The organism is Streptomyces sp. NPDC002676, assembly GCF_053592455.1.
Genome location: NZ_JBSFVT010000003.1, coordinates 283,169 through 660,395 on the forward strand (window position 1 = coordinate 283,169; position 377,227 = coordinate 660,395).

Genomic DNA, 377,227 nt, shown 5'->3' on the forward strand with positions numbered 1-377,227 from the left:
CGCCGTCGGCCAGCGTGGCCGCGCCTGCGCGGTAGCGCTCGACCGGGCGCAGGGCGGCGCGGGCGGTGCGGTAGCCGACGTACGAGGCCGCGATCAGGGTCAGGCCCGAGGCGAGACCCAGCTGGGCGAGGAGTTCGCGCAGCGCCTCGTCGCGGTGACCGCGCCGTACGGCGACGACCACGACGCGCGGCTGCCCCGCGGCCGTGACCCGCTTCGCCTGGAGCCGCAGCGTGTCCGGCGTGATGGGCAGCAGCGAGCCGATGTCCCGCCGGACGGTCGCGCCCTTGGCGGCGGCGGCGAGTTCCGCCGGGGCCAGCAGCGTCTCGTGGCCGACGGCCGCGCTGGACGTCAGCACCCGGCCCCGCGCGTCGAGCACCTGGTGCAGGCTGCCGTCGGGGCCGGGCGGCAGCGCGGTGCCCGCGCGGACGGCGTGGTCGAGACTGCGCTGGTACGTCGCCAGGTCACCGTTGAGCCGGCCGTCCAGCGCGGCCTGCACCCGCCAGTACACCAGCCCCGCCGCGCCCGCCAGCACCAGCGACATCGTCACGGCGACCGCCAGCACCAGCCGGGTCACCACGGTCAGCCGCCCGACCCAGGCCGGCAGCCGGCGGAGCAGGCTCACGGGGTCGGCTCCAGGCGGTAGCCGCGGCCCCGCAGGGTCGTGATCGTCGTACGGTCGAACGCCCGGTCCACCTTCGCGCGCACCTTGGACACGTGCACGTCGATGGCGTTGCTGCGCAGGTCGACCTCGCCGTCCCACACCTCCTCCAGCAGCTGGACCCGGGACACCACCCGGCCCGCGTTCTCCATCAGCACGCGCAGGACGGCGAACTCGCGCCGGGACAGCTCCAGCTCCGTGTCCGCCCGCCAGGCGCGCTGCTGCTCGGGGTCCAGGACCAGGTCGCCGACCTGGAGCCGGCCGGCCGGGTCGGGGCGGCGCCGGGATATCGCCCGCAGCCGGGCCAGCAGCTCCTCCATGGCGAACGGCTTCACGACGTAGTCGTCGGCGCCGGCGTCCAGCCCGGCCACGCGCTCGTTGATCGCACCGCGGGCGGTGAGCAGGATCACGGGCACGTCGATGCCTTCACCGCGCAGCGTCCGGCACACCTCGAGCCCGTCCAGGCCGGGCAGCATGACGTCCAGGAGTACGGCGTCCAGGCGCGGGTCACGGGCGGCGGCGAGCCCGGAGGGCCCGTCGTAGCGGCCCTCGGCGGTGTGGCCGGACTCGGTCAGGTAGCGGACGACAAGATCGGTCAGGCGGGTCTCGTCGTCGACGACCAGGCAGTGCATACCGGAGAGGCTAATCGGACGGACGCACGCCACGGCCCGGCCGGAAGCCTTCATGGTCTGTTCATGTGACTTCCCTACCTTTCTTCAGGTCGCGGTGCTCCGCGGGCCGCGACCGGTCCGCCGTCGCCATGCCGTGACGGAAGGGACAGCCATGCACACAGCGGTACTGGTGCTCGCCGCCAAGGGCATCACCGCCCACATCACGCCGTCGGCCCTCGTCACGCGCGGCAGTCTCGACGTCGTCGCCCTGCTCGTCCTGGTCGGCTGGCTCTACCGGCGCCGCCCCAGCGCACCGGCGATGCCGCTGGTCCTGACCGCGCTGAACATCGGGCTCTTCGCCGCGATGAGCATGATCAGCGCGGGCAAGTTCCCGGCCGGGGTCGGCTTCGGCCTCTTCGGCATCCTCTCGCTGGTCCGGCTGCGCAGCGCGGCGTTCACGCTGCGCGACGTCGCCTACACGTTCGTCACGCTGGTCATCGCCCTGTGCAACGGGCTCCCGCACCGCGACAACTGGCTCGTCGTGGCCCTGAACGCGGTCGTCCTGGTGGCGGTGCTGCTGGTGGACGACCCCCGCTCGTACGAGCCGCCGACGCGGATCGTGAAGCTGACCCTGGACCGGATCTACCCGGACCCCGCGGTGATCGCCCAGGACGTGGCCCTGCGCTTCGGTCAGGCCCCGCTCTCGGTCGTCGTGGACGAGGTCGACTACGTCCGCGAGACCACCCGGGTCTCCGCCCGCTACCCCGCCGAAGCGCCGGCCGAGCCGATGATCACCCCCGACCGGGAGCCGGAGCCCCGCGAGCGGGTGACGGTGGCATGACCCCGGCCTCCGCCCTCACGGCCACCCCGGCACCGGCCCTCGCCGTCACCTCCGCGCCCGGTCTCCCCTCCGCCCCCGCCCTCTCCACCGCGCTCGGCCTGTCCGCGCTGCGCGGTGCCACGCTCGCCGAGGTCGACGCCGCCGCGGCCCTCCAGCACCGCACCGACCGCAAGTACCTGCTGCCCCTCGACCGCGCCCACGCCTTCGTGGCCGCCCTCGCCGACAGCCACCGGGTCCTCGACCTGGCGGGACGCCGTACGACGAGCTACCTCAGCACGTACTTCGACACCCCGGAGCTGGCCGCCTGGCACGCGCACGTCCAGGGGCGGCGGCGCCGCTGGAAGGTCCGCACCCGCCTGTACGCGGAGGACGGACTGTGCCGGGTGGAGGTGAAGACGAAGGACGGCCGCGGGGCGACGGTCAAGCACGCCCTCAAGGCCCCCGCCCACGCCTACGGCCAACTCGACGCCCATGCAGAGGAGTTCATCGACGACGTCCTGCGCACCGCGGGCATCCCCCACACCGCCGCCGCCCTGTCCGCCGCCGCCGAGATCCGCTACGTCCGCGCCGCCCTCGCCGACCTCGACCACGGCACCCGCGTCACGCTCGACGGCCACCTCACCTGCCACCACGCCGGCCGCACCGCCGCCCTCGACCCCGGTCACGTGCTCGTGGAGACCAAGGGCGGCCCCAGGCCCGCCCCCGCCGACCGGCTGCTGCTGAGCCTGGGCGGCCGGCCCGTGTCCCTGAGCAAGTACATCGTCGGCCAGTCGCTGCTCACCCCCGGGCTGCCCGACAACGACGTACGCCGCCTGGCCCGCAGGCACTTCACCACCGAGGCGTATGCCGTACCGCACCGCGAAAGGACCCCCGCCGCATGAACGCCCTGCGCAACATCAAATGGCCCTACGCCGTGATCGCGCTGCTCGCGGTCGCCGCCGCCACCTTCGGCCTGCTGCGCCCGCAGACGGAACCGGCAGGCAGCGCCACCGCGGCGAAGAAGCCCGGGGCGACGAAGCGGGTCCAGCAGAACCCGCCGCCGAAGCTCTTCACCGCCGCCCAGATCGCGCCGATCGGCAAGGAGGCCGCCGCGCAGCGGGGGCAGGCCGACGCCCTGTTCGCCAAGTGGACGGCCGCGCACGGCACCACCCGCGACGACAAGGCCTTCGCCGCCTGGGCCGCGCAGCAGATCCCCGCGCCGCCGACCGCGAAGAAGCGCGCCGCCGAACTCCGTCAGGTGCAGCAGCTCGCCAAGTCCCGTACGGCCGCCGGGAAGAAGGCGGCCGGCTGGCTGGAGCTGTACGGCAAGAAGGACATCTGGAAGCTCTACCTGCACGACCAGCGCGAACTGGTCCCCGCCGCGCAGGGCACGGCTGAGAAGGCCCAGCTGAAGGCGGCCCTGAAGCTGGCCAAGACCATCAGCGACCAGGTGGCCGCCAAGGACAAGCAGCCCGCGCCCTTCGTGCTCGACCCGAGCCTGCGCCCCGAGAAGCACATCAAGCCCGGTGCCAAGGGTCCGTACTCCTACCCCTCCCGGCACGCCGCCCGCGCCGCCGCGGCCGTCACCTTCCTCAGCGCGCTCGCCCCGCAGCGCGTCTCGGAGTACACGTGGATGCAGGACGAGGTCCTCTACTCCCGCCTCTACATGGCCGGCCACGTCACCTCCGACCTCACCTCCGGCAGCCTCCTCGGCTACCTGATCGGCGACTACGAACTCGCGGTGAACGGCCACAGCGCCGCGCACTGAGCCGTCGTGGATGCCGCCTTCCGAAGCCGACCAGTCAGTTTTCCAGACGGACAGGCATCAGAATCGAAAAGGTGTCCTCGGCGTCGGTCCGGCGGATCGCCAGGGGCGCCGTAGGGGCGCCGACCTCCAGAATCAGCTGGTCCCGGGCCCCGGCGGCGAGGGCATGCAGCAAGAACTCGCGATTGACGGCGATGTTGCCCTGGCCGTCGTCACCGTCTTCGCAGACGCACACCGTGCCGTCGCCCGCCACCTTGAGCACGCTGAGGTCATAGGACACGCCGTCCTGCTCGCGCACCTCGCTGACGCGGACCGGGCCGTTTTCCACCGCCGCCCGGAAAGCCGGGACATCGACGAGGGCACGGTGCCCTGCCGGCAGGCGGATGAGGCGACGGTAATCAGGGAAGTCGTGATCGAGACACTGGCCGGCCGCCTGACGGTCCCCTGCCTCCAGGACCACGCGGTCACCGTCCACAGCGAGCTGGACGGATGCGTCGTCACTCAGCAGCGCCCGCATCGCGTCTACGAGCGGGGACGGCACGATGACCTGGATACGAGGCCCGTCATGCCCGGTGGTACCGGCTTGTGCGACTGCCATCCGGTACCGGTCGGTTGCCACGACATGGAGCGTGTCACCCTCGATGTCGAACAGGACACCGCCGAGCATCGGCAGCTCCGGGTCGGTACTGGCGGCGAAGCGGACCGCGTCCAACGCCGCGGCCAGCGCAGGCGCGGAGACAGCCAACCGGGCGGTGCCGGCGGTGCGGAGCAAAGTCATGGGATTCTCCCTGCATTCGAGTAGCGCTCGGACCGCGGAGAACTCGATGCGGGCATCGGACAGCCCCAGTTCAAGACGACGCAGATGTGCCTGAAGCAGCTGCCGCACCAGGTCGGTGTCCTCACTGGACCAGCCGGCCAGCACCAGCCGAATGTCCGCCAACGGCATGCCGGCCCGGCGCAGCCGGGCCAGCAACCGGGCCTCTTCAAGCTGCTCGGGGCCGTACCAGCGGTAGCCGCTCACCGGATCCACCCAAGTCGGGACCAGCACGCCGGCAGCGTCGTAGAACCGCAGGGCGCTCACGCTCAGCCCACTGTCCCGGGCCATCTCACCAATACTGCGCATCTCGCTCTCCACACCCAGAACCCTGAGCCCTCCACCAAGTCGAGGGTCAACTCCAGCCGGCCGACTCCAATATGAACGGCATCCGGGCACAGGCCCTGCACCCTGGCAAGATCTTGGGGCCGTCGGACAGGCGGCCTCGGACTACGGGGAGTTGATGCATGGGAACGGTGACGGCGCTGCGCCGGTACCCGGTGAAGTCCATGCTCGGTGAGGATCTGGACTCGGTGCGGGTCACGGACGGCGGGCTGTACGGAGACCGGGCTTACGCGGTGCTCGATGAGGCGGGCGCGGTCGGCAGTGCGAAGCACCCGCGCAAGTGGGGGCCGTTGCTGCGGTGCCGGAGTCGGCTGACGGGGACCGGCGTGCCTCACGTCGAGCTGCCGGACGGCACCTCCCTCGCGGTCGATGATCCAGAACTCGACGTAAGGCTCTCGGAGTTGCTGGACCGCAAGGTGTCCCTCGCGACCGCTACGCCGGGGGAGCGGGGCCGGCTGGAGCGCGCGGTGCCCGAGTACGAGGGTGGCGTGCCGGACGCGCTGCGGGAGACGGCGGTCGTGGACGGCTCCGGTGAGCTGATCACCGTGGGCGGGGTCGCGGCCGGCACGTTCTTCGACTTCGGGCGGGTTCACCTCGTCACCACGTCCGCGCTGGCGCGGCTGCGCGAGGTGTACCCCGCCGGCGACTTCGACGCGCGCCGGTTCCGGCCGAACCTGGTCGTGGAGACCGGCCAGGGTCCTGGCTTCCCCGAGGACACCTGGCCGGGAGCGAGGCTGCGCGTGGGCGAGGTTCTCTTCCGCGTCGTGGTCCCCACGCCCCGCTGTGTGATCCCCACCCTCGGCCACGACGAGCTGCCGCCCGACCCGCGCATCATGCGTACCGTGGCCCGCGAACACCGCGTACCCGTGCTCACTCTGGGGCGGTTGTCGTGTGTCGGCATCTACCTCGACGTCCTCGAACCGGGCACGCTGCGCGTGGGGGACCCGGTCACCGTGCAGCGGCAGCCCGGTTCGTGACCGTGGGTGGGAAGGACGGGCCGGTCAGTCGGGAAGCCGGTCCAGGAGCCAGTAGCCCAGTTCCTCCGTGATGGCGGTGTGTGCCGTCGTGGTGGAGGAGCAGATGAAGTCGTCGACCTCGCTCTCGTCCGGGTTGAGGTTGTCGATGTTCGCGTACAGGTCCTTCTGCTGGTCGATGTCCCGGATCGCGACCGCGCTGACCGAGGGGACGAAGCAGACCTCCTCGTGCCGCAGGTCGACCTGGGCGCCGAACTTCTTCAGCATGTCGGCGAGGATCCCGTACGAGCGGAGGGTGCCGCCGGGGGCGCCGTCCAGCTCCGGGAAGCCGGACGTCTTGATGGTCTTCTCGGCCTTGGGGAACCGCCGCTTCAGCTCGGCGACGATGACGTCCCTGCCCTGGGCCTGGGTGTAGAAGGTGGTGCCGGGGTAGATCCGGTCGACCTTCAGCGCGGTCTCGCCCGGCGGGACGGCGGGACCCGTACCGTCGCCGCGGCCGTTGGCGAGGGCGAGGAGGCGGGGGATGCGCGGCCAGTAGCCGACCTGCTCCAGCTGCGCGAGGAACTGCATGCGTTCCGGTGCGATCCCGTTCTCGCCGGTCTTGGGGTCGTAGTGCCGCCAGAGCATCTGCCGGGCGGCGGGGCTGTCCATCTGCCGGGCGAAGGGGTTGGAGACCGGGATGAAGTGGGAGAACGCCTGGAGGCCGATCGGGATGACGGCGCCGCGGTGCGGGGTGTCGTAGGAGAAGTACACCCCGGTGCGGTGGTCCATGCGCTGCGTCTCCATCTTGGCGAGCGCGTACCGCGTGATCAGGCCGCCCATGCTGAAGCCGCCCACCATCAGCCTCGTGTCGCCCAGTTGCTCGGCGAGGGTGCGCATGATGGCGGCGGTCGCGGTTTCGGCGTTGGCCAGGACGGAGGCGGAGCGCTCCTCGAAGCCCAGCAGGATGACGGTTCGGCCCCGGCGGCGCATCTCGCTGATGAGGGGGTAGTCGCTGTCGAGCCCGGCGTAGAGCCACTTGAGGTCGCTCCTGCCGAGGTTGAAGCCGTCCGCCATGATCACCGGCCGGACGACGCCCTGGTGGCCCTCGCCGTAGAAGACGTGTGCGAAGCCGCCCGGCAGTGGCCACTGCTCGTCCGGTTCCGGTACCGCGTAGGGGATCTTGGCCGGGGGCGTGGAGCTGAGCGGACCGGCGAGCGTGAACTCTCCGACGCTCTGCTCCGCCTTCTCATCCTGCTCGGACAAGGCCGTCTCCTTCCGAATCCGCGCATGGCACAGCAGCCCGACGGACGCGGGCTGGAGGACTGTGGACGACGCGAAGACCTGACCATGATCAGCACACCGCCCGTTGCCGCGGCTGGTGCATCGCCCGACCGGTCACCCGTACGCAGGCAAGACAGGCGGCCGGAGTTCAGGCCGAAAACGTCACTCGTCCGGGGGTTGGCCGGCACCCCGATGGAGCAACGTACGGGGATGGAATGGATCAATCTCGCAAGTACGGCACTGGGCGCCCTCGTCGGTCTGACCGCGACTTTCATCCTGGACCGGTCGCGTTGGCGGCGGGAGAGCGAGCAGCGCAGGAGAGACGACCGAAGAGCCGTGTACACGTCCTTCCTCGCCGCCACCGCGGAGGCGAGCGAGATACTCATCAACATCGCCCGCGGCCACGACAGCGACGAGTCGGCGGCGAACCGCGCCCAGACCGTCATCCGCGACAGCAGAGTGCTCTCACGGCGTCTGGAACTCTCCCTCGTCGCGGAACCGGCCGTCATGCGGGAGGCGAACTGCCTCGTGGACCGCCTGCGTGACTACCGCGCGGTCGTCGGGCAGGGGCTGGCCGACGACGCGGAAGCGGTCGATGAGGCACGCGTCGCGTACAACGAGCAGCGGGACCAGCTCGTCGAGACGATGCGCAAGACGCTTTGAACCCTCGCCAACTCAGCTGTTGTGGAACTGCCAGGTGGCGGGAGCGAATTGGATTCGTAGTAGTCCGGCGGGTCCGGTGAGATCGATGCCCAGGGTGCCGGCGAGGTGTTCGAGCCGGCGGGCGACGGTGCTGTGGTGCAGATGGAGACGGCCGGCGGCCCGGCGGAGCGAGCCGGTGGCGCCGTAGGCGTCCAGGGTCTCCCAGTCATCCGGACTGCAAGCGACTTGGGAGATCGCGGCCACGTCGGCGTTGTCCCGTACCGCCTCCGGAGGTACCTCGGCGAGCAGCGCCAGCGCGCCCAGACCGGAGTTCGTCCAGACCGTCCACTCCCGCCGCTCGCATCGCTCGCACCGCTCAAGCGAGGAGGCGGCGCAGGACGAACCGCCCGCCTCCAGGAGAAGGGTCGAACTGGAGGCCCTGGAGGCGGAGTTGTACTCCCTGGTCAAGGAGTTGCAGCGCCTCGACGAGGAGCTGCGCCAGGCCCACGCCCGCGAGCGCGAGGTCGCCGTCACCCTGCAGGAGGCGATGCTCACCTCCCCGGACCTGGTCCGCCACCCGCCCTGGAGGTGCTGTGCCGGTACGTCCTCAGCGTGGAGGGGGCGCTCATCACCACCGCGGTCAACGCGGTGATCCACCCGGGTGAACACCTGATCGACTACAGCTGCGCCGGCCATCCGCCCCCGGTCCTGCTGCACACCGACGGCAGCAGTGACCTGCTCGACCAGGCCACCGACCCGCCGCTCGGCGCACACCCCGAACACGCTCCCCGGGCCGAGGCGCAGGTGCCGTACGCCGTGGGCGACACCCTCGTCCTCTACAGCGACGGGCTCATCGAGCGCCGGGGCGAGGACATCGACGCGGGTCTGCACCGCCTGCGCGACACCCTTTTCCACTACGCCCACCTCGGCCCCGAGCGCCTCACCGACGCGCTGCTGGCCCGTTTCGGGGTCAGCGGAGCGCGCGCTCCGGCATCGCGCTGATCGCCGTCCGCCTCCAGGTCCGGGCTTCGCAGGTCACCCGATCGTGAACATCGACAAGTCGGGTTCGATCGCCTGGCGGGCGGCGACGACGCGCCGCGCGGGATTTCCGCCACTGGGGTGTTTCCGCGGGCGACGCGCTGCTGCTCGTTCAGCAGATGAGCACGAGTGATCGGTCCGCAGGGCCATGATGTGCGTGCCGCTCTCGCGGTCGGCTTCCCCGGGCCGCCGTATGCGCTGGATCATGACGTGCCACTGGCGGCTGCCCGGCAGGCTTCCTCTACGCCGCAACACAAGGACCTCTATATGGGCTCACGCCTCAGGCGCGGTTTGGCGATCACCGCGCTCACCACTCTCACCAGCACATTGATTTCCGCAATGCCGGCCCACGCAGCCCTTCCGTCGCCGGTCGCGCATGCGTACGTCGCATCGTCCGACGCGATCGGCTCGATCGTCGCCGTGGCACCCGTGCCGGTCTCGGACTATCCGCCCGGCGGTACGACGACCCAAGTGGGCCTCAACGCCGGGCCGTTCCTCACCAGTGCGACCTTGACCGCGATCACCGCCGGGAACCCTGCGACGGGGACGTCCAGTGCCTCGGCCACGGTGCAGACCATCGACGCCAACTTCGGCCCGATCGGCTCCCTGGGCCTCACGGGTGTCCGCTCCAGCTGCAGTGCGACCCCCAGCGGGGCGACAGGCTCAGGCGTGATCGCCTCGGGCCGGGCCCAGGTCGACTCGCTGCCACCGGTCGCCCTCCAGGCGAACGCGGCACCCAACACCGTCGTGAACCTGGTCGGCCTCGGCACGCTCACGCTCAACGAGCAGGTGACGGACGCGGACGGTGTCATCACGGTCAACGCGGTGCATCTGAAGCTGCTGCCGCAGTTCAACGCGGCCGATGTCATCGTCGGCCACGTCCAGTGCGGAGGTGCGGCCCCTGCGCCGACGATCACCAAGACGGCTCAGGAGGACTCATTCGTCCTGGGACAGACACTCCACTACGCGTTCACCGTACGGAACAACGGCACAGAGCCCCTGACCAACCTCCAGGTGACCGACAACGGCCCCGGCTCGCCGACGGTGAGCTGTCCCGCCGGGCCGCTGGTTCCCGGCGCCACAGTGCAGTGCACCGCGACGTACACCGCGACCGCCGCGGACGTGGCCGCGGGGCGGATCGTCGACGCCGGAACAGTGACGGCCACTCTTCCGGGCGGCGGGGTCGTGACCGCCACCAGCTCCCGGCTGGTCGTCCCGCTCAGAGCGCTGTCCATCACGAAGAAGGCGACCGACGCGAACTTCGAGGCCCCCGGTGAGACGGTCCACTACACCTACACCGTCACCAACACCGGCCAGGCGCAACTCCATGACGTGACCGTGACCGACCTGACCCCCGGCGTCGACGTCTCCGGCTGCGGCACCAACCAACTGGCGCCGGGCGAGAGCACCACCTGCCAGGCCACCTACACGACGACGGCGGCCGACGTCGAGGCCGGCACGATCACCGACCGGGGCAGGGCCAGCGCCACCACCCCGGGCGGCGCGACGGTGACTGCGACCAGCAACAGCGTGACCACACCGCTGGCGGCGCTGACGGTGGTGACGGCTGCCGATCGGGCCCAGTTCACCGGAGCCGGGCAAGCGATCCACTACACGTACACGGTGACCAACAACGGTGAGCAGACCGTGACGGGCATCAGCGTTCAGGACAAGGGGCCGGGGTCGCCAACGGTCACCTGCCCCGACACGACACTGAACCCCGGTGAGGCGACGCAGTGCACGGCCGACTACACAACCACCCGCGCCGATGTGGCCCGCGGAGAGGTCGTCAACGAAGCGACGGTGTCCGGCAGGACGTCGTCCGGAAGGATCCTCAGTGCCGAGAGCAACAGCGTCACGGTGTCGCTGGTCCGTCTCAAGGCCGAACTGGGCGTCTCCGAGCCTGCGTTCACCGGCGCGGGCCAGCGCCTGCACCTCAACCTTCGGGTCACCAACATCGGTGGGCGGCCTCTCAGTTCCCTCCGGGCAGCCATCGGCTCACTGCACTTGACGTGTCCGAAGACCACGCTGGCGCCTGGCGAGTCCGTGACGTGCACCGCCACCCGCACAACCACTCGTGCTGACGCCAGGGCCGCAAAGATCGCCTTCGTCGCCAAGGCAACCGGCACAGCTCCCGACGGGGCCACCGTGACCGCCACCAGCAACAAGGTGATCGTCTTCCGGTATCCGCCGTGTGACGACCACACCCGTGGCGGTAAGTGCGAGGACGGCAAGCGCTCCGGCAAGGAACTCGGGAAGGAGCGAGGCAAGGGCCACCACGAGCGCCTCGGTGAGACCGGCAAAGCCAAGCGCTAGGCGACCGGATGGGTAGCGGCGGCCCACTGGACAGGACTCAGTTGCAGGTCCCGGACAGTTGATGTCCCACCGCCTCCGCCGGCCGACAGGTGAACCGAACGGAGGGGGTGTCCCGCCCTGAGGGACACCCCCTCCGCGTTCCCGTCCTCTGGACCCGTCCTTCGTACATGGGGTTTCAGGTGTCCAGCCAGTGGGGGCGGGTTTCGTCGATGCCGAGAAGTTCGAGGAGGTGGGCTTGAACAGCGCGGGTGACCAGGATGGTTGGCGGGTCGGTGCTCGTTGCGGCCCGAACCCTCAGGTCGGCGAGCTGGTAGAGAATCATGCGCCCGGTTGGGCGGACGGTCCGGTTGTCGGGGTAGAGCGCGCGCATGGTCTGATCGTCGCCCAGGGCCTGGCGGACCCGGCGTTCGATGAGGCAGAACACCAGCAGGGCCAGGCAGATGACGGTGACCAGGGCGGCGATGCGCCGGGCTCGGGCGCGACGGCGTCCAGGGCCCGGGCGATCCGGTCGTCGTCGAGCAGGTCCGCTTCTATCCCGAAGACCTCCTCATCGGCCCACTCGCGGGCCCAGTCGCCGACCCGTACCAGCGGCGCGGGCGCGGGCAGTCGATTGGCCACCAGAACCTCGATGGTCTGCCCGTGGGCCAGATGCGCGACCTTCCGCACCGGGCACGGCTCGTCGGTGATCCCGGCCACGTCCAGTCGGCGCAGAAACTCGGCAGAGGCAGGCAGAGCGCCCTCTGTACCTCCAGGGGCGCCCTCGGTAATCGAACACTCTCGGCCTATCCCGGCATGCCACCCCCCGGAGCGGCGCCGATCCTGCTGAAGGGGCGTGCGGTGTCCGAACCCGTACGAGCCGACAACAACCCGAGGTGCGCCTTGACCCAGATGACCGAGCAAGCCCTCGCCACCCTCCCTCACCCCGACCTCCTCGCCCATTCCACCGCCCTGCACGACGGACTCGGACCCAGGACGTTCGCCGACCTGGCGGCCCTGCGCCGTGCGACGCCGGTGGAGAAGGTCCGCAAGAGCGAGAAGGACCTCACCGATGCCGAGCGGACCCGGCTGATCGACGCGTTCAACGCGATCAACCAGTCCGGCGAGCTGGGCAAATTCGTCGCCATCCACGCCGACATGCACCACCACCAGCACTCCATGCCCGGAATGGGGATGCCGGGCATGCCCGATCTCGGAGCCCAGCGCTTCCTGCCCTGGCACCGGGTCTTCCTGGACCGGGTGGAGTCGGCACTGCGCCGGGTCCACGGCGACGTCACCATCCCCTACTGGGACTGGACCGCCGACCAGCAGGTCCCGCAGTGGATGACCGACGTACTGCCCACCGTGGTGGTGCCCGGTCCGACGGGCCGGATCATCCGGGTCAAGCGCTCGCCCGGTGACCAGCAGGCGCTGCAGCACATCACGTCCCGCATCGACCATGTGATGCAGGCCGGCACCTTCAACACGTTCGTGGAAGGACTGGAGTCCGTCCACGACGACGTGCACGTGTGGGTGGGTGCCACGATGGCGGACATCGCGACCGCCGCGGCGGACCCACTCTTCTTCATGCACCACGCGAACGTCGACCGTCTCTGGTGGGCCTGGCACCCGACGCACCAGAACGAGAACCCGACGCTCTCCGGCGACGACGCGGTGATGGACCCCTGGCGGGTCACCGAGCCGACCACCCGCAACATCGCCAACTTCCACTACTCCTACCGCTGACGGGTACAGGAGCGATCGATCGGGGCAACTCCGCACAAGGGGCTGCCCCGATCGACTGTCTGCTCACCGGCCGCGCTTCCCGCTGCCATGGCCGTCGCCGGCCTGGCCGGTCCCGGCCGTGTGGTCCTGGTCCGTGCCGCCCGGCGTGCCGCCCGGCGTGCTGCCGGACGTGCCGTTGCCGGAGGCACCGGTGTTGCCCGCCGTGCCGCTGCCGCCGTCTTCGGCGCCCTCGCCCGGCCTGCCCGTGCCGGCGGCCCTGCTCGGCGTGGCCTTCGCCCGCGCCAGCTGCTCGGAGCAGTATGCGGCGACCTCGGACTTGCCGCCGGCAGCCGCGACGAGGCGCTGCCAGACCTTCGAGTCGAGCGCCTTGCCGCGGCCCTTGACCTGCTCGTAGGCGCGGCAGTGGGCTTCGGTGTCCCGGGCGGTGGCCGGTCCGTCCGTCGGGCGGGGGCTTCCCGAGGGCGCCGACGGGGCCGCCCCGCCCGGCTCGTGCGGGGCGACCGCCGACGGGTGCGCGGTGCCCCGGCCGGCACCCGCACCCTCGGTGGAGGAGCCGGCGGAACCGATGGCCGCGACCGCGACACCACCCAGGGTGAGGCTGGCGAACACCACGCCGAGCGTCATCCTCACCGGGCGCCGCGCATGCCGCTCCGCCCGGGGGCGCCAGTCGTCCCGGCGCCGGGTACGTGCCCGGTGCGGCCCCGCGGCGCGGGCGGCCCGGAAGGCGGCCACGGCCCGCTGCTCGGCCTCGGGGTCGAGAGCGGCGGGGCGCAGGACGGCGGCCAGGACCGCTTCCAGCGCGGCCGCGTCATGCACGTCTCGAGGGTCGGACAGGATGCCGCCGGGCCGCACACGCCGACGGCCCCGAACTCCGCCGCCGTTCACCCGTTCATCCATGTCCGCTTCCGTTCCTGTTCGATTCACCGGGTTCATTTCGCCCCCAGCGCGCGGGAAGTCCCGTCCGGCACGCCCTTCTCCGCCTCGCCGCCGATGCCCAGCTGGCGTGCGAGGCGTTTCAGGCCCCGGTGGGAGGCCGTGCGCACCGCCCCCGGGCGCTTGCCGAGGACGCGTGCGGCGGCGGGACCGTCCAGGCCGACGACGACCCGCAGGAGCACGGCCTCGGCCTGGTCCTGGGGCAGCGCGCGGACCAGCTCCAGGGCCCGCTCGGTGGAGAGGGACTCCAGGGCCTGTTCATGGGTGCTGTGCGGACTGGGCAGGTCGATGACGTCCTGCTCGGTCCCGCCCGCCCGGGGCCGTACGCGCTGGCGACGCAGGTGGTCCAGCGCCCGGTGCCGGGCGATGGCCGCGGTCCAGCCGCGGAAGCCGGCGCCGTCGCCCTTGAAGCGTCCGAGGTCGCGGGCTATCTCCAGCCAGGCCTCGGACGCGACGTCCTCCGCGTCCTCGCCGACCAGGCGGTGCAGGTAGCCGAGCAGGCCCGGCTGCACGATCCGGTAGGCGACCGCGAAGGCGGTTTCGTCGCCGTCCTGGGCCCGCTCGACCGCAGCGCCCAGTTCCCCGTCGTACGCCTGTACGCGCCGGGGTTGCCGTACCTGGCCCAAGATTGCCCTCGTTTGCACCGGTCCATAGCGAGTCCGTGCCGTCCGCCGCGCTCCGGTCGCATCGACGGCCCGTATCGACGGCCCATGGTGATCTGCGTCTGTCGTCACGGAAATGTCACAAGCAACAGGCATCCCTCACATCCCCGCAGGTCCCGGGCGCCCGGCCCGTGCGGCCCGCCGCCCGGTCCGAAACGTGTGCCGGGGTGGCCGGAACCCCGTGCAGTGGTCGGGGCGCCGGCCACCCCTTTCTCTCCGTGCCGCTCACGGGGGGAGACAAGAACGGCACGGAGAGAGGCCGGGGGTGGGTTGCGGCCCCGGCGCCGAGGGGCGGTCGCCCTCGGTGTGCGCGGTTCCGAACCCGGCACTCGTCCAGCGCACGGCCTGCGTGAAACGTCACCCGGCGGGGGCGGCCGGGAGCGCGTCGACGCCGGGCCGAGGTGTAACAGATCTGGCCGGTTGTGCTCTTTCCATTCGGAGGACCATGCCGGTCGGCCAGGACAGAGGGGCACAACTCGTGCAGTGGACGGACGGAAGCGGCACAGCGTACGGCGGGGATCCGTACGGCGGGGCTCCGTACGGCGCGGATCCGTACCGCGGGGATCCGTACGGCGCGGATCCGCACGGCGGCTTCGGGGACGCGCATGGCTACGGCCACGCTCCCCACGGTGACGTCCTCACCGTGCCGCTGCCCCCGGTGGCGCCCCCGGAGTTCGACACATCCCGCCATCCCGCACCAGATCCGGCCATTCCGGAGAAGGAGTCGGTGCGGCCGGTCTTCGTGGACGCCTCGGGGCGCCGTCGGCGCCGCGTGCACCGCGCCGCCCGGCTGCTGCTGATCCCCGCCGGCGGCTACGTCGCCCTGCTGATCAGCACGGTGCTGGGCGGCCCCGGCGTCAGTTCCCCGTTCGTCCCGCAGTCGGACACCACGCACCCGCCGACGCCCGGCGTGTCCGCCCCCGATTCCCCGTCCGGTGCCGGCCACTCCGCGGGGAGCGCAGGTTCCGCCGCGGCGCACGAGAACTCCCGTTCCGCGGCACCGAGGACCTCCGGTCCGCCCCGCTCGCCGGCAACCTCGCCCGCCCCCGCGGTCACGGCGCCCGCCAGGACCACCTCCCCGACCCCCGTCGGCAACCCCAACCGCAAGGGGCGCGCCAACGGCTCCTCCCACAATCCCGTGAAGTGATCCCAGGCCCTGACGTGACCGATCGCCGCCGCAACGCCCCCTCCCACCGCCGCAGCCGTACCCGCCAGATCACCCCCCGCACCCACTGGCTGCTGCTGTGCGTGTTCGTCGTGACCCTGTCGATGACTCTTCTGGTGCAGGGCTACACCCACCACATGTTCGGGATCACCTCGGACGACGTGACCCGTGCCCGTGGCCGGACCGACGCGGTGCCCAGCCAGGTCACCCACGGCGGCCCCGTGATCGCGGACGCCGACGCCTCCGCGCACACCGCCCGGGTGAAGGCCCGCACCGTCGCACTCACCTTCGACGACGGCCCCGACCCCGTCTGGACGCCGCGCATCCTGGACGTGCTGCGCCGCGACCATGTGCACGCGACCTTCTTCGTCGTCGGAACCCAGGTCGTGGCCCACCCGGAACTGGTCCGCCGGATGGTCGCCGACGGCCACCAGATCGGCATCCACACCTTCACCCATCCCGACCTGTCCCGTCTCGCCCCCTGGCAGCGCTCCCTGGAACTGCGCGAGACGCAGCTCGCGGTGGCCGGTGCGGCCGGGGTCACCACCGCGCTGCTGAGGCCGCCGTACTCCTCGGGGAACGACGCGCTGGACGACGCCGACTGGTCCGTCCTGAAGCAGGCCGGCGCGGCCGGCTATGTCACGGCGCTCTCCACCCAGGACGCCGGGGACTGGCAGCGTCCCGGCAGGGACCGCATCCTCGCCCGTGCCACACCGCACGGCCGTGCCGGGCAGATCGTGCTGATGCACGACGGCGGCGGTGACCGGTCCCAGACCGTCGCCGCGCTGAGTGCTCTGATCCCCCGGCTCAAGGCCCAGGGCTTCCGGTTCGCGACGGTCGGCGCCGCGGTCGGGATGGCCGGGCCCGTCCGGCACGCCGGACCGGGCGACCACCTGTTGGGTCTGGCCCTCATCAAGCTGCTGCAGGCCGGTGACTGGGCCGTATGGCTGCTGGGCGTGCTGATGTACGCGGCCGGAGCGATCAGCGTGCTGCGCGCGGCGGTCGTGCTGGTCGCGGCCCGCCGGCACCGGCGGCTGCGGACGGGGCGCCGGGACAGGCTCTGGGGGCCTGCGGTCACCGAACCGGTCAGCGTCATCGTCCCCGCGTACAACGAGAGCGCCGGAATCGAGGCGGCCGTACGCTCCCTGCTCGCCTCGGACCATCCGGTGGAGATCATCGTGGTGGACGACGGTTCCACCGACGGCACTGCCGACCTGGTGGAGTCGCTCCGGCTGCCGGGGGTGCGGGTGATCCGGCAAGAGAACGCGGGCAAGCCCGCCGCACTCAACACCGGGCTCGCCGCCGCCTCCTGCGAGCTGGTGGTCATGGTCGACGGCGACACGGTCTTCGAACCCGACGCCGTCCGCACGCTCGTGCAGCCCTTCGCCGACCCCCGCGTGGGTGCCGTCTCGGGCAACGCCAAGGTCGTCAACCGCGGCGGCCTGCTGGGCCGCTGGCAGCACATCGAGTACGTGGTCGGCTTCAACCTCGACCGCCGCCTGTTCGACCTCGCCGAGTGCATGCCGACCGTGCCGGGAGCGGTCGGCGCGTTCCGCCGCCGGGCGCTGCTCGGCCTCGGCGGCGTCAGCGACGTCACCCTCGCCGAGGACACCGACCTCACCATGGCGCTGTGCCGCGGCGGCTGGCGCGTGGTGTACGAGGAGGGCGCGGTGGCCTGGACCGAGGCGCCCGCGTCCCTGAACGCCCTGTGGCGGCAGCGGTACCGCTGGTGCTACGGCACCCTGCAGGCGATGTGGAAGCACCGCGGCGCACTGGTCCAGCGCGGTGCCGCCGGGAAGCTGGGCCGCCGGGGCCTGGTCTACCTCCTCCTCTTCCAGGTCCTGCTGCCCCTGCTCGCCCCGGTCGTGGACGTCTTCGCCCTGTACGGCCTGGTCTTCCTCGACCCGGTCCGGATCATCGCCCTGTGGCTCGCCTTCCTCCTCCTGCAACTGTTGATGGGCCTGTACGCGTTCCGCCTGGACGGGGAGCGCCCCGGCCCGCTGTGGACCCTGCCGCTGCAGCAGTTCGTCTACCGCCAGTTGATGTACCTGGTGGTGATCCAGTCCCTCTTCACGGCACTCTCGGGCACACGGCTGCGCTGGCAGCGCATGGAGAGATACGGCAGCCTGCAGCAGCCGGCCGCCGGACAGCCCCCACAGGCACGGCCGGGCCATTCGGCTGCGCCGTGATGGCGCCTGCCGCGGCCGGCCCGCAGGCTGGGTAGGGACGCGCCGCCGCACACCGGGTGCCGGCAAGGCTCTGGGAGGACCGCGTGACCGCTCCGTCGCCCGCCACCGACGCACCGCCGGCCCGCTACGACGACCTGCGCGCCCTGGTGATCAACTGCACCCTCAAACGCTCGCCGGGGACCAGCAACACCCAGGGGCTGATCGACCGGAGCACCGCCATCATGGCCGCTCAGGGAGTGCACGTCGACGTCCTGCGAGCCGTGGACCACGACATCGCTACGGGCGTGTGGCCCGACATGACGGAGCACGGCTGGGAGACGGACGCCTGGCCGGACCTGTACCGGCAGGTCATGGCGGCCGACATCCTCGTACTGGCCGGCCCCATCTGGCTGGGCGACAACAGCTCGGTGATGAAGCGGGTGATCGAACGCCTCTACGCCTGCTCCAGCCTGCTCAACGACTCCGGCCAGTACGCCTATTACGGCCGTGTCGGCGGCTGCCTGATCACCGGCAACGAGGACGGCGTCAAGCACTGTGCCATGAACGTGCTCTACAGCCTCCAGCACCTCGGGTACACCATCCCTCCCCAGGCGGACGCCGGCTGGATCGGCGAGGCGGGCCCCGGCCCCTCCTACCTCGACCCCGGCTCGGGTGGCCCCGAGAACGACTTCACCAACCGCAACACCACCTTCATGACCTGGAACCTCCTGCACCTGGCCCGCGCACTGAAGGACCTCGGCGGCATCCCCGCGTACGGCAACCAGCGCACCGCCTGGGACGCCGGCTGCCGCCACGACTACGAGAACCCCGAGCACCGGTAGACACAGAACCGTCCCCGGCCCGGCAACTCAGCGGTTCTGCCCGGCATGGTCGACACCCCTGTGCGCGGAGACGTCATGCGGCGCAACGGTGGCAGGTTCTTCGACTGTTGGGTGCTTCGCTCATGGATCCTTGTTGATGCTGCGGGCCGTACCCCGGCGGGTGTGGCGGGCGCCACAGGAACTCGCCGGGGCGTGCGGGGAGTTACGAGTGTGAGCCATACAGAACCAGCAGAGTCGTTGCGTGCGCGCATCCGGGCAGGGGACCGTGCCGCCTTCGCCGACCTGTACGACCAGTACGCACGGGCGGTCTACAACCATGCTCTGCGGTTGACCGGCAACTGGTCGGAGGCCGAGGAAGCCATGTCCGAGACCTTCCTCGCCGCCTGGCGTACCCGGGAGACGGTGGAGCGGGAGGGCGGCTCGCTCAGACCCTGGCTGCTCGGCATCGCCACGCACAAGGCGCACAACGCCAACCGTGGTCTGCGCCGGCGGCTCTCCTTCCTGTCCCGGTACCCGGCCCCGGCGCCGGTCGAGGACTTCGCCGACGAGACGGCGGGCCGGATCGACGACGCCCGTCGCCTCGCGATGGTCCACGACGCGCTGCGCCGACTGCGGCGCCAGGACCGTGAGGTGATCGCCCTGTGCGTGGCGGCCGGACTGGACTACCGGCAGGCCGCCGAGGCCCTCGGCATCCCGGTGGGCACCGTGCGCTCGCGGCTGTCGCGCGCCCGTGCACGACTGGCCCGGCTCAGCGCCGCACACCCCGGCCAGGGAAAGACGGAACCGCCAAGCTCTCACGGAGAGATGGAGAGTGAGGCCGCGTTCGCGGCCCTGTTTCTGCAGGAGGAAACCCGATGAACGCCGACAACCTGCCCCACGCCGGAACGCCCCGGAGTCAGGCCGAGGAGTTGCTGGCGTCGTCCGAATGGGACCTCTCGCCGAGCCGCCATCTCCAGCACAAGGAAGTTCTGATGCAGCAGATCGACCGCGACCGCGACCGAGACCGTTCCCGCGACCGCGAGCACACCCTCGGCACCCTGCCGTCCCCCGCATCCCCCCGCCGCCGACTGCCGCGCCCGGCCCTGGTGTTGCCCCTCGCGTCGATGGCAGTGGCCGGAGCCCTCGTCGTCACGCTCTCCGGCGGCGGCCACGGCCCCGCCCCCGCGACCGCGGCCCCCGGCGCGAACGCCGGGCGGACCGATGCGTCCGTCACCCTCGACCGGATTGCCGCAGCGGCCATGACAACCGACCAGGTGCCGGTGAAGGACGGCCAGTTCGTTTACGTGAGGAGCCTGATCCGCGAGAACAAGGGCACGTTCGGCGGCCCCGTACGGCTGGGTGCCCTGCACAGCGATGAGTTCTGGATGTCACAGAACCCGGCCCCCGTCGCCCGGACGGGGTGGATGCGCGAGACCGGCAAGGACGCCGTCACGCCCGGTGAGGTCATCCCCGTCGAATCCACCACCCCGGTCCCGGTGGGCATCGACCGGCCCACGTACAAGTGGCTGGCCTCGCTGCCCACCGACCCCGACGCTCTGCTCAAGCTGCTCTACTCCCACACCAGGGTGGAGAAGGGTGACTCGAAGGACCAGGCCGTCTTCGAGAGGATCGGCGAGCTGCTGAACACGACGATCATGCCGCCCGCGAACGCCTCCGCTCTCTACAAGGCGGTCGAGAGGATCCCCGGCGTGACCGGCATCCCCGACGCCGTCGATGCCGCGGGCCGGCACGGCATCGGCATCACGCGCGAGGACGCCGGCTCCGCGACACGCAGTGAGTGGATCTTCGACAAGCACACGCTCACCTACCTCGGTTCGCGTGCGTACATGACCAAGAACAAGGTCGAGGGAGCCGAGGCCGACACGCTGTACGGCACGGACGCCGTCATGGAGCGCGCGGTCGTCGACCAGCACGGCAAGCAGCCTGCCAAGACCCACGGCTGACGGACGAGGCGCTGTCCGGGGGGCAGACACTCGACGTGTAGGTCCCCCTCCCTCACGACGTCGTCTTTTACACTTTCGATGTCGCACAGAGTGAGGGTCAATGTGAGAAGCGTGATCGAAGCGCTGCGTAGCCCGCGGCGCCCCCTAGTGCTCGGGGCGGTTCTGACTGCCGCGCTCGTCGTGCAGTCGGCTGTGCTCATCGCCCAGGATATGCAGATCGACGATTTGCAGACGCAGCCCGTCGACGGACAGGGGCATCTCGAGTCCGGTCCTCCCGGTCCGTCCGGTCCCCCCGGTCCTCGCGGCCCGGCCGGCCCCATCGGCCCGCAAGGCAAGGACGGTACCGACGGGAAGGACGGTAAGGACGGGACCAACGGGAAGGACGGGAAGGACGGAGCCCCCGGGAAGGACGCTGTCGCCCCCCCGCCGCCGCCGTCGTCGAGCTAGCCCCTCGGTGTCCGTCACACAGCGTGAGGAAGCATGTGAGTAGCGTAAACGAGGCGTTGCGAGGCCCGCGGCGCCGCCTTGTGCTCGGCGCAGTGATGACCGTCGCGCTCGTCGCGCAGTCAGCTCTGCTCGTTGCCCACCAGCAGCAGATCGACGAACTCCAACTACGGCGCATCGAACTCCAGGGGAAGGGCAACGAAGGGGCTCCGCCCGGCCCGCCCGGCCCCTCCGGTCCCTCTGGTGCGGCCGGCCCGACCGGCCCGACAGGTCAACCGGGGCGGCACGGGAAAGACGGTCATCACGGCAGGAGGGGTCACAACGGCAGGAGGGGGAGGCGCGGCAGGGACGGGCGGGTCATCTACGCCGTTCCGCCGGCGGTCAAGCCGGATCCGGCAAAAAGCCCGGATGAGCCGGACGATGCCGAGTAGAAGAGAACGCGCGCCAGTTGACCAGCGGTGGTGAGCCGCGCCGGAAGGGTTCACGATGGAGGTGGTGCGCCGAGGAAGATCGTGCCGAGGAAGTTCGTGATGACTACAGAGACTGAACTGCTCAAGACCGACGATCAGCGGCTTGAGGAGCTGTTTCGCGGGAGTCCGGCCGGTGAGATCCCCAAAGGCCCGATGGAGGGCCGGGCGATTTTTTCCGATGCAGGGCCTTGGGGTGCGAGGCTGCTCGCAGGCCTGGTGCATCTGTTCGCGTGGCGCGGCAAGGTCTTCAGCCCGGACGGCTACCTCAGCAACCGGCTCACACCGATGGACATTCTGTCCATTGTCGCCATGGTCGCTCCCGGCCCGAGCCTTCTGGACGGCCAGGAGTGCATCGTCATCGACTACTCCCACACGTCCCTGGTGTTCGGGGGCGTGCGCGATGAGATCCGCCAAGTCGGCCCGCATCTGTACCTGGGTCTGATCTGGCTGTCCGGCCGCAAGATCGGATGGTTCACGCTGCGTGACCCGGACAGCGGCAACGCATAGGGCGGAGCGCCCGCCGTCGGCAGCGCGGCTCCCGGCACGACGAAAGGCCCGATCGTGCGTCCCCTCCTCATTCCCGTCCCCATACCCCGCCCCATCCGCCTCCCCGTTCGCCTCCGCAGAGCAACACGGCGATCCTCGCGCGGCGTTGGAAGGACGGAGTTCTCCCGGCACCGCTCAGGCATCGCCCTCACCGCATCGGGCACCATGGCACTGGCCCTGACGGGACTTCCCGCAGCCACGCCCCCCGCCACGCCGGCCCCGTTGCGCGGAACGGTCACCAGCGCGGGACAGCCGCTGTCCCACGCCGACGTCACACTCTTCGCAGGAGACCGGCAGGGCGTCCGGACACTGGGGCGCGCCACGACAGACGCCGACGGAGCCTTCCAGATCCGGCCCGGCCGGCGCTCGGGCTCTGTGCTGTACGTCGAGGCCACGCCCACGCGCGACCGGTCGTTGCGTCTGCGCTCCGTCGTGGGGTTCGGCCCCGGGGGCGCAGTCGCCCAGCGCGCCGAGTTTGCTGTCACGGTCAACGAATTCACCACCGTCGCCGCCACGTACGCACTGGCCCAGTTCACCGGCCGGCACGGCATCACCGGGCCGAGCCCCGGCCTGGAGAACGCCGCGGCCACGTCCTACAACCTTGCCGACCCGGCTTCGGGAATGCCCGGCAAAGTCGTCGCCGACCAGAACAACGGCAGCAAGAACGACACCCTGGCCACGCTCGGCACCCTGGCGAACCTCGTCTCGCTCTGCGCGCCGGGAGCGGACACCGGGCGATGCCAGGACATGCTCCGCCAGGCGACACCGCCGCGCGGCAGGGCTCCCGGTGACACGGTGCAGGCGGTGCTCAACCTCGCCCGCAACCCGAGACTGGCCACCGGAAAGCTGTACGCCCTCGCCGCACAGGCACACACGTACACCCCCACGCTCACCGCAGCACCCGCGGCCTGGGTCCTGGCCCTGCACTACACCGCGCCCCAGGTCTACGCCCCCGGCCGGATCGCCATGGACGCCAAAGGCAACATCTGGGCCACCAACAACTGGCTGCCCGGCACACGAAACCCCAGCCCCTACGTCACCGTGCAGGACCCGGTGGGCACCCCCACCCTGAACAGCCCCATCAGCGGCGGCGGCATGAAGGCGGGTGCCTGGGGCATCGCCATCGACCACCAGGGCTCCGTCTGGGCGCCCAGCTACGCGGGCGCAGCCATGTCGAAGTACTCGTCGGCCGGTGAACCGCTGTCACCCAGCACGGGATTCAAGAACGGCGACCTCAATCACCCCCAGGGCACCGCCGTCGACCAGAAGGGCAACATCTGGATCGCCAACTTCTACGGCCTCAAGGGCAACCGCGGTAAGGGAAGCGTGATCGTCTACCCCCACGGCGACCCCTCGAAGGCGATCACCATCACCGGCGGCGGCCTCGACCATCCGTTCTCGCTCCAGATCGACGGCTACGGCCGGGCCTGGGTCTCCAACGCCCGCTTCAACGGGGCGAAGCTCATGGACGCACGCCCGCTCACGGGCCACGCGGGCGGCAGTGTCACCGTCATCGGCCCCGACTTCAAGCCGACCTCGTTCTCCCCGATCAAGGACGCCTCGCTCGACTGGCCGCTCGGACTCGCCGTCGACTCCAAGAACAACGTCTGGGTGCCCGACTTCCTCAGTAACTCGGTCACCGAACTCGGGTCCGACGGAAGGGTCACGGGCGTACACAAACTGCCCACGACCATCGCTCCCTGGTCCGTGGCCATCGACGGGTCCGACCGCGTGTGGGTCGCCGGCTTCGGCGCCCCCTCCGTCTCCGTCCTGTGCGGCGTGAACACCAGCGCGTGCCCGCCCGGCTCTTCCACCGGCTCTGTGCTGTCACCGCCCGACGGCTACCGCAGCAACTCCATCCAGCACCTCACCGCCGTCCAGCTCGACCAGTCCGGAAACGTCTGGCTGGCCAACAACTGGTCCAAGCTCGTCCCACCCACCGGCGGCAACGGCTTGGTCGAACTCATCGGAGTCGCCACGCCCGTCTGCACACCCTTGCAGCCTCTACCGGCCCGCCCGGCATCCACCAGCACGACCGCCTGCCCGATCCAGACCAGCACCCAGCCCTGACCAGGCGTCACCAACCAAGCGCATCCTCGTCGGCTCGCGCGTCCCGGGCCGGCATGACCGGGCGTGCGTCGTGGCAGGTGAAGCCGAGGCGGTTCAGTGCCCGGCGCATCTCACTCGTCGTGAAGTCCCGGCGGTTCAGCCTGGTGATCACTTCCCCGACCTGCATCACGGGGTAGACGCGGCGGTCGATGGTCACGGACACGCCGGTGACGGGTTCGGGCGTGATGCCACTCATCGACTGCTCGACCTCACTCTTGATCAGGTCGAAGGGGAATCTGGCGATGACACAGCGCATGGATGCCTCCACAGGGGCGGGGACGAACTCCTCGACCCGTGCTCCTTGGCCGTTCTTTCGGCCGGTGCCCGGCGAGGACCTCCTCGATGCGGCGTATCGAGGAATTCTCTTCGGCGGCCGGGGTCGCACGAGGATTCGCAAGAATGGGCCGAAGATAATGCGAAAAGCCGGGCTTCTCGGTGCTGAAGCCGGGGTGCGAGTCATCCGGGAAATCCGGGACTGGGGAAAGCAATGAGCTGGGGCCCGCACCCCAAGAGCGCGGGCCCCAGCCACATGGTTCGCGTCAGTGTCAGGCGGGAACGATGTTCTCGGCCTGCGGGCCCTTCTGGCCCTGCGTGACGTCGAAGGTAACCTTCTGGCCTTCCTGAAGCTCGCGGAAGCCCTGGGTGGCGATGTTCGAGTAGTGGGCGAACACGTCAGCGCCGCCGCCGTCCTGCTCGATGAAGCCGAAGCCCTTTTCCGCGTTGAACCACTTCACGGTGCCAGATGCCATATTGAATCTCCCTCGGGGGGCAGTACCGGATCTCCGCACTTTACGGAGCCGAGTCGCCGCGATGATCACCCCTCCGGAAAGATCCGGAAAGCTCTGCAAAGAAAATATCTCTGGCAACCAAAACTGCAACTGCTATCACGTTAACACAGGTCGGGTCGAAGTGGGCCTGTGTTTTCGGAAGTGTCCGGTAATCCTCATCCGGCTGGAGTCCGGATTTCTGTCACGGCGGGACTAGATATTCGTACCCTGCTCGTCCAGCTTCCGGCGTATGTCCCGGTTCAGGCGAAGGGCGTCGTCGAGCTGGTTCTCCAGAGAGATGATGCGGCACGCGGCCTCGACAGGGGTGCCCTGGTCGACCAGCTCGCGGGCGCGGGCGGCGATGCGCAACTGGCGGCGGGAGTACCGGCGGTGGCCGCCTTCCGACCGCAGGGGAGTGATCAGCTCGGCTTCACCGACGGCCCGGAGGAAGGCGGGGGTGGTACCGAGAACGTCGGCGGCGCGCCCCATGGTGTAGGCGGGATAGTCGTCGTCGTCGAGGTTGCCGGTGACTGGGGCTTTCTCGGCGGGCATAGCACCTTCGTTTCGGGGGACACGGAGAGGGGCCCGGGCGTGCGCGGCACCCGCACTCGGAAGAATTCAGCGCCATCTGCCCCGTGCGGCAAGCCTAACTCCGGCAGGCACGGACATGTGGTCTCGCCATGGCAGATGTGCCAGGAACGACGTGCGTCGCCGGACGGGACGAATCAGCGCAATCAGCCTGCGAAGTGACCCTGCTTCGGTGTCAGCCCGACCGCGGACATGAGCGAGGCGGCGGCCCGCTCGGACGCCTCCGGTGGCACGACCAGCAGATCCCGGGGGCCCTCGGTACGGTCAGGTAGACGCAGGCGGGCGGAGAGGTCCTGGTCGGGCAGGCGTGGTTCCCCGCGGGATCCGGCACGCCGATGGCACGCCCGGTCCGCCGGCCTTGCCCCACTCGGGGAGATACGCACATCAGAGGTAGGTTTGGATCAAGGTCGGCAGTGATCTGCCGAGGACATGGATGCCGGGCTGGAGCACGGGGGAGTCTGACCAACTCGCTCGTCGGGCCACGGCTCGCGGAACGGGGGACTCATGACCAGGCACCAGTGCGGGCCCGCTGCGGCGGGCGCGGTTGCCGTCGGCGGCGCGCTTCGATCACGACGGATCGTATGACCGGGGAATCAAGCTCTCCCTGAAGAAACGACTGGAACGGCGCAGTCGTGGAGTTCGGCGTGTGCCGAGCCGACTGGGCCGCCCGTGAGGGACCACCAGCATGCCAAGAGCTCCACACATGTTGAGGAAACGTGCGCATAACTCGCATACATAAGCTACTGATGTCAGCCGGTGCGCTCGTCCTGGCGACCGCCACGCCCGCCATCGCAGACACCCCTCGCCCGATCGCACCCTCCATCAGCCCCGCACCCTCCACAACACCCTCTACGCCCGCACCCTCCGCCGACGATGGCGATGCGGCCGAAGACGACCAGTGGACGAGCGAAGCGGCCGAGGACTTCTGGACACCCCAGCGGATGGCCGCGGCCACACCGGACTCCCCCCGCCCCGAGGCGCCCGCAGGCTGGAAGCCCGCCGCACGCCTGTCGGCTGCGGCAGCCGCCAAGGACGGCTACTACTTCGGAGGCGTCCCCACCGTCGGTACCTTCTTCCACTACACACGGAACCCCGCCACCGACCGGCTGGAAGGGCGTTTCTGCTCGGCCAGTGTCATCGACAGCCCGCAGGGCAACGTCATCCTGACCGCCGCACACTGCTCGGGCGGAAGCAAGGGCATGTTCGTGCCCCGCTACGACGGCGCGGCGAGGAACCCCGCCCCCTACGGCCGGTTCCCGGTGCAGAAGTGGATCCGCGATTCCCGCTGGTACACGGTGGGCGGCAACCCCACCCGTGACGCCTACTCCGACCTGGACTACGCCTTCGCCCGGGTAGGCACCAACAGCAGCAACCACAGCCTGCAGAAGGCTGTCGGCGCCGCTCTCAAGCTCGGCCAGGTGAACGGCGACTACAGCCAGACCGTGACCGTGGTCGGCTACCCGGGAAGCCACAACCCGAAGAACCGGCCGATCATCTGCCCCGGCGTCACAACCCGGCAGCTTCCCGGCTACCGGCAGATGCGCATGGAGTGCGGCGGCTTCTACGGAGGCACCTCCGGAAGCCCCTGGATCACCGGTCTGAACACCACGACCGGCAGCGGAACCGTGATCGGCAACCTCGGCGGCTACTACGGAGGCGGCCTGGAGAACGACAGCGACCGCATCTCCTTCGCCGTCACCTACGACAAGCGTGCCCTGGAGATCTACGCCGCCGCGAAGAACAACACCGAACCGCAGCAATACCCGCGTGGCTACAGCATGTACCCCACCGGCGGCGGCCTGTGGACCAACGCCAAGAAGTTGGCCTCCGGTGACTACAACGGCGACGGCAGGACCGACATGATCGTGGTCTGGACGGACGGCGAGGTCACCCTCTACGCCGGTGACGGCAAGGGCGGCTTCTCCGGCGAGAAGAGGATCACCAAGTCCGACACCTGGAAGGACGCCAAGGTCATCGCCGGAGGCGACTTCACGGGCAGCGACTCCTCCGACCTCGTCGTCGTCTGGGTGGACGGCGAAGTCACCCTCTACACCGGCGACGGCAGGGGCGGATTCGCCAAGGAGACGCAGCTCCACAAGCCCGACGACACCTGGCGGAACGCCATCCAGATCACGGCCGGACGCTACAGCGACAACAAGTGGACCGACGACCTCATGGTCCGTTGGGCGGACGGGGAACTCTCCCTCTACACCGACGTCGACGGCCGGGGCCTCCTCCACGAGCACAAGCTCAGGGACCCCAACGACACCTGGAAGCACGCCACGATCCTCACCGCCGGCAACTTCACCGGCGGCTCCAACTGGGACGTGATAGTGCGCTGGTCGGACGGCGAGCTCTCGCTCTACCGCGACGCGGGCCCCTCCAGTGTGGGAACGGAAGTCCGGATGTTGTCCTCTAACCGGCTGTGGACCCACGCCTCTGTCATGACCGCGGGCGCCTACACACAGGGCGAACCCGACGACCTGCTCGTGCGTTGGTCGGACGGTGAGACCACCCTCTACACCGACACCTCCACCACCCTCGGCCGTGAACACATGCTCGTGCCGCCCAAGGCCGGCTGACCCCCCTCTCAGGAAGGCGAGGTACGCGCGATGTACCTGCGCACTGCAGCAACTGCTCTCACCGCGGCCGTCATCGGCTTCACGGGCTCTCACACAGCCTCGGCGGCGGACGGTCCGGGCCTGAGCGTCAGCATCCGCGGAAACGACAGCGACAGCACCGCAGACGGCCCCCTTCAGCAGGGTGCGCCCGTCGTGGTCACGTCCGACGTCGACCTGACCTCCCTGGCCGCGGACGGCAACGGCAGCTTCACCGTGAAGTCTCCGGCGTTCACCAAGGACGTGACCGTGGAGCTGCGGAAGAACAGCTTCGGGGAGGGCAACGGCACCATCAGCTGCGACATCGGGCCGGGAAGCTACCCGGTCGACATCGCCGGGCAGCACGAGAAGTCCGCAGCGATCGGCGACCGGGGCCACCTGACCATCACGGTCAAGGACGACAACGGCCGGTACTGCGAGCAGTCGGCCGGTTCCTTCAGCCGCACCGGCACCGTTGCCGCAGTCGGCGGCGGCGCGCTGCTCCTCACCGCCGTCGGCTACACCGCCGTGCGCCGCCGAAGGACCAGGAACACCTGACCCCGGACGAGAATCGCGATCCGGCAGGACTGCGGGTCCGACCGCGGCAGCGGCATGGACTGGTCACTGGGTCTTGCAGCCGCCGGCGTTGCTGCGGGCCGCGAGCGCCGAAGGGCGATGGCCGCAGCACTTCGCCCCGCCGGATGGCCGACGGGGCGAAGTGGACGGGACCGGAACCGGCCGGCGGCGGCCGTTGGTGTCGGCTCAGGCCCCGTGCGTGAACTCGGACCATCGATGACTGTGCGGACGGCCGCACTCTTGGTGGCCCTGAGCAGTGGGCCGTCCTGTGCGTCTACTTGGTGAAGGCCGCGACACCGTTCGGGGTACCCAGGCCCGTCGGACCGTCGAACCCCTTGCCCGCCTTGCACAGGTAGTCGCTGCAGGACCCGTTGGAGCCGTCGGTGACGTCGTTCAGCTTGTCAGGGTGGGCGTAGGGGTACGAGGCCGGAACGTCATCGGAGCCCGGGGTGCCCGCGAGGGCGTAGACACCGGCGACGAACGGCGCGGAGGCGCTGGTGCCGCCGTACACGTTCCAGCCGTTGGCCTGGTAGCTGTCGTAGACGGCGAGACCGGTCGCCGGGTCGGCGACGGCCGCGACGTCGGCGACGGCGCGCTTGGTGCAGCCGGTGTCCTTCTGCCAGGACGGCTTGGCGTCGTACTGCGAGCAGCCCGAGCCCGCTCCGTCGCCGCCGGCGGACGTGCCCCAGACGGACTCGGAGTAGCCGCGGGTGCTGCTGTCCTTCTTGAGCGAGGTGCCCCCGACGGCCGTCACGTACTGCGAGGCGGCCGGGTACTCGACGCCGTAGCCGCTGTCGCCGGAACTGACGGTGATGGCGACGCCGGGGTGCTTGAAGTACTGGTCGTCCGCGGAGGTGTCGGCGGCTTCCTCGTTGCCGCCGTAGCTGTTGGAGACGTACTTGGCGCCCTGCTTGACGGCCTGGTTCACGGCCGCGCCGAGGTCCTCCATGCTGGCGGACTTGGCCTCGACGAGCAGGATGTGGCACTGGGGGCAGGCCGCGCTGACCATGTCGACGTCGAGCGAGATCTCGCCCGCCCAACCCGCGTCGGGCGCCGGGTAGTTCGTGCCGCCGTCCTGGTCGATCTTCTTGAAGCAGCCGTTGCTCGTGCTGCACTCCGGCAGGCCGTACTGGGACCGGTAGGTCGCCAGGTCCTTCTCGGCGTTCGGGTCGTCGTTCGCGTCGACGATCGCGACGGTGGCGCCCTTGCCGCCGTCCTTGGGGAGGTTGTAGGCGGCCTGCAGGTCGGCCGGTCCGAAGCCCTTGGGGGTGTCGTGGCGGCCGAGGGACTTCTGCGCCTTGAGGTCGCTACGGACGACCGCCTCACACGCCATGTAGCCGGGCTTGCTCGGCTCCGAACAGAGGCGGTGGGTGTGCACCGTGGAGGTGGACGCGGAGGTCGTGGGCGATGCCGTGGCCGTCGTCGCGAAGGCCGCCGACTGTGAGGCGACGGTCAGGCCGCCGGTTATCAGAGCCGCTGCAGACAGGAGTGCGGGTGCGCCGCGACGTATCAGGTTCCTTCTGCGGTGAGAACGCAATGAACTGCCCTCCGTGGGGGGATGGGTGGCTCCACTACGACGGCCGGAAGCATGTCATGTCACGTGCATGACAAACGCTTTCCGTTGGGGGTGGCCGAGTGGGGCCGACTTTCGGGCATGGTGCTGGTTACTGCCACCCCGGTCAGTGGTGGCTACAGACGAGGCTATGGATTGTTTGCTGAAGAGAACAGGGCCAGTTGGTAAAACCTTTCCCTCAACTCCCTGGCATCGGCAGGTACCTTGTGCACCCATGGAGCTGGAAGTTGGAACCATCAACGACCTGATGTCGCTGGGCCTGGCCCGGTACGAGGCACGGGTCTACCTGACACTCATCAGGCGTGGTTCTTACACGGCCGCCGAGGTGGCCCGGGAAGCCGATGTGCCGCGCCAGCGCGTGTACGACGTGCTGGACGCGCTCGTACGGCGGCAGCTGGCCACCACCCACCCCGGGCGAGTGGCCACGTACTCCGCCGTCACGCCCGAGTTGGCCCTCGCCCGGCTGATGGCTGTGCAACGGGAGTCCGTCGACCGGCTGGAGCGGGTCTCACAGGGCTTGGCCGGCGTCCTGCAGCCGCTGTGGTCCCAGGGGCGGGAGCACACCGATCCGCTGGACTACATCGAGATTCTGCGCGACCCGAAGGCGATCTCCGAGCGCTTCGCCGACATCCAGCGGCAGGCGCGACACGAACTTCTCACCTTCTGCAAACCGCCGTTCGTCGCACCCGCCGAGAACGCGGAGGGCATAGCTGTGGTCCATCGACTCCACCGGGCCGGCGGCACCGTCCGGGCGATCTACCTCGACGACGCCCTGGACGATCCTGAGACGGTGGAGCACGTGCGGCGCTTCGCCGCCGCAGGAGAGGAAGCCCGCTTCGCCCCCGAACTGCCCCTGAAGCTCGTCGTCGCCGATGCCTCCCTCGTCCTGTGCGACATGCCCGACCCGGTGGCCGGTGCCGGCTCCACCACCACACTCTTCATCGAGCACCCGGCCCTCGCGAGCTGCCTGCGACTGGCCTTCCACACCGTGTGGACGGCCGCTGCGCCCAGGCCGGAGCCCGGCCTGACGCCGTGAGGAGCATGTATTCGGCACCGGCGGCCCCTTCGGCGTCTCATCGCGGTCCGGGGCCGGCTGGACGGCCGCGCTCGGGTCCGCCGCGGCCGTCTGGAATCCGGCCGCCCTGCGACTCGTCGGTTTCGCCTTACGGGCAGACAGCCCGCGGATAGCTGTCGAAACCACCTCTAGGCAGCCTTGGGCCGCACCGCACGCGTGCCCGGGACGGGCTCCTGTGCATCCTCGGACCAGAAGCTCTCGTCTTCTCCGAAGTCCGGGGCCTGGAAGGGTTGTGTCGTCGGAGGCGGCGATACTGCAGTGGAACGGCGGGGTTGCCCTTCCAGGGCGGAGAACAGCGACGTCGGGTCGATGAGAGGTCTGCCTTTCGTTACAGGTCCCTGACGGGGCCTGGCGTGCCGTGACCGGGCACAGCGGTCCTACAGCTTGGTCATCTTGGCGTACGGGCTCAAGATCCGCATTTGCGCAGAGCCGAAATCCACGAGCGCCGCGATTCCGTCCTCGATGCCGACTACCCGGCCGAGGCCGTACACGTCATGTGTGACCTGGTCGCCCATGGCGAAGTACTTGGGAGCCGGGGTGACCGGGGCCTTGAAGGGGCTGGTGGGCAAATGACGCTTCGGCGCCGCAGGCTTTGTCATAGCTCAGTATGAGCCTACGTGCATCCCGCTCGCTGTGGCCGTCGGCAAACTCCAGCAGCTCCCAACCCCCAGCGGGTGCACGAGACGACGCCGGCTGCGTGCGGCGTTCGGCACCCCGTCTCGCCGTTTCCCCTCTTCCGCGGGTCAGGGGCGTGTTTCTGTCCGTCCAGGCCCTCAGTCGGAGAAGTCCTGGGTGAGCCAGACGGTGCCGCCGGGATCCCGGTGGACCGCGATGCCGATGTGGGTGAAGGTGCTGCTCAGGATGTTCCGGCGGTGGCCGTCGTCGGGTGGTTGCTCGTTCAGCATGGCCTGGGTCAGGTTGACGGCGGCCCGGGTGATCTGCTGGGCCTCTGGGCCTGAAGAGGCTCTCCCGATGTTCTCGCCCGCGAATCCCCAGTCGACGCCCTGGGCTCTTTCCCTGGCACCCAACGGGGCTTCGCCTGGGCACTGATGGGACAGACCGCACCCGTCGTCCATCGCGGTGTTGTGCCCCTGCGCGCTGTAGGTGAGCCCGTCGGTGACGGTGTAGGGCGGCAGGCCGTGGGCGGCTCGCGCCTGGTTGATCACAGTGAGGACCTGCGCGACCGCGCCGGGTTCGGCGGCCGGCTGCGGAGTCGGGGCGGTTGAGGGGGTGAGCGTGGGGTGGGGCGGGGACGTCGTGGCCGGTCGCGCCGCGACGGCCGGCGTCCGGCTCGGCGAGGCCGTAGGCCGACGGGTGACCGGGTGCGGAGGGAGGTGAGGTGCAGGGCGGGACATCGGCACCGGCTTGGTGGCCGCGACCCTGGGGTCGGCCTTCTGGGTACCGTGCGGTGAGCCGAGGGCTACGGATATCGCGGTGGCTGCGACCGTCACCGCGGCTCCTCCGGCCCATACGTGCGCACCCCGGGGCCGGAGTCGGGGCCGTGGCCGGCGGTGGCCGGCCGGCCGGCGGGCACCCAGACCGTTCGGGCAGTGCTCTGCGTGCCCCGCCCCCGGCCGGGCCACGGCGCCGGAGTTGCCGCCGCTCGCATCGCTCAGCTTGGCGGCGGCGGAGCTGAAGCCCACCGTGCCGCCGCCCACTTGGGCCGTGTCCCGGAGGAGGCCCGCGGCCGGCGGCACGAGGGCGACGCCGACAAGGAGGGCCTGCGCCGGTATCAGTCCGCTGCGTCGATCCGAGCAGGCCCTGCAGCCGCGGACGTGACGGGATATGCGCTTGCGCCACAGCCCGGACGGAACGCCGTCCCAACGTGCCACGACGGGCTCCAGCCGCGGGCAACGAGACGCCGCCGACAGCGCGTGTACCACCGCCCGGGCAATTTCCAGTTGTGTCTTCATCCGCTGCACCCGTACCGCTACGTACCGGGCGGGCAGTTTCAAGGCGCCGGCCACTTCCGAGCGGGTCAGCTCGCCCGCGGCCTCCAGCCACCACAACGACAGCAGGGCGTGATCGTCCTCGTCCAGCCATCGGGTCGCCTCGGCGACCTCCCGGCGTTGACCCGAAAGCCCCAGCCGGATGATGGTCAGGTCGACGAAGTCGGCCCCCGGGTCGGCCAGTTCGGCTACTTCGTCCACCCTGGCATCGGCGACCGATGCCTGTTTACTGCGCCAGTCCCGGCGTATCTCGTTCATCGTGACGGCCACCAGCCACGAGCGGAACCGGTCGGGTCTGCGCAGGTCGGCCAGCCCCTCCAGCGCGCGAAGCATGGTCTCCTGCACCACGTCGTCGACGTCCGCGTGGCCGCGCAGTGCACGTCCGACGATGTTGTAGACCAGCGGCAGGTACTCGGCGATCAGTTCGTTCCGCGCGCGCTCGTCCCCTGCCTGGGCGTTCGCGACGACCGCTGCTTCGTTCTCCAACGTCATGTCCGTCCTCGCTTCCCCTCAACGTCAACGTATCTGCATGCCTTCGATACCTGGGAGACCCCGCCGGAGCGGGCGGATAACAGAAATTCGGAGATTTTTTTCGACGCCACATTGACGCCGATGTAGGCAAATTTGGGACATCCGAAGGATTTGCCGTGTCATCGGGGATGACGTCGCTCGACAAGCGCCGTATCGCGGCGCCGAGTTCGTCGATGGATGAACCCGCATCCTGGCTGTGGCCTGCGGCGTTCGCCGGGCCGTTGAGGTTCCTGATGACCCCTGTCCCGACAACAGCTTTGTGATCAGTGCCACTTGGCACTTGCTTTGAGGCGCGTGGTGCGACTAGTTTCCTCTGCTCGTTGGACATGCCTTCGAAAGCGTCCACTTCAAGAGATCTGTGGCAGCCCTGAAATCCATGAAGGGCCCTGCCCAAGGTTTCCGAACTTCTGGTTTTCAAGCGCGAGTCATTTGCCCCTTCGGGCGGGCGAGATCGCGTTTGTGGCGTGACTGGCGGGCCGCGGCACCCGCACCGGACACCCCTCCTGATCGGCTCACCCGAGCAGACGTTGTCAGGGGCCTGACAGTCATCACGCCGTTCACATCCATCACTGGAGGACATCCATGAGTCGTGCTTCCCACAAGTGGAAGGCCATCAGCGGCAGGTCGCGCACCGTCATCGCGCTCGTGACGGGGGGAACGATCGCAGCCGTGACCGTCGGCGTCTCCTCGGCGAGCACCGACGTACCCGATCACGAGTCGGCCACCGTCCAGGCATCGCAGACGGGCCACGGCAAGCTGCCCCATGGCCTGGGCGCTCTGCCGTCCCGGTCGAAGTGGCGCGAGTCCGTGCTGCGCCATTCGGTCGAGTCCCGGCTGGTGGCCGCCGCCCCCCGTGTGGTGGGCGCCGGCACATCGCCGGAGACGCTCCGCACCGCCCTTCCCGCCAGTGTCGACCTCACCAAGTACGCCGCCACGCCCGGCAATCAGGGCCAGGTCGGCTCATGTGCCGCGTGGGCCATCGACTACACGGCCTACACCATCCTGGAGAGGGAGCAGAAGATCTCCGCCTACCCCCGGGCGCCCATGTACACCTACGCCCAGATCTCCAAGGGGCACGACGGCGGCAGCTCGCCGCAGCAGCACTTCAACATAGCCATGTCACAGGGCATCGACTCCAGGCCCCACTACTGGCAGGGAGACTTCGACTACACGACCCAGCCGACCGCGAAGGAGAGAGCCAACGCCGCGCACTGGAAGCTGTCCGGCTACACCCCGCTGCACACCGGCAGCCAGATCAAGGACGACGTGAAAGCCGCGCTGGCCAAGGGTGAGCCGGTCCAGATCTCGATCAAGGTTTACGACAGCTTCTTCTACCTCACGCCCCAGAAGGCCGCCTCCTACACGTACTACCCGGCCGCCGGAGAGAACTACGCGGGCGGCCACGGGGTCACCATCGTCGGCTACAACAGCCAGGGGGTGCGGGTCGAGAACTCCTGGGGCACCGGCTGGGGCGACCACGGATTCGTCAACCTGTCCTGGAAGTACCTGGCCAGCAACCAGCTGATGGAGGCCAACGCCGTCGGCAAGCTCATCCACAAGCCGTAAAGCCCCCGACAGAGCCGACGAGCCCTGACCGGCCGGCTGTCTCAGACGGTTGCCGGCAGGTGCTCGGGCACCCAGCAGCCGTGCTCGTCGAGCATGGAGTCAAAGCGGTTGGCGAGCATCAGCAGGTAGCCGTCGCCTTCGGGGGCCCGTCGCGCCGGGGGACGAAGATGGCCTCCTGCGCGGTCGGTGTGGGGCCGAGCCGGGGCCCCGGCGCGGCGTGATCCGGGGCTGCTCGGCGGCCCGGCCCGCCGCTCACCCCGGTCGACGTACAGAGAGGGAAGGCTGGGCCGCTTCCCCGGCACCGCCCTCCACGTCACTTCCCGCGCCACCTTCCGACCCGCCCCCCGTGGCAGCCCCCCAGATCCTCGCCGCCACGTTCCGCGCGAACTCGGTCGGCGACGGCTCGTTCGGCAGCTGCGCGGGCACCGTCGTGCCTTTCCTGCTGCCTGCCCGGTCGGCGAACAACGCGACGGTCAGGGCGAGCCGGCCGTCGTAACCGGTGGTCCACACGGTGCGCCGGGTGATGCCACCCCCTGCCCCGTAGGTGGCGAACACCTTCGGCTCCGCCGGGCCGGCGGCGACGGGCGCCGGCCCGGCCCCCGTTCGTACGCCCGCCAGGATCGCCTCCTTCTCGCCCAGCACGCGCCGCACGTCGGGACGCGCCCGGTAGACGGTGCGGCCCTCCCGGGTGATGCGCGCGACGGTGTACGGGGTGGCGTACCTGCCGTTCGCCGCCACCGTCGCGTACGCCGAGGCCAGGTTCAGCGGGGTCGGCGCCGCCGTGTTCAGCAGTCCGCGCAGCGGCTCGCCCACCCGCTTCACCTTGCTGAACGGCTTGAGGGCCGTCCCCGCCTCCACCGCCCCGCTCACCGCGTCGTTGAACGGCTGCCGCGCGTAGTCCGAGCCCCCGTACAGCAGCCGCACCGCTCCGTCGCCGGGCACCATCCCCACGACGGCGGTGTGCAGCCGGACGCCCTTGCCCCCGGGATGGTCCTGGACCAGTTGTGTGGTGCTGTCCTGCAGCGCCAGGTCGAAGGTGGTCGTCACGCTGTAGCCGCCACTCGCGAGCTGGTCCTCGGTGATGCCGAGCCGGTCGGCGGCCTCCTTCGCGGCGATGTCGATCAGATACTGCCGCTGCCCCTCGGTCTCGCCCGGCGGATAGAACCGGAACGCCGGGAAGCGCGCGGCGGCCCGCTGCTTCGCCGTGATGCTCCCGCTCGCCGCCATCGCGTCGAGCACCCACTCCCAGCGGTTCTCCAGCTTCGCGGTCACCTTCGGATCCGAGCCCGCTTTCTCGTAGTACGAGGGGATGTTGATGATGGACGCCAGCGCCGCGCCCTGCGCGACCGTCAGGCTCTTCGCGTCCACGCCGAAGTAGTTGCGCGCGGCCGACTGGATCCCGGCGGCGCCCCGGCCGAAGTACACGGTGTTCAGATAGCCCTCAAGGATCTCGTCCTTGGAGCGGGTGCGGTCCAGCTTGATCGCGATGAGCGCCTCGCGCACCTTGCGGGACAGCGAATGCTCCGGGCTCAGCAGCGCGTTCTTCACATACTGCTGGGTGATGGTGGAGCCGCCCTGTGGGTCGCCGCCCGTCAGCGTCGCCAGCATGGCCCGCGCGATGGCCCGCGGTGAGATCCCGTTGTCCGTACGGAAGGAGCGGTTCTCCGCGGCGATCACCGCGTCCTGCACATACCGGGGGACCGCGGACAGCGGGACGTCCTGCCGGTCGACCGGTCCGCGCCGGCCCAGGTAGGCGCCGTCCGAGTCGAGGAACACGGTGCTCTGGGTGACGGTCTCGGGGTGCGGCTTCGGAATGGGCGTCAGGTGGTACGCCACGACGGCCGCCGCACACAGCATCGCGATCAGCGTGAGGAAGGCGTAGAACAGGCGGCGAAGTCGCCGGCCCCGGGTGCGCCGGAACCGGATCCGCAGCGGCGCGCGCTCACGGGGCCGGGGCATCGACAGCGTCCCCTTCCTCAGCAACCGTGCCGCGCCGCGAGCCGGTCGCGGCCGGTCTGCCCCGTTTCCGTCTTTTTCGTTCCCGTTCCCGTCCCCGTTCATATCCGCCACCACTCGCTGTCCGATCGTGCGGCGACCTTGCCCGAGGCGTCGTACACCGTGACGATCGGCTCGTCCCCGCCCGCGGAGAACAGCATCCCCATGTCCTTCCTGGGCAGCGGCGCGCTCGCGTACCAGACGCCCCAGCCCGGGCTGCCCGCCAGGACGAGGACCTTCGCGGTGACCTTGCCGTCGCCGGTTCTCACCTCGACGCGACCCGGCTCGCTGCTCAGGCCGTGGAAGAGGCCTGACAGGAAGAACCCGCCTTTCACGCCGTCCACCCGCAGGGAGACGCCCGGTTCGCCGTGCGGCACGTGGTTGTCGTCCCCTGGGACGGCCACGGGCCCCGACCAGTGCCCACCGTCGGCCGTCAGCCACACCCGTACCCCCGGCCCGGCTGTCACCCGCTCGCCCGGCGCCACGACCCGGATCGGGCTCGTCGCCGGGCGGGCGCCGCCCTCTGCCCGGGCTCCGGAGGTCCCGTTCCGAGCACCGCCGCTCCCGAAAAGGTCGGCGGTGAGAAGGGCGACGGGCATGAGCAGCGCCGCGCAGGCGGCCGAGGCCACGGCGAGGCGTCGTCGCCGCCGGATGCGGCCCCGTGCCTGGAGTTCGGCCAGCGGCACCCCGGGCGGGACGAGGTCCTCGACGGCACGGGCGTAGACCTCACGGAGCCGTCCGGGGTCGGTGCCCGCCGCTTTCAGACCGTGTCTGGCATGGGCACGCACCGCGCCCACCGAACAGCCCAGCAGCTGGGCTATCTCCACGTCCGCCAGCCCCTCCCAGACCCACAGCACCAGAACGGCCCGCCGTCGCGCCGCCCGCCGTCCGTGCAGCCGGCGCACATGGCCCTGCACCAGACAGCGCCGCACATAGAAGTCCACGTCGTCGCGCGGAACGCCTCGCCACCGCGCGCACATCCGCACCAGCGTTCTCCGTGCCAGTTCCTCCGCCGCACCGGGGTCGTCGGTGAGCAGCCGAGCGGTCACGACCAGCCGGGACCAGTGCGTCCGGGCGTACGTGGCGAAGTCGTGGTCGGCGGGGAACGCGTCGGGGGTCAAAGGCACGTGGGCGGTCCTTCGGCTCGGGAACTCGGTCGTGGCCGAACGCGCAGGCGTCCGTCCTGGTCGGGCAACTGTTCGGCCGTGCGGGTAGATTGAGCAGCCGACGAGCCAACACCGCCGAGGGAAAGGGAGCCTGGAACCCGTGTGCGCCGTCTTCCCGGTGGGCTTGCGTTTCGCTGGATCCGACTACGCGGCCTGCGCGACCTACGGGACCTGTACGCACGGCGGAGGCGGGCGGGTTGCAAGGAAAGGGCACGGATTCCGGTAGGGGCATGACCGAGGAAGAGTTCGACGCTTTCTACGCGACCGCGTTCCCCCGGCTGACCGGACAGCTCTACGCCTTCACCGGAGACCATGGCGAGGCCCAGGACGTCGTTCAGGAAGCGTTCGTACGGGCCTGGGACCGGCGGCAGCAGTTCCTGGCGGACGGTGCTCCCGAGGCGTGGATCCGTACGGTGGCGATGCGGCTGGCGGTGAGCCGCTGGCGGCGGGCGAGGCGCTGGCTGGAACTGGTGCGGCGCACTCCGCCGCCCGACTCCACCCCGGGGCCGGGCCCTGAGTACACCGTGCTCGTGGCCGCCCTGCGTGAACTGCCCGAGGCTCAACGGATGGCGGTCGTACTGCACCATCTGTGCGACCTGAGTGTGGAGCAGGTAGCCTCCGAGACCGGTGCGCCCGTGGGGACGGTCAAGGCGAGGCTGTCTCGAGGACGGGCGGCGCTGGCGAAGCGTCTTGCGGGGGACGAGGCCGACGGTCTGGTCCGGAAGGAGAGCGGCAGTGTCCGATGAACTCTCTGCCGCACTGCGCGAGTTGGCCGCCACCCACGCGGCTGCGCCGGTCGTCGGCGGCGCTGAGATACGTGACCGGGCGATGCGCCGCAGGCGCCGCCGCCGTGCGGTCGCCACCCTCGGCGCGGGCGCCGCGGCCCTCGCGCTCCTGGGCTTCGCTCTCACCCTGCACCTTGGCGGGAACACGGACCACTCGGCCGATCGCCGGACCCCGGCCGTGACCCGTCCCGGTTCCGCCCCGCCGTCCGCGGCCACCCCGGCGCCCGTCTCCGGCACGCTCGACCTGCCCCGACGCACCCTCACGTTCGGCGGCCACGTGATGCCGATCCTCTCGAAACTCGACGTCCCGCTCGAGTTCACGAGCCCGATGACGGTGGTCGCGAAGCCGGTCCGGGGAGAGCTGACATCCGACGCGCTCTCCAACGGCCGCGCCGTGGTGAACGTCCCGTATGCGGTCGAGCTGCGCGCCGGGGCGGACCAGCCGCTCTATGTCGGCACCTTCAGTCCGCAGCTCAAGGCCCTGAGCGACGGCTGGATCGGCCTCGCTCCCGAGGACGCCTCATGGTTCTTCGCTCGGGTCCGCCTCGGCGACACCATCTCGGTGACGACCGGTGCGAAACCGACTACCGCGCCCTCGGGCGCCGCCGCAGGATCCGGCGCCGCGGCACCCGGCGGCACAGCGCCCCGCGCCACAGCACCCGTGTCCGGCGAGGCGCAGGTCACACCCACCCCCAGTGCCTCGACGCCCGTCAGAGAAGGAGTGGGTTAGGGCCTCTCCGGCGGATCCTGCCGGTCTGGACAACAAACCACCCCCGGGTCAATGACCTGGGGGTTTCTCATGGAGCGGGTGACGGGAATCGAACTCGCGCTCTCAGCTCGGGAAGCGACGGCGCTTGGGGAGCCGGCCGACGGTCGTGGCTTCCTCGGAGCGGCGGACGCGTACCCCTGGTTCATTTGCCGGTTTCGGGGCCGTATCACTGGAGAGCCTGGCCGGTGACGGCGGCGATGCACTCGAAGTCCCGGTCGCGATGCAGCAGAGTGAGACCCTGCAACTCGGCGGTGGCGGCTACCACGAGGTCGACGGCTCCGGCGCTGCGGTGCTGTCCGCGCTGGGTGAGGATCTCCTGGACCCTGGTGGCGGCCGGCACTACAAAACCGGCTGAATGCTTCACCGACCGCCCCTTCGCCGAGTACCGGGCCATGGACCCGGCAGCCAACTGGTCAGATCTCTCGGAACACGGCTTCGACGGCCCGCGACCGCCGTCCGACGCCACCGGTTCCTGAACCCCGACCGGACGTTGACCGGCCGGCCCGGACGGCCCCAGGACCGGTGGCAGCACCCCCGCGAACAGCTCCCGGAACCGCCCGGACCAGATCAGTCGGCGAGCCGGTTGATGGCACCGGCGGTGATGCCCTTCATGTATCCGGAGTCGTTGCTGGGCTGACCGGTCAGTTCGACGATGCCGAACCTGTGGCCGCTGCGGATCACCGCGACGCCGCCGGCAACCTTGCTGTCGCCGTTGAAGGCGGGGTACCACCTGCCCTCGCCGGCCTTGACGGTGATCGCGTGCCCCTTGCCGTAGTACCAGTGACCATGCGGCTCGTCCTGGCAGTCGCGCACCAGCTTGTCGAGCTGCTTCTCGTACGAGGCCGCCGATGTGGCGGTGGTACCGTCCGCGACGGATTCGGTCAGCGAGGTGCCTTTGGTGTCGAAGGTCCAGGTCACGTCGGCATAGGCGGCGGCCTTCCCCTTGGTCAGCTCTCGCATCGTCTCCTCGCCGGAGCATGCCGAGAGAGCCTGCTTCCCGGTCAGGTCCACCGTCGCTCGGACCGGGGTCAGGCCCTGCTGGAAGAAGTCGTCACTCTGCAACAGGCCGGCGGAGCCGAGGCCGGGTTCGGCATGAGCGGCGGCAAGGGCGGTTGCCGACCGGCTCGCAGAACTCGTGTCCGCGCCGGCGGCGGGAAGCGCGCCGATGCCGACCACTATCAGGGCGGCACCGACGGAGGCGGCTATTCCTGCGGCACGACCGCGACGCGCGAAGTTCCTGCGGGCTGCCTGGTTGTCGGACATCTCTTCTCCTGTCTGGTCGCGACGCGGTTGGCGTCGTCGTACATCTGGGAGATGCCGGAGGTAGGGGAGATGTTGGATGGCGATCCGTCACGATCGACGTGATCCATGTCACGTTCCTGGTGGTGCGGGGATGGTCTCAGAGCCGTGTCACGGCCGCACGGACGATCCGCGTCATCCCAGCCGTGTCCAGGCAGGCATCGATCTCCAGGACCCCGTAGTGCGAGCCGTTGCGGAGTATGGCGACGCCTCCACACGGCTCCTTGCCTCGTGGTGCGGTCCCTGCGGTGTTCAGGTCGCCGCCGTACACACCCATCCAACTCGCGGTGATGTCCACAGCGACGTCAATCGTGTGCGTCGGCCCGTAGACCCAGTGGGTGGCGGGCTCGCTCTGGCACGGCACTTCCTCCAGCAGCAGGCGTTCCGCGTAGTTCTGAGCCAGTGCGCGGCTTCCGGCGTCGTCGGCGACTTCGCGTGCGACCTGATCGTCGATGTCCGCCGCCTCGGTAGGGTCGCCGTGGCCTGTGTCCTTGCTCGTCACCAGCCCGCGGAAGTGCGCGCCGTACGCTCCCAGCGTCTCGCCGAGGGTCTTCTCGCCGGTGCAGGTCGCGTTGGCGTAGTTGCCGTCTCCGACGCGATCCCGCACGTAGATGCGCTTGGAGAGACCAACCTTCCTGAACTCGGCCGCTGTCAACAAGTGCCGGTTCGTCATGGGTCCGCTCGCGGGCCTCGGCGTCGGAGAGCCGTTGCCCGGCGAGGACGCCGCAGCGCCTGGCGTCACCGTCGGGGTGGCCGGTGCAGATGGCGCGGGCAGGACGAACCGGCCGGTCAACAGGCCGAGTGCGATGGCTACCGCCAGGATGACGACGATCGTCCGAGCACGCACGGCAGCACCTCCCGGCCCGCGGTCGAGCTGATGCCAGGTGGGAGCGGGAAGCCGGGGCGTCTCAGAGGCCACCGCCGAGGCGGTCCCGCATGAAGCGACGGGCCTGATGGATGCGGTCCTTGACCGTGCCCAAAGGAGCGTCGGTGGTCTCGGCGACCTGAAGATAGGTCAGGTCTCCGAGGTCGCGGAGCACGAAGGACTCCACCAGGGCCGGGTGCCGCTCCTCCAGTGCGGCCAGCGCCTCCATCAGGTCCAGGCGGGTTCCCGCGATGACGCTCGTCGTCCGTGGGTCGACACCGTCGGGAACGACGGCATGACTGTCCTCCGCCCGTCGGCGCATCGAGCGGTACGTGGACCTGGCGGCGTTCGAGGCGATCACTGTCACCCAGCCGAGGAACGAGCCTCGCCCGGTGTACTCGTGCAGATGTGTGCTGATGGACAACAGGGCGTCCTGCGCGGCCTCTTCGGCGTCGGCGTGGTGCGGAAGGAACCGGGAGCAGCGGCGCATCACGGTGGGCCGAAGCCTGACGAGGAGGCGGTCCAGGGACGCCCGGTCACCTGCCTGGGCAGACGCCACGAGGTGCGTCAGCTCATCCTCCTCGAGCACCCTGCTGTCCCCCCGCTATCGTCCGACCTGGACCCCACTGGGTCGCACGGAAGTGCCCGACCACAGCCGGCCACATCCGCCACCTCGCCCCAAGAAAAATGTTGCCACATGCAGAAGCTAGGTCGTTATCTCCTTGAGGACAGGCTGGGAGCCGGTTCCTTCGCCACCGTCTGGAAGGCATACGACCCCGAGCTCGACACCGATGTCGCGGTCAAGGTGCTGGCCGACAACTGGGCGTCGAACGCCGATGTACGACAGCGCTTCCTGGCGGAGGCGAGGCTGCTCCGCAGGATCTCCAGCCCACGTGTCGTGCGCGTTCACGACGTCGGCGTCGAGGACGACCGGCCGTACTTCGTCATGGACTACGTCCGAGGCGGCACGCTGGCCGAGAAGGCGGGGCACTGCCGGCCTGCGGAGGCGCTCCGGCTCGCGGCCGAGGCCGGGTACGCAGTTCAGGTGCTCCATGACGCGGGCGTCATCCACCGCGACATCAAGCCGTCGAACCTCCTGCTCGACGCCGGCCGCACGCCTGCCGCCGTACTTGTCGCGGACCTCGGCAGCGCGAAGCAACTGGCCGATGCGTCGGGGCTGACAGTCACCACCGGCACTCCCGCGTACATGGCGCCCGAACAGGCCTTCCAGACAGGCGGGTTCGACGGTCGAGCCGATGTGTACGCCCTCGGTGTCGTCGCGTTCGAGTTGTTGACCGGACGCAAGCCGTTCGGGTCGGGCGGTCGCACAACTCTTGTGACGCAGCAGGCGTCGACGACGTCGTTGCCGTCCCTTCCCAGAGAGCTGGGGGTTCCGGACGGCATCGAAACTCTGCTTCGCGCTGCGCTGTCCGTTGAACCTGACGAACGACCGCAGACCGCGCAGGTGTTCGCGGATGCGCTGCTGTCACGGGAGGAAGAGGAGTGGGCGTCGGTCGGGTCTTCGGGGCCGACGCGCCTGACGGTCTGGCTTGCGGCGGTCGTCGTGTTCCTGATGACAACGGTGCTGACCTGGTCGTTCCGCTGAACTTGCGGGTACCGCGTCTCACTGCCCAGGCTTCGAGGAAGCTGCGCGAAACGTTTCCGTGGACGGCGCCCGGCCAGGCCGGCGGGCACGGTCTCGGCAATCCTCCGGTTCGGGTCCTGAAGCGGAGCCCTTACTGCTGGCGTACGACCGTGTCGTATGCCCTTGCCTTTCGCCCGGTTCTTCGCGGTGATCTTTCCGTCCCGTGCGGTCGTCTCAGGGCGTCGCCGTCAGGCAACCGGGCCACTGACCCCGGCCACGGCGGGCGCCGCACCCGACGGTGCCCGCCACCGATGTTCTCCCGGGACCAGGGCCTGGAAAGGGGCTCGGGTTCCGGGAGCGGGGGTCATCCGGCGGTCAGAGTGGTCCACTTCTGGTTGGAGCCGCCGTTGCAGTCCCAGAGCACGAGTTGCGTGCCGTCGGTGGTGGAGGAGCCCGGATCGTCGAGGCAGCGGCCGGAGGCGGGGTTGCGGTAGCCGCCGTTGTACGGCTGCCAGACCTGGTTGGCGCCGCCGTGGCAGGCCCAGATCTGCACCTTGGTGCCGTTGGCGGTGGCCCCGCCGGCGGCGTCGAGGCACTTGCCCATGGAGCGCAGGGTGCCGTCGGTGGAGAGCGACCAGAGCTGGTTGGCTGCGCCGTTGCAGCTCCAGATCTGGACGGCGGTCCCGTCGGCGGTGTTGGCGCCGTTGACGTCCATGCACTTGCCGGCGATGCCGGACTGCACGGGTGCGGGGGCGGAGGCGGGGTTCTTCAGCCACCCGGCGCTGTCCGCGGACTGGATGCCGCGGTGCCAGGCGTCGGCCATCTTCTGGTAGCCCGCGTCGTTGGGATGCAGTTGGTCGGACAGGTCGGCCGGGGTCAGGCTGCTCATGTCGACGTAGGCGACGTGCTTGCCCACGGCCTGGGCGTCGCTCACGATCTGGGGGATGGCCTGGTTGTACGTGCCCCGCCACTGCTCCTCCGAGCTGTTGGTGGACACGATCAGGGAGGCGACGAGGACGGTTGCGTCGGGGACGTCGGCGGTGATCTGGTTGACCAGCGACTTCAGCTCGGTGATGGCGGCGTTGGGCCCGGAGGCGCCTATGAGGTCGTTGGTGCCGATGTGCAGCGTCACGACGTTGGGCCGGTAGCGGGTCAGTGAGGCGTCGGCGAGTGCGGCGATCTCGTTGATGCGGTACCCGGGGTGGCCTTCGTTGTCGGGGTCGGACATCGAACCGTTCCGCACCGTGCCGACGAAGTCCAGCGGATGGCCGTCCGCCGCGAGCTCGTTCCACAGCGGACCCCGGTAGCCGTTGCCCGTACTGCTGCCCACACCCCAGGTGATCGAGTCACCCAACGGCATGACCCGTAAAGGGGTGTTGGAAACGGCGGAGGCGGGGGCCACACCTGCCGCCGTCACCCCGAGCGTGGCAGCGACCAGCGTGATCAGGGGGAGAAACCAAGGTCTTTTCATGCAGTGACCTCTTCTGCGAGTGAGTGCTGAATCAACGGGGCTGATCGCCGTTCGTGTCAGCAACTCGGCCGTCGTGCCGTCCCGTCGGCATCGGCGGCCTCCTGATGTGCTGGCAGAACGGCGTGGGTGGGAGCCTCTTGCGCTGCGAGCGGACCGGCCTCACTGGTGCATCGGTAGAGATACCACGCTGATCCCCCTCCGGGACATCCCATGAATGCCAGAAATTTAAGATCGGTGCCGCAAGGGCGAACTCTGCGTCGTTTCGTCCCGTCCGCGCTGCTCCTATGGCCTGTTCACCGCTCTCTACCTCTCCGGTGTTTGCCCGTGTACATCCCATGTCTGGTTGCCGGTGCTCGACCCGCTGGCCGCTCAGGCGCAGGAAACCATCGAACACGAGCCCCTAATGACGCGTAATCCAACATGGTCAAACATTGGATCCGACAAAAGTCTTGACGCTCGCAACTCGTGATTCATACGCTCGGCCCGCCTCCAGCACTTCGAGCCATCCGGATCGCACCGGCCACCCCGTCCAACCGCGCGATCACCCTTCACCCGCCCACGTCGTGGCCGCCCGCCGTTCCACCGGCGGTCGGCCGCGGCAGAGCACCGTGACGGAGGAAATCGTGGTCGTCGCGAACAGCCCGCTCGTCACCGGGAACACCTGAAACCGCGTCAGTGGCGACCTACTGATCCGCGACTGCTCCGGAAAAGCCCATCGCGTTCGGCGCTGATCACGTCTTCACACGGACGTCCTCGGGTCAGCTGACGGTGTACTCCGGTGCCGGTCAGCTGTGCCTGGACACGCACAGAACCAGGCCCCCGGGCGCGAAAGCTCACTGCAACGGCGACAGCAACCAGCAATGGCAACTCGGCTGACACTCACACCTCCTGGAAGGTTGCGATGCGACTGACCCCACCATCGTTCCTGCGACGCGCGGACCGGCACAGACGCGGCAGGCTGCGCTCGGTGCTCCTGGCCTGCGCTCTGGCCCTGCCCGTCGCTCCGCTGGCCGTGGCCGTCGCCGCGACGCCGGCCGCGGCGCTGGACAACGGCGTGGCCAAGACCCCGCCGATGGGCTGGAACAACTACAACGCCTACGGCAACAACCCCACCGAGGCGCTGATCAAGCAAACAGCGCTGGAGATGCACAACAACGGCATGCAGGCGGCCGGATACGAGTACGTCAACATCGACGACGCGTGGATGGCGTCGAGCCGGGACGCAGGCGGCAACCTGGTGCCCGACCCGGTGAGGTTCCCCAACGGCATCAAGGCCGTCGCCGACTACGTGCACTCCCTCGGCATGAAGCTCGGTATCTACGAGGACGCCGGCACCCAGACCTGTGCCGGCCTGCCCGGCAGCCTCGGGCACGAGACGCAGGACGCCAACCTGTTCGCCTCCTGGGGTGTCGACCTGCTCAAGTACGACAACTGCTTCAACAACAACATCAGTTCCCAGACCCGGTACACCACGATGAGCAACGCGCTCAAGGCCACCGGGCGCCCGATCCTGTTCAGCATCTGCAACTGGGGCACGGACAACGTATGGACCTGGGGTTCGAACGTCGGCAACATGTGGCGCACCACCGGTGACGTCGCCGACACCTACGCCAGCTTCCTGTCGAACTTCCACAGCAACGTGAACCTGGCCGCGTACGCCGGGCCCGGGGGCTGGAACGACCCCGACATGCTGGAGACCGGCAACGGTGGCATGACCACGACCGAGTACCGGAGCCAGTTCAGCCTGTGGGCCCAGATGGCCGCCCCCCTGGTCTCCGGCAGCAAGATCATCGGTGCGAGCCCGGAGACCCTGTCGATCCTGACCAACAAGGCGGTCATCGCCGTCGACCAGGACTCCCTCGGCAAGCAGGGCACCATGGTCTCCTCCTCGGGCGGCCTGGACGTGCTGTCCAAGCCGCTCGCGGGCGGCGACGTGTCGGTCGTGCTGTTCAACGAGACCAACTCCACCGCGACCATCACCACCAGCGCTTCGGCCGTCGGCAAGACAGGCGCCTCCAGCTACACGCTCACCGACCTGTGGACCGGCGCGACGTCCGCCACCACCGGCACCATCAGCGCGAGTGTGCCGGCGCACGGCACGGTGATGTACCGGGTCGCGGGCGGTACCAGCACCGGCACCACCACAGGTCCGGTCCACGCCATCGGTTCGGGCAAGTGCCTTGACGTGCCCGGCCTTTCGCAGACCAACGGCACCCAGACGCAGATCTGGGACTGCAACGGCGGCCCGAACCAGACCTGGACCGGCACGTCGACCAAGCAGCTCACCGTCTACGGCGGTGCGAAGTGCCTCGACGCGACCGGCACCACGGCCGGCGCCAAAGTCGCGATATGGGACTGCAACGGCGGCACCAACCAGCAATGGAACCTCAACTCCAACGGCACCATCACCGGCGTCCAGTCGGGCCTGTGCCTGGACGTGACCGGCGCCTCCACCGCCAGCGGCGCAGCGGTCGAACTGTGGGACTGCAACGGCGGCAGCAACCAGCAGTGGCACCTCGGCTGACACCACCGCCCCGGGCCGTATTACGTCCGCCGGTGCCGGCCTATGCACCGAGTTCAACCCCGCCGAAGGCATCTGGTTGACGACATCGCAGCACTGACGTCAGGAGGGCACGCCACCCCAAAATTGGACTAGACAATACACAAACCCCAGGCCACTGGCCTGGGGTTTCATATGGAGCGGGTGACGAGAATCGAACTCGCGCTCTCAGCTTGGGAAGCTGATGTTCTACCATTAAACTACACCCGCGTAAGTTCGGAGGGTCGGCCGCGTGGGTCGATCTCCGGACGCTCGCTCACTGTACATCATTGCAGACCCCTGGTGCCTGGACCCCGGGGGTCTGGGTCTGTTTCGGGGGTGGGATCCGGCTGCGGGGGGCCGGAGTTGGGGCGTACGGTGGGGGTGTGGGAGAGGGTCCGGGCAGGGCCGGAGTGCCGCCTGGAGAGTCGTCTCTTTGATCCCGTAATGTGGCTTTTGGCGTCAGGCAAGCAGTAGCCCGACGCGGCTCTTGGGGAAGGGACTTCAGGACTTGATGGAACGCACCGTCGTCCGTTGTGCCGATGGGCACGTGTTCAGCACCGCTTCGTTCCCGATGCAGCAGGCCGAGCGGCTCGGCCCCGGCCGGCTCGTCCGGTGTCCACGGTGTGCCCGGCTCCGCAGTGTGGTGCCGGTCGCACTCGAGAAGCACTAGCCGGGCGGCAGGCAGGCGGTAAGCAGGCGGTCACACAGGCGCGCGGACTCGTCACGATTGTCACGGCTCCGCGCGCCTTGCGTATCCTCGGGGCGTGCTTCTCTCAGACAAGGACATCCGGGCCGAGATCGACGCCGGGCGGGTACGGATCGATCCCTATGACGATTCCATGGTGCAGCCGTCGAGCATCGACGTGCGGCTGGACCGGTACTTCCGGGTGTTCGAGAACCACCGGTACCCCCACATCGACCCCTCCATCGAGCAGGCCGACCTGACGCGGCTGGTCGAGCCCGAGGGCGACGAGCCGTTCATCCTGCACCCCGGGGAGTTCGTGCTGGCGAGCACGTACGAGGTCATCACGCTGCCCGACGATCTTGCCTCGCGGCTTGAGGGCAAGAGCTCGCTCGGGCGGCTCGGGCTCGTCACGCACTCCACCGCCGGGTTCATCGACCCCGGGTTCAGCGGGCACGTCACGCTTGAGCTGTCGAACCTCGCCACCCTGCCGATCAAGCTCTGGCCGGGGATGAAGATCGGCCAGCTGTGCATGTTCCGGCTCAGCTCGCCCGCCGAGTTCCCGTACGGCAGTGAGCGCTACGGCTCCCGGTACCAGGGGCAGCGCGGGCCGACCGCCTCGCGGTCCTTCGTCAATTTCCATCGGACCCAGGTGTGAGGGCGGCCACGACATGAGTGACGTACGCGAGAATCTGACCTACGAGCGCTTCGGCGCCGCCATCCGTGAGCTGGCGCAGACCATCGCCGACGACGGGTACGAGCCCGACATCGTGCTCAGCATCGCCCGGGGTGGAGTGTTCGTGGCAGGTGGGCTTGCTTACGCCCTCGACTGCAAGAACATCCATCTCGTCAACGTCGAGTTCTACACCGGCGTCGGGACCACGCTCGAGATGCCCGTCATGCTCGCGCCCGTCCCGAACGTGATCGACTTCTCCGACAAGAAGGTCCTGATCACCGACGACGTCGCCGACACCGGCAAGACGCTGAAGCTCGTGCGCGACTTCTGCCTCGACACCGTCGCCGAGGTCCGCTCCGCCGTGATCTACGAGAAGTCCCACTCCCTCGTGAAGTGCGAGTACGTGTGGAAGCGCACCGATGAGTGGATCAACTTCCCGTGGAGCGTCGAGCCGCCCGTGGTGAAGCGGGCCGGACAGGTGCTCGACGCCTAGGCCCAGGCGCGTGCGAATGAGGCTCTGATCACGCCACCCGGTGGGAACGGTGCCCGGCGTCTAAGGTCTCCTTCCGTGTGTCGAACGCGGTCTGTGAACCGTGGTCTGCGAACCGCGGACTGCCGACGGTCGGCACGTACGAGGACGTGGACGGCCGTTGGGGGGAACGCGGTGGAGCACAGGACGCTGGGGCAGCGCTACGAGCTGGTGGAGCAGCTCGGCCACGGTGGGATGGGCACGGTGTACCAGGCCGTCGACCACCGCCTGCGCCGTACCGTCGCGGTCAAGACGCTCTCCGCCGAGCTGGTGCAGCAGCCGCAGTTCCTCGCCCGGTTCCAGCGCGAGGCCCACGCGGCCGCCGCGCTCAACCACCCCGGCGTGGCGACCGTGTACGACGTGGGCGAGGACGCCGCGGACGGCTTCGCCGTGCCGTACCTGGTCATGGAGTACGTCGAGGGGCGGACCCTCGCCCAGGCGCTGGGGGGCGGGCCGCTGCCGGCCGAGCAGACGGTGGACGTGGTGGGGCAGGTGCTGGAGGCCCTGCGGCACAGCCACGGCCACGGCATAGTGCACCGTGACATCAAGCCGGCGAACGTCATGCTCACCCGGGCCGGGACGGCCAAGATCCTCGACTTCGGCATCGCGAAGGCGCTCAGCGAGGTGGCGACCCGACTGACCGGGACGGGCGTCGCGGTCGGTACGCCCGCCTACCTGGCGCCGGAGCAGATCGAAGGCCGCGACACGGACCACCGGACGGACCTGTACGCGGTGGGCTGCCTGCTGTACGAGCTGCTGACCGGGTGCCCTCCGTACACCGGGGACTCGCCGTTCTCGGTGATGCACCAGCACTTGGTCCAGGAGCCTGTGCCGCCGTCACGGCTGCGCCCGGGGCTGCCGCCAGGCATGGACGCGGTCGTGCTGCGGGCGCTGCACAAGCGCAAGGAGGACCGGTTCGCCGACGCGGCGGAGATGAAGGCCGAACTGGATCGGGCCGCGCAGATACCCGCGGCGCCCCTGATACCGACCCCGACCGCCGTCGATCCCCGTGCGCAGGCCGTCCAGCCCCAGCCGGCGAAGGCTCCGCCACACGACCGGGCGGCGAAGGCACCGGGCCGGGTCCGGTCCCTGGGCCGGGTGGCGTTCAGGCCCACGCCGGAGGGGATGGTCGCGCTCCTCGGCAGCACCCTTGCGGTGGCGGTGTCGCGGTCCGAGATGATCACCGAGGAGCACTTCCCTCTGGTCGCGCTGCTGAGTGGCCTCGCGGGGTGCGTACTGCTGCTGTGGTCGGCGCGCCTGGCGTGCGCTGTGGCCTGGGCTCCGGTGGCGGAGGCCGTGGCGGTGTGGTCGGAGTTCTCCCGCGGCAATGTGGGCTGGGAGACGCGGTACGTCGTCATCGCGCTGCTGCTGGGGCTCGTCGCCGGGTCGTGCCTGACCGCCGGCTACCGGGACGAGCGCTCGGGCGGGTTCGCGTTGGTGGCGTTCTGGTTCACGGGGCTGACGTCGGAGTGGTTCTTCCTCGACGACCTGCGCAAGATCGGCGTGTTCTACGTCCTGCTGCTCGGGGTCTGCCTCGCCCTCGGCGCCCAGACCCTCAAGACCCGTCTCACCGAGTCCCACCGCCCCGCCGTCTAGGCCCCGGAGCGGGCAGCCAGGCGTGCAGCCGGCGTGCAGCTCCCAGCGGAAGCATGTGAAAGGCCCCCGGCCGGTGCGCCGGGGGCCTTTGCTGTGCCGGTGTGTGCCTAGAACGTGCCCAGCTTCACGATCGACAGCAGGGCGATCAGCTGGATCGCCGACGCCGCCAGCGCCTTCGGCCAGGGCAGGTCGTGCGAGCGGGAGACCATCAGGGTCAGCAGGGCGCCCGCCCCGACCCAGGTGGCCCAGCCGAGCAGCTGGACGAAGCCGGCGTCGCCGCCGAAGAACATGGCGACGACCAGGCGGGGGGCGTCCGTGAGGGACATGATCAGCATGGACAGGCCGACCGTGGGCTGCCAGGCGCCGTCACCGCCGAGCTGGCGGGCCAGGGTGTGGGTGACCACGCCCAGGACGAGGGCGCTGATCACCATCGCGACCGCCGTCACCAGGACGATCGGCACCGCGTTGGAGAGCGTGGCGTCGATCACGTCCTTGCGGGCGCCGTCGAAGCCGAAGACGGCGAGCAGGCCGTAGAGGAAGGTGACGATGAGGGCGGGGCCCCACATCGTGTAGTCCCGCATGCGCAGGAAGGTCTGGGCGGGGGAGAAGACGATTCCCCTCAGCAGCTCCTTCCAGTGCAGGGGCGGGCCCAGCGGGGCGGCGGGTGCGGCGGCCGAGCCCGCGTGGTAGGTCGCGCCCTGGGTGTAGCCGGCGGCCTCGTCGATGGAGAACGCCTGGGTGTGGCCCGGGTTGTTGGCCGCGTACGGGTCGTGTCCGCCGCCGTGGCCATGACCCTGGCCCGCGTAGCCGCCGTCGCCGAAGTACTCCGGTCCGTCGTCCGGCTGCGGCTGCCACTGCCCGCCGCCGGGGCCGTACGCGGGCCTCTGCTGCGGGTACGGCTGCGGCGCCGACGGGTAGCCGTACGACGGCCCCTGCGGACCCTGCTGTCCCTGCGGGGGGCGGTTGTCCCGGCCCCCGCGTCCGTTCCTGAATCCAGCCACGTCATCGAACGTACCTGGTCCCGGAGAGTGACGTGCCGGGCCCGGGTGTTCAGGCCCGGCTTTGCTGCCGACCTGTGACATCCCCTAAGGGGAGCGACGGGATGGCCGGTCGGTGTGCGTCACCAGGGTCGTTTGCCCTGCCGTCATGGGGTGCCTCCCCCGATTCAAGTGTGCGAGTCCCTATCTTCGGCTGCACACACAGGGAACAGAACATCGCATTTCGGGTGGTTCCCTCGATCTATGATGGGGTGCAGTTTGGATCTCCGTGGATTCTTGAAGGCTCTTTCCAGACGCTGGCCGACCGTCGCGGTCTGTCTGGTGCTCGCGATCGGGGCAGCGCTCGGCGTGACGTGCTTGAGCACCCCGGTCTACGAGGCCAGGACCGAGCTCTTCGTCGCCACCCGCTCCGGTGACGACACGGCCCAGCTGAACCAGGGGCAGAGCTTCTCGCAGGCGCGCGTGCAGTCGTACGCCGAGATCGTGACCACCCGTCAGGTGACCGCGCCCGTGGTGAAACAGCTGGGGCTGCGCACCACGCCGGAGCGGCTGGCGTCCCAGATCACTGCCGTTGCCCCGCTCAACACCGTGCTCATCGACATCAGTGTCAGGGACGCCGAGCCGGGGCGGGCGGCACGCATCGCCAATGCCGTGGCGCAGCGGTTCAGCGCGGTCGTCGAGCGCCTGGAGACGCCCAGACAAGCCTCTGCACCGCAGCGGCCGGGAAAGCACCCCAAGGGCGACACCACCTCGCCCGTCTCCCTCGGCATCATCCAGGATGCCGTGGCCCCCACCGGTCCGGTCTCGCCCCGCCCCCTGTTGAACCTGGCCGCGGGAGCGCTCGGCGGCCTGCTGCTGGGTGCCGGACTCGTCGCCCTGCGCGAGACCCTCGACACCACGTTCAAGGCGAGCCAGGCGCTGGGTGAGTTCATCGGGCTGCCGGGTCTTGGCGCCATCCCGTACGACAGGAACGCCCCCAAGCAGCCGCTCGTCACGGCCGAGGGTCACTCCAAGCGCGCCGAGGCCTTCCGCAAGCTGCGCACCAACCTGCAGTTCTCCCAGGTCGACGACCCGCCCCGGATCATCGTGGTGACGAGTTCGGTGCCGGGCGAGGGCAAGACCAACACCGCGGCGAACCTCGCCCTCTCGCTCGCCGAGGCAGGCGTCTCCACCTGCCTGGTGGACGCCGACCTGCGCCGCCCGTGCGTGGCTCCGACCTTCGGCCTCGTCCAGGACGCCGGCCTGACGACGGTGCTCATCGGACAGGCCCGCATCCAGGACGTGATGCAACAGGTCGCCGGCGGGCTCTCGGTGCTCGCCAGCGGTGCCGTACCGCCGAACCCCACGGAGCTGCTCGCCTCGGCGCGCATGAATGAGGTGCTGCGTGAACTCGCGGACACCTATGAGGTCGTGATCGTCGACACGGCGCCGCTGCTGCCGGTCGCCGACACCATCGGGCTCGCCTCGCTCGTCCAGGGCGCGCTGCTCGTCGTCCGCGCCGCCAAGACCCGCAGGGAGCAGGTCCGCACCGCAGCGGAATCGCTCGAGCGCGTGGGCGTCCGCGTACTCGGCACCGTCTTCAGCATGACTCCGGTCCCCAAGGGCAGCCGCTACGGCCAGTACGGCTACTACGGGCAGTACGGCGAGTTGCCCACTCCGCGTACGTCAGCGGCCGTTGAGGGGACTGCCGAACCCGCGACGATGCGTCCATCGGGCGGGAAATGAACCACACATCACACGGTCGGGTCATGGCCCATGCGTCCTCCGGACGGTCCATGACCCGGGTCCTCTTCGTCTGCACCGGCAACGTGCACCGTTCGGTGCTCGCTGAGCGGCTGCTGGCCGCCAGGCTTCCGCCCGGCTCGGCAGTACGGCCGGAGAGCGCCGGTACGGAGGGGTGGCACCGCTCGGGCATGGACGGCTCCACCAGGGCGGTGCTGGAGCAACTGGGCGGTGACGGCCGCGGCTTCACGGCCCGCCCGCTCACCGAGGGGCTCGTCGCGGAAGCGGCGCTGGTCCTCGGGCTCGCGCGCGAGCACCGGGAGGCGGCCGTGCGCCTCGCGCCGTCGGCGATGCGGCGCTGTTTCACCCTGAAGGAGTTCGTGCGGCTCGCCGCCGGGGTACCGGGCGGGGAAGGCCTGGCGGCCGAGGGCGGTTTCGACGCAATGGTGGCGGCCGTGGCCGCCCGTCGGGGTGCCGCAACTGCGCTCCCGGCGGCCGAGGACGACATCGCGGACCCAGTGGGCATGCCCCGCGAAATCCTGGATGCGTGCGCCCGCGAGATCGACGGGACAGTGCGCAGGCTCGCCCGGTTGCTGAACCAGGCCGACACGGAACTTGAAGCGCTTCATTACCGTGAATCGAGGAGCCCGGAGGCAGAATGATTATATGACTGTTCTGCATCGAGCCCGCACGGCAGCCCAGTACCTCGGAATCGACGTAAGGCGGTTCCCCGAGTGTGTTCTCGAGTACCGACTCGCGCAATTGCTGTCCTTCTTCCGCGTCGATGTGGTGGTCGATGTCGGGGCGAACCGTGGGCAGTACGGTGCGATGTTGCGGCGATTCGGATACCGGGGACGGATCATTTCCTTCGAGCCGTTGAGCGGACCTCTTGAGATACTGCGCCGTCGGGCAGCCATGGATCCCCTGTGGACGGCGTTTCCGTACGCGCTCGGCGATGAGGATGCCACCGTCACCATCAACGTGTCCGGGAACGACGGGGCGAGCAGTTCCATTCTTCCGATGCTGCCGAAGCATCTCGATGCGTGCCCGGAATCCGGTTATGTGGACCGGCAGGAGGTCGCACAGCTTCGACTCGAAACACTGTGGCCTCAACTGGCATGCCCGAAAGACCGGGTCTTCCTCAAACTCGATGTCCAGGGATACGAGGGAGCCGTCCTGCGCGGAGCCGGGGATCGAATCCAGGACTGCGTGGGACTCCAGATGGAGGTCTCGTGTGTATCGCTGTACGAGGGAGGCCTGAAGTGGGATCAGGCACTCGACCTCGCCCAGAGCCGATACGGCCTCACGCTGATGGGTGTGTTGCCCGGCTTCACCGATCAAAGAACGGGCCAGATGCTGCAGTGTGACGCGGTGTTCTTCCGTGAGGGAGTTCATTCGGCTTCTCCTGAGGTGGAACACGTCCCGGAGGTCACTCACTGAATGGGGAGAACACGCCTCCCCTCATCCCGATTTGCCCGTTTGTCCACGTATTCTGGTGCTATGCCACCAACGTCAACTTCTCTCATCCGGAAGATCGCCGCCAGTCCGCTCGCCCTCCTGGCCGCGTTTCCCCTGCGCGCGATCATCGTCGCTCGTCATGACACCCGTGTGCTCAAGCAGTCGGCCTCATGGCTGCTGCGCTCCCGCGAGCTGTCGTCCTTCACCTACGATCTCGAACCGCTCAGCCTGGAACACCTCGCCTGGTTCATCGGGGCAGTGACCGGGATTCCGGTGAAGGAGGCCCGTGGCTATCTCCGCGAGGTCGAGGAGGACACCGACCTGCGCCGCACCCTGCGGGAAGGCATGGTCCAAAGCCCCCGGCGCCGGACGTGCGACCACGACGTGCGCTACGGCCGCCGGCTCCTCTACTACGCGCTCGTGCGGGCCCTCTCGCCCCGGCACGTGGTCGAGACCGGAACGTACCGCGGCCTTTCCAGCTGTCTGATCGCCGCGGCGCTGCTGCGCAACGGCCACGGTCGGCTCACCACCATCGACATCGATCCCACGGCCGGGGAACTGATCCGCGGGCCGTACGCCGACGTGGTCGACCTGGTGATCGGCGACTCGACGCGAGCGCTGGCCGCTCCGGAGGTCCAGGAGCGCGGAATCGACCTTCTCGCCTCGGAGACTCATTTCACGCCGGAGCACGAACGCGCCGAACTCGCGGCAGCCGCCTCGGCCCTGACGGACCGCGCCGTCATCGTGTCCACCAGGAGCCACACCTCACCGGTACTGGCCCGCTGGTCCGAGGAACGACACCGCGGCTTCCTGCACTTCCGCGACATGCCACACCATCACTGGTACGTGAGCGGAGGCCTCGGCGTCTCCTTCCCCACCGTCCCGGCCGCCCGGGAACCGCACCAGGTGGACGTGGTCAACCCCTGATCTCACCCACCAGCCTCACCAGGCCCTCGGTGAACCGTCGGCTCATCTCCTCGACGGTGTAGCGGCATGCGTCCTCGCCACAGTGCCGCTGCAGGGCGGCCAGCCGCTCCTGATCAGTCAGCTGAGCGACCACCGTACGGGCGTAGGCCAACGGGTCATTCGGAGCCACGACGGCATTGCGGCCGTCTCCCAGATACTCGAATTCCGGACCGTGGAACGGCCAGGGCGTGGTGACGATCGGCGTCTGCAGAGCGAAGGAGTCCACCGCGCACAGCCCTACAGGCCCTGGCATGAGCATCAGCTCGGAGGCAGCGCCGAGCAGCGCCTTGCGGGCGCCGTACGCCTGTCCGACCGGAATGACTGCCGTCGAACGCTCGGCCGCTGCCTTCACTCGCTCCAGTTCTTCGCCCAGCCCGGCGATCAGCAGACGGAAGTCCGGCAGCAGCCGGGCGGCGTACTCCGCCGCCTCCAGGAGGAACGGGATCCGCTTGGTGGTGCTCAACGCCCCTACATACAGCACTGTGCGACCCGGAGTCAGGTCGAATTCAGCTCTGAACCGGGACAGCTGATCCGGCGACACCGACCGGTAGTTCTCGCGAAGGACGACGGTGTCGGTGGAATTCTGGACCACAGTGACCCGGTCCCGGGGGAATCCGTGCTGTACCACGCTTCGCGCCCCGCCTTCGGTGTAGGCGAAGAACCACCGGGCCTGCCGGGTGAGGGCGTACTTGACCGATTCCTCGATCCGTGATTGGCGAATGGCGTAGGTCCTGCCGTGGTCCCACATGGACACGGCCGGCCCACGGCTCCTGCGCTGACGGGCCAGTTGTGGATACAACTCCAGATTGTGCAGCGCCTGGTCGAGCACCAGCACATCGGACGACTGGAGCAGTGGCCCGAGCCGCTTGTAGACCAACGGACGGCCCATGACCCATGTGCTGTATTGCGGAAGTCGCATGGCGCCGTCGATGGCGATCGCGTCGGAGCGTGCGCTCATCCCCCTGCTGTAGGGGGCCCCGTGGGCAATCGTGAGCCCGATTCCGTGCGAGCGCAGATCATCACCCAAGCGACGGAAGAACGACTGGCGATATTCCGTCAAGAATGGCTGAACAATGGTCACATGAGAGTTTTTACGATGTCTCACGTGTTTGCGTGGCCTGATTCCCATGCTGTGCTAGCTTGCCAGAGAATTGAGTGAATCCATGGATACGCGCAAAGGGCTTCTCAGAGAAAACGCAGGGGAACCAGCCATGCAGCAGATCCACAGGGGGCCGACGTGAATGTCGAGGTCCGCGCCCGGTTGACCAGGTGGTACATGCGCTACGAGCGGTGGGAGGGGCGGGATCCCGTGCTCCGCCGGTCACCCGTCCAGGCCTGGTTCCGGCGGCGCGCGGTGAACCGGCTGGCCGTGCTGGGCTATCACGCGATCGAGGACTCCGAGGCCTTCGCGGGGCAGTTGGACCGACTGCTGGAGACGTCGGTCCCGGTCTCGCTGCAACAGGTCGAGGAGGCGGTGCACGGCGGCCGACCGCTTCCGCCGTACAGCGTGCTGGTCACGTTCGACGACGGCGACCTCAGTGTGCACACCCACGCTCGGCCGCTGATGGCAGCCCGCAACATCCCAGGGGTGTGCTTCGTGATCGCCGGGCTGGTGGACACCGACACCGCCTTCTGGTGGGACGAGATCGAACACCTGGTCCGTCACGGGGGCACGACCGGGCGGGTGCCTGCCGCACCGCCCGAGATCACTGCCCACACCGTCAAGACACTGCCCGAGCACGAGCGGCGGCAGGCGCTGGAGGAGCTGCGGGAGACCGCGTCCGTGCCCGCCCCTCGCCGGCGTCAGCTCACCGGTGAAGAACTGCGCGAACTGGAGGCGGACCAGATCGTCGTCGGCAGTCACACTCTCACCCATCCGTGCCTCGACCAGTGCGATGACGGGCAGGTGCGGACAGAGGTGCTGCAGGCCCACGAGCAGCTGACCGGACTGCTGGGGCATCCGCCGACGACGTTCGCCTATCCCAACGGGAACTTCGACTCGCGGGCCCACCGGTTCCTCATGGGGGCCGGGTACCGCAGCGGCTTCCTCTATGACCACCGACTGGCCGCGCCGGGCGCGCAGCACCCGCTGCGGATCAGCCGGTTGCGCGTTTCCACCCGCACCGGTCCGGACCGGTTCGACACGATCCTGTCCGGACTGCACTCCGCCCTCTACCGGGCCGAGCGCGGCACAGGGCGAGGCCTGGCACACGCCGCTCAGCTGGTCCGGGCGGTGCCCGGACGCCGTCCGGAGGAAACCGCGAAGATCTGATGCGCACCTCCTATTGGGTCGATTCGTCCAATTTAGCCAAATGTGCTCAGTTTTCGGGACTTTGGTCTGATAGGTTCAAATCTGCGAGGCTGAATACTCGTCAGCTTTTTGTGGCCGCCCCAAGATGGTTTTGAGTCGGGAGTCCGTATGGCTGCACCGCGCATCGCCGTGCTGATGGCCTGTCACAATCGACAGCGCAAGACCCTTGCGGCACTGGAGTCATTGGAGCGGCAGCGCGATCTGCCACCCGGCACGTCCGTTCGTGCGCACGTCGTGGACGCGGCCAGTACCGACGGCACCCCCCAACGAATCGCTGAGCGATTCCCGGACGTCGAGGTCACCGCGGTAGGCCCGGACGTCTTCTGGGGCGAGGCCATGCGCATCGCCGGCCACCGCAGCCTCCACTCCAGCCTGCCACGGTGGACCCACCAGCTGTGGCTCAACGACGACGTGGAACTGGCGGACGACGCACTCACGACGCTGCTCGGCACCGCCCACGAGGTCGGCCCGGAAGCCGTGGTGGTCGGTGCGGTGCGCTCCGTCGACGGCAGTCGCACGACGTACGGCGGGCTACGGCGCGGCGGCCTGCCGTGGTGGCACCCGCGCGGACGTGGCCTGCTGCTCGTCGAGCCGACGGGCCGACCCGAGCCCTGTGACACGTACAACGGCAATGTCGTCCTCGTACCGCGGTCGGTGTGGGATCGCATCGGCGGCATCGACCGGCGGTTCCGGCACGGCATGGGCGACTACGACCACGGACTCCGGGCCCGGAAGGCCGGCATCGGCGCCTTCTTGGCGCCTCGTCACGTCGGAACCTGTGACAGGAACCCTCTGCTGACCGGCTCCAGGGAACCCGGCATCGGAGTGCGCGAAGCGCTGCGCCGGGTCACCTCGCGACGTGAGCTGCCCTTCGACTCCTGGCGGGTCTACTGCACCCGGCATCTGTGGCCCTGGGCGCCGTTGCTGATGTGCTCTCCGTATCTGAAGACCGCTGCACGTGCGTGGCGGCGGTGACCGGCGTGCCCATCCCACTCCAACCGTCGTCCCTGCTGCTGGCGTGCACCGTGCTGGTGACCCTCGGCATGCTGGTGGCCGTGTTCGTCCGCTGTCCGGGGACCGGTATCGGGCTGCTCTCGGCCGCAGAGGCATGGGAAGTCGTCAGCCGTGAATCTCTGCCGATTCTGTCCTCGGGCATCAACGTCAGCCCGCTGGACGTTCTGGTGGTGTGTGCCGTACTGGCCGCCGGCATCACTTTGCTGAAGGGCGGCTCCACGCGCTTCCACCTCGCCCGGCTCGCACTCGGGGCACTGTCCCTGCTGGTTCTGGTATCGCTTGTGTCCGGGGTGGAGCTGTACGGAATCCGATCCGCCGGCAACGACGCACGGGCGTACTTCCTGTACGTGCTCGGCGCAGCCTGCTATGTCGCCGTCGTGTGCCCCGGCCGGGACCTGCTGGCCCCCGTCATGCGAGTGTGGATCACGCTTGCCGGTGGCTACTCCCTGTCTTCGCTCCTGTGGTGGTCCCGGTTCGGTGTCCATGCAGCCTCCTCCGCGGTGGTGCTGGACGGCAAAGTGTTCGACGGACGCCCCGTGCCCTCCGCCGCGGCTCTCGTCGTTGCCCAAGCCGCAGTGATGCTGCTCTGTCTGCGTCAGCGCCGCGGTCCGGCGCTCGCCGTCCCACTGCTGATCGTGGTCGTCCTGCTCCAGCACCGCACCGTGTGGATCGCAACCACCACGATGTTCGCCGGCTGGCTGCTACTACGCCCTGGCCGGGCGGCGAGCAAGGTGGTCACCCTGGGCGCCACGGCACTCGCCGCGACGAGCGCAGCACTCCTGATGCTGCTGCTGCCGGACGACCAGCTGACCGGGAACCTTGCCGAGTCGGCCTCGAACGAGGGCACCCTCGACTGGCGGATCCAAGGGTGGACCCAGCTGCTCGGCCGACTGCGCGGAGCGGGTCACTGGCTGTTCGGTCTGCCCTTCGGTTCCGGCTACGAGCGGTTGTCGTCCGCGGGCGTCGTGGAGGTGTCACCGCACAACTACTACCTCCACCTGCTGCTGCGCGTGGGCCTGGTCGGCCTGATGGCACTGGCGGTGGCCATCGTCGTCTCCCTGCGTGCAGCCGGACGTGACACGTCCGCTGGAGTGCTGTTCTGGCTGCTGGCCGCCGGCGAGGCGTGCTACTGCCTGGCCTACGCCCCAGTGCTCTCGGACGGCCTGCTGCTCGGACTGCTCATCAGACAGGCCTCGCGGACGCCGCAACCAGAGGAAACCGCAGGGCACAAGTACGAAGGCGCGCCTCGCCGGGCTCGGCAGGACCGAGCGGGCTATCAACTGGCGCACCGTCAAATCTGACGTTCTGACAGGAATCGGCTACTTAACTCTTCAAGTCGGATCGGGGTCCGGTCGTGTCATCGAAAACCGCATTGATCACCGGCGTCACCGGCCAGGACGGCTCGTATCTCGCCGAGCTGCTGCTTGCGAAGGGGTACAGCGTCCACGGGCTGATGCGCCGCTCGTCCACCTTCAACACCCAGCGGATCGACCACCTCTATCAAGACCCGCATGATCCGGACGCCCGGCTCTTCCTGCACCATGGCGACCTCTCCGACGGCAGCCGCATCGCCTGCCTGCTGGAGCAGGTGCAACCGGACGAGGTCTATCACCTGGCCGCCCAGTCACACGTCCGGGTCTCCTTCGACGAGCCGGAATTCACCAGCTCCACAACGGGTCTCGGGACCGTCCGCCTCCTGGAGGCGATCCGGATGACCGGACTGCCCTGCCGCTTCTACCAGGCGTCCAGCTCCGAGATGTTCGGCATGAGCCCGCCGCCCCAGTCGGAGACCACGCCGTTCCATCCGCGCTCCCCGTATGCCGTCGCGAAGGTCTACGCATACTGGATCACCCGCAACTACCGTGAGGCGTACGGGATGTTCGCGGTCAACGGGATCCTCTTCAACCACGAGTCACCACGCCGCGGCGAGACCTTCGTGACCCGCAAGATCGCGCGCGCCGCTGCGCGGATTGCCCGGGGCGAGCAGCAGCACCTCTACCTCGGCAATCTCGAAGCCCGCCGCGACTGGGGCTACGCCCCCGAGTACGTCGACGCCATGTGGCGGATGCTCCAGTGCGACCGGCCCGACGATTACGTCGTCGCCACCGGCACGAGCCACAGCGTCCGCGAGTTCCTCGGCTTCTGCTTCGAGCACGTCGGCCTCGACCCGGAACAGCACATCCGATTCGACGAGCGCTATCTGCGCCCCTCCGAGGTGCCCGACCTGATCGGCGACGCCTCGAAAGCCGAACGCGAGCTGGCCTGGCGGCCGACCGTACACGCCCCCGAGCTCGCCCGGATCATGGTCGACGCCGAGCTGGCCGCTCTGTCCGGGCCGGAGGCCCTCAGCGCCCTCGCCCCTTGACTCGCATGGAGCACACCATGTCGCCACCTGTTGTGTTGCACATCAACAACGAACCGGTCCCCATCGGCACGGGCACCCGCTTCTTCCTGCCGTTCCGACGACTTGCCGGGGAAGGCCTGCTCGTCCACCGGCCCGTCGCACCCAGCGCCGTCCGACGGGAACACGGCGTGGAGGCTGCCTTCCGGGCCGTTCGTGCCGTGGTCGGCGACGCACGGCCCGATCTGGTGTTCGTCCAGTCTCCGCATGCCTTTCCCTGGACTGCCGAGGCGGTGGGCGCACTGCTCCGGGACTTCGGCGGTCCACCCGTCGTCTTCTGGGAGGGCGACCTCTGGGGCGGGCGCAAGCGGATGCTTGACAGCAGCCGAGCCTGGCTGGCCCATGCCGATGCCGTCTTCAGCGTCGGCATGGGCCGGCAGGCCGCGCTGCTGCGGGGGCTGACCCGGGCACCTGTGCGGTACGTGCCGCATGCCCTGCCCGTGCGGTTCTGCGCTGACCCGGGAGAGTCCGTACCGCGGCCGGAGACCGCCACGGACGACATCGCCGTGGTAGGCAACTGCCTTGCCCGGTTCGGCCTCATCGGCGGTCTCGACGGCAGTCTGCGGCGGGCGCGCATGGTGCGCGGGCTGCGCCGCATCACCGCTTGCGACCTCGCCGTGTACGGGACCGGCTGGCACGGGAAGGGGGCGCGTGGACCGGTGCCGTACGGGGAACAGGTCAACGTCATGCGCAGGGCCCGCCTGACCGCTGGATGGGACCACTACAACAGCCGTACCGCCTACTTCTCCGACCGGCTGCCCATCGCCCTGTACGCTGGGCGTCCGCACGTGACCTCACGCCAGCCAGGGCTCGACTGGCTGCCGGGTCCCGACCACGGGCTGTACCTGGCGGACACTCCCTCCCAGGCCGTAGCGATTCTCCGCAGACTGCTCCGGCACGGCGACCACGAGGAACTGCACACCGCGGCCGTGCGCGGACACCACTGGACAGCCGCCAACCTGACCGAACTCCACGCACTGCGATACATGCTCAGCGGCCTTCTTCCCGTGCCCGCCCCGCAGGGCGGTCCTTGGCCCGACATCCGCGCCCTCTCCCCGTCCGAACCGGTCCCGGTGTGAGCGGGCTGCGCACCCTCGGGCCACGTCTGGCCGCGCGTCGCCCGCCCAGCTCGCGGGCCGCGTTCACGGCGCTGGCCTGGAACTACTCCTGTGCCATCGCTGCCACCGTCCTCCAGCTCTGCTACACCGCATGCACCGCCCGCCTGGTACTGCCGCACGCCTATGGGACCTACGCCACCTCCTCCACGGCCCTCACGCTCTTCGGGTATTTCGCCGGCGCAGGGCTCGCCACCTATCTCCTGCGTGCCGAACGGCTGACCCGGCAGGCGCTGCGCACCGCGTGGACCGTCTCAGGAGTGAGCGGCACGCTGTGCTGTGTGGCGGTGCAGGTGGCAGCCCCCCTGTGCACCGTCGTCTGGCGGATGCCGGAGGCCGGCTCGATGCTGCGGCTGGCCGGGTTGCAGTTCCTGGTCCAGCCGGCGGCGGCGGTCGCGATCGCGGCGCTGCGCCGCCTGGGCCACAGCCGGTCCTCGGCTCTCATCGAGCTTTTTGCGCAGGTTGTGGGCATGGCCGGCGGGACGCTGCTGCTCGCCGTGGGCTGGAATCCTTATGGCCTGGCGGCTGCTCCGGTCCTGACCGCCGTGTGCACCCTGACGGTGAGCGGCCTGCGCCTGATGGCGTCGACGTTCGAGGCCGGCCCCCCGGTGCCGGCCCGCTCCCTGATCGGGCTGTCCAGCGCGTTCGCCGGTTACGGCCTTCTGCAGTCACTCACCAACAGCACTCCGATGTGGGCGGTGGCCCGCGTCATGGGTCCGGCCGCGGCTGGACAGTTCTCCAGGGCCTCCCTCGCGGTGGGCCTGCCGGTCACCTTGTTCTGCCAGAGCCTGCATCGCGCCGTGGTACCGCCCCTGGCCCGTATCAACGGCGACGGACGGCCGCTCCGTCCTGCTGTCCATGATCTGCTCAGCGCTGCTTCCGCACTGGCGTTCGTGTCGTTCGGTGCGATGGCCGGGGTGGGGCCCGTCGCTCTGCGACTGCTGCTGGGACCCGGCTGGGACGAGGCGAGCAAGCTTGTGCCCGTCCTCGCCGTCGGCGGTGCGTGCTCGGTTCTGTACGCGATCGGCTATGCCGTGGACGAGGTCCGCAAAGTCATCCGTCGACTGCTGTGGCTTCAGCTGACCGTCGGTGCGGTCACTCTGACCGCTGTCGCGGCCTCGGCCGCCGCGGGTGGCCTGCTCCTCATCGCCGTCGCGGCGACCGCCGCTACCGGGTTCGGCCATGTGCTGCAGCTCCTGCGCTGGCACCAGGAACAGCTGTGCCGGCTGCCCTCGTTGGCCCGGATCTATCTCGTGCACGCGGCAGTCGGCACAGCGCTGTACGCCTGCGGCCGAGCAGGGGCATCCTTCGCAGCGGCACCCGGTATCGCCCTGGGATCCGGTCTGCTCGGTATGGCTCCCGTTGCCCTCGTCTGTGTTGCCCTGCGCCGACGGATGCCGCTGTATGCCACGGCCGCGGCTCGCGGTCTCGTCTCCTGAGACAGGAGTCACCGCGCACGGTCGGCGTGATGCTCCAGGTACCACTCATAGGTCTCCTTGACCCCCTCCTCCAGGCCGATCCCGGCCGACCAGCCCAGTGCACGCAGTCGCGAGACATCCAGCAGCTTGCGCGGCGTGCCGTCCGGCCGGGACGTGTCCCAGGCGATCTCCCCCCTGTAGCCGACCGCTTGAGCCACCAACTCGGCGAGGTCGGCCAGGGCGATGTCCTCTCCTGTGCCGACGTTGAGCGGCGCGTCCCCGTCGTAGTGCTCCAGCAGGTGCAGACAGGCCCGGGCGAGATCGTCGACGTGCAGGAACTCCCGGCGCGGGGTGCCGGTACCCCAGTGGGTCAGCCTGCTCGCTCCGCTTCGATGGGCCTCGTGGGTACGGCGGATGAGGGCGGGCAGGACGTGTGAGGTGTACGGGTCGAAGTTGTCCCCCGGCCCGTAGAGGTTGGTCGGCATGGCGCAGATGTAGTGGCGGCCGTACTGGCGGCGCAGCGCCTGGACATGGTGGATACCCGCGATCTTCGCGATGGCGTAGGCGTCGTTGGTGGGTTCCAGCGGGCCGGTGAGCAGCGCGCTCTCTGTGATCGGCTGGGGGGCGTGCTTGGGGTAGATGCAGCTGGAGCCGAGGAACAGCAGCCGCTCGACACCGTGTTCGTGGGCAGCGTCGAGGACGTTGAGCTGGATTCGGAGGTTGTCGGAGAGGAACTCGACCGGCTGGGCCGCGTTGGCGCCGATGCCGCCGACGCGGGCGGCGGCCAGTACCACGACGTCAGGGCCGGTCTCGGCGAAGAACGCACGGACGGCGGCCCGCTCCCGCAGATCGAGTTCGCTGCGGGAGCGTACGACCAGATCGGTGAACCCCTCGGCGCGCAGATGACGGTGGACGGCGGAGCCGACGAGCCCGCGATGGCCCGCGACGAAGATCCGGGCGGTGCGGGGCAGCGGTGTACCGGTCCGTCCTCCGGCTACGCCGTAGGCCGTGCTTCCTGCCTGCTCCATCGTGCCTCCTCGTAGACCCGCCGGATGCGGGTGACCCAGACCTGCTCGCAATAGTGTTCGGCGAAGACCTGACGGCAGTGCGCGCGCAGTGCGGGGAAGTGCTGTCCGGCCCGCGCCAGTGCAGGCCCCAGTGGCTCTTCCCAGCCCACGACGTGCCCTGTGCCTTGCGCCTGCACGATGCGCGGCACCGAGGAACCCTCGAGGGCGAACACCGGCAGCCCGGCGGCGAGCGCCTCCAGGTAGACCAGCGGTACGGCGCCCTCCATGCACCTGCTCGGGAAGACCAGTCCCCGCCACGACGGCAGCCTGCGGCGTAGCCCGGCCCGATCGAACACGCCGAGGAAGCGTACGGACGAGGGCGCGACCGCCCGGCACTCGGACTCCGACTCTCCGCTGCCGATGACGTCGAGGGGCTCGTCCGCAGGCCAGCGGCGCAGGAGTTCGGCGATGCCCTTCTCGGGGCTGAGCCGTCCGACGTAGACCCACGGTCCGCTGCCGTCGCCCTCTCCTGCCACGTCCCGCACGAAGTTGCGGACCAACGCGAGCCGTCGCGGCGGCATCCCGGCCCGTACGTAGATGTCACGGCTCGACTCGGACAGGACGACCACTCGGTCGGCACGGCGCAGCACCGGGTCGCCCGCCGCACCTCTGCGTCCGGCCCAGGCGAGCGGCAGGGTCGCGGCCCGTGAGCCGCGGTAGCAGCCGTACCGCAGCCCGGCCCAGCGGTCTCCGTCCGGGCAGCGGGTGCACTCCGAGCCCTCCCGGTACAGGGTCGCCGCGGCGCACAGCGGCCGGAAGTTGTGCAGGGTGGCCACGAGCGGACCGTCCCACTCCCGGGCCCACGCCCGCCCGAAGTTGGGGAAGAGGTTGTGGACATGGACCACATCGGGGGAGAAGGCGCGCAGCCGTCGCAGTGGTGACCGGCCGTGGCCGCCGGCGACGGTGAGAGCGGAGAACAGTGCGTACGACGGGGCACGTTGCAGCTCGTCCGTACGGGCCGCGATGAGCTCGACCTCGTGCCCGGCCCGGCGCAGCGCATCGGCCTGTTCGGACACCGTCTCGTTCTCACCGCTGGGCGCACCGGAGCCGTAGAAGCTGTGGACGAGCGCGATCCTGAGGGCGGAAGGGCGGGTGTCCCGCGGTGTTCGGGGCGTCACGGGCCGCAAGATATCGAGGCTGGGGCGCACGGGCACGGTGCACTCGCCGACACTTTGCATGCTATGTCCCAAATCATCATAAATCTCAGCTGCGTCGATATAGTCGCCATTTGTTCCAGCCCGTGAATATCGAGGAGGCGATGGCGTGACCGTCGCGGTGGTGACCGGCTCGGCCGGCTTGATCGGTTCGGAGGCCGTACGACGGTTCGCCCGTCTGGGACTGGATGTCGTGGGCATCGACAACGACATGCGGTCCCGGTTCTTCGGACCGGAGGCGTCGACTGCCTGGAACGTCCGCCGCCTGTCCGCCGATCTGGGAGGCGCCTACACGCACCACGACGCGGACGTCCGCGACCGGGACGCGATGGCAGCGCTCTTCCGGCGGTACGGACGCGACGTCGCCGTCGTCATCCACACCGCCGCGCAGCCCTCGCACGACTGGGCAGTGCGCGACCCGTACACGGACTTCGACGTCAACGCGGTCGGCACCCTCAACCTGCTGCAGAACGTCCGTGAGCACTGCATCGACGCGCCGTTCGTCCACTGCTCCACCAACAAGGTCTACGGCGACCGGCCCAACTCTCTCCCGCTCGTCGAGCAGGAGACACGGTGGGAGATCGACCCAGGGCACCCGTACGCCGCCGGTATCCGCGAGGACATGCCGATCGACAACAGCCTGCACTCGGTCTTCGGCGCCTCGAAGCTGGCCGCCGACATCATGGTGCAGGAGTACGGCCGCTACTTCGGCATGAAGACCGCCTGCTTCCGCGGCGGCACTCTGACCGGCCCCGCCCACTCCGCAACCGAACTCCACGGCTTCCTGGGGTATGTGATGCGGTGCGCGATGGAGCGGCGCACGTACAGCCTCTTCGGGTACAAGGGCAAGCAAGTGCGTGATGCGATCCACAGCCATGACGTCGTCGCCGCCTTCGAGGCCTTCTTCCGAAACCCGCGCAGCGGCGAGGTGTACAACCTGGGCGGCGGGCGGCATTCGAACGCCTCCGTTCTGGAAGCGATCGCACTGGCCGAGAAGATCTCCGGCAACGCGATGACCGTCGAGTACACGGAGACGAACCGGATCGGCGACCACATCTGGTGGATCGGCTCCAACGCGCGTTTCGAGGAGCACTATCCGCAGTGGCAGCTGACCTACGACATCCCCTTGATCATGAACGAAATCCATGAGGCCAACGTGGACAGATGGGTACCGGTCCGATGAAGGGCAACGTGCTGGGTGTGCTCGTCGACGCGACGACCTACCAGGAAGCGGCGGACGCGGTGCTCGCCGCGGCGCACGAGGGGCGCCCGTTCGCGCTGACCGCCCTGGCCGTCCATGGCGTGATGACGGGCGTACTGGACAGGGCGCACGGCGCCCGGCTCAACTCCTTCGACCTGGTGACCCCGGATGGCCAGCCCGTGCGCTGGGCGCTGAACCTGCTGCACGGCGCCGGCCTCACCGACCGGGTCTACGGACCGCTGCTGACCCTCCATGTCCTGCGCAGAGCGGCCGACGAAGGACTTCCGGTCTATTTGTACGGCTCGACCGACGCAACGTTGGACCGGCTGGTGTCAAAGTTGCAGGAGATGCTTCCCGCGCTGAAGATCGCCGGGCGGGAGGCCTCCAAGTTCCGCTCCGTACAGGGCGGTGAAGACGCGGAGATCGCCGCCCGGATCACCGGCTCCGGGGCCCGGATCGTTCTTGTCGGGCTGGGCTGCCCGCGCCAAGAGGCCTTCGTACACGCCATGCGCCCGCTGCTGCCCATGCCGCTGCTCGCCGTCGGTGCCGCCTTCGACTACCACGCCGGACAACTGCGCAGGCCGCCCGCATGGATGCAGCGGGCCGGGCTGGAGTGGCTGTGGCGCCTGGGCCTGGAACCGGGCCGGCTGTGGAGGAGGTACCTCATCCTCAACCCGGCCTACGTGGTTCGACTGGCAGCACAGAAAACCCGGCTGTGGGATGCCCCCCCACCGGCCCCCACCACCGAGCGCACGCCCTCATTCCCGGTCTGACCGGCCCGAGTACCCGATCACACGGACTCCCTGCGCTCCTCCCGTGCCGGCTGGGGCAGTCGTGAGCCGGCTGCGACGCTGTGCGCGGGCGTGGCGGGGTGGGGTACGCGCTCGGCGCTCTCGCCGAAGCTCAGGCGGCGGCGGAAGTCCGTGATGGTTTCGCAGAGTCCCTGTTCCACCGGGGTCATGGGCTCCCAGTCCAACAGCCTGCGAGCCGCGGTGATGTCCGGGCGCCGCTTCTCCGGGTCGTCCTCGGGCCGCGGGACGAGCGTGATCTCGGAGGTCGATCTGGTGAGCTTGATGATCCAATGGGCAAGCTCGAGCATGGAGACCTCGTGCGGGTTGCCCAGGTTGACCGGTCCTGCCTGATCGCCGGCCATCATCCGCACCAACCCGTCGACCAAGTCGTCGACGTAGCACAGGGACCGGGTCTGGCCGCCGTCTCCGGCGACCGTGATCGGCTCTTGCTGCAGTGCCTGGCGAATGAAGTTGGGGATGGCTCGCCCGTCATTCAGGCGCATCCGTGGTCCGAAGGTGTTGAAGATGCGCACGATCTTGGCGTCCACACCGCAACTCCTGCGGTACGCCATCGTCAGCGCCTCGGAGAAGCGCTTGGCCTCGTCGTAGACCGAACGCGGGCCCACCGGGTTGACGCGGCCCCAGTAGCTCTCCGGTTGCGGGTGGACCTCCGGGTCTCCGTACGACTCGGAGGTGGAGGCCAGCAGGAAGCGGGCACCCTTGGCGGCAGCCAGGTCCAGCGCGTGCCAGGTGCCGGCCGATCCCACGCGCAGCGTCTCCAGCGGCAGTCTCAGATAGTCCACGGGCGAGGCGGGTGAGGCCAGGTGGAACACGGCGTCCACGGGTCCGGACACGTCCAGGCTCTGAGTGATGTCCCGGTTGTCCAACCGGAACTGCGGATGCCCCATCAGGTGCTCGATGTTGTTCATGCTGGACGTCAGGAAGTTGTCCACGCAGACCACGACGTGGTCCATGGCGAGCAGGCGCTCGCAGAGGTGGGAGCCGATGAATCCGGCTCCACCTGTCACTACTGCACGCATAAAGCGTCCTCTCAGTGGCCCTGACGCAGCCCGGACGGGGCAACTTGAATTGCCGATGGCGGGTTCTCTGTCTGAACCGGCCCCGGGTTCGGTAGAGATCGTGTTTGTATTCGTGTACCAGTTGCGAACCGGCTGCGACGTGAGAAGCGTTGGCGTGGCTCCAGAGTGTTTTCCCTTTCCCTCATTCGGCGCAGAAAGGGGCGTGGAATGACTGTCCACTCCATGGAAACGAACCAACATTGCCCAACTCGGCGCCGGAAACCGCGACGTGCGGACCGGGCTGTCATAAGGGTGGTCGACTTCGTTGGGGCTGCCGTTCTTCTCCTGCTGTTTGCGCCAGTGCTCCTCGTGGCGGCCATCGCGGTGAAGATGGACAGCCCAGGGCCCGTGTTGTTCCGTCAGAGACGCACGGGCTGGTACGGCAGGGAGTTTCACGTACTCAAGCTGCGCACCATGCGGCTCGGGGCCGAGGGGGCGCGGGCGGTGCTGACCGACTGCAATGAAGCCGGCGGGCACCTTTTCAAGATTCGCGAGGACCCTCGCGTCACCGCCGTCGGGCGCCACCTGCGCCGCTACTCCGTGGATGAGCTGCCGCAGCTGGTCAATGTGCTGATGGGGCAGATGTCACTGGTCGGGCCCCGTCCACTCCCGGTCGAGGACTCCGCGTTCACCGGAGTCGCCCGCCGCCGCCTGCTGGTCCGTCCGGGTGTCACCGGACTGTGGCAGGTCAGCGGCCGGTCCAATCTCACATGGGAGGACGCCTTGCGGCTGGACCTGCAATACGTGGACAGCCGGTCGATCGGGCTGGACCTGGCCATTCTCGTCCGGACGCTGCCCGCCGTATTGCGCGGTGACGGTGCCTACTGATTCCCGTGATTCCCGATGCGGCTGTCAACGCCTGACTCGTGACTGACTGCAGCCGCCCCTGCGGCCCTCCGCCAGCAAGAAATGACTCATTCCGCAATGGACTCCGTCCGCAGCTGCCTGCATGGAGAAAACGCATGAGCACCGACACCACACCTGACATGGCCGCGCTCCAACAGGCTGAGCACGCCAGCGGGCACGACTACGCAAAGGGCTCGCCACATCTGTTGCACCACACGATCAGGGACCGCATCGTGCGCCGCATCCACGGGCTGGTCGGCGAGGTCATCGACCGGCAGGGCGCCTGCCGGGTCGTCGAGGTCGGTGCCGGGCACGGCGCGTTCACCGACCATCTGCTGGCAGCCGGCGCCGAGGTGGAGGTCACCGAGATGAGCGCGCCGAGCGCCGAGTTCCTCGCCCACCGCTACCGGCACAGCCCACGGGTACGGGTCGTGCATGACGTGACGGGCGAGGCGGCCCACGACGGCGAGCCGGTGGACGCGGTGGTATGCATCTCGGTCCTCCACCACATCCCCGACTACCTCGACAGCGTTGCCCGGTTGACGGGCCGCATCGCACAGGGCGGGTTCTTCCTCAGCTTCCAGGATCCGCTCTGGTACCCGCGCCGCTCGGTGCTCTCCCTCGGAGCCGATCGGGCCGCCTACTTCTGGTGGCGCGTCGGCCAGGGCGAACTGCGGCGGGGCCTGGCCACCCGTATGCGACGGTTGCGCGGCGTCCATGACCCCTCGAATCCGGCCGACATGGTCGAATACCACGTCGTACGCAAGGGCGTGGACGAGGAGGCCCTGCGCAGGCTGCTGGTGAGGTCCTTCGCGAGCGTGGAGACGGAAGAGTACTGGTCGACCCAGTCCTCCACGCTCCAGGCCATCGGCGAGCGGTACGGTCCCCGCACCAGTTTCGGCATCGTCGCCCGGGACCATGTGCCACCGAGCGCGTCAGCGCGTCCGTGACGTGGGCCGGATGCCCGCCGCCGAGAGCCCGGAGTCCCGGGGCCGGCTCGGCGAGCATCCGGCGCGCTTCCGTTGCCTGGGGAGGACCGCTGTGACCTCACGCCCGCTGTTCGGGGGCGTGGTCCAGGAACGTAGCGCGAGACTCCGTCTGTGTCGGCACCATGGTGAGGTCCGTTCGACCGTCCGGATGCACAGCCACGACGTTGTCGGTCACGCCACAGCGGTGGTCGGGGCTTTCCACGAGACGCAACTCTCCGCGATCCGTGAAGCGGTGCATTCGGTAGCCGTGGGCTGCCAGGAGGTCCCAGGCCGTTCGATCCGGCGCGGCAGCCCCGGGCTTCCGCCACACGAGTTCGAAGATCACGACAGGGCGGTCCCGCGTGAGGATCTGCTCGGCCCCCTGAAGGGCTTGAGCCTCATAGCCCTCGATGTCCATCTTGATGAGGGCGATGCGGCGTCCGGGCGGTGTCACGTCGTCGAGCCGCACCACCTCCACCGGCTGGGTCTCCGGCCTGTTTCCGTTTGCCGCGTGCAGCGAAGCACGTGACCGGTCGTCGTGCATGTGGAGGGTGGCGTGTCCGGCTTGTGCGCCGGCAGCCACAGGGAGGACCTGCACGTTGCGCAGATCGTTCATCCGGATGTTCCGCTGGAGAACGGAACGCGCCTGGGCAAACGGATCCAGTGCCAGCACGAGCCCGCGCGTACCGACCAGCCCGGCGAGAGGCAGCGTGTAGCTGCCGTAATGCGCGCCCACGTCCATGACCACGTCACCAGGGCGGACCCAGCGGTGGAGTTGGGTCACTTCGATTTCGTAGTCGTCGCGCCACACATACGCGATCTTGGCATTGCCGCGCCACTCGGGAGGGCACCAGAATTCCATGCGTGGGCCGGGGAGCGTCACGGTGGCGCCCATGTGCAGGGCGGTGCGCGCCCGCCAAACCGCCAGTCGGGTCAGCATTGTCGCCGTGGAAGTGTGAGGCGCAGGATGATGTAGCGCCCACCGAGCCTTGCCGAGGAAGGTCATGTTTCACCGCTCTGCGTGAGTTGGGCATTGTGGAGGGATGGGAGCCTCTGTCGGGGCTCGTCCGGGGCCGTCTGCAGCCGAAGTGGTGGCAGATGGTCTGTCGACGGGAAGGATGGCGCGATAAAGTTCTTCGGCGATTTCCGCTTTCGCCACCCATGTGTGTTTCCGCGCCCACGCCAGCGCCGCGTGTTCCATGCAGCGGCGTGTTTGTTCATCGCTGAGCACACCACTGAGCGCGGATGCGAGACGCTGTGGCAGATCGGCCGGGTCGCCCAGTGGCACGGATACTGCTCCACCCGGTGCCGAGAAATCACCGATTCCCTGGTGGCCGATATGCACCACGGGTACGCCTCTGGCGCACGCCTCCAGCGATTGCATACTGGAGGAATCCCGGAGGCTGGTCATCAGAAGCGCATCAGCGTCGTCGTAGACAGTGAGAACCTGCTTCCACGGCAATCGGCCACGGAACTCGACGAACTCGTTCACTCCCAGGCGCAGCGCGAGTTGTTCCAGGGTGTGCCGCAGAGGCCCGTCGCCGATCATCACGAGGCGCGCGTCCGGGATTTCCGACCGTAGGTGTGCGAACGTCCGCAGTGCCAGCTCGGGAGCCTTGATCGCGATCAGACCGCCCACCCACAGAACAGTGGGAGGACCGGCCGGCCGGGCGCGCTCACCCTCCGACGGCTTTCGGAGCAAGGACTCCTGGACGCCGTCGGCAAGCACCAGGCGGGTATCGGTGCGGCCCAGACGACGAGCCAGTCGTTCTGTGTCCCGGTTGGTGGCGAGTACGACCGCCGCCTCGCTGACTGTCGTACGGCACAACGGTCGGCGGCTGAGACAGCGAACCCGCAAGGTCCGCACCGCTTCCTGCCAGTACGCGGCGCCCAGGTAGCGCCGGTGACTGTGCGGTGCGGTCTGGCCGCCGCCGACGGGGCCGAACACCAAGGGCGGTCCCAGGCGGTGCAGGGCACAGCCGCCTTGCAGGGATCCGTACGAGACGTGATGCACGAGGTCGGCCGCATCGAGTCCGTGGCTGCGGGCGTAAGCCAAAGCCTGGCGCTGCCAGCCGTCATAGCGCAGGAAATCCGTAGCCATGTCGCTCAGCCAGCCGGGCAGCATTCCAGTCCAGGAAGGAGTGGGTGGGGCCGGGATGGCGTGCAGTTTGATCCGTTCTCCCACATCCTTCATTTCTGCTACTCGCTCTATAATATGCTTTACGTTGTCGGAGTAGGGGTAAGTCAGCAGTTCTACGGTGTGTCCGCGCCTCGCAAGCGTTTCGGCCCAAGCCCATCCCCCGGCTGGTTCACTGCCACAGGTCGGATCGCACGCAAACGCGACCAGTACGATACGCAGTCCGGATGTATTTTCTGTTTCTCCTGCCGCCGAGGAGATATCGAGGGGTCCCGATTTATTCAACCTCTGGTGGTGCATGTGTCCGATAATAAAGTCTGTTCCGGCAGGGGAAATCGGTTGTCGCGGTATTTCGTGGGCCGTTCCCCCGATCGGAACTACTTATCTACTCGGCCACTGCTCAGACACGGCACGGACCCGCAGACTTCACCGTGGCCCGCAGCGGGGTCACCAGGGCCTGCCGCAGAATCGTGGGGGCGCGGTCGGACTGGGGCTCTCGGAGGTGCAGCACCAGCGTGCGGCTGGACTGCCGGGGCAGCTCCAGGTCGAGGGTGTACACCGGATGGCCGCGTTCGGCCCCGGGGATCAGCTCGACCCGGCGGCCGTCCAAGGTGGCCCGTGTCAGGTCCGCCCCCTCACTGGCGTAGTAGGACACCAGCAGCCGGTTGTCGCCCGGGCGGGTGCGGTAGGCCGGGGCGTCCACCCGTTGGGTGACGTAGGAAGGGAGCCCCGAGGCGGGCGCCCTGTTGGTGAGCGTCACGGTCACGGTGACCGACCGGCCGTCGTCCGTGCAGGAACCGGGCGCCCAGACCAGGCTCCGGTCGAGGTAGTAGTCCAGCTTGGTGCCCGCCGCGTTGTTCACCACAAGTCCCGCGAAGGGGCCGCGCGTGTTCGGCAGCGCGCCGCCGAACGGCCGTGACTCCAGCAGCCGTTCCTCGGCCCCGTGCGCGCTCCACACCTGCAGACGGCCCTCCCGCTGCACGTCGTGCACGGCCCGCAGCAGCGCGGGGAGCAGGCCCGGGTCGTCGGCCGCGTGCATCAACCGCTTGGCCGCGGCGCTCGCGGCGTCGGCGAAGAACGCCTTGCGCTCCAGGACGTTCTCGTACGCCGCGTAGCTGGTCCGCTCGGTGAGGTCCACGGCGTTGCCGGCGGTGAGCATGGTGCCGTCGGCCAGCCGGGCGGGCCCGGTGGCGCCCAGCAGCAGGCCGAGCGCACCGGGGTCGATGGCCATCGCGCCGTCCAGGCGCTGCCCGGTGTGCGCCCGCCAGTACGCCGTCCAGAGGCGGGCCGCGGACGGGAAGTGCGGGCTCATGTTGGAGTTCTCCCAGACGCTGCCGGGTTCGCTGTTGCCGTACTGGGCGGCGAACTCGGCTCCGAGGTTCACGTCGGCATGGACACCGCCCATCTCGATGTCGTTGCCGAAGTGCTCGAAGGACAGCCGGCCCCGGTCGGCCCGGATCACGGCGAAGGCTCCGGGGAGGCCGCCGGTGCCCCGGGCTTCGGCCGTGTTCTGGAAGGAGAGGAAGTAGCGCCGGGGCGCGCGCGCTCCGAGCATGGGCGGCACGACACGGGCCGCGACGGCGATGTCCCGCGTCTGCGGGACGAGACGGTCGAGCTGATCCGACAGCTGCGCACGACCGCGGTCCACCGCCGGCAGCCAGGTGGAGCCGTGCAGCGCGCGGATGTCGTCCCGGACCTCGGCCGCGACCCGCGCGGCCCGGCCGAACGCGGGCGCCTGGTCCTCGAGTTGGGCGAGCACACGCGGGATTCCACCCGCGTGAGCGCCGGCCGACAACTGGGGGACGGCCCGCACCAGCGGCGACAGCACCTCGCCGGCCAGCCGGTCCGAGCCGTCCGCGATGCCGCGCACGGTCCGCAGGGGGCCGCCGGCGAACGGCACGTGGGCGGCGAGATACCAGGCCGGTCCCGTGGTGAGCCAGTGCGCCCGGGCGGCGTGCGCGGCTGCGGAACGCAGCAGGCGCTCCTGACCGGACTCCGCCGGGGCACCCGCGGCGGCGGGCGCGGCCGGGCTGGTCGCCGCCGATGCCGCCACCGACTGCCGGAGCGCGCCGAGGTCGTGCTGTGCGGCGAGGAGTTCGGCGCGGGCGAGCCAGCCCGTGCCTCCGATCCAGGCGGCCGCCGCCAGGGGAAGGGTGGCGACGGCCAGCAGCGAGTTCCTGGCCAGAGGGCCGAGGGCGCGCCTGGGGAAGGGCATGCGTACCTTGGGCACCGTCATGAGCTGCGGCGACGGCGCGCGACCAGCATGATGCCGGCGCCCGCTGCGACCAGACCGGCCGCCACACCACCCAGGATCAACTTCGTCCTGTCGTTCTCACCGGTGTTGGCGAGGCGCGGCGAGCCGTGGCCGTGCTCTCCATTCTCCCCGTGCTCCCCGTGCTCCCCGTGCTCCCCGTGCTCCCCGTGCTCTCCATTCTCCTCGTGCTCTCCGTGCTCCCCGTGTTCCCCGTGCTCCTCGTGCTCCGGGTGGTGCGGCTTCGGCGGCTTGGGCGGGTAGGCGGGCTTCGTCGGGTGCGGGTAGGGGTGGGGGTCCTGGGCGTAGGCGGTCCCCGAGCTCGCCAGTGGGGCTGCGGCGAGCGCTGCGGCCGTGGCGGCTGAGGCCAGAACAGACCGCCATCTCGGCGACTTCATCATGGGTTCCACTCTCCTCGACTTGATCAGGGCGGCAGGCCGGGCAGTACCAAGAACTGGATAGTGGAACGAATAGGGAACAAGTGGCATAAATCGCTACGTAGCGGCCACAAGCCACCGGATGGTGTAGCGCGAGACGCCGAAACAGTCCGGTCGGACGGAGCGGCCGGCCGGGTGTTGGGCCAGGATGGGGCCATGAGCGTAGTCAAGATCAACGTACTGACCGTGCCCGCCGAGCAGCGCGAGGTGCTGGAGAAGCGGTTCGCCTCCCGGGCCCACGCCGTGGAGAACTCCGACGGCTTCGAGTGGTTCGAGCTGCTGCGCCCCGTCGAGGGCACGGACACCTACCTTGTGTACACGCGCTGGCGTGACGAGGAGTCGTTCCAGGCCTGGCTGGAGGGGCCGATGAAGGCCGCGCACCAGGGCGGCGGAGAGGGCGGGGAACGCCCGAAGCCCGCGGCCACCGGCTCGACCCTGTGGTCCTTCGAGGTCGTGCAGCAGGCCGGGCCGAAGGGCGCCTAGCCCGCTCGCGCATACGACGGCGCCCCCTGCCTGTGCGGGTCAGGGGGCGCCGTCGGGCTTTTCAGCTGCCGGTTGCTCGGCCGGTTACTTCACCGGCTCCGGCTCCGGCTCGCTCGCGGCCTCCGTCTCGCCCGCCGGGTCGACCGGCGTCTTGACGGACTCCAGGAGGAGCTGGGCGACGTCCACGACCTGGATGGACTCCTTGGCCTTGCCTTCGTTCTTCTTGCCGTTGACCGAGTCGGTCAGCATGACGAGGCAGAACGGGCAGGCGGTGGAGACGATGTCCGGGTTGAGGGACAGGGCCTCGTCCACGCGCTCGTTGTTGATCCGCTTGCCGATGCGCTCTTCCATCCACATGCGGGCGCCGCCGGCGCCGCAGCAGAAGCCGCGTTCCTTGTGGCGGTGCATCTCCTCGTTCCGCAGGCCCGGAACGTTCGCGATGATCTCGCGCGGGGGCGTGTAGATCTTGTTGTGGCGGCCCAGGTAGCAGGGGTCGTGGTAGGTGATGATGCCCTCGACCGGGGTCACCGGGATCAGCTTGCCCTCGTCGACGAGGTGCTGGAGCAGCTGGGTGTGGTGGATGACCTCGTAGTCGCCGCCGAGCTGCGGGTACTCGTTGCCGAGCGTGTTGAGGCAGTGCGGGCAGGTCGCGACGATCTTCTTCGCCGACTTCGGCTTCTTCGTCGACTCGTCCACCTCGCCCTCCTCGTTGAGGGACTCGCCGAAGGCCATGTTCAGCGCGGCGACGTTCTCCATGCCGAGCTCCTGGAACAGGGGCTCGTTGCCCAGGCGGCGGGCGGAGTCGCCGGTGCACTTCTCGTCGCCGCCCATGATCGCGAACTTGACGCCCGCGATGTGGAGGAGTTCGGCGAAGGCCTTGGTGGTCTTCTTCGCGCGGTCCTCCAGGGCGCCGGCGCAGCCGACCCAGTACAGGTAGTCGACCTCGGAGAGGTCCTCGATGTCGCGGCCGACGACCGGGATGTCGAAGTCGACTTCCTTGGTCCACTCGAGGCGCTGCTTCTTGGCCAGGCCCCAGGGGTTGCCCTTCTTCTCCAGGTTCTTGAGCATCGTGCCCGCCTCGGACGGGAACGCGGACTCGATCATGACCTGGTAGCGGCGCATGTCGACGATGTGGTCGATGTGCTCGATGTCGACGGGGCACTGCTCGACGCAGGCGCCGCAGGTGGTGCAGGACCACAGGACGTCCGGGTCGATGACGCCGTTCTCCTCGGCGGTGCCGATCAGCGGGCGCTCGGCCTCGGCGAGAGCGGACGCGGGAACGTCCTTCAGCTGCTCCTCGGAGGCCTTCTCCTCGCCCTCCATGGTCTTGCCGCCGCCGGCCAGCAGGTAGGGCGCCTTGGCGTGGGCGTTGTCCCGGAGGGACATGATCAGGAGCTTGGGGGACAGCGGCTTGCCGGTGTTCCAGGCCGGGCACTGGGACTGGCAGCGTCCGCACTCGGTGCAGGTGGAGAAGTCCAGCAGGCCCTTCCAGGAGAACTGCTCGACCTGGGAGACACCGAAGACGTCGTCCTCACCCGGGTCGGCGAAGTCGATCGCCTTGCCGCCCGAGGTCATCGGCTGCAGCGCACCCAGCGCGGTGGAACCGTCCGCGTTCCGCTTGAACCAGATGTTCGGGAAGCCCAGGAACCGGTGCCACGCCACACCCATGTCGGTCTTCAGCGAGACCACGATCATCCAGGTGAAGGACGTCGCGATCTTGAGCCCCGCGAAGAAGTAGCTCAGCTGCTGCAGGGTGGAGGCGTCCATCCCCCGGAACCAGGCGACCAGCGGGTACGTCAGGAAGTACGAGGCCTGGTAGCTGTCCACGTGGTGCTGGGCGCCCTCCAGGGCGTGCAGCGTCACGATGCAGGTGCCGACGATGGTGATGACGGTCTCGACGAAGTAGGCCTGGCCGGTGTTGGAGCCCGCGAACCGGGACTTGCGCAGCGCCCGGCCCGGCCTCGACAGCTGGCGGATCACGACCAGCGTCAGGATGCCGACCGTGGTCATCACGCTGAGGAACTCGACGAACATGTTGTACGGCGTCCACTCACCGATGATCGGCAGCAGCCAGTCGCTCTTGAAGAGCTGGCCGAACGCGTTGACGATCGTCAGCAGCAGCGTGTAGAAGCCGATCGCGACGAACCAGTGGGCGAAACCGATGACACCCCAGCGGTTCATCCGGGTGTGGCCCAGGAACTCCCGCACCAGGGTCACACTGCGCTGATACGGGTTGTCGGTCCGGGATCCGGCCGGCACGGGCTGGCCGAGTCGCATGAACTTGTAGATCTGGAGGGTGGCGCGGCAGAACAGCGCCACGCCGACCACCGTCAGCGTCACCGACACGATGATCGCGGCAAGTTGCATGGGCGCTCCTGGGGCGGGGCCTAGATATTACTAAGCGGTAACTTACTCAGTCCGTACGAGATTACCTCTATCTTCCATCGGGGTGCAGTGCGGTGCGGCGTGATCTGGGTCGCTGAGAGCCCCTGAAGGCGGGGGTGGCTCGCGGTCCGGACACGGTCGACAGGCAATCGGATCGTGTTATTCGTACCGAATTGCTACATTCACCCCTACCTTAGAGCCCGTGCTCTACGGGATCGCCGCCGCCATCGCAGCCCTCGTCCTCACCGCCGTGCTCGCGGCGCTGCTCCGCCTGCCTGCCCTGCGTGCGGGCATCGTCGACCGGCGGCGGCAGCGGCCCCTGCCCGTGCTCGGTGGGCCCGCCGTCGTGGCCGTCACCTGTCTGATCGCCTGGACGGGGGAGTGGACGCGGGTCGCCCCGCTCGGTGAGGGGGTCGGGCGGCTGCTCGTCGCCGCCGCCGGGGTCGCCGCGCTGGGCCTGGTCGCCGACGTGTGGCGGCTGCGGGCGCGGGTGCTCGTCGCCGGTACGGCCGTCGCGGCGGCCTGCGTGGTGCCGTACGACGAGACGGGTCTTGCGGGCGGGATCCTGGCCGTCGGCTGGATCGTCTTCGCCGCCCTCGCCTTCAAGGGGCTCGACCATGCCGACGGGCTGGCCGGGACCGTCGGGGTGGTCACCGCCTTCGGCGCGGGCGCCTGTGCCGCCGCCGAGATGATGGACGGGCTCGCCGTGCTGCTCAGCGTGTTCGCCGCCGCCCTCACCGGCTTCCTGATGCACAACTGGCATCCCGCGCGGATGGGGCTCGGGGTGTGCGGCTCGCTGTTCGCGGGGTTCCTGCTGTCCTCTTCCGTCGTCTTCACCCGCGCGGGGTACGGGCTCGGGCCGAGCGCCGGGGTGCTGTTCTGCCTCGGGGCCGTCGCCGCCGCCGACGCCCTGCTGGTGATGCTCGCGCGGCTGCTGGGCCGGCGCCCGCTGCTGCGGCGCGGGCCCGACCATCTCGCGCACCGGCTGCGGCGGCTCGGGCTGACCCCGCAGGGGGCGGTCGTGCTCGTGGGGGCCGGCACCTTCTCCTCGGTGCTCGTGGGGGTGCTCGTGCACGCCGGGTGGACGGGGGAGGCGGCCGCGCTGTGGGTGGCGGGAGGAGCGGTTGTCGCCGTACTCGTACTCCTTCGGATCCCTCTCCGTATGTCACGGCGGGTTGCGAATACGCAGGTCACAGGGCAGTTGCGTGTAAGGAACGGATAAGAGTTGAGCCTGGCTGACTCAGGTCTGTTGACCCGGCGGACCTGCTCGTGCACACTTGAGCCTGTTCCACTCAAGTCAGCTGGAGGAATCAACCATGGCACGTGCGGTCGGCATCGACCTGGGCACGACTAACTCCGTCGTCAGCGTTCTGGAAGGCGGCGAGCCCACCGTCATCACCAACGCCGAGGGCGCCAGGACCACGCCGTCCGTCGTCGCCTTCGCGAAGAACGGTGAGGTGCTCGTCGGCGAGGTCGCCAAGCGCCAGGCGGTCACGAACGTGGACCGGACCATCCGCTCGGTGAAGCGCCACATGGGCACCGACTGGAAGATCGAGCTCGACGGCAAGGTCTTCAACCCGCAGCAGATGTCCGCGTTCATCCTTCAGAAGCTGAAGCGCGACGCCGAGGCCTACCTGGGCGAGAAGGTCACGGACGCGGTCATCACCGTCCCGGCCTACTTCAACGACTCCGAGCGCCAGGCCACCAAGGAGGCCGGCGAGATCGCGGGCCTGAACGTCCTGCGCATCGTCAACGAGCCGACCGCCGCCGCGCTGGCCTACGGCCTCGACAAGGACGACCAGACGATCCTCGTCTTCGACCTCGGTGGCGGCACCTTCGACGTCTCGCTGCTGGAGATCGGCGACGGCGTCGTCGAGGTGAAGGCCACCAACGGTGACAACCACCTCGGTGGTGACGACTGGGACCAGCGTGTCGTCGACTACCTGGTCAAGCAGTTCCAGTCCGGCCACGGTGTGGACCTGTCCAAGGACAAGATGGCCCTCCAGCGCCTGCGTGAGGCCGCCGAGAAGGCCAAGATCGAGCTGTCCTCCTCCACCGAGACCTCGATCAACCTGCCGTACATCACCGCGTCCGCCGAGGGCCCGCTGCACCTGGACGAGAAGCTCACCCGGGCTCAGTTCCAGCAGCTGACGGCCGACCTGCTGGAGCGCTGCAAGACGCCGTTCCACAACGTCATCAAGGACGCCGGTATCTCCATCAACGAGATCGACCACGTCGTCCTCGTCGGTGGCTCCACCCGTATGCCCGCCGTCGCCGAGCTCGTCAAGGAGCTGACCGGCGGCAACGAGGCCAACAAGGGTGTGAACCCGGACGAGGTCGTCGCCATCGGCGCCGCGCTCCAGGCCGGTGTCCTCAAGGGTGAGGTCAAGGACGTCCTGCTCCTCGACGTGACCCCGCTGTCCCTCGGTATCGAGACCAAGGGCGGCATCATGACCAAGCTGATCGAGCGCAACACCACGATCCCGACGAAGCGCTCCGAGATCTTCACGACGGCCGAGGACAACCAGCCGTCCGTGCAGATCCAGGTCTACCAGGGCGAGCGCGAGATCGCGGCCTACAACAAGAAGCTCGGCATGTTCGAGCTGACCGGTCTGCCGCCGGCGCCGCGTGGCGTCCCGCAGATCGAGGTCGCCTTCGACATCGACGCCAACGGCATCATGCACGTCACGGCCAAGGACCTCGGCACGGGCAAGGAGCAGAAGATGACCGTCACCGGCGGCTCCTCGCTGCCGAAGGACGAGGTCGACCGGATGCGCCAGGAGGCCGAGAAGTACGCGGAGGAGGACCACGCCCGCCGCGAGGCCGCCGAGACCCGCAACCAGGGCGAGCAGCTCGTCTACCAGACCGAGAAGTTCCTCAAGGACAACGAGGACAAGGTCCCCGGCGAGGTCAAGACCGAGGTCGAGGCCGCCGTCGAGGAGCTGAAGACCGCGCTCAAGGGCGAGGACAGCGCCGCGATCCGTACGGCCACCGAGAAGGTCGCCGCCGTTTCGCAGAAGGTGGGCCAGGCCATGTACGCCGACGCCCAGGGCGCCCAGGCCGCCGGTGGCCCGGAAGGCGCCACCCAGGGCGGCAAGGCCGCTGACGACGATGTCGTCGACGCCGAAATCGTCGACGACGAGCGCAAGGACGGTGCCGCGTGACGGAGGAGACCCCGGGCTTCGAGGAGAAGTCCGACGTCCCCTCCGGCGCGACCCCTGACGACGCCGAGCCGAAGGCCGCCCCCGATGAGGGGGCGGCCCCGGCCGGGGACGGAGCAGCAGACGCGGGCCTGGTGGCCCAGCTGGACCAGGTGCGTACGGCGCTCGGCGAGCGCACGACGGACCTCCAGCGCCTCCAGGCCGAGTACCAGAACTACCGCCGCCGGGTGGAGCGGGACCGGGTAGCCGTCCGGGAGATCGCCATCGCGAACCTCCTGACCGAGCTGCTGCCCGTGCTCGACGACATCGGGCGGGCACGGGAACACGGCGAACTGGTCGGCGGGTTCAAGTCCGTCGCCGAGTCGCTGGAGACCGTCGCGGCCAAGCTGGGCCTCCAGCAGTTCGGCAAGGAGGGCGAGCCCTTCGACCCGACGATCCACGAGGCCCTGATGCACAGCTACGCGCCGGACGTCACCGAGACGACCTGCGTGGCGATCCTGCAGCCCGGGTATCGCATCGGCGAGCGCACCATCCGCCCCGCGCGGGTGGCCGTGGCCGAACCGCAGCCCGGCGCGCAGGCCGGCAAGGGCGAGGGCGCCGAGGAGAACGCGGCGGCCGACGACAAGGAGAGCGGTGGCCCGGACGAGGGCTGACGTACGGACCGAGGCGAACCACGGAAAGGGGGAACGTCGGGGATGAGCACCAAGGACTTCATCGAGAAGGACTTCTACAAGGTCCTCGGCGTCCCCAAGGACGCCACCGAGGCCGAGATCAAGAAGGCGTACCGGAAGCTCGCCCGCGAGTTCCACCCGGACGCCAACAAGGGCAACGCCAAGGCCGAGGAGCGCTTCAAGGAGATCTCCGAGGCGAACGACGTCCTCGGCGACCCGAAGAAGCGCAAGGAGTACGACGAGGCACGCGCCCTGTTCGGCAACGGCGGCTTCCGCCCCGGGCCGGGCGCCGGCGGCTCCTTCAACTTCGACCTCGGCGACCTCTTCGGAGGCGGCGGGGGCGGGGGCGCCCAGGGCGGCGGCTTCGGCGGCGGAATCGGTGACGTCTTCGGGGGACTGTTCAACCGGGGCGGTGCCACCGGCACCCGTACCCAGCCGCGGCGCGGCCAGGACATCGAGTCCGAGGTCACGCTGAGCTTCACGGAGGCCATCGAGGGCGCCACGGTGCCTCTCAGGATGTCCTCCCAGGCCCCGTGCAAGGCCTGTTCCGGCACCGGCGACAAGAACGGCACACCGCGCGTGTGCCCGACCTGCGTCGGCACCGGGCAGGTCGCCCGGGGCTCGGGCGGCGGTTTCTCGCTCACCGACCCCTGCCCCGACTGCAAGGGCCGCGGTCTGATGGCCGAGCACCCCTGCCTGGAGTGCAAGGGCAGCGGGCGCGCCAAGTCGTCGCGGACCATGCAGGTCCGCATCCCTGCCGGGGTGACCGACGGCCAGCGCATCCGGCTGCGCGGCAAGGGCGCGCCCGGCGAGCGGGGCGGCCCGGCGGGCGACCTGTACGTGGTCGTCCACGTCGGCGCGCACCCGGTGTTCGGCCGCAAGGAGGACAACCTCACCGTCACCGTCCCGGTGACGTTCGACGAGGCTGCCCTCGGCGGCGAGGTGCGGGTGCCGACCCTCGGCGGCCCCGCCGTCACTCTGAAGCTTCCTCCTGGCACGCCCAACGGCCGCACCATGCGGGCGCGGGGCAAGGGCGCGGTCCGCAAGGACGGCACCCGCGGCGACCTTCTGGTCACCGTCGAGGTGAGTGTCCCCAAGGACCTGTCGGGGAAGGCTCGTGATGCGCTGGAGGCGTATCGCGAGGCGACCGCGGGTGAGGACCCGCGTGCGGAGCTGTTCGAGGCCGCGAAGGGAGACTGAGAGTGATGGACGGCCGTCGGCGTAACCCGTACGAACTGACCGAGGAGACCCCGGTCTACGTCATCTCGGTGGCTGCCCAGCTCTCCGGACTCCACCCGCAGACGCTGCGCCAGTACGACCGCCTGGGTCTGGTCTCCCCGGACCGGACCGCCGGGCGGGGCCGCCGCTACTCGGCCCGCGACATCGAACTGCTCCGCCAGGTGCAGCAGTTGTCGCAGGACGAGGGCATCAACCTGGCCGGCATCAAGCGCATCATCGAACTGGAGAACCAGGTCGCCGCGCTCCAGTCCCGCGTCGCGGAGATGGAAGCGGCCCTGGACGGCGCGGCGGCGACGATGCGCCAGCGCGAGGCCGCCGTCCACGCCTCCTACCGCCGCGACCTGGTCCCGTACCAGGAGGTCCAGCAGACCAGCGCGCTGGTCGTGTGGCGGCCGAAGCGGCAGCAGTCCTCGGACTGACCCGCATGCCCAGCTGAGAGGGGCCCGGATTCCGGGCCCCTTTCGCGTGCTCGGGGTTTCACCTGCTCACGGCAGGAGGACGGCGTAGTCGTTGATCGTTCTCGTTCTCGTTCTCGCTCGAACGGGTGAACTGGAGTTGATTCCCCTGGTCAGCCGTACTGCTGTTCCAACCGTGATCCCGTTGCTTGTGCCCCGAGCACACCCAGCCCACACTTTGAGGAGGTGATGCCGCCATGACCGCTCTTGCGCACGAGAGGCCCGAGACCATGCCTGAGACCAGGACGGAGCCCGTGTCCTCGGCCGGCAACGGCCCCGAGCTGGACGAGGTCCTGTGGCAGGCGTGGAAGGCCATGGAACTCCCCGAGGGCTACCGTGCCGAGATCATCGAGGGAGCCATCGAGGTGTCGCCCACCCGTCGCCTGTCCCATGCGCAAATCGTCAACCGCCTGCGCAACGCACTGGTGCGGTTCCTCGGGGAGGGAGAGTACGCGGCGTTTCAGGACACCAACGTCATCCACCAGCGCAAGGGATGGATTCCTGATGTCCTTGTCGCCCCCGAAGACCTGGAGCCGCACGGCGACGAGGAGGAGCTGGGCGTGGCTGCGTCCGCTGTCTCCCTCATCGTCGAGGTCGTCTCGCCCGGCAAGCGCAACCAGGAGCGTGACCGCATCCGTAAGCGCCGCGAATACGCCCGCGCCGGTATCCCCGTTTACGTCATCATCGACGACCACGACAGCCACGGCACCGTCACCGTTCTCACCGAACCCGAGCCCGACAAGGCCGACTGGGTCGGAGTCCACCGCGTTCCTTACGGCACCGAAGTCACCATCCCCGAAGGTCCCGCCAAGGGTTTCGTGATCGGTGAGGCGATCACCGGTCCGAAGCGGGGCTGAAGCGGGGGCATACGGAGGCGAACGCGTTCCAGGTCACCCTGACACCCGGAAAGGTGTTAGTTGTACCGATCTTTGCCGCCCCATGGACTCCCCTTGAACGGAGGGCCCGTAAAGGGCGTTTGGATGGGGTTTCGCATCCCCTTCACAGGTGCAGCGGTGTGTGCTGTTGCGTACTCGTTAAGTAGTTCTCCTTGACGCCGCATGTGCCCCCCGCGTTGTCTTTTCAGACACCTGGGTCGCTTAAAGCCACCCACGTCCGCAACACACCTGAAGTGAGCCCCCGCATGCGTCGTATCGCCCTGACCGTGGCTGCATCCACGATGACCCTCTCCCTGGCCGGCTGCGGCATGCTCGACGCCTCGGGGGACGGCGCGAGCGCAAGCCCGTCGAAGGGGAACGACCTCACGCTGGGGCTGCTGCTGCCGGAGAAGGCGAACACCCGCTACGACAAGTTCGACTACCCCATCATCAGGGACAAGGTGGCCGAACTCACCCACAAGCAGGGCAAGGTGGAATACGAGAACGCGAACGCGGACGCCACCCGGCAGGCCGGCCAGCTGCAGCAGATGATCGACGACAAGGTCGACGCCATCCTGCTCGACGCGGTCGACTCGCACGCGATCGCCGGCGAGGTGAAGAAGGCGAAGGACGCGGGTATCCCGGTCATCGCCTACGACCGGCTCGCCGAGGGGCCGATCTCCGCGTACATCTCCTTCGACAACGAACTCGTCGGCGAGGTGCAGGCCCGCACCCTGCTGGAGGGGATGGGCCCGAACCACGACACCTCCGACAAGATCGTCATGGTGAACGGCTCGCCCACCGACCCGAACGCCAAGCAGTTCAAGCAGGGCGCGCTCTCCGAGCTGACCGGCAAGGTGCAGATCGCGAAGAGCTACGACACCGAGGAGTGGAAGCCGGAGAACGCCGAGGCCGAGATGACCGAGGCGATCGGCCTGATCGGCAAGAGCAACATCGCCGGCGTCTACGCCGCCAACGACGGCATGGCGGGCGGTGTCATCAAGGCCCTGAAGGCGGCCGGCGTCACCCACCTGCCCCCGATCACCGGCCAGGACGCCGAACTGGACGCGGTCCAGCGGGTCGTCGCCGGTGAGCAGTACATGAGCGTGTACAAGTCCTACCCGGACGAGGCCGAGGCCGCCGCCGAGATCGCCGTCGCCAAGGTCCAGGGCAAGGACATCAAGTTCGACGCCCTCACCCAGGACAGGGTCAACAGCCCGACCACCAAGAGCGTCCCGTCCAAGCTGGTCCAGGTGAACGCCCTGACCAAGAGCAAGATCAAGGAGACGGTGATCGCGGACGAGATCTACACCGTGAACCAGATCTGCACGGCGGCGTACAAGGCGGCCTGCGCGGCGATCGGGCTGAAGTAGCCGGGACCGCCGGAGGTTTGTCCCCGGCGGCGTACGGCGGGTCCCGGCCGGGCGGGGGATGCCCGGCCGGAACCGCCCCGGGTGTTCTGACCACCCGGGGGAAGCGGTAACAACGATGCCTCGGCGACGCTCGCCGCACCACCGTCATCTTGTTGCAGTGCGAGGTGCGGAGGCCGGACGATAACCGGACATAACCTTCGATTGTCGAGCCCCTGGCGTGGTGAGCCGTGTTGCGGACCCGGTCGGCGCCGCGCATAGTTGCGCTGCGGAAGTGGCAGCACACCGGGGGTGAAATGGGCGATGGCCGGGCACGGGGCGAAGCATCCACATGGTGCCGACCGACTGTGCGAGGCCGGGGATCGTGTGTATTCCCGGGCCGTTCGCCGCGGGCGCGTGCCGCGCACCGACGCCGATCCGGTGCCCTGTCTCCTTGAACTGGCGCTGCTGCACCCCGACCCCGACGACATGGACTGGCTGGTGCCGACCTCCCCGCAGGAGGTCATGACCCGGCTCCTGCGCGGGGTCTACGACGACGTCAGGGAGAGCCAGCGGCGGGTGGGCTCGGCCGTCGCCGCCTTCGAGTGGTACGCCGCGCTCGGGCAGCACCTGCAGACGCCGGCGGCGCCGGGCGGGGGCGCCGCGATCCGGGTCCTGGACGGACTCTCCCGTATCCAGGCGGCGATGGACGAGGCGACGCAGGCGTGCACCACGGAGGTGCTGACCGTGCAGCCCGGCGGCATCCGGCGGGAGGCCGAGCTGACCGAGGGCCTGCACCGGGCGCTGGCGCTGCGCGGCCGGGGCGTGCGCATGCGCGACCTGTACACGCATGTGGCGCGCCACGGCCAGGGTCTGCTCAACTACCTTGACCTGATGGGCGACGCGGTCGAGGCCCGCACCCTGGACGAGGTCATCGACCGCCTCATCCTCTTCGACCGCACGGTGGCCTTCATCCCGGCCAACGCCGAACGCTCGATGGCCCTGGAACTACGCCACCCGGCCCTGGTGGAGTACCTGGTCACGGTCTTCGAACGCCTCTGGCGCCTCGCGATCCCTCTCACCGCCGCGCTGCCCGACACCGGCATCGAGGGCATCTCACACCGCGAGCAGTCCATCGCCGCGCTGCTCGCCGAGGGCCACCAGGACGCGGTCATCGCCGAACGCCTGGGCATCAGCGTCCGCACCTGCCGCGCGCACATCGCCCGCCTGTCGGAAACCCTGGGCGCGGCGAGCCGTACGCAACTGGGGGTCCGCATAGCCCAGGTGGGCCTGGACGGCGCGGCCCGCTCCTCCGGCCCGAACGTGTTCGGCATCCCGGACCAGGGGTCCCCGAGCGTCCACTGACCGGCCCTACGTCTGCTCCTCCACGTCGAGGATCCCTGACTGCCCGATGAGGTACCCGAGTTGGGCGCGGCTCTCGCTGCCGAGGGTTTCGGCGAGTTTGGCGATGTGGACGCGGGCGGTGCGGATGTTCATGCCGAGGCGGTCGGCTATGACGGCGTCGGTGTGGCCTTCGATGAGGAGGGCGGCGATGGCTCTTTGGCGAGGGGTGATGCCGTTCGACGACGGCGGCGTCACCGCTATGGGGAACATGGGGGTGGCCAGGCGCCACAGCCGGTCGAAGGTTGTGACGAAGTACGTGATCAGCGCCGGATGCCGGACCTCCAAGGCCTGGGTGCCGTCGTCGTTCGCGGGGATGAGAGCGAGCCGGCGGTCGATGATGATGAGGCGGTGGGGCACCTCGTCAAGGCTGCGGGCCGCGATGTCACCCCTGAGCTGTTCGAACGAGGTGTACACCGTCGGCAGGTGCCGCAGAGTGTGCGGGTAGAGGGCACGAAGGCGGACACCGCGGTCGAGCAGCGCCTGGTCGCGGACGGAGGCGATGTCACGGGCGATGGCGCCGCGTCGGCCGGTGAGCCCGTTACGCGGCTGGATGGTCAGTACTTCCTGACTCGCCTCGTCCGTGGCTTCGGTGAGGGCCAGGTTGATGCGCTCGGTTCCGCTGAGGAGCCGCAGCATCGGGGTGTCCGTGCCGGCGACGGGGTCCGCTTCGATGTGCAGGAGTGGTTCGAACTGTTCCACCAGCTGGTCCTCGCGCCGGCGTTCGTCCGCGATGCGGGCGGCTGATGTGCGCAGCAGCCGATGCAGGGCGGCTGCGGGGGCGACCGGTTCGAGTCGGTCGGGGTCATGGAGCGCCGGGTGTAACAGGCCGAAGTCGATCAGGCAGCGGGCCTCGTCGGCGTCCGCGGAGCTTAAGTGTCCTTCCCGCAGAGCGCGTTCGTACAACTTCGTCCCCGAGGCGCAGAGTTCCTCGACGCCGTGCTCGGGGTGCGGTCTGGCCGCGGAAGTCACCCCGCGGCCCCCTGCTCCGGGACTGTGGTGTCCTTGTCGAGGATTCCGGACTGGGCGATGAGATAGCCGAGCTGGGCGCGGCTGCCGCTGCCCAGGGCCTGGGCCAGTTTGGCGATGTGGGCGCGGCAGGTGCGGACGTTCATGCCCAGGCGGCGGGCGATGGCCTCGTCGACGTGGCCTTCGACCAGGAGCTTGGCGATGGAGTGCTGGATTTCTGTGATGCCGTCGGAGGCGACTTCGTAGGGGCCGCCCATGCTGAGCGGAACTGCACGGCTCCACATGAACTCGAAGACCTTGATCAGATATCGGACCAGGCCTGGCTGGCGCAGTTCCAGGGCGACCTGCTGATCCTCGCGAATGGGGATGAAGGCCACGGCCTCGTCGCAAATGATGAGCCGCTCCACGAGTTCGTCGATGGTTCGGTACTCAGCCTTGCCGTCGGCGAGGTGTGCGGCGTATGCCAGCTTCTCCGGGCTGTACCGGGCGGTGTGCTGGTACAGGGTGCGGATGCGGACGCCGCGTTCGATGAGCGGCCTGTCCCGCTCCAGGCCCCGCTGCACGCTGCGTTCGGAGAGGCGATCGCTCGGCTGGATCGTGAGCACCTCGGTCTGGCACTGCTCGGTGGCGAGATTGAGTGCGGCGTTGATGCGGTCGCCGCCCTCCAGGATGGTGATCGAGTCGCTGCCCGCCATCGCCTGTGCGCCGAGTGTCATGAAAGGCTCGAAGGTGTCGGCGAGTTGGATCGACAGGCGCCGGCGCTCCGTGATCTCGCGCTCGATCGGGCTGAGTCGATGGGTCAAGGCGATTGCCGGGGGGACGGGACGCAGCCAGTCGGGGTCGTCCGGATCCGGCTGGAGCAGGGCAAACTCCATCAGGCAGGGAGCTTCCGTTGCATCGGAGCGGGCGATGCGTCCGGCGCGCAGAGCGGCGGCGTAGAGACTGCGGCCTTCCTCGCACAGCTCCGTCACCGCGTGGGGATGCGCCGCTTTCGCCCGGTTTGTTACCAAAACTCCACCCCCCAGGGTCCTGAACATGCAGGAACATGATGCACCGATTGTGTGGCCATGACGTGCCCGAATGAGCCATCGTCGTACCTGACGGGGGAATAGGGGACCTTCAAGTAAGGACGAAGCCGAACATGCGTAACAGAGTGCTTCGCTCGGTGCTTGCAGCCGCCTTCCCCGTCATGGCGATTGTCGGTGCGTGGAGCGGCTTTACCGAGGCGAAGGGTGACGTCCGTGCGAACACCTCGTGGCCGATCGTGACGACTGCTGCGAGCGAGGGCAACACCAATGGGCCTGTCTCGATGACCGATGGAGCCGGGAGTTGACGTGACCACTCCACCCGACGACCGCACCTTCCGACGCGAAATGGCCACCGCCTACCGCTCAGGCTGGCACTTCATCGACCTGGTCACCGCGATCCCCCACTCCGGTGACTCGTTGATGGTGACCGTGTTCGGCGAGCCGGTCGTCGTGACGCGGGACGAGGACGAGGACGTGCGGGCCTACCGGTGCCTGCGTAAGCCCCGTGGCGCGCCCCAGCCGGTGCGCTGTGCCGTTCGGTACGGCATGATCTTTGTGAACCTGGACCAACGGGACCACCGGATGGCAGAACCGGATGTCTCCGACGTAAGGACTATTTCGGCCACCCCCCGCAGTGCCTGACGCGATTCCCCCGTCGTAAAACATCGCTCAGGTGCTTCCCCCCGCAGCGGCGTCACCGTGACCTGAACACGGTGACGCCGCTGTCGTTTGCGGGGACATTTCAGGGTATGGGCGCGCTTTTACAGTGGCCGAAATCAGCCAGGTGTCGATTCCCGCTCAACCTCGCCCCAGTGCCCGCTCCACCGTGATCTCGATCACGACCCGTGAGGGATTCGGCGACGGCGTCCGCTCGTACCTTTCGGCGTACCGGCGCTCCGCCTCGGCCACCCGTTCCGGCTCGGTGCGGACCGCCGCCCGGCCCTCCAGCGTCGCCCAGCGCCGGCCGTCCACCTGGCATACGGCCACCCGGGCGCCCTCGGGGCCGGCCCCGGCCGCCAGCACATGGGCCACCTTCGCGCTCGACTTGTTCGTGATCACCCGGGCCAGCCGCGCCTCGGGGTCGTACGTCACCCCGACCGGCACCACGTGCGGGCTGCCGTCGGGACGGAGCGTCGTCAGCGTGCAGAGGTGACGCTCCCGCCAGAACGCGACATAGGCGTCGTCCGGGGCTGCTGGGTCTACCGCGTGCTTTGAGGACATGAGGGAAACCTAGCCCTCCACCGGCGTCGATCCAGCCTTGAGCGGAATAGGCTCAACTTTGTGTATGTTGGATATGGCAGTAGTGGACAGTGGGAGACGTGGCCGAGTAGGAGAGCGCGAACGTGGACGCCGAGCTGACCAACAGGAGCCGGGAAGCGATCAACGCGGCTAGCAGCCGGGCCGTGACCGAGGGGCACCCCGATCTCACGCCTGCCCATCTGCTCCTCGCCCTGCTCGCGGGGCAGGAGAACGAGAACATCACCGACCTGCTCGCCGCCGTCGACGCCGACCAGGCCGCCGTACGCTCCGGGGCGGAGAAGATCCTTGCCTCGCTGCCCAGCGTGACCGGGTCCACCGTCGCGCCGCCGCAGGCCAACCGCGATCTGCTCGCCGTCATCGCCGACGCCGGTGAACGCGCCAAGGACCTCGGTGATGAATATTTGTCCACCGAGCATCTCCTCATCGGCATCGCCGCCAAGGGCGGTCGCGCCGCCGAGGTGCTCCGGGCGCAGGGCGCCGACGCGAAGAAGTTGCAGGAGGCCTTCGACAAGGCCAGGGGAGGACGCCGCGTGACCACCGCCGACCCCGAGGGCCAGTACAAGGCCCTGGAGAAGTTCGGCACCGACTTCACCGCCGCCGCCCGTGAGGGCAGGCTCGACCCGGTCATCGGGCGGGATCAGGAGATTCGGCGGGTTGTGCAGGTGCTGAGCCGGAGGACGAAGAACAATCCCGTCCTCATCGGTGAGCCCGGCGTCGGCAAGACCGCCGTTGTCGAAGGGCTTGCCCAGCGGATCGTCAAAGGTGACGTGCCGGAGTCCCTCAAGAACAAGCGGCTCGTCGCGCTCGACCTCGGAGCCATGGTCGCCGGTGCCAAGTACCGCGGTGAGTTCGAGGAGCGGCTGAAGGCCGTGCTCGCCGAGATCAAGGAATCCGACGGGCAGATCATCACCTTCATCGACGAGCTGCACACCGTCGTGGGGGCCGGGGCCGGCGGCGACTCCGCCATGGATGCCGGGAACATGCTCAAGCCCATGCTCGCCCGTGGTGAGCTGCGTATGGTCGGTGCGACCACACTCGACGAGTACCGGGAGCGGATCGAGAAGGATCCCGCCCTGGAGCGGCGGTTCCAGCAGGTGCTGGTCGCCGAGCCCTCCGTCGAGGACACCGTCGCCATCCTGCGCGGGCTCAAGGGGCGGTACGAGGCCCACCACAAGGTCCAGATCGCCGACAGCGCGCTGGTCGCTGCCGCCACCCTCTCCGACCGGTACATCACCTCCCGCTTCCTGCCGGACAAGGCCATCGACCTCGTCGACGAAGCCGCCTCGCGGCTGCGCATGGAGATCGACTCCTCCCCCGTCGAGATCGACGAACTCCAGCGTGCCGTCGACCGCCTACGGATGGAGGAGCTGGCGATCGGCAAGGAGACCGACCCGGCCTCGCGCGAGCGGCTGGAGAAGCTGCGCCGCGACCTCGCCGACAAGGAGGAGGAACTGCGCGGGCTCACCGCCCGCTGGGAGAAGGAGAAGCAGTCCCTCAACCGGGTCGGCGAGCTGAAGGAGAAGCTGGACGAGCTGCGCGGGCAGGCCGAACGTGCCCAGCGCGACGGCGACTTCGACACCGCCGCCAAGCTGCTGTACGGCGAGATCCCCGGCGTGGAGAAGATGCTGGAAGTCGCCTCCGAGGCCGAGGAGGAGGTCGCCAGGGACACCATGGTCAAGGACGAGGTCGGTTCCGACGACATCGCCGACGTCGTCGGAGCCTGGACCGGCATCCCCGCCGGCCGCCTCCTGGAGGGCGAGACGCAGAAGCTGCTGCGGATGGAGGGGGAGATCGGCAAGCGGCTGATCGGGCAGAGCGAGGCCGTGCGGGCCGTCAGCGATGCCGTGCGGCGGTCCCGGGCCGGCATCGCCGACCCCGACCGGCCCACCGGGTCCTTCCTCTTCCTCGGGCCGACCGGCGTCGGCAAGACCGAACTCGCCAAGGCGCTCGCCGACTTCCTCTTCGACGACGAGCGGGCCATGGTCCGCATCGACATGTCGGAGTACGGCGAGAAGCACAGCGTGGCCCGGCTGGTCGGCGCGCCCCCCGGGTACGTCGGCTACGAGGAGGGCGGCCAGCTGACCGAGGCCGTACGGCGGCGGCCGTACAGCGTCGTCCTGCTGGACGAAGTCGAAAAGGCGCATCCCGAGGTCTTCGACATCCTCCTGCAGGTGCTGGACGACGGGCGGCTGACGGACGGGCAGGGGCGTACCGTCGACTTCCGCAACACCATCCTGGTGCTCACCTCCAACCTCGGCAGCCAGTTCCTGGTCGAGCCGACGACCACCGAGCACGAGAAGAAGGAGCAGGTCCTGGAGGTCGTACGGGCCTCCTTCAAGCCGGAGTTCCTCAACCGGCTCGACGACCTGGTGGTCTTCTCGGCCCTGAACAAGGACGAGCTGGCCCGGATCGCCCGGCTGCAGATCGACCGGCTGGCCAAGCGGCTGGCCGAACGCCGGCTCACCCTGGACGTCACCCCCGAGGCCCTGGCCTGGCTGGCGGACGAGGGCAACGATCCGGCCTATGGCGCCCGGCCTCTGCGCCGCCTCGTCCAGACGGCCATCGGTGACCGCCTCGCCAAGGAGATCCTCTCCGGCGAGGTCAAGGACGGCGACACGGTCCGCGTGGACCGCTTCGGGGAGGGGCTGATCGTGGGGGCGGCCACCGGGAAGACGCTGTAGACCCGCGGGAGCACTCGGCGAACGGGCTGGAACAGGGATTCTGGTACTCGCGTCGATGATCGGCCACCCAGCGGAGGCCGTCGGCTGAGCCGCTTGCCGGGGGTGGGGCAAGAGAGAGAGGGTGGGATGTACGTCTGGTCTCGCGAGAACCGGACGAGCCAGACGACCGCAGGAGTGTCCAAGTATGTCCATCGACCCGTCCTCGATTCCGAACTTCGGGGGCCAGCCCGAACCGCAGCCCCAGGGACCGGCCGGCCCCGTCGTCCCGGATCAGGACCTCGTGAAGCAGCTCCTCGACCAGATGGAGCTGAAGTACGTCGTCGACGAGGAGGGTGACCTCGCCGCGCCGTGGGAGCAGTTCCGCACGTACTTCATGTTCCGCGGGGAGGCCGAACAGGCGGTCTTCTCGGTGCGGACCTTCTACGACCGTCCCCACCCGATCAGCGCCAAGCCCGCGCTGCTGGAGGCCATCGACGACTGGAACCGGCGCACGCTGTGGCCGAAGATGTACACGCACACCCACGACGACGGCACCGTCCGCCTCATCGGTGAGGCGCAGATGCTGATCGGCACCGGTGTCGCGCTGGAGCACTTCGTCTCCTCCACGGTCAGCTGGGTGCGGGCCGCGATCGAGTTCGACAAGTGGCTCGTGGAGCAGCTCGGCCTGGAGGAGGAAGTCGACGACGCGGAGAAGCCCGAGGACGACGAAGAGTAAGCGCGTCCGGCCGGATCCGGGGGCGGCGGCCCCCGGACCGTGCTCGGCTGCGCCGCTTTTCTCAGCTGCGCCGCAGTCGTTCCGCCGCCTCCCGCAGGACCTCCTCCTTCTTGCAGAACGCGAACCGCACGAACGGCGCCCCGGCCTCCCGGTCGTCGTAGAACACCGCGTTCGGAATGGCCACCACGCCCGCGCGCTCCGGCAGGGCGCGGCAGAAGGCGAAGCCGTCCTTCTCGCCCAGGGGGCGGATGTCGGTGGTGATGAAGTAGGTGCCGGACGGCCGGAACACCTCGAAGCCCGCCTCGGTCAGGCCCTCGGCCAGGATGTCCCGGCGGGTGCGCATGTCCCGGCGGAACGTGTCGAAGTAGGCGTCGGGGAGGGCCAGCGCCTCGGCCACCGCGTACTGGAACGGGCCCGAGGAGACGTACGTCAGGAACTGCTTCGCCGAGCGGACCGCCGTCACCAGGCCCGGTGCGGCCGTCACCCAGCCGACCTTCCAGCCGGTGAAGGAGAAGGTCTTGCCGGCCGAGCCGATGGTCACCGTGCGTTCCCGCATCCCGGGGAAGGTGGCGAGCGGCACGTGCTCGGCGTCGTCGAAGACCAGGTGCTCGTAGACCTCGTCGGTGACCACCAGCAGGTCCCGTTCGACGGCCAGTTCCGCGATCGCGGCCAGCTCCGCGCGGGTGAGGACCGTGCCGGTGGGGTTGTGCGGGGTGTTGATCAGCAGCAGGCGGGTGCGGTCGGTGACCGCCGCGCGCAGCTCGTCCAGGTCGAGGCGGAAGCCGGCGCCGTTCCCGTCGGTGTGCGGGCGGAGCGTGACCGGTACGCGCCGGCCGCCCGCCATCGCGATGCTCGCCGCGTAGGAGTCGTAGTACGGCTCCAGCGCGATCACCTCGTCGCCGGGTTCGAGGAGGGCCAGCAGGGAGGCCGCGATCGCCTCCGTGGCGCCCGCCGTGACCAGGACCTCGGTGCCGGGGTCGTAGGAGAGGCCGTAGCGGCGCAGCTGGTGCTCCGCGATCGCGGTGCGCAGCTCGGGGATGCCCGGTCCCGGCGGGTACTGGTTGCCGCGCCCGTCGCGCAGCGCTCGTACGGCCGCCTCGCGGACCTCTTCGGGGCCGTCCGTGTCGGGGAAGCCCTGGCCCAGGTTGATCGACCCGGTCCGGACGGCGAGGGCGGACATCTCGGCGAAGATCGTCGTCCCGAACTCGGCGAGCCGGCGGTTGAGGTAGGGGCGCGCGGTGGAGGTCATGCGGGTCATCCTGCGCCCAAGCTCTGGACTTCCTCAACTGTGCTTTGCCCGCCGGACCGGCCGGGCATCTCCCGGTCACCAGCGGCAGGCGACTGGCGCGAGGCGCCCACGGGGGGCCGCTTCGGGGGAACGGAAAGAAGGTGACGCCATGGGCATCGTGCTGAGTGGGGCGGCGTTCTTGATCGTGTGCGCGGGGGCCATGGCCATCTCGGTGCGGCGCGACAAGCGCGCCAAGTGGCGGCGGTCGGCCCGGGGCGGGTACGGGTCGTCCGACGGGGGCGGCAGCTGGTGGGCCGCCACCGGCGACGGCGGCTCGTCGTCCGGGGGCCACCACTCCGGCGGGCACCACTCCGGCGGTCACCACTCCGGTGGCGGGCACTCGTGTGGCGGCCATTCGTCCTGTGGATCCTCGTGTGGCGGATCTTCGTGCGGCGGATCCTCGTGTGGCGGGGGCGGCTGCGGAGGCGGCAGTTGAGGGGCGCTCGGCGGCTTCCGCCCCGCGCCAGGCGTACGCCGTAGTTGAACAGTTGAGCTGTGGGGCCCTCTGAGGGATGGAAACCCGGCGAAGTTGGGTAAAAACGCTGTGGCGGCGCCACTGTTCATGATTCCCTCTAAGCCACTAAGCAGCCCTCGGACGCCCCGCAGACACCCCGTCCCGCCCGGGCCGGCTCGGCAGACCGGGCCGACATGGCACTTGCCCGGTGTCGACCGAGGTGCGCCGGACCACACCCCTCCTTGCGTGTTAGCGGAGCCGATCCATGCTCACGACCCTGAACACCTCCTACACCGATACGCGCGCTGCCGATCTGGCCTGGGCCCTCGGGCGCGAGCCGCTCCCCGCGCTGGCCACCCTCGACCTGGAACTGACCGGTGCCAAGCTGCAGTTGAGACTGCTCGGCGCATCCCACCAGGTCCTGCTGGACGAGGAGCGGGGCGGCTGTTCGGAGACGGTCGCGTGCATCCCCGGCTCCAGCACCCCGCTGCCGCTCGGCGTCGCCAAGCGCGTCGGGGACTGGGAGTACGAGTTCGCCGCCCGGGTGGAACTGCTCACGCCCGGCTGCTTCGCGGGCCGTGCCCAGGAGTTGCTGGCCCTCGTCTCCGACCACCCGCAAGGCCTCGCCGGGGTCTTCCCGGGCAGCCCGCACGCGTTCACGGCCATGCTGGCCCAGCGGCACGACGGCCAGGTGCAGTGGCGCACCTGGCACGCCTACCCGCAGGACGGCCAGTTGGTCGCGACCCGCACCCGGGTCGGCGTGCGCGTGGCGGTGGGTCAGGCGGGCTAGCGGAGCCTGTCCGGTTGATCACTCGCGGGCGGCATAAACCCAGAGACGTCAACTGCCGCTATTTCCACACGTGTGGGTGACCAAGCGTACTGCGCCTGTGACGTAACGTCGCAACGTGATCGAACCGCACGCCCCCGCGCCCCCGGGCGCCCCGCCCTGGACAGGCCCCGCCCGGCTGCCTGTCCGGCCCGGCACCGGGCGGTTCCTGGTCCTCGTGTGCGTCTTCGTCGTCGCGGCCTGCGGGCTCGTCTACGAACTCGAACTCGTCGCGTTCGCCTCGTACTTGATCGGCGACTCGGTCACCCAGTCCTCGGTCGTGCTGTCCGTGATGGTGTTCGCGATGGGCATCGGCTCGCTCGGCGCCAAGCGGCTGCGCTGGCACGCGGCGGCCGGATTCGGCGCGGTCGAGGCCGCCTTGGCGCTGGTCGGCGGATGCAGCGCGATGGCCCTGTACGCCGTCTTCGCCTGGACCGGCGGCTGGGGCGGGGTGTGGGCCGAGGGGCCGCGCTTCCTGCTGGTCGCCTTCTCCCTCGCCATCGGCCTGCTCATCGGCGCCGAAGTCCCCTTGCTGATGGAGCTGATCCAGCGCATCCGCCGCCAGGACGCGGGCGGCGCGGTCGCCGACCTGTTCGCCGCGGACTACGTTGGCGCGCTCGTCGGCGGCCTCGCCTTCCCCTTCCTGCTCCTGCCCGTCCTCGGCCAGTTGACCGGCGCGCTGCTCACCGGAGCGGTCAACGTCGTCGCCGGGGGCGCCCTGGTCCTCGGCCTGTTCCGGCGCGACCTGTCCCGCCGCGCCACCTGGACCCTGCTGCTCGTCGGCCTCACGGTCCTCGGCGTCCTCGCCTCCGCCGCCGCCCTCGCCGACGAGTTCGAGCGCGCCGCCCGGCACGCGGTCTACGGCAAGGACGTCCGCGTGGCCGTGCAGACCGGCGTCCAGGAGGTCGTCCTCACCGGCGGCACCGACGGCAAGCCGCTCGACCTGTTCCTGGACGGCCGGCTGCGCGTCGGCGGCCGGGACGAGCGCCGCTACCACGAGGGCCTGGTCCACCCGGCCCTGTCCGGCGGCCCGCACGCCCGCGTGCTGATCCTCGGCGGCGGAGACGGCCTCGCCGCCCGCGAGGTCCTGCGCCGCCCGGACGTGCGCCGCGTCGACGTCGTGGAACTCGACGCCGGCCTGATCCGCCTGGCCCGCCGCGACCCCGGCCTGTCCGCCCTCAACGGGCATGCGTACGACGACACGCGCGTCCACGTCACCACTGCGGACGCCCTCGGCCGGCTGCGGGGCGCGCCCGTGCGGTCGTACGACGTCGTGATCGCTGACCTCCCCGACCCCGGCATCACCGCCAGCACCAAGCTGTACTCCCAGGAGTTCTACGGCCTGGCCCGCCGCGTGCTCGCCCCCGGTGGCCGGCTGGTGGTGCACGCCGGGCCCCTCTCCACCCGGCCCCGGGTCTTCTGGACGGTCGACGCGACCCTCCGCGCGGCCGGCTTCGCCACGTCCCCGTACCGCGTCCTCGGCCAGGACTCCGGCTTCGCCCCGGGCCCCGACCGCTCCGCGGCCCCCACCCGCGCCCCCCACGACTGGGGCTTCCTCCTGGCCGCCCCGGGCCACACCCCGCCACCCCTGCGGCTCGACCCCCGGGGCCCGCGCCCGTACACGCTCACCCAGTCCGCGCTGACGGCGGACGGACTGGCGGCGCAGGGCACGCGGATCGGCGGGCTGGCGGCGTCGACGCTGGTGCATCCGCGGTACTGACGAGTCAGGACAGATCACCTGTTCACGTGAGGGTACGTTCGGGCCCCAGGTGGGTAGGGTCAGTCGACATGGAGCACCAGGTCTTCGTTCCGGTTTCCGGTGAGCGGCTCAGGGAGGCGCTGGCCGACCCCGTGCGCGTCGCCCGGGCGATCCCCGGGTTCCAGCAGGACGCGGGTGGCGAACCCGGCGCCGGGCGGCTGAAGTTGCGGGTCGGCGGGAACTCCGTCACCTACCGGGGCGCGGTGCGCGTCGCCGCCCGGGAGGACGGCACGTACGCCGTCGAGGGCGACGGGACCGAGGCCCGCGGCGCCGGCTCGGTCAAGCTCGCCCTGACCCTGCGCATCGACGAGGCCGAGGGCGGCTCCACCGTCACCGTCGAAGGCACGGCGGACGCGGACGGGCGCCTCGCGGAACTGCCGACGGAGGCGGTGACCTCGGCGGCGACCCGGCTGCTGAACCGCTTCGTGGAGGGGCTGGCGGACGGACCGAAGGAGTCGCACGACGCGCCCGAGCCCGAGTCCGCACCCGACCACGTCTCCGTCTTCGACACCGAGATCCCCCCGTCCTCCCTGGAACCCGACGCCGACACCGACGCCGACGACCGTCGCTCCGGCAACTTCGCCGACGCCGATGAACCCCCCGCCGAGGCCGCGCACGCGCGCCGCACGATGATCGGCCGCAGCGCGGAGGAGGTGGACCACGCCCCGCCGCGTGGCCGCTACGCCCCCGTACCGGCCCCCCAGACGGTCGGCACGAACCCGGCCCTGCGCTGGGCGGCCCCGGCGGCGCTGGCCCTGGCATCGGCGATCGTCGTCGCACGGGCGCTGCGCAAACGGCGTTAGCGATCGCCTGTACTGCGGACGCCCTCCTGATCACCCCAGTAGGGTCGTCCCGTGAGCAACGAAGACATCACGCTGACCGCGGGCGACGCGGAGGTGAGCGTGCGCCCCGGCAACGGCGGCCGTATCGGTGGGCTGCGGATCGGCGGAGTGGAGCTGCTGCGGCAGGGGGAGCGCTACGGCTGTTTCCCGATGGTTCCCTGGTGCGGCCGGATCCGGGACGGCCGGTTCCTGGACGGCGGCACGATCCGCCAGATGCCCGTCAACTCCCCGCCGCACGCCATCCACGGCACCGCCCGTGACGGCGCCTGGCGCACCGCGCGCGTCGCGGAGAACGAGGCGGTGATCACGTACGACCTGGTCGACCCCTGGCCGCACCCCGGCCGCATCACCCAGGTCGTCACGCTCACCGAGGACAGCCTGACGCTGACCATGTCCGTGGAGGCACAGGACGACTCCTTCCCGGCGCAGATCGGCTGGCACCCGTGGTTCAACCGGAACCTCGGCGGCGAGGACGTACGGCTGGACTTCGAGCCCGGCTGGCAGGAGGAGCGCGGGGACGACCATCTGCCGACCGGCAAGCGCATCGACCCCCGGCCCGGCCCCTGGGACGACTGCTTCGGCATGCCCGGCGGGGTCGACGTCACCCTCACCTGGCCCGGCCAGCTGGAGCTGAAGGTGGCGAGCCGCGAGGAGTGGGTGGTCGTCTACGACGAGCAGGCCGAGGCCGTCTGCGTGGAGCCGCAGACCGGGCCGCCCAACGGGCTGAACACCCTTCCGCGCCTGGTCACACCGCTGGACCCGCTGGAGGCGACGACGACCTGGAGCTGGCGGCGCAACTAAGCTGTTCGGCATGACGGACGTACGCGGCGCGCTGCTGCAGCAGATCAAGGACAAGGCCGTGGTGCACGGCAAGGTGACCCTGTCGTCGGGCAAGGAAGCCGACTACTACATCGACCTTCGCCGGATCACGCTGGACGGCGAGGCCGCGCCGCTGGTCGGTCAGGTCATGCTCGACCTGACCGACGAGCTGGACTTCGAGGCCGTCGGCGGCCTCACCCTGGGCGCCGACCCGGTGGCCACCGCGATGCTGCACGCCTCCGCCGCGCGCGGGAAGACGCTGGACGCCTTCGTGGTCCGCAAGGCGGGCAAGGCGCACGGCCTGCAGCGCCGGATCGAGGGCGCCGAGGTCAAGGGCCGCCGGGTGCTGGCGGTCGAGGACACCTCCACCACCGGCGGCTCCGTGCTGACCGCCGTGGAGGCGCTGCGCGAGGCCGGCGCGGAGGTCGTCGCCGTCGCCACGATCGTGGACCGGGCGACCGGCGCGGCCGAGGCGATCGCCGAGCAGGCGGGCGTGCCGTACGTGTTCGCCTTCTCGAAGGATGAACTGGGTCTGGACTGACACGCCGGTTTGACCTGGACTTGGCCGGGGGGTCGACCATCACCCCATATCTGGAAAGATGGCGGCGACGATGACGTCACCCCCCAGGTCCAGGTGACGATGACGTCATCCTCAGGTCTAGGTCAGGGCCGTAAAGCAGTAATCCGACCCCGCACACTCAAGGAGCGGACAGATGCCCATCGCAACCCCCGAGGTCTACAACGAGATGCTCGACCGGGCGAAGGCAGGCAAGTTCGCCTACCCGGCCATCAACGTCACCTCGTCCCAGACCCTGAACGCGGCACTGCGCGGCTTCGCCGAGGCGGAGAGCGACGGCATCGTCCAGATCTCCACGGGTGGTGCGGAGTTCCTCGGCGGCCAGTACAGCAAGGACATGGTGACCGGCGCGGTCGCGCTCGCGGAGTACGCGCACATCCTCGCCGAGAAGTACCCGGTCAACATCGCGCTGCACACCGACCACTGCCCGAAGGACAAGCTCGACGGGTACGTACGCCCGCTGCTCGCGCTGTCCGAGGAGCGCGTGAAGGCCGGCCGCAACCCGCTGTTCCAGTCGCACATGTGGGACGGCTCCGCCGAGACCCTCGCCGACAACCTGGCCATCGCCCAGGAGCTGCTGGAGCAGGCCCGCCGCGCCAACATCATCCTCGAGGTCGAGATCACCCCGACCGGCGGCGAGGAGGACGGCGTCACCCACGAGATCAACGACGAGCTGTACACCACGGTCGAGGACGCGATCCGCACCGCCGAGGCCCTCGGCCTGGGCGAGAAGGGCCGCTACCTGCTGGCCGCCTCCTTCGGCAACGTGCACGGCGTGTACAAGCCGGGCAACGTCGTGCTCCGCCCCGACCTGCTGAAGGAGCTGAACGACGGCGTCGCCGCCAAGTTCGGCAAGCAGTCCCCGTTCGACTTCGTCTTCCACGGCGGCTCCGGCTCCACCGAGCAGGAGATCCTGACCGCGCTGGAGAACGGCGTCGTGAAGATGAACCTCGACACGGACACCCAGTACGCGTTCACCCGCCCGGTCGCCGCGCACATGTTCCAGAACTACGACGGCGTCCTGAAGGTCGACGGCGAGGTCGGCAACAAGAAGGCCTACGACCCGCGCACCTGGGGCAAGCTGGCCGAGGCGAGCATGGCCGCGCGTGTCGTCGAGGCCACGAAGAACCTGCGCTCGGCGGGTAACAAGATCAAGTAAGGCGTCGTACGACGTCTCGCGGGCCCGGTGACTGTCGACGTCGCCGGGCCCGCTGTATACCTGGAGCCATGCCCGACATGCCTGGAGCCATGCCCGACGTCCGGCTGGCCTCCCCCCAGGGCAAGTGGATCCTGCTGACCACGGTCCTCGGGTCCAGCATGGCGATGCTGGACTCGACCGTCGTCAACGTGGCGCTCCCGCACATCGGCCGCGACCTGGGCGCGAGCCTGACCGCCCTCCAGTGGACGGTCAACGCGTACATGGTCACGCTGGCCGGGCTGATCCTGCTGGGCGGTTCGCTGGGGGACCGCTACGGGCGGCGCAGGATCTTCGTGCTGGGCGTCGTCTGGTTCGCCGCCGCGTCGCTGCTCTGCGGCCTGGCCCCGACCTCCGGCGTCCTCATCGCCGCCCGCGCGCTCCAGGGCATCGGCGGTGCGCTGCTCACCCCCGGCTCCCTCGCGCTCATCCAGGCCTCCTTCCACCCCGACGACCGGAGCCGGGCGGTCGGCCTGTGGTCCGGCTTCGGCGGCATCGGGGCGGCCGTCGGCCCGTTCCTGGGCGGCTGGCTGGTGGACGGCCCCGGCTGGCGCTGGGTGTTCCTGCTGAACGTGCCGCTGGCCGTACTGTGCGTGCCGGTCGCCCTGCGGCACGTCCCCGAGTCCGCCGACCCCCGCGCCCACGGCCGTTTCGACGTGCTCGGCGCCGCCCTCGGCGCCCTGGCGCTCGCCCTGCTGACGTACGCCCTGATCGAGGCCCGCGGCGGCTCCCTGGCGGTCGCGGTGACCGCGCTGGCGGGCCTGGCCGCGGCGGTGGCGTTCGTCGTCGTCGAGCGGCGCCGCCCGGATCCGATGCTGCCGCCGGACATCTTCGCCTCGCGCCAGTTCACCGCGGTCAACCTGGTCACGCTGTGCGTGTACGCGGCCTTCGGCGGCTTCTTCTTCCTCACCGCGCTCCAGCTCCAGGTGGTGGCGGGCTACTCGGCCCTGGCCGCCGGTACGGCCCTGCTGCCGACCACGGCCCTGATGCTGCTGTTCTCCTCCCGCTCGGGCGCCCTGGCCGACCGGACCGGCCCTCGCCTGCCGCTCACCGTCGGCCCACTGCTGTGCGCCGTGGCGCTGCTCTTGATGCTCCGCGTGGGGCCGCACGCGCACTACCTGGCGGACGTCCTGCCCGCCCTGCTGGTGATGGGCGCGGGCATGGTCATCCTGGTCGCGCCCCTGACGGCGACGGTCCTCGCCTCGGTGGACACCGCCCGCGCGGGCCTGGCCAGCGGCATCAACAACGCGGCGGCGCGGGCGGCGGGCCTGATCGCGGTCGCCGCGCTGCCGCTGCTGGCGGGCATGGGCCCGGAGGCGTACCGCTCGCCGGGCGCCTTCGACGCGGCGTTCCGGCGGGCGATGCCGATCTGCGCGGGCGTGCTGGTGGTGGGGGCGGCGCTGGCCTTCACTCTGGTCCGCCGCCCGGGTCCGGGCTGCCGCAAGCCCGAGTGCCAGAGGCACGGCTGCGTGACGCACCCACCGCTGGAGGGGACCACGCCGGCGGAGGCGACCACGGCTTCCAGCGCTGGTCGAGCCGAGTGACGTGCCGTGGCCGTGGAGCTGGACGCCGACGCCGTTCCAGCCGGTGCCGCAGGTGCCGCGACCGTTACCGATCAAGCGCAATGCAGCAGACTGGTGCCATGACGATGCACGAGAACCTTCTCGGGGGCCCGCCCCCGACCCACCTCCCCGACGACCCGGAGCCCCGCGAGCTGCTCGCGGGCGGTACGGCACCGGCCGATGTGGCCGCCAAGTACCCCACGTCGTCCCTCGCCTGGGCCCAGCTGGCCGACGACGCGTTCGAGCGGGGCGCGGTCGTGGAGTCGTACGCGTACGCCCGTACGGGCTACCACCGCGGCCTGGACGCCCTGCGGCGCAACGGCTGGAAGGGGCACGGCCCGGTGCCCTGGGAGCACGAGCCCAACCGTGGCTTCCTGCGCGCCCTGCACGCCCTCGCCCGCGCCGCGCAGGCGATCGGCGAGCAGGAGGAGTACGAGCGCTGCACGCAGTTCCTGAAGGACTCCTCGCAGACGGCGGCCCAGACCCTGGGCTGACCCCTGCGGGAGCCGTACGGGATTCACCGGTGTGGCCCGTCTGGCACCAGACGGGCCTTGCCGCGCGGGGGGTGATCGCGGAGGATGCGATTGGGGACCGGGGCCCCCGTGCCGGCATCGGCAGGGGCGGACCGCTACCCGGAGCAACAGCAGGAGACAGCGATGTCCCAACAGGCTCATAGGTCCTTGGAGACTCAGGAGCCCGAGACCCCGCATCTCGACTTCGCGGGTACGACGCCGTACGAGGACTACGTCAAGGCGGACGTGCTCACCCACCTCCAGCACACCCTCTCCGACGACCCCGGAGAGATGGTCTTCCTGGTGACGACCCAGGTCATGGAGCTGTGGTTCACGGTCATCGTGCACGAGTGGGAGACCGCGGCACGCGCCCTGCGCGAGGAGCGGGTGCCGGTGGCGATCGACGCGCTGAAGCGTTCCGTACGGGAGCTGGAGGCGCTGAACGCCTCCTGGAAGCCGCTCGGCCAGCTGACCCCGGCGCAGTTCAACGCGTACCGCTCCGCCCTCGGCGAGGGCTCCGGCTTCCAGTCGGCGATGTACCGGCGCCTGGAGTTCCTGCTCGGCGAGAAGTCCGCGTCCATGCTCGTCCCGCACCGCGGTGCCCCCCGCGTCCACGCGGAACTGGAGAAGGCGCTGCACGAGCCGAGCCTGTACGACGAGGTCGTACGGCTCCTCGCCCGGCGCGGGCACGCGATCCCCGCGGACGTGCTGAACCGGGACCTGACCCAGCGCTACGAGCCCTCCGACGCCGTCGAGGCGGCCTGGGCGGAGATCTACTCCGGCGACCAGAACGCCGAACTCGCCCGTCTCGGCGAAGCGTTGTCGGACGTGGCCGAACTGGTGTGGCGCTGGCGCAACGACCACCTGGTCGCCACCCGCCGCGCGATGGGCGCCAAGCCCGGCACGGGCGGCTCGGCGGGCGTGGCCTGGCTGGAGAAGCGCGCCCGCAAGAACGTGTTCCCGGAGCTGTGGACGGCGAGGTCGCATGTCTGAGTTCGCGTTGCGTGCGGAGAAGCTGGACGCGGCGGACGAACTGGCCCCGCTGCGCTCCCGTTTCGTCCTGGACACCGTGTCCGGTCATGCGGCCGGCTCCGCGGGCGTCTACCTGGACGGGAACTCGCTCGGCGCCCTGCCGGCGAACGTGCCGGGCCGGGTCGAGGACGTCGTCCGCAGACAGTGGGGCGAACTGCGCATCCGCTCCTGGGAGGAGAGCGGCTGGTGGACGGCGCCGGAGCGGATCGGCGACCGGATCGCCCCGCTGGTCGGCGCGGCACCGGGCCAGATCGTTGTCGGCGACTCCACGAGTGTCAATGTGTTCAAGGCGGTTGTGGCAGCCGTTCGCATGGCGGGCGAGGGCCGGGACGAGATCCTGGTGGACGCGACGACGTTCCCCACGGACGGCTACATCGCCGAGTCGGCCGCCCGCCTGACCGGCCGCACGCTGCGCGCGGTCACCCCGGCGCAGGTGCCGGACGCGCTCAGCGGGCGCACGGCGGCGGTGCTGCTCAACCACGTCGACTACCGCACCGGCCGCCTGCACGACCTGCCGTCCCTGACGGCCGCGGTGCACGCGGCGGGCGCGTACGCCGTCTGGGACCTGTGCCACAGCGCGGGCGCCCTGCCGGTGGGGCTGGACGAGCACGGGGTCGACCTGGCGGTCGGCTGCACCTACAAGTACCTGAACGGCGGCCCCGGTTCGCCGGCGTACCTGTACGTGCGGCACGAGCTGCAGGACCGCTTCGACTCCCCGCTGCCCGGCTGGAACTCGCACACCGACCCGTTCGGCATGAGCCCGTCGTACGCCCCGGCACCGGGCGCCCTGCGCGGCCGGGTCGGTACCCCGGACATCCTCTCCATGCTGGCCCTGGAGGCGGCCCTGGAGGTCTGGGACGAGGTCTCGGTCGCCGCGGTCCGGGCGAAGTCCCTGGCCCTGACCGACTTCTTCCTGGAGTGCGTGGCGGCGTACACCGAGCCCGGCCGGGTCGAGTCGGTCACCCCGGAGCGCCACGAGGAACGCGGCAGCCAGGTCGCGCTGCGCTGCCCGGACGCCGGTGAGGTGATGAAACGCCTGATCGCGAGGGGTGTGGTGGGCGACTTCCGCCACCCGGACGTGCTCCGCTTCGGGTTCACGCCGCTGTACGTGAGCTTTGGGGACGTGGAGCGGGCGGCGCGGGTGCTGGGAGAGGTGCTGGGCTAGGCCGACAGGGCCTGGCGGAGAGGCTGGGGCTGGGCGGGGCGGCGACGGCTCCTGCCCGGCCCCTGCCGCACAACGGGCCACAGAACCGTTTCCCCTCACCCTGCGTGACATCCCCATGTTGCCGCACGTCACCGGCCTGATACCGTCCCCGCCAACGGTCGACGAAGAATCGCCAAACCCGTTCCATCGCTGAGAGGTTGGAGCATGCCGGACGACGCCGCAGCAGCCCGCGCCGCCGCCGAGGAGGAGTCTGCCTTCTCGCACCCCCCGGTAGACCCCGACGTCAGCGCCACGTACGGCGACCACCCCGACCAGGTGATCGACTTCTACGCCCCCCGCACCGGCCCGGACTCCCCGCTCGCCCCCGATTCCCTCGCCCCGCTGGTCGTGCTCCTGCACGGCGGCGCCTGGCGCGCCCGCTACGACCGCCGCCACATCACCCCGTTCGCGGACTACCTGTCCCACAGGGGCTTCGCGGTGGCCAACATGGAGTACCGGCGGGGCGGCGGCCCCATCCCGGAGCAGAGCAAGGGGGCCGAAGGGGACGAGGGCACCCCGCTCGCGGGCCGCTGGCCGGACACCTTCGACGACGTCGCCGCCGCCCTGGACGCCCTGCCCGGCCTGGTCCGCGAGGCGCTCCCGCAGGCCGACCCGCGCCGCACGGTGCTCACCGGCCACTCGGCGGGCGGCCACCTGGCCCTGTGGGCGGCGGCCCGGCACGTCCTGCCCGCCGACGCCCCCTGGCGCACCGACCGTCCGACCCCGCTGCGGGGCGTGGTCGCGCTGGCGCCGATCGCGGACTTCGAGGTGGCGGAGAAGCTGGACGTCTGCGGCAACGCCGCACTGCAACTCCTGGGCGGAAAAGGGCACTTCGCCGAACGCCGGCCGTACGCGGACCCGGTCCTCCTGCTCCCCACGGGCATCGCCACGACGCTGGTCCAGGGCCGCTGCGACCTGGTGGTGCCGCAGGCGGTGGCCGAGGCGTACGCGGACGCGGCGGCGAAGGCGGGGGAGCTGGCGGGCCTGACCCTGCTGCAGGACGTGGGCCACTTCCCGCTGATCGACCCGGCGGCGGACGCGTGCGCGGTGGTGGCGGAGGAGATCGCGCAACTGGCGTGGTGAGGGCCGGGGTTCGCCCCTTCCGGGGCGGCCCCGGTCATACCCGTAGTACCTGAGAGCTACGCGCCAGAACAGCTCCCTGGTGGGACGCGAACGACACGCCCCGATTTCTAACTTCCTTGTCAGTGCAGCCCGATGGCCGGGCGAACTGAGAGGAAGCCGACCATGGGGCTCACCACCGCCACGCGGTACGACCCGCAGCCGCCGACGACGAGCCGGCCCCACGAGAGCCACCCGCACAAGAGAACGCAGCGCAGCTCCCGACTCCGCCGCGCTCTCCTCACCACCCTCCTCACCACCGCCATCGTCGCTCCCCTCTCCGCCGCGGCACGCCCGGAAATCCCTGCTCCACCTCCGGCCACCCTCGCCTCCCCTCTCACCCCGGCCACCCTCACCGCCGCCTACGAGGCGAACCGGGCCGACGCGACCGAAGCCGCCCGCATGGCCGCCGCCGACGGCGATCCGCACCGCGCCGCAGCCGACCGTGTGCTGGCCGCCCCGTCCCGCCACCTCCTCGCGTACGACGGCCATGGCGCCGGCCGTGCGACGGAGGTCCTGGGCGATCTCTCCCACGCGACCAGCATCGCGGTCCTGGTCCCGGGCTCCGACACATCCCTCGACACCTACGCCCGTTTCCACAAGGGCGCGTCGGCCCTCTACTCCGACCTCACGCACCGGGCCCCCGCCGCCACCCGTACCCGCGTGGCCGTGATCGCCTGGCTCGGCTACACGACCCCGGCCACGGTCAGCACGACGGTGACGACCACCACCCGGGCCGACGAAGCGGCGCCCCACCTGCGCGACTTCGTCCGCGACCTCCACCGGATCGCCCCGCCGAGGGCCCGCGTCTCCCTCCTCTGCCACTCCTACGGCTCGGTCGTCTGCGGCCGTGCCGCCCAGGGGCTGGACGCGGACGACATAGCCCTGGTCGGCAGCCCCGGCACGGGTGCGGACTCAGTGGCCGCCCTGCACACCCGGGCCCGGGTCTGGGCGGCCCGAGGCAGCGCCGACTGGATCGCACACGTGCCACACGTCAGCGCCCAACTCTTCGGCACCACCATCGGCTTCGGCGCCGACCCGGCCTCCCGCGCCTTCGGCGCCCGGGTCTTCGATGCCGCCGGCGCCGGCCACAGCGGCTACTTCACCCCGGGCTCGGCCTCCCTCGCCAACCTGGCCCGGATCACCCTCGGCGAGACCTCGGAGGTGACCCGTGCCTGAACAGTCCGCACGCCACCAGCGCCACCCGCTCCGCACCTTCCGCCAGGCTGTCCACCGGGTCGACAGGGCCACCCCCACCTCCCGGGACCGCGCGGTCGACGCACTCCGCGCCTACGCGATCCTCGGTGTGGTCCTGGGCCACTGGCTGGTCACGGCACTGGTCGCCGGGGACGGCGAACTGCACACGGCAAGCCCGCTGCAGCACATGCCCTGGCTGGCCCCGATCTCCTGGCTCTTCCAGACCCTGGCCGTGTTCTTCCTGGTCGGCGGCCATGTGGCTACTCGAAGTCACGCCTCGGCCGTCGCCAGGGGCGAGACCTACGGCCAGTGGCTGCGCGCCCGCCTGACTCGTCTGCTCCGCCCGGTGGTGGCCCTCCTGGCCCTCTGGACGGTGGTGGCAACGGCCCTCGTGCTCGTCGGCACCCCCTTCGCCACGATCCACACACTTCTCAAACTCGCCCTGTCCCCCCTCTGGTTCCTCCTGGTCTTCGCGGCGTTGACGGCCGCGACCCCGCTCCTCACCCGCCTCAACCCGCTCTGGCCTCTGGCCGTGGTCCTGCACGTGGACGTCCTGCGCTTCGGCCTGCACCTCGGCCCGTCCTGGCTCGCCTGGGCGAACGTGGCGGCGGGCTGGCTGGTCCCGTACACCCTCGGCGCCGCCTGGACCCGGGGCGAGCTGGACAGCCGCCGAGCGGGCTGGGTCCTCTTCCTCGGCGGTACGGCGGCCACGGCGGCCCTCATCATCTGCGCGGGGTACCCGGCGTCCATGGTCGGCGTCCCCGGCGCAAAGGTCTCCAACCTCGACCCGCCGACCCTGGCGGCCGTCACGTTCGGCCTGGCCCAGTGCGGCCTGGCCCTCCTGCTCCGCGACCGCCTGCGCCGCGCGATGTCCCGCCCGTTGGCCTGGTCGGCGACGGCCCTGGTCAACCTCTCCGCAATGACGATCTACCTCTGGCACCAGACGGCTCTGATGGCCACCACGGCAGCCACCCTCCCCGCCGCCCGCCTGCCCGGCCTGCACACCTCACCGGACGACCTGACCTGGGTCGCGGCCCGCCTGGCCTGGCTCCCGGTCTTCGCTCTCGTCCTGGCCGTCTGCTGGACGACGTTCCGCTCCTACGAACAGGGCCCCCGCCGCGTCCGGAACCGTCCCTCCCGCGTGCTCCACCGCCACCTGCCTCCGACAAAGACCCCGCACAATGCCTAACCTTGATCAAGTGAAAGCCGCGGACCCCAACACCGAGAGCCGCACATCCGCACTCACAGGAACCCGCCGAACCCGCCTTCTCACCTGGCTGGGAGAAAACCCCTCCCCGAACTCACCCCCCTTCTCCCGCCACCGCTGGCTCCGCCTCCTCACCTACCTGATCACCTGCTACGTAGCCCTGGGCATAGCCCTGGGCGGCGGCTCCGAACTGACCGACAGCTACCGCTTCACGACCCCGGTCGCCCTCCTGACCGGCCTCATCCAGGGCACCGCCGTCGTCCTGGCCCTCTGGCGCCCCGTTCCCGCCTGGGTCCTGTCCCTGACCGGTGCCACGGTCGCCGCCCTGCTCGTCCGGCACAGCCTGGAGTTGTCCCCGATCCACAACGGCCCCAACTGGCCCTGGAGCACTCCGGCCCTGCTGGCCCAGATGGCCGTGTTCGTGCTGCTCGCCCTGCGTGTCGAGATCCGCGGTACTCTCGGCGCCCTCGGCACGACCGCCCTGACGACGTACTTCCTGGAAGGCGTCATGGGCGCCCAGCGCTACTCGGCGACCGGCGTCGTGGCGGTGGCCCTGTTCGCGGTCGCCGCCCTCGTCGGCACGGTCCTGCGCAGCCGGAGCGAGGCCCGTACCCAACTGGTCCGGCAGACGACGATCACCGCGGAGGAGCGCGCCCGCCGCACCCTGCTGGAGGAGCGCAGCCGTATCGCCCGAGAGTTGCACGACGTGGTCGCCCACCACATGTCGGTGATCTCCATCCAGGCCCAGGTGGCGCCCCACCTGGTGGAGAACCCGTCACAGGAGCTGAAGGAGAACCTCGCCGGGATCCGCGACAACGCCCTGGAGGCGCTGACCGAACTGCGCCGCGTTCTCGGTGTCCTGCGCTCCGAGACGCCCGGCGACCCCGGCGCACCGGGCGAACCGGCCCCGGACGCCCCGCAGCCGGACCTCTCCCGGCTGGACGCGTTGCTGGAGAACACCAGGGCGGCCGGCCTTGAGGTCGGTATCGAGGTGCACGGCAAGCCCCGCTCCTATTCACCCGGCGTGGAGCTGTCGGCGTACCGGATCGTGCAGGAGGCGCTGAGCAACGCCCTGCGGCACGCCCCGGGTTCGACGGTCCGCGTGGAGGTCAGCCATTTCCCCCACGGCATCTTCCTGGGCGTCATGAACTCCCGCCCCCGCCATCCGGTCCAGCCGTCCCCGGGCACCGGTCACGGCCTGCTGGGCATGCGGGAACGCGCGGCGATGCTCGGCGGGAACGTGACCGCGAAGCGCACCCTGAGCGGCGGTTTCACGGTGACGGCGTTCCTCCCGCAGGGCAGTTCCTCCGACGGGTCCCCGTGCCCGTACCCGCCTCCGTACCCACTCCCGACAGGAGATCAGAGCCCATGACGAGCGGCGCCGGCCCCATCCGTGTACTCATCGTCGACGACCAGCAGATGGTCCGGCAGGGTTTCACCGTGTTGCTCAACACCCAGCCCGACATCGAGGTGGTCGGGCAGGCTGTGGACGGCATGGACGCGATCGTCAAGGTCGCCGAACTGACGCCGGACGTGGTCCTGATGGACATCCGGATGCCCGAGATGGGCGGCATCGAGGCGACCAGCCGCATCACCGCGGGCAACCCGGCGATCAGAGTGCTCGTGCTGACCACCTTCGACCTGGACGAGCATGTGTACGACGCGCTGCGCGCCGGTGCCTCCGGCTTCCTCCTCAAGGACGCCTCCGCCGACCAACTCGCCGAGGCGGTGCGGGTGGTTGCCGCGGGCGACGCCCTGCTCGCGCCCGGCATCACGCGTCGGCTCATCAACGAGTTCTCCCGCCTGGACGGCAGCCACCGGGCCCCGCTCAAGCACCGCGTCGGGGATCTGACCGAGCGGGAGACGGAGGTGCTGGCGCTGATCGCGCAGGGCTTCTCGAACGCGGAGATCGCCGAGCGGCTGGTGGTGGCCGAGCAGACCGTGAAGACGCACGTGGGCCGGATCCTGGTGAAACTGGGGCTGCGCGACCGCACCCAGGCGGCGATCTTCGCCTACGAGTCCGGTGTGGTCCGCCCCGGTGCCCGCTGACCCCGACGCCTCCTACGGCCCCCGACGGGTACGGCCCGCCCGGTACCCGTAGTACCTGAGAGGGACTCCCGAGAACCCCCCTCCATGGGGACGACCGTGACACCCGCCCGGCCCTACCGTTCTGCATGTGACCGAGACGACGCACATGCAGACGACCCCGCCGGGGCCGGCCGGCCGGCCGCGCAGCCCCGAGTACCGGCTGGCGTTGGACGCCCTGAGCGGGCTGCGCCAGGACCTGTTCCACGAGGCCTTCGCCTATCGTCCGCTGTCCCGGCTGGACTCCGACAGCCCGCTCGTGCGCCGCCGGTCCGGCCGGCTGAAGGAGTACGCGACCTGGACCCCGCACACGGTGGTGGTCGCCCTCGGCCTGGTGGCGATGCTGCTCGGCCTGGCGGGTACCGAGGACTCGGGGGTGCCGTCCCTGCTGTGCGGGCTGCTGGCCCTGGCCCCGGTCCTGCTGACCCTGGTGCGTCCGGCCGGTGCGTTCTGGCTGTCGCTCGCCGCTTCCACGGCCGCCATGGTCGTAGGCGGGAACGAGCGGATCGACTGGCCGTGGCAGCCGGGCAGCTTCTTCTCCCACCTGGTGGTGCTCGCGGTCGTCGCGATACGCACCCGCCCACGCACCGCGGCCTGGATCTGGGTGCTGACCGGCGTCTACGGCTTCTTCGCCGAGAGCTTCTTCGCCGCGCCCTACAACACCAACGTGGCTCCGATGATGGTCGTTTCCGCGCTGATCCTGCTGGTCGTCACGGTCTGGCACATACGCAGGGACGCGGCGCAGGAGGTGACGGCGCAGCAGACGGTGACCGCGGTCGAGCGTTCGCGGCGCACCCTGCTGGAGGAACGCACGACGATCGCCCGGGAACTGCACGACGTGGTCGCGCACCACATGTCGGTGGTCGCCATCCAGGCGGAGGCCGCGCCCTACCGGGTGGAGAACCCGCCGCCGGAGCTGGAGAAGGCGTTCGTCACCATCCGGGAGAACGCGGTGGCGGCCCTGACCGAGCTGCGCCGGGTCCTCGGGGTCGTCCGCGCGGAGGACTACGAGGCCCCGGACGCCCCGCAGCCCGCCCTCGCCGACCTGGACGCGCTGCTCGCCAATGTGCGCGAGGCCGGGCTGGAGGTGGAGAAGGTGGTGACCGGCGCGGTGCGTGAGCTGCCGCAGGGCGTGGAGCTGTCGGCGTACCGGATCGTGCAGGAGGCGCTGAGCAACACGCTGCGGCACGCGCCCGGGGCGGGCGCGCGGGTCGAGATCGGGTACGTCCTGGGAGGCCTGGGCCTGCGGGTCGTCAATGGCCCGCCCCCGGCCCCGTCCCTGATAAAGCCTTCGCCCGGTGCGGGGCACGGCATCACGGGAATGCGGGAGCGGGTCTCGATGCTGAACGGCGAGATGACGGCGGTCCCGACGGCGGACGGGGGGTACGAGGTGACGGTGTTCCTGCCGGTGCCGGCCACCGCCACCGACACAGCCACCGAGGTTGAGGCATGACCATCCGCGTACTGATCGCGGACGACCAGATGATGGTCCGTGAGGGGTTCTCCGTCCTGCTGAACGCGATGCCGGACATCGAGGTCGTCGGCGAGGCCGTCAACGGCCGGCAGGCCGTGGAGCGCGTCCGTGAACTCTCCCCGGACGTGGTGCTGATGGACATCCGTATGCCGGAGCTGAACGGCATCGACGCGACCCGGGAGATCGTCGCGGCGGACGGCGCGGCGAAGGTGCTGGTGCTGACCACGTTCGACCTGGACGAGTACGTGTACCAGGCGCTGCGCGCGGGAGCCTCCGGCTTCCTGCTGAAGGACGCCTCGGCGCGCCAACTGGCCGAGGGGGTGCGGGTGGTGGCGTCCGGGGAGGCCCTGCTGGCGCCCTCGGTGACGAAACGTCTGATCACGGAGTTCTCGCGGCTGTCGGACGTGCCGCGCATGATGCCGACGGCGCAGGCGGCGTACGGGGAGCTGACGGAACGGGAGACGGAGGTACTGGTACTGATCGCGCAGGGCCTGTCGAACGCGGAGATCGCCGAGCGGCTGGTGGTGGCGGAGTCGACGATCAAGACGCATGTGAGCCGGATCCTGGTGAAGCTCGGGCTGCGGGACCGTACGCAGGCGGCGGTGTTCGCGTACGAGGCGAGGCTGGTCACGCCGGGGTGAACCGGGCTAGCGTCCGTTCATGGCAGCTGTTGCGGACGGTTCGGACCTCGCCTTCGACCCCTGGGACCCGGCGTTCCTCGCCGACCCGTACCCGGCCTACGCCGAGCTGCGGGCGCGCGGCCGGGTGATCCGGTACGAACCGACCGATCAGTGGCTGGTGCCGCACCATGCGGACGTCGCGGCGCTGCTGCGCGACCGCCGCCTGGGCCGCACCTACCAGCACCGTTTCTCGCACGAGGACTTCGGCCGGACCCCGCCCCCGCCGGAGCACGAGCCGTTCCACGCGCTCAACGACCACGGCATGCTCGACCTGGAGCCGCCGGACCACACCCGGATCCGGCGCCTGGTGTCGAAGGCGTTCACCCCGCGCACGGTGGAGCGGCTGCGGCCGTACGTGCGGAACCTGGCGGAGGAGCTGGTGTCGGCCCTGGTGTCGGCGGGCGGTGGCGACCTGCTGAGAGATGTCGCCGAGCCGCTGCCGGTCGCGGTGATCGCCGAGATGCTGGGCATCCCGGAGCCGGACCGGGCCTGGCTGCGGCCCTGGTCGGCGGACATCTGCGGGATGTACGAGCTGAACCCGTCGGAGGAGACGGCGGCGAAGGCGGTGCGGGCGTCGCTGGAGTTCTCGGACTACCTGCGCGAGCTGATCGCGGCCCGCCGCAGGGAGCCGGGCGAGGACCTGATCTCCGGCCTGATCGCGGCGCACGACGAGGGCGACCGGCTGACGGAACAGGAAATGATCTCCACGGCGGTCCTGCTCCTCAACGCGGGCCACGAGGCCACGGTGAACGCGACGGTGAACGGCTGGTGGGCCCTGTTCCGCAACCCGGACCAGCTGTCCGCCCTCCGCGCCGACCACTGCCTGATCCCGTCCGCGATCGAGGAGCTGATGCGCTACGACACTCCGCTGCAGCTCTTCGAGCGCTGGGTCCTGGACGACATCGAGATCGCCGGCACGACGATCCCACGCGGCTCGGAGATAGCCATGCTCTTCGGCTCCGCCAACCACGACCCGCAGACTTTCGACAACCCCGACCACCTGGACCTCACCCGCCAGGACAACCCCCACATCTCCTTCAGCGCAGGCATCCACTACTGCATCGGCGCCCCCCTGGCCCGCATCGAACTGGCCGCCTCCATGACGGCACTACTGGATCAGGCCCCGACGCTGCGCCTGGCGGCGGAGCCGAAGAGAAAGCCGAACTTCGTGATCCGGGGACTGGAGGGGCTGAGCGTCGAGGTGGGGTGATCACCCGTTCCCGTTCCCGTTCCGTCGTCGGTTCGCCAGGGCCCAGGACGCCGGGGACAGGCGGGGGAGGAAGCACGGCCAGGCCGGCCGTGACAGCAGGGCCAGGACGGCGCCCGCGAGCGCGGCCGTCAGCAGGGCCGCCGTCAGCGGGGCCCGGCGGCCGACCGCGCCCGAGGGCAGCAGCTCCTGACGGCCCGACTCCTCCTCGTCCCGGGTGTGCCGGACCACCACGAGCAGGCTCCTCGCCGCCGCCGGCGAGATCGCGGCCATGATGGAGCGCCGGCGGGTGCACCGCGACAAGACCTTCGGTCAGGGCTGAACCCTCAAAGGGCTAGCGTTCCTGCGTCTCCTCCAGCACCGTCCGCCCCAGCAGCGAGTACCGCTCCGGCGCGTAGCGCTTGAGGTACTGCGCGTACCCGAGCCCGGCAGCCGCGACCAGCGCCACCAGCCACGGCGTCGCCTTCAGCACCAGCGAACCGGACTCCGGCCCGGCCGCCGCGCTCATGTTGGACACCAGCAGGACGACCACGGCGAGCATCGCGATGCCGCCGAGCAGCGGCGCGGTGAACGTCCGGAACCAGTGGCGGCTCTCGGGGTGGTGGGAGCGGAAGTACACCAGCACCGCGAAGGAGCACACGGCCTGTACGACGAGGATGGCCATGGTGCCGAGGATGGCGAGCAGGACGTAGGTGCCGGTGTACGGGTCCTTGGCGGCGATCCAGAACGCGCCGATCAGGACGGCGGAGACGACCGTCTGCACCAGCCCCGAGATGTGCGGGGAGCCGTGCCGGGCGTGGGTGCGGCCGATGGTGTTCTTCAGCGAGGGCACGACGCCTTCGCGGCCCAGGGCGTACAGATAGCGGGCGGCGCAGTTGTGGAAGGCCATGCCGCAGGCCAGCGAGCCGGTGATCATCAGCCACTGCATGACGTCGACCGCCCAGTGGCCGACGTAGCGCTCGGTGGGCAGGAAGAACAGGTCCAGCGGGTTGGCGGAGGACGCCGCACGTACGGCCTCCCGCTCGCCGTTGCCGGTGATGGCCATCCAGGAGACGAGGACGTAGAAGACGCCGACGCCGAGGACGGAGATCATCGTCGCCTTGGGGATGATCTTCTTCGGGTCGCGGGACTCCTCGCCGTACATCGCGGTCGACTCGAAGCCGACCCAGGACCAGAAGGCGAAGAAGAGCCCGAGCCCGGCGGACGTGCCCTTGAAGGCGTTGACCGGGTCGACCGGCGCGAAGGTGAAGCCGTGCGGGCCGCCGCCGTGGAGGGCGACCGAGACGGCCATGGCCGCGAGCACGGTCACCTCCGTCGCGAGCAGTGCCACCAGCAGTTTCTCGGCGACGTCAATGCCGAACCAGGTGCCGGTCGCGTTGATCGCGAGCATGAGCAGCGCGAAGAGCCACCACGGCACGTGGAGCCCGGTCTGGTCCTTCAGGGTCGTCGTCGCGAAGGTGGAGAAGATCCCTATGAGGGCGGGTTCGAAGACGACGTAGGCGAAGGTCGCCAGCAGCCCGGAGGCGAGTCCGGCGGTGCGGCCGAGGCCGAAGGAGATGAAGCCGTAGAAGGCGCCCGTGGACGTGATGTGCTTCGCCATCGATGTGAAACCCACGGAAAAGATTGCCAGGACAACCATTGCGACGAGATAGCTCGCCGGTGCCCCGATGCCGTTGCCGGCCGACACCATGAAGGGCACGTTGCCCGTCATCGCGGTGATCGGCGCGGCCGTGGCGACGGCCATGAAGACCACGCCCAGCAGCCCCACAGCATTGGGTTTCAGCCGGTGAACCGTTCCGTCGCCGTCCGTCTCCGCCGCCGGGGCGACGCCCTCGTCCACTGCCATCGGGTGGCCCCTCTCCTGACGCCATGCGCGGTCGAGCCGCGCCTTGATGGAGCAGGATGGTGGAGGAGGAACCCCTCTCTCAAGGGGTCGGAGCGGTTAAATATTTGTCACCAGACCTTTAGCCTGGGGTGAGGGCGGGAGAAACGGGGCTTATCAGGCCGGGAGGGTGAGGCCCCACGCCCCCGGCAGCACCCGCCAGGTCCGCCGTCGTACCGGCCCCGCCACCGCCGCGTCCGCGCGGTAGCGGAAGTCCGCGCCCGTGACCGTCAGCATGTGCCCCGAGGTCCGTATCGGGGTTGTCTCCGCACCCGCCGGCAGCGGGCGGATCTCGACCTCGGCCAGCCCGGAGGCGCCCGGGGCCACCGACACGGCCTCCAGGGGCTGGTCCAGGTCCACGACCGTCAGCCCGTCGACCTCCACCCGGAGCCGGGCAAAGTCGCAGTGGGGCCCGGCTGGGGCGGTGGCGGTCCGGGCGGGACGCGGGGCCAGGGTGCGGACCAGGGAGCGGTACGTCGTACGCAGCCAGGGGCGGCCGGAGGGGACGGGCACCAGCTGGGCGGGGGCCGGCGGCACCGCCGGGATGTCCAGCGCGGCCAGGACCACTCCGTCGCTGTCGTCCACGAGCAGGTCCAGGCGGCGCTCCACGCCGTCCAGGACCGCCCGCGCCGCCGCCACCGCCCCGGCGGGCACCCCCAGCGACTCCGCGAGCCCGGCGCCGCCGACCGGCACCACCGACAGTCCGCATCCGGCCAGCTCCCGCTGCCGGTGCAGCAGGGTCACGGCCCGGACCAGGGCGCGGTCGTCGCCGATCACGACCGGTCGCCGCGACCCCCTTCGGCCCAGTGCGCGGGCGAACTCCTCCGGTCCGTCGGGCAGGCACACCTTGGCCGTCGCGCCCGCGCTGAGCACGTCTTTCGCGATCCGCACGGACTCTCCGTCCGTATGCCGTGCCGCCGGATCGATGATCACCAGCAGCTGATCGGACGTCGCGAAAGTCGCCACCTCGGTCCTGCCTCGCTTCCTCGGGTAGCATCTTTGTGCAAGAGCCCCTTGCGCTATTGCGCCAGGGGCTTCGTCTATTCCGGGGCATCCGGTCCGACGGTTGTGCGACCAATGGCGGTCGCGGTGGTACGCGGCGGGAACCCTACGCCCACGCCCCTGACCTTGGACATGCCCCGCCCGGAAGGGGTGTACGCGCGTGCCCGCACTTGTGCTGCTCGGTGCTCAGTGGGGTGACGAAGGCAAGGGGAAGGCCACCGACCTGCTCGGTGGCTCGGTGGACTATGTCGTCCGATACCAGGGCGGCAACAACGCCGGCCACACGGTGGTCGTCGGCGACCAGAAGTATGCTCTCCACCTCCTCCCTTCCGGAATCCTCTCGCCCGGCTGTACGCCGGTCATCGGTAACGGTGTCGTTGTCGACCCCTCGGTCCTGCTCTCCGAGCTGAGCGGTCTGAACGAGCGCGGCGTCGACACGTCAAAGCTCCTGATCAGCGGTAACGCGCACATCATCACGCCGTACAACGTGACCGTCGACAAGGTGACGGAACGCTTCCTCGGGAAGAGGAAGATCGGTACGACGGGGCGCGGAATCGGCCCGACCTACGCGGACAAGATCAACCGCGTCGGCATCCGGGTCCAGGACCTGTACGACGAGTCGATCCTGACGCAGAAGGTCGAGGCGGCCCTCGACGTCAAGAACCAGCTGCTCACCAAGCTGTACAACCGGCGTGCCATCGCCGTCGACCAGGTGGTCGAGGAGCTGCTGGGCTACGCCGAGCAGATCAAGCCGTACGTCACCGACACCGTGCTGGTCCTCAACCAGGCGCTGGAGGACGACAAGGTCGTCCTGTTCGAGGGCGGTCAGGGCACCCTCCTCGACATCGACCACGGCACGTACCCCTTCGTCACCTCCTCCAACCCGACCGCCGGTGGTGCCTGCACCGGCGCCGGTGTGGGCCCGACGAAGATCAGCCGCGTCATCGGCATCCTGAAGGCGTACACGACCCGCGTCGGCGCCGGCCCGTTCCCGACGGAGCTGTTCGACGAGGACGGCGAGGCGCTGCGCCGCATCGGCGGCGAGCGGGGCGTGACCACCGGCCGTGACCGCCGCTGCGGCTGGTTCGACGCGGTGATCGCCCGCTACGCGACCCGCGTGAACGGTCTGACGGACTTCTTCCTCACCAAGCTCGACGTCCTCACCGGCTGGGAGCAGATCCCGGTCTGCGTGGCCTACGAGATCGACGGCAAGCGCGTCGAGGAGCTGCCCTACTCGCAGACCGACTTCCACCACGCGAAGCCCGTCTACGAGATGCTGCCGGGCTGGTCCGAGGACATCACCAAGGCGAAGTCCTTCTCCGACCTGCCGAAGAACGCGCAGGGCTACGTCAAGGCGCTGGAGGAGATGTCCGGCGCCCCGATCTCCGCGATCGGCGTGGGCCCGGGCCGGGACGAGACGATCGAGATCAACTCGTTCCTGTAGACCGCCCCTGCTCGGTGCGCTTTCGGTCCCCGTCGGATGAATTCCGGCGGGGACCATTTATGTCGGCATTCGGAGTATTTCTGGATGTATTGGGGTGTATGTGCGGTATGACTCTGACGTCCTCTCAGGGGGATGACACAGTCGACCATACGAAGTGGAGACGCACGTGCGTCGAGTCCTCAGGCTTCTCGCCATGACGCTGATGGCCCTCGGTATCGGGGTGACGCCCGCGCTGGCGGCCAACCCGCACTTCATCGGGGAGCCCACCTGCACCAAGACGATCAGCAACAACCGTGCGACTGCCGAGTGCAGCGGCAAGGCCGCTGGACTTGGCACCGGTCCCGCGAGGGTCTTCCTGACGGCGGACCAGGTCGAGACCCAGTACGTCTGCACCAACCCCGGAAACGGCAGGGTGGTCAACGGTCACCCCGCGTTCTTCCAGTTCCTTCAGGGCCCGACCCAGGACATCACCCCGCACGCGGGCCAGATCACGTTCACGACCTCGCTCCAGTCGCCGCCCAACCCCTCCTCGCGTGACGTCTGCCCGAACGGCAACTGGAGGGTGCACCTGATCTCGGCGACCTTCCACAACCTCACCCTGCACATCCAGCAGCCGACCGGTACGGACGTCCTCATCTGGAACTTCGGCGACGTCGACCCGCGCTGATCCCGCGCCGACCGCAAGGACGTACTCCCCTCCACGGGCGCCTCGACCGCCCGCCGCTCCGCCTCCGGGCGCGACCGGCGGGCGGTTCCGCGTTCCGTGCGGGCTGTTTGCGTCCCAGACGGCAACCAACTCCGGCGGTACAGCTGTTGAGGGCTTGGTGAATCCGCCCAGGGCCGGTCATGGACATGAAATTCCTTGACCTTCCCTTGGGTTTCTCGTGGTTCCGGAGAGAACAAGGCGAGGCAAGCATCTACGCGGGTAGCCCCCGTACGGCACTCGCACGGAACCTCCGCAAATCCAGCCCTCCCAGGAGCCTCGTATGCCCGTCAGTCCCATGAACCGCCGGGAGTTCGTGAAGAAGTCGGCCGTCACCGGCGCGGCCGTCGCCGCCGCGGGGACCGTCGCGGCGACCCCCGCCCACGCGGACGACCAGCAGAACGAAAAGGCGCCGCGCACCTATTCGTTCTCCATCCTGGGCACCACCGACCTGCACAGCCATGTCTTCGACTGGGACTACTACAAGGACCAGCCCTACACCGACAAGGCCGGCAACTCCTGTGGCGTGGCCCGGGTCGCCACCCTCATCAAGCAGCAGCGCGAGGCGAAGGGCGAGGAGCGGGTCCTGCTCGTCGACGCCGGCGACATCATCCAGGGCACCTCCCTGGCCTACTACTTCGCCCGCGTCGACCCGATCACGGGCACCGACGGCGAGGACGGCCCCAAGCACCCGATGGCCGTCGCCATGAACCACATGCGCTACGACGCCGCCGCCCTCGGCAACCACGAGTTCAACTACGGCATCGACACCCTGCGCAAGTTCGAGCGCCAGTGCCGCTTCCCGCTCCTCGGTGCCAACGCGCTCGACGCGAAGACGCTGCGCCCCGCCTTCCGGCCGTACACCGTGAAGCGCATCTGCGTGCCGGACGCCCCCGACATCACGGTCGGCATCCTCGGCCTCACCAACCCCGGCATCGCCCTGTGGGACAAGGACAACGTCAGCGGGAAGCTGGTGTTCCCGGGCCTGGTGGAGCAGGCGAAGAAGTACGTCCCGCGCCTGCGCGCCCTCGGCTGTGACGTCGTCTTCCTCACCGACCACTCCGGCATGGACGGCTCCTCGTCCTGGGGCGACTCGCTCCCCTACGTGGAGAACGCCTCCAACCTCGTCGCCGAGCAGGTCCCGGGCATCGACGCGATCCTCGTCGGCCACACCCATGTCGAAGTCCCGTCCTACACCGTCAAGAACGCGCAGACGGGCCAGGACGTGCTCCTCTCCGAGCCGTACTGCTGGGGCTTCCGCCTGAGCGTCTTCGACTTCGAGCTCGAACTCCACCACGGGCAGTGGAAGGTCACCAGCAAGAAGGCCCAGACCCTCAACCCGAAGGACGTGGAAGAGGACGCGGAGATCAAGAAGCTCCTGGAGGCCGACCACGAGCTGGTCGTGAAGTACGTCAACACGGCGGTCGGCACCTGCACGCAGGACCTCTCGGCGGCGGACTCCTGCTGGAAGGACGTGCCGATCATGGACTTCATCCACAAGGTGCAGATGGAGAGCGTGAAGTCGGGCCTCTCGACGGCCGACGCGGCCCTCCCGCTCATCTCGGTCGCGGCCCCCTTCAGCCGCACGGCCGACATCCCGCAGGGCAGCGTCACCATCAAGGACATCGCCGGCCTCTACATCTACGACAACACCCTGTACGGCAAGAAGCTGACGGGCGCCCAGCTCAAGGACTACCTGGAGTACGCGGCGAAGTACTACCACCAGGTCCCGTCCGGCACGAAGGTCGACACCGCGACCCTCACGAACGCCAACAAGTTCTGGGACTACATGTACGACACGGCGGCGGGCGTCGACTACGAGATCGACATCGCCCAGCCGGAGGGTTCGCGGATCAAGAACCTCACGTACAACGGTGCCCCGATCTCCGACAGCCAGGTCTTCGTGGTGGCCGTCAACAACTACCGGGCGAACGGCGGTTCGGGCTACCCGCACATCGCCACGGCCGACATCGCCTACAGCTCCACCAACGAGATCCGCCAGCTGATGATCGACTACGTCACGGCGAAGAAGACGCTGGACCCGGCCGACTTCGCGGACTCCAACTGGAAGCTGACGCAGGACGGTACGCCGGTCTTCTGACCGGTCGGCGGGGGGCGGTCACGCATCGGCCGCCCCTCGCGCCGTCCTGCCGGACATCCAGGCTCAGCTGAACACGATCATCGAGCCCTGGGCCAGCGAGCGGGTAGCTGCCGCGTGCAGGCCGAGCCACACGTGGCGTTCACGGGAGAAGGGGCTGGGGTCGTACGGCGCCGGGACGGCCGGTTCCTCGAGTTCCGTGGGGGCCGTCGGCGGGGCCGGGGCGGCCGGCGGGTTGGCCGGGTCGATGCCGATCGAGGGGGCGACGTACTCCAGCTCGCGCAGGAGCGCCTGGGACGAGCCCAAGGGGCCGCCGCCCGCGAGGAGTTCGTCGTTCGAGAGCGGGTGCGGGAAGTCGACCGGGACGTACGCGCCCGCGTGGTCGTAGTGCCAGACCAGATGGGACTGCTGGGCCGTGGACTCGAACATCTCCAGCAACTGCTCGTAGTCGCCGCCCAGTTCGTCCACCGGCGTCACCGGCAGGCCGCAGACCTGGAGCAGGTAGGCCCGGCGCAGGAAGTGCAGCGCGTCGTAGTCGAAGCCGGCCACGGGCGCGACCTCGCCGGACAGGCCCGGCATGTACTGGTACACGGGCACCGGTGGGAGCCCGGCTGCTGCCAGCGCCTCGTTGTAGTGCGCGAGTTCCTCGGCGAACGGGTTGTCCGGGGTGTGGCACAAGACGTCGACGAGCGGTACCAGCCACAGGTCACAGGCCAAAGGGGGCTCCTCACACACAGAAGGTGGTCAGGGAAGGGTAATCGGTGCGGAGCCGGAGCAACTCCCCTCGTGCGGGCCGTATCGGTCGGCTACTTTCCGGTCAGGCGTTCCAGCAGCGCCAGGGAGTGGGCGTTGGCGGCGGCGACGACCGCACGGGCCTCCTCCGCGTCGCGGCGGGCCAGCGCGTCGACCAGCTCGGTGTGCCCGGACCACAGGTGTCCGCGCAGGTCGGGCAGGCGGAGCAGGTGCTGGACCGCGCAGACCCAGGACTGGACGCGCAGCCGGTGCAGGAAGTCGCCGAGGTAGGGGTTGCCGAACAGGGCGCTCAGCTCGCGCCAGAAGCGCAGGTCGTAGCCGATGAGGACGGTGAGGTCGCCGGCCGCGGCGGCCCGCGCGGCCTCCTCCCCGCGGCGGCGCACGGTGGCCAGGGAAGCGGCCGTGCGCGGGTCCTCGGGCGGGGTGCGGAAGGCCGGGTGGCCGGCGGTGAGCGCCTGGAACATGCCGTCGGTGACCAGGCTGCGGGCCTCGATCATGTTTCGGTAGTCGGAGAGCGAGTACTCCGGGATGCTGAAGCCGCGGTGCTGGTCGGCCTCCAGGATGCCCTGCGCGGACAGGTCGACCAGCGCCTCACGGACAGGGGTGGCGGAGACGCCGTACTGCTCGGCGATCTCCTTCACGGTGAACGCCCGGCCCGGTCGCAGCCGCCCCGCCAGCACCTCGTCGCGGAGCGCGTCCGCGATCTGCTGGCGCAGGGTGCTGCGCGTCACGGCGCCGTTGCCGGGCATGGTCGGAGTCTCTCCTCGCGCGTAGATGGCGTACTCGCGTATCTCTTTCGAGATCTCTTACGAGCACGCCACCTTACGCGTTCGAGCCTCCGGCGGCAGCGGTGGTTCCGTTACGCCGTGTACTCGTCGGCCACGGTGAGCGCGGCGTCCAGCGCGGCCAGGCCCTCCTTCAGCTCGGCCTCGGTCACGTTGCACGGAGGCACGACGTGCGTGCGGTTCATGTTCACGAAGGGCCACAGGCCGTGCTGCTTGGCGGTGGCGGTGAAGCGGGCCATGGGGGTGTTCGCCTCGCCGGCCGCGTTGTACGGCACCAGCGGCTCGCGGGTCTCCTTGTTCTTCACCAGGTCCAGCGCCCAGAACATGCCGGTGCCGCGGACCTCGCCGACGCTCGGGTGCCGCTCGGCCAGCTCGGCGAGGGCGGGGGCGAGGACGGTCCCGCCGAGGCGCTTGGCGTTCTCGACGACGCCCTCCTGCGCCATCACGTTGATCGTGGCGACGGCGGCGGCGCAGGCCAGCGGGTGGCCGGAGTAGGTGAGGCCGCCGGGGTACGGCCGCTTGCCGAAGGTCTCGGCGATCTTCTGGGAGATCGCGACACCGCCGAGCGGAACGTAACCGCTGTTCACGCCCTTGGCGAAGGTCATCAGGTCCGGGACGACCCCGAAGAGGTCGGCGGCGAACCACTCACCCGTGCGGCCGAACCCGGCCATGACCTCGTCCAGGACGAACACGATCCCGTACTTGTCGCAGAGCTCCCGGACCCCGGCCAGGTAGCCCGGCGGCGGGACCATGATCCCGGCCGTGCCGGGGACGGTCTCCAGGATGATCGCGGCGATGGTGCCCGGCCCCTCGAAGGCGATCGTCGTCTCCAGGTGCTCCAGGGCCCGCGCGGTCTCCTGCTCCTCGGTCTCGGCGTAGAAGCGGGAGCGGTAGAGGAAGGGCGCCCAGAAGTGGACGACACCGGCGGTGCCGCTGTCGGAGGGCCAGCGGCGCGGGTCGCCGGTGATGTTCACGGCCTGCTGGGTGCCGCCGTGGTACGAGCGGTAGGCCGAGAGCACCTTCGGGCGGCCCGTGTGCAGCCGGGCCATGCGCACCGCGTGCTCGACGGCGTCGGCGCCGCCGTTGGTGAAGAAGATCTTGTCCAGGTCGCCGGGGGTCCGCTCGGCGATCAGCCGGGCCGCCTCCGAGCGCGCCTCGACGGCGAACGCGGGCGCGAAGGTCGTCATCTTCGCCGCCTGCTCCTGGATCGCGGCGACGACCTTGGGGTGCTGGTAGCCGATGTTCGTGAAGACGAGCCCGCTGGTGAAGTCCAGGTACCGGTTGCCGTCGTAGTCCCAGAAGTACGACCCCTCGGCGCCGGCGACGGCGAGCGGGTCGATGAGGTCCTGGGCGGACCAGGAGTGGAAGACGTGCGCACGGTCCGCGGCCTTCACTGCGGCGCCGGCTTCGGGATTGGGCTGAGGGGTCATGCGGGCGAGCGTAAATGTCCGCGATGCGGAATGGATATCGGCGTCCTGTCTGTGGACAGAGACTTTCTGCGACAGGTTGTCGTACGGCTCGGATGGCCGAGACCTGAATCGGGGCATTTCCGTACTCTTGGATCAGGCCCTCGGGTGAGGGCGGTATCGGAGGGTGCTGCATGCCGTTCCGCATCGTCAGCCCGGAGATGTCGCAGTACATGAGCACGGGGCGGTGCCCGCACTGCCGGCAGCCGATCCTTAGCCTCGCGCTCCTGGGGCTCGGCGGGACGACGAGGCTCCCGGCTGCGGGCAGCGGTCTGACCGTCTTCGAGCGGCTGCGGCTCGCCCCGTCGAGCGCGCCGGTGACCTTCACCCACCCCAACACGCTCACCTGCCACTTCTGCAGCAAGAGCTGGAATGTGCGCGTACAAGCGAAGTTGAAAGTGGAGCTGCCCGCGGCGCCGAGGGCTCTCACCCCGGACAAGTTCCGCTTCGCCGGTGTCACGGAGGGTCGCCCCGTCGAGGTCGTCAGCCGCTCCGAGCGGAAGGTGCTGCGCAACGACAGCACGGCCACCGTGACCGACACGGAGGAGTTCTCGTGGTCCGTGGACCGCACGGTCACCGTCGAGGACCGGAAGGCCACGATCCAGGGCACGGACGGGAGGCTGACCTTCGCCGGGCTCGCCGCCCTCGGCAGGACGCTCACCACCGAGGTCAGCAGCATGTACGCGGTGACGACGCGCACCAAGCTCTCCCGCACGAAGTCCGTGGCGGCCGAGGTGCCACCGCGCTCGTCGATCGAGATCAAGCTGACCTGGAAGGTCATCCGGCAGCCCGGTGTCGGGGTGTTCTCCGGTACCGGGGGACGGCGCATCGAGATGCCGTACGAGGTGGACGTGGATCTACAGGTCGAGTGGGTCACGCGGGACCTCTGACCGCTGTTACCGAACCGTAGAGACACGCCCACCCGACGCCCCGTACGGCCGCACTATTCTCGGTGCGTTGTACAGGCGTGGGGGAGGGCGGGGCTGCGATGGAGAAGCTGCGAACGGGGGACCCGCAGCGGATCGGGGGGTACCGGCTGCTGGCGCGGCTGGGTGCGGGCGGTATGGGGCAGGTGTACGTCGCCCGGTCGGACCGGGGTCGTACCGTCGCCGTGAAACTGGTCCGCGAGGAGCTGGCCCAGCAGGAGGAGTTCCGGGCGCGGTTCCGGCAGGAGGTGGAGGCCGCGCGGCGGGTCGGGGGGCACTGGACCGCGCCCGTGCTGGATGCGGACACCGAGGCGGCCGTGCCGTGGGTGGCGACCGGGTACGTGGCCGGGCCGAGCCTGCAACAGGTCGTGGGCCATGACCACGGGGCGCTGCCCGAGCGGTCGGTACGGATCCTCGCGGCCGGGCTCGCGCACGCGCTCCAGGACATCCATGCGGCCGGGATCGTCCACCGGGACCTCAAGCCGTCCAACGTGCTCGTGACCATCGACGGGCCGCGCGTCATCGACTTCGGGATCGCGCGGGCGATGGAGACGCTGGCCGGGGACGGGCTCACGCGTACCGGGTCGCTGGTCGGGTCGCCGGGGTTCATGGCGCCGGAACAGGTGCGGGGGGACCGGATCACGCCCGCGTGCGACGTCTTCTGCCTGGGGTCCGTGCTGGCCTACGCGGCCACCGGTGCGATGCCCTTCGGGGATGCCGACAGCGGGGCGCACGCGCTGATGTTCCGGATCGCACAGGAGGAGCCGGACCTGTCGGGGGTGCCCGAGGGGATCGCCGACCTGGTGCGGGGATGCCTGCGGAAGGATCCGGCGGCGCGGCCGGGCCTGGCGACGATCCTGGAGCGGACCGGGGCGGAGGACACGGTGGCCGAGGGCCGCTCCCGGGATCCCTGGCTGCCGGGGGCGCTGGTCGCGCAGCTGGGCCGGCATGCGGTGCAACTGCTGGACGCGGAGGATCCGGAGTCCGGACCCCGGCCTTCGGCCGGGTCCGGTCTCCCGCCCGCACCACCTGTGCAGCTTCCGTCGCCGGGCGTGGATGCGGGCGCGGGTGTGGGTGGCCCCGGCGGGCCTGGCGCCGGTGGGCCCGGTGTCGGCTCCGGCGAGCATGCCGCTGTGGGGGACGGGGTTTCCGGGCCTCCTGTTGCTGATCATGTGCCGACCGTGGTTTCCGGGCCCGCGCAGCCGCCCGGACCCCCTTCGATGCCGCCGCCGCCCGCGTACGGTGCGCCCGGCGGGGCGTACGGGTATCCGCAGCAGTCGTTCGGGGCGCCGGCGTACGGGTATCCACAGCAGCACCCGCAGCACCCGCAGCACCCGCAGCAGTTGTACGGAATGCCGTCCTACGGGCCGTCCCCCGTCGAAGCTCCGCAGGAACCCGCGCGGCGGAGTGGGCGGTCCACCGTGCTGCTCGTCGTCGTCGCGCTGATCGTCGCGCTCGGCGCCGGGGGCTCGGTTTACGCGCTGATGAACAAGGGCGGCGGCGATGACAAGGGGGGTGGTGCCGCCGGCCCCGCGCCCACCGCCGTCACCACGGGCGCGCCACCGCCCTCGGCGACCACGTCCGGCGCGCCCAGCCCGTCCGCCTCGGCGCCGTCCCCCTCCGCCTCCGCGGACGGGGTGATCCCGGAGGGGTACCTGGGCACGTGGCGCACTTCCATCGACACCTCCAGCGGCTCCAGCAGCCGCGAACTCACCATCCGCCAGGGCAAGGTGGGCGACACCGTGCTGGACCTCGTCGCCGACGGGCCCACCGACACCGGCGGCACCTATCACTGTGTCTTCGAGGCCACGCTCACCGAAGAACCCGGCACCGACGGGCCGTTGGAGCTGGGGCCGTCCACGGTCACCAGTGGCGAGCCGGTCTCGTCCTGCAACCCGGGCGAGGCCACCGAGGTCACGCTGCTGCCGGACGGGCGGCTCAAGCGCGCGAAGAGGAGCGGCGGGGAGAGCCTGACCTACAGCAAGGAATAGGCCGGATGAGGCGTGAACTTGCCCGGCCTGCGGGGTAGTTGAACGCGGTCAGCGGACGACGTCGAAGACCTGCTTCTGCAGGCCGTTGGCGTAGGCCTCGTGCTCGACCAGCTTCAGCTTCTGGGCGTCCTTGTCGGTGGCGCTGAACAGACGCTTGCCGGCGCCGAGCAGGAGCGGGAAGACGAGCAGGTGGTAGCGGTCGATCAGGCCGGCGTCCGAGAGGGCCTGGTTCAGGCAGGCGCTGCCGTGGACGATGATCGGGCCGCCCTCGGTCTCCTTGAGCGCGGCGACCTCGTCGAGGGAGCGCAGGATCGTGGTCTCGCCCCAGTTGGACACCAGGTCGTCCTCGGTGAGGGTGGTGGAGACGACGTACTTCGGCATCACCTTGTAGTCGGCGAACTCCGGCATGTCCGGCCACACCGGGCTGAACGCCTCGTAGCTGACCCTGCCCATCAGTATCGCGGTGGCTTCCTTCTGCTCCCGGCCCTTGATCTCGAACGCCTCGGGGAGGAACTCGACGTCCTTGAAGGTCCACCCGGAGTTGCGGTAACCGGGCTCGCCGCCCGGGGCCTCCACGACGCCGTCGAGCGAGATGAAGGCGGTGCTGATCAGAGTGCGCATCGGGGGCTCCTCGGGGTTCCGTGCCTGGTCTCGGTGTCTTGTGCCTAGCTTGCGGGATCTTTGACCGGGGGCGCCGGAAAAACTCATCGGCCGTTGCCCGCCGGAATCCTCAGCGCGGCTCCGGAGGGCGCTGGCGGGGCATGTTCGGGCGGGTGCCGTTCGGCGGGGGGAGGGGGAATCTGCCGACCGCGCTCGCGGACTCGGCCCGGGCGCCGGAGGCCACCGCCGTCTGGATGCCGAGGGGGGTCGGGCCGGTGCGGAACTCCACCATCCAGTCGGCCGTCTCCGTGCGGACCAGGTCCGTGACGTCCTCCGAGAAGCGGCGCAGTACGGCCAGACAGCGCTCGGTGGCCTCGCTGGCCGTGCCCTCCGTCGGGCCCAGCACCTCCCGGACGCTCTCCGACGCCCAGTCGAACTGGAGCGCCTGGAGCCGCCGGTGCACGGCCTGCGCGGTGGCCACGTCCCTTATCCAGCCCGAGGTGACGCCGAAGAAGCGGTCCGCGCCGATGCAGGAGACCGCGAGCAGCAGAGCCAGATAGCCCCAGGGGGCCACGCCGCCCAGCATCCCGGTCAGGTCCAGGAGGGGGAGGGCGGCGCCGGTCACCGCGCCCGTGGCGGCCCCGACGCGCAGCGCCCGTGCCCCGCGCCGTTTCCACACCCGGTCCGCCAGATACCAGGCCGCCGTGTCCAGCGCCCCGCGCTCCACCCAGCGGTACAGCTCGTCCAGCCGTTCCGCCGGCTCCCCCCAGTCCCCGAGCGGGAACTCCCGCCCGGTCAGATCGCCCGGCCGCAGTCCGGCCGCACCCTCGCCCCGCCCGTCCTGAGGCGGACCCTCGGGCTGCATCTCCGGCTGACCCACCCGGCACTCCTTATGAACGGTTACATTGCGTGACATTGCACGCTGTCACACGGTCCCCTTCCTACCGCCCAATGGGTAACGAAGAGGTGGCTTTCCCACCTTTTCCGCCCAGAAGAGCGTCGTGATCAGGTATAGGGCGCGCCTTGTTCTCACTCGAAAGAGTGGCGGGGCGATGGCCGCGTGGACCACGTAGGCTCGTGCACAACGGAGGAAACGACGAATCCAGGAGCTGATCGTGATTCCCGGTGGTGGCCAGCCCAACATGCAGCAGTTGCTCCAGCAGGCCCAGAAGATGCAGCAGGACCTCCAGCGGGCGCAGGAGGAACTGGCGAACACGGAGGTCGACGGGCAGGCGGGCGGCGGGCTGGTGAAGGCGACCGTGACCGGCGCGGGTGAGCTGCGCGCGCTGAAGATCGACCCGAAGGCGGTCGACCCCGAGGACACGGAGACCCTCGCCGACCTGATCGTGGCGGCCGTACAGGCGGCCAACGAGAACGCGCAGGCCCTCCAGCAGCAGAAGCTCGGCCCGCTGGCGCAGGGCCTGGGCGGCGGCAGCGGCATCCCCGGTCTGCCGTTCTGATCCGCTGACCGTTCTGATCCGCTGACCGTTCTGGTGTTCGCCACGCGGGCGACACCCGTACCGCCTTCCTAGGACAGGCGGCAGCCAACTACCGTACGTACCGAAAGGTCTCCAGGAGGGCAGTCCGTTGTACGAAGGCGTGGTCCAGGACCTCATCGACGAGCTGGGGCGGCTGCCCGGCGTCGGTCCCAAGAGCGCGCAGCGGATCGCCTTCCACATCCTGCAGGCCGAGCCGACGGACGTGAAGCGGCTCGCGCAGGCGCTGCTGGAGGTCAAGGCGAAGGTCCGCTTCTGCGCGACCTGCGGCAATGTCGCACAGGAGGAGCTGTGCAACATCTGCCGTGACGCCCGGCGCGACCCCTCGGTCATCTGTGTCGTGGAGGAGCCGAAGGACGTCGTCGCCATCGAGCGCACCCGGGAGTTCCGCGGGCGCTACCACGTCCTCGGCGGCGCGATCAGCCCGATCGAGGGCGTGGGCCCCGACGATCTGCGGATACGAGAACTTCTCGCGAGGCTGGCCGACGGAACGGTCACGGAGCTGATCCTGGCCACGGACCCGAATCTGGAAGGCGAGGCGACGGCGACGTACCTCGCCCGCATGATCAAGCCCATGGGCCTGAAGGTCACCCGCCTGGCCAGCGGCCTCCCGGTGGGTGGCGACCTGGAATACGCGGACGAGGTCACCCTCGGCCGCGCCTTCGAGGGGAGACGACTCCTAGATGTCTGACGCCACGCTGCACGCCACCGCGCAGAACCCGGACGACTTCGCGGTCCAGATCGCGGACCAGATCGAGAGCTTCCTGGTGGCGGTCACCGAGGTCGCGAGGGGCGACGAGCCCGACTCGGCGGTGCCCTTCCTCCTCCTGGAGGTCTCCCAGCTGCTGCTGGCCGGCGGCCGTCTCGGCGCGCACGAGGACATCGTTCCCGACGAGCGCTACGAGCCCGACCTCGGCCCGGAGCAGGACGTGGACCAGCTCCGCGAGAACCTCGCCCGCCTCCTGGACCCCGTGGACGTCTACTCCGAGGTCTTCGACCCCTACGAGCCCCGCAAGGCGCCCGTCCCGGCCCGGATCTCCGACGACCTCGCCGATGTCGTCACCGACCTGCGCCACGGCATGGCCCACTACCGCGCGGGCCGCACCGTCGAGGCCCTGTGGTGGTGGCAGTTCTCCTACTTCTCCAACTGGGGCGGCACCGCCTCCGCCGCCCTGCGCGCCCTCCAGTCCCTGGTCGCCCACGTCCGCCTGAACCAGCCCCTGGAGGAACTGGACGGCCTCGACACCGACCAGTCCGACATGGGTGACGAGACCCTGGAGTTCGAGGCGGGCCGCGTCATGGCCGAGGAGATCGGCGGCCCGCTGGGTCTGCGCCCGGCCAAGTAGCCGGCGGGCGGCTTCGGGGGCGCTCAGTCGTGCCCGTACAGCAGCCACAGCACGAGCGCCAGCGGGAACATCACCAGGTACAGCACGGCCTTGGTGTACAGGAACGTCAGCACGGCACCGCTGATCGCGAGCCACAGGCGCCGGCTCTGCCGCAGCGTGCGTCTCCAGGAGGCGGCCACCACGCCCAGCGGTATCACCACGTACAGGCCCCAGCCCGGGGGGAGCGGGGTGGTCCGCTGGCCCCACAGCGCCAGCAGGAGGGCGAGCGGGGTGAAGAGGGCCGGGACGGTCCACCACGGGGCCGTCCGGCTCTCCCGTGGCGTCTGGCTCGTCGGTGTCGCGTTCATGCCCCGAGTCCATCGCGCCGGGCGGGGCGGACGGCAGCGTGCGGGTACTCAGGTTCCGCATGGCGTGATACTCAGGTCCGGCACTGTGACCCGGGGCACTTTCCGCGTGTTCCGGCTTCGGCCGGGCATGAGGCCGTACGGACGTCGTGCGGACGACATGGATGTCCGCGCGGCGCGCGTCCGACGTCTCACCATGCGGGAGCAGGGAAGCGGAATTCGGACGCTCGATAGACTTAGCCGACACAAACGAACCGAGCGAGGAGCGCACGTGGGCCTTGTCGTGCAGAAGTACGGAGGCTCCTCCGTAGCCGATGCCGAAGGCATCAAGCGCGTCGCCAAGCGGATCGTGGAAGCCAAGAGGAACGGCAACCAGGTGGTTGTCGTCGTTTCCGCGATGGGCGACACGACGGACGAGCTGATCGATCTCGCCGAGCAGGTATCGCCGATGCCTGCCGGGCGTGAGTTCGACATGCTGCTGACCGCCGGAGAGCGTATCTCCATGGCCCTGCTGGCCATGGCGATCAAAAACCTGGGCCACGAGGCCCAGTCGTTCACCGGCAGCCAGGCAGGCGTCATCACCGACTCGGTCCACAACAAGGCCCGGATCATCGACGTCACGCCGGGCCGGATCCGGGAGTCGCTGGACAAGGGCAACATCGCCATCGTCGCCGGGTTCCAGGGCGTCAGCGCCGACAAGAAGGACATCACCACGCTCGGTCGTGGCGGTTCCGACACGACGGCCGTGGCGCTTGCCGCCGCGCTCGACGCCGAGGTCTGCGAGATCTACACCGACGTCGACGGCGTGTTCACCGCCGACCCGCGCGTGGTGAAGAAGGCGAAGAAGATCGACTGGATCTCCTTCGAGGACATGCTGGAGCTCGCGGCCTCCGGCTCCAAGGTGCTGCTCCACCGCTGTGTGGAGTACGCCCGCCGCTACAACATCCCGATCCACGTCCGGTCCAGCTTCAGCGGGCTGCAGGGCACGTGGGTCAGCAGTGAGCCGATTGGGGACCAGAAGGTGGAGCAGGCCATCATCTCCGGTGTCGCGCACGACACCTCCGAGGCCAAGATCACGGTCGTCGGCGTTCCGGACAAGCCGGGTGAGGCCGCCGCGATCTTCCGGACCATCGCCGATGCCGAGATCAACATCGACATGGTCGTGCAGAACGTCTCCGCCGCCTCCACGGGGCTGACGGACATCTCCTTCACGCTGCCCAAGACCGAGGGCCGCAAGGCCATCGACGCGCTGGAGAAGAACCGGCCGGGCATCGGCTTCGACTCGCTGCGCTACGACGACCAGATCGGCAAGATCTCCCTCGTCGGCGCCGGCATGAAGACCAACCCGGGCGTCACCGCCTCCTTCTTCGAGGCGCTGTCCGACGCGGGCGTGAACATCGAGCTGATCTCCACCTCCGAGATCCGCATCTCGGTCGTCACCCGCGCCGACGACGTGCCGGAGGCCGTGCGCGCCGTGCACACCGCCTTCGGGCTCGACTCCGACACCGACGAGGCGGTCGTCTACGGAGGCACGGGCCGCTGATGGCGGCGACCGGGAGGCCGACACTCGCGGTCGTGGGAGCGACCGGGGCCGTCGGCGCGGTCATGCTCCAGATCCTGTCCCAGCACGCGGACATCTGGGGCGAGATCCGTCTGATCGCCTCCCCGCGCTCGGCCGGCCGCAAGCTGGCCGTGCGCGGGGAGGAGGTCGAAGTGGTCGCCCTCACCGAAGAGGCCTTCGACGGGGTCGACATCGCGATGTTCGACGTGCCCGACGAGGTCTCCGCCCAGTGGGCGCCCATCGCCGCCGCGCACGGCGCGGTCGTCGTGGACAACTCGGGCGCCTTCCGGATGGACCCTGAGGTGCCCCTCGTGGTGCCCGAGGTCAATCCGCACGCGGCCCGGTACCGGCCTCGCGGCATCATCGCCAACCCCAACTGCACGACCCTGTCGATGATCGTCGCCCTGGGCGCGCTGCACGCCGAGTTCGGGCTGCGCGAGCTGGTCGTGTCGTCGTACCAGGCGGTGAGCGGGGCCGGGCGGGCCGGTGTGGACGCGCTGCGGGCCCAGCTGGCCCTGGTCGCCGACACCGAACTGGGCACCAAGCCCGGTGACGTACGGCGGGCCGTCGGGGACGACACCGGGCCGTTCCCGGAGCCGGTCGCGCTGAACGTCGTCCCCTGGGCCGGATCCCTGAGGGCCGACGGCTGGTCGTCGGAGGAGATGAAGGTGCGGGACGAGTCCCGCAAGATCCTCGGACTGCCGGCGCTGCCGGTCGCCGTCACCTGCGTCCGGGTGCCGGTGGTCACCGGCCACTCCCTCACCGTCCACGCCCGCTTCCAGGGCGAGGTCACGGTGGACGGCGCCCGCGAGATCCTCGCCACCGCCCCCGGCGTCGTCCTCTACGACGACCCGGACGCCGGTGAGTTCCCCACCCCCGCCGACGTCGTCGGCACCGACCCCACCTGGGTCGGCCGGGTCCGGCGCGCCCTGGACGACCCGACCGCGCTCGAACTCTTCGTGTGCGGCGACAACCTGCGCAAGGGGGCCGCGCTCAACACCGCGCAGATCGCCGAGCTGGTGGCGTCCGAAGCGAACGGCCGCGCCTGACAGCGGCGGTTGCCTCGCTGAACGGTGCCTCGCAGATATTTGCGACTGACAGCTTTATAGGATCCGGGTAAGAATTTCCTCCCCGCCCCGTGCAACCACGCGCGAGGCGGGGCGCGTCTTTGCGGTCACCCCTGCGGGGGCGGTGGGGACGTAGAGGAATCCGGCGTGGGGACGCCGGGCTCCGGGCGTGGGGACGCCCGTTCACATGGGACATATGAGAAGAGCGGGGCGCATGACGGCACTTGAGGCACGGCCGGTTGTCGTACATGTGACGCCCGGCACGTACAACCCTCTCGGGGGGAAACGTGTCCAACTGGCGTGGCAGAGGTACTCGAACTCTCAGCGGCCCGCGGCACGGCCGCCCTCCGGCCGCCCCGGGCGGCGCTCCGGCCGCCCCGCATGGCCGGCGGCATGCCGGTGATCGCGCCCATGCCCGCAGCGCGGCCCGCCCGCATACCCAGCCAGCGTGACGACTCCGAGGACGCCGCCGCGGTCGCACAGCCCGCGGCCGCCGGCACCACCGTCGACCACCTCACCGAGACCTACCGTGCGCACTACCGCTCACTGCTGGGTCTCGCGGCGCTCCTGCTCGACGACACCGCCTCCTGCGAGGACGTCGTCCAGGAGGCCTTCATCCGGGTCCACTCCGCGCGCAAGCGCGTCCGCGACCCCGAGAAGACCCTCGCCTACCTGAGACAGACGGTCGTCAACCTCTCCCGCTCCACCCTGCGCCGCCGCATCCTCGGCCTGAAGCTGCTCGCCAAGCCGATGCCCGACATGGCGAGCGCCGAGGAGGGCGCCTACGACCAGCTGGAGCGCCGCGACCTCATCAAGGCCATGAAGGGGCTCCAGCGCCGTCAGCGCGAGGTCCTCGTGCTGCGCTACTTCGCGGACATGACCGAGGCCCAGGTCGCCGAGACCCTCGGGATATCCCTGGGCTCGGTCAAGGCCTACGGCTCGCGGGGCATCGCCGCCCTGCGCGTGGCCATGGAGGCGCCCGCATGAGCGACGACGCCGAAGGGGGCGATTCACATGCCGGTTCGGCTTCCGGGGGAGGCGACTCCCATGAACGCCATTCGCACGAGCGCCATGAGCCCTACGCCTGGCACGAGCCGACGAAGCGGCACGAGCAAGAGCACACGCAATCGCACGCTGGGAACGGAACTGTGAACCACAGCCCCGACGAAAAGGGCCCCGAGGAGCGGGACCCGGCCCTCGCCGGGCTCGCCCCGGAGGAGCAGGCCCTGCGCCGGATGCTGCACTCCGTGGTCGACGACCTCGAACCGCGCACCGGCACGCTGAACCATCTGCGCCGTGCCGTCCCCGCCCGGCGGGCCCGCAAGCGGCAGGCCGTCGTCGGCATGGCCGCCGCCGCGCTGTTCATCGGCACCGCGATCCCCGCGCTCGTGCACGTCACCGACTCCGGCAGCCCCGACCTCAACACCGGCATGGCCGGCCAGTCCTCCGAGGCCCACAACGGAAAGGGCCGGGCCAAGACCCACGGCGGCGGTTCCGGCACCCGGCACGACGACTCCGGCGGCCGGGCCGAGCAGCCCGGCAGGAAGCCCGGCAGCAGCGGCGACGGCCACGGCCAGAACGCCGGCACCGAGACCGGCTCCACCGACGGCGCCGACCCGTCCGCCACCCTGGTGTCGGCGGCTCCGGTGTGCACGGCGGACCAACTGGGCACCCCGACCGGCAGCGCCCAGGCCCCCGACTCCGCGGGCGCCGTCTACGGCAGCTTCCGCGTCACCAACGTCTCCCGCTCCGCCTGCACGGTCGGCGGCGCCGGCACGGTGGGCGTGACGCCGCAGGGCGCCGCCGACCCGGCCAAGGTCAGCGCCGTGCGGCATGCGGCCGGGGACGCGGCGGCCGGCCTGCCCGACCCCTCCCAGGAGGTCTCCGGACTGGTGCTGCAGCCCGGCTCGGCCTACGAGGAGAAGTTCGTCTTCGTGCCCTCGGAGAACTGTCCCGTAACCGGCGGCACCACCGGCTCGGCCACCGGCGGCCCCTCGCCCGACCCGTCCGCCACCCAGGACCCCGGCACCACCACCGGCACGGACACGGGCGGTTCGGGGGGCACCACCACCCAGCTCGTCACCGGGGACGGCGAGGCCGACGGCAGCGTCGTGGTCACCCACACCAGCCAGACCGGTTCGACGGCGACGGCGACGGTGTCCGACGCGTGCGCCGGGACCGTGTACTACACCGGGGTGCTGGCGGCGTCGTAGGTCCTCGCCCGTGGCCGTCGCAGACCCCCACCCTTGGTCTCAGACGGCGGCCTGCTCCGGGGTCTCCTGACCCGGAATCTCCGGCTCCGGCACCAGTCCCAGTGCCGCGTCCCGGACGAACTCCACCTCGCGGCGCAGCAGCCGGAACCACATGAAGACGACGAAGCCTGCGAAGACGAACCACTCACCGGTGTAACCGAGGTTCTGGAAGGCCTTCAGGTCGAGCCCGGTGTCGTTCGGCGCGGTCGCCGGTACGGCCTTCATCCCCGCGTCGGCCTTGTCCAGGGTGACCCAGGCGTCGTACAGCCGGTACGGCACCAGGTTCACCAGCGAAGCCGAGCTGATCGCCGCCGTCTGCCCGGCGGGCAGCCCGCCGCGGGAGCTGACCCCGTTGTCCCCGGGGGTCTCGGACGCCTGGAGCGCGCCGGTGACGGTGACCTCGCCGGCCGGCGCGGCGGGCGCCTTCGCCGGGTCGGCCGTGCCGGGCAGCCAGCCGCGTACGACGGGCAGGGCCTTGCCGGAGTCGGTGCACAGGAGGGTGAGGACGTAGAAGCCGCGCTTGCCGTCCAGCTGCCGGTCGGGCACCAGGAGCTGCTTGCCGTACCGGCCGCTCGCGGTGGCCCGCCGGCCCGACGTGCTCTTGTCGACGGGCAGCAGCCCGGCCAGCGGCCGGGCGGCCTCGTGCCTGCCGGAGTCGACCCGCTCGGTCGCGGTGCGGTGGTCCTGCATCCGCGACTCGAACCGGCTCAGCTGCCACGACCCCATGAAGATGCAGAACGGGATGGCGAGCAGCACGAAGACGTTGATGCCCCACCAGCGGGGTGTCAGCAGAAACCGGTACACGCCTCCCACGGTACGGCGCCGGTGCGGGGCGGCCGGGCCCGGGGTTCGCCGAGTTACGCGAAGTTGTCCACAGCCTGCGCATGAACGACACCGATTGTCGGTGCGGCCAGGCAGTATGGGCGCATGACTGGGGCCATGAGCGAGAGCAGCAAGCCGGACGTGCGTGACGCGGCGGACGAGCCTGACGCGGGGGGCGCGCCCGCCGCGCCCGAGATGCCGGAGTGGGAGCGGCGCTTCCGGGCGCCCCGGGTGTCCCTGCCCGACTGGGCGCTGGACGCGCCGCACCGCTCCCTGTTCGTGTCGAACGCGACGGGCACGTACGAGCTGTACGCCTGGGACCGTACGACGGGCGAGCAGCGCCAGGCCACGCGCCGCCCGAACGGCACGACGGACGGCGTGCTCTCCCCGGACGGCGCCTGGATCTGGTGGTTCGACGACAAGGACGGCGACGAGTTCGGCGTCTGGCGCCGCCAGCCCTTCGGCGGGGGCGCGGACGAGGCGGCCGTCCCCGGCCTGGACCCCTCCTACCCCTCCGGCCTGGCCCTGGCCCGCGACGGCCGCACGGCGGTGGTGGGCCGCTCCACGGACGAGGAGGGCACGACGATCCACCTGGCCCGCGAGGGCGAGGCGCCGGCCGAGATCTACCGGCACCGCGAGTCGGCCGGCGTCGGCGACCTCTCGTACGACGGCTCCCTGATCGCCATCGAGCACACCGAGCACGGCGACGCCATGCACGCGGCGCTGCGCGTGCTGCGCCCGGACGGCACGACGGTCGCCGAGCTGGACGACACCAAGGGCGGCACCGAGGAGCTGGGCCTGGAGGTGATGGGCTTCGCCCCGGTCGCCGGCGACACCCGCCTGCTCATCGGCCACCAGCGCCGGGGCCGCTGGGAACCGATGGTGTGGGACGTGGCCACGGGCGAGGAGACGGCCCTGGCCCTGGACCTCCCGGGCGACGTCGGCGCCGAGTGGTACCCGGACGGCTCGGCCCTGCTCGTCGACCACGGCTTCGAGGCCCGCGGCGAACTGTTCCGCTACGACCTGGCGACCCACGAGCTGACCCGCATCCCCACCCCGCCCGGCACGGTCTCCGGGGCGACGGCCCGGCCCGACGGCAGCGTGGAGTACCTGTGGTCGTCGGCCGCGCACCCGCCCGTGGTCCGCTCCACGGCGGGCGGGATCGTCCTGGACCCGCCCGGCATGAAGTGCCCGCCCTCGGTGGCCGTGGAGGACGCGTGGGTGGAGGGTCCCGGCGGCCGTATCCACGCCCTGATCCAGAAGCCGGCGGGTGCCACGGGCCCCCTGCCCACGGTCTTCGACCTGCACGGCGGCCCGACCTGGCACGACAGCGACTCCTTCGCCGCGGGCCCGGCGGCCTGGGTCGACCACGGCTACGCGGTGGTCCGCGTCAACTACCGCGGCTCCACGGGTTATGGCCGCGCCTGGACGGACGCGCTCAAGCACCGGGTCGGCCTGATCGAGCTGGAGGACGTCGCCGCCGTCCGCGAGTGGGCGGTCGCCTCGGGCCTCGCCGACCCGGCCCGGCTGGTCCTCACCGGCGGCTCCTGGGGCGGCTACCTCACCCTCCTCGGCGTCGGCACCCAGCCCGAGGCGTGGGCGGTGGGCGTCGCGGTGGTGCCGGTCGCGGACTACGTCACGGCCTACCACGACGAGATGGAGTCCCTGAAGGCCATGGACCGCACCCTCCTGGGCGGCACCCCGGAAGAGGTCCCGGAACGCTTCGAGGCGTCCTCCCCGCTGACCTACGTGGACGAGGTCAAGGCCCCCGTCTACATCTCGGCGGGCGTCAACGACCCCCGCTGCCCGATCCGCCAGATCGACAACTACGTCAAGAGACTGGAGTCCCGGGGCGCGGTCCACCAGGTGTACCGCTACGACGCCGGGCACGGGTCGCTGGTCGTGGACGAGCGCATCAAGCAGGTCCGCCTCGAGATCGAGTTCGCGGAGCGGCACTTGGGCCGGGCGTAAGAGGGCTCTTCGGGCGGGAGCCCCCTTCGGGGGCTCAGCCCAGTTCGGCCAGGCCCCTTCGGGTGGCGGCCACCACCACACGGTCCTCCTTCTGGAGCACGCGGTCGGGCGGGACATCGGTGTGGCCCTCCAGGGCCAGGACCCGCCAGGCCCCGGCCCGGAAGGCCTGGGCCACGGTCCGGCCCTCCAGCTCCGGGTGGCCGGCCACGTCCACCGCGGCGAACAGCAGGACGCGCCGTTCCACGGGGATCGCGCCGAGGATCTGCCGGCCGAGCATCGCGCCCGCGAACGCCGGTGCGGCGAGGTGCGTGACGCTGCGGCTCCGGGTGCGGGCGTGCGGGTGGGCGGCGCGCAGGGTGCGGTAGACGGCGGTGGCGAAGTCGTCGTCGTACAGGCGCAGGACCACCCGGAGGTCCGGGCGGACGGACCGCGCGTACAGCACCGCCTCCAGGTTGGTCGTGTCCGCGCTGGTCACCGCCAGCAGGACGTGCGCCCGGTGGATCTTCGCGGCCTCCAGGACGCCCTCCTGGGTCACATCACCGAGCACCACGGGCACGCGCAGCCGCCGCGCGGTCGCCAGCCCCCTGGCCTCCGGGTCGGACTCCACGCACACCACCGGGATCTGCAGCTCCCGCAGCCGGGTCAGCACCCGGGTGCCGATCTTCCCGAGGCCGAGCAGCACCACGTGCCCGCCCAGGCCGCGCGGTGGCTTGCGCAGCGCGGACGTGGTGCGGAACGTGCCCAGCGCCTCCAGTACGGCGGCCAGCAGCACCGGAAGGAGCAGCAACCCGACGAGCCCGGACAGCAGTTGCAGGATCTGCCGGCCGAGGGACTCGCCTATGGCGGGGTCGTCGATCGCGAACATGTCCAGCAGCGTGAGGTAGAAGGCCCGCAGCGGATGGATGCCCGTCACCACCCACAGCGCGACGGCCAGCGCCAGCACACAGCCCACGATCCCCGCGAGCGACCACCGTAGCCGTCGTGAGAACAGCGAGCCGAGCGCCACCACGCCCCCTGCTCCGCGCCCCGCCAGGGGTGACCCCGGCTCGGCCGCGGACGACACCTGCTCCAGCACCACGGCCGCCCGCCCGGCGGCCCGCCGTACCTCGTCGTCGTCCGGGAGCAGCCGGGGCCCGTGCTCCCCGCTGCCCTCGGACCCGTCGGCCCCGGCGGGATCGGTGCTGGTCGCGGAGAGCAGGGCCAGCGTGCACAGCCCGGGATCGGCGATCTGTCCGACCCCTGCGGGCAGCCGTTCCACGGCCCGCAGCAGCAGCCCGTCGGTCTGGATGACCTTGCTGGTGCCGGCGACCGCGGAGGCGGCCAGCGCGGGGGCGGCGGTGTCGGCGTCGGACAGCACGGTCGTGGAGACGTCCACGGCCCCGTCCAGGCCGTCCCCGATCGCCAACGCGGCTGCCTGATCGAGGAGTTCCTCGATGTGCTGGCCCAACCGCCGGTTGTAGAGGCGCAGTACGAGCCGGAGTCTCGGGTTGAGGCGGCGGGCGGTCAGCGCGGCGCGGATGTTGGTCTCGTCGTCGTCGTACACGAGGGCGAGCGCGGCGGCCCGCTCCACACCGGCCTCGGCGAGCATGGCCTCGGTGACCTCGACGGCCTCCAACACGCGCTCAGTGTCGGCTCGGTGGGTGTTGCCGCCGTTGCCGGGCGGGTGCACTGCCCCGCCGTTCCCGCTGCTGCCGCCGTTCCCGCCGGTCCGGCCGACGGCGGCGCTGACCATCCGGTCGAGCAGCGCGGTCGCGCCGCGCGCCCGGCCGACCACCGGGGGCCGGGCCGTGCGCTCGTTGGGCGGTACGACGAGGATGACCTGTTCGCCGTAGACGCCGCGCAGTTCGGCGGCCAGCCGGTGCGCGAGCCCGTCGTCACCGCAGACGATCATGTGCGCCGGCGGTGCGCCGGGCCCGCTTTGATTCGGAACGCTCCCCACGACGGAAAAGACTGCCCCAAGGAGACCGGTGGTTCCAGGAACGGGCCTGTCAGCCCAGGCAGAGCAGGACCAGGCAGATCTGGTTCGGGTTCGGGGAGGTCGCCGTCGGGGTGGAGGGGCTGGTGGCCGGTGCCGAACTCGGGCTGGAGTGTGAGCCGGTGCCCGTGCCCGTGCCCGTACCCGTGCTCGGGGCCGGGGCGGGCTGCTTCGTCGCCGTACCCGTGCCTGTGCCCGTGCTGCCGGTGCTGTTGTCGGGGACGGACGGGACGGTGGTGTGCGTGTGCAGGGTCGCCGGGGTGACCGGGCGGGGTGGCGCGACGGCGTCCGGGCGGGTCATGGAGGGTGCCTCCGGGATGCTCGCCCTGCGGTGCCGCCCGGTCGGGGCGGCACCCGTCGGGTCCTGCGTCCGGGACGCGGTGGGCGTCGCCCGATGAGCGGCGGGCGGCGGCGTCGAGTCCGTACGGCCGCCCGCGGGACCCGGCGCCAGGGTGGTGTCACCCATGGGCCGGTCGTCCGGCACGGCGGCGGCCTGAGCCTTGTCGTGGGAGTGCCGGTCCAGCGAGGCGACGGTCAGGCCGCCGCCGACCAGCGCGACGGCGGTCGCGACCACGGCCCGCCGCTGGTTCTTCTTCCAGCGCGCCCGCTGCCGGCGCCGGGCCGCGCGCCCTTCCGAGGCGACCGCCACACCGGCGGTTTCCGCGGAGAGGTCCGGGCCCAGGCCGTCGTCCAGGCCGTCGTCCAGACCGTCACCCAGGCCGTCACCCAGGCCGTGATCCATGCGGTCCGCCGTGCGGTTCGCCGTGCTGGGCGGAGCGATGTCCGGGGCGTAGGCGCCGCACCCGGGGCACACCAGAGCGCCGTTGAGGTGCCTACGACACGAGGAGCAGTAGTCCATCGGGATCTTCGGGGTCTTCCTGCCTCGACTGCGCCGTCGGCCCACCGGGGCCACGGCCTGGACACGCCCGCACAGGAGATCGAGCGGTCAGTCACGCTAACGAGGCATTCGAAAGGCTGTGTGCAGCGTGTGTGACGCTCCTGCACGAATTCCTGGCGGACCTCGCGTCGTTCGGACCGCGCGTTCAGGAGAGCCCGGAGGCCCGCAGAACCGCCTGAATGGTCTCGTCGTCGATGAGGCGGCCGAGGCGGTCGAGGACGTCCGCTCCCTGGCGGAGCGTGCCGCGCTCCAGGGAGCGGCGCACGCCGGTGTCGAGGGCGTGCCAGAGCAGCGGGTTGGCGACGAGGACCCGGGGGTCGAGTTCCAGGCGGTGGCCGTGGATGTCGCGCAGGACGAGGTGGGAGGAGACGCCGTCGTACTGCCGTACGGCAGCCAGCGCGTCCGTGTGCACCACGACCCGGCGCCAGGGGGTGCGGACGGCCAGCCAGCCGGGGCCCGCACTCACCCGCTGCGGCAGCAGGACGGTGCACACCGTGGCCGACAGGGTGACCCAGAGGAGCGCGCGCAGCGGCGTCAGGCTTCCCGCGTCCCAGTCGACGAGGATGCTCAGGACGCAGAACGCCAGGGCACAGCCCACCGCGAGCCGGGCGCTGCCACGCCAGTGGCGGTCACCGGCCGGTCCTGCCGGTCCGCTCCGTCGCATGGCAGCGACGCTAGGCGCCGTACGACGCCCGGCCAGTGTTCCTGACGGGCTTCTGACACCCGGATGGCGGATCCTGACGGGTTCCATACGCGTGCGAGGGTGGACGGGCTGCCGTCCACGCGGCCGGCCGATCCCGGGAAGCCGTACGGCCGTCTCCCGGAGACACTGGTCGCGACCGTGCTGCCGTCCATGGTGAGGTCCCGATGGCGTATGGCCTGGCACGCCGTGAGGTGGAACCGCGGGTCCCGCTGCGCCCGGGCGAAGGGGAGAAGCACCACCTCACCAGCCTGGAAGGGCTGGCCGCGCTGTCGCTGGACGCGCTCAGCTCGGTCGCGTACGGCCCCGAGGCCATCGTGCTGGCCCTGGTGGCCGCCGGGACCGGCGCGCTGACCGCCACCCTGCCGATCACGCTGGCCATCACGTTCCTGCTCGCGGCGCTCGTCGTGTCGTATGCCCAGGTCATCGCCGTACACCCGGACGGCGGAGGCGCCTACGCGGTGGCCAAGAAGGACCTGGGGGCGGCCCCCAGCCTGCTCGCCGCGGCCAGTCTGGTCGTCGACTACGTCCTCACGGTCTGCGTCAGCGTCACCGCCGGCGCCGACGCCCTGGCCTCCGCCTTTCCCGCCCTGGCCCACGACAAGCTGCTGGTGTGCCTGGGCGGTCTCGCGCTACTGACGGCCGTCAACCTGCGCGGCGTGACCGAGAGCGCCCGGGTGCTGATGCTCCCGACCGTGCTGTTCATCGTGGCCATCCTCGGCATCGTCGCCGTCGGCCTCCTCCGCTCCCATCCGGCGGCCGTGGTGGGCGGCGCGCAGCCCGTCCAGGCGCATGAGGCGCTGGGCGTGCTGCTCGTCCTCAAGGCGTTCTCGTCCGGCTGCTCGGCGCTGACGGGAGTGGAGGCCATCGCCAACGCCGTGCCGACCTTCCGCACCCCGAGGGTCAGACGTGCCCAGCGCACCGAGTTCATGCTGGGCGCGCTGCTGGGCCTGATGCTGATCGGCATCGCTGTGCTGATCCGGCGCGACCACGTCGCCCCGCGCTCGGACGTCACCGTCCTGGCCCAGCTCACCGCAGGCGCCTACGGCGACGGCTGGGCGTACTACGCGACCAACCTGATCGTCACCCTGGTCCTGCTGCTCGCGGCGAACACCAGTTTCGGCGGGCTGCCGGTGCTGATGAGCCTGCTGGCCCGCGACCACCGGCTGCCCCACCTGTTCGGGCTGCGTGCCGAACGGCCCGTCTACCGGTACGGGGTGGTGGCGCTGGCTCTGCTGGCCGCGCTGCTGCTCATCGCCTCCGATGCCGACACCCACCGGCTGATCCCGCTCTTCGCGATCGGTGTGTTCATCGGCTTCACCCTCAGCCAGCTCGGTCTCGTCCGGCACTGGGCCACCCAGCGGCCCCGGGGCTGGAAGCGCCGTGCGCTCATCAACGGCACCGGGGCGGTGCTCACCACCCTGGCCGGGCTCATCCTCCTGTTCACCAAGTTCCTGGAGGGCGCCTGGGTGGTCGTGATCGCCGTACCGCTGCTGATGCTGCTGTTCTCCCGCATCCAGCGCTACTACACGGAAGTCGGCAAGGAACTCGGCCTCGGCCGCATCCCCGGCCCGCCCGCCCCGCGCCCCGGCAGCCTGGTGATCGTCCCGATCGGCGACGTCAGCAGACTCGCCCGGCACGCCATCGGCGCCGCCCTCGCGCTGGGCGACGAGGTGGTCGCCGTCGCCGTCCACAACGACCCGGACAAGACCCGGGCCCTTCAGGAGGCGTGGGCGCGCTGGAACCCGGGGGTGCGCCTGGAGGTCATCGACAGCCCGCACCGCTCACTCGTCCAGCCGATGGTCGACTACGTGCAGCACGCGGCCCGGGACGGACGGCAGGTCGCGGTGCTGATCCCCGAGGTCGAACCCCGGCACCGGCGCTACGAGATCCTGCAGAACCAGCGGGGTCTGCTGCTGGCGACCGTGCTGCGGGCCCGCACCGACGTCGTGGTCTGCATGCTGCCCTACCGGCTGCACGTCTGACCCTCTCTGCTACGCGCCGAGGTGACGGCTCGCCACCGGGCCGCCGACCGCGTAGTGCACGTACTCGCGGACCAGACGGAAGCCGACGTTCCAGGCCAGGAGGCAGGCGCTGTTCACGACATCCATGGAAGCCGTGCCGCACGCCCCGGGCAAGCCCGAAACGCCCTCCCTGACGTGGGTTTGACGTGCGCATACGGCTCCTTGACGAGCGAGCCAGGTGACCTGGCGGGGCTCAGCCAAGGCCGGGCACCTGCGCGATCAGCAGGTCGATCAGCTTGATGCCGGCGAACGGCAGCACCAGGCCGCCGAGTCCGTAGACGAGCAGGTTGCGGCGGAGCAGGTCGTGCGCGGAGGAGGGGGTGTAGCGCACGCCGCGCAGGGCGAGCGGGATCAGCGCGACGATGATCAGCGCGTTGAAGATGATCGCCGAGGTGATCGCGGACGTGGGGCTGTGCAGGCCCATCACGTTCAGGGACTCCAGGCCCGGGTACGAGCCCGCGAACATGGCCGGGATGATCGCGAAGTACTTCGCGACGTCGTTCGTGATGGAGAACGTGGTCAACGCGCCCCGAGTGATGAGGAGTTGTTTCCCGATCTCGACGATCTCGATGAGCTTGGTCGGGTTGGAGTCGAGGTCGACCATGTTGCCGGCCTCCTTGGCGGCCGACGTACCGGTGTTCATCGCCACGCCGACGTCCGCCTGGGCGAGGGCCGGGGCGTCGTTGGTGCCGTCACCGGTCATCGCGACGAGCTTGCCGCCCGCCTGTTCCCGCCGGATCAGCGCGAGTTTGTCCTCGGGGGTCGCCTCCGCCAAGTAGTCGTCCACGCCCGCCTCCTGGGCGATGGCGCGGGCGGTGAGCGGGTTGTCACCGGTGACCATGACCGTGCGGATGCCCATGCGGCGCAGCTCCGCGAAGCGTTCCCGGATGCCGTCCTTGACCACGTCCTTCAGCTGGATCAGACCGAGCACGCGCGGCCCGTCCCAGTCGTGCACGGCCACCAGCAGCGGTGTCCCCCCTGCCGTGGCCACGGCATCGGCGTAGGTCCGTGCCTCGGGCGGGACCTGACCGCCGTACATCTGCACCCACTCGATCACCTGCTGGGCGGCGCCCTTGCGGATGGCGCACACGGCCCCGTTGTCCCAGCGCAGGTCGACACCGCTCATCCGGGTCTGCGCGCTGAAGGCCACCCAGCGGGCGTTCGCCAACTCGCCCTCGGCGGGCGCCCGCAGCCCGTACCGGTTCTTGGCGAGCACGACGACGGACCGGCCCTCCGGGGTCTCGTCGGCCAGCGAGGAGAGCTGGGCGGCGTCGGCGAGCTGCCGTTCGTCGATGCCGGGCAGCGGGACGAAGGCGGCGGCCTCGCGGTTGCCGAGGGTGATGGTGCCGGTCTTGTCGAGCAGCAGGGTGTTGACGTCGCCGGCCGCCTCGACCGCGCGGCCGGACATGGCGAGGACGTTGCGCTGGACCAGGCGGTCCATGCCGGCGATGCCGATCGCGGAGAGCAGGGCGCCGATCGTGGTCGGGATGAGCGTGACCAGGAGGGCGACCAGCACGGTCGTGGACTGGGCGGCGTCGGCGTACTCGGCCATCGGCTGGAGGGCGACCACGACCAGCAGGAAGATGATCGTCAAGGAGGCCAGCAGGATGTTCAGCGCGATCTCGTTGGGCGTCTTCTGCCGGGAGGCGCCCTCGACCAGGGCGATCATCCGGTCCAGGAAGCTGTGGCCGGGGCGCGCGCTGACCCGGACGACGATCCGGTCGGACAGCACCGTGGTACCGCCGGTGACTCCGCTGCGGTCGCCGCCCGCCTCACGGATGACGGGCGCCGACTCGCCGGTGACGGCGGACTCGTCCACGGCGGCGACGCCGTCGATGACATCGCCGTCCGCCGGGATCATCTCGCCCGCCTCGACCACCACGACGTCCAGCGGCTTGAGCGCGGTGGCGGCGACGGCCTCGGTGCGGGCGGAGCGTGCGTCGGTGCCGTAGCGCCAGTCGAGCAGGCGCAGCGCCACCGTGTCCGTGCGGGCCCGGCGCAGCGACTCGGCCTGCGCCTTGCCGCGGCCCTCGGCGACCGCCTCGGCGAGGTTGGCGAAGACCACCGTCAGCCACAGCCAGAGGCTGATCACCCAGGTGAAGACGGCCGGGTGGAGCAGTGCCGACAGGGTGGTCAGCGCCGCACCGACGGACACGACGAACAGGACCGGGTTGCGGACCAGGGCGCGCGGATGCAGTTTCCGCAGGGCCTCGGGGAGCGAGCGGACGAGCTGGGCGGGGTCGAACAGTCCGCCCGGAGCGCGACGCTTCCCCCTTCCCTCCGGTCCGGTCCGGGTGGTGCGCTGGGGGCGGGTCGGCGGGGCCTGCTCGGGGGCAGCGGGAAGCATGGACACCTTCGTGTCTGGGCGGGTGGACGGGACAAGGGAACCTAACCGCCTATTAGGTCCCAACCTCCCTGATCCGGGGGGAATTTGCGGCACTCATACGGCCTGGCCCGAGGGGCCGTCAAAGAGGCGTCAAACAATGCTGAGCAGCCGTCAGGAACGCGTCAACGCAGGCCAATGCTGGCCGAATTCGGTCGCAGACTGATCGGCAACGGGGGACGGGCGACCGTCCGTGGCGTGACGTTGGAGGGACCGTGGCCATCACGGCCGGATCAACACAGGGTCCTGCGACCGAGGGGGAGACGCCGCCACAGCAGACGACGGTCGCCCCGGCGGGCAGCAGCCCCGGTCCGCGAGGGCACGGGGGTTCGCGGACGGGCGATCCGGATCCGGGGCTGCACCCGCGCCGGCAGGTCGTGGCCGTGCGGGCCGCTCTGCGCCGCCGTTTCTGGGCCACCGTGCCCGCACGGCTGCGCCTCCTGCGCGCGGCCACGCTCCTGCTGACCACCGCCGTCGCCGTGCTGCTGCTCGTCGCCGGACTGTCCGCGAACGGCACCTGGTCCGACGTGACCGGCCGGGACGCACCGCGCACCACGAGCGCCGCCGACCTCAACCTCGCCCTCAACGACATGGACGCGCAGGTCGCCAACGTCCTGCTGTCCAGCGGCAACGCGGGCAAGGACCGGCTTGAGACCCCGTACGACAAGGCCGTCGGGTTCTACGGCGACGCGCGCCGCGAGATCAGCCACGACCTGCGCACCCTCGCCGTCGCGGCGCAGGGCGACCGGTCCGCCGAGAAGACGGTGGAGAGCCTCACCGACGACTTCGCCGCCTACCAGGAAATCGTCGGCCGCGCCCTGGAGAACGACGCCCACACCGGCGGCAAGCCCGCCGCCCTGGTCGACTACCGCAAGGCGACCGACCTCCTCCAGACCAGGCTCCTGCCCGCCGCGCGCACACTGGTGTCGGCCAACGACGCCAACTTCGAGGAGCAGTACCGCGCGGCCGACTCCGCTCTGTCCGCCCGGCTCGCCGCCGTCATCGCCCTCGGCGTGCTGCTGCTCGCCGCGCTGGGCGTCCTCCAGTGGTACCTGACCCGCCGCTTCCGGCGGATCCTCAACCCCGGCGTGCTGGGCGCCACCGTCTGCACCCTGCTCGCGGTGATCCTGGGCGCGCAGCTGCTCGGCACCACCACCGACGACCTGCGTGTGGCCCGCCACGACGCCTTCGACTCCGTCGTCGCCCTCTCCCGTGCCCGCGCCATCGCCCACGACGCCAACGCCGACGAGAGCCGCTTCCTCCTCGACCCCGCCCGCCGCGACCAGTACGCGCGCTCCTTCCTCGACAAGTCGCAGAAGCTGTACGGCCTCGACGGCGCGACCCTGTCGACGTACGACGAGAAGCTCGCCACCACCTGGCGCGCCTACAGCACCGACCACCGACACCTGGGCTTCACCGGCGAGTTCCGGCGCGAGCTGGACAACATCACCTTCCCGGGCGAACGTGCCGCCGCCGAGCGGACCGTGGACACGTACGCCGTCTACGAGCGCGACGACCGCAAGGTCCGGGCGCTGCTCGCGGCCGGGAAGGAGCGGCAGGCGGTGGAGTTCTGCATGGACTGGAAGCCGGACACCTCCAACGCGCACTTCGGGGAGTGGATGGCCGCCCTGGACAAGGTGACGGACATCAACCGCGCCCACTTCGACTCCTCGGCGGCGGACGGTCGTTCGTCAATACGCGTCCTGCTGCCGTGGGCGTGCGGCCTGCTGCTCGCGGCGATGCTCCTCACCGCGCTCGGTCTGCGGCCCCGGCTCGCCGAGTTCCGTTAGCCGGCGGCCAGGTAGTCGTGGACGACCTCGGCGCGGCCGAGTGTGAGGTCGGTGAGGAGGTGGCCGGCCGAGACGATCTCCAGCACGGGCAGGTCGGCCAGCGGTGCCAGGGCGTGCGCGAAGAGCTGGAGCCGCGCGGGCCCGGTCCAGGCGCCCTTGACCGGCTACGTCCTCCTACGCGTCCGAGAGCCGCGCCTCCTCCAGGTCCAGGGAGCGCTGGAGGCGGCGGCGGGTCGTGTCGCTGATGCGGTGGCCGTCGTACAGGCGCTGCAGTTCCACCGTCTCCACCGCTATCAGGTCGCGGCGCAGCTGGCGGTAGACCAGGTCGGCGGACTCGGTGGCCACGGCGGCGCCGTCGTTCTCGGCGAGGCGGTCGCGGGCGTCCTCCAGGCGGGCGTTCAGGCCGCGCCGCAGCCGGTCCAGGACGACGTCCGGTACGGCCTCCAGCTCCGCCAGCTCCTCCAGCCGGGCGAGTCCGGCGTGGGCGAGACGGGAGCGGGCCTCGAACTCCTCGCGTTCGGTGTGCGCGGGCTCCAGGGCGATGCCGGAGGCGCGCACCACCGGGGCCAGCGTGAAGCCCTGGACGACGAGCGTCACGACCACCACGGACGTGGTCAGGACGAGGACCAGGGGACGGTCGGCCAGGTCGGTGCCGCTCCGGGTGACCTCCGGGATGGACAGCGCGGCGGCCAGCGGCATGACGCCCCGGGTGCCCGCCCAGGTCAGCACCACCGGGATGCGCCAGTTCAGCCGGCCGATCCCGCCCTTGCGCTGTACGACGGCCGACAGCGGCGCGAGCCACAGCAGTCGTACGGCGACGAGCGTGGCGGCCACGGCGAGGGCGTACAGCGGCCAGGACCCGTCGCCGTCGGCCAGCGCCCGGACCTGCGCGGGCAGCGCCAGCCCTATGAGGGAGAAGACCACGCTCTCCAGCAGGAAGACGACCGTGCCGTAGACCGCGTGCAGCTGGAGCCGTATGCGGGCGTTGGTGAGCCGGTCGCCCCGGCCGCCGAGGACCACCCCGGCCACCACGCACGACGTCACCCCGGAGGTGTGCGCGGCCTCCGCCAGCAGATACGCGGCGTACGGCGTGACCAGGGCGATCACCGTCTCCAGCACCGGCTCCTCGGTGCGCCGCCGGATCAGCGCCACCACACCGGCCACGGCGGCCCCGATCACCGTGCCGCCGCCGGCGAGGACCAGGAACTTGGTGCCTGCCGAGCCCCAGTCCGCCGCCGCCGACGCGGCGGCGATGCCCGCCGCCACCCTGACCAGCACCAGCGAGGTCGCGTCGTTGAACAGGCTCTCCGCCTGTACCAGGACCTGCACCTTCGGCGGCAGGGCGAGCCTGCGGCCGAGCGCGGTCACCGCCACCGGGTCGGTGCTGGCCAGCACCGCGCCCAGCACGAACGCCATCTGCCACGGCAGCGGGGTCACCGCCACGGCCACCGCGGCGACGGCCGCGGCGGATGCCAGGACCAGGCCGATGGCGAGTATCCCGACCGGTTTCCACACCGCTCGCAGCTCCCGCCAGGGCATTTCCTCCGCGCTCGCGTACAGCAGGGGCGGCAGGACGACGAGGCCGATGATCTCCGGGCTGATCTCGATCTGCGGGGTGCCCGGCAGCAGTGCCACGGCGAGGCCGGCGACGACCAGCAGCGAGGGGGCGGGAATGCGCCACCGGCGCGCGAAGGTGGCCACCACGGTGGCCAGGATGACCAACGCGAGTACCGTGCCGACGCTGCGCATGCCGTCCCCCTGGGGTACAGAGGGAGCCACCCTGGCTCCCCCGCCGACCAGACTTCCCGGCACACCGCCTTCACCCTATCGGCCCAGGTCACGTCAAGACAGTGTCAAGGTCCTCGTGAGCGGCGCAAAGGATCCGCTAACGCAGGAACGCGACGGCCCGCGGAGGGGCTTCCTTAGGAGCAGTCCCCCTTGCGGAAAGGGGAGTTGACCATGTGAGCGGAGCGCATCGACGGCGATGAGTGACGTACGGCCCGGACGGCTGAAGGTCTACCTCGGGGCGGCTCCGGGGGTCGGCAAGACCTACCGGATGCTCGACGAGGCGCGGCGCCGCGCCGCCCGCGGGGCTGATGTGGTGGTCGGTTTCGTGGAGTGCCACGGACGCCGGCACACGCAGGAGATGCTCGACGGCCTGGAGACCGTGCCACGCGCCCGCTGCACCTATCGCGGCGGGGACTTCGAGGAGATGGACCTGGCCGCGGTGCTGGAGCGCCGCCCGCAGGTCGCGATCATCGACGAGCTGGCCCACAGCAACGTCCCCGGCGCGGGCCGCAACGCCAAGCGCTGGCAGGACGTCGAGGAGCTGCTCGCCGCCGGTGTCGACGTCGTCACCGCGCTGAACATCCAGCACCTGGAGTCCCTCAACGACGTGGTCGAGAAGATCACCCAGGTCCCGCAGCACGAGACGGTCCCCGACGAGGTCGTCCGCCGGGCCTGGCAGATCGAGCTGGTGGACATGCCGCCCGAGGGGCTGCGCCGCCGCATGGCGCACGGCAACATCTACGCCCCCGAGAAGATCGACGCGGCCCTCGCCAACTACTTCCGACCCGGCAACCTGACCGCGCTGCGTCAGCTGGCGCTGCTGTGGGTGGCCGACCGGGTGGACGAGGCACTCCAGGAGTACCGCTCGCAGCACGGCATCGGCGGGGTGTGGGAGACCCGAGAGCGGGTCGTGGTCGCCCTGACCGGCGGGCCCGAGGGCGACACGCTCGTGCGGCGGGCCGCCCGGATCGCCGACAGGTCCGCCGGCGGCGACCTGCTGGCCGTGCACGTGGCCCGCAGCGACGGACTGGCCGGCGGTGTCTCGGCCGCCTCGCTCGCCCGGCAGCGACGGCTCGTGGAGGACCTCGGCGGCAGCTACCACTCGGTGGTCGGCGACGACGTGGCGACCAACCTGGTGGAGTTCGCCCGCGCCGAGAACGCCACCCAGCTGGTCCTCGGCACCAGCCGCCGCGGCCGGCTGGCCCGGTTCCTGAGCGGGCCCGGCACGGGGGAGACCGTGACCGAGCTGTCCGGCGACATCGACGTCCACCGGGTCACTCACGAGCGGGCCGGGCGCGGCACCCTGCTGCCCTCTCGGCGCCGCACGCTGTCCACGGCCCGCCGGATCGCGGGCCCGGTGGCCGGACTGGTGCTGCCGGTCATGCTGACGGCCGCCCTCGCCCAGGTGCGCGGCACGCTGGACCTCACCAGCGAGGCGCTGCTTTTCCTGCTCGCCGTGGTGGGGGTGGCCTGCATAGGCGGGGTCGCCTCCGCGGTGATCGCGTCGGTGACGGCGTCGCTGCTGCTGAACTACTGGTTCATACCGCCCATCGGCGCCTTCACCCTGAACGATCCCAATGCGCTGGTGGCGCTGGGCGTGTTCGCGGTCGTGGCGGCCACCGTGGCCGCGGTCGTCGACCGCTCGCTGCGGCTGTCCCGGCGCTCGGCCCGTGCCACCGCCGAGGCCGAGACCATGTCGTCCCTGGCCGGCACGATCGTGCGGGGCGAGGCGACGATACCGGCCCTGCTGGAGCGCACCCGCGAGACCTTCGGCATGGCGTCGGCGGAGCTGGCGGACGAGCCGCCGGACACCGACGGCACCACGGCCGGCGCGGTCACCGCCGACGGCACCACGTCCGTGCCGGCCGGTCCGGGCGCGTACCTGGTGCTGCGCGGCCGGACCCTGTCCTCCTCCGAGCGCCGGGTGCTGGCCGCCTTCGCCGCGCACGTCGGCTCCGCGGTCGAGCGGACCCGGCTGGCCGAGGCGGCGGCCGAGGTGGAGCCCGTCAAGGCCGCCGACCGGATGCGTACGGCGCTGCTGCGGGCCGTCGGCCACGACCTGCGCACTCCGCTCGCGGCGGGCTGGGCCGCGGTCACCTCCCTGCGCAGCCGCGACGTCGAGTTCTCCGCCGCCGACCGCGACGAACTGCTCGCCAGCGCCGACGAGTCCATGGCCAAGCTGAACCGGCTCGTGGAGAACCTCCTCGACCTGAGCCGTCTGGAGGCGGGCGTCCTCACCCTGAACCTGCGAGCGACCTCGCTGGAAGAGGTGCTGCCGATGGCACTGTCGGACGTACCGGAGGTCGTCGAGGTGGCGGACCTGGAGGAGATCCCGGCGGTGCTCGCCGACCCGCCGCTGCTGGAACGGGTGATCGCCAACCTCGTCGGCAACGCCGCCCGCCACACCCCGCCCGGCCGGCAGGTGCTGGTCGGCGCCAGCGCGCTGGCGGGCCGGGTGGAGCTGCGCGTCGTGGACCGCGGCCCCGGCCTCCCGCCGACCGGCCGGGACCGCCTCTTCGAGCCCTTCCAGCGGCTCGGCGACACCGACAACACCACCGGTCTGGGCCTGGGCCTGGCCCTCGCCCGGGGCCTGACCGAGGCGATGAGCGGCACGCTGACCCCGGAGGACACACCGGGCGGCGGGCTGACCATGGTGGTGTCGCTGCCGTTCGCGGACCAGGCCGGGCCGACCCGGCAGACCGTCCCCACCGAACCGACGGAGCACACCGTGTAGGAGGTACGTGATGAGTACCGAAACCGGCATCTGGAGGGCGCACCACGGACGTCCGGCCCGCGCCAAGGCCCCGGGCTGGCCGCGGCGCGACCGGCTCGCCCTGGCCGCGGGGCTGCTCGCCCCGTTCCTGGTGGCCCTCGCGCTCGTCCCGTTCCGTACCGGCCTGTCGCACACGAACGCCGCGCTGGTCCTCGTCGTGGTGGTCGTGGCGGTGGCCGCGCTGGGCAGCCGTACGGCGGGCGCCGTGGGCGCGCTGTCGGCGGCGGCCTGGTTCGACTTCTTCCTCACCCGGCCGTACGAGACCTTCGCCATCTCGGCGTCCGCGGACATCGGGACGGCGGTGCTGCTGCTGGCGGTCGGCCTGATCGTCTCCCAGCTCGCGGCCCGCGCCCGCCGTCTGAAGGTGCTGACGGTGACGGACGCGGACCACCTGGCCCGGATCCACCGCACGGCGGCCCTCGTCCAGTCCGCCAACTCCGCCGACACCGTGGTCGACCACGTCCGCGGCGAACTGACCGGCCTGCTCGGCCTGCGCGCCTGCCGCTTCGAGTACGGCACCCTTCTGGGCCGGCTGCCGCGGCTGGAGCAGGACGGCAGCGTGACGGTGGGCCGCCGCACCTGGAACCCGGACACCGACGGCCGGCCCGAGGGCGAGATCGAACTGTGGGCGTTCGGCAACGGCCACTACCTGGGCCGCTTCCTGCTCACTCCGGGCCCCGGTGACGTACCTCCGCTCCAGGCCCGCCTGGTCGCGGTGACCCTGGCGGACCAGACGGGGGCGGCGCTGGACACGGCGGGGCCGGTGCGCGGGTAGTCCCGACGCGTTCCCTCACGTGATCCTTACCTCGGATCGGCGGCGGGACGGAACGGCACCGCCCGTCCCGCCGTTTCCTTCCGGTGTGACGTCAACTCTCCATCTCCGCCCGGACCGTGGCCAGCGCTCCCAGCACATGGTGATCTGCGGCGACGACGGCCTCGCGCACCGGCTCGCCCTCGAACTGGACGCGGTGTGCGGCGAGGTCGTCACCGTGGTGCTGCCCTCCCGCGACGACGAGTACGGCGCCGGGATTGCGGCGCTGCACGACGACCCGCGCTCGCCGGTGGAGCTGCTCGTCTCCGCGCGCCCCGACGAGCGGACGCTGCGGGCCGCCGGGGTCGAGCGGGCCGCAGCGCTCGCCCTGACCTACCGCGACGACCAGGTCAACATGACCGCCGCCCTGCTGGCCCGCACCCTCAACCCGTCCGTGCGGCTGGTGGTGCGGATGTTCCACCGCGAGCGCGGCCGGCACCTGGAGCGGCTGCTGGACCGTGCCGCGGGGCGGGCCGAGGATCCGGCGCAGGACACGTCCACCACGGTGCTGTCGGACGCCGACACCGCCGTACCCGAACTCGTGGCCGCAGCCGCCATGGGACACGGCCACACGCTCCAGGTCGAGGGCAAGGTGTTCCGTGGTGTCGTACGCCCGGCCGGGATGCCGTCGCAGGCCACCGACCTGGCCACGCTCGCCGTGCTGTCCGGCGCCCACCAGGACGACCCGGCGAGCGAGGACAGCCCGGAGACGCCCGGCGAGGACGGCACGCAGCTGCTGCCGGACACCAGGACCTCCTACCACCGCCAGTTCACGCACGGGCGGCTGATGCTGGAGGAGGTCACCCACCATCACGCGCCGGAAGAGGCCCAGCGCGGCCGGCCCGGCCACCGGACCAGCGCCTGGCTGCGGGCCAAGCTCGCGCACCTGCCATGGAAGGTCTTCCTGTCCCGCGAGGTCACGGCCGTCTACGGGGCGCTCGGCGCGATGGAACTCGCCCTGGCAGCCGCCACCGCGCTGTTCGCGGACGAGCATCCCTGGTGGAAGAACCTGTACCTGCCGATGCTGGACATCTTCACCATGGGCGACCCGGCCACCAACGAGTCGGTCGCCCGCCGCGTCCTCCAGCTGATCGCCGGTTTCGTGGGCCTGGCGGTGCTGCCGCTCGTGGTGGCCGCGACGCTGAACGCCACCGAGGCGTTCCGCACCGCCTCCGCGAGCCATCCGCCGGACGAGGACACGAGCGGCCACATAGTCCTCGTCGGTCTCGGCAAGGTCGGCACCCGAGTGTTGGTCCGGCTGCGCACCACGGGTCATCAGGTCGTGGTCGTCGAACGCGACCCGCACGCGCGGGGAGTTGCGCTCGCCCGCGAACTCGGCGTGCCGCTGATCCTGCAGGACGCCACCGACTCCGGCGTGCTCGAACTGGCCCGGGTCCGCGCCAGCGGCTCGCTGCTGGTGCTGACCCGCGACGACGGCCAGAACCTCGACATCGTCATGGCGGTCCGGGAGAGCAATCCGCAGGTCCGTGTGGTCATGCGGCTGTACGACGACGACTTCGCGGCGACCGTCCAGCGCACCCTGCGCGCCTCCTACCCGGACGCGCTGACCCGCAGCCGAAGCGTTTCCGCACTGGCAGCGCCGTCCTTCGCCGCCGCCATGATGGGCCGTCATGTACTGGGCGTGATGCCGGTGGAGCGGGGCTCGCTGCTGTTCACCTGCGTGGACGTGGCCGGGCACCCCGAGCTGGAGGGGCGCTCCGTGCACGAGGCGTTCCGGGAGAACGAGTGGCGGGTGCTCGCCGTCGGCGCCGCCGGCCCGGCTGCCGACGCGTCGTCCATGGACACCCTCACCGGGCTCCGGCCGGAGCGGTCCGGCTTCGACTGGCATCCGGCACAGGGCCGGGTGCTGCGGGCGGGCGACCGGGTGGTGCTGGCGACCACGCGGCGGGGGCTGGACATCCTGATGACGGGCGTCCAGCCGCATCCCCCGGGGCGGCGGGACTGAGCCGACACCCCCTATAGGTCCTGTCAGTCGAGTCCGGACACCCTGAACACCGCCTGCGCCGCCTCCCGGTTCACGCGGGCCGCGAGGCGGCGCAGGGCGGTCTGGCCGCACAGGAGCAGGCCGTCGGCCGCCGACTGGCGGGCGCCTTCCTCCAGACGGTGCCAGAGCGGGGGGGTGCGCAGCAGCACGTCGGGGTCGATCTCGACGCATGCGCCGTACGCGTCGCGCAGCAGGAGTCGCTGGGAGACGCCGTCCAGGCAGCGGACGGACACCAGCAGATCGGTGCGGACCCGGCGCTCGCGCAGCAGCCGGCGCGAGGCCAGCCAGCCCGGTCCGGCCGAGACGCGGGCGGGACAGAGCACGAGGAACAGCAGGACGGCGAGCAGCAGCCACAGGGCGCCGCGCCACGGGGTGAGCCTGCCCGCGCCCGTGTCGATGAGCAGGAGCAGGGCGAGCAGCGCGCCGGCGCAGTAGACGGAGACCCTGGCTTCCCGCGCCCAGTGCCGGTCGTGCACGGCGTCCGCGGCGGGTGTCTGCGCACGAGCGTCGGCCGGTGACCTCTGCGCGTGGTCGGGGCGTCCCATGCCTGCGACGGTACCGACTCCGAGCACCCGTTCCGGCCGTCCTGATACGACTCTGACGGGCGGCACCCGTCAAGATCTCATCAAGGTCGGCCGTTTGGGCGCGAAGATGCCGCCAGGAACAGTCAGGGACGGTCGGCGGCGGACAGAACCTGAGGGGACCGCGCATCACCCGGCACCGATGCCAGCCCCGATGCGCGGCTCTTGACGAAGGAGCACGCAAGCATGTCCGTCCTGACCACCGAACCGGACGCCGTCCCCGCCGGCGAGGAACCCCCGGATACCGGCGAACGCCACCGGCTCACCGCCGTCACCGGACTCGCGGCACTGTCGCTGGACGCGATGGCGTCGGTGGCGTACGGCCCGGAGGCGATCGTCCTCGTGCTGGCCGCCGCCGGCGCCCACGGTCTCGGCTACACGCTGCCCGTCACCCTCGCCATCGCGGCCCTGCTGGCGGTGCTGGTCGCCTCCTACCGGCAGGTGATCGCGGCCTTCCCGGACGGCGGCGGCTCCTACGCCGTGGCCAGGACGCACCTGGGCGCGCGCACGAGCCTGGTGGCGGCGGCCTCCCTGGTGCTGGACTACGTGCTCAACGTGGCCGTCGCCGTCACGGCCGGCGTGGCCGCCCTGACCTCCGCCTTCCCGGGCCTGTACGGCGACCGGCTGTGGCTGTGCCTGGTGGTGCTCGTGCTCATCACGGCCGTCAACCTGCGCGGCATCGTGGAGTCGGCCAAGGCGTTCATCGTGCCCACGGTCGTCTTCGTCGGCTCGATCTTCGTGCTGATCGCGGTCGGCCTCTTCCGGTCCGCCCCCGTCAGTACGGCCACCGCGGCCGGACACGCCTCCGTGGTCGCGGACAACGCCACCTCCGTCGGCATCCTGCTCCTGCTGAAGGCCTTCGCCTCCGGGTGCTCCGCGCTGACCGGCGTCGAGGCCATTGCCAACGCCGTCCCCTCCTTCCGCGTCCCGCGCGCTCGGCGCGCCCAGCGCGCGGAGGTCGCCCTCGGTGCCGTCCTCGGCCTGATGCTGATCGGCCTGTCGGTTCTGATCGGCCGATTCCACCTCCAGCCGGTCGAGGGCGTCACGGTCCTCGCCCAGCTCGCGGACGCCTCGCTCGGCCACAACTGGGCTTTCTACGTCATCCAGTTCGCGACGATGATCCTGCTGGCCCTGTCCGCGAACACCTCCTTCGGCGGGCTGCCCGTCCTGCTGAAGCTGCTCGCCCGCGACAACTACCTGCCGCACGTCTTCGCCCTGAAGGCCGACCGCCAGGTGCACCGGCACGGCGTGCTCGCCCTTGCCCTGGTCTCCGCCGCGCTGCTCGTCTTCTCCGGCGGCGACACCAACACCCTCGTGCCGCTGTTCGCCATCGGCGTCTTCGTCGGCTTCACCATCGCCCAGGTCGGCATGGTCCGGCACTGGCTTCTGGAACGCGGTACGGGCTGGCGCGGCAAGGCGCTGCTGAACGGCTTCGGCGCGCTGCTGACCGGCGTGGCGACCGTCGTCGTCACGGCGAGCAAGTTCACCGAGGGCGCCTGGCTGATCGTGGTGGCCCTGCCGCTGATGGTCGCCGCGTTCATCGCCGTCCACCGCGCCTACGGCCGGATCGGCGAGCGGCTCGGCCTCGGCCGGATCCCGGAGCCGCCGCACCGCGAGCGCTCGCTGGTGATCGTGCCGGTGTCCTCCCTGTCCCGGCTCACCTCCGAGGCCCTGACTGCCGCCGCCTCCCTGGGCGACGAGGTCCGCGCGGTCACCGTCTGCTACCCGGACCCGGAGGACCGCGCCGCACTGCACGCCCTGGAGCGCGCCTGGGCCGAGTGGGACCCGGGCGTGCCCCTGGTGCGGCTGTCCTGCGAGCGGCGCAGCCTGGGCCGCCCGATCGCCGCCTACGTCCGTGAGGTCGCCGCCGCCGAGCCGGCCACCCAGGTCACGGTGCTGATCCCGGAGACCGAACCGGAGCGGCTGTGGCAGCGGCTCCTGCAGAACCAGCGGGGCGCCGTCGTCGCGCACGCCGTGCGCCGGGAGACGGACGCGGTGATCTGCCGGCTGCGCTTCCGGCTGCTGTGATCAATCTGTCGTCAGGCGTATGAACCCCGTCAAGGGTGCACAGGCCGCCGTAAGAGAGCCATCAACGGGGCTCGAATTCGGCCATGGACGCGCTTTCCTCGAACCGTCCGCTTCCCCCGAACCTCATCCAGGAGTTCACGATGGCCGATCTGGCCTTCGTCGTCACCGTGCTCGCGGGTTTCGCGCTGGTGGCCCTCGTCGCCAAGGGGGTGACGAAGCTGTGACCGCCGAAAACGTCGTCGGCCTGGTCGTGGCCGTCGCCCTGCTGGGCTATCTCGTCCTCGCCCTGATCTTCCCGGAGAGGTTCTGAGAGCAGACATGGGTCCCGAACTTGCCGGCGTGCTCCAGCTCGTCGCCCTGATAGGCGCACTGGCGCTCGCCTACGTCCCCCTTGGCAACTACATGGCCAAGGTCTACTCCTCTGACAAGCACCTGCGTGTCGAGAAGTGGGCCTACAAGGCCATCGGAGCCAACCCCGACGTCGAGATGACCTGGCCCGCGTACCTGCGCGGCATCCTCGCCTTCTCGGCCGTCAGCGTCCTCTTCCTCTACCTGCTCCAGCGGCTCCAGGGTGTCCTGCCCGGCTCGATGGGCTTCGACGCGGTCAACCCGGCGCAGTCGTTCAACACGGCCGTCTCCTTCGTGACCAACACGAACTGGCAGTCGTACTACGGCGAGCAGACCATGGGTCACGTCGTGCAGACCGCCGGTCTGGCCGTGCAGAACTTCGTCTCGGCGGCCGTCGGTATCGCCGTCGCGGTGGCGCTGGTGCGCGGCTTCGCGCGCTCGCGCACCGGTGAGCTGGGCAACTTCTGGTCCGACCTGGTGCGCGGCACGTTTCGGATCCTGGTGCCGCTCGCAGCCGTCGCCGCGGTGATCCTGGTCGCCTGCGGTGTCATCCAGAACTTCTCCGGCATCCACGAGGTCGGTCAGTTCATGGGCGGCTCGCAGCAGTGGAACGGCGGCGCGGTGGCCTCGCAGGAGGCGATCAAGGAGGTGGGCACCAACGGCGGTGGCTACTTCAACGCCAACTCCGCCCATCCCTTCGAGAACCCCACCCCGTTCACCAACCTCTTCGAGATCTTCCTGATCCTGGTGATCCCGTTCTCGCTGACCCGCACCTTCGGTGTGATGGTCGGGAACGTGAAGCAGGGTTATGCGATCCTCGCCGCGATGTTCACCATCTGGCTCGGCTTCACCGCGCTGATGATGTGGACCGAGTTCGCGCACCACGGCGCGGCGCTCCAGGCTGCGGGCGGGGCGATGGAGGGCAAGGAGGTCCGCTTCGGCGTCGGCTCCTCGTCGATCTTCGCGACCTCGACGACCCTCACCTCGACCGGTGCGGTGGACTCCTTCCACTCCTCCTTCACCGGCCTCGGCGGCGGGATCACCATGCTCAGCATGATGCTGGGCGAGATCGCCCCCGGTGGTACCGGCTCCGGCCTCTACGGCATGCTGATCATGGCGATCATCGCGGTGTTCATCGCCGGTCTGATGGTCGGCCGTACGCCCGAGTACCTGGGCAAGAAGATCGGCGCCCGCGAGATGAAGCTCGCGGCCTGCTACATCCTGATCACCCCCGCGCTGGTCCTGGTCTTCACCGCGGCCTCCATGGCGCTGCCGACCCCGCCGAACTCGATGCTGAACTCCGGGGCGCACGGCTTCTCCGAAGTCCTGTACGCATTCACCTCCGCGTCGAACAACAACGGCTCGGCCTTCGCCGGCCTGAACGCGAACACCGACTGGTTCAACACCATGACCGGTCTCGCGATGCTGCTGGGCCGCTTCCTGCCGATGGTGTTCGTGCTGGCGCTGGCCGGCTCGCTCGCCGAGCAGAAGCCGGTGCCGGTCACGGCGGGCACCCTGCGCACCGAGAAGCCGCTGTTCACCGGCCTGCTGGTGGGCGCGATCCTGATCATCACCGGTCTCACGTACTTCCCGGCGCTGGCGCTGGGTCCGCTCGCCGAGGGGCTGGCGTGATGACCACCCGCATAGAGAAGTCAGAGGACTCCATGTCCACAGCCACTCCGACCCGGGCGCCGCACAGCGACGTCCCCACCGGGCACAAGCCGGCCGAGGGCCGCGTCGGTGCGGGCCTCTTCGACCCCAAGGCGCTGGTCAAGTCCCTGCCGGACGCCTTCCGCAAGCTCGACCCGCGGGTGATGGTCAAGTCCCCCGTGATGTTCGTCGTGTGGATCGGCTCCGTCCTGACCACCGTCTTCTCCTTCAAGGACCCGAGCGACTGGTTCGGCTGGACGATCAGCGCCTGGCTGTGGCTGACCGTGATCTTCGCCAACCTCGCGGAGGCGGTCGCCGAGGGCCGCGGCAAGGCCCAGGCGGACACCCTGCGCAAGGCCAAGACCGACACGGTCGCGCGCCGGCTGCTGGAGGACGGCTCCGAGGAGCAGGTGCCCGGCACCGCGCTGACCATCGGTGACCTGGTGGTCTGCGAGGCCGGCGACATCATCCCCGGTGACGGTGACGTCGTCGAGGGTGTCGCCTCGGTCGACGAGTCGGCGATCACCGGTGAGTCGGCTCCGGTCATCCGTGAGTCCGGCGGTGACCGGTGCGCGGTGACGGGCGGTACGAAGGTACTCTCCGACCGCATCGTCATCAAGATCACGACGAAGCCCGGCGAGACCTTCATCGACCGGATGATCAACCTGGTCGAGGGCGCGGCCCGGCAGAAGACGCCGAACGAGATCGCGCTGAACATCCTGCTCGCGTCGCTGACGATCGTCTTCCTGCTGGCGGTGGCCACGCTGCCGCCGTTCGCGGACTACGCCGGCACGCACCTGACGATGATCGTGCTGGTCGCCCTGCTGGTCTGCCTCATCCCGACCACCATCGGCGCCCTGCTCTCCGCGATCGGCATCGCGGGCATGGACCGCCTGGTGCAGCGCAACGTGCTCGCCATGTCCGGGCGCGCGGTCGAGGCGGCCGGTGACGTCTCCACGCTGCTGCTCGACAAGACCGGCACCATCACGCTCGGCAACCGCCAGGCCGCCGAGTTCGTCCCGGTCAAGGGCACCACGGAGGCCGAGGTCGCGGACGCCGCCCAGCTGTCGTCGCTGGCCGACGAGACGCCCGAGGGCCGCTCCATCGTCGTCCTGGCGAAGGAGCAGTACGGGCTGCGCGAGCGCCACCAGGGCGAGCTGGCGCACGCCGAGTGGATCGCCTTCACCGCCCAGACCCGTATGTCGGGTGTGGACGTCGACGGCCGCAAGGTCCGCAAGGGTGCCACCGCCTCGGTCATCGCCTGGGTGGAGGAGCAGGGCGGCACGGTCGCCAAGGACGCCGACGCCGTCGCAGGCCGGATCTCCGAGGCCGGTGGCACCCCGCTGCTGGTCGCTGTCGACGACGAGAAGGGCGCCCGCGTTCTGGGCGTCATCTACCTCAAGGACGTCGTCAAGGACGGCATGCGGGAGCGGTTCGAGGAACTGCGCCGCATGGGCATCAAGACGGTCATGATCACGGGTGACAACCCGCTGACCGCCAAGGCGATCGCCGAGGAGGCGGGCGTCGACGACTTCCTCGCCGAGGCCACTCCCGAGGACAAGATGGCCCTCATCAAGCGGGAGCAGGCGGGCGGCAAGCTGGTCGCGATGACGGGTGACGGCACGAACGACGCCCCGGCCCTCGCGCAGGCGGACGTCGGCGTGGCGATGAACACCGGTACGTCGGCCGCCAAGGAGGCCGGCAACATGGTCGACCTCGACTCCAACCCGACCAAGCTCATCGAGATCGTGGAGATCGGCAAGCAGCTGCTGATCACGCGCGGTGCGCTGACCACGTTCTCCATCGCCAACGACGTCGCGAAGTACTTCGCGATCATCCCGGCGCTGTTCGCGGCGGTCTACCCGGGCCTGGACAAGCTGAACATCATGCACCTGTCCTCGCCCGACTCCGCGATCCTGTCGGCCGTCATCTTCAACGCGCTGATCATCATCGCCCTGGTGCCGCTGTCCCTGAAGGGCGTGCAGTACCGGCCGATGAGCGCGGACAAGATGCTGCGCCGCAACCTCGGGATCTACGGCATCGGCGGCCTGATCGCCCCGTTCATCGGCATCAAGATCATCGACCTGCTCATCTCCCTCATCCCCGGAATCGGCTGATCGCCATGAACAACTCCTTTGTGAACACAGCCCGGTTGCTGGGAGCGGGCCTGCGGGCCCTGCTGGTCCTGACCCTGGTGACGGGCGTCATCTATCCACTGGTCGTCACCGGGATCGCCCAGGGTCTGTTCCACGACGAGGCGAACGGCTCGGAGATCAAGTCGGACGGCAAGGTCGTCGGCTCCTCCCTGATCGGGCAGTCGTACAACCTGCCGCTGAAGAAGGGCCAGGACACCCCGGACGCGGACCTGAAGTGGTTCCAGGGCCGCCCGGCCAACGGGCTCGGCAGCAACAGCGTGAACACGCAGTACAAGCTGATCCTGTCCGGCGCCACCAACCTCGCCGCCGACAGCGGCGCGGTGAAGGGCAAGTGCCCCGACAAGCCCGAGGACGGCACGCTCTGCGCCCAGGTCGTCGCCGCCCAGGCCGCCGTGGTCAAGGACAACTCCGTCCCCGGCTACACGGTCAAGCCCTCGGACGTCCCCGCCGACGCGGTGACCTCCTCCGGCTCCGGCCTGGACCCGGACATCTCCACGGACTACGCCGACCTCCAGGCCCACCGGGTCGCCGCCAAGAACGGCCTGTCGGTCGCCCAGGTGGAGAAGCTGGTCAAGGACCACACGACCGGCCGCACCCTCGGCTTCATCGGTGAGCCCCGCGTGAACGTCCTGGAGCTCAACATCGCGCTCAAGGACCTCGCGGCGAAGCACTGATGGGGTTACGCGACACACGCGGGAGCCGGCGGTCCGGGAACCATCCCGGACCGCCGGCTCCCGCAGTCATGACATCCGTTGCCCACTCCCCAGCCTCCCCGATGGTCCGCCGTACGACAGGAAAGGCACACACCCATGACCAGGGTGCTCGTGGTGGAGGACGACCCGCAGCTCGTACGGGCCCTCGTGATCAACCTGCAGGCCCGTCGGTACGGCGTCGACGCGGCGCCCGACGGGGCCACCGCGCTCCGCCTGGCCGCCGCCCGCCAGCCCGACGTGGTGATGCTCGACCTGGGCCTGCCCGACATGGACGGCGTCGACGTCATCAAGGCCCTGCGCGGCTGGACCCGCGTCCCGGTGCTGGTCCTGTCCGCCCGCCAGTCGTCCGACGAGAAGGTGGCCGCGCTCGACGCCGGCGCCGACGACTACGTCACCAAGCCGTTCAGCATGGACGAACTGCTCGCCCGGCTGCGCGCGGCCGTCCGCCGCACCGAGGCCACCCCGCTCGCGCCCGAGACGACCCACGTGAAGACGGACGACTTCACCATCGACCTGCTCGCCAAGAAGGTCGTACGGGCCGGGCGGGACGTCCGCCTGACCCCGACCGAATGGCACCTGCTGGAGATCCTCGTGACCAACCCCGGCCGCCTGATCACCCAGAAACACCTGCTGCACGAGGTGTGGGGCGTCTCCCAGAGCAACAAGTCCAACTACCTACGGGTTTACATGGCCCAGCTGCGCCGCAAGTTGGAAGCGGACCCCTCGCACCCCCGCTATCTGATCACCGAGCCCGGCATGGGCTACCGCTTCGAAGGATGAACATGGCACGCGGCAAGCTCCGGATCTACCTCGGCGCGGCACCCGGCGTCGGCAAGACCTACGCCATGCTCTCCGAGGCGCACCGCCGGGTGGAGCGGGGCACCGACTGTGTCGTGGCCTTCGTGGAGCACCACAGCCGGCCGCGCACCGAGGTGATGCTGCACGGCCTGGAGCAGGTGCCGCGGGCGGAACTGGCGTACCGGGAGAGCACGTTCACCGAGATGGACGTCGACGCGGTGCTCGCCCGGCGCCCCCAGGTGGCCCTCGTCGACGAGCTGGCGCACACCAACGTCCCCGGCTCCCGCAACACCAAGCGCTGGCAGGACGTCGAGGAGCTGCTGGCCGCCGGGATCGACGTGATCTCGACGGTCAACATCCAGCACCTGGAGTCGCTCGGCGACGTCGTGGAGTCGATCACCGGGGTGCGGCAGCGCGAGACCGTTCCCGACGAGATCGTCCGCCGCGCCGACCAGATCGAACTGGTCGACATGTCGCCCCAGGCCCTGCGCCGCCGTATGGCGCACGGCAACATCTACAAGCCGGACAAGGTCGACGCGGCCCTGTCCAACTATTTCCGGCCCGGCAACCTCACCGCCCTGCGGGAGTTGGCGCTGCTGTGGGTGGCCGACCGGGTCGACGCCTACCTCCAGGAGTACCGCACCGAGCACCGGGTCTCCACCATCTGGGGTTCGCGCGAGCGGATCGTGGTCGGTCTGACCGGCGGTCCGGAGGGGCGGACCCTGATCCGCCGCGCCGCCCGCCTGGCGGAGAAGGGCGCCGGCGGCGAGGTACTGGCCGTCTACATCTCCCGCAGCGACGGCCTGACCGCCGCCTCCCCGAAGGAACTCGCCGTCCAGCGCACCCTCGTGGAGGACCTGGGCGGCACCTTCCACCACGTCGTCGGCGACGACATCCCGGCCGCGCTGCTGGACTTCGCGCGCGGCGTGAACGCCACCCAGATCGTCCTCGGCGTCTCCCGCCGCAAGGACTGGCAGTACGTCTTCGGGCCCGGCGTCGGTGCCACGGTCGCCCGGGACTCGGGCCCCGACCTCGACGTCCACCTCATCACGCACGACGAGGCGGGCAAGGGCCGCGGGCTGCCCGTGGCCCGGGGCACGCGGCTCGACCGGTCCCGGATCGTCTGGGGCTGGCTCGCCGGCCTCGCCGGGCCCGCACTGCTGACCTGGCTGCTGAACAGCACGTTCCCGGACGTCGGCCTCGCCAACGACATGCTGCTGTACCTGGCGCTGACGGTGGCCGCGGCGCTGCTCGGCGGCCTGCTGCCCGCGCTGGCCTCGGCGGCCTTCGGGTCCCTGCTGCTGAACTGGTACTTCACGCCTCCCATCCACAGGCTGACCATCGCCGACCCCCGGAACATGGTCGCCATAGCGATCTTCTTCGGGGTCGCCGTGTCGGTCGCCTCCGTGGTCGGTCTGGCGGCCCGGCGCACCCACCAGGCGGCCCGGCTGCGCGCCGAGTCGGAGATCCTCGGCCTCCTCGCGGGCAACGTGCTGCGCGGCGAGACCAGCCTGGAGGCGCTGCTGGAGCGGGTCCGGGAGACCTTCGGCATGGAGTCGGCGGCCCTGCTGGAGCGCGAGAGCGACGTCGCGCCCTGGACCTGTGCGGGCAGCGTCGGCCCCCGCCCCTGCGCCGCGCCCGAGGACGCGGACGTCGAGGTGCCGGTCGGCGACCGCCTCTCCCTCGCCCTGTCGGGCCGGGTGCTGCCCGCCGAGGACCGCAGGGTGCTCGCCGCCTTCGCGGCCCAGGCCGCCGTCGTCCTGGACCGCCGGCGCCTGCAGCAGAAGGCGGACGAGGCCAAGGAGCTGGCCGAGGGCAACCGCATCCGCACTGCCCTGCTCGCCGCCGTCAGTCACGACCTGCGCACCCCGCTCGCCGGCATCAAGGCCGCCGTGACCTCGTTGCGCTCCGACGACGTCGCCTGGTCCGAGGAGGACCAGGCGGAGTTCCTGGCGGCCATCGAGGACGGCGCCGACCGGCTCGACCACCTGGTGGGCAACCTGCTCGACATGTCCCGCCTCCAGACCGGCACCGTCACCCCGATCATCCGCGAGACCGACCTCGACGAGGTGATCCCGATGGCGCTCGGGGGCGTACCGGAGGACAGCGTGGACCTCGACGTCCCGGAGACTCTGCCGATGGTCGCCGTGGACCGGGGCCTGCTGGAACGCTCGGTCGCCAACGTCGTGGAGAACGCGGTCAAGTACAGCCCGGCCGGCACGACCGTGCTGGTGTCCGCGAGCGCGATAGCCGAGCGCGTGGAGGTCCGGGTGGTGGACCGCGGGCCGGGCGTCCCCGACGAGGCCAAGGACCGCATCTTCGAGCCCTTCCAGCGGTACGGCGACTCGCCGCGCGGCGCCGGTGTCGGGCTGGGTCTGGCCGTGGCGCGCGGCTTCGCGGAGGCCATGCGGGGCACCCTGCACGCCGAGGACACACCCGGCGGCGGCCTCACGATGGTCCTCAGCGTCCCGACGGCCCCGCAACGCACCCCCGCCCCGGACCGGCCGGACCGCTCCACGTCGGGGGTGGCGAACTGAGCACCGGGGCGGCCCCGTCAGCGTCCCGTCAAGGTCGTACGGGTCGCCGTCAGCGTCTCGTCAGGGGCCGGCCGGGAACCGGGGGCAGCGGGGATAGCGTCGAAGGCGAGCCCCGGTCAGCCTCCCCGCGTCCGGGGCCTTCCGGACTTCCGGACCTCCGGACCTCCGGACCTCCGGACCCCCCGACTTCTGGACTGGCACTCTGCCGCCGCCCCGGCCCGGGTGACCGTGGTGGGCCGGCACTGCGAGGCGGGCGACGTCCTCGCGGCGGACGTGGCGCTCCCCGCCGACGTACACCCGGGCGACCTGCTTGCCGTCCCCGTCGCCGGCGCCTACCACCTCGCTGATCCGCCGGGAGTCCCTGGAGGGCCTGCGCAGCCGCGACGTGGGCCTGTAGGCGCTGAGGCGGTCAACTGGTGTGCGCCGCCGTCCCGTTCGCCTGGACCGTGAAGGCTGCGGTGTGGACCTTGCCGGCGTGCTTGAAGTCGAGGAAGAGCCGGTAGGTCCCGGTGCTGGGTGCGGTGGTGGTGAAGGTGATGTCCGGGCCGGGGGTGGTGGTGCCGTCGCCGGGTTCGCCGGTGGGGTGGACGTGGAGGTAGGCGAGGTCTCCGGCGCGCAGGGCGACGAGGTGGCCGTAGGCGCCGAGGTAGGGCTGGAGGTCGTGGACGGGGTTGCCGTTGCGGGTCACGGTCAGGGTCAGCCGGCCGGCCTGGGTGGGGGTGAGGTGTCCGCGGAGGGTGACCTCGTATCCGTCCACCTCGGCCGTGGACTTGGCCGGGGGGAGCTGGGCGGGGGTGTAGGTGCCTGCCGCGGTGAGGTCGGCGCCGAGGGTGAGGTCTGTGCCGCCGCGGGGGGCGAAGTCGGTGAGGACGCGGTAGGTGCCGGCCTTGGGGAGGTTCACGGGGGTGGACCATGTGCCGTCGGCGGCGCGGGTGGGGTGCAGGTGGCGGTAGAAGGTCAGGTCGCGTGAGGCGACGATCAGGTGCAGTTCCTTGGTGTGCTCGCGCTGGTAGGCGGTGAGTGCGCGGCCGGTGGCGTCCTGGGTGATCGTGAAACGCAGGTCGGTGGTCTTACCCGGCTTGAGGGTGGGGGTCTTCAGGTCGAGGGTGTAGCCGCCGTCGGAGATCTGGAGGCCTCCGGGGAGCGCGGCTGAGGTGTGGCCTCCGCCGTGTTCACCGTGGGCATCGTGCTCGCCGTGTTCACCGTGTGCGTGCTTCCCGTGTGCCGCGTGCCTGCTCTGGGTGTTGATCTCTCCGACGCCGTTGCCCACGCCGTAGGCGGTGCCGAAGGTGGCGGCGAGCGCGGCGGTGAAGACGGCGATCCGCAGTCCGGTGTTCATGGGGCGCTCCTCGTCTCTTGGCCTCTCGGCCGTCCGCTGGCGGCTCGACGCACTTCAACATACCCCCAGGGGGTACTAAGTCAAGTCTGCGATTCCCTTGCGCCGCATACGGCTGGGGGGTATACATGGAATCGTTCGCCAGATACCCCCCATGGGTATTTGAGTCCGTCCGGTCCGAGACCGACGCGAGGAGCAGACATGACCACCACCACGACACCCGGTGCCGCCGAGGTCGAACTCGCCATCGGCGGCATGACCTGCGCCTCCTGTGCCGCCCGCATCGAGAAGAAGCTCAACCGCATGGACGGCGTCGAGGCCACCGTCAACTACGCGACCGAGAAGGCCAAGGTCACCTTCCGCGAGGACATAGCCGTCGCCGACCTGATCGCGACCGTCGAGGCCACCGGCTACACCGCCCGCGAGCCCCAGCCCGCCGCCCGCACCGCGGCGGAGTCCGGCGGCGGTTCCGCCGGGACGGAGGCCGACGAGCTGCGGCCTCTGCGGGAGCGGCTGATCACCGCGGTGGTGCTCGCCGTGCCGGTGATCGCGATGGCGATGGTCCCGGCGCTGCAGTTCGAGTACTGGCAGTGGCTGTCGCTGACGCTGGCGGCGCCCGTGGTGACGTACGCCGCCTGGCCCTTCCACAAGGCCGCCTGGACCAACGCCCGGCACGGCGCCGCCACCATGGACACGCTGATCTCGGTCGGTACGTCGGCCGCGTTCCTGTGGTCGCTGTGGGCGCTGTTCTTCGGGACGGCCGGCATGCCCGGCATGACGCACTCCTTCGAGCTGACCATCGCCCGCAGCGACGGTGCCGGGAACATCTACCTGGAGGCGGCGGCCGGAGTGACCGCCTTCATCCTGGCCGGCCGGTACTTCGAAGCCCGCTCCAAGCGAAGGGCCGGCGCGGCGCTCAAGGCCCTGCTGGAACTGGGCGCCAAGGAGGTCACCGTACTGCGCGGCGACCGCGAAGAACTCGTGCCCGTCGCGGAGTTGAAGGCCGGTGACCGCTTCCTCGTCCGTCCCGGCGAGAAGATCGCCACCGACGGCACGGTCGTCGAGGGCTCCTCGGCCGTGGACGCCTCCATGCTCACCGGCGAGTCCGTGCCCGTCGAGGTGAGCGTCGGCGACGCGGTCACCGGTGCCACCCTGAACGCCGGCGGCCGGCTGGTCGTGGAGGTCACCCGGGTCGGCGCGGACACCCAGCTCGCCCGGATGGCGAAGCTGGTGGAGGACGCGCAGAACGGCAAGGCCGCCGCCCAGCGCCTCGCCGACAGGATCTCCGGGGTCTTCGTCCCCGTCGTGATCGCCCTGGCCATCGCCACCCTGGGCTTCTGGCTCGGCAACGGCGCGGGGCTGACCGCCGCCTTCACCGCCGCGGTCGCCGTCCTGATCATCGCCTGCCCCTGCGCCCTGGGCCTCGCCACGCCGACCGCGCTGATGGTCGGCACCGGACGCGGCGCCCAGCTCGGCATCCTCATCAAGGGCCCCGAGGTGCTGGAGAGCACGCGCAAGGTCGACACCATCGTCCTGGACAAGACCGGCACCGTCACCACCGGCAAGATGACCCTGCTGGCCGTGCACACCGCCGAAGGCACCGCGGAGAAGGACGTCCTGCGCCTGGCCGGCGCCCTGGAGCACTCTTCCGAGCACCCCATCGCCCAGGCCGTCGCCACCGGAGCCGCCGCCCGCGTCGGCACCCTGCCCGCCCCGGAGGACTTCGCCAACATCCCCGGCCTCGGCGTCCAGGGCGTCGTCGACGGACACGCCGTCCTCGTCGGCCGGGAGCAGTTGCTGGCGGAGTGGGCGATGTCCCTGCCGGACGAACTCAAGCGGGCCGAGTCCGCCGCCGAGGCCGCCGGTCGTACGGCCATCGCGGTCGCCTGGGACGGCCAGGCCCGCGCGGTCCTCGAAGTCGCCGACGCCATCAAGGAGACCAGCCCCGAGGCCATCCGCCGGCTGCGCGCCCTCGGCCTGACCCCGGTGCTGCTGACCGGAGACAACCGGGCGGTCGCCGAGGCCGTCGCCGCCGAGGTGGGCATCGCCCCCGAGCACGTGATCGCCGAGGTCCTGCCGCAGGACAAGGTCGACGTTGTCAAGCGCCTTCAGGGCGAGGGGCGTTCGGTCGCCATGGTCGGCGACGGCGTCAACGACGCGGCGGCTCTCGCCCAGGCCGACCTGGGCCTGGCGATGGGCACCGGCACGGACGCGGCGATCGAGGCCGGCGACCTGACCCTGGTCCGCGGGGACCTGAGGGTCGCGGCCGACGCCATCCGGCTCGCCCGCAAGACCCTCGGCACCATCCGCTCCAACCTGTTCTGGGCCTTCGTCTACAACATCGCCGCTCTGCCGCTGGCCGCTGCCGGACTGCTCAACCCGATGATCGCGGGCGCCGCGATGGCCTTCTCCTCGGTCTTCGTCGTCGGCAACAGCCTGCGCCTGCGCCGCTTCCGGGCCACCGACCGCTGAACCACGGCCGCGCCCAGGGCGCCCACCGTCTTCCGGCAGACGGTGGGCGCCCTGGCGCGGCCGGCGGCTCACGCGCTCCGGTCCGGCCGATCCGGGACGAGATCGAGCCGCGCGGGCTCCTGGCGGGCAGCCGCTGATCGCCGCCGACCGTCAACGTGTTCTCTTCGACGACACGTCGAGATCGCGGCGTGTTCATACCCTGCTCTTACCTTCGCTCCGCCCGGCCAGTCCGGGCGCGCTCGCGACCGGCACGCAACAGGGGGGTCGGGTCGTGGCGCCCAGCCTCCTAGGAGCATCCGCATGCGCAGATCCGTCAGACTCCTGACGGTCCTCGCCACGACCGGCGCGCTCGCCGCCGGTACGGCCGTGGCGGCCAACTCGACGCCTCAGCAGGGGGGTCAGGACCACGAGATCCACAACGTCATCTACCTGCTCGGCGACGGCATGGGCCGCACCCATGTCACCGCAGCCCGGGAGCGCTACTACGGTGCGAACGGCAAGCTGAACATGGAGCAGCTGCCGAACTACGGCGCCGTCGCCACGTACGCCGTGGAGAAGGGCACCAGCCAGCCGTCGCTGGTGACCGACTCCGCCAGCTCGGCCACCGCCTGGTCGTCCGGCGTGAAGACGTACAACGCCGCCATCGGTGTCGACACCAACGAGAAGAAGGTGACGACGCTGATGGAGCAGGCCCACACTGCGGGCTTCGCCACCGGCAACGTCTCCACCGCCGAGATCACCGACGCGACCCCGGCCGCCCAGTTCAGCCACGCGCTGCTGCGCGGCTGCCAGGGCCCGGTCTACTCGGACGCCTCCTGCCTGCCCAAGAAGGCCGACGGCAGCCTCGAGGACAAGCCCGCCGACCAGACCCTGATCACGCCGATCGCCGAGCAGATCGCCCGCAACGGCACCGCCGACGTGATCCTCGGCGGCGGCCTGGCCCGCTTCGAGCCGGACGACCAGAAGGCGCTGCAGTCGCAGGGCTACCAGGTGCTCGGCAGCTTCGGTGACCCGTCGCTGCCCGCGCAGACCGCCGCCAGCCAGAAGGTCGCCACCAAGGCGGACCTGGCGAACGTCAAGAGCGGCAAGGTCGTCGGCCTGTTCAACCGCGGCAACCTGACCGTCGAGCAGGCCAAGGCCCAGCTGCCCGCGGACGCCCCGCAGCAGCAGGAGCCGACCCTGGCGGAGATGACCCAGAAGTCGATCTCCCTTCTCAACGGCCGTTCCAGGAAGGGCTTCCTGCTCCAGGTCGAGGGCGCCCAGATCGACAAGCGCTCGCACGCCAACGACGCCGCGCAGACCCTCGCCGAGGTCAAGGCGTTCGACGACGCCGTGAAGGCCGCGGTCGACTTCGCCAAGAAGGACGGCCACACCCTGGTCGTCGTGACGGCGGACCACGAGTGCGCAGGCTTCAACATCATCGAGAAGGGCTCCTTCACCAACGCCGAGGCGGCGGCCCCGCCGGCCAACACCGACGCGGGCAACCCGGCCAACAACTCGGCCCCGTCGCGTTCGGCCGCGGCCAACGTCAAGGACCCGGCCCGCTCCTCGGGCATCGTCAACGGCGGCGGCGCGGGCGACGCGAAGAACTTCGGCCCCGCCACGTTCCGTACGCCCGACGACCCGGCGGACGTCAAGGACGGCAGCCCTGAGGCCAGCCTCTGGCTGTCCTACCTCTCCGGCAACCACACCGGCGCCGACGTGCCGATCTACGCGTACGGCCCCGGCGGCAAGCGCTTCGCCACCAGCCAGAACAACATCGAGCTGTACGGCAAGATGTACCGCTCCCTGTTCGGCATGGCTCCGCGCACCAGCTGACGCCACTCGCGGGGCCGGGCACACGTCCCACGCCCGGCCCCGCGCCCGTACCGACGTACCGCATGGACCGACGTCACGGACCGCACGGACCGTTCCGGACGCCGACGACGCCCCGGGAGTAAGCCCGATGAGCCCGCTCACCCGCACCAAGGCCGCCGCGCTCGGCCTCCTCGTCCCCGCCCTGGTGGCGCTCACCGGCTGCAGCGGCCACTCGGACCACCCGGGCGACCCGAAGCCGCGCGCCTCCGCCGCCGGAGTCGCCCTGCCCGCCCCGCGCACCGAGCCGGCCCCGGCGCCCACGCTCTCCCCGGCCCCGCGCAAGGGTGAAGTCCGCATCGAGGACGGCCCGTTCACCGACCGGCTGCGCCTCAAGAGCCTGACGCTCACGGACAAGCCCGCGGTCACCGGCCACCTGACCATCACCTCCGACGTCAGCGACGTCCTCGCGCTGGAACTCCGCGCCGCCTACTACGACGCCCACGGCCGCCTGCTGGGCACCGGCACCTTCCAGTACCAGGAGGAAGGCGAGGACGCGCAGGGCAACGACCAGCACAAGGGCCCGCGCGCCGTGGGCGACGGCATCGACTTCACCGTCCCCGCCAAGCACCTCACCGGCACCCCGGCCGCCGCGGTCGTCTCCATCCCCGTACTGGTCAACGAGTAGCCCACCGCAAGCCGGCAGGTCACGCACACAGCCCTGAGCGCACACGAACGGGGCGGCGTACGCCGACGGTTGTCGGTGTACGCCGCCCTCGGGTGGGACGAGTTGCGGGAGGTGGCCCCGCGTTGTCATGGCGGTTACTTCGGGTCGGCGTTGAACTTCGAGGTCGACCAGAAGTAGCCGAGTACCGCGAGGCCCAGGCACCAGGCGACGGCGAGCCAGCCGTTGTGGCCGATCTCGGTGCCGAGCAGCAGGCCGCGCAGGGTCTCGATGGCGGGCGTGAACGGCTGGTACTCGGCGATCGGCTGGAACCAGCCCGGCATCGAGTGGAGGGGGACGAAGGCGCTGGACAGGAGCGGCAGCAGGATCAGGGGCATGGCGTTGTTGCTGGCGGCCTCGGCGTTCGGGCTGACCAGGCCCATGCCGACCGCGATCCAGGTGAGCGCCGTGGCGAAGAGCACGAGCAGTCCGAACGCCGCGAGCCACTCCAGGACACCGGCATCGGTGGAACGGAAGCCGATGGCCACGGCGACGGCGCCGACGAGGACCACGCTGGCGATCGACTGCAGCACGCTGCCGATGACGTGTCCGATGAGCACGGAACCGCGGTGGATCGCCATCGTGCGGAAGCGGGCGATGATGCCCTCGGTCATGTCGTTGGAGACGGAGACCGCGGTGCCGATCGTGGTGCTGCCGATGGTCATCAGCAGGAGCCCCGGGACGATGTAGGCGATGTACCTGGAGCGGTCCGGATCGCCGCCGCCGATGCCCGCGCTCATGGTGTCGCCGAAGATGTAGACGAAGAGCAGCAACAGCATGATCGGGGTGAGCAGCAGGTTCAGCGTGAGCGACGGGTAGCGCCGGGCGTGCAGGAGGTTGCGGCGCAGCATCGTGGAGGCGTCGCGTACGGCCAGAGAAAGGGAGCTCATCGGGCAGTCTCCTTGGACTGGTTGGGGATACCGGTGCCGCCGGTCAGGGCGAAGAAGACGTCGTCGAGGTCGGGGGTGTGCACGGTCAGCTCGTCGGCCTCGACGCCGGCCGCGTCCAGCCAGTCGAGGATGGAGCGCAGCTCGCGCTGGGTGCCGTCGCTGGGGAGCTGCAGGGCGAGGGACGCGTCGTCCCGGGAGGCCTCGCTCAGGGCGGAGGCGGCGCTCCGGTACGCGGCCGGGTCGGTGAAGCGGAGCCGGACGTGCCCGCCGGGGACGATCCGCTTCAGTTCCTCGGCGGTGCCCTGGGCGGCGATCCTGCCGTCGTGGAGCACGGCGATGCGGTCGGCGAGCTCGTCGGCCTCCTCCAGGTACTGGGTGGTGAGGAAGACGGTGACGCCGTCGGAGACGAGCTCGCGGATGATCTGCCACATGTTGTGCCGCGAGCGCGGGTCGAGACCGGTGGTCGGCTCGTCGAGGAAGATGATCCGAGGGTTGCCGACCAGGGTCATGGCGATGTCGAGGCGGCGCTTCATGCCGCCGGAGTAGGTGGAGGCGGGCTTCTTCGCGGCCTCGGTGAGGTCGAAGCGCTCCAGCAGTCCGGCGGTGACCTGCCGTCCCTCGCGCTTGGAGAGGTGGTGCAGGTCCGCCATGAGGAGCATGTTCTCCTCGCCGGTGATGAGGCCGTCCACGGCGGAGAACTGCCCGGTGACGCCGATCGCGGCGCGCACGGCCTGCGGGTCGGTGGCGAGGTCGTGACCGCCGACGCGGATCTGACCACTGGCGGGGTCGGGGGAGATGAGGGTGGAGAGGATCTTGACGGCGGTGGTCTTGCCGGCGCCGTTCGGGCCGAGCAGGGAGAAGATCGTTCCTTCCCCGACGGCCAGGTCGACGCCGTCCAGGACGGTCTTGTCGCCGTAGGACTTGCGCAGCCCGTTCGCCGCGATGGCCAGGTCGGTCATGAGAGGTGCCCCCCTTTTAGTGGCTGCGGGTGTCTACAGGCTGCGGGCGGTGATGTCGCCCTGGGAGGTGGTGGCGCGGATGTCGAGTTCGGCGGTGCCATCGTTCTTGAGGGCGTTGCTGATGCGGCCGTAGCTGGTGCCGGCGTCCAGGGCGGCCGAGACGCCGGCGGCGGCGACGACCGAAATGTCGCCGGACTGGGTGCGGAGCACGACCGTGCCGCGCACGGCCTCGCTGATCCGGATGTCGCCCCTTGCGGTGCTGATCTCCGCGGGGCCGCCCAGCCGGCCGACCTCGACGTCGCCGTCGATCGCGGTGAGGCGGACGCTCGCGGCCTCGTCGATCTTGATCTGGCGGTACGCGCCGTCGAAGACGACGTCGCCGAGGCGGCCGACGCCGCGGAACTCGGCACTGGCGGCCTTGCCCTCGATACGGGAGCCGGCGGGCAGCTGGACCGTCACCTCGACGGATCCGGAGGGGCCGAAGAGCTGGTTCTTCGCCTCCGGGGCCACGATCCGCAGGACGCCGTCGCTGTACGTGACCTCGATCTGCTCCGCCGCCTTCACGTCGCGGCTCTTGGCGGCGTTGAACGGCAGGACCTCGACCGTGGTGTCGGCCCGGTCGGCGCCGATGAACTGGACGCGTCCGGCGGGGATGTCGAGGACGGTGGTCACCGGGGTGGTGGTGCTGAACTTCTGCATCGTGCTCTCCTTCGGCTCGTTGTTTCCGACATTGGAAAAGCTACGTTGCGTTCATGAACTAGGCAACGTGCTCGTTGCGTGCAACTTGCATTGTCGCAGGTAGAGGCCGAGAAATCGTTGCAATGGATCTGAATCTAACGCAACAAACCTACTCTGTTCGTTGCAATGAATTGAGAGTGAACGCTATGCTGGAGACACCACGGACCACGAAGGAGACCGCGATGCCGGGAGGCAGACTCACCCAGTCGGAACGCCAGCAGATCGCGCTGGGACTGGCCGACGGCCTCGCCTACGCGGAGATCGCCAGACGCCTCGACCGCCCCACCTCGACCATCACACGCGAGGTGATGCGCAACGGCGGCCCCACCGCCTACCGCGCCGACCTGGCCCACCGCGCCACCGAACGCCGCGCCCACCGCCGCAGGCAGACCGCACCCCGGGAATCGACGACACCCCCGCAGGTCCACGGACGCGACCCCGAGGCGGTGCGCGAGTACGAGGAGGCGTTCACCACGCTCCTCATGCAGCAAGGCCTGCCCAAGATGATGTCCCGGGTCCTGACCTGCCTCTACATCACCGACGCGGGCAGCCTCACCGCGGCCGAACTCGCCCGGCACCTCCAGGTCAGCCCGGCCTCCATCTCCAAAGCGGTCACGTTCCTCGAAGGCCAGGACCTCATCCGCAGGGAACGCGACGAACGCCGTCGCGACCGCTACGCCGTCGACAACGAACTCTTCTACCAGGGGACGCTCGCCGCCGCCCGCTCCCAGGCCCAACTCGCCGAGACCGCACGGCAGGGCGTCACCATCCTCGGCTCCGCCACCCCGGCCGCCACCCGCCTCGAAAACATCGCCCGCTACATCGACTTCATCAGCGAGACCATGACCCGCGCCGCGGAACAGGCCCGCGAGGTCCTCCTCACAAAACCCGAAACAACCTCAGACGGCACTGCCGAGCCAAGCTCAGAACACTGATGGAGCGCACGCACCGGATTCCGAATGGCTCCCAAGAGCCCCAGGAAACGAGTCAGGGGCCCGACCCGCTCTCGCGGATCAGGCCCCTGACCTGTACTGCAGTAACCGGCGGCCTCGGCCCAGTCCGCCGGGGCCCCGAGCCCGGCGATGTGTCGCGCAAGAGCAAGCGGCGTCTCGGTGGGGACCGGGATGGCCAGGCTTCACAGAGCCGCTTGCGCCTCGGCCCAGTGAGCCGGGCTGGAGGCGGAGAGCAGAATCCGCGTCACCCCGGGGCAGGAGGCTGCTGCGAGCAGGCATGCCTGGGCGGCGGTGAGTTCCGGGTTCAGCAGCGCGGTGGGTTCACACGTGCCCAGTTGGGGCAGTTCGCCGCCGAACAGGGGTGCTGAGGCGAAGACCCGCCATCCGAGGTCGGCTGCCTGAGCGATGGGGCCCTCACCGTCTAGCCGGTGGCGCAACGGCCCCGGCGTATACACACCGGGGCCGCCCTTCCGGGTCGTTGCACGTGAGAGTGCACCGGCCCACTCACCAGGGTATGCCCGGGATGCCATTTCGGTCATATGGGGAGGACATGGCTGTCATGTGGCTGGCCGGAGCCCTGAGGGCGGTGTGCGCCGTGTCAGTCACTGTCCTTCTCCTCGGTCTCCATGAGCCGGATCCCCTTGTGCAGCAGTGTGACCATCGCGGGTGTGTTTCCTCGCGCCCAGTCGACCTGGATCAGTCCCTCGGCCGCCAGGTACGTGCAGGCGGCGGCCAGGTCCTCCTCGGGCATGGCGAGGCCCTCGCGCAGCTGCGCCCCGGTGAGGCCGAGGAGGCGATTGCCTTCGATGGCCTCGTACAGGGTCTTCATGATCGCCTCGCGGTAGTGCTGCCGCTCGTGCAACGTCGCCATGGTCGCCTGCCTCTCGTGCCGGCGCTGACGGAAACCCGTACGTCTGGGGCGGTGTCCTCCTTCCCCGCTGAGGGGCATCCTCCTCAGATTTCGTCCGGCTGTGTGTGATCGTCCCGGGAGGACTGGCTGGTCAACAGCCAGGAGCGCACCGGCTCCGCCATGCGCGTGGTGTCCACGGTGAGGTGGAGGCGTGTTCCGCCGTCGGTGCCTGCGGGGTAGCTGCGCGCTTCGGTGGCGGCGAAACAACGGCGGAGAGCCTCCGCGACATGGCGAGCCGTCTCCGGGTCCGCGGCGACGATACGAACCTCCGCGTGCCCGGCCGACGGCAGTTCCGGTGACTTCATGGTGATCCCTTGCTCACTAAGGACGACGTGCATCAGGGGCGACGTGCCGGTAGGTGTGACGGCCGTTCGCCCCACCCCCACCCTGGCTGGAAGCAGGTCGGCGTCATCAGCGGCTCCCCTCTCGATGCTCACGGCGTGTGGTATCGGCGGGAGGACCCTTCGGCACGGTGGCACGTGGGCTCTTACGGGTCCGCCGACCGATTCCCGGTAGGGCGTCGCTGTAGCGGAACGCCCCGATCCTTTCGTCATGCTGCGCGTTGAGCCGGTGGATCAGGAACATTCCCGCGATGATCACGAAGATGATCACGGCGACGGTGACGGCGGTCTCCACGTCCTCACCTCCTCGGGGCGGAACTCGAGATCCCGATCGCGGCTCCGGCCGCCGAAGCGGCTCCGCCGTCGGTCTCCCATTCCTCTTCCCGGGTTTGAGCCTCTGCCGCGTCGTGACTGATGGCCTCGTCGGCCATCAGACCGCTGGCGGTGCGGACACCTCCCGGAACGGTTGCTGCTGCCATCAGCCGGGCGGCGGCGGCCGGCTCCGTCTCCGGAGGGATCACCAGCAGGTCCAGGCGGCCCACCGTGTAGGAGAGGAGCATCACTTTGTTCGGGTCCTGCTCGTCGGCGAACCAGCCGACATGCACCGTGTGCCCCGTGACGGGGACCTTGCGCGGGATGACGGGCCAGTGGGCCGGGTTCACGGTGACGTGGGTGATCCGGCCCCAGCACGCGTCCAGCGCGTCCGTCAGAGTGGGGATCTCCCGGAAGAGATCACGGGAGCGGGGCCACCAGGCACCGTCCAGAAGACCTGGAACCGAGCCGGTCGGGGTCAGGGACAGCCGGGCCGACGCCGAGGGCAGGCGCTCTTTGATGATCGTAGGTTCGGTGGTCGCGGTCATGACGCGGACCTGTCCCCGAGCCTCCTCTTGGAGGCCGGTGTTGTTGTTCGCCAGAAACGACACCGACATGGCGGCCGGTGTGCGAAGTACTCCCGGTGCTTTCACTCTACGCCGCTCCGAAGCCCCGGAACGTGCGCGTGAGCAGGCATTTCACCGAGAGACAACGAGTCCGGAACCGCCGACGAGCGCAGCCGGTGCGGCGGCGCACGACTTACGGTGAGAGGACGAGGTCCCGCGTTCGGCGGCGACACCGAATCCCGCAGACAGGCGGACACACCATGACCGAATCCGACATCCCTCGCGCCCCCGGGCTCCTGCCGGACGCGATCCATCGGGCCGCGAAGCCCGGGACAGTTCTGCTGCGGCTGGAGACGACACATTTTCGGGAAGGCAACCTCGACGGCGCGTGGTGGCCGCGTTCCCGCGACATCGGCGCGGAGCTGCCCGACCTCATCCACGTGCTGACCGGGCACCTCGGCCCCATCACGCGCGTCGGCCTGGACGCCACCGCATGGGATGGACTTCCCACGCGCCTGGTCGTCGACGACCAGGTCGTCCATATCGACTCCTTCCCGGTCGGTGATGACACCGTCCTGATCACTCGGGGCGACCAGGACCACTTCTCCCTTCTCGTGGTCCCGCCGCACGCGACACCCGACGCCGCCCGTGCCGCGATGGCCAGGGCCGTCCGGGCCGACAACGTCACCCATGCCGCACAGATCCTCATCGACACCGGCACCCATCAGGCATACCCGATTCCTGCGGAGGGCTCTCGGACCGGCGAGGAGCGCCACGAGCCCGAGGAATGACGTCTGGAGGTCCGGGCGCCCGTAGGGCGTCTTTGCCGGGCGGCGCCTGTTTCAAGGCGATCGAGGCGGTGCCGCCCGTCGGAGTGGATGCCCGGTAGTGGTGTCCGCTGATGTTCCGCCGACGCCGTTAGGGTGCGCGACATGGCCCGTACTCGGCTGTACCGCGACGGCTCCCTGGTCGAGGAAGACTTCCCGGTCCGGGACATCTCCCGGCATCTGGCGGATCCGTCTTCGACTGTGTGGTTGGACCTGTACCGCCCGAACCGCGCCGAGTTCACGACGGTCGGAGAGGAACTCGGTCTCCACGAGCTGGCTCTCGAGGACGCGCTGCACGAGGGACAGCGGGCGAAACTCGACAACTACCGCACCCATCACTTCCTCAGTGTCTACGCGGTCGCCGTCGATCCGGACGGCGCAGGACTCACGATGAGCGAGCTCGCGGTCATCCTCACGCCACAGGCGCTGATCACGGTCCGCAAGGACGCCGCGTTCGCCCTCGACGAGCTGGTCGCCCGGTGGGACCGTACCCCGGCTCTGGCAGCGCACGGGGTCGCCTTTCTGCTCCACGGCCTGCTCGACCATGTCGTCGACGGGCACTTCGCCGCGGTACGGCAACTCGACGAACGTATCGAGGAACTGGACGATCTGCTCTTCGACGAAGGCGGCCGGCAGATCCAGACCGTACAGCGCCAGTCCTACGCCCTGCGGAAATCACTGGTCCGGCTCCGTCGCGTGGTCCTGCCCATGCGGGAGGTCGTCAATGCCCTCATGCGCCCCGACCTCGACGTCGTCGACGGCCCCTTGCTGCCGTACTACCGAGATGTGTACGACCACGTGCTGCGTGCCGGCGAATGGACGGAGTCGCTGCGCGACCTGGTGGCCTCGGTGATGGAGACCAACTTGTCGGTGCAGGCGAACCGGATGAACCTGATCATGAAGAAGGTGACGAGCTGGGCCGCGATCATCGCCGTGCCCACGGCGATCACTGGCTTCTACGGACAGAACCTTCCCTACCCCGGCTTCGGACACCAGTCGGGTTTCATCGTTTCCAGCGCCGTCATCGTCGTTGTCTCTCTGACGCTGTACTTCGCTTTCAAGCACTGGGACTGGCTCTGACCGCACAGTTCCTGCGTGCTCGTCGGCAGACGGGCCCTGGGAGCCGGTTTCCGAAGTCGGCTCCCAAATGGCTCCCAAACCGGGGCCATACAGCAGATCAGGCCCGGTGCTGATCTCTCAGCACCGGGCCTGACCTGGTGTTTCTCTGTCGGGGTGGCGGGATTTGAACCCACGACCTCTTCGTCCCGAATGAGGTTCGGTCATGACCGCCACCGGGCGGTTTGCTGTTTTGCCTGGTCAGGGCGTTGGGGTGCGGTGGTCTCGGATGGTCTCGAAGGGGCTTGGGGAGCGGGTTGGCTCCCAGATGGCTCCCAGTTCTGCTGCCCTGTGCGGGCTGGCTCTGTTCGGGGTCTGTCCGGTTCAGGCGTCGAGGCGGCGCCCCGCGAGCCAGGTGACGATCTCGGGGTCGTGGTGGTCGAAGAACAGGGAGCCGCCGGTGTCGAGGGTGGCGATCTGGGCCATCTGGTCGTCGGTGAGCTCGAAGTCGAAGATGTCGATGTTCTCGGCCATGCGCTCGGGCCGCACGGACTTGGGGATGGCGATGACGCCGCGCTGGGTGAGCCCAGTCCCTGCACGTCGAGGGCACCCCAGGCCAGCGCATCGGTGTCTACACCGCCGAACCCGGAACTCCCGACCACGACGCCCTGCTTCTGCTCGACATGACCGCACCCGCCATGCCCGGCTCAGGCTCCTCGGACAGAAGCACCTCACCCCGACCGAGCTGACCCCGTGCCCAGCAGGTCGGCGCCCGTGGCACGAGGAGTAGCGTGTAAAAGGCGAGGCGAGTCCTGTGATCGCCCCGATTCCCGAAGACGGGTGATCCTTATGACCGGCTCCGATGCACGGCCTGTTTCCCGGCATCTGCCCAGCGGTGTTCACGAGGCCGTGCAGCCGGGGTATGCGTTGCTCCGGCTGGAGACCACGGAGTCGCGCGAAGGTGTCCTCGACGGTGCGTGGTGGCCGCGGTCGCGCGACATCGCCGCCGAGCTGCCCGCGCTGCTCAGCGCCCTCACCGGCCATCTCGGCCCCCTCACGCGCGTCGGGCTGGACGCCACGGCCTGGGAAGGGCTTCCGACGCGGATCGTCGTCGACGAGCGGGTGGTGCACATCGACTGCTTTCCGCTGGGCGACGACACTGTACTGATCACCCGAGGCGACCAGGACATCTTCTCGCTGCTGGTGGTTCCGCCGGACACAGCACCCGAGGCCGCCCGCGCCGCGATGGCCCAGGCCGTCCGGGCGGACAACGTCACCCAGGCGAATCAGATCCTCATCGACACCCGAAGCGCGCAGGTGCCGCCGGAGTGAGGTCAGCCGCGCCACTCCACCAGGAGCAGCGTCGCGTCATCCGTGGTGTGTCCGCCCCGCGCCCGCTTGAGCGTGTGGGACAGGGAGCGCGCCATCGCCCGGATTCCGCGGCCGGTTCTCTCCAACTGGTTCACCCAGTCGATCATCTGGTCCTCCCCGAACTCCTCCTCCCCGGCATCGTGCTCCTCGATCAGTCCGTCGGTGAAGCAGAGGAGGCGGTCCCCCGGCTCCAGCTTCATCTCGCTCGTCTGCGGCTGCGGACCCCCGAAGCCGACAGGGAGGGTCGTCGGACCGGTCAGCCGGAGTGTGACGCGGTGATCACGGACGAGCATCGGTGACGGGTGCCCGGCGTTGACCCACTGAAGATGCCCCGTCGTGGTGTCCAGCTGCAGCATCTGCGCCGTGACGAAGTGCTCGGGGCCGAACTGGTCCGCCACTGCGCGGTCCATGAAGGCGTAGATCTCCGGCAGTCCGGTGCCGGCGCGGCGGGCGTGGCGGTAGGCGCCGATGGCCACGGTCGCCATCGTGGCCGCGTCCAGGCCGTGTCCCATCGCGTCGATCATGGCCACGTGGAGGACGTCTCCGTTGAGGGCGTAGTCGAAGCTGTCACCCGCTACGTCATAGGCGGGTTCCAGGATCCCGGCCACGGCGATCCGAGGCATGATCATCGCCAGCGGTGGCAGCAGGGCCCACTGGATCTCGGCGGCGACGCTCATCGGTTCGCTGCGTCGGACACCGAAGAAGAGGTCGGAGTAGCCGTGCTTGGTCACCAGTAGGTCGGCCACCAGGCCGGCGAGCCTGCGCAGCATGCGGCGGTCCTGGTCATCGACGCCGTCCAACGTCACTGCCATGACTCCGACCTGATCGCCGCCGTCCAGCAGCGGCAGCAGGATTCGCACGCCGTCGTCCTCGGGCAGCTCGACGGGGTGAGCGTCGAGAAAGCAGCGGCCCGCCTCGGAGTCGTCGATCACCTGCGGTTCCCCGTCCGTGAGGCCGTCGCCGGGCAGGGGGACGAGCAGCAGTTGGCCGTAGTCCTGCAGCAGCACCTGCGGCCGGCGACCCCCGAGCCGCTCCACCACGTCAGCGACCAATGGCCCGATGAGATGGGGCGGCAGTTCATGCGCGCGATCGAGGACCTCTCCCAGCAGAGCTTCCCCGAAGCTCTCGGAGCGGTCCGCGCGCTGTCCGGCCGTCATCCCCTCACCCGCCATGATCCGAGTCGATCGGAGCGGCGGGCTGGGACGGTGCAGGGTCTGCCAGTGTCATCGCTCCATCGACGGGTCGTAGATGCCCCGGGACTGGCCCCGTCACCCGGGTCCGTCCGGATCGGGCCTCTCACCTGAGTCCGGACCCTCCTTCCGACTCCCATGTGTCTTGTCCGTCGAGGCCGCTCTCGACGAGTGCCAGCAGGCGCGGAGCCGACAGTGGGTTCCCGGGGTCGGCGGCAGCGGTCAGCAGTCGGGTGGCGGCTCCGGCCGGCTCGTCCGGGGGGATCACCAGCAGTTCCCAGCGTCCCACGGTGCCGCAGTCCACGGTGATGGCATGCACCTCGGTGGCAAGATCGGTCAGGACCACCTCGATCACATGGCCGGGCGCCATCACCTCCTGCGGGGCATCGGGCCAGGTGGCGGTCCCCACGGTGACGCGGGTGACGGTGCCGACGCTCGGATCCAAGGAGCCGACCAGCGCGGGCAGCTCCAGTTCCAGTGCGTCGCAGCGCGGCCACCACGCGCCGTCCAGCGGGCCATGGCTGACGCCCGCCGTGAGGCGCAGCCGGGGCAAGGGCATCCGGTAGGAGCGGCCTTCATCTGGTGCCGTACCTTCGGCGGGCTCTGTGATGGCGTTCATCGTGCGATCCCGTTCCGGGCGGCTTCCGGCCGCCCGTGTCTGCCACTCGCCGGGAACGGCGCCGCCGTGGTCGTGCGCCCGAAAGCTCTCGGTACGTGTCAGGCTACTCCCGGCCGTGGCGGGCGGCCTGGTGCGCAGCCATCGCGGAGAGGCAGACAGCCGGCCGGTACGACCGCCGGCTCATCGCCCCTCTGCCAAATCATCGGCGTGCCAAGGCCAGCCCTTCGACGGACAGGGTCAGCACACAGGGGGCGACGGCGCCGGGCAGCCCGACGACCTCACCCATGTTCTGCCAACCCCAGGACGAGAAGGCGGCTTGTCCTGCCTGGTCGGCAGGATGCAGCAGGGTGACCCCGAGGCAGGAGTGCAGGTCTGTGAGCAGACGCTGCTGCAGGCGGCGGGCGATATCGCGGTGCTGAGCGTGCGGATGGGCCACCACCTGGGTGAGGACGACGAACCGTGCGCGGGAGGTGAGCCGATGGATGATCCCCTGGAGCGTTCCGTCGAACCCCCGCCGGCCGGAACCGTCAGGACCCACCGGAAAACCGAAGGCGCAACCGACCAGCACCGTCGTCTCTGCGACCAGCACGGCGAAGCCGGGGCGGTGGGCGGTGACCGCCAGGCGGTGCAGGAAGTCTCCACGGTCGTGGTATGCCTCACCGGGGGTGCCCGCGACGGATTCCGCAGCCAGGTCCGCGATGTCCTCGCGCATGTCTTCGGCCTGCCAGCGGGTCAGCCGGCGAAGCCGGATCCCGTCCTTGAGGACCGGCTGACCCGGCCCCCGACGAGCGGGGTCCCCGAGCGTCCGCGTCGCGGTACTCATGAGGTCGCCGGATGCGACGGGGCTCACGGGGGCCGTAAGGAGCAGCGAAGTGGATCCGGTGACATCGAGGAGCCGGGTGATCTGCGCGCACGGGTGCTGCAGCCTCAGGCAGGCGTGGACCCGGCCGGCGCGCAGTGATGCCGATCGGAGGACATCCAGGCCCCCCGCGTCGCATGAGCCGACCGTGGTCAGGTCGATGTCGATCACGGTGACACCGTCCAGCAGACACTGCTCCAACGCGGCCCGCAGCAGCGGCGTCGTGGCCGGCCCGATGTCACCGGCAAGCGTGACGAACGTCCGCTCCCCTCGGTTCCGCCTATGAATGTCCAGCCGGGAAAGGGTCATCACGCCTCCCCTTGGTGGGGGCGCGGACCCGCGCGGGTGCTCAGCGCGGCCCCAGCCATGACGACCTCGCGCGGAGTTGCTTCGACCGCGGCGGACATGATGCCGACCCGTCTCCGCGCCGACGATTGGGGCGGCCCGGACTCGTCTCTCGCCGAGGACGACCCGGCGTGGCAGCCGGAGTGCGTGATGCCCTCGGTACTTCAACCGTACGTCGGCCGCAACCGGAAGCGGCTGCGCCGAGGGCGCGCCAGGGCCCTCCCGCTGAGGGCACGGTCGAGGTCCGCACGTCTCCTCGAATGCCCTGGCTAGGCACGCCGCGCTCTCCGGCTGCTGCTCGCCGGAGACCGGCAAGGCAGGCGATGATCCGCCGGAGCTGTCGGCTCACGGGTTGACCTCGCAGATGTCGGCGCCGAGGGCGTGCAGCTTGGTGGGCAGGTCAGCATGGCCGCGCCGGAGCTGTTCGAGGCCGCCACGCCGCGAGCGGTGAGGCCGGCGATGAGCAGGGCGGACCCTGTGCGGATGTCGGTGGCCTCCACCCCTGCGCCTGTCAGCTGCTGCGGGCCGGTGAAGCGGCACTCGGTGGGGGAGGGCTTGTGGATCTCGGCGTCCAGGCGCGCGAGTTGGGGCAAGAGGCTGCTCCCAAAGCGGAGGCATACAACAAATCAGGCCCGGTGCTGATCTCTCAGCACCGGGCCTGATTTGGTGTTACGGCTGTCGGGGTGGCGGGATTTGAACCCACGACCTCTTCGTCCCGAACGAAGCGCGCTGCCAAGCTGCGCTACACCCCGATGTCGCTGCTTGTCGCGGCGACGTCGTTTACTTTAGCCCACAGGTGGCTGGAGACGAAATCCGGTTCAGAAGCGGCGGCGGGTCGGGGTCGGGCGGGTGTGGTCCAGGGCCACCAGGAGGACCCCCAGGGCGTAGATGGCGAGGCCCAGCAGGAGGGCGTTGGCCAGGGTGCTGCGGTAGCCGTGGGCCGCTGCGTCCAGGAAGGGGTAGAGGTAGCGGGACGGGGTGGAGGGGGACAGGAAGGCCGCTCGGGTCAGGTAGAAGACCAGGTAGGCCAGGGGGTAGAGGAGCCAGGCCGCGGCGGGGCGGAGGCGGAGGCGGGCCGCGGGGGTGAGGAGGAGCCAGTCCAGGACGACCGCTGCCGGGACGGCCGTGTGGAGGAGCTGCAGGACCCCCCACTGGGCGTGCCAGCGCACCGGGGCCGTGGTCGCGTCCGTCATCGAGAACGGAGGCGTCGTGTGGTCCAGGAGCAGGTGGTAGACCAGCGCAGTGACCACCGCGTAGAGGAGTGTGGCACCTGTCACGGACGCGGGCACCGGGCGGCGGGCCCGCCAGGCCCTGGATGCCGACATCAGCATGACTACGGCCACCAGGATGTTGGCCTGGACGCTGAAGTAGCTCAGCGTCCGGGCCGGGGAGCCCAGCAGGAGTTCCAGGGCCACCGCGGCAGCCGCCGCCAGGGCGGTCAGGAGACGGAACACCGCCGCCAGGGGGCGGCGCGTCGGGCCTGTCACCGCCATGGCCGGGACCGGTGCGGGCAGCAGCAGGGGAGGGCCCGGGACCGCGGGCAGGTCCGGGATGTCCCTGGGTATCGGTGCGGTCATGCCCTCACGCTAGGGAGAGGGCAGTCATGGGGCCATTTGGGGGCGTCCGAGTGGGTTACTCCCGCGCCGTCAGCGTCAGCAGCGTCGCCTCCGGCGGGCAGGCGAAGCGGACCGGGGTGTAGCGGTTGGTGCCGCAGCCCGCCGAGACGTGGAGGTACGACGTGCGGCCCTCCGCCGTGTGCGTCGAGAGGCCCTTCACCCGGTCCGTGTCCAGGTCGCAGTTGGTGACCAGGGCGCCGTAGAAGGGGATGCAGAGCTGGCCGCCGTGGGTGTGGCCGGCCAGGACCAGGGGGTAGCCGTCCGCCGTGAAGGAGTCCAGGACGCGCAGGTACGGGGCGTGGACCACGCCGAACGAGAAGTCGGACGTCCCGGACGGGCCGCCTGCCACCTGCCGGTAGCGGTCCCGCTTGATGTGAGGGTCGTCCAGGCCCGTCAGCTCGATCGAGACGCCCTCGACCTTCAGCACACCCCGGGTGTTCGTCAGGTTCAGCCAGCCCGCCGCGTCGAAGCCGTCCCGCAGGTCCTCCCACGGGTTGTGGATGGCCCCCACGGTCGGCGCGTTGCCGTTCAGGCCGTGCCTGCCGCTCGTCTTCTCCAGCAAGTAGCGGGCGGGGTTGCGGAGTTTGGGTCCGTAGTAGTCGTTGGAGCCGAAGACGTACGCCCCCGGGAACTCCATCAGCGGGCCGAGCGCGTCCAGGACCTCCGGCACGCCCTCCGGGTCCGACAGGTTGTCGCCCGTGTTGATCACGAAGTCGGGGCGCAGGCCCGCCAGCGACTGCAGCCAACGCTGCTTCTTGCGCTGGCCGCCGACCATGTGAATGTCGGAGACCTGGAGCACGCGCAGCGGGCGCATGCCCGGCGGGAGGACCGGGACCGTCACCCGTCGGAGGCGGAAGGAGCGGGCCTCGAAGCCCGCCGCGTACGCCAGTCCGGCGGCGCCTGCCGCCATGATTCCCAGGGGTACTCCGTATCGAGCGCGCATACGACCATCGTGTCAGACCCCGCCTCCGCCGTGAGACCGGCCGCCGTTTAATCAGCGGGCGTTCGGGCCCGGACACCTGCGACAATCGACCCCATGACCACCACGCTCAAGTCGAAGCTGCACGACGACCTCAACGCCGCGATCAAGGAGCGCGACGAGCTTCGCTCCTCGACGCTCCGGCTGACCCTCGCCGCGATCACCAAGGAGGAGGTCGCCGGCAAGGAGAAGCGCGAGCTGTCCGACGACGAGGTCCTCAAGGTGATCACCCGTGAGGCGAAGAAGCGTCGCGAGGCCGCGGACGCCTTCGCGCAGGGCGGCCGTGCCGAGCAGGCCGAGCGGGAGAAGGCCGAGGGCGAGCTCCTCGCCACGTACCTGCCCAAGCAGCTGTCCGACGAGGAGCTGGAGGCGATCGTCGCCCAGGCCGTCGAGGAGGCGAAGGCCGCCGGCGCCGAGGGGCCGCGGGCCATGGGTGCCGTCATGAAGCTCGTGAACCCGAAGGTGGCCGGCCAGGCCGAGGGCGGACGCGTCGCCGCCGTCGTGAAGAAGCTCCTCCAGGGCTGAGCACGGACTGATTCCGGCTTACGACAGCGGGGCCGCACCCCACTCAGGAGGTGCGGCCCCGTCGTCGTGTCCGGGCGGAACCGGGACTCAGCCTCGCCGGCCCCCGATCCCGTTCCCGTTCGGCCCGCCGTTGCTCTGGCCCTGGATGAGGTTGCCCGGCAGGGAGATCGTCGGGGTCGGGAAGGTGCCGCCGGTGGCGCCGCCGGCCGTGTCGCCCGCGGTGGCGCCGCCCGTCAGGCCGCCGATCAGGCCGCCGGTCGCTCCGCCCCCGTTGTCACCGCCTCCGGTGTTCCCGTCGTCCCTGCCTCGGCCTTTTCCCCGGTCTTTCCCCTCACCGTCGTCGTCGGGGATGTAGATCAGGTTGAAGCCGGGGGCGGGCTTGCCCGCCAGGGCGCCGGTCATGGCGTCCTTCCAGATCGGGCCCGGGACCTGACCGCCGTAGACCTCGTTGTGGAAGACGCCGCCGATGGTGATGTTGGTCATCAGCACGTCCTGGGTGGGGCCGCCGACCCAGACCGCGCCGGCCATGTTGGGCGTGTAGCCGACGAACCAGGCGTTCTTGCGGGAGTCCGTCGTACCCGTCTTGCCCGCGCTCTCCCGGTCCGTCAGGCCCGCCTGCCGGCCCGTACCGGAGTCGACCACGCCGCGCAGCAGGGTGTTGACCGTGTCGGCGGTCTTCTCGCTCATCGCGCGTGAGCAGGTCGACTTGGGCACGGGGATCGACTTCTGTTCGTTGCCGACCTGCTGGCTGATCGACTCGATCGCGACCGGCGTGCAGTACATGCCGCGGGCGGCGAAGGTGGCGTACGCGTTCGCCATGGTCAGCGGCGAGAGGCCGATCGCGCCGAGTGCGATGGAGGGGTTCTGCGGGAGCTTGTCGCCGTTGCCCTGCACGACGTGCAGCGCGTCGGTCATCTTCACCACCGGGCACAGGCCGATGTCGGAGATGAGCTCCACGAAGTAGGTGTTGATGGACTTGGCCATCGCCTCCTTCATGCGGTACGGGCCGCGCTCCGAGTCGTTCTCGTTCTCCACCGTGTAGTTGCGGTCGTTCAGCCACGGCTTGCTGCCGCACGTCTGGACCGGGCTCGGGTACGTCATCTTGTACGGCGACCGGTACCTCTGTGTCGCCGACTTGCCGCCCTCGATCGCGGCGGCGGCCACGAACGGCTTGAACGTCGAACCGGTCGGGAAACCGAAGTTGGAGCCGCCCATGGCCCGGTCGACCGAGTAGTTGTACTCGGTCTCGTTCTTGCCGTAGCCGTACGGCCGTGACTGGCCCATCGCCAGGATCTTGCCGGTGCCGGGCTCGACCAGCGTGGCGGCGGCGGCGACCCGGTCGGACTGGTAGACGTGCTGCTTCAGGGAGCCCTGGACCGAATCCTGGGCCTGCGGGTCCAGGGTCGTACGGATCGTCAGGCCGCCGCGGTTCCAGAGCTTGGCGCGCTCCTCGCGGGTCTTGCCGAAGGCCGGGTCGGTGAGGAAGACGTTCTCGACGTACTTGCAGAAGAACGCGGAATTCTTGGTGGCCGTGATGCAGCCGTTCTTGGGCTGGCTGACGTGCAGGCCGAGCGGCTGCTTCTTGGCCTTGTCCGCCTCCGCCTGGGGGATGTCGCCGACCTCGGCCATGCGCTGCAGGACGGTGTTGCGCCGCTTGGTGGCCTCGGCCTCGTCGTTGACCGGGTCGTAGCGGCTCGGGGACTGCACGATGCCGGCCAGCAGGGCGGCTTCCTGGAGGTTCAGCTGCTTGGCGGGCTTGGAGAAGTAGCGCTGGGCGGCGGCCTCGACGCCGTAGGCCTGCTCGCCGAAGAAGGTGATGTTGAGGTAGTTCTCCAGGATCTTCTTCTTGCCGAGCTTCTGCTCGATCTGGATCGCGTACTTCAGCTCGCGGACCTTGCGGCCCAGGGTCTGCTGGGTGGCCTCGGCGACCTTCGTCGGGTCGTCGCCGGCCTCCTCGATGAAGTAGTTCTTCACCAGCTGCTGGGTGAGCGTGGAGGCACCCTCGGCGACCCCACCGCTCTGCGCGTTCTTGTTCAGCGCGCGCAGCACGCCCTTGAGGTCGATCGCGCCGTGCTTGTAGAACCGCGCGTCCTCGATCGCGACGATCGCCTTCTGCATGTACGGCGAGATGTCCTTGAGCTCCACCACCGTGCGGTCACGGGAGTAGACGGTCGCGATCTGGCCGCCCTGATTGTCCAGTATTGTCGTGCGCTGGCTGAGCTGGGGGCTCTTGAGGTTGGCCGGGATGTCGTCGAAGCCCTGGACCGAGCCCTTGGCCGCGAGGCCCAGCGCTCCGGCCGCGGGCAGCGCGATGCCGGCCATGACGGCTCCCGCGAGCACACTGACACCGACGAACTTGGCGGCCTGCTGCGTTGGCGACAGACCACCACCCGAGCGCTTCTTTGGCATGGGGGGCAGCCTAATCCGTACTTGTGAACATTCCGTATAAGCGACCGCGTCACGGCTCGGCAAACGGGAACGGGCGGGCTTCGTATTCGCCGGACACGCGCACAGGCCTTGGCCTAAGCTGCTCTCAACTGTCACAGCAGTGCGGTCACGTCATCGCTACGTCATCTATACGTCCGGCGGCCCCGAATCGTTCCGGACTACCCCGGGTTCGGGAACCGGTTACCGGGCCGGTTTCCGAGGGGCGTGTCCGAATCCGCCTGCTGTGTCATCTGGCGTCCGGTATGGCGCATCGCAGCTGTCCCGCTTTGCCGGGAAAGTCGCGCATGTCGTCAGCTCACTCCCGCGGGTGATCTGCCGCTTACCCATAGTCCGTTCGGGCCATTCAAGATTGGGCCCGAAGGGGGTGTTGCGCTGTGCCCACCTTCCGTAACGTCCTCAACTGGCGGCGGTGAATATGCCGCTGCCGCCGTGGGGGAGCCTCGATTCGGGAGAGGACGGCGCCGGTATGGGCTGGGTAACCGACTGGAGTGCGCAGGCTGCCTGCCGCACTACTGATCCGGATGAACTGTTCGTTCAGGGAGCAGCGCAGAACAGGGCCAAGGCGGTGTGCACCGGATGTCCGGTACGCACCGAGTGCCTGGCCGACGCGCTGGACAATCGCGTCGAGTTCGGCGTGTGGGGAGGCATGACGGAGCGGGAGCGCCGCGCGCTGCTGCGCAGGCGGCCCACGGTGAGCTCCTGGCGCAGGCTGCTGGAGACGGCCCGCTCGGAGTACGAGCGGGGCGCCGGGATCGTGCCCCTCGACAGCGACGAGGTGTACGAGAACTACGCGGCGGTGAGCTGAGGGCAACGCCCTCGGGAAACGCCGGTCCGCCTGTGCCTACGGCAACTCTGCCCGCGCCTACGGCAGCTCCGGCCGCCCGGCCGCGAGCCGGGTTCCGATGTCGCGCAGGCCGGTGAGGTCGTGTACGTCGCCGGGCAGTGCGGGTACTTCGACCACCGCCACCTCGGGGTGGCGGGCGGTGAAGCGGTCGCGGGTGCGCTGCTCGCGCGAGAGCAGCTGCATGCGCTCGGCGTGCAGCCTGAGCAGGCCCGCGGCGAGCTGGTCCACGGAGCGAGGAGGCACGGAGTGCTCCGTGTCGGCGGGGGAGCCTTCCTCGGGAGCCGTGGCCTCGGCTGTGTCCCCGGCTGCGGAGCCAGGTGCTGGAGATTGTGAACTGCCGTACGTGTCGGGAGAGTTACGAAGTCCAGCTTTCCCGTCCCTCTGATCCACAATGCGGGGGTCCTCAAGATTTTCCGCGGCGGCGAGCGCCCGCTCGGCCGACAGCCGGCCCGCGCCGCTGCCGTGCACCCGGTTGAGTACCAGCCCCACCAGCGGCATGTCCTCCGCGGCCAGCCGCTCCACGAAGTACGCCGCCTCGCGCAGCGCGTCCCGCTCCGGGGCGGCCACCACCAGGAACGCCGTACCGGGCGCCTGAAGCAGCTTGTACGTGGCGTCCGCGCGCGTGCGGAAGCCGCCGAACGTGGTGTCCATCGCGGCCACGAACGTCTGGACGTCCTTCAGGAGCTGACCGCCCAGCAGCTTGCCCAGCGTGCCGGTCATCATCGACATGCCGACGTTGAGGAACGCCATACCCGCGCGTCCGCCCAGCTTCGCCGGGGCCGTCAGGAGGCGGATGAGGCGGCCGTCCAGGAAGGAGCCGAGCCGCTTGGGCGCGTCCAGGAAGTCCAGCGCCGAGCGGGACGGCGGGGTGTCGACGATGATCAGGTCCCACTCGTCCTTCGCCCGCAGCTGCCCCAGCTTCTCCATCGCCATGTACTCCTGCGTGCCCGCGAAGCCCGCCGAGAGCGACTGGTAGAAGGGGTTGGCCAGGATCGCCGCCGCCCGCTCGGCGTCCGCGTGCGCCTCCACGACCTCGTCGAAGGTGCGCTTCATGTCGAGCATCATGGCGTGCAGCTCGCCGTTGCCGTCGGTGCCCTTCACCCGGCGTGGCACGTTGTCCAGGGAGTCGATGCCCATCGACTGGGCGAGCCGCTTGGCCGGGTCGATGGTGAGCACGACCACCTTGCGGCCCCGCTCGGCCGCCCGCAGCCCCAGGGCCGCCGCGGTCGTCGTCTTGCCCACCCCGCCCGAGCCGCAGCACACCACGATCCGGGTCTTCGGGTCGTCCAGCAGTGCGTCGACGTCGAGCACGCGCGCGGGGGAGAGGTGGGGGCGGGCGGTTTCCTCCGCCGTGGTCTCGTCCGCGCTCATGACAACCCCTGCTTCCGCAGCTCGATGGCGAGCTCGTACAGGCCCGCCAGGTCCATGCCCTCCGAGAACAGCGGCAGTTCGTGCAGTGGCAGGTCCAGCTCGCCGAGGACCGCGCGCTGTTCCTGCTCCAGCGCGTGCCGCTCGGCGTACTCGGCGGCCTGCTCCAGCAGCGGGTCCACCAGCCGCTCCGCGTGCCCGCCGCGCCGGGCCCCGCCCAGACCGGCCGCCGACAGAGCCCGTGCGACAGAGGAACGCTCCACGGTCCGTACGAGTTCCAGGTCGGCCGCGTCCAACACCTGGGGCCGGACCATGTTCACGATGACGCGGCCCACCGGCAGCCGTGCCGCGTGGAGTTCGGCGATGCCGTCGGCGGTCTCCTGGACCGGCATCTCCTCCAGCAGCGTCACCAGGTGCACCGCCGTCTCCGGCGACTTCAGCACCCGCATCACGGCCTGCGCCTGATTGTGTATCGGGCCGATCTTCGCGAGCCCCGCCACCTCGTCGTTGACGTTGAGGAAGCGGGTGACCCGGCCGGTCGGCGGGGCGTCCATGACGACGTAGTCGTACGCGAACCGCCCGCGCTTGTCCTTGCGGCGCACCGCCTCGCACGCCTTGCCGGTGAGCAGGACGTCCCGCAGGCCGGGCGCGATGGTGGTGGCGAAGTCGATGGCACCGAGCTTCTTGAGGGCCCGGCCCGCGCCGCCGAGCTTGTAGAACATCTGGAGGTAGTCCAGAAGGGCCAGTTCGGGATCGATGGCCAGCGCGTACACCTCGCCGCCCCCGGGAGCGACGGCGATCTTCCGCTCCTCGTAGGGCAGTGCGTCGGTTTCGAAAAGTTGTGCGATGCCCTGCCGGCCCTCGACCTCCACGAGAAGCGTCCGCTTCCCCTCGGTCGCGAGGGCCAGCGCGAGGGCGGCGGCGACCGTCGTCTTTCCGGTCCCGCCCTTGCCGCTGACGACCTGGAGCCTGCTCACGTCTTCGAGCCTAACCAGTCCGGCCGACGGCCGTGCCGGAGGCTGTGGACAACTGCGGGACAAGCGGGGAGCAACCGCCACACAACGGCAGCCCGGCCACGGCACAACCACGCATGTGACCGGCCACATGTCCGACACATGCCCGGTGGACGACAGCGGCTACAGTCAGCCCCATGACCAAGTGGGAATACGCAACCGTGCCGCTGCTCGTCCATGCCACGAAGCAGATTCTGGACACCTGGGGCGAGGACGGCTGGGAGCTCGTCCAGGTCGTGCCCGGGCCGAACCCGGAGCAGCTCGTGGCCTACCTGAAGCGGGAGAAGCAGGCATGAGCGCGGTCGAGGAGAAGCTGGCCGAACTGGGCCTGACCCTGCCGGAGGTGGTGCCGCCGCTGGCCGCGTACCAGCCGGCCGTGCAGTCCGGCGTGTACGTGTACACCGCCGGCCAACTGCCGATGGTGGAGGGCAAGCTGCCGGTCACCGGCAAGGTGGGCGCAGAGGTCACGCCGGAGGAGGCCAAGGAGCTGGCCCGCACCTGCGCGCTGAACGCACTGGCCGCCGTGAAGTCCGTCGTCGGCGACCTGGACCGCATCGCGCGCGTGGTGAAGGTCGTCGGCTTCGTCGCCTCGGCGTCCGACTTCATCGGGCAGCCCGGTGTCGTCAACGGCGCCAGCGAGCTGCTCGGCGAGGTCCTCGGCGACAAGGGCGTGCACGCCCGCAGCGCGGTGGGCGTCGCGGTGCTCCCGCTGGACGCGCCGGTGGAGGTCGAGATCCAGGTCGAGCTGGCCCAGTAGCCCGCTCGCTCACTGAAGCCCCACCGACCTCGGGCACCTCTCGAACATTCGCCCTATACGGGATAGCCTCCGGCCATGGCGAATGGGCAGTGGTACCCCCAGGAGTGGCCCGAGCGCATCCGCGCGCTCGCGGACGGCACCCTCACCCCGGTGTCCCCCAAGCGCGCGGCCACGGTGCTGCTCCTGAAGGACACCCCGGCCGGCCCTGTCATCCACATGCTGCGCAGACGCGCCTCCATGGCCTTCGCCGGAGGCGCGTACGCGTATCCCGGCGGTGGTGTCGACCCGCGCGACGACGAACGCCAGGTCCGCTGGGCGGGCCCCACGCGCGCGTGGTGGGCAGAACGCCTGGGCGTCGACGAGACCGGTGCCCAGGCGATCGTCTGCGCGGCCGTGCGGGAGACCTACGAGGAGGCGGGCGTCCTGCTCGCCGGACCCGACCCCGACTCGGTGGTCGGCGACACCACCGGGGACGACTGGGAGGCCGACCGGGCCGCCCTGGTCGCGCGCGAGCTGTCCTTCGCCGAGTTCCTGGACCGCCGGGGCCTGGTGCTGCGCTCGGACCTGCTGGGCGCCTGGACCCGCTGGATCACCCCGGAGTTCGAGTCCCGCCGCTACGACACCTGGTTCTTCGTCGCCGTGCTCCCCGAGGGGCAGCGCACCCGCAACGTCTCCACGGAGGCCGACCGCACGGTGTGGATCCGCCCCGAGGAGGCCGCCGCCGGGTACGACAAGGGCGAGCTGCTGATGATGCCGCCCACCATCGCCACGCTGCGCCAGCTGCTGCCGTACCCGACGGCCGCCGAGGCCCTCGCCGCCGCGCCCGCGCGCGACATGACGCCGGTGCTCGCGCAGGCCCGCCTCGCGGACGGAGAGATCGTGCTGTCCTGGCCGGGGCACGACGAGTTCACCAAGCACGTCCCGACCGCTCCGGCGACAGGTGCTCCGACGACCGGGGGTGGCCCCGCATGACCGACGCAGCAGCCCTCCCCGGCCAGCCCCGGGGCGGCGTCCTCTCCGGTCCCGCCACTGAACGGTCCGTCAACGTGCTGGCCCCCAACGCCTCCGCGATGACCCTGGACGGCACCAACACCTGGATAGTCGCCGAGCCCGACTCCGAGCTGGCCGTGGTGATCGACCCGGGCCCGCTGGACGACGGCCACCTGCGCCATGTCGTCGCGACGGCGGAGAAGGCCGGCAGGCGCGTGGCCCTCACCCTGCTCACCCACGGCCACCCCGACCACGCGGAGGGCGCCGCCCGTTTCGCCGAACTGACCGGCACGCGCGTGCGTGCCCTCGATCCCGCGCTGCGGCTCGGCGACGAGGGCCTCGCCGCCGGGGACGTGGTCACGGTCGGCGGCCTGGAGCTGAGGGTCGTACGGACCCCCGGGCACACCGCGGACTCGCTGTGCTTCCATCTCCCGGCCGACCGGGCGGTGCTGACCGGCGACACCATCCTCGGCCGCGGTACGACGGTCGTGGCGCACCCGGACGGCCGTCTCGGCGACTATCTGGACTCCCTGCGCCGTCTGCGTTCCCTGACGGTCGACGACGGCGTCCACACCGTCCTGCCGGGCCACGGGCCGGTCCTGGAGGACGCCCAGGGTGCGGTCGAGTTCTACCTCGCCCACCGCGCCCACCGCCTGGCCCAGGTCGAGACGGCCGTCGAGGACGGCTACCGCACCCCGGCCCAGGTCGTCGCCCATGTGTACGCCGACGTGGACCGCTCCCTGTGGCCGGCGGCGGAGCTGTCGGTCCGGGCCCAGCTGGACTATCTGCGCGAGCACGGGCTGATCTAGCGGTCTACTTGGTCCGGTCCCCGCGCAGGAACGTTGCGGCGATCAGGACGCCCAGCAGGACCAGAGCCGCGTTGACGGCGATGGCGACGGTGACGCCGTGCAGGATCGTTCCGGCGGCGCCCGCGGCTCCGGCGGCCGTCGCTCCCGCCGTACCGGTGACGACCGCCGACATGACCGGGGTGCCCATGGTGATGCCGATCTGCTGGGACATGGTGGCCAGACCCGTCGCCAGGCCCTGCTCGCGGTCGGGCAGCCCGGAGGTGGCGGTGACCATGAAGCCGACGATCACGAGCATGTTCCCGACGCCGCCGAAGAAGGTGGCGGGCAGCAGCAGCCCCATCCAGCCCGTGCCGTCGCCGAGCAGCAGCAGGACCGCGGTGAACACCGTCTGGACCAGACCGCCGGCGACGAGGGCGGTGAGCGTGGAGCGGCGGGCGATCACCCTGGGGGCGAGCAGACCGCCGGTCACGGTGCCGAGGCCCAGCACGCCGAAGGAGACGCCGGCGGTCAGCGCGGAGAAGCCGAGCGTCTTCTGCATGTACAGGGTGAGCAGGTAGACCAGCGAGGTCTCGGTGACGAAGGCCAGCAGGCCGAGCACGTTGCCCCAGGCCACGTTCCGCCGTCCCAGTACGTGCAGCGGCACCAGAGGCTGGGTGACTCTGCGCTCGACGGCGTAGAAGACGCCCAGCAGCGCCGCACCGGCGACGAGGCCGGTCAGGGCGGAACCGTCGGTCCAGCCGTGCTCACCCGCCTGCGTGAGGCCGTAGACGATGCCGAGCAGCCCCAGGGTGACGCTCAGGGCGCCGGGCAGGTCGAGACGCGGGCGCTGCGCGGGGCGCGACTCCTTGATCACGGCCGGGGCGACGAGCAGGACCGCGAGGGCGACCGGCACGTTGACGAAGAAGGACCAGCGCCAGGAGAGCAGGTCGGTCAGGACGCCGCCGAGGACCGCGCCGGTGGTGAAACCGGCCGACATCAGGGCGCCGTTGAGGCCGAGCGCCTTCTCTCGCAGTGGACCCTCCGGGAAGGAGGTGGTGAGCAGCGACAGGCCGGCCGGGGTGACCGCGGCGGTGGCCAGGCCCTGGGCGATACGGGCGACGATCAGCATGGTCGGCGAGGTGGCCAGTCCGCCGGCGAGGGAGGCCGCCCCGAGGACGGCGAGGCCCACGAGGAAGATCCGCTTGCGGCCGACCAGGTCGCCGATGCGCCCGAAGAAGAGCGTGAAGCCCGCCGCGCACAGGGCGAAGGGCGTGGCGATCCACTGGAGGTCGGCGAGGGAGAAGCCGAGCCCGTCACCGATCTCGGGCAGCGCGACGTTCAGGATCGAGAAGTCGACGGCCAGCATGAACTGGGCGACGAGGAGGACGACGAGGACGAGTTTCAGACGGCCGGTGAGGCGCTGCTCGGGGGCGGCGCCGAGGGCGGGAGACGCGCATGGTGTGGACGCGGAAGCCTCGGTCGTGGACATGGAAGCCCCTTAAATGGGTCTGCGGTTCCATTACGATGGAGACCGTAGCATCGCATCAGGCTGTAATGGAACTGGAGTCCCGATAAGATGTCTGACGTGTCCCCCTCCCCGGGCACCGTGCGCCCCGGCGGCCGTACCGCCCGTGTCCGCGAAGCCGTCCTGGAAGCGGCCGGAGATGTGCTGGCCGAGCTGGGCTTCGAGGGGCTCGATCTGGCCGACGTCGCCCGGCGGGCAGGCGTCGGCAAGACCACCGTCTACCGCCGCTGGGGCACCCCCGCCGCGCTCGCCGCCGACCTGCTGGACGATATGGCCGCGCAGTCCGTCCCGCGCTCCCGCACCGGCAGCCTCGAAGAAGACCTGCGCGAAAACGCCCGCCTCGTCGTCGGGACCCTCACGGACTCCCGCCAGGGCCGCCTCTTCCGCGCCCTGATCGCGGCCTCGCTGTGCGACACGCAGACCACCGAGGCGCTGCATCGCTTCTACGCCGTCCGCATCGAGGAGTGGGCCGGGTGCGTCACCGACGCCATCGCGCGTGGGGAGGTCCCCGAGGGCACCGACCCGAAGGCGGTCGTCGGCGCGGTCTCGGCGCCGCTCTACTACGCCCTGCTCACCACGGGCGGGCCCCTGGACGAGGCAGCGGCCGACCGCGCCGCCGCAGCCGCCCTCGCCGCCGCGCGCGCGGGCGTGTACTGAGCGGGCCCGGAAGCCTCTAGATCCTGTCGTCAAATTCCCGTCGTCCGCCCGAAGGGCAGGCGGGAATTTGCCGACAGGGCCTAGGGCTGGTCCTCCGGGCGCGGGGCCTTCACGCCGTGCACGCGCGCGTACTCCGTCGCGAGCCAGGGGCCCAGGTCGTCGACGTACGACCGCAGGACGTCCGGGTCGCCGACGGGCTCGTGGCCGTACTCCGCCGCCGTACGCAGCTGCGCGGCCCGCTGCGGGTAGTACGCGCCGAAGGCCTCGGCCATCTCGCGCAGATCGCTCGTCCAGCCGTTCCAGCGGGGCATGACCAGGGTGAAGCCGGTGCGGACGAGGTGGCGGGACATGAAGCGCACGAGCGGGCGCCGGGCCTCCTCGGTGTCCTCGGCCGCCGCGATCCGCTCCCGCCAGCGAGGCAGCCACCGCGCGAGGTCACCGTTGGTCTCGCGGGCGAGCAGGGAGTCGGGGCGGTAGCGGGGCAGGTACTCGGCGAGGTCGTCCCCGAGCAGCGGGGTGCACAGGCAGGCGAGGAACCAGCCGAGGTCGTAGCGCTCCAGCTCGCTCAGCAGCCGGTCCCGGCCGTACAGCAGGGTGCCGACGCCGTCGATCTGCGGGAATTCCCTGTCGAGCGCCTCGCCGAGGGCGCGGACGGTCTCCCGGTCGGCTTCGCCCGGCTCCTCGTGCAGCACGACGAACAGATCCAGGTCGCTGCGTCCCACGCGTGCGGTGCCGCGCGGAATCGATCCGTAGAGGTACGCGCTGTGCAGCCGCGCCCCGAAGGTGTCCAGCACCCGGTCGCGCGCGGTGGCCACGACGGGGCGGAAAACGGGTGGCACGCGCGCGAGGGAGCCTTCGCGCTCGATGAAGCCCTGGTCGTCGAGGCCGTGCGGGACGGGGGGTGCGGGCATGCGCTCACTGTGCCCTGTGTGACGCGGAAGCACGGCGCATTTTCGGCGCCGGTCCGCGTCGAACAGCTCGTACGGCCAGGACCGGGGTCAGCGGGACCGCTTGGCCAGCCGCTCCACGTCCAGCAGGATGACCGCTCGCGCCTCCAGGCGGAGCCACCCGCGCTGGGCGAAGTCCGCCAGCGCCTTGTTCACGGTCTCGCGGGACGCGCCGACCAGCTGGGCCAGCTCCTCCTGCGTGAGGTCGTGGACGACGTGGATGCCCTCCTCGGACTGCACGCCGAAGCGGCGCGACAGGTCCAGCAGGGCGCGGGCCACGCGGCCGGGGACATCGGAGAAGACCAGGTCGGACATGGCGTCGTTGGTCTTGCGCAGCCGGCGGGCGACGGCGCGCAGCAGCGCGGTGGCCACCTCGGGGCGGGCGTTCAGCCAGGGCTGGAGGTCGCCGTGGCCCAGGCCCAGCAGCTTGACCTCGGTCAGCGCGGTGGCGGTCGCCGTGCGCGGGCCCGGGTCGAAGAGGGACAGCTCGCCGATCAGCTCGCCGGGGCCGACGACGGCGAGCATGTTCTCGCGGCCGTCGGGGGAGGTCCGGTGCAGCTTGACCTTGCCCTCGGTGACGACGTAGAGCCGGTCGCCCGGGTCGCCCTCGTGGAACAGGGAGTCGCCACGTGCGAGGGTCACCTCACTCATGGAGGCGCGAAGCTCCGCGGACTGCTCGTCGTCGAGAGCCGCGAAGAGCGGGTTGCGCCGCAGAACGTCGTCCACGAGTTCTCTCCTTGTCGACCTGCTCAGGGGATCTTGCTCCCCCTTGGTACCAGGGGACCGTGTTCCCCATTTTGCCGGACGGTCCAAACAGTGTGATCTGTCACAAGGATGCCGTACAGGTGTCGCGGGGTAAGCGGCAGGGGTCCAATCGGGGGCTGATCTTCCGGGTCCGGGGCGGATGTCGGTGCCGGGCTTTAGGCTGGCCGGGTGTCCAAATCGCCGGTGAGAACACAGGCCAAGGGGGCTGGGCGGGTGGCTGTACGTCGTGATTCCGCTGTGGGCGAACAAGGCTCCAGCGAAAGTAATAAAAGTCTGAAATCTGAACAAAAGGTACCTCGCAAAAAGCCGGCTGCCAACGAGTCCCGCACCGCCCTGGTCCGCCGTGCCCGCCGGATCAACCGCGAACTCGCCGAGGTGTATCCCTACGCCCACCCCGAGCTGGACTTCGAGAACCCCTTCCAGCTGCTGATCGCCACCGTCCTCTCGGCGCAGACCACCGACCTGCGGGTCAACCAGACGACCCCGGCGCTCTTCGTGAAGTACCCCACCCCCGAGGACCTGGCCGCCGCCAACCCGGAGGAGGTCGAGGAGATCCTCCGCCCGTGCGGGTTCTTCCGGGCCAAGACGAGGTCGGTGATAGGGCTCTCCAAGGCCCTCACCGAGGACTTCGGCGGTGAGGTCCCCGGCAGGCTGGAGGACCTGGTCAAGCTGCCCGGCGTCGGCCGCAAGACCGCCTTCGTCGTGCTCGGCAACGCCTTCGGGCGGCCCGGGATCACCGTCGACACGCACTTCCAGCGGCTCGTACGGCGCTGGCAGTGGACCGACGAGACCGAGCCGGACAAGATCGAGGCGGCCGTCGGCGCGCTGTTCCCGAAGAGCGACTGGACCGACCTGTCCCACCACGTGATCTGGCACGGCCGCCGGATCTGCCACGCCCGCAAGCCCGCCTGCGGCGCCTGCCCCATCGCCCCGCTCTGCCCCGCCTACGGCGAGGGGGAGACGGACCCGGAGAAGGCGAAGAAGCTCCTCAAGTACGAGAAGGGCGGCTACCCCGGCCAGCGGCTGAACCCGCCGCAGGCCTACCTCGACGCGGGCGGCAGGGCGGCGCCGCCACTGGGGGCCGCGTGACGGAACGATCTCGATGCCCTCGGGCGTTGGACACGGCAGGACGGGGGTGGCCATGACGCACACGAGCCAGACGGGCACGGGCCATGCGGGCACGGGCCGTACGAGTGGCGAGCAGCGCGGTTCGGTGGCACTCAGCAAGGAGGGGCTGCCGGGCTGGCTGGACCCGGTCGTGCAGGCGGTGGAGACCGTCGAGCCGATACAGCTCAGCCGCTTCCTGCCGCCCAAGAACGGCTCCGGGCGGCTGTCGGCGGTGCTGATCCTGTTCGGCGAGGGCGAGAGCGGCCCCGAGCTGCTGCTCATGGAGCGCGCCGGCTCCCTGCGCTCCCACGCCGGCCAGCCTTCCTTCCCCGGCGGCGCCCTCGACCCCGAGGACGGCGATCCGAACGGCGACGGGCCGCTCAGGGCCGCCCTGCGCGAGGCGGAGGAGGAGACCGGGCTCGACCCGGCCGGCGTCCAGCTCTTCGGCGTCCTGCCCGCCCTGTACATCCCGGTCAGCGGATTCGTCGTCACCCCCGTGCTCGGCTGGTGGAGAGAGCCCAGCCCGGTCGGCGTCGTCGACCCGAACGAGACCGCCCGGGTCTTCACGGTCCCCGTGGCGGATCTCACGGACCCCGGCAACCGCGCCACCACCGTCTCCCCCGGCGGCCACCGAGGTCCGGCATTCCTGGTCGAATCGGCACTGGTGTGGGGCTTCACGGCCGGAGTGATCGACCGCCTGCTGCATTTCGCGGGCTGGGAGCGCCCCTGGGACAGGGAGAAGCAGGTCCCCATCGACTGGCGCTCATGACAGGGTGAACCCGTGAACGTGCTGGACATCCTGCTGCTGGTCGCGGCTGCCTGGTTCGCGGTCGTCGGATACCGCCAGGGCTTCGTCGTCGGCATCCTGTCGGTGATCGGCTTCATGGGCGGCGGCCTGGTCGCCGTGTACACGCTGCCCGTCATCTGGGACGCCGTGACCGACAACGCGGAGGTCGGCACCACCGCCGCGATCGTCGCCGTGGTCGTCGTCATCGTCTGCGCCTCCGTCGGGCAGGCCCTGACCACCCACCTCGGCAACAAACTGCGCCGCTACATCACCTGGTCCCCGGCCCGCGCCCTGGACGCCACCGGCGGCGCGCTGGTCAACGTCGTGGCGATGCTCCTGGTGGCCTGGCTGATCGGCTCGGCCCTCGCGGGCACGACCCTGCCGACGCTCGGCAAGGAGGTCCGCGGCTCCAAGGTGCTCCTCGGCGTCTCCCGGGTGCTGCCCGCGCAGGCCAACACGTGGTTCGCCGACTTCTCCTCGGTCCTCGCGCAGAACGGCTTCCCGCAGGTCTTCAGCCCCTTCGCCAACGAGCCGATCACCGACGTCCGGCCGCCCGACCCGGCCCTCGCCGGCAGCCCGGTCGCCGCCCGCGCCCAGCGCTCCATCGTCAAGGTCACCGGCACCGCGCAGAGCTGCGGCAAGGTCCTGGAGGGCACCGGGTTCGTCTTCGCCGACCACCGCGTCATGACCAACGCGCACGTCGTCGGCGGCGTCGACGAGCCCACCGTGCAGATAGGCGGCATCGGCCGCAGGTACGACGCCAAGGTCGTCCTGTACGACTGGAAGCGCGACATCGCCGTCCTCGATGTACCGGACCTGAAGACACGCGCCCTCAAGTTCGCCCCGCGGGACGCGACCGGCGGCGACGGCGCGATCGTCGCGGGCTTCCCGGAGAACGGCGGGTACGACGTGCGCGCCGCGCGCGTGCGCCAGCGCATCACGGCCAACGGCCCGGACATCTACCACCGCGGCACCGTCCGCCGCGACGTCTACTCCCTGTACACGACCGTCCGCCAGGGCAACTCCGGCGGCCCGCTGCTCACGCCCGACGGCAAGGTGTACGGCGTGGTGTTCGCCAAGTCCCTCGACGACGCCCAGACCGGCTACGCCCTGACGGCGGACGAGATCCGGTCGGACGCCGACCGCGGGCGCACGGCCGACGAGCAGGTGGGCACCGACAGCTGCGCCCTGTAAGCGGGGTGCGGGGGTGGGACGGTCGGCGCCGGTTCAGCCGCGTGGGTGACGCAGGCGCACCGAGACCCAGCGGGCCCGGCGCCGCAGGATGCGCGAAATTCCCACCCGCAGGTCGCCGTCCGCGAGCTGCGGGGTGCCTCGCTGAGACATGCTCAGACCCGAGGCCGAGCGGCGGTTGCGGGGTGCGTCACTGTAGTCGTGCGTCCAGCCCATACCCCGACGTCTGCCCCTGCCCCAAGGTCGATAACCGCCTCCGGACCCCCCAATTGGCCTATGCGGCAGGCATGTGGCCGTTCGAGGGACAACTGTCCAGGAACCGGGAACTCCACGCATTCAACCGGTCACCTGTCAGGCTGGGGATCCTTCAGCCAGTTGACGGACAACCCCCGGACCCCCGGCCGGGTTCGGGCGGCCGGCGGCTCACCTGTCGGGCTCGGGGTCTTTCAGCCAGTTGACGAGTTCCGTGGAGAACGCCACCGGGTCCTCCTCGTGCGGGCTGTGCTTTCCCGGGGGACAACCCCGGACCCCCGGCCGGGCTCGGGCCAGCGGCGGCTCACCTGTCGGGCTCGGGGTCTTTCAGCCAGTTGGTGAGTTCCGTGGAGAACGCCACCGGGTCCTCGTCGTGCGGGCTGTGCTTTCCCGGGGGACAACCCCGGACCCCCGGCCGGGCTCGGGCCAGCGGCGGCTCACCTGTCGGGCTCGGGGTCCTTCAGCCAGTTGGTGAGTTCCGTGGAGAACGCCACCGGGTCCTCCTCGTGCGGGAAGTGGCCCAGGCCGTCGAACAGCCGCCAGCGGTACGGGGCTTCGACGTACTCGCCCGAGCCGGCCGCGCTGCGCGTCCGGGTCACCGGATCGAGGGAGCCGTGCAGATGCAGCGTGGGCACCCGCACCGGCCGCTTCATCCTGCGGTTGAACTGGAAGCCGTCGGGGCGGGCCAGCGAACGCACCAGCCAGCGGTACGGCTCGATCGAGCAGTGCGCGGTGGACGGGATGCACATGGCCCGCTGGTACGCCTCCACCGCCTCGTCCTCCGGCGCCCCCGGCCCGGACCACTCCCGGATCAGCCGGCCCACCAGCGCGCCGCCGTCGGCGGTCAGCTGCCGCTCCGGGATCCACGGGCGCTGGAAGCCCCAGATGTAGGAGCTGGCGGCCGTCTGCCGGGCGTCCCGCAGCATCGCGGCTCGCCAGCGCCGCGGATGCGGCATCGAGACGACCGCGAGCCGCCGTACGAGCTTGGGCCGCATCGCCGCGGCCGTCCACGCCAGGTAACCGCCGAGGTCATGGCCGACCAGCGCGGCGTCCGGCTCGCCGAGGGAGCGGATCACGCCGGTGACGTCCAGGGCGAGGTTGGCGGGGTCGTACCCGCGCGGGGTGCGGTCGCTGCCGCCGACGCCACGCAGGTCCATCGCCACCGCCCGGTAGCCGGCGTCGGCGAGCGCGACCAGCTGGTGCCGCCACGTCCACCAGAACTGCGGGAACCCGTGCAGCAGCAGCACCAGGGGGCCGTCGCCGAGTTCGGCGATGTGGAAGCGGGCGCCGTTGGCTGCGACGTCCCGGTGCGTCACCTTGTGCCCACCGGGAATGTCGATGCGTACGACCGAGGGGGCGGTGGGGTCCGTCATGACGACGAGCGTGCCACAGCCTCGATGGCTTCGCGGGCTTTGTCCTCCGCCAGCGCCGGGCGCGGGTGCGGCCTGGCGTTCTGCAGGACGCCCGCCGTCTCCTTCATCGACGCGGCCACCTTCTGCGGGCCCTTGCCCTTCTTGGCCTTCTTCGCGAACACCACGCCGATGAGCCCGAGAAGGAGGGCGACGAGCACGTTGGCGGCGAAGGACAGGACGAAGCAGACCGCCAGGTTCCAGTGGGTCCAGGTCCGGATGCCGTACGCCAGCGCGAAGTTGAGCATCGGCAGGGAGAACACCAGTACCGCACCGGCCATCGTGAAGGTGCCGCCGCTCATCGCGCCGCGCTTCACGTCCTGCTTGAGCTGGGCCTTGGCCAGCGCGATCTCGTCGTGCACCAGTGCCGACAAGTCGGTCGTCGCCGAGGCGAACAGCTGGCCGATGCTGCGTTCGGCGCCGACCGGGCTGCCGTCGGGTGCGCTCATCGCGTTCTCCCTAAGAGGTCTCTCGTGCCGTATGTGTGCCGTCTTGTTCTGTACCGTCTCGTCAGATCATGCCGGACGGCCGTTCTCCTCGCCTGCCCCGCCCGGCACTTCCGCAAGCCCGTGGCGGGCCGCGGCGGCCTGCCCGGCGGCGATGCGCCGGTGTTCGGCGGCCTTGCGCTCATGGATCTCGGCCATGCGCAGGTGGTACGCCGGGTCGTCCTGCTCGTAGACGTCCGGAATGCCGTCGTGGTCCTCGTCGCGCTCCTCATCCGCGCACAGCCGGCGGTACTTGCCGTTACGTATCTTCAGCAGCACCGTCGCGCCCACGGCCGCGATCAGTGAGCCGGTGAGCACGGCCGCCTTCACCTCGCCGGTCAGGACCGCGTCGCCCTCGAAGGCCAGTTCGCCGATGAGCAGCGAGACGGTGAAGCCGATACCGGAGAGGGTCGCCACCGCGAAGATGTCGGCCCACTCCAGTTCCTCACTGAGCTCGGCGTGGGTGAAGCGGGCGGTCAGCCAGGTGCCACCGAAGATGCCGACCGCCTTGCCGACGACCAGGCCGAGCACCACGCCGAGCGTCTCCGGCTTCGTGACCACGTCCGCGAGCGCCCCGCCGGAGACCGACACCCCCGCGCTGAACAGCGCGAACAGCGGGACGGCCAGCCCGGCCGACAGCGGGCGGACCAGATGCTCGACGTGCTCGCCCGGCGAGTGCTCCTCGCCCTCCCGGGTGGTGCAGCGCAGCATCAGGCCCATGGCGACGCCCGCGATGGTGGCGTGCACGCCGCTGTTGTACATCAGCGCCCAGATCACCAGGGCCAGCGGCACGTAGACGTACCAGCCGCGCACGCCCTTGCGCAGCAGCAGCCAGAAGACCAGCAGCCCGGCGGCGGCCCCGCCGAGCGCGGCGAAGTGGATCCGGTCGGTGAAGAACACCGCGATGATCAGGATCGCGAACAGGTCGTCGACGACCGCGAGCGTCAGCAGGAAGGCGCGCAGGGCGCTGGGCAGCGAGGTGCCGATGACCGCGAGGACGGCGAGCGCGAAGGCGATGTCGGTCGCGGTGGGCACCGCCCAGCCCTGCCCGGAGCCGTGCCCGGTGAGGTTGGTGAGGGTGTAGACGAGCGCCGGTACGGCCATGCCGCACAGCGCCGCCACCACGGGCAGCGCGGCGGCCCTGGGGTTGCGCAGGTCACCGGCGACCAGCTCACGCTTCAGCTCGATGCCGGCGACGAAGAAGAACACGGCGAGGAGCCCGTCGGCGGCCCAGTGGGCGGCGGACAGGCGCAGGCCGAGGGCGTCCGGGCCGAAGTGGAGGTGGCTGACGGTCTCGTAGCTGCCTCGCATGGCGGGGACGTTCGCCCAGATCAGTGCCGCGACGGCGGCGACGAGCAGCAGGACGCCGCCGACGGTCTCGGTGCGCAGCGCGTCCGCCACGAAGGTCCGCTCGGGCAGCGACAGGCGTCCGAGGACCTTGCGGGTGGGGGCGGGGGTGCGGGGCGCGGCCACGGCGGGGACCTCCGGGTCGGTGGGCAGGGCGGAACGCTTGCCGACCAGACTTCCCGGCACACCTTGAGGGCCCTTCACGTCGGGCTTTGCTTAGTTTACCTAAGGTTGCCGGGGGATGCATCCGGTTATCCGTACGTTATGCGCAAAAAGGGCGCCCGGCGTGTTCTACGCCGGGCGCCCCTTCTGTCGTACGCCCTGGTCCTGCCGTAGGCCCTAGTCCTCGCTCGGCGCCGCCGGGAGCTTGGTCTGGATGAGGTCCATGACCGTGGAGTCGGTCAGCGTGGTGACGTCACCGAGCTGCCGGTTCTCGGCCACGTCCCGCAGCAGGCGGCGCATGATCTTGCCGGAGCGGGTCTTCGGCAGCTCCGCCACCGGCAGGATCCGCTTGGGCTTGGCGATCGGGCCGAGCGTGGCGCCGACGTGGTCGCGCAGGGACGCGATCAGGCTGTCGTCCTCCGAGGCCGTGCCGCGCAGGATGACGAAGGCGACGATCGCCTGGCCGGTGGTCTCGTCGGCGGCACCGACGACGGCCGCCTCGGCGACCGACGGGTGCGAGACGAGCGCCGACTCCACCTCGGTGGTGGAGATGTTGTGCCCGGACACGAGCATCACGTCGTCCACGCGGCCCAGCAGCCAGATGTCCCCGTCGTCGTCCTTCTTCGCGCCGTCGCCGGCGAAGTACTTGCCCTCGAAGCGCGACCAGTACGTGTCGAGGAAGCGCTGGTCGTCGCCCCAGATGGTGCGCAGCATCGACGGCCACGGCTCGGTCAGGACGAGGTAACCGCCGCCGCCGTTGGGCACCTCGTTCGCCTCGTCGTCGACGACGGTGGCGCTGATGCCGGGCAGCGGGCGCTGGGCCGAGCCGGGCTTGGTCTCGGTGGCACCGGGCAGCGGCGAGATCATCATCGCGCCGGTCTCGGTCTGCCACCAGGTGTCCACGATCGGCGTCCTGTCGGCGCCGATGTGCTTGCGATACCAGATCCACGCCTCGGGGTTGATGGGCTCGCCGACGGAACCCAGGACGCGCAGGCTGCTCAGGTCGAACTTCGCGGGGATGTCGTCGCCCCACTTCATGAACGTCCGGATCGCGGTCGGCGCGGTGTAGAGGATCGTGACCTTGTACTTCTGCACGATCTCCCAGAACCGGCCCTGGTGCGGGGTGTCCGGCGTGCCCTCGTACATCACCTGGGTCGCGCCGTTGGCCAGCGGCCCGTAGACGATGTACGAGTGTCCGGTGACCCAGCCGACGTCGGCCGTGCACCAGAACACGTCCGTCTCGGGCTTGAGGTCGAACACCGCCCAGTGCGTGTACGCCGCCTGCGTGAGGTAGCCGCCGGAGGTGTGCAGGATGCCCTTCGGCTTACCCGTCGTACCGGAGGTGTAGAGGATGAACAGCGGGTGCTCCGCCTCGAACGCCTCGGGGGTGTGCTCGGCCGACTGGCGCTCGACCAGGTCGTGCCACCAGAAGTCCCGCCCCTCGGTCCAGGCCACGTCCTGCCCGGTACGGCGCACCACGAGCACGTGCTCGACGTTGTCGACCTTCTCGATCGCCTCGTCCACGGCGGGCTTCAGCGCGGACGGCTTGCCGCGCCGGTAGCCGCCGTCGGAGGTGATGACGACCTTGGCGTCCGCGTCCTCGATACGGGTCGCGAGCGCGTCCGCCGAGAAGCCGCCGAAGACGACCGAGTGCGCGGCGCCGATCCGGGCCGAGGCCAGCATCGCGATCGCGGTCTCGGGGATCATCGGCATGTAGATCGCGACCCGGTCGCCCTTGCGAACTCCCAGCTCCAGCAGGGCGTTGGCGGCCTTGGAGACCTCGTCCTTCAGCTCCGCGTAGGTGATGGCGCGGCTGTCGCCGGGCTCGCCCTCGAAGTGGATGGCGACGCGGTCCCCGTGCCCGGCCTCCACATGCCGGTCCACGCAGTTGTAGGCGACGTTCAGCTCGCCGTCCTTGAACCACTTCGCGAAGGGCGGGTTCGACCAGTCCAGCGTCTCGGTCGGTTCCTTGGCCCACGTCAGCCGCCGGGCCTGCTCCGCCCAGAAGCCGAGCCTGTCAGCCTCGGCCTGCTCGTACGCCTCCGCGGTGACGTTGGCATGCGCGGCCAGGTCAGCGGGCGGCGCGAACCTGCGTTCTTCCTTGAGCAGGTTGGCCAGGCTCTCGTTGCTCACGACATCTCCCTTTCCAAGGGTGTCCGTTGTGTTCCTGGGGTGTCCGTTGTGTCCCAGGCCACAGCTCATCAGACGCGGGGGCCGGTGACAAGGGCGGCCGGGAAATTGGTGTAGACCTGTCCGCAGCAGAGCCGCTCGCTGTCCCCATGTCGGCCATTCAGTAAATGACTCGCAATGCGGAGTAAAGGTCACGTATGGCTTTTCATCGCAAAAGGCGTAGTCATTCCCTCAGATGGATGAACTAGTAATTTTATCGGCTTGTCGTACTAATTCCTTCTCGGTCTCGTGCGACCTTGACGGCACTGTCGGCACAACCCGGCACATCACCAGAAAAGGCCCTCGTCAGCGTTTGTCTGAGAGAAGGAAGTAGGTGGGCGGAACATGGCCGCCACCAAGAGGATCGCCGTCGGCGCCATGGCCGCCGCGGCCTGTGCCGCGCCGCTCGCCAGCTGCGCGAGCGGCGACGGCTCCAGGGAAGGGGCGCCGGGCCCGCAGAAGAACAGTGTCGTCCGGCTGATCGGCGACGGGTCCACCTCGTACACCGGCGCGCAGCCGCATCTGCCCGGACCGGAGCGGCTCAAGTCCGGTCAGAAGCCGCCGCAGTTCGTGGTGTTCTCCTGGGACGGGGCGGGCGAGGACAGCCAGAAGCTGTTCTCGCACTTCCGCAAGGTCGCCAAGGAGAACCACGCGACCATGACGTACTTCCTCAGCGGTGTGTACATGCTGCCGGAGGAGAAACGCGACCTGTACAGGCCGCCGCAGCACTCGCCGGGCCGTTCCGACATCGGCTTCAACGACGAGCAGGGCATCGCCGACACCCTCAAGCAGGTACGGCTGGCCTGGCTGGAGGGCAACGAGATCGGCACCCACTTCAACGGCCACTTCTGCGGCCCCGACGGCGGGGTCGGCACCTGGTCGGTGGACGAGTGGAAGAGCGAGATCGCCCAGGCCAAGCAGTTCGTGAAGTCCTGGAAGACCAACACCGGCATGAAGAAGTCGTCGCCGCTGCCCTTCGACTACGACAGGGAGCTGATCGGCGCCCGCACCCCCTGCCTGGAAGGGCAGAAGAACTTCATGAAGGCGGCCCGCCAGCTCGGCTTCCGCTATGACTCCAGTGGCGTCAACAACCAGGTCTGGCCCAAGAAGAAGGACGGCTTGTGGGACCTGTCGATGCAGCTGGTGCCTTTCCCCGGGCACACCTATGAGCAGTTGACCATGGACTACAACTTCATGGTCAACCAGTCCGGCACCAAGACCCAGGGCGACCCCGACAAGTTCGCCTACTGGGGCGATCAGATGCGGGACGGTCTGATCAAGGGCTTCTACCGGGCCTACGACGGCAACCGCGCGCCCCTGATCATCGGCAACCACTTCGAGTCCTGGAACGGCGGCACCTATATGCGCGCCGTCGAGGACGTGGTGAAGGAGGTGTGCAACAAGCCGGACGTGCGGTGCGTCTCCTTCCATCAGCTCGTCGACTGGCTGGACGCCCAGGACCCGCAGGTCCTTCAGAAGATGCGCACCCTGAACGTGGGCGAGGCCCCCAGGCAGGGCTGGGCGTCCTTCCTCTCCGGCCGCCCGGCCCCGGCACCGAAGGGCGTGCCCGGGGCGCCGGCGGTCAGGCAGTAGGCGGCGAGCGGCGGCCGTCAGGCGGGGGCCGCCACACCCTCGTCGATGTTCTCGCCGAGCACGAACCCGGGGTCGATCTGCGCCGCCAGGTCGGCCCCGGTGCGCTCGTTGCCCCACGCCTCGGCGTTCTTCAGGTGGAAGTGCACCATCTGGCGGGTGTAGCGCTCCCAGTCCCGCAGCTCGTACATGGCATCGGCGGCGGCCCGAAGGACTTGCAGGGCATGGGAGTTGGTCTCTTCCAGGAGGTCGAACCGGGGCGGGCGGCCCTTCTCCATGGCGCGCACCCAGTCCGAGTGCCCGACCGTCACGAGCAGGTCGTCCCCGACCTCCGCGCGGAGGAAGTCGATGTCGTCCTGCGCCTGGACCTTGTTGCCGACGACCTTCAGGGCGACCCCGAAGTCGCGGGCGTACTCCTTGTACTGGCGGTAGACGGAGACCCCCTTCTGGGTCGGCTCGGCGACGAGGAACGTCATGTCGAAGCGGGTGAACATGCCGGAGGCGAAGGAGTCCGAACCCGCCGTCATGTCGACCACGACGTACTCGTCGGGGCCGTCGACGAGGTGGTTCAGGTACAGCTCCACCGCTCCCGTCTTGGAGTGGTAGCAGGCGACCCCCAGGTCGGCGTCCGTGAAGGGGCCCGTGACCATCAAACGGACGGCACCGCCGTCGAGTTCCACCGGACGCGCGCAGGCGTCGTAGATCGCGTTGGGCTCCCGCACCCGGACGAGCCGCGAGCCCGCGCCGGGCGGGGTCGTCTTGATCATCGTCGCGGCGGACGCGATGCGCGGATTGCCGCCGCGCAGGTGGTCCTTGATCAGCGGCAGCCGCTCGCCCATGGCGGGCAGCGCGGCGGCCTCCCCCTCGTCGAGGCCGAGTGCGGGGCCGAGATGCTGGTTGATGTCCGCGTCGATGGCGACCACCGGGGCGCCGGCAGCCGCGAGGTGGCGGATGAAGAGGGAGGAGAGCGTGGTCTTGCCGCTGCCGCCCTTCCCGACGAAAGCAATTTTCATGTTCACCAACGGTAGTCGGGTGATAGCTGTGCGTGTCAATCCGAGTGAAGAAGACCACTCCATCGTGGGGTGGGGCGGTGGGGTGGCTACTGTCGTACTCATGAGTACGACAGGCGCGACCGCCGATCCGCTCGCAGCCCTGGGCTCCCTGCCCGGCGTGGCCGAGTCCGTGGAGTCCGTGCGCAAGGCCGTGGACCGGGTCTACGGGCACCGGGTCATGCGGCGCCGCAGCAACGAGATCACCTCCGAGGCGGCGCTGCGCGGCGCCCGCGGCTCCGCGGCGCTGTCCGGCGCCGACTGGGCGCTGGAGGAGGTGCGCCGGCGCACGGACTTCAGTGGCGACCCCGAGGCGCGCGTCATGGGCGCGGCCCTGCGGTTGACCGCGGAGGCGGGCCAGCTGCTCTCCGTCTGGCGGCAGTCGCCCCTCAGGGTGCTGGCCCGGCTGCATCTGGTGGCCGCCGCGACCCAGGGCGACGAGGTCGGCCGACCGCGCCAGGCGGGCGAGGCGGTCGACGAGCCGCTGGTCGAGCTGCCGCTGCCGGATGCCCAGGAGGTGTCCGGCAGGCTGGAGGGCCTGGCGGACCTGATCATCGCGGGAAGCTCGGCGCCCGCGCTGGTGACGGCCGCCGTGGTGCACGGCGAGCTGCTGGCGCTGCGCCCCTTCGTCTCCCACAACGGCCTGGTCGCGCGCACGGCCGAGCGGATCGTGCTGGTCGGGAGCGGCCTGGACCCCAAGTCGGTCTGCCCGGCCGAGGTGGGGTACGCCGAACTCGGGCGCGCCTCCTACCTGGCCGCACTGGACGGGTACGTCTCCGGGACCCCCGAGGGCATGGCGGCCTGGATCGCGCACTGCGGCAAGGCTGTCGAGCTGGGTGTGCGCGAGTCGACGGCGGTGTGCGAGGCGCTGCAGCGCGGCGCGGCCTGAGAAACGCCCCCTGAACGGGTTGCGGCGGTACGAATCCTCGTACCGCCGCTGGCATGTTCACCCGGTTACCAGGCGTCCTCGATATCTGCCCATCAGGCCGGGGTGCTTTGCCCGTCACCTGGTGCGGCTGGCCCGTAATCGACGGGTCGACGTCGCGTGGGTGCCCGATGTTCATGCAAGGGTCCGTGGGGCCGACTGCGTAGTAGTAGGTGATCCTCTCGGATGTCCTGTGGTCTCGCGGGCCTTAAATCCTTTGTACTGCACGCCAGGGGCAAGCGGTACCCCTGCCTCCACATCTTTATTTTCAGGCTCAAAACGGGTCGAATCGGCCGGAAAGGTGGCCGGGGAGGCAGCCGGGAAACCGGCCGCGAGGCCGGCCGGGAGGCCGGTCAGGACACCGTGCCGCGGCGCCGGTTGGTGTACCAGACGAGGCCCGCGGTCGCGGCGGCTGCGCCTATGGCCGCCGCCGCGACCAGGGCCGGGCGCGGCGGCACGGACAGTGCGGGCAGCCGCTGCTTCAGGCGCACGGGCCGGCGGAACTCCAGAACCGGCCACTCGCGCGCGAGTGCCTCCCGGCGCAGCGCGCGGTCCGGGTTCACGGCGTGCGGGTGCCCGACCTCCTTGAGCATCGGCAGGTCGGTCGCGGAGTCGCTGTAGGCGTAACAGCGGTCGAGGTCGTACCCCTCGGAGGCGGCCAGTTCCCGGACCGCCTCGGCCTTGGTCGGGCCGTAGGCGTAGTACTCCACCTCCCCGGTGAAGCAGCCGTCGGGGCCGACGACCATGCGCGTGGCCACCACCCGGTCCGCGCCCAGCAGCTCGCCGATCGGCTCGACCACCTCCGCGCCCGAGGTGGACACGATCACGACGTCGCGTCCGGCCGCGTGGTGCTCCTCGATGAGGGAGGCGGCCTCGTCGTAGATGATCGGGTCGATCAGGTCGTGCAGCGTCTCGGCGACGATCTCGCGCACCTGCTGGACGTTCCAGCCGCGGCACAGCGTCGACAGGTACTCGCGCATGCGCTCCATCTGGTCGTGGTCCATGCCGCCGACCAGGAAGACGAACTGGGCGTATGCGGTACGCAGTGCGGCCCTGCGGTTGATCAGTCCGCCTTGGTAGAAGGACTTGCTGAAGGTGAGCGTGCTCGACTTCGCAATGACCGTCTTGTCCAGGTCAAAGAAGGCTGCTGCGCGGGGCAAGGAGTGGTTTTCCACGACCCAGAGCATAGGCGCCCACCATTCGGCGTAAGGTGGGGCGCGTGGGTTTGCCTGAGAGGGCTCTCGGGTACACCATGGAAGTCACGGATCGTTCGCGACCGTGCTAACCCGGTCCGACTCCTCCCCCCCCGAGTCGGCCGTGGGGACGACCCCCGCTCTCCCCCCCGGCGGGGGTCGTCGCATGTCCGGGTGGGTTTTCTCTTCTCTGTGGAGTCGTGAGGCTCCGGACCGGCGGCTTCGGCCGCCGCTTTCGCCATGCCCATGATCTGTTACTCAGGGTAATCAGTGGGCTGCTCTGCGGAAGTCGTACAGGGATCAGTACAGGGGTCACCGGTATGGGTGACATCGATATTCACAGCCGCTGAGTTGTCCACAGATTTCCACCAAGATCCACATGATTTCGAGCTTCGCCCCATCGTGATTCCAGCGCGGTCCGAGCCGGCGAGTTCATGGCCGGTTCCCATTGCCGGAGCGCGTATGGCCGGTTTCCGCCGGCCGCTCATATGGAGGCCGCATGCCGGTTCTTCACATGTCTGGGAATCGCGTGGCCGCAGGGGTCCGCGCGGAACACGCAGCGAAGGGGGAGCACACGTGACCGGAACCGTCACCCATGACCCGCCGCCCGCCGGGGCAAGCAGGCCCGGTCGGCCGCTCATCGTCACCGAGGACGCCGAACTGCTGGATGATCTGCTGCGCCTGTGCGCGGCGGCCGGTGCCACGCCCGAGGTCCACCACGGCGTTCCGGAACGCGGCGGCGGCTGGGAAACGGCCCCGCTCGTCCTGGTCGGCGACGACGCCGCCCGCCGGGTGAGCGGAGCCGGCCGTCGGCGCGGAGTGGTGCTGGTCGGCCGCGACCAGGACGACTCAGGGGTGTGGCGAAGGGCCGTCGAGATCGGTGCCGACCACGTCCTGATGCTGCCCGACGGCGAGCAGTGGCTGGTCGACCGGATCGCCGACGTCGCCGAGGGTGTCGGCCGCCCGGCCCTCACCGTCGGGGTGATCGGCGGCCGGGGCGGGGCCGGCGCGTCCACCCTCGCCTGCGCGCTCGCTGTCACCTCCGCGCGCGAGGGACTGCGCACTCTGCTCGTGGACGCCGATCCGCTCGGCGGCGGACTCGACGTACTCCTCGGCGGCGAGAGCACCGAGGGACTGCGCTGGCCCGCCTTCGCCGCCTCGCGCGGCCGGGTCGGCGGCGGCGCCCTGGAGGAGTCGCTGCCCGAACTGCACGCGCTGCGGGTGCTCAGCTGGGACCGCGGCGACTGCGTCGCCGTCCCGCACCAGGCCGTCCGCGCGGTGCTCGCCGCCGCCCGGCGGCGCGGCGGCACCGTCGTGGTCGACCTGCCCCGCCGCCTGGACGACGGAGTCGCCGAAGCCCTCGCCCAGCTCGACCTGGCGCTGCTGGTCGTCCCCGCCGAACTGCGGGCGGTCGCCGCCGCGGGACGCGTCGCCGCCGCCGTCGGCATGGTCGTACGCGACCTGCGGGTGGCGGTGCGCGGGCCGTACGCGCCCGGCTTCGACGACCGGGAGGTGGCCAGGCTGCTCGGCCTGCCGCTGGCCGGCCAGGTTCCCGTCGAACCGGCGCTGCTCCGCCCGCAGGGCGGGGCGAAACCGCCCGCCGCGACCGGACGCGGCCCCCTGGCCCGCTTCTGCGCGAACTTCTGGGAGCGGACCCTGGTCGAGGCGGGAGACGCGCGATGACCCCTCCCGGCACCTTTCCCGGACTCGGCCGGACCGACGGCGCGGCCCTGCTCGACGGCGTCCGGCGCCGGCTGGCGGAAAGCGGCGCCGAACCCACCCCCGCGCGGGTGGCCCAGGCACTGCGCGAACAGGGCCGCGTGCTCGGCGACGCCGAAGTGCTCGGCGCGGCCGAACACCTGAGGTCCGAACTCGTCGGCACCGGTCCCCTGGAGCCGTTGCTCGCCGACCAGGACGTCACCGACGTCCTGGTGTCCGCCCCGGACCGGGTCTGGGTCGACCGGGGCGGCGGCCTGGAACTGACATCGGTCGCCTTCCCCGACGCCGCCGCCGTACGGCGCCTCGCGCAGCGCCTGGCCTCCGTGGCCGGACGCCGGCTGGACGACGCACGGCCCTGGGCGGACGCACGGCTGCCCGACGGGACCCGGCTGCACGCCGTGCTGCCCCCGGTGGCCGTCGGTTGCACCTGCCTGTCCCTGCGGGTCGTACGGCCCCGGGCGTTCACCCTCGACGAACTCGTCACGGCCGGCACCGTGCCGCCCGGCGGCGACCGGATCCTGCGCGCGCTGCTGGCGGCCCGGCTGAGCTTCCTGGTGAGTGGCGGCACCGGCAGCGGCAAGACGACCCTGCTGAGCGCCCTGCTCGGCCTGGTCGGACCGGGCGAACGGATCGTGCTCGCCGAGGACTCGGCCGAGCTGAGACCGGACCACCCGCACGTCGTACGGCTGGAGACCCGGCCCGCCAACCAGGAGGGCGCGGGCCTGGTCACCCTGGAGGACCTCGTCCGGCAGGCGCTGCGGATGCGGCCCGACCGGCTGGTCGTCGGGGAGGTGCGCGGCCCCGAGGTGGTGCACCTGCTGGCCGCGCTCAACACCGGCCACGAGGGCGGCTGCGGAACTGTCCACGCCAATGCCGCCGCGGACGTACCGGCCCGCCTGGAGGCGCTCGGCACGGCGGCCGGGCTGGACCGGGCCGCGCTGCACAGCCAGCTGGCGGCGGCGGTCTCCGTGGTGCTCCACCTCGTACGGGACCGGTCCGGGCGGCGCCGGATCGCCGAAGTCCACGTGCTGGAGCGGGAGTCCACGGGGCTGGTGCGGACGGTACCCGCGCTGCGCTGGGGCGATCGGGCCTTCGCCAGGGAGTGCGGCTGGGAGCGGCTGCGGCGACTGCTCGGCGGAACGGGCGGGTTCGGGAGTGATCGGAGTGACCGAAGCGATGGGTGAGACGGGGATGGGCGAGATGTGGGTGGCGGCTGCGGTGTGCCTCGGGGGCGCGGTGTGGGTGCTCGGCGGGCGGCACTACGGGACGCGGCGGGCGCGGTTGTTGCTCGCAGGCGGCGGAGTGGTGGCCACCGGACCGCCCTCCTGGGAACAGGCCCTCGGCGAACTCCGGCGGCGGTACGACCGGTTGGGTGCCGAGTGGTGGTCGCTCGCCGCCGGGCTGCTGCTCGCACTGGTGGGCGCCTCGGTGATCCCGGCCCTCGCGGGGGCGGCCGGAGTGCCGGTGCTGCGCCGGGTGCGGCTGGCAGGGCAGGCCCGGCGGGCCCGGGAGCGGCGGGCGGACGCGGTGATCGCCCTGTGCGGTGCCCTCGCCGGGGAGGTGCGTGCCGGACGGCAGCCCGGCGAGGCGCTGCTGCGGGCCGCGCGGGACTCCGGCGGCCTGGGGGACGCGCAGCCGGCGGTGGCCGCCGCGGCCCGGTTCGGCGGAGACGTGCCCGGCACACTCGCCGCGGCGGCCCGGCAACCGGGCGCCGAAGGTCTGCTGGGGCTCGCCGCGTGCTGGCGGGTGGCCGTGGACCAGGGCGCCGGACTCGCGGCCGGCCTGGACCGGCTGGACGGGGCCCTGCGTACCGAACGGGACCAACGAGCCGACCTGCGCGCCCAGCTGGCGGGTGCGAGGACCACGGCACTGTTGCTCGCCGCGTTGCCCGCCCTCGGGCTGCTGCTCGGCGCGGCGATGGGTGCCCACCCGCTGCGGGTCCTGCTGCACACCGGGGCCGGGCTGGGCTGCCTCGTGGCCGGGGCGGCGTTCGAGGCGGCAGGGGTGTGGTGGGCCGCCCGGATCGTGCGGGGAGCGGAGGCGGTATGAGCGGGGAAGTCGTCCACAGGCTGGGGGTGGCGGTGGCCGTGGTGACGGCCCTGGGCTGGTCGGTCCACCGGCTGGACCTGGTCCGGCGCCGACGCCGGGCGCGGCGTCGGGTGGCCGAGCTGCTGGCCGCGCACTTCGCGGTGACACCCAGGCAGTCCTACGGCCTCGCGGGCGCCGTACGGCGATGGCTGCCCCCGGCCGGGGCGGTGTGCGGAGCCTGGGTGCTGGTCGGCGGGTTCACCGGGGCCCTGCTGGGGCTGGTCACCGGCGCGGCGCTGTGGCGGTGGCGTCGGCACCAACCGGAGGGGAACCGCGTGGCGGAGGTCGACACTGCGCGGGCCGCACGCCAACTCCCTCTCGCCGCCGACCTGCTGGCGGCATGCATCGCCGCCGGTGCCGGCCCGGTGATCGCCGCCCAGGCGGTGGGGGAGGCACTCGGCGGACCCGTCGGCGAGGAGCTGGCGCGGGGCGCGGCGGAGGTGCGGCTCGGCGGCGAACCGGCGGACGCCTGGCGGCGGTTGGCCGAGCTGCCGGGTGCCGGGGCGCTGGCGCGGCTGCTGCGCCGGGCCGACGAGTCCGGGCTCCCGGCGGCCGGACCGGCCGCCCGCCTCGCCTCGGACGCGCGCGCGGAGTGGTCCCGCACCGCCACGGCCCGGGCGCGCCGGGCGGCCGTGCTGGTCTCCGCGCCGGTGGGGCTGTGCTTCCTGCCCGCCTTCATCGCGATCGGCGTGCTGCCCGTCGTGATCGGGCTCGCGGGCGGCGTGGTGGGAGGGAGGTGAGACGAGCGAGGACGGCCGAGCACACGTGAACACGAAGAACAGCAGAGAAGAACAACAGGACCGAACCTCATGGGGGTTGAGATGAGCACGAAGATCAGCAGGACGGGCAGGGTGAGTACGGCGGTCAGGGCAGCCGCGGCGTGGCTGCGGGAGACGTGCCGCCGGGGCGCGGGACGGGACGCGGGGATGGTGACGTCCGAGTACGCGATGGGGATCATCGCGGCGGTCGGGTTCGCGTTGCTGCTCTACGAGGTCGTCACGAGCGGCCAGGTGAAGGCGGAGCTGCAGGCGATCGTGAAGCGAGCCCTCAGTGCGCGGATGTGAGCGAGCGGGGGACCGGGGGTTCGTGACCGCCGAGGCGGCCGTGGTGCTGTCCGTGCTGGTGGCGTTCACCATGGCGCTGGTCTGGGGGCTGCTCGTGGTGGCCGCCCAGATCCAGTGCGTGGACGCCGCCCGCGCGGGCGCCCGGTCCGCTGCCCGCCAGGACCCGGCCGAGGCGGTGCTGCGGGTGACCCGGGACGCGGCACCGCGCGGGGCGCGGGTGACCGTCGGGCGCGAGGGCGACCAGGTCCGGGTGACGGTGGTGGCCAGGCCGCCGGTGCTGAGCGGACTGCCGTTCGAGGTACGGGAGGAGGCCGTGGCGCTGGCCGAGGAGACCGTGGGGACGAAGGGGGCGGGGCCATGAGGCGGGTCATGCGGCGCGGGTGCGGGGACGGCTCGCGCGGCTGCGGCTCCGACCGGGGCTCCGCGACCGTCTGGAGCCTCGGGGCAATCGCCCTGCTGTGTGTGGTGTTCGGCGTCGTGCTCGCCCTCGGGCAGGCCGTCGTCGTCCGGCACCGGGCGGCCGGCGGGGCGGATCTGGCAGCGCTCGCGGCGGCGGACCACTGGGCGGAGGGCGGCACGGAGGCCTGTGCCCGCGCGAGTCGGGTGGCCGCGGCCCAGGGCGTGCGGCTGGTGCGGTGCGCGATCGTGGGCGAGACCTCGGACGTGACCGCGGCCTCGGGCCGGGGGCCCTTCGCGGCGGAGGTCAGGGCGAGAGCGGGCCCGGCGGGTCCGGTGGCGTCGCAGCCTCCGGCCGGGGCGCCCGGCAGCCTCCGGGAGCCATTTCCGCCCCGCCCCACCCTCGCCCTCTCACCCGAACGGCCTAACCCGCCGCCGAATCCTCCCGCGGCTGCCGAGCCGAAGGCTCCGGCTGCTCCGGCGCCCCTCGCAGCAGGACCGTGAGGAGTCGTACCGCGCCCCTCTTGTGCAGCGGCTCGTTGCCGTTGCCGCACTTGGGGGACTGGATGCAGGACGGGCAGCCGGCCTCGCACTCGCAGGAGCCGATGGCCTCGCGGGTGGCGGCCAGCCAGGCGCGGGCGGTGTGGAAGGCGCGCTCGGCGAAGCCCGCGCCGCCGGGGTGGCCGTCGTAGACGAAGACCGTGGGAAGGAGGGTGTCGGGGTGGAGCGGCACGGAGACGCCGCCGATGTCCCAGCGGTCGCAGGTCGCGAAGAGGGGCAGCATGCCGATCGAGGCGTGCTCGGCGGCGTGCAGGGAGCCGCCGAGGATCTCCGGGTCGATCCGGGCCTCGTCCAGCTGGTCCTCCGTGACCGTCCACCACACCGCGCGTGTGCGCAGCGTACGAGGAGGGAGGTCGAGTTTCGTCTCGCCCAGTACTTCGCCCGTGATCAGGCGCCGGCGGAGGAAGGAGACGACCTGGTTGGTGACCTCGACGGAGCCGTAGCACAGGCGGCCGGTGCCCCAGGGGATCTCGGTGTCCGTCTCCAGGACGGCGATCGAGGTCGTGTCGCGGGCGACCGTCGAGTACGGCGGGTCGGCCTGCTCGACCAGGGCCACCGAGTCCTCCAGGTCGAGGGAGCGCACCAGATAGGTGCGGCCCTGGTGCAGGTGCACCGCGCCCTCGTGCACCGTGGAGTGCGCGGCACCGGCGTCGACCGTGCCCAGCAGGCGTCCCGTGCCGGACTCCACGACCTGGACCGGGCGCCCGCCCGCGCCGCGGATGTCGGTCAGGTCGGCGGCCCGCTCCCGGCGTGTCCAGTGCCAGGCCCTGGTCCGGCGGCGCAGCAGCTTCGCCGCCTCCAGCTGCGGCAGCAGCTCCGCGCAGGCGGGGCCGAAGAGGTCCAGGTCCTCCTCGGTCAGCGGGAGCTCCGCGGCGGCGGCGCACAGGTGCGGGGCGAGGACGTAGGGGTTGTCGGGGTCGAGGACCGTCGATTCCACCGGTCGGTCGAACAGGGCCTCGGGGTGGTGGACGAGGAAGGTGTCCAGGGGGTCGTCGCGGGCGACCAGGACCGCCAGGGCGCCCTGTCCGGAGCGGCCCGCGCGGCCCGCCTGCTGCCACAGGGAGGCGCGTGTGCCCGGATACCCGGCGATCACCACGGCGTCCAGGCCGGAGACGTCCACGCCCAGCTCCAGGGCCGTGGTGGCGGCCAGGCCGAGGAGCTCGCCGGAGTGCAGGGCGCGCTCCAGGGCGCGGCGCTCCTCGGGGAGGTAGCCGCCGCGGTAGGCCGCGACACGCCGGACCAGGGAGCGGTCCACCTCGGCCAGTTTCTCCTGGGCGATCACCGAGATCAGCTCGGCGCCACGCCGGGAGCGCACGAAGGCGACCGAGCGCACGCCCTGCACCGTGAGGTCGGTCAGCAGGTCGGCGGTCTCGGCGGTGGCGGTACGCCGTACGGGCGCACCCTTCTCGCCGTGCAGCTCGGTGAGCGGGGGCTCCCAGAGGGCGAAGACGAGTTCCCCGCGCGGGGAGGCGTCGTCGGCGACCTCGACCACCGGCAGGCCGGTCAGCCGGCCGGCGGCGACGGCGGGCTCGGCCGCGGTCGCGGAGGCCAGCAGGAAGACGGGCGAGGCGCCGTAGCGCGCGCACAGGCGGCGCAGCCGGCGCAGCACCTGGGCGACGTGCGAGCCGAAGACACCCCGGTAGGTGTGGCACTCGTCGATCACGACGTACTTGAGCGACTTCAGGAAGGAGGACCAGCGGGGGTGGGAAGGCAATATGCCCCGGTGGAGCATGTCGGGGTTGGTGAGGACGTAGTTGGCGTACTGGCGGATCCACTCGCGTTCCTCGAACGGGGTGTCGCCGTCGTACACGGCCGGGCGTACGGCGGTGCCCAGGGGTTGTGAAAGTTCCTTCACCGACCGGCACTGATCCGCCGCGAGCGCTTTGGTGGGCGCGAGGTAGAGGGCGGTGGCGCCACGGCCGTTGGGGGCCTGTGAGCCCTCCAGGAGGGTGGACAGGACGGGCACGAGGTAGGCGAGGGACTTGCCGGAGGCGGTGCCGGTGGCGACGACCACCGAGTCCCCGTCCAGGGCGTGCTCGGCGGCCAGTGCCTGGTGCGCCCAGGGGTGCTCGATGCCGCGCGCCTGGACGGCCGCGATCACCTCGGACCGAATCCGGTCAGGCCAGACGGCATGGCGGCCCGCCCGCGGGGGCAAGTGCTCCGTATGAGTGATGCGCGCAGCCCGGCTCGGCCCGGAGGCGAGCCGGTGCAGGACCGCGCCCGGAGACGGGCGGGAAGCCGGGTCCGCCGGGGATCGATCGGATCGGTGATTCTTGGCCATCGGCACCGAGTGTGTCACTGGCGTGACGGACAATGGGGCCAAGGCGTCGTGCACGCCTGCCGTAAGTGATTGAATGCCATCGCGGCTGGCGAAGCGCCCCGGGGGCCGCAAGCCGAGGTGTCCCGAGGGGCGAACCGCTCGATAGCAAGGTGCTGGAGGATCCGTGGACCTGTCCCTGTCGACCCGTACCGTCGGCGATCGCACGGTCGTCGAGGTCGGTGGCGAAATCGACGTATATACCGCGCCCAAGTTGCGTGAGCAGCTGGTCGAGCTGGTCAACGACGGGAATTTCCACCTCGTCGTCGACATGGAGGGCGTCGACTTCCTCGACTCCACCGGGCTCGGCGTGCTGGTGGGCGGCCTGAAGCGGGTGCGTGCCCATGAAGGCTCGCTGCGCCTGGTCTGCAACCAGGAGCGCATTCTCAAGATCTTCCGTATCACCGGTCTCACCAAGGTGTTCCCGATCCACACCTCGGTCGAGGAAGCGGTGGCGGCCACCGACTGACCCTCCGGGCCATCCGCCGACCCCGGGCCGCCCGGCCCGGACGTCGGCAGGCCCGGTCCGCCTCGGGCCTGTCCGGCCGGGGCACAGAAGTTCATCAGGGGGGCCGGGCTCTCGGCGGCCCGGCCCTCGGACGCCCGCCCGTAGTCGCGAGGGGGATGCATGGCCACCGTCGAACTCCGCTTCAGCGCGCTGCCCGAGCACGTCCGTACCGCCCGGCTGGTGGCGGCAGCGGTGGCGCGCAGGGCCGGGGTGGACGAGGCCGTCCTGGACGAGGTCCGGCTCGCCGTGGGTGAGGCCTGCTCCCGCGCCGTCGGACTGCACCAGAGCAGCGGTATCACCGCGCCCGTGAAGGTGGCGCTGATCGAGGAGGAGAAGCAGTTCTCCATCGAGGTCGGCGACGAGGCCCGGCACGCCGTCCCCGGTGACGGCGCGGCCGGCCCGGAGGCCGAGGCGGAGGCCGAGGAGGACGAGATGGGCCTCGCGGTCATCAGCGGCCTCGTCGACGACGTGAAGGTCACCGCCGGGGAGAACGGCGGGCTGATCCGCATGACCTGGCCGACCGCACCGCCTGCCGCCGCGCTCGTCTGAGTCACCCCGCCACCTCGCAAGGGCCCTGCTGAGCAGGGCCCTTGTCGTGTTTCCACCGGCTGTTTCCCGCGGCACTCCGAATTCGTGAAGAAATTCACGATCAATAGCCCGATAATTCGATCAAGCGTCAATGCGGCCGTCAATGCCTTTGAGGCATTACCTCGTTCGGGTTTGCTGAAGAGCACGTCACAGCCAATTCTGTTTACCGTGCCCTGTTTAGATCACTCCGGGGTACCTACAATCCGTCCACATCTTGAGCTCAGCCCAAGCGTCAAGGAGGACGAATGGCGGGGCTTTCTACCCCTCATCAGTTGGGTCATCCCACAACTCTCGCGGCCGCGGTCCTGACCCACGACAACCGCGTCCTGGTGGTGGTCATCGCCGCCGTCGCACTGGCGGCGCTCGTGGTCGCCGGGATCCTGGTCCGTCAGGTGCTCGCGGCGGGCGAGGGCACCGACAGCATGAAGAAGATCGCGGCGGCGGTCCAGGAAGGCGCCAACGCCTATCTGGCCCGGCAGTTGCGCACGCTCGGCGTATTCGCCGTCGTGGTGTTCTTCCTGCTCATGCTGCTGCCCGCGGACGACTGGAATCAGCGGGCCGGACGATCGGTGTTCTTCCTGATCGGTGCCGTGTTCTCGGCGGCCACCGGTTATATCGGCATGTGGCTCGCCGTGCGCAGCAATGTGCGCGTCGCCGCCGCGGCGCGGGAAGCCACCCCGGCCGAAGGCGAGCCGGCAAAGGATCTCACCACCGTCTCGCACACCGCGATGAAGATCGCATTTCGCACGGGCGGCGTCGTCGGCATGTTCACGGTGGGGCTCGGCCTGCTGGGCGCCTCCTGTGTGGTGCTGGTGTACGCGGCCGACGCGCCGAAGGTGCTGGAGGGCTTCGGCCTCGGCGCCGCCCTGATCGCCATGTTCATGCGTGTGGGCGGCGGCATCTTCACCAAGGCCGCCGACGTCGGCGCCGACCTGGTCGGCAAGGTCGAGCAGGGCATTCCGGAGGACGACCCGCGCAATGCCGCGACCATCGCCGACAACGTGGGCGACAACGTCGGCGACTGTGCGGGCATGGCGGCCGACCTCTTCGAGTCGTACGCCGTGACCCTGGTGGCCGCGCTGATCCTCGGCAAGGCCGCGTTCGGCGACTCCGGGCTCGCCTTCCCGCTGCTGGTGCCCGCGATCGGCGTCCTCACCGCGATGATCGGCATCTTCGCGGTCGCCCCGCGCCGCAGCGACCGCAGCGGCATGACCGCGATCAACCGCGGCTTCTTCATCTCCGCGGTGATCTCGCTGGCGCTGGTCGCGATCGCGGTCTTCGTCTACCTGCCGTCGTCGTACCACAAGCTCGACGGCGTCACGGATGCGGCGATCCGGGCCAAGAGCGGCGACCCGCGGATCCTCGCCCTGATCGCGGTGGCCATCGGCATCCTGCTCGCCGCCGTCATCCAGCAGCTGACCGGCTACTTCACCGAGACCAACCGGCGCCCGGTCAGGGACATCGGCAAGACCTCCCTCACGGGTCCGGCCACCGTCGTCCTCGCCGGCGTCTCGGTCGGCCTGGAGTCGGCCGTCTACACCGCCCTGCTCATCGGGCTCAGCGTGTACGGCGCGTTCCTGCTCGGCGGTACGTCGATCATGCTGGCGCTGTTCGCGGTCGCCCTGGCCGGCACCGGCCTGCTCACCACGGTCGGCGTGATCGTCGCCATGGACACCTTCGGGCCGGTCTCCGACAACGCGCAGGGCATCGCCGAGATGTCCGGCGACGTCCAGGGCGCGGGCGCGCAGGTGCTCACCAACCTGGACGCGGTCGGCAACACCACCAAGGCCATCACCAAGGGCATCGCGATCGCCACCGCCGTCCTCGCGGCGTCGGCGCTGTTCGGGTCCTACCGGGACGCGATCACCACCAACGTGCAGGACGTGGGCGTGAAGCTCACCGGGCCGGGCGCGCCGCTGAGCCTGTCGCTGGACATCTCGCAGCCCAACAACCTGGTCGGTCTCGTCGCGGGCGCAGCGGTCGTCTTCCTCTTCTCCGGACTCGCGATCAACGCCGTGTCCCGGTCGGCCGGTTCGGTGGTGTTCGAGGTGCGGCGGCAGTTCCGCGAGAAGCCCGGGATCATGGACTTCACGGAGACGCCCGAATACGGCAAGGTCGTCGACATCTGCACCAAGGACGCCCTGCGGGAGCTGGCCACACCCGGACTGCTCGCCGTCATGGCGCCGATCTTCGTCGGGTTCACGCTCGGCGTCGGCGCGCTCGGCTCCTACCTCGCCGGCGCGATCGGCGCGGGCACGCTCATGGCCGTGTTCCTCGCCAACTCCGGTGGCGCCTGGGACAACGCCAAGAAGCTGGTGGAGGACGGTCATCACGGCGGCAAGGGCAGCGAGGCCCACGCGGCCACGGTGATCGGCGACACGGTCGGCGACCCCTTCAAGGACACCGCCGGACCGGCGATCAACCCGCTGCTGAAGGTCATGAACCTGGTCTCGCTGCTCATCGCGCCCGCGGTGATCAAGTTCTCCTACGGCGAGGACAAGAACATCGGCGTACGGATCGCGATCGCGGTCCTCGCGCTCGTGGTGATCGTGAGCGCGGTCTACGTCTCCAAGCGGCGCGGCATCGCCGTGGGCGACGAAGAGGGGAGCACGGAGCGGGTCGCCAACTCGACCGATCCCGCGGTGGTTTCATAGGCCGTCCGGAGAAGGCCTGCTCAACGGGCGGGCGGGTGGCGCGTGCTGACGCGCCGCCCGCCCGTCGTCGTGTGTGGCCTCGGCCACGTCGTGAGCCTTCTCTCTCTTGGTGCAAAGAGTCACAAAAGGTTCCTTAGGGGGCGTTCGGAAGGTGGAGGGACTCGGTCCGCCGTGTAGATTCCGGGGGCCGAGAGCATGGAAGGGACCGATCCGGTGAACAAGAAGCTCGCGGCCGCACTGTCCGGCGGTGCGGTACTGGTAGTGGCAGCGCTGTCGGGATGCACCAGCAGCAGCAAGGACAGCGGGCCCGACCCCAAGATGGTGGCCTGGGCCAAGACGGTGTGCGACGCGGTGCCCGCACAGGACGCGAAGATCAAGGCCGCGAACGCCGCGATCGCCAAGACGGCCGCGGACACCACCAACCCGCCCGCGACCATCCAGAAGACGGACTCGAAGGCCTTCCAGGACATGGCCGACGGTTACAAGGCGCTTGCCGCTGCCATCAGCAACGCCGGCGCGCCCCCCGGGATCGAGGGCGGCGCCAAGCGGCAGCAGGACGTGGTCAGGAACCTCAACGGCCTCTCCACCTCGTACGCCGACCTGAAGAAGAAGGTCGACGCGCTCAACACCAAGGACCAGGCGAAATTCGCCAAGGGCCTGCACGACGTGGCGGCGCAGATGACGGAGCTGGAGACCAAGAACAAGAGCGGCACCGAGGCGCTCAAGAACCTGGAGCAGGGCGACGTCCAGAACGCGATCGCCCAGCAGCCCAGCTGCAAGAAGCTGGGCTCGGAGGCGCCCGCGACGACCGGCTGAGGCCGCCTTCGCGGGCCACAATGGGGGGCGTGACTGACTCCGGACTCGCCCCCCTGCCCGCCTCCGACCGCCCCGCAGCCGCCGCCCGGCTGCGCGAGGCGCTGCTCGCCGCCTCCTTCACCGCCGACGGCCTGCTCGATCTGCTCGGCGCCCCCGCGTACGCGGCGCTGGCCCGCAGCGAGACCGTGCCCGCCCTGCGCGCCACCCGCGGCGACACGCCGCTGGAGACCCTCGTACGGCTGTTCCTGCTCCAGCAACCGGTGCCCCACGCACGCGTGGCGGCCGTTCTGCCGGTCGAGGAAGCCCTGGAGGCCGGTTGGCTCACCCGCGTGGCCGACGACGAGGTGGCCGCGACCGTGGACGTACGGCCGTACGGCGGTCCCGGCGGCGAGGACTGGTTCATCGTGTCCGACCTGGGCTGCGCGGTGGGCGGCGCGGGAGGCATCGGGCAGCGCGACGAGAGCGTCGTGCTGGGTGTCGGCGGCGCCTCCACGACGCTGGCCGGCATCACCGTGCGCACGCCCGTCGCCGCCGCCCTCGATCTGGGCACCGGCTCCGGCATCCAGGCGCTGCACGCCGCCCAGCACGTCACGCGCGTGACCGCCACCGACCTCAACCCGCGCGCGCTGCACATCACCGCGCTCACCCTCGCGCTCTCCGGCGCGCCCGCCGCCGAGCTGCGCGAGGGCTCGCTCTTCGAACCGGTGCGGGACGACGAGAAGTTCGACCTCATCGTGTCCAACCCGCCCTTCGTCATCTCTCCCGGCACCCGGCTGACGTACCGCGACGGCGGAATGGGCGGGGACGATCTGTGCCGCTCGCTCGTTCAGCAGGCGGGGGAACGGCTGAACGAGGGCGGGTTCGCGCAGTTCCTCGCCAACTGGCAGCACGTGGCAGGGGAGGACTGGCAGGACAGGCTCAGGTCATGGGTGCCGCGCGGGTGCGATGCCTGGATCGTGCAGCGCGAGGTGCAGGACATCACGCAGTACGCCGAGCTGTGGCTGAGGGACGCCGGTGACCACCGCCAGGACCCGGCGGAGTACCAGGCGCGCTACGACGCCTGGCTCGACGAGTTCGAGGCGCGCAAGGTCAGGGCGGTCGGCTTCGGCTGGATCACCCTGCGCAGGACTGGCGCGGCCGAGCCCACGATCACCGTGGAGGAGTGGCCGCACCCGGTCGAACAGCCCCTCGGGGACACCATCCGGGCGCACTTCGACCGCATCGACTACCTCCGGGAGCACGACGACGCGGCGCTGCTCGAAAGCCACTTCAAGCTCGCCGCCGAGGTGGTCCAGGAGCAGGTGGGGCTGCCCGGCGCCGAGGACCCGGAGCACGTGGTGCTGCGCCAGCACCGCGGCATGCGCCGGGCCACGAAGGTGGACACGGTCGGCGCCGGCTTCGCGGGCGTGTGCGACGGCACGCTGAGCGCAGGCGTCATCCTGGACGCCATCGCCCAGCTGGTCGGCGAGGACCCGGTGTCGCTCCGCGACCGCACGCCCGCGCAGATCCGGCTGCTGGTGGAACAGGGGTTCCTGGACCCGGTGCGCTGAGCCGGGCCCGACGGCCGGGCGGGCTGTCGTACGCGGGCTGCGCAGGCCGCCGTAGCCCGCTTCCGGACCGTCGCCGTATGCCGGTGGCACGGGCCGGGAGCGCGCTGCTGCCGTGGCGGGAGCACGCGGGCGTCGTAAAACGGCTGGAAAATTACGCGGCGCGGCCCTGGTCGGGCCCGCCCGGGCATCGTTCGATCGTGCGTTCGGTAGCTCGTTGACCCTCGGTTCACCCCGATGTCGCCCGCTCGCCTCCCACGCGTGCCACTCTCCCCGCGCTGGGCGGACGGGCGGTACGGAAGGGGTGGGCGGGGCCATGGAGAGCGGACCGGCGATCTTCACGGGAGCGGTGTTCGCCCTGTTCGGGGGCGCCCTGCTGGGGTGGACGGTCACCCGGGTGCGACGCCGGGAGCAGGTCGCCCACGGTGTGAACCAGGTCGCATCGGCGACCCTCGCGGGCGCCGTCTCGCTCGTCGCGCTGGGGCTCGGCGTGTACTGCCTCACCCGCCTCTGACGTCGGCGTGGGCAGGGTCACGGGGGTGTCGCGAGAGTAAGGGGAGCAGCACGCTCCGGACAGGGGGCGAAGGGGTACCGGTCACTCCGGGCGGCAGGAATGCCGGTAGTCGGGTTACCGTTCGAGTGGCCGTTGTGGGCTTTTCCCGTTTGACACGGGGGCGGGATGTACCGTCACACTCCGCAGCGTCACACGTGCCAGCAGTACGCCGCGACCCCGGGACGAAGGCCTGGGGAGGCCCCAGCGTCGACCGGAGAGAAGAGCCAAGTTGTCCCCGACCAGCGAGACCGCACAGGGCGGCCGCCGACTTGTCATCGTCGAGTCGCCTGCCAAGGCGAAGACGATCAAGGGCTACCTCGGCCCCGGCTACGTAGTCGAAGCGAGCGTCGGGCACATCCGTGACCTTCCCAACGGCGCCGCCGAGGTGCCGGAGAAGTACACCGGCGAGGTCCGCCGCCTCGGTGTGGATGTCGAACATGACTTCCAGCCGATCTATGTGGTCAACGCCGATAAGAAGGCCCAGGTCAAGAAGCTCAAGGACCTCCTGAAGGACTCCGACGAGCTGTTCCTGGCCACCGATGAGGACCGGGAGGGCGAGGCCATCGCCTGGCACCTCCAGGAGGTCCTCAAGCCGAAGATCCCCGTCAAGCGCATGGTGTTCCACGAGATCACCAAGGACGCGATCCGCGAGGCCGTGGCCAACCCGCGCCAGCTCAACCAGAAGCTGGTCGACGCCCAGGAGACCCGCCGCATCCTCGACCGCCTTTACGGCTACGAGGTCTCGCCGGTCCTGTGGAAGAAGGTCATGCCCCGGCTGTCCGCCGGCCGCGTGCAGTCCGTGGCGACGCGTCTGGTCGTCGAGCGGGAACGCGAGCGCATCGCCTTCCGCTCTGCCGAGTACTGGGACCTGACGGGCACCTTCGCGACCGGCCGCGCGGGGGACTCCTCGGACCCGTCGTCGCTGGTCGCCCGCCTGCAGACCGTCGACGGCAGGCGGATCGCGCAGGGCCGCGACTTCGACTCCCTGGGACAGCTCAAGAGCGCGAACATCCTCCACCTCGACGAGGCGACCGCCCGCGCCCTCGCCGCCGCCCTGGAGAACACCCGCTTCTCCGTGCGCTCCGTGGAGTCCAAGCCGTACCGCCGCTCGCCGTACGCCCCGTTCCGTACGACGACGCTGCAGCAGGAAGCCAGCCGCAAGCTCGGCTTCGGCGCCAAGGCCACGATGCAGGTCGCGCAGAAGCTGTACGAGAACGGCTACATCACGTACATGCGTACGGACTCCACGACGCTGAGCGACACCGCGATCACCGCGGCCCGCGCCCAGGTCACGCAGCTGTACGGCGCCGACTACCTGCCGCCGCAGCCGCGCACGTACGCCGCCAAGGTCAAGAACGCCCAGGAGGCCCACGAGGCGATCCGCCCCTCGGGTGATCGTTTCCGCACTCCCGCCGAGACCGGCCTGACCGGCGACCAGTTCAAGCTCTACGAGCTGATCTGGAAGCGGACCGTCGCCTCCCAGATGAAGGACGCGACCGGCAACAGCGTGACCGTGAAGATCGGCGGTGCCGCCGCCGACGGCCGCGACGTCGAGTTCAGCGCCTCGGGCAAGACGATCACCTTCCACGGCTTCCTGAAGGCCTACGTCGAGGGTGCCGACGACCCGAACGCCGAGCTGGACGACCGCGAGCGCCGGCTGCCGCAGGTCGCCGAGGGGGACGCGCTGTCCGCCGAGGAGATCACCGTCGACGGCCACGCCACCAAGTCCCCGGCCCGCTACACCGAGGCCTCCCTGGTCAAGGAGCTGGAAGAGCGCGAGATCGGCCGCCCGTCGACGTACGCGTCGATCATCGGCACGATCCTCGACCGCGGCTACGTGTTCAAGAAGGGCACGGCCCTGGTGCCGTCCTTCCTGTCCTTCGCCGTCGTCAACCTTCTGGAGAAGCACTTCGGGCGGCTCGTCGACTACGACTTCACCGCCAAGATGGAGGACGACCTCGACCGCATCGCCCGCGGCGAGGCCCAGGCCGTGCCGTGGCTGAAGCGTTTCTACTTCGGCGAGGGCGAGGCGACGGGCGCCGCCGAGGCCGGCAACGGCGACGGCGACCACCTCGGCGGTCTCAAGGAGCTGGTGACGGACCTGGGCGCGATCGACGCGCGCGAGGTGTCGTCGTTCCCGGTGGGCAACGACATCGTGCTGCGGGTCGGCCGCTACGGCCCCTACATCGAGCGCGGCGAGAAGGACACCGAGGAGCACCAGCGCGCCGACATCCCGGCCGACCTGGCGCCGGACGAGCTGACCGTCGAGCTGGCCGAGGAACTGCTGGCCAAGCCGAGCGGTGACTTCGAGCTGGGCACCGACCCGGAGAGCGGCCACCAGATCGTCGCCAAGGACGGCCGCTACGGCCCGTACGTCACGGAGATCCTCCCCGAGGGCACGCCGAAGACGGGGAAGAACGCGGTCAAGCCGCGCACCGCCTCGCTCTTCAAGTCCATGTCGCTGGACACGGTGACCCTGGAGGACGCGCTCAGGCTTATGTCGCTGCCGCGCGTCGTCGGCACCGACGCCGACGGTGTCGAGATCACCGCGCAGAACGGCCGCTACGGCCCGTACCTGAAGAAGGGCACGGACTCGCGTTCGCTGCAGTCCGAGGACCAGATCTTCACGATCACGCTGGAGGAGGCCCAGGCGATCTACGCCCAGCCGAAGCAGCGTGGGCGGGCCGCCGCCAAGCCGCCGCTGAAGGAGCTGGGCGAGGACCCGGTCTCCGGCAAGCCGGTCGTGGTCAAGGACGGCCGCTTCGGCCCGTACGTCACCGACGGCGAGACCAACGCGACCCTGCGCTCCGGCGACAGTGTCGAGACGATCACCCCGGAGCGCGGCTTCGAGCTGCTCGCCGAGAAGCGCGCGAAGGGGCCCGCCAAGAAGACGGCGAAGAAGGCCCCCGCGAAGAAGGCGGCCCCGGCGAAGAAGACCGCCGCCAAGAAGACGGCGGCGAAGAAGACGACGGCTGCCGCGAAGAAGACGACCGCCAAGAAGACCACCGCGAAGAAGTCGGCGGCTTCCGAGTCGACGGCTTCCGGCGCGGAGGACTGACGGTTCCTTCCGGTTCTCCGGGTTCTCCGGGTTCTCCGGGTTCATCAGGTTCTTCGGGCGCGGAGAAGTGACAGGTGGTGGGGGCGGCCCTCGACGACAGAGGGCCGCCTTCGCCGTGTCCGGACTCGTTCGCTCGGGTTCGCGAAGAGAACGCCTTGGCATCGCTTCGGTGTCGGCGCCTGCGCAACTCCGGGCGGCCGGGGCAGGCTGTCGGTGGCTGCCGATAGGCTGAAAGCATGACGCGAGCCGAGCAGCCAACGGCCCACCCCACAGCACCGGACGACGCCACGGCGCCCGACGACGCCCTCGTCGCGGACTCCCGTGAGCGCGCCGTCCGTTCCCTGCTGCGCCGACCCGAGCTGAGGCGACTGTGGAGCGCGCAGCTCGTCAGCGGTGTCGGCGACACCCTCGCGCTGCTCGTGCTGGTCGTCCTCGCTCTTCAGGCGGCCATCGCCCAGGGCTCGTTCGGCGGTGGTTACCGGGGCGTGGCGTTCGCAGTGGCGACCGTCTTCGGAGCCCGGATCCTCGCGACCCTGCTCTTCGGCGCGGTCCTCCTCGGCCCGCTGACCTCGCTCACCGGGCAGGAAGGCCCGCTCGACCGGCGCTGGACCATGGTCGGCGCCGACGGCCTGCGCGCCGCGCTGCTGATCGTCGCGCCCCTGTGGATCGACTGGACCCCGGACAACGCACTCGCCGTCCTGCTGGTCACCGCCTTCGTCACCGGCGTCGCCGAGCGGCTGTGGACGGTGTGCCGGGAGAGCGCGGCCCCCGCCCTGCTGCCCGCCCCGCCCCCGGAGGGGGCGACGGTACGGCCGCTGCCGGACCACCTGGACGCCCTGCGCCGCCTCGCGCTGCGCACCAGCTTCCTGGCGGTCCCACTGGCCGCGGCGGCGCTCGTCGTGGCCGCTCTGCTGAACAACCTGCTGGGCACCGGCGTCTCTTGGTTCGACCAGCACCACGCGGCCCTCGGGGCGTATGTGGCGGCCGGCCTGTTCGCCGCCTCCCTGTCCGTGCTGACCTTCCTGGAGCTGCCCGGCACGCGCACCCCGCGCCCGCGGTCCCCGCTGGAGGGCCTGCGCCGCCCGCGCACCGGCACGGGTGTGGACAAGGGCCGTACGGGAGCCATTCCGCTGCTCGTCCTGGCCTGCGCCGCCGTGGCGGGCGCGATCTCGGCCGCCGTCGCCGTGTGCGTGCTGCACGCCAAGGACCTGGGCGGCGGCCCGGTCCTGTACGGCCTGCTGGTGCTCGGCCTGACCGGCGGCGTCGCCGTCGGCGTCCGTACGGCGCCCGCGCTGCTGCCCTCGCTCTCGCGCCGCCGGCTCCTCGCCCTCGCGATCGCCTTCAGCGGTGTCGCCCTGCTGGCCGCCGGTCTCGTCCCGGACGTCACCACGGTGCTGCTGATCGTTACGCTGGCCGGTACCGGCGCGGGCGTGGCCGCCAACACCGGGCACACCCTGCTGGACCAGGAGACCGAGGAATACCGCCGGGCGCGCACCACCGAGCACCTGCACGCGGTGGTCCGGGTCTTCATAGCGCTCGGTGCGCTGATCGCGCCCCTGGTCGCGGCGCTCATCGGGCCGCACCACCTGGAGCACGGCCGGTTCGTCTTCGCGCACGGCGGTGCCGCCTTCACGCTGATACTGGTCGGCGCGCTGCTGCTGCCGGTGGCCGCGCTGGTGCTCGCCAAGGTCGACGACCGCTCCGGCGTGCCGCTGCGGCAGGACCTCAAGGACGCGCTGCTCGGTGGCGACGACCCGGTCCAGGCCCCCGCGACGAACGGCTTCTTCATCGCCTTGGAGGGCGGCGACGGCGCCGGGAAGTCCACCCAGGCCGAGGCTCTCGCCGAGTGGATCCGCGCCAAGGGCCACGAGGTCGTGCTCACCCGCGAGCCGGGAGCCACCCCCGTGGGCAAGCGGCTGCGCTCGATCCTGCTGGACGTGTCCTCGGCGGGCCTGTCGCACCGCGCGGAGGCGCTGTTGTACGCCGCCGACCGGGCCGAGCACGTCGACACCGTCGTACGCCCCGCCCTGGAGCGCGGCGCGGTGGTCATCTCCGACCGCTACATCGACTCGTCCGTCGCCTACCAGGGCGCCGGCCGCGACCTGTCCCCGACCGAGATCGCCCGCATCAACCGCTGGGCGACCGCCGGACTCGTCCCGCACCTCACCGTCCTGCTGGATGTCCCCCCGGAGACCGCGCGCGAGCGGTTCACGGAGGCCCCCGACCGGCTGGAGTCGGAGCCCGCCGAGTTCCACGCGCGCGTGCGGGCCGGTTTCCTCACGCTCGCCGCCTCCGACCCGGGCCGCTATCTGGTCGTGGACGCCGGACAGGAGCCCGAGGCCGTCACCACGGTGATCCGGCACCGGCTCGACACCGTGCTGCCGCTGTCCGAGGCCGAGATCAAGGCCAAGGAGGAGGCGCGCAGGCAGGCCGAGGAGGAAGCGCGCCGCAAGGCCGAGGAAGAGGCCGCGCGCAAGGCCGAGGAGGAGCGCCTGGAGCGCGAGCGCCAGGAGGAGCTGGCCCGGCTGCGCGCCGAGGAGGAGGAGCGCAAGCGCCGCGAGCTGGAGGAGGCGCAGCGCCGCGAGGCCGAACGGCAGGCGGAGGAGGCCCGGCAGCGGGCCGAGGAAGCGCGCCGCCGGGCCGAGGAGGAGCGGCAGCGGCTCCTCGCGGAGGAGAAGGCCCGCGCCGAGGCGGAGGCCCGCCGCCGGGCCGAGGAGGAGCGGCGCCGCAAGCAGGCCGAGGAAGAGGCGCGGCTGCGCGCGGAGGCTGAGGCGCGCCGCCAGGAGAAGCAGCGGAAGGCCGAGGAGGCGCTGCTGCTGGCCGAGGCGGCCCGCCGCGAGGCGGCCGAGGCCGCGGCGGCGGCCGACGTGGCCGCGCGCAAGCCCAGCGCGCCGCGCCCGACGGCCCCGAGTGTGACGCCCGACGCGGTGACCGTGCCGACACCGGTGGCGTCGCCGGGCGTCGAGGAGACGGTTCCGAATCCGGTCGTGTCGCCGGGTGCGGACGAGACGGCGGTGCTGCGGCCCGTACGCGAGGACGCGCGCGCGGAGGGCGACGCCCGCTCCGCCGAGGCGGCCGATTCCGAGGTGACGGCCGAGCTGCCGCAGCCGTCGGATCCCGGGACGGCGGACGAGACGACCGTGCTGCCCCAGGTGACGCCGGGCGCCGCCGACGAGACCGCGGTCCTGCCGGCGGTCTCCCCAGGACCGGCCGACGAGACCGCCGTACTGCCTTCCGTGCGCGGTGGTGACCCGGCGGACCGGGTGCCGCCCGGCTTCTTCCGGGACGAGCGGCCCGCCGCGGGCCCCGACGGCTCCGAGGACCGCACGCGCGAGATGCCCCAGCTCGACGCCGACGGCCGGCCGCGCCGCCGGCCGCGCCCCGAATGGGCCGAGGAGACCCCGCTGGACGACCTGCCGTCGCTGGCGGACGAGCTGCTGGGTTCGTACGACGAGCAGGAGTACGGCGAACCCGGCGAGGGCCAGGGCCGCCGGGGCCGTGGCCGACGCGGCTGAACTAGGTCTCACCGGGGCGGCGTCCGTCGGGGTTCCGATGGGCGCCGCCCCTCGTTGTCAGTGCCGACCCGCACAATGGATTCAGGAATGCGGAGTGTGACGGAAGGGCGGCGTGACCCATGACCGTGTGGGACGACCTCGTCGGGCAGGAGAAGGTGAGCGCGGTGCTCGACGCAGCCGCGCGGGACGCCGACGCCCTCGTCACCGCCGCAGCGGCGGACCGGCCGCTGCCCGAGGCGTCGAAGATGACCCACGCCTGGCTGTTCACGGGCCCGCCCGGAGCGGGCCGGAACCAGGCGGCGCGGGCCTTCGCTGCGGCCCTGCAGTGCGTGAGCCCCGACCGTGCCCTCGGCGGAACGCCCGGCTGCGGCTTCTGCGACGGCTGCCACACCGCGCTGCTCGGCACCCACGCGGATGTCACCACCGTCGCCGCCGTCGGCGCCGAGATCCTGGTGAAGGACATGCGGGACACGGTCCGCAAGTCGTTCACCGCCCCGGCGAACGGCCGCTGGCAGATCATCCTGGTCGAGGACGCCGAGCGGCTCAACGAGAAGTCGGCCAACGCCGTCCTCAAGGCCGTCGAGGAGCCCGCCCCCCGCACGGTCTGGCTGCTGTGCGCCCCCTCCGTCGAGGACGTCCTGCCGACCATCCGCTCCCGCTGCCGCCACCTGAACCTGCGCACGCCCTCGGTCGACGCCGTCGCCGACATGCTCGTACGCCGCGACGGCATCGAGCCCGCCGTCGCCGCCTCCGCCGCCCGCGCCACCCAGGGACACGTCGACCGGGCCCGCCGCCTGGCCACCGACCCGGCGGCCCGCGAGCGCCGCGCCGCCGTCCTGAAGCTGCCGCTGCGCCTGGACGAGGTCGGGGCGTGCCTCAGAGCCGCCCAGGAGCTGGTCGACGCCGCCGCCGAGGACGCCAAGCAGCTCGCCGAGGAGATGGACGGCAAGGAGACGGAGGAGCTGAAGGCGGCGCTCGGCGCGGCGCAGGGCGGTCGGCTGCCGCGCGGCACGGCGGGCGTGATCAAGGACCTCGAGGACATGCAGAAGCGCCGCAGAACCCGCACGCAGCGCGACAGCCTCGACATCGCCCTCGGCGACCTCACCGGCTTCTACCGCGACGTCCTCGCCCTCCAGCTCGGCTCCCGCGTGGCGATCGCCAACGCCGACACCGAGGACGCCCTGGAGCGCCTGGCCCGCGGCAGCACCCCCGAGTCCACCCTCCGCCGCATCGAGGCGGTCGCCGCCTGCCGCGAGGCCCTGGACCGCAACGTGGCCCCGCTGCTGGCGGTCGAGGCGATGACGATGGCACTGCGGGCGGGGTGACCGGGGTGAGCGGGGCACCCGGGCGTTGACGGCGTCCCCCGTACGAGCCACGCTGCACACGCAGCGCACCCAGGCTATTGCGCAGCGTTACGCTCGGATGATGCACACCAGGCCCTCCCTCCGCCGGACCCGAGCCCGGTCCCCCCACCGCACCCGAACCACGGTCGCCCGCCTCACGACCACGCTGCTCGTGTCCGCCGCGCTGCTCGCGTCCGCCTGTTCCCCCGGGAGTTCGAGCTCGTCCGTCGGAGAGTCGGCGGACGCGACGCTGGCCGCGCTGCCGCGCGCGACGCCGTCCGCGCTGGCGCCGTACTACGGACAGCGGCTGCAGTGGCGCAACTGCGGTGTCTCCGGGTTCCAGTGCGCGACGATGAAGGCCCCGCTGGACTACGCCGAGCCGGGCTCGGGTGACGTCCGGCTCGCCGTCACCCGCAAGCAGGCCACCGGGACGGGCAAGCCGCTCGGCTCGCTGCTGGTCAACCCGGGCGGTCCGGGGGGCTCGGCGATCGCCTATCTCCAGAGTTACGCGGGCGTCGGCTACCCGGCCGGGATCCGCGCCCGCTACGACATGGTCGCCATGGACCCGCGGGGCGTCGCCCGCAGCGAGCCCGTCGAGTGCCTCGACGGCCGCCAGATGGACGCGTACACCGAGACGGACAGCACGCCCGACGACCAGAGGGAGACGAACGCGCTGGTCACGGCGTACAGGAAGTTCGCGGAGAGCTGCGGGGCCCACTCCGCGCGGCTGCTGCGGCACGTGTCCACGGTCGAGGCCGCGCGGGACATGGACATCCTGCGGGCGGTCCTCGGCGAACCGAAGCTGAACTACGTGGGCGCGTCGTACGGCACCTTCCTCGGGGCGACCTACGCCGGGCTGTTCCCGCAGCGGACGGGCCGCCTGGTCCTGGACGGCGCGATGGACCCGGCCCTCGGCGCGCGCAGGATGAACCTGGGTCAGACGGCGGGCTTCGAGACGGCGTTCCAGGCGTTCGCCGAGGACTGCGTACGCCAGCCGGACTGCCCGCTCGGCGGCCGGGGCACGACACGCGCCCAGGTCGGCGACCACCTCAAGGCCTTCTTCCGCAAGCTGGACGCCCACCCCGTCCCGGCCGGCGACAAGGACGGCCGACAGGTCGGCGAGGCGCTGGCCACCACCGGGGTGATCGCGGCGATGTACGACCAGGGCACGTGGGAGCAGCTGCGCGAGGCCCTGTCCTCGGCGATGAAGGAGAACGACGGCGCGGGCCTGCTCGCCCTCTCCGACAGCTACTACGAACGCGGCGCGGGGGGCCACTACAGCAACCTGATGATGGCCAACGCCGCCGTGAACTGCCTAGACCTACCGGCCGCGTTCACCAGCCCCGAGCAGGTGGAGAAGGACCTGCCGGCGTTCGAGAAGGCCTCCCCGGTGTTCGGTGAGGGCCTGGCCTGGGCCTCGCTGAACTGCGCGTACTGGCCGGTGAAGGCCACGGGCGAACCGCACCGGATCCTGGCGAAGGGCGCGGCTCCCGTCGTCGTGGTCGGCACCACCCGCGACCCGGCGACCCCCTACCCCTGGGCCCAGTCCCTCGCCCGGCAGCTCTCCTCGGCCCGCCTCCTGACGTACGTCGGCGACGGCCACACCGCCTACGGCCGCGGCAGCACCTGCATCGACTCGGCGATCGACACCTACCTCCTCCAGGGCACCCCGCCACCCGCCGGAAAGCGCTGCTCATAGCCCCTGCGACCGACCCCGAAGCCCCCCGCTCCGGGGCCGGTACGAAGCACCCCCGGAAACTGTGTAGACTTACCGACGTTGCTGATCGCACCATAGTGTGGACGGCGCGCCGCCTTAGCTCAGATGGCCAGAGCAACGCACTCGTAATGCGTAGGTCTCGGGTTCGAATCCCGAAGGCGGCTCTTCTCAAGTCCCAGGTCAAATGCTTCTGACCTGGGACTTTTTCTTTCCCCTGACGATGATGGGCGGCTGTCGGAAGCGGCGCGGGGCTCCCGTGCAGAGGCGGACTGTCCGCTGGGGCCGGAGCGGGTCGGGTCGGCAGGCACCTCGGATCGACTCTCCTGCTGCGTTCTCCGCGCGCCCCGTAATCACGGTGTCGTGGATTTTTCTGCCGAGACCCTGGTTCTGGAACTCGGGGGCACCATCAGCGAGCGAGGACGGTCACTTTCAAGGCCCCGCGCAGGTCAGCCTCGACCCAGCCGCCATCACCCGCATCGCCCGAGCCGCCCTCGTCCTGCTCCACCTCGAGCACGGCCGCACCGCCTGAACGAATATCACAGAACGTCACGAGACGTTACCGAGAAGACTTCATCACGCTACGGCGCAACGCGCGCACGTCTATGAGGCAACGCATATTTGCGACCGTCGGCTACTCCTCGGTAAATTGCCCGAAACTCAACTGCACGCGTCCTGAGTGAACATTCCACGGAAATCTCCGAAACAACTCGACTTTCCTTTCCAAAGTCGCGAGGTCGATAAACATGAGCAAAGCGGAAATGGTATCACCCGACGCAATTACCGGCGACCGTGAAGCGAATCGCCGGATCGTCGAGCAGTACATGAACACCCGCGGACAGGATCGTCTGCGGCGGCATGAATTGTTCACCGAAGACGGTCAAGGCGGCCTCTGGACCACCGAGACCGGTGAACCTATCGTGATCAGCGGCCGGGACAGGCTCGGCGAGCACGCGGTCTGGTCCCTGAAGTGCTTCCCCGACTGGGCGTGGGTCGACATCGAGATCTTTGACACGCAGGACCCGAATCAGTTCTGGGTCGAGTGCAACGGGCGAGGGAAGATTATTTTCCCGGGCTACTCGGAGGGGTTCTACGAGAACCACTTCATCCATTACTTCCGTTTTGAGAACGGAAAGATCAGGCTCCAGCGCGAATTCATGAACCCGTGTCAGCAATTCCGCGCGCTCGGCATCGAGGTGCCGCAGGTGAAGCGGGAAGGGATACCGACATGAGCCGGGCCGGAAGTTGAGTGGCTCGTTATTTACAAATCTACGGGGGTAGAATAGAGTGAACAATTCAGGCTTCCTGGACCTGAGGCTTCCCGCAGCCCAGCAGCCGGAATGGGAACATCCGCACCAGCTCGCCCAAGTACGCAACGTTCTTTCGGCAACCGATTCCCTGGTCGGCCCCGAACAGATCCTCGCGCTGCGTCAGGCGCTGGAGAAGGTGGCCAGGGGCGAGGCCCTGGTTCTTCAGGCCGGTGACTGCGCCGAGCACCCGGACGAGTGCAGCGAGCCGCACATCTCCGCGAAGGCCGGGCTTGTCCATCAGCTCGCCGACATGCTCGGCGCCGATGCGGGACTGCCGGTGCTCCGCGTCGGGCGGATCGCCGGGCAGTTCGCGAAACCCCGCTCACAGTCGGTCGAAGAGGTCGACGGCCTTGTCCTGCCCGCCTACCGGGGGCATATCGTCAACGCTCCCGAGCCCGACGAGCACAGCAGGCAGCCCGATCCGCTGCGCCTGCTCATGTGCTTCATGGCCGCTCGGGAGGCGCTGCAACATCTCGGCTGGCGGACAGGCGACTGGATCCGGCGAGCCGCCGAGGACCGGTTGTGGACCAGTCATGAGGCCTTGCTCATGGACTACGAGCAGCCGCAGGTCCGCAAGCTCGACGACGGTCGGTGGATGCTCAGTTCGACCCACTGGCCGTGGATCGGCGAACGGACCAGACAACTGGGCGGAGCCCATGTGGAGTTGATGTCCAGGATCATCAACCCGGTCGCCTGCAAGATCGGCCCGACGACGACACCCGATGAGCTGCTCGAATTGTGCCGTCGGCTGGATCCGCACCGTGAACCGGGCCGTCTGACGCTCATCGTGCGTATGGGCGCCGAGATGATCGGCGAACGGCTGCCGGCCCTCGTCCGCGCGGTCCGGGACGAAGGCCACCCCGTCCTGTGGTTCTGCGATCCGATGCACGGCAACACGAGCAAGCTGGCGGACGGCACCAAGAGCCGTGACGTCGCCGTGGTCGCCGACGAGGTGCGGCAGTTCCTCGAGCAGCTGAGTGACGCGGGCGTACGCGCACACGGCCTGCACCTGGAGGCGAGCCCGTACGCGGTCGACGAATGCCTCGGCGGCTCAGTGCCGCGGTCGAGGCCCGTCACGCAGGCCGCCGGCATGCCGACTCTGTGCGATCCGCGGCTCGATCCGGACCAGGCCGCCGAAGTGGTCTCGGCGTGGTCGGACGTCCTCGCCGCGTCCGCGGCTTCCGCTCTCAGTAAGGGGTACAGGCGTTGACCACCTCTCTTCGCGTCGAACCGTACGACCTTCCCACTGGAAGCGACTTGCCGACCGGGGGTGTGGACTGGCGGGTGAGCCCGGACCGGGCGGTCCTGCTCATCCACGACATGCAGAACTACTTCCTGGAGCCGTTGGGACAGGAAATGCGCAGCCGCCTGGTGGACAACACGGCCGCGCTGCGCAAGCGCTGCGTGGACGGCGGAATGCGTGTCGCCTACACCGCCCAGCCGGGGCGGATGTCCGAAGAGGACCGGGGCCTGCTCCGAGACTTCTGGGGACCGGGCATGACCAGCTCCACGGCCGATCGCTCCATCGTGGCCGAACTGGCCCCCGAGGCCGCGGACTGGAACCTGCTGAAGTGGCGTTACAGCGCCTTCTTCCGTACCGATCTGCTCCAGCGCATGCGCGCCGAGGGCCGTGACCAGCTGGTCATCACCGGTGTGTACGGGCACATCGGGATCCTCACGACCGCGCTCGAGGCGTACACCAACGACATCCGGGTCTTCCTGGTCGGCGACGCCATCGGCGACTTCTCCGCGGCCCACCATCGGATGACCCTGAGGCACGCGGCGAGCTGCTGCGCGAAGGTGACGGACGTAGACGGACTGCTGACGTGACCGACTACAACGATCCCAGGAAGCACGCGCCACACAGCCCACCTGCCCCGGCGGAGAGCGATCTGCTCCAGGCCGTTCTCGACGGCAGTGCCGAGAACTTCGCGATCGTCTGCCGGGACGGCGAACACGGCCGCGACGTGCAGGTGTTCAGAGGCGATGTCAGCCAGCCCGCCTCGCTCGACGCGATCGGTCTCGGGCAGGGCGGGTCCACGGGATCCGCGCGTGGCGAGGCGAGCACCGACGTCCTGGTCGTCGTCCCCTACCGGCAGCTCGCCGAGCGCGGCTACCCGGCGCCTGACGACGGCACACCTCTCATCGCGATGGCGGTGACCGAGGAGGAGCACCACGCGCTGTCCACCGTGCTCGAGAGGCTGCCGCAGCACACGGTGCGGTTGGCCGATGGTCACTTCGAACCGGATGACGCGGCGTACGCGGAGACGGTCAAGACGGTGCTCGCCGACGAGATCGGCACCGGCCAAGGTGCCAACTTCGTCATCAAGCGCACCTACCTGGCCGACATCACGGACTACCGCCCTGAGTCGGCGCTCTCGGCCTTCCGTGAACTGCTCTCCCGTGAGCGCGGGGCGTACTGGACCTTTCTGGTCCGGACCCGAGACGTGACACTCATCGGCGCCTCGCCGGAACGGCACGTCAGCCTGGCCGACGGCGTAGCCACGATGAATCCGATCAGCGGTACCTATCGCTACCCGGACGGCGGTCCTACCCTCAAGGGTTTGACCGAGTTCCTCGCCGACCGCAAGGAGGCCGAGGAACTGTACATGGTGGTCGACGAGGAACTGAAGATGATGTGCCGGATCTGCGAGCCGGGCACGGTGCAGGTGAGCGGCCCGCATCTCAAGGAGATGGCCAAGGTCGCCCACACCGAGTACCACATCTGTGGCACCGCCAACAGGGACATCCCCGAAGTGCTACGGGCCACGATGTTCGCGCCCACGGTCACCGGGAGCCCAGTGGAGAGCGCGGCCCGGGTGATCGAGCGCTACGAGCCCGACGGGCGCGGATACTACAGCGGCATCATCGGCCTGGCCGGTACCGACAAGGCCGGCCGCCGAACGCTGGACTCGGCCATTCTCATCCGTACGGCCGTCCTTGAACCCTCCGGGCGCTTGTCGATTTCGGTCGGTTCCACGCTCGTACGCCACTCCGATCCGCAGAGCGAGGTGGCAGAGACCAGGGCCAAGGCGACCGCGCTGCTTGAGGCGTTCGGGGAGTGCACACCCCGCCGATCACCGGCGCAGGACCCGAGCGTACTCGCCTCGCTGAGGAGCCGGAACGAGGGCATCGCGGGCTTCTGGGTCGGGCAGGACGCCGGCCAAGGGGTCTCCTCGAGGATCCTGAACGGGCGCAAGGCGCTGGTGATCGATGCCGAGGACAACTTCACCTCGATGCTGGACCATCAGCTCCACGCACTCGGGCTGTCCGTCACCGTGCGGCGCTTCGACGAGCCCTTCGAGACAGGCGATCACGATGTCGTCCTGCTCGGACCGGGCCCAGGTGATCCCCGCGACACCACGCACCCGAAGATCGCCGCCCTGGACCGGGTGGTCGGCGAACTCCTGGCGCAGCGGCGCCCGTTCGTCGCCGTCTGCCTGAGTCATCAGGTGCTGTGCCACAGGCTCGGCCTGCCCCTGGTGCGCCGCGAGCACCCGAACCAGGGCACACAGCGGCGGATCGAGCTGTTCGGCAATGCGGAGCGGGTCGGCTTCTACAACACGTTCGAGGCCCGCAGTACCACCGACCGCTGGAAGAGCGCTGGTGGTGTGCAGGTGGAGATCAGTCGCGACCCGGTCACGAGCGGTGTCCACGCGTTGCGCGGCGACCGGTTCGCGTCCCTGCAGTTCCATGCAGAGTCCCTGCTCACCGTCGACGGGCCGCGCATCCTCACTGACATGTTCGAGGGGGTTATGACACGATGAAGATGGAAATCGCGTGGTGGGATCTCGAAGGTTCCCCCGCCACAGTGGAGAGCCTCGAGCGGCATCTGAATGAGGACGGTGTCGTCCAGGCCTGGCAGGCCGTCGAGGGTCTGCGGGAGAAGTTCTGGATCGCCGACCCTGCCGGCAAGCGCTGGGGCGCGGTCATCGTCTGGGACGGCTCGCGGCCCCCGTCGCTCCCCGAGAACCTGGCTGCCTCCGTGGTCGGCTATCCGATCACGCACCGGGACCACTTCGAGGTGCAGGCGGTGGTACAAGGCGCGGGCCCCGTCGGTGTCCGCGACTCCTCGCACCGGTACGTCGTCGTCGACGCGTTCGCCACCGAGCCGCTTCGTGGCAACCCGGTAGCGGTGTTCTTCGACGCCTCGGATCTTACGAGTAGTCAGATGCAGCGCATCGCCAAGGAGATGAATCTGTCCGAGGTGGTCTTCCTGCTGCCGCCGACGGTCGAGGACGCGGACGTGCGGGTGCGGATCTTCACCCCCGTCAACGAGCTCCCCTTTGCCGGGCATCCGCTGCTCGGTACGGCTGTCGCGGTCGCGCTCGACCTTCGCAGGGACCGCCTGCGCTTCGAGACGCAGATGGGGGTCGTGCCGTTCCGCATCGACCGCACCTCCGACGACCGGTGCGGAGGGAGGAGCGCTTACGTGTCCATGGAGCAGCCGATCCCGGTCTGGGAGCCGTACGAGCACGCCGAGGCGCTGCTCGCGGCGCTCGGCATCACCTCCTCCACTCTGCCGGTGGAGGTGTACCGCAACGGCCCACGGCACGTCTTCGTCGGACTGCCCGACGCGGAGGCGCTGGCCGCGCTGCGGCCCGACCATCGAGCCCTCGCCGCCTTCCCCGACATGGCCGCCAACTGTTTCGCCCAGGAGGGCGAGCGGTGGCAGCTCCGGATGTTCTCGCCCGCCTACGGGGTCGTCGAGGACGCGGCCACGGGATCCGCCGCCGGCTCGCTCGCCGTCCACCTCGCCCGGCACGGGCGCGTGGAGTACGGGAAGACCGTGGAGATCCACCAAGGCGTCCAACTCGGCCGCGACTCGGTCATGTTCGCCATGGCCACGCTCGCGGAAAGCGGCGAGGTGGGTCTCGTGCGGGTCAGCGGCCACGGCACGGTCGCGGCCGAGGGCATCATCCATGTCTGAGGGAGCACCATGAGCAGCATTCTCGAATCCCTGACCGGAACGGTCGGTCTTCCTTTCCCCGAATACGACACGCCGCCGCCCGCCCCCATGGGGTTGGCCAGGCAGTGGACGGCTGACGCCGTCGAGCGCGGCGTACGTGAGCCCATGGCACTGTCCCTGGCCACGGCCGACCGGGCGGGCCGAGTCTCCAACCGGATCGTCCAGGTCATCGAAGTGGCCGACGGCGGGCTGCTGTTCACCACGCACAGCACCAGCCGCAAAGGCCGCGAATTGGCCGAGAACGCCTGGGCCTCCGGCTTGTTCTACTGGCGCGAGACCGCACAACAGCTGTGCGTTTCGGGCCCGGTGGTCCGACTCGACGACGCGGAGAACGAGCGGCTGTGGTACGCCCGTGAGCCCGGCCTGCACTCCATGACCACGGCGTCCCGGCAGAGCGAAACGCTCGACGACCCGCAACGGCTGCTCGCCGACAACCAACGGTACGCCGCCGCGACGGCTCCCTTGCCCCGCCCGCAGCGATTCGTGGGATACCGGCTCACGCCGGACAGCGTCGAATTCTGGTCCGCCGCCAAGACGCGGCTTCACCATCGCCTGCGGTACGAGAAGACCTCCGCCGGATGGCACGTCGTCAGGCTCCAGCCGTGACCGACACCGTCTCCCTGACCGATGCCTTCCTTCTGTCCAGCACGAGCCGAAAGACTGATATGACCAGGAAACCGACTCATCTCGACGCGATCGTCATAGGGGCCGGATTCGCCGGTATCTACATGCTTCACAAGCTCCGCAACGAACTCGGCGTGCACGTACGTGCCTTCGAGCGGGGAACCGGCATCGGCGGCACGTGGCACTGGAACCGCTATCCAGGCGCCGCCGCCGACGTCGACAGCATCGTGTACCGCTATTCCTTCGACAGCGATCTGCTGCGGGACTGGAACTGGAAGAACCGCTACGCGACCCAGCCGGAGATCCTGGCCTATCTGGAGCACGTCGTCGACCGGTTCGACCTGCGCGAGGACATACAGCTCGGCACCACCGTGGAGTCGTTGACCTTCGACGAGGACTCCAACCTGTGGACCGCACGGACCGACCGCGGCGAGGAATTCACCGCCACGTACGTCGTCGGTGCGCTCGGCCCCCTGTCCACACCCGTCTTCCCCGACATCGAGGGACGGGACAGTTTCGCGGGCACGCAGGTGCACACCGGTGCCTGGCCGGAAGGCCTCGACATCACCGGAAAGAAGGTCGGAGTCATCGGTACCGGCTCGACCGGTACCCAGTTCGTCGGCGCCGCCGCCCGGATGGCCGAACACCTCACCGTCTTCCAGCGCTCCGCGCAGTATGTCGTCCCGGCCGGCGACGAGCCGCTCAGCGACGAGTTCATCGAGGACTACCGGGAGAACCACGAGCAGTTCTGGAAGCAGGTATTCGAATCGCGTGTCGCCTGTGGCTTCCGGGAGAGCGAGATCTCCGCGATGGACGTCTCCGCCGAAGAGCGTGAGCGGAAATTCGAGGAGAGCTGGAACCAGGGCAACGGGTTCCATTTCATGTTCGGCACCTTTGCGGACATCGCATTCAATCCGGCGGCCAACGAGGCCGCCGCCTCATTCATCCGGTCCAAGATCGCGAAAATTGTGCGGGATCCGGAGACCGCACGCAAGCTCATGCCGACCGACTTCTACGCGAAGCGGCCCATCTGTAACACGGGCTACTACGAGTCCTACAACCGCGACAACGTCACGCTGGTATCCACCAAAGAGAACCCGATCGTCCGGATCACGCCGACAGGAGTGGTGACCGAGGACGGCACCCAGCACGATCTGGACGTCCTGGTCTTCGCGACCGGCTACGAGGCCATGCAGGGGAGCTACAACCGGATCGACATCCGGGGCCGTGGCGGTGTGACCCTCAAGGAGCACTGGGGCGAGGCCCCGAGCAGCTACCTCGGAGTGGCCATGACCGGATTCCCGAATCTCTTCACGGTCTTCGGCCCCAACAGCGTCTTCTCCAACCTGCCGCCCGCCCTCCAGACCCAGGTCGACTGGATCGCGGAGACCATCGGCGCTGCCCGGCGGCGTGGCATCGGCACGGTCGAGGCCACCGCCGCCGCGGAGGAGGAGTGGACCGCCATGTGCCGGGAGATGGCGGAGCACAGTCTGTTCGCACAGACCGATTCCTGGATCTTCGGCTCGAACATCCCTGGAAAGAAGCGGCGCACGCTCTTCTACTTCGGCGGCATCGCCGCCTACCGGGAGAAGCTGCGGGAGATCGTCGCCGCGGACTACGAGGGCTTCACGCTCGATCACGAGGGATCGCCGGCCGCGGCCTGACGTGCCGGTCGGGGTCGAGTCCGGCTTCCGAGGCCGCCCGGCACATCAGCGCGGCGAAGGTGTGGCATCGGGGCAGATGCCGTGGCCGACGGGGAGGGTACGTCGTCGGCCACGGTTTCCCCGGTGTGAGATGTTCGCGGCGATGGTCGGCGAGACAGTGACCGCCCGCCGTGCTCGTTTTTGTTGGCAGGGCTGCACCGAGCGGTATTCGCCGACCTGTCCCCGTCCTTTCCCCCGGGGCGGGTTCTTCCGCTTCACTGAATTTCCTGGACGCGAGCATTTTCGTGAGTCAATGGAAGTGTGGTTCGGAAAGCGGGGCAGTTGCTAGCTTCAGCCGCATGACGGAATTCGCTTTTCGCGCAACCGACGATCTCGTCACTCTGATCAACGTCTTCGAAGTCGAACCGGACAAACACAAGGAACTCCTCGGTGTCCTCAACGAGGGTTTGGAGAAGGTAATCCGGCATCGCCCCGGATTCGTGTCCGGAACGATTCTCGCAGGCAAGGACGGCAGCAGGGTCGTGAACGTCGCGCAGTGGCGCAGCCTCGCGGACATCGAGGCCACGATGGCCGATCCCGCCGCGCAGGAGTACGGCAGGAAGGCCGCTGCCCTCGGAAAGCCCGCGCCCGGCGTGTACTCGGTGGCCTCGGTCGTCACGGCTCCCTGACTTTCCCCCACTGGCCTTCATCCGCAGACGCTCATCCGTAGAGAAAGGCGACAGCCGTCATGACCGAGGCAGCTTCCCCGAGCATCGTCATCGCAGGGGCCGGGATCGGAGGACTGGCCGCAGCGCTCGCCCTGCATGCCCGTGGACTGCGCGTCACCCTGCTCGAGAAGGCGCCGGAGATCCGGCCGCTGGGTGTCGGGATCAACATCCAACCCGCAGCGATCGCTGAACTGACCACCCTCGGCCTGGGTGAGAGGCTGGCGGCCACAGGCATCGCCACCCGCGAGCACCGCTACATCGACCACAAGGGCACCACCCTGTGGTCCGAGCCTCGGGGCATCGCCGCCGGCCACGACCATCCGCAGTACTCCATCCATCGCGGCGAACTGCAGATGATGCTGCTCGACGCGGTCCGCTCGCGCCTCGGAGCTGACGCGATCCGTACCGCGACTCGGGTGCGGGGCTTCGATCAGGATGACAACGAGGTGCGCGTTCACATCAGTTCGCCCTCCTCAGGCGACTCCGTCCTCAGGGCCGATGTGCTGATCGCCGGTGACGGAGTGGACTCTGCCATCCGGGCGCAGCTTCACCCCGACGGGCCACCTCTGCGCCGGACCCCCGTGCGGATGTGGCGTGGCCTGACCACGCTCCCCGAGTTCATCGACGGCAGGACGATGATCATCGCTTCCGATGACCGGGCCAACCGGATGGTCGGTTACCCGTGCTCGTGGCCGCACGCCGAGCGCGGCGAGGTTCTCTTCAACTGGGTGTGCCTGGCGGCGGATCCGGACTGGCAGGGTGAGACGCAGCTCAGTCCTGGAAAGCTTGAGGACCTGCTGCCGCACTTCGCCGACTGGGACTTCGGCTGGCTCGACGTACGGGCGACCCTGGAGTCGAGCCCGCAGCTCATGCACCACGTGATGGTCGACCGCGACCCACTGACCTCCTGGGGCGAGGGCCGGGTCACCCTCCTCGGCGACGCCGCCCACCCGATGTACCCGATCGGGGCCAACGGCGGCACCCAGGCCATTCTCGACGGCATCGCGCTGGCCGCCGAACTCGCCGACGCCGGCGATGACGTGCCGGCCGCGCTCCAACGCTACGAGAGCATCCGGCTGCCGGCCACCAGTGCCATCGTCGAGGCCAACCGCCGCATGGACCGCTCCGAACGGACCTTGGCCGAAGGCGCCGTAGGCGACGTGGCCGACGAGCTGGAAACCATCGCGAGTGACTACCGGCAAGTCGTCGAAGGCCGGTCGATCACCCGCTCCTGACCGCGGTTCCCGCCCTCCGGGTCCACGAGGAACACCAGTTCCGCGGGAGATCATCCCCCCGCCCACTGCAGCATGACCGCGGGACCGGGGTGCCGTCATCTCTCTCGTCCTGCCCCTCGCCGGCCATCGACGAGCTTCACGACTGCTCAGGCCACCGGCATTCGGCCTCAGCAGTCACAAACCCCAGCTGTGCCGCAGAGAGACGAAAAGGAAAAGCAAAGCATGTCAACAGCCGATGCCTCAACCCGTGCACGGTTGACCCGGATCCTGACCGATACCAGCGAGGACGATCCGGTCCGGCCGCCGCTGGGAACCCGCCTCAAGTACTACTTCTTCATTCGCCGCCCCGAGTTCCTGCCGGGCCACATCCTCATCGGCCTCGCACCGGCGGTGCTGGGGGCAACGAGCTGGGACGAGCTGCTGTCGGTGAACGCGGCGATGGCGTTGCTGTTCGCGATCGTCAACATGCAGCTCGCGGACCAGATCAACGCCCTGGCTGACCGGTGGGAGGACGCGGCGAACAAGTCCCGTCTGGCCACGGCTGTCTTCGGTCTCGGAGTCAAGCGGGTCGTCGGCGACATCATCCTGACAAGTCTCGTCTACGTGGGTCTGGCCGCCTTCCTGGCCATCCGGACCGGACACTGGGACCTGTTGCTGATTGTGGCGGCCGGCTGGATCGTGGGTGCCCAGTACTCGCTTCCCCCGTGGCACCTCAAGAGCGCTGGCGTCGGCCAGTTGTTCGGCCTGTACATGTGGGTGTGGATTCCGCAGCTCTTCGTGCTGCGCGCCTTCGAGAACCACCTCCAGTGGACCAACGTCGTTGCCACGGCGGCCCTCACCGTCGTACTCGTCGCGCTGTTCACGACCAACCAGGTCGAGGACTATTTCGACGATGAGGAGTTCGATGTGCGGACATACGTTCGCGCCCTGGGCATCAAGAAGACACTTGCCGTCCAGTCCGTACTCCTGTGCGTCGGTTCGTTGACGATCGTCGGGTCCGTGTACCTGAACTCCGGGTTCAACTGGGCCATGATCCTCTTCATCGCCGGCTGGCTCGTCTGCCAGGTCTACATGTTCTCGCTCGCCAAGGCGGCGAACGCCCCTATCGAGAGCGTGGTCACCACGGTCAAGAAGAAGTCTCTGGTGGGCCCGTACCTCAGCATGCTGATGAGCAGCATGACGATGCTGGTGGGCATCGGAGTCCTGGCCCAGAACTGAGCCACTTCGCACCGGGGCCTGGGCACCGCCCCAGGCGCCCACGTGGTGGTCACGTGGGCGCCGAAAGCGCCCCTCCGACACACGACTCACAGCGCTGCACAGAACCAGGGGGATGAGCGCGTTGACTTCGCCGACCTCGGCACAAGGCCTGCCGGGCGGGATCGGTACCCGCCGTATCGGAATCGGACGAGCCCACGGCAAGATCATCCTGATAGGGGAGCACGCGGTCGTGTACGGCGCGGAGGCACTCGCCGTGCCGATCCCGCAATTGCCGGTGACGGCGATCGTCACGCGACTTCCCGGCGCCGACGACCGCACCGGTGAGGTCTCCTTCTCCGTGACCAGCTCCGTGTCGGGAACGGTGGCGCTGCAGGCAACCGACGGCCTGCAGCGCCTCGTGGAGGAGTTCAAGGAGCGGGTCGAGGTCACCGCCGAGGCACACATCGACGTGGTGGTCGACTGCGCCATTCCACTGGGCCGTGGCCTCGGCTCCAGCGCGGCGTGCGCACGATCGGTCGTCCTCGGTCTGGCCGACCTGTTCGACCACGAACTCGACGAGTCCGCGATCTTCGAACTGGTGCAGATCGCGGAGAGCATGGCCCATGGCAGGGCAAGCGGTGTGGATGCGCTCGCCACGGGTGCACCCGCACCCATCCGCTTCCGGGGGGGCACAGCCCGGGAACTACGCGTCGGCTTCGACGGTTTCCTCGTCATCGCGGACAGCGGTGCAGCAGGTGAGACGAAGGCGGCGGTGGAGCTCCTGCGGTCCGCGTTCATCCACGATCCCGGCGCGCAGGAGGACTTCGTGCGCCGGGCCACGGAACTGACCGGCTCGGCCGTGAGCGATCTCGCCGAGGGCCGGGCCGAAGACTTCGGAAGCAGCCTCACGGGATACCACGCGCTGCTCGGTTCGGCGGGCCTCAGCACGGAACGGATCGACGCTCTGGTCGACGCCGCGCTGGCGGCGGGCAGCCTCGGCGCCAAGATCAGCGGTGGCGGACTGGGCGGCTGCATGATCGCGCTCGCGGGTGGGCCTGCCCAGGCACGGCGGATCGAGACCCGGCTGCAGGACGCCGGCGCGACGCGTACCTGGATCGCGCCGCTCGGAAGGAACACCGACCATGCCCACTGAAGGACTCCGGACGAGCCCGTCCCGCCCGCGTACCCCGGAAGTCGCCGGAGCTGCGACGGCTGTCGCCCAGCCGAACATCGCCTTGATCAAGTACTGGGGAAAGCGCGACGAGCGACTCGTCATCCCGTGGACGAGCAGCCTGTCGATGACCCTGGACGTGTTCCCGACGACCACCACTGTCCGCCTCGCCCCGGCGGCGGACGCGGACCGAGTGACGCTGAACGGCAGGCATGCTGCCGGAGAGACGCTGCGGCGTGTCCTCGACTTTCTCGACCTGGTCCGCGAGCTGGCCGGGCGACGCGAGCGGGCGGTGGTCGACAGCCACAACACGGCCCCCACCGCAGCAGGCGTCGCCTCCTCGGCGAGTGGCTTCGCAGCTCTGGCCGTCGCGGCCTCAGCCGCATACGACCTCGGCCTCGACGCCACCGAGCTCTCCCGCCTCGCCAGGCGCGGTTCGGGTTCGGCCTCGCGGTCGGTCTTCGCCGGCTTCTCGCAGTGGCACGCGGGCGGGGAGGAGGACCCGGACGGCAGTTCCTACGCCGAGCCGGTGCCCGTCAGAGGCCTTGACCCCGCGCTGGTGATCGCACTGGTGGACGGCCGCCCGAAGGCTGTGTCCAGCCGCGAGGCCATGCGGCGGACCGTCGACACCTCGCCGTTCTACCGGCCCTGGGCCGCTTCGAGCGAGAGAGACCTGATCGAGATGCGCCTCGCACTGGGGCGTGGTGACCTGGACGCGGTGGGTGAGATCGCTGAGCGCAATGCGCTTGGCATGCACGCCACGATGCTGGCGGCCCGCCCCGCCGTGCGCTACCTGTCGCCCGGCACACTGACCCTGCTCGACCGGGTGCTCCAACTGCGACAGGGAGGCACACCCGCCTACGGCACCATGGACGCGGGCCCCAACGTCAAGGTCCTGTGCCACAGCGCGGACGCCGACCGGGTGGCTGCGGCGCTGCGCGACGCCCTCCCGAGCGGCTCGGTCGTAGTGGCCCGCAGCGGGCTCGGCGCCCGCCTGCTCTCCGCAGGCAGTTGATGTCTGCCGAGGGTACGGTGTCGCGGCAGGCACCGGGAAAGCTGTTCGTCTCCGGTGAGTACGCCGTCATCGAGCCTGGAACGCCTGCCATCGTCATGGCCGTTGACCGATACGTACGCGTCACCGTGTCCGAGCCGGCCGGGGCAGACATCGTGATCGTCTCCGATCTCCTGGACGGGGAGGCGCGCTTCCGGCTGCAGGCGGGCGGCGGGCTTGTGTGGTGCGGCCCGGGCGACGGTGAGCGCGCCCGAAGCGGTCTGGCCTGCGTCCTGTCGGTGATCGAGGTGATGCACACCCAGCTGGCCGAGCGTGGGTGGTCCGCATCCGGGGCGCACCTGTCGATCAGCAGTGAACTCCACGACCGAGGGACGAAGTTCGGTCTCGGTTCGAGCGGTGCCGTAACGGTGGCGACGGTCGACGCCCTGGCGGCGTACCACGGCCTGGACCTGTCGCCGGAAGACCGGTTCCGGCTCGCCCTCATCGCCACGGCGCGGCTCAATACCCGATCATCCTGCGCTGATCTCGCAGCCAGTACCTGGGGCGGATGGATCGCCTATCGGGCACCTGACCGGGCTGCCGTTCTCGCAATGGCGGCGCGCAGAGGTATCGACGAGACCTTACGCGCGGCATGGCCGGGCTTCGAAGTACGCCGGCTGCCACCACCCGCCCGGCTTGGCATCGAGATCGGCTGGACCGGCACCCCCGTCTCTACGGACTCGCTCGTCTCACGACTCGGCCGTCGTCATTGGCGGGGCAGCACCGCGCACAAGCGCTTCATGGCTCGTATGACCGACTGTGTGCACGCGTCGATCACAGCCCTCGAACAGGGGGACCGCGAGACCTTGCTGCACCGGATACGGGGTTCCCGCCGAGCACTCGCCGAGCTCGACGAAGCGGTGGGGCTGGGCATCTTCACGCCAAAGCTGACCGCGTTGTGCGAGGCCGCCGAGGCACTGGGAGGCGCGGCGAAACCGTCCGGGGCGGGAGGAGGCGACTGCGGAATCGCCCTGATGCCCGACGAAGTCGAAGCGCGGATAGGTGAGTTGCGAAACCGGTGGGCCACCGCAGGGGTGAGACACCTGCCACTGCTTCCTGCCGAGGAAAGTACAAGTGAAAGGAACGTACGCAATGATCGCTGAACGCAAGGACGATCACGTCCGGCTCACCGTCGAGCAACAGCGCAGGCACAGTGGGCAGAACGAGTTCGACGACGTCACGTTCGTCCATCACGCCCTGGCCGGTATCGACCGCTCCGATGTTCGCCTGGCCACGGGATTCGCCGGGTTCGAATGGCAGGCCCCTCTCTATATCAACGCGATGACCGGCGGCAGCGTCAACACAGGGGTGATCAACCGGGACTTGGCCATTGCCGCCCGCGAGACCGGCCTGGCCATCGCCACAGGCTCCATGAGCGCCTACTTCAAGGACGCGTCGTCAGCGGGAACCTTCAGTGTGATGCGTCGAGAGAACCCCGACGGCTTCATCATGGGGAACATCAACGCCAATGCGTCCGTCGACGAAGCGCGGCGAGCCGTTGATCTCCTTCAGGCCAACGCCCTTCAGATCCATTTGAACGTCATCCAGGAGACGGCAATGCCCGAGGGCGACCGCTCCTTCTCCGCCTGGGCGCCGCAGATCGAGCGAATCGTGGCCGGACTCGACGTTCCGGTGATCGTCAAGGAGGTCGGTTTCGGCCTGAGTCGCAGGACCATCGCCGCCCTGCGGGAGCTGGGTGTGCGCGTCGCCGACGTCGGCGGTCGCGGCGGTACGAACTTCGCCAAGGTGGAGAACGACCGTCGGGCGGTGTCCGACTTCGCCTATCTCAACGACTGGGGGCTGTCCACTCCCGCGTGTCTTCTCGACGCACAAGCCGCCGAAATCCCGGTACTCGCATCCGGGGGAGTTCGCAATCCGCTCGACGTCGCCCGCAGCCTGGCACTCGGAGCCGCCGCGGCCGGCGTCTCCGGCGGTTTTCTGCGCACCCTCCTGGACGGCGGTGTCGAGGCGCTGATCACCCAGATTTCCACCTGGCTCGACCACTTGACCGCCCTCATGACCGCACTGGGTGCGCGCACGCCGGCCGAGCTGGCCGAGTGCGACGTGTTGATCAAGGGCGAATTGCTCGCGTTCTGCGCCGAGCGGGGAATCGACACCCGGTCGCTCAACTCGCGATCGGAGCACCTGGAACTCACCCAGTCGACGACGGGAAACGCACGATGACCACTGTCACGGAAACGGCCGGAGTCCCGATGAGGTGGGTGGGGCCGATACGCGTCTCGGGGAACGTCACCACCACCGAGACACAGGTCCCGCTGGCCACCTACGAATCGCCACTGTGGCCGTCCGTCGGCCGTGGCGCCAAGATCTCCATGCTGACCGAACGTGGCATCGTCTGCACCCTCGTCGATGAGCGGATGACCCGATCGGTGCTCGTGGAGGCCGAGGATGCCCAGGCCGCGTACGCTGCCACGCAACAGCTCGACCTGCGGTTCGAGGACCTGCGCAAGGTCGTGCGCACCTGCAGCAGGTTCGCCGAACTGATCGCTGTGCGGCATGAGATAGCCGCCAATCTGCTGTTCATCCGCTTCGAGTTCAGCACCGGAGACGCCTCCGGGCACAACATGGCCACGCTCGCTGCAGACGCGCTGCTCACCCATATCCTGCAGACGATCCCCGGCATCTCCTACAGCTCGATCTCGGGCAACTACTGCACCGACAAGAAGGCCACCGCGATCAACGGCATCCTCGGTCGCGGCAAGAACGTGGTCGCCGAACTCCTGATTCCACGCGCACTGGTCGAGAGCAGGTTGCACACGACGGCTGAGAAGGTCGCCAAGCTGAACGTGCGCAAGAATCTGATCGGCACCCTGCTGGCCGGCGGGATCCGTTCGGCCAACGCGCACTTCGCCAACATGTTGCTCGGCTTCTACCTGGCGACCGGACAGGATGCGGCCAACATAGTCGAGGGCTCCCAGGGCGTGACGGTGGCCGAGGACCGGGATGGGGACCTCTACTTCTCCTGCACGCTTCCCAACCTGATCGTGGGCACAGTCGGCAACGGCAAGGGCATCCCCTTCGTCGAGGAGAATCTGGTGCGGCTCGGATGCCGGGAGGAGCGCGAGCCCGGTGAGAACGCGCGACGGCTCGCCGTCCTGTGCGCCGCTACCGTGCTGTGCGGTGAGCTCTCGCTGCTCGCGGCACAGACCAATCCCGGTGAACTCATGCGCGCCCACGTCCACCTGGAGCGCAGTAACTCGACGACGGCGGCCGAGGTGCAGGCATGAACAGAGACGGTGGGAACCCCACTATCGGAATCGACGATCTGTCGTTTGCCACAACGGAATTCGTCCTGCCGCACACGGAGCTGGCCGAGTACAACGGCACCCCGATCGGCAAGTACCACCTGGGCATCGGACAGCGCTCGATGAGCGTTCCCGCGGCGGATGAGGACATCGTGACGATGGCCGCGACCGCTGCCGCTCCGGTCGTCGCCCGGCACGGCGCCGACCGCATCAGGACGGTCGTGCTCGCGACGGAGTCGTCGATCGACCAGGCCAAATCGGCCGGGGTCTACGTCCATTCGCTGCTCGGACTGCCCACCTCCACGCGGGTGGTCGAACTCAAGCAAGCCTGTTACGGGGCCACGGCGGCACTGCAGTTCGCCATGGGCCTGGTGCACCGCAACCGCTCCGAACAGGTCCTTGTGATCGCGAGCGACGTGTCCAAATACGACCTGGACAGCCCGGGTGAGGCCACTCAGGGAGCGGCCGCGGTAGCCATGCTGGTCGGCGAAGACCCCTCGCTGGTGCGGATCGAGCCGACCTCGGGCCTGTTCACCAGTGACGTCATGGACTTCTGGCGGCCGAACTACCGGGACACGGCTCTTGTCGACGGTCAGGAGTCCATTTCCGCCTATCTACAGGCGGTCGAAGGGGTGTGGAAGGACTACGGCGACCAAGGAGGCCGCGCGCTGGATGAGTTCCACGCCTTCTGCTACCACCAGCCGTTCACCAAGATGGCCTACAAGGCGCACCGTCACCTGCTGAACCACTCCGGGTGTCAGCTCGACGACGAGGACATCGCCCGCGTGCTGGAGCCCACCACCCGCTACAACGCCGTGACCGGCAACAGCTACACCGCCTCGCTCTATATCGCCCTCGCCGCGCTGCTCGACGGCGAAGAGGATCTGACCGACCGGACCATCGGCTTCCTCAGCTACGGCTCCGGCAGCGTGGCGGAGTTGTTCGCCGGAAGTGTCGTGCCGGGGTACCGTGCCCACCTGCGCAGCGCGGCGCACCAGGAGGCGATCCAGCGCCGCCGGACGATTGACCTCGCCACCTATCGGGAACTGCACGGGCGGTCCCTTCCGACGGACGGCGGGGACCATCCCGTACCCCGTCAGACGAACGGCCCCTACCGGCTGGCCGCACTGTCCGGGCACAAGCGCATCTACGAGCGGCGCTGACGCGCCGCGAGTCGCGGAACGGCTTGCCCCGGAGCCGTCACTGCAGGGCAAGCCGTTCGTCACTTCGTCATGAGGCGCGACTGATTGTGCGCGTTGCGCGAGATGTGGCCCGCCTCTCGGCGATGAGGTGCAGTCGCGCCGCTGACGCCTGGACCTGGCGGTACAGCTCGGCCGGATTGAGGCGCGGATAGGTGTCGCCGAGGATCGCCTTGTCCTCCGGGGACACACAGCTGTGGCGTTCTGTGCGGCAATAAGGCGTCGCCGTCTCGTACCTCTTGCGCCAACTGCCGTCCTGTCCCTCGCCGGTCAGCGCACGTTGCTGTGGGTAGAAATAGTTCGTGAGCCGTGAGAGCGCGGCCCAGATCTCGTTGAGGAGCGCCTGCTCATCGGCGGAGTCGTAGCGGTACTCACCGGCAAGAGCGTGCAGCATCCTCCAGCTCTGCTGGCCGATGTGGTGACTGCCCAGGCCGGCCGGGCGGGCATGAGTGTAGGTCACCCGGTTCTGCCGGCACCAGCGGAGCAGCACCTCGTCGATCTCGGTTCCGTGACTTCCGCAATCGAGCCCGAGTACCGGGAAGGGCAGGTTCCTGACAATCTTGTTCAAGGCGAGGGGAAGCTGACCGATTTCCCTGATCGTGCGGTTCTCGGTCCAGCCGGTGGCGATGTCGGTGGCTGCCACGGTCAGCAGACAACGGCCGCTCACCGTGCCGCCGTCATGGTGGACGACTGCGATCTCGAAAAACCCGGGCCGACTGTGGTCCCACTCTGTCCAGGTGACGAGTGGGAGTTCACTGCGCAGCCTGGAACCGGGCCGCAGGTGCAGATCGGCACCGCAGGACCGCCGGAGCGGCGCAAGACGACGGCTGATCGTCGCTGCAGACATGGACATGAGCAGTTCGGCTGTCCGGTCGTCGATACGCAACTCGTTGTGGCGGCGCAGGACCGGAACCAGATCGCGAAGCATCGGTGCCAGACGCTTGGACGCCGGCCGGTCGAGGATGGTCCAGCACAGCTTCAGCGCGGCAACGACGTCGGCGTCGTACTTGACGCCCCTGCCCTGCGCCGGCTTGGCGAGCTTGAGACGCGCGGCGTTCAGGATCGCGTTGCGGGCATGGCTGCGGTGCCAGCCGGTCGCCGCGCACAGCTCGTCAAGGATGAGGGTTTTCTCCTGCTTTGCCGCCTGAATGTAGCGTGTGGCGTAACTGTTGGTGAGTGCCCTGCGCTCGGCCAGCGTCGCCGCGAACCCGACAGGCGATGAGGAGGACTCGGCCGGGGCCGCTGTGGTCCGCTCCGGCGGCATCGCGTGGCGCTCCTGCGCCGTATGCGGAAGAGGCGGTACGGCTGCCAGTTCTTGGGGCGGGTGGCCGGCCCGCTGTTCACAGGTGGAGTTGGCGCTTGCGCTGCCTGTTCGGATTCGTACCACGACTTCGGCTGAGCTCGTCACTGTGCCCCCGTAGGCTGCGGCCTCCGATCGAGGCCATCCAGCAGTACGTCGGATGAGCAAGTGCCCGGAACGACAACCATCCGCGGATTGCGGCCAGGTTGGCCAAAAACAGCTGATGACCGAATAGTTCCGGCCACACGGATGGGCCACGCGCGGGCCACACGCCTGTCGCCTAACCGGTGGCTGTCGCTCCACACGCGGACTTTGCGTGCGGCAACGCACAGATGGTTATGGGCCGGAGGCGCCACTACCCTGATTGTGAATGTCTTCACAATCTGCAAAACAGGGGAACCACCCGGTAAGGGATAGAATGCTGACCCGATTTGCCCATCTGGCGATCAACCGGCCAAAAGCAATCCTCATCAGCGCGCTCATCTTCGTCATTGCCTGCGGCGCGCTCGGCTCATCAGTGATGGACCATCTCAAGGCTGGTGGGTATACCGCGCCGGATGCCGAATCAACTCGCGCCATGAAGGTTCTCGATGATCACTTCAGTGGTGCTCAGCCGAATCTCGTCGTCGCCATCACCTCGGATGGCGGTGTAGACAGCAAGGCGGCTCGAAGCGCCGCTGCTGACGTCACAAAGTGGCTGAACTCGCGCAAGGATATTGTGAATCTGCAGTCCTACTGGACCGCAGGCCCGGAACTCGGACCGGCCTTGCGCAGCAAGGACGGCGGCACCGGACTGGTCACCGCCCGGATCGACGTAGGAGAGACCGACCTGCCGAAGGTCGGCGAGCAGATCCAGGACGGCCTTCCCCGGTCGGACAATGCGACGGTCAAGGTCGGCGGCTACGGCACGCTGATGGGCGAGCTCAACAAGACAGTCTCCAAGGACGCCGCCGTCGGTGAGGGGGTGGCCTTCCCCATCTCGCTCATCGTGCTGATGGTCGTCTTCGGCAGCCTCGTCGCGGCCGGCCTGCCGCTGCTCATCGGCGCGGTCTCCATCATGGCGACCCTCGCGATCCTGCGTCTGGTGACGACGTTTGCGGACGTGTCCATCTACGCCCTGAACATGACGACCGTGCTTGGGCTCGCGCTCGGCATCGACTACAGCCTCCTGCTCGTCAGCCGATACCGGGAGGAACTCCGCGACGGCCGCGACATCGAGGACGCGGTGGTACGTACCGTCCAGACGGCAGGGCGCACCGTGGTGTTCTCGGCGATGACCGTCGCCCTGGCACTTGCGGCGCTGATCGTCTTCCCGATGTTCTTCCTCAAGTCCTTCGCCTATGTGGGGGTCGCCGTCGTGCTGGCCGCCGCGCTGGCGGCGGTGCTGGTGCTTCCCGCCGCGCTGATCCTGCTCGGGCGGCGCATCGACAAGCTCGACATCCGTATACCGATGCGCCGTTGGTTCAAGCTGGGCCCGCCCCGTGTGGTCGCACCGCAGCAGACCTTCTGGTATCGCATGGTTCACGCCGTCACCCGCAGGGCCGTTCCGGTATCGCTGCTGACCACACTCGGCCTGGCCGCCGTCGCCCTGCCCTTCCTTTCGGCGCAATGGGGTTACCCCGACGACCGGGTGATCACCAAGTCCGCCTCGGAGAGCCGGCAGGTCGGCGATCTGGTGCGCAAGGAGTTCACGCAGGACCCGGCCGCCTCGGTCACGATCGTGCTGCCCGGATTCAAGGGCAGTGACGCGGAGTTGGCCGCGTACGCGAGCGAACTGTCCAAGGTCGGCGGTGCTTCCAATGTGCTCAGCTCGAGCGGCGCTTTCGTCGACGGCTCGCGGGTCGGACCGGCGGACAAGCAACTCGCCAACGACGGGGGAGCCGTGCTGCGCGTGAGCACCGGGCTGGACCCGTACTCGGACCGGGCCGACAAGATGCTGAACCATCTGCGCGACGTGAAGAGTCCCGGTCACGTGCTGTTCGCGGGTGCCACCGCCGAGAACCAGGACGTCCTCGACGCACTGTCAGAACCGATGCCGTATGCCATCGCACTGATGGCGCTCACCATGTTCGTACTGCTGTTCCTCTTCACCGGCAGCGTTGTACTGCCGATCAAGGCACTGCTGATGAACACGCTGTCGCTCGGTGCGGCGTTCGGCATGACGGTTTGGGTGTTCCAGGAGGGGCACCTGTCCGGTGTTCTGGACTTCACCGCGACCGGGTACCTCATCCCGACCATTCCCGTGTTGATGTTCTGCCTCGCGTTCGGCCTGTCCATGGACTACGAGGTCTTTCTGCTCTCCCGGATGCGTGAGGAGTGGCTGGCATCGGGGCAGACCGCCGAGGACAACACCCACGCGGTGGCGATGGGTGTCTCGAGGACCGGACGCATCGTCACCACGGCGGCTCTCATCATGGCCATCGTGCTGACTGGTATGGGCATTTCGAACGTGTCGTTCATGCAGCTCTTCGGTCTGGGACTCGCCCTGACCGTGCTCGTGGACGCCGTCATCGTCCGATGCCTCCTCGTTCCGGCGATGATGCGGCTCATGGGCAGGTTCAACTGGTGGGCGCCCGCCCCCCTCAAGCGTCTGCACGACCGTGTCGGTCTCACCGAGGAGGCACCCGAGGCCACCCTGGTTGGCAGCACCACCTCCTCCTGAGGCCGTTGCGGCACCCGGATTTCGATTGCGGTCGCATCGGCCGGGACCGGAAACAGGCAGGGCCCCGAGGCGTCACCCCCGGACGCTTCGGGGCCCGCCTGCGTCTCCACTCGAAGTCGCAGACCGCCAAGTCGGGGCCATCTCGCGGTGATTCGCCCTGCTCGCACCGGGTGTGCCCGCCAGGCCGGCGTCGACTCCCGTACCGCATCAGTCCCGTCGACAGTCGGCGGGAGAACGCTGTAGCGTGCAACGTGGCCGGCCGGTGATTACGTTTGCAGGCGGCCGGCGGAGCGAGAACGAGGGGGTATGGGCGGTGGCAGAGTACTTGGTGCTCATCTACGAGGATGAGACACGCACTGCCGCGATGTCGCCGGCGGCCAGCGCGGCTCTCATCGGCCGCTTCCAGGAATTCATGGCGCGAAACGAGTCAAGCGTGCAGCGCGGCCAGCGACTGTGGCCGAGCCCTTCGGCCCGTTCCGTCCGCCGCGAAGCCGACGGTGGAGTGAGTGTCACCGACGGCGCCTTCATCGAGTCCAAGGAGGTCGTCGCGGGCTACTTCCTCATCGAGGCCGAGGACTTGGACGCGGCAATCGAAGTCGCCGAACAGATTCCGGTAATGCACGGCGGTGTCGAGGTACGCGAGATTCGCCCCACGCCCGACGCCGGGTCACCGAAGCACCGATGAGCACAACCGTCGCAGCCGCTGTCGCCGAAGCACACCGCCGGCAATGGGGTTTCCTGCTCGCCGCCACCGTACGCCTCACCCACGATCTCGACTTGGCCGAGGAGTGCGTGCAGGAGGCTTACACCCAGGCACTGACACAGTGGGAGGCGCACGGTATTCCGGACCGGCCCGAAGCGTGGCTGACCGTCACCGCCCGGCGTCGCGCAATGGACGTAATCCGCCGCCATGGCACCCTCCGCCGCAAGCTCCCGCTGCTCGCAGAGGAGGAGACGGCGCCGGCTGCCGACCAGGCGATCGCCGATCAGGACATTCCCGATGACCGGCTGCGGCTCATCTTCACCTGCTGCAATCCGCTGCTCGATGTCGAGACGCGCGTCGGCCTCACCTTGCGTCTGGTGTGCGGACTTTCGATAGCCGAGGTGGCCCGCGCCTTGCTGGTGTCGGTTCCGACCATGTCGGCGCGTCTCACCCGGGGCAAGAAGAAGATCAAGGCGGCTCGCATTCCGTATCGGGAACCGCCTCCCGAGGAACTGCCCGGCCGCGTGGATGCCGTGCTCGACGTGGTCCATCTGGTCTTCAGTACCGGGCACACGGCGCCGTCCGGCGATCAGCTTCAGCGCCATGACCTGGTCGGCCGTGCCACACATCTGGCCCGCATGTTGCACCAGTTGCTACCGGGTGAGCCGGGTCCGGCGGGTCTGCTCGCGCTCATCCTGCTCACCGATGCGCGCAGGCACAGTCGTACCGGACCGGATGGTTCGCTCGTCCCTCTCTCCGAGCAGGACCGCACACTCTGGGACGCCTCCCAGATCCGGGAGGGGCTGCGGCTTGTCTCCTTTGCCATGAGGCACCGACCGCCGACCCGGTACCCGCTGATGGCGGCGATCGCGGCCGTGCACGCCCAAGCCACCGACTGGGAGGCGACCGACTGGAGCGCAGTCGTCGGACTTTATGACGCCCTCCTGCGCATATGGCCCTCACCGGTGGTGTTGCTGAACCGGGCCATCGCGATCGGCCAGGCCCACGGTCCGTCCGCCGGTCTCGAGGCACTCGATGAGCTGGCGGACGATCCCAAACTGGCCGGATACCACTACTTCGCGGCTGCTCGCGCCGACTTCCTGCGCCGCCTGGAGCGCATCGACGAGGCCCTGGACTCGTACGCCGAAGCAATTTCGATGACGGACAACGAGGTCGAGAGGGAGTTCCTTGAGGCGCGCTTGAAGGAGCTCAGAACTGAAGTTCCACCGTTGATCTGGACAGCCTGATACTGGGACTGATGGGTCTCTCATTTGCGTGAGCGATGGGTGAGCGGACGGTGTGGCACGAGCCGTCACGAGGCAGAGGTCTCCGGTTCGAATCCCGAAGGCGGCTCCACTGAAACCCCAGGTCAGATTGTTTCTGACCTGGGGTTTTCTCATTCAGCGGAACCACCGACGGGCCCGTCCGTCAGGGGGATCAGTCCTCGTTGGAGTCGAGGACGCGGCCCTTGAGCTTGATCGGGTTGGCGGCGCCCACCTTGAGCTGGCCGTCGGTGTAGCGGCCCGGCGTCGCGCCGTCCGTGGCGGTGACCTGGGCCGCGTAGCCGAGGGCCTCCTGGTTGCTGGCCAGGTACGGGTTGTGGGTGAAGGTCAGCGTGCGGCCCCCGTCGCCGAGGGTGCCCTGGGTGGTCTTCATGTTGCCCTTGGCCTGGAGCGTGTTGACGTCGTGGTAGGCCCATGAGAGCCAGCTGGTGAACACGAAGCCCGTGGGCGCCTTCAGGCTGAAGGTGATGTCGCCGGGGTTCACCGGGTCCGGAACGGTGCTGAGGATGCCGAAGCTGAGGTGAGCCGGAACGCCGCCCGGGGCGTCCTCGACGATGCCCTGCTGGAGGATGTAGAGCTTGTTCTCGGAACCCGGATCTACCGGGGCCTGGGTCTGGGTGGCCATGGGTTTCCCTTCTGCGAATGGGTGGTTTCCGCGTGGGCGGATCCGCCGGTGGCGGGCTTGGGGGGGCCTGCTCATGCACCGTCGGGACTGGAGACGGCCGCCGCGAGCTAGGCGGAGGGGGCTGCGTCGGTGGGTGCGTGGTCGGCCAGGAGCGGGCCGAGGACGGCGAGGGCACCCAGGGCGATGTCCTCGTAGAGGTAGAAACCTGCTTCCAGGGGCGGCAGTTCGGTTTCGGTGCCCTGCGGGTCGGCTTCCGGGGCGGTGGCGTATCCGGTGTCGTCGTCGGTCTCGGCCTGGGGAGCAGGCGTGCCGAACAGATCCGTGAGGTCCTGTGCGGCGCCCAGGAAAGCGGTGCGGGCGGTGGCGGCCAGCAGGCGCAGGGGGAGGTCGAGCGCGGCGGCGGTGCGCTGGCCGGGGATCAGTTTCGTTGTGGCGGGTGCCTCCACGGTGGCGGCGGCGAGCCACTGGACGGGCAGGGTGCAGGCGGAGACGATCCGCTCGGTGGACGCCGGCGGCGGCGGGTCGCCGTCGACCATGAGGTCCTCCCATTCCATGAGGTCGAAGAGGAACTGGCCTCCCTTGTAGAGGGGCCAGGGCCGGACCGCGTCGAGGAGCAGGCGGGCGCGTTCGGGGTCGCGGTGGCGCAGGGCCACGCCGTGTCGGGCCAGGGTGCACAGGCACTGGCGCAGACAGCCGTTGACCTGACCGAGGAAGGCGAAGGCCCTCAGGTCGGTCGGGGCCAGCGGGCCGGTGTCGGCGGGGCCGGTCGGGGGTGGAGTGGTCGTAGTCACAGTGGCCTTGAGGTGACGTAGTGGGCGATCTGCCGCAGGACGGCCTTGCCTTCGTTCTCGGGGATGATCCGGAGGTCTTCTTCGAAGCGGGCGATGCCTTCGGCGGCTAGCCGGTCGGCGAGGTCGGTGGCGTACTCGATGGAGCCGTGCCGGCGCATGGCGGCGAGGAGTTCCTCGGCATGCTGCTGGGTCTTGTCGGTACGGCGCCTGCGCAGCACGTCGAAGAGCCGGGGGCGCTCGTGGGTGTATGCCGTGCGGAAGAGGTGGATCAGCATCACCGTGCGCTTGCCTTCGAGCAGGTCCCCGAGGGGCTCCTTGCCGTAGAGGGCCTCCTCGCCGACCAGGTTCAGGATGTCGTCCTGGATCTGGAAGGCGATGCCGATGAGGCGGAACGCCTCGTCGAACCGGCCCAGTACGGCGGGGTCGGTGACACCCGCGCAGACCGCGCCGATGCGGCACGGGCTGATGCAGGTGTACCAGCCGGTCTTCTTGGTGCTCATCGTGAAGTAGGCGTCGTCGGCTTCGGGGACGACGTCGTGGCGGATCCAGCCCAGTTCCATGGCCTGCCCCTCGATGGACTCCCGGCACATGTGCACGGCCTCGTGGATGAGGCCGAGGGTGCGGGCCAGGCCGAGGGCTTCGAGGTTGGACAGGACGGCGTCGACGGCGAGCAGGTTCAGTCCGTCGCCGACGTTGACGGCCAGGCCGAGGCCGTGTTCCTCGTGCATGGTCGGCAGGCCGCGCCGGTGGGTGGACTCGTCGGCGATGTCGTCGTGGACGAGGAAGCCGTTGTGGAACAGCTCCAGCGCGGCGGCGGCGCGTACGGCGTCGTCGGGGCGCCCCCCGAAGGCGGCGCAGGCCGCGATGGTCAGGGTGGGCCGCAGGCCCTTGCCCTGCCGGGCGGGGTAGGAGCGCATGAGGTCGTACAGCTCGGCGCGAGGTTCGCGGTCCGGCAGGAGCCGTTCGATCTCCTCGTTGGTGCGGGCCCGGCACCGGCGCATGGTCTCCATCAGGTCCGCGTCGCGGACGGTTTCCCCCAGCGACCAGCTGGTGCTGATGCGGCCGTCCCACAGCACGCGCGGGGCGCTGACGGTGGTGTCGCCGATCAGCGCGGGCGGTGCGGGGGCGTCCTCGGGTGAGCGCCGGGTGAGGAAGTCCAGCGCCGTCCAGTCGACCAGGTCGGCGGCCGGCTCCCGGGCGGCGGGCACCGCGGTGCCCCACAGCTGGGGGGCCTGTTCGCGGTAGGCGCCCCAGAGTTCCTGCATGCTGCGCAGGCCGGCCGCGCGCTGGGACAGCAGCGTGAAGGCACGCCACACGGCGAGGGTGTCGTCGCGGGAGCCGCGGACGTCGAGGCTTTCGGGCAGGACCTGGTCGACGGGTGCGCGTTGGAGGTCGAACAGCAGGTTCATGGCCCGGTTGTCGAAGGCGACCTCGACGTCCGGATCCGGGCAGCGGTCCTGGCCCACGACGATGCGGCTGTGCCGCGCGGTGAGCGTGGCGTGACTGCCGTCGTTGAAGTGCAGGCCGAGCCGGATGCCGCGCAGCTGCTCGGCTGCGGCGGCGAGGATCGCCGGCGCCCGGTCGGACAGGGCGGCGACGGTCTCGTCCAGAAGCCGGGCACCGGTGAACGCGGGCAGGGTCTCAGTCATGGGCACCTCCGGCGAACTCCACGATGCCCTCGGTGCGAAAGCCGATACTGCGCCCGCCGACCCGGCCCTCCACGGTGCACGGACCGAGGGTCTCGTGCACGCTGAACGGGTGCAGGCTGGTCTCGGACGGGTTGGCGATCCGGCCCGCCGTGTGTGAGCGGAAGTCGAGGACGAGACGGTCGTCGCCGAGGCGCGCCGTGATCAGCAGCCGGCCGGGCACCGCGGCCATCGGCGGGGTGCCGAGCATGTCCGCCAGCGGCGGCACCGTCGCCACCCGGTCGCGGTCCAGGCTGCCGCTGACCGCCACATGCAGGTTGCGGCGCGGGAAGTGACGGATCATGCGCCCGTCGCGCCACAGCATCACCGACCCGTTGGCCGCGTCCGCCGGACGCGTGGGCTGGATCAGGGTGAAGACGACCGCCGAGGGCGGGGCGGCGTCGGCGGGGCCGGAGGGGTCGTTGACGAATCCGAACACCCAGCCGCCGAGTGTGGGCCAGGACCACCGGCCGCGTACCCGCTCGTGGTAGCCCAGCAGGTCCGTCTCCGTGGCTGTGCCGTCGCCGTGCCGCAGGGTTCCGGTGCCCAGGACTCCGGGCTCCGACTGCCACCGCAGGTGCTCGTCCTCGCCGAACGGCGCGCACTGTGAGGTGCACGGCCTGCTGGTCCGGGTCAGCCGTACGTCTGCCGCCGGCGCCGCCGACCGGGCCGCCAGCCGGAACGCGCCGGGCTCGCCGTGCGGATGCGGTAACCGGAACGCCGACCAGGGCAGTCCGGGCTGCTCGGCGTTGAACTGCGTCGCGCTCCAGCCGTGCCCCTCCTCGTGGACGAGAAGGATGGCCATGTGCTGCCCCTCGGCGGCCGTGCCGGTGCCGCTGCGCCGTCCGGTGGCCGGGGCGCCCGGATCCGCGAAGACCGTTCCGGTGGAGGATCCCAGGACGGACAGGTTGGCGATCAGGGCCTGCCGGCCGCAGCGGGACAGGAACGCGTAGTGCAGCCACTTCCGGTCGAGCGGATGGGTGAGCGGAGTGCCCGGGAAGGGGCCCGGGGGGCCGAGTCTCGGGAGGGACGGAGCGAACACGTTTCGAACGCTAACGCATTGCATTGCATTGATTACAACTTGTGACGTTCACACGGGTGACGTGGGGGCCAAAGAAACGTTTACTTGCATATTCGGGGTTTGAAAAAGCAAAGAGCCGCCCATGGTGGAGCGTTCACCACGGGCGGCTCTGGGGGATCGTGCCGGTTTCGGCTAGCCCTCGTCGTCCTCCAGAACACTCGCTTTCAAGCGCACTTCCGGCCGGCCCGCGATGACCGCCCGTCCGTCGGTGTACCGGCCTGGCCCGGTGTTTGTCAGGGCCCGGATGCCGAGCGTGTAGACCAGGGCTGCCGCCGGATGGTCCGGGGTGTTCAGGCGGGGCTCGTCCGTGACGGCCAGCTCCCTGCCGCCGTCCCGTACTGTCGCCGTCGTCTCCCCGCCGGGGAGCACCGTGCGATCCGCGCGGTAGTACGCGCAGGTCGCACGGCCGTCGAAGACGAAACCGGTCGGAGCCGTGAAGCGATGCTCCACCCGTCCCGGGACCCAGGGGTCGGTGGACGAGACCCGCACATGGATCAACTCGCTGCCTCCGCGCGGCACTTCCACCCCGACCTCCTGGCGGACCAGCAGTCGCGTGGCCGTCGTGCTCGCGGCACTCCCGTCGCCGTCCCGCGCACGGTCGGTGCCACGTTCCGGTTCGGGTTCTCCTTCCCGCTCGGGTTCCGGCTTCTTCTCCCGTTCAGGCTCGATGGCCTGGGAGGAAGCGGCGGTGAGAGGCAGTGCGGCGATCCGGTGGTGGAAGTTGTCCGCCACGAGCAGTCGCCCGGCCGGGTCCACCGCGAGACCGCACGGATAGGCCAGCGATGTGACGGCGGCCTCGGCCGGGCCTTTGGCCTCGGCGGCCTCGACTGCCGCCGGATCCGGCCCTGCGACGACCCGGGCGGCTCCATCGGCCAGCCGCCACACCCGGTGTCCGTTCATGTCGGCGGCGTAGACGGCCCCCTGGGCGTCGACAGCCACCGCGCACGGTGCGCTCCAGTCGACCTCCAAGGCGCCGTCGCTCGCGCCCGGCGGTCCCGCCAGTACCCGGAGCGTCCCGTCCCTGCCCCGCAGCAGCACCCGGCGGCCGGCCGGATCGGCGATGTAAAGCTGTCCGGCCGGGTCGACCGCCAGACCCGCGGGCAAAAACGCCTCGCCGGCGTCGGCCGCGCCGGAGCCCGCGGACCCTCCGGATGCCGTGACGACCGTGCTGATGACGCCGTCGTCGCCGACCCTGCGCACCCTGGGGCTGCCCGCTTCCCCGATGTACAGCGATCCGGCGCTGTCCATGGCCAGGGCGCACGGGGCGTCCAGCCGGGCGTGTCCGGCGGGGCCGCCGTCGCCGTCGCCGCCCCGGGAGCCGTCTCCCGCGATGGTGTCGATGACGCCCGAGGGGGCGATCCGGCGGATCCGGTGGTTCATCTCGTCGGCGATGAGCACGCCTCCGTCCGGGGCGAGTGCGAGAGCGGACGGGAAGCCCAGCCGGGCCCGCCCCGCGTCCGCGCCGTCCCCGGCGAAGCCCCGCAGCCCGTCCCCGGCGACCGTCGTCAGCACGCCGGAACCGTCGATCCGGCGGACCCGGTGGTTGGCATGGTCGGCGATGAGGACCGCCCCGCCTCCCACGGCCACGTCTGCGGGGAAGGCCAACTGTCCTTCGGGCGCGGGCCCGCCGTCCCCGGAGAATCCGGCCGTGCCGTTTCCCGCCACGGTGGCCGGCTCGCCGAGCCCGTCCGGGGAGACCTGCTTCTGCCGCCGAGCCGCGGCCTTCGCCGTCATGCCGTCACCACGTGGCACCGCTGTGGTCGGTCCTCCGTGGTGCCCGGCGCCTTCCACTTCCACGACCTCGTCTCCCGCATGTCCGTCTCCTTCCGAGCGGTCGCTGGCATTGCCCCTGCATACCGGCCGGGTCGGCCCCGCGGGAGCAGCGCACCGAGCGCACCACCCGATGTCCGCATCCGTGCGCCCTTACGCACCTCAGCTCCACTCGAACAAGTGATGCAGAATCGATCCGGCATTCCAAACGGGCGAACGGTGGCATATCGCCCGCGGGTCCGGGCTAACGATGGACCGGGATGACGGCCCGGTACATGCCGTAGTGGCCGCGCGAATGCCCCGTCCGAAGCCGCAGCCGGCTTCCTCGTTCCGTTTTCCGGACGCGCAGCCCCCACCGTTTCATCGCACGCATCGATCACTGTCCAGGAGGACGCGGAATGGCCACTGACGTGCAGTCAAAGAGAGAAGCCTACGCACGGGGAGAGGAACAGGGGCGTGCCGACGCGCTCGCCGGCCGGCCCCACGCCGACCCGCCGCGCGACGGCACGCGCGGTCAGAAGGACCAGTACGCGAACGGCTACGACTGGGGTTACGAACAGGGCCGTGCGCAGAAGCTGGACCTCGTGGTGTGGCAGGAGGGCGGCGTCGAGGACGCCCCTGGTGGCCTGGGCACCACCATCAACATCTGTGTCCGCACGCCGAACTGGAGCGAGACCGTCGACGCCGGCGAACGCGAGCACGTCTTCACCGCCCCCACCGGCTTCCGCTGGAACGGCATGGTGGGCGCCCAGTACAAGCGCATGGACCAGACCACCGGCGGCAACCTGCCCCCCGTCCAGGCCAAGGTCAACGGCGACGGGCGCACGCTCACCTTCACCTACCACGTGCACCTGAACACGAACAGCGAGGACAAGGACTGCATCGTCTACACCTGCGGCCTCGAAGCGGTCGACGGCGCCGGACCCGGCCGCTTCACCGACGGCGTCGCACAGGTGGGTACCGCGCCCCCGGCCAAGCTCAAGGCCGAGGTCATCGAGGACGAGGACTGAGAGAGCGGACGAGGACAGAGAGAGCAGGAGTCAGACCATGACCACCGTCGTCACCACCGGCGTCTTCCCGTCCACCAATCCGGCCGCCTCGCCGATCAACGGCTTGGGCACCGCGGACGTCAGGTGGGGCAGCAGCGGCTCCCAGAGCGGGTACCAGTTCCGCGGTTCGGCCGCGGACGTCGAACTCGACGGTACCGAGTTCGTCGTCGGCACCTTCGTGCACCGCAACCTGCCCACCAGCGTCAGCCCGAGCCAGTTCGACGTCCAGCTCAGCATCAACGTCATGTTCGAGGACGGCAGCACCACCGACCTCAACTTCAGCTTCCATCACAACGAAACCCCCAACACCACCGGCAGCAGTCCCGTGGACGACGACCTGGTCGACCTGCAGGAGTTCATCCACCCCCAGCCCGTCACGATCGACGGCAAGCAGTACCGGGCGGTCCTCAGCGGGTTCAAGCAGGGCGGCCAGATCGTCCGGCAGTTCCGCAGCCCCGAGGGCGGAGTCAACTTCGCCGAGGTCGTCTGCATGTTCACCGCCGAAGAACCAGACGTGATCATCTCCGACCTGCGTTACCTGGGCACGGGCCCGGGCCAGGCCGACGAATACGTCGAGATCTTCAACCAGGGCGCTGCGCCCCAGGACCTGACCGGCTGGGTCGTGGAATCCAAGCCCACCGGGCGCGACTTCCCCTTCCCCGCGGGGACGGTCATCCAGCCCGGCCAGCGCTACCGGATCTACACCAACGAAGCCCACCCGGAATTCGGCGGATTCTCCTTCGGCTCCTCCCGGCAGGTCTGGCGGGACGAGGGCGGCATCGCCCGCCTGGTCGCAGCGGACGGCCACGTTCCGGACCAGTACCCCTACCTCGACAGGGGCTTCAACACGACCGGCACACCGTAAACGGGCCTCGTCGGCTTTCAGGACTTCTGGAAAGGCGTGGATAAAAGGGAGTAAGGGGGCGGCCAAGTGAGCGGTTCGGGCTGAACCGACGGACCTGAGTCCACATCCTGGTGAACGTCCCGGTGCACCTCGCCGTGTGGACGCTGCTCACCCTTGCCCGCACCCGCTCCCTGGCCGGACTGCGCGCGTGGTTCGGCGGGTTCGTGGCGGGGGTGCGGGAGCCGGCCGGCGAGCGGCGGCCCATGCGGTGGCGGACGGTGCGGTGGCTCACCCGGCTCGGGCGTCCGCCCGTCATCTGACTCGGGCGTCCGCCCGTCATCCGGGAGGGAGGCGCCTTGTCTTCGGGCGCGAGAGCGCGCGGCAAAGGGGACGGGACGGGGCCCCGGTCGTTCACCTCCGCCGACCGGGGCCCTTCTGCGTCCCCGGATCCAGCCTGCGGCGACACTCCCCCGAGTTACGCGCTATGCGCGCGCGCCGTTGGGCGGATCCGATGGAATGATCAGATCAGGGCCCACCAACGGATCGCTAACATATGGCCAACGGTTCCTTCGCAAGCCCCGGACCGGCTGGCCGGAACACTACGGACGCCGGTGGAGGCGCCCTGGAACCCCGGCGGATCCTGGCCGGGACGGCAGACAGAAGGTGGCGGGAAACCGTTGTGGGCAGGATGGAAATCCGCCAGGGGACAGTGGGCGAGTGCCCGCCCCGGAGCACGGTCGGCCCCGACCGCGTGGGAAGGCAGTGGAGCGAAGTGAAGGGGCGGTGCGAGCTGCGGTTCGGACTGCTGGGGCCGCCTGTTCTGTACGACCGGCCGCCGTACGGGATTTCGGACGGCGCCGACAGCACCGTCCGTGCCATCGGCAGTCCCAAGGTGCGCGCCCTGCTCGCCGCGCTGCTGCTGGAGCCCGGCCGGGTCGTCTCGGTCGAGTCGCTGAAGGACGCCCTGTGGGGCGGGGCCCCGCCCGTCTCCGCGCAGGCCTCGCTGCACAACCATGTCGCCCGGCTGCGGCGGCTCCTGGACGACCCTGAGCGGCTCAGGGCCGTGGCTCCGGGGTACGTACTGCGCGTCGACCAGGGCGAGTTGGACGTGCACGTCTTCGATGCCCGGATCGCCGAGGCGCGTGCCGCCTACGCCCGGCGGGACTGCGCCGGGGTCGTGCGCGCCTGCACCGCCGCGCTCGCGCTGTGGCGCGGCACACCGCTGAGCGGGCTCTCTCCCGAGGCGGACTTCGGCGGATACGCCCTGGTGCAGCGCCTGGAGGAAGCGAGGCTGCTCCTGTTGGAGTGGCGTTACGATGCCGAACTCGCCATCGGCGGCGCCCGGTTGGCCGCCCTGGTGCCCGAGCTGACGGCGCTCGTCGCCGAGCATCCGCTGCGCGAGGCGTACCACCGTCAGCTGATGCTCGCCCTGCACCGCACCGGCCGCCAGGCCGAGGCCCTCGCCGTCCACCGCGACCTGCGGGCCCGCCTCGTCGAGGACCTCGGCATCGAGCCCGGCGCGGCGGTCCGCGCGGCCCACATCGAGGTGCTGCGCGGGAACGAGGGCACGGGACAGGCCTCCGGCGCGGCCGGCGCCGGCACTGCTCCGACCGCTTCCGGAGCCTTCGGCGAGACTGCCGCCTCCGGTTCCGGCGGCTCTATCGGCTCCGCCCCCGCGAGCTCAGGGGAGCACCCGCCGCGCACCCCAGTAACGGCGGGCGAGCTTACGTCAGTTGTTGAGGACCGTGGGCGCGAGCATGCCCCGGTTACGCGGCCCGCTCGCGTCCCCGCGCAGGCTTCTCCGCGGAAGGAAACCCGGTCGGCTTCCGCGTCGCCGCAGGAGGAACCCCCGTCGGCCTCCCTGCCCCCGGGCGAGCTAGCCCCGCCGGCTCCCGCCTCCCCTCGCGACGCCACCCCCACGGCTGCCCGCAACACCCCACGCCCGGCTCAACTCCCCGCCCCACCGGCCCACTTCACCGGACGCACCGACGTGTCCCGTGAACTGCGCCGGGCCCTGGCCGAGCCGCCGCCCGCCCCGGCTCCCGCCGTCGCGGTGATCAGCGGCATGGCCGGTGTCGGCAAGAGCGCGCTGGCCCTGCACGTGGCGCACGAGCTGCGGGAACGCTTCCCCGACGGCCAGTTGTACGTCAACCTGCACGGCGCCACCCCGGGCATGACCCCGCTCACCTCCACGCAGGCGCTCGCCGCGCTGCTCCGGGACCTCGGTGCGGAGTCCCGGAGCATCCCCGAACACCCGGACGCAGCCGCCGCGTTGCTGCGCTCGCTGCTCGCCCCGGCCCGCATCCTGCTCGTGCTGGACGACGCGGCGAACGCGGCCCAGGTGCGGCCCCTGCTGCCGGCCGGGCCCGGCTGCGCGGTCATCGTCACCAGCCGCTCGCCGCTGACCGCCCTGGACGGCGCCCGGCGCTTCCCGCTGGGCCCGCTGACCGGGGAGGACAGCGCCGCGCTGCTACGCGCGGTGAGTGGACGGGAAGGGCTCGATGCCGGGCACGCGCTGGTCGAGCTGACCGGACGGCTCCCGCTGGCGCTGCGCGTCGTCGCCGCCCGGCTGGCCGCGCGCCGCGCGCTCACCCCCGATGTGCTGGCGCACCAACTGGCCGCCAGGGACGGGAGGTTGCGTCAGCTGGAGTACGACGACCTGAGCGTCCGGCGTTCGCTGGCCGTCGCCCACGACGCGCTCGCCGCCGCCGAGCGCGAGGCCGACCGGGACGCGGCCCGCGTGCTGCGCGGCATCGGCGCCCTCGACCTGCCGACGTACGGCGCCCCGCTGGTCGCCCTCCTCACCGGCACGGACGAGCGCCGCGCCGAGGCCGCCCTGGACCGCCTGGTCGACGTGGCCCTGCTGGAGGAGACGGCGTACGGCCGCTACACCCCGCACGACCTGGTCCGCGACTTCGCCCGCGAACTGGCCGAGGAGTCCCCGACGGAGCCCGCCCCCGACACCGCCGCCCTGCGCTGGTACGCCGCCGTGGCCGGGCGGCAGGTCATGGCGGTCGTGGAACCGGGGCTGGACCAGGACGACCGGCGGCGGCCCACCGCTGCCGAACCGGCGGAGCACGCCGCAGACGTGGCGGCCCTGTTGCCGTTCGAGTCGGCCGAGGAAGCCTTCGCCTGGGGCGAGGTGGAGCTGGAGAACATCGTCGCGTTGGTGGAGCGGAACACCGGCACCTCCGACAGGCTCCGGGCCGCGTATCTCTCCGTGCTCGTCCGGCTGCTCATCCCGTACGTCCAGCGTGGCGGCCGGGTCGCCGAGATGGACGTCCTGGGCCGGGCCGCGCTCGCCGCCGCGCGGGTGCTCGGGGACGAGCCGGCGGAGGCGTACGCGCTCAGTGACCTCGCGGGGCTGCACTTCCTGACCGGCCGGCACAAGGACGCCCTGGTCCTCACCGGCCAGGCCCAGGAGATCTGGCAGCGGCTCGGCACGTTCGCCGCCCGGGTCCGGCGCTGTCTGAACAACCGGGGGCTGCTGCTGGAGGGGCTCGGACGGTACGCGGAGTCCGAGGAGGCGCTGCGGCAGAGCCTCGCGTACTCCCGGCAGCTGAACGACCCGTTCGGCGAGGCCGTCACGCACAGCCACCTCGGCAACCTCTACGAGCACACCGACCCGCGCGCGGCCATCGAGCAGCACCGGCACTCGCTGGCGATCGGGGACGCGATCGGCGCGGTCATCGTGCAGCACTCGGCGCACTGCAACATCGGTTACGCCCACCTCACGCTCGGCGAACCGGCCGCCGCCGCTCGGCACTTCGAGGAGAGCCTGCGCATTCTCGGCGGGCACGGCGACTGGCACGGCGAGTCCCAGACCCGGCTCGGGCTGGTCCGCGCGCTGCGGAAGCTGGGCGATTCCGAGCGGGCGGACCGTGAGTGCGCCGAGCTGCTGCGCCGCGCCGACGCCCGCGCCGACCGCTACATGGGCGGCCTCGCCCGGCACCAGCACGGGCTGCTGCTGCGGGAGCAGGGGCGCGAGGCGGAGGCGTACGACGTCTGGCGCGCGGCTCTTGCGGCGCTGGACGGCACCGACGAGCAGACGGTGTCGGCCGAGCTGCGCACGCTGCTCGCGGACTGGCCGAAGGGCCCCTGACGGCCGAAGGGCCCCTGGAGCGCGTTCACTTGGCGTCGGCATAGCACTGCACCACCGCCGTCGTGAACGGGAACCGCACCGGTGTCTCCCCGAACGTCAGCCGCCCGGCGAGGCCGGCCGCCTCCCGGATGGCCTGGACGACGGTCTCGGCCTCCTCGGCGGGGCAGTGCACGATCACCTCGTCGTGCTGGAAGAAGACCAGCTCGGCCCTGAGGTCCGCGCAGGCCCGGCGCAGCGCGGCGAGCAGCAGCAGGGCCCAGTCGGCGGCGCTGCCCTGCACGACGAAGTTCCGCGCGAAGCGGCCCCGCGCGCGGGAGTTCGTGGACGCGTAGCCGGGGACCCACCCGTCGGCCTGGCCGTCCGCGGGGCTCTCGGCGTCGCCGTCGCCCACGGGGATGCCCGCCTCCTCCGCCGCGTCCTCGCCCGCCCCGGCGGCCGGCGGGCAGGTCCGGCCGAGCCAGGTGCGCACCAGGCGGCCCTCCTCACCGGCGCGGGCGGCCTCGTCGACGTAGGCCACGGCCTTGGGGAAGCGGCGGCGGAGCGCGGCGAGGTTCTTCAGGCCGTCGCCGGAGGTCTGGCCGTAGACCGCGCCGAGCACGGCGAGCTTGGCCTGGTCGCGGTCGCCGGAGAAGGCCCGGTCGGAGACGGACTGGTAGAGGTCGCTCTCGCGGCCGGCGACCTCCATCAGGCCCGGGTCGCGGGAGATGGCCGCGAGGACCCGTGGCTCCATCTGGTCGGCGTCGGCGACGACCAGCCGCCAGCCGGGGTCGGCGACCACGGCCCGGCGGATCACCTTGGGGATCTGCAGTCCGCCCCCGCCGTTGGTCACCCAGCGCCCGGTGACCGTGCCGCCGGCCAGGAACTCCGGCCGGAAGCGGCCGTCGCGCACCCAGTCCTGCAGCCAGGACCAGCCGTGGGCCACCCAGATGCGGTACAGCTTCTTGTACTCCAGCAGGGGCTGGACCGCCGGGTGGCCGAGGGATTCGATCTCCCAGCGGCGGGTCGACTTCACCTTGATCCCGGCCTGGGCGAAGGCCTTGACCACGTCGGCGGGCAGGTCGGGCCGGACCCGGCGGCCGAAGGCCGCGGACACCTCGTCGGCCAGCTCGGCGAGGCGGCGCGGCTCGCCACCGCCCGCGTACCGCTCGCCGAGCAGGTCGTGCAGCAGCTCGCGGTGGACCTCGGCGCTCCAGGGGAGGCCCGTGTGGTTCATCTCGGCGGCCACCAGCATCCCCGCCGACTCGGCGGCGGTCAGCAGCCGCATCCGGTCGGGGTGGGCGGTCTTCTCGTGCCGCCGCTGCTGGTCGGCGTAGACGGCGAGGAGGTCGTCGAGGGGCAGCCGGGTGCCGGTGGGCTCGAACAGCGGGGACTGGGCGCCCGGTTCGGCCGCGCGCTGCGGCGGGTCGGGCGGTACGGGGCCGCCGCGGAGGCGGGCCAGGGCGGCGGCGGCCGAGCGCGGCTCGCCGTACCGTCCCTCGTGGCCCAGCAGCAGTGTTTCGGCGTCCTCGATGTCGTAACACCGCTCGACTCGCACCCCCGTGGCGAGCAGACGCGGGTAGACCTCGGGGGTCGACCGCCACACCCAGCGTGTCACCTCCGGGCGGCTCCGCACCGCCCCGGCGAGATCGCTCTCCCGCCGCACCGGCCCGGCGGGCAGCCCGTCCGGGCCGAGGGGGGCGACGTCCACGCCACCGTCCTCGGCCGGTGCGAGCGCCCACCGGTCGGTCATGACTGCGAGTGTGACAGGCGGGTCTGACAATGGCGCTGACCTGCGGTTTCAGCCTTCCTGGCGGCAGTCCTCCCGGTCGGGCTCCGGCCCGTTCTTCTCCATCGGCAGCGAAGCGAGCCTCCCGGAGAAAGGAGACGTCGAGATCACCTCGGGGTTGCGGCGACGGCGGCCCCCGGCTACGACCCCGCGTGCTCGTACATCACCACCAGCACCCCGTGCACCGGCTCATCGCCCGCGTCCTCCTCGGCGTCGTCGACCAGCTCGGCCAGGGTGTCGCGCAGTCGCCGTGCCCGCTCCGGGGAGAGGCGCAGATGCCGGAGGCTGAGCAGCGGGTCCCCGGGGGCGCGGTCCAGCTCCTGGGCGACCGCGTTCAGCAGTGCCGCCGTACCCGCCGCCTGTGGCTCCGCGACCAGCAGGCGCCGGCCGACCCGTCGGTAGTACTGCTCCGTCCCGCCCCGGACCTGCCGGGTCTCCACGACCTGGACGAGCCCAGTCTCGCGCAGCACCTTGAGGTGGTGCGCCACGCTGCCCTTGGCCACCCCGAGCCGCACCGCCAACTGGCTGATCGTGGCGGGCTGGTGGGTCAGCACGAAGAGCAGCCGCTGGCGCAGCGGGTGGGCGAGCGCGGCGAACTGCTCGGGGGCGGAGATCTCCAGTACGTCTTCTTGTCCGCGTACGTCTTCGTGCTCGCGCATGTCGTCCCGTCCGGTCGCGCATCAAGCGTCTAATTCCCTTGACGCTTTCGCAAGTCGATGTTGTACTCCCCATCATGACCACCCTGACGCCCGGTACGCCCGGTACGCCCCAGACCCCCGTCGCCGACACGGCCGCCGTGATCGAGGAGACCGCCCGGCTCGTCGCCGAGCAGTACGTGTTCCCGGAGGTCGGCGACCGAATCGCCGCGCTGCTGCGCCGCCGCCTCGCCGAGGGGGCGTACGACGCCGGGAGCGCCGAGGAACTGGGCGCCCGGGTCACCGCGGACCTCCAGTCGGACAACGGCGATCTGCACCTGCGCCTGATGTACCACCCCGACCGGGTCCCCGAGGAGCAGGGCGAGGCCACGCTGGCCGAGATGCGCCGCCGGTTTGACACCTCCCTGGGCGGGGTTCCGCGCGTGGAGCTGCTCACCGGCGGCACCGCCCTGCTCGAACTGGGCCCGTCCCTCTTCCCGCTCGCCTGGTCCGCCGAACCGCTCACGGCCGCGCTCACGCTGGTCGCGCGCGCGGACGTGCTGATCCTGGACCTGCGGGGCAACCGCGGCGGCGACCCGGAGACGGTGGCCTTCGTCTGCAGCTACCTGCTCGACGAGCGCACCCACCTCAACACCCAGTACACGCGCGCGGGGGAGCGCTACGACCAGTACTGGAGCCTGCCGCACGTCCCGGGTGCCCGCTTCGGCGGCACCAAGCCGGTCTACGTGCTCACCAGCGGCAACACGTTCTCCGCCGCCGAGGAACTGACGTACAACCTCCAGCAGTTGGGCCGCGCGGTGATCGTGGGGGAGACGACCAGGGGCGGGGCGCACCCGCGCGAGGGCTGGACGGTCCACCCGCATCTGGAGGTCGCGATCCCGGTCGCCCGCTCGATCAACCCGGTCTCCGGCACCAACTGGGAGGGCACCGGCATCCGCCCGGACATCGCGTGCGCGGCCGAGGACGCCCTCGACCGGGCACTGCTGGAACTGGCGCGGCCCTGACAGCCGTGTGCGGTCGTTCACAGGCCGGTTGTCCACAGCCTGTGGACGACCGCGCCGCGCTGTCGGCGGCGCATGGCACGATCGACACGTGACCAGCACCAGCAGCACCGTCGAGCAAGCCTTCCAGGCCTCCCTCTACGACGACACCGACTCCGGCCTCGACACGGGCGCGTCCCTCCTCGCGGCCGACCCCGCCGCGGACAGGGAACTCGCGCGGCGGGGCGAGGAGTTCGTGGCGGCGGCCTGGCGGCGCGGCTGGCAGCCCGCCGACGTCGTACGGCTCGTGCGGCGGGAGCTGGACGACCTCCACGTACTCCTGGCCGCCGGGCTGATCCGGGCCCAGGCCGGGCAGGACCGCCCGCGCGGGGGCCGCTGGGCCGCCCAGCTGGAGGCCCTGCCGCAGGACCCCGCCCGCGCGGGCGACCGCTTCTCGCACGCCACCGCCGTCCTGGAGCTGTACCGCCTGCTGCTGCGGCTGCCCGCGCTCGAACCCCTGGAGGAGCCCCGCCGGGAGCACGGTCCCGCCGCCTCCCGCATGCTCACCCGAATCCGCGCCCTGCTCGCCAAGGCCGAGGCCACCGGGTTCCCGGAGGAAGCGGAGGCGCTCACCGAGAAGGCGCAGGAGCTGATGGCCCGGCACAGCGTGGACGAGGCGCTGCTCGCCGCCGCCGCGCCCGCGCCGGACGCGCCCGGCGCCTGCCGGATCGGGGTCGAGCCGCCGTACGAGCAGTCCAAGGCGGTGCTGCTGGACGCGGTCGCCACGGCCAACCACTGCCGCGCGGTGTGGAACGAACCGCTGGGCTTCACCACGGTCGTCGGTTTCGAGGCGGACCTGGAGGCGGTCGAGCTGCTCCACGCCTCGCTGCTGGTGCAGGCCATGCACGCGATGACCAGGGCGGAGGCCGCGCAGAGAGCCGGCGGCCGCAAGCGCACCAAGACCTTCCGGCAGTCCTTCTTCGCGGCCTACGCGCACCGCGTCGGCGACCGGCTCAGGGCCGCCGCCGAGACCCAGGTCACCCAGGATCTGCTGCCGGTGCTGGCCACGCGCGCGATAGCCGTCACCGACCGCCTGGACCGCATGTTCCCGGAGACGACCACGACCCGGCTGCGCGGGGTGACCGACGCGGCGGGCTGGACGGAGGGCGCGGCGGCTGCGGACCAGGCCCAGGTCGGAGCCCGGCCGCGGCTGCCGTAGGCCGTGGGCGGCGCTGTCAGTCCCCGGGCCGCTGGAACGCGCTGACGTAGGCGTTCGGGTCGCCCTGGCCGGTCCGGCCGGCGATCGGTCCGTACTTCCACGGGAAGTCCTGGGAGGTCTTGCTGCCCGGCAGGGTGAGGCGCATCGACGTGGCATTCAGCGTCTTCGCGTCGCTGTCCTTGCCGCGCACATAGGTGACCGTGAAGGTCGCGGAGTCTCCCTTGGCGAGCTTCAGCTTCTGGGCCTTGGCCCCCGCCTGGGGCTTCAGGGTCACCGCGCGGCCGGCCTGCTCGAGCTCGACGTGCGGAAAGCCGTCCAGGGTGCAGGGCGCGCTCTGGTTGGTGATGCCGACGACGACCTCGCCGGTGTCCCCGGCCGCCGGTGCCATGCTCGCGGCACTGGCGTTGACGGAGGCCTTGCCGACGGCGCAGCCACCGGCGGCGCCCTTGCTCCCGCCCCCTCCACCGTTGTTGCATGCGGTCAGGGCGAGGGCGGAGACGAGGACGGTGAGCGTGAGCGGAATGGCGCGCATGGGCTGGTTCCTGTCGAGGCGGTGACGGTGCCCCAGCATCATGGCGCCTACGCCCCGGGCTCGTACGCGCACCCCTCCGGAGTCACTGCTTCAAGCCGGTCGGCAGCCCGGAGGGCAGCTTGCCGCCCTCGGCCCGGGTGAACGTCTCCTGGCCGAGCTTGCCCGACCAGGTCACCTTCATGGCCTGCGCGTCGACCGAGTCGACCATGCCGGACACCCGGTCCTTGCTGCCGTCGGTGCAGGTCAGATGGATCATCTGCATCCCGGCCTCGGTGCCCGCCGTGCCGCTGCACACGGCACCGCCGGTCGCGAAGAGCCCTGCCTTCTTCCCGTTGACCACCAGCGCCACGACCTTGCCGCCCGTGGTGGTGATCCAGCTGCCCTGGAGCTTGCCGGAGGCCCCCGGCGCGGCGCCGGTGGGGGCACCCGAACCCGCGGTGGCCGTCGAGGACGGGCTCTGTGTGGAGTCGTCCTTGGAGCCGTCGCCCCCGCTGCTGCACGCCGTCAGCGCGAGCGCGCCCGTCAGACCCGCGGCCACGGCCACGGCCGTGGCGCGCACCCTTGCAGTCGCCCAAGTCACGTCAAGCTCCTAGCTGTAGCGGCCGGCCGCCCGTGGCCGGAGGACCCGCAGCAAGCTATCAGCAGGCCCTGGAGGGACCTGCGGACGCCGCCCGAGAGACAGGTAGGAGTTTTCCTACGATTGACGCGTAGGGAATCTCCTACCTATTGTCGCCCTCATGGACACCACGCACATCACGCACGCCTCCTTCGTCACCCTTCCGGTCTCCGACCAGGACCGTGCCCTGCGCTTCTACCGGGACGTACTGGGTTTCGAGGTCACCGCCGACCGGCAGCTGCCCCAGGGGCGCTGGCTCCAGGTGGCCCCCGAGGGTGCGCAGACCGTCTTCACGCTCTCGGGGCCGGACATGGGCGGTTTCACTCCCGGCTCCGCGCGGGGGATCATGTTGGTCACGACCGACGTCGACGCGGACTGTGCCCGGCTCGCCGCGGCCGGCATCCCCGTGCAGGGGCCGGACGAGCTCCCCTGGGGACGGATGGCCTCCTTCACGGACCCCGACGGCAACGGTCTGATGCTGCTGACGGAGAAGGAAGGCTTCTGACGGCCCCATGAACGGGACGGGTACCGCCGCCGAGGACCGCGTCTTCGCCGCGCTGGCGAACGCCACCCGCCGAGAGGTGCTGCGGCTGTTGCGCGAGCGCGGACCGCAGCCCGTCCAGGCCCTGGCCGACCATTTCGACATGCGCCGCCCGAGCCTCTCGGAACACCTCAAGGTGCTCCGGGAGGCCGGCCTCGTCTCCGAGCAGCGCTCCGGCCGGCAGCGCATCTACCGCCTGGAAGCGGCCCCGCTCGCCGAGCTGCAGGACTGGCTCCATCCGTACGAGCGGTTCTGGCGTGGGCAGCTGAAAGGTCTCGGTGAGCTGCTCGACCGTATGCCTGACGATGACGGGTCATGAGCACCGAACCCGATGACGACCTCACGACCATCCGCGTCGCCCAGTACTTCCCGCACCCGCCCGCCAAGGTCTGGCGCGCCCTCACCGAGCCGGAACTGCTGGCCCGCTGGCAGATGCCCGGCGCCGAGGACTTCCGGCTGGAGGTCGGCCACCGGTACCGGCTGACCTCGGTCCCGCGTCCCAACGCCCGCTTCTCCGGTGTCGTCGAGGTGCGGGTGCTCGCCTACGACATCGAGCGGATGCTGTCCCTCCGGTGGGCGGACGCCGATCCCGCCAATCCCGCGGACTGGACCATCACCTGGACCCTGGAACAGGAAGGGCGCGGAACGCGTCTGTTTCTAGTACACGAGGGATTCGATCCGGACGATCCGGCTCAGATGATGGCGCGGAAGATCATGGGCGGGGGCTGGAGGGGACATGTCCTGCCCGCTCTGGGGCAGACGCTCAACCAGCTTCGGTAAAGCAGGCGTCAAAGGAGTAACTGAGGGATAACCCCGCGTGCACGTGCATCTGCCCATGCACCTGCACGTGAACAGGGCTATGATCCGGGTCAGTTGACTACAGCATCTATGGCCACACCAGCCAGTGCACCGGGGAGCGACCTGTGGACCACGACGTTGACAGCGTGTACAGGGGGTACGACGTGTACAACGGCATGGCTGCCACGCAGCTGGACGGAGTGGCCTGGCAGAAGAGCCGGCACAGCAACTCGCAGGGCTCCTGCGTGGAGTTCGCGCGGCTGCCCGGTGGCGATGTGGCCGTACGCAACTCCCGCTTCCCGGACGGGCCCGCGCTCGTCTACACACGCGCGGAGATCGAGGCGATGCTCCTCGGCGTCAAGGACGGCGAGTTCGACCACCTGACTAGCTGACGCACGAGTACCGGCCGCGAACGGGCCGGTCGTTGCAGAGGTGTCGGACGAGTTAACGCGCGTAGAAAGACTGCGCCGTCGAAGGCCGTGAACGCAGAAGGCCGTGAATGCCGCGTTCCGGCTTCAGTCGGAGGACTGAAGCCGGAACAGCGCCCATACGACCTTGCCGCTCAGCGTGCCCGCGAGCGGGTGCCAGCCCCAGCTGTCGCTGAAGGAGTCGACCAGGAACAGGCCGCGCCCCGACTCCGCCGAGAAGTCGTCCGAGTCGCGCGGGACAGGTGTCTCGTGGCTCGGGTCGCGTACCGCGCACACCAACCGCTCGGTCCAGCGCATCACATGCAGCCGCACGGACGGTCCGTGGTCGGCGGCACGGCCCGGCTCCGTCGGCATCGCGTGGCGCAGGGCGTTGGTGACGAGTTCGGAGACGACCAGGCATATGTCGTCGAAGCGGTCGTCCACGTCCCACTGGTCGAGGGTGTTCCGGGTGAAGCGACGGGCCTCGCGCACCGCTTCGTAGCGGGCGGGCAGTGCGCAGGAGGCGGCATCGGACACGGCCGCGGGGTCGAGTGGAGGAAGGCCCTGCCGTAATGGCTTGAGCATGGTCGATCCATTCGTTCCCATGCGAGGCACTCCCGGGATTCCGCGGTCGTTGCGATGCAGCGGTGGCGCGGGACCATGGTTTCGGATGGGAAGGGCAGATGCAAGGGCAAATGCACGTGCACGAGACCGAATTGAACCTGCCCGTACCGCTTCTTGGCCATTTTTTCCGCCATCTGGGAGTCGTCTTTAGGCGGTTGGCGGTGGCGAACCCGTCTCCATCCTGCGCACAAGCGGCCGACCTCTTTCCGTTTCCGTAACCGGATGAGTACTGCGCGAAGCGTTTTAGTGGCAGACTTCGGCCCCTGAAGACGGTTGGGGAGGCGACGAACGTGAGCGCGGGAGAGCCCGGATCGGTGGTGCGGCGCATGCTGCTCGGCTCGCAACTCAGGCGACTGCGTGAAGCGCGGGGGGTCACGCGCGAGGCGGCGGGGTACTCCATCCGCGCCTCCGAGTCGAAGATCAGCCGGATGGAACTGGGCCGGGTCAGCTTCAAGACCAGAGACGTCGAGGACCTGCTGACGCTGTACGGCATCAACGACGAGGCGGAGCGCGAGTCGCTGCTCTCCCTCGCTCGGGAGGCCAACGTCGCGGGCTGGTGGCACAGTTACACCGACGTCCTGCCCAGCTGGTTCCCCACCTATGTGGGCCTGGAGGGCGCCGCCTCCCTCATCCGCGCCTACGAGGTGCAGTTCGTGCACGGCCTGCTCCAGACCGAGGCCTACGCCCGCGCGGTGGTCCGGCGCGGCATGAAGGGCGCGAGCCCGGCCGACGTGGAGCGGCGGGTCGCGCTGCGCCTGGAGCGGCAGAAGCACCTGCTGGACGACAACGCCCCCGAGTTCCACATCGTGCTGGACGAGGCCGCGCTGCGCCGTCCGTACGGCGACCGCGAGGTGATGCGCGGACAGCTCCAGCACCTGATCGACCTCTCCGAGCGGCCCAACGTACGGCTCCAGATCATGCCGTTCAGCTTCGGCGGGCACTCCGGCGAGAGCGGCGCCTTCACGATCCTCAGCTTCCCCGAGTCCGACCTGTCCGACGTGGTCTACCTGGAGCAGCTGACCAGCGCCCTCTACCTCGACAAGCGGGAGGACGTCGCCCAGTACGAGCAGGCGCTGAAGGAGCTGCAGCAGGACAGTCCCGGCCCGGACGAGAGCCGGGATCTGCTCCGCGGACTCCTTCAACTCTCTTGAAACACAAGTACGATGACGTGTGATCAGACTGTGAGTGGATCTGGTGTCTGCTAGCGATTGAGGGATCACATGTCGTCCTACTTCACCGACCTGGCCCTGCAGTACATCGACGGTGAGTGGCGTCCGGGCACCGGCTCCTGGGACGTCATCGACTTCAACCCCTACAACGACGAGAAGCTGGCCGCCATCACCGTGGCCACGGTCGACGAGGTCGACCAGGCCTACCGGGCCGCCGCCCGCGCGCAGAAGCAGTGGGCCGCGACCAACGCGTACGCCCGCCGTACCGTCTTCGAGCGGGCGCTCAGGCTGATCGAGGAGCGCGAGCAGGAGATAGCCGACCTGATCATCGCGGAGCTGGGCGGCACGCGCGTCAAGGCGGGCTTCGAGCTGCACCTCGCCAAGGAGTTCCTGCGCGAGTCGGTCCACCTGGCGCTGCGCCCCGAGGGCAAGCTGCTGCCCTCTCCGACGGACGGCAAGGAGAACCGGGTCTACCGGGTTCCGGTGGGCGTCGTCGGCGTGATCAGCCCCTTCAACTTCCCCTTCCTGCTGTCGCTGAAGTCGGTGGCCCCGGCGCTCGCCCTCGGCAACGGCGTGGTCCTCAAGCCGCACCAGAACACCCCGATCTCCGGCGGCACCCTGGTCGCGAAGATCTTCGAGGAGGCGGGGCTGCCGGGCGGTCTGCTCAACGTCGTCGTCACCGACATAGCCGAGATAGGCGACGCCTTCATCGACCACCCGATCCCCAAGGTCATCTCCTTCACCGGTTCCGACCGGGTCGGCCGGCACGTCGCGACCGTGTGCGCCAAGAACTTCAAGCGCGCGGTGCTCGAACTGGGCGGCAACAGCGCGCTGGTGGTGCTGGACGACGCCGACATCGACTACGCGGTGGACGCGGCGGTCTTCAGCCGGTTCGTCCACCAGGGCCAGGTCTGCATGGCCGCGAACCGGGTCCTCGTGGACCGGTCCATAGCCGACGAGTTCACCGAGAAGTTCGTCGCCAAGGTCAAGACCCTCAAGGTCGGCGACCCGAGCGACCCGCAGACCGTCATCGGCCCGGTGATCAACACCACCCAGGCCAACGCGATTTCGGGCGCGATCGAGCAGGCGCTCGCCGAGGGCGCCACCGCCCTGGTGCAGGGCACCGTCTCCGGCAACCTGGTCGAGCCCACCGTGCTGACCGATGTGCCCGCCGGCTCCAGCCTGCTCCAGCAGGAGGTCTTCGGCCCGGTCGTCTTCCTCGTCCCGTTCGACGGCGAGGAGGAGGCGGTCCGGATCGTCAACGACACCCCCTACGGCCTCAGCGGCGCCGTGCACACCGGTGACATCGAGCGCGGTGTGGCCTTCGCGAAGCAGATCGACACCGGCATGTTCCACGTGAACGACGGCACCGTGCACGACGAGCCGCTCGTACCCTTCGGCGGCGAGAAGCACTCCGGCATCGGCCGCCTGAACGGCGAGACGACGATGGAGGCCTTCACCACCATCAAGTGGATCTCGGTGCAGCACGGCCGCAGCGGCTTCCCGTTCTAGGTTTCCTTCGAGCCAGGTTTTCCTTCGAGGCTCTCTTCGCCCGACGGGCCATTGCGGACAGAACCTGACCGCAATGGCCCGTAGCTTTCTCGGTGTCAGGGAAACGGACTTGAGGAAAGGCGGCCGGTCATGGTCACGCACGTGAGCGCGGAGGCACAGGGCGACGAGCGCGGGGCGCTGCTCGCCTTTATAGAGGAACAGCGCGGCGGTATCCGCCGGGCGCTGCTGGGGCTGACCGAGGAACAGGCCCGCATGCGCCCCAGCGCGAGCGAACTGTCCCTGGGCGGACTGCTCAAGCACGTCACCGAGACCGAGCAGGGCTGGGTGGCCCGCGCCAAGCAGGAGGCCGCGGCGGTCAAGCGCGACGAGTCGAACTGGCACGAGTCCTTCCAGCTGACGGACGACGAGACCGTCGCCGGGCAGCTCGCCTACTGGGAGGAGGTCGCCGCGGAGACGGAGAAGTTCATCCGCTCCGCGCCCAGCCTGGACGACTCCTTCCCGCTGCCGCCCGACCCCTGGTTCCCGCCGGAGGGCCGCGTCTCGCTGCGCTGGCTCTGCCTGCACCTGATCCGGGAGACGGCCCGGCACGCCGGCCACGCCGACATCATCCGGGAGTCCCTGGACGGCAAGACCGCGTTCGAGCTGGTGGCCCTGGAGCAGGCGGGATAGCCGTACACGCCTAACCTGGACCGCATGTCAGCGATCCGTCTGCTCGTGCTGGGCGCGGTCCGCCAGCACGGGCGGGCCCACGGCTACCAGGTGCGCGCCGACCTGGAGTACTGGGGCGCGCACGAGTGGTCCAACGCCAAGCCGGGCTCGATCTACCACGCCCTGAAGCAGATGGCCCGGCAGGGACTGCTGCACGCGCACGAGATCGCGCCGTCCACGGCCGGGGGACCGCCCCGCACCGAGTACGAGGTCACCGAGCAGGGCACCGAGGAGTACTTCACGCTCCTTCGGGAGGCCCTGGCCGCCCGCGACCGGAGCATCGACCTGCTCTCCACGGCCATCGGCTTCATGGTCGACCTGGAACGCGCCGAGGTGGTGGCCCTGCTCCGGGAGCGGCTGCGCCGGCTGGCCGAGTGGCGCGGCTCCGTCACCGAGCACTACATCCCCGAGGACGGCCCGGAGAAGCTCGGCCACATCGGCGAGATCATGAACATGTGGGTCCACGCGGCCGACGGCGAGGCCGCCTGGACCCAGGGCCTGATCGCACGCATCGAGAAGGGCGCCTACACCTTCGCGGGCGAGGGCGAACCGTTCGTCGGCGTACTCGCCGAGGGCCAGGAGAACCCCTACGCCACGGGGGAGCGGCACCCCGAAGACACGCGCTAGTGGTGGAAGCCGGTCGCTGCGTCCTTGTCCCGGACCAGGGGGTGCGGCTGGCGGCGCAGCTCCGGGACGAGGCGGGTCAGGTCGGCCATGAACAGGTCGGCCAGGTCGTGCGAGAAGCCGTTGCGGCACACGACCCGCAGCACGGACAGATCCTCCCGGTTCGGCGGGAAGGTGTACGCGGGCACCAGCCAGCCGCTCTCGCGCATCCGCCGGGAGACGTCGAAGACGTCGTACGACGACACGCCGTCGGCCATGGTGAAGGCGAAGACCGGCAGCTGGCTCCCGCGCGTGAGCAGGCGGAAGTCACCGAGCGCCGCGATCCGCTCCGCGAGCGAGCACGCCACCTCCCGGGTGGAGCGCTGCACCAGCCGGTAGCCCTCCCGGCCCAGCCGCAGGAACGAGTAGTACTGCCCGACCACCTGCGCGCCGGGCCGCGAGAAGTTGAGTGCGAAGGTCGGCATGTCGCCGCCCAGGTAGTTGACCCGGAAGACCAGCTCCTCGGGCAGCGCTTCCTGGTCCCGCCACAGCGCCCAGCCGACGCCCGGGTAGACCAGGCCGTACTTGTGCCCCGAGGTGTTGATCGAGGCCACCCGGGGCAGCCGGAAGTCCCACACCAGGTCCTCGTCCAGGAAGGGCGCCACCATGCCCCCGGACGCCCCGTCGACGTGCACGGGGATGTCGAGCCCGGTGCGCTCCTGGAGGACGTCCAGGGCCGCGCACAGCTCCGCGATGGGCTCGTACGACCCGTCGAAGGTGGAGCCGAGGACGCCGACGACCCCGATGGTGTTCTCGTCGCACAGCTGCGCGGCGGCCTCGGGATCCAGGTGGAAACGGTCGCCCTCCATCGGCACCTGCCGGGCCTCCACCTCCCAGAAGTTGCAGAACTTCTCCCAGCAGACCTGGACGTTGACGCCCATGACCAGATTGGGCCGTGCCCCCGGATACCGGTCGGCGTTGCGCTTGGCCCACCGGCGCTTGAGCGCCATCCCGGCGAGCATGCACGCCTCGCTGGACCCGGTGGTCGAACAGCCGACGACGGCCGAGGGGTCCGGCGCGTTCCACAGGTCGGCGAGCATCGCCACGCAGCGCTTCTCCAGCTCGGCCGTGCGCGGGTACTCGTCCTTGTCGATCATGTTCTTGTCCCGGCACTCCTGCATCAGCGCCCCGGCCTGCGGCTCCATCCAGGTGGTGACGAAGGTCGCCAGGTTCAGCCGGGAGTTGCCGTCCAGCATCAGCTCGTCGTGGACCAGCTGGTACGCCGTCGTCGGGGACATCGGGGCGTCCGGGAGCCGGTGCGTGGGCGGGGCCTCGGTCATGCCGCCGACGGGGTTGGCCTCCCCGAAGAACGGGTTGACCGCCAGCGACCGCTCGTCGTGTTTCTCCGGACCTTGGTGCAACGCCATGGGCTTGCCCTCCTCAGCGGCGGAGTGGATGCGTGGCTTGGATTGAAGCAGGCTCACGCGTTTCCTTCGGGATCCGTAGTGATGTGTCGTCGTTCGGCCTCATGCCGGGTGTCGGTGTCGTGTATGAGTTCGTAGATCGAATGTGTGACCTTTTCGCGGGAATGTCGTTGATCGGATGACAGAGGGGCGGACAGCGGGGAGTGGGTGCTGGTGAGCCGGAGGCTGCGATTGGGTGAGGGCGAGGCGGCCGGTACCGCCTGTGCCCGTGGTCTGCTGCGTACGGGGGTGGTAGAGAAGACGGGCGAGGTGCTGTCGGCCGCGGTGCTGGCGGAGCGGGTGGGCTGGGCGGCTGATCTGGTGTCCGGCATGGCGACCTCGCTGCTGGCCGCGCACTGGAACGCCACCGACGTGAGCGCGCTCGCCTCCGGTACGGACGCGGTAGGCCGTGCGCTGCCGTCGAACGCGTGGATGGCGCTGCGGCGCCTGGGCTGGAGTGCCGCCCTGACCGAGGGCATCCGCGTCAATGACCGGATCGTGCGCATGGCCCAGGAAACCGCCGGGCGCACGCTGCGATCGGTGAAATGGCGGGCCGACCTGACCGCCGGGATTCTGGCGACGTGGCCTGCCGAACCGGGCAAGCGCACCCCGGCCGAGTGGGATGCGGTCCGCGCGGCCATTCACGATGGCCGGCACCTGCCGTCCATCGTGATCAGATCCCGGACCCGGCAGATTGCCGCCTTCGCCAAGAAGCACGGCCGGTTGCCGGTCGATGTGTTCGAGCTGGAGGCCGCACCCCGCACGGCGCGGATGCTGCTGCTGTCGGCTTGTGACGGGCAGCAGGCGTCGATCGCCCGTGTTGATGATCCGGGCCGGGCGCTGCTGCGACTGCAGTTGCCCACCCGCCCAAACCCGCGCTCCTACCGGGACTGGAGCTGGGTGGCCTGCTCGATCACGCTGCCGCCGATCGTCCCGCTCGGCGCGGTGCTGCACCTGCCTACCCTGCGCATCCACCAGGGCCGGGTGAGGGTGGATCTCGCCTACACCCACGCCGTGCCCATGGCCCGGCGCAGTGGGCACACCATTGCCCTCGGCGTGGACTGGGGGCTGAACACCCTGCTCAGCGCGGGCGCGGTCCGCCTGCACGGCGACGGGAAGATCACCGCTCTCGGCACGGGTGGCATGTTCCGCGCCTCTGGTGTGCAGGCTAAACAGCACCGGCTGCGCCGCGAGAGCGAGCACCTGCATACCAAGGCCGGCCACTACAAGCGGCTCATCGCCGGAAACCACACGCATCCGCTGACGGTCAAACAGCAGGTGCTCGCCGAGGAGCTCCGGCACGTCTGCGACCGCCGCTCCCACCTCAACGACGCCCTCGCCTGGTCCGCCGCACGCTGGACGGTCGATCAGGCCATCACCGCCCGTGCGACCGTGATCTACATCGAAGACCTTCGCTCGATGGAAGCCCGGGGCATGGGCCGCACCCTCAACACCCGCCTGTCCCAGCAGGTACGCGGGCAGATCGTGGACCGGATGCGGCACCTGGCCGCCGAGGCGGGCATCACCGTCGTCACCGTCCCCGCCCGCGACACCTCCCGGCACTGCCCCCACTGTCTCGTCCCGCTGCGCCACCGCAAGGCCCCCGACCGGCCCACCACACCCGGCTGGAAATGGGCCGTCTGCCTGAATCCAGAGTGTGGCTGGCAAGGCGACCGCGATATGGGGGCCTGGCAGCGCATCGCCGCGCGTGGCCTGGCCCACCAGACCAAGACCGTCACCGACCGCGCCACCGGCACCATGGTCATCCGCTCGGTGGTGGACGAACTCGAAACTCAAGCCATGGTCACCCCGGCCACGAAGACCAGCTGGAAGGACCGGTCCAAGACCGGCCCCACCCGGCACCGCACCACACGCCCCGCGCCCAGGCGACGCAGGGCACCCTCCCCCACCAGCCCCACAGGTTCGGCGGGACAGCGTCCGGAGGGACACGCTCACACGGGCCGGATGAGGCTGCCCCGCGCAGCCCACCGACACCAGGGCGTGACGACGATCAGCACACCCGCCACCGGCCGACACCGGCCACGAGGAGCGGCACTGGGTGCAGGATTCCACCTGCACGCCCACGCCACCCCGCCACGGTGGGCACCACCCATGCCTGACGCCACGTTCTTGCATGGGATCGCTTAGCTGATCAGAGACGCTTGCACCTCACGTGGCGTGAGGCCGCACCGTGGAGCGCGTACCGACCGAAGGAGCGGAAAGTGAGCTACTCCGTAGGACAGATCTACTCCGTGGGACAGGTCGCGCAGTTCGCCGGGGTCACGGTGCGCACCCTGCACCACTACGACGAGATCGGCCTGCTCGTCCCGAGCGAGCGCACCCACGCCGGTCACCGGCGCTACGGCGACGCCGACCTCGACCGGCTCCAGCAGATCCTGTTCTACCGGGAACTCGGCTTCCCGCTCGACGAGGTCGCGGTCCTGCTCGACGACCCGGACGCGGACCCGCGCGAACACCTGCGCCGCCAGCACGAACTGCTGACCGCCCGGATCGAGAGGCTCCAGAAGATGGCCGCGGCCGTGGAGCACGCCATGGAGGCACGCAAGATGGGCATCAACCTCACGCCGGAGGAGCGGTTCGAGGTCTTCGGGGACAAGGACCCCGAGCAGTACGCCGAGGAGGCGGAGGCGCGCTGGGGCGGCACGGAGCAGTACGCCGAGTCGCAGCGCCGTGCCGCGACCTACACCAAGGAGGACTGGAAGCGGCTGCAGGCCGAGGTCGACGACTGGAGCGCGCGGTACGCCGCCCTGGTGGCCGCCGGTGACCCGCCGACCGGCGAGGCCGCCATGGAGCTGGCCGAGGAGCACCGGCAGCACATCAGCAGGTGGTTCTACGACTGCCCGTACGAGATGCACCGCTGCCTGGGCGACATGTACATCGCCGACGAGCGGTTCAAGGCCTTCTACGACTCCATGCACGAGGGTCTCGCCGAGCACCTGCGGGACGCGATCACCGCGAACGCCGACCGGCACACGGTGTGACCTCCTGTCCCCCCGGCCCGGGAGCGCTACTCCCGGGCCAGCACCACGGCCGTCCCGTAAGCGCACACCTCGGTGCCCACGTCCGCGGTCTCGGTCACGTCGAACCGGAACGCCAGCACGCCGTTGGCGCCACGCGCGCGTGCCTGCTCCACCAGCCGCTCCATGGCCTGGTTGCGGGTCTCCACGAGCGTCTTGGTGAGCCCCTTCAGCTCGCCGCCGATCATGGCCTTCAGCCCGGCGCCGATCTGGCTGCCGAGGTGCCGTGAGCGCACGGTGAGCCCGAAGACCTCGCCGAGTACTTCCTGCACCCGGTATCCGGGCACCTCGTTCGTCGTCACGACCAGCACGTCCGGCCGGGGCCCCTGGCCGCCGCCGTAGTCATCGAGTCCCATGGCTCACAGCTTTGTCCGGGTTGTCGCACAGTGCATCCTGGAGTCACCCGTGGAACCTGGGGCGGCCATCTGGCGTTGATAGCGTTGTGCGACCACGTGTGGCCCACATGGACGTCGTAGCCGTCCTCGTCCCCCCTCAGGAGCCCGGACCCGTGATGACACTCGCCCTCGGCCCGAGCTGGCTGGACCCCAACTATCTGCTCGACACGTACAGCATCTGGGGTCTGCTGCTCGTCGTCTTCGCCGAGTCCGGCCTGCTCATCGGTTTCTTCCTGCCGGGTGACTCGCTGCTGTTCACCTGCGGCCTGCTGATCACGTCGCACCAGCTCGACTTCCCGCTGTGGGGCGCCATCGCGCTCATCTGCATCGCCGCGATCCTCGGCGACCAGGCGGGCTACATGTTCGGCAAGAAGGTCGGCCCGTCCCTGTTCAACCGGCCCGACTCGCGCCTGTTCAAGCAGGAGAACGTCACCAAGGCGCACGAGTTCTTCGAGAAGTACGGTCCGAAGTCCCTGGTCCTGGCCCGCTTCGTGCCCATCGTGCGCACGTTCACGCCGATCATCGCCGGCGTCAGCGGCATGCGGTACCGCTCCTTCCTGACCTTCAACATAATCGGCGGCACCCTGTGGGGAGCGGGTGTCACGCTGCTCGGCTCCTGGCTCGGCAACATCGGCTTCGTCAAGAAGAACATCGAGGCGATCCTCATCCTGATCGTCCTCGTCTCGGTGGTCCCGATCGCGATCGAGTTCCTGCGGGCCCGGAGCAAGGAGAAGAAGGCCCTGCGGACCGAGCCGGCGGCCCCGCAGGCGGCCCGCCCGGCACCGCCGATGGACGACGCGACGGCCCAGCTGCGCCGCATCGAGCCGGAGCAGCCGTACCAGCAGCCGCACGGGCGGCAGTACCCGCAGCAGCCGTACCAGCAGCCCCAGCCCCAGCCCCAGCAGCAGGACTGGAACCAGGGGTACGACCCGCGGCAGAACCAGGGCTACGACCAGCAGCCGCACTGGGACCAGCAGCAGTACCCGCAGCAGTACGACCAGAACCAGTACGACCAGAACCAGTACGACCAGAACCAGTACGACCAGAACCAGTACGACCAGAACCAGTACGACCAGAACCAGTACCCCTACGACTACCGCCAGCACTAGCAAGGGGGCGCGGGGAACTGCTCCCGAGCCAGTAGGCGCTCAGAAACCGCGAGTCCGCTTCGCGGCTCTCCGCTTCCCGGCGGAGCCGATCCGCAGGGTCAGCCGGGAGATCTCCGAGCCCAGGTTGACGCCGATGGCGATGGCCATGGCGAGCGAGGCGGCCTTGGCCAGCGACACCAGCCCCTTGTCCACCTGGTTCTGCGCCATGGACAGCAGCCCGAAGTACGTCGCGGAACCGGGCAGCAGCGGCCCGATCGCCGCCGTCGTGTACGGCAGCGCGGAGGCGAACCGGTAGCGCGACAGCAGCTGTCCGAACAGGCCCACCAGGCCCGCCGCCACGGCCGTGGAGGCGACCGGGGAGATGCCGCCCGCGTAGTGCATCGCGCCGTACACCGACCATGCGACACCGCCGTTGAGCGTCACCCACAGCACAGTGGATCGTTCCTGCTGGAGCAGCACCGCGAAGGTCAGCGACAGCATCATCGAGGCGGCGATCTGCAGCAGCGGCCGTTCGGAGATGTTCAGTGCCGCGTCCGGGTTGAGCTTGCCGCCCACCTTCACGCCGAAGTACAGGACGGTCAGCACGCCGATCACGATGCCGACGAAGAAGTACATGACCTCCAGCAGGCGGGCGGATGCGGTGATGTAAAAGCCCGTCAGTCCGTCCTGCACGCCCGCCACCAGCGCCCGTCCGGGCAGCAGCGCGAACAGTCCACCGGTGATGACGGCGGACGCCGCCACGTCGACGTGCGCCAGCGCGAAGGCCACCCCGATCGCCGCAGGAGGCATCGCGGCGATCGTGAACTGGTAGAACTCCGGCAGCCCGCGCCCGGCGCACAGCCAGGCGAGCCGGTCGCCGAGCATCGCGCCGAGCGCCGCCGCGACGAACACGAGCAGGTCACCGCCGACCAGCACGGAGGCCGCGCCGGCGAGCAGTCCGCCGGCCAGGGTCAGCGCCCAGCCGGGGTACGGGTGCCGGTTGCGGCGGATCTCCGCCAGCCGCCGGTAGGCCTCCTCCAGGGAGACATGCGTCTCCGGGTCGGACAGGTCGTCCACCAGCCGGAACACGGCCGCGAGCCGCGTGTAGTCGGTGCCCCGCCGCCGTACCGTCCTCGACGCCGTCACCGGGTCCTCGACCAGCGACGGCTGGTGCGAGATCGACAGCAGCGTGAAGGTCACGTTCGGCTCGCAGCGGTCCAGGCCGTAGGAGCGGCACACCGCGAACATCGCGGCCTCCACGTCCTCCGCGCCCTCGCCGCCCGCCAGCAGCAGCTCGCCGATACGCAGGGTCAGGTCGAGCACGCGCGGGATCGCCGGGCCGCCCTCCTCCACCCGCTGCACCGGCTCCGGCGCAGGCCGCTCGGTCACCGGCATGCGCAGCATCGTCCGCATCCGGTCCTGCCAGGGCGCGTCCTTGATCAGGCTGACCGGTATCCCGGACGCCGGGGTGAACGCGGACGGAGCGTGCTGGGCGCTGTAGCCGCGCGGCGTGGTGAACGCCGACCCCTCCGGTTCGGCGCTCGGCAGGTGCGGGGTCTCCAGCCCCTGTGGCACCGCGAACTCGGACGTCGTCTCCGGCTCAGCGCCGCCCTCGGGGACCTCGATGCCCTTGGGAATGGCGAACTCGGATGTCAGCTCCGGGTCGTACACGGCTCGCGCCTCGTCCGACCGGGGCTTACGGTCCTGCGCCTCCGCCTCCGTCACCTCAAACCGCTCCCTGAACGACACCTTCCGTAGGCCTCAGTATGCGCATGCGTACGCAAACGGGCCGCACGCGTGTGCGTACGGCCCGTGGAATGCAAGGAGATCAGTGACCGCCCTGCTCCTTGAAGCGCTTGTAGGAACGCTCGATCTCGGCCTCGGCGTCCGTACGGCCCACCCAGTTGGCGCCCTCGACCGACTTGCCGGGCTCCAGGTCCTTGTACACCTCGAAGAAGTGCTGGATCTCCAGGCGGTCGAACTCCGACACGTGGTGGATGTCGCGCAGGTGCTCGACACGCGGGTCGGTGGCCGGAACGCAGAGCAGCTTGTCGTCGCCGCCCGCCTCGTCCGTCATCCGGAACATGCCGATCGCACGGCACTTGATCAGGCAGCCCGGGAAGGTCGGCTCGTCCAGGATGACCAGCGCGTCCAGCGGGTCGCCGTCCTCGCCGAGAGTGTTCTCGACGAAGCCGTAGTCGGTCGGGTACGCGGTCGAGGTGAAGAGACGACGGTCCAGGCGGATCCGACCGGTCTCGTGGTCCACCTCGTACTTGTTGCGCGAACCCTTCGGGATCTCGATCGTGACGTCGAACTCCACCGGTGGCTCCTCCATGATCAGCACATAGTTCTGGTGATTAAGTGTCCCTCACGCAGGTGTGTGATCGCGAAAGGGGCTGGTGGTCGTGCCAGAGCTGAGGCCTTGGCGAGCCGCGAGACCGCACGTGGTGCGGATCGCGAACGCCGTACGACCGCGTCTGGCGAGCGCCGTGACGGCTGCGAAACCGCGCAGCGCACGGCTGACCGGGGCACTGCGACCGCTGCTCGGCCGCCTCCCCCGGCCACGGACCCTCAGGACCTGGCACTACACCGCGGGTGCCGCCACCGCCGGGCTGGCGCTGGCCGCGGGCGTGGTGTCCGTGGCAGGTCCCTGGGACGCCAACGGTCAGCGTACGGCCGAGCGGGACCGGGCGGTCGCCCTGGAGCGGACGGGTGGCGCAGATCACGGCTTTGGCACGGGCGCGGGGGCGCCGCGCCCCGCGCCGAGCGCCGAGGCCGTTCTGGCGGGCCTGGGCGGCGCCACGGGGCCCGTGACGACCAAAGAGGCCCCGCCCGGGGAAAAGGCTCTCTCGGACGTCCTGAAGCCCTTCCTGGGCGCCCCCGCGCTCGGCGCCGGCCACGCGGCGGCCGTCGTCGACGTCGCCACCGGCAAGCGCCTCTACGGCACCGGCGCGGAGAAGGCCCTCACCCCCGCCTCCACCACCAAGATCGCCACCGCCGTGGCCGCGCTGTCCGCCCTCGGCCCCGACCATCGCTTCACCACCCGCGCCGTCCTCGAACCCGACACCAGGGAACTGGTTCTGGTGGGCGGCGGCGACCCGACCCTGACGGCCCGGCCGAAGGCCGGAAGCTGGGCGAGCCTGCGCACCCTGGCGGACCAGACCGCGAAAGCCCTGCAGGGCCGCGGCATCCGCAAGATCACCCTCTCCTACGACACCACGCTCTACTCCGGGCCCGCACTGCACCGTATGGGCGTCGACCCCAACATCGCGCTCGTCAGCGCGCTGACCGCCGACGAGGGCCGTACCGACGGCTCGACCGAGGGCCCGGCCGTGCGGGTCGCCGACCCGGCGGCGGACGCGGCCCGGAAGTTCGCGGGCTTCCTCAAGGACGACGGGATCACCACCACGTCCCCCGGCCCCTCCAAGGCCACCACGCGCGCGCAGAGCCTTGCCGCCGTCTCCTCGCCGCCGCTGTCCGCGGTGGTCGAGCGCATGCTGACCTACAGCGACAACGACATCGCCGAAGCCCTGGCCCGTCAGACCGCCCTCGCGAGCGGCGAGCCGGCGAGCTTCGCCGGCGGCGCCAAGGCCATCGGCGCACGGCTGCGGGGGCTCGGCCTGCCGGTGTCCGGCGCCTCCTTCCACGACGGCAGTGGCCTCGACCGCGACGACCGGCTCACCGCCGGCCTGCTCACCGCCCTCCTGGTCAAGGCCGGCGACCCGGCCCGCCCCGGCCTGCGCCCCGTCCTCACCGGCCTCCCCGTGGCGGGCTTCACCGGCACCCTCACCGACCGCTTCACGGGCGGCGCGGCCGGTGTCGTACACGCCAAGACGGGCACCCTGACCGGCGTGAACACCCTGGCGGGCACGGTCGTGGACCAGGACGGCCGCCTCCTGGCCTTCGCGTTCCTCGCCTACGGCACGACGAACCGTCTGGAGGCCCAGACGGCCCTGGACAGGACGGCGACGGCGTTGGCGGGGTGCGGCTGCCGGTGACTGTGTGCCAACCCCCGGCCCCAGCACCCCCACATGGCCTGCCCCAAGTGGGACTGCTCACGTACGGTTGACACATGACGAGCATCGGTGGCGCCACATCTCCCGGGATGGTCGACTGGAACCTCGCGGTGGCAACCGCGACACGGCTCGTACGGCCGGGCCCCGAAGTCAGCCGTGACGAGGCCAGGGCCGTCGTCGCGGAGCTGCGCCGGCACGCGAAAGCCTCGGAGGAACACGTCCGGGGCTTCACTCGTATGGCCACCGACGAGACCCACGACACCCCCGTCCTGGTCGTCGACCGGCCCGGCTGGGTGCGGGCCAACGTCGCCGGCTTCCGGGAGATCCTCAAACCGCTCCTGGAGAAGATGCAGGAGCGGCGCGGCAGCACCCCCGGCGGCGCGGTCCTCGGCGCCGTCGGCGGCAAGGTCACCGGCGTCGAACTCGGCATGCTGCTGTCGTTCCTGTCCTCCCGCGTCCTCGGCCAGTACGAGACCTTCGCCCCGGCCAGCCGCGACCTGCCCGCCGCGGCGAACGGCGGCGGCCGGCTGCTGCTCGTCGCGCCCAACATCGTCCACGTCGAACGCGAACTCGACGTCGAGCCGCACGACTTCCGCCTCTGGGTGTGCCTGCACGAGGAGACGCACCGCACGCAGTTCACCGCCGTGCCCTGGCTGCGGGACCACCTCGAGGGCGAAATCCAGTCGTTCTTGGCGGAGACCGACGTCGACCCGATGACCTTCCTGGAGCGCATCCGGGACGCCGCCCAGTCCCTCGCCGGCGGTCGCCCCGAGGGCGAGGAGGACGACGGCGGACGCTCCTTCGTGGAGCTCGTGCAGACCCCGGCCCAGCGCGAGATCCTCGGGCGGCTCACCGCCGTGATGTCGCTGCTGGAGGGCCACGCCGACTACGTCATGGACGGCGTCGGACCGAGCGTCGTACCGACCGTCGCCGAGATCCGCGAGAAGTTCCAGCAGCGCCGCGCCAAGGGCGCCTCGCGGCTCGACCTCGCCCTGCGCAAGCTGCTGGGTCTGGATGCCAAACTCAGGCAGTACCGGGACGGCGAACGCTTCGTACGGGCCGTCGTCGGCCAGGTCGGCGTCGACGGCTTCAACCGCGTGTGGACCTCACCCAACACGCTGCCCACCAAGGCGGAGATCGCCAAACCGGCGGACTGGATCGCGCGGGTGCACCGCAAGGCCGAGTCGTGAACGGCGCGGAAGGGTCGTGAAGCGAATCCGGCCGACGGCAGTCGAACGCCTCTTCAATCACCCGTCCGAGGGACCGTCGGCGATGGGTAGGCGTGCAATGCTCGGGGAACGGCCCGCTTCTGTCACCATCGACACACTCTGAGTGACCGGCTCGGGCTCACCCCCCGAAAACTTCATGAATGAAGGGAACCGGACATGGGTCCCCATCCTGCGGTCGCGGCGATACGCCTGGCGGTCCGCCGCGTCCTCCACGACATCCTCAACGACCACCAGACCTCCGGCGACCAGCCGAACCACCCGGGTCAGCCGGACCGGCCGGCCGAGCGGCCCCCCTCCCCGCTCGTGCTCGTCGCGTGCTCCGGCGGCGCCGACTCCATGGCGCTGGCCTCCGCCCTCGCCTTCGAAGCGCCCAGGCTCGGCATGCGCGCCGGCGGCATCACGATCGACCACGGCCTCCAGCCCGGCTCCGACCTGCGCGCCGACGAGGTCGTCCTGCGGCTGCGGGAACTGGGCCTCACCCCCGCCGAATCCGTCGCCGTCACCGTAGGCCGCGAAGGCGGCCCCGAGGCCGCCGCCCGGGACGCCCGCTACGCCGCCCTCGACGCCGTTGCCGTTCGCCATGGCGCCGCCGCGATCCTGCTCGGCCACACCCGGGACGACCAAGCGGAAACCGTCCTGCTCGGCCTCGCGCGCGGCTCCGGCATCCGCTCCCTGTCCGGAATGGCCGCGGTCTCGGGGGCCGGCGGCCGTTACCGGCGCCCCTTCCTGCAGCTCGACCGGCAGACCGCCCGCAAGGCCTGCATGGTCCAGTCCCTGCCTGTCTGGGACGACCCGCACAACACCGACCCGGCCTACACCCGCTCCCGGCTCCGCCACGAAGGGCTGCCCGCGCTGGAGAAGGCCCTCGGCAAGGGTGTGATCGAGGCGCTCGCCCGCACCGCCCAGCTCTCCCGCGACGACGCGGACGCCCTCGACGCCTGGGCCGGCCAGGCCGAGGCCTCCGTGCGCGACGCGGCGGGCCTGCTGGAGTGCGCCAAGCTGTACGCCCTGCCGCCCGCCGTGCGCCGCCGCATCCTGCGCCGTGCCGCCATCGAGGCCGGTGCCCCGGCCGGTTCGCTGTTCGCCCGCCACATCGAGGAAGTCGACCGGCTGATCACCGGCTGGCGCGGTCAGGGAGCCATCAATCTCCCGGGCAAAGTCGTCGCCCAGCGTCAGGGTGGCAGACTGGTGATTCGGCAAGGCTGAATCGTGGTGATTCGGCGAGGCTGGATCCCGACGCCAGGAGAGACCCTCCGAAGGCTGTCCGGGTAGCCGGTGGCCGTAAGTGCGGGACGACCGAAAGTGATGCGGGTGGACGCGAAAGACATGGGTGCCGACCTCCAGCAGGTGCTCATCACCAAGGAAGAGATCGACGCGAAGCTGGCCGAGCTGGCCGCGAAGATCGACGCGGAGTACGCGGGCAAGGACCTGCTCATCGTCGGTGTGCTGAAGGGCGCCGTGATGGTCATGGCGGACCTCGCCCGAGCGCTGTCCACCCCTGTCACCATGGACTGGATGGCCGTGTCCTCCTACGGCGCGGGCACCCAGTCCTCGGGTGTCGTGCGGATCCTCAAGGACCTCGACACCGACATCAAGGGCAAGCACGTCCTGATCGTCGAGGACATCATCGACTCCGGCCTGACCCTGTCCTGGCTGATCAACAACCTCGGCTCGCGCGAACCCGCCTCCCTGAAGGTGTGCACGCTGCTGCGCAAGCCGGACGCCGCCAAGGTCGCCATCGAGGTCGAGTGGGTCGGCTTCGACATCCCCAACGAGTTCGTCGTCGGCTACGGCCTCGACTACGCCGAGAAGTACCGCAACCTGCCGTTCGTCGGTACGCTCGCGCCCCACGTCTACGGCGGCTGAGCCCGGGCCGGGCTCCAGTGTGAGCCAATCGGGCCAGCCCTTGTAAGACGATCGGGAACCCCAGCGGGTTTCGCGCCGTTGGAGCATGCAGAGACGGGAATGCCAGCCGTCGAAACCGCTCCGTGCGGCTTCGGGCAACAATGCTGGGGTACCGTCAGAAGAACTGTCTTATCAAACTCACTATGGCAGGAGGGACGGGGCGGCACCGCTCCGTATGGATGGACGTGAAGCGATACTTCCGTGGGCCGGTCATGTGGATCGTGCTGGCCGTCCTTGCCGTGGTCGTGTTGATGCAAGTCGTCGGCTCGTCCGGCGGCTACAAGACGGTGGACACAGGCCAGGTCGTGGCGGCGATCAACAGCGACAAGGTCGAGTCGGCCAAACTCACCACCGGTGACGAGCAGACCGTCAAGGTCACACTCAAGAGCGGCCAGAAGGTCGAGGGCAGCTCGAAGATCCAGGCGAGCTACATCGGCGACCAGGGCGTGACCATCGCCAACACGCTGCAGACCAAGTTCCAGGACAAGCAGATCCCGGACGGCTACACCGTCTCGCCGTCGAAGCAGAACCCGTTCGTCGGCGTCCTGCTCTCGCTGCTGCCCTTCGTCCTGATCGTGGTCGTCTTCCTGTTCCTGATGAACCAGATGCAGGGCGGCGGCTCCCGGGTCATGAACTTCGGCAAGTCCAAGGCGAAGCTCATCACCAAGGACACCCCGAAGACGACCTTCTCCGACGTCGCGGGCTGTGACGAGGCCGTCGAGGAGCTCCAGGAGATCAAGGAGTTCCTGCAGGAGCCGGCCAAGTTCCAGGCCGTCGGCGCCAAGATCCCCAAGGGCGTGCTGCTCTACGGCCGCCCCGGTACCGGCAAGACGCTCCTCGCGCGCGCCGTGGCCGGCGAGGCGGGGGTCCCCTTCTACTCGATCTCCGGCTCGGACTTCGTCGAGATGTTCGTCGGTGTCGGTGCCTCCCGTGTCCGTGACCTGTTCGAGCAGGCCAAGGCGAACGCCCCGGCGATCGTCTTCGTGGACGAGATCGACGCCGTCGGCCGTCACCGTGGCGCCGGCCTCGGCGGTGGTCACGACGAGCGCGAGCAGACGCTGAACCAGCTGCTCGTCGAGATGGACGGCTTCGACGTCAAGGGCGGTGTGATCCTCATCGCCGCGACGAACCGCCCCGACATCCTCGACCCGGCGCTGCTGCGCCCCGGCCGCTTCGACCGGCAGATCGCGGTCGACCCGCCGGACCTGCAGGGCCGCCTGGAGATCCTCAAGGTCCACCAGAAGGGCAAGCCGGTCCAGTCCGACGTCGACCTGGCCGCCGTGGCCCGGCGCACCCCGGGCATGACCGGTGCCGACCTGGCCAACGTGCTCAACGAGGCCGCCCTGCTGACGGCCCGCAGCGACCAGAAGCTGATCGACAACAAGGCGCTGGACGAGGCGATCGACCGCGTGGTCGCGGGCCCGCAGAAGCGGACCCGGATCATGTCGGACAAGGAGAAGAAGATCACCGCGTACCACGAGGGCGGTCACGCCCTGGTCGCGGCGGCCTCGCCGAACTCCGACCCGGTCCACAAGATCACGATCCTGTCCCGCGGCCGGGCCCTGGGCTACACGATGGTGCTCCCGGACGAGGACAAGTACTCGACCACCCGCAACGAGATGCTCGACCAGCTGGCGTACATGCTGGGTGGTCGCGCGGCCGAGGAACTGGTCTTCCACGACCCGACCACGGGTGCTGCCAACGACATCGAGAAGGCCACCAACCTGGCCCGCGCGATGGTCACGCAGTACGGCATGACCGAGCGGCTCGGCGCGATCAAGTTCGGCGGCGACAACAGCGAGCCCTTCCTCGGCCGTGAGATGGCGCACCAGCGCGACTACTCGGAAGAGGTCGCCGCGCTGGTCGACGAAGAGGTCAAGAAGCTCATCGAGACCGCGCACAACGAGGCCTGGGAGATCCTGGTCGAGAACCGCGACGTGCTCGACAACCTCGTTCTCCAGCTGCTGGAGAAGGAGACGCTGGGCAAGGAGGAGATCGCCGAGATCTTCGCCCCCATCGTCAAGCGCCCGCCGCGGCCCGCCTGGACCGGCTCCTCCCGCCGCACCCCGTCCACCCGCCCGCCGGTGCTCTCCCCGAAGGAGCTGGCACTGACGAACGGTTCGAACGGCTCGAACGGCGCGACGGCGGCGATCAGCACGGTCAAGTCCACGGCCGTGGAGTCCGTCCCGGTGACGGACTCCCCGGAGGACCGCACCGAGAGCTGACGGGTTTCGGCCAACCGGCCCGGAATGAATGCCGCGCCCCCCAGGTTTTAGCCTGGGGGGCGCGGCATTTCGTATGTCCGCAGATGAGACGCCGTGGCACGTGCGCACAGCACAGGAACGAGGAGCCAGATGACCGACCCCGTGACGCTGGACGGCGAGGGCCCGATCGCCGAGTTCGACGAGAAGCGCGCCGAGAACGCCGTACGTGAGCTGCTGATCGCGGTCGGCGAGGACCCGGACCGCGAGGGCCTGCGAGAGACGCCGGGCCGGGTGGCGCGGGCGTACAAGGAGATCTTCGCGGGCCTGTGGCAGCAGCCCGAGGACGTCCTGACGACGACGTTCGACCTCGGGCACGACGAGATGGTGCTGGTGAAGGACATCGAGGTCTACAGCACCTGTGAGCATCACCTGGTGCCGTTCCGCGGTGTCGCCCACGTCGGCTACATCCCGTCCGTGACGGGGAAGATCACTGGCCTGTCCAAGCTGGCCCGCCTCGTGGACGTCTACGCGCGCCGTCCCCAGGTTCAGGAACGCCTCACCACGCAGATCGCGGACTCCCTGATGGAGATCCTGGAGCCGCGGGGCGTGATCGTGGTCATCGAGTGCGAGCACATGTGCATGTCCATGCGTGGTATCCGCAAGCCCGGCGCGAAGACCATAACGTCGGCGGTGCGCGGCCAGCTGCGGGACGCGGCGACGCGGAACGAGGCGATGAGCCTCATCATGGCGCGCTGAGTCTGTCGAACGGAGGCGGTTGTCAGGCCACCGGCTCCGCGCCCGCGTGGTTCTGGTCGTCGTCCTCGGGGAGCTTGCAGACCCGCTCCAGGAACAGGGCCGCCGCTATCACGCCGATGCCGGCCAGGACCGAGAAGCCGGCGTAGATGGCCTGGTCGCGGCGGGCTGGGATGTCCAGGAGCTCCAGCAGGAAGACGCCGGTGCCGCCGTACATGCCGGCGACGAGGGCGGCCACCAGGGCGCTGGCCTGGCCGAAGACGACCGCGCGGGCGGCCATCAGGGGGTCGACGCCCTTCGCGCCGGGGCGGCGCTCGCGCTGGGCCTTGAAACGGGCACGCAGCGAGAGCGCCGTCGACAGCAGGACCATGGCGATCAGGGCCAGGACGATGGGGGCGGCCAAGGGGACGCTGGGCAGTGTCCCGATCGAGTTCCAGAGGCGGGCGCCCGCCCAGGACAGGACTCCGGCCACGACGAACACGCCGGCCAGCACCCTGATGCGCAGCTCTCTCACGGTGTCCCTTCAGCTCCCCCGGACCGCTCTCCCGGACTGTGCCCGGACCGCTCCCGGACTGTGGTCGTCTCGACCCGTCTAGACCTTAACGACTACTCGGGCAGTCGGAGTTCCAGGTCCTGGCGGGGTTCGACGCCCTCGCGGGTGACGGCGGAGAGCAGTTCGGCCACCGTGCCGCGGCCGGGCAGCTGGGCCTGCGGGTCCACGTCGTGCCAGGGGGCGAGCACGAAGGCGCGTTCGTGGGCGCGCGGATGGGGGAGGGTCAGGCGCGGGTCGTCGGAGGTGACGTCGGCGTAGGAGACGATGTCGACGTCCAGGGTGCGCGGGCCCCAGCGCTCGTCGCGGACGCGGTTGAACGCCTCCTCGACGGCGTGCGCACGCTCCAGCAGGGACGCCGGGGGCAGCGTGGTCCGAAGGACGACGACCGCGTTGAAGTACGACGGCTGGCTGCCGGGCTCCACGCCCCACGGCTCGGTCTCGTACACCGGGGAGACGGCCTTCACGCGGACGCCAGGGGTGTCCTCCAGGGCGTCGACGGCTCCCTGGAGGGTCTCCAGGCGGTTGCCGAGGTTCGAGCCGAGGGAGATCACGGCCCATTTCGGGTTCTGGAGGGTCGTGTCCGCGGCGTCGACCTGCGCGACGACCGAGGCGGGCACCGGCTGTACGGTCGGGTCGCTGTGACCCTGGGCAAAAGGTCGGGTCATACTCGGCTCCGGGTGATGGTGACGGTCACGTCGTCGAAGGGGACGGTGATGGGGGCGTCCGGCTTGTGGACGCAGACCTCGACCTCCTGGACCCCTTCGTGCTTCAGGCAGGTCTGTGCGATGCGCTCGGCGAGCGTCTCGATGAGGTTCACCGGCTCGCCCTCGACCACGGCCACGACCTCCTCGGCCACGATGCCGTAGTGCACGGTCTTCGCCAGGTCGTCGTCGGCCGCGGCCGGCCGGGTGTCCAGGCCAAGGACGAGGTCGACGATGAAGGTCTGGCCCTCCTCGCGCTCCTTGGGGAACACACCATGGTGCCCGCGGGCCTTCAGGCCGCGCAGCGCGACACGATCCACGCGAATCACTCCTGCAATCGTCGGGAACGGCCGGGCGGTACCACGTGCGGGCGGAACACCGGCCACAGACGAATCTACCTGCGGGCACTGACACGGCCGGGTCACAGGGCCGTGGCCCCGGGAAGGGTCCAGGAAGGGTTCATCGCCCGTTTCCCCTGGGGAACCGGGCCGAGTCATGGGCTGGAAGCCGCACCTACCCCCGGGTTCGTGATTCCAACCACTTCTTGGTCCCTGAAAGTCCTGTCTACCCGCTCAGCCGAGCGGGCCGTCGTCCGGATTCGTCCCGTTCGTGCCGTTCTGGTCGCCGTTTGCGCCGTCCTCGTCGGACTCGCTCTCCGCGAGGACGGGCGAGGCGTGGTGCGACCAGAGCTTCCAGCCGGAGGAGGTGCGCCGGAACACGTTCGTGGCGACGACGAGCTGGCCGACCAGGGGGCCGAGCTCCGTGCCGTCCTCGGGGGCGGGGCCGCCGCTGAGGATGTTCTCGGTGCAGGTCACGAGGGCGGTGTCGCCGGTGACGGAGACATGGACGTCGGTGAGGAAGAACTGGATGTAGTCGGTGTTCGCCATGATCAGCGCGTACGACCTGAGGACCTCGCCGCGGCCGGTGAGCACCGGCCAGCCCGGGTGCACGCAGGAGATCACGCCGGTGTCCGCCGGGTCGTGGTACTCCTCGTCGACGCCCAGGTCGGCGGGGGTGAGCCAGAGCGAGGACAGCTCTTCGAAGTCGCCGCGTTCCATCGCCTCGTAGAAGGCGGTGTTGGCGGCCTCCACCTGTTCGACGTCGGTGTGGGGGGCGCTCACCGGGCTCCTTCCGGCGCACCACAGGTCATACGCGCCCCGTCCAGCGCTCCATCTCGCACCGCTTCCCGAGCCTCCTCCACGGCGCGCGCGACCCGCACGGCGTCCGCGGTGGCGCGCACCTCGTGCACGCGCACCGCCCACGCGCCGGCGTGCGCTGCGAGCGCGGAGACTGCGGCCGTGGCGGCGTCACGCTCCCGGGCCGGCGGGGGCGCGCCCTCGGGACCGGCGAGGACGCGGCCGAGGAAACGCTTGCGGGAGGCGGCGACCAGCAGGGGGTGGCCGAGGGCGTGCAGGCGGTCGAGGTGGGCGAGGAGGGTGAGATCGTGCTCGGCCTCCTTGGAGAAGCCGAGACCGGGGTCGACCACGATGCGCTCGGGGGCGATGCCGCCCTCCAGAACGGCCTCCACGCGCGCGTGCAGCTCGTTCACGACCTCGGCGACGACGTCCTCGTAGACGCCCTTGACGTTGCCTCCGTCCAGGAAGCCGCGCCAGTGCATGACGACGAAGGGGGCGCCGGCGTCGGCGACCACCGGGATCATCGAGGGGTCGGCGAGGCCGCCGCTGACGTCGTTGACGAGGGCGGCGCCGGCCGCGAGGGACTGCTCGGCGACCGAGGCGCGCATGGTGTCCACGGAGACGGCGACGCCTTCGGCGGCGAGGCCGCGGATGACGGGGATGACGCGCCGCAGCTCCTCGGCCTCGTCGACGCGGGTCGCGCCGGGGCGGGTGGACTCGCCGCCGACGTCCACCAGGTCCGCGCCCTGGGCGACCAGGTCGAGCCCGTGCTTGACGGCGGTGCTCGTGTCGAACCAGCGGCCACCGTCGGAGAAGGAGTCGGGGGTCACGTTGACGACCCCCATGACCGCGCACCGGTCCCACGCCGGAAGGCCCGCCACATGCCCGCGCCCGCTGAGGTTGTTCATACGTTCAGCGTAGGCCCAGGAAGGTGGCGTGAATGCGCGGCGGCCCGGGCGGAAGCCCCCGTGCTGGAGGGGATGGCACTTCCTCCCCCAAGCTCTCGGCTTCGCTCGAGCAGGGGGGACCCCCAGGGCCGGTTCGGGTGCATGCCGCGCGGCTCAGGCGGCCCGGACGTCCCGCTCCGCCACCGCGTGCGCGCAGGGGCGCTGGGCGGCTGCCCGGCGGCGGCGCAGGAAGCGCGGGAGCGGGAGGGCGAGGTCGACGAAGCCCTCGGCCTGCATGGCGGCGAAGCCGATGCGCGGCAGGTCGGCGGAGGCGCGGTAGACCACGAAGCGCGGCTCCCAGCGCGGCTGGAACTTGGCGTTGAACTTGTACAGCGACTCGATCTGGAACCAGCGCGAGAGGAACACCAGCAGCCCGCGCCAGGCGCGCAGCACCGGGCCGGCGCCGATCTTCTCCCCGCGCGCGAGGGCCGAGCGGAACATCGCGAAGTTGAGCGAGACCCGGGTGATGCGGAACTTCGGGGCGGCCTGGAGGGCGGCGACGATCAGCAGTTCGTTCATGCCGGGGTCGGCGGAGCGGTCGCGGCGCATGAGGTCCAGGGAGGCGCCGTCGGTGCCCCAGGGCACGAAGTGCAGGATCGCCTTCAGGTCGCCGTACTCGCCGGGCTCCTCGTCCTGCTTGTGGGCGGTGGCGATCAGGCAGTCGCCGTCGGCGGGGTCGCCGATGCGGCCGAGGGCCATGGAGAAGCCGCGCTCGGTGTCGGTGCCGCGCCAGTCCTCCGCCGCCCGCCGGATCCGGTCCAGCTCGGCCTCGCCGAGGTCACGGATGCGCCGTACCCGGGTTTCGTAGCCGGCCCGCTCGATGCGCTTGACCATCTGGCGCACGTTGCGCATCGCGCGTCCGGCGAGCGAGAAATCCGCGACGTCCACCACCGCCTCGTCGCCCAGTTCGAGGGCGTCGAGACCGGTTTCACGGGTCCACACCTCGCCGCCGGTCTCCGAGCAGCCCATGACGGCGGGGGTCCAGGAGTGCGCCTTGGCCTCGTCCATGAAGCGCTCGATGGCGCCCGGCCAGGCCTCGACGTCGCCGATCGGGTCGCCGCTGGCGAGCATCACGCCGGAGACGACGCGGTAGGTGACGGCGGCCTTGCCGCTGGGGGAGAAGACGACCGCCTTGTCGCGGCGCAGCGCGAAGTGGCCGAGGGAGTCACGGCCGCCGTGCTTGGCGAGCAGGGCGCGCAGCTTGCTCTCGTCCTCCTCGGTGAGCCGGGCGGCCGGGTGTTCGGGGCGGAAGGCCAGGTAGACGGTGGTGACCGCGGTGAGCCAGCCGAGCGCGCCGAGGGAGAAGGCGACCGTCCAGGAGGTGTTGCCGGAGTAGTCCACGGGGCCTTCGAAGCCGAACAGGCCGTACACCACGTGTGTCAGCCGGTCGGCCAGGCTCGGGTCGCCGAGTTCGGTGTTCGGGTGGGCGCTGACGACGACCAGCCCGAGGCCGAGGGAACCGGCGCTCATGAGGATGAAGTTGGCGAGCGCGCGCCACCGGCTGCGCGGGTCGGGGAGCGCCGCGAACTCGTCGCGGTGGCGCAGCAGCGGCGCGAGCAGCGCCACCGAGATGAGCACGCCGATGAGCGAGTGCCGGTACACGAACTGGCCCACCGCGCCCGCCGGCAGGAGCGCGACCGCGGCGCGCCATGCCCGGCGCTTGCGCCGCCTGAGCCCGTGCGCGAGCAGCAGCAACAGCACACCGGCGCTGAGCGAGAGCGCCGCCGCGAAGGGCCCGAAGGAGCCGGGCAGCACCTCTGCGATGGCGTGCATATGGCTGTGCCGGAAGCGCGGGAACACGCCCGACGCAATGTCCAGGACGCCCACGAGGGCGCACGCCCTGCCGATCAGAGCGGGGACGGCTTCGGGGCGCGGGCCGTGCATTATGCGCCGCGCCCGGCTTGATCGGCCCGGAACCCCGCCCGACATTTCCCCATCTATCCTGACAGACATCGCATCCCGTAGTTCTGCGAGAGACCTTGAACCCGGTGCCGATTGGGGCATCCGGCGACATTGCGCCCTCTAGGACGGTGTCTCGGAGGGAGAGGTTCACTCCCCTGCGGAAAGTCGGGTCAAAGGCCAAGGAAAGCCCCGGGCAAGTCCTCGCAACGAAGTTGCGGGGGGCACGGGCGAACGCGCAGTCAGGAAAGCGCAGACAGGAAGCAGCCCATGGGTCTCACGAGCAACAAACTGCTGGTCCTGACGGTTCTGTTCGCGGTGGCGCTGTTCATCGGCACCGTGTGGCTGTGGCCGCGGCTGGCCCGGCAGAACTGGCGGACCGTCAGTGGCCGCGTCGGGCTGCTGTTCGCCACCCAGCTGGCGCTCTGTGCCTCCCTGGGCATCGCCGTGAACCAGTCCTTCGGCTTCTACGCCAGCTGGGCGGACCTGCTCGGCAACGAGACCGACCAGGGTGTCGTCGTCGACCACTCGGCCAACGGCAGTACAGGCGGCCCGCTCCAGGTGGTCTCCACCGCCGAGGTGCCGGGGTCGAAGGGGGCACGGCCGGAGATGTCCGGGCAGATCCAGAAGGTCGACATCGTGGGCCGTACGACCCACATCGCCACACCAGCCTACGTCTACCTCCCGCCGGAGTACTTCCAGCCGCAGTACCGCACCCGTACGTTCCCGGCGACCGTCGTGCTGACCGGCTACCCCGGAACGGCGCAGGCGCTCGTGAGCAAGCTGGAGTACCCGCGTACGGCGCAGAACCTGGCCAAGGACGGGCGGATGCAGCCGATGATCCTGGTGATGATGCGGCCGACGGTGGCGCCGCCGCGCGACACCGAGTGCGTGGACGTCCCGGGCGGGCCGAAGGCGGAGTCGTTCTTCGCCAAGGATCTGCCCGAGGCGGTCGGCGGCCACTACCGGGTGGGCAAGCGCCCGGCCAGCTGGGGCGTCCTCGGCGACTCCACCGGCGGCTACTGCGCGCTGAAGCTCGCCATGCACCACCCGAACGTGTACGCGGCCGGCGCGGGCCTGTCGCCGTACTACAAGGCGCCGATCGACCCCACGACCGGTGACCTCTTCCACGGCGACAAGACCCTGCAGAATCGTTCGAACCTGTGGTGGATGCTCGGTCACGAACCGGCGCCCGACACCTCGCTGCTCGTCACCAGCAGCAAGATCGGCGAGCACAACTACAAGGACACGCTGAAGTTCGTCCAGCAGGTGCAGGCCACGAACCTGACCCGGATCTCGTCGATCATCCTGAACAGCGGCGGGCACAACTTCAACACCTGGCGGCGGGAGATCCCGGCGACGCTCCAGTGGCTGAGCGGGCGGCTGACCGATCGCTGAGCGGTTCTTGACGGTGTCGTAGACGCTTCCCGATCCCCGGCGCGGGCCGTTTTAGGATGTCCGTTCGTCGAGGGGGTGCGATGCCGGTATTCGGGCTGCTGGGGCCGCTGATGGTCCACGACGGGACGCAGGACCGACCGGTGGGAGGCCAGAAAGTCCGTGTACTCCTTGCCGCTCTGCTGCTTCAGGCCAACCGGGCGGTTTCGAAGGAGGACCTGAAGGGGGCGTTGTGGGGGCCGGTTCCCCCGGCGCGTGCCGATGCCTCCCTGTCCAACCACGTGGTCCGGCTGCGAAGACACTTGGCGTTCCTCGGTGATGAGCCCCCGCGGCTCACGGCGGCGCCTCCCGGGTACCGGCTCCACGTCGGCGAAGGTGAGTTCGATGTCGAGGTCTTCGAGGCTCGTGCGGGCGTCGCGCGCCGGGCCCATCTCGACGAGGACTGGGACGTGGTGGCACGGCAGAGTGCCGCCGCCATGGCGCTGTGGCGCGGGCAACCGCTGGCGGATCTCGCCGAATTCGCGGACGCGGAGCCACAGGGTCGGGTGGTCCAGCGGCTGCTCGAAACGCGCCTGCAGGTGCTGGAGTGGGGATTCGATGCGGCCCTCGCTCTCGGCCGGCACCATGAGCTGGTCCCGCGGCTGACGGTGCTGGTCTCGGAGCACCCGCTGCGGGAGGAGTTCCACCGGCAGTTGATGCTGGCCCTGTATCGCTCGAACCGGCAGGCGGAGGCCCTGGAGGCGTACGTACGGCTGCGCCGCAACCTCGTGGAGGAACTGGGCGTCGAGCCGTCCGCGGCGGTCCGGGCGACGCACCAGTCGGTGCTGGCCGGAGACGGCGCCGATGCCGCCGCGGCGCCGGCATCCGTCTCCCTCTCCGGTCCTGGACGCCGGCCACTGCGCCAGCTTCCGGCGGTGGCCGGTTGTTTCACCGGCCGGGAGGCGGAGATCGCGACACTCACCGCGGCGCTGTGCCCGGGTGCCGGCATCCGGGAGCAGCCGTCCGGCCGCGGTCCTTCGACGGTCGTCGTCTCCGGTATGGGGGGCATCGGCAAGACGGCCCTGGCTGTCCATGTGGCGCACCGGCTGCGCGAGGAGTTCCCGGACGGGCAGCTCTACGCCGACCTGCGCGGCTTCGGTCCGGGCAGCAGGCGCAGCCCCCGCGGTCTGCTCGCACGATTCCTGTCGGATCTCGGAGTGTGCACGGAATCGCTCCCTGACGACACGGACGACTGCGCGGCGCTGTTCCGTACGGTGATGGCAGAACGCCGGATGCTGCTGGTGCTGGACAATGCGCGGGATGCCGCTCAGGTCCTGCCGCTGCTGCCCGGCAGCGGAAGCTGTGCCGTCCTGGTCACCAGCCGCCACACGCTGGCCGATCTGCCGGATGCCGTGCTCGTTGCGCTGTCGCCCCTTGGTGCCTGCGACCAGGAGATGCTCCTGGCGGCACTGTGCGGAACCCGGCGTGTGCTCGAGGAGCCTGCTGCTGCGGCCGAGATCCTCGCTCTGTGCGGCGGATTGCCGCTGGCGTTGCGCGTGGTCGGTGGCCGGCTGGCTTCCCGGCCGACGTGGCCGCTCACTGCACTCGCGCGGCGCCTGTCGTCCGGTTCCGACCGTCTGCGCGAGCTGAGCGTGGGCGGTCTCGACGTACACGCGACCTTCGCGATGAGCTACGTCGCCATGCGCGAGAGTGAGAAGCCCCAGGAGCGGGCGGCGGCCCGGGCCTTCTGTCTGCTGGGGCTGTGGCCCGGCCATGAGCTGGCCTCGCAGTCGACGGCGGCGCTGCTCGGCCTCCCGGTGCGGGAGACCGCCCGGCTGCTGGACCTTCTGACCGATGTCCACCTCGTGCAGAGCCCGGCGCCGGACCGGTACAGCTTGCACGATCTGCTGGGTGAGTACGCCGCCGAACGGGCCTGTGCGGAGCTGACCTCGCAAGAACGGGCGGACGCCACCGTGCGGTTGCTGTCCTGGTACGTGGCGGCGGTGAAGAAGGCCTCGTGGGTGACCATCGGTGAGACGCAGCCGCCCCCACCGCTGGACGGGCAGCCGGACGAACTCGTCGCGGACTTCACGGATGCTCACGACGCGCTGCAGTGGTATGTGCGCGAGCTGCCCGCCATCCGGCACGCGATCGCCGTAGCCGGTGCTCTCGGCCGCTCCGACGTGGCGTGGCGCCTGGCCGTCGGGCTGTTCGGGTACGCGGACACGTACTGGTGGACGGGCGAGTGGGACACGTGCCTGAACGCCGCCCTCGCGATCGCCATCGAACACGACGACACCGTGGGGCAGGCCTGGCTGTACCGCCGTATCGCCGTCGCACACGGCATGGCCTACCGCAACGACGCATGCCTGAAGAACCTGCGGATCGCCCTCGACCTCTTCGAGCAGGCCGGGGACGTCACGGCCCAGGCCTCGATCACGGGCAACATCTCGACACTCCACGCACAGGCCGGCCGGGCCGAGGAAGCGCTGGCGTACGCACTGCGCTCGCAGGAGCTGTACCGCGGGACCGACAGCCCGGGCAGCGAGGCCCTCGTACTCGGCAGGATCGCTGACGCACTGGAGCTTGCCGGGGAATACGAGGCTGCCATGGAGCAGCACCGCCGCCGCATCCAACTGCTGCGCAGCCAGGCACGCCCCACGACCCTGGCCACAGCCCTGACGCAGTACGGTTCCGCACTCAAGGAACTGGGCCTGCGGGACGAGGCGTTCGCGGCGCTCGACGAAGCGCTGGCCATCCGCCGCGGGCTGGGAGATCACGGCGGGGCGGCGGACGCGCTGGCGGCAACCGCCCGAGCCCACCATCACTTCGGGGAGTGGGAAGCCGCCCGCCGCTGCTGGCAGGCCTGCCTCGACCTGGCTCTCCTGCACTCTCTGCCGCAGCGCGCCCGGGAAAGCCGGGACGGTATCGCCGCTTTGGACGCTCGGGACGGGGCCTGCGCGACCGGCAGCCGGGCGTAAGAGGCCACCAGCGGCACGGCCGGTGGCTAAGCCCCGAGGGCGTGTGGCCCGGTTGTTGATGAGTTGTTGTTGCCGACTCCTAAGTTGATCAGCACGCAGGCCTGAGCGCCGCGGCCACCGAGGCGTTCGACGGTGAACCTGTTCGTGACATGAGCACAACGGTAGGGCGAAGCCGGGATTGTCTACGCGTGTAGATGCGTAAGCCGCCCGCCAACATCAAGGAGAAACAAGTGATCGTGAAGAAGATCGCGGCTCGCGCCGGCCTGGTCGGCGCCGCGGCCGTCATGGCAATGAGCGGCCTGGCGGGGCAGGCGAGCGCCGACAGCGCCAACATCTCCAGCTGGAACACGGACAGTTCCCCCGCGCGCTGCACAGGCAGTTACTCGTTCTGCCTGTACTACTCGCCGGACGCGGAGGGCGCGATGTGGGCTACCAGCTCCGATGCCGTCAGCAACCTCAGCGGCGCCACTTTCCACGACGACGGTCATGGCTCCGCCGGCGCGGGCCAGGGCGTGCGGAACAACGCCGCCTCCGCCGAGAACGCAGACAACTACGCGTTCTGCAATGTGGGCATCTGGGTCTACCCCGGCTTCACCGGCAACTCCAACTGGCTCAGCCCCGGCAAGGGCGGCAACCTCACTTCCTGGATGCGCAACAACGAGGCATCCATAGCCATCGACGACTCGACGCGCTGCCCCGGCGTCGGCATCGGCTGACGTTCTGCCCCTCGTGTTCCCCGACGTCCCGGGCGCGCGCCGCCCGGGGCACCCACCTGTCCACATCAAGGGAAAGCAAGTGATCGTGAAGAGAATCGCGGCTCGCGCCGGCCTGGTCGGCGCCGCGGCCGTCATGGCAGTGAGCGGCCTGGCCGGGCAGGCGAGCGCCGACAGCGCCAACATCTCCAGCTGGAACACCTACAGCGCGCCGGTGCGCTGCGCAGCCGGCACCCCGACCTCGTACGACTTCTGCCTGTACTACTCGCAGGGCGCCGAGGGCGCTGTCTGGGGTTCCCACTACGCGGCCGTCAGCAACCTCAGCGGCGCCACCTTCTCCGACGACGGCCACGGCTCCGCGGGAGCGGGGCAGGGCGTACGGAACAACGCCGCCTCGGCCGAGGTCGCCGACCCGTGCAACCTGGGTATCTGGGTCTACCCCGGCTTCACCGGCAACTCCAACTGGCTCAGCCCCACCAGGGGCGGCAACCTCACGTCCTGGATGCGCAACAACGAGGCATCCATAGCCATCGACGACTCGACGAACTGTCCCGGTCTCGGCATCGGCTGACCGGCACCACGGCACGGCGGTGGCACGGCCCTGTGACCACGGGGCCGGCCGCCGCCGCTCGATCAGCAACCAACGCGAGGAAACCATGCCCCCAGCAAGGCGAGTGAGCCTGGCGGTCGCCGGAAGTGTGCTCGCACTCACCGCGGCAGCCGGCTGCGCGTCCAGTGCGCCGGCGGAGCGCACGGCCGGCCCCACGCCGGTAGCGACTCCCTCGGTCACCGGAACGACGGACCGACTGCACCTGCCCATCGAGTCGTACATGCTCACGCCCGAGCAGTCCGTCCAGTACGACTGGATCGGCCGCACCGCCATCCGATCCTGCCTCGGCCGCTTCGGGTTCACCTACCCGGCCCCCGCCAAGCTGACCACGGACAGCGCCGCCACTGTCGCGTACTCGGTGCTCTACCGCCGCTACGGGGTCACCGACCCCGACAGCGTGCACCGCTGGGGCTACCACCCGCCACGCCAGACCACGACGGCCACGCAGCAGAGCGCGCCGATGCGGCTCAGCGACCTCCCGGCCGCCGCCCGGGCCATCCTGACCGGCTACGACGCCGCCACCCATGGCCCGGCCACTTCCTACAAGGGCAAGCCCATCCCGAAGCGCGGCTGCCTGAACGAGCCGAACCGGATCCTCACGGGCGCCGCCGGCGGCCTGCAGGGACCGGCCAGCGGCGCCGACGGCCTGGTAACGAAGATCAAGGCCGACAGTTTCACCGACTCCATGGCCGACCCCCGGGTCACCGCTGTCTTCCGCTCCTGGTCCACCTGCATGAAATCCCGCGGGTACCACCTGGCCAACCCGATGCTCGCGGCGGCCAACCTGCCCTCGATGAACACCCGCACGCCGACCGGCACCGAGATCGCCCAGGCCGAGGCCGACGTGGCCTGCAAGACCCGCACCAATCTCACCGGTATCTGGTTCGCGGTGGAAAGCGACTACCAGAACGCCGCCATCGCCAAGCACTCCAAGGAGCTGGCCGGAGTCAAGAAGGAGCGCGACGCCGAGGTCGCGGACATCCAACGGCTGTTGCGCACCATGCACGCCTGAACCGGGCGTTCAGGCGCGCTCCTGCGCAGGGAGCGAGCGACGCGAAGACACTGTGACCGCGGTGTGGCTGCGTTTTTACGGGGCGGGGGTCCACGAGTCGCCTACACCCGGTAAGTTTCTGGCCATGCCACGTGGACGCCACCGTCATTCCCCGCCTCTGCACCGGCTGTTGCCGCCGTCGGCGATCGCCGGGGTCTCCGTTGTCTGCGCGCTGGGTCCCTGGGTGTTCTCCGAGGCCACGGTGTTGCGCGCGCTGGCCGCCGCCGCGGCGGCCACGGCGGGCGTCGGCGCGTTCGTGATGCGCCGCTGGGACTCGCACGCGGGCAAGCAGGTCGCCGACCTCACGCGCGCGCGTGCCAGCGACGAGTGGCGGTACGAGGAACGGGTCGCCGAACTGGAGACCGACCTGGAGGAGTCGCGCGAACTGCGCGGCAAGCTGGAGCAGCGGCTGCGCGCCAAGCGGGCCGAGCTGGCGGGCCTGCGCAACGAGCACGCGGCCCTGCTGCGCCGGTACGCCACCGCGGAGACCGAGCGCGCGAGCGCCCTGGAGGGACGCCGGCTCCTGGAGATCGAGGCGGCGGTGCCCGCGGACTCGTCCGTCCCCGCGCTGCCGCCCGCGCGCAGCGCCGAACCGGAGCGGGCCGAGCTGGAGCCGGTCAAGCCGGAGCCTGCCGAGCCGGAGCCTGCCAAGCCTGAGCCGGCCGAGCCCGAGGCCGACGTGAAGGCGCCCGCCGTGTTCTCCTCCGAGGGCGCCCGGCTGTACCGCAAGGCCCTGTCGGCGCTGGCCCGGTTCGACCGCGACAGCGGTGCCGAGGCCGGGCCGGAGGCTTCCGGCAGCGCCGGGCCCGCCGCCAAAGGAGAGGGCGTCACTGACCGCGTGACGGACGCTTCCGGTGCGCCGCGCGACGACGCGGGCGCCGAGCCCGCCCAGGAGGACGAGGCGCAGGGGCAGTCCGAGGCGGCCGACCCGCACGCGGGTGAGGCCGCCGCCCCGACGGCACCGGCCCAGCCCGAGGCGCCCGCGGGCCGGCAGCCCGCCGGGCACTTCACGGTGCCGACCGCCGTGGCCGTCGTACCGGCAGCGCCCGCGCGGCGCCCGGTGGTCCAGGGCGGGTTCGACTTCTTCGGGACCCAGAAGCAGAACGCGTCCGCCGCGCTGGACTCCGTACAGAACGAGGACCTCGCCGACGTCGTCGGCCAGGAGGCGCTCGCGCTGCACAAGGCCGAGGCCGAGGCCGAGTTCAAGCCCGCAGACGACCGCGCGGAGCGCGTCGGCCAGGTCATCGACCTGACCGCCCACGACGAGACCGAGCAGATCGACGTCCAGGGGCTGCGCAGCGCGGCTTCCTGAGCCGAGCGCCCGACCGGCGGATCGGGCGGACGCCGCTCAGCCGGCGATCCGGGGAGCTCGCGGCGCTTCAGCAGCGGTGGGTGGAGTCACGAGGTCAGCGTACGTAGGGGAGACTGGGCCCATGACTCCTACGACCGAGACCACGATCGGGATCGGCGGTGCCGCCGAGAGCACCGACATGGTGCTCAACATCGGCCCCCAGCACCCGTCCACGCACGGCGTGCTGCGGCTCCGGCTGGTCCTGGACGGGGAGCGCATCCAGCACGCGGAGCCGGTGATCGGCTACATGCACCGGGGCGCGGAGAAGCTGTTCGAGGCGCGCGACTACCGGCAGATCATCATGCTCGCCAACCGCCACGACTGGCTGTCGGCGTTCTCGAACGAGCTGGGTGTGGTCCTCGCCGTGGAGCGGATGCTCGGCATGGAGGTCCCCGAGCGCGCGGTGTGGATGCGCACGCTGCTCGCCGAGCTGAACCGGGTGCTGAACCACCTGATGTTCCTCGGCTCGTACCCGCTGGAGCTCGGCGGTATCACCCCGATCTTCTACGCCTTCCGGGAGCGTGAGGAGCTCCAGCACGTCATGGAGGAGGTCTCCGGCGGGCGTATGCACTACATGTTCAACCGCGTCGGCGGCCTGAAGGAGGACCTGCCGGCCGGATGGACCGCACGCGCGCGTGCCGCCGTGGCCGACGTGCGCTCGCGCATGGACGTCTTCGACGACCTGGTGCTCGGCAACGAGATCTTCCGGGGGCGCACGCGGGGCGTGGGGGCGATCACCCCGCAGGTCGTGCACGCCTACGGCGTGAGCGGGCCCATCGCGCGCGCCTCGGGCGTCGACTTCGACCTGCGCCGCGACGAGCCCTACCTGGCCTACGGCGAGCTGCAGGACACCCTGAAGGTCGTCACCCGCGGCGAGGGCGACTGCCTCGCCCGCTTCGAGTGCCTTCTGGAGCAGACGCACAACGCGCTGGACCTGGCCGATGCCTGCCTGGACCGGTTCGCCGAGCTGCCGCCCGGCCCGATCAACCAGCGGCTGCCGAAGGTGCTGAAGGCCCCGGAGGGGCACACGTACGCGTGGACCGAGAACCCGCTCGGCATCAACGGCTACTACCTGGTCAGCAAGGGCGAGAAGACGCCGTACCGGCTGAAGCTGCGCTCGGCGTCGTACAACAACATCCAGGCCCTGACGGAGCTGCTGCCGGGGACGCTGGTCTCGGACATGGTGGCGATCCTGGGGTCGATGTTCTTCGTGGTCGGGGACATCGACAAGTAGGTCTCAGGCGAGCGGGTCCGGAATTCCCACCGGCTGGAGCAGCCAGCCGAAGTCGCCGAGGCCGCCCGGTGCGGTGAGTTCGGCGGCCTCGCCCGCGCCCGCGAGGGCGCGCACGTACGCCGAGGGGTCCGTGGAGGCCAGCGCGAGCGGGGGGCGTGCGCCGGTGAGACCGAGGGCGTGCAGGGCCTCGCGTTGTGTGAGGAGGCGCGCGGCCGGGAGAGTGCGCGCCGTGGGCGCCGTCGCGCATGCGTCCAGTGCCACGTGGGCCGTGATGTCGCAGGACCCGTCCGGTACGGGCGCCGTCTCACGCCCCTCCCGGAAGCCGGTGAGCGTCCCGAACGGGGGGCGCGTGTCGCGGGTGTGCGCGTAGTCCACGGCCACCGCGAGCCCCCGCGCCACCCGGTCCACCGCGGACGCCCACGCCAGGTCCCGGGGCAGCCCGAGCTCCGCCCGCAGCCCCTCCCGCGCGGGCAGCGGCCACCAGCGCGCCAGCCAGTCCGCGTCGGGGCCGGTCACGGGCTCGCCGAGCCACTCGGTGCCGTCGTCCCCGACGAGCACCAGCCGGGGCACGCCCGCCGCGTCCGCTTCGGCGACGTCCACGGGCACGTTGTCCAGCCACTCGTTGGCGAACAGCATGCCGGTGACCGCCTCCGGGGGTTCGCTCAGCCAGGTGATCCGCTCGTCCAGGCCCGCCGGACGGTCGGCGAGCTCCACGGCGTACCCGCGCGCGCGGGCGGCCACCTCGGCCGGCAGAGCGGCGAGCACTCCGGTTACCAGCTCGCCCCGCCCGGCCCCCATGTCGACGAAGTCCACCACCGCGGGCCGCCCGAGCGCCTCGTCCACCCGGCACAGCAGCCCGGCCACGGCCCGCGCGAACAGCGGGGACGCGTGCACGGACGTACGGAAGTGGCCGGCCGGACCCTCCGGGCGCCGGTAGAAGCCGCCGGGTCCGTACAGGGCCGCCCGGGTCGCCTCCCGCCAGCCGCGCGCGCCCTGGGGAGCGGATTCCGCTTTCCCTGCTGTCTCATCCGTCACCGGGACAGATTAGGCGTACAGATGATCACCTCCTCCACCTTGCGGAGTATGCGCGCCGGGCATGGATCGGCCCTCCGGTTGACCCCCGCACCCTGCTGTTTTCCCTACTCTGGGTTACGTGCAGCGCCTTTACGACTTCCTCCGCCGCCACCCGACCTGGTTCGACACCTTCTGGGCCGTCGTCCTGCTCGGGCTCTCCGGCGTGAGCGTGGTCAATATGAACGGGGCGCCCGGCCAACACGGGACGATCCCCGCGGGACTGTCCGTGTCCGCCGTGCTGTGCCTCGTCGTGGCGCTGCGCCGCCGGTTCCCGGAGCCGATGCTGCTGCTCGCCCTCGCGACCGGCCTGGCCCAGCTGATACTCGACGTCGAGACGACCGCCGCCGACTTCGCCCTGCTGGTGATCACCTACACGGTCGCCGCGATCGGCGAGCGCTGGGCCTCCCGCATCGCCCTCGCCGCCGGCCTGGGCGCGGCGACGCTCGCGCAGATACGCTGGCCGGCCGAGCACAGCAGCTTCCTCGGGCACGCCGCCCTCGCCGTGTTCCAGACGGTGCCCTTCGCACTGGCCTGGGTGCTCGGCGACTCCATGCGCACCCGGCGTGCCTACTTCGCCCAGCTGGAGGAGCGCGCCGCCCGCCTGGAGAAGGAGCGCGAGGCGCAGGCCAAGGTCGCGGTCGCCGCCGAGCGCGCCCGGATCGCGCGCGAGCTGCACGACGTCGTCGCGCACAACGTGTCGGTCATGGTGGTGCAGGCCGACGGCGCCGCCTACGTCCTCGACGCCGCCCCCGACCAGGCGAAGAAGGCCCTGGAGACGATCTCCTCCACCGGCCGCCAGGCCCTCGCCGAGATGCGCCGCCTGCTGGGCGTGCTGCGCACCGGGGAGCACCGGGAGAGCGGGGAGTACGTCCCGCAGCCCGACGTCGAGCAGATCGACGAGCTGATCGAGCAGTGCCGCGACTCCGGCCTGCCCGTCGACTTCAAGGTCGAGGGCACCCCGCGCCCGCTGCCCAGCGGAGTGGAGCTGACCGCCTACCGGATCGTGCAGGAGGCGCTCACCAACACCCGCAAGCACGGCGGGCCCGACGCCGGCGCGAGCGTCCGGCTGGTCTACTTCGACGACGGGCTCGGCCTGCTCGTCGAGGACGACGGCAAGGGCGCCCCGCACGAGCTGTACGAGGAGGGCGGCGCCGACGGGCAGGGACATGGTCTGATCGGCATGCGCGAGCGGGTCGGCATGGTCGGCGGCACCCTGGACGCCGGCCCGCGCCCGGGTGGAGGCTTCCGCATCAGCGTGCTGCTGCCGCTCAAACCGGCGCACTGACGTCCCATACGGAAACGACCGAAACAGAAGAGGACCCGATGACGATCCGCGTGATGCTCGTCGACGACCAGGTGCTGCTGCGCACCGGGTTCCGGATGGTGCTCGCCGCCCAGCCGGACATGGAGGTCGTCGCGGAGGCGGGCGACGGCGTCGAGGCCCTTCAGGTGCTGCGCTCCACCGCCGTCGACGTCGTCCTGATGGACGTGCGCATGCCGAAGCTGGACGGCGTGGAGACCACCCGGCGGATCTGCATGGAGTCCGACCCGCCGAAGGTGCTGATCCTGACCACCTTCGACCTGGACGAGTACGCCTTCTCCGGGCTGAAGGCGGGCGCCTCCGGATTCATGCTCAAGGACGTGCCGCCCGGCGAGCTGCTGACCGCCATCCGCGCCGTGCACAGCGGCGATGCGGTCGTCGCGCCCTCCACGACCCGGCGGCTGCTGGACCGGTTCGCGCCCATGCTGCCCTCCACGACCAAGGAACCCCGGCACCAGCAGCTGGAGCGGCTCACCGACCGGGAGCGCGAGGTCATGGTGCTGGTCGCGCAGGGCCTGTCCAACGGGGAGATCGCGGCCCGCCTGGTGCTGTCCGAGGCGACCGTGAAGACCCACGTGGGCCGCATCCTCACCAAGCTCGGTCTGCGGGACCGGGTGCAGGTGGTGGTGCTGGCGTACGAGACCGGGCTGGTGCGCGCGGGCGGCAGCCTCGGCTGAGCCCCGGCGGCGCTGCCCGAGGCGGCCCGCTCAGCGCAGGACGCCCTCGATGAAGTCGCTGCCCAGCCGGGCCACGGCGGACAGGTCCAGCTGGTGCCGGACGTACCGGCCCTGGCGGCAGCTGGTGATCAGGTCGGCCTTCTTCAGCACCGCCAGGTGCCGGGATATCTCCGGGGCCGACACGCCGTGCGCATCGGCCAGTTCGGTCGTGCTGTGCGGGCCGCGGGCCAGATCGCGGCACAGCCGCAGCCGTGCCGGGTGGGCCAGCGCCTCCAGACGGCGGGTGAGCTGCTCGACGGACGGCGCCTGCGGGCGCGAGGGCCTGACGGGGTAGCTGATCGCGGGCTGCCAGCCGTACCGGTGCAGGACCATCACATGGGGCGAGCCGAGGCTGGTCGGCACCAGGACCAGGCCGCCGTCGCCGGTGGCGGTGTGGCCCACCAGGAGCTTGTCGACGCAGATGAGGCCGGCCTCCTCGTCCACCGAGACGGCACCGGAGAGCGCCGTGAGGGCCTCGACGAGCCCCTTGCGGCGCAGCAGTTCGGTCTTGTGCCGGGCGTCGGCGGCGAGTTGGGGCTGGACCCGGGCCCAGGTGTCTGCGAAGAAGGCCTCCTCGCAGTCGAGCGCCAGCTGCCGGAACCAGGCGCGGACGGCCGGCGGGTCGTCCAGCAGGCGGCGGGTGAACCGCTCCTGGACGGCACCGCGCGCGGCAGCCATGTCCAGGGAGTGCTTTCGCAGCTCCGGATCCTCCAGGGGGCCGGTCTCCCGGAGGTAGTAGCGGGGCTGGCAGATGAACTCCAGCGCGGCGTTGACGAACTGCCCGTCCGTCAACTTGTCCAGCAGGTCCAGCTCGTCGGCGAGCGTGGCGCCCGGGACCGCGCGGCGGCCGGGGATCCCGGCGAACGGGGCGAACACGTCGGAGAACGTCGTACGCCACAGGAAGTCCGCCTCGCACAACCGGTCGGCCAGGGACGGCTCCAGCCGGCTGGAGACGGCGGTCACCCAGCCCTGGAGCTCCGGGTGGTGGCCGGGTTCGCTGAGCGCGTGCAGAGCCCGGCCCAGCTCCGCCAGCGGAGAGGGCACAACCGAAACCCGATCCGGCGGCAGCCCGGTGATGTCGATGGTCACGCTCATGACCCCCATGGTGCACCCGGCCACTGACAGCGCCCCGTGGATTGACAGCAGCCGTCAATCCACGGGACATCCGCTCTGAGCAGGAGCAATCCGCGGCCGGCACGACCTGGACCCGGTGCGCGAGCTGCGCCCCCGCGCTCGGCTAGGCCTTGTCCGGCAGGCGGTCGACGAAGTCCCGTACGGCCGCGCGGACGTCGTCGGCCGTCCACTCCAGGCCCGCCGCGCGGACGACGACCTCGGTGACCGCCATGCCGGGCCCCTTGGCGTCCCAGGCGTCCGCGAAGAGCATCACCGAGGTCTCCTCGGCCTGGCGTACGGCCGCCTCGGCGAGCACCTCGGCCTCGTACGGCAGCCAGAGCTGGAACTCGTGGGTGTGCGGCACCTCGGGGTGCACGCGCGCCCACGCCACCCCGGCCTCGGCGAACCCCTCGCGCAGCGCGGCGGCCACCACGCGCGCGTGCCGCACGTACTCCGGCAGCCGGGGCAGCTCCTGCTCCAGGCCGACAAACGCGGACAGGGCGGTCGGGAACTGCTGGAAGACCATGCCGCCGTACCGGTGCCGCCAGGTCTTCGCCTCCTCGACCAGCGACTCCGGGCCGGCGAGCGCGGCGCCGCCGAAGCCGCCGAGGGACTTGTAGAACGACACGTAGACGCTGTCGGCCAGGCCCGCGATCTCGTCCAGGGGGCGGCCGAAGTGCTCGGTGGTCTCCCACAGGCGCGCGCCGTCGAAGTGCACCACCGCGTCGCGTTCCCGCGCCGCCTCGACGACCTCGGTCAGCTCCTCCCAGGTGGGCAGCACGAAACCGGCGTCCCTGAGGGGCAGTTCCAGCATCAGCGCCCCGAAGGGCTCCTCGAAGTCGCGTATCTCCTCGGCCGTGGGCAGCCTGGGCTCGCTGGTCACGCGGACCGGGCGCAGACCGCTGACCTGGCTGAACGCATGGCGTTCGTGGACCTCGGGGTGGGACAGGGCGTGCAGGGCCACGGTGGGGTTGCCCGTGCGGGCCGCCCAGCAGCGCAGGGCCACCTGCTGGGCCATCGTGCCGGTCGGGAAGAACGCGGCGGCCTCCGTGCCGAGCAGCGCGGCGACGCGCTCCTCCAGGGCGGCCACGATCCGGTCGCCGTAGATGTCCGCCGGCTCGTCCAGGTCGTACACCCCGGGCGCCGCGTCCATCAGATGGGCGAGGCGTTCGCGGATCGTGCCGCCCCACCCCGCGCGGGACAGCCTGCGCCCCGCCTGCCGCCGGGCGTTCGCGCGGCGCTCCCGCAGCCGCTCCCGCGCCGATCGTCCCTCGTCCTGCTCCGTGCCCTGCTCAGCCGCGTCCGTCATGCCGTGGATCATGCCGTGCCGGACCGGCGGGGGCACCGGGATTTCCGCGCGTCGGCCCGGTGACGCAGACACGGCGGACCGGTGGAGCGGACGTGGGGAAACCCACAGCCTGTGGACAGACGGCTGCCGCCGGACCAAATAGCGTTAACATGACGAGAACCGGATAGCGTTAACATGACGAGAAATCGTCCGGTACCCAGAGCGGACTGGAACGGGAAGGCCACCGTCGCGTGAGTACAGTCCACCAGCCAGACCTCAAGGACCGCCCCGCGCGGCTCACGGTCGGCGTCGTCGGCGCCGGACGCGTGGGCCCCGCGCTGGCCGCGTCCCTCCAGCTCGCCGGGCATCGCCCGGTGGCCGTCTCCGCGGTCTCCGACGCCTCCCGCAGGCGGGCCGGGACCATGCTTCCCGACGTGCCGGTCGTGCCGCCCGCCGAAGTCCTCCAGCGCGCCGACCTGGTGCTGCTCACGGTCCCCGACGACGCCCTGCCGGGGCTCGTCGCCGGGCTCGCCGAGACCGGGGCCGTACGCCCGGGACAACTGCTCGTGCACACCTCCGGCCGCTACGGCGCCCGGGTCCTGGACCCGGCCCTGCGCGCGGGCGCGCTGCCGCTGGCCCTGCACCCCGCGATGACCTTCACCGGCACCCCCGTGGACGTCCAGCGCCTGGCCGGCTGCTCCTTCGGGGTCACCGCGCCCGAGGAGCTGCGGCTGGCCGCCGAGGCCCTGGTCATCGAGATGGGCGGGGAGCCCGAGTGGATCAGCGAGGAGAACCGCCCGCTCTACCACGCGGCCCTCGCGCTCGGCGCCAACCACCTGGTGACCCTCGTCGCCCAGTCCATGGAACTGCTGCGCACGGCCGGCGTGGAGGCGCCCGACCGGATGCTCGGCCCGCTGCTCGGCGCCGCCCTGGACAACGCCCTGCGCTCCGGCGACGCGGCCCTCACCGGGCCCGTCGCGCGCGGGGACGCCGGCACGGTCGCCGCGCACGTCACCGAGCTGCGCAAGCACGCACCGCAGACCGTCGCGGGCTACGTCGCGATGGCCCGCGCCACCGCCGACCGGGCCCTCGCGCACGGCCTGCTGAAGCCGGAACTCGCCGAGGACCTGCTCGGCGTGCTCGCCGACCAGAGCGCCCGCACCGGCGGAACCGGCGGCACGAACGGCACCGAGGGGATCGCCTGATGACCACCGCCCTGCTGAGCACCGCCGAAGAGCTGCACGCGCGCGTGCGCACCGGCCGCCGTGCCGTCGTGATGACCATGGGCGCCCTGCACGAAGGCCACGCCACCCTGATCCGCGGCGCGCGCGAGATCGCCGGTGCGGACGGCGAGGTCGTCGTCACGGTCTTCGTCAACCCCCTCCAGTTCGGCGCCGGCGAGGACCTGGACCGCTACCCGCGCACCCTCGAAGCCGACCTGAAGCTCGCCGAACAGTCCGGCGCCGACGCCGTGTTCGCGCCCTCCGTGGCCGAGGTCTACCCGGGCGGCGAACCCCAGGTGCGCATCTCGGCGGGCCCCATGGGCGAGCGCCTGGAAGGCGCCGTGCGGCCCGGCCACTTCGACGGCATGCTCACCGTCGTCGCCAAGCTGCTGCACCTCACCCGGCCCGACGTGGCCCTGTTCGGGCAGAAGGACGCCCAGCAGCTGGCCCTCATCCGGCGCATGGTGCGGGACCTGAACTTCGGCGTGGAGATCGTCGCCGTGCCGACCGTGCGCGAGGAGGACGGGCTCGCCCTCTCCAGCCGCAACCGCTACCTCTCGCCCGACGAGCGCCGCACCGCGCTCGCCCTGTCCCGCGCACTGTTCGCGGGCCGCGACCGGCACGCCGCGCAGGAGGCACTGCGCGCGCGGGCCCGCGAAGTGCCCGCCACGCGCGCGCGTGCCGAGGCGCTGAGCGCCATAGGGGAGTCCCGCGCGGCGGCCGACGCGCACGCCGTGGCCGCCTCGGCGCCCGGCTTCCCGGCGGCCGTCCGCGCCGCCGCCCGGCAGGTGCTGGACGAGGCCGCCCGCCTCGACCCGCCGCTGCGCCTGGACTACCTCGCCCTGGTCGACCCGTCCGACTTCACCGAGATCGGCGACGACTTCACCGGCGAGGCCGTGCTCGCCGTAGCCGCCCGGGTCGGCACGACCCGGCTGATCGACAACCTCCCACTCACCTTCGGAACCCTCGGAGCCGCCTCGTGACCAGCACAGGCATACGACTGCACGCACCCGAACCCGGGTGGTCCATCTCCGCGGACGTGGTCGTCGTCGGCTCCGGGGTGGCCGGCCTGACCGCGGCCCTGCGCTGCGAGGCCGCGGGCCTGAGGACCGTCGTCGTCACCAAGGCCCGTCTGGACGACGGCTCCACGCGCTGGGCGCAGGGCGGCATCGCCGCCGCCCTCGGCGAGGGCGACACCCCCGAACAGCACCTGGCGGACACCCTGGTGGCGGGCGCGGGCCTGTGCGACGAGGAGGCCGTACGGATCCTCGTCACCGAGGGCCCCGACGCCGTACGGCGGCTGATCTCCACCGGCGCCCACTTCGACACCGACGACGAGGGCGACATCCACCTCACCCGCGAGGGCGGTCACCACCGCCGCCGGATCGCGCACGCGGGCGGCGACGCGACCGGCGCGGAGGTCTCCCGGGCGCTCGTGGAGGCCGTGCACGCGCGCGGGCTGCGCACGATCGAGAACGCGCTCGTGCTGGACCTGCTGACGGACGCCGAGGGCCGCACGGCCGGCGTCACCCTGCACGTGATGGGCGAGGGCCAGCACGACGGCGTGGGCGCCGTGCACGCCCCCGCGGTCGTCCTCGCGACCGGCGGCATGGGCCAGGTCTTCTCGGCGACCACCAACCCGTCGGTGTCCACCGGCGACGGCGTGGCGCTGGCGCTGCGCGCGGGTGCGGAGGTCTCCGACCTGGAGTTCGTGCAGTTCCACCCGACCGTGCTGTTCCTCGGCCCGGACGCCGAGGGCCAGCAGCCGCTGGTCTCCGAGGCGGTGCGCGGCGAGGGCGCCCACCTGGTCGACGCCGACGGCGTGCGCTTCATGGTGGGCCAGCACGAACTGGCCGAGCTGGCGCCCCGGGACATCGTCGCCAAGGGCATCCTGCGGCGGATGCTGGAACAGGGCGCCGAGCACATGTACCTCGACGCCCGGCACTTCGGCGCCGAGATGTGGGAGCACCGCTTCCCGACGATTCTGGCCGCCTGCCGCGCCAACGGCATCGACCCGCTCACCGAGCCCATCCCGATCGCCCCGGCCGCCCACTACGCCTCCGGAGGCGTGCGCACCGACGCGCAAGGGCGCACGACCGTGCCCGGCCTGTACGCCTGCGGCGAGGTCGCCTGCACCGGCGTGCACGGCGCCAACCGGCTCGCCTCCAACTCCCTGCTCGAAGGCCTCGTCTACGCCGAGCGCATCGCCGCCGACATCGCCCGGGTCCACGCGGAGAACGGCCTTTACGCGCGGGTGCCCGCACCGGTGGCGTACCCCGAGCAGCCCGAGCACCCGCTGCAGGCCCCCGAGGCCCGGTTCGCCATCCAGCGGATCATGACCGAGGGCGCCGGCGTGCTGCGCTCGGCCCAGTCGCTGGAGAAGGCCGCCGACCAGCTCCAGCGGCTGCACACCGAGGCCCGTGACGTGCTGGAGGAGAACGGCAAGACCGCCGAGCCCGGCGTCGACACCTGGGAGGCCACCAACCTCCTGTGCGTGGGCCGGGTCCTGGTCGCCGCCGCCCGGCTGCGGGAGGAGACCCGAGGCTGCCACTGGCGCGAGGACCGCGCCGAGCGCGACGACACCGACTGGCGGCGTCACATCGTCGTACGGCTGAATCCGGACCGGTCGCTGGCCGTACGCACCACGGACACCGCAGACTTCCCCCCTACCAGGAACCACCAGCGCCCCCAGGAGCAGTGACAGACGTGAGCACCGACGACCTTCCCCTCGTCCCGACCGGCGGCTGCGGCGACGGCTGCGCCTGTGGCGCGGAGGGCGACGAGGGGGCCGAAGAGTACGCAGTGTGCGGTCTCGACCCCGCGCTCGCCCAGCTCATGGCCGAGGCCGGACTCGACCCCGTCGAGGTCGAGGACATCGCCAACGTGGCCATCCAGGAGGACCTGGACGGCGGCGTCGACGTGACGACCGTCGCCACCATCTCCGAGGACGCGGTGGCCACCGGCGACTTCACCGCGCGCGAGGCGGGCGTGGTGGCCGGCCTCCGGGTCGCCGAGGCCGTGCTCTCCGTGGTCTGCACCGACGAGTTCGAGGTCGAGCGGCACGTCGAGGACGGCGACCGCGTCGAGGCCGGGCAGAAGCTGCTGTCGGTCACCACGCGCACCCGCGACCTGCTCACCGCCGAGCGCAGCGCGCTGAACATCCTGTGCCGCCTGTCCGGCATCGCGACCGCCACGCGCGCGTGGGCGGACATCCTGGAGGGCAGCCGCGCCCGGGTCCGCGACACCCGCAAGACCACCCCGGGCCTGAGGTCCCTGGAGAAGTTCGCGGTGCGCTGCGGCGGCGGCGTCAACCACCGCATGTCGCTCTCGGACGCGGCCCTGGTGAAGGACAACCACGTGGTCGCCGCCGGCGGCGTCGCGCAGGCCTTCAAGGCCGTACGGGAGGCGTTCCCGGAGCTGGCGATCGAGGTCGAGGTCGACACCCTGCACCAGCTGCGCGAGGTCGTCGACGCGGGCGCCGACCTGGTCCTGCTGGACAACTTCACGCCCGGGGAGTGCGAGGAGGCCGTCGCGATCACCGGCGGGCGGGCCCTGCTGGAGGCCTCCGGCCGGCTCACGCTCGACAACGCGCGCGCGTACGCCGAGACGGGCGTGGACTTCCTGGCCGTCGGCGCCCTCACCCACTCCTCGCCGATCCTGGACATCGGCCTGGACCTGCGCGAGGCGGAGTAAAGGGTCATGCTCCTCACGATCGACGTCGGCAACACGCACACCGTCCTCGGCCTGTTCGACGGCGAGGACATCGTGGAGCACTGGCGCATCTCCACGGACGCCCGCCGCACCGCCGACGAACTGGCGGTGCTGCTCCAGGGCCTGATGGGCATGCACCCGCTGCTCGGCGAGGAACTGGGCGACGGCATCGACGGCATCGCGATCTGCGCGACCGTGCCGTCGGTCCTGCACGAGCTGCGCGAGGTCACCCGCAGGTACTACGGCGACGTGCCCGCGGTGCTGGTCGAGCCGGGGGTCAAGACGGGCGTGCCGATCCTCACCGACAACCCCAAGGAAGTCGGCGCGGACCGGATCATCAACGCGGTCGCCGCCGTCGACCTGTACGGCGGCCCGGCGATCGTCGTGGACTTCGGTACGGCGACGACGTTCGACGCGGTCTCCGCGCGCGGGGAGTACGTCGGCGGGGTCATCGCGCCCGGCATCGAGATCTCCGTGGAGGCGCTCGGCGTCAAGGGCGCCCAGCTGCGGAAGATCGAGGTGGCCCGGCCGCGCCACGTGATCGGCAAGAACACGGTCGAGGCCATGCAGGCGGGCATCGTGTACGGCTTCGCCGGGCAGGTCGACGGGGTGGTCGGCCGGATGGCGCGGGAGCTGGCCGACGATCCGGACGACGTGACGGTGATCGCCACGGGTGGGCTCGCGCCGATGGTGCTGGGGGAGTCCTCGGTCATCGACGAGCATCAGCCGTGGCTGACGCTGATCGGGCTGCGCCTGGTGTACGAGCGCAACGTGTCCCGCATGTGAGCCGTGGGTGACCCGCCTGCCGGGCGGGCGGGTGGCCCCGGTCGGGGGAAAGCCGTGGCGACACGCGACGACACGACTGCCCGATCCGTCACTTTTGTCCGATTAGCGATAGCGTCGCCGCATGCCCACGCCATACGGATCCCGCGGCGGCGTGGCGTTCGGCGCGGAGGAGCTGCGTGTGCTCCGCCTCGCCCTCGCCCTCGCCCTTCACCCCGGCCCAGCGTCCGCCGAGGACGTCCAGGACTGCTTCCGCCTCGCCGAGTCGCTCGACGAGGCGATGCGCGAGGGCGCCCGGCTGCGCGCCTTCCTGGTGGCCGACCTCGGCCGCTACCGCGCCGCCCTGCCGGGCACCGCCGCCGGTTACCTCGACCTCCTGGAGGAGGCGCTGGGTGCCGGGCACCGGCCGACGCCGGACGACCTCGCCGCGCTCCGCGCCCTGCGCGGGAACCCTCTGGCCGCCACCCTGCTGGACCGCTGCCAGGCGCTCGCCGAGCAGGACGTACGGGCCCGCTTCGCCCAGGGCGCGCGCACGGCCCCCGCCCCCGCCGTACCGCCCTCCAGGACCCGCCTGCTGGCCCTTCCGGGCGGCGCGGCCGAGTCTCTGGCGGAACAGGCCGAGGAGTCGGAGAAACCCGCGCAGAACCCCGCACAGGAGCCCGGGCGCAAGCCCGGGCAGACCCCGCCGCGGCGCCCCGCCGAACCCCCGGCCACCGGACCGGAGCGCCCCAAGCGCCCCATCCCGACCCCGGGCGAGGTCTTCCCGCGCCGCAAGCCGCCCACGCGCCCGGCGCCGCCGGAGGCCCCGCCGGCCGAGGCGCGGCAGCTGGCGGCGGGCTGAGCGACGGGCCGAACAGCGGGCTGAGCAGCAGTCTCCCGTACTCACCCACCCCGCCCCTTTCGCCCGATCCCGCGTGGCTACTCTGGAGGCATGGACTATGTCTCCGCGCTCGTTCCCCCGGTCGTCATGGCCGTGTTCTTCATCGGTCTGGTCCGGGTGATCGTGAAGACCCAGGGCGGCGTCGCCAAGGCCAAGGAGGACGCGGCCGTCGACGCCGCCCTCGCGCGCGCGGAGAGCACGCGCCAGGCCTCCGCCGGCGGCGACGCCTGACCTTTTTGTTCCTGTTTGTGCCCTTAGTGCACGTCTGGCACGCCATTGCCCTGAACTCCCACTATTGTTCTGAGTTGTGCCTCGCCCATTGGGAGAACTCGAAGACGCGGTCATGACGCGGGTGTGGAAGTGGAACCGCCCGGTGACCGTTCGAGAAGTCCTGGAAGACCTTCAGCAGGAACGCTCCATCGCGTACACCACCGTGATGACCGTTTTGGACAATCTCCATCAGAAGGGCTGGGTCCGCCGGGAGGCGGAAGGGCGGGCCTATCGATATGAAGCCGTGTCGACACGAGCCGCCTACGCAGCCGCTCTGATGAACGACGCGTGGTCGCAGAGCGACAACCCGGCAGCCGCTCTCGTCGCCTTCTTCGGGATGATGAGCGAGGAACAGCGCCAGGCGCTCAGGGACGCCGTACGGATCGTCCAGGGACCGGAACTCCAGGCACCGGAAACCCGGGAAGCGCCGGAAGCCCGGGAAGCCGGGGAAGCCCCGCAAGAGGAGAACCCCGGCTCGGCGGGGGAGACCGCCGGGCGATAGCGTCCGCTCATGTCAGCAGAGCAACCCGAAGTCTCCGCAAAAGCCATCACTGTCCGGCGGGCCCGGACCGGTGATGTCCCGGCGGTGCGCGACCTCCTCGACGTCTACGCCCGCGGCCGCATCCTGCTCGACAAAGCCACGGTCACGCTTTACGAGGACATCCAGGAGTTCTGGGTCGCGGAACGCGACGACAACGCCGAGGTGGTCGGCTGCGGCGCGCTGCACGTCATGTGGGAAGACCTCGCGGAAGTCCGCACTCTGGCGGTGAAGCCCGGCCTCAGGGGCGCCGGTGTCGGCCACCAGTTGTTGGAGAAGTTGCTGCAGACCGCGCGTTGGCTCGGCGTTCGCCGGGTTTTCTGCCTGACCTTCGAAGTGGACTTCTTCGGGAAGCACGGCTTCGTGGAGATCGGGGAGACTCCGGTCGACACCGATGTGTACGCCGAGCTCTTGCGTTCCTATGACGAGGGCGTCGCCGAGTTCCTCGGTCTCGAACGAGTGAAACCGAACACCTTGGGCAACAGCCGGATGCTTCTGCATCTGTGATCGTCATTGCCCCGGTTCCCTATGTCCGAAACGCGCATGTTTCCGGGCGGGGCCGGTCCCCGGGGTCTCTCCCAGGGGTTTGTGTTTTTCCGGCAAAAGCGGTTTGCTTTCCGACGTACTGCAGTACTGCATATAACAGGGGGCGGCGAAACGGGCGGACGCCGTACCACCTGGTCCTCACGTTATCGATGAAAGGAAATGCCGTGGCACAGAAGGTTCAGGTCCTTCTTGTCGACGACCTCGACGGCGGCGAGGCGGATGAGACCGTCACGTTCGCACTGGACGGCAAGACGTACGAGATCGATCTCACGACCGCCAATGCGGACAAGCTGCGTGGTCTTCTCGAGCCCTATGTGAAGGGTGGCCGTCGTACCGGAGGCCGTGCCGCCGGCGGGCGTGGAAAGGCGCGCGCCGCTTCCGCGGGCAGCCAGGACACTGCGGCGATCCGTGCCTGGGCCAAGGAGAACGGCCTTGAGGTCAATGACCGCGGCCGTGTTCCCGCGTCCATCCGCGAGGCTTACGAGAAGGCCAACGGCTGATTTCGCCGACCGGCGGACGACCCGGCGCAGGCGCGCCGCAACCGGACCCGGTGACACTGCGCTGCCACCGTGTCCACCAGTCGCACCAGATCGGGGGCGCAACCCACGCGCCCCACACCCCCCAGCGCCGACAGTGCCGGCAGCGAGGCCTCGGCCGCGCACCCCGGCTCAGGGGGCCGCAGCCATACGGCGGCCCCCTGCACGGACTCGGCGCGGTCCCCGGCGGCCGAGCGCTCCGGGAGCGAAGCCTCGGACCCGGTGAAGGCCGGGCCGGGCGAGAGCGGGCCGGGCGGGGCCGGAGCCTCCATCAGGCCACCGGCGCCCAGGACCCGCAGATCGAGCGCCAGCGCGCTCCACTCCAGCCAGTCCAGCAGCCCCGGCAGCTCCTCCGCGCTGCCCGCGGCCACCAGCAGTCGCATCCGGTCGCCGTGCAGGGCCACCGGAGAGCCCGGCGCGAGGTGCCGCAGCGCCCCGGCGCCCGCCTCGGCCGGCACATCGAGGACATCGAACCGCACCCCCGTGACCAGCCAGAACGGCTGTCCTGGCGGTCCGGGCACGATCGCCCAGCCCAGATCGTTCTCGTACCAGAGCCGGGCCGCGGCCCAGCGCCGGACCACGGTGTCCGGGCCGTCCGGCGGGCCGGGAGTGCCGAGCGGCTGCCGGGGAAGGGGGACCGAGCCAACCATGACAAGTGCAACAGGTGAAGACGCCATCGAGTTACGCTGAGTGCGCACATAGATGCGCACCGTGCCCAAGTGGGGGGCGCGCGGGGCTCAGGGGAGGCGCAAGGTTGTTCGCCCATAGCGGAGGGAACCAGTGCGCGCCGCATGGAGTGTCAGTCCCAGCGGGTAAGACATGCCTAGTGGGAGGGGGCGACACGCAGGGCGGGCCGTCTCACGTTCGCCATCGGCGTACTGGTGAGTGGGATAACTGCCTGGCCTGCGGGAACATCGTCTCGCACCATCGGGTTGGAGCAGATGTCGGCGTTCGGGGTCAGGAGGCCAAGGACGGTGTCGGCAGTTGGAATGAGCGGTCCCCGCTTGCGGGACTAAGCTGCGGAAGGACAGGGAGGGGAAGTTCCCCCCACTGCCTGACCGCTCTGAGGAGCGATTAACGATGTTCGAGAGGTTCACCGACCGCGCGCGGCGGGTTGTCGTCCTGGCTCAGGAAGAAGCCCGGATGCTCAACCACAACTACATCGGCACCGAGCACATCCTCCTGGGTCTCATCCACGAGGGTGAAGGTGTCGCCGCTAAGGCCCTGGAGAGCCTCGGCATTTCGCTTGAGGCGGTCCGCCAGCAGGTGGAGGAGATCATCGGCCAGGGCCAGCAGGCCCCGTCCGGGCACATCCCCTTCACTCCCCGTGCCAAGAAGGTCCTGGAGCTGTCGCTCCGCGAGGCCCTTCAGCTGGGCCACAACTACATCGGCACGGAGCACATCCTGCTCGGCCTGATCCGTGAGGGCGAGGGCGTCGCCGCCCAGGTCCTGGTCAAGCTGGGCGCAGACCTCAACCGGGTGCGGCAGCAGGTCATCCAGCTGCTCTCCGGTTACCAGGGCAAGGAGACGGCCACGGCCGGCGGGCCGGCCGAGGGCACGCCCTCGACCTCCCTCGTCCTGGACCAGTTCGGCCGGAACCTCACCCAGGCGGCTCGTGAGTCCAAGCTCGACCCGGTCATCGGGCGCGAGAAGGAGATCGAGCGGGTCATGCAGGTGCTGTCCCGCCGTACCAAGAACAACCCGGTGCTGATCGGTGAGCCCGGCGTCGGCAAGACCGCCGTCGTCGAGGGTCTCGCCCAGGCCATCGTCAAGGGCGAGGTGCCCGAGACCCTCAAGGACAAGCACCTCTACACCCTCGACCTCGGTGCCCTGGTCGCCGGCTCCCGCTACCGCGGTGACTTCGAGGAGCGCCTGAAGAAGGTGCTCAAGGAGATCCGCACCCGCGGCGACATCATCCTGTTCATCGACGAGCTGCACACGCTGGTCGGTGCGGGTGCCGCCGAGGGCGCCATCGACGCGGCGAGCATCCTGAAGCCGATGCTGGCCCGCGGCGAACTCCAGACCATCGGTGCGACCACGCTGGACGAGTACCGCAAGCACCTGGAGAAGGACGCGGCCCTGGAGCGCCGCTTCCAGCCCATCCAGGTCGCCGAGCCGTCCCTGCCGCACACGATCGAGATCCTCAAGGGTCTGCGCGACCGGTACGAGGCGCACCACCGCGTCTCCATCACGGACGAGGCCCTGGTCCAGGCCGCCACCCTGGCCGACCGCTACATCTCGGACCGCTTCCTGCCGGACAAGGCGATCGACCTGATCGACGAGGCCGGTTCCCGGATGCGCATCCGCCGGATGACCGCTCCGCCGGACCTGCGCGAGTTCGACGAGAAGATCGCCGCCGTCCGCCGGGACAAGGAGTCCGCGATCGACTCGCAGGACTTCGAGAAGGCCGCCTCCCTGCGTGACAAGGAGAAGCAGCTCCTGGCCGCCAAGGCGAAGCGGGAGAAGGAGTGGAAGGCCGGCGACATGGACGTCGTCGCCGAGGTCGACGGCGAGCTGATCGCCGAGGTCCTCGCCACGGCCACCGGCATCCCGGTCTTCAAGCTGACCGAGGAGGAGTCCTCCCGCCTGCTGCGCATGGAGGAAGAGCTCCACAAGCGGGTCATCGGCCAGAACGACGCCGTCAAGGCGCTGTCGAAGGCGATCCGCCGTACGCGCGCGGGCCTGAAGGACCCGAAGCGTCCGGGTGGTTCGTTCATCTTCGCCGGCCCGTCCGGTGTCGGTAAGACCGAGCTGTCCAAGGCGCTCGCCGAGTTCCTCTTCGGTGACGAGGACGCGCTGATCTCCCTCGACATGTCGGAGTTCAGTGAGAAGCACACGGTCTCGCGTCTCTTCGGTTCGCCCCCCGGCTACGTGGGCTACGAAGAGGGCGGCCAGCTGACCGAGAAGGTCCGCCGCAAGCCGTTCTCCGTCGTCCTCTTCGACGAGGTCGAGAAGGCGCACCCGGACATCTTCAACTCGCTGCTGCAGATCCTGGAGGACGGTCGCCTGACCGACTCCCAGGGCCGGGTCGTGGACTTCAAGAACACGGTCATCATCATGACGACCAACCTCGGCACCCGGGACATCTCCAAGGGCTTCAACCTGGGCTTCGCGGCCTCGGGTGACACGAAGACCAACTACGAGCGCATGAAGAACAAGGTCCAGGACGAGCTGAAGCAGCACTTCCGGCCCGAGTTCCTCAACCGCGTCGACGACGTGGTCGTCTTCCCGCAGCTGACGCAGGCGGACATCCTGCGGATCGTCGACCTGATGATCAGCAAGGTGGACGAGCGCCTGAAGGACCGGGACATGGGCATCGAACTGTCCCAGTCCGCCAAGGAGCTGCTGTCCAAGAAGGGCTACGACCCGGTGCTGGGCGCGCGTCCGCTGCGTCGCACGATCCAGCGCGAGATCGAGGACTCGCTCTCCGAGAAGATTCTCTTCGGCGAGCTGCGCCCCGGTCACATCGTGGTCGTGGACACCGAGGGCGAGGGCGACGCCGCCACGTTCACCTTCCGGGGTGAGGAGAAGTCGGCGCTGCCGGACGTCCCGCCGATCGAGCAGGCGGCCGGTGGGGCTGGGCCGAACCTGAGCAAGGACGCGTAGGCCTTCGGCGAATTGGCCGGATGAAAGGGGCCGGTGCCTTTTGGGCGCCGGCCCCTTTCACAGTTCGTCCACGGTGAGTTCGGCGTCGGGGAAGAACGCCTTGTAGTGAGAGGCCCGGAGGGAGTGTTCGGGCCGGCGCGTAAGGATCACCGAGCGCAGGCCCGGCAGCCGGGGTGCGAGGGCGGAGAGGTCCTCGGAACCGTGCACGGCCCAGAGATGCAGCGCTTCGATGCCGGGCAGTTCCGGCATGACGCGGAGGGCGTGCGGGAAGTCCCGGATGAAATCTCCGTGCAGATAAAGGCGGGTCAGACCGGGAAGCGCCGCGACCTCGCGCCAGTCGGCGGCCGTCGGCTCCGTGGTGAGTGATCCGAGGCTCAGCGTCTGCAGACTTGCCCAGTGCCTGAGCCCGCGCAACCCCGTCCTGTCGGTGGTGAACTTGCCGAGGTAGAGGAATTCAAGCGGCGCGTCGACCGGCAGGGCGTGGGTGAGGTCGGTGCCTGGCAGCTCCTGCTCCACGGAGACCGTGGTGAGGGACCGCAGAGACCGCAGCCCGGTCATGTCGGCCATGCCGAAGCAGCCGAGCCGAGTGAGCGCCAGAGGGGAAAGCCGCTCCAGACCGCCGGCGGCTGGGCAGTCGTACACCCACAGCTCCCGCAGGCCACTGAACGGCAGAAGAGCGCCCAGATTCCTGAGATCGGGGTTGTCCGACAGGTCGAGCAGTCGCACCTCGTCGCGTGCCGGTACCGCGGCCACGATGTCCTGGGCCCGGTGTGCGCCCCGGAAGGACAAGCGCTGCCAGGGACGCATCCCGGCCACGGCCGCGCGCTCTTCGGCTGACGTGCAGGTCAAGCGGAGCATGTCGCGATCCAGATGGTCCAGTACCTCCGCCGCGTACTCCTCGGTGGGGAACCTCCCCCAGGTGCCGACCAGTTGGCGGCGTACGCCGAGATCCCCGTGCTCCCGGAACCGCCGCAGCACCCCCAGCGCACCCTCGGGCTCCGCCTCCCCGAGGATCGACGCGGTGATCGTCACCCCCCGCGCCTCCTCCTCCGACAACCCCTCCGGCCCCGGCAGCAACTCCAACACCAGAGGCCCAGCCTCTGCCAGCGCCCGCGCGTCCTCCGTCGTGCGGGGCGGTATCAGCGCCCCCGCCCGGGCCTCCACCTCCGCCCGTACCCCCGGCTCCAGGGCCGCCGCATGCTCCAGGCAGGCCAGCGCCAGCAAGGTCAGGCGAGGGGTGTCCCGGTCCAGCAGCTGCCGTAGCAGCCAGGCGCGTTCCCGCGGCCGGGCGTGGGCCACTGCCATGCGGATGACGTCCTCCCACTGGGTGTCGTCCGCGTGGCTCAGGAGGACGTCCAGATGGCCTTCCTCCACGGCGTACCGCGCGCCCAGGTAGTCCTGGAACGTGCGGTGGACGAAGTCCACGACTCCCTCGGCCGGTTGGCGGAGCAGGCCGCTGCGGAGCATCAGGACCCGCAGGACGGCGCCCGCGTCGCCCTGTCCCGCCGCCGACGCCACCGTCGGCAAGCAGCGTTCCACGATGCCTTCGGCCGTGGTCAGGTCCATCTCGGTACGGCCGCTCAACACCAGGGCGTACGCGAGGCGTTGCAGCAGTTCCAGCTGGGCCTCCTCGCCGAGTTCCGGGACGGTCATGCCCCGCTCCCGGTCCCGGCGGGCGAGGAGCATCGTGAGGGCGGCGTCGTACAACTCCTTGCGGCCCGTGGGGAGATAGCCGCGGCGTTCGCGGTGCAGGGCGCAGATCAGGCCGCACATCAGGGGGTTGGTGGCGAGGCGGGCCAGGTCGCGTTTGGTGCGCAGGGAGTCCAGGAGGGGGCCCTTGTACTCGGGCGCCCGGGCCGCCTCGTGCCAGCGGTGTACGAACGTCGCCACCTCCGCGCGCCGCATCGGGGCCAGGGTCAGCTCCCGGAAGCCCTCCTGGGCGAGCCAGTCGGGGCGTACGGCCGTCGGGCGGGAGGTCAGCAGCCAGTGGTTGCCGGGGTAGGCCGCGAGCAGCGCGCGCAGCCAGTCGCGGGTGCGGTGGCGGTCGGCGGCCGGGATCTCGTCCAGGCCGTCCACCAGGACCAGGCCGCGGCCCGCCGTCAGCACGCGGTCGGCCCAGCCCTCCGGCGGGGCGAGCGGGCAGCCCACCGCCCTCAGGAAGTCGGCGGGCGGCGGCAGTTGGCCCGTGCGGATCAGGGTGCGCAGGGGAAGGACGAAGGGAACGCGGTCGCCGTAACGGGCCGCGGTGACCGCCAGCCACTGCACCAGGGTCGTCTTGCCGGAGCCCGCGTCGCCGCGCAGCAGCACACGGGAGTCGGTGAGCAGCGCCTCCTCGGCGGGCAGCCGGCCCGCGGGGGCGGGCGGACGCTCGTCGGGCGCCGTGTCCGGTACGGGCTCCTCGGCCGCGGTCGCCTCCAGGCTGAGGTAGGCGACTTCGAGGGGCCAGCGGTCGGGGGAGTCGCGCAGGTCGATGCCGTAGATGGTGATGTGGTTGTGCCGGTCGGCCACGTAGGGCAGGTAGCGGCGTTCGAAGGCGGTGTCGCGGGCGTCGGGGCGCGGGACGCGGGCGATCAACTCGTCGACGCGGGCGATGAGGTCCCGTTGGATGCGGGTCTGTTCCACCAGGGTCCGGGCCACGAACGTGGACCGGCGGGTGAAGAACTCCAGGATGTGCAGGCACGCCCACTGCGTCGCGGAGTCGAGGAAGACGCAGGCGTCGGCGGACAGGCCGTCCGGGGGCGGGGCGTGGCGGTGCAGCTGCTGGGCGAGTTCGTGGCTGCCCAGGTGTACGGCCTGTACGTCGTCCATGTCCAGGTCGCCCAGGGCGAGCAGCCGGCCGGTCAGGGTGTCGGTGACGGCCGTCTCCTCGGCGGGAGGGAACGGCGGCGCGCCCGGGGAGGCCATGGCCTCCGCGACCAGCCGGCTCGCGAGCTTGCGTACGTCCTTCTCGCCCAGCGTCCGCTTCTCGCCCCGGAAGGACACCAGCGCCGAGAGGCGCACCGGCTTGTCGACCAGCCCCGCGCCCGGCCCGTCGGCCACGAACAGCTTCTTCACCAGCGGCCCGATCAGGCTGGACGCCAGCTTGCTGCCCAGTACGGTCGGCTCCATCCGTCCACCCCCGTGAGTCCGGCGAATGGATGGAGCCTAACCTGCGGATTCAGCCTCGCGTCAGGACAACTGGCCGTTGTAGTCGGGCAGTTTGAACGTCTTCTCGGCGTGGCCACCGGAGAGGTCGGTGGCGCTGTTGCCGATGTTCGCGATGATCGTGTAGCCCTTGTTCTCGATGTCGACGCGCTGGGCGGTCTTGTAGGCGGCGACGTCCTTGAAGAGGTCGAACAGGCCGCGGACGTAGAGACCGGAGACGTCGTAGCCGTCGTACTCGAGGTTGTACTCGGTGGGCCAGTAGAGGATCCCCGGGCGGGCCGTGACGAAGAAGATCGAGACCCCGTGCTCCTGGGCGTACTTGGCGACGTTCAGGACCGGCTTGTTGGCCGGCTGCGGGTAGCTGAAGCCGAAGTCGGTCTCCAGGGTGGTGTTGTCGATGTCGAAGACGATCGCCTGCTTCTCGCCGGGCTTGGCGTCCTCGATGCGCTCCTTGAGGTACGGCAGCGCCTGGTTCATGACCGCCGTGCAGTCCTGCTGCCAGGTGGCGTAGTCGACCTTCGCGGCGGTGCTGTCCGCCGTCGCGGCCTGGGCCGGGGCGGCCATCGCGGCCAGCGCGGCCACGGAGACGGCGGTCGCGGATATGCGGAGCGCCCAGGGGCGTGTGGTCATCGGTGGGGGGTCCTCTCACGTCGTACACGTGCCTGCTTGTCAGGCGCATGATCTGAGGCGATGGTGGCGCGAAGGGAACCGTAAGGTTACTGAACGGTAGGTGGACAGGGGTGTGCGTCACATTTCTGCGCGCCGGGGTTTGCGGCGCTGGTGATATGGCACACAGGCGATATGTCCGTTACGACCCTTGATAGTGGGGCATTTGCGCAGATGTCTGCGCCTCATCCCGTGGTCATCTACTACCGGATGCCGTAAATGAGGGGGGTTGGGCGCGGACGGGGGGCTGGGTTACCAAGGGATGGCCACCGCGGCGGACTTCTCTACGCCAGGTGGCCGATCTGTCCCCGAACCCATGAGGTCTCCATGTTCAAGCGCTTCACGTCCCGCTCTTCCCGTACGTCCTCGCTCTCCACCCGCGTGGCCGTCCTGGCCGCCGGAATCGGGGCCACGGCCGTGGTGGGAACCGGGATCGCGAGCGCTGCCGCGCCGTCCTCCACCGCCTGGGTCGACCCGGTGAAGAAGTACACGCTCTCCGCGGGCTTCGACCAGGCCGGCAGCCACTGGATCCACAAGCACAGCGGCCAGGACTTCGCCGTCCCGACCGGCACGGAGGTCGTCGCCGCGCACGGCGGCACCGTCGTGAAGGCCGGCCCCAACGGCGCTGGTGACGGCCCCGCGTACGGCAACGCCATCGTCATCAAGCACGGGAACGCCACCTACTCGCAGTACGCGCACCTGTCCCGGATCGACATCCGGATCGGCCAGGTCGTGAAGACCGGCCAGCACATCGCGCTGTCCGGCAGCACCGGCAACTCCACCGGTCCGCACCTGCACTTCGAGATCCGCAAGACGCCCAACTACGGCTCCGCGATCGACCCGGTCGCCTTCATGCGCGCCCAGGGCGTGAAGGTCTGACCCGAGCGGTCCGGCAGTCCTTGCGGACTAACGGTCCTTGTGGGCGCCCTCGTACGCCTGCGTGACGAGGTCCACGGCGACTTCGAGAACGGCCTCGCGCCGCTTCTCGGGGTCGCCTTCGATGTCCTGCATCACGAACATCCCCGCGTGCATCGTGAAGATGGCGCTGACGAAGCGGACCTGTTCGACGAGGGGGGCACCGGGCTCGATGATGATGTCCCTCAGGCGACGCACCAGATCCTTGAAGGTGTCGCCGATGCGCAGTTCCCGCACCGTCGCCTGGTTCTCCTGCATGAACCGGAAGAGCGGCTCGGCGCCCGTCAGGGCCTTGCTGTAGCGCCGGATGATCTCCTGCTTGGCCTCCAGCGTGTGCGGCTGGTGCCGGCCCCACTCGATCACGGCCTCGATCGGTACGGTCAGATCCTCGAAGAGGCTGACGACGATCTCTTCCTTGGTCTTGAAGTGGTAGTACAGAGCCGCCTTGGTGACGTCGAGGCGCTCGGCGATCTCGCGCAGCGAGGTCTTCTCGTACCCCTGCTCGGCGAAGAGTTCGAGCGCGACGTCCTGGATGCGCTGGCGCGTGTTGCCGCGGCGCTGCTGCTTGATGCCGTCCATGGTGCCGCTCATTCTCGTACTCCTCGCCCCCCGCGGTAATGCGCTTGACGCCCCGAAAATACTTACTTGACGCCCGGCTAGTTACAGGTCTACCTTCCCAGTGTAGTCAACTAGCCGGGCGTCAAGTAAGTGGCGCTGCGGGGGGAGTCGAAATGGCGGACACGCTGACGGGCGCGGCGGAAGGCGCCCCTGAGGCCGAGGAGCCCAGGGCCACGCACGTGGCAGAACCCGAGGGCACGGGCCGGGACACGGGCGAGAAGAAGCCCAGGAGCGTACGGGTCGTCGTGCTCGCGCTCATGATCGCGATGATGCTCGCGATGCTCGACAACATGATCGTGGGCACGGCGATGCCGACGATCGTCGGCGAACTGGGCGGCCTGGAGCACCTGTCCTGGGTGGTCACCGGCTACACCCTGGCCACCGCGGCCTCCACCCCGCTCTGGGGCAAGATCGGTGACATGTACGGGCGCAAGGGCGCCTTCCTCACCTCCATTGTGATCTTCCTGGTCGGTTCGGCGCTGAGCGGCATGGCGCAGAACATGGGCCAGCTCATCGGCTTCCGGGCCGTGCAGGGTCTCGGCGCCGGCGGCCTGATGGTCGGCGTGATGGCGATCATCGGTGACCTGGTCCCGCCCCGCGAGCGCGGCAAGTTCCAGGGTCTGATGGCCGGTGTCATGGCGCTCGCCATGATCGGCGGCCCGCTGGTCGGCGGCACCATCACCGACAACTGGGGCTGGCGCTGGGCCTTCTACATCAACCTGCCGCTCGGCGTGGTCGCGCTCGCCCTGGTCACCGTGGTGCTCCAGCTGCCGAAGAAGCGCTCCAAGGCGCGCATCGACTACCTGGGCGCCGCGCTGCTGACCCTCGGCATCACCTCGATCGTGCTGGTCACCACCTGGGGCGGCAGCGAGTACGCCTGGACGTCCGCGCGGATCATGGAGCTGATCAGCATCGGCGTGGCCGCACTGGTCGGGTTCGTGTTCTGGCAGAGCAAGGCCGTGGAGCCGGTGCTGCCGCTGCACATCTTCCGCAGCCGCAACTTCACCCTGATGTCCGTCATCGGCTTCATGACCGGCTTCGTGATGTTCGGCGCCACGCTGTTCCTGCCGCTGTACCAGCAGTCCGTGCAGGGCGCGTCCGCCACCAACTCGGGTCTGCTGCTCCTGCCGATGCTCGGCGCGATGCTCGTCACCTCGATGATCGCCGGGCGCGTCACCACCGGCACCGGCCGCTACAAGGTGTTCCCGATCGCCGGCGGCGCCCTGATGATCGGGGGCGCGTACCTGCTGTCGCTGATGGACACCGGCACCACCCGCTTCACGTCCGGTCTGTACATGGCCGTACTGGGCGCCGGCATGGGCTGCCTGATGCAGGTCACCATGCTGGTCGCGCAGAACAGCGTGGAGATGAAGGACATGGGCGTGGCGTCCTCCTCGGCCACCCTGTTCCGTACGCTCGGCTCCTCCTTCGGTGTGGCCATCATGGGCGCGCTGTTCAACAACCGGGTCAAGGACGTCATGGCCGAGCGGGCCGGCGCGACGGGCAAGGGCATCACCGAGAAGTCGGCCCAGCTGGACGCGGCCCACCTGGCCAAGCTGCCGCCGCAGATCCGGGACGCCTACCAGCACGCGGTGTCCGCCGGTACGCACTCGGCCTTCCTGCTCGGCGCGGTGATCGCGGTGTCGGTCCTGGCCGCGGCGCTGTTCGTGAAGGAGGTCCCGCTGCGCAGCGGGCCCCAGAAGCCGTCGGAGGACGGCGCGGACGTCGCTCCGATGCAGGTGGTCGAGGCGGTCTGAGCCGTACCTGAATTGAACTGAAGGCCCCCGGTCGGTGTCCGCCCCGGGGGCCTTCGGCTTCTTTCCGCCGGTGTCCCTGGTTTCAGCCGATGTCCCCGGACAGCGGCAGCATCGGGTAGCTGCCGGTGTCCGTCGGGGCGTGTTCGGGGAGCCAGAGGACGGCCACCGCGCCCTCGGCGGGGAGGTGGTCGGGGGTGCCGGCGGGGCGGATGTTGCGGAAGGTGAGGCGGGCGCCGAGGACGCGGGCCTGGCCGGCCGCGATGGTCAGGCCCAGGCCGTGGCCCTGCCCGGAGCGGTCCTTGCTGCCGGTGCGGAAGCGGCTCGGCCCCTCGGCCAGCAGTTCCTCGGGGAAGCCGGGGCCGTGGTCGCGGACCCGGATGACCCGGCCCTCGACGGTGACCTCAATGGGCGGCTTGCCGTGCCGGGCGGCGTTGGCGAGCAGGTTGAACAGCACGCGCTCCAGGCGGCGCGGGTCGGTGGTGACCTCCGACTCGTGCACCACCCGTACGTCGATGTCCGGGTCCTTGGCGGCGACGCGCCGGGCGACGAACTCGCCCAGCATGAGGTCCTGCAGCTCGGCCCGCTCGGAGGCGCCGTCGAGGCGGGCGACCTCCAGTACGTCCTCGACCAGGGTGCGCATCGCCTTCGCCCGGTCCAGGACCAGTTCCGTGGGGCGGCCGGGGGGCAGGAGTTCCGCGGCCGTGAGCAGGCCCGTCACCGGGGTGCGCAGTTCGTGCGCGATGTCGGCGGTGACCCGCCGCTCGGCCTCCAGGCGCTGTTGCAGCGCGTCCGCCATGGCGTCGACGGCGCGCGCGAGATCGTCGGTCTCGTCCCGTACGACCCCGCCGATGGCCTCCCGCACCCGGACCTCGGTCTCGCCCTTGGCGACCTGGTTCGCGGCTGCCGCCGCCTTGCGCAGCCGGCGCGACAGCTGCCCGCCGATCAGCACGCCGAGCGCGCTGCCGCCCAGTACGACCGCGATGGAGCCGATGACGAGGGCCTGGTCGAGGTCCCGCATCACGTCCGCGCTGCGGTTCGGGAAGTAGCTGTGCAGGGACAGCACATGGCCGTCCTTGGCCGGTAGGGCCGCCCAGATGTCCGGGGACGAACCGGGGTGCTCCGAGACGTCGCTGGCCCGGCGGCCCCTCTCGACCTTCTCGCGCAGCGCGGGCGGCAGGTCGGGGTCGTCGATCTTGATGTTGGGAAAGTTCGGGCGTCCGGACAGCTCGTAGTTGCGCTGCGCGATCTGCACCCGCTCGTTGGCCAGGTCGCGCGCGTTGTCCAGCATCGAGACGCGCGCCGCGTTGTGCACGACCAGGCTCAGTGCGATCGCCACCAGCCCGGCGACCAGGGCGATCGCCGCGCTGAGCTTCCATCTGAGCCCGGTGTGCAGGCCCGCGCGCTCCATGCTGCGGACCGGGTGCCGAAGGATCCCCCGCATGACGCCGCCCCGCTCAGGCCTTCAACTTGTAGCCGAAGCCGCGGACCGTCTCGATCCGGTCCTGGCCGATCTTCTGGCGCAGCCGCTGCACATGGACGTCGACGACCCGGGTGTCCCCGCCCCAGCCGTAGTCCCACACGCGCTCCAGCAGCTTGTCGCGGGAGAGCACGGTGCCCGGCGCCGAGGAGAACTCCAGCAGCAGCCGCATCTCGGTGGGGGTGAGCGCGACCGGCCGCCCGGCCCGGCGCACCTCCATGCCCTCGGTGTCGATCTCCAGGTCGCCGAAGGTCAGCGGGCCGCCGTTCGCCTCCGCACCGGGGTCGGCCGGCTGTGCGGCCCCGCCGGCCGCGTGCCCGAAGCGGCGCAGCACCGCTCGGATCCGGGCGACCAGGACGGCACCGTCGAACGGCTTGGTCACATAGTCGTCGGCGCCCGCCTCCAGGCCGAGCACGACGTCGATGGAGTCGGCGCGCGCGGAGAGCATGATCACCGGCACGGTGGACTCGTCGCGGATACGACGGCACAGGCTGACCCCGTCCAGGCCCGGCACCATGACGTCCAGCAGCGCGATGTCGGGGCGGTCGGCCCGGAACGCCTCCAGGCCGGACAGCCCGTCGGGCATGGCGGTGACCGCGAAGCCGACCCGCTCCAGGGCGAGCTGGGTGGCTTCGCGGATGACGTCGTCGTCCTCGACGAACAGGACGTGGGTCTGGTCTGCCATCCCGGTGCTCTCAGTCTTCGTGTGCGGGTGCTCGGTGGTGCTGGTGGTCGGTGTGCGGGGGCCGGCCGGTCAGTTGTCGTCCGGAGCGGGGGCCGCGTTGACGCCGGCCTTGCCGTAGTCGGTGCGGTGGGCGTGCCGCTGGACGAACCGCTCGCTTCGCGCGCTCCAGGCGTAGGTGATCACGTTCTCGGTGGACGGGTTCGCCATCTGGTCGTCGGTGGCGTACACCTGCGTGGTCACGGTCAGCTCGGCCCCGTCTATCTCCGCGTAGACCGGGGACTCCTCGGCCTTGAACACATTTTTGTACACGCCTTCCTCGTCCCGGTAGACGTACGCCCCGATGCCGACCTGGTCGCCGCAGCTCACCACGTTGACGAGGACGTCGTTGACCGGTCCGCCGGTCAGGTCGCCGTAGGTGACGTTCACCGGGTACTTGTTCTCGCCGCTGCACGGCTTCAGCGCGCGCTTGATCACCGGGGAGACCGCCGGATCCTCCTTCAGCAGCGCCAAGGCGTCGACGCTCCGGTAGCTCTCCGAGGGACTCGGCGAGGGCACGGCGACGGGGGCCTTCAACGCGGAGGCCTGCGCCGGGCCCTCGTCCCGGGCGCCGGTGCCGCCGGTGCTGCACGCGGCGACGAAAAGGGCGAGGGCGATGACCGAGGCCGCAGCCGCGATCACCGCCATGGAACTGTCTCGGGCCTCGCTGGGCCCGGCCTCGGTCAGGCCGCGCAACGCTCCCGCTCCTCACGCTCCAGCGCGCGTGCGTCCAGATCGCGGGCCTCCAGCTCCTCGCGGAGCCGGGCGAGCGCCCGGTGCAGCGTGCTCTTGACCGTACCGGCCGACATGCCGAGGGCGGCGGCGGTCTCCTCCGTGGACATCTGCTCCCAGTGTCGCAGCACGACGACGCTGCGCTGCTTCGGAGCCAGCACCTTCATGATGTCCATGAGGAGCGCGCGGTCCGCGTGCTGCTCGGTGGCGTCGTCGACCGGCGCCTCGGGCAGCTGCTCGGTGGGGACCTCCTCCAGCTTGCGCGCCCGCCACCACTCGGTCCGCGTGTTGATCATGACACGGCGCAGGTAGGCGTCGGCAAGCCGCTTGTCCGCGATGCCCTCCCAGCGTCCGTACGTCCGCACGAGCGCGGTCTGCAGCAGATCCTGGGCGTCGACGGGGTCCGGCACCAGTCGCCTGGCGCTGCGCAGCAGCGCGTCCTGCCGAGTGCGGACGTACTCCTCGAATTCGAGCACCTCGCCGTGCGCCATGATCAACCGCCTCCGTTCCCCGTGTTCTCCGGCTCATGCCTGAAGCCCTGCTGCTGTGCCGGTGGTCCGTCGGCACGCATAAGAAGCTACGGAGCTGTTGTCACGGCGTTGTCCGGGGCAGCCTGCGGCTGGCAATCGGCTGTCCGTCGGTTGTGTAACGGAAGTAGGTTCTGGGTAAGGGGGCTGGTATTTTTGTCCCTTTATGGTGCGGTTTGGCGGGCGAGGTGTTCCGTAACAGAGGTCGCCCCGCTGTGACTTGGCAGTGCGTCAGGTGAGCGGCAGCCGATAGCGCCCGCCCGGCAGCGGCTCCACCAGACCGTCCGTCACGAGCCCGTCGAGCGCGCGGGCGCGCTGCACCGGCTCGTGCCAGACCCGGTCCAGCACCGCCTGCGGCACCGGCGCGTGCGCCTCGCGCAGTACGGCGAGCAGCTTGCCGCGCACCTGGCGGTCGGTACCGGCGTACGTCTGCCCGCGGCGCGGCGGCCCCTCGTGCTCCGGCTTGCCGGCCAGCCGCCAGGCGCACTGCGCGGCGATCGGGCAGCGCGCGCACTCCTCGTTCTTCGCCGTGCACACCAGCGCGCCCAGCTCCATGGAGGCCGCGGCCCAGCGGGCGGCCGTCCCCTCGTCCTCGGGCAGCAGCTCGCGGGCGAGCCTGCGCTCGGCGGCCGTGGTCGCGTTCGGCGGGTACTGCACCCCGGTCACCGCCCGCGCGAAGACCCGGCGGACGTTGGTGTCCAGCACCGGGTGCCGCTGCCCGTACGCGAACGAGGCCACCGCCGCCGCCGTGTACTCGCCGATGCCGGGCAGCGCCAGCAGCTGCGCGTGGTCCGTCGGTACGTCCCCGCCGTGCCGTTCCGTTATGGCCACCGCGGCGCCGTGCAGACGCAGCGCGCGGCGCGGATAGCCGAGCCGGCCCCAGGCGCGGACCGCCTCGCCCGGCGGCTCCTTCGCGAGGTCGGCGGGGCGCGGCCAGCGGGACAGCCACTGCTCGTAGACGGGCAGGACCCGGCTGACCGGGGTCTGCTGCAGCATGAACTCGCTGACCATCACCCCCCACGGGCCCGCCTCCGGGCGGCGCCAGGGGAGGTCGCGGGCGTGGGTGTCGAACCAGGCGATCACGGGGGTGTGGAGCTTCTCAGTCATGGCCTTCCGATCCTGCCACGACTGGGGCGGGCCCGGCCGGTGGCGGCGCGACGGCGTGGTGACGTCCTGGTCACTGAATGTGATCACGGAGGGTGATCACGCGTGAAGGTGCCTGACTGTCACGGAAGTTGCCGGGATGATGATCCGGAAAAGTTGGGCTCCGAGCGGCGGGTGGCGCAAGACAGCGCGCCGATCTCTCGTACAGTTTGCGCGTGGGTTCTCTGCGCAATCCGGTCGGGCCGCTTCCCTCCTCCATCTACTGGCGAAGGAGGGCCGTAATGCTGTCGGTGGTCGCCGTGTTGGCGCTGCTGGTCACCTGGATCGTCACGGCCGGCGGCGGGGGTGGCAAGAAGAACGCCGGCGCGTCCAACGGCAAGAATCCCGCACCCACGATCACTCCGGGTCCGTCCGCCTCCGGGCCCGCCATCAGCCAACACCCGGGCGGGCGCGACGAGTCGGGCGGCTCCGGTGACGGTTCGTCCGGCTCCGGCGGCGGTTCCGGCTCCGAGGACACGGGCGGTTCCGGTGACGGCTCGTCCGGCTCGGGCGGGGGCTCCGGCTCCGGCGGGACCGGCGTCGGTGCGGGCGATGCGCTGCCCGCGTCCTCCTCGCTGCCCGACTGCACCGCGGGGGCGGTCGCGTTGAACCTGCGCAGTCTGCACAACTCGTTCTCGCCGGACCAGGTGCCGACCTTCGAACTCACCGCGAAGAACGCGTCGTCCGGGGACTGCAAGGTCGATCTCGGGCCGAAGAGCGCGGTGTTGACGATCACGCCGACGGATGGTGGCGACACGTTCTGGTCGTCGGCCGACTGTCCGGAAGGGCCTGGGAGTCTGGTGTTCCGGGTGCCGGCGGGGGAGAGCATCACGTACACGGTGAAGTGGGACCGGAAGCCGAGTGCTCCGCACTGCGCGAAGCCCTCCGGGACTTCGGCGAAGACGGGGACGACGTATCTGCTGGAGGCGAAGGCGCCGGGGTTCACGAAGACCCAGGCGTCGTTCGTACTGTCGGCCGACTAGGGTCTTTCGTTTGGATCAGGCCGGATCAGGGAGCGGGGCCTGGTGCGTGCAGCTGCAAGGCGGAGGAGGGAGTCAACGATGGGGGTCCCCCCGCGCGAGCGAAGCCGAGCGTGGGGGAGCGTTGGCGACTGACGCCAACGCCGCTGGGGGTCCCCCCACGCCCTTAAGGCAGTGGGGGAGTGCGTGCCAGGCCCCGCGAGCCCGGCGTGATCCAAACGAGAGGCCCTAGCCCCGAATCAGACGTAGCGCTCCAGGATCGACGACTCGGCCAGCCGCGACAGGCCCTCGCGGACGCTCCTCGCCCTGGCCTCTCCGACGCCGTCCACGGCCTGCAGATCATCCACGCTCGCAGCGAGCAGCTTCTGCAGGCCGCCGAAGTGCTCCACCAGGCGGTCGATGATCGCGCCCGGGAGTCGCGGGACCTTGGCCAGGAGGCGGAAGCCGCGCGGCGAGACGGCGGAGTCGAGGGTCTCGGGGGAGCCGGTGTAGCCCAGCGCACGCGCCACCGTGCCCATTTCCAGGAGCTCGGCGTGGGTGAGTGCGTCCAGTTCGGAGAGGGCCTCTTCGACCGTGCGGGAACGCTTTGCCGTCGGCTCGGGGACGTAGTCCCGCACGACCAGTTCGCGGTCGGGCTCCACGCCGGCGATCAACTCCTCCAGCTGGAGCGCCAGGAGGCGGCCGTCGGTGCCCAGTTCGACCACGTATTCGGCGATTTCGGTGGCGATGCGGCGGACCATCTCCAGCCGCTGGGCCACCGCGGAGACGTCACGGACCGTGACCAGGTCCTCGATCTCCAGCGCGGACAGCGTGCCCGCGACCTCGTCCAGGCGGAGCTTGTACCGCTCCAGCGTGGCCAGCGCCTGGTTCGCGCGGGAGAGGATCGCGGCCGAGTCCTCCAGGACCCGCCGCTGACCGTCGACGTAGAGGGCGATCAGGCGCATGGACTGGGAGACCGAGACGACAGGGAAGCCGACCTGCTTGCTCACCCGGTCCGCCGTGCGGTGCCGCGTGCCCGTCTCCTCCGTGGGGATCGTCGGGTCCGGGACCAGCTGCACGCCCGCGCGCAGGATCTTCGACAGGTCCGACGACAGCACTATGCCGCCGTCCAGCTTGCACAGCTCCCGCAGCCGGGTCGCGGTGAACTCGACGTCCAGGACGAAACCGCCCGTGCACATCGCCTCGACCGTCTTGTCGGAGCCGAGGACGATGAGCCCGCCGGTGTTGCCGCGCAGGACCCGCTCCAGGCCGTCGCGCAACGGCGTGCCAGGAGCCACGGCGCTCAGCGAGGCGCGCATCAGGCCCTCGGAACCGGCACTCCCACCGGACTTTCCGGGAGCCGCTGCCCGGTCGTTGGCTGCCACTGCACTCCTCCGGTCGCAGGTTCTGACGCGCCCCCGCTCCCGCACGCGGTTCGTACGGACGGGCGAGACCTGGGCAAAGTCTACCGGCGCTCCTCCGGCTCCCGCGGGGCCTCTCGGCGACGGGAGCGCGGCAGCACCCTGAGCGCGTCCCCCATGTCGGCGACTTCCATGACCTTCATCCCGGGCGGGACCTTGCCCGGATCGCCCGGCACCAGTGCGTGGGTGAAGCCCAGCCGGTGCGCCTCGGCGAGCCTGCGCTGCACGCCCGTGACCCGTCTCACCTCGCCCGCGAGGCCCACCTCACCGATGGCCACCAGGTTCTTGGGCAGCGGGGTGTCGCTGGCCGCCGAGGCGAGGGCGAGGGCGATCGCCAGGTCGGCGGCCGGCTCCGACAGCTTCACGCCGCCCACCGTCGCGGAGTAGATGTCCCGCTTGCCGAGCGCGCTGATCCGGCCGCGCTGCTCCAGCACCGCGAGCATCATCGACACGCGGGAGGTCTCCAGGCCCGAGGTGGTGCGGCGCGGGGAGGGGATCTGGGAGTCCACGGTCAGCGCCTGCACCTCCGCGACCAGCGGGCGGCGGCCCTCCAGGGTGACCGTCAGGCAGGTGCCGGGGACCGGCTCGTCGCGCCGGGTCAGGAAGAGCCCGCTAGGGTCGGCGAGGCCCGTGATGCCCTCGTCGTGCAGCTCGAAGCAGCCGACCTCGTCCGTGGCGCCGTAGCGGTTCTTCACGCCCCGGACCAGGCGCAGGCGCGCGTGCCGGTCGCCCTCGAAATGCAGGACGACGTCCACCAGGTGTTCCAGGAGGCGGGGGCCCGCGATCGCGCCGTCCTTGGTGACGTGGCCCACGAGGAGCGTGGACATCCCGCGCTCCTTGGACGCGCGGATCAGCGCCCCGGCCACCTCCCGCACCTGGGCCATGCCGCCGGGCGCGCCCTCGATCTCCGGGGAGGCCACCGTCTGCACCGAGTCGAGGATCAGCAGGGACGGCTTCACCTCGTCCAAGTGGCCGAGGACGGCGGCCAGATCGGTCTCGGCGGCCAGATACAGGTGGTCGTGGAGCGCGCCGATGCGGTCGGCGCGCAGCCGCACCTGGCTCGCCGACTCCTCGCCGGTCACATACAGGGTGGGATGCTCCGCACTCGCCGACTTCGCCGCCACGTCCAGCAGCAGGGTGGACTTGCCGACGCCGGGCTCGCCCGCGATCAGCACCACCGCGCCGGGCACCAGACCGCCGCCGAGCACCCGGTCCAGCTCCGGCACGCGGGTCGTGCGGGCGGTGGCCTGGCGGCCGTCGACCTGGCTGATGGGCAGCGCGGACGTCGTCACCCGGCCCGGCGCCGTCGTACGGACCGCGGGCGCGCCGTACTCCTCGACGGTGCCCCAGGCCTGGCACTCGGCGCACCGGCCGAGCCACTTGGCCGTCTGCCAGCCGCACTCCGTGCAGCGGTAGGACGGGCGGTCCTTGGTGGTCTTGGAACGGGCAGCCATGCGGAAACCGTAGCCGAGCCCACTGACAACGCCTCGGCCGTGCGGGTGAGGCGCGGCCCTCGGATTGGGGCAATGCGCCTTCCCCGGGCGGGGGATCTCCCTACAATCGGCGCTTGCGGAACTCCACGTCGGGGCGGTCGTGGAGCGGCCCACAGCAGGGGGCGGAGGGGCACGTGCCGGGCGACGAGGACCGGATCGCGTATGCGCGCGAGGTCTATGGCGGACTTCTCGACCCCGGCTTGACCACGTACGAGAACTCCCTCCGTGTCGACCCTGATGAGGAGCGCGCCCCCGTGGTCGCGCAGCTCCTCGAATCGCTCTTCAGGGCCTGTCCCGGCTGCCGCGGCGTCGCCCTCCTGCTCAAAGGGCAGCCTGAAGACACCGCACTGATCGGGATCAGCGGGCGCACGCGTCTGTGGCGGGCCCAAGAGACCGCCGCGCCCCCCGCCCCCGCCCCCGAGTTGGGCGCCGGCGACCGGGCCGGCCTGCTCGGCGTGTCCACGCAGTACCGCGCCCTGCAGTTCGTGTGCCGGGTGTGCGGGGCCCGGAAGGCGACCGCCTACTACGACGTCCGGGAGCTGCCCGGGTGCCCGAACGGCCACGGCGTCATGGAGCTGGTGCGATGAAGCTGAACGAGGCGCTGCAGCCGCCGTCCGGGCTCGGGAGCGGGCGGCGCTTCTACCAGGTGGGTTACCTGCCGACGTACGCCGCCGTCTTCTACATCCTCCTGCTGGTCTGGGCCGGGGCCCGCGGCTGGAAGAGCCCGGCCGGAGGCCACCTGAGCACCACGCGCGCGTGGAAGACCGCGGGCTCCCTGGGCGTGGGCCAGACGCTCCTGCTGCTGATCGGCGTCACGCTCGCCGCCGTCCTGCTCGCCCCGCTGCAGACCTCCCTGGTCCGGCTCCTCGAAGGGGGCTGGCCCGAGCGGCTGGGCTCGGGCTGGGCCCGCCGCCGTCAGCTGGCCCGCCGGGCGAAGTGGAAACGCCGGGCCGAGCTGCCCGCCATCGGGCCCGTCCCCCCTCCACAGTCCCACGGCCTCCCCGCCCCCACCGCGCTCGCCCTCCCGCCCGACACCGTCCAGCGCGCCGGGGTCGCGGGCAGCGAACTGCGCCGCCGCTACCCCCTTCCCGACCACCTGGTGCGCCCCACCGCCCTCGGCAACGCGCTGGCCGCCGCCGAGGACACCGCGGGGCGGGAGTTCGGGTACGACGCGGTGGTCGCCTGGCCCCGGCTCTACCCACTGCTCGGCGAGCAGACCCGGGCGATCGTGGACGACCGCCGGGACACCGTGGACGGCGCCGCCCGGATGGCCGCGACCGCGGCCGTCGCCGGCGTGGTCGCGGCCGTCCTGCTCGCCCGCACCGGCTGGGGGCTGCTGCTGGCCCTGATCCCCCTGGCGACGGCGTGGCTCGCCTACCGGGGCGCGGTGCAGGCGGCGCTCGCCTACGGAGAGTCCCTGCACGTGGCCTTCGACCTGCACCGGTTCGCGCTGCTGCGGGCCTTGGCCGCCGACCTCCCCGGGGCCCCGGCGGACGAACAGCGCGTCGCGGCGGCCTGGTGCGACCTGTGGCGCCAGGGCGTACCCATGCCGCCCGGCTTCCAGTACACCCACGACTCGCCGGCCTCGGCGGACCCGCCTGGCGCGAACCAGGGCACGACCGGCGGACAGGCACGCGGACAGGGACAGTGATGATGGACGAGACGCCCGACACGGACGAGCGGGGCGAACACGTCGGGCACGACGACCACGGCCCGTCGGACGACCCGTGGGACGAGTACGCCCGCGAAGCCGCCGCCCAGGAGGCCGCCGCGCTCGCGACCGTCCTGCCGTACGATCTCATAGTCGGCCAGGAGGAACTGCGCACCGCGCTGGAGATCGCCTACGTCTGCCCGGCCGTCGGGGGCGTGCTCGCCACCGGCCAGCGCGGCACCGCCAAGACGACCACCGTGCGCGCCTTCACGAAGATGGCCGTCGGCGGGCTGCCCGTGACGATGCCGATCGGCGCCACCGACGACCGGGTGCTGGGCGGCTGGCGGATCAAAGAGCTGATGGGCGGCACCGCGCTCAGGTCCGAGGGGCTGCTGGTGCAGGCGTCCCGGTCCGAGGCCCGCATGCTGTACGTGGACGAGATCAACCTGCTCGACGACTACCTGGTCAACATCATCCTGGACGCCGCCTCCACCGGCATCCTCTCCCTGGAACGCGACCACCGCTCCGAGCAGACCCGGCACGTGGACTTCACGCTGGTGGGCACCATGAACCCGGACGAGGGCGGGCTGCGCCCCCAACTCCTCGACCGTTTCGGGCTGGTGGCCGTGGTGGAGTCCGAGAGCGACGCGCGGCAGCGGCGGCGGATCGTGGAGACCGTCCTGCGCTTCGAGGCCGAACGCGAGGACCCCGACTCGGAGTTCATAGCCGAGGCGCGCCGCGCGGACGCCAAGAAGCAGGCCACGCTCAACGCCGCGCGCGACCGCCTCGGCGCCATCGCCTGCGGCCCCGACGTCTACGCCGGCTGCGCCGCACTCGCCGAGGGCTTCGGGCTCGCCGGTCACCGAGGGGAGATCGTCCTGCTGCGGGCCGCCCGCGCCCTCGCCGCGATCGAGGACGCCGGACAGGCCACCGTCGAGCACGTACGCCGGGTCGCCAAACCGGCCCTCGTCCACCGCCGCGGCCGGGGCGACACGGGCACCCTCCCGGCCTGGACCGCGGAGGACGACGGCCTGGTGTGGAACCTGCTCGTGGGCCCCGCGTTCTGACGATGCCGGACCTGACGATGCCGGACCGAACCGGCAAGGACGGCGGCGGCCCGCCGGGCTCGGCCTCCCGCGACGACGGCGGTCACCAGGGCCCGATCGGTCGCGCCCTGACCGTCCTCGCCTGCCTGGCCACTGAACCCGGCGCGGGCGGCGTCCTCCTTCTCGGGCTCGACCCCGGCTTCCTGCCCGTCCTCGGCGCCTGGCTGGCCGCCCACACCGGCACCGGCGCTCCCGTGCGGACCTTGGGCTCGTGGCTCGGCGAGGAGGAGCTGTGGCTGCGCCCCCGGCTGGACGACGACGGGTTCCGGCTGGTGCCGGGGCTGCTGGTGGAGGGGGCCGGCGCCCCGCCCCCGGTGCTTCTCGTCCCCGATCTCGGCCAGGCCGGCCCCGCTGTCGTACGGGCCGCCGTCAGCCTGATCGGTGCCGACGCGGCCCACGTGGAGATGCACGGCCACAGCCTGCGCTGGCGCCCCCGCGCGCACTGGCTCGCGGCCACCGGCCGCGCCGAGGCCGCCCGGCTCTCCCCGCACCTGCTGGACCGGTTTCCGGTGCGGGTCGCGGCGGAGGCGCTCAACGACGCGCTGTGGAGCCTCGGCACCGACGGTTTCTGGGACCTGCCCGCCGATCGGGACAGGCTCGTGGCGGCGCTGCCCACCCTGCCGCACGTCCCGGCGGGCGGGCCGTCCCCCGCCCTCACCCCGGAAGCCGCCGCGCTCGCGACCGACCTCGTGCCCCCGGACGGCGGCCTGCGCCGGGGCCTCGCCCTCGCCCGCTGTGCCCGCGCCCTCGCGGCCCGCGCCGGGGACCCGCGGGCCGACGTCCACCACCTCCGGCAGGCCGCCGTCCTGCTGGGCATCGCACCGCTCCCGCCCCTCCCGCAGACGCCGCCCCGGCGCGCCCTGGGCCCGGACGCCCCGCCGGAGCCCACCGAGGAGCCCGCGGCACAGCCGCCCGGGCCCGCCGTCCCCGTACCCACCCCGGTCACCGCGCCCGCGCCGCCCCGCCCCCTCACGGCCGTACCGGTGACCCCGCAGCCGCCGGCCGCCCCGCCGTCGCCGTACCCCGAGGGCTCGCCGTACCCGGAGGACTCCGCGGACGCGGTCCCGCAGCTCGGCTCGCTGCGCCCGGCGACCCGCCGCCGGGGCGCCGCCCTGCGCCGGCACGGCCGCCCGAACGGCACCATGCGCGCCCGCGACGTCCACGACCTCGCGCTCGTCCCGAGCCTCGTCGAGGCCGCCAAGTCCCGGCTGTCCGAGCCCGAGGCGCGGACCCGGCCGCTCCGCCTCGGCCCCGCCGACCTGCGCCAGTACCGCCGCCGCCCGGAGCCCGCGCACGCCCTGGTCCTGGTCCTCGACCACTCCTGCCGCGACTGGGACCGCGCGCCCGCGCTCGCCCCCTGCCTGCGCTGGGCCTACGCGACCAACGCCGCCGTCACCGTCGTGGAGTTCGGGCACGCGGGCGCGGAGGACGAGCTGTGCGCGGAACGCGTCCGGGTGCCCTCGCTGCTCGACCCCGCCCTCCTCGCCGCCTTCGACCGGCCCCCCGGCACCGCCAGCCCGCTCGCCCACGCCCTCGACCTGGCGGTGCAGGAGCTGCGCCGCTATCTGCGGCGGGGCCGGGCGGTGGTCGACGAGGTCCTGTTCGTCGTCGCCACCGACGGCCGGGGCAACGTACCGCTGGACGCGAGCCTGCGGGGGCGGTCGCCGAGCGGGGTGCGCCGGGAGGGCGTCGCGGACGCGCTGCGGGTGGCGGCCACGGCGGCCACCCTGAACCGGGTCCGCGCGGTCGTCATCGCACCGGACCTCGACCAGTACCCGCACCTCCCCGTCGAACTGGCGGAGGCACTCGGCGCCACCCTCGTCGTGGCCCCGGGGGCGCACGCATGACGACGGAGCCGATGAGCCTGCGCAGCCGGCTGTACGCGGACGCGGACCAGCCCGCGGACGAGCTCGCGCCCGCGAGGATCGGGCAGCCCCGCACACCGGCGCCCGCGCCCGGCACGGAGAGGGCCGAGCCCGAGCCAGAGGCCGAAGCCGCTTCGGACCCGCTGGAGTTCCCGCCCGAGGACGCCGTTTTGTCGGCCGAACTCCCGCCCGGTGCCGCCCTGTTGCGCGTCGAGGACATCACCCATGAAGGCCGTCCCAGCATCGGGCTGCACTTCCACCAACGGGGCCGGGTGTCCAGCCCGAACCGGCCCCACCATCTGGCGTCGCGCCGCCCGCCCGGCCTCGGGATACCCCAGCTGGTCGCGCGGGCCACGAGCGAGGGCGGGACCTGGAGCGACACCTACCTGCACCTCAAGGGCTGGTGGCAGACCCAGCCGGTGCTGGCCGCCTGGGTCGACCGCCTGCGCCGGCAGGACGACCCGGCCCTCATCGTCTGGGACCAGACCGCGCACGAGATCCCCTGGGAACTCCTGCACCGCGAACCTGTCGGCATCCCCGCGCCCGACGACCCGGCCGGCGACACCGGCGGCTGGCTCGGCGCCGTGCTCCCCGTCATCCGCTGGACCACGGTGTGGGACGGCGAACGCGCCTGGCGCTACGACGCCCGGCCCCGCCACTGCAAGGGCGGCGTCATGGTCTACGAGGACCCGGACTTCGCCGTCGACCAGGACGGCGTCGCCCAGCACGAGATAGGCACCCGCTCGACCACCATGGCCGACCTGCGCACCCGCCTCAAGGACGGCCGGACCGGCTTCGGCCTGCTGCTGATGCGCTGCCACGGCGGATACTCCGAGGACATCAGGCAGTTCACGCTCGGCGGCGTGGCTTACCCCGAACTGTCCCTGAACTGGAAGATGCACGCCCTGTACGCCTCCGGGGCCGCCGTCCTCATCAACTCCTGCGTCTCCGCCCGTCCGGTCGTCGACGACCGCTACGAGGCCGCGATCCCCCGCAACTTCGCCGAGGTGTTCCTCAAATGGGGGGCCGGCGCGGTCATCGCCACTGTCGCGAAGGTCAGCAAGGTCCACGCCCACGACTTCGCCGCCCGGCTGGTCCGCAGGGCCGCGCGCAACGGCCCGGTCAACCTGGCCGAGGAACTCACCCGGCACCGCGCGTACTACGCCCGCGAGGCCGAGCGGGCCCTGGAGAGCGCCGACGAACAGCGGGTGGAGCAGGCGCTGGAGGCGTTCTTCAGCGGCTTCATGTACGTCTACTTCGGGCACCCTGGGACCACGCTGACGCTGGAGAAGCCGGGCCGGGAGGGCCGGGAAGGGGGCGACGGCACATGAGCGCGTCCGCCGTACCCCTGCGCCCGCTGGTGAGCTGGCCCGAGGAGGTCGAGACCGGCCGCAAGTACCTGGTCACCGTCGACGTAGAGCTCGCTGGGCCGGAGCCCGGCGCCTGGCCGTACGACACCGAGGAGTACGCCGTCGGCTGCGTCCTGGAGGCCGAGCCCGGCCTCGCCGTGGAGGCGGTCGGGGACACCACCCTGGTCCTGCACCGCTTCGGCGGGACGTACGGCCCCGCCCGCTTCGTCACCTACGCGGCGGGCGCCCCCGAGGGCGAGACCGCGCTGCGGCTCACCCTGGTCACGGCGGGCGGGGTGCCGTTCCGCAGCGAGCGGCTGGGGGTGCGGGTCGGGGCGGGGGAGCGCGTGCCGGTGGCGGCGCCGGGGCCGGGCGAGGTGGTGGTGCCGTTGCCGGGGCCCACACCTCCGGCGGTGGCGGAGGCGGCGGACGAGGGGGAGACGGCGGGGACTGTGCTGGTCCTGGCCGGATCGGAGTCGCTGTATCGACTGCTCCGTAGGCGGTTGGAGGGGCAGGTGCAGCGGCACGACTACCGCGGTCCGGTGGAGATCGGCCGATTGTCGGGCACCGGGTGGCGGGCGTTGCTCGTACGGGCTGGCGTTCTCGGCAGCGGCATGGCCGAGGCGGCCCGTGACCACCGCGTTTCGGTCCTGCTGCCGGTCGTGACGGCGGACGGGTCCCTCAGCGGGGAGATCCCCGGCAACGTCGTCCTGGCGAGCAGGGTTTCCATGCCTGTGGGGAGCTCCGCCCCGTCCCGGAGGCTGTGGTCGGCCGCCCGCAACGTCCTGGGCCGGAGCGTGGTCTACACGGCGGTGCCCCGCTTTGCCGACGGCGGACCGGTGGTCGTACTGAGGGACGACCAGCTGCTGGACCTTCTGATTGCGTACCGGGTGCCAGGCGTCGAGCATCTCACCTTCTGCGCCGTCGGCGAGACCGCGGACGAACGGGCGGTGGACGCAGTCGTGTCGCTGCTCGCCGCGCTGCCATCCATGCCGCCGCCGGCTCCGGACCGGCTCCTCGGACGGGAGGAGGAACTCGCTTCGCTGGTGGCGCTGCTGAACCCGGACACGGGAAGTGGCGTCACGGCCGTGACCGGAATCCCCGGCATCGGCAAGACCGCGCTCGCCATGGCTGCCGCAGACGTGGCGGAGGCACGGGGCTGGTATCCCGGCGGGGTCTACCGCTTCCCCGGTGACATGGATACGGGCGAGGTGGCGCGGCGCATCGCGTCCATGATGCTGTCCGCAGACATGCCCACCCTGATCCTCTTCGACGGGTTGAATCCTTACGAGGGTGCGGCTGCCTGGAACGCCCGCCAGGAATACGGCTTCCACTTGCTGGTCACCTCCAGGCACCTCATCCCCGCCGACCCGGGCATGAACCTGTCCGATCTGCGGCTGGACCCGCTGCCTCCCAGCGCGGCAGCCGAGCTGCTGGACCCCGAAGCCACGGACCCCGAAACGGCGACCGCACTGGCCGAGCTGTGCGGCCGGGTACCGCAGGCCCTGGAACTCGTCGCGCGCTCGTCCGCCCCCCTCCCGGAGGTCCGCGCGGCCGTCGAGCGGGCGGGCGGGGTCTTCCACCACTTCGGCGAGCTGCGGCGCACGTACGACGCCGAGTTCGCGCATCTGGCACCCGACGAGGAGCGGGCGCTGCGCCTGCTGGCCGTCGTTCCCGGCGAGGACGCCCACCCGGAGCTGCTCCTCGGCATGGGCACCACCGGACTGGAGGCGTCCCTCGCCCGCCTGGAGGCCGCCGGCCTGGTCGAGCGGAACCAGGCCACCGGACGCTGGAGGATGCCGGCGCTGGTGCGGTCGTACGTGCGGCAGAGCCCGGGCCGGCACATCGCGGACGAGGAGGTGACCTCGGCACGGCAGCTCCTGCTCGGCTACTGCGTCCAGCGGACCCGGGGCGCCGTCCGGGCGCTCGGCCTGAGCGATGCCGAGGACTCCGTCGAGCCCCGCGACGGCTGGAGCAGCGCCCTCGACTGGCTGGACGGGGAACACCAGACCCTCCTCGCCCTGGTGCTGGAGGACAGCCAGGGGCCGTACGCCGACCAGGCCGCCGAACTCGCCCTGCACCTCGGCGCCCACCTCAACTGGCGCCGGCGCTTCGAGGACAGCCGCCGGTGCTGCCTCGCGGGGCTGCAGTCGGACTGGAGCCGCCACCGCGCGGCGCCCCTGTGGAACCTGCACGGGGCCGCCCTGAGCGGCCTCGGCCTGCTCGACGAGGCGGCCGACTCCCATGTGCGGGCGCTCGCCCTCTACGAGGATCTCGCCGACCTCAGGGGCTGCGCCAAGGCGTACGACGCGCTGGGGCAGGTGCGTGCCGAACAGAGCGACTGGGACAACGCCCATGCCGCGTTCCAGCGGGCGATCCAGGAACTGCGCCGCGTCGGGGACCGGCGGGGTGAGGCCGAGGCGCTCATGCACGAGGGCGTGGCGTTGCTCCTCAGGGGCGACGACCAGCAGGCGCTGGCGGCGCTGTACGCCGCCGTCAACGAGTTCCAGTCCCTCGGTGACCAGCCGGGGGCGGCGCGCGCCGACCTGTACCGGGCCGAGGCGCTGAGCCGGTCCGGCATGGCCGAGGCGGCCGTCGGCACCGCGGAACGGGTCATGCGCGATTTCACGGCCCTGCGCGACCAGCACGCCCTGGCGCGTGCCTGGGAGGTCGTGGCACGGGCCCGGGAGAACCTGGGGCTCGCCTCGGAGGCCGAGGCCGCCTGGAACATCAGCGAGCAGGCGTTCGCCGCCGCCGGCGACCCCGTGCGGGCCCAGAACACACGCACGTACGCGGAGGACCGGCGGCGGCGCGCGGCCGAGGCCGACCTCCGGGTCCAGCTGGACGTGGAACGCGGGGCATGGTCCACGCGGGCGCACTGGACACTGCGCGTCGTCAGGGCCTCCCGCACGACCGCGCTGGCGCAGGGCACCGAACGCGCTCCCGTGCCCCGGATGCGGCTGGGCGGATCCATGGGCGAGCAGCTGGTCGCCTTCGTCCGCTCCTGCGACCTGCCGGAGCGCCCGGTCCCGCTCGAAGTCACCCTTCCACTGGAGTACTTCGACTCGGCACCGCATACGTGGACGGCCGGGTCCGCAGCCGGGAGCCTCGGCGAGCAGCGCCCGGTGACGATCCGTGGCCTCGGGCGGGGGGCCCTGGAGGAGAACCGGCTGCGCCACTGGCAGAGCCTGCGCGACGCCGGCCGGCTCGATGCCGTCCACACCCCGCTGGGCAGCGGCTCCTGGCGGTTCTCCTCGGTCCCGGCCGGCCAGATCCCCTGCCTCTGCGGTCCTGTGAGCCAGGGCGCGGGCCGGCGGCTCATGTCCCGGCTGCTCAGGGCGGGGCACGGTGTCGTTCTGTGGAGCACGCTGCCGCACCCGGGCAACTGCGGTCCGGAGTGCATGGAACGGTTCGCCCTGGCGAGGGCGCTGGTCTTGCGGTGCAGGGGTCTGGCGGAGCTGCCCGACCGACTCTGGCGAGACCGTCGGCGCGCACCCGACAACCAGCAGCTGTCCCTCCTCTACGACGACCCCGAGGCACCTCTCCCCGGAAGCCTCGACCTCCTCGCCCCGCCGTCCTTCGAAGGACCCTGAACCGGCCACCATCCAGCGCAATCGAGCCACCGAATTCAGCCCTCGTGTCCCCTTATGAGGGATCGTTTCACCCGTACGGATTAAAAGTGCTCAAGGTGCCGGAATGGGCGCTCCGCCGCCGCCTACGGTCGCACGGGTGATGAGCAGCAGGCCGGAGACCACGACCCGCACGACCGGCGCGCACCGGGCGCACCGTGAGGCGCGCGACCGCGCCGCCGCGCGCACCCTCGCCCAGCGCACGCCCGCGCGCTACGAGCCGTACCTGGACGGTCTGTTCACCTACTGCCTGTCCGTGCTGTGCGACCACGACGCCGCCACCGCCGCCCTCGGGGACGTCCTCGCGCTGGCCGAGCGGCGCGGGCAGCGCGTCCCGGAGGCGGCCGGTGACCGCAGGGCCTGGCTGTACGCGCTGGCCCGCTGGGCGTGCCTGCGCAAGCTGGCCGAGGCCAAGCAGAAACGTCAGGCCACCCACGCGGCGGGCCGCGCCCCCGCCGGGAAGGCCTCCAACGGAAAGGCCCCCGCCGGGAAACACGTCCCCGATCCGCCCCTCGCCCCCGAAACCGAGGACCAGCGGCGCCGCGAACTCGCCCTGCTCGCCTGGCCTGAGGCCGCCGGCACCAGCCCCGAGCAGCGCGAGGCGCTGGAACTCGCCGTCCGCCACCACCTCACCCCCCACGAGGTCGCCGCCGTCCTCGGCATGGAACCCGCCACCGCCCGCGAACTGCTCGCCTCCGCCGCCTGCGAGGTCGAGCGCACCCGCGCGGCCCTCGCCGTGGTCGAGGCCGGCAGCTGCCCGAGCGTGGCGCACCTCACCGGCGACAGCCGCCTCGTCCTCAGCACCGCCCTGCGCCGCGAACTGGTCCGGCACGTGGACGACTGCCCGCGCTGCCGCCGCACCGCCGAGCGCGCCGTCACCGGCCAGTGGCCCGGCGCCACGGTCACCCCCGCCGAGCTGCCCGTGCTGGAGGCGCCCCGAGCGGACCTGCACGTCGCGCTCGCGAACCACCCGCGCACGGCCGTCCCCCGCTTCGACCGGCGCGGCTTCCCGATGGACCCCAAGGACCGCGCGGCCCGCCGCGACCGCATCCGCGCGCGTGCCGTCACCACGACCGTCGTCGCCACCGTCGTCGCCGCGCCCGTGCTCGCCCTGTGGGCCGCCTACCGGGGCTCACCGGCCGGGGAGGAGGACGGCCACACCGCCACCGCGCGCGAGGCCGGGGGCACCGAGGCGCTCAGCGGCGACACGGCCGGCGGCTACGAGAACGCCGGCAATGCGCGCGTGAAGTCCGGCGCCAGGCTCGGCAAGGACGGCAAGGCGGACGTCTCGGTGGAGGTCATCGGCATCACCGGAGCGGACAGGAAGGGCGCCGGACACCTCACGGTCGGCGCCGGGAACGCCGGCGACACCACGCTGATCACCCTCACCGCCTCGGGCCCCTCGCCGGTCCGCTGGTCCGCGACCACCACGGCGGCCTGGCTCTACCTCAGCCAGTCCTCGGGCACCCTGGCGCCCGGCGACACGTTGACGATCAAGGTGTACGTCGACCATCTGCGCGAGCCCTCCGGCCACTGGCACGCCCAGGTGGCCATCGCCCCGGCCGGCGTCGTCGTCTCCATCGACGGCTACGGCACCGCCCCCAGCGGCCCCACGACCCTGCCGCCCACGACCCCGCCGTCCACGACCTCCAACCCCGACCCGACGCAGCCGCCGTCCACCCCCAGCGATTCGCCGACCAGCCAGTCCCCGACCCCGACAGACCCGAGCACCCCTCCCACGGACCCGCCCCCGTCCGACTCCCCGACCCCCTCCCCGTCCGACAGCGGGACACCCAGCCCGTCGGGCAGCTAGGAGTGGCGCCGGAGTTACGGCGCCGGATCGGCGGGGTGCGGTGCGACCATCGGCAGCTGCGAGGCCAGTCGCGCCTCGCACAGCTCGACCAGACGGTCGTAGCCGGCCTTGCCCATCAGCTCGGTCAGCTCGGCCCGGTAGGAGACGTACACCGGCTCGCCCGCGCCGTGCGCCGACGTCGCCGACGTGCACCACCAGTGCAGGTCGTGGCCGCCCGGACCCCAGCCCCGGCGGTCGTACTCACCGATGGACACCTGGAGCACGCGGGTGTCGTCCGGCCGGTCGATCCAGTCGTAGGTCCGCCGGATCGGCAGCTGCCAGCACACGTCCGGCTTGGTCTCCAGCGGCTCCCGGCCCTCCTTCAGGGCGAGGATGTGCAGCGAGCAGCCCGCGCCGCCCGCGAACCCCGGCCGGTTCTGGAAGATGCACGAGCCCTGGAAGGGCCGCGTCTGCCGGGACCCCTCGTCGTCCTCCGACACCCAGCCGTCGCGCGTGCCCTCGGCGTGGTGCTGCCAGATCTCCGGGGTGAGCCGTGCCACATGCTCGGCGACCCGCTTCTCGTCGTCCTCGTCGGAGAAGTGCGCGCCCAGCGAGCAGCAGCCGTCGTCCGCGCGGCCCGCCTGAATGCCCTGGCAGCCGCTGCCGAAAATGCAGTTCCAGCGAGAGGTCAGCCATGTCAGATCGCACCGGAAGACCTGTTCGTCGTCCGCCGGATCCGGAAACTCCACCCACGCGCGCGCGAAGTCGAGCCCCTTCTCGTCGCTCACCTTCGGGGCCTTCCTGGACGCTTTCACCTGCGAAGAATCCTTCACCGAACCCTTCGCTGAATCCTTCGATCCCTTGGAGGATTTGTCGGCCTTCGCCTTTTTCGTCTTTGGCACGCGTCCAGGGTAAGTGGCCCAGGACCGCTCCGGGGAACGAGGACCGGCGATCTGGCAGTAGCGTTCCCTATATGAGACTCGGTGTCCTGGACGTGGGTTCGAACACGGTGCATCTGCTGGTGGTGGACGCGCACCCCGGTGCCCGCCCGCTGCCCGCACATTCGCACAAGGTCGATCTGCGACTCGCCCAGCTGCTCGACGGCAGCGGCCACATCGGCAACGACGGCGTCGACAAGCTGATCGCCGTCGTACGCGACGCGCTCCAGGCCGCCGAGGACAAGGGCGTCGAAGACCTCCTGCCGTTCGCCACCTCCGCCGTCCGCGAGGCCGGCAACGCCGACGACGTCCTCGCGCGCGTGGCCGACGAGACCGGCGTCCGCCTCCAGGTCCTCTCCGGCGAGGAGGAGGCCCGTCTCACCTTCCTCGCCGTACGCCGCTGGTTCGGCTGGTCCGCCGGACGGCTGCTGGTCCTGGACATCGGCGGCGGCTCCCTGGAGATCGCCTACGGCATCGACGAGGAACCCGACGCCGCCGTCTCCCTCCCGCTCGGCGCGGGCCGCCTCACCGCGGGCTGGCTGCCGGGCGACCCGCCCGCCGCGGAGGACGTACGCACCCTGCGCCGCCACGTCCGCGCCCAGATAGCACGCACGGTCGGCGAATTCAGCCGCATCGGCGCCCCCGACCACGTGGTCGCCACCTCCAAGACCTTCAAGCAGCTGGCCCGCATCGCAGGCGCCGCCCGCAGCGCCGAGGGCCTCTACGTCCAGCGCGAACTCAAACGCGAGTCCCTGGAGGCCTGGGTCCCTCGCCTCGCCGGCATGACCACGGCCCAGCGCGCGGAACTCCCCGGAGTCTCCGAGGGCCGGGCCAACCAACTCCTGGCCGGTGCCCTGGTGGCCGAGGGCGCGATGGACCTGTTCGGCGTGGAGAACCTGGAGATCTGCCCGTGGGCGTTGCGGGAGGGCGTGATCCTCCGGCGCCTGGACCACATGGATGGCGCTTGACTGCGGCGGGAAGGGGCGCGGGGCGGTATCGATGTGCGGCTCCGCCGCGGGGCGCGAGCAACCACGACGCCCCCGCACCCGGGCAAATGGCGAACGTCACAACGGCGAATAGTCACCCAACCCCCGAGCCACTCGACCCCGTAAGGTGACGGACGTGGCTGAACCCAGGGACGTGCCCGTGGCGGTCGCGCTGTCCACCGCCTCCGTCTACCCGGAGTCGACGGCGACGGCCTTCGAGATCGCCGCGCGCCTCGGATACGACGGCGTCGAGGTCATGGTGTGGACCGACCCGGTCAGCCAGGACATCGACGCGCTGCGCAGGCTGTCCGACTACCACGGCATCCCGATCCTCGCCGTCCACGCCCCCTGCCTGCTGATCACCCAGCGGGTCTGGTCCACCGACCCCTGGGTCAAACTCCAGCGGGCCCGCGCGGCGGCGGAGAAGCTGGGGGCGAGCACCGTCGTCGTACACCCGCCCTTCCGCTGGCAGCGGCAGTACGCGCGCGACTTCGTCAGCGGGATCTGGCGGATGGCGAACGAGACGGACGTACGGTTCGCCGTCGAGAACATGTACCCGTGGCGCTACCGCGACCGCGAGATGCTCGCCTACGCCCCCGACTGGGACGTCACCAAGGACGACTACCGGCACTTCACGATCGACCTCAGCCACACGGCCACGGCCCGCACCGACGCCCTGGCGATGATCGACCGCATGGGCGGCCGGCTCGGTCACGTCCACCTCGCCGACGGCCGCGGCTCGGCCAAGGACGAGCACCTGGTCCCCGGCCGCGGCACCCAGCCCTGCGCGGAGCTGCTGGAGCGGCTCGCGCTGACCGGCTTCGACGGCCACGTCGTCATCGAGGTCAACACGCGGCGCGCGATGTCCAGCGCCGAACGCGAGGCCGACCTCGCCGAGGCCCTGGCCTACACGCGGCTGCACCTGGCCTCCGCGGTGGAGGTGCCCCGGCGATGACGGGGGCGAGTACGCGCAGAAGGGGACGGCCGCCGCGTGCGGAGTCCGCCGACACCCGGGACCGCATCCTGGCCGCGGCCCGCGAGGAGTTCTCCGCGCGCGGGTACGAGAAGACGTCCGTGCGCGGCATCGCCAAGGCCGCCGGGGTCGACTCGGCGCTCGTCCACCACTACTTCGGGACCAAGGAACAGGTCTTCGAGGCGGCGATCGCGGTCGCCTTCGCGCCCGCGCTCAACGCGCCGCACGCGCTCGCCGACGGCCCGCTGGAGGGGGTGGGCGAGCGGTTCACCCGCTTCGTCCTCGGGATCTGGGAGGACCCCGCCACCCAGACCCCGCTGCTTGCGATCGTGCGCTCGGCGGTGAACAACGAGACCGCCGCCGCAGTCTTCCGCCGCCTGGTCGCCTCCCAGCTGCTGCACCGCGTCGCCGCCGAGGTGCACCTGCCGGACGCGGAACTGCGCGCCGAGCTGGCCGCGGCCCAGCTGGTGGGCGTGGCGCTCATGCGCTATGTGATCAAGCTGGAGCCGGTGGCCTCGGCGGACCTGGAGCAGATCATCGCGCGGGTGGCACCGGTGGTGCAGCGCCATCTGACGGCACCCTGAGGGCGGCTGACGGATCCGCCGCCGTGAAACGGCCGTCCCGGATTCCGGACAACCGAGTCCAGCCCTTGGAGTGGCGGCGTACTCTCGGAAAGTGCCAGAGCTTTTCTGGCGGAAGGTCTTCGAAGGAGCGAGCGACGATGCCCGAGCTGAGGTCCCGCACAGTCACCCACGGCCGCAACATGGCGGGCGCCCGCGCCCTTATGCGCGCCTCCGGTGTACCCGGTGCGGACATCGGCCGGAAGCCGGTCATCGCGGTCGCGAACTCCTTCACCGAGTTCGTGCCGGGCCACACCCACCTCCAGCCGGTCGGCCGCATCGTCAGCGAGGCGATCAAGGAGGCGGGCGGCATCCCGCGCGAGTTCAACACGATCGCGGTGGACGACGGCATCGCGATGGGCCACGGCGGCATGCTGTACAGCCTCCCCTCCCGCGACCTGATCGCGGACTCGGTCGAGTACATGGTCGAGGCCCACTGCGCCGACGCCCTGGTGTGCATCTCCAACTGCGACAAGATCACCCCGGGCATGCTGCTGGCGGCCCTGCGCCTGAACATCCCGACGGTCTTCGTCTCCGGCGGCCCGATGGAGTCCGGCCGCGCCACGCTGGTCGACGGCACGGTCCGCACCCTCGACCTGGTCGACGCGATCTCCGATGCCGTGAACGAGAAGATCTCGGACGAGGACATCCTCCGCATCGAGGAGAACGCCTGTCCGACCTGCGGCAGCTGCTCCGGCATGTTCACCGCGAACTCCATGAACTGCCTGACCGAGGCGATCGGCCTCTCCCTCCCCGGCAACGGCTCCGTCCTCGCCACCCACACGGCCCGCAAGCAGCTGTACGTCGACGCGGGCCACACGGTCATGGACCTCACCCGCCGCTACTACGAGCAGGACGACGACTCCGTCCTCCCGCTCAACATCGCCACCTTCCAGGCCTTCGAGAACGCCATGGCCCTGGACATCGCGATGGGCGGCTCCACGAACACGATCCTGCACCTGCTGGCGGCGGCCCAGGAGGCAGGCGTCCCGTTCGGCCTGGAGCAGATCGACGCGGTGTCCCGCCGCGTCCCCTGCCTGGCGAAGGTCGCCCCGAACGTCGCGAAGAACCGCACGTACTACATGGAGGACGTGCACCGCGCGGGCGGCATCCCGGCCCTGCTCGGCGAACTGCACCGCGGGGGCCTCCTGAACGAGGACGTCCACGCGGTCCACAGCCCGTCTCTCTCCGACTGGCTGAAGACCTGGGACGTCCGCGGCGGCAGCCCGTCCCCGGAGGCGGTGGAGCTGTGGCACTCGGCCCCCGGCTGCGTCCGCTCGGCGGAGGCCTTCTCCCAGTCCGAGCGCTGGGAGGCGCTGGACGAGGACGCGGAGGGCGGCTGCATCCGGTCGGTCGAGCACGCGTACTCCAAGGACGGCGGCCTGGCGGTCCTGAAGGGCAACCTGGCCGTCGACGGCTGCGTGGTGAAGACGGCCGGCGTGGACGAGTCCATCTGGACCTTCGAGGGCCCGGCCGTGGTCTGCGAGTCCCAGGAGGAGGCCGTTCAGCGGATCCTCACCCACGAGGTCAAGGACGGCGACGTCGTCGTCATCCGCTACGAGGGCCCCAAGGGCGGCCCCGGCATGCAGGAGATGCTCTACCCGACCTCGTACCTGAAGGGCCGTGGCCTCGGCAAGTCCTGCGCCCTGATCACCGACGGCCGCTTCTCCGGCGGCACCTCGGGCCTCTCCATCGGCCACGCCTCCCCCGAGGCGGCCTCGGGCGGCACCATCGCCCTCGTCCAGGACGGCGACCGCATCCGCATCGACATCCCGAACCGCACGATCGAGCTCCTGGTCGACGAGGCGGAACTCACCCGGCGCGAGCGGGAACTGGACGGGGCATACGCCCCCAAGAACCGCGACCGCAAGGTCTCCGCCGCCCTGCGCGCCTACGCGGCGATGGCCACGAGCGCGGACAAGGGCGCGGTGCGGGATGTGACGAAGCTGGCGTGAACCGCCTGACAGCCTGACAAGGGGCCGCCTCCTGAACAGGGGGCGGCCCCTTCCCTTTCCGGTTCTCCGCTGCCTACCAGGTCGAAGGGTTCCGCGCGTCGAGGGCGAAGACGGTGCCGTCGGGGGCGGCGGCGTAGACGTGAAGGCCGACGACGACCGGCGAGGCGGGTGCTCCCATGACGCTGGCCGAGTGATCGCCGAGGCGTGCTTCCGTCTGCCCGACGAGCGTTCCCTTCCGGGCGTCGGCGGCGAGGAGCCTTCCGTCACCCGAGCTGAAGTACACCTTCTCGCCATCGGTGACGGGTGCCGATGCACGGCTCACGGCAGTTTCCAGTCGCCACAGTTGGCGCCGCGCGTCCATGTCGACGGCCACGAGTGAACCATCGGCCGCCAGGACGTAGGCCACATGTCCCCGTACAGTGGCTTGAGCTTCTTCGAGTGCGACAGGCAGCGTGACTTGCTGGGTTGCCTTCGAGGCCGGCGTGTAGCGGACGATCCCCTTCGTACCCCTGTAGACACTGTCGGTGGAGAGCAGGAAGAGCGCGCCGTCCTGGCTGCCGAACGGTGTCAGCATCCCCTTGAGCCGAGCGTCCCAGCGCACGTTCCCCGTGCGCGGATCCACCGCGGTCACCCGCGTGCTTGATCCGTCGTCGGACGTACGGGTCGCGTAGATCAGCGGGTCTCCCGGGAACGAGAGGAAGGTCGGAATGCCCTGTCCTCGGAAGCCACGCTGCCATTTCGTGTCGCCGGTCGCCGCGTCCACACCGGTGACCGTTCCGTCGGACCGTACGAGCAGGGCCATGCCGCCGACATACCGCACTGTCGTCCCCGCCCCCACACGCCGATGCCAGACCTCATTGCCCGAGGCTGGGTCGAGGGCCGTGAGACGTGACCCGCCGTTCGTGGAGGGCTGCACCAGACCGGCCGACACCACCGGTGGTCCGCCGGCGGGTTGCTTGGTGACCGAGCGCCGCCACAGCAGGGCACCGTTCGCTGGGGAGAGCGCGAAGACCTTTCCCGGCTGGCTACAGAGCAACTTCCCGGCCCCATATGAGCATTGAGGCATACCGGTGCCCGGGGTGACCCGATTGACCGCCCATGTACTGAACGCGGCGGACTGTGTTTGCGGGTGCTTGCCCTCAGGGCCGTGTCCTGTCCGGTCAAGCAGCTGAACCGAAGCCAGGGCGCCGAGCAGGCTCAGGCCGACCACTGCGGTACCCAAGGCTGCAATGCGCTTCTTGCTCCGCCTCCCGGGCCGGCGCACCGCTTTCTCGGCGTGTACCTCGGACGCGGGCTCCGCAGGTTTCCGCTGAGCCGGTATGAACGCCTGCGTGTCGTACGAAGCTGCCACCGATCGCAGCTCCCGCATCAGCTCGTCGGGAGTCGGCCGCTCCTCGGGCTCCTTGGCGAGACAGCGGAGGATCAGCGGAACCAGGCTCTCCGGCACTCCGTCCAGATTCGGCTCGTCGTGCACCACCTGGTACGCGACGATGTACGGACTGTCGGAGTGGAACGGTCCCCGCCCGGTCGCCGCGTGCACCATCACCGACCCGAGGGCGAAGATGTCCGCAGCCGGCCCCACTTCGCGCGGGCGCCGGAACTGCTCGGGCGCCATGAACGGCGGCGTACCGATCAACTTGCCGGTTTCGGTCCGCAGTTCACTGTCCGTCGGCCGGGAGATGCCGAAGTCGATGACCTTCGGCCCGTCCTCGGCCAACAGCACATTGCTCGGCTTGAGATCCCGGTGCACGACCCCGACCCGATGGATGTCACGCAGCGCCTCCGCGAGCCCGGCCATGAGCCGGCGCAACTGCTCAGGCGCCAAAGGACCATTCTGCTTGACCTGCTCGGAGAGCGTCGGCCCAGGAATGAACAGCGTGGCCATCCAGGGCCGTTCGCCGTCCGTATCGGCATCCACGACAGGCGCGGTGAAGGCGCCGCTCACCCTGCGGGCGGCGGCCACCTCCTGCCGGAAACGGCCCCTGAACTCGGGATCCCTGGCGAATTCGGCGTGTACGACCTTCACCGCGAGCTTGAGCCCCGAGGTACTGCGGGCAAGATGCACCACACCCATGCCGCCGGACCCCAGACAGGACTCCAGACGGTAGTGACCGGCGTACTCCGGAAGTTCCGCTTCCGCCCCCGCTCCGGTGCTGCGCTGTGGCGCCATGGACCACCCCCGTGCTGTTCGTCCGCGCGCGCGACGCACGGAGCCTAGTCGATGACTCGTACGAGACGGAGACGGCTTGCTAACCTCCGCGTGCGAGTCGCGCACAGGTGTTTCAAGACGCGATTCAGGAGAGTCGACGGGACCCATGACAGTCATGGGCTTAAGGGGGGAGCTGTTCATGTCTGTGGAGCGCGCCGAAGACACAGAGACCACTGGCGGGCAGGAGGATCTGACCGCGGCGGTCCAGACGGAGTCTCTGCGCTACTTCTCGGTGGCCCCGGGCGTCCGCCTGAACGTCCGCAGTGGCCCGGGGACCAACTACGGCCTCGTCGGCGTCCTGCCCGAGGGCTCCAAGGTCCACATCTACTGCCAGTCACCAGGCACGACGGTCACGGGCCCGTACGGCACCACCAACATCTGGGACAACATCAGCAACGGCCAGTACGTCTCCGACGCCTACGTCCAGACGGGCACCAACGGCTACGTGGCCGCCCGCTGCGGCTGACGCCAACTCCGAGAGGGCAGAGATGACATCCCGCAGACGTAGATCAGTCCTGCTGGCGGGCGCAGCCGTGGGTGCGTTCCTCATGCTGACCTCGCCGGCCACCGCGGCCACCGCGAGTCTCCACTACTACTCGGTGCGCCGGGCGTCCGTCTGAACGTCCGCAGCGGTCCCGGCACCAGCTACAACATCGTCTACGTCCTGCCCGAGAACATCAAGGTACCGATCTACTGCCAGACGCCGGGCACGACCGTCACGGGCCCCTACGGCACGTCCAACATCTGGGACCTCATCGACAACGGCGAGTACGTCTCCGACGCCTACGTCCAAACCGGCAGCGACGGCTACATAGCCCCCCGCTGCGGCTGACCCCCGCCCCCCAGCCCGCCCCCACCCGGAGCCATAATCGTCCCGTGAGCGACGAAACCGGCACCCCGGCGGGCTCCGAGGGCGGGGCCCAGGGCAGTGGCCCCCGCCCCGAGCCTCTGCGATTCTTCGGCACGTCCTGGGTGAACCATGACGACGGCTACGCGGCCCGCCGGGCCGGCGTGGCCGCCGGCTCCCTCGCCCTGGCCGCCGTCTCCTGCTTCGTGCTGCGCATCGCCTACGAGGGCATCCAGATCGCCGAGCCGGGCACTCTCGTGAGCGTGCTGGTCGTCGTGATGTTCGCGATCTGCAGCGCGCTCGCCTTCCGCAACACCTGGGAAGGCTTCGGCAAGCGCCACGACCCCGCACGCCAGGCCTCCCTGCGCGGCCTCCTGGCCATCGGCTTCGTCGGCTCCCTGCTCGCCTACTTCTTCCGCTCCCTCACCGAGGCCCCGGGCGAGAAGCTGCACCGCGAGGAGTACGAGAAGGCCCGCGCGGAACACGACCGCCGCACCACCCGCCGTACGGGCAACCCGGCGAAGAGGAAGAAGCGCCGGTAGCCGAGGGGGCCACAGGCGCGGGGACCAGGACGGCCGTAACTCGCTGTTCTCCCCCGCTCCCGCCACACACCATGGCTGCATGACCCCGACGCAGCCGCCTTCCGACCCCTCGGTCCCGCACCACACCAGCCGCGCCCACTCCTTCAACGCCGCCGCAGCCCAGTACGCCGCGAACCGCCCCTCGTACCCGCCCGCCCTCTTCGAAGCCGTCGAGGAACTGTCCGGCCGCCCGCTCTCCGGCGCCCGGGTCGTGGACGTCGGCGCCGGTACCGGAATCTCGACCGCCCTGCTGCACGCCCGCGGCGCCGACGTCCTCGCGGTCGAACCCGGCGCGGGCATGGCCGCCGAGTTCCGTCGCGGGCTCCCGCACATCCCGCTCGTCCGGGGCAACGGCAACGCCCTCCCGCTGCCCGACGCCCACGCCGACCTCCTCACCTACGCCCAGGCCTGGCACTGGACCGAACCAGCCCGCTCGGTGCCGGAAGCGCTGCGCGTGCTGCGCCCGGGCGGCGCGCTGGCCGTGTGGTGGAACACCGACGCCCTCGACATCGACTGGATCGCCGAGGCCGCCGACCGCGTCGGCCGCTTCTTCGGCGTGGGCACCGCCCGCGAGCGGCGCGAGGCAGCCGAACGCACCCACCGCGCCGACCCCAGCGGCCGTCTCCGCTTCACCCGCCGCGAGATCCGCTGGAGCCGCCGCGTCCCGCTCGACACCCACCTCGCCAACCTCGGCAGCCACTCGTTCGTCCTCGTCGCCCCCGAGGAACGCAGGACCGCATATCTGGAGGAGGAGCGCGCCCACCTGCTGAAGGTCTTCCCGGACGGCATCGTCGAGGAGACGTACGACGTCCTGCTGCTCGTCGCGATCAAGCCCTGACGGCCGGCCGGTCCGCTCTGCACGGCACGAGAGCGGTCGCGGCACACCGCTCTCGTGCCGCTCTCGCGCACGACACAGCGGGCACCTCCCCTTGACGGCATTCGCCCGCCAGGCGGATTATTCATCACATGATGAATTACTCGCGGGAGCCAGAGCCACCCCTTCCACCCCCCGCTCCAGCCGTCCACGCCGAAGGCCTCACCGTCGTCCGCGGCCCCCGCCCGGTCATCCACCACCTCGACTTCACCGTCCCCCGCGGCCAGGTCACCGGCCTGCTCGGCCCCTCCGGCTGCGGCAAGACGACCCTCATGCGCGCCATCGTCGGCACCCAGGCCAAGGTCACCGGCACCCTCCAGGTCCTCGGCCTCCCGGCAGGCCACCCCGCCCTGCGCAGCCGCATCGGCTACGTCACCCAGGACCCCTCCGTCTACGACGACCTGACCGTCCGCCAGAACCTGGACTACTTCACGGCCGTCCTCGACCCCGGCCGCGCCGCCGCCGAACGCCGCCGCGCGCACGTCACCCGGGCCATCACCGACGTCGACCTCACCAGCCACGCCGACGCCCTCGCCGGCAACCTCTCCGGCGGCCAGCGCAGCCGGGTCTCGCTGGCCGTGGCCCTGCTCGGCGCGCCCGAACTCCTCGTCCTGGACGAGCCCACCGTCGGACTGGACCCCGTGCTCCGCCGCGACCTGTGGAACCTCTTCCACCACCTCGCCGCCACCCGCGGCGCCACCCTCCTCGTCTCCTCCCACGTCATGGACGAGGCCGAGCGCTGCCACCGCCTGCTCCTCATGCGCGAGGGCCGGCTCCTCGCCGACGACACCCCGGACTCCCTCCGGGCCCGCACCGGGCGCGACACCGTCGAGGCCGCCTTCCTGCACCTCGTGGACGAAGCGGCTGCCGCAGGCCGCACCAAGGAGAGCACCCGATGAGTACGACGAATCCAGCCGATCCATCCGGCACGGCGAAAGCGAATTCGGCGAGCGCGCCGACGCCCACGGACCCGAACACGAACCCGGACCCGAGCCCGGCCGCGCCGCCCACCACGCTCAGCGTCTCCCGCACCACCGCCACCGCCGCCCGCGTCCTCCGTCAGCTGCGCCACGACCCGCGCACCATCGCGCTGATGCTCCTCGTCCCGTGCCTGATGCTGATCCTGCTCCGCTACGTCTTCGACGCCAGCCCGCTCGTCTTCGACAACATCGGGGCCTCCCTGCTCGGCATCTTCCCGCTGATCACGATGTTCCTGGTGACCTCCATCGCCACCCTGCGCGAACGCACCTCGGGCACCCTCGAACGCCTCCTCGCCATGCCTCTCGGCAAGGCCGACCTCATCGCCGGCTACGCCCTCGCCTTCGGCATCCTCGCCATCGTCCAGTCGGCCCTCGCCACCGGACTCTCGCTGTGGCTGCTCGGCCTCGACGTCACCGGCTCACCCTGGCTGCTCCTGCTGGTCGCCCTCCTCGACGCCCTGCTAGGCACGGCCCTCGGCCTCTTCGTCTCGGCCTTCGCGGCCTCGGAATTCCAGGCGGTCCAGTTCATGCCGGCGGTGATCTTCCCCCAGCTCCTCCTCTGCGGCCTGTTCACTCCTCGCTCGAACATGCACCCGGTGCTGGAGGCCATCTCCGACATCCTCCCGATGTCGTACGCCGTCGACGGCATGAACCAGGTCCTCCACCACACCGACATGACCGCCACGTTCGTACGGGACGTGCTGATCGTCGCCGGGTGCGCCGTGCTCGTACTGGGCCTCGGTGCGGCGACCCTGCGCCGCCGGACGGCGTGAGCCGGCCCGGCCCCGCCCGGCCCGTCCGCCCAGCGGACAACCCACCCGCACCGCTCCTCGCCGGTGCGAGGATGACCCCATGAGCCAGAAAGTCGCAGTCCTCGGCACCGGCAAGATCGGCGAAGCCCTGCTCAGCGGAATGATCCGGGCGGGCTGGGCCCCGGCCGATCTCCTGGTCACCGCCCGCCGCCCCGAACGCGCCGAAGAACTCCGCACCCGCTACGGAGTCACCCCGGTCAGCAACACCGAGGCCGCCAAGACCGCCGACACCCTGATCCTCACGGTCAAGCCGCAGGACATGGGCGCCCTCCTGGACGAACTGGCCCCGCACATCCCCGCCGAACGCCTCGTCATCAGCGGCGCCGCCGGCATCCCGACCTCCTTCTTCGAGGAGCGCCTGGCCGAAGGCACCCCGGTCGTCCGCGTCATGACGAACACCCCCGCCCTCGTCGACGAGGCCATGTCCGTCATCTCCGCCGGCAGCCACGCCACCGCCGAGCACGTCGCCCACGCGGAGGAGATCTTCGGCGCCGTCGGCAAGACGCTCCGTGTCCCCGAGAGCCAGCAGGACGCCTGCACCGCCCTGTCCGGCTCCGGCCCCGCGTACTTCTTCTACCTGGTCGAGGCCATGACCGACGCCGGCATCCTGCTCGGCCTGCCGCGGGACAAGGCCCACGACCTCATCGTCCAGTCCGCCATCGGGGCCGCCGTGATGCTCCGCGACAGCGGCGAACACCCCGTCAAGCTGCGCGAGAACGTCACCTCCCCGGCCGGTACGACGATCAACGCCATCCGTGAACTGGAGAACCACGGCGTACGCGCGGCCCTCATCGCCGCCCTCGAGGCCGCCCGCGACCGCAGCCGCGAACTCGCCTCCGGCAAGAAGGACTGAACCCCGGGGACCCGAGTTGACACGCCCCGTGCCGGTCCGTAGTGTTCTCCGAGTTGTCCGACGTGAGCGTCGACTCCGGTCGGTCCCCGGGCAGCCATTCCGCAAGTACCAGCCAAGATTCGGCGCCCCTGCGTCGACCTCTTTTGCGTGCGCATTTGCGAAATGAGGAATCCGCGTTCGAAAGAGCGCAGCCCCGATTAGCTCGGGAGCAAGGAATCCGCTAAAGTCTCACTCGTCGGAACGGCCCAACAGCCGGGAAGACAAGCCCAACTGACTGGGAGTCAGGCCCGAAAGGACCTGATAGAGTCGGAACCGCCGGAAAGGGAAACGCGAGAGCGAGAACCTGGAAAGCACCGAGGAAATCGGATCGAGAAAAGATCTGATAGAGTCGGAAAAACCGAAGGGAAGCCCGGAGGAAAGCCCGAGAGGGTGAGT

The 377,227-nt window shown here is 70.6% G+C and carries 327 protein-coding genes, 3 tRNA genes and 11 pseudogenes (1 of these 341 only partly in view); 218 read left to right on the forward strand and 123 right to left on the reverse strand.

Annotation, left to right across the window (positions count from 1 at the left end; translation table 11 throughout):
* Both ACWD3E_RS11610 and ACWD3E_RS11615 read right to left on the reverse strand, forming a co-directional pair.
* Positions 1-622 carry the start of an ATP-binding protein gene (locus tag ACWD3E_RS11610; RefSeq protein WP_451387347.1) on the reverse strand. 752 nt of this gene lie to the left of the window's left edge, so only the first 622 of its 1,374 coding nucleotides appear in the window; it begins with the start codon at positions 620-622; its stop codon lies beyond the left edge, outside the window.
* Positions 619-1,290 carry a response regulator transcription factor gene (locus ACWD3E_RS11615; protein WP_451387348.1) on the reverse strand — a complete coding sequence of 224 codons (672 nt, stop codon included), beginning with the start codon at positions 1,288-1,290 and terminating at the stop codon, positions 619-621. Before ACWD3E_RS11615 ends, ACWD3E_RS11610 begins: the two co-directional genes overlap by 4 nt.
* A 151-nt stretch (positions 1,291-1,441) precedes the next feature.
* On the opposite strand from ACWD3E_RS11615, the gene ACWD3E_RS11620 reads away from it, so the two are divergent.
* From ACWD3E_RS11620 to ACWD3E_RS11630, 3 genes are read left to right on the forward strand one after another with little or no spacing between them, the layout of a single operon-like run.
* Positions 1,442-2,110: a DUF4956 domain-containing protein gene (locus tag ACWD3E_RS11620; RefSeq protein WP_451387349.1), complete on the forward strand. Its 669-nt coding sequence runs from the start codon at positions 1,442-1,444 to the stop codon at positions 2,108-2,110.
* Complete coding sequence (locus ACWD3E_RS11625) at positions 2,107-2,991, forward strand: polyphosphate polymerase domain-containing protein (RefSeq protein WP_451387350.1); 885 nt, start codon at positions 2,107-2,109, stop codon at positions 2,989-2,991. The genes ACWD3E_RS11620 and ACWD3E_RS11625 overlap by 4 nt, the downstream gene beginning before the upstream one ends.
* Entirely contained in the window at positions 2,988-3,857 is an 870-nt protein-coding gene (locus ACWD3E_RS11630; protein WP_451387351.1) for a phosphatase PAP2 family protein, read from the forward strand. Before ACWD3E_RS11625 ends, ACWD3E_RS11630 begins: the two co-directional genes overlap by 4 nt.
* A gap of 34 nt (positions 3,858-3,891) precedes the next feature.
* On the opposite strand, the gene ACWD3E_RS11635 is transcribed toward ACWD3E_RS11630, so the two are convergent.
* Positions 3,892-4,989, reverse strand: coding sequence for a DNA polymerase III subunit beta family protein (locus tag ACWD3E_RS11635; RefSeq protein ID WP_451387352.1), 1,098 nt, complete (start codon positions 4,987-4,989; stop codon positions 3,892-3,894).
* A 146-nt stretch (positions 4,990-5,135) separates the two neighbouring features.
* On the opposite strand from ACWD3E_RS11635, the gene ACWD3E_RS11640 reads away from it, so the two are divergent.
* A complete protein-coding gene (locus tag ACWD3E_RS11640; RefSeq protein WP_451387353.1) occupies positions 5,136-5,990 on the forward strand; it encodes an MOSC domain-containing protein in 855 nt (284 codons plus the stop codon).
* A 24-nt stretch (positions 5,991-6,014) separates the two neighbouring features.
* Here the strand turns inward: ACWD3E_RS11640 and ACWD3E_RS11645 are convergent, their stop codons facing one another.
* Complete coding sequence (locus tag ACWD3E_RS11645) at positions 6,015-7,232, reverse strand: esterase/lipase family protein (protein ID WP_451387354.1); 1,218 nt, start codon at positions 7,230-7,232, stop codon at positions 6,015-6,017.
* A gap of 228 nt (positions 7,233-7,460) precedes the next feature.
* On the opposite strand from ACWD3E_RS11645, the gene ACWD3E_RS11650 reads away from it, so the two are divergent.
* Entirely contained in the window at positions 7,461-7,913 is a 453-nt protein-coding gene (locus ACWD3E_RS11650; RefSeq protein ID WP_451387355.1) for a hypothetical protein, read from the forward strand.
* 12 nt (positions 7,914-7,925) lie between these two features.
* Here ACWD3E_RS11650 and ACWD3E_RS11655 read toward each other — a convergent pair whose 3' ends face one another.
* Positions 7,926-8,426, reverse strand: coding sequence for a helix-turn-helix domain-containing protein (locus ACWD3E_RS11655; RefSeq protein ID WP_451387658.1), 501 nt, complete (start codon positions 8,424-8,426; stop codon positions 7,926-7,928).
* On the opposite strand from ACWD3E_RS11655, the pseudogene ACWD3E_RS11660 reads away from it, so the two are divergent.
* Both ACWD3E_RS11660 and ACWD3E_RS11665 read left to right on the forward strand, forming a co-directional pair.
* Positions 8,326-8,941: pseudogene (locus ACWD3E_RS11660) on the forward strand (PP2C family protein-serine/threonine phosphatase); the annotation flags it as partial. The gene ACWD3E_RS11655 and the pseudogene ACWD3E_RS11660 overlap by 101 nt on opposite strands.
* A 328-nt stretch (positions 8,942-9,269) precedes the next feature.
* A complete protein-coding gene (locus ACWD3E_RS11665) occupies positions 9,270-11,246 on the forward strand; it encodes a choice-of-anchor P family protein (RefSeq protein ID WP_451387356.1) in 1,977 nt (658 codons plus the stop codon).
* A 175-nt stretch (positions 11,247-11,421) separates the two neighbouring features.
* Here ACWD3E_RS11665 and ACWD3E_RS11670 read toward each other — a convergent pair whose 3' ends face one another.
* Positions 11,422-11,616, reverse strand: coding sequence for a hypothetical protein (locus ACWD3E_RS11670; RefSeq protein ID WP_451387357.1), 195 nt, complete (start codon positions 11,614-11,616; stop codon positions 11,422-11,424).
* Complete coding sequence (locus tag ACWD3E_RS11675) at positions 11,565-12,185, reverse strand: DUF4277 domain-containing protein (protein ID WP_451387358.1); 621 nt, start codon at positions 12,183-12,185, stop codon at positions 11,565-11,567. The genes ACWD3E_RS11670 and ACWD3E_RS11675 overlap by 52 nt, the downstream gene beginning before the upstream one ends.
* Between ACWD3E_RS11675 and ACWD3E_RS11680 the strand changes: the two genes are divergently transcribed.
* Complete coding sequence (locus ACWD3E_RS11680; protein WP_451387359.1) at positions 12,135-12,968, forward strand: tyrosinase family protein; 834 nt, start codon at positions 12,135-12,137, stop codon at positions 12,966-12,968. The genes ACWD3E_RS11675 and ACWD3E_RS11680 overlap by 51 nt on opposite strands.
* A 63-nt stretch (positions 12,969-13,031) precedes the next feature.
* On the opposite strand, the gene ACWD3E_RS11685 is transcribed toward ACWD3E_RS11680, so the two are convergent.
* Both ACWD3E_RS11685 and ACWD3E_RS11690 read right to left on the reverse strand, forming a co-directional pair.
* On the reverse strand, positions 13,032-13,784 hold the full coding sequence (locus ACWD3E_RS11685; protein ID WP_451387360.1) for a hypothetical protein: 753 nt from the start codon (positions 13,782-13,784) through the stop codon (positions 13,032-13,034).
* 113 nt (positions 13,785-13,897) lie between these two features.
* On the reverse strand, positions 13,898-14,527 hold the full coding sequence (locus tag ACWD3E_RS11690) for an RNA polymerase sigma factor (RefSeq protein ID WP_451387361.1): 630 nt from the start codon (positions 14,525-14,527) through the stop codon (positions 13,898-13,900).
* A 514-nt stretch (positions 14,528-15,041) separates the two neighbouring features.
* Between ACWD3E_RS11690 and ACWD3E_RS11695 the strand changes: the two genes are divergently transcribed.
* The 7 genes from ACWD3E_RS11695 (at position 15,042) to ACWD3E_RS11725 (ending at position 24,211) form a co-directional block, all read left to right on the forward strand.
* Positions 15,042-15,710, forward strand: a complete 669-nt coding sequence (locus ACWD3E_RS11695; protein ID WP_451387362.1) for a hypothetical protein — start codon at positions 15,042-15,044, stop codon at positions 15,708-15,710.
* Positions 15,711-15,724: 14 nt separating this feature from the next.
* The gene (locus ACWD3E_RS11700; protein ID WP_451387363.1) at positions 15,725-17,917 is read left to right on the forward strand and encodes a bifunctional polysaccharide deacetylase/glycosyltransferase family 2 protein; all 2,193 of its coding nucleotides are present in this window, start codon (positions 15,725-15,727) and stop codon (positions 17,915-17,917) included.
* Between the two features lie 83 nt (positions 17,918-18,000).
* The gene (locus ACWD3E_RS11705; protein WP_451387364.1) at positions 18,001-18,738 is read left to right on the forward strand and encodes a flavodoxin family protein; all 738 of its coding nucleotides are present in this window, start codon (positions 18,001-18,003) and stop codon (positions 18,736-18,738) included.
* Positions 18,739-18,975: 237 nt separating this feature from the next.
* Positions 18,976-19,596: an RNA polymerase sigma factor gene (locus ACWD3E_RS11710; protein ID WP_451387659.1), complete on the forward strand. Its 621-nt coding sequence runs from the start codon at positions 18,976-18,978 to the stop codon at positions 19,594-19,596.
* The gene (locus ACWD3E_RS11715; protein WP_451387365.1) at positions 19,593-20,681 is read left to right on the forward strand and encodes a CU044_5270 family protein; all 1,089 of its coding nucleotides are present in this window, start codon (positions 19,593-19,595) and stop codon (positions 20,679-20,681) included. The genes ACWD3E_RS11710 and ACWD3E_RS11715 overlap by 4 nt, the downstream gene beginning before the upstream one ends.
* 974 nt (positions 20,682-21,655) lie before the next feature.
* Entirely contained in the window at positions 21,656-22,102 is a 447-nt protein-coding gene (locus ACWD3E_RS11720; protein WP_451387366.1) for a hypothetical protein, read from the forward strand.
* A 204-nt stretch (positions 22,103-22,306) separates the two neighbouring features.
* On the forward strand, positions 22,307-24,211 hold the full coding sequence (locus ACWD3E_RS11725; protein ID WP_451387367.1) for an NHL repeat-containing protein: 1,905 nt from the start codon (positions 22,307-22,309) through the stop codon (positions 24,209-24,211).
* A 7-nt stretch (positions 24,212-24,218) separates the two neighbouring features.
* On the opposite strand, the gene ACWD3E_RS11730 is transcribed toward ACWD3E_RS11725, so the two are convergent.
* From ACWD3E_RS11730 to ACWD3E_RS11740, 3 genes are all read right to left on the reverse strand, one after another.
* A complete protein-coding gene (locus ACWD3E_RS11730) occupies positions 24,219-24,506 on the reverse strand; it encodes an SCO5918 family protein (protein WP_451387368.1) in 288 nt (95 codons plus the stop codon).
* A 289-nt stretch (positions 24,507-24,795) separates the two neighbouring features.
* Positions 24,796-24,999, reverse strand: coding sequence for a cold-shock protein (locus tag ACWD3E_RS11735; RefSeq protein ID WP_069779708.1), 204 nt, complete (start codon positions 24,997-24,999; stop codon positions 24,796-24,798).
* 231 nt (positions 25,000-25,230) lie between these two features.
* Positions 25,231-25,569 (reverse strand): helix-turn-helix domain-containing protein, encoded by a 339-nt coding sequence (locus ACWD3E_RS11740; protein WP_451387369.1) that lies wholly within the window; start codon positions 25,567-25,569, stop codon positions 25,231-25,233.
* A gap of 782 nt (positions 25,570-26,351) precedes the next feature.
* On the opposite strand from ACWD3E_RS11740, the gene ACWD3E_RS11745 reads away from it, so the two are divergent.
* Both ACWD3E_RS11745 and ACWD3E_RS11750 read left to right on the forward strand, forming a co-directional pair.
* A complete protein-coding gene (locus ACWD3E_RS11745) occupies positions 26,352-28,187 on the forward strand; it encodes an FG-GAP-like repeat-containing protein (RefSeq protein ID WP_451387370.1) in 1,836 nt (611 codons plus the stop codon).
* Positions 28,188-28,217: 30 nt separating this feature from the next.
* On the forward strand, positions 28,218-28,760 hold the full coding sequence (locus tag ACWD3E_RS11750) for a hypothetical protein (RefSeq protein WP_451387371.1): 543 nt from the start codon (positions 28,218-28,220) through the stop codon (positions 28,758-28,760).
* A gap of 292 nt (positions 28,761-29,052) precedes the next feature.
* On the opposite strand, the gene ACWD3E_RS11755 is transcribed toward ACWD3E_RS11750, so the two are convergent.
* On the reverse strand, positions 29,053-30,111 hold the full coding sequence (locus ACWD3E_RS11755) for a S53 family peptidase (RefSeq protein WP_451387372.1): 1,059 nt from the start codon (positions 30,109-30,111) through the stop codon (positions 29,053-29,055).
* 454 nt (positions 30,112-30,565) lie between these two features.
* On the opposite strand from ACWD3E_RS11755, the gene ACWD3E_RS11760 reads away from it, so the two are divergent.
* On the forward strand, positions 30,566-31,387 hold the full coding sequence (locus ACWD3E_RS11760) for a TrmB family transcriptional regulator (protein WP_451387373.1): 822 nt from the start codon (positions 30,566-30,568) through the stop codon (positions 31,385-31,387).
* A gap of 416 nt (positions 31,388-31,803) precedes the next feature.
* Here the strand turns inward: ACWD3E_RS11760 and ACWD3E_RS11765 are convergent, their stop codons facing one another.
* Positions 31,804-32,025 carry a hypothetical protein gene (locus tag ACWD3E_RS11765; protein WP_451387374.1) on the reverse strand — a complete coding sequence of 74 codons (222 nt, stop codon included), beginning with the start codon at positions 32,023-32,025 and terminating at the stop codon, positions 31,804-31,806.
* Between the two features lie 174 nt (positions 32,026-32,199).
* Positions 32,200-33,867, reverse strand: coding sequence for a sigma-70 family RNA polymerase sigma factor (locus ACWD3E_RS11770; protein ID WP_451387375.1), 1,668 nt, complete (start codon positions 33,865-33,867; stop codon positions 32,200-32,202).
* Positions 33,868-34,488: 621 nt separating this feature from the next.
* Between ACWD3E_RS11770 and ACWD3E_RS11775 the strand changes: the two genes are divergently transcribed.
* The gene (locus ACWD3E_RS11775) at positions 34,489-35,472 is read left to right on the forward strand and encodes a C1 family peptidase (protein WP_451387376.1); all 984 of its coding nucleotides are present in this window, start codon (positions 34,489-34,491) and stop codon (positions 35,470-35,472) included.
* 252 nt (positions 35,473-35,724) lie between these two features.
* Here ACWD3E_RS11775 and ACWD3E_RS11780 read toward each other — a convergent pair whose 3' ends face one another.
* Both ACWD3E_RS11780 and ACWD3E_RS11785 read right to left on the reverse strand, forming a co-directional pair.
* Positions 35,725-37,431, reverse strand: a complete 1,707-nt coding sequence (locus ACWD3E_RS11780) for a transglycosylase domain-containing protein (protein WP_451387377.1) — start codon at positions 37,429-37,431, stop codon at positions 35,725-35,727.
* A 98-nt stretch (positions 37,432-37,529) separates the two neighbouring features.
* Positions 37,530-38,594, reverse strand: a complete 1,065-nt coding sequence (locus ACWD3E_RS11785; RefSeq protein WP_451387378.1) for a sigma factor-like helix-turn-helix DNA-binding protein — start codon at positions 38,592-38,594, stop codon at positions 37,530-37,532.
* 269 nt (positions 38,595-38,863) lie between these two features.
* Between ACWD3E_RS11785 and ACWD3E_RS11790 the strand changes: the two genes are divergently transcribed.
* A complete protein-coding gene (locus tag ACWD3E_RS11790) occupies positions 38,864-39,379 on the forward strand; it encodes a SigE family RNA polymerase sigma factor (RefSeq protein ID WP_451387379.1) in 516 nt (171 codons plus the stop codon).
* Positions 39,369-40,148, forward strand: a complete 780-nt coding sequence (locus tag ACWD3E_RS11795) for a hypothetical protein (RefSeq protein ID WP_451387380.1) — start codon at positions 39,369-39,371, stop codon at positions 40,146-40,148. Before ACWD3E_RS11790 ends, ACWD3E_RS11795 begins: the two co-directional genes overlap by 11 nt.
* A 205-nt stretch (positions 40,149-40,353) precedes the next feature.
* Here ACWD3E_RS11795 and ACWD3E_RS11800 read toward each other — a convergent pair.
* The 4 genes and pseudogenes from ACWD3E_RS11800 to ACWD3E_RS11815 all read right to left on the reverse strand — a co-directional run.
* Positions 40,354-40,518 (reverse strand): annotated as a pseudogene (locus ACWD3E_RS11800) (PIN domain-containing protein); the annotation flags it as partial.
* Positions 40,519-40,754: 236 nt separating this feature from the next.
* Complete coding sequence (locus ACWD3E_RS11805) at positions 40,755-41,450, reverse strand: hypothetical protein (protein ID WP_451387381.1); 696 nt, start codon at positions 41,448-41,450, stop codon at positions 40,755-40,757.
* 136 nt (positions 41,451-41,586) lie between these two features.
* On the reverse strand, positions 41,587-42,333 hold the full coding sequence (locus ACWD3E_RS11810) for a hypothetical protein (RefSeq protein ID WP_451387382.1): 747 nt from the start codon (positions 42,331-42,333) through the stop codon (positions 41,587-41,589).
* A 61-nt stretch (positions 42,334-42,394) separates the two neighbouring features.
* Positions 42,395-42,940, reverse strand: a complete 546-nt coding sequence (locus ACWD3E_RS11815; protein WP_451387383.1) for an RNA polymerase sigma factor — start codon at positions 42,938-42,940, stop codon at positions 42,395-42,397.
* Here ACWD3E_RS11815 and ACWD3E_RS11820 point away from each other — a divergent pair.
* Positions 42,914-43,957 (forward strand): serine/threonine-protein kinase, encoded by a 1,044-nt coding sequence (locus ACWD3E_RS11820; protein WP_451387384.1) that lies wholly within the window; start codon positions 42,914-42,916, stop codon positions 43,955-43,957. The two genes, ACWD3E_RS11815 and ACWD3E_RS11820, sit on opposite strands and share 27 nt — an antisense overlap.
* A gap of 343 nt (positions 43,958-44,300) precedes the next feature.
* On the opposite strand, the gene ACWD3E_RS11825 is transcribed toward ACWD3E_RS11820, so the two are convergent.
* Positions 44,301-45,407 carry a ricin-type beta-trefoil lectin domain protein gene (locus tag ACWD3E_RS11825; protein WP_451387385.1) on the reverse strand — a complete coding sequence of 369 codons (1,107 nt, stop codon included), beginning with the start codon at positions 45,405-45,407 and terminating at the stop codon, positions 44,301-44,303.
* Positions 45,408-46,308: 901 nt separating this feature from the next.
* On the opposite strand from ACWD3E_RS11825, the gene ACWD3E_RS11830 reads away from it, so the two are divergent.
* On the forward strand, positions 46,309-47,931 hold the full coding sequence (locus tag ACWD3E_RS11830; protein ID WP_451387386.1) for a glycoside hydrolase family 27 protein: 1,623 nt from the start codon (positions 46,309-46,311) through the stop codon (positions 47,929-47,931).
* A 172-nt stretch (positions 47,932-48,103) separates the two neighbouring features.
* On the opposite strand, the gene ACWD3E_RS11835 is transcribed toward ACWD3E_RS11830, so the two are convergent.
* Positions 48,104-48,177 (reverse strand) — tRNA-Gly (locus tag ACWD3E_RS11835).
* Positions 48,178-48,713: 536 nt separating this feature from the next.
* Between ACWD3E_RS11835 and dcd the strand changes: the two genes are divergently transcribed.
* From dcd to ACWD3E_RS11850, 3 genes are all read left to right on the forward strand, one after another.
* Complete coding sequence (gene dcd, locus ACWD3E_RS11840) at positions 48,714-49,289, forward strand: dCTP deaminase (protein WP_451387387.1); 576 nt, start codon at positions 48,714-48,716, stop codon at positions 49,287-49,289.
* 13 nt (positions 49,290-49,302) lie between these two features.
* The gene (locus ACWD3E_RS11845; RefSeq protein WP_451387388.1) at positions 49,303-49,800 is read left to right on the forward strand and encodes a phosphoribosyltransferase; all 498 of its coding nucleotides are present in this window, start codon (positions 49,303-49,305) and stop codon (positions 49,798-49,800) included.
* Between the two features lie 171 nt (positions 49,801-49,971).
* Complete coding sequence (locus ACWD3E_RS11850; protein WP_451387389.1) at positions 49,972-51,432, forward strand: protein kinase domain-containing protein; 1,461 nt, start codon at positions 49,972-49,974, stop codon at positions 51,430-51,432.
* A gap of 107 nt (positions 51,433-51,539) precedes the next feature.
* Here the strand turns inward: ACWD3E_RS11850 and ACWD3E_RS11855 are convergent, their stop codons facing one another.
* Positions 51,540-52,514 carry a Yip1 family protein gene (locus tag ACWD3E_RS11855; RefSeq protein ID WP_451387390.1) on the reverse strand — a complete coding sequence of 325 codons (975 nt, stop codon included), beginning with the start codon at positions 52,512-52,514 and terminating at the stop codon, positions 51,540-51,542.
* A 162-nt stretch (positions 52,515-52,676) separates the two neighbouring features.
* On the opposite strand from ACWD3E_RS11855, the gene ACWD3E_RS11860 reads away from it, so the two are divergent.
* Genes ACWD3E_RS11860 through ACWD3E_RS11875 form a run of 4 tightly spaced genes read left to right on the forward strand, consistent with a single transcriptional unit; the run spans position 52,677 to position 56,537 of the window.
* A complete protein-coding gene (locus ACWD3E_RS11860) occupies positions 52,677-54,155 on the forward strand; it encodes a polysaccharide biosynthesis tyrosine autokinase (RefSeq protein ID WP_451387660.1) in 1,479 nt (492 codons plus the stop codon).
* Between the two features lie 23 nt (positions 54,156-54,178).
* Positions 54,179-54,814, forward strand: a complete 636-nt coding sequence (locus ACWD3E_RS11865) for an arsenate reductase/protein-tyrosine-phosphatase family protein (protein ID WP_451387391.1) — start codon at positions 54,179-54,181, stop codon at positions 54,812-54,814.
* Positions 54,815-54,818: 4 nt separating this feature from the next.
* Positions 54,819-55,592: an FkbM family methyltransferase gene (locus tag ACWD3E_RS11870; RefSeq protein ID WP_451387392.1), complete on the forward strand. Its 774-nt coding sequence runs from the start codon at positions 54,819-54,821 to the stop codon at positions 55,590-55,592.
* Positions 55,593-55,652: 60 nt separating this feature from the next.
* Complete coding sequence (locus ACWD3E_RS11875; protein ID WP_451387393.1) at positions 55,653-56,537, forward strand: class I SAM-dependent methyltransferase; 885 nt, start codon at positions 55,653-55,655, stop codon at positions 56,535-56,537.
* On the opposite strand, the gene ACWD3E_RS11880 is transcribed toward ACWD3E_RS11875, so the two are convergent.
* Entirely contained in the window at positions 56,527-57,657 is a 1,131-nt protein-coding gene (locus ACWD3E_RS11880; RefSeq protein WP_451387394.1) for a glycosyltransferase family 4 protein, read from the reverse strand. The two genes, ACWD3E_RS11875 and ACWD3E_RS11880, sit on opposite strands and share 11 nt — an antisense overlap.
* A gap of 156 nt (positions 57,658-57,813) precedes the next feature.
* Here ACWD3E_RS11880 and ACWD3E_RS11885 point away from each other — a divergent pair, with 156 nt between their 5' ends.
* The 6 genes from ACWD3E_RS11885 to ACWD3E_RS11910 all read left to right on the forward strand — a co-directional run bounded on the left by ACWD3E_RS11885 (position 57,814) and on the right by ACWD3E_RS11910 (position 64,856).
* A complete protein-coding gene (locus tag ACWD3E_RS11885; RefSeq protein ID WP_451387395.1) occupies positions 57,814-58,848 on the forward strand; it encodes a polysaccharide deacetylase family protein in 1,035 nt (344 codons plus the stop codon).
* Between the two features lie 147 nt (positions 58,849-58,995).
* Positions 58,996-59,862: a glycosyltransferase family 2 protein gene (locus ACWD3E_RS11890; RefSeq protein WP_451387396.1), complete on the forward strand. Its 867-nt coding sequence runs from the start codon at positions 58,996-58,998 to the stop codon at positions 59,860-59,862.
* Between the two features lie 5 nt (positions 59,863-59,867).
* Positions 59,868-61,202 (forward strand): O-antigen ligase family protein, encoded by a 1,335-nt coding sequence (locus ACWD3E_RS11895; RefSeq protein ID WP_451387397.1) that lies wholly within the window; start codon positions 59,868-59,870, stop codon positions 61,200-61,202.
* Positions 61,203-61,255: 53 nt separating this feature from the next.
* On the forward strand, positions 61,256-62,266 hold the full coding sequence (gene gmd / locus ACWD3E_RS11900; protein WP_451387398.1) for a GDP-mannose 4,6-dehydratase: 1,011 nt from the start codon (positions 61,256-61,258) through the stop codon (positions 62,264-62,266).
* Between the two features lie 17 nt (positions 62,267-62,283).
* Positions 62,284-63,381: a glycosyltransferase family protein gene (locus ACWD3E_RS11905; RefSeq protein WP_451387399.1), complete on the forward strand. Its 1,098-nt coding sequence runs from the start codon at positions 62,284-62,286 to the stop codon at positions 63,379-63,381.
* Positions 63,378-64,856, forward strand: coding sequence for an oligosaccharide flippase family protein (locus ACWD3E_RS11910; protein WP_451387400.1), 1,479 nt, complete (start codon positions 63,378-63,380; stop codon positions 64,854-64,856). Before ACWD3E_RS11905 ends, ACWD3E_RS11910 begins: the two co-directional genes overlap by 4 nt.
* An 8-nt stretch (positions 64,857-64,864) precedes the next feature.
* Here ACWD3E_RS11910 and ACWD3E_RS11915 read toward each other — a convergent pair whose 3' ends face one another.
* Positions 64,865-65,863, reverse strand: a complete 999-nt coding sequence (locus tag ACWD3E_RS11915; RefSeq protein WP_451387401.1) for a GDP-L-fucose synthase family protein — start codon at positions 65,861-65,863, stop codon at positions 64,865-64,867.
* Positions 65,830-67,020: a glycosyltransferase family 4 protein gene (locus tag ACWD3E_RS11920; protein ID WP_451387402.1), complete on the reverse strand. Its 1,191-nt coding sequence runs from the start codon at positions 67,018-67,020 to the stop codon at positions 65,830-65,832. The genes ACWD3E_RS11915 and ACWD3E_RS11920 overlap by 34 nt, the downstream gene beginning before the upstream one ends.
* Positions 67,021-67,165: 145 nt before the next feature.
* Here ACWD3E_RS11920 and ACWD3E_RS11925 point away from each other — a divergent pair, with 145 nt between their 5' ends.
* On the forward strand, positions 67,166-68,239 hold the full coding sequence (locus ACWD3E_RS11925; protein ID WP_451387403.1) for an NAD-dependent epimerase/dehydratase family protein: 1,074 nt from the start codon (positions 67,166-67,168) through the stop codon (positions 68,237-68,239).
* Positions 68,221-69,030 carry a WecB/TagA/CpsF family glycosyltransferase gene (locus tag ACWD3E_RS11930; protein WP_451387404.1) on the forward strand — a complete coding sequence of 270 codons (810 nt, stop codon included), beginning with the start codon at positions 68,221-68,223 and terminating at the stop codon, positions 69,028-69,030. Before ACWD3E_RS11925 ends, ACWD3E_RS11930 begins: the two co-directional genes overlap by 19 nt.
* 17 nt (positions 69,031-69,047) lie before the next feature.
* Here ACWD3E_RS11930 and ACWD3E_RS11935 read toward each other — a convergent pair whose 3' ends face one another.
* Positions 69,048-70,088: a UDP-glucuronic acid decarboxylase family protein gene (locus tag ACWD3E_RS11935; protein ID WP_451387405.1), complete on the reverse strand. Its 1,041-nt coding sequence runs from the start codon at positions 70,086-70,088 to the stop codon at positions 69,048-69,050.
* A 276-nt stretch (positions 70,089-70,364) separates the two neighbouring features.
* Between ACWD3E_RS11935 and ACWD3E_RS11940 the strand changes: the two are divergent.
* Positions 70,365-70,955: pseudogene (locus tag ACWD3E_RS11940) on the forward strand (sugar transferase); the annotation flags it as partial.
* A gap of 134 nt (positions 70,956-71,089) precedes the next feature.
* Positions 71,090-71,923 carry a class I SAM-dependent methyltransferase gene (locus tag ACWD3E_RS11945; RefSeq protein ID WP_451387406.1) on the forward strand — a complete coding sequence of 278 codons (834 nt, stop codon included), beginning with the start codon at positions 71,090-71,092 and terminating at the stop codon, positions 71,921-71,923.
* Between the two features lie 97 nt (positions 71,924-72,020).
* Here ACWD3E_RS11945 and ACWD3E_RS11950 read toward each other — a convergent pair whose 3' ends face one another.
* The 4 genes from ACWD3E_RS11950 to ACWD3E_RS11965 all read right to left on the reverse strand — a co-directional run bounded on the left by ACWD3E_RS11950 (position 72,021) and on the right by ACWD3E_RS11965 (position 76,730).
* Positions 72,021-72,881, reverse strand: coding sequence for an FkbM family methyltransferase (locus ACWD3E_RS11950; RefSeq protein WP_451387407.1), 861 nt, complete (start codon positions 72,879-72,881; stop codon positions 72,021-72,023).
* 69 nt (positions 72,882-72,950) lie between these two features.
* Positions 72,951-74,378: a glycosyltransferase gene (locus tag ACWD3E_RS11955; RefSeq protein ID WP_451387408.1), complete on the reverse strand. Its 1,428-nt coding sequence runs from the start codon at positions 74,376-74,378 to the stop codon at positions 72,951-72,953.
* A gap of 100 nt (positions 74,379-74,478) precedes the next feature.
* Positions 74,479-76,293 (reverse strand): DUF4012 domain-containing protein, encoded by a 1,815-nt coding sequence (locus ACWD3E_RS11960; RefSeq protein ID WP_451387409.1) that lies wholly within the window; start codon positions 76,291-76,293, stop codon positions 74,479-74,481.
* A gap of 17 nt (positions 76,294-76,310) precedes the next feature.
* A complete protein-coding gene (locus ACWD3E_RS11965; RefSeq protein WP_451387410.1) occupies positions 76,311-76,730 on the reverse strand; it encodes an LPXTG cell wall anchor domain-containing protein in 420 nt (139 codons plus the stop codon).
* 192 nt (positions 76,731-76,922) lie between these two features.
* Here ACWD3E_RS11965 and ACWD3E_RS11970 point away from each other — a divergent pair, with 192 nt between their 5' ends.
* Positions 76,923-77,249 (forward strand): antibiotic biosynthesis monooxygenase family protein, encoded by a 327-nt coding sequence (locus ACWD3E_RS11970; protein ID WP_451354987.1) that lies wholly within the window; start codon positions 76,923-76,925, stop codon positions 77,247-77,249.
* Between the two features lie 84 nt (positions 77,250-77,333).
* Here the strand turns inward: ACWD3E_RS11970 and ACWD3E_RS11975 are convergent, their stop codons facing one another.
* A complete protein-coding gene (locus ACWD3E_RS11975; RefSeq protein WP_451387411.1) occupies positions 77,334-79,616 on the reverse strand; it encodes a (Fe-S)-binding protein in 2,283 nt (760 codons plus the stop codon).
* Between the two features lie 220 nt (positions 79,617-79,836).
* Here ACWD3E_RS11975 and ACWD3E_RS11980 point away from each other — a divergent pair, with 220 nt between their 5' ends.
* The 8 genes from ACWD3E_RS11980 to ACWD3E_RS12015 all read left to right on the forward strand — a co-directional run bounded on the left by ACWD3E_RS11980 (position 79,837) and on the right by ACWD3E_RS12015 (position 88,749).
* Entirely contained in the window at positions 79,837-80,856 is a 1,020-nt protein-coding gene (locus ACWD3E_RS11980; protein ID WP_451387412.1) for an undecaprenyl/decaprenyl-phosphate alpha-N-acetylglucosaminyl 1-phosphate transferase, read from the forward strand.
* Between the two features lie 94 nt (positions 80,857-80,950).
* On the forward strand, positions 80,951-82,798 hold the full coding sequence (dnaK, locus tag ACWD3E_RS11985) for a molecular chaperone DnaK (RefSeq protein WP_451387413.1): 1,848 nt from the start codon (positions 80,951-80,953) through the stop codon (positions 82,796-82,798).
* Entirely contained in the window at positions 82,795-83,448 is a 654-nt protein-coding gene (gene grpE, locus ACWD3E_RS11990; protein WP_451387414.1) for a nucleotide exchange factor GrpE, read from the forward strand. Before dnaK ends, grpE begins: the two co-directional genes overlap by 4 nt.
* Before the next feature lie 42 nt (positions 83,449-83,490).
* Entirely contained in the window at positions 83,491-84,666 is a 1,176-nt protein-coding gene (gene dnaJ / locus ACWD3E_RS11995) for a molecular chaperone DnaJ (protein ID WP_451387415.1), read from the forward strand.
* Between the two features lie 5 nt (positions 84,667-84,671).
* Positions 84,672-85,124: a heat shock protein transcriptional repressor HspR gene (locus ACWD3E_RS12000; protein ID WP_451387416.1), complete on the forward strand. Its 453-nt coding sequence runs from the start codon at positions 84,672-84,674 to the stop codon at positions 85,122-85,124.
* Between the two features lie 233 nt (positions 85,125-85,357).
* Complete coding sequence (locus tag ACWD3E_RS12005) at positions 85,358-86,017, forward strand: Uma2 family endonuclease (protein ID WP_451387417.1); 660 nt, start codon at positions 85,358-85,360, stop codon at positions 86,015-86,017.
* 284 nt (positions 86,018-86,301) lie between these two features.
* Positions 86,302-87,408 (forward strand): sugar ABC transporter substrate-binding protein, encoded by a 1,107-nt coding sequence (locus tag ACWD3E_RS12010; protein ID WP_451387418.1) that lies wholly within the window; start codon positions 86,302-86,304, stop codon positions 87,406-87,408.
* A gap of 300 nt (positions 87,409-87,708) precedes the next feature.
* Positions 87,709-88,749 (forward strand): LuxR C-terminal-related transcriptional regulator, encoded by a 1,041-nt coding sequence (locus tag ACWD3E_RS12015; RefSeq protein WP_451387419.1) that lies wholly within the window; start codon positions 87,709-87,711, stop codon positions 88,747-88,749.
* Positions 88,750-88,755: 6 nt separating this feature from the next.
* Here the strand turns inward: ACWD3E_RS12015 and ACWD3E_RS12020 are convergent, their stop codons facing one another.
* The gene (locus tag ACWD3E_RS12020) at positions 88,756-89,757 is read right to left on the reverse strand and encodes a helix-turn-helix transcriptional regulator (protein ID WP_451387420.1); all 1,002 of its coding nucleotides are present in this window, start codon (positions 89,755-89,757) and stop codon (positions 88,756-88,758) included.
* Positions 89,754-90,791, reverse strand: coding sequence for a helix-turn-helix transcriptional regulator (locus ACWD3E_RS12025; RefSeq protein WP_451387421.1), 1,038 nt, complete (start codon positions 90,789-90,791; stop codon positions 89,754-89,756). The genes ACWD3E_RS12020 and ACWD3E_RS12025 overlap by 4 nt, the downstream gene beginning before the upstream one ends.
* Positions 90,792-91,127: 336 nt before the next feature.
* Here ACWD3E_RS12025 and ACWD3E_RS12030 point away from each other — a divergent pair, with 336 nt between their 5' ends.
* A complete protein-coding gene (locus ACWD3E_RS12030; RefSeq protein ID WP_451387661.1) occupies positions 91,128-91,424 on the forward strand; it encodes a (2Fe-2S)-binding protein in 297 nt (98 codons plus the stop codon).
* Between the two features lie 156 nt (positions 91,425-91,580).
* On the opposite strand, the gene ACWD3E_RS12035 is transcribed toward ACWD3E_RS12030, so the two are convergent.
* Positions 91,581-92,003 (reverse strand): pyridoxamine 5'-phosphate oxidase family protein, encoded by a 423-nt coding sequence (locus ACWD3E_RS12035; protein WP_451387422.1) that lies wholly within the window; start codon positions 92,001-92,003, stop codon positions 91,581-91,583.
* Positions 92,004-92,125: 122 nt separating this feature from the next.
* Here ACWD3E_RS12035 and clpB point away from each other — a divergent pair, with 122 nt between their 5' ends.
* Positions 92,126-94,723 carry an ATP-dependent chaperone ClpB gene (gene clpB / locus ACWD3E_RS12040; RefSeq protein ID WP_451387423.1) on the forward strand — a complete coding sequence of 866 codons (2,598 nt, stop codon included), beginning with the start codon at positions 92,126-92,128 and terminating at the stop codon, positions 94,721-94,723.
* Positions 94,724-94,907: 184 nt separating this feature from the next.
* The gene (locus tag ACWD3E_RS12045) at positions 94,908-95,438 is read left to right on the forward strand and encodes a YbjN domain-containing protein (protein WP_451387424.1); all 531 of its coding nucleotides are present in this window, start codon (positions 94,908-94,910) and stop codon (positions 95,436-95,438) included.
* 61 nt (positions 95,439-95,499) lie between these two features.
* Here ACWD3E_RS12045 and ACWD3E_RS12050 read toward each other — a convergent pair whose 3' ends face one another.
* Entirely contained in the window at positions 95,500-96,696 is a 1,197-nt protein-coding gene (locus ACWD3E_RS12050) for a pyridoxal phosphate-dependent aminotransferase (protein ID WP_451387425.1), read from the reverse strand.
* A gap of 749 nt (positions 96,697-97,445) precedes the next feature.
* Between ACWD3E_RS12050 and ACWD3E_RS12055 the strand changes: the two genes are divergently transcribed.
* The 18 genes from ACWD3E_RS12055 to ACWD3E_RS12140 all read left to right on the forward strand — a co-directional run bounded on the left by ACWD3E_RS12055 (position 97,446) and on the right by ACWD3E_RS12140 (position 116,480).
* Positions 97,446-97,970, forward strand: a complete 525-nt coding sequence (locus ACWD3E_RS12055) for a DUF2617 family protein (RefSeq protein WP_451387426.1) — start codon at positions 97,446-97,448, stop codon at positions 97,968-97,970.
* A 115-nt stretch (positions 97,971-98,085) separates the two neighbouring features.
* A complete protein-coding gene (locus tag ACWD3E_RS12060) occupies positions 98,086-99,726 on the forward strand; it encodes a polyamine aminopropyltransferase (RefSeq protein ID WP_451387427.1) in 1,641 nt (546 codons plus the stop codon).
* Between the two features lie 68 nt (positions 99,727-99,794).
* Complete coding sequence (locus tag ACWD3E_RS12065; RefSeq protein ID WP_451387428.1) at positions 99,795-100,568, forward strand: SRPBCC domain-containing protein; 774 nt, start codon at positions 99,795-99,797, stop codon at positions 100,566-100,568.
* A gap of 51 nt (positions 100,569-100,619) precedes the next feature.
* Positions 100,620-101,408 carry an aldose epimerase family protein gene (locus ACWD3E_RS12070; protein ID WP_451387429.1) on the forward strand — a complete coding sequence of 263 codons (789 nt, stop codon included), beginning with the start codon at positions 100,620-100,622 and terminating at the stop codon, positions 101,406-101,408.
* A gap of 10 nt (positions 101,409-101,418) precedes the next feature.
* Positions 101,419-101,967 (forward strand): orotate phosphoribosyltransferase, encoded by a 549-nt coding sequence (gene pyrE, locus ACWD3E_RS12075; RefSeq protein WP_451387430.1) that lies wholly within the window; start codon positions 101,419-101,421, stop codon positions 101,965-101,967.
* 172 nt (positions 101,968-102,139) lie between these two features.
* Positions 102,140-103,162, forward strand: a complete 1,023-nt coding sequence (gene fbaA, locus ACWD3E_RS12080; protein WP_451387431.1) for a class II fructose-bisphosphate aldolase — start codon at positions 102,140-102,142, stop codon at positions 103,160-103,162.
* Positions 103,163-103,251: 89 nt separating this feature from the next.
* The gene (locus ACWD3E_RS12085) at positions 103,252-104,742 is read left to right on the forward strand and encodes an MFS transporter (protein WP_451387662.1); all 1,491 of its coding nucleotides are present in this window, start codon (positions 103,252-103,254) and stop codon (positions 104,740-104,742) included.
* Between the two features lie 98 nt (positions 104,743-104,840).
* Positions 104,841-105,254, forward strand: coding sequence for a DUF3151 domain-containing protein (locus tag ACWD3E_RS12090; RefSeq protein ID WP_451387432.1), 414 nt, complete (start codon positions 104,841-104,843; stop codon positions 105,252-105,254).
* A gap of 162 nt (positions 105,255-105,416) precedes the next feature.
* Positions 105,417-106,265, forward strand: coding sequence for a tryptophan 2,3-dioxygenase family protein (locus ACWD3E_RS12095; RefSeq protein WP_451387433.1), 849 nt, complete (start codon positions 105,417-105,419; stop codon positions 106,263-106,265).
* Positions 106,258-107,469, forward strand: coding sequence for a kynureninase (gene kynU / locus ACWD3E_RS12100; protein WP_451387434.1), 1,212 nt, complete (start codon positions 106,258-106,260; stop codon positions 107,467-107,469). The genes ACWD3E_RS12095 and kynU overlap by 8 nt, the downstream gene beginning before the upstream one ends.
* Positions 107,470-107,673: 204 nt before the next feature.
* Positions 107,674-108,591, forward strand: coding sequence for an alpha/beta hydrolase (locus ACWD3E_RS12105; RefSeq protein WP_451387435.1), 918 nt, complete (start codon positions 107,674-107,676; stop codon positions 108,589-108,591).
* A 162-nt stretch (positions 108,592-108,753) separates the two neighbouring features.
* The gene (locus ACWD3E_RS12110) at positions 108,754-109,806 is read left to right on the forward strand and encodes an alpha/beta hydrolase (RefSeq protein ID WP_451387436.1); all 1,053 of its coding nucleotides are present in this window, start codon (positions 108,754-108,756) and stop codon (positions 109,804-109,806) included.
* Positions 109,799-111,013 carry an acyltransferase family protein gene (locus ACWD3E_RS12115; protein ID WP_451387437.1) on the forward strand — a complete coding sequence of 405 codons (1,215 nt, stop codon included), beginning with the start codon at positions 109,799-109,801 and terminating at the stop codon, positions 111,011-111,013. The genes ACWD3E_RS12110 and ACWD3E_RS12115 overlap by 8 nt, the downstream gene beginning before the upstream one ends.
* A gap of 10 nt (positions 111,014-111,023) precedes the next feature.
* The gene (locus tag ACWD3E_RS12120; protein ID WP_451387438.1) at positions 111,024-112,403 is read left to right on the forward strand and encodes a sensor histidine kinase; all 1,380 of its coding nucleotides are present in this window, start codon (positions 111,024-111,026) and stop codon (positions 112,401-112,403) included.
* Positions 112,400-113,080 carry a response regulator gene (locus tag ACWD3E_RS12125; RefSeq protein WP_451387439.1) on the forward strand — a complete coding sequence of 227 codons (681 nt, stop codon included), beginning with the start codon at positions 112,400-112,402 and terminating at the stop codon, positions 113,078-113,080. The genes ACWD3E_RS12120 and ACWD3E_RS12125 overlap by 4 nt, the downstream gene beginning before the upstream one ends.
* Before the next feature lie 127 nt (positions 113,081-113,207).
* Positions 113,208-114,569 (forward strand): sensor histidine kinase, encoded by a 1,362-nt coding sequence (locus ACWD3E_RS12130; protein ID WP_451387440.1) that lies wholly within the window; start codon positions 113,208-113,210, stop codon positions 114,567-114,569.
* On the forward strand, positions 114,566-115,231 hold the full coding sequence (locus ACWD3E_RS12135; protein ID WP_451387441.1) for a response regulator: 666 nt from the start codon (positions 114,566-114,568) through the stop codon (positions 115,229-115,231). The genes ACWD3E_RS12130 and ACWD3E_RS12135 overlap by 4 nt, the downstream gene beginning before the upstream one ends.
* A 19-nt stretch (positions 115,232-115,250) precedes the next feature.
* The gene (locus ACWD3E_RS12140) at positions 115,251-116,480 is read left to right on the forward strand and encodes a cytochrome P450 (protein WP_451387442.1); all 1,230 of its coding nucleotides are present in this window, start codon (positions 115,251-115,253) and stop codon (positions 116,478-116,480) included.
* 93 nt (positions 116,481-116,573) lie between these two features.
* On the opposite strand, the pseudogene ACWD3E_RS12145 reads toward ACWD3E_RS12140, so the two are convergent.
* From ACWD3E_RS12145 to ACWD3E_RS12155, 3 genes and pseudogenes are all read right to left on the reverse strand, one after another.
* Positions 116,574-116,732 (reverse strand): annotated as a pseudogene (locus ACWD3E_RS12145) (ABC transporter permease); the annotation flags it as partial.
* 79 nt (positions 116,733-116,811) lie between these two features.
* Positions 116,812-118,323 (reverse strand): APC family permease, encoded by a 1,512-nt coding sequence (locus tag ACWD3E_RS12150; RefSeq protein ID WP_451387443.1) that lies wholly within the window; start codon positions 118,321-118,323, stop codon positions 116,812-116,814.
* A gap of 153 nt (positions 118,324-118,476) precedes the next feature.
* A complete protein-coding gene (locus ACWD3E_RS12155) occupies positions 118,477-119,325 on the reverse strand; it encodes a diacylglycerol kinase (protein WP_451387444.1) in 849 nt (282 codons plus the stop codon).
* A 196-nt stretch (positions 119,326-119,521) separates the two neighbouring features.
* On the opposite strand from ACWD3E_RS12155, the gene ACWD3E_RS12160 reads away from it, so the two are divergent.
* From ACWD3E_RS12160 to ACWD3E_RS12170, 3 genes are all read left to right on the forward strand, one after another.
* Complete coding sequence (locus ACWD3E_RS12160; RefSeq protein WP_451355025.1) at positions 119,522-120,805, forward strand: adenylosuccinate synthase; 1,284 nt, start codon at positions 119,522-119,524, stop codon at positions 120,803-120,805.
* A gap of 193 nt (positions 120,806-120,998) precedes the next feature.
* Positions 120,999-121,472: a hypothetical protein gene (locus tag ACWD3E_RS12165; protein WP_451387445.1), complete on the forward strand. Its 474-nt coding sequence runs from the start codon at positions 120,999-121,001 to the stop codon at positions 121,470-121,472.
* 319 nt (positions 121,473-121,791) lie between these two features.
* The gene (locus ACWD3E_RS12170) at positions 121,792-123,609 is read left to right on the forward strand and encodes a bifunctional metallophosphatase/5'-nucleotidase (protein ID WP_451387446.1); all 1,818 of its coding nucleotides are present in this window, start codon (positions 121,792-121,794) and stop codon (positions 123,607-123,609) included.
* Between the two features lie 63 nt (positions 123,610-123,672).
* Here the strand turns inward: ACWD3E_RS12170 and ACWD3E_RS12175 are convergent, their stop codons facing one another.
* From ACWD3E_RS12175 to ACWD3E_RS12185, 3 genes are all read right to left on the reverse strand, one after another.
* The gene (locus ACWD3E_RS12175) at positions 123,673-124,323 is read right to left on the reverse strand and encodes a hypothetical protein (RefSeq protein ID WP_451387447.1); all 651 of its coding nucleotides are present in this window, start codon (positions 124,321-124,323) and stop codon (positions 123,673-123,675) included.
* Between the two features lie 89 nt (positions 124,324-124,412).
* On the reverse strand, positions 124,413-125,108 hold the full coding sequence (locus tag ACWD3E_RS12180; protein ID WP_451387448.1) for a GntR family transcriptional regulator: 696 nt from the start codon (positions 125,106-125,108) through the stop codon (positions 124,413-124,415).
* A gap of 110 nt (positions 125,109-125,218) precedes the next feature.
* On the reverse strand, positions 125,219-126,574 hold the full coding sequence (locus ACWD3E_RS12185; protein WP_451387449.1) for an aminotransferase class III-fold pyridoxal phosphate-dependent enzyme: 1,356 nt from the start codon (positions 126,572-126,574) through the stop codon (positions 125,219-125,221).
* 170 nt (positions 126,575-126,744) lie between these two features.
* Between ACWD3E_RS12185 and ACWD3E_RS12190 the strand changes: the two genes are divergently transcribed.
* Positions 126,745-127,500: a hypothetical protein gene (locus tag ACWD3E_RS12190; protein WP_451387450.1), complete on the forward strand. Its 756-nt coding sequence runs from the start codon at positions 126,745-126,747 to the stop codon at positions 127,498-127,500.
* Between the two features lie 98 nt (positions 127,501-127,598).
* Positions 127,599-129,527 carry a serine/threonine-protein kinase gene (locus ACWD3E_RS12195; protein WP_451387451.1) on the forward strand — a complete coding sequence of 643 codons (1,929 nt, stop codon included), beginning with the start codon at positions 127,599-127,601 and terminating at the stop codon, positions 129,525-129,527.
* A gap of 48 nt (positions 129,528-129,575) precedes the next feature.
* Here ACWD3E_RS12195 and ACWD3E_RS12200 read toward each other — a convergent pair whose 3' ends face one another.
* Positions 129,576-130,148 carry a dihydrofolate reductase family protein gene (locus tag ACWD3E_RS12200; protein ID WP_451387452.1) on the reverse strand — a complete coding sequence of 191 codons (573 nt, stop codon included), beginning with the start codon at positions 130,146-130,148 and terminating at the stop codon, positions 129,576-129,578.
* A 109-nt stretch (positions 130,149-130,257) separates the two neighbouring features.
* Positions 130,258-131,007, reverse strand: a complete 750-nt coding sequence (locus ACWD3E_RS12205; RefSeq protein WP_451387453.1) for an SLATT domain-containing protein — start codon at positions 131,005-131,007, stop codon at positions 130,258-130,260.
* 235 nt (positions 131,008-131,242) lie between these two features.
* Here ACWD3E_RS12205 and ACWD3E_RS12210 point away from each other — a divergent pair, with 235 nt between their 5' ends.
* The 3 genes from ACWD3E_RS12210 to ACWD3E_RS12220 all read left to right on the forward strand — a co-directional run bounded on the left by ACWD3E_RS12210 (position 131,243) and on the right by ACWD3E_RS12220 (position 132,969).
* Entirely contained in the window at positions 131,243-131,587 is a 345-nt protein-coding gene (locus tag ACWD3E_RS12210; protein WP_014673986.1) for a YbaB/EbfC family nucleoid-associated protein, read from the forward strand.
* A gap of 127 nt (positions 131,588-131,714) precedes the next feature.
* Positions 131,715-132,314, forward strand: coding sequence for a recombination mediator RecR (gene recR / locus ACWD3E_RS12215; protein WP_073887722.1), 600 nt, complete (start codon positions 131,715-131,717; stop codon positions 132,312-132,314).
* Positions 132,307-132,969: a DUF5063 domain-containing protein gene (locus ACWD3E_RS12220; RefSeq protein ID WP_451387454.1), complete on the forward strand. Its 663-nt coding sequence runs from the start codon at positions 132,307-132,309 to the stop codon at positions 132,967-132,969. Before recR ends, ACWD3E_RS12220 begins: the two co-directional genes overlap by 8 nt.
* A gap of 23 nt (positions 132,970-132,992) precedes the next feature.
* Here the strand turns inward: ACWD3E_RS12220 and ACWD3E_RS12225 are convergent, their stop codons facing one another.
* Positions 132,993-133,316, reverse strand: a complete 324-nt coding sequence (locus tag ACWD3E_RS12225; protein ID WP_451387455.1) for a hypothetical protein — start codon at positions 133,314-133,316, stop codon at positions 132,993-132,995.
* Between the two features lie 268 nt (positions 133,317-133,584).
* On the opposite strand from ACWD3E_RS12225, the gene ACWD3E_RS12230 reads away from it, so the two are divergent.
* The 4 genes from ACWD3E_RS12230 (at position 133,585) to ACWD3E_RS12245 (ending at position 138,154) form a co-directional block, all read left to right on the forward strand.
* The gene (locus ACWD3E_RS12230; protein ID WP_451355786.1) at positions 133,585-134,856 is read left to right on the forward strand and encodes an aspartate kinase; all 1,272 of its coding nucleotides are present in this window, start codon (positions 133,585-133,587) and stop codon (positions 134,854-134,856) included.
* Complete coding sequence (locus ACWD3E_RS12235) at positions 134,856-135,923, forward strand: aspartate-semialdehyde dehydrogenase (RefSeq protein WP_451387456.1); 1,068 nt, start codon at positions 134,856-134,858, stop codon at positions 135,921-135,923. Before ACWD3E_RS12230 ends, ACWD3E_RS12235 begins: the two co-directional genes overlap by 1 nt.
* Positions 135,924-136,241: 318 nt before the next feature.
* Entirely contained in the window at positions 136,242-136,928 is a 687-nt protein-coding gene (locus tag ACWD3E_RS12240; RefSeq protein ID WP_451387457.1) for a SigE family RNA polymerase sigma factor, read from the forward strand.
* A 161-nt stretch (positions 136,929-137,089) separates the two neighbouring features.
* Positions 137,090-138,154, forward strand: a complete 1,065-nt coding sequence (locus tag ACWD3E_RS12245; protein WP_451387458.1) for a hypothetical protein — start codon at positions 137,090-137,092, stop codon at positions 138,152-138,154.
* Between the two features lie 39 nt (positions 138,155-138,193).
* Here ACWD3E_RS12245 and ACWD3E_RS12250 read toward each other — a convergent pair whose 3' ends face one another.
* Positions 138,194-138,997, reverse strand: a complete 804-nt coding sequence (locus ACWD3E_RS12250) for an SURF1 family protein (RefSeq protein WP_451387459.1) — start codon at positions 138,995-138,997, stop codon at positions 138,194-138,196.
* A gap of 213 nt (positions 138,998-139,210) precedes the next feature.
* Here ACWD3E_RS12250 and ACWD3E_RS12255 point away from each other — a divergent pair, with 213 nt between their 5' ends.
* Complete coding sequence (locus tag ACWD3E_RS12255; protein WP_451387663.1) at positions 139,211-140,986, forward strand: prolyl oligopeptidase family serine peptidase; 1,776 nt, start codon at positions 139,211-139,213, stop codon at positions 140,984-140,986.
* A 34-nt stretch (positions 140,987-141,020) separates the two neighbouring features.
* On the opposite strand, the gene ACWD3E_RS12260 is transcribed toward ACWD3E_RS12255, so the two are convergent.
* From ACWD3E_RS12260 to ACWD3E_RS12270, 3 genes are all read right to left on the reverse strand, one after another.
* Positions 141,021-142,877 carry an NAD-binding protein gene (locus tag ACWD3E_RS12260; protein ID WP_451387460.1) on the reverse strand — a complete coding sequence of 619 codons (1,857 nt, stop codon included), beginning with the start codon at positions 142,875-142,877 and terminating at the stop codon, positions 141,021-141,023.
* Positions 142,878-142,974: 97 nt separating this feature from the next.
* A complete protein-coding gene (locus tag ACWD3E_RS12265) occupies positions 142,975-143,820 on the reverse strand; it encodes an SCO2400 family protein (protein WP_451387461.1) in 846 nt (281 codons plus the stop codon).
* A 184-nt stretch (positions 143,821-144,004) separates the two neighbouring features.
* Complete coding sequence (locus ACWD3E_RS12270) at positions 144,005-144,523, reverse strand: hypothetical protein (RefSeq protein ID WP_451387462.1); 519 nt, start codon at positions 144,521-144,523, stop codon at positions 144,005-144,007.
* 203 nt (positions 144,524-144,726) lie between these two features.
* Here ACWD3E_RS12270 and ACWD3E_RS12275 point away from each other — a divergent pair, with 203 nt between their 5' ends.
* A complete protein-coding gene (locus ACWD3E_RS12275) occupies positions 144,727-146,544 on the forward strand; it encodes an APC family permease (protein WP_451387463.1) in 1,818 nt (605 codons plus the stop codon).
* Between the two features lie 232 nt (positions 146,545-146,776).
* On the opposite strand, the gene kdpB (ACWD3E_RS12280) is transcribed toward ACWD3E_RS12275, so the two are convergent.
* Positions 146,777-148,930, reverse strand: coding sequence for a potassium-transporting ATPase subunit KdpB (kdpB, locus tag ACWD3E_RS12280; RefSeq protein WP_451387464.1), 2,154 nt, complete (start codon positions 148,928-148,930; stop codon positions 146,777-146,779).
* 251 nt (positions 148,931-149,181) lie between these two features.
* On the opposite strand from kdpB (ACWD3E_RS12280), the gene ACWD3E_RS12285 reads away from it, so the two are divergent.
* Positions 149,182-150,756 (forward strand): hypothetical protein, encoded by a 1,575-nt coding sequence (locus tag ACWD3E_RS12285; RefSeq protein WP_451387465.1) that lies wholly within the window; start codon positions 149,182-149,184, stop codon positions 150,754-150,756.
* Here ACWD3E_RS12285 and ACWD3E_RS12290 read toward each other — a convergent pair.
* Both ACWD3E_RS12290 and ACWD3E_RS12295 read right to left on the reverse strand, forming a co-directional pair.
* A pseudogene (locus ACWD3E_RS12290) lies at positions 150,753-150,917 on the reverse strand (acetoacetate decarboxylase family protein); the annotation flags it as partial. The gene ACWD3E_RS12285 and the pseudogene ACWD3E_RS12290 overlap by 4 nt on opposite strands.
* Positions 150,918-150,930: 13 nt before the next feature.
* Positions 150,931-152,505 (reverse strand): Na+/H+ antiporter, encoded by a 1,575-nt coding sequence (locus ACWD3E_RS12295; RefSeq protein ID WP_451387466.1) that lies wholly within the window; start codon positions 152,503-152,505, stop codon positions 150,931-150,933.
* A gap of 235 nt (positions 152,506-152,740) precedes the next feature.
* Here ACWD3E_RS12295 and ACWD3E_RS12300 point away from each other — a divergent pair, with 235 nt between their 5' ends.
* From ACWD3E_RS12300 to ACWD3E_RS12310, 3 genes are all read left to right on the forward strand, one after another.
* Positions 152,741-155,278: an ATP-binding protein gene (locus ACWD3E_RS12300; protein WP_451387467.1), complete on the forward strand. Its 2,538-nt coding sequence runs from the start codon at positions 152,741-152,743 to the stop codon at positions 155,276-155,278.
* A 10-nt stretch (positions 155,279-155,288) separates the two neighbouring features.
* Entirely contained in the window at positions 155,289-156,092 is an 804-nt protein-coding gene (locus ACWD3E_RS12305; RefSeq protein WP_451387468.1) for a DUF4118 domain-containing protein, read from the forward strand.
* Between the two features lie 85 nt (positions 156,093-156,177).
* Entirely contained in the window at positions 156,178-158,094 is a 1,917-nt protein-coding gene (locus ACWD3E_RS12310; RefSeq protein ID WP_451387469.1) for an NAD-binding protein, read from the forward strand.
* Between the two features lie 23 nt (positions 158,095-158,117).
* Here the strand turns inward: ACWD3E_RS12310 and ACWD3E_RS12315 are convergent, their stop codons facing one another.
* A complete protein-coding gene (locus ACWD3E_RS12315; protein WP_451387470.1) occupies positions 158,118-158,678 on the reverse strand; it encodes a hypothetical protein in 561 nt (186 codons plus the stop codon).
* 222 nt (positions 158,679-158,900) lie between these two features.
* Here ACWD3E_RS12315 and ACWD3E_RS12320 point away from each other — a divergent pair, with 222 nt between their 5' ends.
* The 9 genes and pseudogenes from ACWD3E_RS12320 to ACWD3E_RS12360 form a co-directional block, all read left to right on the forward strand.
* Positions 158,901-160,742: an APC family permease gene (locus ACWD3E_RS12320; protein WP_451387471.1), complete on the forward strand. Its 1,842-nt coding sequence runs from the start codon at positions 158,901-158,903 to the stop codon at positions 160,740-160,742.
* An 83-nt stretch (positions 160,743-160,825) separates the two neighbouring features.
* A complete protein-coding gene (locus ACWD3E_RS12325) occupies positions 160,826-160,966 on the forward strand; it encodes a hypothetical protein (RefSeq protein ID WP_451387472.1) in 141 nt (46 codons plus the stop codon).
* Positions 160,963-161,052 (forward strand): K(+)-transporting ATPase subunit F, encoded by a 90-nt coding sequence (kdpF, locus tag ACWD3E_RS12330; protein ID WP_009326374.1) that lies wholly within the window; start codon positions 160,963-160,965, stop codon positions 161,050-161,052. The genes ACWD3E_RS12325 and kdpF overlap by 4 nt, the downstream gene beginning before the upstream one ends.
* Positions 161,053-161,060: 8 nt before the next feature.
* Entirely contained in the window at positions 161,061-162,722 is a 1,662-nt protein-coding gene (gene kdpA / locus ACWD3E_RS12335) for a potassium-transporting ATPase subunit KdpA (protein ID WP_451387473.1), read from the forward strand.
* Positions 162,722-164,857, forward strand: coding sequence for a potassium-transporting ATPase subunit KdpB (kdpB, locus tag ACWD3E_RS12340; protein WP_451387474.1), 2,136 nt, complete (start codon positions 162,722-162,724; stop codon positions 164,855-164,857). Before kdpA ends, kdpB (ACWD3E_RS12340) begins: the two co-directional genes overlap by 1 nt.
* A 5-nt stretch (positions 164,858-164,862) precedes the next feature.
* Positions 164,863-165,570 carry a potassium-transporting ATPase subunit C gene (locus ACWD3E_RS12345; RefSeq protein ID WP_451387475.1) on the forward strand — a complete coding sequence of 236 codons (708 nt, stop codon included), beginning with the start codon at positions 164,863-164,865 and terminating at the stop codon, positions 165,568-165,570.
* Positions 165,571-165,705: 135 nt separating this feature from the next.
* On the forward strand, positions 165,706-166,389 hold the full coding sequence (locus ACWD3E_RS12350) for a response regulator (RefSeq protein ID WP_451387476.1): 684 nt from the start codon (positions 165,706-165,708) through the stop codon (positions 166,387-166,389).
* A 2-nt stretch (positions 166,390-166,391) separates the two neighbouring features.
* On the forward strand, positions 166,392-168,944 hold the full coding sequence (locus tag ACWD3E_RS12355) for an ATP-binding protein (RefSeq protein WP_451387477.1): 2,553 nt from the start codon (positions 166,392-166,394) through the stop codon (positions 168,942-168,944).
* A 180-nt stretch (positions 168,945-169,124) separates the two neighbouring features.
* Positions 169,125-169,341, forward strand: a pseudogene (locus ACWD3E_RS12360) (diaminopimelate decarboxylase); the annotation flags it as partial.
* Between the two features lie 12 nt (positions 169,342-169,353).
* Here the strand turns inward: ACWD3E_RS12360 and ACWD3E_RS12365 are convergent.
* A complete protein-coding gene (locus ACWD3E_RS12365; RefSeq protein WP_451387478.1) occupies positions 169,354-170,283 on the reverse strand; it encodes a hypothetical protein in 930 nt (309 codons plus the stop codon).
* A 198-nt stretch (positions 170,284-170,481) separates the two neighbouring features.
* Between ACWD3E_RS12365 and ACWD3E_RS12370 the strand changes: the two genes are divergently transcribed.
* From ACWD3E_RS12370 to ACWD3E_RS12380, 3 genes are all read left to right on the forward strand, one after another.
* The gene (locus tag ACWD3E_RS12370) at positions 170,482-172,752 is read left to right on the forward strand and encodes a heavy metal translocating P-type ATPase (protein WP_451387479.1); all 2,271 of its coding nucleotides are present in this window, start codon (positions 170,482-170,484) and stop codon (positions 172,750-172,752) included.
* 300 nt (positions 172,753-173,052) lie between these two features.
* Positions 173,053-174,570 carry an alkaline phosphatase gene (locus ACWD3E_RS12375; RefSeq protein ID WP_451387480.1) on the forward strand — a complete coding sequence of 506 codons (1,518 nt, stop codon included), beginning with the start codon at positions 173,053-173,055 and terminating at the stop codon, positions 174,568-174,570.
* A 127-nt stretch (positions 174,571-174,697) separates the two neighbouring features.
* Positions 174,698-175,234 carry a hypothetical protein gene (locus ACWD3E_RS12380; protein ID WP_451387481.1) on the forward strand — a complete coding sequence of 179 codons (537 nt, stop codon included), beginning with the start codon at positions 174,698-174,700 and terminating at the stop codon, positions 175,232-175,234.
* Between the two features lie 134 nt (positions 175,235-175,368).
* Here the strand turns inward: ACWD3E_RS12380 and ACWD3E_RS12385 are convergent, their stop codons facing one another.
* The 3 genes from ACWD3E_RS12385 to ACWD3E_RS12395 are packed head-to-tail and all read right to left on the reverse strand — an operon-like array spanning position 175,369 to position 177,818.
* Positions 175,369-176,160, reverse strand: coding sequence for an ABC transporter permease (locus tag ACWD3E_RS12385; RefSeq protein WP_451387482.1), 792 nt, complete (start codon positions 176,158-176,160; stop codon positions 175,369-175,371).
* Complete coding sequence (locus ACWD3E_RS12390) at positions 176,157-177,119, reverse strand: ATP-binding cassette domain-containing protein (RefSeq protein ID WP_451387483.1); 963 nt, start codon at positions 177,117-177,119, stop codon at positions 176,157-176,159. The genes ACWD3E_RS12385 and ACWD3E_RS12390 overlap by 4 nt, the downstream gene beginning before the upstream one ends.
* Before the next feature lie 33 nt (positions 177,120-177,152).
* Positions 177,153-177,818, reverse strand: coding sequence for a DUF4097 family beta strand repeat-containing protein (locus tag ACWD3E_RS12395; RefSeq protein WP_451387484.1), 666 nt, complete (start codon positions 177,816-177,818; stop codon positions 177,153-177,155).
* Positions 177,819-178,039: 221 nt separating this feature from the next.
* Here ACWD3E_RS12395 and ACWD3E_RS12400 point away from each other — a divergent pair, with 221 nt between their 5' ends.
* Complete coding sequence (locus tag ACWD3E_RS12400; protein ID WP_451387485.1) at positions 178,040-178,792, forward strand: helix-turn-helix domain-containing protein; 753 nt, start codon at positions 178,040-178,042, stop codon at positions 178,790-178,792.
* 200 nt (positions 178,793-178,992) lie between these two features.
* Here ACWD3E_RS12400 and ACWD3E_RS12405 read toward each other — a convergent pair whose 3' ends face one another.
* From ACWD3E_RS12405 to ACWD3E_RS12425, 5 genes are all read right to left on the reverse strand, one after another.
* Positions 178,993-179,247 (reverse strand): hypothetical protein, encoded by a 255-nt coding sequence (locus ACWD3E_RS12405; protein WP_451387486.1) that lies wholly within the window; start codon positions 179,245-179,247, stop codon positions 178,993-178,995.
* Between the two features lie 161 nt (positions 179,248-179,408).
* Positions 179,409-179,681 carry a hypothetical protein gene (locus tag ACWD3E_RS12410; RefSeq protein WP_451387487.1) on the reverse strand — a complete coding sequence of 91 codons (273 nt, stop codon included), beginning with the start codon at positions 179,679-179,681 and terminating at the stop codon, positions 179,409-179,411.
* 83 nt (positions 179,682-179,764) lie between these two features.
* A complete protein-coding gene (locus ACWD3E_RS12415) occupies positions 179,765-180,025 on the reverse strand; it encodes a hypothetical protein (RefSeq protein ID WP_451387488.1) in 261 nt (86 codons plus the stop codon).
* Positions 180,026-180,131: 106 nt separating this feature from the next.
* Positions 180,132-180,356 (reverse strand): hypothetical protein, encoded by a 225-nt coding sequence (locus tag ACWD3E_RS12420; protein WP_451387489.1) that lies wholly within the window; start codon positions 180,354-180,356, stop codon positions 180,132-180,134.
* Positions 180,357-180,360: 4 nt separating this feature from the next.
* Positions 180,361-180,921 (reverse strand): DUF5994 family protein, encoded by a 561-nt coding sequence (locus ACWD3E_RS12425; protein WP_451387664.1) that lies wholly within the window; start codon positions 180,919-180,921, stop codon positions 180,361-180,363.
* 278 nt (positions 180,922-181,199) lie between these two features.
* On the opposite strand from ACWD3E_RS12425, the gene ACWD3E_RS12430 reads away from it, so the two are divergent.
* Together ACWD3E_RS12430 and ACWD3E_RS12435 are read left to right on the forward strand one after the other, a co-directional pair.
* Entirely contained in the window at positions 181,200-181,730 is a 531-nt protein-coding gene (locus ACWD3E_RS12430) for a DUF5994 family protein (protein WP_451387490.1), read from the forward strand.
* A gap of 141 nt (positions 181,731-181,871) precedes the next feature.
* Positions 181,872-182,846, forward strand: coding sequence for a magnesium transporter CorA family protein (locus ACWD3E_RS12435; protein WP_451387491.1), 975 nt, complete (start codon positions 181,872-181,874; stop codon positions 182,844-182,846).
* A gap of 360 nt (positions 182,847-183,206) precedes the next feature.
* Here ACWD3E_RS12435 and ACWD3E_RS12440 read toward each other — a convergent pair.
* Positions 183,207-183,407: pseudogene (locus tag ACWD3E_RS12440) on the reverse strand (aldo/keto reductase); the annotation flags it as partial.
* On the opposite strand from ACWD3E_RS12440, the pseudogene ACWD3E_RS12445 reads away from it, so the two are divergent.
* Together ACWD3E_RS12445 and ACWD3E_RS12450 are read left to right on the forward strand one after the other, a co-directional pair.
* Positions 183,407-183,571 (forward strand): annotated as a pseudogene (locus ACWD3E_RS12445) (transcriptional regulator); the annotation flags it as partial. The pseudogenes ACWD3E_RS12440 and ACWD3E_RS12445 overlap by 1 nt on opposite strands.
* 100 nt (positions 183,572-183,671) lie before the next feature.
* Positions 183,672-184,154, forward strand: coding sequence for a DUF5994 family protein (locus ACWD3E_RS12450; RefSeq protein WP_451387492.1), 483 nt, complete (start codon positions 183,672-183,674; stop codon positions 184,152-184,154).
* Positions 184,155-184,156: 2 nt separating this feature from the next.
* Here ACWD3E_RS12450 and ACWD3E_RS12455 read toward each other — a convergent pair whose 3' ends face one another.
* From ACWD3E_RS12455 to ACWD3E_RS12485, 7 genes and pseudogenes are all read right to left on the reverse strand, one after another.
* Positions 184,157-185,350: a PP2C family protein-serine/threonine phosphatase gene (locus ACWD3E_RS12455; RefSeq protein ID WP_451387665.1), complete on the reverse strand. Its 1,194-nt coding sequence runs from the start codon at positions 185,348-185,350 to the stop codon at positions 184,157-184,159.
* 139 nt (positions 185,351-185,489) lie between these two features.
* The gene (locus ACWD3E_RS12460; protein ID WP_451387493.1) at positions 185,490-186,002 is read right to left on the reverse strand and encodes a DUF5994 family protein; all 513 of its coding nucleotides are present in this window, start codon (positions 186,000-186,002) and stop codon (positions 185,490-185,492) included.
* Between the two features lie 199 nt (positions 186,003-186,201).
* Positions 186,202-187,170, reverse strand: a complete 969-nt coding sequence (locus tag ACWD3E_RS12465) for an STAS domain-containing protein (RefSeq protein ID WP_451387494.1) — start codon at positions 187,168-187,170, stop codon at positions 186,202-186,204.
* A gap of 381 nt (positions 187,171-187,551) precedes the next feature.
* Positions 187,552-187,805: pseudogene (locus ACWD3E_RS12470) on the reverse strand (UDP-N-acetylglucosamine 1-carboxyvinyltransferase); the annotation flags it as partial.
* A 79-nt stretch (positions 187,806-187,884) separates the two neighbouring features.
* Positions 187,885-187,958, reverse strand: a tRNA-Pro gene (locus ACWD3E_RS12475).
* A 66-nt stretch (positions 187,959-188,024) separates the two neighbouring features.
* A complete protein-coding gene (locus ACWD3E_RS12480) occupies positions 188,025-188,783 on the reverse strand; it encodes a Pr6Pr family membrane protein (RefSeq protein WP_451387495.1) in 759 nt (252 codons plus the stop codon).
* A 55-nt stretch (positions 188,784-188,838) separates the two neighbouring features.
* A complete protein-coding gene (locus ACWD3E_RS12485; RefSeq protein ID WP_451387496.1) occupies positions 188,839-189,765 on the reverse strand; it encodes a metallophosphoesterase in 927 nt (308 codons plus the stop codon).
* A gap of 93 nt (positions 189,766-189,858) precedes the next feature.
* Here ACWD3E_RS12485 and ACWD3E_RS12490 point away from each other — a divergent pair, with 93 nt between their 5' ends.
* Positions 189,859-190,326 (forward strand): GatB/YqeY domain-containing protein, encoded by a 468-nt coding sequence (locus ACWD3E_RS12490; protein WP_451387497.1) that lies wholly within the window; start codon positions 189,859-189,861, stop codon positions 190,324-190,326.
* 87 nt (positions 190,327-190,413) lie between these two features.
* Here ACWD3E_RS12490 and ACWD3E_RS12495 read toward each other — a convergent pair whose 3' ends face one another.
* A complete protein-coding gene (locus tag ACWD3E_RS12495; RefSeq protein ID WP_451387498.1) occupies positions 190,414-192,735 on the reverse strand; it encodes a transglycosylase domain-containing protein in 2,322 nt (773 codons plus the stop codon).
* A gap of 505 nt (positions 192,736-193,240) precedes the next feature.
* On the opposite strand from ACWD3E_RS12495, the gene wblA reads away from it, so the two are divergent.
* Positions 193,241-193,579 (forward strand): transcriptional regulator WblA, encoded by a 339-nt coding sequence (gene wblA, locus ACWD3E_RS12500; RefSeq protein WP_451353585.1) that lies wholly within the window; start codon positions 193,241-193,243, stop codon positions 193,577-193,579.
* 57 nt (positions 193,580-193,636) lie between these two features.
* Here the strand turns inward: wblA and ACWD3E_RS12505 are convergent, their stop codons facing one another.
* Positions 193,637-194,989 (reverse strand): ArsA family ATPase, encoded by a 1,353-nt coding sequence (locus ACWD3E_RS12505; protein WP_451387499.1) that lies wholly within the window; start codon positions 194,987-194,989, stop codon positions 193,637-193,639.
* A complete protein-coding gene (locus ACWD3E_RS12510) occupies positions 194,986-195,963 on the reverse strand; it encodes an ArsA family ATPase (RefSeq protein WP_451387500.1) in 978 nt (325 codons plus the stop codon). Before ACWD3E_RS12510 ends, ACWD3E_RS12505 begins: the two co-directional genes overlap by 4 nt.
* A 173-nt stretch (positions 195,964-196,136) precedes the next feature.
* On the opposite strand from ACWD3E_RS12510, the gene ACWD3E_RS12515 reads away from it, so the two are divergent.
* From ACWD3E_RS12515 to ACWD3E_RS12530, 4 genes are all read left to right on the forward strand, one after another.
* A complete protein-coding gene (locus ACWD3E_RS12515) occupies positions 196,137-196,295 on the forward strand; it encodes a DUF4177 domain-containing protein (protein WP_009189813.1) in 159 nt (52 codons plus the stop codon).
* A complete protein-coding gene (locus ACWD3E_RS12520; protein ID WP_451387501.1) occupies positions 196,292-196,756 on the forward strand; it encodes a RidA family protein in 465 nt (154 codons plus the stop codon). Before ACWD3E_RS12515 ends, ACWD3E_RS12520 begins: the two co-directional genes overlap by 4 nt.
* 75 nt (positions 196,757-196,831) lie before the next feature.
* Positions 196,832-197,728 carry an NUDIX hydrolase gene (locus tag ACWD3E_RS12525; RefSeq protein ID WP_451387502.1) on the forward strand — a complete coding sequence of 299 codons (897 nt, stop codon included), beginning with the start codon at positions 196,832-196,834 and terminating at the stop codon, positions 197,726-197,728.
* Positions 197,725-198,555 carry an MBL fold metallo-hydrolase gene (locus tag ACWD3E_RS12530; protein WP_451387503.1) on the forward strand — a complete coding sequence of 277 codons (831 nt, stop codon included), beginning with the start codon at positions 197,725-197,727 and terminating at the stop codon, positions 198,553-198,555. Before ACWD3E_RS12525 ends, ACWD3E_RS12530 begins: the two co-directional genes overlap by 4 nt.
* Positions 198,556-198,559: 4 nt before the next feature.
* Here ACWD3E_RS12530 and ACWD3E_RS12535 read toward each other — a convergent pair whose 3' ends face one another.
* Positions 198,560-200,023 (reverse strand): MFS transporter, encoded by a 1,464-nt coding sequence (locus ACWD3E_RS12535; protein ID WP_451387504.1) that lies wholly within the window; start codon positions 200,021-200,023, stop codon positions 198,560-198,562.
* Positions 200,024-200,119: 96 nt separating this feature from the next.
* On the opposite strand from ACWD3E_RS12535, the gene ACWD3E_RS12540 reads away from it, so the two are divergent.
* Positions 200,120-200,716, forward strand: a complete 597-nt coding sequence (locus ACWD3E_RS12540; RefSeq protein WP_451387505.1) for a TetR/AcrR family transcriptional regulator C-terminal ligand-binding domain-containing protein — start codon at positions 200,120-200,122, stop codon at positions 200,714-200,716.
* A gap of 80 nt (positions 200,717-200,796) precedes the next feature.
* Here the strand turns inward: ACWD3E_RS12540 and ACWD3E_RS12545 are convergent, their stop codons facing one another.
* Together ACWD3E_RS12545 and ACWD3E_RS12550 are read right to left on the reverse strand one after the other, a co-directional pair.
* On the reverse strand, positions 200,797-201,627 hold the full coding sequence (locus tag ACWD3E_RS12545; RefSeq protein WP_451387506.1) for a nucleotidyltransferase domain-containing protein: 831 nt from the start codon (positions 201,625-201,627) through the stop codon (positions 200,797-200,799).
* An 87-nt stretch (positions 201,628-201,714) separates the two neighbouring features.
* The gene (locus tag ACWD3E_RS12550; protein ID WP_018547939.1) at positions 201,715-202,389 is read right to left on the reverse strand and encodes a Crp/Fnr family transcriptional regulator; all 675 of its coding nucleotides are present in this window, start codon (positions 202,387-202,389) and stop codon (positions 201,715-201,717) included.
* 312 nt (positions 202,390-202,701) lie between these two features.
* Here ACWD3E_RS12550 and nth point away from each other — a divergent pair, with 312 nt between their 5' ends.
* Genes nth through ACWD3E_RS12565 form a run of 3 tightly spaced genes read left to right on the forward strand, consistent with a single transcriptional unit; the run spans position 202,702 to position 205,516 of the window.
* Entirely contained in the window at positions 202,702-203,517 is an 816-nt protein-coding gene (nth, locus tag ACWD3E_RS12555) for an endonuclease III (RefSeq protein ID WP_451387666.1), read from the forward strand.
* Positions 203,518-203,569: 52 nt separating this feature from the next.
* Entirely contained in the window at positions 203,570-204,304 is a 735-nt protein-coding gene (locus tag ACWD3E_RS12560; protein WP_451387507.1) for an NUDIX hydrolase, read from the forward strand.
* A gap of 12 nt (positions 204,305-204,316) precedes the next feature.
* Positions 204,317-205,516: a MarP family serine protease gene (locus tag ACWD3E_RS12565; RefSeq protein WP_451387508.1), complete on the forward strand. Its 1,200-nt coding sequence runs from the start codon at positions 204,317-204,319 to the stop codon at positions 205,514-205,516.
* A 33-nt stretch (positions 205,517-205,549) separates the two neighbouring features.
* On the opposite strand, the gene ACWD3E_RS12570 is transcribed toward ACWD3E_RS12565, so the two are convergent.
* The 5 genes from ACWD3E_RS12570 to acs form a co-directional block, all read right to left on the reverse strand.
* Positions 205,550-205,729 carry a hypothetical protein gene (locus tag ACWD3E_RS12570; RefSeq protein WP_451387509.1) on the reverse strand — a complete coding sequence of 60 codons (180 nt, stop codon included), beginning with the start codon at positions 205,727-205,729 and terminating at the stop codon, positions 205,550-205,552.
* A gap of 473 nt (positions 205,730-206,202) precedes the next feature.
* Entirely contained in the window at positions 206,203-207,138 is a 936-nt protein-coding gene (locus tag ACWD3E_RS12575; protein WP_451387510.1) for an alpha/beta fold hydrolase, read from the reverse strand.
* Positions 207,135-207,623, reverse strand: a complete 489-nt coding sequence (locus ACWD3E_RS12580) for a phage holin family protein (RefSeq protein ID WP_451387511.1) — start codon at positions 207,621-207,623, stop codon at positions 207,135-207,137. Before ACWD3E_RS12580 ends, ACWD3E_RS12575 begins: the two co-directional genes overlap by 4 nt.
* A gap of 66 nt (positions 207,624-207,689) precedes the next feature.
* Complete coding sequence (gene nhaA, locus ACWD3E_RS12585; protein ID WP_451387667.1) at positions 207,690-209,132, reverse strand: Na+/H+ antiporter NhaA; 1,443 nt, start codon at positions 209,130-209,132, stop codon at positions 207,690-207,692.
* Positions 209,133-209,345: 213 nt separating this feature from the next.
* Complete coding sequence (gene acs / locus ACWD3E_RS12590; RefSeq protein WP_451387512.1) at positions 209,346-211,301, reverse strand: acetate--CoA ligase; 1,956 nt, start codon at positions 211,299-211,301, stop codon at positions 209,346-209,348.
* A 381-nt stretch (positions 211,302-211,682) separates the two neighbouring features.
* Here acs and ACWD3E_RS12595 point away from each other — a divergent pair, with 381 nt between their 5' ends.
* Entirely contained in the window at positions 211,683-212,930 is a 1,248-nt protein-coding gene (locus ACWD3E_RS12595) for a hypothetical protein (RefSeq protein ID WP_451387513.1), read from the forward strand.
* Positions 212,931-212,947: 17 nt separating this feature from the next.
* On the opposite strand, the gene ACWD3E_RS12600 is transcribed toward ACWD3E_RS12595, so the two are convergent.
* The gene (locus ACWD3E_RS12600) at positions 212,948-213,940 is read right to left on the reverse strand and encodes an ATP-binding protein (protein ID WP_451387514.1); all 993 of its coding nucleotides are present in this window, start codon (positions 213,938-213,940) and stop codon (positions 212,948-212,950) included.
* A gap of 100 nt (positions 213,941-214,040) precedes the next feature.
* Here ACWD3E_RS12600 and ACWD3E_RS12605 point away from each other — a divergent pair, with 100 nt between their 5' ends.
* Entirely contained in the window at positions 214,041-214,865 is an 825-nt protein-coding gene (locus ACWD3E_RS12605) for an oxidoreductase (protein ID WP_451387515.1), read from the forward strand.
* A gap of 389 nt (positions 214,866-215,254) precedes the next feature.
* Here ACWD3E_RS12605 and ACWD3E_RS12610 read toward each other — a convergent pair whose 3' ends face one another.
* Positions 215,255-216,088 (reverse strand): HAD family hydrolase, encoded by an 834-nt coding sequence (locus ACWD3E_RS12610; RefSeq protein ID WP_451387516.1) that lies wholly within the window; start codon positions 216,086-216,088, stop codon positions 215,255-215,257.
* Between the two features lie 582 nt (positions 216,089-216,670).
* Between ACWD3E_RS12610 and ssd the strand changes: the two genes are divergently transcribed.
* From ssd to ACWD3E_RS12645, 7 genes are all read left to right on the forward strand, one after another.
* Positions 216,671-217,777: a septum site-determining protein Ssd gene (ssd, locus tag ACWD3E_RS12615; protein ID WP_451387517.1), complete on the forward strand. Its 1,107-nt coding sequence runs from the start codon at positions 216,671-216,673 to the stop codon at positions 217,775-217,777.
* Positions 217,774-218,997: a TadA family conjugal transfer-associated ATPase gene (locus tag ACWD3E_RS12620; RefSeq protein WP_451387518.1), complete on the forward strand. Its 1,224-nt coding sequence runs from the start codon at positions 217,774-217,776 to the stop codon at positions 218,995-218,997. The genes ssd and ACWD3E_RS12620 overlap by 4 nt, the downstream gene beginning before the upstream one ends.
* Entirely contained in the window at positions 218,990-219,862 is an 873-nt protein-coding gene (locus ACWD3E_RS12625) for a type II secretion system F family protein (RefSeq protein WP_451387668.1), read from the forward strand. The genes ACWD3E_RS12620 and ACWD3E_RS12625 overlap by 8 nt, the downstream gene beginning before the upstream one ends.
* Positions 219,859-220,641, forward strand: coding sequence for a type II secretion system F family protein (locus ACWD3E_RS12630; RefSeq protein ID WP_451387519.1), 783 nt, complete (start codon positions 219,859-219,861; stop codon positions 220,639-220,641). The genes ACWD3E_RS12625 and ACWD3E_RS12630 overlap by 4 nt, the downstream gene beginning before the upstream one ends.
* A gap of 81 nt (positions 220,642-220,722) precedes the next feature.
* Positions 220,723-220,965: a DUF4244 domain-containing protein gene (locus ACWD3E_RS12635; protein WP_451387520.1), complete on the forward strand. Its 243-nt coding sequence runs from the start codon at positions 220,723-220,725 to the stop codon at positions 220,963-220,965.
* A gap of 22 nt (positions 220,966-220,987) precedes the next feature.
* Positions 220,988-221,326 carry a TadE family type IV pilus minor pilin gene (locus ACWD3E_RS12640; protein ID WP_451387521.1) on the forward strand — a complete coding sequence of 113 codons (339 nt, stop codon included), beginning with the start codon at positions 220,988-220,990 and terminating at the stop codon, positions 221,324-221,326.
* Positions 221,323-221,865, forward strand: a complete 543-nt coding sequence (locus ACWD3E_RS12645; RefSeq protein WP_451387522.1) for an Rv3654c family TadE-like protein — start codon at positions 221,323-221,325, stop codon at positions 221,863-221,865. The genes ACWD3E_RS12640 and ACWD3E_RS12645 overlap by 4 nt, the downstream gene beginning before the upstream one ends.
* On the opposite strand, the gene ACWD3E_RS12650 is transcribed toward ACWD3E_RS12645, so the two are convergent.
* On the reverse strand, positions 221,786-224,203 hold the full coding sequence (locus ACWD3E_RS12650; protein ID WP_451387523.1) for a DEAD/DEAH box helicase: 2,418 nt from the start codon (positions 224,201-224,203) through the stop codon (positions 221,786-221,788). The genes ACWD3E_RS12645 and ACWD3E_RS12650 overlap by 80 nt on opposite strands.
* 163 nt (positions 224,204-224,366) lie before the next feature.
* Here ACWD3E_RS12650 and bldG point away from each other — a divergent pair, with 163 nt between their 5' ends.
* From bldG to ACWD3E_RS12785, 27 genes are all read left to right on the forward strand, one after another.
* A complete protein-coding gene (gene bldG / locus ACWD3E_RS12655) occupies positions 224,367-224,708 on the forward strand; it encodes an anti-sigma factor antagonist BldG (protein ID WP_010986038.1) in 342 nt (113 codons plus the stop codon).
* A gap of 159 nt (positions 224,709-224,867) precedes the next feature.
* Positions 224,868-225,296 (forward strand): ATP-binding protein, encoded by a 429-nt coding sequence (locus ACWD3E_RS12660; protein ID WP_451387524.1) that lies wholly within the window; start codon positions 224,868-224,870, stop codon positions 225,294-225,296.
* 284 nt (positions 225,297-225,580) lie between these two features.
* Entirely contained in the window at positions 225,581-227,989 is a 2,409-nt protein-coding gene (locus ACWD3E_RS12665) for a sodium-translocating pyrophosphatase (protein WP_451387525.1), read from the forward strand.
* A 195-nt stretch (positions 227,990-228,184) separates the two neighbouring features.
* Complete coding sequence (locus tag ACWD3E_RS12670; protein ID WP_451387526.1) at positions 228,185-228,805, forward strand: small secreted protein; 621 nt, start codon at positions 228,185-228,187, stop codon at positions 228,803-228,805.
* A gap of 20 nt (positions 228,806-228,825) precedes the next feature.
* Positions 228,826-230,355 (forward strand): DUF7059 domain-containing protein, encoded by a 1,530-nt coding sequence (locus tag ACWD3E_RS12675; protein ID WP_451387527.1) that lies wholly within the window; start codon positions 228,826-228,828, stop codon positions 230,353-230,355.
* A gap of 313 nt (positions 230,356-230,668) precedes the next feature.
* On the forward strand, positions 230,669-230,866 hold the full coding sequence (locus tag ACWD3E_RS12680) for a hypothetical protein (RefSeq protein WP_451387528.1): 198 nt from the start codon (positions 230,669-230,671) through the stop codon (positions 230,864-230,866).
* A 268-nt stretch (positions 230,867-231,134) separates the two neighbouring features.
* Positions 231,135-233,963: a type I DNA topoisomerase gene (topA, locus tag ACWD3E_RS12685; RefSeq protein ID WP_451387529.1), complete on the forward strand. Its 2,829-nt coding sequence runs from the start codon at positions 231,135-231,137 to the stop codon at positions 233,961-233,963.
* A 236-nt stretch (positions 233,964-234,199) separates the two neighbouring features.
* The gene (gene tmk / locus ACWD3E_RS12690; RefSeq protein WP_451387530.1) at positions 234,200-237,478 is read left to right on the forward strand and encodes a dTMP kinase; all 3,279 of its coding nucleotides are present in this window, start codon (positions 234,200-234,202) and stop codon (positions 237,476-237,478) included.
* A 119-nt stretch (positions 237,479-237,597) separates the two neighbouring features.
* Positions 237,598-238,803 carry a DNA polymerase III subunit delta' gene (locus tag ACWD3E_RS12695; RefSeq protein WP_451387531.1) on the forward strand — a complete coding sequence of 402 codons (1,206 nt, stop codon included), beginning with the start codon at positions 237,598-237,600 and terminating at the stop codon, positions 238,801-238,803.
* Between the two features lie 100 nt (positions 238,804-238,903).
* Positions 238,904-240,520 (forward strand): alpha/beta hydrolase, encoded by a 1,617-nt coding sequence (locus ACWD3E_RS12700; protein WP_451387532.1) that lies wholly within the window; start codon positions 238,904-238,906, stop codon positions 240,518-240,520.
* 108 nt (positions 240,521-240,628) lie between these two features.
* Positions 240,629-240,702, forward strand: a tRNA-Thr gene (locus tag ACWD3E_RS12705).
* A gap of 579 nt (positions 240,703-241,281) precedes the next feature.
* Positions 241,282-241,767: a PhzA/PhzB family protein gene (locus ACWD3E_RS12710; protein WP_451387533.1), complete on the forward strand. Its 486-nt coding sequence runs from the start codon at positions 241,282-241,284 to the stop codon at positions 241,765-241,767.
* Between the two features lie 55 nt (positions 241,768-241,822).
* A complete protein-coding gene (locus tag ACWD3E_RS12715; RefSeq protein ID WP_451387534.1) occupies positions 241,823-243,055 on the forward strand; it encodes a 3-deoxy-7-phosphoheptulonate synthase in 1,233 nt (410 codons plus the stop codon).
* Positions 243,052-243,675 carry an isochorismatase family protein gene (locus tag ACWD3E_RS12720; RefSeq protein WP_451387535.1) on the forward strand — a complete coding sequence of 208 codons (624 nt, stop codon included), beginning with the start codon at positions 243,052-243,054 and terminating at the stop codon, positions 243,673-243,675. The genes ACWD3E_RS12715 and ACWD3E_RS12720 overlap by 4 nt, the downstream gene beginning before the upstream one ends.
* Positions 243,672-245,612, forward strand: coding sequence for an anthranilate synthase family protein (locus ACWD3E_RS12725; RefSeq protein WP_451387536.1), 1,941 nt, complete (start codon positions 243,672-243,674; stop codon positions 245,610-245,612). Before ACWD3E_RS12720 ends, ACWD3E_RS12725 begins: the two co-directional genes overlap by 4 nt.
* Positions 245,609-246,775 carry a PhzF family phenazine biosynthesis protein gene (locus ACWD3E_RS12730; protein ID WP_451387537.1) on the forward strand — a complete coding sequence of 389 codons (1,167 nt, stop codon included), beginning with the start codon at positions 245,609-245,611 and terminating at the stop codon, positions 246,773-246,775. The genes ACWD3E_RS12725 and ACWD3E_RS12730 overlap by 4 nt, the downstream gene beginning before the upstream one ends.
* Before the next feature lie 9 nt (positions 246,776-246,784).
* Positions 246,785-247,420: a phenazine biosynthesis FMN-dependent oxidase PhzG gene (gene phzG / locus ACWD3E_RS12735; protein ID WP_451387538.1), complete on the forward strand. Its 636-nt coding sequence runs from the start codon at positions 246,785-246,787 to the stop codon at positions 247,418-247,420.
* Positions 247,417-249,102 (forward strand): flavin-containing monooxygenase, encoded by a 1,686-nt coding sequence (locus ACWD3E_RS12740; protein ID WP_451387539.1) that lies wholly within the window; start codon positions 247,417-247,419, stop codon positions 249,100-249,102. The genes phzG and ACWD3E_RS12740 overlap by 4 nt, the downstream gene beginning before the upstream one ends.
* A 338-nt stretch (positions 249,103-249,440) precedes the next feature.
* On the forward strand, positions 249,441-249,770 hold the full coding sequence (locus ACWD3E_RS12745) for a putative quinol monooxygenase (protein WP_451387540.1): 330 nt from the start codon (positions 249,441-249,443) through the stop codon (positions 249,768-249,770).
* Positions 249,771-249,829: 59 nt separating this feature from the next.
* Entirely contained in the window at positions 249,830-251,044 is a 1,215-nt protein-coding gene (locus ACWD3E_RS12750; protein ID WP_451387541.1) for an FAD-dependent monooxygenase, read from the forward strand.
* A 222-nt stretch (positions 251,045-251,266) separates the two neighbouring features.
* The gene (locus ACWD3E_RS12755) at positions 251,267-252,262 is read left to right on the forward strand and encodes a UbiA family prenyltransferase (RefSeq protein WP_451387542.1); all 996 of its coding nucleotides are present in this window, start codon (positions 251,267-251,269) and stop codon (positions 252,260-252,262) included.
* A 112-nt stretch (positions 252,263-252,374) separates the two neighbouring features.
* Positions 252,375-253,394, forward strand: a complete 1,020-nt coding sequence (mvk, locus tag ACWD3E_RS12760; RefSeq protein WP_451387543.1) for a mevalonate kinase — start codon at positions 252,375-252,377, stop codon at positions 253,392-253,394.
* Positions 253,384-254,427 (forward strand): diphosphomevalonate decarboxylase, encoded by a 1,044-nt coding sequence (mvaD, locus tag ACWD3E_RS12765; RefSeq protein ID WP_451387544.1) that lies wholly within the window; start codon positions 253,384-253,386, stop codon positions 254,425-254,427. Before mvk ends, mvaD begins: the two co-directional genes overlap by 11 nt.
* Positions 254,427-255,566, forward strand: a complete 1,140-nt coding sequence (locus ACWD3E_RS12770) for a phosphomevalonate kinase (protein WP_451387669.1) — start codon at positions 254,427-254,429, stop codon at positions 255,564-255,566. The genes mvaD and ACWD3E_RS12770 overlap by 1 nt, the downstream gene beginning before the upstream one ends.
* Positions 255,556-256,647 (forward strand): type 2 isopentenyl-diphosphate Delta-isomerase, encoded by a 1,092-nt coding sequence (gene fni, locus ACWD3E_RS12775; protein ID WP_451387545.1) that lies wholly within the window; start codon positions 255,556-255,558, stop codon positions 256,645-256,647. The genes ACWD3E_RS12770 and fni overlap by 11 nt, the downstream gene beginning before the upstream one ends.
* The gene (locus tag ACWD3E_RS12780) at positions 256,644-257,711 is read left to right on the forward strand and encodes a hydroxymethylglutaryl-CoA reductase (protein ID WP_451387546.1); all 1,068 of its coding nucleotides are present in this window, start codon (positions 256,644-256,646) and stop codon (positions 257,709-257,711) included. Before fni ends, ACWD3E_RS12780 begins: the two co-directional genes overlap by 4 nt.
* Complete coding sequence (locus ACWD3E_RS12785) at positions 257,708-258,892, forward strand: hydroxymethylglutaryl-CoA synthase (RefSeq protein WP_451387547.1); 1,185 nt, start codon at positions 257,708-257,710, stop codon at positions 258,890-258,892. The genes ACWD3E_RS12780 and ACWD3E_RS12785 overlap by 4 nt, the downstream gene beginning before the upstream one ends.
* Before the next feature lie 67 nt (positions 258,893-258,959).
* On the opposite strand, the gene ACWD3E_RS12790 is transcribed toward ACWD3E_RS12785, so the two are convergent.
* Positions 258,960-260,192, reverse strand: a complete 1,233-nt coding sequence (locus ACWD3E_RS12790; RefSeq protein ID WP_451387548.1) for a hypothetical protein — start codon at positions 260,190-260,192, stop codon at positions 258,960-258,962.
* A gap of 454 nt (positions 260,193-260,646) precedes the next feature.
* Between ACWD3E_RS12790 and ACWD3E_RS12795 the strand changes: the two genes are divergently transcribed.
* The 3 genes from ACWD3E_RS12795 (at position 260,647) to ACWD3E_RS12805 (ending at position 264,840) form a co-directional block, all read left to right on the forward strand.
* Positions 260,647-262,890 (forward strand): MMPL family transporter, encoded by a 2,244-nt coding sequence (locus tag ACWD3E_RS12795; protein ID WP_451387549.1) that lies wholly within the window; start codon positions 260,647-260,649, stop codon positions 262,888-262,890.
* Between the two features lie 313 nt (positions 262,891-263,203).
* Positions 263,204-263,575 (forward strand): YciI family protein, encoded by a 372-nt coding sequence (locus ACWD3E_RS12800; protein WP_451353649.1) that lies wholly within the window; start codon positions 263,204-263,206, stop codon positions 263,573-263,575.
* Positions 263,572-264,840, forward strand: a complete 1,269-nt coding sequence (locus ACWD3E_RS12805) for an RNA polymerase sigma factor (protein WP_451387550.1) — start codon at positions 263,572-263,574, stop codon at positions 264,838-264,840. The genes ACWD3E_RS12800 and ACWD3E_RS12805 overlap by 4 nt, the downstream gene beginning before the upstream one ends.
* Positions 264,841-265,030: 190 nt before the next feature.
* Here ACWD3E_RS12805 and ACWD3E_RS12810 read toward each other — a convergent pair whose 3' ends face one another.
* From ACWD3E_RS12810 to ACWD3E_RS12830, 5 genes are all read right to left on the reverse strand, one after another.
* Positions 265,031-265,501, reverse strand: coding sequence for a hypothetical protein (locus tag ACWD3E_RS12810; protein WP_451387551.1), 471 nt, complete (start codon positions 265,499-265,501; stop codon positions 265,031-265,033).
* 107 nt (positions 265,502-265,608) lie between these two features.
* Positions 265,609-266,292 (reverse strand): hypothetical protein, encoded by a 684-nt coding sequence (locus ACWD3E_RS12815; protein WP_451387552.1) that lies wholly within the window; start codon positions 266,290-266,292, stop codon positions 265,609-265,611.
* Positions 266,289-267,941 carry a polyprenyl synthetase family protein gene (locus ACWD3E_RS12820; RefSeq protein WP_451387553.1) on the reverse strand — a complete coding sequence of 551 codons (1,653 nt, stop codon included), beginning with the start codon at positions 267,939-267,941 and terminating at the stop codon, positions 266,289-266,291. The genes ACWD3E_RS12815 and ACWD3E_RS12820 overlap by 4 nt, the downstream gene beginning before the upstream one ends.
* On the reverse strand, positions 267,934-269,019 hold the full coding sequence (locus tag ACWD3E_RS12825) for a hypothetical protein (RefSeq protein ID WP_451387554.1): 1,086 nt from the start codon (positions 269,017-269,019) through the stop codon (positions 267,934-267,936). The genes ACWD3E_RS12820 and ACWD3E_RS12825 overlap by 8 nt, the downstream gene beginning before the upstream one ends.
* Positions 269,020-269,190: 171 nt before the next feature.
* Entirely contained in the window at positions 269,191-270,792 is a 1,602-nt protein-coding gene (locus ACWD3E_RS12830) for a serine/threonine protein kinase (RefSeq protein ID WP_451387555.1), read from the reverse strand.
* A 434-nt stretch (positions 270,793-271,226) separates the two neighbouring features.
* Here ACWD3E_RS12830 and ACWD3E_RS12835 point away from each other — a divergent pair, with 434 nt between their 5' ends.
* The 4 genes and pseudogenes from ACWD3E_RS12835 to ACWD3E_RS12850 all read left to right on the forward strand — a co-directional run bounded on the left by ACWD3E_RS12835 (position 271,227) and on the right by ACWD3E_RS12850 (position 276,823).
* Positions 271,227-271,838 (forward strand): hypothetical protein, encoded by a 612-nt coding sequence (locus tag ACWD3E_RS12835; RefSeq protein WP_451387556.1) that lies wholly within the window; start codon positions 271,227-271,229, stop codon positions 271,836-271,838.
* 37 nt (positions 271,839-271,875) lie between these two features.
* Positions 271,876-272,742: a choice-of-anchor K domain-containing protein gene (locus ACWD3E_RS12840; protein ID WP_451387557.1), complete on the forward strand. Its 867-nt coding sequence runs from the start codon at positions 271,876-271,878 to the stop codon at positions 272,740-272,742.
* 107 nt (positions 272,743-272,849) lie between these two features.
* Positions 272,850-273,041 (forward strand): annotated as a pseudogene (locus ACWD3E_RS12845) (glycosyltransferase family 2 protein); the annotation flags it as partial.
* Between the two features lie 452 nt (positions 273,042-273,493).
* Positions 273,494-276,823, forward strand: a complete 3,330-nt coding sequence (locus ACWD3E_RS12850; protein ID WP_451387558.1) for a BTAD domain-containing putative transcriptional regulator — start codon at positions 273,494-273,496, stop codon at positions 276,821-276,823.
* A gap of 25 nt (positions 276,824-276,848) precedes the next feature.
* Here the strand turns inward: ACWD3E_RS12850 and ACWD3E_RS12855 are convergent, their stop codons facing one another.
* Both ACWD3E_RS12855 and ACWD3E_RS12860 read right to left on the reverse strand, forming a co-directional pair.
* The gene (locus ACWD3E_RS12855) at positions 276,849-278,552 is read right to left on the reverse strand and encodes a bifunctional 3'-5' exonuclease/DNA polymerase (RefSeq protein ID WP_451387559.1); all 1,704 of its coding nucleotides are present in this window, start codon (positions 278,550-278,552) and stop codon (positions 276,849-276,851) included.
* A 176-nt stretch (positions 278,553-278,728) separates the two neighbouring features.
* The gene (locus ACWD3E_RS12860) at positions 278,729-279,247 is read right to left on the reverse strand and encodes an ArsR/SmtB family transcription factor (protein ID WP_451387560.1); all 519 of its coding nucleotides are present in this window, start codon (positions 279,245-279,247) and stop codon (positions 278,729-278,731) included.
* Positions 279,248-279,321: 74 nt separating this feature from the next.
* Between ACWD3E_RS12860 and ACWD3E_RS12865 the strand changes: the two genes are divergently transcribed.
* Together ACWD3E_RS12865 and ACWD3E_RS12870 are read left to right on the forward strand one after the other, a co-directional pair.
* Positions 279,322-280,248, forward strand: coding sequence for a S41 family peptidase (locus ACWD3E_RS12865; protein ID WP_451387561.1), 927 nt, complete (start codon positions 279,322-279,324; stop codon positions 280,246-280,248).
* Positions 280,249-280,336: 88 nt separating this feature from the next.
* Complete coding sequence (locus ACWD3E_RS12870; RefSeq protein WP_451387562.1) at positions 280,337-281,443, forward strand: DUF2786 domain-containing protein; 1,107 nt, start codon at positions 280,337-280,339, stop codon at positions 281,441-281,443.
* Positions 281,444-281,459: 16 nt separating this feature from the next.
* Here the strand turns inward: ACWD3E_RS12870 and ACWD3E_RS12875 are convergent, their stop codons facing one another.
* Positions 281,460-281,975 (reverse strand): DUF4232 domain-containing protein, encoded by a 516-nt coding sequence (locus ACWD3E_RS12875; protein WP_451387563.1) that lies wholly within the window; start codon positions 281,973-281,975, stop codon positions 281,460-281,462.
* A gap of 82 nt (positions 281,976-282,057) precedes the next feature.
* Positions 282,058-282,555, reverse strand: a complete 498-nt coding sequence (locus tag ACWD3E_RS12880) for a hypothetical protein (RefSeq protein ID WP_451387564.1) — start codon at positions 282,553-282,555, stop codon at positions 282,058-282,060.
* 157 nt (positions 282,556-282,712) lie between these two features.
* Between ACWD3E_RS12880 and ACWD3E_RS12885 the strand changes: the two genes are divergently transcribed.
* The 4 genes from ACWD3E_RS12885 (at position 282,713) to ACWD3E_RS12900 (ending at position 284,322) form a co-directional block, all read left to right on the forward strand.
* Complete coding sequence (locus ACWD3E_RS12885) at positions 282,713-283,096, forward strand: VOC family protein (protein WP_451387565.1); 384 nt, start codon at positions 282,713-282,715, stop codon at positions 283,094-283,096.
* A gap of 7 nt (positions 283,097-283,103) precedes the next feature.
* Positions 283,104-283,451, forward strand: coding sequence for an ArsR/SmtB family transcription factor (locus tag ACWD3E_RS12890; protein ID WP_451387566.1), 348 nt, complete (start codon positions 283,104-283,106; stop codon positions 283,449-283,451).
* Positions 283,448-283,912 (forward strand): SRPBCC family protein, encoded by a 465-nt coding sequence (locus ACWD3E_RS12895; protein WP_451387567.1) that lies wholly within the window; start codon positions 283,448-283,450, stop codon positions 283,910-283,912. The genes ACWD3E_RS12890 and ACWD3E_RS12895 overlap by 4 nt, the downstream gene beginning before the upstream one ends.
* A 143-nt stretch (positions 283,913-284,055) precedes the next feature.
* Positions 284,056-284,322, forward strand: a complete 267-nt coding sequence (locus ACWD3E_RS12900; protein WP_451387568.1) for a DUF397 domain-containing protein — start codon at positions 284,056-284,058, stop codon at positions 284,320-284,322.
* A gap of 123 nt (positions 284,323-284,445) precedes the next feature.
* On the opposite strand, the gene ACWD3E_RS12905 is transcribed toward ACWD3E_RS12900, so the two are convergent.
* Positions 284,446-284,943, reverse strand: coding sequence for an ATP-binding protein (locus tag ACWD3E_RS12905; RefSeq protein ID WP_451387569.1), 498 nt, complete (start codon positions 284,941-284,943; stop codon positions 284,446-284,448).
* 344 nt (positions 284,944-285,287) lie between these two features.
* Between ACWD3E_RS12905 and ACWD3E_RS12910 the strand changes: the two genes are divergently transcribed.
* The 4 genes from ACWD3E_RS12910 to ACWD3E_RS12925 all read left to right on the forward strand — a co-directional run bounded on the left by ACWD3E_RS12910 (position 285,288) and on the right by ACWD3E_RS12925 (position 288,977).
* Complete coding sequence (locus ACWD3E_RS12910) at positions 285,288-286,112, forward strand: helix-turn-helix domain-containing protein (RefSeq protein ID WP_451387670.1); 825 nt, start codon at positions 285,288-285,290, stop codon at positions 286,110-286,112.
* Positions 286,113-286,181: 69 nt separating this feature from the next.
* Entirely contained in the window at positions 286,182-287,642 is a 1,461-nt protein-coding gene (locus ACWD3E_RS12915; protein ID WP_451387570.1) for an aldehyde dehydrogenase family protein, read from the forward strand.
* A gap of 129 nt (positions 287,643-287,771) precedes the next feature.
* Positions 287,772-288,311: a DinB family protein gene (locus tag ACWD3E_RS12920; protein WP_451387571.1), complete on the forward strand. Its 540-nt coding sequence runs from the start codon at positions 287,772-287,774 to the stop codon at positions 288,309-288,311.
* Between the two features lie 24 nt (positions 288,312-288,335).
* Complete coding sequence (locus ACWD3E_RS12925; RefSeq protein ID WP_451387572.1) at positions 288,336-288,977, forward strand: PadR family transcriptional regulator; 642 nt, start codon at positions 288,336-288,338, stop codon at positions 288,975-288,977.
* On the opposite strand, the gene ACWD3E_RS12930 is transcribed toward ACWD3E_RS12925, so the two are convergent.
* Positions 288,974-290,380, reverse strand: coding sequence for a glutamate decarboxylase (locus tag ACWD3E_RS12930; protein WP_451387671.1), 1,407 nt, complete (start codon positions 290,378-290,380; stop codon positions 288,974-288,976). The two genes, ACWD3E_RS12925 and ACWD3E_RS12930, sit on opposite strands and share 4 nt — an antisense overlap.
* Positions 290,381-290,590: 210 nt before the next feature.
* Here ACWD3E_RS12930 and ACWD3E_RS12935 point away from each other — a divergent pair, with 210 nt between their 5' ends.
* Together ACWD3E_RS12935 and ACWD3E_RS12940 are read left to right on the forward strand one after the other, a co-directional pair.
* Entirely contained in the window at positions 290,591-292,564 is a 1,974-nt protein-coding gene (locus tag ACWD3E_RS12935; protein ID WP_451387573.1) for a zinc ribbon domain-containing protein, read from the forward strand.
* 74 nt (positions 292,565-292,638) lie between these two features.
* Positions 292,639-293,418: a MerR family transcriptional regulator gene (locus tag ACWD3E_RS12940; RefSeq protein WP_451387574.1), complete on the forward strand. Its 780-nt coding sequence runs from the start codon at positions 292,639-292,641 to the stop codon at positions 293,416-293,418.
* Positions 293,419-293,444: 26 nt separating this feature from the next.
* On the opposite strand, the gene ACWD3E_RS12945 is transcribed toward ACWD3E_RS12940, so the two are convergent.
* On the reverse strand, positions 293,445-293,810 hold the full coding sequence (locus ACWD3E_RS12945; protein ID WP_451387575.1) for a YbjQ family protein: 366 nt from the start codon (positions 293,808-293,810) through the stop codon (positions 293,445-293,447).
* Positions 293,811-293,962: 152 nt separating this feature from the next.
* Between ACWD3E_RS12945 and ACWD3E_RS12950 the strand changes: the two genes are divergently transcribed.
* A complete protein-coding gene (locus ACWD3E_RS12950; RefSeq protein ID WP_451387576.1) occupies positions 293,963-294,958 on the forward strand; it encodes a DedA family protein in 996 nt (331 codons plus the stop codon).
* A gap of 39 nt (positions 294,959-294,997) precedes the next feature.
* On the opposite strand, the gene ACWD3E_RS12955 is transcribed toward ACWD3E_RS12950, so the two are convergent.
* Together ACWD3E_RS12955 and ACWD3E_RS12960 are read right to left on the reverse strand one after the other, a co-directional pair.
* A complete protein-coding gene (locus ACWD3E_RS12955; RefSeq protein WP_451387577.1) occupies positions 294,998-296,662 on the reverse strand; it encodes a threonine/serine ThrE exporter family protein in 1,665 nt (554 codons plus the stop codon).
* 103 nt (positions 296,663-296,765) lie between these two features.
* Complete coding sequence (locus tag ACWD3E_RS12960; RefSeq protein WP_031115900.1) at positions 296,766-297,257, reverse strand: inorganic diphosphatase; 492 nt, start codon at positions 297,255-297,257, stop codon at positions 296,766-296,768.
* Positions 297,258-297,381: 124 nt separating this feature from the next.
* Between ACWD3E_RS12960 and dacB the strand changes: the two genes are divergently transcribed.
* From dacB to folE, 6 genes are all read left to right on the forward strand, one after another.
* Entirely contained in the window at positions 297,382-298,935 is a 1,554-nt protein-coding gene (gene dacB / locus ACWD3E_RS12965) for a D-alanyl-D-alanine carboxypeptidase/D-alanyl-D-alanine endopeptidase (protein WP_451387672.1), read from the forward strand.
* Between the two features lie 74 nt (positions 298,936-299,009).
* Complete coding sequence (locus ACWD3E_RS12970) at positions 299,010-300,143, forward strand: zinc-dependent metalloprotease (RefSeq protein ID WP_451387578.1); 1,134 nt, start codon at positions 299,010-299,012, stop codon at positions 300,141-300,143.
* 195 nt (positions 300,144-300,338) lie between these two features.
* Entirely contained in the window at positions 300,339-301,388 is a 1,050-nt protein-coding gene (gene tilS, locus ACWD3E_RS12975; protein ID WP_451387579.1) for a tRNA lysidine(34) synthetase TilS, read from the forward strand.
* Between the two features lie 99 nt (positions 301,389-301,487).
* Positions 301,488-302,048, forward strand: coding sequence for a hypoxanthine phosphoribosyltransferase (hpt, locus tag ACWD3E_RS12980; protein ID WP_451387580.1), 561 nt, complete (start codon positions 301,488-301,490; stop codon positions 302,046-302,048).
* Between the two features lie 218 nt (positions 302,049-302,266).
* A complete protein-coding gene (ftsH, locus tag ACWD3E_RS12985; protein WP_451387673.1) occupies positions 302,267-304,312 on the forward strand; it encodes an ATP-dependent zinc metalloprotease FtsH in 2,046 nt (681 codons plus the stop codon).
* A 129-nt stretch (positions 304,313-304,441) separates the two neighbouring features.
* On the forward strand, positions 304,442-305,047 hold the full coding sequence (gene folE, locus ACWD3E_RS12990; protein WP_451387581.1) for a GTP cyclohydrolase I FolE: 606 nt from the start codon (positions 304,442-304,444) through the stop codon (positions 305,045-305,047).
* A 22-nt stretch (positions 305,048-305,069) separates the two neighbouring features.
* On the opposite strand, the gene ACWD3E_RS12995 is transcribed toward folE, so the two are convergent.
* The 6 genes from ACWD3E_RS12995 to ACWD3E_RS13020 all read right to left on the reverse strand — a co-directional run bounded on the left by ACWD3E_RS12995 (position 305,070) and on the right by ACWD3E_RS13020 (position 310,310).
* Positions 305,070-305,558, reverse strand: a complete 489-nt coding sequence (locus tag ACWD3E_RS12995; protein WP_451387582.1) for a DUF3180 domain-containing protein — start codon at positions 305,556-305,558, stop codon at positions 305,070-305,072.
* 92 nt (positions 305,559-305,650) lie between these two features.
* A complete protein-coding gene (gene folK, locus ACWD3E_RS13000; RefSeq protein ID WP_451387583.1) occupies positions 305,651-306,262 on the reverse strand; it encodes a 2-amino-4-hydroxy-6-hydroxymethyldihydropteridine diphosphokinase in 612 nt (203 codons plus the stop codon).
* Entirely contained in the window at positions 306,259-306,618 is a 360-nt protein-coding gene (folB, locus tag ACWD3E_RS13005; RefSeq protein ID WP_356299925.1) for a dihydroneopterin aldolase, read from the reverse strand. The genes folK and folB overlap by 4 nt, the downstream gene beginning before the upstream one ends.
* A 252-nt stretch (positions 306,619-306,870) precedes the next feature.
* A complete protein-coding gene (locus ACWD3E_RS13010; RefSeq protein ID WP_451387584.1) occupies positions 306,871-307,419 on the reverse strand; it encodes a nuclear transport factor 2 family protein in 549 nt (182 codons plus the stop codon).
* Complete coding sequence (folP, locus tag ACWD3E_RS13015; RefSeq protein WP_451387585.1) at positions 307,416-308,342, reverse strand: dihydropteroate synthase; 927 nt, start codon at positions 308,340-308,342, stop codon at positions 307,416-307,418. Before folP ends, ACWD3E_RS13010 begins: the two co-directional genes overlap by 4 nt.
* A 153-nt stretch (positions 308,343-308,495) precedes the next feature.
* Complete coding sequence (locus ACWD3E_RS13020) at positions 308,496-310,310, reverse strand: phosphatidylglycerol lysyltransferase domain-containing protein (protein ID WP_451387586.1); 1,815 nt, start codon at positions 310,308-310,310, stop codon at positions 308,496-308,498.
* Positions 310,311-310,550: 240 nt separating this feature from the next.
* On the opposite strand from ACWD3E_RS13020, the gene ACWD3E_RS13025 reads away from it, so the two are divergent.
* The 7 genes from ACWD3E_RS13025 (at position 310,551) to ACWD3E_RS13055 (ending at position 319,594) form a co-directional block, all read left to right on the forward strand.
* A complete protein-coding gene (locus tag ACWD3E_RS13025; RefSeq protein WP_451387587.1) occupies positions 310,551-311,678 on the forward strand; it encodes an alpha/beta hydrolase in 1,128 nt (375 codons plus the stop codon).
* Positions 311,679-311,758: 80 nt separating this feature from the next.
* Positions 311,759-314,635, forward strand: coding sequence for a BTAD domain-containing putative transcriptional regulator (locus tag ACWD3E_RS13030; RefSeq protein ID WP_451387588.1), 2,877 nt, complete (start codon positions 311,759-311,761; stop codon positions 314,633-314,635).
* Positions 314,636-314,829: 194 nt separating this feature from the next.
* Positions 314,830-315,351 carry a hypothetical protein gene (locus ACWD3E_RS13035; RefSeq protein ID WP_451387589.1) on the forward strand — a complete coding sequence of 174 codons (522 nt, stop codon included), beginning with the start codon at positions 314,830-314,832 and terminating at the stop codon, positions 315,349-315,351.
* Between the two features lie 79 nt (positions 315,352-315,430).
* Entirely contained in the window at positions 315,431-315,919 is a 489-nt protein-coding gene (locus ACWD3E_RS13040) for a hypothetical protein (RefSeq protein WP_451387590.1), read from the forward strand.
* Positions 315,920-316,004: 85 nt separating this feature from the next.
* Positions 316,005-316,970, forward strand: coding sequence for a hypothetical protein (locus tag ACWD3E_RS13045; RefSeq protein WP_451387591.1), 966 nt, complete (start codon positions 316,005-316,007; stop codon positions 316,968-316,970).
* Between the two features lie 124 nt (positions 316,971-317,094).
* A complete protein-coding gene (locus tag ACWD3E_RS13050) occupies positions 317,095-318,321 on the forward strand; it encodes a hypothetical protein (RefSeq protein WP_451387592.1) in 1,227 nt (408 codons plus the stop codon).
* Positions 318,322-318,442: 121 nt separating this feature from the next.
* The gene (locus ACWD3E_RS13055) at positions 318,443-319,594 is read left to right on the forward strand and encodes an NADH-quinone oxidoreductase subunit D (protein WP_451387593.1); all 1,152 of its coding nucleotides are present in this window, start codon (positions 318,443-318,445) and stop codon (positions 319,592-319,594) included.
* 3 nt (positions 319,595-319,597) lie between these two features.
* Here ACWD3E_RS13055 and ACWD3E_RS13060 read toward each other — a convergent pair whose 3' ends face one another.
* A complete protein-coding gene (locus tag ACWD3E_RS13060; RefSeq protein ID WP_451387594.1) occupies positions 319,598-320,629 on the reverse strand; it encodes an SAM-dependent methyltransferase in 1,032 nt (343 codons plus the stop codon).
* A 118-nt stretch (positions 320,630-320,747) separates the two neighbouring features.
* Between ACWD3E_RS13060 and ACWD3E_RS13065 the strand changes: the two genes are divergently transcribed.
* Together ACWD3E_RS13065 and ACWD3E_RS13070 are read left to right on the forward strand one after the other, a co-directional pair.
* On the forward strand, positions 320,748-321,953 hold the full coding sequence (locus tag ACWD3E_RS13065; RefSeq protein WP_451387595.1) for a sensor histidine kinase: 1,206 nt from the start codon (positions 320,748-320,750) through the stop codon (positions 321,951-321,953).
* A 38-nt stretch (positions 321,954-321,991) separates the two neighbouring features.
* Positions 321,992-322,666, forward strand: a complete 675-nt coding sequence (locus ACWD3E_RS13070; RefSeq protein WP_451387596.1) for a response regulator — start codon at positions 321,992-321,994, stop codon at positions 322,664-322,666.
* Positions 322,667-322,696: 30 nt separating this feature from the next.
* Here the strand turns inward: ACWD3E_RS13070 and ACWD3E_RS13075 are convergent, their stop codons facing one another.
* On the reverse strand, positions 322,697-323,800 hold the full coding sequence (locus tag ACWD3E_RS13075) for a DUF5937 family protein (protein WP_451387597.1): 1,104 nt from the start codon (positions 323,798-323,800) through the stop codon (positions 322,697-322,699).
* Between the two features lie 142 nt (positions 323,801-323,942).
* Complete coding sequence (locus ACWD3E_RS13080; RefSeq protein WP_451387598.1) at positions 323,943-325,127, reverse strand: threonine aldolase family protein; 1,185 nt, start codon at positions 325,125-325,127, stop codon at positions 323,943-323,945.
* A 230-nt stretch (positions 325,128-325,357) separates the two neighbouring features.
* Between ACWD3E_RS13080 and ACWD3E_RS13085 the strand changes: the two genes are divergently transcribed.
* The 10 genes from ACWD3E_RS13085 to ACWD3E_RS13130 all read left to right on the forward strand — a co-directional run bounded on the left by ACWD3E_RS13085 (position 325,358) and on the right by ACWD3E_RS13130 (position 333,557).
* Positions 325,358-326,311, forward strand: coding sequence for a Rossmann-like and DUF2520 domain-containing protein (locus ACWD3E_RS13085; RefSeq protein ID WP_451387599.1), 954 nt, complete (start codon positions 325,358-325,360; stop codon positions 326,309-326,311).
* Positions 326,311-327,312: a pantoate--beta-alanine ligase gene (gene panC, locus ACWD3E_RS13090; RefSeq protein WP_451387600.1), complete on the forward strand. Its 1,002-nt coding sequence runs from the start codon at positions 326,311-326,313 to the stop codon at positions 327,310-327,312. The genes ACWD3E_RS13085 and panC overlap by 1 nt, the downstream gene beginning before the upstream one ends.
* Positions 327,309-329,030 carry an L-aspartate oxidase gene (locus ACWD3E_RS13095; protein WP_451387601.1) on the forward strand — a complete coding sequence of 574 codons (1,722 nt, stop codon included), beginning with the start codon at positions 327,309-327,311 and terminating at the stop codon, positions 329,028-329,030. The genes panC and ACWD3E_RS13095 overlap by 4 nt, the downstream gene beginning before the upstream one ends.
* Positions 329,031-329,035: 5 nt before the next feature.
* Entirely contained in the window at positions 329,036-330,022 is a 987-nt protein-coding gene (gene nadC, locus ACWD3E_RS13100; RefSeq protein WP_451387602.1) for a carboxylating nicotinate-nucleotide diphosphorylase, read from the forward strand.
* A 6-nt stretch (positions 330,023-330,028) separates the two neighbouring features.
* Positions 330,029-330,826, forward strand: coding sequence for a type III pantothenate kinase (locus ACWD3E_RS13105; RefSeq protein ID WP_451387603.1), 798 nt, complete (start codon positions 330,029-330,031; stop codon positions 330,824-330,826).
* Between the two features lie 151 nt (positions 330,827-330,977).
* Positions 330,978-331,664 carry a hypothetical protein gene (locus ACWD3E_RS13110; RefSeq protein WP_451387674.1) on the forward strand — a complete coding sequence of 229 codons (687 nt, stop codon included), beginning with the start codon at positions 330,978-330,980 and terminating at the stop codon, positions 331,662-331,664.
* 90 nt (positions 331,665-331,754) lie between these two features.
* On the forward strand, positions 331,755-331,934 hold the full coding sequence (locus tag ACWD3E_RS13115) for a hypothetical protein (protein WP_451353703.1): 180 nt from the start codon (positions 331,755-331,757) through the stop codon (positions 331,932-331,934).
* Between the two features lie 112 nt (positions 331,935-332,046).
* On the forward strand, positions 332,047-332,475 hold the full coding sequence (locus ACWD3E_RS13120; RefSeq protein ID WP_451387604.1) for a BlaI/MecI/CopY family transcriptional regulator: 429 nt from the start codon (positions 332,047-332,049) through the stop codon (positions 332,473-332,475).
* Between the two features lie 9 nt (positions 332,476-332,484).
* On the forward strand, positions 332,485-333,018 hold the full coding sequence (locus tag ACWD3E_RS13125; protein ID WP_451387605.1) for an amino-acid N-acetyltransferase: 534 nt from the start codon (positions 332,485-332,487) through the stop codon (positions 333,016-333,018).
* 203 nt (positions 333,019-333,221) lie between these two features.
* Positions 333,222-333,557 carry a histone-like nucleoid-structuring protein Lsr2 gene (locus tag ACWD3E_RS13130; RefSeq protein ID WP_451387606.1) on the forward strand — a complete coding sequence of 112 codons (336 nt, stop codon included), beginning with the start codon at positions 333,222-333,224 and terminating at the stop codon, positions 333,555-333,557.
* Here the strand turns inward: ACWD3E_RS13130 and ACWD3E_RS13135 are convergent.
* Positions 333,536-334,243: an SCO3374 family protein gene (locus ACWD3E_RS13135; RefSeq protein WP_451387607.1), complete on the reverse strand. Its 708-nt coding sequence runs from the start codon at positions 334,241-334,243 to the stop codon at positions 333,536-333,538. The genes ACWD3E_RS13130 and ACWD3E_RS13135 overlap by 22 nt on opposite strands.
* A gap of 430 nt (positions 334,244-334,673) precedes the next feature.
* Between ACWD3E_RS13135 and ACWD3E_RS13140 the strand changes: the two genes are divergently transcribed.
* Positions 334,674-337,199 carry an ATP-dependent Clp protease ATP-binding subunit gene (locus ACWD3E_RS13140; protein WP_451387608.1) on the forward strand — a complete coding sequence of 842 codons (2,526 nt, stop codon included), beginning with the start codon at positions 334,674-334,676 and terminating at the stop codon, positions 337,197-337,199.
* Positions 337,200-337,256: 57 nt separating this feature from the next.
* Here ACWD3E_RS13140 and ACWD3E_RS13145 read toward each other — a convergent pair whose 3' ends face one another.
* Together ACWD3E_RS13145 and ACWD3E_RS13150 are read right to left on the reverse strand one after the other, a co-directional pair.
* Positions 337,257-340,307: an NACHT domain-containing protein gene (locus ACWD3E_RS13145; RefSeq protein ID WP_451387609.1), complete on the reverse strand. Its 3,051-nt coding sequence runs from the start codon at positions 340,305-340,307 to the stop codon at positions 337,257-337,259.
* A 60-nt stretch (positions 340,308-340,367) separates the two neighbouring features.
* On the reverse strand, positions 340,368-340,973 hold the full coding sequence (locus tag ACWD3E_RS13150) for an HAD family acid phosphatase (RefSeq protein WP_451387610.1): 606 nt from the start codon (positions 340,971-340,973) through the stop codon (positions 340,368-340,370).
* Positions 340,974-341,336: 363 nt separating this feature from the next.
* Here ACWD3E_RS13150 and ACWD3E_RS13155 point away from each other — a divergent pair, with 363 nt between their 5' ends.
* Positions 341,337-341,888: a M23 family metallopeptidase gene (locus ACWD3E_RS13155; RefSeq protein WP_451387611.1), complete on the forward strand. Its 552-nt coding sequence runs from the start codon at positions 341,337-341,339 to the stop codon at positions 341,886-341,888.
* Positions 341,889-341,915: 27 nt separating this feature from the next.
* On the opposite strand, the gene ACWD3E_RS13160 is transcribed toward ACWD3E_RS13155, so the two are convergent.
* Complete coding sequence (locus tag ACWD3E_RS13160) at positions 341,916-342,515, reverse strand: TetR/AcrR family transcriptional regulator (RefSeq protein WP_451387612.1); 600 nt, start codon at positions 342,513-342,515, stop codon at positions 341,916-341,918.
* A gap of 140 nt (positions 342,516-342,655) precedes the next feature.
* Here ACWD3E_RS13160 and ACWD3E_RS13165 point away from each other — a divergent pair, with 140 nt between their 5' ends.
* The gene (locus ACWD3E_RS13165) at positions 342,656-344,299 is read left to right on the forward strand and encodes an MDR family MFS transporter (protein WP_451387613.1); all 1,644 of its coding nucleotides are present in this window, start codon (positions 342,656-342,658) and stop codon (positions 344,297-344,299) included.
* Positions 344,300-344,381: 82 nt separating this feature from the next.
* Here ACWD3E_RS13165 and cseC read toward each other — a convergent pair whose 3' ends face one another.
* The 5 genes from cseC to ACWD3E_RS13190 all read right to left on the reverse strand — a co-directional run bounded on the left by cseC (position 344,382) and on the right by ACWD3E_RS13190 (position 348,863).
* A complete protein-coding gene (gene cseC, locus ACWD3E_RS13170; protein ID WP_451387614.1) occupies positions 344,382-345,740 on the reverse strand; it encodes a two-component system sensor histidine kinase CseC in 1,359 nt (452 codons plus the stop codon).
* 13 nt (positions 345,741-345,753) lie between these two features.
* Complete coding sequence (cseB, locus tag ACWD3E_RS13175; protein WP_451387615.1) at positions 345,754-346,461, reverse strand: two-component system response regulator CseB; 708 nt, start codon at positions 346,459-346,461, stop codon at positions 345,754-345,756.
* A gap of 69 nt (positions 346,462-346,530) precedes the next feature.
* Complete coding sequence (locus ACWD3E_RS13180; RefSeq protein ID WP_451387616.1) at positions 346,531-347,193, reverse strand: hypothetical protein; 663 nt, start codon at positions 347,191-347,193, stop codon at positions 346,531-346,533.
* A complete protein-coding gene (locus tag ACWD3E_RS13185; protein WP_451387617.1) occupies positions 347,181-347,720 on the reverse strand; it encodes a SigE family RNA polymerase sigma factor in 540 nt (179 codons plus the stop codon). Before ACWD3E_RS13185 ends, ACWD3E_RS13180 begins: the two co-directional genes overlap by 13 nt.
* A 267-nt stretch (positions 347,721-347,987) precedes the next feature.
* Positions 347,988-348,863 (reverse strand): A/G-specific adenine glycosylase, encoded by an 876-nt coding sequence (locus tag ACWD3E_RS13190; RefSeq protein WP_451387618.1) that lies wholly within the window; start codon positions 348,861-348,863, stop codon positions 347,988-347,990.
* Between the two features lie 212 nt (positions 348,864-349,075).
* Between ACWD3E_RS13190 and ACWD3E_RS13195 the strand changes: the two genes are divergently transcribed.
* Positions 349,076-349,882 (forward strand): hypothetical protein, encoded by an 807-nt coding sequence (locus ACWD3E_RS13195; protein ID WP_451387619.1) that lies wholly within the window; start codon positions 349,076-349,078, stop codon positions 349,880-349,882.
* A gap of 236 nt (positions 349,883-350,118) precedes the next feature.
* Here ACWD3E_RS13195 and disA read toward each other — a convergent pair whose 3' ends face one another.
* Positions 350,119-351,243: a DNA integrity scanning diadenylate cyclase DisA gene (disA, locus tag ACWD3E_RS13200; RefSeq protein WP_451387620.1), complete on the reverse strand. Its 1,125-nt coding sequence runs from the start codon at positions 351,241-351,243 to the stop codon at positions 350,119-350,121.
* 80 nt (positions 351,244-351,323) lie between these two features.
* Positions 351,324-352,733: a DNA repair protein RadA gene (gene radA, locus ACWD3E_RS13205; RefSeq protein ID WP_451387621.1), complete on the reverse strand. Its 1,410-nt coding sequence runs from the start codon at positions 352,731-352,733 to the stop codon at positions 351,324-351,326.
* Positions 352,734-352,846: 113 nt separating this feature from the next.
* Here radA and ACWD3E_RS13210 point away from each other — a divergent pair, with 113 nt between their 5' ends.
* The 7 genes from ACWD3E_RS13210 to ACWD3E_RS13240 all read left to right on the forward strand — a co-directional run bounded on the left by ACWD3E_RS13210 (position 352,847) and on the right by ACWD3E_RS13240 (position 364,185).
* Entirely contained in the window at positions 352,847-353,359 is a 513-nt protein-coding gene (locus ACWD3E_RS13210) for a hypothetical protein (protein ID WP_451387622.1), read from the forward strand.
* The gene (locus ACWD3E_RS13215) at positions 353,356-354,423 is read left to right on the forward strand and encodes a hypothetical protein (RefSeq protein WP_451387623.1); all 1,068 of its coding nucleotides are present in this window, start codon (positions 353,356-353,358) and stop codon (positions 354,421-354,423) included. Before ACWD3E_RS13210 ends, ACWD3E_RS13215 begins: the two co-directional genes overlap by 4 nt.
* Positions 354,424-354,425: 2 nt before the next feature.
* Positions 354,426-355,490: an AAA family ATPase gene (locus tag ACWD3E_RS13220; RefSeq protein ID WP_451387624.1), complete on the forward strand. Its 1,065-nt coding sequence runs from the start codon at positions 354,426-354,428 to the stop codon at positions 355,488-355,490.
* A 17-nt stretch (positions 355,491-355,507) separates the two neighbouring features.
* Positions 355,508-357,376, forward strand: a complete 1,869-nt coding sequence (locus tag ACWD3E_RS13225) for a hypothetical protein (protein ID WP_451387625.1) — start codon at positions 355,508-355,510, stop codon at positions 357,374-357,376.
* A complete protein-coding gene (locus ACWD3E_RS13230) occupies positions 357,373-358,725 on the forward strand; it encodes a hypothetical protein (protein WP_451387626.1) in 1,353 nt (450 codons plus the stop codon). Before ACWD3E_RS13225 ends, ACWD3E_RS13230 begins: the two co-directional genes overlap by 4 nt.
* A complete protein-coding gene (locus ACWD3E_RS13235; RefSeq protein ID WP_451387627.1) occupies positions 358,722-362,336 on the forward strand; it encodes a hypothetical protein in 3,615 nt (1,204 codons plus the stop codon). Before ACWD3E_RS13230 ends, ACWD3E_RS13235 begins: the two co-directional genes overlap by 4 nt.
* 136 nt (positions 362,337-362,472) lie before the next feature.
* The gene (locus ACWD3E_RS13240) at positions 362,473-364,185 is read left to right on the forward strand and encodes a BACON domain-containing protein (RefSeq protein ID WP_451387628.1); all 1,713 of its coding nucleotides are present in this window, start codon (positions 362,473-362,475) and stop codon (positions 364,183-364,185) included.
* A gap of 14 nt (positions 364,186-364,199) precedes the next feature.
* On the opposite strand, the gene ACWD3E_RS13245 is transcribed toward ACWD3E_RS13240, so the two are convergent.
* Entirely contained in the window at positions 364,200-364,997 is a 798-nt protein-coding gene (locus tag ACWD3E_RS13245; RefSeq protein ID WP_451387675.1) for a hypothetical protein, read from the reverse strand.
* Between the two features lie 140 nt (positions 364,998-365,137).
* On the opposite strand from ACWD3E_RS13245, the gene ACWD3E_RS13250 reads away from it, so the two are divergent.
* The 4 genes from ACWD3E_RS13250 (at position 365,138) to ilvD (ending at position 369,636) form a co-directional block, all read left to right on the forward strand.
* On the forward strand, positions 365,138-366,070 hold the full coding sequence (locus tag ACWD3E_RS13250; protein ID WP_451387629.1) for a Ppx/GppA phosphatase family protein: 933 nt from the start codon (positions 365,138-365,140) through the stop codon (positions 366,068-366,070).
* Between the two features lie 154 nt (positions 366,071-366,224).
* On the forward strand, positions 366,225-367,043 hold the full coding sequence (locus ACWD3E_RS13255; protein WP_451387630.1) for a sugar phosphate isomerase/epimerase family protein: 819 nt from the start codon (positions 366,225-366,227) through the stop codon (positions 367,041-367,043).
* Entirely contained in the window at positions 367,040-367,645 is a 606-nt protein-coding gene (locus ACWD3E_RS13260) for a TetR/AcrR family transcriptional regulator (RefSeq protein WP_451387631.1), read from the forward strand. Before ACWD3E_RS13255 ends, ACWD3E_RS13260 begins: the two co-directional genes overlap by 4 nt.
* 137 nt (positions 367,646-367,782) lie before the next feature.
* Positions 367,783-369,636, forward strand: a complete 1,854-nt coding sequence (gene ilvD, locus ACWD3E_RS13265) for a dihydroxy-acid dehydratase (protein WP_451387632.1) — start codon at positions 367,783-367,785, stop codon at positions 369,634-369,636.
* Between the two features lie 73 nt (positions 369,637-369,709).
* Here ilvD and ACWD3E_RS13270 read toward each other — a convergent pair whose 3' ends face one another.
* Positions 369,710-371,806, reverse strand: coding sequence for a serine/threonine-protein kinase (locus ACWD3E_RS13270; RefSeq protein WP_451387633.1), 2,097 nt, complete (start codon positions 371,804-371,806; stop codon positions 369,710-369,712).
* A 178-nt stretch (positions 371,807-371,984) separates the two neighbouring features.
* Here ACWD3E_RS13270 and ACWD3E_RS13275 point away from each other — a divergent pair, with 178 nt between their 5' ends.
* The 7 genes and pseudogenes from ACWD3E_RS13275 to proC all read left to right on the forward strand — a co-directional run bounded on the left by ACWD3E_RS13275 (position 371,985) and on the right by proC (position 376,792).
* Positions 371,985-372,311, forward strand: coding sequence for an SH3 domain-containing protein (locus ACWD3E_RS13275; RefSeq protein ID WP_451387634.1), 327 nt, complete (start codon positions 371,985-371,987; stop codon positions 372,309-372,311).
* Between the two features lie 82 nt (positions 372,312-372,393).
* Positions 372,394-372,677: pseudogene (locus ACWD3E_RS13280) on the forward strand (SH3 domain-containing protein).
* A 44-nt stretch (positions 372,678-372,721) separates the two neighbouring features.
* Positions 372,722-373,234: an EamA/RhaT family transporter gene (locus tag ACWD3E_RS13285; RefSeq protein ID WP_451387635.1), complete on the forward strand. Its 513-nt coding sequence runs from the start codon at positions 372,722-372,724 to the stop codon at positions 373,232-373,234.
* 79 nt (positions 373,235-373,313) lie between these two features.
* Positions 373,314-374,111 carry a class I SAM-dependent methyltransferase gene (locus ACWD3E_RS13290; RefSeq protein WP_451387636.1) on the forward strand — a complete coding sequence of 266 codons (798 nt, stop codon included), beginning with the start codon at positions 373,314-373,316 and terminating at the stop codon, positions 374,109-374,111.
* A gap of 128 nt (positions 374,112-374,239) precedes the next feature.
* Complete coding sequence (locus tag ACWD3E_RS13295) at positions 374,240-375,046, forward strand: ABC transporter ATP-binding protein (RefSeq protein WP_451387637.1); 807 nt, start codon at positions 374,240-374,242, stop codon at positions 375,044-375,046.
* On the forward strand, positions 375,043-375,900 hold the full coding sequence (locus tag ACWD3E_RS13300) for an ABC transporter permease (RefSeq protein ID WP_451387638.1): 858 nt from the start codon (positions 375,043-375,045) through the stop codon (positions 375,898-375,900). Before ACWD3E_RS13295 ends, ACWD3E_RS13300 begins: the two co-directional genes overlap by 4 nt.
* A gap of 79 nt (positions 375,901-375,979) precedes the next feature.
* Positions 375,980-376,792, forward strand: a complete 813-nt coding sequence (proC, locus tag ACWD3E_RS13305; protein WP_451387639.1) for a pyrroline-5-carboxylate reductase — start codon at positions 375,980-375,982, stop codon at positions 376,790-376,792.
* A 228-nt stretch (positions 376,793-377,020) separates the two neighbouring features.
* On the opposite strand, the gene ACWD3E_RS13310 is transcribed toward proC, so the two are convergent.
* A partial coding sequence (locus tag ACWD3E_RS13310; protein WP_451387640.1) for a hypothetical protein occupies positions 377,021-377,227 on the reverse strand: 207 nt, incomplete at its 5' end.

Excerpts from the sequence above, each read along its gene's own strand:
- ACWD3E_RS11615 (WP_451387348.1), bottom strand. The coding sequence starts at position 1,290 with ATGCACTGCCTGGTCGTCGACGACGAGACCCGCCTGACCGATCTTGTC.
- ACWD3E_RS11620 (WP_451387349.1), top strand. The coding sequence starts at position 1,442 with ATGCACACAGCGGTACTGGTGCTCGCCGCCAAGGGCATCACCGCCCAC.
- ACWD3E_RS11625 (WP_451387350.1), top strand. The coding sequence starts at position 2,107 with ATGACCCCGGCCTCCGCCCTCACGGCCACCCCGGCACCGGCCCTCGCC.
- ACWD3E_RS11630 (WP_451387351.1), top strand. The coding sequence starts at position 2,988 with ATGAACGCCCTGCGCAACATCAAATGGCCCTACGCCGTGATCGCGCTG.
- ACWD3E_RS11640 (WP_451387353.1), top strand. The coding sequence starts at position 5,136 with ATGGGAACGGTGACGGCGCTGCGCCGGTACCCGGTGAAGTCCATGCTC.
- ACWD3E_RS11650 (WP_451387355.1), top strand. The coding sequence starts at position 7,461 with ATGGAATGGATCAATCTCGCAAGTACGGCACTGGGCGCCCTCGTCGGT.
- ACWD3E_RS11665 (WP_451387356.1), top strand. The coding sequence starts at position 9,270 with ATGCCGGCCCACGCAGCCCTTCCGTCGCCGGTCGCGCATGCGTACGTC.
- ACWD3E_RS11670 (WP_451387357.1), bottom strand. The coding sequence starts at position 11,616 with ATGCGCGCGCTCTACCCCGACAACCGGACCGTCCGCCCAACCGGGCGC.
- ACWD3E_RS11680 (WP_451387359.1), top strand. The coding sequence starts at position 12,135 with ATGACCGAGCAAGCCCTCGCCACCCTCCCTCACCCCGACCTCCTCGCC.
- ACWD3E_RS11675 (WP_451387358.1), bottom strand. The coding sequence starts at position 12,185 with ATGGGCGAGGAGGTCGGGGTGAGGGAGGGTGGCGAGGGCTTGCTCGGT.
- ACWD3E_RS11715 (WP_451387365.1), top strand. The coding sequence starts at position 19,593 with ATGAACGCCGACAACCTGCCCCACGCCGGAACGCCCCGGAGTCAGGCC.
- ACWD3E_RS11720 (WP_451387366.1), top strand. The coding sequence starts at position 21,656 with ATGACTACAGAGACTGAACTGCTCAAGACCGACGATCAGCGGCTTGAG.
- ACWD3E_RS11725 (WP_451387367.1), top strand. The coding sequence starts at position 22,307 with ATGGCACTGGCCCTGACGGGACTTCCCGCAGCCACGCCCCCCGCCACG.
- ACWD3E_RS11730 (WP_451387368.1), bottom strand. The coding sequence starts at position 24,506 with ATGCGCTGTGTCATCGCCAGATTCCCCTTCGACCTGATCAAGAGTGAG.
- ACWD3E_RS11735 (WP_069779708.1), bottom strand. The coding sequence starts at position 24,999 with ATGGCATCTGGCACCGTGAAGTGGTTCAACGCGGAAAAGGGCTTCGGC.
- ACWD3E_RS11740 (WP_451387369.1), bottom strand. The coding sequence starts at position 25,569 with ATGCCCGCCGAGAAAGCCCCAGTCACCGGCAACCTCGACGACGACGAC.
- ACWD3E_RS11745 (WP_451387370.1), top strand. The coding sequence starts at position 26,352 with ATGTCAGCCGGTGCGCTCGTCCTGGCGACCGCCACGCCCGCCATCGCA.
- ACWD3E_RS11750 (WP_451387371.1), top strand. The coding sequence starts at position 28,218 with ATGTACCTGCGCACTGCAGCAACTGCTCTCACCGCGGCCGTCATCGGC.
- ACWD3E_RS11755 (WP_451387372.1), bottom strand. The coding sequence starts at position 30,111 with ATGGCGTGTGAGGCGGTCGTCCGTAGCGACCTCAAGGCGCAGAAGTCC.
- ACWD3E_RS11760 (WP_451387373.1), top strand. The coding sequence starts at position 30,566 with ATGGAGCTGGAAGTTGGAACCATCAACGACCTGATGTCGCTGGGCCTG.
- ACWD3E_RS11765 (WP_451387374.1), bottom strand. The coding sequence starts at position 32,025 with ATGACAAAGCCTGCGGCGCCGAAGCGTCATTTGCCCACCAGCCCCTTC.
- ACWD3E_RS11770 (WP_451387375.1), bottom strand. The coding sequence starts at position 33,867 with ATGACGTTGGAGAACGAAGCAGCGGTCGTCGCGAACGCCCAGGCAGGG.
- ACWD3E_RS11775 (WP_451387376.1), top strand. The coding sequence starts at position 34,489 with ATGAGTCGTGCTTCCCACAAGTGGAAGGCCATCAGCGGCAGGTCGCGC.
- ACWD3E_RS11780 (WP_451387377.1), bottom strand. The coding sequence starts at position 37,431 with ATGCCCCGGCCCCGTGAGCGCGCGCCGCTGCGGATCCGGTTCCGGCGC.
- ACWD3E_RS11790 (WP_451387379.1), top strand. The coding sequence starts at position 38,864 with ATGACCGAGGAAGAGTTCGACGCTTTCTACGCGACCGCGTTCCCCCGG.
- ACWD3E_RS11805 (WP_451387381.1), bottom strand. The coding sequence starts at position 41,450 with ATGTCCGACAACCAGGCAGCCCGCAGGAACTTCGCGCGTCGCGGTCGT.
- ACWD3E_RS11825 (WP_451387385.1), bottom strand. The coding sequence starts at position 45,407 with ATGAAAAGACCTTGGTTTCTCCCCCTGATCACGCTGGTCGCTGCCACG.
- ACWD3E_RS11830 (WP_451387386.1), top strand. The coding sequence starts at position 46,309 with ATGCGACTGACCCCACCATCGTTCCTGCGACGCGCGGACCGGCACAGA.
- ACWD3E_RS11845 (WP_451387388.1), top strand. The coding sequence starts at position 49,303 with ATGAGTGACGTACGCGAGAATCTGACCTACGAGCGCTTCGGCGCCGCC.
- ACWD3E_RS11855 (WP_451387390.1), bottom strand. The coding sequence starts at position 52,514 with ATGTCACAGGTCGGCAGCAAAGCCGGGCCTGAACACCCGGGCCCGGCA.
- ACWD3E_RS11860 (WP_451387660.1), top strand. The coding sequence starts at position 52,677 with ATGGGGTGCAGTTTGGATCTCCGTGGATTCTTGAAGGCTCTTTCCAGA.
- ACWD3E_RS11865 (WP_451387391.1), top strand. The coding sequence starts at position 54,179 with ATGGCCCATGCGTCCTCCGGACGGTCCATGACCCGGGTCCTCTTCGTC.
- ACWD3E_RS11870 (WP_451387392.1), top strand. The coding sequence starts at position 54,819 with ATGACTGTTCTGCATCGAGCCCGCACGGCAGCCCAGTACCTCGGAATC.
- ACWD3E_RS11875 (WP_451387393.1), top strand. The coding sequence starts at position 55,653 with ATGCCACCAACGTCAACTTCTCTCATCCGGAAGATCGCCGCCAGTCCG.
- ACWD3E_RS11890 (WP_451387396.1), top strand. The coding sequence starts at position 58,996 with ATGGCTGCACCGCGCATCGCCGTGCTGATGGCCTGTCACAATCGACAG.
- ACWD3E_RS11905 (WP_451387399.1), top strand. The coding sequence starts at position 62,284 with ATGTCGCCACCTGTTGTGTTGCACATCAACAACGAACCGGTCCCCATC.
- ACWD3E_RS11915 (WP_451387401.1), bottom strand. The coding sequence starts at position 65,863 with ATGGAGCAGGCAGGAAGCACGGCCTACGGCGTAGCCGGAGGACGGACC.
- ACWD3E_RS11930 (WP_451387404.1), top strand. The coding sequence starts at position 68,221 with ATGGGTACCGGTCCGATGAAGGGCAACGTGCTGGGTGTGCTCGTCGAC.
- ACWD3E_RS11935 (WP_451387405.1), bottom strand. The coding sequence starts at position 70,088 with ATGCGTGCAGTAGTGACAGGTGGAGCCGGATTCATCGGCTCCCACCTC.
- ACWD3E_RS11945 (WP_451387406.1), top strand. The coding sequence starts at position 71,090 with ATGAGCACCGACACCACACCTGACATGGCCGCGCTCCAACAGGCTGAG.
- ACWD3E_RS11950 (WP_451387407.1), bottom strand. The coding sequence starts at position 72,881 with ATGCTGACCCGACTGGCGGTTTGGCGGGCGCGCACCGCCCTGCACATG.
- ACWD3E_RS11955 (WP_451387408.1), bottom strand. The coding sequence starts at position 74,378 with ATGCACCACCAGAGGTTGAATAAATCGGGACCCCTCGATATCTCCTCG.
- ACWD3E_RS11960 (WP_451387409.1), bottom strand. The coding sequence starts at position 76,293 with ATGCCCTTCCCCAGGCGCGCCCTCGGCCCTCTGGCCAGGAACTCGCTG.
- ACWD3E_RS11965 (WP_451387410.1), bottom strand. The coding sequence starts at position 76,730 with ATGATGAAGTCGCCGAGATGGCGGTCTGTTCTGGCCTCAGCCGCCACG.
- ACWD3E_RS11970 (WP_451354987.1), top strand. The coding sequence starts at position 76,923 with ATGAGCGTAGTCAAGATCAACGTACTGACCGTGCCCGCCGAGCAGCGC.
- ACWD3E_RS11975 (WP_451387411.1), bottom strand. The coding sequence starts at position 79,616 with ATGCAACTTGCCGCGATCATCGTGTCGGTGACGCTGACGGTGGTCGGC.
- dnaK (WP_451387413.1), top strand. The coding sequence starts at position 80,951 with ATGGCACGTGCGGTCGGCATCGACCTGGGCACGACTAACTCCGTCGTC.
- dnaJ (WP_451387415.1), top strand. The coding sequence starts at position 83,491 with ATGAGCACCAAGGACTTCATCGAGAAGGACTTCTACAAGGTCCTCGGC.
- ACWD3E_RS12000 (WP_451387416.1), top strand. The coding sequence starts at position 84,672 with ATGGACGGCCGTCGGCGTAACCCGTACGAACTGACCGAGGAGACCCCG.
- ACWD3E_RS12005 (WP_451387417.1), top strand. The coding sequence starts at position 85,358 with ATGACCGCTCTTGCGCACGAGAGGCCCGAGACCATGCCTGAGACCAGG.
- ACWD3E_RS12010 (WP_451387418.1), top strand. The coding sequence starts at position 86,302 with ATGCGTCGTATCGCCCTGACCGTGGCTGCATCCACGATGACCCTCTCC.
- ACWD3E_RS12015 (WP_451387419.1), top strand. The coding sequence starts at position 87,709 with ATGGCCGGGCACGGGGCGAAGCATCCACATGGTGCCGACCGACTGTGC.
- ACWD3E_RS12025 (WP_451387421.1), bottom strand. The coding sequence starts at position 90,791 with ATGTTCAGGACCCTGGGGGGTGGAGTTTTGGTAACAAACCGGGCGAAA.
- ACWD3E_RS12030 (WP_451387661.1), top strand. The coding sequence starts at position 91,128 with ATGGCCACCGCCTACCGCTCAGGCTGGCACTTCATCGACCTGGTCACC.
- ACWD3E_RS12035 (WP_451387422.1), bottom strand. The coding sequence starts at position 92,003 with ATGTCCTCAAAGCACGCGGTAGACCCAGCAGCCCCGGACGACGCCTAT.
- ACWD3E_RS12045 (WP_451387424.1), top strand. The coding sequence starts at position 94,908 with ATGTCCATCGACCCGTCCTCGATTCCGAACTTCGGGGGCCAGCCCGAA.
- ACWD3E_RS12050 (WP_451387425.1), bottom strand. The coding sequence starts at position 96,696 with ATGACCCGCATGACCTCCACCGCGCGCCCCTACCTCAACCGCCGGCTC.
- ACWD3E_RS12055 (WP_451387426.1), top strand. The coding sequence starts at position 97,446 with ATGCTCACGACCCTGAACACCTCCTACACCGATACGCGCGCTGCCGAT.
- ACWD3E_RS12065 (WP_451387428.1), top strand. The coding sequence starts at position 99,795 with ATGGAGCACCAGGTCTTCGTTCCGGTTTCCGGTGAGCGGCTCAGGGAG.
- pyrE (WP_451387430.1), top strand. The coding sequence starts at position 101,419 with ATGACGGACGTACGCGGCGCGCTGCTGCAGCAGATCAAGGACAAGGCC.
- fbaA (WP_451387431.1), top strand. The coding sequence starts at position 102,140 with ATGCCCATCGCAACCCCCGAGGTCTACAACGAGATGCTCGACCGGGCG.
- ACWD3E_RS12085 (WP_451387662.1), top strand. The coding sequence starts at position 103,252 with ATGCCCGACGTCCGGCTGGCCTCCCCCCAGGGCAAGTGGATCCTGCTG.
- ACWD3E_RS12090 (WP_451387432.1), top strand. The coding sequence starts at position 104,841 with ATGACGATGCACGAGAACCTTCTCGGGGGCCCGCCCCCGACCCACCTC.
- ACWD3E_RS12095 (WP_451387433.1), top strand. The coding sequence starts at position 105,417 with ATGTCCCAACAGGCTCATAGGTCCTTGGAGACTCAGGAGCCCGAGACC.
- kynU (WP_451387434.1), top strand. The coding sequence starts at position 106,258 with ATGTCTGAGTTCGCGTTGCGTGCGGAGAAGCTGGACGCGGCGGACGAA.
- ACWD3E_RS12105 (WP_451387435.1), top strand. The coding sequence starts at position 107,674 with ATGCCGGACGACGCCGCAGCAGCCCGCGCCGCCGCCGAGGAGGAGTCT.
- ACWD3E_RS12110 (WP_451387436.1), top strand. The coding sequence starts at position 108,754 with ATGGGGCTCACCACCGCCACGCGGTACGACCCGCAGCCGCCGACGACG.
- ACWD3E_RS12125 (WP_451387439.1), top strand. The coding sequence starts at position 112,400 with ATGACGAGCGGCGCCGGCCCCATCCGTGTACTCATCGTCGACGACCAG.
- ACWD3E_RS12135 (WP_451387441.1), top strand. The coding sequence starts at position 114,566 with ATGACCATCCGCGTACTGATCGCGGACGACCAGATGATGGTCCGTGAG.
- ACWD3E_RS12140 (WP_451387442.1), top strand. The coding sequence starts at position 115,251 with ATGGCAGCTGTTGCGGACGGTTCGGACCTCGCCTTCGACCCCTGGGAC.
- ACWD3E_RS12150 (WP_451387443.1), bottom strand. The coding sequence starts at position 118,323 with ATGGCAGTGGACGAGGGCGTCGCCCCGGCGGCGGAGACGGACGGCGAC.
- ACWD3E_RS12165 (WP_451387445.1), top strand. The coding sequence starts at position 120,999 with ATGACGCTGATGGCCCTCGGTATCGGGGTGACGCCCGCGCTGGCGGCC.
- ACWD3E_RS12170 (WP_451387446.1), top strand. The coding sequence starts at position 121,792 with ATGCCCGTCAGTCCCATGAACCGCCGGGAGTTCGTGAAGAAGTCGGCC.
- ACWD3E_RS12180 (WP_451387448.1), bottom strand. The coding sequence starts at position 125,108 with ATGCCCGGCAACGGCGCCGTGACGCGCAGCACCCTGCGCCAGCAGATC.
- ACWD3E_RS12185 (WP_451387449.1), bottom strand. The coding sequence starts at position 126,574 with ATGACCCCTCAGCCCAATCCCGAAGCCGGCGCCGCAGTGAAGGCCGCG.
- ACWD3E_RS12190 (WP_451387450.1), top strand. The coding sequence starts at position 126,745 with ATGCCGTTCCGCATCGTCAGCCCGGAGATGTCGCAGTACATGAGCACG.
- ACWD3E_RS12195 (WP_451387451.1), top strand. The coding sequence starts at position 127,599 with ATGGAGAAGCTGCGAACGGGGGACCCGCAGCGGATCGGGGGGTACCGG.
- ACWD3E_RS12200 (WP_451387452.1), bottom strand. The coding sequence starts at position 130,148 with ATGCGCACTCTGATCAGCACCGCCTTCATCTCGCTCGACGGCGTCGTG.
- ACWD3E_RS12220 (WP_451387454.1), top strand. The coding sequence starts at position 132,307 with ATGTCTGACGCCACGCTGCACGCCACCGCGCAGAACCCGGACGACTTC.
- ACWD3E_RS12225 (WP_451387455.1), bottom strand. The coding sequence starts at position 133,316 with ATGAACGCGACACCGACGAGCCAGACGCCACGGGAGAGCCGGACGGCC.
- ACWD3E_RS12235 (WP_451387456.1), top strand. The coding sequence starts at position 134,856 with ATGGCGGCGACCGGGAGGCCGACACTCGCGGTCGTGGGAGCGACCGGG.
- ACWD3E_RS12255 (WP_451387663.1), top strand. The coding sequence starts at position 139,211 with ATGCCGGAGTGGGAGCGGCGCTTCCGGGCGCCCCGGGTGTCCCTGCCC.
- ACWD3E_RS12260 (WP_451387460.1), bottom strand. The coding sequence starts at position 142,877 with ATGATCGTCTGCGGTGACGACGGGCTCGCGCACCGGCTGGCCGCCGAA.
- ACWD3E_RS12265 (WP_451387461.1), bottom strand. The coding sequence starts at position 143,820 with ATGGACTACTGCTCCTCGTGTCGTAGGCACCTCAACGGCGCTCTGGTG.
- ACWD3E_RS12270 (WP_451387462.1), bottom strand. The coding sequence starts at position 144,523 with ATGCGACGGAGCGGACCGGCAGGACCGGCCGGTGACCGCCACTGGCGT.
- ACWD3E_RS12275 (WP_451387463.1), top strand. The coding sequence starts at position 144,727 with ATGGCGTATGGCCTGGCACGCCGTGAGGTGGAACCGCGGGTCCCGCTG.
- kdpB (WP_451387464.1), bottom strand. The coding sequence starts at position 148,930 with ATGCTTCCCGCTGCCCCCGAGCAGGCCCCGCCGACCCGCCCCCAGCGC.
- ACWD3E_RS12295 (WP_451387466.1), bottom strand. The coding sequence starts at position 152,505 with ATGCGCAGCGTCGGCACGGTACTCGCGTTGGTCATCCTGGCCACCGTG.
- ACWD3E_RS12300 (WP_451387467.1), top strand. The coding sequence starts at position 152,741 with ATGAGTGACGTACGGCCCGGACGGCTGAAGGTCTACCTCGGGGCGGCT.
- ACWD3E_RS12305 (WP_451387468.1), top strand. The coding sequence starts at position 155,289 with ATGAGTACCGAAACCGGCATCTGGAGGGCGCACCACGGACGTCCGGCC.
- ACWD3E_RS12315 (WP_451387470.1), bottom strand. The coding sequence starts at position 158,678 with ATGGGACGCCCCGACCACGCGCAGAGGTCACCGGCCGACGCTCGTGCG.
- ACWD3E_RS12320 (WP_451387471.1), top strand. The coding sequence starts at position 158,901 with ATGTCCGTCCTGACCACCGAACCGGACGCCGTCCCCGCCGGCGAGGAA.
- ACWD3E_RS12325 (WP_451387472.1), top strand. The coding sequence starts at position 160,826 with ATGGACGCGCTTTCCTCGAACCGTCCGCTTCCCCCGAACCTCATCCAG.
- kdpA (WP_451387473.1), top strand. The coding sequence starts at position 161,061 with ATGGGTCCCGAACTTGCCGGCGTGCTCCAGCTCGTCGCCCTGATAGGC.
- kdpB (WP_451387474.1), top strand. The coding sequence starts at position 162,722 with ATGACCACCCGCATAGAGAAGTCAGAGGACTCCATGTCCACAGCCACT.
- ACWD3E_RS12345 (WP_451387475.1), top strand. The coding sequence starts at position 164,863 with ATGAACAACTCCTTTGTGAACACAGCCCGGTTGCTGGGAGCGGGCCTG.
- ACWD3E_RS12350 (WP_451387476.1), top strand. The coding sequence starts at position 165,706 with ATGACCAGGGTGCTCGTGGTGGAGGACGACCCGCAGCTCGTACGGGCC.
- ACWD3E_RS12355 (WP_451387477.1), top strand. The coding sequence starts at position 166,392 with ATGGCACGCGGCAAGCTCCGGATCTACCTCGGCGCGGCACCCGGCGTC.
- ACWD3E_RS12365 (WP_451387478.1), bottom strand. The coding sequence starts at position 170,283 with ATGAACACCGGACTGCGGATCGCCGTCTTCACCGCCGCGCTCGCCGCC.
- ACWD3E_RS12370 (WP_451387479.1), top strand. The coding sequence starts at position 170,482 with ATGACCACCACCACGACACCCGGTGCCGCCGAGGTCGAACTCGCCATC.
- ACWD3E_RS12375 (WP_451387480.1), top strand. The coding sequence starts at position 173,053 with ATGCGCAGATCCGTCAGACTCCTGACGGTCCTCGCCACGACCGGCGCG.
- ACWD3E_RS12380 (WP_451387481.1), top strand. The coding sequence starts at position 174,698 with ATGAGCCCGCTCACCCGCACCAAGGCCGCCGCGCTCGGCCTCCTCGTC.
- ACWD3E_RS12385 (WP_451387482.1), bottom strand. The coding sequence starts at position 176,160 with ATGAGCTCCCTTTCTCTGGCCGTACGCGACGCCTCCACGATGCTGCGC.
- ACWD3E_RS12390 (WP_451387483.1), bottom strand. The coding sequence starts at position 177,119 with ATGACCGACCTGGCCATCGCGGCGAACGGGCTGCGCAAGTCCTACGGC.
- ACWD3E_RS12395 (WP_451387484.1), bottom strand. The coding sequence starts at position 177,818 with ATGCAGAAGTTCAGCACCACCACCCCGGTGACCACCGTCCTCGACATC.
- ACWD3E_RS12400 (WP_451387485.1), top strand. The coding sequence starts at position 178,040 with ATGCCGGGAGGCAGACTCACCCAGTCGGAACGCCAGCAGATCGCGCTG.
- ACWD3E_RS12410 (WP_451387487.1), bottom strand. The coding sequence starts at position 179,681 with ATGGCGACGTTGCACGAGCGGCAGCACTACCGCGAGGCGATCATGAAG.
- ACWD3E_RS12415 (WP_451387488.1), bottom strand. The coding sequence starts at position 180,025 with ATGAAGTCACCGGAACTGCCGTCGGCCGGGCACGCGGAGGTTCGTATC.
- ACWD3E_RS12425 (WP_451387664.1), bottom strand. The coding sequence starts at position 180,921 with ATGACCGCGACCACCGAACCTACGATCATCAAAGAGCGCCTGCCCTCG.
- ACWD3E_RS12430 (WP_451387490.1), top strand. The coding sequence starts at position 181,200 with ATGACCGAATCCGACATCCCTCGCGCCCCCGGGCTCCTGCCGGACGCG.
- ACWD3E_RS12435 (WP_451387491.1), top strand. The coding sequence starts at position 181,872 with ATGGCCCGTACTCGGCTGTACCGCGACGGCTCCCTGGTCGAGGAAGAC.
- ACWD3E_RS12450 (WP_451387492.1), top strand. The coding sequence starts at position 183,672 with ATGACCGGCTCCGATGCACGGCCTGTTTCCCGGCATCTGCCCAGCGGT.
- ACWD3E_RS12455 (WP_451387665.1), bottom strand. The coding sequence starts at position 185,350 with ATGACGGCCGGACAGCGCGCGGACCGCTCCGAGAGCTTCGGGGAAGCT.
- ACWD3E_RS12460 (WP_451387493.1), bottom strand. The coding sequence starts at position 186,002 with ATGAACGCCATCACAGAGCCCGCCGAAGGTACGGCACCAGATGAAGGC.
- ACWD3E_RS12465 (WP_451387494.1), bottom strand. The coding sequence starts at position 187,170 with ATGACCCTTTCCCGGCTGGACATTCATAGGCGGAACCGAGGGGAGCGG.
- ACWD3E_RS12480 (WP_451387495.1), bottom strand. The coding sequence starts at position 188,783 with ATGACCGCACCGATACCCAGGGACATCCCGGACCTGCCCGCGGTCCCG.
- ACWD3E_RS12485 (WP_451387496.1), bottom strand. The coding sequence starts at position 189,765 with ATGCGCGCTCGATACGGAGTACCCCTGGGAATCATGGCGGCAGGCGCC.
- ACWD3E_RS12490 (WP_451387497.1), top strand. The coding sequence starts at position 189,859 with ATGACCACCACGCTCAAGTCGAAGCTGCACGACGACCTCAACGCCGCG.
- ACWD3E_RS12495 (WP_451387498.1), bottom strand. The coding sequence starts at position 192,735 with ATGCCAAAGAAGCGCTCGGGTGGTGGTCTGTCGCCAACGCAGCAGGCC.
- wblA (WP_451353585.1), top strand. The coding sequence starts at position 193,241 with ATGGGCTGGGTAACCGACTGGAGTGCGCAGGCTGCCTGCCGCACTACT.
- ACWD3E_RS12505 (WP_451387499.1), bottom strand. The coding sequence starts at position 194,989 with ATGAGCGCGGACGAGACCACGGCGGAGGAAACCGCCCGCCCCCACCTC.
- ACWD3E_RS12515 (WP_009189813.1), top strand. The coding sequence starts at position 196,137 with ATGACCAAGTGGGAATACGCAACCGTGCCGCTGCTCGTCCATGCCACG.
- ACWD3E_RS12520 (WP_451387501.1), top strand. The coding sequence starts at position 196,292 with ATGAGCGCGGTCGAGGAGAAGCTGGCCGAACTGGGCCTGACCCTGCCG.
- ACWD3E_RS12525 (WP_451387502.1), top strand. The coding sequence starts at position 196,832 with ATGGCGAATGGGCAGTGGTACCCCCAGGAGTGGCCCGAGCGCATCCGC.
- ACWD3E_RS12530 (WP_451387503.1), top strand. The coding sequence starts at position 197,725 with ATGACCGACGCAGCAGCCCTCCCCGGCCAGCCCCGGGGCGGCGTCCTC.
- ACWD3E_RS12535 (WP_451387504.1), bottom strand. The coding sequence starts at position 200,023 with ATGTCCACGACCGAGGCTTCCGCGTCCACACCATGCGCGTCTCCCGCC.
- ACWD3E_RS12545 (WP_451387506.1), bottom strand. The coding sequence starts at position 201,627 with ATGCCCGCACCCCCCGTCCCGCACGGCCTCGACGACCAGGGCTTCATC.
- ACWD3E_RS12560 (WP_451387507.1), top strand. The coding sequence starts at position 203,570 with ATGACGCACACGAGCCAGACGGGCACGGGCCATGCGGGCACGGGCCGT.
- ACWD3E_RS12570 (WP_451387509.1), bottom strand. The coding sequence starts at position 205,729 with ATGGGCTGGACGCACGACTACAGTGACGCACCCCGCAACCGCCGCTCG.
- ACWD3E_RS12575 (WP_451387510.1), bottom strand. The coding sequence starts at position 207,138 with ATGACGGACCCCACCGCCCCCTCGGTCGTACGCATCGACATTCCCGGT.
- ACWD3E_RS12580 (WP_451387511.1), bottom strand. The coding sequence starts at position 207,623 with ATGAGCGCACCCGACGGCAGCCCGGTCGGCGCCGAACGCAGCATCGGC.
- ACWD3E_RS12595 (WP_451387513.1), top strand. The coding sequence starts at position 211,683 with ATGGCCGCCACCAAGAGGATCGCCGTCGGCGCCATGGCCGCCGCGGCC.
- ACWD3E_RS12600 (WP_451387514.1), bottom strand. The coding sequence starts at position 213,940 with ATGAAAATTGCTTTCGTCGGGAAGGGCGGCAGCGGCAAGACCACGCTC.
- ACWD3E_RS12605 (WP_451387515.1), top strand. The coding sequence starts at position 214,041 with ATGAGTACGACAGGCGCGACCGCCGATCCGCTCGCAGCCCTGGGCTCC.
- ACWD3E_RS12610 (WP_451387516.1), bottom strand. The coding sequence starts at position 216,088 with ATGCTCTGGGTCGTGGAAAACCACTCCTTGCCCCGCGCAGCAGCCTTC.
- ACWD3E_RS12620 (WP_451387518.1), top strand. The coding sequence starts at position 217,774 with ATGACCCCTCCCGGCACCTTTCCCGGACTCGGCCGGACCGACGGCGCG.
- ACWD3E_RS12625 (WP_451387668.1), top strand. The coding sequence starts at position 218,990 with ATGGGTGAGACGGGGATGGGCGAGATGTGGGTGGCGGCTGCGGTGTGC.
- ACWD3E_RS12630 (WP_451387519.1), top strand. The coding sequence starts at position 219,859 with ATGAGCGGGGAAGTCGTCCACAGGCTGGGGGTGGCGGTGGCCGTGGTG.
- ACWD3E_RS12635 (WP_451387520.1), top strand. The coding sequence starts at position 220,723 with ATGAGCACGAAGATCAGCAGGACGGGCAGGGTGAGTACGGCGGTCAGG.
- ACWD3E_RS12645 (WP_451387522.1), top strand. The coding sequence starts at position 221,323 with ATGAGGCGGGTCATGCGGCGCGGGTGCGGGGACGGCTCGCGCGGCTGC.
- ACWD3E_RS12650 (WP_451387523.1), bottom strand. The coding sequence starts at position 224,203 with ATGGCCAAGAATCACCGATCCGATCGATCCCCGGCGGACCCGGCTTCC.
- ACWD3E_RS12660 (WP_451387524.1), top strand. The coding sequence starts at position 224,868 with ATGGCCACCGTCGAACTCCGCTTCAGCGCGCTGCCCGAGCACGTCCGT.
- ACWD3E_RS12665 (WP_451387525.1), top strand. The coding sequence starts at position 225,581 with ATGGCGGGGCTTTCTACCCCTCATCAGTTGGGTCATCCCACAACTCTC.
- ACWD3E_RS12670 (WP_451387526.1), top strand. The coding sequence starts at position 228,185 with ATGGAAGGGACCGATCCGGTGAACAAGAAGCTCGCGGCCGCACTGTCC.
- ACWD3E_RS12675 (WP_451387527.1), top strand. The coding sequence starts at position 228,826 with ATGGGGGGCGTGACTGACTCCGGACTCGCCCCCCTGCCCGCCTCCGAC.
- ACWD3E_RS12680 (WP_451387528.1), top strand. The coding sequence starts at position 230,669 with ATGGAGAGCGGACCGGCGATCTTCACGGGAGCGGTGTTCGCCCTGTTC.
- tmk (WP_451387530.1), top strand. The coding sequence starts at position 234,200 with ATGACGCGAGCCGAGCAGCCAACGGCCCACCCCACAGCACCGGACGAC.
- ACWD3E_RS12695 (WP_451387531.1), top strand. The coding sequence starts at position 237,598 with ATGACCGTGTGGGACGACCTCGTCGGGCAGGAGAAGGTGAGCGCGGTG.
- ACWD3E_RS12700 (WP_451387532.1), top strand. The coding sequence starts at position 238,904 with ATGCACACCAGGCCCTCCCTCCGCCGGACCCGAGCCCGGTCCCCCCAC.
- ACWD3E_RS12710 (WP_451387533.1), top strand. The coding sequence starts at position 241,282 with ATGAGCAAAGCGGAAATGGTATCACCCGACGCAATTACCGGCGACCGT.
- ACWD3E_RS12730 (WP_451387537.1), top strand. The coding sequence starts at position 245,609 with ATGAAGATGGAAATCGCGTGGTGGGATCTCGAAGGTTCCCCCGCCACA.
- phzG (WP_451387538.1), top strand. The coding sequence starts at position 246,785 with ATGAGCAGCATTCTCGAATCCCTGACCGGAACGGTCGGTCTTCCTTTC.
- ACWD3E_RS12745 (WP_451387540.1), top strand. The coding sequence starts at position 249,441 with ATGACGGAATTCGCTTTTCGCGCAACCGACGATCTCGTCACTCTGATC.
- ACWD3E_RS12750 (WP_451387541.1), top strand. The coding sequence starts at position 249,830 with ATGACCGAGGCAGCTTCCCCGAGCATCGTCATCGCAGGGGCCGGGATC.
- ACWD3E_RS12755 (WP_451387542.1), top strand. The coding sequence starts at position 251,267 with ATGTCAACAGCCGATGCCTCAACCCGTGCACGGTTGACCCGGATCCTG.
- mvk (WP_451387543.1), top strand. The coding sequence starts at position 252,375 with ATGAGCGCGTTGACTTCGCCGACCTCGGCACAAGGCCTGCCGGGCGGG.
- mvaD (WP_451387544.1), top strand. The coding sequence starts at position 253,384 with ATGCCCACTGAAGGACTCCGGACGAGCCCGTCCCGCCCGCGTACCCCG.
- ACWD3E_RS12770 (WP_451387669.1), top strand. The coding sequence starts at position 254,427 with ATGTCTGCCGAGGGTACGGTGTCGCGGCAGGCACCGGGAAAGCTGTTC.
- fni (WP_451387545.1), top strand. The coding sequence starts at position 255,556 with ATGATCGCTGAACGCAAGGACGATCACGTCCGGCTCACCGTCGAGCAA.
- ACWD3E_RS12780 (WP_451387546.1), top strand. The coding sequence starts at position 256,644 with ATGACCACTGTCACGGAAACGGCCGGAGTCCCGATGAGGTGGGTGGGG.
- ACWD3E_RS12785 (WP_451387547.1), top strand. The coding sequence starts at position 257,708 with ATGAACAGAGACGGTGGGAACCCCACTATCGGAATCGACGATCTGTCG.
- ACWD3E_RS12790 (WP_451387548.1), bottom strand. The coding sequence starts at position 260,192 with ATGCCGCCGGAGCGGACCACAGCGGCCCCGGCCGAGTCCTCCTCATCG.
- ACWD3E_RS12795 (WP_451387549.1), top strand. The coding sequence starts at position 260,647 with ATGCTGACCCGATTTGCCCATCTGGCGATCAACCGGCCAAAAGCAATC.
- ACWD3E_RS12805 (WP_451387550.1), top strand. The coding sequence starts at position 263,572 with ATGAGCACAACCGTCGCAGCCGCTGTCGCCGAAGCACACCGCCGGCAA.
- ACWD3E_RS12810 (WP_451387551.1), bottom strand. The coding sequence starts at position 265,501 with ATGGCCACCCAGACCCAGGCCCCGGTAGATCCGGGTTCCGAGAACAAG.
- ACWD3E_RS12820 (WP_451387553.1), bottom strand. The coding sequence starts at position 267,941 with ATGACTGAGACCCTGCCCGCGTTCACCGGTGCCCGGCTTCTGGACGAG.
- ACWD3E_RS12830 (WP_451387555.1), bottom strand. The coding sequence starts at position 270,792 with ATGACGGCGAAGGCCGCGGCTCGGCGGCAGAAGCAGGTCTCCCCGGAC.
- ACWD3E_RS12835 (WP_451387556.1), top strand. The coding sequence starts at position 271,227 with ATGGCCACTGACGTGCAGTCAAAGAGAGAAGCCTACGCACGGGGAGAG.
- ACWD3E_RS12840 (WP_451387557.1), top strand. The coding sequence starts at position 271,876 with ATGACCACCGTCGTCACCACCGGCGTCTTCCCGTCCACCAATCCGGCC.
- ACWD3E_RS12855 (WP_451387559.1), bottom strand. The coding sequence starts at position 278,552 with ATGACCGACCGGTGGGCGCTCGCACCGGCCGAGGACGGTGGCGTGGAC.
- ACWD3E_RS12860 (WP_451387560.1), bottom strand. The coding sequence starts at position 279,247 with ATGCGCGAGCACGAAGACGTACGCGGACAAGAAGACGTACTGGAGATC.
- ACWD3E_RS12865 (WP_451387561.1), top strand. The coding sequence starts at position 279,322 with ATGACCACCCTGACGCCCGGTACGCCCGGTACGCCCCAGACCCCCGTC.
- ACWD3E_RS12875 (WP_451387563.1), bottom strand. The coding sequence starts at position 281,975 with ATGCGCGCCATTCCGCTCACGCTCACCGTCCTCGTCTCCGCCCTCGCC.
- ACWD3E_RS12885 (WP_451387565.1), top strand. The coding sequence starts at position 282,713 with ATGGACACCACGCACATCACGCACGCCTCCTTCGTCACCCTTCCGGTC.
- ACWD3E_RS12890 (WP_451387566.1), top strand. The coding sequence starts at position 283,104 with ATGAACGGGACGGGTACCGCCGCCGAGGACCGCGTCTTCGCCGCGCTG.
- ACWD3E_RS12895 (WP_451387567.1), top strand. The coding sequence starts at position 283,448 with ATGAGCACCGAACCCGATGACGACCTCACGACCATCCGCGTCGCCCAG.
- ACWD3E_RS12905 (WP_451387569.1), bottom strand. The coding sequence starts at position 284,943 with ATGGGAACGAATGGATCGACCATGCTCAAGCCATTACGGCAGGGCCTT.
- ACWD3E_RS12910 (WP_451387670.1), top strand. The coding sequence starts at position 285,288 with ATGCTGCTCGGCTCGCAACTCAGGCGACTGCGTGAAGCGCGGGGGGTC.
- ACWD3E_RS12915 (WP_451387570.1), top strand. The coding sequence starts at position 286,182 with ATGTCGTCCTACTTCACCGACCTGGCCCTGCAGTACATCGACGGTGAG.
- ACWD3E_RS12920 (WP_451387571.1), top strand. The coding sequence starts at position 287,772 with ATGGTCACGCACGTGAGCGCGGAGGCACAGGGCGACGAGCGCGGGGCG.
- ACWD3E_RS12925 (WP_451387572.1), top strand. The coding sequence starts at position 288,336 with ATGTCAGCGATCCGTCTGCTCGTGCTGGGCGCGGTCCGCCAGCACGGG.
- ACWD3E_RS12930 (WP_451387671.1), bottom strand. The coding sequence starts at position 290,380 with ATGGCGTTGCACCAAGGTCCGGAGAAACACGACGAGCGGTCGCTGGCG.
- ACWD3E_RS12945 (WP_451387575.1), bottom strand. The coding sequence starts at position 293,810 with ATGGGACTCGATGACTACGGCGGCGGCCAGGGGCCCCGGCCGGACGTG.
- ACWD3E_RS12970 (WP_451387578.1), top strand. The coding sequence starts at position 299,010 with ATGACGAGCATCGGTGGCGCCACATCTCCCGGGATGGTCGACTGGAAC.
- tilS (WP_451387579.1), top strand. The coding sequence starts at position 300,339 with ATGGGTCCCCATCCTGCGGTCGCGGCGATACGCCTGGCGGTCCGCCGC.
- hpt (WP_451387580.1), top strand. The coding sequence starts at position 301,488 with ATGCGGGTGGACGCGAAAGACATGGGTGCCGACCTCCAGCAGGTGCTC.
- ftsH (WP_451387673.1), top strand. The coding sequence starts at position 302,267 with ATGGACGTGAAGCGATACTTCCGTGGGCCGGTCATGTGGATCGTGCTG.
- folE (WP_451387581.1), top strand. The coding sequence starts at position 304,442 with ATGACCGACCCCGTGACGCTGGACGGCGAGGGCCCGATCGCCGAGTTC.
- folK (WP_451387583.1), bottom strand. The coding sequence starts at position 306,262 with ATGACCCGACCTTTTGCCCAGGGTCACAGCGACCCGACCGTACAGCCG.
- folP (WP_451387585.1), bottom strand. The coding sequence starts at position 308,342 with ATGAACAACCTCAGCGGGCGCGGGCATGTGGCGGGCCTTCCGGCGTGG.
- ACWD3E_RS13020 (WP_451387586.1), bottom strand. The coding sequence starts at position 310,310 with ATGTCGGGCGGGGTTCCGGGCCGATCAAGCCGGGCGCGGCGCATAATG.
- ACWD3E_RS13025 (WP_451387587.1), top strand. The coding sequence starts at position 310,551 with ATGGGTCTCACGAGCAACAAACTGCTGGTCCTGACGGTTCTGTTCGCG.
- ACWD3E_RS13030 (WP_451387588.1), top strand. The coding sequence starts at position 311,759 with ATGCCGGTATTCGGGCTGCTGGGGCCGCTGATGGTCCACGACGGGACG.
- ACWD3E_RS13035 (WP_451387589.1), top strand. The coding sequence starts at position 314,830 with ATGCGTAAGCCGCCCGCCAACATCAAGGAGAAACAAGTGATCGTGAAG.
- ACWD3E_RS13045 (WP_451387591.1), top strand. The coding sequence starts at position 316,005 with ATGCCCCCAGCAAGGCGAGTGAGCCTGGCGGTCGCCGGAAGTGTGCTC.
- ACWD3E_RS13050 (WP_451387592.1), top strand. The coding sequence starts at position 317,095 with ATGCCACGTGGACGCCACCGTCATTCCCCGCCTCTGCACCGGCTGTTG.
- ACWD3E_RS13055 (WP_451387593.1), top strand. The coding sequence starts at position 318,443 with ATGACTCCTACGACCGAGACCACGATCGGGATCGGCGGTGCCGCCGAG.
- ACWD3E_RS13070 (WP_451387596.1), top strand. The coding sequence starts at position 321,992 with ATGACGATCCGCGTGATGCTCGTCGACGACCAGGTGCTGCTGCGCACC.
- ACWD3E_RS13075 (WP_451387597.1), bottom strand. The coding sequence starts at position 323,800 with ATGAGCGTGACCATCGACATCACCGGGCTGCCGCCGGATCGGGTTTCG.
- ACWD3E_RS13080 (WP_451387598.1), bottom strand. The coding sequence starts at position 325,127 with ATGACGGACGCGGCTGAGCAGGGCACGGAGCAGGACGAGGGACGATCG.
- panC (WP_451387600.1), top strand. The coding sequence starts at position 326,311 with ATGACCACCGCCCTGCTGAGCACCGCCGAAGAGCTGCACGCGCGCGTG.
- ACWD3E_RS13105 (WP_451387603.1), top strand. The coding sequence starts at position 330,029 with ATGCTCCTCACGATCGACGTCGGCAACACGCACACCGTCCTCGGCCTG.
- ACWD3E_RS13115 (WP_451353703.1), top strand. The coding sequence starts at position 331,755 with ATGGACTATGTCTCCGCGCTCGTTCCCCCGGTCGTCATGGCCGTGTTC.
- ACWD3E_RS13120 (WP_451387604.1), top strand. The coding sequence starts at position 332,047 with ATGACGCGGGTGTGGAAGTGGAACCGCCCGGTGACCGTTCGAGAAGTC.
- ACWD3E_RS13125 (WP_451387605.1), top strand. The coding sequence starts at position 332,485 with ATGTCAGCAGAGCAACCCGAAGTCTCCGCAAAAGCCATCACTGTCCGG.
- ACWD3E_RS13135 (WP_451387607.1), bottom strand. The coding sequence starts at position 334,243 with ATGGTTGGCTCGGTCCCCCTTCCCCGGCAGCCGCTCGGCACTCCCGGC.
- ACWD3E_RS13140 (WP_451387608.1), top strand. The coding sequence starts at position 334,674 with ATGTTCGAGAGGTTCACCGACCGCGCGCGGCGGGTTGTCGTCCTGGCT.
- ACWD3E_RS13145 (WP_451387609.1), bottom strand. The coding sequence starts at position 340,307 with ATGGAGCCGACCGTACTGGGCAGCAAGCTGGCGTCCAGCCTGATCGGG.
- ACWD3E_RS13150 (WP_451387610.1), bottom strand. The coding sequence starts at position 340,973 with ATGACCACACGCCCCTGGGCGCTCCGCATATCCGCGACCGCCGTCTCC.
- ACWD3E_RS13155 (WP_451387611.1), top strand. The coding sequence starts at position 341,337 with ATGTTCAAGCGCTTCACGTCCCGCTCTTCCCGTACGTCCTCGCTCTCC.
- ACWD3E_RS13160 (WP_451387612.1), bottom strand. The coding sequence starts at position 342,515 with ATGAGCGGCACCATGGACGGCATCAAGCAGCAGCGCCGCGGCAACACG.
- ACWD3E_RS13165 (WP_451387613.1), top strand. The coding sequence starts at position 342,656 with ATGGCGGACACGCTGACGGGCGCGGCGGAAGGCGCCCCTGAGGCCGAG.
- cseC (WP_451387614.1), bottom strand. The coding sequence starts at position 345,740 with ATGCGGGGGATCCTTCGGCACCCGGTCCGCAGCATGGAGCGCGCGGGC.
- cseB (WP_451387615.1), bottom strand. The coding sequence starts at position 346,461 with ATGGCAGACCAGACCCACGTCCTGTTCGTCGAGGACGACGACGTCATC.
- ACWD3E_RS13185 (WP_451387617.1), bottom strand. The coding sequence starts at position 347,720 with ATGGCGCACGGCGAGGTGCTCGAATTCGAGGAGTACGTCCGCACTCGG.
- ACWD3E_RS13190 (WP_451387618.1), bottom strand. The coding sequence starts at position 348,863 with ATGACTGAGAAGCTCCACACCCCCGTGATCGCCTGGTTCGACACCCAC.
- radA (WP_451387621.1), bottom strand. The coding sequence starts at position 352,733 with ATGGCTGCCCGTTCCAAGACCACCAAGGACCGCCCGTCCTACCGCTGC.
- ACWD3E_RS13215 (WP_451387623.1), top strand. The coding sequence starts at position 353,356 with ATGAAGCTGAACGAGGCGCTGCAGCCGCCGTCCGGGCTCGGGAGCGGG.
- ACWD3E_RS13220 (WP_451387624.1), top strand. The coding sequence starts at position 354,426 with ATGGACGAGACGCCCGACACGGACGAGCGGGGCGAACACGTCGGGCAC.
- ACWD3E_RS13225 (WP_451387625.1), top strand. The coding sequence starts at position 355,508 with ATGCCGGACCGAACCGGCAAGGACGGCGGCGGCCCGCCGGGCTCGGCC.
- ACWD3E_RS13230 (WP_451387626.1), top strand. The coding sequence starts at position 357,373 with ATGACGACGGAGCCGATGAGCCTGCGCAGCCGGCTGTACGCGGACGCG.
- ACWD3E_RS13235 (WP_451387627.1), top strand. The coding sequence starts at position 358,722 with ATGAGCGCGTCCGCCGTACCCCTGCGCCCGCTGGTGAGCTGGCCCGAG.
- ACWD3E_RS13250 (WP_451387629.1), top strand. The coding sequence starts at position 365,138 with ATGAGACTCGGTGTCCTGGACGTGGGTTCGAACACGGTGCATCTGCTG.
- ACWD3E_RS13260 (WP_451387631.1), top strand. The coding sequence starts at position 367,040 with ATGACGGGGGCGAGTACGCGCAGAAGGGGACGGCCGCCGCGTGCGGAG.
- ilvD (WP_451387632.1), top strand. The coding sequence starts at position 367,783 with ATGCCCGAGCTGAGGTCCCGCACAGTCACCCACGGCCGCAACATGGCG.
- ACWD3E_RS13270 (WP_451387633.1), bottom strand. The coding sequence starts at position 371,806 with ATGGCGCCACAGCGCAGCACCGGAGCGGGGGCGGAAGCGGAACTTCCG.
- ACWD3E_RS13275 (WP_451387634.1), top strand. The coding sequence starts at position 371,985 with ATGTCTGTGGAGCGCGCCGAAGACACAGAGACCACTGGCGGGCAGGAG.
- ACWD3E_RS13290 (WP_451387636.1), top strand. The coding sequence starts at position 373,314 with ATGACCCCGACGCAGCCGCCTTCCGACCCCTCGGTCCCGCACCACACC.
- ACWD3E_RS13295 (WP_451387637.1), top strand. The coding sequence starts at position 374,240 with ATGATGAATTACTCGCGGGAGCCAGAGCCACCCCTTCCACCCCCCGCT.
- ACWD3E_RS13300 (WP_451387638.1), top strand. The coding sequence starts at position 375,043 with ATGAGTACGACGAATCCAGCCGATCCATCCGGCACGGCGAAAGCGAAT.
- proC (WP_451387639.1), top strand. The coding sequence starts at position 375,980 with ATGAGCCAGAAAGTCGCAGTCCTCGGCACCGGCAAGATCGGCGAAGCC.